The following is a 355,007-nucleotide window of genomic DNA, read 5'->3' on the forward strand; positions in this document are numbered from 1 at the left end:
GCGGTGGACGTGATGGTGTTGATGGACGAGCAGCACTTGTTGCGGACGGCGAAGTCGTGTGGTCCTGGCGCGCCCATGCAGGCGCCAAGTTGGCGACGATGCTTAATGCTCGCGCCGGCGACGGTGGCAACAAGCNGGTTCACCGGGGAGAGTACGAAGTAAGCCGTAAACCATCGCGCAGGGAAGGCCGGTGTGACTCCGCCTGTACCTGTGGTCAACGCGCTTCGCGCAAATTCTTTTGCGCGGAGGCCCCGGGTGCAAGCGGCCACCCGGCCTTCCCTGCGCCCTCTCATATCGGAGGGCGATGTCACTGGCAAAGCTCGGGCGGAAGAGGTCGCGAGAATGCGAACCCGTATCTCGCATACCGTCATTCCGGGCAACGCGAAAGCGTCGAAGAATCTCGAGATTCCGGGTTCGCCTCTTCGAGGCGCCCCGGAATGACGGTCAAGGACCAGGGGAACCGGAAGGGCAGGGGTGGAAATCCACCCCAATTCCCACCACATCTTGCATAAATATCGGGCTCAAACCGCAAGTGCTTGGCCGTCAGCCTATGATATGCTAATCGGGCTGGCCCGCTTCCGCTCCCTCTACCAAGACCGACCGTGACCCGCTAACTGGTTGCGGCGGTGGAGATATTTCGCCGATGACCTCTTCGTCCTCCAGCGCCAAAGCTGCCTCCGCCCCCGATTCTTTCTTCACCGCCACGCTCGCGCAAGCCGATCCCGAGATTGCCGCCGCGATTCAGGGCGAGCTTGGCCGGCAGCGTCATGAGATCGAGCTGATCGCGTCGGAAAACATCGTCAGCCGCGCCGTGCTGGAAGCGCAGGGCTCGGTGATGACCAACAAATATGCCGAAGGCTACCCCGGCGCCCGCTACTATGGCGGCTGCGAATGGGTCGACGTCGCCGAGACATTGGCGATTGAGCGTGCCAAGAAGCTGTTCGGCGCAAATTTCGCCAATGTGCAGCCGAACTCCGGCAGCCAGATGAACCAGGCAGTATTCCTGGCGCTGCTGCAGCCGGGCGACACCTTCATGGGTCTTGATCTCGCCGCCGGCGGTCATCTCACGCACGGCTCGCCGGTCAACATGTCCGGCAAGTGGTTCAAGGCCTCGCACTACACGGTGCGGCGCGAGGACCATCTCATCGACATGGATGCGGTGGCAAAGCAAGCCCAGCAGGTGAAGCCGAAACTGATCATCGCCGGCGGCTCGGCCTATTCGCGCCAGTGGGATTTCAAGCGCTTCCGCGAGATCGCCGACAGCGTCGGCGCTTATCTGTTGGTCGACATGGCGCATTTCGCCGGTCTCGTGGCCGGCGGGGTGCATGCCTCGCCCGTACCTTATGCTCATGTCACGACCACGACGACGCACAAGTCGCTGCGCGGTCCGCGTGGCGGCTTGATCCTGTGGAACGATGAGAGCCTGACCAAGAAGCTCAATTCCGCGATCTTCCCGGGCCTGCAAGGCGGCCCCCTGATGCATGTGATTGCCGCGAAGGCGGTGGCGTTTGCCGAAGCGTTGCGGCCGGACTTCAAGGTCTATGCCAAGAACGTCGTCGAAAACGCCAGGGCGCTTGCGGAAACGCTGCGCGGCCATGGGCTGGACATCGTCTCTGGCGGCACCGACAACCATCTCATGCTGGTCGATCTTCGGCCAAAGGGGCTGAAGGGTAATGTCTCGGAAAAGGCGCTGGTCCGGGCCGGCATCACCTGCAACAAGAACGGTATTCCGTTCGACCCCGAGACGCCCTTCGTGACCTCCGGTTTGCGCCTGGGCACGCCGGCCACGACCACCCGCGGCTTTGGCGTCGCCGAGTTCAAGCAGGTCGGCGGCATGATCGCGGAAGTGCTTAACGCGATTGCGCAATCGCAGGACGGCAAGGCGCTGCTTGTGGAAAGCGCGATCAAGGAACGCGTGCGGGAACTGACCGACCGTTTCCCCATCTATCAATAAGGCTCAATCCGGATGCGCTGTCCGAGCTGCAACAGTCTTGATACGCAGGTGAAGGATTCGCGTCCGACCGAGGATTCGTCCGTAATCCGCCGGCGGCGCGTTTGCATCGCCTGCAACTTCCGCTTCACCACCTTCGAGCGCGTGCAGTTGCGCGAGCTCACGGTGATCAAGCGCAACGGCCGTCGCGTGCCGTTCGATCGCGACAAGCTGGTTCGCTCGGTACAGATCTCCTTGCGCAAGCGCCCCGTCGAGCCGGAGCGGGTGGAGAAGATGGTCTCGGCCATCGTGCGCGAGCTCGAGAGCGCGGGTGAGGCCGAGGTTTCCTCGGAGGCGATCGGCGAGATCGTGATGGAGCATCTGCGCACGCTCGACGACGTCGCCTATGTCCGCTTCGCCTCGGTCTACCGCAATTTCCGCGAGGCCAAGGATTTCGAGACGGTGCTCGGCGAGCTCTCGGGCGAGGACGAGGCCCGGATCGTCCCGATGCGCAAATGATCTTCCGTATCCTGGAGGATCAGCTCGCCCAGAAAGCTCGCGACGCGCAGGAAGCGGACCGCCGCTTCATGCGGCTCGCGCTCACTTTGGGCCGGCGTGGCCTCGGCCGCACATGGCCGAACCCCGCTGTCGGCGCCGTGGTGGTCAAGGACGGCATCATTGTCGGGCGCGGCTGGACCCAGCCGGGCGGGCGTCCGCATGCCGAGCCTGTGGCACTGCAGCGTGCCGGGAACGCCGCGCGCGGCGCGACGCTCTACGTGACGCTGGAGCCCTGTTCGCACTTCGGCAAATCGCCGCCCTGCACCGATGCCGTGATCGCCTCCGGCATCGCGCGAGTTGTGGCGGCAATAGAGGATCCCAATCCTGAGGTCGCGGGTGAGGGGTTTGCAAAACTGCGCGCCGCCGGCATCGCGGTCGATGTCGGGCTTGAGGCAGAGGAAGCCGCTTACACGCATGCGGGGCATTTTCGCCGCGTCAGGGATCATCGCCCGCATGTTATCCTGAAGCTTGCGCTCTCCGAGGATGGCAAGATCGGCGCGTCCGGTCGCAAGCCGGTCGCCATCACAGGCGAAGCGGCGCGCACGCGCGTGCATCTCTTGCGCGCGCAGAGCGATGCCATCCTGGTCGGCATCGGCACCGTGCTGGCGGACGATCCGCTGCTGACCTGCCGCTTGCCGGGCATGGAAGCGCGCTCGCCGGTGCGGGTCGTGCTGGATCGGGCGCTGCGCATTCCAGGCGACAGCCGGCTGGTGCATTCCGCGCGCGAGACTCCGCTCTGGGTGATGGCGTCGGACTTGGCAGAGGCGCCGGCTGCCGCAAAACTGGGCGCGGCAGGTGCGCAAGTCATCCGCATGCCGCCGACGGTCACGTCCGGGCTTGATTTGTCGGCCGTGCTGCGCGTCCTGGCCGGGAAGGGCATCACGCGGCTTCTGGTGGAAGGAGGCAGCCGCATTGCCTCGTCCTTCGTTGCCGCCGGTCTGATCGACGAGGCCTGGCTGCTGCGCGCACCCGACGCGATCGGCGAGGGCGGCGTAGACGCGCTGGATGCATTGCCGCTCACTGCAATCACGCAGTCGCCCGCGTTTCGCGTTCGTGCTAGCGAGAGCCTCGGCAAGGATGTTCTCACGGTTTACGAGCACGCTTGATGTTTACCGGCATAGTCACCGATATCGGCGAGATCGTTTCGCTGAAGCAAACAGCACAGGGGCAGTTGCACCGCCTGCGCATCGCCTGCGACTACGATCGTGCGACCATCGCCGACGGCGCGTCGATCGCCTGCAATGGTGTCTGTCTCACGGTCGTCGCCTCCGGTGTCGAGGGTGGCAAGACCTGGTTCGACGTTGATGCCGCCGCAGAAACGCTTCGGTTGACGACGGCAAGGCACTGGGCCGTCGGCACCAGGCTTAACCTGGAGCGTGCGCTCAAAATCGGTGACGAGCTTGGCGGTCACCTCGTCGCAGGTCACGCCGACGGCGTCGCCAGCATTTTGAACCGCGAGGACCTGCCCGACATGGCGCAGTTCGAGCTCAACACCACACGCGAGCTGGCGCGCTTCATCGCACCGAAAGGTTCGGTGGCGCTCGATGGCGTTTCGCTGACCGTCAATACCGTACATGACACGGCGTTTTCGGTGCTGATCATTCCGCATACGCTCAATGTCACGACATTGTCCGACTGGCGCGGCGGCGGCGAGGTCAACATCGAGGTCGACCTGATGGCGCGCTATGCGGCCAGGCTTGCAGAGATGAGGTGAGGCGCGGCCTTGGCTTTGCTGGCCGCCGCGCCTAAAAGCAGCACAACTCGCAATTAACTCCGAATTGGCAATCAAATGGCAGATGCGCGGCGCGCTCCGTTGAAAGATCAGACCGACATTTCGGGCGCTCGCGCGCTGATTGTCGAAGCACGCTTCTATGACGATATCCAGGACGCGCTCCTCGAGGGCGCCGCCGCCGAGTTGAGGGCGGCCGGCGTTACGCATGACGTGATCACGGTTCCCGGCGCCTTGGAAATTCCGGCGGCGATTGCGATTGCGATCGATGCGGCCGAAAGCAAGGGAAAACCCTATGACGCCGTCATCGCATTGGGCTGCGTGATCAGGGGTGATACCATCCATTTCGAGATCGTCTCCATGGAATCCTCGCGCGCGTTGATGGATCTTGCCGTGGCGCGGAAACTTCCGCTCGGCAACGGCATTCTCACCGTCAACACCGAGACGCAGGCTTGGGCGCGGGCGCGCGCGAGCGAACTCAACAAGGGCGGCGATGCGGCGCGCGCGGCGCTCGCGATGCTGCGCATCAAACGTCGGTTGGCAAAATCTTGATCATGGCCGAGAGCAAACGAAATCAGGTCAGAGGGCCGGAGAAAAAGGGCCCGGACAAGAAGGCGAACCGGCGCGGAGCGGCTCGGCTTGCCGCCGTGCAGGCGCTTTATCAGATGGACATCGGTGGTTCCGGCATCAACGACATCTTCGCTGAGTTCGAGAGCCATTGGCTTGGCGGCGAGGTCGAAGGTGAGCAATATTTGCCCGCGGAAGCCGCGTTCTTCCGCGACATCGTCGCCGGCGTCGTGCGCGATCAGACGCGGCTCGACCCTTTGATTGATGAGGCGCTGTCGAAAGGCTGGCCCCTGAAGCGGATCGACGCGATCTTGCGTGCGGTCCTGCGAGCCGGCGCATACGAGCTCGAGCATCGCAGGGACGTACCCGCCAAGGTCGTGGTATCGGAATATGTCGATGTCGCGCACGCCTTCGTCGACAGGGAAGAGACCGGCATGGTGAATGCGGTGCTGGAGCAGATCGCGCGGCAGTTTCGCGCCGAGGAATTTGCGCGCGGATAGCGCCCGCGCACCGCGAGGAGCGCAAGCGACGAGCCTTGAACGCATGACGACCAGCTCAGGATCCGGCGAAGATTCTCTCATCGCGCGATATTTCAAGCCGCTGGCGATCGATCCCGGCGCGTTCGGCCTCGTCGACGATGCGGCGATCCTGAAAACATCGGGCGAGGATATCGTCGTGAAGACCGACGCGATTGTCGAGGGCGTGCACTTTCTGCCCGACGATCCGCCCGAGACCGTTGCGCGCAAGGCGCTGCGGGTCAACCTGTCCGATCTCGCCGCCAAGGGCGCCGATCCCGCGGGATTCGTGCTGACGTTGGCGCTGCGCCGTGCCGAGGACGCCTGGCTCGCGCCTTTCGCCCGTGCATTGGGTGAGGATGCCGCCCAGTTCCGCTGTCCCCTGCTTGGCGGCGACACGGTCTCGACGCCGGGGCCGATGATGATCTCGATTGCGGCGCTCGGCCGTGTGCCGGCCGGCAAAATGGTCCCTCGCAGCGGAGCCAAGGCCGGCGATCGTGTGATAGTCAGCGGCACGATCGGCGATGCCTCGCTGGGTCTCGACATCCTGAAGGAGGGTGCCGCCGCCGCGGCGCTTGCCGGAGATGCTGCAGCCAGAGAGATGCTCATCGCTCGTTATCGTATTCCCCAACCCCGCAACGCATTGGCGCTCGCACTGCGCGAACATGCCAGCGCCGCGATGGACGTCTCGGATGGCCTTGCCGGAGATTTCTCCAAGCTCTGCGCGGCCTCAGGTGTATCGGCAAGGATAGACCTGCCCTGCATTCCGCTCTCTGCCGCGACCGCAGGACTTCTCGAGCGCGGCATCGCTTCGATGGCGGCGTTGATTTCCGCTGGCGATGATTACGAGATCGTGTGCACCGTGCCCGAAGCGCGCTGCGCGGACTTTGCCGAAGCGGCGCGGCAGGCTGGTGTTGCGGTGACATCCATCGGGACGATCCTCGCCGGGAGCGAGGCCCCGCGGTTTCTCGATGAGCAGGGCCGGGAGCTGGCATTAAAAGTCCTGTCCTACAGTCATTTCTGAGAGTTCCTCGCGATAGCGCGGCTTTTGGCGTGGGAAGCGCTCCAAAAAGGACCTTTTTCTCCCTTCCTGGCGTTGCGCGCTGGGGACAACTTTGGCAAGGTCCTCGCCGATTTGCGGCCGCCCTTGGGCAGGGCGGACCAGCGACATCTGAGCCGGCTGCGTCCGCAGCATGGGCGAGGGGACAAATATAATAATCTGAGGGAGTGCAATGACAGCTTTATGGTTGATCGTGCTCTGCGGAGCGCTTTCGGTTGTTTACGCCATTTGGGCGACCAGATCGGTGCTCAGCGCCGATGCCGGCAATCCGCGGATGCAGGAAATCTCGGCTGCAGTGCGCGAGGGCGCGCAGGCCTATCTGCGGCGCCAATACACCACTATCGGTGTGGTCGGGATCGTCATCTTCTTGCTGCTCGCCTTCTTCCTCGGCGTACTGGTCGCGGTCGGCTTTGCGGTCGGGGCCATCCTGTCGGGCGCGGCCGGCTTCATCGGCATGAACGTCTCGGTACGCGCCAATGTGCGCACCGCCCAGGCCGCCACCACTTCGCTCGCCGGCGGGCTTGAACTCGCCTTCAAATCCGGTGCCATCACCGGCCTCCTTGTGGCCGGCCTCGCACTGCTCGGTGTCACCCTCTATTTCGGCTTTCTGACCTATTCGCTGCATCTGGCCCACGACAGCCGGACCGTCGTCGATGCGATGGTCGCACTCGGCTTCGGCGCGTCGCTGATCTCGATCTTCGCTCGTCTCGGCGGCGGCATCTTCACCAAAGGCGCCGATGTCGGCGGCGATCTCGTCGGCAAGGTCGAAGCCGGCATCCCCGAGGATGATCCGCGCAACCCCGCCACCATCGCCGACAATGTCGGCGACAATGTCGGGGACTGCGCCGGCATGGCGGCCGACCTGTTCGAGACCTATGCGGTGACCGCGGTCGCCACCATGGTGCTGGCGGCGATCTTCTTCGCCAAGACGCCGATCCTGGCCAACATGATGACGCTGCCGCTCGCCATCGGCGGCATCTGCATCATCACCTCGATCATCGGCACCTTCTTCGTCAAGCTCGGCCCCAGCCAATCGATCATGGGTGCGCTCTACAAGGGCCTGATCGCGACCGGCATCCTGTCGCTCGTCGGCGTCGCCGCCGTCATCTACTGGCTGATCGGCTTCGGCAAGCTTGATGCCGTCGAGTATAGCGGCGCGGCGCTGTTCGCCTGCGGCGTGGTCGGTCTGGCGGTGACCGGTCTGATCATCTGGATCACCGAATATTACACAGGCACCGATTTTCGCCCGGTGAAGTCGATCGCGGCAGCCTCGGTGACGGGACACGGCACCAACGTGATCCAGGGCCTTGCGATCTCGATGGAAGCGACCGCCTTGCCGGCGATCGTGATCATCGCCGGTATTCTCATCACCTACAATCTCGCCGGCCTGTTCGGGATTGCGATTGCCACCACGACGATGCTGTCGCTGGCCGGCATGATCGTCGCGCTCGACGCCTTCGGTCCGGTCACCGACAATGCCGGCGGCATTGCCGAAATGGCCGGTCTGCCAAAGGAGGTGCGCAAATCGACCGACGCGCTCGACGCAGTCGGGAATACCACCAAGGCGGTCACCAAGGGCTATGCGATTGGCTCGGCCGGCCTCGGTGCGCTGGTGTTGTTTGCTGCCTATAACCAGGACCTCAAGTTCTTCATCGGCGGCGGAGCAGGCAACGCCTACTTCAGCGGCGTCAATCCCGATTTCTCGCTCACCAACCCCTACGTCGTCGTCGGCCTTCTGTTCGGCGGCCTGTTGCCGTACCTCTTCGGTGCGCTTGGCATGACAGCGGTTGGCCGCGCGGCCGGTTCGATCGTGGAAGAGGTCCGTCGCCAGTTCCGCGAAAAGCCCGGCATCATGCAGGGGACCGACAAGCCGGACTACGGCAAGGCCGTCGACCTCCTGACCAAAGCGGCGATCAAGGAAATGATCGTGCCTTCGCTGCTGCCGGTGCTCTCGCCGATCGTGGTCTATTTCCTGATCTATGCGATCGCGGGCGGCGGCGCCGTCGGCAAATCGGCGGCCTTCTCGGCCGTCGGCGCGATGCTGCTCGGCGTGATCGTCACAGGCCTGTTCGTCGCGATCTCGATGACGTCGGGCGGCGGCGCCTGGGACAACGCCAAGAAGTACATCGAGGACGGCCATTACGGCGGCAAGGGCTCCGACGCCCATAAGTCGGCCGTGACCGGCGATACCGTCGGCGATCCCTACAAGGACACGGCGGGTCCCGCGGTGAACCCGATGATCAAGATCACCAACATCGTGGCGCTGCTGCTGCTGGCTATTCTGGCGCACTGAATTCGCGCTGAACAAGGAGTGAAAAGCCCCGCCGGCGTGAGCCGGCGGGGTTTTCGCTTGATGGCACGGAGTCATTGCCGCCTTTCATTGCCGATTTACCTCCGCTGTCATCGTCCGGCTTGCCGCCTCCGCTGAAGCTTCGGCGCGCCCTGGACTCGTGAACCTCGTCGAAGCCTTGGCGTAGCCGCCGCGTACTGGATGCCCCGCCTGCGGGGCATGACGAGGAAGAGGATGTGACTGCGCATTCTCGCGGCGCTATTCGCGTCCGAGCTTTGCATCTGCTTGACCCTCACGAAAGTACAGAGGGCGCAGGGAAGGCCGGGTGCCCGCCGCACCCGCGGCCCCGTGTGCAAGAAATTGCGCAAGAGCGCACACGGGAGTAACCACAGGCAAGGCGGATTCACACCGGCCTTCCCTGCGCAGTGGCTTTACGGCTTACTTCGCGCTCTCCCCGGTGAACCAGCTTGTTTGCCACCGTCGCCGGCGCGATGGATAAGCATCGCCGCCAAACTTGGCGCCTGCGTGGGCGCGCCAGGACCACACGACTTCGCCGTCCGCGGAAAGTGCCGCACGTCTCTCAGTACATCCACGGCCACCGCATTCCGCTCCACGTTCGTGACGACGCGTACGCCCCTCTTGCCGGAGCGGAACGCAAAAACCATACGACTGATTCTAGCTTCGGAAAAACAGAAATATTTTCAGGCGCGAGCGTTGACAGGATTTTGCAACGCGGCTCGTCGGGCAAATCAGCTCGTCGCGCCATTTACACGGGGTCGCGACGCCGGGTCAGGGCAGCATCAAGGAAAGCTCGTCCGCCATTGCCTTCAGCTTGGAGACGAATTCGCCAGCCAATCTTTCCCTGTTGGCGCGCGCAGAGCTGGTGCTTGCATTGAGCGAGGCCACCACGATTCCGGCACGATTGAAGACGGGAACAGAAACGCTGACGAGGCCGTCCTCCAGTTCTTCATGGTTGATGCAATAGCCTTTCACCCTGGCTTCGGCGATCTGCGCCAAGATCTCGCGCTTGAGCATGATGGTGTGCCGCGTATGCCGGGTAATCCTTGTCCGCGACAGCAGGCGCTCGACTTCAATGCGGGGCCTATGGGCGAGCAGTATTCGCCCCGATGCAGCGGAGAATGCGGGTAGCCGCATCCCCGTGGTGATCACATAGGACAGCCGCCGGCCCGGTGTATCAGAACGCGCAATGAACACGGCCTCGGCTTCGTCCAGCACGGACAGCGAAACCGTCTCGCCGATGGCGCGCGCGAGGTCATCCAGAAAGGGTTGCAGCGACGTGCCGAGGCCGGACGACGACAGGAAGGAATAGGCGAGGCGCAGTACCCGGGTGGTGAGCTCGAACCGGCGCTCATGTACGCGGGCAAAGCCGAGCTTCACGAGAGTCAGGAGCAGCCTTCGTGCGACCGCACGGTCGAGGCCTGTGCGTTCCGCGACCTGCGATAACGTCATGCCCTTGTTCTCGGGGCCGAATGCTTCGATGACCGCAAGACCCCGCGCAAAAGCGGCCACGAAATCGCGGTTCGCCTCCTCGTCGTCGCTTGAGCGGCTTGTCTTGAACGTCGGTGAAATCATAGACGGGCACAAAAACGCACAAATGGTCGTGGCGTGTCACCGGTGGACGCGCATAATTCCCAACAGCAGACGCGCGCCAATGCGCGCAAATAGGGGAAGGAGCGCCATGGTCGGTCGCCGAAGCGATATTTTGCAGAGGGCGAGTAAGCTGACGCCGCTGCGATCGAGCGATCATTTTGACGTGGTCGTAGCCGGCGGGGGCGCCTCGGTCTGATGGCCGCCGTGTCTGCCGCGAGGCTAGGCGCGCGGGTCGCCGTGGTGGAGTCGTCAGGCTGTTTCGGTGGAACGGGCACCACGGGGATGGTGGCCCAGTGGCTCGGTTTCTACAACGGCGAGACCTGTGCCGTCGGCGGTCTGCCCATGGAGTTCGCCGAGAGGGTCATCGCTCACGGTGGAGAGGTGTTTTTGCGAGCCGGGATTGACAGGTCCTTGGGCGCGCATCCGCGGGCAAATCACGTTGCACGGCGCGGTGCGCTTCGGCTCCATCAACCGAAGATGCCGGCTCGCCGTCGTGCTGGTTATTTTCGCGTCACTTCCGGGAAGATCCACATTGCGATCACCATGAACGGAGCGAGCACCATGATCGCGATCTTTGGACCATGCTGTCCGATCGAGTCCTGATATGCGTAGGCCGCGCAGGCAACGAGCAGCACGATGATCGACAGAGCGGTCTTGATCGGGCGGGGCATCGACGACATCCTTACAGGGAAAGTCCCACGGCTGACGAGACCAGCAATAGCAATGAGGCGATCTGAACAAGGCCAAGCACGGCGAGCCCGCTGCGACTGTCCCGGCGCTCGTTTGGAACGATCTGGAAGATCGAGGGGATAAAGAGAAGGATCAGGCCACCGAAAATGACCGCAGACGTCCAACGCAATCGCTGCTCCACGAACAGCGCTACGCCTGCCAAGAGCAGGACGCAGAGCACGACGTTGAACAGCACAAGTGCGCTGCCAGCAGCGCCCGCTACCGCTTGTGGCCGGGCGCTCGGCGGAAACATGCCGACCAGTGTGAAGAAACCGAGGCAGCAGGCCGCAAAGCTCGCGGCGAACAGCGCAAGCGCGATGCCGTTTGGCTCGATGGCGGCCATGATCGGCTACTCCGCCGGCACGGAGGTCGCGGCCGGATCGATCCTCGGCGTGCGCACGGCCTTGCGCATGTTACGCTTGATGAAGCGCGTGTCGTAACCGTTGAAGAGATGGCCCAGTAGGCCGCGGTCCAGGTCGGAGGTGCCGAACAGCCAGTCCATGATCGGGAAGGTGAGGTTCATATTCCGCTCCATCATGATCGATTGATCGTGATGGGCCGTGTGATGGCGGCGGATGGTGTTCACAAGCGGCACGTTGCGGACGAACCAGTTCTCGTCGACGTGGCAGCAGAAATGCATGAACTCGTAGATCAGATACATCGACGTCGTCGTCGCGATGAGGAGCCATCCGACATTGGCCGAGACGATAGAACCGGCCGCAATCGCGAGCGGGATCGACATCAGGGTGAAGGTTGCCAGCGCGTAGGGCGGGAAGAAGGTCACCCGCCAGTCATGATGATCGGCGAAGCGCATCTCCTGATCGGTGAAGAACTGGTGATGCATCAGCGTGTGACGGTTATAGATTGCGCGGAATGCCCTGATCTGCGAGGGGCGGTGCATCACGTAACGGTGAATCCACCACTCGAAGAAATTCGCGCCAAGAAAAGCGACCGGCACGACGAGCAATTCCCAGGCCCGCAGGTCGCGAACATTGGCCAGATAGATGTAGAGCGCCGTGACGCCGATCGCATAGATGATGAAGACGTGAAGCCAACCGTTGTACCAGCCCGCCACGCGCTCGCGGTAGGTTGCGCGGTAGCGGCGCTGACGATCCGACATGGCGGTTGAAGCGAGTTCCATGGCTGTCCTCCCAGTGCCAAACCAGGTCGATACTTGATCTTGCAACTGACATATCACTGATGTATCAATCGGGCAAGATGCTGGTTGCCGGAGGACGCGGGGCATGAAGAAATTTTGTGGAGACCGCACCATCGACGGGATCGCGGTCACGGTGGACGGCCGTCCTCTCGATCAGAGGCTTGATCTCTGCCGGTACACCGCGAACGGCTTTGAATGGAGTTACGAGGGCGATGAGCCACGGCAGCTATCGCTCGCGATCTTGGCGGAGCACCTCAATGATGCGGTCGCCGCCAAAGCGCTCGTCGAGCCCTTCATGAAGGCCGTGGTGGCCAATTTCGGCAACGAATGGGAGATGAGCTCGGACGATATCGACGCCGCCGTGGCCGTGCTCAAGAAAGATCGCACCCCAGCGCGGGCGACATCCTGAGAGAGGCGAGGGACGTTCGGTGGGGCTCACATACAAAGCGGCGGTCCTCCATGCGCCGAAGTCGCCGCTCACCATCGAAACGGTCGAAGCGAGCGAATTTGCGCCGGACGATGTCCTCATCCGCATCAAGGCGGTCGGGCTTTGTCACACCGATCTCGAGGTGATTGAAGGCACCCTGCGCAATCCGATGCCCATCCTCCTTGGCCACGAGGCGGCCGGCATTGTCGAGCAGGTCGGAGCGAAGGCGCGCGGTATTTCCGTCGGCGACCACGTCGTTCTCTCCTGGAACCCGCATTGCGGTCATTGCTTCTATTGCGATCGTGATTTGCCGATCCTTTGCGAATCCTATCTTGGCCAGGCCTCGCGTGCCGTGCAGTTCGACGGGCGGAGCCGGGCCCGCTTGTCCGATGGGCGTGAGCTCAAGCACTTCATGTATCTCGGCGCGCTGGCCGAATACTGCATCGTGCCGGCACAGCAGGCGATCGTGGTTGAAAGAGAGCTGCCCTTCGACCAGGCGTGCCTGATCGGCTGCGGCGTCATGACCGGCGTTGGTGCCGCGCTCAACGTTGCGTCCATTCGCTATGGCGACAGCGTCATGGTGATCGGATGCGGCGCGGTCGGGCTCGCGGCCGTCCAGGGGGCTCGAATGGCGGGGGCGGGCGCCGTCATCGCCGTGGATCTTGACGACAAGAAGCTCGATCTGGCGAAGCGACTTGGCGCAACGCATGCGATCAATGCCGCAAGCGACGATGTGATCGATCTCTCGCGTCAGTTGACCGGCGGCCGCGGAGTCGACGTGGTGTTGGAATCGGCGGGCAGCGGGCGCGCATTTCGTTTGACGACCGAGGCGGTGCGGCCCGGGGGCGAGGTCATCTGGCTGGGGAAGATCGATGTCGAACAAGACGTCGCGTTCCGCTGGGGCTCCCTGATGCAGGAGAAACGCATCAGACGTTCCAGCTATGGCGGGGCCCGGCCGCTGCGCGACTTTCCCATGCTGGCGCAAGCAGCGTTGGATGGCCGGCTCAAGCTGCATGAATTGATCACGGCCCGCATCTCGCTCGATGAGGTAAACGAAGGCTTCGAGGCCCTGCGCCGTGGCGCGGCGATCCGCAGCGTTGTCGTTTTTTGACTACGTCTCGATCGTCTTGCGCGTGAAGCTTTCGATGTAGTCCAGCAGACGATCGGAGGCTTTCGCCGCCGCGCCCGGATCGCGCGCGGCAATGGCCTCGGCGACCTCGGCATGCAGGCGGGCCGACAGCGGCAAGTCCCCGACCTCGCGATAATGCTGATACCAAAAGCGCCGAGACAGGCCGTGCATCAGGCCCATGGCGCGCGAGGCGAATTCGTTTCTTGCGCTATGGCTGACGAGCTCGTTGAACTCGCGATCGAGCCGCATGAAGGCCATGTCATCGGCCTTGTCCGAAGCGCGGCGCATGTCCCTGGCGATGGCGGCGAATTGCGCGATCTCCTCTTCGGTTGCGCGCTCGGCTGCTCCCCGAGCCATCAGTCGCTCGAGCTCGCGCCGCACTTCAAGCAGGCGCATCTGTCTCTTGATGTTGATCTGCGAAACCAGAATGCCGCGCCGTGGCAGGATGACGATAAGCCCGTCGCGGGCCAGTCGCTGCAGCGCCTCACGGATTGGCGTGCGCCCGATGGCCAGCTTTGCGGCCAGCGACTGCTCCGAGAGGACCGTCTCGGGCGGCAACGCAAGGGTGACGATCAGTTCCTCGATTTGCCGATACGCGCGGTCGGTCAGCGTTTCCGGCTCCTCGGCTTGGTGCTCCGCGCCGCCACCCGTATCGGACGGGATCATCTTCCGCGTCCCGGATCTGCCATGTTTGGTGGTGCGGGCCCGCCCGGTTCGCCTGTCCGCGGCCATTTGCTGTGATTCTCCCTTCGCTCGCCACGATATTCCACGCGTGACGAGGAGGGTCAATTGGTCGCGGTGCAAGACGCGCTTGCGGCAGCCGGCTCGTCAGTGCGAAATGCTTTCGAGTGTCCGCCCCTTGGTTTCTTCGCCCAGGAGAAGCACGGCGAGAGCGGCCAAGCCGAAGGCCCCCGCGCCGAGCGCGAAAACGCCGGACTGACCGGCGGCCGGCAGAATGAACCCGATCAGCGAGGGATCGATCAGAGAGCCAATGCGCCCGACGGCCGAAGCAAACCCCGTGCCCGTTGCGCGAACGTGGGTGGGGTAGAGCTCAGGTGTGTAGGCGTAGAGGGCCGACCACATTCCGAAGGCGCAGAATTGCATGCAGAGGCCGGCAATGATCAGTTGGACCTGATCCGCTGCAGCCCCATAGAAGTAGCAGGCGATGGCGGCGCCGAGCAGCGCGCCGATCAGCGTCGGTTTCCGTCCGAGGCTTTCGATCAGCCACGCCGCGGTCAGAAAACCCGGAATGCCGGCCAGCGAGATCACGATCGTGTAGGAGACCGATTTGGTCACTGGAAAGCCCTTGGCCTGCAGCAGCGCGCCGAGCCAGGTGGTCAGGCCGTAGAAGCCGAGCAGCGCGAAGAACCAGAGGCTCCACAGCATCAGGGTACGCTGTGCGTAGCCAGCGGCGAACAATGTGGATAGGCCGCGCGTGTTACGTGCCTCGACGAATTGCGGTGAAGGCGCCGGCAGCGCCGCGCCATCGAGCCGCTGCGAGATCTTGGCTTCAATGTCGGACATCACTTTGTCGGCGCCGGCGATATCGCCACGGCTGGCGAGCCAGCGCGGCGATTCCGGGACGTAGCGGCGCACGATCAGGACGAAAATCGCCGGCACGCCCTGCAGGATGAACACCCATCGCCAATCAGCGACCGAGAGCACGGCGAAGGTCAGAAGGCCCGACGCGACAAAGCCGATCGGCCAGAAGCCTTCCAGCAGGGCAATGTATCGCCCGCGTTGCTTGGCCGGAATGAACTCGGACACATCGATTGCGCGACCGGAAATTCCATGCCCATGCCGAAGCCGAGCAGAACGCGGGCGGCTGCAAGCGCCTCCACTGATGGTGCAAGCCCGCAGAGAATGCTGCCCAATCCCCAGAAGATCATGCTGATTTGAAATACGCGCGTGCGACCGAAGCGATCTGCCAACAGCCCGGCAGAGGCGGCGCCCACGAACATGCCAAGGAAACTCATGCCCGAGAGCAGGCCGGTCTGTGCCGTCGAGAGGCCGAAACCCTGCCGGATCGAGCCTAGAATGAAGGTGAGCGCACCGAGATCCATGCTGTCGAAGAACCAGGCGGTGGCGATGATGGCGAAGATGCTCCGCTGATAGGAGGTGAGCGGCAACCGCTCCAGGCGGGCAGCGATGGCCGAGGTGTGCGCTGCTGAATCCGCAGCATCCATAACCGGCCGCGCCAAATCAATGGAGCCGCCCGTCGTCAAGCTACTCATAGTCGTCCTCCCCGGAATGTTTTGTTTTGTATATATCTGACATATTACTGATATTCATGCCGACGGGCAACAGCAGCCTCGATCGCCCGGGCGTGCGGACGCCCGGCGGGTCGGCCTGCGCGTAACTCGTTGTCTCAGTTCGTTTTTAGGAGGCGGCTCGCTGCCGAGCCGTCTCCCGTCGCGTCAAGGCGCGGGCGATGTTGGGCATGAGAGCGCCGGTGCATGTGCGCGTATCACCGCCCCGATATGGGCCGACCGCCGCCTTGGCTGCTGAAATGGTCAGTGGGATTGGGGTATCGTTGAACCTTCGCAACCTATGTGCGTTGACGGGAACTGCCGCACCTCGCACGCCCAAGGTCGGCAGCACGGCCGATCGAGGGACGCATGTTGGTTCGACCATATTGGACAGCGTGGGCCTGTTGCGCGAGCATGCTTGTTGCGCCGGCTGCCTGGGCCCAGAACCCGCCTGCCGCGCCGCCCGCAGTGGGAGTGGTTGCGGCAACTCCTCGGCCCATGACGGAAACGGAGCAGTTTCTGGGCAGGATCGAGGCGGTGCGCCACGTCGATGTTGTCGCCCGCGTGACCGCCTTTCTCGAAAAACGGCTGTTCACTGAAGGCGGCGAGGTCAAGACCGGCGATGAGCTCTATGAGCTGGAAAAGGGGCCTTTCCAGGCCGACTTGGCCGCGAAAGAGGCCGCGGTTGCCCAGCTACAAGCGACCCTGGAAAATGCCAAGCTGACCACGCAGCGCGCCGAAGCGCTCCTCAAAGGGCCCGCCGGGCTGCAGTCCAACTACGACGCCGCCATTGCGAACCAGCGCAGTCTGGAGGCCCAGGTCAAGGCGGCGCAGGCGCAGGTCCAGGCCTCACAGATCAATCTCGGCTATACTGACATCACTTCGCCGATCGACGGGAAGATCGGGCGAACCTCGGTGACCGAGGGCAATGTGGTCAGTCCGTCGTCCGGCGTACTCACGACCATCGTCAGCCAGGATCCCATGTATGTGACGTTCCCGGTGTCGGTGCGCGAGGCACTGGTCTTGCGCGATCGTTATGTGCCGCGCGGCGGGTTCAATGCCGTGGTCATTCGCCTGCAACTCCCGAACGGCCGCATGTATGGCAGCACAGGCCGTCTCAATTTTGCGAACAACACGATCACGACCAACACCGACACCATTACCCTACGCGGCGAAATCGCGAATCCGGCCGTCCAGGAGGTGAAAGGCAGCGGCACACCCGTTCGCGAGTTGTTCGATGGTGAGTTCGTCACTGTGCTGCTCGAAGGCGTGCAGCCGATCGAGGTGCTGGCGGTGCCGCGCGCCGCCGTGCTCTCGGACCAGCAGGGCAGTTACGTGTTTGTGGTCGGCAACGACAGTACGGCACAGCAGCGCCGCATCCAGGTCGGCCAGTCCACCGCGACGCTCGCAGGCGTGATCAGCGGGTTGCAACAGGGCGAGCGCGTCGTCGTCGAAGGGCTGCAGCGGGTGAGGGCTGGCGCCAAAGTGGCGCCGGGGCCGGCGAGCGCGCAGGTGCAGGCGCTCATGGAGGAGAGTGCGCACGGCAGCAGCGGAGATGAAGGCTCGACCGGCGATGGGCGCCAAGGTGCTGCGCCTGGCATCGGCGGCGGTGGCGCTTCAACCGTGGGTAACGCAACGAGCGCTCCGCAGCGAGGCAACGATCCCGCGCCCCCAAGTGGTTCCGGCGGCGGACGCTGACATGATCTCGTCCGTCTTCATCGATCGTCCGCGGCTTGCCATCGTCATCGCATTTGTCATCACGATTGCGGGAGCGTTAGCGCTGTTGCGCATTCCGGTCGCGCAATTTCCTGACATCGTGCCGCCGCAGGTGACGGTCTCGGGCATGTTTCCGGGCGCATCCGCAGCGGTGGTCGAGTCGAGCGTCGCTCAGCCGCTCGAAGCGCAGATCGTCGGCGTCGACCAGATGCTTTACATGAAGTCGACGAGCGGCAGCGACGGCAGCTACAATCTGACTGTATCCTTTGCGCTCGGGACAGACCCGAACATCGATACTGTCAACGTCAACAACCGGGTGCAGACCGCGCTCTCGCAACTGCCCTCCGAGGTGCAGGCCCAAGGATTGACCGTTCAGAAGCGCTCGTCGGCAGTGCTGCAGTTCCTGGTGCTCTACAGCGAGAACGGGCAGCAGGATCCGCTGTTCATCACCAACTACGCCATCATCAATCTGCTCGACGCCATTTCGCGCACGCCCGGCGTTGGCCAGGCGAACCTGTTTGCGCGCATGAATTATTCGATGCGGATCTGGTTCGACACCCAGCGGCTGACGAGCCTCAACCTGGCGCCGAGCGACGTCATCAACGCAATCCGAGCGCAAAGCGTCCAGGCACCGGTGGGGCGGATCGGTGCGCGTCCGATCAGCGATCAGCAACAGTTCCAGTTCAATGTCCAGACCCAGGGCCGGCTCGCCACCGCAGAGCAATTCGGCGACATCGTATTGCGGGCCAATCCGGATGGTTCGGTGCTGCGTGTCCACGACGTCGCGCGCGTCGAAATCGGCGCGCAGAACCTCGACAGTGAAGCGCGAATCGACGGCAAGCCGGGAGTACCGATCGGTATTTATCTGGCGCCCGGTGCCAACGCGGTCTCGACTGCGAATGCAGTGGGGGCAACCTTGGAAAGGTTGTCGGTGCGCTTTCCCGAGGGATTGAAATATCGCGTGGTGCACGATTCCACCACCTTCGTGCGCGACACGATCCGCGAGGTTTTGCGAACGCTGGCTGAAGCCTTCGTGCTGGTCGTGATCGTCGTCTTCCTCTTCCTCGGCAATCTGCGCGCCACCATCATCCCATCCATCGCAGTACCGGTCAGCCTGATCGGAGCCTTCGCTGTGCTTCTGGCCATCGGCTATTCCGCCAACACGGTCTCGCTGCTCGCGATGGTGCTGGCCATCGGCATCGTCGTCGATGACGCCATCGTCGTCGTGGAGAATGTCGAGCGCGTGATGGAGGAGGAGCCGCAGCTTTCGCCGGCGGAAGCTGCGAAGAAGGCCATGGCGCAGATCACCGCGCCGATCATCGCGATCAGCCTGGTGCTGCTTTCGGTGTTTGTGCCGATCGCATTCATTCCGGGAATTTCGGGCACGTTGTTTCGGCAGTTCGCGGTGACCATCAGCGCCGCGATGACGATCTCGGCCATCAATGCGCTGACGCTTTCGCCCGCGCTCTGCGCGCTATTCCTGCGCCACACCGGACCGCGCCGCGGCATCATGGGGCGAGTGCTCGGCGGCATCGACTGGGTGCGCGATCGTTATGCGGGTGGGGTGCGGCGCCTCGTTCGTATTGCCATCCTTTCCCTGCTGCTCGTGGCGCTCGTCGGCGCCGGCGCATTCGGCATTTCCCTGATCACGCCCACGGGTTTCCTGCCGGAGGAGGATCAGGGCGCGTTCTTCGTGATGGTGCAGCTACCAGACGGCGCCTCGGTGCCGCGAACCAGCGAGGTCGCAGGGCAGGTTGAGGACAAGTTGCGCCAGTTCGATGGGGTGGATCACGTGCTTTCGATCATCGGCTTTTCGCTGCTCGACGGCGTCGCCGAACCGAACGCCGCGTTGCTTGTTGTCCGCCTGAAGCCCTTTGCCGAGCGTACCAGCGTCGACCAATCCGCGCAGGCGCTGATCGGGAAGGCGTTTGCCACCGGCAGCCAGATACGGCAAGCCAATATCCTCGCCTTCAATCTGCCGCCCATCATCGGGCTCTCGACCAGCGGCGGATTCGAATATCAGCTCGAGGCCTTGGAGGGACAGGATCCCACCGACATGAACAGCGTGATGAGCGGGCTGATCGCCGCGGCGAACCAGGATCCACGGCTAACGCACGTATTCTCGACCTTCTCGGCCAGCAACCCGTCCATCTATCTCAACATCGATCGCGCCAAGGCGCAAGCGCTCGGGCTTAACATGAGCGACGTGTTTACGGCGCTGCAGGCCACGCTTGGCGGTTTTTACGTCAATAACTTCAATCTTTTCGGTCGCACCTGGCAGGTCAATATCCAAGGCGAAGCGCAGAACCGCGCCGATATTTCCGCGCTATGGCAGATCTACATCCGAAATGCCCGCAACGAGATGGTGCCGCTGCGCTCGATCGCAGCCGCGAAAATAGTGCTCGGCCCGCAGGTCATCAGCCGCTACAACAATGATCGTTCCATCACCATTAATGGCTCACCTGGCCCCGGGGTCTCATCCGGCACCGCCATCGCCGCCATGCAGGAGATCTCCGACAAGACGCTGCCGGCAGGTTACTCCTTTGAGTGGACCGGAACGGCGTTCCAGGAGCAGCAGGCGGCCGGCCAGACCGGCATCATTCTCAGTCTTGCTCTCCTGTTCGCCTATCTGTTCCTGGTGGCGCTTTACGAAAGCTGGACGATTCCGATTCCGGTGTTGCTGTCGGTGGTGGTGGGCGTATTGGGATCCTTTGTCGCGATCCAAGTGGCGCGACTCAATCTCGATCTCTATGCGCAGATCGGGCTCGTGGTGCTGATCGCCCTTGCTGCGAAGAACGGTATCCTCATCGTCGAATTCGCCAAGGAGCAACGCGAGGCGGGACTTTCTATCGTGGATGCTGCGGAGCTCGGCGCGCGGATGCGCTTCCGCGCGGTGATGATGACGTCGATCGCTTTCATTCTCGGCCTCGTCCCGCTGGTCGTCGCAACCGGCGCGGCGCAGCTGAGCCGCCGCGCGGTGGGCACCGCCGTGTTCGGAGGAATGCTCGCCGCGAGCTCTCTCGGCATCTTCCTGATCCCGATGCTGTACGTTGTTTTCCAACGGATGCGGGAATGGGTGAAGGCGCGGTTCGGGTCGAGGCGAGCGCGCGCGCAGGCCGCGGAATAGGGGCGGCGGGCCGCAAACGTGGCGTATCGGCAGCATCGCTGAAGTGGAAGGCCGTCAAATCGCCGCTTGCGACGCACCGTCGAAAAAGTACAGCCGGTCCGGATTGAGCGCGAGGCGAAGCTGGTCATGGACTTTCGCCTGGACGGTCGGCTCTACTGCGGCCGCCATGCTGTTGGGGCCGACCTTCACGTCCAGGAGAATCTCCGACCCCAGCTTCTCGACGACCTCGACCGCGGCATCGAAGGCGAGCTCTGCCGGATCGCGGCTGGACGCGACGCGCAGGTCCTCCGGGCGGATTCCAAGTGTGACCTTTTCCCCGACATATGGACGAAGCCGATCGGCGACCTGGGCCGGCAGCTTGATGTGGATCCCTTCGTTGTGGACCCACAATGGGCCGTCAGGAGCGGCGACGATCGTCACCGTCGCGAAGTTCATTGCAGGTGAGCCGAGGAAGCCAGCAACGAAACGATTGGCGGGCGCATTGTAGAGCTCGAGCGGCTCGCCGACCTGTTGAACGAGGCCATCCTTCATGACGACGACGCGGTCGCCGAGCGTCATCGCCTCGACCTGATCGTGGGTCACGTAGATCGCTGTGGTGCCGAGACGAGCGTGGATTCTCTTGATCTCCACGCGCATCTGGACGCGCAGCTTGGCGTCAAGGTTCGACAGCGGCTCGTCGAAAAGAAACACCTTGGGATGCCGAACGATGGCGCGGCCCAAGGCGACGCGCTGGCGCTGGCCGCCGGAGAGTTGCCGCGGCTTGCGCCGCAGTTGCTCCTGGATACCAAGGATCTCGGCCGCCGCCTGCACGCGCGCCTCGATTTCCGCGCGACCGAACCGCCGCATCTTCAGGCCGAACGCCATGTTGTCGTAGACGTCCATATGCGGGTAGAGGGCATAGTTCTGGAACACCATGGCGATGTCGCGATCCATTGGCGGCAGTTGATTGACGACCTTGTCACCGATCAGGATTTCGCCCGAGCTGATGGATTCTAGGCCGGCCACCATGCGCAGCGTCGTGGTCTTGCCGCAGCCCGACGGACCGACAAGAACGACGAATTCCTTGTCGTTGATCTCGAGGTTCACGTCCTTGACGGCATGAACCCCGTCAAACATCTTGTTCAAGTTGCGTATGAGGACCCGCGCCATGCTGCTCACCCTTTGACCGCACCGGTGAGACCAGCAACGTAATATTCAACGAAGAACGAGTAGATGAACGCGACCGGTATAGACCCCAGAAGGGCGCCGGCCATCAGCGAGCCCCAGTAGAACACATCGCCGCGGATCAGCTCGGAGGTCACGCCGACGGAAACGGTCTTCTGCGCAGGGGAAGACAGGAAGACCAGGGCGTAGATGAATTCATTCCACGACAGCGTGAAGGCGAAGATCCCGGCCGAGAGGATTCCCGGCACCGCGATCGGGAAGATGATGTGCACCATGGCCTGCCAGCGCGTGGCGCCGTCGATGCGAGCGCATTCCTCGAGCTCCCGCGGAATCGCCTTGAAGTAACCCATCAGCAGCCAGGTGCAGAACGGGATCAGGAACGTGGGATAGGTCAGGATCAGCGCCCATGGCGTATCGCCGAGGCGAAAGTTGCGGACGATGTCGGCCAGGGGAATGAAGAGCAGCGTTTGTGGAACGAGGTAGGTGATGAAAATGCCGGTCCCGAGCGTGCCGGCGAAGCGGAATTTCAGGCGCGAGAGCGCATATCCGGCCAAGAGCCCGCAGGCCAGCGAGATCAAAGTTGCAGCAACCGAAATGAAGAGGGTGTTGAGCATCCAGGTGTTGAAGAGGGTCTCCTGGAGCAGATACCTGATGTGATCGAGCGTCGGATGGAAGGTCCAGAACGGCGCGTAGTTCGGCGCCATCCAAGGCCGGTATAGCTCATTGTCGGGCCGTACCGCGGTGACCATCATCCAGTAGAACGGAAACAGTAATACGAAGACAAAGGCGCCGAGCGGGATGTAGAAGAAAAACCAGCGCCGCCATTTTGCACCTTCGATCATGGCTCAAAGGGTCTCCACCCGGCGGATGTAAAGAAGCTGCACGATCACCACGACGAGCAGCACCGGGAACATGGCGAGCGAGATTGCCGCGCCCTCGCTCAAGAGCCCGGTGCCGACGCCAACCTGGTAAGCATAGGTGGCGAAGAGTTGGGTTGCGTTGGCAGGACCACCGCCGGTCAGCACGTAGACGAGCTGAAAATCGGCGAAGGTCTGGATGACCGAGAACAGCACCACGACCATGGTGACCGGCAGCAGCAGCGGCCACGTCACGTACCAGAAACGTTGCCAGGGCCTTGCGCCGTCGATTGCGGCGGCATCCTGCAGCTCCGGATTGATCGTCTGCAGGCCGGCGAGGAGGCTGATCGCGTAGAACGGCACGCCGCGCCAGATATTGACGATGATCACCGAGATCAGCGCCAGGCTCGGATCGCCCAGCCAATTGATCCGGCTATGGATGAGGCCGAGCCTGAACAGTGTCCAATTGATCACGCTGAATGTGGGATCGAACATCCACTTCCACGCGAAGGTCGAGAGCACAGTGGGGATGATGAACGGCAACAGAATGAAGGCGCGGGTGAGGGCCTTTCCCCTGAAGTTTCGATTGAGAAGAAGCGCGAGCCAGAGACCGAGCGCGAGCTTGAACACGGTCGTCACTGCCGTGTAGACGACTGTGTTCCACACCGCGATGCGGAAGATGCTGTCGTTCATGAGCATAAGGAAATTCTGCATTCCGACGAACCTGCCGGGTACGCCGACCTTGGCATCGGTCACCGCCAGCTCGACACCCTTGACGAATGGGTAAGCGATGAACAGTGCAAGCAACGCCATCGTCGGCAACAGCAGGACGAATGCAAGCCAGCGCTCGTCTTCAAGGAGCCGCGTGATCGGCCACCGCCGTACGGCACCCTTGTAGGTGTCCGAAGTCGTAATATCGCTGACAGCCATCTCAGGTCCTCTCGACCGTGGCTCGCTTACCCCCGCTTTTGTCGTCCGCTCACGCGAAGATTCGGGTCATGCTCCAGCAAAGACTCGAAGCGTCACGAGCTCTAGGCGTGAATCCTCGTGACCTCCTCGTGCGCCCATTTAACGGCGTCTTGCGCCGGCATGCCTTGTATCGCCTTGGCGGTCATGTCGACGATGATGTACTTGCTCAGCACCTCGGCTGCGTGGCGGTCGGCCGGTCCGGCATAGCCAGGAAAACGCCCAGCTCGCGCCGCCGTCCGGAAGGGCAGCATCACGGGATCTTTGTCCCAGAGTTTGTCCTTCTCCCAAATTGTGGTCGCCCCGACGGAATAGCCCTGCTGCGAGTCGAACCACGCCTGATAGACCGGTTTCGATGTGATCCAGCGCAGGAACTCCTTACCGGCCTTTGGATCCTTTACATACTTCATTAGCATGTTGGACATCGGCAGGTGATAGCCGAACTGGCCGGCGGCGCCCTTCGGCAGCGGCGCGTGCAGGATGTCCTGGAAGAGCGGAGCGCCGTCTTCGGTAAGATAGACGTCGGGCTTGCGCTTGGCCTCAAGATAGATCGAGGCGCCGTTTAAGCTGCTGCTGATCGTGCCTGAGAGAAAGGCCCGGTTATTGCTGCTGTCGTCCCAGGCGAGCCCTCCCTCATCATAAGCGTCCTTCCAGAAGCCGACGGCGAAGTTGACGGAATCGACTGTCGGCTTGGAGTTCAACACCACTGTCTTGCCGTCCGCCTCGACCTCCTTGCCGCCCCACGACCAAAGATATGGATAGGCGTAAGTCGGCGGGTCGCCAAAGCTGTGGCTGACCGCTTGACCGAAGGGCCTGCCCTTCGCCTTGAGCTTCTTACCGGCCTCGCGATATTCCTCCCAGGTTTGCGGGAATTTCGGCGCCTCGTAGCCGATCTCCGCGAACCAGGACTTGCGGTACGCCAATTGTGCGCCGAGCACGCACCACGGCACCGCGATCCATTTCTTGCCGTCGTTGGCAACGACGCGTGATTCCTCGTAGAAGCCGCCTTGCGCCTTGCCGATCTCCTCGGCAACGTCGCTGACATCGACAACGCTCTCGGGATAGAGCTGCGGCCAATTGTTCAGTGCACAAATGATGTCTGGACCGGAGCCCGACTGGATTGCAGAGGTGGTGCGGGCCTGGATGTCGTTGCCATTGATCATCTCGATGTTGAGCTTGATGCCAAGGGCCTTCTCGCATTCCGGGACAATCTCCTTCAGCAGAACGGCGTCGGAGGCCGGGACGAAATCATTCCACCGCAGCCAGTGGAGCGTCGTGGCCTGGGCATAGGCTGGTGCCTGTTTGAGAGCGAGAACTGACGCTATTCCCCCGGTCCTTGCGGCGATTGCACCACCGCCGGAAAGCTTGAGAAGCTCACGCCGACTTATGCGAGCCATGGTCTGTCCTCCCTGGATTTATTTGTAGCCTGAGCTGAGAACACTCCTTGCTTAGATGTCGGTACTTTCGATGCCGGTCGTGCGCCCGCCGGCGAGCATATGATCGCGTCGATGACGCCTTGGCATCGAAAGCGACGATCTCCGGTTCGCCCTATCTAGTCCGCTTCGGCCTCCAAAGTCGAGATATCCAATCGTCTGTCCTTCTGCTTGGGGCAACAGTGCTGTCAGGGCTTTCGATGGCGAGGCCGTTCAGGTCAGAGACGAATTGCGACTTCCTGCGACAATACCTATGCTAGGCATCAACAATCACGCGGCCGCCCATCCGTGCGGCGGGGGCTCACGGTAGGTGGCTGCATGTCACACCGGAGGTACGCCATGTCCGTTTCCCCCACACTCCGCAGGTATCTGGCTGCCCAAAACATCCCTTACGACGAGATTCCACACGAACTCACCTTGACGTCCTCCCGCACGGCCGAGGCATGCCACGTCTCGGGCGACTGCATCGCGAAGGCCATCGTGCTGCGGCGCGATGGCGGCTACATGCTCGCGGTCCTGCCGGCATCGCACCACCTGAAGATCTCAGACCTGAGGGCCAAACTCGGCAGCGATATCGACATGGCCAACGAACATGAGGTCAATCGGCTGTTTGCTGATTGCGCACATGGCGCCGTTCCCGCCGTCGGCGCGTGCTATGGGCTCGATGTCATCGTGGATGACAGCATCCAGACGCAACCGGAGATTTATATGGAAGCCGGCGACCACGAGACGCTGCTTCACCTTAGCCATGCGCAGTTCGCGCGCCTCGACGCCAACGCGCTGCACGGGCGCTTTAGCGCGCACGACTGAACGAAGATGCGGGCGAGAATTTGCCCCCATCCACCAGTCGGTGCGACGGGCGGACTCCGCGCGAAGGTCGCGAACTAATTGAAGCTCAGCAGCTTGAACAACGGCTGCAGATAGCTCAGCTCCTGGCCGGATGTCGCCGTGGTGCGGCTGATGAAGTCGAAGATCTTTCCGTCCTTCAGGCCGTAATTGGCGAGGCGTCGCACCTGCCGGTTCTTGTCGAAATAGACTGCGATCACCCGCTGGTCGGTGATCTTCTGGTTCATGAAGGCGATCGGGCGCTCGGCGCGCTGCGAGATGTAATAGAACACCTCGCCGTCGAGGGTGGCGACGGTGGAGGGCGTGCCCATCACGATCAGGACCTGATCCTGGCTCGCGCCGATCGGGATCTGCTCGAGCGCCCCGGGCGGCAGGATGTAGCCCTTCTGGAATTGCTCGCCGGTGCAGGCGGCCAGCGCAGCACACGTCACCGCCACGGCGGCTGCGAGCCGCCAGCGCGCAAGGAGACGGCGCGGCGCGGCCACGCCTCGACTTTTCCAAACAGTATCAGTCATTGCGGTCGCAGGCAGGTCCCCTTAGAACCGGCCACCCCAAGCCTCTTATCGATGAGCCGTTAACAGGCAACAGGGCTCGCTTGCGGAACCCACAATGCTTTGGCCGTTCAATCACTTCAGGAAACCCCGGCTAGCCCCGCGCGGCACCATTGAAGCCATCTATGGCATGATCGTGACGCAAGCGCGAGAACCCTTGTTTTATCAGGACTTGGATTATCAGGGCTTTGGCGTGCCGGATACGGTTAACGGCCGTTTTGACCTGCTTTTGCTGCATCTGTGGATGGTTTTGCGGCGGCTCCGGCAGAATGAGGCAGGGGGCGCGGAGCTGTCTCAGGCCTTGTTCGACCATTTTTGCGCCGATATGGACGCGAACTTAAGGGAGATGGGGGTTGGCGACCTCGCTGTCCCCAAGCGCATGCAGGCTTTTGGGGAGGCGTTTTATGGCCGCAGCACGGCCTATGACCTTGCGCTGACCGATAGCAGCGAGGCGCTGGCGCTGGCGCTTTGCAGGAATATCTTGGAGGGGGGACAAATCGAGAATGCGCGACGTCTTGCTGCCTATACCGATGCGACGATCGCGCAGCTCGGTCTGCTCGACGATGCCGCGCTGCTGGCGGCGTCGTGGCGATTTCCATCACCCCGACAAGCCCAAGGGAGTGCCAAGCCATGAACAACGCCATCATCGACCCGGCCGACCCCTGGCGCGCAACTGTCAATGTCGTGCAAATACCTGATACGGGCCTGCACCGCGAAATCGAGGCCAGTCCGGCTGTGCGCGCGGCGATGGCCGAGATCGCGGGCGTGCGCGAGATTTCGTCGGCGCATGCTTCGTTCGACCTGAGCTTGCGAAGCCGCGGCCGCGTTCATGTCGCCGGCCACCTCACGGCGCGGATCGGGCAGACCTGCGTCGTCACGCTCGAACCGATCGAGAACGACATTGTTGAGGAGATCGACCTGATCTTCGCCCCGGAAGAGCAGATTACGCCGGTCACTGACGAGCTCGGCGAGAATGCGAGGGGTGCTGAGGGTGAGCTTCCCGAGTCGCCGGAGCCGATCGTGAACGGCGTCGTCGATCTCGGCCGGCTCGCGACCGACGTGTTGTTTCTGGCGATCGACCCCTACCCGCGCAAGCCGGGAGCGGTCTTCGAGCCGCATATCACCGCCGCCGACCCCGAGGATCATCCATTTGCCGCGCTGAAAACGCTGAAAGCTGGTGCGAAAAAGCCGAAATCCGGCGGTTCGAAGGACGGCTAACATTGCCTCGCAGGCTGTGTGGAAGGCGGGGCCGCGCGAAGAAGGTTGCATATCGCCTTGGAAAGGCTACATAACCGCCTGAAAATCTTGCTTTATCGCCGACGCCTGATTCCGTGTCGCAAGCTGCGTTGAGCAGAAAAGGCGGAGGTCAAGAGGTTGTGTCGGGGCCTGAACACGCTATTGTCGCGGCGGCCCGGCCCGGCAACTCGCCTCTCGCTTGGCCGTTTCGCCGCTATCCGAGCGGCGGCTTTCAGTGGTTTCCGGGACGTTCATGCCGCAAAAGGTTCGAATCGCGCTTGACGCCATGGGGGGCGATGTCGGCGCATCGGTCGTTATTCCTGGCGCGGCGATTTCGCTGTCCCGACAGCCCGACACTGAATTTCTCCTGTTCGGCGATCGCGCCCGGATCGAGCCGGAGCTTGCAAATCACCCCAGGCTCAAAGCCGTTGCGCGCGTGATCCACACCGATGTTGCGGTGGGCATGCACGAGAAGCCCAGTCAGGCCCTGCGCCGCGGGCGCAGAAACTCGTCGATGTGGCTTGCGATCGACGCGGTGAAAAAGGGCGAAGCCGACGTTGCGGTGTCCGCGGGCAACACCGGCGCATTGATGGCAATGGGCCGCCTCAACCTGCACACCTTGCCCGGCATCGACCGCCCCGCGATCGCGGCGACCTGGCCCACCACGCGTGGCGATTCCGTCGTGCTTGACCTCGGCGCCACCATCGGCGGCGACGCGCACCATCTGGTGGCGCTCGCGGTGATGGGCAGTGCGATGGCGAGCGTCCTGTTCAATCTGAAACGGCCGACCGTGGGTCTGCTCAACATCGGGGTTGAGGAGATGAAGGGTCACGAGGAGATCCGTGAGGCCGCCGAAATCCTGCGCGCGATGAGTTTGCCGCAGCTCGAATATATCGGCTTTGTCGAAGGCGACGGCATCGGGCGGGGCGCCGCCGACGTGATCGTGACCGAAGGGTTCAGCGGCAACATTGCGCTGAAAGCGGCCGAGGGAACCGCGCGGCAGATTTCCGAATTTCTCCGTAGCGCCATGGCACAGAGCTGGCGCTCGCGCATCGGCTATCTGTTTGCCCGCAATGCGTTCCGCGCGCTGCGGGAGAAGCTCGATCCCGCCAAGTCCAACGGCGGCGTACTGTTGGGCTTGAGGGGCGTCGTGGTCAAGAGCCACGGCGGGGCGGATGCCGAGGGCTTTGCCTATGCCGTTGATGTCGGCTATGAGATGGTCCACTACCATCTCCTGACCAAGATCAACCAAATGCTCAATCGTGATGGCGGCGCGCTGGCGTCAGCGCCGGCCGCGCAGGAGGCTATCTCGTGACTGTTCGTTCGGTGGTGCTCGGCTGTGGTTCCTACCTGCCGCAGCGGATTTTGACCAATGCCGAACTGGCGACGCGGGTTGACACTTCCGACGAATGGATCGTGCAACGCACCGGTATCAGGCAGCGCCACATCGCGGCTGAAGGCGAGTGCACCTCGCATCTGGCGATCAATGCCGCGCGGGCCGCGTTGGCCGATGCCGCGGTCGATGCGCAGTCCATCGATCTGATCGTGCTGGCCACGTCGACACCCGACAATACCTTTCCGGCGACAGCGGTGGCCGTCCAGAATGGGCTGGAAATTCATCACGGCGCGGCATTCGACCTGCAGGCGGTTTGTTCAGGATTCATTTTCGCGCTTGCGACCGCCGACAACTTCCTGCGCACGGGTGCGTATAAGCGCGCGCTCGTAATCGGGGCCGAGACATTTTCGCGCATCCTCGATTGGAATGACCGCGGCACCTGCGTGCTGTTCGGTGATGGCGCAGGTGCAATCGTGCTGGAAGCGCAAACGCAGCCTGGAAAATCCTCGGACCGCGGCGTGCTCACGACCCATTTGCGCTCCGACGGCCGGCACAAGTCCAAGCTCTATGTCGACGGCGGGCCATCCTCGACGCAGACGGTCGGACATCTCCGTATGGAAGGCCGAGAGGTCTTCAAGCATGCGGTCGGCATGATCACGGATGTGATCGTCGACGCATTCAACGCCACCGGGCTGACGGCGGATGATCTCGATTGGTTTGTCCCGCATCAGGCGAACAAGCGAATCATCGACGCGTCCGCGCACAAGCTCCACATTGTACCGCAGAAGGTGGTGTTGACCGTGGATCAACACGGCAACACCTCGGCGGCCTCGATCCCGCTGGCCTTGTCGGTCGCGGTGAAGGATGGCCGGATCAAGAAAGGCGATCTGGTGTTGTTGGAGGCGATGGGCGGCGGCTTCACCTGGGGTTCCGCGTTGCTGCGCTGGTAATTGCGGGGACTATACTAGGCCGGCTGTGCACCGCTTTTGGATATCATTGTCCGTACAGCAGAGTTGACCGTTGGGGCCTAAGCTCCTAATTTCAGGTACAAATTGTTCGCCGTGAGTTGGGGCAAGGCGATGTCTGGAACCGGAAAAACAGTCACACGTGTTGATCTCTGTGAAGCCGTCTATCAGAAGGTCGGGTTGTCTCGCACCGAATCGTCGGCTTTCGTCGAACTGGTCTTGAAGGAAATTACGGACTGCCTGGAGAAAGGCGAGACGGTAAAATTGTCTTCGTTCGGTTCCTTCATGGTCAGGAAGAAGGGGCAGCGGATCGGCCGCAATCCGAAGACTGGCATGGAGGTCCCGATCTCGCCGCGGCGGGTGATGGTTTTCAAGCCATCCGCTATCTTGAAGCAGCGGATCAACAACGGTCACGCCGGCAACAACAACAGCATCAACGGCGAGAGCGCGTCCGAGTAACCTAAGTTAATTCCTGAGGTCGGAAGGGAAGCGAGCCTTTGGACAAGGCGCCGGATGCATTCCGAACTATCAGCGAGGTCGCGCAAGAGCTCGACATTCCGCAGCACGTGCTGCGTTTCTGGGAGACGCGCTTCGCTCAAATCAAGCCGATGAAGCGCAGCGGCGGGCGCCGCTATTACCGCCCCGATGATGTCGATCTGCTCAAGGGTATCCGTCGCCTGCTTTACGGCGAGGGCTACACCATTCGCGGGGTGCAGCGCATCCTCAAGGAGCACGGCGTCAAGTCCGTGCAGAACCTCGCCGACAGCTCGGCTGCGGTGTCATTCGGAGCGCTGGAGGAGGCGATTGGCCAGAGCCTCATGGAGGAGGATCAGGCCGAGCCGAGCACCGAGGCCGAAGAGGAAGAATATGAGGGCGGCGACGAGGAGGAGGGGATCGATTTCCGGTTCGTCGAGACCGAGGAGGACATCCTGGCAACGTTCCGGGGCGCTCCGTCGCCGGGCCGGAACCCGGACCGCAGCGTCCTTGACCGCAAGCGTCTCGAAGGCGTGCTGCGAGACCTGATCGACTGCCGGCAGCTGCTCGACCAGGCCTTGAAAGACGGGTGATCCGGGCCAGGCGGCCAGCGTTAACCAGGTGGGTGTGTCTTTGCCTTGCGCGAAGATGGGATCGCAGCTATGGGAACGGCGGCGGAGCGTGGCGCAGCCCGGTTAGCGCACTAGTCTGGGAGACTAGGGGTCGCGAGTTCAAATCTCGCCGCTCCGACCATCTTTTCCCTCCGGCCACCCTCAGTCACGTCTTCAGCGCCTTCACCCAGCGGGTGCCGCTACGGCCGCCCTCGCAGCGGATCGTGACGACGGGGCCGTCCTCGAGCGCGAGCTTGACGGTGCTGGCCTGCTTGACACGGCGCATCAGCGGCTCCGGTCCGGAGATCGAACCCTCCGCAATCAAGGGGCCGGCCTCTGGCGATAGCGTCAGGGAGTAGGGAACCAAGGCGACGTCGCGTCCGTCGATGATGATCATCCCGTCGCCGCTGAGCTCGTCCGTGATGTCGCCGTGGATGTTCATGCAACGCTCCTCAAAAAAGCAGAAGGCCCAAACCGGCGATTGGTTCCGTATGAGGGTGCGACAAGGCGCGCGCTAGTGGCTTTTCGTGCACTGACGCGCGGCGATCAGACGTGAGTGATGCAAGCGAGAAACAGTTCCGCAGTGGATAAGTTGTGAGAGCTGCTTCGTGCGCAAGTTTAATTTGCGCGACGCAGAGGAGTCTGGTCCTGTGATAACAGGGGTAGATGACAGGGGGCTTTATGTTGACGCGTGTAGTCGGCGCGATCGCGCTGACCTTTTCTCTTTCGTCCGTTTCGTCCGTCGCTGTCGCGGGCAATCAGCATGGGATCATGCAGCGCATGTCCTGCTCGGTGGTTCGCTTCTACGTGGCGAAATATTCCGAATCGACCGCCGAAATGTGGGCGCGCAGCCACGGCGCCACCGACGCGCAGATCGAGGCGGCGCGCCGTTGCCTGAGGGACACGCCCGAGCGAACCGCCGAGGCGGCGCGCTGGTACACGCGCTAGGTGCATCGGCGCCGACCACGGCGGTTTTCGGTCTACGAGTTCGAGCTGTCGACGAATGCGACGGGTGTGCTTTTCTTCACCTCGCTCGCCAATCGCTCGGCATCCCAATTGGTCAGCCGAACGCAGCCGTGCGAGGCCGCTTTGCTGACCTTGCCGGGATCCGGCGTGCCATGAATGCCGTAGCCTTCCGCGGAAAGGCTGATCCAGACGGTGCCGACCGGATTGTTCGGCCCCGGCCTGATGATGAACGGCGATTTCGCGTGCACACCTTTGAAGTGGTATTTGGGGTTGTAGTGATAGATCGGATTGTGGTCGACGCGCGTCACCCGCAGCGTCCCGCTCGGGGAGGGCTTTTCCTCGCTGCCGACCGTTGCCGGGAAGAAATCGATCAGCCGATTTGAAGCGTCGAAGACCTCAACGGTCTGCCTGATCTTATCGACCTTTACGCGGTCTGCTTGTGCGGGGGCGTCCGCGCCGGATCCAATGTCGGTCACGACGATTGTTGCGCCGGTTTCGTGAAAATGTTGGCCCGGATTGAGCGCAGCCAACAGCTCCTGGCTCATGTGAAACGTCTCCGCCAGCTCTTCACGCGGGCTCGTGTAATCGAGCCGGTGAAGATGTTTCATATCCTCCATCTTGTGAGGCAGCCTTGACAGGAAAGGGCCCGCGATATCCTTCGCGGTGATCCGGTAGGTCGTGAGCACCGGGCCGTCATCGGCGGCAAGTTTTTGCCAGACCTGCGGCGTCAGCTTGTCTGCGCTGGGCAGTTGCTGCGCTTCGGCGTAGGCGCGGAGCGCCTTTTTGGCGTTCTCGCCGAATTTGCCGTCGATCTCGCCTGGCGAAAAATGCGCGCGGGCGAGCAGGACCTGCAGACGAATGCCGAGCGGCGAGATCTCGTGCGCCGGTGGCGGCTTGCCGGAGAATTGGGCCGCGTTGACGTCCTCGGCCTTGAGCTGCGCGGCGTGCAAGGGCGCGGCTGACCCGGCCGGCACGCAACAGGCCGCGAGCAGCAGCCAAACGAAAAGCGGGGCGATGCGGCCGCTGCATCCCCGATCGATTGCAACGGCTTGTGTCTTCAAGCGTTGAGATCTGCCTGCGGTCATGGCTCGCTTTAGCTCCATGTCCAACAACGCATGGCGCGCACTTTCTTTCCCTGGAGAAATAATCCTGTCCTTTTGCGATGCCCGACTACGCGCTAGCGGCGAGCCGCGCTTTACCGGCGGTGTTCAGATGCTACATTGGCGCTGGCCCCGGGGCGATGCTCATGACGGCCACAAAAAACCCACGAGCAAACAGGGAAGGGCGTCGCATGAAGGACTTCGCCGGAAAGATCGCCGTCGTCACCGGTGGCGGCACGGGCATGGGCCGCGAGCTTGCGCGGCAGCTCGTTGCGGAGGGATGCAACGTCGCGATGTGCGACGTTTCGGCAGAGGCGATGGCCGAAACCAAGCGGCTCTGCGAAATCGAGCAATTACCGCAAGGCCTGCGCGTCACCACGCATCTTGCCGACGTCTCGATCGAGGATCAGCTCAAGCGATTTCGCGACGAGCTTGCGGAGCAGCAGGCGACCGACAGGATCCATCTCTTATTCAATAATGCCGGCATCGGGGGTGGCGGCAGCCTGTTCACCAATACGCGCGAGCAGTGGGAGCGCACCTTCAACATTTGCTGGGGCGGCGTTTATCTCGGCGTGCGAACCTTCCTGCCGATGCTGATGAAGGCGGACGAAGCTCACATTATCAACACCTCGAGCGTCAACGGTTTTTGGGCTTCCGTCGGCATGGGTGTGGCGCACACGGCCTATAGCGCCGCGAAATTCGCCGTGAAGGGATTTACAGAGGCCCTGATCAACGATCTCCGTCTCAATGCGCCGCATATCAAATGCTCGGTGGTGATGCCGGGGCATATCGGCACAGCCATCGTCTCGAACACGCGAAAAGTTCAGAGCGGCAGCGAGCGCTTGAGCGAGAACGAGATCGCGCAGACGCGCGTGCGCCTCAAGACCAACGGCGTTGAGGGCGTGGACCAAATGTCGGACGAGCAAATTCAATCGCTCGCCGCCGAGCGCGCCCGTATCTTTCTCGAGGACGCGCCGACAACGGCGGCCCAGGCAGCGAAAATCATTCTCGATGGCGTCAGGGCCGAGAAGTGGCGCATCCTGGTCGGCGAAGACGCGCATAGACTGGACGAGCGCGTACGGCAGAATCCGGAAGATGCCTATACGCCGGAGTTCTTCAAGCGCTTTGCCGAGGAGGTCGGTTGGCGGCTCGGGTGATGAGTTAGTGTATCCTCGGCTTAAATCGAAGCGGGCGCCGATGTTCGATCCGTCATCCTTCGAGGCCGCCGCTTCGCGAGCACCTCCAGCGACAAGCGGCGAACGCCGTTTGCGCGGGGGTGACGGTGATGGTTTGGAGTTCGTTCGGGCGGAGAGGGGTCTACCTCGCGCTTATCCTATACGCGAGGCGGCTGTGACCGGGGCAGTAGGGCAGGCCTTCGAGCGGCGGGTTGCCGCAGAAGCAGAAATCCGCCGCACCCGGCGTCGAGAGCGGCCAGCGGCAGGTTTGCTTGCTCAATTCAAACAGCGAGCAGCGATGCCCGTTCGCGATCGGCTCCTCCGCCGCCCGCGTTTCCTCGACCGATACGGCCCTCAAGATCTGGCGGCGCAGCCTTGAGGCTGCCCGCTTCCGCGGTTCGCCGGACCGCTCCTTCCGGGCAGGGCCGGCCTTGTCGCGCATGAGATTGAGACGGGAAATCTTGCCGATCACCGCATTGCGGCTGACGCCGATCCGCTCGGCAATCTCGCGGCAAGTCAGCCCGGCCGCAAAATGAATCTTTAGCAATTCGATGCGTTCTGTGGTCCAGGTCGGCTGGATGGCGGACATGTTGGTGCTTCCAAGCTTGATCTCTTTTCGATCCCTCTTGGCCCGCCGACCGCACCTCCCGCGTCACGCAAACACCCCCGTTAAGGCTTGCCGTTGTCCCGAATGGACAGCAGCCCGTCCTTGATGGCGTTCCGTATGCCTTCCTCGATCAAGGTCCTGGCGACACCGGGGACGCTCGTGCCGTGGGTGCCCTGCCTCACCAGTTTCTCGAGATAGGCAATCGTCGAAAGCGCCAAGGTCACGGGAATGCGGTCAGTCTCGGCTTTCTCGGTGGCCATACAGAAAACTAAGCTCTAACGCGGGTACAGAAAAGTAACGATTAAGAGTCTATTTAGAAAACACGGTATTGTACAGTCCGTGCCTAATCCATTGAATTGATTGGAGCTTTTTTGCCTCGCCGGCGGCGGTGGCCTGCGCGAGCGTCGAGAGGCGCGTTTCAGGGGCCGTTTTGACGTGCAGAAGGACGTCCGCCGCGCCTCGCGCGGCGGATCGGATTCGCGGGGACGAAAAGCACCCCGCGCCGGAATGAGTGAGTTTTGCGAGGCCTTGTTGCCGAAGAAGCCGCCTCAGCCGTGCACGATGTCCTTGGCGATCATGCAATGAATGCCCTTGCAGCCGTTCACGGTTTGCGTCACCCGCAAATCCGCAGCCAGGCTGCAGAGGGTGTAGGCGTCCTCTCGCGACAGATTCCGCTTCTCCCCGAGCAGCACGATCATGTCGCGCAGGGCGCGCACCACGCATTGGTCGAGATCGGGATCCATGGCCATGGTCATGTAGTGTGTCGCCGTCTCGGCACGCGGATAGTCGAGGCGCAGATCCTTGCGCAGCGTCAGGCGGAAGCGGCCCTGCAGCGCGGTCTCGATCGCGGTGACGCAGACTTCGCCATCGCCCTGCACGCCGTGGCCGTCACCGCACGAAAACAGTGCGCCCGGCACGAATACGGGCAGATAGAGTTTGGTACCGGCGCCCAGCTCCTTGTTGTCGAGATTGCCGCCCATCGCGCGCGGGATCAGCGAGGAGATGCGTCCCCAGGCGGGCGGCGGCGCGACGCCCATCACGCCGAAGAAAGGTCTCAGGGGCAGATCGAGCCCCCAAGGCAGCCGGCCCACCATGCGCGTGAGATCGAGCGGAATGTTCAGGAGCCGCGGCTCGGTGAAATCGTCGGGCAGGGTGCCCGCGAGCGGGCGGATCAGGTTGTAGCCCCAATCCTGCCTGAGCTTGACTTCGAGGATATCGATTTCGAGGACGTCGCCCGGCTCGGCGCCACGAACCGCGATCGGGCCGGTCAGGATATGACCCGGCACCATCCGTTCATTCCTGGCGTGCACCTCGAACAATTCGGGCGGAATATGAAATCGGCTGCGGTCCGGGACCACGTCCGGTCCACCACTGATCGTGTCGATCGTGACGTCATCGCCGCTGTCGATGGTGAGCACGGGCTTCAGCTTGGCCTCGAAAAAACCCCAGTGGCAGGTCTGCGGGCTCGAATGCAGATGATGATGGGTCATGAGAAGGCCTTCTTTTCAGATGGTGTATGCCCGGCACGCCGTCATTTTTGATCGCCCCTTTTATGCGGGCAGATGGATAGGCGGATCAAGTCCGCGTATGACATGGCGCTAGGCTCTGCCCGCGCAATTCATTCGAAAGAGATTTCCTTGTTTTTCGTTCTTTCCAAAACGATCGGCATCGCGCTGCTGCCGACGAATTTCCTGATCGGGATCGGCGTTCTCGGCCTGCTTCTGCTCTTGACCCGATTTGCCTCTGCCGGTCGCGCGCTTGTTGTGCTGGCGATCCTGTTGCTTGCGCTTTGCGGCTTCTCCCCGCTGGGCAACGCTTTGCTCTATCCGCTGGAGAGTCGCTTTCCGGCCTGGGATGCGAGTCGCGGCGCGCCCGATGGGATCGTCATTTTGGGCGGGCCGATTGACTCCGATGTCTCGGCCGCACGCGAAACACCGGTGGTGCGAAGCGCGGCCGATCGCATCATCGCAGGCGCCGCGCTCGCCCGCAAATATCCCAACGCACGCATCGTCTTCACCGGCGGCAGCCCCAACTTGATCTCGAACGACGCGCGCGAGGCTGACTATGCGGCAATGGTTTTCGACAGCCTTGGCATAGAGAGGTCGCGGCTGATCTTCGAGCGCCGCTCGCGCAACACCTTCGAGAATGCGGAATTTTCAAAGGCCGTTGCCGCGCCCAAACCGGGCGAACGCTGGCTGCTCGTCACCTCGGCCTATCACATGCCGCGCGCGATCGGGCTGTTCCGAAAAGCGGGCTTTGCGGTCGAGCCCTATCCCGTGGACTGGCATCTCGGCGGACCGGCGGATCTTATCGCCTTCAGCCCGCTCGCGGCCGACGGACTCGCGCTGACCGACCTGGCGATGCGCGAATGGATAGGGCTCATCGCCTATCGCCTCACTGGCAAAACCGGCGATTTGCTTCCAGGGCCTTCCCGGGACTAGAAGGTCCGAGGGTCGCAATGACGGGAAACTTAGGAACTCAGTAATGAAGTCTTCGTTGAAATTCGACATCATCGTTTACGGCGCAACCGGTTTCACCGGCCAGCTCGTGGCGGAATATCTCGCCACGCATTACCGCGATGACAAGCAACTGAATTGGGCGATGGCCGGGCGCAGCCTGGATAGGCTGGCCAAGGTGCGCGAGGCCATTGGCGCTGCGGCCGACACGCCCCTGATCGCAGCCGACTCCAGCGATCCGGCTTCGCTGCAGGCGATGATCGCGCAAGCCAGATTGGTGATCTCGACCGTCGGTCCCTACCAGCTCTATGGCTCCGATCTGGTCGCGGCCTGCGCGGCATCGGGCACCGACTACATCGATCTCTGCGGCGAGCCGGTGTGGATGCGGCAGATGATCGACAAGCATGAGACTGCGGCCAAAGCGAGCGGCGCGCGCATCGTATTCTCCTGCGGGTTCGACTCGGTGCCCTTCGAGCTCGGCGCATATTTTGTGCAGGAGGAAGCCAGGCGCGTGTTCGGCGCGCCCGCTCCACGCGTCAAGGGCCGCGTGCGCGAGATGCGCGGCACGCTGTCCGGCGGCACGGCGGCGAGCGCAAAGGCGACCTTTGATGCGGTGGCCAAAGATCTCAGCCTGGTTGCGATCCTGAAGAACCCGTTTGCATTGACCCCCGGCTTTGAGGGTCCAAAACAACCGCCGGGCAGCAAGCCGGCTTATGACGAAGACCTGCAATCCTGGTCGGCGCCGTTCATGATGGCGACGATCAACACGCGCAATGTCCATCGCTCCAATATGCTGATGGGCTTTCCCTACGGCAAGGACTTCGTCTACGACGAGATGGTGCTGACGGGGCCCGGCGAGGAGGGGGCGGCGAACGCCAAGAAAGTGATGGCCGCCAATGCCGAAAAGACCGGCCCGAATGCACCCAAGCCGGGTGAGGGACCATCAAAGGAAGAGCGCGAGAGCGGCCGCTTCGATCTGCTCTATGTCGCGATCGCGCCCGACGGACGCCAGGTCCGCGCCGCCGTCACGGGCGATCGCGACCCCGGCTACGGCTCGACCTCGAAGATGATCTCCGAATGCGCCATCTGCCTGTTGCGCGACGCGCCCGACGTTCCCGCCGGCTTCTGGACTCCGGGCGCCGCGATGCGTGAGGCGCTGATCAAGCGGCTCGTCGATAATGCAGGTCTGACCTTTCGCGTGGAGACGTAAGCGCGGCGGGATTGTAGGCGTACATCCAATCCATGCCCTTCGAAGCGAAGGGGATCAGCAGTTGCAGCATCCGGTCACGGATCCATGCGCCGGCGGCGCTGAACTCCCGCTTGTTGCTGCCGTTGCGCCGGGCTAGCGCCACGACACGCTCGACGCGCGGCCGGCGTTCGGCCTCGAACGTCTCGAACGTGGCCCGCAACTCGCCATGCTCCCGCATCAGCCGCGCCAGCCGCAGTGCGTCCTCCAGCGCAAGCGAGGCACCCTGGCCGGCATGCGGGCTGGTGGCATGAGCGGCATCGCCGAGCAGGAGAGTGCGGCCGCGCGACCAGATCGGCAAGGTCGCTACATCAAGCGTATCGGTGACGCCGATGTTGTCGGCCGCATCAATGATGCGGGCGATCGGATCGTGCCAGCCGGCATGGAAATCGTGCAGATGCCGCCGCAGGGCTGCCTGGCTCATCGCGCGATACGTCGCGGCGTCGAGACCCTGCGAAGGTTGCGTGCTCCACCACATCACGCCCTGGTCGGGATCGGGGCTGCAATAGCCATAGCCGAAAAACCCGCTTTGCCCGAACGTCGCTTCGATGCGCGGCCCGATCGCCGCATCCTCGAGCACCGCGCGCGGCGCGAAGCCGCCGAAGCCGATCAGGCCGGTGTTGAAGGGCTTTGGTCCGTCCGGCACGACGTGCTGGCGCACCGCCGAATGCACGCCGTCGGCGCCGATCAGGAAGTCGCCCTCGGCACTGGATCCGTCGGTGAAATGGGCGACGATCGGTCGGTCCGCGCGATCCTCGATACACGCAAGGCGCTTCTCGAAATGCACCGCAACGCAGGACGACCAGGCCATGTCGACCAGCTCCTCGTTCAAGGCGGCGCGGGACATGCTCACCGCCGGCTGACCGAAACGCTCCCGCATGTTGCGGTTGATCGAGCCGAGCCTCGTGCCATTGCGCGCGTGGAAATCGAAGGATTCGGCGACTGCGCCGCGGCGGATCATCTGCTCTGCAAGGCCGAGCTCGGCCAGCACATGCATGCCATTGGGCGCAATCTGTAGCCCGCCGCCGATGCCTGTTGCATAGGGCCAGGCTTCATAGATAGCCGCCTCGATGCCGGCCCTCTTGAGAAAGATCGCGGTGGCAGGGCCGGCGATGCCGGCACCAATGATCAAGGCCTTGCGGGGAGTTCGGGTCATCTCTTGCTCCATGGTGCGAGGCAGTTGTAAGATAGTCAGCGGCTAATTATCTTAACTGGTAAGATACTTGGCTTTTAAGAAATGAGGTGACCGTTGTCAAGACCGAAGGCGCGGGCTGCGCTGTTGCAGGAATTGGAGGAAGCGATGCGGCGGGCGTCCGCGCAGGGCGTGCTCTACGGGCAGACCGTCGCCGATGTCGCCGGCGTCTCCGGTTCGGACCTCGACTGCATGGATGTCCTCAATCTGGAAGGACGCGTCACGGCGGGCCGGCTGGCCGAGGTCACGGGACTGACCACCGGCGCTATCACGGGCGTTATCGACCGGCTGGAAAAAGCAGGGTTCGTGCGCCGCGAGCGTGACGAGACGGATCGGCGCAAGGTCTTCATTGCGATCGTGCCGGAGGCTGCGGCCAGGATCGGAGAGCTCTACGTGCCGCTGCAGCAGGCGATGCAGAAGCTCTGGAGCGGCTATTCGGACGCCGAGCTGCAACTGCTGCTCAACTTTGCCAAGCAAGGCTACAAGGCGTCCTTGGAAGCGACGGGTGTGCTCAAAGGGCTTGTCGATACGCAAACGCACAAGCTCGCCGCGCCGAAGAAGAAAGGGCGGGCCCGGCAATAACCTAACAAGCGGCAGCGCCGTGCGGTCGACACCTGATCTCAATCAATTGCAGAGCCTGCGCCACTCGTAGCGATGCGTGTCGGGATTGAGAACCTGACGCGGCGAGCACTCGGACGTGCCAAGCGGGGCGACCTGCGGCGGCTGGATCGGCGCGATCGAAGGCGGCGGAATTGCGCAAACCGTGGCGGGGCAGATCGGCGCGATGTCGATCGAACTGCTGCATAGGGCCTGCATTTCGCCCTCGACGCAGCGGCACTCGCAGGAAGCATGCGCTTGCGCCGTCAGCACGACCCCAAGCATCGCAGCCAAGATGAACCGCATCTCGATAGTCCCTCCATCTTTCACGACAGATGCTCTTTGCTTTGGCCTGTCAATGTCCGTCAACCAAGTCCGTCGTTGCGGGGAGCGAAAGCGACGGAGCAATCATACTGCATCTGCGGAGAAAGTCCGGATTGCTTCGCTTGCGCTGGCAATGACGTCGGAGGTTGGGAGGCGGGGTGCTTTAGCGCCGCGTTTCCGATGCGGCTATGGCAGCCCCATCAGCCGTCTTGTAACGCTGCGCTGCTGCGATCATCCCCCACATCGTGCCGAGCATCAGCCAGAAGTGGCGCCAGTGGTCGGTGTCGATCACAAAGCCTTCGCCCACGGTGCCGAGGAAGGCCGAGAAGATCGCAAGATAGGCGCCTCGCCAGGGCACGCGCACGAAGACGTGGCGGAATCCCAGGATGACCGTGAGAAAAACCAGCGCGGGATAGCAGATACCGGACAGCCAGCCGCCCGACATGAACGCGTTGAGATAGGAGTTGTGGGTGTCTTCGGGGAAGTAGCGGTGGAATTGCAGGGGACCGATGCCGAAGGGCAGGTCGAGCGCCATCTCGGCGCCGAGGATATGGCGGCCGAAACGCCCGAATCGGCCTTCGTCGTAGCTCTGCTCGAGGCTCGCGCGTTGGCGGAACATCTCCGAGATGGAATCGAACGAGAGGAGCACGGCGACCAGCAGCACGCCGAGGACGACCGCGATGGTTGCCATCACCACGATGCGCGAGCGCTCGGCGCGCGAGGTGCTGGTCAGCACCATCAGCGCCAGCATGAAGGCGGCGGTGAGGATGAGCCCGCCCCAGGCGGCGCGGGAAAAGGCCAGCAGAATGGCCAGCGCTATGATGCCGAAGGCGATCGCGTTACGGGATGCTTTCGCGAAACGTTGCGTGACGACGTTCTGGAGCGCAAACAACGCCGGAAGGATCAGGTAGGCGCCGAGCACGTTCGGATCCTTGAAGGTGCCGCGCGCGCGCTCATAGAGGGTCAACAGATCATGGCCGCCCGGCACGAGATTGAAATAGCCGGCGATCGCCGCAAGCGAGGCGATCATCCCCCCGACAACGAGGCCGCGGCGCAGCATGTCGAGCCGTGCCGGCGTATCCTCCGCAATCACAAGGGCGAAAAAGATCACGGTGACCGCCATGTACCAGGACGTCATGATCCAGTTCAACACGTCGGTTTCGCCAAACAGCGGAATCGCACCGATGCTGTAGCCGATATTCACCAGGACCAGCAGCGCCAGCAGCGGCATGAACGCTATTCGCAGCTTGAGGCCAGTGGCGAAGAACAGCACGGCGGCGCAGAGCGTCACGAACTCGTAGGGGCTGGGTTCGATGAAGACGATGGCGCTGGCGGCGCCAGCCAGCCACACCAGCGCGCGCTGCAGGGCAAGCACGCGCGGAGCTGCAACGGGCGGCGTGATCTCGGCAGTCGCTGCATAGGCCATGACGCGGTACTCAACGCAACTCGTACAAACCCCAACCACAGCCGTCATCGCCCGGCTCGCCGGGCGATCTAGCACACTGAGACGTTTCAGACCTGGCTCAACGCCTCGGGTCACTGGATGCCCGCCGGAGCCTGTCATCGGGCTCGCCGAAGGCGAGACCCGGTGGCGGGGCATGACTAATCGCTCAATACGCGTTCTCGCTCTTGGTCATCAGGGCGATCGGCGTTTTCAAGAGAATGCAGGCGTCGAACAGCACCGACCAGTTCTCGATGTAGTAGAGGTCAAACTCGACGCGCTTTTGGATCTTTTCTTCATTGTCGATTTCGCCGCGCCAGCCGTTGATCTGGGCCCAGCCGGTGATGCCCGGCTTGACGCGATGGCGTGCGAAATAGCCGTCGACCGCTTCGTCGAACAGGCGGCTCTGCAGTTTGCCCTGCACCGCATGCGGGCGCGGGCCGATCAGCGAGAGATTGCCCTTGAAGACGACGTTGAAGAGTTGCGGCAGCTCGTCAAGGCTCGTCTTTCGGATGAAGCGGCCGACGCGGGTGACGCGCGGATCGTCCTTGGTCACCACCTTGGAGGCGGTCGGGTCGGCCTGGTGATGGTAGAGCGAGCGAAACTTGAAGACGTCGATGCGCTCATTGTTGAAGCCGAAGCGCTTCTGCCGGAACAGCACCGGGCCCGGACTGTCGAGTTTGATCGCCAGCGCCACCAGCGCCATGACGGGCAGCGCGGCCAGGAGGATCGTGCCGCCGACGATGCGATCGAACAGCCACTTCATCACCAGATCCCAATCGGTAATGGGCGCCTCGAACACGTCGAGCGTGGGCACCTTGCCGAGATAGGAATAGGAGCGGGGGCGGAAGCGCAGCTTGTTGGTGTGCGCGGAAAGGCGGATGTCGACCGGCAGCACCCACAACTTCTTCAACATTTCCAGGATGCGCGTCTCTGCCGAAATCGGCAGCGCGAACAGTACCAGGTCGACGCGGGTGCGCCGGGCAAATTCGACGATGTCGTCGACCTTGCCCAGTTTCGGAACGCCGGCGCAGGTCTCCCGCGCGCGATCATCATTGCGATCGTCGAACACGCCGAGCACGCAAATATCCGAATCCTGTTGCGCCTTCAGCGCCTGTATCAGTTGTTCGCCGCTCTGGTCGGCGCCGATAATGACGGTGCGGCGGTCGAGCCGGCCCTGCCGTGCCCAGCGCCGAACCAGGGCGCGCATGATCAGCCGTTCGGCGACCAGCGCCGCAAGGCCCAGGGAGAAGAACGCGGACAGCCAGAGCCGCGACACGGCGCCGCCCATCTTGGCAAGGAAGGAGACACCCATGAACAGCAGGAACACGAACGCCCAGGACGAGATCATTCGCGTCATCTGGCGGAGCTGGCCGCGAAACACCTGCACCTGATAGATGTCCGCGGCCTGGAAGCAGATCACGGTTGCGATCGTCATCGCGAAGATCGCGGCGACATATTCCCAGCGAAAACCGTCGAGCGGGACCACGTAGCCGAAGTAGATTGCAAGTCCGACTGCGCTCAAGAGCAGAAAATCGGCGAGGCGCACGACGCCTGCGATCACGATCGGCGAGTAGGCGCGGCCGACCTTCTGATCGGCCACCGCGAGCGCGGCGGGTGAAAGCCGGCGTCGCCTTTCAGCCCGGGGGCGGCCGTCCGTTGTCGCCGTCGCGGTGAAAGCCGCGGCATCCAACATCGAGCGTGCATTTATCGGTTCCACTGTCGTCCACGTCCCGTTGCCGTGCGCCAAATAGGTGTTGGCGCGCCAATGCGGAATGCCCCAGGACGGGGCTTAGCGGACAATTCGGAAGAAACTGTTAGCCTGGTAAACGAGGGTTACTGAATCATTTCCGGGCGTTCGAGAACGTGGCGAATGCATCGCGGTAACCGGCCAATACGCCCTCGACCATCGCGTCCTGCGAGAAGTGCACGAAGATGCGCTCGCGCAGGGCCTCGGCGCGCACCAGCATTGCTGCGGGATCCTCGAGCGCGCTTTTGATTGCGTCGGCCATAGCCGCGATGTCGCTCGGGGCGAACAGGGACTCGCCGTGCGAGCCGAAGATTTCCGGAATGCCGCCGACCCTGGCGGCAACCATCGGGATCCCCGCGGCGCCCGCCTCGATCACGACATAAGGCATGGAGTCTCCGCGTGAAGGGACGACCAGAAGCCGTCCTTTGGCAAAGCCGTCGCGCGCCTTGACGTGACCAATGAAGCGCACCGAATGGGTCAGGCGCAGTTTTTCCACCTGCGCCTTCAACGTCGCCGTTTCTTCACCATCGCCGGCCAGCGTCAGCGTCAATCGCTTGCCCTCGGCATGCAGACGCGCCACCGCGTCGATCAGGAGATCGGCGCCCTTGATGTGCCGGAATTCGCCGACATAGGCGAGGTCGGTTGCATCATCCGCCTTGCGGACAGGATCGAACTCGTCCGCGGTCACGCCGTTGAACACGCAGCGCACAACGCTTTTCGGCGTGCCGATGATACGCTGATAGGTGTCGCGCGCGAACGCGCTTTCGAACAGGAACAGATCGGTGTTGCCCATCAGCGCGCGCTCGAGCCGGCTGTAGAAGGCGCCCTTGAACGTCTCAGGCGGGTAGTGCAGCGAGCCCCCGTGCGGGGTGTAGACGCGGATGGCCGATTTCGAGCGGGGTCTCAAGCGAATGAAGGCGCCGGCCTTGGCGCCATGCCCATGCAGCACGTCCGGGCGCAAGCGACGGATCAGGCGCATGAACTGCGCCCACACCAAACCATCCGTCGCCGACGGTTCGCGGCGAATGGCGAGTCGATGAACACCGAGCTTGAGGCGTGGCGCGATAGCGGCAAGGGCCTTCTCCGCGCGTTCACCGCCTGTGAGGCTGTCGGCGAGGATGCCGACCTGATAGCCGCGATCGGCCTGTCCATTGGCGAGGTCGAGGATATGGCGGAAGATTCCGCCGACGGGCGCGCGGACGGCGTGCAGGATGCGAAGCGGCCGGTCGGGGGGCGGGGACATGATCAGAACCAGCCTATGCTGGCGCGCGCGGCGATTACACGGCTCTCGACGGCACGCACGCCTTGCACGGCACAACCTTCGGGAAAATCTCGATTCCGATTAAGGGCTTTGGTGGTTAACAAAGCATAAGCGCGACTGTTTTCGGCGCCTCTTTCGTGGCGCGGGATTAACTCCGCCTCAACCTTAATGGAGTGTAATCGGAGAGGGTAAAGTGGGGTCGTGTCCTTCGGGGGTGTGTGATGCGTTTGGCGTTCTGGCGTGGGGACGGGAACAAGGCTGAGGCCCGAGAGGCTGTCGAAACGCCTGCGCCAGCTCCCGAACTGAAGCCCGTCATGTCGGTCACGGCCGGAGATATCGATCTGCGTGCGCTCGGCGAGGCGCTCGCGCGCAAGCGGACTTGGATCATCGTGCCGACGGTGCTTGCGACCGTGTTGTCTGTCGCCGTCGTCAACGTCATCACGCCCCGTTACAAATCCGAGGCGCGAATTCTGATCGATGGGCGCGAAAACGTGTTCTTGCGCCCAAATGGCGAGCGCAACGAGGAGCGCGCCGCGCTCGATCCCGAGGCGGTGACGAGCCAGGTGCAGCTCGTGCTCTCGCGGGACCTGGCGCGTGAGGTCATCAAGAAGAACAGGCTTGCCGAACTGCCGGAGTTCGATCCCGTGTTGCGCGGCGTCTCGCCGCTGAGATCGCTGGCGGCATTGTTCGGGATCGGGCGGGATCCCTATTCGATGACGCCGGAAGAGCGCGTGCTCGATTCCTATTTCGAGCGTCTCACGGCCTATGCCGTCGACAAATCGCGCGTCATCGTCGTGGAGTTTCAGTCGCAGGATCCGGAGCTGGCGGCGCGCGTCGCCAATTCGATCGCCGACGGCTATCTGGTCCTGCAGCAGAATGCCAAGCAGCAGCAGGCCAAGGCGGCGAGCCAATGGCTGGCGGGCGAGATCGACAATCTGCGTCAGAAGGTCGCCGACGCCGAGGCGCGCGTCGAGGACTTCCGTTCCAAGTCGAGCCTGTTCGTCGGCACCAACAACACCACCTTGTCCAACCAGCAGTTGGGCGAGGTCAATACTCAATTGAACAATGCGCGAGCGCTCAAATCGGACGCCGAGACGAAGGCGCGGCTGATCCGCGAAATGCTCCAGAGCGGCAAGCCGATCGAGGCTTCGGAAGTGCTCAATTCCGAGCTGATGCGTCGCCTGACCGAACAGCGGGTGACCTTACGCGCACAGCTCGCCGAGCAGTCCTCGACCTTGCTCGACAACCACCCCCGCATCAAGGAACTGAAGGCGCAGCTTGCCGATCTCGACCATCAGATTCGCGACGAGGCCGCCAAGATCTCCCGATCGCTTGAAAATGACGCGCGGATCGCCGGCGGGCGCGTCGAGAGCCTGAGCGCAAGCCTCGATCAACTGAAGAAGCAGGCCTCGTCCTCCAACGGCCAGGACGTCCAGCTCCGCGCGCTGGAGCGGGAAGCCAAGGCCCAGCGCGATCTCCTCGAATCATATCTTGCCAAATATCGCGAGGCCACGACGCGCGAGACCATGGATGGCACGCCGTCGGATGGCCGCATCATCTCCCGCGCCATCGTCTCCAATACGCCCGCCTATCCGAAGAAGCTGCCGATCGTCCTGATCGCGACGTTGGCGACGCTGATGCTGAGTGCCGGCGTGATCGTGACCGGCGAACTCCTGCGTATCACAGCGCCGCGCGCGGTTGCGGCCTTCACCGGCACGTCGCAACTCTCGGAGGCACCTGCGGTTGAGCCTGCAGTCCACGTCGCCGCAGAGCCTGTGTTCGAGCCTGCTCCGCCCCTTGCGCCCGCTGCGGTGGAAACGCACACTGATGCGCAAGCGCCCGCGGAAGCGGCGCCCGCTCTCGGCGAGATCGAGGAGTTGGCGCAAGCGCTGGCCGGAGCGGGCGAGGCGAGCCGCAAGGTCACCGTGCTCGGCACCGCGAGCGGTGACGGCATAACGCTCACGGCATTGACCTTGGCGCGCCTACTTGCCCAGAGCGCGCGGGTGGTCGTGGTAGACCTCGCGGCGTCCTCGCCGATGTTTCACGCCAGCTCGGTCGATCCGGTCGCACCTGGCATCGCCGAACTGATGCAGGGCGAGGCCTCGTTCTCGCAAATCATCACTCGTGACCGGCTCTCGCGCGTTCATCTGGTGAGCGCCGGGCGTCCCGGGTTCGACCGCAGCCTGTTGCAGTCGCCGCGGCTGATGCTCGCGATCGATGCCCTGTCTCGTGTCTATGATCACGTGCTGCTCGATGCGGGCATGGCCTCCGATCTGCCGGCGGAACTGCTCACCACCAATGCACGAGCGGTGGTGGTGCCGGATGCCGCGATGCAGGTGGACGCCCGCAATCTCCTATGCGAACAGCTCAAGGCGGTCGGTTTTGGCAACGTGACGATGCTGAGCAAGCCGGTGGAATCGTCGGGTGCGCCGGACCGCGCGCCGCGCGTGGTCGCGGCCTGAGGTCGCGCGTGGTATCTTAACGGAGTGCCTTGCGAACGCCTTGCGCCAGGCGAAGCAGCGGCGGGTTGTGCTTCACCACACGCTTGCCACGCGCGAGGGCGGACATCGTTGCGGCTGCAAGTCTGCCGCGGCCATTGAGCGGAATGAAGCTGTCGAAGATCGGCTCCGCGCTCTTGCAGAACAGATGTTTGTAGTCGTTCGAGCCGATGCCGAGATCGAGGGCGCGATAGCCGCGCGCTGCATAATGATCGACGATGTTGCGCATCAGGATCAGGCCCGGGCTGTAGCGGGAGTGATCCGAGAGCGTGTAGGTGTTGAACATCATCGAGAAGCGATAGCCGTCGGCAACGCCGGCATAGAGCGCGATGATCTCCTCATCGCACTGCAGCGCATGGATATCGATCACGCGGCCCTCGCCGGGCCGTCGCATCAGGCAGGCCTTGCGAACGAAATCCGCAACGCCCGGATCGGCGAATACGTTCGGCAGCCCTTGCTGCGCCATGCGCAGCGGCTTGATACGGAAGAACCAGTCGAGCAGGCGATCGATTTCCGCATCTTCCGTCGCGACATGATGACGGTAGCCGGGGAGTTTCTCCAGCTTGCGTTCCTTTGCCCGCAGCCGCTTGCGGAAGGAGTTGCTGATCAGCGATGAAGCCGCTGCGCCCGGCTGCATGTTCAACACCGGGCAATCATTGACCGAGGGCTGATGCGGCAACAGCGCAAGCGGGTTCTGCACATCACGCCAGCGCAGCGGCTGCCGGGTCAACGCCAGCACGTCGACGGTCGACCGTTCCCGGAGCTCGTGGATGACCGCATCGACATCGGCGCGTTGGGCCGTCGCAACAAAGGCGCGATCCCACAGGGCCATGTTGAAGGTTGTATGCTTGCCGCCCATGAAGGAGGCGACGCGGACGCCATGGCTTTGCTTGAGGATGAGCGGCAGCAGCAGGAGTGGGCGGTGCTCGGCATCATAGCCGATCACGATCAGCGGCCTCGCATTGTCGCGCGAGCCGACCTCGCGCTGCCAGCAGGTGAGAAAATCAAGCCGCTGATAGGCCGTGAAGAGCTGCTCGGGCGTCTCGAGGCTCCGCCAGCCGGTTTCGACGGATTCGAGATCGCTCACTAGGTCGATATGCGCGATGCGGCCTGGTTTCGACCGCGCCGGCGCTTCTGCCGTCCGGCTTTCGATCGCGGCAGCCATTGTCATCGCCAGATCCGAATTGACGGGAAATATTTGCGCTTTTCCAGCTCAAGGCGACCTTTGCAAAGAAGTGTCAACAAAGAGTAATGACAGTGTGATGGGGCGCGGGATAACCGCTTGTCAAAAGGCGGGGACAATTGGCATCCGACAACAGATGGCTGACGAGCCTCAAGCTTGAGCTCGCCTATTTCAGCGGCCGCGTGTGGTGGAGCGGGAAGGCGCGCGGCGGAGCCGGGGCAATTCTTCGTTTCCAGCGCGTGCGCCCACGCCGGCATGCATCGTTTCAGCCGCTCAGGGCCGAGGAAATCACGCCCCGATTTCTCGACCGCACCATTCGGGTGTTGCAACGCTGGAACTACGACATCGTCGGCCTCGACGAGGCGTGCCGGCGTGCCGTCATCATGCCGCAGCCGCGGCGCTTCGTCTGCCTCAGCTTCGACGGCGCCTACAAGGATCTCATCACCTTCGCCTATCCGGTGCTGTCGCGGCATCGGGTTCCTTTCATCGTCTATGTGCCGACAGCCTGCGTGGACGGGGTTGGCGAACCGTGGTGGCTGGCGCTCGAGGAGATCATCGGCAAGGAGCACCGCCTGAGTCTCGTGGTCGAGGGCGGCGAACGGCACTTCACGATCAGGACGAGCAGCGAAAAATACGAACTTTACGAGTTCCTCTCGGGATGGATGCGCTCGCTGCCGCCACCTGAGCTGTCGACGGCCATCAACGATCTTTGCAGACGCTATTCCGTTGACCTCGCGCGGCTCACGCGCGACGCCTTCATGGACTGGGCCGATCTGGCGAGGCTCGCGGCCGACCCCAACGTGACCATCGGCAGTGCGACCGTAAACTATCCCGTGCTGTCGAACCTGAGAGACGCGGATGCCTTGCGCGAGATGACGATGGGCAGGGCTGTGGCGGAGACCGCGCTCCGCCGCGAGATCAGGCATTTCGCCTATCCGTTTGGGGATCGCGCGTCGTGGCGGCGCGCCCATGTGATGATGACGGAACAAGCCGGGTTTGCCAGCGCCGTCTCCTCGATTCCCGGAATCGTGGAAGCGGAAGGGCGCACCAATTTGCACGCGCTGCCGCGGGTCGGTTGGGATGGGCGAGGGCACTCGTTGCGCGCTATGCGCGTCCTGCTGTCCGGCGTCGCCTTCGCGCCGGTTCAGCCGACCCGCAGTATTTAGGACTTGAAATCGGGCCGCGACATCCAGCTTACGATCGGCATCGCCGGCAGCACCCAGCCCATGCCCGCCACGACATAGAAGATCGCCTGCAGCAGCCCGGAATTGGCCAGGACCGGCAGTTGTGCCACCGCCATGCCGGTCAGCGACCACACCAGCGCCAGCAGCAGGAGGGCAATGGTTCCAAGCAATTTGCGGGTGCGGATGGTCATGACAGAAATGTTTGCCCCGGGCGTTACGGCCGCGGCTTGCGCGCGGCAGGGCCGCGACTATAAGGGGCACGCCAATCCATTCAAGCCGGTGTTCCGCCCATCCGTGATGACGATTGCCGCCAAACCAGCCTCGGCCCGTCGCGCCGTCCGCATATGGCTCTTTTCGGTCGCGGCGCTGATCGCATTGATGATCGTGGTCGGCGGCGCCACACGGCTGACCGAGTCGGGGCTCTCGATCGTGGAATGGAAGCCGGTCACCGGCGTGCTGCCGCCGCTCAGCGCCGCGCAATGGCAAGAGGCCTTCGAGGGATACAAGCAGATCCCGCAATATCACGCGCTCAATGCCGGAATGAGCCTGTCGGACTTCAAGACCATCTTCTGGTGGGAATGGAGCCACCGGCTGCTCGGTCGCGTGATCGGCGTGGTCTACCTGCTGCCCTTTCTCTATTTCCTCTGGCGCGGGGCGCTGAGCGCCGAATTGAAGCGGCGGCTGTGGCTGATCTTCGGCCTGGGCGCGCTGCAGGGCGCGGTGGGGTGGTGGATGGTGGCCTCGGGCCTGTCGGAGCGGATCGAGGTTTCGCACTACCGGCTGGCAACGCATCTGGTGCTCGCGCTTCTGATCTACGCGGCGATCGTCTGGACGATGCGGCGGCTCACCGAACGGGAGTCGAGCGGAGCGGCCGTGCGGCTGAAAATGACGGGCTTCGTCCTGCTCGGCGTCACCTTCGTGCAACTCTATCTCGGCGCGCTGGTGGCCGGTCTGCGCGCGGGCCGCGTCTACAATACCTGGCCTGATATCGATGGCGCGTTCATACCCTCGGCTACCCGGCTGTGGTTCGATACGCCTTGGTGGCGCAATTTGTTCGACAATACGCTGACCGTGCAGTTCGAGCATCGCATGACGGCCTATGCGCTATTTGCGCTGGCGATCGCGCACGCTCTTGATGTGATCCGCTCGCGCGCCGACGCCGCCGCTATCAGCGGCGCTTTATGGCTGGTTGCGGCAATCACGTTGCAGGCGACGCTCGGAATCCTGACCTTGCTCAACCAGGTTCCAATTGGACTGGCGCTCGCGCACCAGGCGGTCGCGATCCTGGTGCTGACGCTGGCGGTCATGCAAGCCGAGCGGCTCGCCAGCCGTCAGTTGGAAAGCGCGCCGCACCAAGTTGCCGCGCCGCTCGGGCAGGCTGGTTAGCAATAGCCGTAGACGCCGCATGCGTAGGGCAGGCGCCAGAAATAGCTGGGGTAGGGACCGCCGCCGTAATATGGCCCCTGGTAGTCATAGTCGAAGGGCCGGCCGTAATAGCCCGGCAGGGTCGTCGAGCCCGGAAGCAATGGCGTCGACGGCCAGGACGTGATCAGCACATCCGGATTGGGTTCGACGACGACCACCGGCGGTGGCGGCGGCGCGGCCTTGTAGACGAGCGTCGTCTGGTACCTGTAGTGCGCACGAGGGAGTCCCGGCGGCAGGATCACGCGGGCATGCCGTTTGACCTGCGGCGTGACGATCTGATCCGCGGCGAAGGCCGGGCTGATCGCCGCTATCGCCAAAGACATCAATGTCGCCAAGCGCAGCATCGGCCGCTCCGAATCCGGGAATGTTTCCAAGCCAATCTATGCCGGAACATCCGTTAACGGGAGGCCTACGGCGCCAACGAGGTTAACGCTCAAGCTTTCAATGCCTGGTCCAGATCTGCGATCAGGTCTTCCTTGTCCTCGATGCCGATCGACAGGCGTACCACATCGGGGCCGGCGCCGGCCTTGATCTTGGCAGCATCATCGAGCTGACTGTGGGTTGTCGAGGCCGGATGGATCACCAGCGAGCGCGTGTCGCCGACATTGGCGAGGTGCGAGAACAGTTGCAGGTTCGAGACCAGACTGACGCCGGCCTCGTAGCCGCCCTTGAGATTGAAGGTGAATACCGCGCCGGCGCCCTTCGGCGCGTATTTGCGGGCGAGATTGTTGTACTTGTCGCCCGGCAGCCCGGCATAGCTGACCGAGGCCACCGCCGGGTGGCCGGCCAGGAATTCCGCCACCGCCTTGGCGTTGTCGCAGTGCTTTTGCATGCGTAGCGGCAGCGTCTCGATGCCTGTGAGAATGAGAAACGCGTTGAACGGCGAGAGCGCAGGCCCGAGGTCGCGCAGCCCCAACACGCGGCAGGCGATGGCAAAGGCGAAATTGCCGAAGGTCTCCTGGATCCTGATGCCGTGATATTCCGGGCGCGGCTCGCTCAGCATCGGATATTTGTTGTCTTTCGACCAATCGAAGGTGCCGGCATCGACAATGATGCCGCCGAGCGAATTGCCGTGGCCGCCGAGAAACTTCGTCAGCGAATGCACGACGATGTCGGCGCCGTGATCGATCGGGCGGATCAGATAGGGGCTTGCGAGCGTATTGTCGACGATCAGCGGCACGCCGGCCGAGCGCGCGATGGCCGCGATCGCCTCGATATCCGTGATGCTGCCGCCGGGATTGGCGATCGACTCGATGAAGATGGCCTTGGTGCGCGGGCTCACCGCGCGCTCGAAGGTCGTGATATCGTCGGGATCGGCCCACACCACGTTCCAGCCAAAGCTCTTGAAGGCGTGGGTGAACTGATTGATCGAGCCGCCATAGAGTTTTCGTGCGGCGATGAATTCGTCGCCCGGCGTCAGGAGCTGCTGCAGCACGATCACCTGCGCGGCATGGCCGGAGGCGACCGCAAGCGCCGCGGTGCCGCCCTCGAGCGCGGCGACGCGCTCCTCGAGCACCGCGTTGGTGGGATTTCCGATCCGGGTGTAGATGTTGCCGAATGCCTGCAGGCCGAACAACGACGCCGCATGGTCGGCATCGTTGAACACGAACGACGTGGTCTGATAGATCGGCGTCGCCCGCGCGCCGGTGGTGGGATCGGGCTGCGCACCGGCATGCACGGCGAGGGTCGAAAATCCGGGGATTCGATCGGTCATTCGCGAAATCCTGCTCCTCTTCGCTTGAAATTGCGACGCATGCTTATCGCGCGTGCGTTCGCCGTCAAGGCGCGGTGATCCGCCGCAGTGGATTCGCAATGATCATGCTGGCCGGCGCGATGTCGCCGCAACAATCGTTTCGCAACCGCGTCAGGACTGTTCGTCCCTGTTCTTCGCGGCCCGATCGGAGGCCGCGGTGGCACCGCCGCCGACGCTCATGCGATTGAGAGACAGTCGCATGCCTTGCGTCGGTACAGGGGCGCGCTTGGCGCTGATCGTGCGCGAATTGACGCCCATCCAGGAAATCTCCGACGATAGCCTGCCATATTCAATCTTGGGGCAGCGGTTCATCACGACCTTCAGGCCGGCGGCTTCGGCCTTGGCTGCCGCTTCGTCGTCGCGGGCTCCAAGCTGCATCCAGATCACTTTCGGCAGCGGATCGAGCTTTAAGGCCTCGTCTACCACCGGCATGATGTGCTTGGAGCTCCTGAAGATGTCGATCATATCGATTGGCCGGCCGATTGCGCTGAGCGAAGCGACGAAAGGCCTGCCGAGCAGGCTTTTTCCGACGTGGCCGGGATTGATCGGGATCATGTCGTAGCCGCGCTGCACCAGATATTTGAATGCAAAATAGCTCGGCCGCACGTCGATCGGCGAAGCGCCCACCATCGCGATCGTCTTGACGCTGTTGAGAATGCTTCGGATGTAGTCGTCGGAGTAGGTGTCGTGGTTCATTTGAGTTGTTCGTATTTTGGGCCAAGCGTCTCATGCCGTCATTCCGGGGCGATGCGAAAGCATCGAACCCGGAATCTTGAGATTCCGGGTTCGATCCTGACGGACCGCCCCGGAATGACGGAGACCACGGTTAGCGGTCCTGCCATTTCGGCTCGCGCTTCTCGATGAAGGCGCCAATGCCTTCTTCGGCGTCGCGCGCCATCATGTTCTCGGTCATCACCTCAGCCGCGTAGCGGTAGGCGTCGGCAAGGCTCATTTCCGCTTGGCGGTAAAACGCCGTCTTGCCGAGCTTGATCGTATGGGCGGATTTGAGCGCGACCTTTTGCGCCAGCGCTATTGCGGCTTCGCGCTCGCTGCCGGCACGAACCACTCGGTTGATCAGACCAATCTCTTTGGCCGTCGCGGCCGAAATGGGTTCGCCGGTGAGCAGCATTTCCATGGCCTGCTTGCGCGGCACGTTGCGCGAGAGCGCCACCATCGGCGTTGAGCAGAACAGGCCGATATCGACGCCGGGCGTTGCGAAGCTCGCCGCTTCCGATGCGACCGCGAGATCGCAACTCGCGACCAATTGGCAGCCGGCCGCGGTCGCAATGCCTTGCACCGCGGCAACCACGGGCTTCGGCAGATGCACGATCGCCTGCATCATCGCGCTGCAGGCGTTCATCACTTGCGCAAAATAGGCGCGGCCGCGATCGGCGTCGTTGCGGCGGGCGGTCAACTCCTTCAGATCGTGTCCGGCCGAAAAAGCCGGGCCGTTTGCCGCGATCACCACCGCGCGGATGCTCCGGTCTTCGCCGATCTGGTTCAGTGCGGCGTGAAGTTCCGCGATCATCGCTTCCGACAGGCTGTTGCGCGCAGCGGGGCGATTGAGCGTGAGCAGGGCGATGGGACCGATCGTTTCGCGCAGCAGTATGTCGGTATCTTGTATCGGGGCGCGGGCTGGCTCGGGCATCGGAAAATCCATTTGGGTGATATCTGCAATCTAATGTAACAGACAGCCCAAATCGAGGGCAGGAAAGCACATGGCGATTGCCAAAATGAGCGTGCCGGAACTGGAGAGATTCCTGCACGAGGAATTTCCGCAGGCGTTTAGCACCGGGGGTGACATCACCATCGAACACGCCGACGGCAAGACCTGTCTCTTGCGCCAGCGCTACAGCGAGAAGATGTTGCGCCCAGGCGGGACGATCTCGGGGCCGACATTGATGGCGCTGGCCGACTGCGCGATGTACGTCGTGGTGTTGTCGGCGGTCGGCCCCGTAGGGCTTGCCGTCACAACCAACCTCAACATCAACTTCCTGCGCAAGGGCGCGCAGGGCGAGGATGTGCTGGCCGCCGCGCGGCTGCTTAAGCTCGGCAAGCGGCTTGCGGTCGGGGAGGTCAGCCTGACATCGGGAGCCGCGCCCGACCCGATCGCCCATGTCACCGCGACCTATTCCATTCCAAACAAATAGAGATTTTGATGGTAATATTGCACCTTAATTGTAAGTCATTGTCTTTGCTCATCTAAATTTTGACCAGGGGCGTTGACGCGCGCCGGTTCAGTCTCTAGAAATCCGCCTAGTTCGGCCGCGCGTTTCGTGCGGCCGTTTCCCTTTCACGGATTGCATCAGATGAAAACCTATTCGGCAAAGCCTGCCGAGGTGACGAAGAAGTGGGTGCTGATCGATGCCAAGGGCGTCGTGGTCGGCCGGCTCGCTTCGCTGGTCGCCATGCGGCTGCGCGGCAAACATCTCCCGACCTACACGCCCCATGTCGATTGCGGCGACAACGTCATCATCATCAACGCCGCGCATGCGGTGCTGACGGGCCGCAAGCGGGAGCAGAAGGTCTACCACAAGCACACGGGCTATGTCGGCCACGTCAAGGAACGTACCGCCCGCCAGATCCTCGAGGGCCGCTTCCCCGAGCGCGTGGTGGAGAAGGCGATTGAGCGCATGATCCCGCGCGGGCCACTTGGCCGCGTGCAAATGGGCAATCTGCGTGTCTATCCGGGCGCGGAGCACCCGCACGAGGCGCAGCAGCCAGAGAAGATCGATGTCGCCAAGATGAACCGCAAGAACATGAGGGCCGCATAAGATGGCCGAGAGCATTCAGTCCCTCGATCAACTGTCGCAGTTGAAGCCGGCCGCTCCCGAAGCGCCGAAATATGAGAAGAAGGTCGACAAGCTCGGCCGCGCCTACGCCACCGGCAAGCGCAAGGACGCGGTCGCACGCGTCTGGATCAAGCCCGGCGCCGGCAAGATCATGGTCAATTCCCGCGAGGTCGAGTCCTATTTCGCCCGTCCGGTGCTGCGCATGATGATCCAGCAGCCGCTGGTTGCTGCCGCGCGCAACGGCCAGTACGACGTGATCTGCACGGTCGCCGGCGGCGGGCTTTCGGGCCAGGCCGGCGCGGTGCGTCACGGCATCTCCAAGGCGCTGACCAATTTCGAGCCGGACCTGCGCAGCGTCTTGAAGAAGGGCGGCTTCCTGACCCGCGACTCGCGCGTGGTCGAGCGCAAGAAGTACGGCCGCGCCAAGGCGCGCAAGTCGTTCCAGTTCTCGAAGCGCTAATCGCTTCGCTCACATTTGCCGCGAATGCGGCATTCCCAAAGGCCAACAGAGTGCGATCAGAACCTGATCGCACTCTGTTTTTTTTGCGGCGCCTGTTTTTGCGGCGCATGATCTGGTCGCCAAACCGCTCACACTCTGGCGCATCATGCGCGAGGCGGCCTTTTTGCTGCTTTATTGAGCCGAAGTTGTCGCGGTTTTTCCGGAAAACTTGCGTGTGAACGCAAACCGATTTCGAACGCGCCGCTTCTAGCTTGTCCTCCGCAATGGCGAGCAACGCTTTTTCCGGAACCAACCGGAAGCGCTGCCTAACATTCGGAGTGAGCGATGTCGCTCGACAGCATCACGCTATATCTGATGGCCACGCTGGTGGCCGCGCTGCTTGGCGCCATGCTGCTGTTCTTCGGCCGGCAGGAGCGGAATCCCGCGTTGAAGTGGTGGGGGATCGCCTATCTGCTCGGCGCAGCATCCGTGGCGTTATGGACAATAGCCGGCAACGCCCTCGGCGATATGCTCTCGCTCGCGGTGAATGCGGTCGGATTCGTCGCCTGCGGCATGGTCTGGAACGCCGCGCGTGTATTCCACGGTCGCAAGCCCAATGTGCCGGGGCTGCTGCTCGGCGCAGTTGGCTGGATCGCGGCGGTGACGAGCCTCGATCCGCATGCGGCCGCTTTGCGGATGACCATCGGCGCGGCCATTGTCGCGATCTACGCGGCCTTGACTGCCACCGAATTGTGGTCGGAGCGGCGCAAGGCCTTGCAGCGGCGTTGGCCGGCGGTCGCGGTGCCGGTGCTGCACGGTTTCGTGCTGATGCTGCCGATCGTGCTCGGGGATATGCTGCGGTCCTCCGACGAGCAGTTTTCCTCGAGCATCTGGGTCACGGTCTTTTCCATCGAACTCGTGCTCTACGCGGTCGGCACGGTGTTCGTCATCTTCATGCTGGTCTCGGAACGCATGGTCACTGCACATAAGAACGCGGCCTCGATGGACCCGCTGACGGGCATGCTCAACCGCCGCGGTTTTGCCGAAGCCTGCGCGCGCGTGATCGAGCGCGAAGCCGAAGCCGGCCGTCCGGTGACCGCGTTGATCTTCGACATCGATCATTTCAAAGGCATCAACGACCGCTTCGGTCACCCAGCGGGCGACGAGATTCTCAAACTGTTCGCGACGATCGTGGTGAATAATCTGCGCATCAGCGACTTGTCGGGCCGGATCGGCGGCGAGGAATTCGCGGCGCTGTTGCCGTGCTCGCTGGAAGAGGCGGTGCTTGTGGCCGAGCGGGTGCGCGAGGCGTTCGAAACCTCCGGTATCGTGGTCGAGGAAGGCCCGGTCGATACCACGGTCAGCATCGGTGTCGCCGGCGGGCCAGCGGGCACCGAGCTCGAAGTGCTGCTCGCAGCGGCCGACACCGCGCTCTACCAGGCTAAGCGCAGCGGCCGCAACCGGGTGGAAACCGCGGAGGAGTTGCCGCTGTCGCTGGAGAATTGGCGGCGCAAGACGGCGGGCCTTCCGCCGCCGAAGTCGCGGCCGGTCGTGGCCTAGCGGCGCCGGTCCATCGAGCGCTCCCGCATGCGTGGAGCAGGGCGCCTTTCGGGTGCCCTTTTTCTTTTCGGCCTCGTAAGCTAGTTTGATACGCGCACGCAGCGCGATGACGTTTCTTCGAAACGTCATCGCGCTCTCGTGTTTCTATTTGAGCATGATCTTTTCAGAAAACCGGTACCCACTTTTCTGGATCATGCTCCAGAACCGGAGGCCAAACGCCCATGATCACTGAAATTGCGCAAATCGACGTCAAGCCCGGCAGCGAGAAGGATTTCGAGGCCGCCGTTGCCAAGGCGCGGGCCGCCTTCGGCCGCTCCAAAGGCTTTCACGGGTTCGAGCTGCACAAATCGATCGAGAAACCCCACCGCTATCGCTTGATGGTCAAATGGGAAACGCTGGAAAGCCATACGGTCGATTTCCGCGGTTCGGAGAATTTTACCGAATGGCGCGGCCTGGTCGGGCAGTATTTTGCCGCCCCGCCCGAGGTCGAGCATACTGAAACGGTGTTGACGTCGGCGGTTTGAAACCTGCGTCAGCCCGCCGGCTCGACCGCGGCCTCGTCCGATTTGAAATAGTTGATCATGACCTTGGCGACGGCGATCAAGGGCAGCGCCAAGGCCAGCCCCCAGATCCCGAACACCACGCCAAGCAGGATTTGGAATGCGAACAGCGTGGCAGGCGGGATGTCGAGCGCCTGCCGCTGGATCAGTGGCGTCAGTATGTAGCTTTCCATCGCGTGCACGCCGAGGAACAGGATGGCGGCGCTCAAGGCCGCGATCCATCCCGAGGCGAGACTGGCCAGCACCACGATCAGCCCGCCGATCAACGCGCCGACCGTCGGGATGAAGGCCAGCAGGCCAGCCTGGATGCCCAGGATGAAGGCCCCCTGGATTCCGATGATGGCAAGCCCGATCCAGGTGACCAGGAAGACTGCGAACATCGTGATGATCTGCGCGATGAGCCAACGCTCCAGCGTATCGCCGATGCGGTCGACGATCACGGTGGCGCGGGCACGCTGTTTCGCGGGCGCCATGAACAATAGCCCGCTGCGATAGATGCCGGGCTGCGCCGCAAAGGCAAGTCCGAGAAACAAGACGATGAAGAAGTTGCCGACGGCGCTGACGGTGCCGAGCAGCAGTTTGAACGTCTGGCTCACGATGGCTCCGCCGCTGGAGGCGAGCGCGCCGGCGCTCGGCAGCCGGGGACCCGAAGTTGCCGGCGCGGTTGCGCCTGCGGCTTCGCCCGTGCCGGTACCGCCGCCAAGTTCGAAATAGCTGGTGTCGATGCCATGCCGGTCGAGGAAGCTTTTGAGGTTCACGAGCTGGGACTTGATGGTGTCGCTCAGCGCCGTCGCCTGTTGAGCGATGGTGGCGCCGCCCAGGAAAACCACACCGGCGAACAGAACCGCCAGCACGACGCAGACGATGGCGAGCCGCAGCGCATGCGGCAGGCGGATGAATTCGCCGAGCTTGTTGGTCAGCGCATTCAGCGCCACGGCCAGCAGGATCCCCGTGAAGATCAGGAATAGCGTGGCTGCAAAATACCAGGTGAATGCCACCACTGCGGCAAACAGCACCGTGCCGATACCGCCGATCGTAATGGACCAGGCTAGATCCCTGCGCGCCTGCAGGCGCTCGTCATTGGATATCGACACGTTGCTCCCCGCATCCTCGCTACTGCAAAAGGCACTCTTTCGCCAAACCTGGCCGGGATCAAGCCGGAGCGGCCGCGCCGGTTGGACGCGGCAGCGCTTTTATCCAAAATTCGCATCACCGCTCCGCAAGCAGACATGTTGATCCGGCGCGGGCCGGCGGGCATGATCACTCATTCGCGAGCCGGGAGAACGGAACGAGGTATGAGGAGGAAGCCGGTTGTCGGCGTAATCGGGAACGCCCACCGCATCGAGAACAGGTTTGCAGTGCAGGCTGTGGGCGAACGCAACCTTCGCGCCGTAGCCGAGGTAGCGGGCGCCTTGCCGCTGATGTTCGCCGGCTGCCCGGAGATTACTGACATCGGAGCCTTGCTGGACCTCGTCGACGGCATCGTGCTGACTGGCGCCCGCGCCAATGTTCATCCAACCCGCTTCAATACCGAACCGCACGCCAGGCATGAACCCTACGACATCCTGCGCGACGAGGTGGCGCTGGCGGTGGCGGAAGCCTGCGTCATCAGGGGGATTCCCCTGTTCGGCATCTGCCGTGGCCTGCAGGAGATGAACGTCGCCTTCGGTGGCTCCTTGCATCCGGAAATCAGGGAATTGCCCGGCCGGATGAACCATCGCATGCCACGTCTCGAGAACGGCGAAATCCATCCCGATCCCAAGGTGATCTTCGCGGATCGTCATGAGGTAACGCTCGTGCCGGGCGGCGCCTTCGAAAAGATCCTGGGTTGCGAGAAAATCCGCGTCAATTCGCTGCATGGGCAGGGCATCCTGGAGCCGGGCAAGCGCGTCGTGGTCGAGGGTATCGCCGAGGACGGCACAATCGAGGCGATCCGGATTGCCGATGCGCCCGCCTTTGCGCTCGGCGTGCAGTGGCACGCCGAATATGATCCGCAGCGTAACCCGATCAACCGCAAGCTGTTCCAGGCGTTCGGGCAAGCGCTCGCCGCGCGCGCGAAGGTCGTAGCCCATACGTAAACGCAACCTGGCTCCCCAAAAAGCAAAAGGCGCTCCGCGAGGGAGCGCCTTTCATGTTTCGAATGAACCGAAACGCCGATCAGCCCGAATAGTACATGTCGAACTCGACCGGATGCGGCGTCATTTCGAAGCGTTCGACCTCGGTCATCTTCAGCTCGATATAGGCGTCGATGAAGTCGTCGTCGAACACGCCGCCGGCCTTCAGGAAGGCGCGGTCCTTGTCGAGATTTTCCAGTGCCTCGCGCAAGCTGCCGCACACAGTCGGGATCTGCTTCAGCTCTTCCTTCGGCAGGTCGTAAAGGTCCTTGTCCATCGCCGGGCCCGGATCGAGCTTGTTCTTGACGCCGTCGAGACCCGCCATCAGCATCGCGGCAAAGCCGAGATAGGGATTGGCGAGCGGATCGGGGAAGCGCACCTCGACGCGCTTGGCCTTCGGCGAGGCGGTGTAGGGAATGCGGCAGGAGGCCGAGCGGTTGCGCGCCGAGTAGGCGAGCAGCACCGGCGCTTCGTAACCCGGGACCAGGCGCTTGTAGGAGTTGGTCGAGGGGTTGGTGAAGGCGTTGATCGCCTTGGCGTGCTTGATGATGCCGGCGATGTAGGACAAGCAGATCTCCGAAAGGTCGGAGTACTTGTTGCCGGCGAAGACAGGCTTGCCCTCCTTCCAGATCGACTGGTGGCAATGCATGCCCGACCCGTTGTCGCCATAGACCGGCTTCGGCATGAATGTGGCGGTCTTGCCGTAGATGTGGGCGACCTGCTGGATGCAGTACTTGTAGATCTGCATCTGGTCGGCCATCAGCGTCAGCGTGTCGAACTTCATGCCGAGCTCGTGCTGGGCGGAAGCGACCTCGTGGTGATGCTTCTCGACCTTGACGCCCATCTTGGCCATTGCGCCGAGCATCTCCGAGCGCATGTCCTGCACCGAGTCCTGCGGCGGCACGGGGAAATAGCCCATCTTGGTGCGGATGCGGTGGCCGAGATTGCCACCCTCATAATCGGTGTCGGAGTTGATCGGCAGCTCGGAGGAGTCCAGCTTGAAGCCGGTGTTGTAGGGGGTCGCGCTGTAGCGGACGTCGTCGAAGACGAAGAACTCGGCCTCGGGTCCGAAATAGACGGTGTCACCGATGCCCAGCGACTTGACCATCGCCTCGGCCTTCTTGGCGATGCCGCGGGGGTCGCGGTTGTAGGGTTCGCCGGTGGTCGGTTCCAGCACATCGCAGACCAGGATCATGGTGGTCTCCGCGAAGAACGGGTCGATCGTCGCGGTGACCGGGTCGGGCATCAGGCACATGTCGGATTCATTGATCGCCTTCCAGCCGGCGATCGACGAGCCGTCGAACATCAAACCCTCGGCGAACGAATCCTCTTCGATCATGCCGGCATCGAAGGTGACATGCTGCCACTTGCCACGCGGATCGGTGAAACGCAGGTCGACGTATTTGACGTCGTTGTCTTTGATTGATTTGAGGACGTCCTTGGCGGTCTTCATGAATCCCCTCTAGGCTACAGGTCGTCGTTATCCGTTCCGCGGATCAACGACCGCGGGTGACTGCTCAATAGCGTCGGGTGGGGCTCAAGACAACAGAGGTTGCCGGAAATACCGGCCCCTGCCGTCAGTTTGATGCTTCTGAATCCTTCAAACGTGGAACTAAATTGCGTCCAGGCCGGATTCACCGGTGCGGATGCGGATCGCTTCCTCGATATTGGATACAAAGATCTTGCCGTCGCCGATCCGGCCGGTCTGCGCCGCGCGCCGGATGGCGTCGATGGCCTTCTCCACCAGATCGTCGCCGATCACGATCTCGATTTTGACCTTGGGCAGGAAGTCGACGATGTACTCGGCGCCGCGGTAGAGTTCCGCATGCCCCTTCTGTCGGCCGAACCCCTTGGCCTCGGTCACCGTGATGCCCTGCAGTCCCACTTCCTGGAGCGCTTCCTTCACCTCGTCGAGCTTGAACGGCTTGATGATGGCTTCGATCTTCTTCACTTGAGCGCCTCCTCGGGCCTTTCCCAATCCAACATTGCAACCTTGTCTTCAAGCTGCGCATATGCGCAGAGCTGTTCGATGCCTGAAATTCGGACCCCGCCTGACCCTCCGGCAGTGTCCAGCGTGAGGTGTTCACGGCCAGTAGGCACGGCGAACCGAAGCGGCTTCCTCAAAAGCAGGGTCTATGCCAAGTTGTTAAACGGCCTGATTTCGGAACATTATCAGACTTTTAACCGGCATTTCGCTTGCTATTGAGCCCAAGCGCCACAATAGCGAAGCCTGCGAAATAGGCAAACCGATGAATGGATGTGCAGTCGCCGGTGGGGACAGGTCCGCGCAAAGAAGAAATGCCTCAGGATGAGGCGATCTTACCAGGAATTCGGCATGGAAGTTCTAACCACCGCTGAGATGGAACGTGCAGACCGGCTCACCATCGCCGCAGGCACGCCGGGCTTTGCACTGATGCTGAGCGCGGGTCAAGCGGTTGCGGAGACGGCACAGGACCTGGTGGAGGAGGGACCGATCCTCGTGGTCGCCGGGCCGGGCAACAACGGTGGAGACGGTTTTGTCGCCGCGGCGGAACTTGCGGCGCAGGGGCGCGAGGTCTCCGTGAGCCTGATGTGCGAGCGCGACGCGCTCAAGGGCGATGCGGCCTCTGCGGCGAAAGGCTGGAAACATCCGGTGCTGCCTTTCACGCCGCAGGCGATCGGCAAGCCAGCCTTGATCATCGACGCGCTGTTCGGCGCGGGTCTCAGCCGTTCAGTTGCCGGCGAAGCCCACGATATGATCGCGGCGATCAACGCCAATGGCGCCCCGGTCGTTGCCGTCGACCTGCCGAGCGGCATCAACGGCACCACCGCCGCGGTGATGGGAATCGCGGTGCGTGCGACCGAAACCGTCACCTTCTTTCGCAAGAAGCCTGCGCATCTGCTGCTGCCCGGTCGGTTGTATTGCGGCCGCGTCCGGGTTGCCGATATCGGCATCGAGGCGGGCGTGCTCGACGAAATCAGGCCGCTGGCCTTCGAGAACAGCCCGCAATTCTGGCGCAGGGCGTTCCCGGTGCCGCGGACCGACGCGCACAAATATGCGCGCGGTCATGTGCTGGTCGTCTCCGGCGATATCGCGGCCACGGGGGCTGCCCGGATGGCGGCGCGCAGCGCCTTGCGCGCCGGCGCGGGCCTTGTGACGCTGGCATCGCCGCGCGATGCGCTGGCGGTAAACGCCGCCGCACTGACGGCGGTGATGGTGCGTCCGGTCGACACGGCAATCGAGTTCGGCGAGCGACTCTGCGACAAACGTCTCAATGCCTGCGTGATCGGCCCTGGTGCGGGCATTGGCGAGCGTACCCGCGATTTCGTTCATGCCGCGCTGTCGGCGCAACGGGCCTTGGTGCTCGATGCCGACGCGCTGACAAGCTATGCGGACGCGCCGGACCGTCTGTTCGAGGCCATCAAGGGCTCGCAGGACAGCCAGGTCGTCCTGACCCCACACGAGGGTGAGTTTCCGCGGCTCTTCAGCGACATCAGCAACAAGCATCCCGGCCGCTCCAAGCTCGAGCGCGTGCGGGCGGCGGCCGAGCGCTCCGGTGCGGTCGTGCTCCTGAAGGGGCCCGATACCACGGTTGCGGCTCCAGACGGCCGCGCCACGATTGCCGCAAACGCGCCGCCCTGGCTCGCCACCGCGGGAGCCGGCGACGTGCTGTCCGGGATCATCGCTGGGCTCCTGGCGCAGGGTGTCGCAGCCTTCGAGGCGGCCAGCATCGGCGTATGGATGCACGGTGAGGCCGGCCGCGAGGCGGGACCAGGCTTGATCGCGGAGGATCTGCCCGAAGTGCTCCCCGCCGTGCACCGGCACATCTATGACGAGTTCGGTATCGACTATTGAGCGACGCTGAGCGGGCTCTTCAGATCAGATATTTTGCGATCGCCGGTTCGTTCCATTCCAGCCCCAGCCCCGGTCCGCGTGCCGTTAGCGTGCCGTCGACGATCTTGATCGGATCGGCGAGGATCGCGTTGCCGAGATCCATCACCTCCAGCCAATGCGCCGTCGGCGTCACCGCGAGCACATGCGCGCTCGCTTCCGCAAACAGATGGCTCGACATCGGGATCGAAGCGGCATCCGCTTGTCCCGCGATATGGAGCCAGCCGGTGACGCCGCCGACCTTCATCAGGTCCGGCATGATGAAGTCGCTCGCGCCGGCCGCAATGGCCTCGGCGAAGCCGCGCGGAAACCACCAGTTCTCACCAGCCTGGATCGGAATCGGCGAGGTCGCGCGCACCTTGGCGTGACCCGACAGGTTTTCCTGCGGCACGGGTTCCTCGACCCAGGTGAGGTCGTAAGGCGCAAGGCGCGCGATGCGGCGCCTGGCCTCGGCCGGATCGAGCGACTGGTTGAAGTCGATCATCAGCGCGATGTCGGGGCCGAGCAGGGCGCGCACGCCCTTCACCACGCGCTCGTCATTGGCGGCATCGCCGTCGCCGCCCTTGATCTTGACGCCGCGAAAGCCTTGCTCGAGCGAACGCTTGAGCGCCCGCTCGTCGGCGACGGGATCGACCGCGCCGTAGCTGTCATAGGCGCGTAAGGGCCGCGCCGAACCACCCAGGAGTTCGACGAGCGGCTTGCCCGCGAGCCGGCCGAGTGCATCCCAGAACGCCATGTCGAGGCCGGAGACGGCCATACCGACCAGACCTTGCCAGCCGAGCAGGCGGAATTTGGCGTCCATCGCCGCCATCAGATCGAATGGTACGATGGCTTTGCCGGTGAGATCGCGTCCGATCTCCTCGATCAGGGTGACCAGCGGTTTCAGGGTCAGCCTGTTGTAGCCGAAAATGTACGCGTGCCCGGTAACGCCCTGGTCGGTTGCGACGTCGATCAGCACCAGCGGTGCGGCTTCGATGATGCCGAACGCGTTTTTCACAGGACGGGCGATCGGCGCGACGACGGCGCGGGCCTTGATGCTGCGGATCGCGGGGGTCGTTTTGGTCATGGTCGTTTCCTCATTCAACACTGTACCATCGCACAAGACGCGGCGCCGCCCAGGAGCTCGAGATGGACTCCAACAGCCAGCGCCCGGAAAATTCCGCGGCAAAGGCGATGCGTTGCGTCTGTCCCGGTTCCACGGCGAGCGTGTCCAACCAGAATGGCTTCCAGCCGTCGTCCAGCCGGTCAAGCAGGCGAAAATGGTGGCCGTGCAGGTGAAAGATGGTGGCACGGTCGGCGCGGTTGCCCAGCGTCAGCACGACGGTCCGGCCCGCTTTGGCTTTGAACGCCGGCGGCGCCGATCCCGAAAAGCTGACCGGACTTGTCCATTCCGGTCCTGCAAGGCTGAGATCAACCCGCTGGGCGCCTTTCAGGTCCAGCCGCGCAGGCAGCCCATCGACCGCCAATGGCGCGGCCGGCGGGAGCGGTGTCGGCCGAATCGGCGGCTCGGCTGAGATCGCTAGGCGCGCCAGGCTGCGGGCCTCCTTGCCGTCGTGCAGCAAGATCTGGGATGCTGTGCCCGGAGCGGCCGTCGCGTCGATCAGGGCGTCGACGCGGCCGCCAGGGGCCATGACCAGGGCGCTGTTGCGGGCCAGAAAGGGCTCCGCGGCCGCGCCGTCCATGGCGATGACGCGAACTTCATATCCTTCGATTTTCAAAGCGATGACCTGGCGTTGGCAGCCGTTGATGAAGCGAAGCCTGAGGCGCTCGCCAGAACGTACGGAAATCTCCGGCGAAACCTCCCCATTGACCGTATAGATGGTCGATGCGTCATCGGCCGCCGCGCCCGGCGCCCAGGCCGATCCATCGCCGCGTAACCGCCAATCCTCGACCAGGAAGGTCTTGTCGCGATCGACGGCCGGTGGGGCGTCTTCCTGGACGATTAGGGGAAGTGGCCGCGACAGGGCTTGCCCGTCACCCAGCAGCCGGAGGTCACAGAGGAGCGTGCCGGCGCGGCGCAGAGCCACCGAAAAATTCGCTTCGGCTCCCGGCGCGACAGGCGGTCGCACGGTAAGCGGCTCTGCCGCCGCTGCGCCATCCACGCCGCGCCAGTCAACGGTCGTCGCAACCGGCAGGGTGTTTCGAAATACGACCTCAAGCGTGCCGCGCTTGAGGCGAGGGGGTGCGAGTGGCCCTTGCAATCCCCATATTGCTATCGTCGGCTGGTCCGGGCGCAGCGCAATCAGGTTTGGCTTTGCTTCAAGCTCCAGGGTTTGCGGGGCTTGAGCCCGTCCTTGCGCCGAAGCAATTCGGGACGCGGCGGGCATCAGGGCGGCGGCGAGCCCGGCCATCACCTCGCGCCGGTTCGGCGTCGGAATGCGTTTTGCCATGAGACCGATGCGGACCATTTCTAGTTCTAGTCTATTGTGTCCAGTTGCTGCGGTAGGTTGTCAAAGGTCCATTTTTTTGCTGCGAAGGGGCGGGCCCATGTTATAAGCCCGCCGCCCGCGGCCCTCGCGGCCGGACTGATGCTGTTCACGCGGGCGTGGCGGAACTGGTAGACGCGCTGGATTTAGGTTCCAGTGACGAAAGTTGTGGGGGTTCGAGTCCCTCCGCCCGCACCAAGCGCTGTTTGGCGTTTGCACCAGGGATCACTGGAGAACCTGTTTCCTCCGTGGGATTGGTTCGCCGACACAACCGGCGCAAGGCTTTTGCCGCGCGCCGAAGGGATGGATAATTTCGGGGCCTCAACCCCGAGGAAGCAGAAGAAGATTTTTTACCATGCAGGTCACCGAAACCCTCTCGGAGGGATTGAAGCACGAATTCAAGATCAGCGTTCCCGCTTCCGATCTCGACGCCAAGGCGGACGCGCGGCTGGTCGATCTCAAGGACAAGGTCCGCCTCAACGGCTTTCGTCCCGGCAAGGTGCCGGTCAGTCACCTGAAGAAAGTCTATGGCCGTTCGGTGATGGCTGAGACCATCGACCAGACCATCCGCGACACCAACACCCAGATCTTCACCGAGCGCGGCTTCCGCCTTGCGACCGAGCCGAAGATCACGATGCCGACCGAGAAGAACGAGGTCGACGATCTGCTGACCGGCAAGTCCGATCTGACCTACACGGTCGCGATCGAAGTCGTGCCGCCGATCCAGCTCGCCGACTTCAAGAGCTTCAACGTCGAAAAGCCCGTCGCTGACGTCACCGATGCCGATATCGACGAAGCGATCAAGCGGATTGCCGACCAGAATCGCAGCTACGCCGACAAGGGCGAGGGCGCCAAGGCCGAGTCGGGCGACCGCGTGACGATCAACTTCAAGGGCACCATCGACGGCAAGCCGTTCGAGGGCGGCACCAGCGAGAAGATTCCCGTGGTGATCGGCTCCAACACCTTCATTCCCGGGTTCGAAGAGCAGCTCAACGGAATTGCCGCCGGCGAGACCCGCACGCTGAAGGTGTCCTTCCCCAAGAACTACGCCAACGCGACCTTGGCCGGCCAGCCGGCGGAGTTCGAGACCACGGCAACTTTGATCGAGGCGCCGCAGGCGGTCGAGATCAATGACGAGTTCGCCAAAACGCTCGGGCTCGAATCGCTCGACAAGCTGAAGCAGGCGATGCGCGAGCGGCTGACCGCGGAGTTCGCGGCCGCAACGCGTCAGCGCGTCAAGCGCGCGTTGCTTGACCGCCTCGACGAGGCCCACAAGTTCGAGGCGCCGCCCTCGCTGGTCGATGAAGAGTTCAACCTGATGTGGAACTCGATCAAGGCGGAGATGGACTCGAGCGGCAAGACCTTTGCCGACGAGAACACGACCGAGGAAGCGGCGAAGGAGGAATACCGCAAGATCGCCGACCGCCGCGTCCGGCTTGGTCTCGTGCTTTCCGAGATCGGTGAAAAGAACAAGATTACCGTGACCGACGACGAAGTCGGCCGCGCGGTGATCGAGCGTGCGCGCCAGGTGCCCGGCCGCGAGAAGGAAATCTGGGACTATTACCGCAACAACGCCCATGCGCTGGCCCAGATTCGCGCGCCGATCTATGAGGACAAGGTCGTCGACTTCATCCTCGAACTCGCCAATGTGACCGAAAACAAGGTCTCGCGCGAGGAGCTCTTCAAGGAAGACGACGAGAAAAGCGCGGCCTGATCGACGTCAGGCCGACGTTAATGATGAATGGCGAAAGCGGCCGGGATCGCTGGCCGCCACGCCTCGAATCGGCTTGAACTTCTGTCGCGACGGTCAGGGCTTGGGGCTCTTGCCGCCGCGAAATTGGCTCATATCTGAGCTTGCGTCTTGGCCTTGTCTTGCATCACGGGACGTGCGTCCGCCCCGGCACCTGTTTTCCCTATGGTTCGCCGCTGGATGTTCGCCCCCACCAACTCTTGGGTGACTCATGCGCGATCCCGTTGAAACCTACATGAACCTCGTGCCGATGGTGGTCGAGCAGACTAACCGCGGTGAACGCGCGTACGATATCTTCTCGCGCCTGTTGAAGGAGCGCATCATCTTCGTGACCGGCCCGGTCGAGGACGGCATGTCGACCCTGATCGTCGCGCAGCTCCTGTTCCTTGAGGCGGAAAATCCGAAGAAGGAAATCTCGATGTACATCAACTCGCCGGGCGGGGTGGTGACATCGGGTCTTGCAATCTACGACACCATGCAGTTCATCCGCCCGCCGGTTTCGACGCTGTGCACGGGACAGGCCGCCTCGATGGGCTCGCTCCTGCTCGCCGCTGGCGAGAGGGACATGCGCTTCACGCTGCCGAACTCGCGCATCATGGTGCACCAGCCCTCCGGCGGCTTCCAGGGCCAGGCAACGGACATCATGCTGCATGCGCAGGAGATCCTGAACCTGAAGAAGCGGCTCAACGAGATCTACGTCAAGCACACCGGCCAGACCTACAAGGCAATCGAGGATGCGCTGGAGCGCGACAAGTTCCTCACCGCCGACCAGGCCAAGGAGTTCGGCCTGGTCGACAAGGTGATCGACAAGCGTCCGGACGATCCGGCCACCGCAGCCAAGGCGGCGTGACCGCTTAGAATTGCGGGGATCGTAGGCCGCGCTGCAGCGTTAAGGCGGACGGGCGCTTCGCGGCCGCTCGCGTGGCCGCAGCGCGCTCGCCACGGGGCATAAAGTTCCCCTTTCGTGCTGATTTGGCGTGGCAATCGCGCAACGCTGGGACGATTTCGACCTTTTCTTCTCGTGCGAATATGCAAAATCACGGTATTGTCACGGATTGAGGTCGGCGCGCGTTTAGCGAATTCTTGATAGTCGGGTGTCAGCATGGTTGGCTATGGGTGATGGGATAAGATCGCGGGGGATTCGAGTGAACCGTGGTTCGCACGGGATGAAGCGTTGAGGGTCTTTTTTGGTACGGAATTTGCTCTATCTACTATCCATGTCGGACCTTCCCGAAATGGAGCGATTGAGCGGACGAGGTCGAACGGCGGACGGAGATAGGAATGAGTAAGGTCGGCACGAGCGACTCCAAGAATACGCTGTATTGCTCGTTTTGCGGCAAGAGCCAGCACGAGGTCCGCAAGCTGATCGCGGGGCCGACGGTTTTCATCTGCGACGAGTGCGTCGAACTCTGCATGGACATCATTCGGGAGGAGAACAAATCCTCGCTGGTGAAGTCGCGCGACGGTATCCCGACGCCGAAGGAAATCTGCAAGGTTCTCGACGACTATGTGATCGGCCAGAGCCACGCCAAGAAGGTGCTCTCGGTCGCAGTGCACAATCACTATAAGCGGCTGAACCATCAGACCAAGCACAACGACGTCGAGCTTGCGAAGTCGAACATCCTGCTGATCGGTCCGACCGGTTCGGGCAAGACGTTGCTGGCGCAGACGCTGGCGCGCATTCTGGACGTGCCCTTCACGATGGCGGACGCGACCACGTTGACCGAAGCCGGCTACGTCGGTGAGGACGTCGAAAACATCATCCTGAAGCTGCTGCAGGCGGCCGACTACAATGTCGAGCGCGCGCAGCGCGGCATCGTCTATATCGACGAGATCGACAAGATCAGTCGCAAGTCCGACAATCCCTCGATCACGCGGGACGTGTCGGGCGAAGGCGTGCAGCAGGCGCTGCTCAAGATCATGGAAGGTACGGTGGCCTCGGTGCCGCCGCAGGGCGGCCGCAAGCATCCGCAGCAGGAGTTCTTGCAGGTCGACACCACTAACATCCTGTTCATCTGCGGCGGCGCCTTCTCGGGCCTGGAGAAGATCATCTCGGCGCGCGGGCGTTCGACGTCGATTGGCTTCGCGGCGCAAGTGCTGGCTCCGGAGGATCGTCGCACCGGCGAAATCTTCCGGCACGTCGAGCCGGAAGACCTGCTCAAATACGGCCTGATCCCCGAATTCGTCGGCCGTCTGCCTGTCGTGGCGACGCTGGAGGATCTGGACGAGACGTCGCTGAAGAAGATCCTGACCGATCCGAAGAACGCGTTGGTCAAACAGTATCAGCGGCTGTTCGAAATGGAGAACATCGAGCTCACCTTCGCCGACGAGGCCTTGGGCGCGGTCGCCCGCAAGGCGATCGAGCGCAAGACCGGCGCGCGTGGGCTGCGTTCGATCCTCGAGAGCATTCTGCTCGAGACCATGTTCGATCTTCCTGGTCTGGAAGGCGTCGAAGAGGTGGTGATTTCGCGCGAGGTGGTGGAGGGGACGGCGCGTCCGCTCTACATCTACGCCGACCGCTCGGACCGTGCGGTCGAGAGCAGCGCCAGCGCCTGATCAAGAGCTCGCGCTGTGTTTGAGAAAGCGGCTGTGGAGTGTGTTTTCACAGTCGCGATTTGCGTAATCGCTTCGCTCTGGCGGCCCGCAATTTTGCGGGCGATTTCACAGGCTTGACACCCCTATACACGATAGCCACCTAATGGTGGCGGGCGATCAGAATTTCCATTTAGATTCGCCCTTATCATCGATCCGAAAGGAGCCGGGCGAAGCAAGCGACCCCATCATCTTCGGATCAACTCGGCACCTTGTGGCGGTTGCGCACGATAGCGGGCTGCGTGCAAGGGGGCACAACAGAAGGAACAGCCCATGACAACCCCGAAAACCCGGCCAACTATCGTCCACGGCGAGCCGCATTCTTATCCGGTGCTGCCGCTCCGCGATATCGTCGTCTTTCCGCACAACATCGTGCCGCTGTTCGTGGGTCGCGAGAAATCCATTCGCGCCCTGGAAGAGGTGATGCGCAATGACGCGCTGGTGATGCTGGCGACGCAGAAGAATGCGTCCGATGACGATCCTGCGCCCGATGCAATCTACGAAACCGGTACGCTCGCAAGCGTGCTGCAGCTTTTGAAGTTGCCCGACGGCACGGTGAAAGTGCTGGTTGAAGGCCTCGAGCGCGCGCGCGTGCAGAAATACTCCGACCGCGCCGAGTTCTACGAGGCGACCGCCGTCGCGCTTGCCGACACGGACGCCAAGTCCGTCGAGGCGGAGGCGCTGGCGCGTTCGGTCGTGTCCGACTTCGAAAGCTATGTAAAGCTGAACAAGAAGATCTCCGCCGAGGTTGTCGGCGTCGTGCAGGCGATCACCGATTTCGGCAAGCTCGCCGATACCGTTGCCTCGCATCTTGCGGTGAAGATCGCAGATCGCCAGGGTATCCTGGAGACGCTGTCGGTCACCACGCGCCTGGAGAAGGTGCTGGGCCTGATGGAGAGCGAGATCTCTGTGCTGCAGGTCGAAAAGCGCATCCGCTCGCGCGTCAAGCGCCAGATGGAGAAGACCCAGCGCGAGTATTACCTCAACGAGCAGATGAAGGCGATCCAGAAGGAGCTGGGCGACGAGGATGGTCGCGACGAGCTCGCCGATCTGGAAGAGAAGATCAACAAGACCAAGCTTTCCAAGGAAGCACGGGAGAAGGCGCAGCACGAGCTGAAGAAGCTGCGCCAGATGTCGCCGATGTCCGCGGAAGCGACCGTCGTGCGCAACTATCTCGATTGGCTCTTGTCCATTCCGTGGAATAAGAAGTCCAAGGTCAAGAAGGATCTGGAGCAGGCGCAGGCGATCCTGGATGCCGATCACTACGGGCTGGAGAAGGTCAAGGACCGCATCGTCGAGTATCTCGCGGTGCAGTCGCGCGCCAACAAGCTGACCGGGCCGATCCTGTGCCTGGTCGGGCCTCCCGGTGTCGGCAAGACCTCGCTCGGCAAATCGATCGCGAAGGCGACGGGGCGCGAATTCGTGCGCGTCTCGCTCGGCGGCGTGCGGGATGAAGCGGAGATCCGCGGTCATCGGCGCACCTATATCGGCTCGATGCCCGGCAAGATCATCCAGTCGATGCGCAAGGCGAAGACCTCGAATCCGCTGTTCCTGCTGGACGAGATCGACAAGATGGGCGCCGACTTCCGGGGCGATCCATCGTCGGCGCTGCTCGAGGTCCTGGACCCCGAGCAGAACTCGACCTTCAACGATCACTACCTCGAGGTCGACTACGATCTGTCCAACGTGATGTTCATCACGACCGCGAATACGCTCAATATTCCGGGTCCGCTGATGGACCGCATGGAGATCATCCGGATCGCCGGGTACACCGAGAACGAGAAGGTCGAGATCGCGCGCAAGCATCTGATCCCGAGCGCGCTCTCCAAGCACGGCCTCGATCCGAAGGAGTGGTCGATCGACGACGACGCGTTGCTCTTGGTGATCCGCCGCTACACCCGCGAGGCGGGTGTGCGTAACCTGGAGCGCGAGCTCTCCACACTGGCCCGCAAGGCCGTGAAGGAGCTGATGATCTCGAAGAAGAAGTCGGTGAAGGTGACCGAGAAGACCATCGAGGACTTCCTCGGCGTGCCGAAATATCGCTTCGGCGAGATCGAGAGCGACGACCAGGTCGGTATCGTCACCGGCCTTGCCTGGACCGATGTCGGCGGCGAGCTGCTGACCATCGAAGGCGTCATGATGCCCGGTAAGGGCAAGATGACGGTCACGGGCAATCTGCGTGACGTGATGAAGGAGTCGATCTCGGCTGCGGCATCCTACGTCCGCTCGCGAGCGATCACCTACGGCATCGAGCCGCCGATGTTCGACAGGCGGGACATCCACGTACACGTGCCGGAGGGGGCGACCCCGAAGGACGGACCGTCCGCAGGCGTTGCGATGGCGACCGCCATCATCTCGGTCATGACCGGTATTCCGGTTCGTCATGACGTCGCGATGACCGGGGAAATCACGCTGCGCGGTCGGGTGCTGCCGATCGGCGGCCTGAAGGAGAAGCTGCTTGCGGCCGCACGCGGCGGCATCAAGACGGTGCTGATCCCCGAGGACAACGCCAAGGATCTCACGGAAATCTCCGATGCGATCAAGGGCGGCATGGAGATCATCCCGGTTGCCCGCCTGGACGACGTCATCTCGCGTGCGCTGGTGCGTCCGCCGGTGCCGATCGTCTGGGAAGAGGACGCCAAGGTTCCGGTTGCACAAGAAACCGGCGACGAAGCGTCCGGCGGCCTCACAGCCCACTGAGCGGCTGACTAAAAAACGAACAGCATAAAAACGGCGCCTTCGGGCGCCGTTTCTTTTTTTGATCGTCTTTTCGCGCCAATGGGGAGGCTGGGGCTCGCGTCAAGAAAACGTGTCAGAACAAGAGAGTTAAGCGCGATGCAAGTGGATGGGCGTTGTCATTGCGGCCGGGTGACCTTCGAGGCCGATATCGATCCGCAGGAGGTTTGGGCTTGTCACTGCACGGATTGCCAGGCTTTGACCGGCTCGCCTTTTCGAGTGACGGTGATCTGTTCGGGCAGCCAAATCCGGATGACGGGACAGCCGCCGAAGATCTACCCCAAGACCGGCGATAATGGCCGGGTCCTCTACCAGCACTTCTGCGGCGACTGCGGCTCGCCGTTGTTCACAAGCGGTGAGGGCGAGCACACCGATGAATGGGGGATCCGCTGGGGCGCGATCCGTCAGCGCGCCGCCCTTAGGCCCACCCAGCAAATCTGGTGCCGCTCGGCGGTCCCATGGATCAACGAGGTCAGGGAATTGCCCGGCCGTCCCATGGACTAGCTTGCCTAGCGGGCCGAGGTAGGGCTAAACAGCGGAGCCAAAGTGCGATGTCTCTGGTCTCGCGCTTTGGCTACGTTCGCGCATGTTCTCGGAGCGGAAAACGTGTCGCATTCGATTGCAAGCGAAATCCGGTTCTACTTTCCGGAAACGTGCTGAAGGGGCGGTTAGCTCAGCTGGTTAGAGCATCTCGTTTACACCGAGAGGGTCGGGAGTTCGAATCTCTCACCGCCTACCAGCCTTCGCGTCGATCGACGCTTCGGCTGGGCGGGCCGCGATGCTCCTGCGTGGTTTCGCCTTAGAGACCGGAAGACACATCCTCGGGCAACAGCTACATCACTACGTCCCCGAGCGGATCGACTTTAGCGCCGACCACGCCCGGCGGCCGCGGACGTTGAACTCAGAATCCCGCCGTCAGGCGGGTTCTTCACTGCGGGCGGCGCATAAGACCATGGCGCTTGCTCAGAACGCCACGCCAATTCTCAATCCACGCTTCCAGACCAGCCTGCAGCGTTTCTTGGTCGTGCCGTAGAGCACTTCAAACCGTTGCGGCAGGTCGGCGTATGTTTGCAATTGCAGGCAAGCCCCGCCCGCCGAGTAATCGATCAGCGTGCAATCGAGCACGGGCGCTTTAGGTCCAAACAGAATCTTGGCGGTCTTGGAAACTCTGCCTTCAGGCCTCAGTCGGGCAAACAATCGATTTTGATTCATGAGCGAATACTCTACTCATCCAGGACAAGACAGAGCGAACCGTCGCCTGCTGGCGATCGTCGCATTCTCGCTTGAGACCCGCTTCCGTCGCGTTTAAGCGCGCATGCAACTTTTGATCAGTTTCCGCGGCCCAAATTTACCACTCGCTAACGAGATCTGACGCGAAGCACCCCGCTGGGGCCGGAACTTCGATAAAATTGCCGCGTTTGGATCACATTTTCTTGTCCCGACGCGTTAGCCTATTCAGAGAATGTTGTTTACCTCGGAAGACGAAATCGCGGGGTCATATTGTCCTCCGGCACCCAAGCCACGGCCAGGCAGGCCGGGGCTGATCCATCTCTTGGCGACACTGAAACGAAATCCGCTCGAGTGCTGGAGCGAAGAGTTTTTCGAAGAGCCCATCGCGAGGGTTAAGCTCCCTTTCCTCGAGGCTCTTCTGGTGCATGATCCCGTCGCGATCAAGCATGTGCTGGTCGACAATGCCGCCAATTACCGCAAGGATCCGATCCAGCGACGCATCCTTGCCACAGGCCTTTCCGATGGCCTGCTCAGCGTCGAGGGCGAGCGCTGGGAAGTGCAGCGGCGAACACTGGCGCCACTCTTTGCACGCCGGACCGTGACCACCTTCACGAGTGCAATGCTCGCTGCGGCAGACCAGCTCACCGGGCGCTTGCGGCGCCTTGCACCGGACGGGACGATCGATATCGCGGCCGAGTTCACGTTGCTGACGCTGAATGTGCTCGCGCTCACCATCTTCTCGGACGGGATCGGCGGCGATTTCGACGAGTTTCGCGCGGCGATGAACGCGTATTTCGCCTATATCGGACGCATTGGCGTGCTTGATCTGATGGGTGTGCCGGAGGCCGTGCCGAGGCCGGGCCGCAAGCGCTTACGGCAAACCATGGCGTATTTCGAAGGCGTCATTGAGCGGATCATCACGACCCGGCAGCGCCGGCTCGACAGCCCTGGCGAGCCTGCGGCGCCTGATGATCTGCTGACACTGCTGCTGCGCGCCCTCGATCCCTCGACCGGCCGGCCGATGAGCCTTGCCGAGGTGCGCTCCAACATCCTGACCTTCCTGTCGGCCGGACATGAGACCACCGCGAACACGCTGGCCTGGTCCGCCTTTCTGCTGTCTCAATCGCCCTGTTGGTACGCGCGGGTGCGTGAGGAGGCGGACGCCGAACTGTCCGGTGATCCCGACGCTTTATTGGAGCGGCTCGTCGTCACCAAAGCGGTGGTGGAGGAGGCGCTGCGGCTCTATCCGCCGATCGCGGCGCTCAGCCGCGCCCCCGAACAGGCCGACGCGATTGGCGGTCTTCCTGTCAAGCCACGCTCAGTGGTGGTGATTGCGCCCTACATCCTGCATCGGCATCGGCGGCTCTGGAACAGGCCGGACGCGTTCGATCCGACGCGTTTTCTCGCGCCCGCGAAAGCCAAGATCCCGCGCTTCGCCTATCTGCCGTTCGGGGCCGGCCCACGCACCTGCATTGGCTCGTCCTTCGCGCTGCAGGAAGCAATCCTGGTACTGGCGAAGCTCGTGCAAGCCTTCGACATGCAACTACCGTCCGGCGCACAAGTGTGGCCGGTGCAGAAAATCACCTTGCGTCCGGCGCATGGCTTGCCGATGCGGATGATGCCGCGACGCGGCGCCTGAGCCCGGCGGACGGACGATTGCAAAACTGAGCTGCTTTCATCACACTCGGTGCGACGGTTTCACCTTGCATCGGAATCACCCATGGATACGCCAGTTGGTCACGAGCGTAACGCCGACCAGATCGACTATTGGAACGGACCGGGCGGCCAGCGCTGGGCCGATCGACAGCAGGCCCAGGACATCCTGCTCGCGCCGATCCTCGATCTCCTCATCGCGCATGCCGATCCGAAGCCGGGCGAACGGGCCATCGATGTCGGATGCGGCAGCGGTGCCACCAGTGTTGCCTTTGCACGGAAGGTGGCGCCATCAGGTCATGTCCTCGGCATCGATGTGTCAGGCCCGATGCTGGCACGCGCGCGCGAGAATGCGCCGGCTGAATTACCCGTTGATTTCGTGCTCGCCGATGCCACCGTTTATCCCTTCGATGCGGCAAGCGTCGACCTTCTGGTGTCGCGCTTCGGCGTGATGTTTTTCGCCGAGCCTGCGGTCTCCTTCGCCAATTTGCGCAAAGCTCTGCGGTCGTCCGGGCGCGTGGCATTCATCTGCTGGCGCGAGCCGCGCGAGAATCCATTTTTCATGGCGCCGCTGCAGGCCGTCTACAAGCATGTGCCGAAACTGCCGCCACAAGGTCCCGAAGATCCCGGGCCATTCTCCTTCGCGTCCGAAGAGCGCGTGCATCGAATCCTGACTGAGGCGGGGTATAGGTCCATTGCGATGCAGCCGCATGATCTGGCGCTGGATGTCGCGATCGGGCGCGGCCTCGAGGCCGCCGTCCAGGGCGCGCTGGAGATCGGCCCAGCCAGCCGCGCCCTGCAGGATCATCCGGCGGAAGTACGCGAAGCCGCGCGCAATTCGATCCGCGAAGCGCTGGCGCCATACGCGCGTGGTGAAAGCGTGCCCTTGCCGGCTTGCCTCTGGATCGTCACCGCACGCGCTTTGTAAAGCTCCTTGAGTGCGGCCTTCCAGGCTAGGCCCGCTCCTCCCAGATCATCGCCAGATGCACGATGGTCTGCACGGCTTTTTCCATATCCTGGCGGCTGACCCATTCCAGGCGGGAGTGAAAGGCGTGCTCGCCGGCGAAGATGTTGGGGCAGGGCAGCCCCATGAAGCTTAGCCGCGAGCCGTCGGTGCCGCCGCGGATGCTGGCGCGCACTGGCGCAAGTCCCGCACGGCGGATCGCCTCCATGGCGTACTCAACCGTTTCGGGATGGCGGTCGATCACCTCTTTCATGTTGCGGTACTGCTCTTTCACCTCCATCCGGTAGGTGGAGCGCGGGTAGTCCTTCATCACGTCCTTGACGATACGCTCGAGCAGCGCCTCTTTTTCCTTCAGGCCAGCCACGGTGAAGTCGCGCACAATGAAGCCGATCGTGGCTTGTTCGAGCGCGCCGGAGATGCCGATCGGGTGGAGAAAGCCCTCTTTGCCTTCGGTGGTTTCGGGCGAGCAGGAGGTCTTGGGCAGCCGCTCGACGATGGCGGCTGCGATCTTGATCGCATGCTCCATTTTGCCTTTGGCAAAACCCGGGTGGATGCTGACACCCTGGATCATGATCGTGGCGGCGTCGGCGGAAAAGGTCTCGTCCTCGATCTGGCCGGCCGTTTCGCCATCAATGGTGTAGGCGAAATCGGCCCCGAGCTTTTTCAAATCGACCCTGTCGACCCCGCGACCGATCTCCTCATCAGGCGTGAACAGGATCTTAATGGTGCCGTGCTTGACCTGCGGATTTTGCACGAAGAACTGCGCGGCATCCATGATCTCGGCAATGCCGGCCTTGTTGTCGGCCCCCAGCAGCGTTGTGCCATCGGTCGTGATGATGTCATTGCCGATCTGATCTTTCAGCGCCGGATGCTCGGCTACGCGGATGATCTGGTTGGGATCGGCGGGGAGGGCGATGTCGCCGCCGCGGTAGTTTCTCACGATCTGCGGCTTGACGTTCGCACCCGTGCAGTCGGGCGATGTGTCCATATGCGAACAGAAGCAGATCACCGGCACCTTCTTGGAGGTATTCGCCGGAATGGTCGCATAGACGTAGCCGTTGTCATCGAGATGGGCGTCGGTAATTCCGAGCGCTTTGAGCTCGGAGACGAGCAGGCGTCCGAGATCCTTCTGTTTCTCCGTGGAGGGGCAGGTCGGTGATTCCGGATCCGACTGGGTGTCGATGGTGACGTAGCGCAGGAAACGCTCGGTCACGCTGTGCTGAAAGTTCAGGGACGAATTCACAGTGAGAACCGCGGCTGAGGGACGGAGAGAGACCCTTATAACGGAAAAAGCGTCATTCCGGGGGAGCCCTCGCGAGGCAACCGAAATGACGCTTCTGGCTGGCGGTAGAAGGCCGAAAGCGCGGTCAGATCGCTTCCTTGAGTTCCTTGGCCGGGCGGAAGGCGACTTTCTTGCTGGCCTTGATGTGGATGGCTTCACCGGTGGCCGGATTGCGGCCCATGCGAGCGGCGCGCTTGCGCACCTGCAGAATACCGAGACCGACGATGCGGATTCGTTCACCCTTCTTCAGGTGCTTGGTGATCCGCGTCACCACGTCGGTCAGAATGCCCTCGGCTTGCTTCTTCGAAAGTTCCTGGTCCTCCGCAATCGCTGCGGCGAGATGCTTGAGCGTAATCGTCGCCGGAGTCGCTGCTTTCTTTGCCATGTTGGTGGCCCTCCTCGTTGTTAACAATGGCGTAGGAACCTAAGACGCTTCAGGCCTTAGATGATTCTGTGGGTAGCTACTACGCCGTTTCGCCCTGAAAATAGGCCATTTTCTGCATCAGCGCGGCAAAAACCGCTGATTTTTGCGAGGATTTGCAACATCCTTGACTTGGAATGTGGGCCCCATTAAGCCCTGCATCCGAATGCGGCTCACGCCGCATCCGCGGGAGTAGCTCAGTTGGTTAGAGCGCCGCCCTGTCACGGCGGAGGTCGCGGGTTCGAGCCCCGTCTCTCGCGCCATTATTTCAATGGCTTAGCGGGAATTCGGCCCTGAGAAGGTATTTCAAGGGGCGTAGTTGAGATAGTTTAGTCCTGCTCTGTTCTAATCTCCTGGCCCTTTTGCCAATCTGGTAGCCCTGGGAAGCGCCATGGAGCGCATGTAGCCATCACGACGCCCGGGTAGCCGGCCAGCGGCTTCTCCGCGGGTTTGCGCGGGGCAGGTAGCCCCTTTCTGACGGCATCCCACGCGGCGTTCAGATCAACCGCCTTCAGCTTGTCCTCCCGGCTCGCAGCCGGGTGTCCGTTCGCGTCCAACTCGGGGCCGCCACGGCTGAGCTTGATCGTATGGAAGCCGGACTTGCCCATGGCTACGGTCGGCTGCCATTTCCTGCGACCGTTCGCATAGACGGGATACCGGATTTGTAGTGCCCCATGGCCGTGACGCGCATCAGCCGAGTCTCTTCGCCGAGAAGGCGCCGGCGTCTTCCGCACCCGAGCGCATAAGGTCGGCAAGAAGGCCTACGAGGCCGCCCTCGATCGTATCCCGGTGCCCCGAGAAGCCTTACGATCATTGGGGCCTGGTGCATGCGGCCGAACCTCCGAGCGGGAAGAAGCCGAATTGAGGAGTCTCGTATTCGTTGAAGTCAATGCGCTGTGGGAGCGTGACCGGGAGTGCTCGATTCCAGAGTCGCCAAAACCGGTACCTGATGCAGACTCAAAAACTTGTAGCCATTTCGGCAAGCCGCCGATGTGCACGCTCTCGTGCAATGCGGATCGGCTCAAGTGGTCCAGTCGTGGGACCGATCGGGACGAAGCGCACATCTTTGACGCCGATGAAGCGGAGCGCCTCACGCAAATAGGGCGTCGCCATATCAGTGCGGCCGCGGTCCATGCCGGCGGTGTAGTCACCGCCGCTGGCGAGGATGACAAGCGTTGGCCTGTCCTTGAGGAGGGGCACATAACCTTGGGACGGATCGAAGCGGAACGTCAGCCCTGGCTGGATGATCACGTCGAACCATTGCTTGAGCTTGTAGGGAATGCCGAAGTTCCACATCGGGGTGGAAATCAGGACGCGCTCGGCGAGCGCGAAGCGAAGGACGATGCGTTCTGCGACCGCAAACTGATCGCGCTGCGCATCCGTGAAGGCCAGCTCCTTGAGGCGGGCATATTTGGCATCGAGAAGCGCGCCGGCAAATTCCGGCAAGCTGTCGCGCCACAAGTCCATCACGTCGATGTCCCAATCCTGCTTCGCCTGGCGGAAGCGATCGAGAAAGACTCGAGCGCCTGCCGCCGATTCGGAATCAGAGCGCGGCGAGCAGGCGAGATGCAGGAGCTTGGGCATCCGCGGCTTTCAGTCATTCCAGTGCCCTGATCACCGTGTCGGCATTGGTAACGACCGAGACGTTCTGAAGGGCGAAGTTGATCGAGGCGTTATGCCATTCGGCATTCATCGTCGAGCAGCAGTCCTCGGGAACGATCATGAAGTAGCCCTTGTCCGCTCCGGTTCGGGCGGTGTGCTCGACCGACATGTTCGTCCAGGCGCCGGTGTTAACGATGAAGTCGCGGCCGGTGGCCTTGAGAATCGTCTCAAGCCTCGTGCCCTCCCAGGCGCTCATGCGCATTTTCTCGACGATGAAATCTCCGGGTCGCGGCTCCAGCCCGGATACAGGAGCTGCGCCCCAGCTGCCGCGCACCATCGCCTTGCTGTCGACCAGCCCCTCGAACAAAGGCGCATTCAAGGTGACGCCGGGCGCGCCCGGTTCGACGATGAACCAGACATGGATGATGACGACGCCGCGGGCCCGTGCAACGTCGGCGAGACGACGGACGTTGTCGACCACATGCTGCCGGCGCGCATGGGCGGGCGCGCCGGACTCGGCAAAGGCGCCGCCATCCATGATGACGTCGTTCTGCAGGTCCTGAATGATCATCGCACAACGCTGCGGGTCGAGCCGCATATCGCCGTCGACCAGTTTCGGCGCCTGTGCGGACGACCCGGCGCCGCTGCCGCCGCGCTTGGCGCTCATGTAGGGCTCATAGCGCGGCCCGATCTTGGTCGGGATTGCATAGACTGAATGGGTGGCGGTTAGATAGAGCGTGCGGAAGTCGGCACCGCCCCAGGCGAGGTTAGCGACGAGCTCGGGCAAGCGGACCTTGCCGAGCAGCTCTCCGTCAGGCGAATAGACCCATACGCCGCCGGGCGCGGTGACCCAGACATTGCCACGCTGGTCGCATTTCATGCCGTCGGGCACGCCGGGCTCGAGCTCGGAGCGAATCCCGCTGGCAAACATGCGCGGGTTGGACAGCTCGCCATTGGGCTCGACGTCGAACACGCGGATCAGCGCTTGCGTGGTGTCGTTGACATAGAGCCGCCGCTCGTCCGGCGAGAAGCACAGGCCGTTCGGCTGATCGAACAAGTCGCGGTCGACCACGAGCCTCAGTTCACCGCCGCCAGGCGGGATCCGATACACACCCTGAAAGCCGAGCTGGCGCGGCCGCTCGATGCCATAGACCGGCATGCGTCCGTACCACGGATCGGAAAAATAGATCGCTCCAGATGAATGCACGCACACATCGTTAGGGCTGTTGAGCTCCTGCCCCTGGAAATGCGAGGCCAGCACCTCGCGTCGCCCATCGGGGCGCTCGCGAATCAGCGAGGAGGTCACGTGCTCGCAGACGATCAGATTGAGCTCCGCGTCATAGGTCATGCCGTTGCATTTGTTGGAGGGGCGCTTAACCTCGACAATGCCGCGCCGCGCATCCCAGCGCCTTCGCACATCGGCCGGCATGTCCGAGAACAGGAGGTAGTGATCGACCGGATGCCAGATCGGGCCCTCGGTGAACTCAAAGCCCGTGCCAATCTGGCCGACCGGCGCGTAAGGATCGATCAGGCTTTCAAATTCGCTCCGCAGCGTGACGTGTGTCATCGGTCGTTCCTCGGAAAGCTCAAGCGGGAAACCAATCACGCCGCGGCAGCGTCTGAACGATGGGGCCGGGGACCTGGTCATGCAGCCGCCCGACGACCGCGCCGCCTTCAATCTTCGCCGGCCTGTCATGCACCGGGAGCAGATAGCGCGCGTTGCTGAGCAGCTTCTTGATCGCGGCTTTTTCCGCGCGCTTGCTCGTGCCGTGATTGCCCGTGGTGCGCGGCTCCCAATCCTGGATTTCGTTGAAGGGCGTGACGATCTGGTCGTTGAAATCGTAGATCACGTCGCCGCAGATCGTCGCAACGCCGTCGACGGTGTGGACGTGGATGTTCATCGAGCCCTCGGTGTGCGCGTTCGCAGCCTCGCAATAGACGCCCGGCATCAATTCGATCGGACCGGTCAGCTCGAGATCGAGGAAACGCAGCGCGCCCTTGGTGTGCAGGCGATCGACGAGATGCTTGATGTCCGGCGCCGGATATTGCGGATGCATCAAGCCGGATACGGAATATTCCAGTTCACGGCGATTGAGCACGACGGTCGTGTTCATCGGGAAGAGGTCGTCCTTCCCGGCGTGATCGATATGCAAATGCGTATGACAGACAAAGCGCACGTCACCCATGCGCACGCCATGGCGGGCGAGCTGGTTCTCGATCATGTTCTCATGGAATTGCAGGCCGCGCATGCCGAGCGTTTCCATGATCTGGTTGGAGCGATAGCCGGTATCGACCAGCACCGGATAGGGGCCGCCAAGGATCAAGAAGCCCAGTGTCAGCACGCGGCGCGTTCGCCCACAGTCGCGGCCGAGAACAAGGAAGCTCGACTCGAGTTCGATATCGCCATAGTCTAGGATCTTGATCTCCAGCGGCATGCGTTTCTCCCCACTTTCTCTTTAAGTTTCTCACGAGGCGCCAAGGCCATAAACACGCGTGGCGGTGGTTCTGAAGATGGCATCGCGCTGATCGGTGGAGAGTGTCGCGGCCGCGGCGAGATGAGCCTCGATCAGGCTGCGATAGCTGGTCCATAATTTCTCGATCGGGAAGTTCGAGCCGAACACGCAGCGCTCGGCGCCGAACATCGCAACCGTCTGCCTCACCACGTCGGCCACATGCGCGGGATCGTTGCGATGAATGAAGGTGCCGAGTCCCGAAAGCTTGGACACGACGTTTGGGCAGGCGCCGAGCTGTTCCATCCCCGTGCGCCAGGCTGCGCGGCCTTGCGGCGACAGGTCCTCGAGCATGCCCGCGTGTTGCAGGATAAAGGTGACATTGGGACAGGCTCGGGCGAGCGCCGCGGCGTCAGCCATTTGCGGCGCGAAGACTTGCAGATCGAAACTCCAGCCGTAGTCGGCAAGACGCGCAATGTTCCGTTGGATCACGGGATCGGCGCAAAGATCGGCGCGCGCTGCAAAGCGGTACAACGGGTTTTCGTGCCAGTGCAGCTGCATGCGAACGCCGCGCACAAGTGGATAACGTGCGAGCCGGTCGAGCTGCGGGCGGACGTCGCTGGCCGAGACATCGGCATAGGCGACAATCGCGTGCGGCCAGCCGTGTTCGTCGGCAGTGCGCTGCACCCACGCCGCCTCATCCTCGAAACCCTCTTTGGCCCAATTCGTCTGCACATAGACCGAGCGCGTCACGCCTGAGCCCGCGAGATCGCCGAGATATTCCTGGATGGTGTAATCCCGCCGGATCGGTTCATAAGGACCGAAGATGCGCGGTTGCATCGGGCCGGATAGCCAGGGCAGGTCGGCCTGGCGCCAAATGTGATGATGCGCGTCGACAATGCCCGTCATGCCGCTTTCCTCGATCCGAGCGCCAAGAAATGTGACACGATCGCCGTGATCGTGCCGCCCTCGACCATTTCATCGACAAACGGCGCGATCGCGATCAGCGCCTCGGTTTGCGGGGTAAAGCCGGGGCCTGTTGCGAGCGGGGTAAACCAGCTCAACCGCCAGGCGCGCCGCGCCAGCTTTGCGACGGCATCGCGCAAGTTCGCGGGATCGCCGCGTTCCAACCCGTCCGAGATGATGACGGCCGCCGCGCCGCGCGCATAGCCGGCAAATCGCGGCACAGCCAAAAACGCCTGCAGGGCGTCGCCAATCCGCGTGCCGCCATCCCAGTCGCTGACGAGATGCGCCGCCGCATTCAGCGCCTGTTCGCGCCGCTTGAGGCGGAGGGCGGGGGTGACACGGGTCAGCCGCGTGCCGAAGGTGAAGACCTCGATGTTGGCGGTCGCTTGTACAAGCGCGTGCGCGAGCCGCATGTTCTCCTCGGTGCGCGCCTTCATCGATCCCGACACGTCGATCAAGAGCAGCAGCCGACGCAGCCGCGTCCGCCGCCGCAAGCGCGCCAGATGCAGCATCTCGCCGTCGTTTCGGACCGTTTCGCGCAAAGTGCGGCGAAGATCAGCAAGCGGACCACGCCGCGCGCGCCGGTGCCGATAGCCGCGCCGCCGCGGCAGGCGAGAATGCGCCTGCCGCGACAGGCGCCGCAAAGCGTCGCTGATCGCGGCATGCGCGAAGCGGCGCTCGACCAGGGCTTCCGCGCGCGTCGCGGTCAGGCCGGATTCATTGATCTCATCGGCCAGCCGAGGCTGCTCGGCGCCACGCCCTTCTTCCTGCAGGCGAACGATCTCCTCCTCAGCGCCTTCGGCCGCGAGCTGCTCATGGCCGATGAAGTGAATGTCGAACAGCCGGTGATAGGTGTCGAGCCGTTCCGGCGGTGGGCCCAGGGTCGCAAGCCCCGCCTGACGGATGTGATCGAGGTTCTTGGGCCCAAGGAGCTCGATCGCTGCGAGAAACGTGGCAGTCTGCTCAGGGGCAATCGCAAAGCTGTTGGCGCGGAGCAGCGCCACGAAGGAGACGAAGATACGCGCGGCGCGCGGCAGTTGAGCTTCGTCGCTCATGCGGCGGCCTCCGCAATCAGCGCGTCGAGCCGCGGCGAGATGAAGCGGAGGTCCTCTTCGTCCTTCAGCGCGAGGCCGATGGAGCGCTTGAAAGCATCCGGCCAGCGCGCGCCGCCTTGATGCAACACAGTCGCGGCCTCTGCCCAGTCAACGGCCTCGGCTATTCCGGGCGCCTTGGTTAGCGGCTCGCGCCGCAGCCTGCCGACGGCCGCGACCACCGCGCGCGCGGTTGATTCGGCGACGCTTGACGCCCGCATCATCACGATGCGCGCCTCGCGTTCGGCGCTCGGATAGTCGATCCAGTGGTAGACACAGCGGCGGCGTAGCGCCTCGTGCAGATCGCGCGTGCGGTTCGAGGTGAGCACGACGACTGGGCGCTCCGCCGCGCGCACCGTGCCGCGCTCGGGGATGGAGATCTGGAAATCGGAGAGGAATTCGAGCAGGAACGCTTCGAATTCCTGATCGGCACGGTCGACCTCATCGATCAGGAGCACGGTCGAGTCGGGGCTGCGCAAGGCCGCGAGCATCGGCCGCTCAATCAGGAACGTCTCGCCGTAAATATCGATGCTCTCGTCGCCAGCTTGGCGGATCGCGAGCATCTGGCGCGGATAGTTCCACTCGTAGAGAGCCGCTGCCGCGTCGATCCCCTCATAGCATTGCAAGCGGATCAGGCGACGGCACAGGACCGCTGCGATGGCCTTGGCGGCTTCGGTCTTGCCGACCCCGGGCGCGCCTTCCAATAGAAGCGGCTTGCCCAATGCGAGCGCAAGATAGGCCGCGGTCGCAAGTCCCTCGTCGGCAAGGTAATAGGCCGCGCGCAGCGCCTTCGCCAGCGCCTCCGGGCTATCGATGCCGACGATGTTGCTGCGAACCGTCATCGCGAATGACCTCAGCGCCGCGGCTGCGGCCGCGCGCCGCCTTGCGCCTTGATGGCCCGCAGCACCTTTTCGGGCGTGATCGGCAGTTTGTCGATGCGAACGCCGACGGCATTAAAGATCGCATTCGCGACCGCCGGCAGCACCGGATTGGCACACATCTCGCCCGGCCCCTTGGCGCCGAACGGCCCGTCAGCCGCCGGGCGCTCCAGGACGGCGATATCGTGCGGGCAGATATCGCCGGGCCCGGGCATCAGATATTCGACGAAGTCGCGCGGCCCGTGGCTTGAAACGGGATAGTACGGCTCGGTCGTCTCGTAGAGCGCATGGCTGATGCCCATCCAGGCGCCGCCAACGAGCTGCTGCTCGACCAGCCGGGGATTCAGCGCACGCCCGAGTTCATAGGCACTGTCCATGCGGATCATGGCGACGTCGCCCGTCTCGTCGTCAACCTCGACTTCGGCCACCAGGCAGGCATGGGCATAGCAGGTGGCCGGCGACATTTCGCCGGTCTCGGGATCGACGTCAGAGAGCGGCACCAGGAAGATGCCGCGCCCCGAGATCGTCTTGCCCTGCTTGAATTGCGCGGCGATCGCGACATCCTTTGTCGAAATCGATCGATGCGGGGCGCCCTTGACATGAATATTGCCGCGCCCGTCGGTCTCGAGATCGGCTGCATTGACCTCAAGCTCCTCGGCGGCAGCTTCCATCATTACGCCGCGCGCTTCCTTGGCCGCGGCCATCACCGCGTTGCCGACGCGATGGGTGCCGCGCGAGGCAAACGAGCCCATGCAATGCGGCCCGGTATCGGAATCGGCGGTATCGACGTAGACGTCCTCGACCGGCACGCCGAGGGTCTCGGCACAGATCTGGCGCGTCACCGACTTCATGCCCTGGCCGAGATCGATCGAGGACAGCGACACCGTGAACTTGCCGCTTGGGTTGGAATGGACCAGCGCCTGGCTTGGATCGCCGCCGAGATTCATGCCGATTGGATAGTTGATGGAGGCGATGCCGCGCCCACGATGCCTTGCCATCTCAGCGCCTCCTGGTGCCGAACACAGAGGAGAAACGGGCCGCGCCATGCGACGGTGCTTGCGGGCGCGGAGGCGGCGGTGGCGGTGGTTCTCGGGACGGCGCGGTCGCGGGCGCACGGTCGTAAACCGTTCGCTGCTGCGCGGCTGCAACGGTGGGTGCATGCGCTTCTCGGGTCGCTGCTGGAACGACCGCCCGCGCGCCGCCGCCGCCCTGGCGTGATGAGGCGCGCTTGAACTCGTCGCGCAGCGGCCATTTGGCTTTTTCGGCGGCAACCTGGACGCATTCGATCAGCGCCGTATTCTTGGCCTCTCGCCGGTGCGCCTTCATGTCGCCGTCGCGATAGGCGTTGAGAATACGAAACTCCATCGGGTCCATGCCGACGATGTGCGCAAGCTTGTCCATCTGGCACTCGATGGCAAAATCCATCGCGGTCACGCCGAATCCGCGCATCGCGGTCGCCGGCGTCCGGTTGGTGAAGACGCAATAGACGTCGCCGTAGACATTGGGAATCGTATAGGGACCCGGCAAATGCGCGGCGCATTTCACCGCGGCGTAGCTGGACAGCCTTGTATAGGCACCGCTGTCGAAATAGGCGCGGACCTTGCGCGCGACGATGCGGCCATCGCGCATCACGCCGTCCGTGATGTAGATGCGCTCGGCGCCGCGCGGCGGGCCATATTGCATCTCTTCCTCGCGCCCGAGCACGTAGCGGACGGGACGCCCGGTCAGCATCGCCGCGAGAATGCAGAGCGGCTCGGTGATGGTATCGACCTTGCCGCCGAATCCGCCACCCACCGTGCCGCCGATGAAGTGGAAGGTGTTGGACGGCACGTCCAGAATTTTGGCGCAGGTGTCGACGGAGAAGAACAGCGCCTGCGTCGACGTATAGACCGTGTAGCGCCCGTTGGTATCGGGCGCTGCGATCGAGCCGTTGGTCTCCGTCGGCGCATGCTCGATCGGCGACATCTGGTAGCGCTGCTCCAGGACGTGATCGGCTTGCGCGAGACCGCGCTCTACATCGCCGAAACGCAGCTTCTGATGATCATATTTCTCGTAGTAGGTGAACGTGTTTTTTGGATAGGTCTCGTTGACAACAGGTGCACCCGGCTTCAGCGCATCCTCCACATCGAACACGGTCGGCAGCGGCTCGTACTCGATCCGCACCTTTGCCATCGCTTCAGAGGCTTCCCGCGGACTGTCGGCGACAACAGCGACGATGGGCTCGCCCTTGTAGCGCACCTTGTCGACCGCAAGCGAGGGCTCGTCATCCTTGCCGAAATTGATCAGGCTGAGCAGCGTGTTGAGATTGCGCGGCACGTCGGCGCCGCGGATGATGCGACGCACGCCTTGCGATTGCTCTGCTTCCGTCGTCTCGATGCGGCGCAGGCGAGCATGCGAATGCACGCTGCGCACGACTTTCAGGTGCAGCATGCCCTGCAGCTTGTGATCATCGAAATAGGTCGAGGTTCCCGTGACATGGCCGAGCATGTCCTGTCGCTGCGTGCCCTTGCCGATCTCCTTCAGATTGTCGTCGCGCTCGTCGGCGAAGATGTCCTTGCGCAGTTCCAGCATGGTCATGTCCTCTAGGCGCGGGCGCGACTGCTTGCGGCGGCGAGCACGGCGTTGATGATCGGCTCGTAACCGGTGCAGCGGCAGATGTTGCCCGAAATGGCCTCAATCACCTCGGCACGGCTCGGCTGTGGATTGCGATCGAGCAGCGCCTTTGCGGCCATCAGCATGCCCGGCGTGCAGTAGCCGCATTGCGCGGCAAAATTGTCGGCAAAGGCGCGCTGCAGCGGATGCAGGTTGGGGCCTTGCTTGATTCCATCCAGCGTCTCGATCGAGCGTCCTGCGACGGTCTCGGCCAGTGTTAGGCAGGCCAGGTGAAGTTCGCCGTCGATGAGCACGCTGCAAGCGCCGCAGCCGCCCTGACCGCAGCCGAATTTCGGCGTCATGTCACCGATCAACTCGCGCAGTGCGACCAGAAGATTGGTGCCGCCGTCGACGAAGATTGCGACGTCGCGACCATTGTGACGGAATTGCAGGGCGGTCTTGGACATCAGATCTATTCTCCGGGATCTACTCCTGGCCGGACAACAGGCGCCGTAAATGCACGCCAGCGATCTCGCGGCGGTACCAGGCGCTGCCCAGCGCATCGTCCACGGGCGAGGTGCCTTCGGTGATCGCTGAAGCAGCGGCGCTGATGCTGGAGGCATCGAGCGGGCGGCCCTCGAGCGCGCGTTCGGCGGCTCTGGCGCGAATGGGCATGGGTGCCATCGAGCCGAGCGCGAGGCGCGCGTCGAGCAGCCGGCCACTGCTCAGGGGCACGTAGGCCGCGAGCGTGATGACCGACCCGCCTTTCGGCCTGATCCGCGTGATCTTGCGATAGCGGAACGCCTCCGAGTTCGTCGGTTTCTGGCAGGAAATCGAGATGACGAGACTGCCGGCTTGCCGATCCCGTGATTGCAGAAATTCCTCGATCGGCACATTGCGTGCGCCGAAGCCGCCCTGCACGGTAACCGTCGCATCCAGCGCCAGCAGCGCGACTGTGAAATCGCCGTAAGGGTTGGGCGCGAACAGATTGCCGCCGACCGTCCCCATATTACGCACGGCAGGTCCGCCGATCGAGCGCGCCGGGGCGTGCAGGAACGCAAGGTCGCGCTCGGCAAGGATTTTTGCAAAAGTCACGCCGGCGCCGATCGTCACCCGCGGCCCCGCCGCGTCGATACGCCGCAACGCATGATCGTTGGCGCGCACGATGGTCGAAATCGAAATATCGCCTTCGTTCAGGGCGCGCATGACCAGCGTGCCGCCGCCAAGGTAACGCGCGGCCCGGTCCGATGACAGCGCGGATGCGGCTTCGCCTGCGCTGCCAAATGTCTTCACCGTGATCGGCATGATGTATCCGCTCTCATGCGGCCTCCTTAAGATGCGCCCGTATGGCCTCGAACCCGGCCTGGTAGATCTGCTCAGCGACCATTTGAGTGATGGTTTGCGCGTCCTCCGACTTGGTCGTGAATCGCGATTCCCAGTGCCAGAAGGTGCGGTCGCCGTCGGTAACCGGGAGCAGGCGGACATGGGCTACATAATTGAACATCGGGATCGGCGTATCGAGCAGGCAATAAGAGAAGGTCTGCTCGAGATCGGAGAGCGCCAGCAGCTGCTCGCGTAGCTCCGCACCGTCCTTCAACTTGAACCGACGCACACAGCCGATCTTGTCGGACGGCTGCGCTCGCTCGATAGTGCTGCTCGCGACCGCCGGATGCCAATGGTCGTGACCGTTGAAATCGCGCAGCACATTCCACACCGCATCGGTCGGTGCGTCGATGATCGTGCTCTTGACCACATGCGGCAAGGTTAGCCTCCGAATGCCCGCTTCAGCGCGTCAAATCCGCCCTGGAACACGCCACTGCCGATATTGTTGATGAGCTCGGCCTCGCGCTCCGGCGCGCAATCGAACTCCGCGGTCCACTCCAGGAACGTCTTGTCGCCGTCGGTCACCGGCGTGAGCCGCAGCGTCGCGACATAGTTCTCCACCCCCATCGGCGACTCCAGGATCGAGTATGTGCAGAACATGTCGTAGTCGGAGAGCCCAAGCAGCTTCTCACGGATGCGATCGCCGTTACGCAGGCGAAAATCGCGCACGCAGCCGATCTTGTCGGCAGGCTCGCCGCCCTCGATCCGGCTCTCCGCAATCGCCGGGTGCCAGTTGGGTAGACCATTGAAGTCGCGCACGCGCGCCCAGACGCGATCGTTGCGGGCATTGACGACGGAGGACACGTAGACTCTTGCCATAACGGCCTTAGCCTTTCTTGCGCGGGCTGCGCTCCGTGGGCGCCTCGGCAGGGGCGGCCTCCGCCGACGGCGGGACGGCCTTGCTGTCGCTCGCGCCTTTGCGGGCCGAATCCCTTATGCCTTGCATGTCACGCGCCTCGCGGATCAGGCCCGGCATCTTGGCAAGGCTGCCGCCTTCGACGCCGATGTCAGAGAGGATGGAGTCGATCAGCGGCGCCTGCACCCGGTAGCGCAGCGCTGAGTCGATCACCTCGTCGGTTGCGCTGCGACCAGAGCCATTGACGTGGCCATTGCCGTTGAGGCCGTCGACCTGCAGGATGCGGATGCCTTCGATCTTCTCCATCGGCTTGACGCTTTCGCGCACGATGCCCTCGATGCGGTCGAGCAGCTTTCGGCGGAACAGCGAGTAGCGGGCCTGGTCGGTGAGGACGTTCTCGGCCTCATTGAGCAGCCTCTGCGCTTCGGCCTCGACCGCCGCGCGCACACGCTCGGCTTCTGCCCCGATGCGGGTCTCCTCGGCCTGTTTCTCGGCGAGCAACACCTCGACCGTCTTGCGCCGCTTGGCAATCTCGCTCTCCCGCGCCGTCACCACGCGCTCGGCGGCCTCCGTTGCGCGCATTCGCGCTTCCTCGGCCGCGGCTCTGGCCGCGGACTCCTCAAGCGATTTCTGATGGATGGCGATAGCTTTTTCCATCATCGCCGTCTCGACGTCACGCTCCCGGCTGACTTCCAGCTTGCGCAGATCACGCTCGCGGCCGATCCGCGCCTCGTCGAGCCCGCGATCGGAGGCGATGCGGGCTCGCTCGACCTCCTCGCGCGAAGCGATCTCGGCTTCCTGCAGCGACTGCACGCGCGCGATTTCGAGCTGCTCGGTGGCGCGGCGCCGCTCCAGCCTTGCCGCATCGAGCGCCTGCTCGCGCGAGACGTCGGTGGTTTCGACCTCCTTGCGGGCCATGATCTCGGCCTGTCTGACCTGGCGGTCGGCGTCAACGCGCTCGGCGCGTTTGGCAGAGAGTGCAATGACGCGCTCCTCGTCGGCGATCTCGATCGTCTTTTTCTGCTCGATGTTGAGGATTTCGCGGGTCTTCGACGAGGCGATGCGCTCGGATTCCAGTGCCAATTCAACGCCGATCCGCTGCCGCTCGATGGCGTCGCGGCGCTTGAGCTCGGCGGCTTCGATTGCCTCGGTTCGCTCGATCTCCAGCGATCGCGTTTCCCGCTCGGCGCGGATGCGCTCGGCCGCGACAGCCTTTTCCTGGGCGATACGGGCGGCTTCGATAGCCTCGCGAGACGCGATATCGGCTTCCTCGACCGCGCGGTTGCGCGCGATCTCGAGCGAGCGGACGCGCTCCTCCAGTGCGATACGCGAGGCTTCGGTAGTCTCTCGCGCGGCGATGCCGGCGACCTCGATCGCCTGATTGCGCTCGATCTCGAGCTTGCGGGTCGCGTGTTCGGAAGAGATGCGCTCGGCGGCAAGCGCTCGCTCGCGCGCGATCCGGGCCGTCTCGACCGCGCGCTGCGCCTCGATCTCGGCTTCCTGGATAGCGCGCACCTGCGCGATCTCGAGCGCACGCGTTTTCTCGTCGGAGGCGATGCGGTCTGCGTTGACCGTCGTGGTCTGGGCGATGCGCGCCCGTTCGGTCGCCTCGCGCGCCGCGATTTCGGCTTCTTCGACGATGCGGGTGCGCTCAATCTCGCGACGACGGGTCTCTTCCTCGTTGGCGATGCGGGCATCTGTGACGACGCGATCCTGCTGGATCCGCGCCTTCTCGACCGCTTCGCGCGCGGCGATCTCGGCTTCCTCCACCGTGCGCATGCGCTCGATATCGTGCTGACGCACCTCGCGTTCGGACGCGATGCGTGCGGTATCTACGGCGCGCTGATTGGCGATCCGGGCCTTCTCCACTTCCTCGCGCGCGACGAGCTCCTTCTCCTCGATGGCCCGTGTGCGCTCGATCTCCTTCTGGCGAGTTTCGCGCTCGGAGGCGATGCGTGCTTCCGCGATGGCCTGCTCATTGGTGATGCGAGCCTTTTCGATCGCCTCGCGCGCGGCGATCTGCGCCTGCTCGGCTTCGGTCTCGCGCAACGCGCGCTCGCGCGCCACTTCCGTGCGCTGCAACGCGCGGCGCATCTCGATGTCGCGCTCCTGCTCAAGCCGCGCGGTTTCGCTCTCGCGCTCGATCTCAAGCGCCTGCCGTTCGGCTTCGAGATTGCGGGAGCGGATCTTGATCATCGAGTCCTGTTCGATGTCGTTGCGCAGCTTGCGCTTGGCTTCGATGTCTTCCATCAGACGGGTGAGGCCCTCGGCATCGAAACGGTTCGACGGGTTGAAGAATTCGAGATCGGTCTGGTCGAGATCAGTGATGGCGACTGATTCGAGCTCGAGGCCGTTTAGCGCCAGGGCTTCGGCGGCCGCAGCTTTGACGCGCGCGACATATTCCCCGCGCTGCTCGTGCATCTGCTCCATGGTCATTTCGGAAGCGACGGAGCGGATGGCAGAAACGAATTTGCCGGACAAGAGCGCATGCAGCTTCTCGGGTTCCATGGTACGGCGGCCGAGGGTGGCGGCGGCGATCGCCACGGCTTCGCGCGTCGGCTGCACGCGAACATAGAAGTCGGCCTCGATGTCGACGCGCATGCGGTCCCGGGTGATCACCGCATCCTGCTTGGCGCGTACGATGCCCATCGGCAGGACATTCATATTGACGGGCGTGTAGTCGTGGATGAACGGCAGCACGAAGGCGCCGCCATTGATCACTACGCGTTCGCCAAGAAAGCCGGTGCGGACGAAGGAGATCTCCTTGGATGAGCGTTGATAGAGCCAGTTCACGATGTAGACGCCGATCACGATCAGAATGATCGCGACGATCAGCCAGAGGATCAATTGACCAATGAGAAACCCTGACATAGTCGTTCTCCTCTAGAGTCGATCAGCGCACGCCGATCGCCTTGAATTTGCGGACTTGATCCGTGAGCGCCCGCTCTACCGGCAGCCGCTCCATCGAGGAGGCGCCATAGAAGCCGTGGCAATGGCGGGTGTTCTTCATGATGAAATCGGCATGCTCGGGATCGGCGATCGGGCCGCCATGCGCGAGCACGAGGATCTTTGGATTGATGCTCAGCGCCGCGGCAGCCCAGGTGTCGATGCGCTTCGGGCAGTCTTCCAGCTTCAGCGCCGTGTGCGCGCCGATCGATCCGCCTGTCGTGAGGCCGAGATGGCAGACGATGATGTCGGCCCCGGCAATCGCCATCGCCGCGGCTTCCTTCTCGGTGAACACGTAGGGCGTCGTCAGCATGTTCTTCTCATGCGCTTTCGCGATCATCTCGATTTCGAGCGCGTATGACATGCCGGTTTCCTCGAGATTGGCGCGGAAGGTGCCGTCGATCAGCCCGACGGTCGGAAAGTTTTGCACGCCCGAAAAGCCGAGCGCCTTCAGTTGGTCGAGGAAGAGATCCATGTCGCGGAACGGATCGGTGCCATTGACACCCGCGAGCACCGGCGTCTTGGTCACGATGGGCAGCACCTCCGCCGCCATTTCGACCACGATGGCGTTGGCGTCGCCGTACGGCATGAGCCCGGCGAGCGAACCGCGTCCGGCCATGCGATAGCGCCCCGAGTTGTAGATGACGATGAGGTCGACGCCGCCGGCCTCTTCGCATTTGGCCGAGAGACCGGTGCCGGCGCCGCCGCCAACGATCGGCTGGCCGCGGGCGACCATGTCGTGAAATTTCTCCAGGACTTCTCCGCGTTCAAACATGGCCATGGTTATACCTCGCCGCCCTACGCCGTCCGCCTGCGCGCCCGAGCAGGCTTCGGAACGTGCTGACAATGGCGACGGCGAACTCGGGATCGTTGATGTTGTGCCTGACACGAATGAGCTGGCGGGTGCTGGTCTGGCGCACCGTGCGCTCCAGCGCGCGAAACAGCGCTGCATCTGCTTCCGGGTCCCAGAACGGCTGGCCCGGCGCATCGAGCGCGGACACGCCACCCTCCGGCAGGAAGAAGCGCACCGGGCCGTCCATCTGGTTGAGCCGTTCGCCGATCCAGCGCCCCATGCGCTCGTTCTCCTCCGGCGTGGTCCGCATCAAGGTGACTTGAGGATTGTGGACATGGAATTTGCGCTTGGCGTAACGCTCGGGGACGGTGTCCGGCGCGCCAAAATTGACCATGTCGAGCGCGCCCGTGGCGCCGACATAGGGCACGCGTTTTCGGATGATCGCACCGAGGCGATCTTCAGTTGCCGGAAACACGCCGCCCATCAGGAGATCGCAGACCTCGGTCGTAGTGAGGTCGATCACTGCGGCGAGCTGACCCGATTCGACGAGCTTCTCCATCGAACGGCCGCCGACGCCGGTGGCGTGAAACACCAGACATTCGAACTCGTCGTGGAGATCGGCTGCGATCTTCTGCACGGCCGGCGTCGTTACGCCGAACATGGTGATCCCGACCGCGGGAAGCGTCGTGCCCGCGTTGCGCTCAAAGCCCGCGCGCTGATCGAGCCGGGCCTTTACCATGCCGACCAGCGCATTGGCGCCGTTGGCAAGCACCGCGCGCGAGATCGAGTTCAGCCCCTGCACGTCGGTCACCGAATACATCATGGTGATGTCGGCAGGCCCGACATAGGGGCCGACATCGCCCGAGGCGACTGACGAAATGATGAGCTTCGGTACGCCGACGGGCAGGGCGCGCATCCCGGGGGCGACCAGCGAGGCGCCGCCCGAGCCGCCGGCCGAGATAATGCCGGCGATATTGCCCTGGCGGCGCACCCAATTCGCAAAGGCTTCCGCCATCGCTGTTACCGCGGCACCGCGATCGTGACCGAACACGGCCGCGCCGCCGCGCCCGTGATTGAGCGCGATTTCCTGCGCCGTGATGTCGCAGGTCGACGGCTTGCCGCTGGTCGAGAGATCGACGAGCCGCGTTCGCAGCCCACTTGCGGCGATGATGTCGCGGATGTAGCGCAGCTCGGTACCCTTGGTGTCGAGCGTTCCGGCGATCAACACGACCGGCGGTCCGGATGTCTGGGCAAGCGGTGCTTCGCGTCGCTGCCGCACCTCCTCGATGCGCGCTACGCCGGTCGAGAGCGTCCGTGCCGCGGCCTCAATCCGAGCGATCGGCACCGGTTGCGACCAGCGCGTCGGCAGCGTGGGGTTGGAGATATAGACGCGAACAGGTCCTTTGGGGCGCGCGGGCTGCGGCGCGCGGTCCGTCTCGGCCCGCTGCGGCTCGGCCGCAATATCCGGATCGATGTCCGCATGCAGCCCGACGCCGAGCAGGCGCTGTTGCAGGTCACGGTCGGCGGCAAGCCGCTCGGACTCGATGATGCGGTTGACACGTCCGTTGACCATGACCGCGACGTTGCGCGACACGGCTGTCGCCACTCCGATATTCTGCTCGATCACCAGCACGGAGATGTCGCCGTCCTCGCCGAGCCGCACCAGCATCTCCTCGACCTGGGCGACGATCACGGGCGCGAGACCCTCTGTCGGTTCATCCATGATCAGGAGATGCGGATTCGTCAGAAGCGCGCGCGAGATCGCCAGCATCTGCTGCTCGCCGCCGGAGAGCTGGCCGCCGCTATGGTTCTTGCGCTCGCCAAGGCGCGGGAAAGTCTCGTAGATGCGCTCGACCGTCCAGGGTCCGCGCCTAATCCCTGCGGCGAGCTGCAAATGCTCGTCGACGCTGAGCGAGCGCCACAGCCTCCGTCCTTGCGGGACATAGCCAATGCCAAACCGCGCGATCGCCGCCGGCGCCAAGCCAGTGATATCTTCGCCACGCACGCGCACCGAACCGCCGCTCGGGCTCAGCAGCCCCATGATGGCGTTGCACAGCGTCGTCTTGCCCATGCCGTTGCGGCCGACCACCGAGAATACGCCGCGATCGAGCGTCAGGTTGATCCCTTGCAGCGCATGCGAATGGCCGTAATAGACGTCGAGGCCCTTCACCTCGAGCGCGGGCACGGAGGAGCGGCGGACATCATTCATGGCCGCCTCCGAGATAGAGTTCCTGCACCTCCGGATCGGATTCGATCTCGCGCGGCAGGCCTTCCTTGAAGATGCGGCCGTTGTGCATCATCGTGACGTTCTCGACCACGCGCAGTGCCACATCCATGTCGTGCTCGATGATGATGTAGCCGATATGGGCGGGCAGCGCGGTCAGGATCTCGATCAGCTCCAGTCGCTCCGTGGGCGACAGCCCCGCCGCCGGTTCGTCGAACAGGATGAAGCGCGGCGCGCCGGCGAGGGCGAGGGCGATTTCGAGCTGGCGCTGCTGTCCGTGCGCAAGCTCGGCGACGCGCTGATCCTTGACCGCGCTCAAATGCACGGCCTGGACCAGCGCTTCGGCCGACTGCATCAGCGCATCGTTCTGGCTGGGACGCAGCATGGAAAAGCGTCCGCGCGAAACGCCGCGGCAGGCGAGATAGACATTGTCCTGCACTGTAAGCCCGGGAAACAGGGCGGAGATCTGGTAAGTGCGGCGCAGGCCGCGGCGGATACGCTCATAGGGCGGGAAATGCGTGATGTCCTCGCCGAAGAAGCGGATAGTGCCGGAGGAGGGCGGGAAGTCGCCTGTGATGCAGTTGAACAGCGTGGTCTTGCCGGCGCCGTTCGAGCCGAGCACCGCGCGCCGCTCACCCGGCCTCACGGTGATTGTGACGTCGGTCAGCGCGGCGAGCGCGCCGAACATCCGAGTGACGCCGCGAAGCTCGAGTGCAGCTCCGGCGCCGACGGCCGAGAGACGCTGTGCGAAGCTATCCATGGCCGTGACGCCTGCTTGTGCCGACCGAAGCGGATCGGCTGCGCTTCCAGCGCTCCCAAAGCCCGATTACTCCATCGGAGGACCAGAACACGATGGCAAGGAAGCCAAGCCCGATCAGAAGGCGGAAGCGGTTGCCGTCCAGCCCGATCCTGACCAGGAAGTCGAGCGCGAAGGTGCGCAGGATGACGAAGATGAAGGCACCGATGAACGGCCCAATCGGCCGCGTGATGCCGCCGACGACGGCGATGATCAGGATGTCGATGGCGGCCCCGACGCTGACCGAGCCCGGTGCGATCTGCCTGTAGTTCCAGACCTGCAGTATGCCGCCGAGCGCGGCGACGAAAGAGGCGAAAGCGTAGGCCGCGACGCGATGCGCGTTGACATTGAAGCCGAGCGCGGCCATGCGGCGCGGATTATCGCGCACCCCTTGCAGCGCAAGCCCAAACGGGGCACGCGACAGATATTCGATCGCGAAGTAGCAGAGCGCCGCAACCGCGAGCACCACATAATAGAATGGTATGTCGGCGCGCCAGTCGACGCCCCAGAAGTGCGGAGTTGCGATGGTGTTGATGCCAGTGTGACCATTGAAGAGCGGCCAGTTCTGGTTGGTGAAATAGAAGAAGGCTGCGGCGATCGCGAGCGTGATCATGATGGTGTAGATGCCAGCGGTACGGACCGCCAGCGCGCCACCAAGCGTGCCGAAAATGGTTGCGAGCGCCAGTGCCATCGGTGTTGCCAGCCACCAGGGCCAGCCCAGGCTGATGTTCGCGCTCGCGCTCGTGCCGAAGATGGCATACATGTAGCCGGCAAAGCCTGCGATGGTGAGCTGCATCAAGCTTACCATGCCGCCATAGCCTGCGAGAAACATCAGGCTGAGCGCGACAATTCCGAGGATCAGCGTGGTGGCGAAGATCTCGATCAGGAAGAAGCCGTTGGCGATCAGCGGCATGATCAGCAGAAGGGTGGCAACGATCCAGGCGGCCGGATTGTTGATCTCCGGCCAGGTGCGGATGGATGGGCGCGCCGCAATCGTAGGCGGGGTCGCGTGAGCGTGGGCGCCGTGGCTTAGCGACATGTCACCGCCTCGCCAGCAAGCCCTGCGGCCGCAGCGCCAGCACCAGGACCATGATCAGGAAGGTCACGACGATTGCATAGGTCGGGATGTAGACCGAGCCGAGTTGCTCGGCCAGCCCGATGATCAGCGCGCCAAGCGCCGCCCCCGGTATCGAACCCATGCCGCCGACAATCACCACCACAAGCGACGCCAGCAGAAAGCGCGTATCCTCGCCGGGCGAAAGCGATGAAAACGTCCCGCCGACGACGCCCGCGATTCCTGCAAGACCGGCGCCAAGCGCAAAGACGAGGACGAACACGAGCTGAATGCGCACGCCGGTGGCAGCGAGAATATCGCGGTCATCGACGCCGGCGCGGATGATCATGCCGATGCGGGTGCGGTTGAGCGCAAGCCACATGCCGACCCCGATCACGATCGAGGCCAGGAAGATGACGATCCGCACCAGTGGATATTGCAGATAGATCGCTTCGCCCGAGGAGCGCACCGCGGTGACAAGCGGAATCTCCACGGGGCCGATCAACCAGCTCGGCGTCTGGATCTGGTAGAAGTCACCGCCGAAGGCCCACAACATCAGGTCGGCAAACACGATCGAAAGACCGATGGTCACCATCGTCTGCCGCAGATCCTGGCCCTCCATGCGGCGGAAGACGACGATCTGCAGCAGGATCCCGACCAGCGCGACGATAGTGAAGGCGACGATGAAGCCCAGGATCCACGAGCCGGTCGAGCTGCTGATGATGTAGCCGACATAGCCGCCGAACAGGTAGAGCGAGCCATGCGCCAGATTAACGTTGCGCATCAGCCCGAAGATCAGGGTGAAACCGCTGGCGACCAGGAAATAAAGCCCGCCAAGCGTGATGCCGTTGAAGACGGCGTTGAGAAAGACCTTCTTCCTGCCGATCGCCTCTTCAAGGCCCGGCGGCCAGACCGCGAAGATCAGCCAGAGCAGGATCGCGACCGCAAGGATCCCGATCAGCGCCCAGGCCGGATGGCGTTCGATGAACCTGGTCACGGGCACCGCCCGTTCGCCGAGATAGCGCTCGCGCGAGCCTCGCTGCCTCGGTCAGGCGCAAAGCAATCGGCTGCTCGCCTCGCCATGGACGTGCATCCTCCCGCTGGTGGCGACCTCTTTCGGGTCGCGTTCTGCACATCCTAGCGTGATCGCAAGCCGGGCGTTTGATCCTCAGTATCTTTTCGAAAAGCATCGTCAGGGCCGCAAGACCTTGGCTGCGCGCCGGTATTCGGTCGGCGCCAGCCCGACATTGGCGGCAAAGAAGCGGGTGAACGCACTCTGGGACGAGAAACCGAGATCGACGCTGATGTCGGCGATTGGGGTCTCGGTCGCAACCAGCGAGTCCAGCGCGTGCTCCATGATCAGCGTATTCAGATAGAGGTTGGGCGTAATACCCGTTTGTGTCCGGAACAACCGATAGAAGTGTGGGCGCGACAGACCGGATTCGCGGGCGATGGTGTCGAGTTCGATCTCGGCGCCGAGGCCTTCCGACATGAGCTTGATGGATTTGCGCACGCGAAAATCCGTAACGGCTGCCGCCGCCTTGATGTCCTGGGTTGGCGCGGATTGGAACCAGCTCTCGGCGTGGCAGATGTCGATTAGCTGGCGAAGTTCGCTGTCGAGGGTGCTTAGCGAAGGCGCGCCGCAGACAAGCGCGGCCGTGTGTCTGATCTGCTTCCTAAGGCTATGTGTTCGCTTGAAGGAGGTGCGGCCGAAACGCAGCCCGTTCGCGTTGGCCGCGCTTGGGGCGAACCATTCCCAATTGACATAAAGCACAAAGAAGATTGCGCCGCTGTCTGTGTCGGTGGGAACGAAATTATGCGGCTCCCAGGGATTGACAGCGACGACGGAATCGTCCGCCAGCAGATGACGTTTGTCGCAAACGTCGATTTGCGCCGGAGTGCCGCCGACGTGAAAGATCAGATGCCCTTCACGATGCGCATGCACGTTGAAGGGCCGGTTCAACTGGTACACCGTCGCGCGGCCGAAGCGGCCGTGGAAGACGGCGAGCGCACGGCTCATGCCCCTCCCTCCCGCTGGATGTTTTTGTTTTTTACAGCGTTCAATATCCGGGGAGGGAATGCAAGTGCAGAGCGCAGACCTATCGCCCTTCTCGCGGTCGTCCGCTCGCAAGTGCAAAATAGGTCAGTACTTCTTGCACTCCGGGACCGTGCGGCTGGGCAGACCGATCTTGGCAAACACCGCAGGATCGTAGCCAAGCGTCTGGTTCACATTTGGAATCACCTTGACGACCTTGGAAAACAGCGCGCCCTTGCCGTCGTCGACCACTTCGGTCACGAAGTTCGTGCCGATTGCCTGGCGGTTGGAATCGAGCCTGATCTTGCCGTTGGGCGCATCGATCTCGAGCTTGGCAAGCGCCGTCTTCAGCTTTTCCTGGTTGTTGCTGAGGTCGCCATTGACCTGGCGCAGCGCCAGGATCAGCGCCATAGTCGCGTCATAGTAGTTTGTCGCGAGCAGGGACGGGCTCGGGAAGCGCTTCTCCGGCGGGAAGGAATCCTGATAGGCCTTGACGAATTTCTGCCAACCCGGATCGTCCCAGGTGTCGGCCTGGCCGCTTGCAGCGATCGTGCCGATCAGCGCATTCTTGGCGCTGCCCTTGGCGGAGAGAATGGTCTGGTCGACCAGGATCGAGCCGCCCATGAGGTGCGCCTTGCCGCCGGCCTGCTGATATTGATTCAGGAAATTGACTGCGTCCGCGCCGCCGAGCCCGAGATAGATCGCATCGACATCGTCAGGCAGTGATGCGATCACCGAGGCAAAGTCCTTGGTCCCGAGCGGCACCCATTGCCGGCTCGTCACCTGGCCGCCGGCGCCGCAAAAATCGAGCACCAGGCCGAACACCTGCGTGTAGACGAAGGAATAGTCCTCGCCGACGGTCGCGATCTTGCGATAACCCTTGTCCTCATAGGCGTATTTGCCGAGGCCCACCTGCCACTGCGCGCCGTCCATGTTGAAACGGAAAAAATTCGGTGCCGGGTCGACGTAAGTCGTCTCCTGCGCGCCGGAGGCCGCGTTCACGAAGGTCAGCTCAGGATGCGTCTTTGCGAAATTCTTCACCGCAATACCTTCATCGCCCGATAGCGGCGAGAGCAGGATCTGCACCTTGTCCTGCTCGATCAGCTTGCGGACCGCGCGCACGGCCGAGTCCGGCGTCGCGTCTGTCGAGGCTACGACGTAGTCGAGTTCCTTGTCGCCGATCTTCTTGCCGAAGGTGTTGAGTGCGGTCTGGAAACCGCGCATACCATCCTCGCCGAGCACCGTATAGGTGCCCTCAAGCGTCGCCGTGACGCCGACCTTAATCTTCTCCTGAGCCATAGCTGCGCCTGAAAGAAAAAGGCTCGTCAATGCGATCAGTCCGATACTGCCTTTCGACATTGCACTCCTCCCTGATGTCGCCAAACGATGGTCGCCGGCTGTGCTGCGGGCTTATTGCCGCATCGCAAAGCTTCACATGATGTGTGCAAGGCTAGCCGATGACCGGGACGCTGCGCGTCTCTCGACCTCCTTCAGCTTGATGGGCAGTCTCATTTTTGCATGCTGCGCCGCAGAAGCCGGTGCTTCGCGCAGCGGCTTACATCTCACTTGAGGTGAACTTTGGCGAGGGCGATACCCTTGAGAAGCTGGCGCCGGCGCTTCTTCACTCTTCAAAGAGTCGTTAGGGCCTGCAGCTTCTAGAATATCAATCGTCATGCAGCCGGTTTCAGAGTTGAAGCGGCGGATGAGCCGCACATTCGACAACTGATCGAAGCGACGATCTCGAATTCTTAGGAGTTGTCGTTGTCATCTTTTGCGTTCCGCGATACGGCCTCAGTACCTGATCCCTTGGATCTGAAAAGAGTACGCTGGCGACCGCAGCCCCGGGGGCCCGTTGCACAGTTTTGCTGCAGCAAGAAGCGAATCGATGCAAGCTTCGCTCCAACAATGCGCTTGACATCAAACTCGTTCTAAGGGAGCCTAAACTGTAAGCGTTGGGCGAGGCTGCCCACTAACGCGACAAGTTCAACCAGTTCCAACGCCACGCATTAGCTGCGTGTTTGGTTGGTGGCGAGGACGCCCTCGGCCTGATGGCCGACGGGCGTTTTTTGTTTGGATTGAGGCGAATGGCGCGCGGCTCCTACCGTATCGGCGTGATGTTCTCGACGACGGGATCCTACAGCGTCGTCGCGCGTTCGATGCTGAACGGAGCATTGCTGGCCGTTCGCGAAGTTGCGGAAAGCCGAGACACCGCGGCGCTTGAGCCGGTCGTAGTCAATCCCGCTGGTGATCTTTCGCGCTATCGCGAGCTCAGTTGCGAGCTTCTCGGCAGCGGTATCCGCCATGTCGTCGGCTGCTATACATCGTCGAGCCGAAAGGAGGTCATTCCCTGCTTCGAAAAGTTCGATGGGCTGCTTTGGTATCCATCGCACTACGAGGGCTTCGAGAGCTCCGATAACGTGATCTACACCGGTGCGTCGCCCAATCAGCACGTGTTACCTCTCGTCGATTATCTGGCGCCGCGTGCCGGCGTCCGCGCCTTCTGTGTCGGCTCCAACTACATCTGGGCCTGGGAAAACAACCGGATCTTTCGCGAGGCGCTGACTGCGCGCGGCGGCGTGGTCATCGCCGAGCGCTATCTGTCGGTGGGTGATACGGAGTTCGACCTGGTGATAGCGGCGATCCTTCGCGAGCGTCCTGATTTCGTCTTCAACAATCTGATCGGCACCAGCGCCTACGCCTTTTTCCGCGCCTTTCGGGCCGCATGCCGTGCGCGCGGCATTGACCAGGCCAACGAGATTCCGGTCGTGAGCTGCACCTTGTCGGAGCCGGAGCTTTCCGAAATAGGCCGCGACGCGATTGACGGTCATTTGAGCTCCAGCGTCTATTTTTCCTCGCTGCAATCGCAGGCCAACGCGACGTTCATCAGCGCTTATGCCAAGGCATTTCCGGACGGACCGGCGTCATCAGCCGACGCCGAGGCTTCCTATATCGCGGTCAAGCTTCTCGCCGCAGCCCTGCAACAGGCAGGCACCGACGACGCACGCGCCGTGCGCTCGGCCGTCGCCAACCAGCGGCTGGTGGCGCCGCAAGGCGAGGTACGCATCGATCCGCAGACCTATCACGCGTGGCTGACGCCCCGAATTGGAAGGTCATTGGCCAATGGTCAGTTCGAGGTGTTGCTCGAAGCGCGCGGCCCGGTCGCGCCTGATCCGTATCTCGTCCAGTCCTCGCCCCGATTTGCAGTCGCCATGCGCTCCCCGACGCTGAGAGTGGTGCAATCATGAATTTCCGACCGCTTCAGAATTTCAAAGGCGGCCGCGCGATCATCGTCGCCAAGCGCAGCGGATGGGAAGGTGCGCTCGAGACGACGCTCGCCAAGCTCGGCGTTTCCAGCGAATATCCCGAGATCGTTGCCGGCCGTGTGCAGGTCGATGTGGCGGGCCTGCAGCCTGAACGGGATATTCTCTTCATCGATGGCGACCTCGACGGCGCGCTGGCGATCGAGGTCAATCCCGGCTCGTGCCTGCCCCCGGTGCCGGTGATTGGGCTCGTTGGTGTCGAGGCGCCGAGCCGGCTCAAAGCGCTGGTCAATCTCGGCGCCACCTCATTCCTGCGCAAGCCTGTGCATGGCGGGGCCGTCTACACGGCCCTCTTCATGGGGGTCAATCAGTTCCTGCTGCGCAGCGACATGTATGCGCGCCTGCAGGACCTGGAGGAGCGTCGCCGTGGGCGCCGCGCGGTGGTGCGGGCGATCATCCTGTTGATGCAGGGTGGGCTCGACGAGGACGCCGCCTATTCCCAGCTCCGGCGTGAAAGCATGCGCGCGCGGCAGAACCTGGAACTCTATTGCGAGGAGCTTCTAAGCAAACGGGCAAGGCCGCCCGATATTTCCTGCCGTACGACCAGCACGACGCTGCAAGGCGGCAATAAGCGAGCGATGTAGGAGACCGACATGAGTAGAAATTCATTGCGGGGGCTGCACGCCGCAGCCCTCACGGGGACGCTTGTCCTTGCTTCCAGCGCAGGCTTCGCTGCAGACCCCATCAAGCTCGGCGTGCTTGAAGACCAGTCCGGCGACTTCGCGCTCGCCACCATCGGCAAGGTCCACGCCATCCAGCTTGCGGCCGATGAGATCAACAAGGCCGGCGGTATTGCCGGCCGGCCGCTGCAGCTCGTGGTTTACGACACGCAGTCCGACAACACGCGCTATCAGGAATTCATGCGGCGCGTTCTGCAGCGTGACAAGGTGGACGTGGTGTTTGCGGGGTTCTCGTCTGCCTCGCGCGAGGCCTATCGTCCGATCGTCGATCAATTCAATGGCTTTGCATTCTACAACAACCAGTACGAAGGCGGCGTCTGCGACGGCCATATGATCGTCACTGGAGCCGTGCCGGAGCAGCAGTTCTCCACGCTCATTCCCTACATGATGCAGACCTATGGCAAGAAGGTCTACACGCTGGCCGCAGACTACAATTTCGGTCAGATCTCGGCCGAGTGGGTCCGCAACATCGTCAAGGAGAACGGGGGTCAGATGGTGGGCGAGGAGTTCATCCCGCTCGGCGTATCGCAGTTCTCACAGAGCATCCAGAACATTCAGAAGGCAAAGCCGGACTTCGTGGTGACGCTGCTCGTCGGCACAGCGCAGGCCTCATATTACGAGCAAGCGGCGTCCGCCAACGTGAACCTGCCGATGGCGTCGTCCGTCAATGTCGGGCAGGGCTATGAGCACAAGCGCTTCAAGCCGCCGAGCCTGAAGGACATGTACGTCACGACCAACTACATCGAGGAGATTGATACCCCCGAGAGCAAGGCGTTCTACGCCAAGTTTAAGGCGAAATTCCCGAGCGAGCCTTACGTGAACCAGGAGGCCGAGAACTCCTACCTCGCCGTCTATCTCTACAAGCAGATGGTGGAACGGGCGAAATCGACCAAGCGGGATGACATCCGCAAGGTGATCGCGCTCGGCGATCTCTGCATGGATGCGCCGGAAGGCAAGGTCTGCATCGATCCGAAAAGCCAGCACATGTCGCACACCATCTATCTCGCCAAGGTGGGCGCGGATCACGCGATTACGTTCCCGAAGGTGTGGAAGGATATCAAGCCCTATTGGCTCGGCGAAGCGGGCTGCGATCTGACCAAGAAGGATCCGACGACGCAATACACGCCCTCGAATCCGCCGCCGAAATCTTAAAGGGGATCGCCTCGGCGCCTCCTTTCTCTCCCTCGGCGCCGGGGCGAGGTCCGCAAGAGAAGCACTCGCACCTTTCCGAATCCGCATCTTCCCGGCTGGTCCATGGATATAGCGACCCTCGCGTTTTCTGCACTCTATCAGTTTGGCGACGCTTTCGCGTTTCTGGTGCTGTCGGCATGCGGCCTTGCCGTGATCTTCGGCATGATGGGGGTGATCAACCTCGCACATGGCGAGTTCATCATGTGCGGGGCCTACGTCACCGCATCCACCGTCCATGCGGGACTGCCGCTGCCGCTTGCCATCCTGTGCGGTGCCCTCGTCTCGGCGCTAGTTGGCGTGCTGGTAGAGCGCCTCGTGATCCGGCATCTTTACGACAGACCGCTCGACACCATCGTGGCAACTTGGGGACTGAGCCTGATCGCAACCCAGGGGACGTTGATCATGATCGGCTCCAGCATGGCCGGGGTCGGGACGCCCTTCGGCAGCTTTCAAGTCGGGCAATATTCCTATTCCATCTACCGCATCGTCCTGTTTCTGGCAGCGCTCGGCGTGCTTGGCGGCCTTTATGCGCTGTTCAACTGGACACGTTTCGGCGTCCTCGCTCGCGCCACCATCCAAGTGCCGCACATGGCCGCCGCGCTCGGGGTCGATACACGGCTGATCTACAGCCTGACTTTTGCGTGCGGCGCCGGGCTCGCGGGCCTCGCCGGCGGTCTGTACGCGCCGACCATGACGCTGGTGCCTACCATGGGCGCGACCTTCATCATGGAAGCGTTCGTCACTGTGGTGATCGGCGGCGCCGACGTCTTCCTCGGCACGGCGCCGGCCGGCGGCGTGCTCGCGGTGGTCAAGTCGGCCATGACGTCCTGGCAGGGACAATTGTTCGGGCAGATCGGCTTGCTGGTGGCCGTGATCATCGTCGTCCGGGTTTTGCCGAAGGGCATCTCCGGTTTCGTGCTGCGCGAGCGCACCTGAAGGATTTCGCGGCAATGAACCGCCTGCTTGTTCTCTTTCGCCGCCTCGAAGGTCCACAGACGATCGGTCGGGGGCCGGCGTTCTGGACGATGTTTGCGCTTGTGCTGCTGGTTGCCTGCGCCTTTCCACTGCTTACCGACGGTTATACCGTCGGCAACACCGTCTATTTCTTCGTCTGGGTATTCATCGCGCTCAGCCTCTGCTTGATCTGGGGCTATGGGGGCTCGCTCAGCTTCGGACAAACCGCATTCTTCGGTATTGCCGGTTACGGATACGGGATCCTCACTCTCAATTTCGGCGCGGCCTATGGCTTCACGTTGATCGCGCTGTTGCTCGCGGTCGGCATTGCTGCGTTGTTCGCGATGCTGCTCGGCTATTTCATGTTCTTCGGTCGCATCGCCGGCGTTTTCCTCGGCATCGTGACGCTCGCCGTGACGCTGACGCTCGAACGCTTCATGGCTCAGACTGCAGGCCCCGAATGGCATATCGGTGTCGCGCGTCTCAACGGCTTCAACGGCATGAGTGCGATGCCCCCGCTGACGATCCCCTGGTCCGGCGGCGACATCGTGCTGTTCGCCGACGTCGGACTTTATTACCTCGTCCTGGGGCTTCTGGTGCTGGTCTATCTGGGCCTGCGTGTCCTGATGAATTCGGCTTTCGGCAACGTCATCGTGGCGATCCGGGAGAATCCCGAGCGTGCCGAGATGCTCGGCTATGACGTCAGAAAGTATCAGCTCGTCACCTTCGTCATCGGGGCGGCGCTCGCGGCGCTTTCGGGCGTCCTCTACACCGCGTGGGGTCAGTACATCACGCCCTCGAGCATGGGCATGACGGCAGCCGCGCTGCCGCTGATCTGGGTGGCGGTGGGCGGACGCAGCGATCTCACCTCGACCTTGATCGGGACATTGCTGGTGCTTGCGGTCTTTCAAGCGCTCACGATCTACGGCAGCCAATATGCGCTGGTGTTCATGGGCGCGCTGTTGGTGCTGACTGTGCTGATTGCGCCGGGTGGGCTTGTGCTCGCGGTCATGAACCAGTTGTCGCGGCTCGCCACACGCCGAATCCAAGGGAAATAGCCGATGGCGCTACTCGAACTCCGGAGGCTCAACAAGCATTTCGGCGGCCTGCACGTAACCAATTCGGTCAATCTCGCGCTCGAAACCGGCGAGATCCACTGCCTGATCGGACCGAATGGCGCCGGTAAGAGCACGTTGTTCCGGCTGATCCTTGGCGAATATCACCCGGGCAGCGGCGATATCTATTTCGCGGGCGAGAACATCACCGCGCTCAAATCGTTCGCGCGCATTCACCGCGGCCTTTCGGTCAAATTCCAGGTGCCGGGCGTGTTCAAGGGCCTTTCGGCTCGTCAGAACCTGGAGATTGCTCTGCAGAGCCGGCATCGCGGCGTCGCACTCGAGCAGGAAATCGATCGTCTGCTGTCGTTTCTCGGCCTTGAGGCCGAGCAGGGACAGACAGCCGGCAACTTAAGTCACGGTCAGAAGCAGTGGCTGGAGATTGGCATGGCGATCAGCCTGAAGCCGCGTCTCTTGCTGCTCGACGAGCCGACCGCGGGGATGTCGCCGGAGGAGACGCATTTGACCGGCGAGATGGTGCAGCGGCTGAACGCGGAGGGCATGACGGTGCTTGCCATCGAGCACGACATGGCTTTCGTGCGCCAGGTTGCGCGGCGGGTGACCGTGCTGCATCTCGGCCAGGTCTTCGCGCAGGGCTCGATCGATCAGATCATCGCTGACGAACGCGTCGCGGCTATCTATCTGGGGCAGGCGCATGCGTAAGGAAGTCATCCTCGCCACGCTCGGCCTGCGGGCCGGCTATGGCGGCAAGCCCGTGCTGCAAGGCCTTGAACTGGAGGTGCGGGAAGGGGAGATCGTCGCCGTGATCGGCCGTAACGGCGTCGGTAAGTCCACGCTGATGAAGAGCCTGATCGGGCTGGTCCCGGCGATGAGCGGCTCGATCGTCTATCAGGGTGAAGCGATCGAGCAGTTGCCGGCGCACAAGCGGGCGCGGCTCGGCATCGGCTATGTGCCGCAGGGGCGCGACGTTTTTCCGCGGCTGACCGTGGGCGAGAACATCGCTGTCGGTGCGGCGATCAAAGGCGACATCCCCGAGGACGGCCGGCGACAGGTCCTGGAGGCCTTTCCAATCCTTGCCGAACGATGGAGCCAGCGTGCGGGCACCATGTCCGGCGGCCAGCAGCAGCAGCTCGCGATAGCGCGTGTCCTGATCGCCGGTCCCAATCTGATCCTGCTCGACGAGCCGTCCGAAGGCATCCAGCCCAACATCGTCCAGGAGATTGCACAGAACATAGTCGAGCTCAACCGGAAGACCGGCGTAACGATCATGTTGGTCGAGCAGAATCTCGACATGATCCGCGCCATGGCGCAGCGCTGCTATGTCATGGACAAGGGCCGCATCGTTGCGAGCCTGGATCGCGACGCGCTCAACGACGAGACCGAAATGCGCCGACATCTCGCGGTGTGAAAGTCCCAGCGATAACAGAGGAGACGACCAATGGCATGGCAAGAAAACTCCATCATGGCGCAGAAGGGCGTCGCCAAGGGCAAGCGCGGCATTCACCACATGATCACCGAGGCCGACCAGGGGACATATCATTATGTCTATGGCCCCTACGCCAAGCCGGTGTTGACGGTCGATCCCGGCGCGGCGGTCTCCGCCGAAACGCATGACGCGTTCGAGGGGAAGATCAAGCACGAGACCGACAGCCCCTCCAAGATTCTCAATTTTCCCTTTCTCAACCCCCAGAACGGACCGATCTGGGTCAACGGTGCGGAAAAAGGCGACGCGCTTGCGGTCTATATCGAGAGCATCGTTCCGCGCGGGCCACAACCGCGCGGAACCACTGTCATCATGCCTGAGTTCGGTGGCCTGGTCGGGACCGGCCAGACGGCGCTCTTGAATCCGGCACTGCCCGAGCGGGTGAAGAAGCTCGAGATCGATGCGAAGACAGGCACAAAATGGAACGACAAGATAACGCTGCCTTATGAGCCGTTCATCGGCACGATCGGCACATCGCCTGAGATCGAGGCGATCTCGTCGCTGCAGCCGGACTATTATGGCGGCAACATGGATCTGCCCGACGTCGGCGTCGGCGCCGTGATCTATCTGCCGGTCAACACCAAGGGTGCTCTGCTTTATCTCGGTGATTGCCATGCCGCGCAGGGCGACGGCGAACTCTGCGGCGTTGCGATCGAGCATCCCACCGTGACGACCGTTCAGATCGACCTGATCAAGGGCTGGACCATTGCCTGGCCGCGGCTTGAGACCGAAGAGTTCATCATGACGATCGGCTCGGCGCGACCGATGGAAGATGCTGCGCGCATTGCCTACCGCGAGCTGTGCCGCTGGATGGCGGCCGATTACGGCTTTGATGAGATCGAGGCCTACATGCTGTTGACTCAGGCAGGGCGGGTGCGGCTCGGCAACATGGTGGACCCGAAATACACGCTGGGCGCCTCGATCAAGAAGTCGTTCCTGCGCTGAAGGACGGACGCTGATGTCGCGCGTGAAGGTCGCCACCGTTCAGTTCGAACCCACGATGTTCGAGAAGGAGCGCAACATCGCGCGGCTTCTCGAACTGTGCGAGCAGGCCGCCATGGCTGGCGCGCGGCTGATCGTCACGCCCGAAATGGGCACGACCGGCTATTGCTGGTTCGACCGCGGGGAGGTCGCGCCCTTCGTCGAGAAGGTGCCGGGGCCGACCACAAAGCGGTTTGCCGCGCTGGCGCGCATGCATGACTGCTATATCGTGGTCGGCTTGCCCGAGGTCGATGAGGACGGCATCTACTTCAACTCCGCCGTGCTGATCGGGCCCGACGGTGTCATTGGGCGCCACCGCAAGACGCACCCCTATATTGCCGAGCCGAAATGGGCGGCGCCCGGGGATCTGGGCCATCAGGTGTTCGACACGCCGATCGGGCGTGTCGCGCTTCTGATCTGCATGGACATTCACTTCATGGAGACGGCGCGCCTCGTCGCGCTGGGCGGTGCCGATATCATCTGCCACATTTCGAACTGGCTCGCCGAACGCACGCCCGCGCCATATTGGATCAGCCGCGCCTTCGAGAACGCCTGCTACGTGATCGAAAGCAACCGCTGGGGCCTCGAGCGGACCGTGCAGTTCAGCGGCGGCAGTTGCGTTATCGCGCCGGATGGGAGGGTCATGGCGGTCATCGATCGCGGCGATGGCTTCGCGGCGGCCGACGTCGAGCTCGATGCCGCGCGAGCGCGCCGGGTCGGTGGCGAGCCGGTCTTTGCGCAGCGGCGGCCGGAACTTTATGCCGAGCTGATGACCAATACGTTCAGCTGGAACCCGTGCGATTTCTTTGGACTTTACGCCCATGAACCGTGGCCCAAGGGGAGGCAATCGCGCATCGGCGTTGCGCAATTTGCACCTGGACACGAGGTTGCGGCGAACCTTGACCGGATCGCGGCGCTGGCTCGGGCCGCCAAGGACCGCGACAACGCCGAGCTGGTGGTGTTTCCGGAACTGGCGATCACCGGCCTAGCCGATCCGGCAAAATCGGCACAGCCGGTTCCCGGGCCGGCAACGGAGCAGCTCAAGGAGCTCGCCGCGCAGCTTGATGTCTATCTCGTCTGCGGTCTGGCCGAACTGGCGGACGGCGTCGTCTACAACAGTGCTTGCCTGATCGCTCCTGACGGTACTCTTGCAGTCTATCGCAAGATCCATCTCACCTCGGCTGAGCGACGCTGGGCCAGCCCGGGTTCAGGCTGGAGCGTCGTCGATACGCCGATGGGACGCATTGGACTGCTGATCGGTCATGATGCATCGTTTCCCGAAGCCGGACGCGTCCTGGCGCTGCGCGGCTGCGACATCATCGTCTGTCCCGCGGCGATCAAGGGTGCCTTCTGCACGCCGCATGCGGGATCCGAAGTCAAGCAGCCGGCTCCGATTCCAACAGGCGCCGATCCATACCACTGGCACCACTTTCGCGTTCGCGCTGGTGAGAACAACGTCTACTTGGCCTTTGCCAATGTGCTCGATCCCGGCAACGGCTATCCGGGTCTCAGCGGCGTATTCGGTCCCGATACGTTTGAGTTCCCGCGCCGCGAGGCGATCGCGACAGACCGGCAGGCGCTAGTGACAGCCGTGATCGACACCGGCAATCTCGACACGATCTATCCGACCAATGTCGTGCGGCGGAAGGACCTCGTCTCAATGCGGCTGCCGCACGCTTATCGCGAGCTGATCAAGAGCGAGCCGGCCAACTCGTCTCGCAAGATATCGCGCCTGGGGCCCATGCCGTCCGGCCGGCCCGGTTCGGCGTGAACGCATCATCTTCGGAGAGCCCGTGACTGCATATCAGTTGCAGCACGGCGCCAAAGACGACACGCCGGGAGCGAATGCGATCTTCGAGCTTCTCAATGCAGGCGGCTTCCTCGTTCCGCCGTTGCGCACGATCGAAGGCGACCAACAGCGCCAGGTAAAGTGCGACCGACCGCAGCGGATTGATCAAAAGGACGCCGGCTGCAGCTCCAGGAGCCAATTCAGCCAGCTGGGCGTTTCGGTCCCGATCAGCGCGATCACCGGTGCGTTCACTTCCAAGGCCGGAACCGCGTCGCATTTGACAGGGATGCTGTCCGCATCGAGCACCAGGAGTGGACATATCCGGAGGCTGCTGTAGCTTGACGGGGGCTCGCCTTCGACGAACGATTTCTCTGGCTCGGATTGTGGTTCCGCAACTGCAGTCGGTGAAAAATGGAAATCAAGGCCATATTGCCGCCAAAGGGGCGAGACCTCCGCCTCGACTTGCTTCGCGGTTTCGCGAACTGGGCAATCTTTCTCAACCACATGCCTAACAATGTGGTCAACTGGATCACCACGCGGAACTACGGCTTCAGCGACGGCGCCGATCTTTTCGTTTTCATCTCAGGATACACTGCAGCCATCGTGTTCGGACGGATGATGCGAGACTACGGCTTCTTGATTGGTGCGACGCGTCTCTGGAGACGCGTCTGGCAACTCAATCTCGCTCATGTAATGCTGTTCGTCGTTTACGTCGCCGCGGTTGGATATTTCGCGCGCCGCTTTCGCTTCGATGCCATTCTTCATGAATACAATGTTGCCAGGATGATCGATCAACCGTTCGAGACCCTGATCGAGTCGCTGCTTTTGCGATTCAAACCGCTCAATCTGGACGTCTTGCCCCTCTACATTGTTCTTATGGCGCTGTTTCCCTTCGTGCTGTGGATCATGCTGCGGCGCCCTGGTCTCACGATCCTGGGCTCGCTCGCCCTCTATCTCGCAGCGCGCCGATTTGGCTGGAATCTCGCCGCATACCCGGAAGGCAGCTGGTACTTCAATCCCTTCTGCTGGCAGCTCCTCTTCTGTCTGGGAGCTTGGGCGGCACTCGGTGGCCAGATCAGGGTTGGCCCCGTGATCGAGGCACGGGGGACCGTCTACGTCGGCTTCGCCTACCTCGTCTTCGCCCTCGTCCTGACGCTGGCGGAGCCTTTCCAGGGCCTGCGAGAGTTGATTCCGCAGGGGCTCTACGACGCCTTCCATCCCAACGACAAAACCAACCTGGCCCCATATCGGGCGCTGCATTTCCTCGTCCTCGCGCTGCTCGTGACGCGCTTCCTTCCGAAAGACTGGAAAGGACTGGAATGGCCCATGTTCGATCCGCTCATCAAATGCGGGCAGCAGTCGCTTCGCGTGTTCTGTGTCGGTATAGTCCTGTCGTTCCTGGGCTATTTCCTGCTGTCAATCAGCCACGGAACGCTCCTCGTTCAATTGGCTATCAGCGTTGCCGGAATCGGCATTCTCTGCGGCATTGCCTATTACGGCGATTGGTCAAAGAACGTAGACAAGCTCATCAAGCGTTCGCCGCCAATGGACCGAGCCGCAGGCAGTTGAGGCGGGCCGTTTGAATACGGCCGCATCATCCTGGGGGCGGATGTCTGTTTCGGGTGAGAGCTGAACTGCTGTCCTGAACGCATCACAGGCCCGGGACCAGTACTGACGATCGAACAAATCTTTGAAGATCTAAATGCAAGGATCGGCCAAGCCGTGGTAGAGAACGGCCCCAGGTCGACGCCGAGAGTGACGGTGCCCTGCGCGAAACGGATCTTGTCTTACGGTGTCTATCTCGTCTGCCTCACTGTTCTTTCCATTTCGCGCATTGAAGCGGAAGAGCGGACCGAGGCCATCCGGGGTTCAATCGTCTATGACATCCCATCGCAGGATCTGACGAAAGCGGTAACGGCCTATGCTGCTCAAACCGGCGTGCAGGTCCTCTACGAAGCGGCGCTGACGGCGGGCCGACGCTCGGGAGCTGTCAAGGGGACGCTTTCGCCGGATGCTGCTTTGCAGCTGTTGCTCGTGGGCTCTGGTCTCATCGCCCGTCGGACCGATGTCGATGCGATTACCATCACGGCGGCCTCGCCCGAGACCGCCGCCGCGATGCTCGGACAGATACCACCGGATCAGCGCTTTCTCGGGGCGCTGCAAGCCGGGCTTCGCACTGCGCTCTGCCGCAGCGACGAGACTCGGCCAGGTGCGTATCGAATAGCGCTGCAACTCTGGTTCGACCCGAACAACAAGATTGAGCGCGCCGTGTTGCTCGGGTCCACGGGTGACAGCCGCCGGGACGCAGCCCTGACTAGCGTGTTGCACGGTATGGCGATCGGCACGGTGCCGCCGGCCGGAATGGCGCAGCCCGTCACGCTGACCATCCTGCCGCGCTCGCCACTCCAAGGCGACGAGTGTGCCGGCGGGCGAGGCGCCGCTTCCCCCTGATGCAGTCCCACTTGGGTTCTGCATCCGGCCAAGCGGTCGTCATGTAGTTGTAACCAAGCCTGATTACCGCTGTGGCTTTGCCGTCGCGACTGGTTGCAGTCCGGCCGCGAGCGGGGCTTGTGTTGCAAGGGCGATGAGTTGGCCGGTCCGATGGGGAGGATCACTTGGGGCGCGCTGCGGGACCTGTTGGCCGATCACTACGATGATTTCAGGCTCCGTCTGACACGCCGGCTTGGCTCCGAGGAGCTTGCGAGCGAAAGCCTGCACGAGACCTGGCTGCGCCTTGACCGTCAAGGCGATGTCGGGGCGGTGCAGAGCCCGGCCGCCTATCTCATGCGTGTTGCCCTCAATATCGCGACTGACCGCCGGCGCACGGAGGCGCGATGGGCGCGCCGCTCGGACCCGGGCGCCGCGGGCGAGGTTCCCGACACGGCGCCGGGCCCGGCGCGTGAGGTTGAGGGCCGGCTTGATCTCAAAGTGCTCCAGCGTGCGATCGATCGGTTGCCCGAACGCACAAGGGAGATCCTGACGGCGGCGCGCCTCGATGGGCTTTCGCAGCAGGAGATTGCCGAGCGCTTTGCAATCTCGACCCGCATGGTCCGCATCGAGTTGCGGCGGGCGTTGGACCTTTGCGAGGCCGCGTTCAAACACGAAACGATCACGGATTTCCTCTCCACGCCGTCGGAATCGTCTATGGAAGGGCCGGACGGTTCAAGGTCGGCGAAGAGAGGCACGACGCGATGAGTCCTACCCTGGACCATTCGACCGAGGAGGAGGCGCTGCGCCGCGCGGCCAAGGAATGGGTCGTGCATATGGCGACCGCACAGCTCACCCCGCGTGATCGGCGGGAGTTCGAGCAGTGGCGCGCGCAAAGTCGCGAACATGCCAAGGCCTATGCCGAAGCCTTGAGCCTTTGGTGGGCACTCGGTTCGCCACTTAAGGCAGCCCGCGCGCGGAGCGGTCGCACTGCCCCGCGGGTCTCGAGCATGAGGGCCGGGCCGGTGCCCGGACGCCGCGCTTTTCTCGCTGGGGCGCTGTCCGCTTCCGCGGCCGGGCTTGGCATCATGATCGCGCATCCGCCGCTCGATCTCTGGCCCTCCTTGAGCGAGCTGGCCGCCGACTATCGCACCGGCATTGGGGAGCAGCGGCGGATTGCGCTCGCCGATCACGCGAGCATCGAACTCAACACCCGAACCAGCCTTAATATCCGCGAGGCCACGGCAAGCGAGGGCCATCTTGAGCTGATAAGCGGCGAAGCGGCCGTAACCGCTGGGCCGACGCGGCTCACGTTGTTTGCGGGAAATGGACGGACGTCAGCCGCCCGGGCGCAGTTCACGGTGCGCGAAGATGGCGCGGCGGTGACGGTGACCTGTCTCGACGGCTTTGTTGAGGTCTGCTGCGGAGATCAGTCCGTGACCGTCCAGCCGCGCCAGCAGGTCGTCTATACCGCCCAGCAAATCGGTGCGGCGATGCCGGTCGATCCGGAAGTGACGGCGGCTTGGCGCGACGGGCTGCTCGTCTTCGACAATGAGCGGCTGTCGCATGTGATCGAGGAGGTGAACCGCTATCGCACGGGTCGCATCATCCTGATGAACAGGAAACTTGGCGAGCGACTGGTCACCGCCCGGTTCAAGATCGCTCGTTTGGACGCGGTTCTCACGCAGTTCAGGGCCGTGTTCGGCGCCAAGGTGACACAGGTCGCAGGCGGGATCGTGCTTCTGAGTTGATGCCCGGCCAAGTGCCGGGGGCGGGAACCGCCCGGTCCGATCTCGCGCCATCGCGAAATTATTTTTGCCTTTCATTTCCTATCGGCCCGCGTCCGGTCGTCTATGGACGTCGGAAACATCCGACCGCGGTGGTCGCGTCACGAAACGCGCGACCGCTGCGCCCTGACTGCCGAGAGACTGCGATGTTCGTTGGACCTGCCGCCTGCCGCCACTCCCGCTCTTCTCAGGCAGCGCTATTGGCGGGCGTCAGCATCATCGCGTTGCTGATATCGCATCCGAAAGCGATGGCGCGTCAGCTCGGTCTAGCGGGCGCGACCGCTGCGCCGGCGGTGGCCGTCGATACCGCAACCGTCGCTGCGCAGCAGGCGGCGGCGCTGGCCCAGCAGAGCCAAAGGTCGCTGACGCGCGCCATGCAAGCCATTCAGTCCGTGCAGGCGGTGCAGGCCGCCGCCCGGACTGCGGCTTCAGGGGCGCCGAGTGCAGTCCCGAACGGACTGGGCGCGGGCGGCCTGCAGGTCGCCCCAGGCGCCGCCAACCCCAATTCGGGCCTGTGGAAGAACGCGAAGCTGCCCACGCAAACTGTGGCAAATGGTGGCGTCGCCGTCGAGATCCAGCAGACGGGTCAGCAGGCGCTTCTTAATTGGGAGACCTTCAATGTCGGCCAGAAGACTACGGTGCACTTCAACCAAAGCGGTGGCACGCAGGCCGACGGCACCAACAATTGGGTCGCCCTCAACCGAGTCAACGATCCCTCCGGCGTGCCGAGCCAGATTCTCGGCACGATCAAGGCCGAAGGCGCGGTCTATCTGATCAATCGCAACGGCATCATATTCGGCGGCGCCAGCCAGGTGAATGTCCATGCCCTGGTCGCATCCGCGCTCGATCTCACCGATCAGCAGTTCCTCGCTGGCATAGTCAGGCCGACGCAATACGACACGAACAATCGGATGCTGTTTGGGCCGGTGTTTGCCAACACTTCGGGCACGATGGCCGGCGACATCACCGTCCTTCCGGGCGCCGTGATTCAGACCGGGGATCCGCCATCTGTGACGGTTGGCGGCGGCAGCGTCTATCTGTTCGGCAGCAACGTCACCAATGGCGGCACCATCATCACGCCGGATGGTCAAACCGTGCTTGCCGCCGGCAGCGCCGTCTATCTCACGCAAAGCATGGATCCCAATGTGCGCGGCGTTGAGGTCAATCTGCTCAACGGCGGCACGGTGGCCAATACCGCGCAAGGCCTGATCAGTGCGCCGACCGGTAATGTCAGTATGGTCGGTCTGAACGTGAAGCAGTCGGGCGTCCTGTCGTCGACCACCTCGGTGGATGAGGCCGGGTCGATCAGTCTGATCGCGCATGATGGCGTGAGTGCGTATAGCGTCGATATTAGCGCAGGTCTCGTTTACGCTCTCCCGAACCGGCTCGGCACCGTTGAGTTATCGCCAGGCAGCACAATCGCCGTGCTACCGCAGGAAGACGGCCGCACCGCGCTTGACGGCCAGCCGCAAGGCCGTTCCGTGATCAAGGTGGAAGGCCTGACGATCAACATGTTGAGTGGAGCGCAGATTGTTGCGCCTTCGGGCAATGTCGTGCTGCGCGCGAGCAACACGCCAATCGCTCTGTTCGCAAACGATTATCCGGCGATCTCCGGCATCTTTCCCAACTACCAGGCCGACGCCGGGCGGGTCTATGTAGGCGATGGCGTCGTTGTCGACGTGTCCGGGATGCAGGACGTTGTGGTGCCCGCTTCCGACGACGTTGTCATGGTCAACGTCCGCAGCAACGAACTGCGCGATTCGCCGTTGCAGCGCGGTGGAGTGCTCGCCAAGCAGAACGTATGGGTCAATACCCATGGTCTCAACGTGGTCGCATCCGACAGGGTCTACACGGCGGGCGGGCTCATCGAGGTGTCCGGCTGGCTCGGTCTCGTGCAACGTTCCGTCGATGAGCGGCTGACGACGGGCGGCTCCGTGACGGTGTTTTCGACTGGGGATGCCATCCTGCGGCCGGGCGCGTTCATCAACATCGCAGGCGGCTCGATCTTTCATCCGGCAGGCTACGTCAATGGCACGCGGCTGATCGGATCGGACGGACGGATTTACGATATCAATACCGCGCCCGCCGACATGACCTATGTCGCGATCTGCTGCAGCTTCTCTGTCGATCATCCGCATTGGGGTGTTACCGAAACCTATATCAGCCCGTTGATGGCAGGCAGCCACTATCAACTCGCCTATATCGAAGGCAAGAACGCGGGCTCATTGATGATCGCGTCCCACGTGGGCGAGTTCGACGCCGCGGTCGACGCCGATGCGATCAACGGCATCTATCAGCGCACGGCAGCGACCATGCCGCAGCGCGGCGCGCTCACCATCGGTGTGGGTCTCCTGATCCCGAGCAATGTCGTCATCACGCCAACGACGCCGGTGCCTGACGACATGTTCGCCAGCAGCACGGTCAGCAACGGTATGCGCGATCCTACGACACTGCTGCCGCAGGATTGGCAGAAGAACCAGTATATGTCGGCTGCCGTTCTGGACGCCCCGTCCTACGGCTCGATCATCATCAGTTCGAGCCAGGGCTATTTCGATAACAGCAGCGGCAGCTACGTGCCCGGTGGCACGACGCTCACGGGAGGGGCGCTCCTGAAGGCGGCCGACGGCGGATCGATCACACTGAACACCGCGGGCTCGATCTCCATTGACGGTCGGCTTGTCGCCCATGCGGGGTCCGTCACACTGGCCACAGCCACCTCATCGGCGCAGGTGCCAACAGACGTTACGTTGAAGCCGAACGCGAGCATTGACGTCAGCGGGCTCTGGACCAATGATCTCCAGTCCGGCGGGCTGCCCACTCCGACACTCTACAATGGCGGGAGCGTCTCCCTCACTGCCTATGGCAATGTCACTGTGGGCGCCGGCGCTTCGATTGATGCATCCAGTGGCGGCTGGCTGCAGCAGAACGGCAGATTGAATTCGTCCGGTGGATTGCCGGTGGGAACCGGCGGGAATATCACGCTGGCGACCAATATGGGCGCCAACTTCGGTTCGACTTACAAATCGTACCTGACGCTCGCCCAAGACAGCAGTCTCCGTTCTTACGGCATGGCCGCGGGGGGCGTCCTGAACCTGGTCACGAGGGACATTCAGATCGGCGGCACGGCGCCGAGCGACAACACGACCTTGTGGCTTACTCCGTCGTTTTTCGAGAGCGGCGGCTTCGGCGGCTATAACCTGATCAGCTACCGCGGCCTCACAATCGCACCGGGCACTGAGCTCGAACTTCACAGCCGGGTGCTGATCCCAGGCGCGGACGCGGCTCTGCACGGCACCGGTTCATCGATCTTCGCGGTGGCCACGCCCGGTACGCCGTTTCCCTATCAGAAGTCAGCCCCAGTCAACCTGCTGATGAGCGCTGTCGATCCTATCGTCGGGATCCTCAATATGGGCACGGGCGCCGCTATAAACACCGATCCGGGCGCGACCGTCAGCTTGCACGCCTCGCGTCAACTGACCGTCGACGGCACGATCGATGCGCCGGGCGGCACCATCAATCTCGATCTCTACGGACTTGCAGGCAATTCGATCCCCCGCAATGCGCCGGCTTACGACTCCGCGACGACGCTGTGGATCGGAACGAATGCGCAGCTTCTGGCGCGCGGCATGGTCCAGACCTATTCGGATGCTTCGGGCCAGCCGGCCTATCTGATGTGGGATGGCGGCAGTGTCAACATCAACCAGAACGGCACCAATGCCGCCTACTACCCCTACGCGAACTATCTACAGGCTCCGCTCGACCGCTCCGCCTACGTATTGGGCTCGGTGGTCGCGCGACCCGGTGCGCTGATCGACGTCTCGGGGGCGGCCGGCATCGTCAGCGGGCCGACCGGGCGCAACGCGACGCCATCGAATTATCCCGTCGCCACCAACGGCGGCGCGTTGAACATCCTGGCCTCGCAGGGCTTGTTCCTCGACGCGACGGTGAACGCGCAAGCGGGTGGTCCGAATGCTGCCGGCGGCAGCCTGACCATCGACCAAACCATGTGGGCGGCCAACACCAGCGTCAGCCCGAGCGCTCCAGGTTACACCCCAGGCTACGTTCAGCCAGTCGGCGAACTTGTCGTTACACAGAGCAGTCAGCCGCTATTGCCGTCGGGACTCCTTCCCGGCAATGCACTGCCGGCGCCGCTGCAAGGTCAGTTGAACGTCAGCGCAGACAAGATCATGGGCGCCGGCTTCGCTAACGTCTCGCTCGGCGCGGTCGACGCTGTCAATTTCTCGGGCGATGTTAACCTGAATACGACCCGCAGCCTGACCCTCAATGTAACCAGTCTGAGCGCGACGCCGGGGGCGAGGGTCTTGCTCAGTTCCGCCTATATCGATATCGGCAGCAACCAGCGCACCCGCACCGGCGACGCCTCCAAGGCGACTGCTGCCACCGACGCAGTGGCGGGGATAGCAACGCTCCGGGCCAGCGCCGATTTGATCGACATCGACGGATCGCTGCGCAGCGGCAACAGCACGGCCATTCCCTCAGGCCTACCTGGTTTCGCGGATTTGAACCTCACCAGCAGCGGCGACATTCGCCTCGTGCCCTCGGTCAACTGGAGTTCAACGACGCTTTTCTCGACCAAAGGCAACATCACCTTCAATGCGGCGCAGGTCTATCCGATCACAAGCGCTCCCGCTTCCAACGCCTATCAGTCCAACGTCGCCTATCAAAGCGCGTCATCGAGCCTGTTCAAGATCGTTGCGAGCGGCGCCAACAGCACCATCACCATCAATCCGAACGGCGCGACACCGCCGGTGCCACTGTCGGCGGGCGGCATGGTGGAGCTGGTGGCGCCCAACATCAATCAGAACGGCGTGCTGCGTGCACCGTTCGGCCAGATCATCTTCGGCGATCCGTCCAATTCGTCCACCGCCGCGAACATCACGCTCTCGCCCGGCAGCATCACCTCGGTCTCCGGCAACGGCATGGTCGTTCCCTACGGCGGGCCGGAAGGGGCGCTCTATTACATCTACGGCTACAACATCACCGATATCGGAGGCACATTCCCGCAGCATATCGCGGTCCCGAACCAGCTCAAAATGCCGATCGAGAAGGTGATCGGTTTCTACGGCAAGTCGGTGACCGTCGCTGGCAGCATTGACGAAGCTGGCGGCGGCGACCTCTACGGCTACCAGTTCGTCAGCGGCGCCGGTGGGTCGGTCGATACGCTGAACGGCGCCAACACTTTTGCCATCCTGCCGAGCCTGGGCTCCACCTATGCCCCGCGCTCGCCGCTGATGGATTCAAGCAACGGCGATCCCAGCGTGACAGCGCCGAACGTCAATCTGCATGCCGGCGATCAGATCTATTTGAGCGGAGTGCCCGGGCTTGCAGCCGGATACTATACCTTGCTCCCGGGACATTACGCGCTGCTGCCCGGCGCCTTCAAGGTGACGGTAGCGGCCTCCAATGTCGCGCCCGCGGCGCTCATGCCCAACGTCGCGCTGCCGACCGGGGCGTACGAAGTCTCGGGCTATCGCGGTGTCGCCAATACGCCGATCCGGGATTCGCTGCCTTCCGAGTTCATCGTGACGCCGGGATCGGCGGTGCGGCAGCAGTCGCAATATCTCGAAACGACGGCGACCCAATTCTTCCAGCAGCAGGCCAGCCAGCAGAATGCCGCCGCCCCGCGGCTTCCGGTCGATGCGGGGCGCATCGTGCTGAGCGCGTTGAATGCCATCACCTTCACCGGCCAGACCAATTTCTCGGTCGCGCCAGGCGGGCGCGGCGGCCAGGCCGATATAGTGGGAACGAACCTTGAACTGCTCGGCCCCGGCGATACCGCGACGCCGGGCTATATTCCTCTGGATGCCGGGCTCGTGGCGCACATCGGCGCGCAAAGCGTGCTGATCGGCGGTCTGCGCTCGCTGAACCCTGCCAACTCCAACCAGTTGCAGATCACACAGCAGGCGACCAATATCGAGATCGCCTCGCACGCCGTGGTTACGGCGCCCGAGGTCATGTTGCGTGCCTCCAACGGAATTACGCTCGATGCCGGCGCCGACATCGATACGACGAAGTCAGGCCCGCTTCCGGACTTCTTCCCGCTCGATCCGACGACAAGGCTGACGCTTGGGTCAATCGCATTGACGAACGGCGCTTTCGTCATGGCGTCGAATGCGCCGAGCGCGCTGCCGGTGATGCTGACTGGCAGCGGCACCAGCAGCATCAACGTCGGGGCAGGGGCCAGGCTGATCGCCGGCTCGAGCCTCGTGCTTGCCACGGTTAACAGTTTCTCGCTCGATACCAGCTCGGTCTTCGGCGCGCCGACCATCGCGCTCACCGCGCCAACGATCAGTCTTGGCAATGGTGGTTCAGGCGGCGTGACCTTGACATCCTCCATGCTGCGCCGGCTCGCAGCAGGCGATCCGACCCAGGGTGTCGCGGCGGCCAGCACGTTGATCCTCAACGCGCTGCAAGGCATGAACGTCTATGGCGCGGCCAGCCTAAGTGGCGCCGGCGGCTCGCTTTTGACCATCAACACGCCCGTGATCCGGGGTTTTGGCAGCGGCGGCGACACTGCGAGGCTCACCGCCGAACGGCTGATGCTGACCAACAGCGGTGCGAGTGGCACAGCCAGCGCCACCGGCGCAGGCTCGCTCGTCTTCGACACCACCGAACTGACGCTGGGGGCGGGCACCGTGAGCTTTGCCGGCTTCGGCAATGTGACACTCGGTGCGACCGCGCAAGTGATCGGCAGCGGTGCAGGGATCTACAACAGCACCGGCAATTTCACGGTGGCGACCCCGCTGGTCACGGCCGGCCCGGGCGCGGACACGACGCTCAATGCTGCTGCGGGCGCGGTGAGCTTTACCTCGCCGCTGCGCGCGGCGGAGCCGGCGATCACCGCCGTGCAGTCGCTCGGCGCGCATCTGACGGTGAATGCGGCGAGCATCCTCCAGGGTATTGCGATCAGACTGCCGTCGGGCGTCGTCAATTTCAACAGCCAATCGGACGTGAACCTGGCTGCAGGATCGCTGATTGACGTCTCCGGCGCGGTCACGCCCTATTTCGATGTGGTACGCATTGCGCCGGCCGGCACGGTCAACCTGCAATCGACTTCAGGCAATGTGATCGTCGCCGGCGGCGCCATCGTGAACCTCGACGGCGGCTCGCTCGCCTCCGTCAACCGCGGCAAGACGCCGGTGATTGACTGGCTATCGTCCGACTTCGGCGGCGATGCCGGTACACTCAACGTCGTTGCGGCCAATGGCACTGCCGAGATCTTCGGTGCTGTGCTCGGAAACGCGGTGCCGGGCTACGGCGGCGGCAAGGCGAGCTTCAGTCTCGCGTCCGGTGATGCTACGGCGCTGCTCGGCAGCCTCACGCGCTTCACGGGCAAGCAGGCGCTGACTCTCGCCAGCGGCGATATCATGATCGGCAATCTGACGGCGCAGGACGTCGAATTGTCGACGACGAGCGGCAGCATCACCGTCGCCGGTACAATCAACGCGAGTGGGGCGAGGGGCGGTACGATCCGTCTCACCGCCGGCGGCAGTCTCATCATCGGCCCGAACGCGGTTCTCGATGCGCATGCAACGACGGCTGCAACAGGGGGCGATGTGTTCCTGGGGCTCGCCGGCAACAGCGGCGGTACGCTGACGTTCGGAGTCGGCTCCGTCGTCAACGTTGCGGGGACTAGCCCTGATATTGCCGACAATGGTGGTCGGCTTTGGCTGCGCGCGCCGCGCAACGCGACCGGCGTGCAGGTCTACAACGCCGGCGTGACGGTCGACGGTGCGCGCGAGATCGACGTCGAGGCGGTGAAGGTCTACAACATGGCGACCACGCCGGTCAGCGTCGGCGGCAGCATCCGTAACGTCGCTTACGTTGATGCGAACCTCGCTGCTGCTGATGCCGATGCCCAGGCCTATATCGCCGCCGCGACGATCAAGAACGGCATCGGGACTCTGACGAGCATTCCCAACAGCACCGCCTTCCACCTGATGCCCGGCATCGAACTGGACAGCCCAGGCGACATCGTGCTGCTGCAGAGCCCATCGAGCACCAACAGCGGCATCGATCTGCACACCTACCGCTACAACGGCGAGCCGATGGTGCTGACCTTGCGCGCCGCCGGCAATCTCACCATGAACGGCAGCCTGAGCGACGGCTTCAACAGCCCCGTGTCAACGCCGGTCGGCAATGTCTTCGCCGTCGCCCAGGTGCTCGGGCAGGATCCGACGACCGGTGCCATCCCGCGTTCGGCGACGCTGCGGCTTTCCGCAGGCGCCAACCTCAATGGTCCAGATCCTGATGCGTTGCTCACGCCGAGCCAGCTCGCCCCAGGCAACGGCTTGATCGCTTTCGACGCGACCTACAATGGCGCGGCCGGATTCAACGACGCTGCCGGCTTTCCGATACCGAGCGTCGTGCGCACCGGGACCGGCGACCTCGACGTCGCAGCCGCCGGCAACATTAACATCAACACTATCTTCGGCATTTACACGGCCGGCTATCAGCCGATCTTGAACTTTACGCCGCCGTCGCGACCGGTGGTGAGGTCGTCGGTAGCCGCAACAACCAACGAAACCGTGCTTGGCTATGCCTCGTGGAATCGCACAACCAAAACGGGCGTACCCTTCGATCAGGCGGGCTATCCCGGGGCCTTTTATCCGAGCTATCCGGTTGGAGGCGGCAGTCTCTATGTGACGGCGCAGGGCAACCTGACCAGCAATCCCACTCCCGTCACGTCACCGAACATCAACGGCTATGTCGAATATGCCGGCAGCGCCGTCGACACTTATTGGCTTTGGACCATGGGGCAAGCCAACCCGAACGGGCAGGGACGGCTCAACGGCACCTGGTTCATCAATTTCGGCACGTTCTATCAGAACTACGCCAAGCCGGTCTCATTCGGTCTTTCGCCCAGGGATAGTTACCCCGGTGTCGCTGCATTTCGCGGTTTCGGTGCGCTCGGCGGCGGCAATGCGACAGTGTCAGTCGGCGGGACGATGAACCGTGTCGACGTCAGCGTCCCAAGCACCGGCTACCTGCCGACCGGCGGCTCCAGCCTCACTGACGCCCAGGAATACGGTGGCGGCAAGCTCCTGGTGAACGTTGGCGGCCTGCTGGACAATTCGAACCTTCTGGTCGGCCGTGGCACCGGCAGCATCCGCGCCCAGGATCTAGGCACTCAACCCAACCCGACCAGCATGTTCATACCGAGTGATGCGGTCGAGGTGGCCGTCGGCGACGCGCAGGTTGCGGTTGTGGCCGACCGAAGCGCGAACGTACAGATCGTCGATCCGACGCGCATGGCTCTGCAGCAGAGATTCAACCCGAACCAGGACGTCTTCTACGCCCTTGCTCCCAGGGGGCTGGAAGGCTGCGACAATTTCCAATGCACGTCGTCGCAAAACTATATGTACGGCCAGCCTGCGCCGTGGGGCTTCTTCACCAGCCAGACGCCCTCCGCAGGCGTGGATTTGCTGGTGACCGGCGGCAACCTGGGGATCAGCGGCGATTTCGTGCCCTCACATTTCTCGGCACAATCTCCTACCGGTTCGATCATTCCAGGTGGAGGAACGATCGGTGTTGTCAACAACACGCCGATCGGTGTCCCCAGCGCCACGGCGCAGCTCGATCTGCTCGCCGGGCAAACGATCAAGCTCGGCTTTAGCGAAGCCGGAGAAGTCACAAGCAGCCTCATTCCGCCGTATTGGGATGCGGTGGCAACCATCGTGAACTTCACGGACGTGGTGCAATTCTCGTCAAAGCGAAATATCTGGGATCTGGTCCAACCGGACGATCCGCGCACCAACCACGTTTACGCCGTCAAGGGCGATATCAGTGGTGTCACGCTCTCGCTGACGAAGCAGAGTGCAATCCGGGCCGGGCGCGACATCGCAACACCTAGCTTCAATCTCCAGCACGACCATGACTACGACCTGTCTCTGATCAAGGCAGGCCGCGATATCTTCGATTTCAATGTGCGGATTGCCGGCCCGGGCGCGCTGGAGGTCGAGGCCGGGCGCAATCTGGCCGTGCAATCGGCGCTCAATCCTGCGCTCACTAGCGACGGCATCGCCAGCATAGGCAATGCCGACAACCCGCTGCTCGGTCCCAAAGGCGCTTCCGTTGGCGTTATGGTCGGTGTCGGTCAGAACGGGCCGGACATAGCCGATTTCATCTCGACCTATCTCGATCCTGCGAATGCCGGTTCGGTGCCGCACTCTTATCTTGGCGAGCTGACCGACGATATCCGCAGGCGCGAGAACAATTCCGCGCTGACCCCAGACCAGGCGCTCGCCGATTTCCGCGCGTTGACGTCAGCGCAGCAGACGCCGTTCGTCGAAAAATACTACTTCGCCGAATTGAGGGCGGGGGGAGAAGCGGCGGCGAACGGTCAGGGCGCCGGCGGCAAGGGATATGACCGCGCCTACAAGGCGATCCAGACCCTTTTCCCGGGGAGCAGCATCGGCACGCCGACCACGGCATACAGCGGCGGTCTGTCGCTCTACGGCCTTTCGTACATCCGTACCCAGGCGGGCGGCGACATCAACATTCTGGCACCGGGGGGCGGCATCACGCTCGGCTTCGAAAACCAGACGCCAAACCTCGCCGGCCAGACCGATACCGCACGACCCGGTTTGCTGACGCTGCGCGGCGGCAGCATCAACACCTTCACAGACGGAAGCGTGATCGTCGCGCAGTCGCGCGTCTTCACCGAGCTCGGCGGCGACATCCTGATGTTCTCGACGAACGGCGATCTCAACGCCGGCAAAGGCAAGAAGACCACGCTGGTCACCTCGCCACCGCAGTTCACCGTCGATCCCTACGGGAATATCACCAAGGCGCCGGTGACGCCGCAGACCGGCGCCGGCATCGCCACCCTGATCGGCGTTCCCGGCGTGGCGCCCGGCAATGTCGACCTGTTTGCTCCACATGGCACGATCGACGCGGGCGACGCCGGCATCCGCGTCTCCGGCAATGTCACGCTGCAGGCCCTGCAGATTCTCAACGCCAGCAATATCCAGGTCCAGGGCACGAGCGTTGGCCTGCCCGCGGTGCAGGGGCCGCCGGTGGGCGCGCTCACTGCTGCAAACAACACCAGCGGCGCGACCCAGCAGACGCTGCGGCCGGCGCAAGCCGGCAACAACGACCAGCAATCGATCATCATCGTCGAGGTGCTCGGCTATGGCGGCGGGTCCGGCGAGGAGCATGAGCAGCAGGATGGGCAGCGCCGCAAGGATCAGCAGACTTACGACCCCTCAAGCTCGATTCACTATGTCGGCGCCGGTGCCCTTACCGAGGACCAGAAGCAGCAGCTGACAGCGGAAGAGCGGAAAAAGCTCTCGCTCCAATAGTTGGCCGAGCAGATGACGAGGCGAGAGCTGTGCGCCGTCCAGAGCAGAGAGATCGGAGTTCAGCTGCGGCGGTCGGCTTGAATGAGGGCTTTGGGTGGGAAATGCATCTCACCCTTTCCTCGTCCCGGCAAGTTGTCGAGACTGCTAACATCTTCTCCACCCTCCGAGCGCACCAGAAGCTCATGCTCTGGGTCATCCTTGCGTTCGTTTTCTGGTCGGAGCCATGAAGGCAGTTCAATTGGCGCGTCGCTTGAAGAAGCGTTGGCCGACTGCGACCTGTGCTCCGGCAGATGTCGTCGCGACGAGAGCAACGTACACGAACGAAATGGTGACGCGCGACAGTAGTTCACGACGAGGTCTGGAGCGTTCCTGAAAAGGCGAGGCCTATTACGTTGCCCAGGAGGAAAAGCATGGCCGCTGGCGAGAGCGCTCTCGCCCATCGCCCTGCCAAATTTCAACAGCACTGATTTGGAATCGTTCAAACCATCTTTGGAATCTTTCCGAACACGGTGTCGGCTGACTCGAGCCCTCGATGGTCGAGACATTCTAAGTCGCAGCGCACGCATTTGCGTTGCTGTCACCATTGCGCCTCTCTAAAGAGCCGGTGCAGATGGCTGGCGATCGGAGTCTGCCGCTAAGGCACAGGCAACCAATCCGGAGTGCGAGTCTGCGGGGGAGCTGATTCACAGGGCCATAAGTGTCGGCCGAACTCGGACGCGGAGACCGGATCTTCGATCCATAGTCAGGCCTAGAACCGTTTCACGTTGGGCGACGTGATGTTGATGGGGACTTTCTGGAAATGGGAATTGCAGGTGGGGTTGGGACGGTAGGTCGCTTCGGTACGACACTGCTGGGTGGAGTGGCGTTACTGGCGTGGGTCGAATCGCCCGCTCAATCCCAAACGTCGCAAGACGGCATCTCCCTTCCACCCGTTACAGTCGATGCTCCGACGCAACAGTCGGTCCGCCGCGCACCGACCAAACGAAATGCCGCCCGGGTCCGATCAACTTCACAGCGCACCACGGCGCCTGGCACTCCGCAAACCGAAACCGTTGCGCTGCAACCGCAGCCGTCGAAGTCGGGTGTCGTGCCCGCCTTTGCAGGCGGCCAGGTTGCTCAGGGTGCGCGGCTGGGACTGCTCGGAAACACTGATACCATGAAGTCACCGTTCAACGTGACAAGCTACACGGACAAGTTCATCCGGGATCAGCAGGCGGCGACGGCTGCCGATGCCTTGATCCTGGATCCTTCGGTGCGCAGTTCCCACCCGGCGGGCGGCATGGTCGAATCCTTCAACATTCGCGGCTTCCCCGTCAACGAAGGGAACAACGGTGAGTTTGCCTTCGAGGGCCTTTACGGGATCGCGCCGAACTACCGCATCTTCACGGACTACGTCGAGCGCATCGAAGTGCTCAAGGGCCCCTCAGCCGCGCTGTCGGGCATCGCACCCAATGGCGGCGTCGGTGGCGTCATCAATGTTGTGCCTAAGCGCGCGGGAGAGGACTTGACCCGCTTCACCGCGAGTTATGGCTCGGCTGCACGGTTCGGCGGTCTCTGGGACGTTGCAAGGCGCTATGGCGACAACAAGGAATGGGGCGTGCGCACCAGCGGCAGCCTGCGCGGCGGCGACACGCCCATTGACCGTCAGTCCGAAACGACGGGGGTCGGATCGCTGGCGCTCGACTATCAGGGCGAACGGTTCAGGTCTTGGCTCTACGTCATCGCCCAGACCGATCGGTTCGATGCTCCCTTGCGTCCCTTCCTCATGGCCCCCGGCCTACAAGTGCCGAAGGCGCCGGACGGTCGACTGAACGTGACGCAACCCTGGGAATGGTCGCGCATCAACGATCGATCTGCCTTGTTGCGCACCGAATACGATGTAAGCGATCAGGTTACGCTGTTCGCCGACATCGGCGGATCGCGGACCGACGTCGAGCGATTCTTCGGTCTTCCGACGATCATCAACACGCGCGGCGACACGACCTCGACGCCCCAGTTCTTCGGCCTAAGCGTTGATCGATACACATACGATGGCGGCGTCCGTGCCGGCTTCGATACCGGTTTCGTCCACCACGCCGTCGCCTTCCAGGCCTCGGTTTATCACGACGCGCTGAACCGGCGGCTCACTAACGGCAGTCTGGTCGCGTCGAACATCTATAGTCCGACCCTAGCGCCGGCCCAGTTCGCGAACGAGATCAGCGGTCGCCCTCGGCTCTCGGACAGTGACCTCACGGGGCTCTCGATTGCTGACACCTTGTCCGTGCTCGATGAGCATATCCTGTTGACTTTGGGTGTGCGGCGCCAAGGCATCGAGGCGAACAACTATCTCTCCAACGTCGGAACGCTGACGACGTCCTACGACAAGAGCGCGACTACCCCCGTGATCGGCCTCGTCGTCCGCCCCCGGGACAACGTCTCTCTGTATGCGAACTACATCGAAGGTCTCAGCCGGGGCGACGTAGCGCCGCAGGCAGCCTCCAACTTCGGCGAAGTGCTTCCGCCCTACATCGCCAGGCAATACGAGGCCGGCATCAAGGTGGACTTCGGCCGGTTCGCAACCACCTTCAGCGCCTTCGAGATCTCGAAGGCGAGCGGCGAGCTGTCCGCCGGGCGCTTCGCGGCGACCGCCGAACAGCAGGTCCGTGGGCTCGAGTTCAACGTCTACGGCGAACTCATGGCCGATGTTCGTGTCCTGGGAGGCTTTTCGCTGCTGGATGGCACCCTGACGAAGACCGCCATTGCGGCAAACATCGGCAACACGCCGATCGGCGTTCCGAGCGTACAGGCCAATATCGGAGCCGAATGGGATCTCCCCTGGGTGACAGGGCTCACTTTGAATGGGGCACTCATCTACACGGGCAAGCAGTTCGTCGATACAGCGAACACGCAGCCGATCCCGGATTGGACGCGGCTTGATCTCGGCGCCCGCTATACGACGCAGATCAACGGCCGCAAGACGGTTTTCCGCGCAAACGTCCAGAACGCGACCGGTACGGAATACTGGTCCAGCGTGGCCTCATTTGGAACGTTCTTCCTCGGAGCACCGCGCACGTATCTCCTGTCGATGACGGTGGACATGTAATCCCTGCCCTCAAAGTTTTGTCAGATGCTTCATGGATGCTTGTGAAGATCCGGCCATCCACGACAGCATCATGCCCAGGCGGTGAGCTGGACCAGGAGGAGCTTTTTGCACCTCGGGTCGTCGAGGCGGTGAAGGCGATTCACGATAGCTGTCGGTCAAGAACAGCTTCGAGACGGACGGGCGTTGAATGGCCATCCATCAGAGCCGAACTGTCCGACTGACAGTTCGGCTCCGGAAATAGCTAGACGACTTGAGCATCAACGCTGGCGATCCATTCGCGGGCCAGCCTGACGTCCGCCTGCGAGAGTTGGTGACCGGCCGGCAGGATTTTGTGGACCACTTTCGCGCCCGTATCCGAGAGCATGGTCGAAAGTCTGCCCGCATTGCCGGCCGGAACGATCGGATCTGCTTGCCCGGAAAGGATGAGCACCGGCTTGCCGTCGAGGCTGGCTTTCGGTGGATCCGACAGGGGCACCATCGCCCTTAGTAGGACTGCGCCGGCGAGTGCCTCCGGTTTTAGCAGAAGAAGTGCGGCCGCGATGTTCGCGCCATTGGAAAATCCCACCGCGATCGGCGGTTCGATGCCGTATCGTTGCCGTGCGCCTTCGACGAACGCGCCAAGCTCCAGAGCGCGCTTGCGAACGTCTTCTTCGTCGAAGACGCCCTCCGCGAGGCGACGGAAGAAGCGCCGCATGCCGTGCTCAAGGACGCGCCCGCGCGGCGACAGCAGCGCCGAACCCGGCGATATCATCGCGCCCAGATGTAACAAATCGTTCTCGTCTCCTCCGGTGCCGTGCAGGAGCAGGAGCGGGGGTGCGCCGGTCCTGCTTGCGGGCTCAAATCGATAGACGAATGAGGACTCGTCGATCATGACACGGCTCCTTCCAACTCGGGCAGGACACTCTCGATCTCGCTGCGATGCGGCTCAAGGAGGCTCGGCAGCTTCAGTGCACGTCCCAGTGTCTCGACCGGCTCGTCGACCGCAAAACCCGGGATATCGGTCGCGATCTCGAACAGCACGCCACCCGGCTCGCGAAAGTAGACCGACCGGAAGTAATTGCGGTCCTTCTGTTCGGTCGGGTGCAGTCCATGATTGTCGACGAGCTTTTGCGCCATCCGGCCTTGGTCGGCGTCGTCAACCGCGCGGAATGCGATGTGGTGCACCGAACCGCCGCCCTGATGGCCTCGCAGGAAGCCCTTCGCCTCGTAGATGTCGACCACGCTTCCGTTCGCGTCGCCGGCCACCTTGTAGCGGATGACCGAGCCTTCGCGAGCCGTCTCTTTGAAGCCGAACACGTCAGCAAGAATGGCCGCAGTTTTCTTGGCATCATCAAGCAGCAGCGTCACGCCGTGAAAGCCGCGGATCGCATGTTCGGCTGGTACGTCGCCGTTGCTCCAGGCCGGCTCATCTCCGGCCGTCGGCACGCCGACAAGCGCGAGCGCCAGGCCATCCGGGTCGGTAAACGGCAGAACCGATTCCCCAAAACGCTTCTCGAGAGCTTCGTAGCGGATGCCTTTTTCCTGCAGGCGCTGGGTCCAGTAGCCCAGCGAGCGAAGCGGCACGCGGAACGCGGTCTGATGGGTTTCGCCGACGCCTCTCCGGCCGGGGCGTACTCCCTGCCAAGGAAAGAACGTCAGGATCGTGCCCGGCCGACCGATCTCATCGCCATAATAGAAGTGATAGGTGGCCGGATCGTCGAAATTAACGGTTTTCTTGACGAAGCGCAGGCCGAGATCCCGCGTGTAGAAGCCGAAATTCCGAATGGGATCGCCGGCGATCGCTGTGACGTGATGAAGTCCTGACATCTCTTCCTCCAAATCGAACGAACAACGTCGTTTCGCCTGAGATATCGGGCGCCTTTGTTCTGAGGACAATCCGTGCTCTTATGGCGTCTGTGTCTACGTTTTGGCGACAATCGGGGAGTGGATGGACAAATTGGCAAGCCTGAGGGCCTTCGTGAAGGTCGTGGAAGGCGGCAGCTTCGCCGAAGCCGGCCGTCAGCTACGGCTCTCACGCTCCGCGATCAGCAAATATGTCGGAGAGCTCGAGGAGAGCCTCGGGGTTCAACTGCTCAACCGCACGACCCGGCAAGCAAGTCCGACTGAAAACGGGCAGATGTATTTCGAGCGCGCCGTCGTCATCCTCTCGGAGATCGACGCCGCGGACCAAGCTGTGACGCAGCTGCAATCGTCGCCGCGCGGTCTGTTGCGCATCAACGCGCCGATGTCATTCGGCACGATGCGCCTGGGGCCGGCGCTTGCCGATTTCATGGCGAAGTATCCCGATCTGCAGCTTCAGCTTGTACTGAGTGACGATCTTCTCGATCCTATCCAGGACGGCTTCGACGTCACGCTTCGCATTGCCGAGCTGGAATCCTCGAGCCTGATCGCCCGCAAGATTGTTCCGGTCGAGCGGGTGGTGTGTGCATCACCTGACTATCTGAAGCGCCATGGCACACCAACCCATCCGAGCGATCTGCGCGATCATATCTCCCTGACCTACGGCTTTCTATTGACGGGCAATCAGTGGAAGTTCGCGGGCGGCGACGGCGTCCACTGGATTCAGCCGGCCTGGTCGCTGTGCGTCAACAATGCGGAGGTGCTACGCGACGTGGCGCTCAAGGGCAGGGGCCTCGCGCTGATACCGACGTTCATCGTGGCGGACGCCCTGAAAAATGGCAGCCTTCAGGCCGTCCTTGCGAACTATTCGGCGCCGCCACTCGCCCTATACGCCGTCTATCCGCCCACGCGACACCTCGCGGTCAAGGTCCGGCTCTTCATTGATTTTCTCGTCGAACGGTTCGGATCGGGGGCCAACGGACCGAGCTAGTCGGTGCTTCTCTTGTGCGACCAGCGATTGCCGGGCGCGAGGCCGTGTTCGTAGAGGGCGTTGTTGGAAACACGACGGAATCGAGCGGAAGGCGAACATATTGTGTTCGCCGAGCATGCGAGAGGAAAATTCCTTGCAATTTAGGGATATCTTCAAGGGGATCACAACCGGCCTACTTTATGCCGCTCCAAAGGAGTGGGGGGCGCGGGGGTCATGGTCCTCGATTTAAGAACAATCTATGTTGTCGCTTCGTTAACTTTGGCGTTGCTGGGAGCGCTTCAGCTCGCAAGCTATTTTATCGGCCGTTTCGGTCACTGGCCGCTGTGGTGGGGCCTAGGCAATATCCTAACCGGTATCGGCACGTTCGCCATTGCGCTTCGTGACATCGCTCCGGATTTCATCTCGGTCGATCTCGGCAACTCCGTGACATTGGCAGGTTACGTCTGCATGCTGCCGGCCGTTCGCGTATTTGCGAACCGTCCGACACACTTGCGGCACGTTTTTCTTTCGGTCCTCGCGGGCATTCTCATATGCGTTTTCGGGCTTGATGGAGCGTCGGACACCTGGGGCCGTATCATTTTCGGTTCGGTCATCTACTGCGTGGTCGACCTGGTCATTGTGCGCGAAGGCGTCCTGCTGGGCATGCGCGAGCGGCTCTATTCCGCGTGGATTCTGGCGGGTCTTTATTTGCCGTCTGCTCTGATCTTCGCTGCTCGGGCCTTGCTGGCGGCCACGGGCGAAATCGGCCGAGAGCGGTTATTCGACGGCAGCAGTGCTCACAGCTTGCTGGCAATGTTCGCTGTCCTCTTCATCGTGCTGCGCAACATGGTCATGATGCTCATGGCGGCGGAGCGAAATCACCACCAGCTAACCGCATTTGCGAACAGCGATCCGCTGACCGGTGCGCTCAACCGTGCGGGTCTGGCACGCGCCTATGCCGAACTTGGGACGGCGCGGGTCACGGCGTTACTCATCGACATGGATCATTTCAAGTCGCTGAACGACAAGCATGGTCATGCGGCAGGCGACGAGCTTCTTCGGTTGCTCGTGGATGTGATCAAGATCCATCTTCGGCCCGGGGATGTTGTTGCGCGAATGGGAGGCGATGAGTTCGTCGTGCTTCTTGGCAACGCTACGCTGGGTGAAGCCACAGAACTGGCCGCGGATATCAGCGAAGCGTTTTCGGCGGCTGTCGGTGCGCAGGGCATTCTCACGGTCCACCCAACGCTCAGCATTGGTATCGCGCGTCAATCGGCCGTCCCTATGACTCTCGATGCAATTCTTCGAAACGCCGATGCGGCGCTCTATCGATCGAAGCAGCAGGGACGCAACCGGATAGAGGCTCACGTAGAGGAGGCTCTGGCAGCTTAGCCGCGGTTCTATGCTCACCGATGTGGGTATGGAAGCTCTTGCCCTCGAAGCTCGTCACCTCGCGCCACCCAGTATAAAGGCCGGACCTCGGAATGTTCGCTAACGGCGCCGGGTGGCATCTTTATGGAGCGCCGCTCTCACGGGCGGCGGCGCTCCCCTGCTTTTCGCCCCTCACATTGCCGTCGTGCCCGGCGTACACGACGGCGCCCAAGCAGTGGCGGCATCTCCGGTCGCGCAACCGGAGCACGAAAGCGGTGATCTGTCCCTCAATATGAGTTGCGTACCTCAACTGACCTCTGCTAGCCTTCATCTATGAGGGAGAGGGACGTGCCCGCCGTGCTGACGCTAAAGGACATCGCCCGCCAGGCCGGTGTCAGCCTGGCGACCGTCGACCGCGTGCTGCACAATCGCCCCGGAGTGCGGCCGGACACGGTTCGCCGCGTCAAGGAGGCGATCGAGCGCAACGCATTTCAGCCTCATGTGGCGGCAGCGGAGCTGGCCCGCGGCCGCACCCGGCGCTTTGCCTTCGTGATACCGTCGGGTCCGAATTTGTTCATGCAGCAAATCCAGTCCTATCTCGGCGAGATGTCGGCTTGGCTCTCGGCCCGCCGTCTCGCGATCGATACGGTCGCAACCGACGTCTTCGACGCTTCGGTTCTCGCCTCTTCGCTGGACGCGCTGGCCGATGACTATGACGGCGTCGCCGTGGTTGCATTGGACCATCCGAGCGTTCGCGCGGCCATCAACGATCTCGTCGATGCCGGCACCAAGGTCGTGACGCTGGTCTCCGACGTGCCCTCGTCGCGCCGCCATCATTATGTCGGCATCGACAATATCGCGGCTGGCCGCACGGCTGGCGCGCTGGTCGGCCGGCTCGTTGGTGTCCGCAAAGGAAAGGTCGCGATCATCGCCGGCTCGCGAGGCTTGCGCGACCATGCCGAGCGCATTTTCGGCTTCAGCCAGGTGATGACGTCCGAGTTTTCCGGGCTCGATGTGCTGCCCGTCCTCGAGAGCCGCGACGACGATGGCCGCTCGGAGCAGCTGATGACACGCTTGCTCGGCAAGCACCCAGACATCGTCGGCCTCTACAATGTCGGCGCCGGAACGGCCGGTGTCGCCAAGGCGCTGGTGGAGCAGGGCCGCGAGAAGCAGGTGGTCTTCGTCGGCCATGACGTGACGGTGTTGACGCGCAAGCTATTGTTGCAGGGCGTGATGGCTGCGGCGATCTCGCAAAACCCGGGCCATGAGGCGCGCGCCGCCGTGCGCGTGCTGCTCGCGCTTGCTAGGGGGGAGCCGATCCTGAGCGAACAGGAGAAGATTCGAATCGATATCGTGATGCGGGACAATCTGCCGTAGGCGGCTTTTGCGGAAAAGGCGGCGCAGTTCGCACACCGCAAAACAGGCCGGAAGGGAGGAAGGCGTGTATCTCGGACTGGACATCGGCACCTCCGGTGTCAAAGCGGTGCTTGTGAGCGAGGGCGGGCGCGATTGTCGCGATCGCCTCACGCGAGCTTGCGCTGTCGCATCCCGCGCGGCTGTAGTCCGAGCAGGATCCGGATGCACGGTTCGAGGCGGCGATCGGCGGGGTCGATGATCTTGCGCCCGCCCATCCGCGCGAAGTCGCACAAGTGCGCGGCATCGGCCTCTCCGGCCAGATGCATGGCGCCAGCGGTGCCGAGGGCCGCGCGATCCCCGCGGGCGAGCGTTCGCTCGCTGATCTCGTCGGTCGTGCACTCGCGCCCGGGTTCGATCCAGAGCCGCGTTCGGGACCCCAGCAATATCTGGAATCGCTGGTCAACCAGCATGTCTGAGCGAGGCCAACCATGGTAACCACTCACGCAGCCGGGGAGCCGGTCCTGGAGCTCAAAGGTATCGGCAAGGAGTTCGGCGCCATTCGCGCGCTGCACGGCGTCGATATGCGCATCTTGCCCGGCGAGGTGGTTGGTTTGATGGGAGATAACGGCGCCGGCAAGTCGACGCTCGTCAAGATCATCGCCGGCAATTTCCCGCCGAGTCAGGGCGAGATCCGCTTTGACGGGAAGGCGGTTCATTTCGCCCGTCCCATCGATGCACGCGCGGTCGGAATCGAGGTCGTCTACCAGGACCTCGCGCTCGCCGACAATCTCACGGCAGCAGCCAATGTCTTCCTCGGCCGCGAGCTCAAGCGCAAATTTGGTCCGTTCGCGTTTCTCGATCACAAGGCGATGGCGGCGCGTGCGCTGGAACTGTTCGGAGAGCTGCGCTCGGAGACCCGTCCGCACGACCTCGTCAAGCAGATGTCGGGCGGCCAACGTCAGGCGGTCGCGATTGCGCGGACGCGGCTGTCCAACGCCAGGCTCGTGATGATGGACGAGCCGACGGCCGCGATCTCGGTCCGTCAGGTCGAGCAGGTTCTTGGCCTGATCCATCGCCTGAAGGAGCAGGGCGTGGCCGTAATGCTGATCTCGCACCGCATGCCCGACGTGTTCGCGGTCTGCGACCGCGTCATCGTCATGCGCCGCGGCGAGAAGCGCGCCGACAAGGCGATCGGCGACACCAGCCCCGAGGAAGTGACCTCCCTCATTACCGGTGCGAAGGAGGCCGCGTGATGGCCACGCCGATCGAATCTCCCATCACCTTCACCAATGTCGGCAAGGCCAGATGGTGGCAGAGCGGCATCTTTGCCTCGCAGACCGGTTACGTCCTGCTCGCGCTTGTGGCGCTGTTCGTGGTGATGAACTTCGCCAGCCCCTATTTCTTCACCGAAGGCAATATGCAGAATGTGGCGAAGAATTTTTCCTTCATCGCCATCGCCACGCTCGGCGTGACCTTCGTCATCATCACCGGCGGCATCGATCTCTCGGTCGGCTCGATGATGTGCTTTTCCGCGATGATCACCTCGATGGTCATGACGCAGCTCTCGACACCGGGCATGCCTGGCGCGGAGTGGTTCGTGCATTTGGCCGCTGACGACAAGACCGTGATTGCCAATGTGCCTGGTTTGATCCTGCTCGTCTCGGTCCTGGCAGGGCTTGGCGTCGCGCTGATCGTCGGCCTTGTCAACGGATTCTGCATCGCGGTGCTTGGGCTGTCGCCTTTCGTCACGACGCTCGGCATGCTCTCGATCGTGCGTGGACTGGGCTACGTCGTCAGCAACGGCCGCGGCAGTTTTCCCGGTGGGCCCGACGCCAACTATTTCTATGCGCTGACATCGGGCGTTGTGCTGGGCATGCCGGCGCCGTTCATCTATCTCCTGGTTCTCGCGGTGGCGATGGCGGTCGTGCTGCATCACACCAGTTTCGGCCGCCACGTCTTTGCCCTCGGCGGCAACGAGAAGGCGGCCGCTCTGACCGGCATTGCGGTCGTGCGTGTGAAGATCGCCGTCTATGTGATCTGTGCGCTCGCAGCGGGTCTGCAGGGCATCATCATCTCCGGCTGGCTGGGATCGGCGCCGGCAAACATGGCGACGTCCTACGAGCTCAACGTCATTGCGGCCGCCGTCATCGGTGGTGCCAATCTCGCCGGCGGCGTCGGCGGCCCGCTCGGGGCCATCGTTGGCTGCGTGCTGCTCGAGGTGATCCGCAACGGCCTCGTGCTCGCGCAGGTCAGCTCCTATTGGCAGCAGGCTCTGGTGGGCGTGATCATCATCGTGGCGGTGCTGGTCGATCGCATCCGATCGCGCATGATTTGAGAGTTCCTCCCGGAGGATAACGAAATGATCGTCTATCCGCCTCCCGGAGCCACAGCTTTCAAAGGGATAGGCACAAAAATGTGGAGGGAAGAGATGAGAAAACTTCTTCTTGCCGGTATCACTGTCGCGATGATGGCGACGCCGGCGTTCGCCCAGAGCTACAAATTCGTGATCGTGCCCAAGGCCATGAACAATCCGTTCTTCGATTTCGCGCGCGACGGCTGCCAGAAACGTGCCAAGGAGCTCGGCAACATCGAATGTATCTACAAAGGTCCTGTCGAGCACGAGCCGGCGACACAGGCGCAGATCATCCAGGATTTCATCACTCAGAAGGTGGACGGCCTGGCCATCTCGGTCGCCGATGTTGCCGCGATGACCAAATCGATTCAGGCGGCAACGGCGGCCGGGATTCCCGTCATCACGTTTGACTCGGACGCGCCAGGCTCGAAGCGGATTGCCTATATCGGCACCAACAACAAGGAGTTCGGCCTCGCGCTCGGCAAGCAGTTGCTGAAGCTCCGGCCCGATGGCGGCAAATACGCGATGGTCTCCGGCGGGCCGGGTGCGGAGAATTTGGCCGAACGCGTCAATGGCGTCCGCGAAGCGCTTAAGGGTTCGAAATGGACCGAAGTCCCGGGCTCGCCGACTTTCTGCAATGACGACCCCGCGCTTGCCGTGCAGCAGATGACGGATCTGCGCACCGCGACTCCCGACCTGGCGGCGATCATCCCGGTTGGCGGCTGGCCAATGTTCGCGCCGGAAGGCTTCAGGGCGTTCGCCAGCAAGAGCAAGCAGGACATGGACGCTGGCAAGTTCACGCTCGTCGTGGCCGACACTCTCAAAATGCAGCTCGAGCTTCTGAACGAAGGCTATGCCAATGCGCTGGTCGGGCAGCGTCCGTTCGAGATGGGCGAGAAATCGATGGATACTCTTCTTGCAATCAAGAAGGGTCAGAAGGTGCCGGAGATCATCTACACCGGTCTCGACGTTGTGACGAAGGACAACGTTGCGACGATGTTGAAGTAGGGACGCTCGCAGCCCCGACGTTCCTGCGCGCCTCTCCCCGTTCCGGAAGAGGCTGGTGGGGAGCCTCCGCCCACTCACGCCAAACGGGGCGAGGGGCTCCTCACCACATCGCCGCGTTCTCGACGATCGGGCCTGTAATGCATAAGCGTTTTTCATTCGACCGCTCCCTGGTTGACGGAAGTAGGGAACCCCTCTGAGACGGAAAGAGACTAATCGGAGCGGCGGAGGGCGGTGGAGCCTCTCGTGGATCAGCTCCGCGGGCTCGGCCTCGAGTTGAGGGGAATGTGGCGCGACAGCGACGTGCGCAGCGATGGCGAGGAGGCCAAGAGGTTCTCGGCCCGATCGCGTTCGAATGCACCGTCTGCGCCGTTGATGGCCGATCGCTTCAAGGGCGATCCAGGAGTATTTGGCGGCAGAAGCTTAGGTTCTGCCGTCGCCGGTCAGTCAAGAACAGGCAACACCGTTCATGCTGAAAGCCTACGATGCACCGGACTCCGCATCTGCCGAGATCGCACATTCCATCCATGTGCTTACTGTGGAGAACGGCGCCATCTCCACGTTGACGCTCTTCGCAAAGCCCCTGGCGCACAGTCTGTTTCCGGTTTTCGATCTCCCCGACATCATTCCCGCTGCAGCCGACGATCTCCCGAATTCCGGATTCTGATCAAAGACTGCGTAGCTGCGCCGCCAAATTCGGTCAGAGCTTCCGCGTTCGAAAGAAATCGCGGTCACAGAAATTCGTCGCGCTCACGGTCCTGCTCGCGCTCCTTTGCACTGGTCAGCCTGGCGAGCTCCTAAAAGCCCTCACTTCCACTTCCGACGCCTTTGTCGCCATGGCTTGTCGACAGCCATTGCCGTGCGTCCCGCGGCGGGGGAAGGCATGCGGTGCCATGCGCCTTCGTCGAAGAAGCATCGCGGCCGTGGCGCCGTTCGGCACCACTATCTCAGGAACTGAACGATGACGGGTGCAAGCGCCACGTTCATCAGTCCGACCAGCACCATCACGAGACCGGCGATGGCTCCTTCCTCCCGACCGATTTGGTGAGCCCGGGCTGTTCCTGCCCCATGCGCGCCGACACCGAACAGCGCGCCTTTGGCCAGCCTTGAATGCAGCGGTAGCCGCGCCAGCACCACGTCGCCGACCGCCGCACCGATGATGCCGGTGAGCACGACGAACACCGCGGTGAGATCAGGTATGCCGCCGATTTCGCCTGACACCTCCATGGCGAATGGCGTGCTGATCGAGCGCGGCAGCAAGCTGAGGCGGAGCGCCCCATCGATACCCAGCAAATCAGCGAGTGCCCAACTCGATGCGATCGCGGTGAAGCTGCCTGCGATCATGCCCACCAGCAGCAGCGGCCAACGACGGCGGATCAGCACCCGCTGCTCATAGATGGGGACGGCGAAGGCGACGGTTGCGGGGCCCAGCAGTGCCACCAGCCAGTGCGTGCCGCGGATATAGTCCCGGTAGGACTCGTGCAGGATGAGAGCGGCGAGCATCAGCAGTGCCGGCGCGACCGCAAGAGGCATCAGCCACCAGCGCGGCCATTTGCGATGAAGACGCTTGGCCAGGAAATAGAACAAGATGGTCGCCAGCGACCAACCGGCGGCCTGCGCAAGAGGCTCATGCCACAGGGCGGGTGCGTTCATCGCCGTTGCTCCAGCGGTAGCACAGATCGACCGTCAGGGCGGTCACGCACATCACCGCCGTCGTGCTGACGAGAATGATGGCGAGGATTTTCAGGCCCAGCACGCCCATGAACTCGCGGTGATCGAGAAGCGCCAGTACAGCCGGTACGAAGAACAGCAGCATCTCGGCCAGGAGCCAATCGGCGCCGCGTTTCATGCTCGCAACCTTGAGGCCGCGTGCACACAAAACAGCCAGTGCCAGGGCCATGCCGACAATGCCGCCAGGTATCGGCAGCCCGCTCATTCGGGCGATCTGTTCGCCGGCAAGCCAGAACGCTCCCATCAGGGCGATTTGCAGCAATCGGCTGCGGCGCAAGCGGTGGCGTGCGAGGACCAGCATGTTGCGGCGCGACATCGAGAAATCCAAAAAACTTGTCCAAAGCACTATATCTCGCGGTGCAGCATGTATAAAATGAATTGATTGAATGGATTAAGTCGCTATCGGAATACGATGGAACTCAGGACGTTAAGAGCCTTCGTGGAGGTGGTTCGCCAGGGCGGCTTCTCCCAAGCGGCCAAGGTGGTATTCGCCACGCAATCCACCGTCAGTAAGGCGGTCAAGCAGTTGGAGGATGAACTTGGTTTGCCCTTGCTTGATCGGCTCGGCCACCGAAGCCGGCTGACAGCTGCAGGAGAGATCGTCTACCGCCGGGCCATACGGCTCTTGGCCGAGCGGGATGATCTTGAGGCCGAACTCAAGGAGTTGCGCGGACTGACACGTGGGGTTTTGCGACTCGGCCTGCCGCCCATCGGCAGCAGCACGCTGTTTGCCCCGCTGTTCGCTCTCTATCGCCAACGCCATCCCGAGATCGAGATCAGGCTGGTCGAGCATGGCAGCGACCGCCTCAACGAGTTGCTCCACGCAGGCGAGATTGATTTCGCCGGTCTGCTGCTGCCGATCGCGGAAGAGTTCGCCTCGCAGGCCGTGCGGCGCGAGCCGCTGATGGCGCTCTTGCCGGCCGATCATCCGCTCGCCGGCAAGCCCAAGGTCACGCTAAGCGACCTGCGTGATATGCCGTTCATTTTGTTCGAGACGGGTTTTGCCCTCAATCGGATCATTTTTGATGCGTGCCGTCGCAACGGCTTCGAGCCAGCGGTCGCGGCGCGCAGCAGCCAGATCGACTTCATCGCCGAACTGGCGGGCGCGGGGCTCGGCGTTGCCTTTCTGCCGCGGATGATTGCCACTCAGCGAACACAGGTGCCGATCAGTCTCGTGCTCCTCGACGAGCCCGGCGTCGAGTGGACGATGGCGATGGCGTGGCGACGCGGCGCCTATCTCTCGCCTGCGGCCGAGGCCTGGCTGGCTCTGCTGCGCAGGACTTGGGATGGTGACGGCTCGATCTGATGGTGCGGTTCGAACGGGCAGGGCGCCTCAATCGGCCCCTTTCCGCAGGCGCGCGATCGTCCCAGTCAGTTCGGCCGCGAAAAGGGACAGCATCAGGCCCACCATCGGCACTGCGGGAATCAGATAGCGCCCGATGTCGAGGGTGTGGGCGCAGGCGGCGGTCGCGATCGAAGCCGCCCACATCACGACCACGATGCCTGCGCGCGTCACGAACTGAGAGCGGCGCCGACGCCCCACAGCCGTTACAGTCCAGAATATGACTGCGATAACGAAGGTGGCGGACAGGGCTCTGAACAGATAGGTGGAGAGGCCTGGGACATCGGAGAGCAGGCCGATCCGAACGGGTTCGCCCTGCAACTCCGTCGGCGGAATGTTGCGGCCGTGCCGCGTCATGATGTCCGACACGTGCGGTACGTCGTCGGTCGAGATCGGTATGGCAGGGTCGAGCCCGTAGGACGGCCATGCGACCGACGCCCCATAGGCCATCTGACGCAGGACCTTGTCTGCGTAGGCCAGCGGCCGGTCGCGCACGGCGGCCAGGAATATGCGCCGATAGGCTGCGGCCGCGCCGACGGCGTCCCCGTCCGCGACGTCCCGATCAAGTGCGGTGTCGAACAGGCACGCGTCGCCGAAAAACCCAAGCACGGGCCAGCGACCCGGCTTCGCGGCGAAGTCGGCGTCAAGCCGCGCCATGGTGGCATCGGCGCGGTCGCCGGCCACTGATGCGATCTCGCGTCGCGCTGCATCGCTTGCAAGCACGATGTTCAGGTGATTGCAGAACAGTGTCTTGGGTACGAATACGGCCGAGGCCTGGTCGGAAGCGGCAGCGCCGAACCGGGAGCCTGCCACAAGGAGCGCCAGGGCCATCGCAACGGACACGGACATCACGGCAAAACGTGTGACGGTGCCTGGCCGGGCCAGCCAAGCACCCATCAGGATGGCGGCGATCGGGACCAGGAGCCCTTGCGATCGGAAGCAGGCGGCGAGCGCCGCGCACAAGACAGAGGCCGCGACCGCCCAGCACCGCGCCGCATTATCGACGCAGGTGGCAACAAGCAATCCAGCCGTTGCCAGATTGAGGAAGACCGCAAAGAGAAGCTCTGCGGTGAGCACGTTCCTGAACAGCAGCAGGCCCGGATAGGTCGCGACCAGGATGACTGGCACGAGCCCAACGGCGCCGCGCGTCGCCATCCGGGCGGTCGCTGCCAGCGCCAGAACCAGGACGCACCACGCGGCCTCTTGCACGCGCACCACTGTCCCGAGATCGCCTCCGAATGCGAACGTCGTAGCGAGGAATGCCGGGTACCCCGGATCGCGCCCACCCGCCACGGTCGGCCGTCCACCCTCAAGCGTGAGAAGCGCGGACTCGACGAAGGACGGCGTGTCGCCCCAGATGACCGGAACCGCCGGCCTGAACGACACGACCATGGCCACCAGCAGCGCGGTCCAAACCAGGACGGACCATCGCGAAGAGGACCCGATGCCGCCCCAAGAGGCGGCTCCACCGGCCATACGCGCTGGAGCTTTGCTGTCGGACCGCACGGTCGCCGTCCACTCCACCCGGTTGAGCTTCCTCCAGCTTCACGCGACGCAAGGCGCCGTGCAAGGCGATCGGAGGACCGCCGCCAATTCGATAAGCAAAAAAAGAAAAAGGGCCGCCTGCGATGGCAGGAGGCCCAAGTCTAGGGAGGAAAACGCCCAAGAAGGGCAGCGATAGCGTGATCACGCTATCGCATGGGTCTATATGGGACTGCGCTGCACAAATTCAAGATCTTATGGCGGCCGTGTCCGCGCGGCGCGCACAGAAGAAAGGTTCCTAGCAGGGAACTCCCGGATAGCGTGGCGAAGAGCCCTGGTTACCTTTTTTCACTGGCTTGTCGACGGCTCAATGCTCCGAACGCCCACAGGATGTTCCTGTTTTAGGAGCGCGGGTGGAAATCCGTCTCGGTGAAGCCGCTCGCATTCACTGCGAGGTTTCGACGTCGGTTGCTGCGTCTTCGAGCACCTCGGTGTGCTCAAGCCCCGCGATAGCTTCGCGCGTTCCCCAGCAATGCGCTACTCGCATTTCGGGGTGATCGGCCTCCAGCGTCCGGTACTGATAGATAATCAGTCCGCCTTTGGGGCGCTCTTCACGGGGATCGAGCCACATCCACTCTCTTGGGAACATCTCTCCGATCGCCGCTCGCTGAGTCACGTCTGATGATCTTACCCCGCAAGCCTGACGTGAACCTTACAGGAAGGCGATCCATTCCGACCCCTGATCTCCCCGGATGAACCCCACTTAGCGGACCATCATGGCATTCGAGTTCGTCATCACGACCGGCTTGCCGGCTTTGATGACATGGGCCGTCTGGGTGTAGTCCACATGGCCGCGGGTCGCGACGCCCAAGGCTGCCACCGCAAGACCGGCCACCAGCGCTACCACCACGATCTTCAGGTGGGTCGCACGGTCGGCTGAATGGAGCGAGTGGTTCATCTTGAGCCTCCCAGGCGTCTCGAGGCGCCGGTGTGTCGGATGGAGGCTTAGCCTCAATATGTTTCAGACTGGTTTCGCGCCTTTCCCAAAATGGTTTCGTTCGCAGAAAGAGTGGATTCATCATGCGCGCCCACCCGGTCTCGCTTCGATTCGGTGCGCTCGTCGCGGCGTGACGGGAAGTTTTCTTGAAGCATTCTAAGACGGGTTCTAAGAGGTATTCCATTAGGTGAAGCGCGAACCATCGCATAAGCGTCGCCGCAATGGCCGGGTTGTCGATTCCGACGAGAGGCCGAAGCATTCAGGGTTGGGGTGGCGCGTTGAATTCGTTGGGTTTGTTGCGGATCGCCGCATTGGCGACCGCGTCCGCTTTGGTTTTGTTGCCGCAGGTTTCTTTCGCGCAGCAGGCAGGCACGTCAAGCACGCAATCCGGCGCGGAAAGTCTTCCGCCGGTGACGGTCCGTCCAAGCGAGCCGCGGCGCCGGGCCGCCTCGCAAGCTGAGCGCCGCTCAACACGCGTGATGCAGGCGAGCAAGCCGCAACCGCAGCCGCAGCGCAATGTCGGATTTGTCGAGAGTCCGCGCGGGCCGATTCAAGGCTACGTCGCCAACCGGAGCTCGTCCGGTACCAAGACCAACACACCGATCATGGAGACTCCGCAGGCCGTCTCTGTCATCGGCAGCGAACAGATCCGGGACCAGAAGCCGGGCAAGTTCGACGAGATCCTGCGTTACGCTCCAGGCGTCCTCGCCGGGACGTTCGGCGCCGACAGCCGCAACGACTGGTTCCTGATCCGCGGCTTCAAGTCAGATGACATCGGCTTGTTCCTCGATGGGCTGCAGCTCTTCTACACATCCTATGCGAGCTGGAAGCTGCAACCCTTCAATCTCGAGCGCGTCGAGATTTTGCGCGGGCCGTCCGCGGTGCTGTATGGCGGCTCGAGCCCCAGCGGCATCGTCAATGCCATCAGCAAGATGCCGCCGGCCGAGCCCATCCGCTATCTCGAGACCGGCGTCAACAATTTCGGCAACGGCTATCTGTCGTTTGATTTCGGCGGGCCGGTCGCAACGGCGGCTGATAGCGGCAAGCTCTATTACCGGTTGGTCGGGCAGGTTCAAGGGGGCGGGACGCAGGTCGATTTCACCCCGAACAACAACTTCTTCATTGCGCCGTCGGTGACCTACAAGCCCGACGCCGACACGACATTCACTGTGCTCGCCTCAGTGTCGAAGAACGAGACCCGCAGCCAGAACTTCCTGCCCTATATCGGCACTGTTGTTGCCGCACCGTTCGGCCGTATTCCGACCAGCCTGTTCACCAGCGAGCCCAGCGCGGATACCTTCAAGCGCGAACAGGAGATGATCGGCTATCAGTTCGAGCGTAATCTCTCCGACGATGTCACGTTCCGGCAGAACGCCCGGTTCGCCCATGTCGACGTGACCTTCTCGACCCTCTTTGGTATCGGATATGCGACTACGCCGGCCGCCGCCAATCTCGCGCGAGCCAGCTTTCTGACGCACGGGATCGGCAATCAAGGCGATCTCGACAGTCAAGTCGAATACCGCTTCAACACGGGCATTCTCAGCCACACCACGCTGTTCGGCCTCGACCTCAAATATTACGGCCTCGACGACTGGCAGGGCTCTGGCGCGGCCACATCCATTAATCTGCTCAACCCGGTCTACACCCCAACCGCCCAATTTAGCGGTGCGCCGTTTGCGGACAGAACGTTGATGCAGAAGCAACTCGGGACCTACGTGCAGGACCAGATCAAGCTGGATCGATTCACGCTGGTGCTGAGCGGCCGAAACGACTGGGTGACGACGACGAACGATAACCACATCGGGGTCGGCCAGAGTCGCGACGACAGTCAGTTCAGCGGTCGCGCCGGCCTGATCTACAATTTCGATTTCGGATTGGCTCCCTACGTCTCCTATGCGACCAGCTACAACCCGGTCGTCACCGCCACCGCGAGCGGGCAATTGGCGGAGCCGGAAACCGGCCAGCAGGCCGAGGTCGGTTTGAAATATCAGCCCAATGGATTCAACGGACATTTCGGCGTGGCGTTGTTTGATCTAAAGCGCCAGAACGTCCTGACCACCGATCCGAACAACGCTTTGCTGCAGGTCCAGAATGGCGAGGTCACGTCGCGCGGGCTGGAGTTGGAGGCGATCGCCAATGTCCTGCCCGGGCTGAAGCTGGTCGGCTCCTTCACGACCTATGACCTGTTCATCAGCAAGGACCTGAACCCGGCCTTGATCGGCAAGGCGCCGACCGCCACGCCCACGCAGATGGCGTCGGCCTGGGCGGACTACACGTTCCAGGAGGGGCCATTGACCGGCTTCGGCTTCGGCGGAGGCGTGCGCTACATCGGCTCTTCCTTCGCCGACAACGCGAATACGCTCGAGGTTCCAGCCGTGGTGATGGGCGATGCTGCAATTCATTACGAATGGCAGAACTGGCGCGCGGCCCTGAACGTCAGCAACATTTCCGACGAGATCTACGTTGCGAATTGCTCCTCTCCCACTGCCTGCTTCTACGGCGACCGCCGCCGCGTGACGGCCAGCCTTGCCTACAAGTGGTGACATTGGGCCGCGGGGGAGACGAGCAGTGAAGGCGCGAACCGTCAGGCTCTGGTCGCTGGTCCACACCTGGTCCAGCCTGGTTCCGACAATGTTTCTCCTGCTGCTCTTCGTGACCGGCCTGCCATTGATCTTTCACGATGAGATCGACGAGCTCCTCGGCTATGCACCGCGACCGGAGTCCAGCGCCGGGTTGCCGCCCGCGCCAGTGCAGCGGATCGCGGATGCCGCGCTCGCGGCCGACCCGGGGAGGGTGCTGCAATACATCTCCTGGGACAAGGACGAGCCGGGCCTGGTGACCGCAATTACGAACAGCGCCGCGAACGGCAAGCCCGACGATGCGACCGTCCGGGCGTTCGATGCGGTGCGGGCCAAGCCGCTCGGCCTGGTGGGCACAGGCCCGATGCTCATCATCTTGAAACTGCATACCGATATGTTCGCCGGCCAGGCCGGCAAACTGTTTTTGGGCGGCATGGGATTGCTCTTGCTCGTCGCCATCATATCGGGCGTTGTGTTGTACGCGCCGTTCACCCGCCGCTTGCGCTTTGCGACGATCCGCAGACACAGCTCGCGCCGGGTGAGGTGGCTCGACTGGCACAATCTGCTCGGCGTGGTGACGATCATGTGGGCGCTGGTGGTCGGCGCCACCGGCGTCATCAACACCTGGGCGGAACTGATGTTGAACCAGTGGAAGACGACAGAGCTCGCTCAGATGGTGGCGGCTTATGGGGGCAAGTCGGCTCCCTCGCACCTGGCCTCGCTGGATGATGTGGTTGCCCGGGCGAGGCAGGCTGCGCCGGGAATGGACATCGCCTTCATCGCTTTTCCGGGAACGCCATTCTCGAGTTCCCACCATTTCGTGGCTTTCATGCGCGGCAATACGCCCCTGACGTCGCGCCTGCTAAAGCCGGTGCTGCTCGACGGTGAAACGGCCGTGGTCGCCGATAGCCGTGAGCTGCCGTTCTATCTGCAGGCACTCCTGCTGTCGCAGCCGCTGCATTTCGGCGACTATGGCGGGATGCCGCTAAAGCTGATCTGGGCCGCGCTGGACGTCATGACGATCATCGTGATCGGCAGCGGCGTCTATCTCTGGTTCGCGCGGCGGCGGAGAAGGAGCTCTGTCACATCCGCCATGCCCGTTCTGTGCCGGCAGCAAGAATGACCGCTCGGCTCATTCCGCTGGCCCGCGGGCTCCGCGTCTTCGGGGCGCCTCTGATGATTGCGGCATCGACGCTGGCCGGCCTCTTGGCCGGGTTGCTCTTGGGCGACACCGGCCGTTATTTGTGCTGGCCCCTGGTCGGCTGTCCTGTGCTGGTGAGCGTCTGGGCCTGGGGGCGGGGGCGCTCGCGACTGGGGCAATTCGACCGCCGACGGTAGCGGATCCGGGAGCCGGCCGACCCGCAAAGATCCCTGCCGGCCACCCAGCCATGATCACTCGGCTTTGGCGGAGAGCGAATTTTTTCTGGGGATGTCGGCGGCCGCTCAGCGCCGGCTGATACGCGTTCTTCTTCTTTCCTTGAGCTCGGGCCTCTGGTCTCAGTGAAGATCGTTCAACGGACGGGGACGCGTAAACGGCCGGCTGGGCGTACGCATCAGTATGCAGGGTCTGCGTTTTTTGCTGCCGGGGCGGCTTGGAGGCGTCAAAATTGCTTGTCTTGCGCCACTTACTGCGCTGCGCTAAAGCCTCGGAATAATTCCAAATCGACGAATCTGCGGCCCTCCCGAAACCGCAGCAGAAGGTAAGCGCCGATGACCGGCATCCTGCAGAATTATCTGCCACTTGTTGTCTTTATTGGGGTAGCGGCCGTGATCGGGCTGGTGCTCCTGATCGCTCCGTTCCTGGTTGCCTTCCAGCAGCCAGATCCGGAGAAGCTCTCGGCTTACGAATGCGGATTCAACGCTTTCGATGACGCCCGCATGAAATTCGACGTCCGGTTCTACCTGGTCGCGATCCTCTTCATCATCTTCGATCTCGAGGTCGCGTTCCTGTTCCCCTGGGCGGTGGCGTTCGGGAAGCTCGGGGCGACCGGCTTCTGGTCGATGATCGTGTTCCTGGCCGTACTGACGGTCGGCTTTGCATATGAATGGAAGAAAGGCGCGCTCGAATGGGATTGAGCCCAACCGCGGCACCCCCTGCCAAAGGCCCCTTGGTCGCCCCGCCCGCGAGCGGCATCATTGATCCCGCGACCGGCAAGCCGGTCGGCGCCAATGACGCCTACTTCCTCGAGATCAATCACGAGCTGGCGGACAAGGGGTTCTTTGTCGCCGCAGCCGATGACCTTATCACCTGGGCGCGCACCGGCTCGCTGATGTGGATGACCTTCGGTCTTGCCTGCTGCGCGGTCGAGATGATGCAGGTCTCGATGCCGCGTTACGACGTGGAGCGATTCGGCTTTGCGCCGCGCGCCTCGCCGCGCCAGTCGGACGTGATGATCGTCGCGGGCACGCTGACCAACAAGATGGCTCCGGCGCTGCGCAAGGTCTACGACCAGATGCCGGAGCCGCGTTACGTCATTTCGATGGGGTCCTGCGCGAACGGCGGCGGCTACTATCATTATTCCTACTCTGTGGTTCGCGGCTGCGACCGCATCGTTCCGATCGACATCTACGTGCCCGGCTGTCCGCCGACGGCAGAAGCGCTGCTCTACGGCGTGCTGCTGTTGCAGAAGAAGATCCGGCGCACCGGCACGATCGAACGCTAAAAGGTTTTAAGCGATGGACGACGGCAGGCTCGAGGCCCTGGGGCAAACGATCGTTAGCGCGCTTCCGGGAGCGGCGCTCGGACATGTGGTGGCTTTCAACCAGCTCACGGTGACGGTTGAAGCCAGCAAAATCGTGGAAATCGTGCGATTTCTGCGCGACGATCCCAACTGCCGCTTTGTCAATATCACCGACATCACGGCCGTGGATCGTCCCGGACGCGAGAAGCGCTTCGACGTGGTGTATCACTTCCTGTCACCGACGCTGAACACCCGCATCCGCCTCAAGGCCCAAGCCGACGAGACCACGCAGGTGCCCTCGATCATCGAGGTGTTTCCCGGCGCCGACTGGTTCGAGCGGGAGGCTTACGACCTCTACGGCGTGATCTTCGTCGGCCATCCGGACATGCGGCGCATCCTGACCGACTACGGTTTCGAGGGCCACCCGCTGCGCAAGGATTTCCCGCTCACCGGCTTCGTCGAGGTGCGTTACGACGACCAGGAGAAGCGGGTGGTGTACGAGCCGGTCCGCCTCAACCAGGAATTCCGCAAGTTCGATTTTCTCTCGCCCTGGGAGGGCGCGGATTATCCGCTGCCGGGGGATGAGAAGGCGGGGAAGAAATCGTGACGCTGTTCGCTACTCGCCATTCGCTATTCGCCCGCACATGGAGGGCGCACCATGAATGAACAAAGTCCAGGCCTTCGCAACTTTACCATCAACTTCGGCCCGCAGCATCCGGCGGCGCACGGCGTGCTGCGCCTGGTGCTGGAGCTCGACGGTGAGGTGGTGGAGCGTGTCGATCCGCATATCGGGTTGCTCCATCGCGGCACCGAGAAGCTGATCGAAGCCAAGACCTATCTGCAGGCGATTCCTTATTTCGATCGGCTCGACTACGTCGCGCCGATGAACCAGGAGCACGCCTTCTGCCTGGCTGCGGAAAAGCTGCTCGGCATCGAGGTGCCCAGGCGCGGTCAGTTGATTCGCGTCCTCTATTGCGAGATCGGCCGCATCCTGTCGCATCTGCTCAACGTCACGACGCAGGCGATGGACGTCGGCGCGCTTACCCCACCGCTTTGGGGGTTCGAGGAGCGCGAAAAACTGATGGTCTTCTATGAGCGTGCGTCCGGCGCGCGCATGCATGCCGCCTATTTCCGCGTCGGCGGCGTGCATCAGGACCTGCCACCGAAGCTGATCGACGATATCGATGCCTGGTGCGATCCCTTCTTAAATGTGGTGGACGACCTCGACCGGCTGCTCACGGCCAACCGCATCTTCAAGCAGCGCAACGTCGACATCGGCAAGGTGACGTTGAAGCAGGCCTGGGAGTGGGGCTTTTCCGGCGTGATGGTGCGCGGCTCCGGCGCGGCCTGGGACCTGCGCAAGGCACAGCCTTACGAATGTTATGCCGAAATGGAGTTCGATATTCCGGTCGGCAAGAACGGCGACTGCTACGATCGCTACCTGATCCGCATGGAGGAGATGCGGCAGTCCGTGCGCATCATGAAGCAGTGCATCGCCAAGCTGCGCAGCCCCGACGGGCAGGGGCCGGTTGTGGTGCAGGACAACAAGATCTTCCCGCCGCGCCGTGGCGAGATGAAGCGCTCGATGGAAGCCTTGATCCATCACTTCAAGCTCTACACCGAAGGTTTCCACGTGCCGGAAGGCGAGGTCTACGCCGCGGTAGAGGCGCCGAAGGGCGAATTCGGCGTTTATCTCGTCGCCGATGGCACCAATAAGCCCTACAAGTGCAAGATCCGCGCGCCGGGGTTTGCGCATCTGCAGGCGATGGACTTCATCTCCAGGGGGCACCTGCTCGCCGACGTCTCCGCCATCCTCGGCTCCCTCGACATCGTGTTCGGAGAGGTGGATCGTTGATGGCGCAGGAGCCGATCCAGTTTGACCGTGCGTCCGGAGCGCTCGAAGGAGCGAACCTCTGGGAGCGCACGGCTGCGCTGGCATTGGCCGCGGGGTCGAAGATTTCCTCGCACTTCTCGCATCGCGGCTATATCGGCTGCGCCAATCTGCTGCGCAAGACGCTCCCCGAACGCAACATCGCGATCAAGCTCAACGAGGACGCCGTCTTCGAGTTTCCCTATGGCGACGGCTATTGGAGCAAATTGCTCAACCGTTCCTATCACTATGAGGACGAACTCGAGCTTTTGTTCCGCCACTCCGCCGATGTCGACTATACGCTGATCGATTGCGGCGCCAATTACGGTTACTGGTCGGTCCTGGTGTCGAGCGCGCCCTTCGGCTCGCACCGTGTCATCGCGATCGAGCCATCGTCGCAGAATTTCGAAAAGCTTGCCAACAACGCGCGCGTCAACGGCGATCGCTTTGAGCTGATGAAGTGCGCGGTCGGTGCCGAGCGCGGGTCGGCGCACCTTTCCGGCACCAAGCACGAAGCCTTCAGCATCGCGGGCGAGGCCGACAGCGGCGGCGAGGAAGTGCCCGTGATCGCGCTCGACGATCTCATCGACGACGACAAGGTCTCCGCCGACGGCAAATATCTGATCAAGCTCGACGTCGAAGGCGTCGAGGTCGAGGCGATCAAGGGGGGCTCGCGGCTGCTCAAGGGCGATAGCGTGGTGCTCTGCGAAGAGCACGGCAATGATCCTGATCATACGGTGTCGCGCTATATCCTGGAGCAGACGCCGCTGAGGCTGATGGTCTACGATCCCCGTTCCAACCGCCTGGAGACCGTGACCGAGCTGTCGATCCTCGACCGTATCAAGGTTTCCACCCACGTCGGCTACAACGTCTTCGGCACCGCAAGCGTGTTCTGGCAAAACCGGATCGATGCGCTGAACGCGGATGCCGCGCGTCGCATGCAATGAGAGTCTAGAACACGATGTCCGTTCGCCGCCTTGCGCCTAAAGAACTGCAGCCGGAAAGCTTCGCTTTCACGGAGGAGAATCTCGCCTGGGCCAAGCGCGAGATCACGAAATATCCGCCGGGACGGCAGGCTTCCGCGGCGATCGCGATCCTGTGGCGGGCGCAGGAGCAGAACGAGGGCTGGGTCTCGGAGGCGGCGATCCGCACCGTCGCCGACATGCTGGACATGCCCTATATCCGCATGCTCGAAATCGCGACCTTCTACACGATGTTTCAGCTTCAGCCGGTCGGCAAGAAGGCCCATGTCCAGGTCTGCGGCACGACCCCGTGTCGCCTGCGCGGCGCCGGCGACATCATCGAAGTGTGCCAGAGCCGCATCCATCACGAGCCGTTCCACCTCTCCAAGGATGGCAACTTTAGCTGGGAAGAGGTCGAGTGCCTGGGCGCCTGCGTGAACGCGCCGATGGTCATGATCTGGAAGGACACTTACGAAGACCTCACCAAGGAGAGTTTTGGCAAAGTCCTTGACGGCTTTGCGTCAGGCAATCCGCCGAAGCCTGGGCCGCAGAACGGCCGCCAGTTCTCGGCGCCCATCACCGGGCCGACCACGCTGAAGGAGACGACATGAGGCGTGCGCCGAAAGCCCCATTCTCGGATCGGAAAGCTGTTTAGTCATGCTCGACGACAAGGACCGCATCTTCAAGAACCTCTACGGCCTGCAGGATTGGGGCCTGGAGGGCGCGCGCCGCCGCGGCGGCTGGGACGGCACCAAGGCAATCCTCGACAAGGGGCGCGACTGGATCATCAATGAGATGAAGGCCTCCGGCCTGCGCGGGCGCGGCGGGGCGGGCTTCCCGACCGGCCTGAAATGGTCGTTCATGCCGAAGGAGAACAAGGACGGCCGGCCGAGCTATCTGGTCGTTAATGCCGACGAATCCGAGCCCGGCACCTGCAAGGATCGGGAGATCATGCGCCACGATCCGCATCTTCTGATCGAAGGCTGTCTGATCGCGAGCTTCGCGATGGGGGCGCACGCCTGTTACATCTACGTGCGCGGCGAGTTCATCCGGGAGCGGGAGCATCTGCAGGCCGCGATCGACCAGGCCTACGAAGCCAAGCTGATCGGCAAGGACAATGTCCATGGCTGGCCGTTCGACCTCTACGTCGCGCACGGCGCCGGCGCCTACATCTGCGGCGAAGAAACCGCGCTGCTGGAGAGCCTGGAAGGCAAGAAGGGCCAGCCGCGGCTGAAGCCGCCGTTCCCCGCCAATGTCGGCCTCTACGGCTGTCCGACCACGGTCAACAACGTCGAGTCGATCGCGGTCGCCCCGGACATTCTCCGCCGCGGTGCCGCCTGGTTTGCCGGCATCGGCCGGCCAAACAACACGGGCACAAAACTGTTCTGCATCTCCGGCCATGTCGAGCGCCCCTGCAATGTCGAAGAGGCGATGGGGATTCCCTTCCGCGAGTTGATCGAGAAGCATTGCGGCGGCATCCGCGGCGGCTGGGACAATCTGAAGGCCGTCATCCCCGGCGGCTCCTCGGTGCGCATGGTGCCGGCCGAGCAGATCATCGACACGGCGATGGATTTCGACAGCCTGAGCAAGCTGCGTTCCGGCCTCGGAACCGCCGCCGTGATCGTCATGGACAAGTCGACCGACCTGATCCGGGCGATCGCGCGCATTTCCTACTTCTACAAGCATGAGAGCTGCGGCCAATGCACCCCCTGCCGTGAGGGAACCGGGTGGATGTGGCGGGTGTTGACCCGCATGGCCGAGGGTCGCGCGCACAAGCGCGAGATCGATATGCTGCTTGAGGTCACCAAGCAGGTCGAGGGCCATACTATCTGCGCATTGGGCGATGCCGCGGCATGGCCGATCCAGGGGCTGATCGCGCATTTCCGTCACGAGATCGAAGCCCGGATCGACGAGTATTCGCGCAAGGCGGATATCGACGACATCGGCGTCCGCGACCCCGTCCACATGGCCGCGGCGGAGTAACAGGCAATGACTAAGCTCATCATCGACGGCAAAGAGATCGATGTCCCCGCGGAATACACGCTGCTGCAGGCGTGCGAGGCCGCAGGCGCCGAAATTCCGCGCTTCTGCTACCACGAGCGCCTCTCCATCGCCGGCAATTGCCGGATGTGCCTGGTCGAGGTCAAAGGCGGTCCCAAGCCGGTGGCAAGCTGCGCCTGGGGCGTGCGCGATTGCCGGCCGGGTCCGAATGGCGAGCCACCGGAAATCTCCACACGTTCGCCGATGGTGAAGAAGGCGCGCGAAGGCGTGATGGAGTTCCTGCTGATCAACCATCCGCTGGACTGCCCGATCTGCGACCAGGGCGGCGAATGCGACCTGCAGGACCAGGCAATGGGCTACGGGGTCGACACCAGCCGCTTTGCCGAGAACAAGCGCGCGGTCGAGGACAAATATCTGGGCGCGCTGGTCAAGACCTCGATGAACCGCTGCATCCAGTGCACGCGATGCGTCCGCTTCTCCGCCGAGGTCTGCGGCACGCCCGAGATGGGCGCGACCGGACGCGGCGAGGACATGGAGATCACCACCTATCTCGAGCATGCGCTGAGCTCGGAGCTACAGGGCAATCTCGTCGATATCTGCCCGGTGGGCGCGCTGACCTCCAAGCCTTACGCCTTCGCTGCGCGGCCCTGGGAATTGGGCAAGACGCAGTCGGTCGACGTCATGGACGGCGTGGGATCCGCGATCCGCGTCGACACCCGCGGCCGCGAGGTGATGCGGATCCTGCCGCGCACCAACGACGCCGTGAACGAGGAATGGATCTCCGACAAGACGCGCCACATCGTCGACGGTCTGCGCACGCAGCGGCTTGACCGGCCCTATGTCCGCGAGAACGGCAAGCTGCGCGCGGCCACGTGGCCGGAAGCCTTCGCCGCGATCGCGGCCAAGACCGGGCGCATCGACGGCAGGCGCGTCGGCGCCATCGCCGGCGACCTTGCAGGCGTCGAAGAGATCTTCGCGCTGAAGGATCTGCTGGCCAAATGGGGCTCGAGCAATCTCGCGGTGCAGGGCGGTGCCGCCTTCGATCCGAAGCTCGGCCGCGCCTCCTACATTTTCAATCCGACCATCGCCGGCATCGAGCAGGCGGATGCGCTTCTGATCGTCGGCGCCAATCCGCGCAAGGAGGCGGCCGTCCTCAACGCCCGCATCCGCAAGCGTTGGCGGACCGGCCAGCTCAAGATCGGCGTGATCGGTCCGAAGGCCGACCTGACCTACGACTATGATTATCTCGGTGCAGGCACCGACAGCCTGAGCGAACTCGCGAGCGGCAAGGGCTCGTTTGCGGATGTTCTGAAGAAGGCCAAGAACCCGATCGTGCTGGTCGGCTCGGGCGCGGCTGGCCGCCATGATGGCGCCGCCGTGCTGGCGCTGGCGGCAAAAATCGCGGCCGACTTCGGCGCCCTCAAGGACGACTGGAACGGCTTTGCCGTCCTGCACGACACCGCTTCGCGGGTCGGCGCGCTCGACATCGGCTTTGTGCCCGGAGCGGGCGGCCTGAATGCCGCGCAGATGACGACCTTCGGCACGCTGGACGTGCTGTTCCTGCTCGGCGCCGACGAGATCAACGCGCCAGATGGGACCTTCGTGGTCTATATCGGTACCCACGGCGATCGCGGCGCGCACCGCGCCGACGTGATCCTGCCGGGCGCCGCCTACACCGAAAAATCCGTGATCTACGTCAACACCGAAGGCCGCGTGCAGATGACCGGCCGCGCCGCGTTCCCGCCGGGAGACGCGCGCGAGGACTGGGCCATCATCCGCGCGCTGTCGGAAGTCCTGGGCAAGAAGCTGCCCTATGATTCGGTCGCCGATTTGCGCAGGACCATCTTCAAGGCGGTGCCGCATCTGATGCGCCTCGACCAGATCGCGGCCGGCAATGCCGCGGAGGTCAGGGCTCTTGCAGGCAAGGGCGGCAGCCTGGAGAAGGCGCCGTTCAAATCATCGGTTGAGGATTTCTACCTGACGAACGCGATCGCACGCGCCTCGGCGGTGATGGCGGAATGCTCGCGCTTGGCCGCGGAGCGCGTGCTGCAGGCAGCGGAATAGGCGTTAAGATAATGGCTGATTTCTTCGCAAGCTCATTCTGGACCGGGTTCCTCTGGCCGCTGATCGTGATGGTCGCGGAAAGCGTGTTGCTGCTCGTCGTACTCCTGGTCGCGATCGCCTACATCCTGCTCGCCGACCGCAAGATCTGGGCCGCGGTGCAGATCCGGCGCGGCCCCAACGTGGTCGGCCCTTTCGGCCTGCTGCAGTCCTTCGCCGATCTCTTGAAGTTCGTGTTGAAGGAGCCGATCATTCCGGCCGGGGCCAATAAGGGCGTGTTCCTGCTGGCGCCGCTGGTGTCCTGCGTGCTCGCCCTCGCTGCCTGGGCGGTGATCCCGACCAATCTCGGCTGGGTGATCTCCGACATCAACGTCGGCATTCTCTATATCTTCGCGATCTCGTCGCTGTCGATCTACGGCATCATCATGGCCGGCTGGTCGTCGAACTCGAAATATCCGTTCCTGGCCGCGCTGCGCTCGGCGGCGCAGATGGTGTCCTACGAAGTCTCGATCGGCTTTGTGATCATCACGGTGCTGCTCTGCGCCGGCTCGCTCAACCTGTCGGCCGTGGTGGAGGCGCAGAACACCCGCGGGCTTGCCAGCCTGATCGGGCTGCCGCAACTCACGATCCTGAATTGGTATGTGTGGCCGCTGCTCCCGATGTTCGTGGTGTTCTATGTCTCGGCGCTGGCGGAGACCAATCGCCCTCCGTTCGACCTGGTCGAAGCCGAGTCGGAGCTGGTCGCGGGCTTCATGGTCGAATACGGTTCGACGCCGTATCTTCTGTTCATGCTCGGCGAGTATGTTGCCATCACCACGATGTGCGCGATGGCGACCATCCTGTTCCTGGGCGGCTGGCTGCCGCCGGTCGCGCTGCCGCCGTTCACCTGGATCCCCGGGGTGATCTGGTTCGCGTTGAAACTGTTCTTCATGTTCTTCCTGTTTGCGATGGCCAAGGCGATCGTGCCGCGCTACCGCTACGATCAATTGATGCGGCTCGGCTGGAAGGTGTTCCTGCCGCTGTCGCTGGTGATGGTGGTGATCGTGGCCGGCGTGCTGCATTTCGCCGACATCGCGCCGAAATGAGGTTGCTATGAGCGTCAAAGCTGCCGCGCGGTCGCTGCTGCTGTCTGAATTCGTATCGGCGTTCTTTCTCGCCATGCGCTACTTCTTTCAGCCGAAGCCGACCATCAATTACCCCTTTGAGAAGAACCCGATCTCGCCGCGCTTCCGGGGTGAGCATGCGCTGCGCCGTTATCCCAACGGCGAAGAGCGCTGCATCGCCTGCAAACTGTGCGAGGCGATCTGCCCGGCGCAGGCGATCACCATCGAGGCGGGGCCGCGCCGCAATGACGGCACGCGCCGTACAGTGCGCTACGACATCGACATGGTGAAGTGCATCTATTGCGGCCTGTGCCAGGAGGCCTGCCCGGTCGACGCGATCGTCGAGGGGCCGAATTTCGAATTCGCGACCGAGACGCGCGAAGAGCTCTACTACGACAAGGCCAAGCTGCTCGCCAACGGCGACCGCTGGGAACGCGAGATCGCGAAGGCGATCGCGCTCGATGCGCCGTACCGGTAAGGGGACAAGGGGCAGAGAATGATCCTTCCCGCGCTGTTCTTTTACCTGTTCGCCGCGATCTGCGTTGCGTCCGCCGTGATGGTGATTGCCTCGCGCAATCCCGTTCACTCCGTGCTGTTCCTCATCCTCGCCTTCGTCAACGCCGCCGGCCTGTTCGTGCTGATGGGCGCGGAGTTCCTGGCGATGATCCTGATCGTGGTCTATGTCGGCGCGGTCGCGGTGCTGTTCCTGTTCGTGATCATGATGCTGGATGTCGACTTCGACCAGCTTCGCGAAGGCTTCATCGAATATCTGCCGGTCGGGCTCGTGGTCGGCGGCATCTTCCTGTTCGAGCTGCTCTTGACCGTCGGCTTCTGGGTGATCAACCCCACCGTGAGCAAGTCGATTACCGCGGCGATCCCGACCAATGTCAGCAACACCGAGGCGCTCGGGCTCGTGCTCTACACGAAGTACATTCATTATTTCCAGCTTGCCGGCATGGTCCTGCTGGTCGCGATGATCGGCGCGATCGTGCTGACCTTGCGCCACAAGGCCCATGTCAAGCGGCAAGATATCAGCGTGCAGAATGCGCGGACGCCTGAAATCGCCATGGCGATCCGCAAGGTCGCGTCAGGGCAGGGACTGCAGGACGCGGACGCCGCGGAGTGGGTGCAATAATGATGATTGGGCTCGGACACTATCTGGCGGTCGGCGCGATCCTGTTCACGCTCGGCATTCTCGGCATCTTCCTGAACCGGAAGAACATCATCGTCATCCTGATGTCGATCGAACTGATCCTGCTCGCGGTCAACATCAACCTGGTGGCGTTCTCGACCTTCCTCGGCGATATCGTCGGCCAGGTTTTTGCGCTTTTGGTTCTGACCGTCGCGGCCGCGGAAGCTGCGATCGGCCTCGCCATCCTGGTCGTGTATTTCCGCAACCGCGGTTCGATCGCGGTTGAAGACGTCAATCTGATGAAGGGCTGACCCGGCTATGATCCAGGCAATCGTTTTCCTGCCGCTGCTGGGCGCCATCCTTGCGGGTATCATCGCCGTTGTCGGGGCGCATGGGCGCAACCTGAGCGGCGACACGGTGGAACATCACGACGACGCGCATGGTCATGGTGCGAACTCGCACAGCACGACAGCGATCGATGAGGAAGCGTCCGTTATTCACGAGTCCCATGACGAGCCGGGACATGACGATCACGGTCATGGCCCGACCGAGCCGGCCGCAGCAGGTTCGCGCGCGGCGGAGTTGATTACGACCGGCCTGTTGTTTGTGTCCGCGGCGCTGTCCTGGTTCACTTTCGTCGATGTCGGCTTCCTGCACCACGACGCACGGATCGCGCTGTTTCCGTGGATCGTTTCGGGCGATCTGCAGGTCTCATGGGCGCTGCGGGTGGATACGCTGACTGCGGTGATGCTGGTCGTGGTCACCACGGTGTCCTCGCTCGTGCACCTGTATTCCATCGGCTACATGGACGAGGATCCGTACCGGCCGCGCTTCTTCGGCTATCTGTCGCTGTTCACCTTCGCCATGCTGATGCTGGTGACCGCCGACAACCTGGTCCAGCTCTTCTTCGGCTGGGAAGGCGTGGGCCTGGCGAGCTATCTGCTGATCGGCTTCTGGTATCAACGGCCGTCCGCGAACGCCGCCGCGATCAAGGCCTTCGTCGTCAACCGCGTCGGCGATTTCGGCTTCGCGCTCGGCATTTTCGCGGTGTTCGCGCTGATCGGCTCGACCGATTTCGAGACCATCTTTGCGGGCGCGCCTGGGCTTGCCGGCAAGACTATCGACTTCTTCGGCTGGCATCCGGATGCGCTGACCTTGGCCTGTCTGCTCCTGTTCATGGGGGCGATGGGCAAATCGGCGCAGTTCCTGCTGCATACCTGGTTGCCGGACGCCATGGAGGGCCCGACTCCGGTCTCGGCGCTGATCCATGCCGCCACTATGGTCACCGCCGGCGTGTTCATGGTGGCGCGCCTGTCGCCCCTGTTCGAGCTCGCTCCGACCGCGCAGGCTTTTGTGATGTTCATCGGGGCCACCACGGCCTTCTTTGCCGCGACCATCGGCCTCGTGCAGAACGACATCAAGCGTATTGTCGCGTACTCCACCTGCTCGCAGCTCGGCTACATGTTCGTCGCGATGGGGGCGGGGGCTTACTCGGTGGGCATGTTCCACCTGTTCACCCACGCCTTCTTCAAGGCGCTCCTGTTCCTAGGCTCCGGCTCGGTGATCTATGCGATGCATCACGAGCAGGACATCCGCAACATGGGCGGGCTGTGGCGCAAGATTCCCTATACCTTCGCGGTGATGTGCATCGGCACGCTGGCGCTGACGGGATTCCCGATGTTCGCCGGCTATTTCTCCAAAGACGCAATCATCGAATCCGCCTATGCCTCGCATAATCCGCTCGCGACCTACGCCTATGTCCTGACGGTGGTCGCGGCGGGCCTCACCTCGTTCTATTCCTGGCGCCTGATCTTCAAGACCTTCTTCGGCGAGCCGCATGACCAGGGGCACTACGAGGCGGCGCATGAGAGCCCGCTCTGGATGCTGATCCCGATCGGCGTGCTGGCCGCCGGCTCGATCCTGTCCGGCTTCCCGTTCAGGGAGCTGTTCGCAGGCCAGGGTGTCGAGGAGTTCTTCCGCGAGTCCGTGAAGATGAATCCGCATATCCTTGAAGACATGGAACAGATGCCGCACTGGCTCGGCTACCTGCCATTCGTGATGATGGTGATCGGCTTCGTGATCTCCTACGTTTTCTATATCCGCCGGCCCTATCTGCCGGTCGAACTCGCCGAGCAGCAGCCGCTGCTGTACAAGTTCCTGCTCAACAAGTGGTACTTCGACGAGCTGTACGACGCAGTCCTGGTGCGACCGGCGAAGTGGCTCGGGCGCTTCCTCTGGAAGAAGGGCGACGGTTGGCTCATCGACGGCTTGGGCCCGGACGGCGTCTCCGCGCGTGTCCTCGATGTCACCCGCAACGTCGTCAAGATCCAGACCGGCTATCTCTATCACTACGCCTTTGCGATGCTGATCGGCGCGGCCGGCCTCATCACCTGGTTCATGTTCGGCCTTGGAGGCCAGTAAATGACAACCTGGCCCATTCTCTTCATTACGACCTTCCTGCCCATCCTGGGCGTGGCGCTGATTTATGTGATGGCGCGGGGCAGCGACGAGGTTGCCAACCGCACCACGCGCTGGATCGCGCTGTGGACCACGCTCGTCACCTTCGCAGTGTCGCTGATCCTGGTCTGGCGCTTCGACCCGTCCCAGACGGACTTCCAGTTCGTCGAGAAGGGCACCTGGCTTGCCACTGGCATCAACTACCACATGGGCGTCGACGGCATCTCGTTGCCGTTCGTCATCCTCACCACGGCGTTGATGCCGTTCTGCATCATCGCGAGCTGGAAATCGATCACGACCCGCGTCCGCGAATATATGATCGCGTTCCTGGTGCTGGAAACGCTGATGGTCGGCACCTTCTGCGCGCTCGACCTCGTGCTGTTTTATCTGTTCTTCGAGGGTGGCCTGATCCCGATGTTCCTGATCATCGGCGTCTGGGGCGGTCCGCGCCGGGTCTATGCCTCCTTCAAGTTCTTCCTCTACACGCTGCTCGGCTCGGTCCTGATGCTGCTCGCCATCATGGCGCTGTATTGGAACGGCGGTACCACCGACATCCCGACCCTGATGCACACGGCGGTGCCGCGTTCGTTGCAGACCTGGGCCTGGCTCGCTTTCTTCGCCTCCTTTGCGGTGAAGATGCCGATGTGGCCGGTGCACACCTGGCTGCCCGATGCTCACGTCGAGGCGCCGACCGCGGGATCGGTGATCCTGGCCGCGATCCTCCTGAAAATGGGCGGCTACGGCTTCCTGCGCTTCTCGCTGCCGATGTTCCCGCTGGCCTCGCACGACTTCGCGCCGCTGATCTTCACGCTGTCGGTGATCGCGATCATCTACACCTCGCTGGTGGCGATGATGCAGGAGGACATGAAGAAGCTGATCGCCTATTCCTCGGTGGCGCATATGGGCTTCGTCACGATGGGTATTTTCGCCGGCACCATCCAGGGCGTGGCCGGCGGCGTGTTCCAGATGATCTCCCACGGCATCGTCTCCGGCGCGCTGTTCCTTTGCGTCGGCATCGTCTACGACCGCATGCACACCCGCGAGATCGCGGCCTATGGCGGGCTCGTGAACAGGATGCCGCTGTACGCGCTGGCGTTCATGGTCTTCACCATGGCCAATGTCGGGCTGCCCGGCACCTCCGGCTTCATCGGCGAATTCATGACGCTGCTCGGCATCTTCAAGGTGTCGCTGCCGACGACCTTCTTCGCCACCACCGGCGTGATCCTGTCGGCGTGCTATGCGCTGTGGCTCTACCGGAAGATCATTTTCGGCGCGCTGGTCAAGCCGACGCTGATGACGATCAAGGACATGACTTTCCGCGAATGCCTGACGCTGTTTCCGCTGATCGCGCTCACCATCTGGTTCGGCGTCTATCCGAAGCCGGTGCTCGACATGTCGGCGGCATCCGTACAGCAACTCGTCAACAATTACACCACCGCGGTCACGGCCGTTAAGGCCGCCGCGCTGCTGCAATAACGCGGCAGGTTAGGATCAACCGCTATGAGCTTTGAGACTGCAGGTTATCAATTGCAGCCGGTTCTCCCCGAACTGGTCCTCGCCGTGGGGGGCATGGCGCTCCTGATGCTCGGCGCTTATCGGGGGCAGGGCACCACGAAGCTGGTGACGGGCCTTGCCGTGTGCCTGCTGGTCGTCGTCGGCATCCTCGAGCTGATGCTGCCCTCCGGCAAGCTCACGACCTTCGGCGGAAGCTTCATCGTCGACGATTTCGCGCGCTTCCTGAAGATCCTGGCGCTGATCGGCTCGGTGGTGACGCTGGTGCTCTCGGCCGAATTCCTCTCCGATGCGTCGCGGCGCATTTTCGAATATCCGATCCTGGTGGTGCTCTCCACCCTCGGCATGATGGTGCTGATCTCGGCCGGTGATCTGATCTCGCTCTATCTTGGGCTCGAGCTGATGTCGCTGGCGCTTTATGTGGTCGCCGCCAGCAACCGCGACAACGCCAAATCCACCGAGGCCGGCCTCAAATATTTTGTGCTCGGCGCGCTGTCCTCGGGCATGCTGCTCTATGGCGCATCGCTGATCTATGGCTTCACCGGCACGGTGAGCTTTACCGGGCTTGCGGCCGCGCTCAAGACCGGCACGGTCGGTGTCGCATTCGGCCTTGTGTTCCTGCTCGCCGGTCTTTGCTTCAAGGTCTCCGCCGTCCCGTTCCACATGTGGACGCCCGACGTCTATGAGGGGGCGCCGACGCCGGTTACGGCGTTCTTTGCTTCCGCACCGAAGGTGGCGGCGCTTGCGGTGTTCACCCGCATCACGCTCACGGCATTCCCGGGTATTCTCGCCCAATGGCAGCAGATCGTGGTGTTCGTCTCCATCGCCTCCATGGCGCTGGGATCCTTCGCCGCAATCGGCCAGCGCAACATCAAGCGGCTGATGGCCTATTCCTCGATCGGCCATATGGGTTTTGCGCTGGTGGGACTTGCCGCCGGCACGGTCGAGGGCGCCCAGGGCGTGCTGGTCTATATCGCGATCTATGTTGCCATGACGCTCGGTTCGTTCGCCATCATCATCGCGATCAAACGCAACGGCCAGAGCTTCGAAGATATCAGCGACTTTGCAGGCCTGTCGCGCACCAACCCGATGCTGGCCTTCTTCTTTGCCATGCTCCTGTTTTCATTGGCGGGCATTCCGCCGCTCGCGGGCTTTTTCGCCAAATGGTACGTGTTCGTCGCGGCGATCAAGGCGGGGCTGTTCACGCTCTCGGTCATCGGCGTGCTCACCAGCGTGGTCGGCGCCTATTATTATCTCCTCATCGTCAAGGTGATGTATTTCGATGAGCCGCTGACCAAGCTCGACCCTGTGCGGCTCGAATTGGGCACGGTGCTCGCCGTCGCAGGCCTCTTTAATATCCTGTTCTTCGTCTATCCCGGACCGCTGGTTAGCGCTGCGACATCAGCGGCCAAATCGCTGTTCTAGATGTCATTCGCACTCGGCCCGCGCGCAAGTTCTGCAGGTTACCGGCTCGCTGCCTTCGATCAGATCGGTTCGACCAATGCGGAGGCGATGTTGCGCGCGCGCGAGGGCGAGCGCGGTCCGATGTGGTTCGTCACGTCCGAGCAGACCGCCGGCCGTGGCCGGCGGCTGCGCCCCTGGATCGCGCCGCGCGGCAACCTTGCGAGCAGCATCCTGGAGGTCTTGACCGTTACCCCGGCGGTGGCGGCGACCCTTGGTTTTGCGGCGGGGCTCGCACTGGAATCCGCGCTTGCCAAGCTGTGCGTCGAAGCAGCCCTGCGTTCGCCGGGTTCGGATAACCTGAAATTCTCGTTGAAATGGCCCAACGACGTCCTGGCCGGACGGCAAAAGCTCGCCGGCATTCTGCTGGAGGCCGAAGCGGTGACGGGCGGGCTCGCGGTCGTGGTTGGGATCGGCACCAATGTCGTGGCGGCGCCGACCGATACGCCGACGCCCGCGACCTCGCTTCGCTCGCTCGGGATCGATGTCGGCGCCGAAGAGTTGTTCGCTGCCCTTTCGGATGGCTGGGCCGAGTTTCGCGCGATCTGGGACGGTGGCCGGGGATTTCGTGAAATTCGCCGGCTCTGGCTTGAGCGGGCGGCCGGACTCGGGCAAGCGGTGGCGATCAAGTCCGGCGACGAAGCGATCGAGGGAACGTTCGACACCATCGACGAGCAAGGCTGTATGATCGTCCGGACCGCCAGTGGGGAATTGGTGCCGATCACGGCGGGTGACGTCTATTTTGGCTCGGCGGCCTCGGCGGGTGCCACCTGATGGCAGATGAACTGACCTTTGCGCCGCTCGGCGGCGTCGGCGAGATCGGCATGAATCTGTCGATCTATGGCCTCGGCAATCGCCACCAGCGGTCCTTTCTCGCGGTCGACCTCGGTGTCTCCTTCGGCGATGAGGAGCATTTGCCTGGCATCGACCTCATCATGCCCGACATCTCGTTCCTCGAAAAAGAGCGCCAGAACCTCGTTGGTCTGGTGCTGACGCATGCCCACGAGGACCATTTTGGCGCCATCATAGACCTTTGGCCGCGGCTGAGATGCCCGATCTATGCGACCAAGTTCAGCGCCGCACTGTTCGAAGCGAAATGCGAAGCCGAGCGCAATCCGCCCAAAATCCCGGTCACGGTGGTGCCGTCGGGAGGCCGGATCGACGTCGGGCCGTTCAATGTCGAATTCATTCCGGTCGCGCATTCGATTCCGGAATCGCATGCGCTGGCGATCCATACCGAGATCGGTACGGTGCTGCACACCGGCGACTGGAAGATCGATCCGACGCCAATCATCGGCCCGCCGACCGACGAGCGGCGTTTGCGCGAGCTGGGCGATGCAGGCCTGCTTGCCTTGGTCGGGGATTCCACCAACACGGTCCGCGAGGGCCGCTCGCCGTCGGAGACCGAGGTCGCAAAGACCATTGCCGAGCTGGTGAAGGCCGCCCGCGGCCGCGTCGCGGTGACGACCTTTGCCTCGAACGTCGCCCGCATCAAGGCGGTGGCGGATGCGGCCAGGGCCGCGGAGCGCGAGGTTGTCGTCGTCGGCCGGGCCATGGCGCGCGTGGTGCAGGTGGCGCGCGAAACGGGCTATCTCGAGGGTGTGCAGGATTTCCGCAGCCCGGAGTTTTATGGCCATTTTCCGCCGGATCGGGTGGTGGCGCTCTGCACCGGCAGCCAGGGCGAGCCGCGCGCGGCCCTGGCGCGGATCGCCAATGACGATCATCCCGAGATAACGCTCAACAAGGGGGACCGCCTCATCTTCTCCTCGCGCACCATTCCGGGCAACGAGAAGGCTGTTGGCGCCATCATCAATGGCCTGGTGATGCAGGGGGTAGAGGTCATAACCGACCGCACGCATCTGGTTCACGTCTCCGGGCACCCGCGCCGCGACGAGCTGCGCGACATGCTGGCCTGGACACGGCCGCAGATCCTGATCCCCGTACACGGCGAGGCGCTGCATTTGTCCGAACACGCCCAGCTTGCGCGCGCCGCCGGCGTTCCCAAGGTGCTGACCTGCCGCAATGGCGATCTGATCAAGCTCGGGCCCGGCACGCCCGGCATCATCGACCAATTGCCGTCTGGCCGGCTCTACAAGGATGGCACCATCCTGGAGGACGCCAAGTCGCGCGCCGTAATCGAGCGGCGGCGGATGGGATTTGCGGGGTGCGTCTTTGTGGCCATTGCCATGACCGAAAAAGGGGAGCTCGCCGACGATCCGGAGATTGATCTTGTCGGTATCCCCGAGAAGAATACCGCCGGCGAAACGTTCGACGACATCGTCTTCGACGTAGTGGTCTCGACAATCGAGGGGTTGCCGCGGCCCAGGCGGCGCGATCCGGATGCGCTCGCCGAGTCGGTGCGCCGGGCGGTTCGCGGCACGATCAACGAATATTGGGGCAAGAAGCCGCTCTGTCTCGTGCACGTTCTCGAGGTCTAGAGCATGATCCGGAAAGGTGCGTAGCGGTTTTCCGAAAAGATCATGCTCAATCCAAAGAGCCAACGCGCAAAAACAATAAAGGGAGGACTCGCATGCTCGGCCGGCTCAATCACGTGGCGATCGCGGTCAAGGATGCAGAGAAGGCCGCGAAGATCTACGGCGCCGCCTTCGGCGCCGACATCTCGAAGGCCGTGCCGCTGCCCGAGCATGGCGTGATCACCGTGTTCGTCACATTGCCCAATACCAAGATCGAGTTCATCCAGCCGCTCGGCGACAATTCGCCGATCGCGAAATTCCTCGAGCGCAACGCCGAGGGCGGCATCCATCACCTCTGCTATGAGGTGCCTGACATCATTGCCTCCCGTGACACGCTGATCAAGGAAGGCGCGCGGGTGTTGGGAGATGGTGAGCCCAAGATCGGCGCGCATGGCAAGCCGGTCCTGTTCCTGCATCCGAAGGATTTTTCGGGCGCGCTGGTCGAGATCGAGCAGGCGTAGGCGCACGATGGCCTATACTCTCTCGACCGCGTTTGCGATCTACTTCGTGATCTGGTGGGTCACGCTGTTCCTTACTCTGCCGTTCGGCGTGCGCAGTCAGCATGAGGACGGCGTGGGCGCGCCGGGCACCGACCCGGGCGCACCGATCGCAAGCCGGATGGGCATCAAGCTGATCTGGAATACGGTCATTTCGGCCGTGGTTTTCGGCCTGGGCATGCTCGCCTACGACGCAGGCTATCTTTCGATCGAGCGATTATCAAAGCTGATGGGCATGCCGTATTAGGCGGCGAATTGAAGCGCTCGACGTAGCGACCGCAGGGGAGGAACGGTCATGAATTTGCAACAACGGCCGGTGCGCGATTCCAAGCCAGGCCCGTACCGCGTCCTGCGTGAGGCTGACCTGCGGGACTACTTGGCGCAATTGCCTGATGTTGCGGACCGGCTTGGAGGCACACCGGACGCCTGGTCAATCAGCGAGGTCGGTGACGGCAATCTCAATCTCGTCTTCATTGTCAGGGGCAGCGCGGGCGGGATCGCCGTCAAGCAGGCGCTGCCCTATGTGCGCCTGGTCGGCGAGAGCTGGCCGTTGCCGCTCTCGCGCGCGCATTATGAATATCTCGCGCTCACCCATCAGGCGCGGCTGGCGCCCGGCCTGGTGCCTGCGGTCCTGCATCACGACGAGGCGCTGGCGCTGACCGCGATGGAGCTGCTCGAGCCCCATATCATCATGCGCAAGGGGCTGATCGCCGGCACGATCTATCCGCGCTTTGTCGAGGACGTCACGACGTTCCTGGCCAGAACGCTGTTCTTTACCTCCGATCTTGCCGTTTCCGCGGCGCAGAAGAAGGAGGGAATCGCCGCGTTTGCCGGCAATCACGCGCTTTGCAAGATCACGGAAGATCTTATTTTCACCGATCCCTATCGCGAGGCGGAGCAGAACCGCTGGACCGCGCCCTGGCTCGACAAGATGGCCGCGCGCTTTCGCGAGGATCTCGATGCCCATGTCGCGATCTCGCGCCTCAAGCTCAAGTTCATGGGCCAGCCGCAAGCGTTGATCCACGGCGACCTCCACACGGGATCGATCATGGTGACGGAAACCGAGACGCGGGTGATCGATCCCGAATTCGCCTTCTACGGCCCGATGGGTTTCGATATCGGCGCCGTGCTCGCCAATCTGATCATGGCCTATCTGGCCTCCGCCGGCCATGAGCGCAGCGCGGGCGAGCGGCGCGCCTTCGAGGCTTGGCTGCTGCAGACGATTGAGCAGGTCTGGACCGAGTTCGCCCGCAAATTCGTGGAGCTGTGGCGCAGTGAGGCGCATGGGGACGGCTATCCGAAAACGCTGTTTGCGGGCCTGACGGGCGAGGCGTGGCTTGAAGCCGAGCGGCAGCAATACGTGGAGCAGCTATTTCGGGATACTGTCGGCTTTGCCGCGGCAAAGATCATCCGCCGTATCCTCGGGCTTGCGCACAATATCGACTTCGAATGGATCGAGGACGCGCGTCGCCGTGCGGTTTGCGAGGCAAGAAGCTTGCATCTCGCGCGCGCGATGCTGGTAGACACCGAATCATTCGCGACCATCGGCGACGTGACCAGGCGCGCTCGCCAGCTCCGAGACTGGCAGCCGGATTTTGCTGAATGAGGGCCTAAGCAAACCGGCAGTCAATACCGTCACCCTGAGGTGCTCGCGTAGGCGAGCCTCGAAGCGCGACGGCCGGCTCTCGCAGCGGGGCCGTTCATCCTTCGGGGCCGCCGCTTCGCGTCGGCGCCTCGGGATAACCGGGAGAGAGTGTGTGTGAATCGCTTCGAGCGCCTGGGCTACTCCGCCGCCTTGGCCCGCAGCCGCTGGGCATAGACGTTGATCACGAGTGCCGCGAGCAGGATGAGGCCGCGGATCAATATCTTCAGGAAACTGTCGATGTTGACGTGATCTAGCCCATTGTTGAGCACACCCAGCACGAACAGGCCGACGATGGTGTTGCCGATACCGCCGCGGCCGCCGAACAGGCTGGTGCCGCCGACCACGACAGCGGCGATCGAGTCCAGCAGATAGGTGTCGAATTCGTTCTGCTGCGCGCTGCCGAAATGTGCGACGCCCAGCATGCCTCCGATCCCAGAACAGACTGCCGCGATGACCATGACGCTGCCGAGGATCAGCTTGACATTGAGTCCGGAATATTCGGCGGCCTCGCGGTTACCGCCGACCATGTAGACGTAGCGGCCAAAGCGCGTGTAGGTCAGCACGAGATGTCCGATAAGCAGCATCAGGGCGGCGACGATGACGATCCAGGGAATGCCGCCAATCGAGGCGGAGCCGAGCGTTGCGATCAGGTCGGGCACCTTGTAGGCAATCTGTCCGCGCACCAGGAGCGCCGAGATGCCGGCTGCGATCTGCATCATGGCCAGCGTCATGATGAAGGAGGGGATACCGATCAGCGTCAGCCCGAGCGCGTTGATGAGGCCGAGTCCGGCACAGAGCGCAAGGGCGAGCAGGATCGCCGCCCAGCCGGGCAGGGGGATGTTGGCGATGTTGACGTAGGATTCCTGCGCCGTGAAATAGGCGACCGCAATGCCGGTGACGTTGGCGATGCTGGCGATCGAGAGGTCGATCTCGGCGCAGAGGATGACGAAGGTCAGTCCAACCGCGATGATGCCGGTGACCGAGACCTGGGTCAGGATGTTGCCGACATTATCGATGGTCGCAAAAGAGGGGCTGGCAACCGCAAAGAATGCGGACAACAAGATCAGCGTCAGGAACGGCGCGATGTTGCGCATCTGCGAGCGCAGCAAGGCGGCAATCTTGCCGGAAGCTTTCCGGTGGTCGGCGTGGACCGCTGCGCTATCACTACTCGCCATAAAGCCCCTCCTTCAGGCCGCTTCCAACAGGCGATCCTTGCTGATCGCCTCGTTGGCAAACTCGCGCACCACGGCGCCGCGCTTCAACACGAGGATGCGATCGGCGAGCGAGAGCACGGTCTCGGGCTCGGTCGAGAGCACGATGATGGCGAGCCCCTGTTCGCGCAAGCTCCTGACAATGTGGATGACGTCGTTCTTGGCGCCGACGTCCATGCCGCGTGTCGGCTCGCAGAGCACGAGCAGGCGCGGCGGGAAGGTGAGCCATTTGGCCAGCGCGACTTTCTGCTGATTGCCGCCGGAGAGCATGCCGAGATCGAGTTCGACCGCCGTGGGCCTGATCTGCAATTGTTCCACCTGGCGCATCGCGATCGCACGCTCACGCGCGGGCTTGAGCCATACGGATGAGATGCGATCGAGAATGCTGATCGAGACGTTCTTGTAGACCGGTTCCTGGTGGAAGAGCATGGCGCGGCGGCTCTCGGGTACGAAGGCGATGCCGGCGCGTCGCGCATCGGCCGTAGAGGCAAACGCCTTCGCCTTGCCCGCGACCTCAAGCGTCCCGCGGTCGGGCCTTAGCTTGCCGAACAGGATGCGTGCAAGCTCGATCTGGCCGCATCCCATGAAGCCATAGATGCCCAGCACCTCGCCGGCCCGCGCCTGGAAAGAGACTTCCCGCAGGCTGCGGCTGAGCGAAAGCCCGTTTGCGGTCAGTACCACCGGCTGCCGGCTTGGTGGGGGCAAGGCGACATCATGGGTATAGGTCTCCTCCAGAGCCTCGCGGCCCTTACCGATCATGGCTTCGATCAGCTCGGCTTTGGTGGTGGCAGCCGCAGCGGTCTCCGCCACCTTCCGGCCGTTGCGAAACACCGTCACCGTGTCGGAGATGTTCAGGATGTCCTCGATGAAATGCGAAATGAACACGATCGCGGTGCCTGCGTCGCGCAGCCGCCGCAAGGTCGCGAACAGGCGCTCGACTTCAGGCGGAGACAGTGCCGAGGTCGGCTCGTCCAGGATGATGATGCGCGCGCCCGAGAACAGCACGCGGGCAATCTCGATCAGTTGCTGCAGCCCGATCGGAAGATCGCCGAGCCGGCACATCGGGTCCACATGGATCCCGAAGCGGGCAAGCTGCTCGCCGGCTTCGCGTGCCATGCGCCGCCACTGCACGAGCCCAAGGCGGTTGGTCGGCTGCACGCCGAAGAACACATTTTCGGCGACCGACAGATCGGGCGCGACGCTGAGTTCTTGATGCACCATTGCAATGCCGGCCGCCCGCGAGTCGCGGGTCGAGCGAAAGCGGGTCTCGCGGCCGTCCAGCATGAAACGGCCAGAAAATTCCGGGTGCACGCCGGCGATGATCTTCATCAGCGTGCTCTTGCCGGCGCCGTTCTCGCCGACGAGACCGTGGACCTCGCCGGGATAAAGCGCGAAGTCGACCCCACGCAGAGCCTCGACGCCACCGAAGGCTTTCGTGATCTGCGTGAGTTCGAGGATGGGTGAGCGGGCCTCCGACATCGGCAAGCTCAGATCAGGAAGTGATCCTCCATCCACTGCATGCCGGGCGCGTTGGCCTTGGTGACGACCGGGCCGTCGGTCACGACGTTCTTGGGGATACCGCCCTGACCGGTTTTCTCGCCCGCGACAACAGCGGCGACGCCCGCGACGATGGCACCACCATGGATACGGCAGGAGGGGTTGCGCACGGTCGCATACATCCGGCCGTCGCTCACCGCCTGGATTGCCGGCGGCATGGCGTCGACGCCGCCGATCAGGATGTTGGTGCGGCTATGCGCCTTCATGATGTTGTAGGCGGCGAGCGCCATGTCGTCATTGTGGAAGAAGGCCGCGTCGATCTGCGGGTATTTTGTCAGATAGGTCTCCCAAAGACGCGCCGTCTTCGAGACGTCCCAATCCGCGGGCTGGGTGTCGAGCACCTCGATGTTCGGATACTGCTTGATGACCGAGTTGAAGCCCTTGGCGCGGCCCTGCGCGCCGGTATGGCCCAGCGCGCCCTGGGTCATGATCATTTTGCCCTTGCCGCCGATGGCGTTGACCAGCGCCTGCGTCACCGACGCGCCCATGAACTCGTTGTCGGGTGCGAGAAAGGCATGGACGTTGATCTGGTCCAGCGGCGCGATCAGCGTATCCATATCGATCACGGGAATGCCGGCATCGATCATCTTCTGCACGGGCTGGGTCAGCGTGCCGATGCCGAAGGCCTGGATCGCAACAAAATCCCATTTCTGCGAGGCCATATTGTCGATGGCAGCGCGCTGCTTGACCGCGTCGAGCTGGCCGTCGAACCAGGTGACCTCTACATTGAACAGCTTGCCCCACCATTCCGCCGCCTGCTTGCCCTGCGCACACCAGGTGGCTTGCAGGCCGGCATTGGAGAACGCGGCCTTGAGTGGCTTCTCCGAGCGGGTGACTTCGGCGGCCATGGCCGGGTTGACGCCCATCGCGCCCAGCATTGCCGCAGCCGCCCCGGCGCCTGCCGCCTGAATAAGATCTCGCCTGCTCGCTTTAGATTGATCCGTCCCGGACATTGCTCGCTCCCATCGTGCCTTTTTATGACCGCTGCATCTTGCTCGCGCCGCGATTGGAGGGACAGTGTCTCACAATCGATCTGTTCCCGCTATGGGCAGTTCGGATGCTTCCTCGACGAGGCGTTGTGCACCGCATTTGATAGAGCAATGCAGGAGCGGTGATAGGCGTGGTGCTGCGCCGGCTCGTTCTGAAGCTGCGGCGTCCCTGCAATCGTAAAGGCACGCCCGCTGATGGCTTGTCGTCGACCCGTGATGCAGCACCCGCGCGCTTAAGCGGTCATCTTGCGCGATGCTTGGCTTCTTAGCGTGTCGGCGCAAGCGACAGATCGCTGCGGTGCTCGCAGTGATGTCGCATGGAGCGACTCATTCTCTACAGAAGGCACGCAGCAGCGCTGCACCAAAAAAAGAGCAGGGCAGCGGGCCCTGCTCGAAAAATTGTGTCGACCCTTTGTACCCGCAAAATTTAGATTTGATCTTGCTGGCGGGACGACGCTGCTTCTGCGCGTCAGGGCTCCTCCCGAGACTTGGACCACCAGGCTTGGCTTGCGGCGTAGCCTGTAGATGGATTCCTAGACTATCTTTATTGCCTTGTCATCATTTTCGGCAACGAATGTTCAAAGTTCGAGCAGTTTTCGAAACGATTGGAAATTGCTCACCCGGGATCGCATCCCTGTGCACCCGTTTAGTGGCAGGTAATATAGTAGTGCATTGGCTGCGCCTGTAAAAGGCATGTCACTTCAGCGCATTGCTGCCATAACCGGCCGCGGTCCGAATAATTCTGTGTTCGCAATTGGTGGCCCGACCTCCGGGATCAACCTGATCTCGACTTGGAACTTCCGTGGTGATTAGGTAGTGCGTCAATCGGATTTCCCTGATGCGGCGGCGTCTGCAAAAATTCCTTCCGGTCGTTCTGGTCGCACTGGCGGTGCAAATCCTCGCACCGATTGCCGCTTGTTGGGCTGCCGCTCTCGCTGCGTCCGACCCGCTGCCCTTGGCGGAAATCTGTCACGGCATTCCCGGCGATGAATCCGGGCAGGGCGATCAGGGCGGACATCCTGCCCATGATGGTGCCTGCGCCATCTGCTGCGCGCTGCAGGCGAGCGGGTCCGCCGATGCGCCGCGGATGTTTGCGGTGTGGACTCCCTATCGTCAGGCGACAGTCATCGTCTGGCGTGAGGCGGCGGGGTTTTCAGCGCTCCGCACGGGCTCGAACGCGCAGGCGCGAGCGCCCCCGACACTTTCCTGATCGCAGTTGAACGACCCCGCGTGGCCTCGTGCCGCGCCGGATGAGCCGTGTTCGCGGCCGACGATTTTCGCCGGCGTGTCGGTCAGGAAGGATTTTAATTCAAGATGTCTCGTGTTCATGCCCTCGGCGGCATGAGCGTGGTCGCGATGGAGTTGGCGCTATCCCTGGCGTCCGCCGCAAACGCTCAATCCAGCCAAAACGTGCTGCCGACCCTCGTCGTCCATGCGCCTCGCGCGGCGGAGCGCAGGAGCAAGCCGCCAGCGCCCGTCGGACCGCGCGCGCAGAAGCCTGCGAGCTTGCCGCAGCAGGCTCCGGTGGTCTCGTCGACTATCGACGGCGGCGGCGTCAACGCGTCCTACGCGACGCCGCCCGTCAAGGAACGCTACCAACTGCCGCAGCAGTCCTACAGCATCACGGCCAGGCAGATTGAGGAGACCATCAACCTCAAAGATCCCGAGGACGCCGTCAAATACATGCCGAGCCTGTTCGTCCGCAAGCGCAACGACGGCGACAATCAGGCGGTGCTGGCCACCCGCACCTGGGGTGTCAATTCCAGTGCACGGACGCTCATCTACTACGACGATCTGCTGATCTCGGCTCTCATCAATAACAACAACCAAAACGGCTCGCCCCACTGGAACCTGATCTCGCCGGAGGCGATCCAGCGGATCGATTTCCTGAACGGACCGTTCGCGGCGGCCTATCCGGGAAACTCCATTGGCGGCGTGCTCCTGATCACGTCGAAAATGCCGGACAAGCCGTTCGCAACCGCCAAGGAAACGGTGTCGGTCATGCCGTGGAAGCAATACGGCACCAAGGACGCCTATGTCACCAGCCAGACCAGCGCGGCCGCAGGCAATCGCAACGGCGCTTTGTCCTGGCTGGTCACCGCCAATTATCTCGATACTTACCAGCAGCCGCTCACTTATGTGACCAACGGCGCGATTCCGGCCGGGACGACCGGCGCCTTTCCGGCGCTCAACAAGCAGGGGCTGGCCGCCAATGTCGTGGGGGCAGGGACGCTTGCGCACTCGCAGCAGGCCTCGGGTAACGTCCGGCTTGCCTATGATTTTACGTCGACGGTCCAGGGAACGTATTCCCTTGGGGTCTGGAACAACGTTCAGACCTCAAATCCTCAGAGCTATTTGACATCGACAGCGACGGGGTTGCCGACCTTCGCGGGGCTGTCCGCCTTTGCGAGCAACAAGTACACCTGGGAAGAAACGCATCTGAGCAATGCGGTGTCGCTGAAGAGTGACACCAAAGGGGTATTCGACTTCGATCTGTCGGCTTCGACCTACAACTACCTTCAGGATACGATACTCAATCCGTTCACGGTGGCCGCGACGGGCGTCGGCTATTCGCTGAACGGCAAGATCACGCGCAATGACGGCACCAACTGGCAGAACGCGGATGCCAAAGCCGTCTGGCGCCCTCACGGCTATGATGGGCCGCATGAGATCAGCTTCGGCATTCACGGCGACCGCTACAGGCTCGAGAATCCGGTCTATGCGTCGACGGTCTGGACCACTACATCGTCAACGGGCACCGGGGCGCTCTATTCGGACGGCGAGGGCGAGACGCGTACCGGCGCGCTCTGGATTCAGGATGCCTGGAAGATCGTGCCCAATCTGAAGCTGACGCTGGGCGGGCGGCTGGAAAGCTGGGAGGCGCATGACGGTCTCAACGTCAATACGATCACGACGGCGGCCGGGGCGATCACCAGAACATTTGCGACCAACCAGCCGCAGCTCAATTCGACGAATTTTTCGCCAAAGGCCTCGCTGTCCTACGATCCCGACAAGGAATGGAATATCACCGCGAACTTCGGTGAAGCCTATCGCTATCCGACCGTGGCGGAGCTCTACCAGAACGTCAGCTCGGGCGGAAACGTCTTTCTGCCCAATCCGCTTTTGCTGCCGGAGCAGGATTTCAGCGGCGAACTGAATATCGAACGCCACTGGGACGACGGCCGCGTGCGCCTGACGCTGTTCGGGGAGCGCACCAACAACGCGCTGATCTCGCAGACCAACACCGTCACGAATGCCAGCACCGGCGCGCAATCCTTGCAAACCTCCGTCAGCAATGTCGGAGCCATCCGCATGCAAGGCGTCGAACTGTCGGCGGACAAGAACAACGTGCTGGTCGCGGGCCTGCAGGTGTTCGGCAGCGTGACCTATGTCGATTCCCGTATCCTGTCGGATCCGACCTGGGCGGGCACCAATCCGCTGACGGGTCTTCCCGACACGGTCGTCGGCAAGCGGGTGCCCTATGTCCCGGACTGGCGAGCCCGGTTCGGGGTTACCTATCGGCCCAACGATAGCTGGGCCTATACGGTGGCTGCGCGCTACAGCGGGAAACAGTATTCGACGCTCGACAACACCGACATCATCCCCCACGTCTACGGTGCCTTCGACAATTACTTCGTCGTGGATATGAAGATCCACTACGCTGCGACCAGGAATTTCTCGTTCGATTTCGGCATCGATAACCTGTTCGACGAGCAGTATTTCCTGTTCCATCCCTTTCCCGGACGGACCTATGTGCTCGCCGCCAAATACACCTTCTGAAGGACATCTCATGAGGTTTGTGTCACCCGAAGGAGGAGGCGGTCAGCGGGCGATCTCGACTCGGGACTTCCGTAGTGATTAGCTACTTGCGCGCCTAACCGGATTTGCGGATGCAGCGGTTGCAAAGAAAGTTCCTGCCGGTTCTCCTGATCGCACTGGTGGTGCAGATCTTGGCGCCGATCCTCGCCTGCTGGGCCACCGCAGCCGTGACGTCCGATCCGCTGCAGATAGCTGAGATCTGTCACGGCGCTCCGGGCGGGACCTCAGGTGGGAGCGATCAGGGCGCCCCTCGCGCGCATGACGAGGCCTGCATCCTTTGTTGCGCGGCGCAGGCCAGCGCTTCCGGCGACGCGCCGCAGCAAGCGGCCTTCACGATTCCTTACCGCCAGACCACGCGCGTGGTCTGGAGCGCAACGGCACCGCGGCCGCCACTGTCCCGTGTCGGCTCCAATACGCAGGCCCGCGCCCCGCCACTGCCGATGTGATGTCGCGGTCATTCGGCCGCCGAAGCATCGTTCTCAGGCAGTTGCGGAGATTCCCAATGTCCTTCCGTCCCATGCGTACGAGTCTCGCCGGACTCGGTGCCGCCCTTATTCCGTTACATCCAGGCGTAGCCCACGAAATTGTCGGCAATCGCTTCTTCCCGGCAACGCTCAGCATCGATGATCCCGGCGTCAATGACGAGCTGGCGCTTCCGACCGTCGACAGCTTCAAGACGGGCGACGATCCGCCGGCGCGGCAGCGCGACATCTCGGCTGAATTCGCCAAGCGCATCACCGAGGATTTTGCGATCTCGCTTGGCTCGACCTACACCTTTCTCCGCTCGGTCGATCCGACGATCGCGGGGGCCAGCGGTTTCCAGAACCTGGAGACGACGTTCAAATACCGGGTGTTCAGAAGTCCCGAACATGAGTTCGTGTTGTCGGCGGGCTTGAGCGTGGAGTGGGGCGGCACCGGGGCTTCGAGCGTCGGCGCCGATCCCTTCAACACCTACACGCCGACGATCTATTTCGGCAAAGGCTTGGGCGACCTGCCGGATACCTTGTCCTGGCTCAGGCCGGTCGCGATCACCGGTCAGGTCGGCTATGCGATACCCGAGCGGAGTTCAACGACCACCTTCGCGCTCGATCCCGACAGCGGCGCGCTGACGGCCGAGACCGAATTCCATCCGCGCGTGCTAAACTGGGGCGGCACGATCCAATACAGCATGCCCTATCTGAAATCCGCGGTGATGGATCTGGGCCTGCCGGATTTCATCAATCATCTGATCCCGCTGGTCGAGGCCAACCTGCAGACGCCGGTATCGAACACCCTGACCTCGGGAACGTTGACCACCGGCACCATCAACCCCGGCGTGATCTGGGTTGGCAACTATTTCCAGATCGGCGTCGAGGCGCTGATCCCGATCAACCGCCGAAGCGGCAGCAATGTCGGCGTGATCGCGCAGCTCCACTATTACCTCGATGACATCGATCCACACGGCATCGGCAAGCCGCTGTTCGGCGGCGCCGCGCAACCCGCCAGCCCCTTTACAAGGTAATGATCATGCGACACTCATCTCTGATTGGAATCCCGCTTGCGCTCATGCTTACGACCGGCGTCGCGCAGGCCCATGCGCTCCTCGATCACGCCGAGCCGCGCGTCGGCAACAAGGTCGCAAATCCACCGCGCGAGGTGACCTTGTGGTTCACGCAGAAGCTGGAGCCAGCCTTCAGCCACATCACGGTGACCAACGCGGCCGGCGAACGCGTCGATGGCGGCAAGACCCGCGTCAGCGGCAACCAGATGTCGGTCACGCTGCGCGGGGGCGGCAACGGCACCTATCGCGTGAACTGGCATGTGCTCTCGGTGGATACCCACACCACCGACGGCAGTTTCACCTTCCAGGTCGGGCAGTAGGTCGGCGGCAAGCCCATGAGCTGGTTGCTCGCGGAGATCGATGGTCCGTTGGTGCTGACGCGCGCGATTCATTTCGCGGCGTCGGCCGCGACCGCCGGCCTCCTCATCTTTCGTAGCTTGGTGGCCGAACCGGCCCTGCGGGCCGCGCCGAAAGGCAGCGCGATCGTCCGGTCGCGCCTGACGGTCCTTGCCTGGGCCGCACTTGCGATTTCCGCCGCGAGCGGCCTGATCTGGCTTGCGCTGCAGACCATGTCGATCGCGGGTCTTGGCCTCAATGAGGCGATGAGATCCGGCGCTGTGTGGACCGTCCTCGATGAGACGCAATTTGGCTTGGTTGCGGAAATCCGCGCCGCGCTGGCCGTCCTGCTGGCGGCGTGTCTGCTGCTCGACCGCTTCGTGCTCTCGCGCCGGCTCGCGCTCTTCGCGGCGTTGGGACTGGTCGGCGCGCTCGCTTGGACGGGGCATGCCGGATCGACGCTTGGAGAATTGGGTGATCTGCATCTTGCCGCCGACGTTCTCCATCTCGGCGCCGTGTCCGCCTGGATTGGCGGGCTGATCGGACTTCCGGTTCTATTCGCCGTTGCGCGGCGTTCAGGCTTCGAATGCGGATTGCTGCAATCGGATGCTGTCAGGCGGTTTTCTACCATCGGCGTCGCCGGCGTGGCCGTCCTGATCGGATCGGGACTCGTGAGCGCATGGATTCTCGTCGGTTCGTTCCGCGCGCTGGTTCTCACCGATTACGGGCAGCTCCTGATGCTCAAGATCGCGGTGTTCGCAATCATGGTCGGCTTCGCCGCGGTGAACCGGCTCTGGCTTACACCTCGGCTCGCGCTGACCGCCAAGAGCGGCGGGGATCGGCGCGCGCTTTCGGCACTAAGACGCAACACTCTCATCGAGCTCGTGCTCGCGTTTGCGATCTTTGTCATGGTCGGAGTGCTCGGCACGCTGCATCCCGCCATTCACCTCGTCCACTGAAATCGCTTCAACAAGAAGGAGTAGAGCAAATGTCAATCCGAAAACTGAGGTTGGCGTCGATCGCCTGCGCCGCCTTGGTCGCGTCCGTCGTTGCTGCGCCCGTGCGTGCCGACGACGTCAAGGCCGGCGACCTCGTCATCAGTCAGGCCTGGAGCCGTGCCACGCCGAACGGCGCGAAGATCGGCGGCGGCTATCTGACGATCGAGAACAAGGGCAGCGCGCCTGACCGGTTGGTCGGCGGATCATCCGATGTCGCCAGTAGCGTACAGGTCCATGAAATGTCCATGGAGAACGGCGTCATGAAGATGCGCCCGGTCGAGAAGGGGCTCGCCATCGATCCCGGCAAGACGGTCAAGCTCGCGCCCGGCGGCTATCATCTGATGATGATGGATCTGAAGGCGCCGCTGAAGCAGGGCGACAAGGTCCCGGTCACGCTCGAGTTCGAGAAGGCCGGCAAGGTGACGGTCTCGCTGGAGGTCGAGGGCGTTGGCGCACAAGGGCCGGTTGGTGCCTCGGCCGGAGGCTCGGGCATGGGCGGCAAGATGGAGATGAAGAAGATGCCCGATCACTCCGGCATGAAGATGTGAACCTGGCCTGGCCGGTGCGTCGCCTTGGCCGCCCGCCGTCGCCTCTGGCGGCGCCTGGCGGCCGAGCCGATCCGCGGCCGAATTGGTGCTTTAGAAAACTACGCTAAAGGAGGATTTCGGGCCGTTTCCACAATGGGATAGGCCGATTTTTTCAGGCGATGCGTCACGCCTGACGTGTTTGTGTCTTAATCATGGTTCTAATCTATGCGAGGGAAATGGCTGGAAATCCGATGGCTTAGCGGGTTTCTTTGAAGTCCTCCCTTGTGTTTTGGCGGCTGATCCGGTTTCACTGCAGCCCGCAAACTCCTGATATCGATTCCCAAGGCGCGGCCCATGCGATTGACGCGGTTTTTCCTGCCCATCCTGAAAGAGAATCCGAAAGAGGCGGAGATCGTTTCGCATCGGCTGATGCTGCGCGCAGGCATGCTGCGGCAGGAAGCGGCGGGCATCTATGCCTGGCTGCCGCTTGGCTTTCGTGTCCTGAAGAAGATCGAGCAGATCGTGCGCGAGGAACAGGACCGCGCCGGTGCGCTGGAATTGCTGATGCCGACGCTGCAGCTCGCCGATCTCTGGCGCGAGAGCGGCCGCTATGAGGCCTACGGCCCGGAGATGCTTCGTATCAGCGACCGCCACAAGCGCGAGCTCCTGTATGGGCCGACCAACGAGGAAATGATCACCGAGATCTTCCGCGCTTACGTGAAGTCTTACCGGAATTTGCCGCTCAACCTCTATCACATCCAGTGGAAATTCCGCGACGAGCAGCGTCCGCGCTTTGGCGTGATGCGCGGTCGCGAGTTTCTGATGAAGGACGCGTACTCCTTCGATCTCGATGAGGCCGGCGCGCGGCGTTCCTACAACAAGATGTTCGTCGCGTATTTGCGCACCTTCGCGCGGATGGGGTTGAAGGCCATCCCGATGCGCGCGGAAACGGGGCCGATCGGCGGCGATCTCAGCCATGAATTCATCGTGCTGGCCGAGACCGGCGAGTCCGCCGTCTATTGCGACCGCAATGTGCTGGAGTTGCCGGTACCGGGTGAGGACGTCAATTATGACGGCGACCTGACGCCGATCATCAAGCAGTGGACCTCGCTCTATGCGGCCACCGAAGACGTGCACGAGGCCGCGCGCTTCGAGCGCGAAGTCCCAGTCGAGCGCAGGGTGAACACGCGCGGCATCGAGGTCGGCCAGATCTTCTATTTCGGCACCAAATATTCCGAACCGATGAAGGCCTATGTCGCCGGTCCCGATGGGGGCGAGGTGCCGATTCATGGCGGCTCCTATGGCGTCGGCGTCTCGCGCTTGCTCGGCGCCATCATCGAGGCCTGCCACGACGATGCCGGGATCAAGTGGCCGGAGCCGGTGGCCCCGTTCACGGCGACCATTTTGAACTTGAAGCAGGGCAGCGACGACACCGACACGGCCTGCGAAAAACTCTATCGCGAGTTGATGGCGAAGGGCGTCGATGTCCTGTATGACGACACGGATCAGCGCGCGGGCGCGAAATTCGCCGCCGCCGACCTGATCGGAATTCCGTGGCAGATCATGGTCGGACCGAAGGGGCTTGCCGAAGGCAAGATCGAGATCAAGCGACGTGCGGACGGTGCGCGCGAGAGCATGTCTGCCGCCGACGTGGTGGCGCGGATCGCCGGCTGACATTATCCACCGAGCACGCCTCCCGCAGCGGCCAATCCGGCCACATTTGCCCCGAATCATGGGATTATCGAGGGATGGATGAGACCATGAACGAATCGACCCGAACCGCACCTTTCGCGCCGTTCGAATGGATGCTGTCGGCGCGCTATTTGCGTGCGCGCCGCAGGGAAGGATTCATCTCGGTCATCGCCGGCTTCTCCTTTCTCGGCATCATGCTGGGCGTCGCCACGCTGATCATCGTGATGGCGGTGATGAACGGCTTTCGTAAGGAACTGCTGGACAAGATCCTCGGCCTCAACGGCCATCTTCTGGTGCAGCCATTGGAGTCTCCACTCACTGACTGGAAGGATGTTGCCGAACGCATCAGCCAGGTTGAGGGAATACGGCTCGCGGCACCAGTGGTGGACGGCCAGGGGCTGGCATCCTCGCCCTTCAACGCGGCCGGCGTGCTCATTCGCGGCATGCGGGCGGACGACCTGAACAATCTCACCTCGATCGCCAAGAACATCAAGCAAGGTTCGCTCGAGGGCTTTGACGAGGGGCAGGGAATCGCGATCGGCCGCAGGCTCGCCGACCAATTGTCGGTGCATGCCGGCGACAGCGTCACGCTGGTATCCCCGAAGGGCGCGGTGACCCCGATGGGCACCACGCCGCGCATCAAGCCCTATCGAGTCGCGGCGGTGTTCGAGATCGGCATGTCGGAATATGACGCCGGCATGGTGTTCATGCCGCTCACGGAGGCGCAGGCCTATTTCAACCGCAACAACGACGTCACCGCGATCGAGGTCTTCACCAACAATCCTGATCGCATCGACGCTTTCCGAAAGAGTGTGACCGAGGCGGCCGGACGCCCGATCTTCCTGGTCGACTGGCGACAACGCAATTCGACCTTCTTCAACGCGCTTCAGGTGGAGCGCAACGTGATGTTCCTGATCCTGACCATGATCGTGCTGGTCGCGGCGCTCAACATCGTGTCGGGGCTGATCATGCTGGTGAAGGACAAGGGCAGCGACATCGCCATCCTGCGCACCATGGGGGCGTCGCAGGGAGCGATCATGCGGATATTCCTGATCACGGGGGCCGCCATCGGCGTGGTCGGAACGCTGGTCGGGTTCTGTGTCGGGCTCATCATCTGCCTCAACATCGAATCGATCCGCCAATTCCTGTCGTGGGTCACTAACACCGAATTGTTTTCGCCCGAGCTTTATTTCCTTTCAAAGCTGCCGGCCGAAGTCGATTTCGGCGAGACCACCGCCGTCGTGATCATGGCGCTGACGCTCTCTTTCCTTGCCACGCTCTATCCGTCCTGGCGCGCCGCCCGGCTCGATCCGGTCGATGCGCTGCGTTACGAATGAGGGACCTGATGGAGCAGGGGACGGAAGATGTGCCGGTCATCTATCTCCACGAGATCAAGCGCCAGTACATGCAGGGCGATGAACCGCTGACGATTCTCAGCGGCGCCAAGCTCGCGCTCTGGGCAGGGCAGTCGGTGGCGCTGGTCGCGCCCTCGGGCTCGGGCAAGTCCACCCTGCTGCACATCGCGGGCCTGTTGGAGACTCCCGATGAGGGGGAGGTCTATGTCGGGGGAGCTCCGACGTCGCAATTATCCGACGTCGAACGCACCCAGATTCGCCGCACCGAAATCGGTTTCGTCTATCAGTCGCACCGGCTGCTGCCGGAATTCTCCGCGCTTGAGAATGTCATGCTGCCGCAGATGATCCGCGGCCTGAAAAAGTCCGAGACGGTCAAGCGCGCGACCGAAATCCTCACCTATCTCGGTCTTGGGGAGCGCCTGAAGCATCGGCCGGCGGAGCTCTCGGGCGGCGAGCAGCAGCGCGTTGCAATCGCGCGCGCGGTCGCCAACGCGCCGCGCGTGCTGCTCGCGGACGAGCCGACCGGTAATCTCGATCCCCACACCTCCGATCACGTCTTCCAGGCGCTGATGCAGCTCGTGAAGGCCACGCACGTGGCGATGCTGATCGCGACCCACAACATGGAGCTGGCCGGCCGGATGGATCGTCGCGTGTCGATCGTCGAGGGCCAGATCGTCGAGCTGGATTGAGACCGGTCGGCGCTGGAATTGCGCCGCACACCCCAGTCGAAGCGGCCCGGCTCAGTAGGCGCGGTGATGATGCCGCCGATAGTGAACCGGCGGTTCGCCGATTCCCGCGGTTGCGAAAAACGGATTGACGAGACACTGCGCAGAGCGGCCCGATGCGGATGCATTGCATTGCGCGAGCGAGGTGTAGCGGCACTCGTAGTAGTTGAGCGGGCCATAGACGTGCAGACAGACCGGATAGGACGGATCGTAGGTCTGCGCGTGAACGCTCGCGGATGCAAGGACGGTTCCGAGCGCCAAAACTGCCAAAGCCGGAATGCGCATCTCAAAACCTCCCATGCGAAAGATCGCCAGCCGCATCGCCGCATGATGCCGCGGTCTTAAGGCACCGGATCGCTCTGTCGCGCGCCAGTCAACTCACGTTCGCGCGCGCACTCTCATCCGCTCGCGCTGGTTTTCAGTGCTCCCAATACGGATTCGGCGGATAGGGAATATAGCGCGACGGGAACGGGCGTTTGCGGTTGGCATAGGCATAGGGGTCGTCGCTCGGGCCGGCGAAGAAGGGATTCGCGATGCAGGTCAGAAATCGCCCCGATGCGGAAGCCATGCACTGCGCGTAGCTGTCGAAAGTGCATTTGCTGAGGCCCGGATACTCATCGCCCTGAATGCAGAACGGATGGCGCACGCCGACAGCATTCGCCGGCTGATTCCCGAGCGTTGTTGCAGCGCCAAGCGCGAAGACAACGAAAGCAATATTGCGCATGAGGCGCATGTGCATCTCCCACAAATTCTCCACACGCTCGGCACGTTTTCGCCACAATGCGTAAGCGTTCACCTGCTTGTAATCGAGCCTGAAAGCACTGCAAATCAAAAGTTCCAGAAGTGCTTACACCAGCAGTGTTAATTTGCATTAAGCCAGGCGGCGCTTTCGACGCGAGTGTTGCGCTCCAGTTACAGCAATTCCCGCTGGCACTGTTATGACGCGTGCGGCCCGGGGGCCATCAAAAGGAATCGAAAACGAAATGACGAAGAAATTGCTGCTTGTGACTGCGAGCATCGTCGCCCTCAGCGCGGCGGCGCCCGCATTTGGCGCAGACTTGGCTGCGCGTCCTTACACCAAGGCGCCGCCAGCGCCGGTGGCCGCGATCTATGACTGGACCGGCTTCTATATCGGCATCAACGGCGGTTGGGGCTCGAGCCACAATTCCTGGGACTTCCTCGGCGTGCTGCCCGAAGGTTCCCATGATGCGACCGGCGGCACCGTCGGTGGTCAGATCGGCTATCGCTGGCAGATGGGCCAGTTTGTGTTCGGTGTTGAAGGGCAGGGCAACTGGGCCGACTTTAGCGGCTCCAACGTGAGCCTCGCTTTCCCGGCTGACAGCAACCGGACCAAGATCGACGCGTTCGGTCTGATCACCGGTCAGATCGGCTACGCCTTCAACAACGTGCTGCTCTACGCTAAGGGCGGTGCTGCGGTGACCAGCAGCCGCTTCAGCGTCAACTCGGCTCTGACCGGCGTGGAGCTGGCGAGGACCGACGAGACCCGTTGGGGTGGTGCCGTTGGTGGCGGCGTCGAAGTCGGCTTCGCGCCGGGCTGGTCGGTTGGCGTCGAATACGATCACCTGTTCATGCAGGACGGTACGGTGACCTTCACCACGCCGGCTGGTGCCGTGGCTTCCGATCGCATCCGTCAGGATGTCGATCTCGTGACCGCGCGCATCAACTACAAGTTCGGCGGCCCGATCATCTCCAAGTACTGATCGCCTAAACAACTGATCTTTGACGCGTTAAGCGGCGGATCGAAAGCCCCGGCCTCACGGCCGGGGTTTTTGCTTGTGGGCCAAAGTGCGAACGTCGGCTCGGAGGCCGAGATCCTGGATCCGGCCTGATAGCGGAGAGACCCTAGTTTCCGGGGGGCGTTGAATTGATGTCGCGCAAAGCCACCCGGCGACTCGGTCGTATTTTTCCGTTCATGTTCGAGGTGGTCGTCGAAAAGCGCGGCAGATCGCGATGGGAGTGGCGCGTTTGCAACAGCGCTGGCAAGATCATTATGTCCGGCTGGGAAAATAGCCGGGACGGAGCCAAGTACCGCGGCGATCGCGCGCTGTTTCACCTCCTGCTCGCCTCATCAGGGCCGGACGAGCCGCCGCTTCCAGACTAGCCGCGGTCTGCCGCGATTGTTGGCGGCTCCAATTAACCAACCCGAGGGGTTTCAAGACGCCACGGTCGGGCTCACCTTGACGCAAGAACAAAAAAGGAACAATGTTCTCTCTATGTTCTTCGTCCGTGGAGGCAGTGCAATGTTGAAGATCTTCGTGGAAGAGGCGGCGGCGCTGGCATCGATCACGCTGTTCGTCGGCATGATCGCGGTGTGGGCGCAGCTCATTACCCAGTTCTGATGTTTCCCAATTCTGATTCTGACAGGAAGCTGGCGCTGGGGAAAAGCCGGACGGCGGTGCCAAACCTGCGTTGGTGCGTGGACTCTTTCCGCAGGGGCCATCACCATGTTGGAAGCGAGTCGGTGGGCGAGGGTGCCTCGAACAAAGCCGCTCATCGCTCTGACCCACGCAAGCTTTGATCCCAACCCAACCATGTCCAGCGCCGGATTCGTCCATCTCCACGTCCATTCCGCCTATTCGCTGCTGAAGGGCTCCATCAAGATCGCCAAGCTCGGCGAGCTCGCCAAAGCCGACCGCCAGCCGGCGCTGGCGCTGACCGACACCGACAATATGTTCGGGGCGTTGGAATTCTCCGACAAGATGGCCGGCTACGGCATCCAGCCGATCGTCGGCTGCGAGCTGGCGGTGGATTTCGGCGATATGGATCCCAATTCGCGCAATGCGAATCTGGCAACGCCGTCGCGCATCGTGCTGCTCGCCGCGCGCGAGCGCGGCTACCGCAGCCTGATGCGGCTCAATTCGCGCGCCTTTCTGGAAACGCCCGTCCATCAGGCGCCTCATATCAAGTTCGATTGGCTGCAAGGCGAAGCCGAGGGCCTGATCGCGCTGACGGGCGGTCCGGACGGGCCGATCTCGCTCGCCCTGCAACACGATCACGCCGCGCTCGCGGCCTCACGTTGCGAGCGTCTCGCCGGCGTGTTCGGCGATCGCCTCTATATCGAGCTGCAGCGGCACGGCATGGATCGCGAGCGCAAGGTCGAGGGCGGCCTGATCGACATCGCCTATGAAAAAGGCCTGCCGCTGGTAGCAACCAACGAGCCCTATTTCGCCAGCACGGACGATTATGAAGCGCATGACGCGCTGCTCTGCATCGCGGGCGGACGGCTGATTGCGGAGACCGATCGCGAGCAGCTCACGCCCGACCACCGCTTCAAGACTCGCGCGGAAATGGCGGTGCTGTTTGCGGACATTCCCGAAGCGTTGGCCTCGACGGTAGAGATCGCCGAACGCTGCTCGTTCCGGCCACTCACGCGCAAGCCGATCCTGCCGCTTTTCACGGTTGGCGCGGGCTCCGGTGCCGAGGACGCCGCAAGCGCGGAGGCCGCCGAACTGCGCAAACAGGCGGAAGAGGGTCTGGAGCGGCGGCTAAAGATTCACGGCCTCGCGCCGGGAATGACGGAAGAGGACTATCGGAAGCGGCTTGCCTTCGAGCTCGACGTCATCACCCGCATGAAATACGCGGGCTACTTCCTGATCGTGTCCGACTTCATCAAATGGGCGAAGGCGCACGACATTCCGGTCGGGCCGGGCCGTGGCTCCGGCGCCGGCTCGCTGGTCGCGTGGGTTTTGACCATCACCGATCTCGACCCGATGCGGTTCAACCTGCTGTTCGAGCGCTTCCTCAATCCTGAGCGCGTGTCGATGCCCGACTTCGACATCGACTTCTGCCAGGACCGGCGCGGCGAGGTGATCTCCTATGTGCAGCAGCGCTACGGCCGCGATCAGGTCGCCCAGATCATCACCTTCGGCACCTTGCAGGCGCGCGGCGTGTTGCGCGACGTCGGCCGCGTGCTGCAGATGCCGTACGGCCAGGTCGACAAGCTCACCAAGCTGGTGCCGCAGAATCCGGCCGCGCCGGTCACGCTGGCCGCCGCGATCGAGGGCGAACCCAAGCTGCAGGCCTTCCGCGATGAAGATCCGGTGGTGGCGCGCGCTTTCGATATTGCAATGCGCCTCGAAGGTTTGACGCGGCACGCCTCCACCCACGCCGCCGGCATCGTGATCGGCGATCGCCCCTTGAGCGAGCTCGTGCCGCTCTACCGCGATCCGAAGTCCGACATGCCGGTGACCCAGTTCAACATGAAGTGGGTCGAGCCCGCGGGGCTCGTCAAATTCGACTTCCTCGGCCTGAAGACGCTCACGGTGCTCGACGTCGCGGTCAAGCTGTTGAAGCAGCGGAATATCGACGTCAGCCTGGCGACATTGCCGATCGACGATGCCGAAAGTTACCAGATGCTGGCCAGGGGCGATGTGGTCGGTGTGTTCCAGGTGGAAAGCCAGGGCATGCGGCGCGCGCTGATCGACATGCGCCCCGACCGCTTCGAGGACATCATCGCGCTGGTCGCGCTCTATCGCCCGGGCCCGATGGCGAACATCCCGACCTATTGCGCGCGCAAGCATGGCGAGGAAGAGCCGGAATATCTGCACCCGCTGCTGGAGCCGATCCTGAAGGAGACGTTCGGCGTCATCATCTATCAGGAGCAGGTGATGCAGATCGCGCAGAGGATGGCCGGCTATTCGCTCGGAGAAGCCGACCTCTTGCGCCGCGCCATGGGCAAGAAGATTCGCGCCGAGATGGACAAGCAGCGCGAGCGTTTCGTTGCCGGCTCGGTGAAGAACGGCGTGCCGAAAGGGCAGGCGGAAACGATCTTCGAGCTGCTGGCCAAATTCGCCGACTACGGCTTCAACAAGAGCCACGCGGCGGCTTACGCGCTGGTGTCGTACTACACCGCGTATATGAAGGCGCACTATCCGGTGGAATTCATCGCTGCGTCGATGACGCTCGATCTCAACAACACCGATAAGCTCTCCGAATTCCGCGCCGAGGCACAGCGGCTCGGTATCAAGGTCGAGCCGCCCTCGATCAACCATTCCGGAGCCACCTTCGAGGTCGCCGACGGCAAGATCCACTATGCGCTCGCGGCCTTGAAGGGCGTGGGCCCGCAGGCGGTCGAGCAAATCGTGGAGGAGCGCAGGAAGAGCGGCCCGTTCGCGTCGCTCGCCGATTTCGCGGGCCGGGTCAGCCCGCGCGCCATCAACAAGCGCATCATCGAAAGCCTCGCCGCCGCCGGCGCTTTCGATGTGCTGGATTCGAACCGTGCGCGCGTGTTTGCAGGCGCCGAAGCGATCCTTGCGGCCTGTCAGCGCAGCCATGAGGCGGCGAGCAGTGGCCAGAACGACATGTTCGGCAATGCCGCCGACGCGCCCACCATTATCTTGCCGCAGGTCGAACCATGGCTGCCGGCCGAGCGGCTCAGGCGCGAATACGATGCCATCGGCTTCTTCCTTTCCGGCCATCCGCTCGACGATTACGCCATCGTGTTGAAGCGGCTGCGCGTGCAGTCCTGGGCGGAGTTTTCTCGTGCCGTGAAGTCCGGCGCCACCGCCGGCAAGGTGGCGGCCACCGTGGTGTCGCGCATGGAGCGCCGCACCAAGACCGGCAACAAGATGGGCATCATCGGGCTGTCGGATCCGACCGGGCATTTCGAGGCAGTGCTGTTCTCCGAAGGCCTTGCGCAATATCGCGATCTCCTGGAGCCCGGCGCCGCCGTGCTCTTGCAGCTAGGGGCCGAATTGCAGGGCGAGGACGTGCGCGCGCGCGTGCTGCACGCCGAGCCATTGGATGACGCCGCCGCCAAGACCCAGAAGGGCCTTCGCATTTTCCTGCGCGACACCAAACCCCTGGAATCGATCGCGCGGCGGCTTGCGGCGCCGGAAGCCGCCGCGGCCAACAGTGTCGCGGCCAAGATTCCGGCGCCGGCAAGCGCGCCGCGCGGAAATGGCGACGGCGAAGTCAGCCTGGTCATGATGCTCGACCTCGAGACAGAGGTTGAGATGAAGCTGCCCGGCCGCTTCAAGGTCTCGCCGCAGATCGCCGGCGCCATCAAGGCGGTCGCGGGCGTTGTGGACGTGCAGCAGCTATAGAGCGAAGCGCAGTCGCGTTCGCGAAGCGAACAGCCGGCCAGTTGGCCGCCGACCTCTACGCAGCGAGTTCATTCGCCATAACTAGGCTTAACTATTTAGCCCCGGGTTCGTCTGGCCGGATTTGCCCGGCCGGGGTTCTGCCGTAGCATCGCCTTCCTCCATCGCAGCGGGCGTCGTCGACGCGCGAACGCTGCAATCGATAAGGGGGAAATCATGTGCGAAAAATGCATCCAATATCCAAGTCAGCTTCTCGTGCCGTCGCGGCGCTCCGTCCTCCGGCTTGCAGCCTCGGCGCTCGGCTTGCTGGTCGCAGATAGCGCCGGTGCAAAGGAGGCGAAAGCGCCCCCCAAACCGGAAAATGTGCTGTCGCCGGATGCGTCGCTGAAGCGTTTGATGGAAGGAAATGCCCGCTACGTTGCCGGCGTCTCACGGCGCCACGATTTCAAACATGAGCGGAAGGCGCTCGTCGGAGGTCAGAATCCCTATGCGGCGGTCTTAAGCTGCGCCGATTCACGCATCGCTCCCGAATATGCTTTCGATACCGGACGCGGTGACCTGTTCGTCTGCCGCGTGGCAGGGAATTTTGCCTCCGACGAAACGATCGCCAGCATGGAATATGCGGTTGCCGTGCTGAGCACGCCGCTCATTCTGGTGCTTGGCCATGACAATTGCGGCGCGGTCGCCTCGACCATCAAGTCGCTCAAGGAGGATAAGCCGCCGCCAGGGCACATACCGTCGCTGGTGAGCGCCATTGCGCCGGCGGTGAGGACCACAGCGCAGCAGAGCGGTGATGCGCTCGACAATGCCATCCGGCAGAACGTGATCGACAATGTCGCCAAGCTGAAATCGGCGACCCCCATTCTCAGCGCCGCCGTTGAGCAGAACAAGCTGAAGGTGGTCGGCGGCATCTATCGCCTGCACACTGGCCACGTCGACTTGTTGGGTCAGGCGTGAAAACCCGAATCGCTCCCGAGCCGCCAGACGGGGCCGCAAAGCCAGCCCGGGAAGGTCTCGAGCGCGGGCCGCATGGGGATCTGATTCCCCAACCCCGGGCCCGCTCTCGCGCAGTGCAACATTTCTTTTCGGCCGGCCTTTCGGTCATAATGCCAGCAATTTTTATTCAAGTGATATTCAGCTCCTGTCGCGCTGAATGCGCGGCGTCGTGATCGATGGGGCGAACAAGCCATGAAACCGGCCAGAACCTTCCCGCTCGTGTCCCTTTGTTTGGTGTTGATTGCTGCGCTGTCGGCGTGGGGCAGTCCCGCGTCTGCCCAGCAGCAGGAAAAGCGTATCGCGCTCGTCGTCGGGAACAGCGCTTACGCCAAGGCACCGCTCGCTACCGCCGCCAACGATGCCGGTCTGATCGCGCAGACCTTGCAGGCAGCCGGCTTTGATGTCATCGGCGCCCGCGATCTCGACGGCGATACGCTGCGCAAGAGCTTGCGCGATTTCATCCAGAAGGCGGAGAGTTCGGGCCAGGATACCGTCGCAATGGTCTATCTCGCGGGCTATGGCGTGCAGCTCGCCGGCGAGAACTATTTCATTCCGGTCGATTCCACGATCAACCGCGACACCGACATCCCGACCGAGGGGCTGCGGATCAGCGACTATACGCGCCAGCTCGCCGCGCTCCCATTGAAGGCCGGCGTGGTTGTGCTGGATGCCGCGCGGCAGCAGCCCTTCATCGAAGGCGGCCAGCAAATCGCCAGCGGTCTTGCACTGGTCGAGCCCGACAACAACATGCTGATCGCCTTCAACGCCGCGCCCGGCACGGTCGCGCCCAGCGAGCAGGGGCCCTACGGAAGCTATGCGCAATCGCTGGCCGAGATGATCCGTACCGGCGGATTGTCGCTGCCCGACGTGTTCGATCGCGTGCGGCTGCGTGTCAACGAGGCGAGCAAGGGCGCCCAGGTGCCGTGGGACGCCCAGAAGATCCAGGCGCAGTTTTCGTTCTTCGACCGCGCGCCCGACGCGCCGCCGGTGCAGGGACCGGCCGACCAGGTCGCTGCGATTCGCGATCGGCCGATCCGCGACCTGTCGGTGCAGGACGCGTACACGGCTGCGCTCGAACGCGACACGCTGCAGGGCTATGAGGACTTTGTCCTGGCCTTTCCCAACGATCCCCTGGCCAAGCGGGTGAGGGCAATCATCGCGGCCCGGCGCGAGGCGATTACCTGGCGCCGTACCTACCGGACCGACACGCCGGAGGCCTATTGGTCCTACTTGCGGCGTTATCCGCATGGACCGCACGCCTATGACGCGCGGCGCCGGCTCGCCATCTTGACCGCCCCGCTGGAGCCGCCGTCGTCGTTTGCGATGATCGACTATGACGTGCCGCCGCCACCGCCGGACGAAATCGTCTATGTCGATCGGCCCGTGCTGTATTTCGGCGATCCTGATTTCGGCTTCGTGCCGCCGCCACCACCGCCGGTGTTCTTCCTGCCGCCACCGCCGCCCGATTTCGTGGTGCTCCCGCCGCCGATCGCGCCGGTCGGGCTGTTCATCCTGCCGCAACCCAGGTTCGTGCCGATACCGGTCTTCGTGCGGCCGCCGGTCTATGTCGCGCCGCCGCCGAACAACATCATCTTCAACAACATCCACAACACGACCGTCATCAACAACGTGATCAACCAGCCGCCGCCCGCGTCGGCTGCCGCGGCGCCCGGTGCGCCGCAAGCCGCGGCGGCCGCGGCCAGCGCTGCGCCGGTCGGGGCAAGCCCGCCGGTGCCGCCTTCGGTCAGGCATCAGGCGACGCTGATTCAGCAGGGCAAGGCGCCGGTGCCGCCGAGCGCGACGTTCGCTCCGGCATCCAAGCTGAGCACGCCCGCCGCGGCCCCGGCCAACATGCATCCGAGCGCATCGCCGCCGCAGTCCACGCTGCCGAAAGCCAATGAGCTGCCTGTGCCCGGCAAGGGGGCGCCGCCAGCGCCCGCGGCAAGCGGGCCCGCCGCCGCCGTGAGCCCGAGCGCAAAGCTGGCGCCTGCGGCGCCGCCGGCAACGGGAGCCCCGCCCGCAGGGGTGCATCCCAACGCCAGGCTTGCCCCGTCGCCGACCCAGCCCGGCGCTGCGCCGGGGAAGCCAGGTCCCGCCAGTCCGCCGTCGGCCAATGTGGCGCGGTCGAAGCCGGCCGTGGAATCGCTGCAGAGGCGCGGGGCACCGCCGCCGCCTCCGGCCGCTCCGAGGCCGACGGCGAGGCTGTCGACCCCGCCAACGCCGCCCAGGCCCGCTCCGCAGCATGCCGCGCCGCCCGCGCCCTCAAGGCCATCGCCGCCCGTGAGCGCGCGTGTGACCCCGCCACCACCACCGCCGGTGCACCATGTGGCGCCACCGCCGCCGGCCGCGGTTCATGCGCCGCCCCCTGCGGTTCACGCGCCGCCACCGCCGGTCGCCCGTGCCCCGTCGCCGCCCCCGATAGCCCATGCCGCGCCCCCACCCAGGCCGGTCGCACCACCGAGGCCACCCGCCGCGGCGCCAAAGAAATGCCCGCCCAACCAGCCCAAGTGTTGAGGGCGTGACGAGTACGGTGCCGAGAAGCGTGGGCCAAAGCGTGGGCCTCGGCTCTGATCCCGTCAGAGCCGAGGCTTTTGCAGGCAACGGCGAAGGATTGATGGGATCGCTGTCTCGGGAACCTGCGCCAAATGGGCATCGCAACGGGAGGGGATCTCGGCCCGCCATCCCGCCAATCCGGGCTTATTTCCTTGCTTCTGGCCGAAATCGCGCTATATAGCGCGCCATCTCACACGGAAACATGGCTGTCGAAGGCCGTCCGGTGGCAACCGGGCCTTAAGTGCCCGTTTGCTCACACGTTTCCGGAGGAACCAACCGGAGAATCAAACCTATGGCGCTACCCGACTTCTCGATGCGCCAGCTCCTTGAGGCTGGCGTGCATTTCGGTCACCAATCCCACCGCTGGAATCCGAAAATGGCCCCGTTCATTTTCGGCACCCGCAACAACATTCACATCATCGACCTCGCGCAGACCGTGCCCATGCTGCACCACGCCTTGCAGGCGGTCAGCGACACCGTTGCCAAGGGCGGCCGCATCCTGTTCGTCGGCACCAAGCGGCAGGCGCAGGACAATGTCGCCGATGCCGCAAAGCGCTCGGCGCAGTATTTCGTCAATTCACGCTGGCTCGGCGGCACGCTGACCAACTGGAAGACGATCTCCGCCTCGATCAAGCGGCTGCGGCATCTGGATGAGGTGCTCTCTTCGGGCGAGGCGAACTCCTACACCAAGAAGGAGCGGCTGACGCTGCAGCGCGAGCGCGACAAGCTCGACCGGTCGCTGGGTGGCATCAAGGACATGGGCGGCTTGCCCGACATGATCTTCGTGATCGACACCAACAAGGAAGACATCGCGATCCAGGAAGCGCAGCGGCTCAATATTCCCGTCGCCGCCATCGTCGATACCAATTCGGACCCGAAGGGCATCACTTACGTGGTGCCGGGCAATGACGACGCGGGCCGCGCTATTTCGCTCTATTGCGATCTCGTCGCGCGCGCCGCGATCGACGGTATTTCGCGTGCGCAAGGGGACGCCGGCATCGACATCGGCGCTGCGCCGGAGCCGGTGGCCGAGGAAATTCCGACCGCGCCGCAGACGTCCGCGTTCCAGGGCCTGCCCGGGCCGCGCGGCACCGCCGACGACCTCAAGAAGCTGTCGGGCGTGTCGGGTGCGATCGAGAAGAAGCTCAACGATCTCGGCGTGTTCCATTACTGGCAGTTGGCCGAACTCGATCACGCGACCGCGCACCAGATCGGCGAAGAGGTCGGGTTGCCGAGCCGCGCCGATGCCTGGGTCGCGCAGGCCAAGAAGCTTACCGCGGAAGCGGAGTAACCAAAGGCGAGGGCCGCAGTTGTTTTTCGGCCCTCACATACAAGCGATAAGTTCCTGATCGCGGAATGCGGCGTGGCGGGGAAGCGCCGCGCCGCATTCGGTCCGGACAGGCAAAAGGGAATTCAACAATGGCTACAATCACCGCCGCGATGGTCAAGGACCTGCGCGAGTCGACCGGCGCAGGAATGATGGATTGCAAAGCCGCGCTCACCGAGACCGGCGGCGACATGACCGCTGCGCAGGATTGGCTGCGGAAGAAGGGCCTGTCGAAGGCCGCCAAGAAGGCTGGCCGCGTTGCCGCGGACGGCCTGATCGGCGCGGTCACCAAGGGCACCAAGGGTGTTCTGGTCGAAGTCAATTCGGAGACTGATTTCGTCGCGCGCAACGAGCAGTTCCAGGGTCTGGTCAAGATGATTGCCCAGGTCGCGCTCGACGTCGGCGCCGATGTCGAGAAGATCAAGACGGCCAAAGTCGGCAGCGTCACGGTCGAGACGGCGATTTCCGATGCGATCGCCACCATCGGTGAGAACATGACGCTGCGCCGCGCCGCCCTGCTCGAGGTCGGTCAAGGCGTGGTCTCGAACTATGTCCACGGCGCCGTCACCGAAGGTGCAGGGAAGATGGGCGTGATCGTCGCGCTCGAATCGGCGGGCAAGGCCGATGAGCTGGCAGCGCTCGGCCGCCTGTTCGCGATGCATGTCGCGGCGACCAATCCGCAGGCGCTTGATCCCGCTGGCCTCGATCCCGAGGTGGTCAAGCGCGAGAAGGACGTGCTGGCCGACAAGTACCGCCAGCAGGGCAAGCCGGAGAACGTGATCGAGAAGATCGTCGATTCCGGCCTGAAGACCTTCTACAAGGAGGTTTGCCTCTTGGAGCAGGCCTCGATCCATGCCGAGCATGGCGGCAAGTCGGTCGCCCAGGTGCTGAAAGAAGTTGAGGGCAAGGTCGGCGCGCCGGTGAAGATCGCCGGATTTGTGCGCTATGCTCTCGGTGAGGGAATCGAGCGGCAGGAAAGCGATTTCGCCGCTGAAGTCGCGGCCGCCAGCGGCAAGAAGTAGCCGTTGATGCTTCCGGCGCTTCGGCCGGAAGCGCCCGCAAGCGAAAGCGAATGCGAATGGCTAAGCCGGTCTATCGTCGCGTGGTGATCAAGCTGTCGGGCGAATATCTCGCAGGCAGCCAGCCCTTCGGTTTAGATCAGCCGACCATCGATCGCATCGCCTCCGATTTGATCGCGGCCCGCGAGCTCGGCGCCGAGATCGCGGTGGTGGTTGGTGGCGGCAACATGATTCGTGGTGTCTCCGCGCGCGGCATGTCGCGTTCGACCGGCGACACCATGGGCATGTTGGCCACGGTTATGAACTGTCTCGCGCTGGAGGCGGCGATCGAGGGCAAGGGCGCGCCGGCCAAGACGCTTTCGGCTTTCGTCATGCCCGAGATCTGCGAATTGTTCACCCGCGGTGCGACGCACAAATATCTTGCCGAAGGGCGCATCGTGCTGCTCGGCGGTGGAACCGGCAATCCCTTCTTCACCACAGATACCACCGCCGTGTTGCGCGCCGCCGAAATCGACGCGCAGGCGGTGCTCAAAGCCACCAACGTGGACGGGGTCTACAGCGCCGATCCCAAGATAGACCCTTCCGCCAAGCGCTTCGAACGGCTGACCCATACGCAGGCGATCGAGGGTGGCTACAAGGTCATGGACGCGACCGCATTCGCGCTTGCCCGCGAGACGTCGCTGCCTATCATCGTGTTTTCGATTTCCGAGCCCGGCTCGATCAGTGCGATGCTGCGTGGGACGGGGCGTGGAACCGTCGTCGCCGGTTGATGCTTTGAGCATGATCCGGAAAACCGGGTGTCGGCTTTTCTGAAAAGGTCATGTTCAAGAAGAAGATGGCGGTCCGCTGAACTGATACGCGCCGGCCGACGGCCTAAAGAGTTTTGTAATGATGGGAGAGCGTTATGCCCACGGGTAATTTCGACATCAACGAATTGAAGCGTCGGATGCAAGGCGCAACCCAGGCGCTCAAGCATGAACTGAGCGGTTTGCGCACGGGGCGCGCCTCGGCCTCGATGCTTGAGCCGGTGCAGGTCGACGCCTATGGCTCGCACATGCCGCTGAATCAGGTTGCGACCATTAGCGTGCCCGAGCCGCGGATGATCTCGGTGCAGGTCTGGGACAAGTCGATGGTCAAGGCGGTCGAGAAGGCGATCATCGATTCCAATCTCGGGCTCTCGCCCGCGACCGAAGGGCAGGTGCTTCGGCTGCGCATCCCCGAGCTCAACGAAGAGCGCCGTAAGGAGCTGGTGAAGGTCGCGCACAAATATGCCGAAGCCGCGCGCGTGGCCGTCAGGCATGTGCGGCGCGACGGCCTCGACCTCGTCAAGAAGCTGGAGAAGAGCCACGAGATCTCCGAGGACGATCAGGAGCGCTTGGCTGCCGACGTGCAGAAGGCGACCGACGGGACGATCGCGGAGATCGATCAATTGCTTGCGGCCAAGGAAAAAGAAATCCTCACGGTTTGAAGGATCATCCGATGTCCAAGGCCGCCGTCCCCGACAGGCAAGGAACGGACCGATCCGACGGTCAGTTGCACGTCGCCATCATCATGGACGGCAACGGACGCTGGGCGGCGGCGCGCGGCCTGCCTCGCGCCGAGGGACATCGCCGCGGGGTTGAGGCGTTGCGGCGCGTGGTTCGTGCGGCGCACGAACTCGGCATCCATCACCTGACCATTTTCTCCTTCAGCGCCGAAAACTGGTCGCGGCCGGCCAGCGAGATCGGCGATCTGTTCGGGCTGTTACGCCGCTTCATTCGCAACGACCTGGCCAGCCTGCACCGGGACGGCGTGCGCGTCCGTGTGATTGGGGAGCGCGAGGGTCTCGAGCCCGATATCTGCGCGCTTTTGAGCGAGGCCGAAGAGCTCACGCGCAACAACACCCGCCTCAATCTCGTGGTCGCCTTCAACTATGGATCGCGGCAGGAGATCGCGCGCGCCGCGCAGCGGCTGGCGCGAGAAGTCGCCGAAGGCAAGCGCGCCCCCGAGACGATCGATGCGGATGTGCTCGGCCAATATCTCGACGCGCCCGATATTCCCCATCCCGACCTGATCATCCGCACCAGCGGTGAACAGCGGTTGTCGAATTTTCTCATGTGGCAGGCGGCCTATAGCGAACTCGTGTTCGTGCCGATGCATTGGCCGGATTTCGACAAGGCCGCGCTCGAAGGAGCGATCGCCGAATACGCCAGGCGAGAGCGCCGGTTCGGCGGTCTGGTTGCGAAAACCGCATCGTGAGCAAAGGTGAGGAAGTGCCCGCGGCCCTTGCCGGGCCGCCGTCGCGCAATCTTCTGATGCGCGTTTTAGCCGCCGCGGTGCTGGTCCCGCTGGCGCTGGTGTGCGCCTATGTCGGCGGCTGGCTGTGGACCGCACTGGTCGCGCTTGCGGTGATCGGCCTTAATGTCGAATGGCTCATGCTCGTCGGCGCCGTGCACCAGATGCGCGTCGTGGTGAGCGGCGTGGTGGCGCTCGCGCTGAGCGGCTTATGCCTTGCGCTCGGCAGGCTTGACGCGGCGCTGATCATCTCGGCCTTGGGGCTGATCGGGGTCGCGTTGCTCTCGCGGCAGCGCCGCGGCTGGACCACGGGCGGATTTCTCTATGCGACCGCCGCGCAATTTGCCGCAGTGCTGGTTCGCGCCGACCCCGATATGGGCTTTGTCGCGCTGATCTTCGTTCTGCTGGTCGCCTGGGCCACAGATATCGGCGGTTATTTCGCCGGGCGCGGTATCGGGGGGCCGAAGCTCTGGCCGCGGGTCAGCCCGAACAAGACCTGGGCGGGAGCCATCGGCGGCTTTGTCGCAAGCCTCGTGATTGCGGTCGGCTTCGTCGCGTCCGGCGTCGGCAGGACCTTACCGCTGCTTGCCCTGGCCGGCGTGTTGTCGGTCGCCGGGCAACTTGGCGATCTCTTTGAATCCGCGATCAAACGCCGTTTTGGGGTGAAGGACTCCAGCCATCTCATCCCGGGTCATGGCGGGCTGATGGACCGGCTCGACGGCCTGGTTGCTGCGATTGTGCTCGCCATGATTTTCGGAATTTTGCGGCACGGTGTGGATGGCATCGGCCGCGGTCTTATGATTTGGTGAAACGATGAACGCTGTTCCACTGCGTAGCAATAAGACGGCCAACGCGGCCATCCGTAGCGTCACCGTGCTGGGCGCGACCGGCTCGATCGGCGACAGCACCATGGATCTGCTGCGTAGCGCGCGCGACCGCTACCGGGTCGAAGCGCTGACCGGCAACAGCAACGTGCAAGGCTTGGCAAAACTCGCCAAGGAGTTCGGCGTGCGTTTTGCCGCGGTTGCCGACCCGGCGCGCCTCAGCGAATTGCGCGAGGCGCTAGCCGGCACCGGCATCGAATGCGGGGCAGGCGCCAGCGCCGTGATCGAAGCCGCGGCGCGGCCGGCGGATTGGGTCATGGCCGCGGTCTCCGGCGCTGCCGGCTTGAAGCCCGCGCTGGCCGCGGTCGATCGCGGTGCGACCGTGGCGCTCGCCAACAAGGAATGCCTGGTTTGCGCCGGCGACTTTTTCATGCAGCGCGCGGCGAAGGCGGGCGCCTGCATTCTGCCGGCGGATTCCGAGCACAACGCTTTGTTTCAGGCGCTGTCCTCCGGTCATCGCGAGGAGCTGGTGCGGGTCATCATCACGGCCTCCGGCGGGCCGTTCAGGACCTGGGCGCCGGCCGACATCGAGCAGGCAACGCTCGCGCAGGCGTTGAAACATCCGAACTGGAGCATGGGACAGAAGATCACCATCGATTCGGCGTCGATGATGAACAAGGGCCTCGAGGTGATCGAAGCCTCCTATCTGTTCTCGCTCAAGCCGGAAGAGATCGACGTGCTGGTGCATCCGCAATCGATCGTGCACGGCATGGTGGAGTTTTCGGATCGCTCGGTGGTGGCCCAGCTCGGGACTCCCGACATGCGCATCCCGATCGCGCACTGCCTGGGATGGCCGGAACGCATCAAAGGGCCTTCGGCGAAGCTCGATCTCGCCAAGATCGGCCAGTTGACGTTCGAAGCACCGGATTTTGAACGTTTCCCGGGCCTTCGCCTGGCCTATGAAGCGTTGCGCATGGGCCGCGGCGCCACCACTGTTTTCAATGCCGCGAACGAAGTGGCGGTTGCGGCCTTCATCGCCGGCCAGATCAAGTTCGGCGCGATTGCGCGTCTTGTCGAGGCAACGATGGAGGCCTGGAGCCGTTCTACCAATCTGGCGCCGCTGAGCTCTGCCGACGACGCCATCGCTGTTGACCATAACGCGCGAAACAGAGCTGCCTCCCTCTTGCCTCAAATTGCCCTAAGGGCATCCTAGGGGTCGGGGACGGGGCCTCAGGCTCTGCTTGAGGGGAATCTGATGTCCGAAGTTTTTCTGCATAGTTTCAATACGTTGGGTCATGGCTTCATTGGCTACGTGATCCCCTTCCTGTTCGTCCTGACCATCGTCGTTTTCTTTCACGAGCTCGGTCACTTTTTGGTCGCCCGTTGGGCTGGCGTGAAGGTGTTGACGTTCTCGCTGGGCTTCGGTCCGGAGCTCGTCGGCTTTAATGACCGGCACGGGACGCGCTGGAGGATCTCGGCGGTACCGCTCGGCGGCTATGTGAAATTCCTGGGCGACGACACCGAGGCTTCCACGCCATCGGCTCACGCGCTCGCCAACATGACCGAGGAAGAGCGCGCGGGCAGCTTCCATCACAAGAAGGTCGGTCCGCGCGCCGCGATCGTTGCGGCCGGTCCGATCGCCAACTTCCTGCTGGCGATCGTGATCTTCACCTGCCTGTTCACCTTCTTCGGCAAGCCCAGCACGACGGCGCGGGTCGACAAGGTGGAGGCGAATAGCCCAGCGGCCGCGGCCGGTTTCGAGGTCGGCGACGTCGTGCTGTCGATCGACGGCAGCAAGATCGACAGTTTCAATGACATGCAGCGGATCGTCAGCACCCACCCGGGCGATCATCTGACCTTCACGGTCAAGCGCGGCGATGCCACCGTGACGCTGCACGGCACGCCGGAATTAAGGGAAGTGAAAGACCCGTTTGGGAACGTGCATCGGGGCGGCGTGCTCGGGATCACCCGCCAGACGGCGGCCGGCGATGTCCTGACCGAGCGTGTCGATCCGGCTACGGCGCTGTGGCTCGGCGTGAAGGAAACCTGGTTCGTGATCGACCGGACGCTCGCCTATATCGGCGGCGTTTTCACCGGCCGCGAGGCTGCCGATCAGGTCGGCGGGCCGCTGCGGATCGCGCAGATTTCCGGGCAGGTCGCCACGATCGGACTTGCACCGCTGATTCACCTGGCTGCGGTGCTTTCGATTTCCATCGGGCTCTTGAACCTGTTCCCGGTTCCACTGCTCGATGGTGGTCACCTTCTGTTCTATGCCGTGGAAGCGGTGCGGGGCCGTCCGCTGTCGGAGCGGGCCCAAGAGATGGGGTTCCGAATCGGGCTCGGTCTGGTGCTCATGCTGATGGTGTTTGCGACTTACAATGACATTCTGCACTTCGCGGCATCGTGAAGCGGCTTTTTTGTGGCGTTGCCTAATGGCAACGCCTTGGAATGAAAATGGAAATGCAGCGCCCTCGGCCGTTTGCCACATGCGTGAAACTGGCTAGAAGCAGGGTGACGAAGCGAATCTGTCGGGGCGCGGGGGTGCGTTCCGACACTGGAATGACAAGGGCGCGTTGCGCATGAAGTTTGGAATGCGAGTGCGGGGGGGCATGCTCGCCGCCCTGATCATGTTCGCCGTGCCGGTGGCTGCCGAGCTGGCAGCCGTTGCCGTGTCTTCTCCGGCCGCCGCCGAGACGGTGGCCTCGATCCAGGTGGAGGGGAACCGGCGCGTCGAAGCCGATACCATCCGCTCTTATTTCAAGCCGGGGCCCAATGGCGCGCTGGATGCGGCGGCCATCGACGACGGCCTGAAGGCGCTGATCGAGACCGGCCTGTTCCAGGACGTAAAGATCAACCGCGTTGGCGGCCACCTGGTGGTCTCGGTGATCGAAAACCCTGTGATCAACCGCATTGCCTTCGAGGGTAATAAGAAGATCAAGGACGAGCAGCTTTCGGCCGAGATCCAGTCCAAGCCGCGCGGTACCTTCTCCCGTCCCATGGTGCAGGCGGACGCGCTGCGTATCGCCGAGATCTATCGCCGCTCCGGCCGTTACGACGTGCATGTGACGCCCGAAATCATCGAGCAGCCGAACAACCGCGTCGACCTCATCTTTACGATCGAGGAAGGGCCGAAGACCGGCGTCAAATCCATCGAATTCGTCGGCAACAATTATTATTCGTCCTACCGCCTGAAGGACGTCATCAAGACGCACGAGACGAACCTGCTGAGCTTCCTCGGCAATGGCGACGTCTACGATCCGGACCGCGTCGAGGCCGACCGCGACCTGATTCGCCGCTTCTATCTGAAGCACGGCTTTGCCGACGTGCAGGTGGTCGCGGCGCTGACCGAATATGACCCGGAAAGGAAGGGCTTCCTCGTTACGTTCAAGATCGAGGAAGGCCAGCAATACCGCGTCGCCTCGGTCAGGTTCGAATCGAGCATTGCCAACTTCGACCCCAATACGCTCTCGAGCTTCTCCTACGTGTCGGTCGGTTCGCTCTACAACGCCGAAGCGGTGGAGAAGTCGGTCGAATCGATGCAGATCGAGGCTTCACGACGCGGTTACGCGTTCGCGGTGGTGCGTCCGCGCGGCGACCGCAATTTCGACAATCACACCGTCTCGATCGTGTTTTCGATCGAGGAGGGCCCGCGCACCTATATCGAGCGCATCAACGTCCGCGGCAACACACGGACCCGCGACTACGTGATCCGCCGCGAGTTCGATATTTCGGAGGGCGACGCCTATAACCGTGCGCTGGTCGATCGCGCCGAACGGCGCCTGAAAAACCTCGACTTCTTCAAGAGCGTGAAGATCACCACCGAGCCTGGCTCGTCCAGCGACCGGGTAATCCTGAACGTCGATCTTGAAGAGAAATCCACCGGCGACTTCTCGGTGTCGGGTGGCTACTCGACCACCGACGGTGCGCTGGGCGAGGTCAGCATTTCCGAGCGCAACTTCCTCGGCCGGGGCCTGTTCGCAAAGGCGTCGCTGACCTATGGCCAGTATGCGCGCGGCGTCTCGCTGTCCTTTGTCGAGCCTTATCTGCTCGACTACCGCATCGCGCTGGGCCTCGATGCCTACTACCGCGAGCAGTTGCCCAACTCCTATATCGCGTACGGCACCAAGACTGTGGGCTTCAGCCCGCGCCTCGGCCTGCAATTGCGCGAAGACCTCTCGCTGCAGCTCCGCTACTCGCTCTATCAACAGAGCATTTCGCTGCCTTACTATCTCGACAACTGTAACAACAATCCGAACAACGCGTCGCTGGCCTTCAATCCGTCGCCGGCCTGGGTGCAGGCGAATGCACCAGGTGTTGGGCCAGGTGGCTCGGTAACATCAGGGGGGCAAACCGCCACCGATTCCGGGCTCGGGTTGTGGTGCTACAGCGACGGCGAAGCTTCGTTGCCGGTGCGTAAGGAGCTTGCGGGCGGCTCGTCGCTCACCTCGGCGCTCGGTTACACGCTGGATTACAACACCCTCGACAACAACAAGAACCCGACCGACGGTCTGTTGATCGACTTCAAGCAGGATTTCGCTGGCGTCGGGGGTGATGTCACTTATCTGAAGAGCCAGATCGACGGCAAATACTACACCCCGCTGGTGGCTGATATCGTCGGCTTGATCCACCTGCAAGCAGGTATGCTGAACAAGGTCGGCAACAACGAGCTGCGCATGCTGGATCACTTCCAGATGGGCCCGAACCTCGTCCGCGGCTTCGCGCCGAACGGCATCGGCCCGCGCGACATCAATCCCTATGGAACGATGGACGCGATCGGTGGCACCAAGTACTGGGGTGCATCATTCGAATTGCAGATGCCGTTCTGGTTCCTGCCCAAGGAAGTGGGCCTGAAGGGCGCGGTCTATGCCGACGCGGGTGGCTTGTTTGACTATCAGGGTCCGACGACCTGGGCGGCCACTGGCGAAATCACGACTCCGCAGAACTCGAACTGCACGGCACCGACCCAGGTCACCACCGTTGGCGGTCCGAAGCCTGGCACTTGTACGGGGCTGGTGTACGACAACGGCAACGTCGTACGATCCTCGGTCGGTATCGGCCTGATCTGGCAGTCGCCGTTCGGTCCGCTGCGCTTCGACTATGCGGTGCCGCTGACCAAGGGTGCGTATGACCGCGTGCAGGAGTTCAGGTTCGGCGGCGGCACGAGCTTCTGATCCTGGAGCATGATCCGGCCCCGGAGAGCCGCGTTGGCGCAAAGCGTGTAGCGGCTTTCGGGGAAGATGATGCTCAAACGAAAACATGAAGCGTGTTGAGAAATCATCACGCTCAGTTACCGCCCCAACCCGTGACGGAGGGAATGGCGCAGCCAACATTCTTCGAACAGCCCCGGTCATCGACGCTGGCTGAACTTGCCGCGTTGACCGGGGCGCATTTGGCCGATCCGTCCCGGGCCGGCCAACAGGTGAGAGGGCTGGCATCGCTTGATGAAGCCGGCCCCATGCACTTGGCGTTCTTCGACAATCTCAAATATTCCGACCAGCTTGCCGCGACCAGGGCCGGCGCGTGCCTGGTGAGCGCGCGGTTCGAGGCCAGCGTGCCGCCGCATGTGGCGGTGCTGCGCGCCAAGCAGCCTTTTCGCGCCTTCGTGCAGATCGCGCGCGAGCTGCATCACGACACGCTGCGGCCGCAGTCCTGGTTCGGCTGTGAGGGGATCGCGCCCTCCGCGATCATTGATCCGACGGCGCGGCTGGAGGATGGGGTCATCGTCGAGCCGCTTGCGGTGATTGGTCCGAATGTCGAGATCGGCTCGGGAACGGTGATCGGCGCCGGTGCGGTGATCGCCGCCAGTGTGAAGATCGGCCGGGACTGCAACGTTGGCGCCCATTGCGCCATCCAATGCGCCATGATCGGCAACAACGTCTTGATTCACCCCGGCTGCAATATCGGACAGGACGGCTACGGCTTCGTCTTCTTCGGCCCAGAGGGCCATCTGAAGGTGCCGCAGACCGGGCGGGTGCTGATCCAGAACGACGTCGAAATCGGTGCGGGAACCACGATCGACCGCGGCAGTTTGCGCGATACCGTGATCGGCGAGGGCACCAAAATCGACAACCAGGTCCAAATCGGTCACAATGTCAGCATCGGCAGGCGCTGCCTGCTGGCGGCCCAGATCGGGCTCGCGGGCAGTCTGACGATCGGCGACAATGTGGCGATTGGCGCGAAGGCAGGGCTCAACAACCACATCAAGATTGGCGACGGCGCTCAGATCGCGGCCATGAGTGCAGTGAAGGACGACATCCCGGCCAATGCGCGCTGGGGCGGTCATCTGGCCAGGCCGACCAAGCAGTGGTTCCGAGAGGTGCTTGCGCTGGAGCGTCTGGCGCGCGGCGAAAAGGTCGAGACCAAGGGTGATGTGAAGGGCGAAGGACAGGAGTGATGGAGGAGGCACCGGTCAAGTTTGAGTCGGTCGATATCAACGACATCCTCAACACCCTTCCGCACCGCTATCCGATGCTGCTGATCGATCGGGTGATCAAGATCCGCACCGATTTCAGCGGCATCGGCATCAAGAACGTGACGTTCAACGAGCCGCCGTTTCTTGGACATTTTCCGGATCGCCCGGTCTATCCCGGCGTGATGATGATCGAGGCGATGGCGCAGACCGCCGGCGTGATCGGCATCCGCTCGGTTGAAGGCACCGAAAAGCCGCGCGCGGTGTATTTCCTCACCATCGACAAGTGCAAATTCCGCAAACCCGTGATCCCCGGCGACACCATCGAGTACCACATGCGCCTGATCAATCGGCGCAAGGCGATGTGGTGGTTTCACGGTGAGGCCAAGGTCAACGGCACCGTCGTCGCCGAGGCCGATGTCGGCGCCATGCTGACGGATTGAACACTCTCTGACCGTCCACGCCAACGGCTCCGCCGTTTGTCGCTGGAGGCGCCGTAGCGCAGCAGAGGCCTCGAAAGATGAACGGCCCGGCGCAGTAGCGGGGCCGTTCATCCTTCGAGGCTGGCGTTGCGAGCTCTTCAGGATGACGGGTTTAGCCAGGGTGCTCGTTGACTGCCGAGCGATGCCGCAACAACGCGCAACCATCTGTCACTGGACAGGTGTTGCATGGCACGCTAACCACCGCAAAATTCGCGAGTATTTCGAGCAGGCTGGGGACCACGCGGCGCATGAGCACGATCGATCCGACCGCACGCGTTGAGGACGGCGCGGTGATTGGCGAGGGCACGAGCATCGGGCCCTATTGCATCATCGGCCCGCATGTCGTGATCGGAAAGAATTGCAAGCTGACGAGTCATGTGTCCGTCGCGGGCCATACCTCGATCGGCGATGATTGCGTGATCTCGCCATTCGCGGCCTTGGGCGGCGCCCCGCAGGATCTCAGCTATCGCGGCGAGCCGACGAGGCTTCAGATCGGCTCCGCCTGCACGATCCGCGAGGGCGTGACGATGAATGTCGGCACAGTCAAAGGCGGCGGGCTGACGCGCGTGGGCGATCGCGGCTTCTTCATGAACAACAGCCACGTCGGCCACGATTGCATGGTCGGCAACGACGCGATCTTCGCCACTTCGGCTACGCTTGGCGGCCACTGCGAGATCGGCGATTTCGTCTACATCGGCGGCTTGTCGGCGGTGCACCAGTTCACGCGCGTCGGCTCGCAGGTGATGATCGGCGGCGTCTGCGGCGTGCGCGGCGACATCATTCCGTTCGGGCTCGCCAATGGACAATATGCGGTGCTTGAGGGCCTCAACATCATCGGTATGAAGCGGCGGAAGTTCACCCGCGAGCGGCTCGCGACCGTGCGCGCCTTCTATCAAAAGCTGTTTCATGGGCGCGGCGTATTCGCCGAAAGGCTGGCCGCCGTGCAGGGCTTGGCGAGCGAAGACCCGGCAATCGCGGAGATCCTGGCCTTCATCGAAGGCGGCAAGCACCGGCCGCTCTGCCTGCCGGCCGGCGACAACAGCCGCCACTGACGATGGTCCCGGCTCCCGCCATGACAGACGGAGCGCAAGAGATATCATCGCCTGTCGGCCTGATCGCGGGCGGCGGCGCCATGCCGTTTGCGGTGGCGGATTCGCTCCTTGCGCGCGGCATCGTGCCGGTGTTGTTTGCGCTGCGCGGCGCCTGCGATGGCAGGCAGCTCGGTCGTTTCCGCCATCACTGGATCTCCATCGGCCAGTATGGACGCGCGAAAAAGCTGTTTCGCAGCGAAGGTTGCCGCGATCTCGTCTTTATCGGCACGCTGGCGCGGCCGGCCTTGTCGGAAATCCGGCTGGACTGGGCGACGCTGCGCGTGCTTCCAAAAGTGTGGGCGGCGTTCCGCGGCGGCGACGACCATCTGCTGTCCGGGGTGGGGCGCATTTTCGAGCGCGACGGTTTCCGCCTGCTCGGCGTCAAGGATGTCGCGCCTGACATCTTGATGCCCGAGGGCTGCTTGACCCGGGCCGTGCCCACGCCCGACGCGAACACCGACATCGCGTTGGCGCGCGAGGTGCTGGCGGCGCTCAGCCCGTTCGATATCGGCCAGGCGGTGATCGTGATTGATCGCCATGTGGTGGGCGTGGAGGACATTGAGGGCACCGACGGGCTGCTCGCGCGCATTGCGGGCTTGCGCGAAAAGGGCCGCATCCGCGCGGCCGAGAAGCGCGGCGTGCTGGTGAAGGCGCCGAAGCGCGGCCAGGATCTGCGGTTCGACCTGCCGACCATCGGCCCGGGCACGGTCGAGGGAGCGGCAAGGGCGAAACTCGCAGGGATCGCAGTCGTTGCCGGCAACACGCTGGTCGCCGAGCCGCAAGTCATGATCGAGAAGGCCGACGCCCACGGCCTGTTTGTGACGGGTGTGCCCGCGTGAGCCCGGCGCGCGAGTCGTCCGGGGTGGTCGGACGGACGATCTTCCTGATCGCGACGGAAGAATCCGGCGATCGGCTCGGGGCCGCTCTGATGAAAGTGCTGCGCCAGCGGCTCGGCGATGCCGTTCGGTTCGAGGGCGTCGGCGGCCGCGCCATGGCGCAGGAAGGCCTGACATCGCTGTTTCCGATCGAGGAGCTCTCGATCATTGGTCTCGCCGCGATCATCAAGCAGCTCCCCAAGATCTTGCGGCTGATCAAGCTCACCGCGGCTGCCGCGATCGAGGCGGCGCCCGACGTGCTCGTGATCATCGATAGCCCGGACTTCACCCATCGCGTGGCGCGCCGCGTGCGCGCCCGCGATGGCGCGATCCCGATCGTCGATTATGTTTCGCCGACAGTGTGGGCGTGGCGGCCGGGGCGGGCTCGCACCATGCGCAGCTACATCGATCACGTGCTGGCGCTGCTGCCGTTCGAGCCGGAGGCCTATCGCAAGCTGCAGGGGCCGCCCTGCAGCTATGTCGGCCATCCCCTGACCGACCAGCTCGCGACGCTGCGGCCCAATGCTGCCGAGCAGCAGCGGCGCGATGGTGAGCCGCCGGTGCTCTTGGTGCTGCCCGGCAGCCGTCGCAGCGAGATCAGGCATCACATGACGATTTTCGGCAAGGCGTTGGCCTTGGTGCAGGCGCAAGGCGCCGCCTTCGAGCTGATCCTGCCAACCATGCCGCATCTTGTAGAAGCCGTTCGCGCCGGCAGCGCCGATTGGCAGGTCGAGCCGAAAATCGTGATTGGCGAGGCCGAGAAGCGAGCCGCTTTCAGGATCGCCCGCGCGGCGCTTGCCAAATCCGGCACCGTGACCCTCGAGCTTGCGTTATCCGGCGTTCCGATGGTTGCCGCCTACCGGGCGGGCAGCATCGAGGCCTTTATCGTGCTGCGCGCGATCAAGGTGTCGTCAGTGATCCTCGCCAATCTCGTGATCGGCCAGAATGTCGTGCCGGAATTCATCCAGAATGATTGCACGCCGGAAAATCTGGCAGGCAGTCTGCGCGAGCTGCTCGCGGATAGCCCGCAGCGGCGCCGGCAGGTCGAAGCTTTCAAGACGATCGACACGATCATGGCGGTCGGCGGCGAGCCGCCGAGCGTGCGCGCCGCCGACATCGTGCTCGCGACGATGCGACAGGGCAGGCGGGCGAATTAGAGCAGTCGCCGCTGAGCGAATCGACAAGGCCCGCGCCCAATGTCGCTATTGCGAGCGCAGAGCTGCCGAGATCTCCCGGCCAATCGCCGCAAAGGTGGCATTGCGCTTGTCGTCAGGAAGGGCCGTTTCCGTCAGATACATGGTGACGATCAGCGGGGCGCGGCCGGGAGGCCAGATCACCGCGACGTCGTTGCTGGTGCCGTGAGCGCCCGAGCCGGTCTTGTCGCCCACGCGCCAGGTCTTTGGCAGGCCGGCGCGCAGCTTTGCATCGCCGGTTTTGCAACCGATGAGCCAATTGATCAGCAGCTCGCGCGAGGCGGGCGAGAGCGCGGTCCCGGTCGCGAGCGCCGTCAGATTGCGCGCCATCGCGAGAGGCGTGGTGGTGTCGCGCAGATCGCCTGCATCGGCCGTGTTGAGGTCGGGCTCGACGCGATCGAGGCGGGTCAAGTCGTCGCCGAGAGCACGCGCATATTGCGTCACGGCGGAAGGCCCGCCGAGACTTGCGAGCAACAGGTTGGCCGCCGTGTTGTCACTCAGTGTCAACGCGGCTTCGCACAGATCCGCGACCGACATGTCCGCGCCGACATGTTGCTGGGTGACCGGCGCATAAGCCAGAAGATCGCCTGGTGCGATGCGAATGCGTCGCGTGATCTGCTCCTTGCCCGCATCTATTCTGGAGAGAACAGCAGCCACTGCGAGCACCTTGAACGTGCTGCACATCGGGAAGTGCTCGTTTTCGCGGTGGCCGATCGCCGCACCGGCTGCACTATCCAGAACCGCCACGCCCAGCCGTCCGCCGCTGTCCGCTTCCGCTTCCGCGAACGCATCCGGCAGTCGGGCAAGTCCGGACTCCGCGGCCATGCCGAAGCGGTGCCAATCCGTGGTGAGCATTCCGGCCGCGGTGGCCAGGCCAAGTCGCGTAAGGCGGCGTCGTGTCAACATGGTCGAGCAGGGACGAGGAGTGGGGGCTGGCGAGATACAAACGATGCGCGGGGAGCAAAAAGGCCGGACGCTTCCCGCGCCCGGCCTTCTGTATTCAATGAGAGAAGCGCGTCTTACTTGCGCTTCTCGATCGGAACGTAGTCGCGGCGGGCGACGCCAGTATAGAGCTGGCGTGGACGGCCGATCTTCTGCTGCGGGTCCTCGATCATCTCGCTCCACTGGCTGATCCAGCCGACGGTGCGGGCGACCGCGAACAGCACGGTGAACATCGAGGTCGGGAACCCCATCGCCTTCAGCGTGATGCCCGAATAGAAATCGACATTCGGGTAGAGCTTGCGGTCGATGAAGTACTGATCGTTGAGGGCGATCTTCTCCAGCTCCATCGCGACCTTCAGCATCGGGTCGTCGCCGTGGCCGGTTTCCTTCAGCACGGCGTGACACATCTTCTGCATGATCTTGGCGCGCGGATCGTAGTTCTTGTAGACGCGGTGGCCAAAGCCCATCAGGCGCACGTCGCTGTTCTTGTCCTTCACCTTGGCGATGAAGTCGGGAATGTTTTCGACCTTGCCGATACTGGAGAGCATGGCAAGCGCGGCTTCATTGGCGCCGCCATGCGCCGGGCCCCACAGGCAGGCGATGCCGGCAGCGATGCAGGCGAACGGGTTGGCGCCGGAGGAGCCGGCGATGCGCACCGTCGAGGTCGAGGCGTTCTGCTCGTGGTCGGCGTGCAGGATGAAGATCTTTTCCAGCGCGTCCGCCAGCACCGGGCTGACCTTGTATTCCTCGCAGGGGACGCCGAAGCACATATAGAGGAAGTTCTCGGCGAACTTCAGCGAGTTCTTCGGATACATGAAGGGCTGGCCGATCGAGTATTTGTAGGCCATCGCCGCCAGCGTCGGAATCTTCGCGATCATCCGCATCGAGGCGATCATGCGCTGCTGCGGATCGTTGATGTCGGTGGAGTCGTGATAGAAGGCGGCAAGCGCGCCGACCGAGGCCACCATCACTGCCATCGGGTGAGCGTCGCGCCGGAAGCCCTGGAAGAAGCGCGCCATCTGCTCGTGCACCATGGTGTGATGCGTGACGCGGTAGTCAAAGTCCTTCTTTTGCGCGGCGGTCGGCAGCTCTCCGTAGAGCAGGAGATAGCAGGTTTCCAGGAAGTCGCCGTGCTCGGCGAGCTGTTCGATCGGATAGCCGCGGTATTCCAGAACGCCGGCGTCGCCGTCGATATAGGTGATCTTGGACTGGCAGCTCGCGGTCGAGGTAAAGCCCGGGTCGTAGGTAAACAGTCCGGACTGGCCGTAGAGTTTGCCGATGTCGATGACATCGGGACCGATAGTGCCGCTATGGATCGGGAGATCGTAGGTCTTATTGCCGACCGTCAGCGTTGCGTTTTTTGTGTTGTTTGATGTTGCGTCCATCGTGAAGTCCCCGATGAAATCGTTGCGAAAACCCGGCGGCTGAGCATGCCCAAGGTGACTAAAACGGGGGCGGCAGCCGGTTATTCCAAGAGCACCTCGCAAATGCGTAGCTTATTGCTATGTGCGCTGCAAGATGGCCACTTCAAGAGGTAAAGACCGACTTAAGTTGAGGCCTGATCGGCCAGTCTCGCCAGCGATTCCGCCCGTCCCAGCACCGAAAGAACCTCGAAAATGCCGGGCGAGGTGGTCTTTCCGGTCAGCGCCACGCGCAGCGGTTGCGCCACCGCGCCGAGTTTGAGGCCGTTGGCCTCGGCGAAGCCGCGCATCGCCGCTTCCGTGGTCTGCGCGCCCCAGGGGTCGACGGTCTCGAGATCAGCGCGGAGCCGGCCGATCAGTGCACGGTTTTCGGGCGTCAGCAGGGCCTGCGCTTTCGGCTCGACCTGCAGCGGCCGGTCGGCAAAGATGAAATACGCGCCCTCGATCAGCTCGATCAGGGTCTTGGCGCGCTCCTTCAGGCTCGGCATGGCTGCAAGGAGCTGCGCGCGGGTGACCTCGTTGAGCTTGGGCTTGAGCTCCGCGCCTCGGGGGACGTAATCGAGCACGCTCTCGAGCATCCGCACCAGCGATTGATCGTCGGTGTGGCGGATATAATAACCGTTGAGATTTTCCAGTTTGGCGAAATCGAAGCGGGCGGCCGAGCGTCCGATCGCCGACAGGTCGAACGCCGCGACCATCTCCTCGGTCGAAAAGATCTCCTGGTCGCCATGGCTCCAGCCGAGCCGGACCAGATAGTTGCGCAGCGCTGCCGGCAGATATCCCATGGCGCGGTAGGCATCGACCCCGAGTGCGCCGTGGCGCTTGGAAAGCTTCGAGCCGTCCGGGCCATGGATCAGCGGGATATGCGACATGCTTGGGATGGGCCACTCCAGCGCGTCATAGATCTGCTTCTGGCGCGCCGCGTTGATCAGGTGGTCGTCGCCGCGGATGATGTGGGTGACGCCCATGTCGTGGTCGTCGACCACCACGGCCAGCATGTAGGTCGGGGTGCCGTCGCCACGCAGCAGCACGAGATCGTCCAGGTTCTCGTTCTGCCAGACTACGCGGCCCTGCACCTGATCCTCGATCGCGGTCTCGCCCGTCAGCGGCGCGCGCAGACGGATGGTCGGCTTCATGCCGGCGGGCGCCTCAGAAGGATCGCGGTCGCGCCACATGCCGTCGTAGAGGCGGGTGCGCCCTTCGGCGCGCGCCTTTTCGCGCATCGCGGCGAGCTCCTCCGGCGTAGCGTAGCAGCGGTATGCCTTGCCGGCCGCGAGCAATTGCTCGGCGACCTCGCGATGGCGCGCGGCGCGGCTGAACTGGTAGATGACGTCGCCGTCCCAATCGAGCTCCAGCCAGGTCAGCCCGTCCAGGATGGCGTCAATCGCGGCCTTGGTCGAGCGCTCCCGGTCGGTGTCCTCGATCCGCAGCAGCATCTTGCCGCCATGCTTTTTCGCATAGAGCCAGTTGAACAGCGCGGTGCGGGCCCCTCCGATATGGAGGAAGCCGGTGGGCGAGGGGGCGAAGCGGGTGACGACGGAATCAGCCATTACGGAAGCGGGTCGTATGCATCATGGGCGGTGGTGTATAGCAGGAACGGTGCATAACTAAAGGCTTGGTTAAAGCAAGCGGATCCGGGCCTGACCTCTTGGCTCGCTTAGGCGAATTTGGCAGAAGGTCCGCTGATCTCCCGATACAGGACGACAGAATGGTTTCAGAACCGGCGGTAGCAGAGACGGTAGACACAGGGCGCGACTTCATCCGCGACATCATCCAGGCCGATCTCGCTGCCAAGAAATACCAGGAAATCGTCACCCGGTTCCCGCCGGAGCCGAACGGCTACCTGCATATCGGCCATGCCAAGTCGATCGCGCTGAATTTCGGCGTCGCGCAGGAGTTTTCCGGGCGCTGCAACCTGCGCTTCGACGACACCAATCCGATCAAGGAAGAGCAGGAATATATCGACTCCATCCAGGCCGACGTGCGCTGGCTCGGTTTCGATTGGGGCAAGAACCTGTTCTACGCCTCCGACTATTTCGACCGGCTCTATGAATGGGCGGAGGGGCTGATCCGCGCCGGCCTTGCCTATGTCGATGATCAGTCCCAGGAGGAGATCCGCGCCAATCGCGGCACGCTGACCGAGCCCGGCAAGAACAGCCCGTTTCGCGACCGGTCGGTCGAGGAAAATCTCGACCTGTTCCGCCGCATGAAGGCCGGCGAGTTTCCGAACGGCGCACGGGTGCTGCGTGCGAAAATCGACATGGCTTCGCCCAACATCAACCTGCGCGACCCCGTGATGTACCGCATCCTGCATGCGACCCATCCACGGACCGGTGATACCTGGAAAATCTACCCGAGCTACGACTATGCGCACGGCCAGTCGGACGCGATCGAGGGCATCACGCATTCGATCTGCACGTTGGAGTTCGAGGATCACCGCCCCCTCTATGACTGGTTCATCGAGAAGCTGCCCGTGCCCTCGCAGCCGCATCAGTACGAGTTTGCGCGGCTCAACCTGACTTACACGCTCCTCTCCAAGCGTGTGCTGACGCAGCTCGTGCGCGAGGGCCATGTCTCGGGTTGGGACGATCCACGCATGCCGACCATCGCCGGGTTGAAGCGGCGCGGCGTGCCGCCGGCGGCGGTCCGCGAATTCGTGAGGCGCATCGGTGTTGCCAAATCCAACAGCGTGGTCGACGTCGGCATGTTGGAGTTCTGCATCCGCGAGGAGCTCAACCGCACGGCGCTGCGGCGAATGGCGGTGCTGCGGCCGTTGAAGGTCGTCATCGAGAATTATCCGGAAGGGCAGGTCGAGGAACTCGAGGCGGTGAATCATCCCGACGATCCGTCGAAAGGCACGCGCCGCATCGCGTTCGGCCGCGAGCTCTACATCGAGCGCGACGACTTCATGGAAAACCCGCCCAAGAAGTTTTTCCGCCTGTCGCCCGGCAGCGAGGTCCGGCTGCGCTACGCCTACTTCATCAAATGCCGCGAGGCGATCAAGGACGCATCCGGCGAGGTGGTGGAGCTGCGCTGCACCTACGATCCCGAGACTCGCGGCGGCAACGCGCCCGACGGCCGCAAGGTCAAGGCGACCTTGCACTGGTTGCCGGCGGCGCAGTCGCTTCCGGCGGAGTTACGAATCTACAATCAGCTCTTTGCAAAACCCAATCCGGAGGCGGCCAATTTCGCCGCCGACATCAATCCGCAGTCGCTGGAAATCCTGCGCGATGCGCGGATCGAACCGGCGATCGCGACAGCCAATTCCGATGAGGCCATGCAGTTCGAACGGCAGGGCTATTTCGTGCGCGACAAGGATTCCACGCCGGAGCGGCTGGTGTTCAACCGCACCATCGGGTTGCGCGACACCTTTGCGAAGGAAGTCGGCGGCAAGGGCTGAGCCGGCTGCTTCGGATACCGACAGGGATTTGTGGTGCCGGTTCAGGCGAGGGCGAAGTCACCGGGTTTCAATCCGGGCGCCTCGATAACCGCTTCCCCATAACAGTCCTGGACGAGCCGCAGCGGTATTGCGCCCTCTCAGCGCAAGCACCAAATGAATTGCGGGAGGCGAAATAGCTCCAGGAGCGAGTCCGTGGCCAGTCAAAGAATGGCAGACGAAGGGCTCCCGGTAATTGCGCGCTTTGAGGTGCACCGCCGCAACTACCTCAAGTCTGACGGCTCAATAGCAAGGCCAGTCCCCGCCTTCGCTTCCGATGCCAATCTACTCCTTTCGCTTTATCGGGCCATGGTGCTGTTGCGTCACTTTGACCGCAAGGCTGTCGCATTGCAGCACACGGGCCGGCTCGGGACCTATGCCGTTTCGCTCGGACAGGAGGCGGTATCGGTCGGCATAGCCAGCGCAATGCGAGAGGAAGACGTGCTGTTGCCCTCCTATCGCGACAATGGCGCACTGCTCTGGCGCGGCGTCAAATTGGAGGAGATCCTGCTGTTTTGGGGTGGAGACGAGCGGGGCAATCAATTCTCCGGACCGGTCCACGATTTCCCGTTTTGCGTTCCCGTCGGATCTCAGGCGCCGCATGCCGCCGGCGTAGCCTATGCCTTCAAGCTGCGCAGAGAACCGCGTGTCGCCGTGTGCATGTTCGGCGATGGCGCCACCTCGAAAGGCGATGTTTACGAAGCGATGAACTTTGCTGGGGTCCACAAATTGCCGGTCGTGTTCGTGGCCACCAACAATCAGTGGGCCATCTCGGTGCCATTGCGACTGCAGACCGGCTCCGAAACTCTGGCTCAGAAAGCTATCGCCGCTGGATTCACCGGCGAGCAGGTCGACGGGAATGACGTCGTGGCGATGAGCGCCGCGGCTGAAGCAGCTGTTGCCGCGGCTCGCGACGGCAAGGGCCCCCGCTTCATCGAGGCGGTCACCTACCGGCTCGGCGATCATACAACCTCTGATGACGCATCACGCTATCGTTCGGCTGACGAGGTCCAGATGCACTGGAAGGAAGACCCGATCGGGCGCCTAAGGACGTTCTTTGTCGACAAAAGAATGTGGAGCAAAGCGGACGAGGAACAGCTTGCCGCCGACTGCCATGAGCGCATCGAGGCGGCGACCGAACGCTACCTTGCAATGGCGCCACGTCAGCCCGAGACCATGTTCGATCACCTCTATGCCGATCTGCCCGAGGCCTATGCCGCGCAACGCCATGAACTTGCGGGAGAGGGCGATGCCTGAGGTGACGTTGGTCGAAGCCATCAATCTGGCGCTCGGCCGCGCAATGGAGGACGATGAGAGTGTGGTCGTGCTTGGCGAAGACGTCGGCGTCGATGGAGGCGTTTTCCGCGCGACTGCGGGCTTACAAAAGCGCTTTGGATCGGAGCGTGTCCTCGATACGCCGCTTGCCGAACTCCTGATCAGCGGGCTCTGCGTTGGCATGGCGGCCCAGGGCTTGAGACCCGTCGGCGAGATCCAGTTCATGGGATTTCTTTATCCCTGCTTCGATCAATTGGTGAACCATGCGTCGCGTATGCGCAACCGCACCCAGGGACGGCTCACCTGTTCGATGGTCCTGCGCACGCCGCATGGGGCCGGCATTCGCGCGCCCGAGCATCATTCGGAAAGCACCGAGGCCATGCTTGCCCATATTCCTGGCTTGCGCGTCGTCATGCCTTCGTCGCCGGAGCGCGCATACAGACTTCTCCTCGCCGCGATCCGCGATCCCGATCCGGTGGTGTTTCTGGAACCAACGCGGATGTACCGCGCAGCGAAAGCCGAGGTGGAGGACAATGGCGAAGCCTTGCCGCTGGATCACGCCTTTGTCTTGCGGGAAGGTCGCGACGTCACTCTGGTCAGCTGGGGCGCGATGTTGAAGGAAACCATAGCCGCCGCCGATGAACTCTCCGCTGAGGGCATTGACGCCGAGGTCATCGATCTTGCGACGCTCAAGCCCTATGATGAAGCGACCGTGGTCAGTTCGGTCCAAAAGACCGGGCGCTGCGTGATCGTGCATGAGGCGGCGCGCACCGGCGGATTTGGAGCCGAGATCGCCGCTATCATCGCCGAGCGCAGCTTGTCTTCGCTGCTTGCACCTGTGACGCGCGTGACCGGCTACGACACCGTCGTCCCCATGGCACGGCTTGAGCAACACTATATCCCCTCGGTCGCACGCATCGTCACCGCCGCCCGCAAGGCCTGCCAGTTCAGCTGAATTGCAACGGACTGCGTCCCATGCGCGAATTCATGTTGCCGGATCTTGGAGAAGGTCTCGAAGAGGCGGAGATCGTCACCTGGTATGTCAACGAAGGCGATCGCGTAGTCATCGATCAGCCGCTCGTTGCCGTCGAGACCGACAAGGCGGTTGTCGAGATACCGTCGCCGTCCAGCGGACGTATCGTGCACCTGTTCGGCGCCAAGGGCGATATCGTGAAGGTTGGCGCGCCGCTCGTCGAGTTTGCCGAAGGCGTTGAACAGGACACTGGCACGATTGTCGGCGAACTCGCCAGTGGCGAACATCCGCCGGCAGCAGCAACCCCTTCCAGGCGAGCGAGCGGGCGGGAGCCTCAGGTGTTCCCCGCGGTGCGTGCACTTGCGCGCAAGCTCGACGTCGCTCTTGAACTCGTCGAGGGCACGGGACCTGGCGGAACCATTACGCGGGCCGACGTCGAACGGGCTGCGCAGGGTATGTTGCACACCGATCCCGCCGAGCCCCTGCGCGGGCTGCGGCGTGCGATGGCCCAGCGCATGACGGCAGCCCATGCCGAGATCGTGCCCGCCACCGTCACCGATGAGGCGGATATCGACGATTGGCGGCAAGACGAGGACGTGACGATCCGGCTTGTGCGGGCCATTGCCGCCGCCTGCAAAGCAGCTCCCGCGCTCAATGCCTGGTACAATTCCGGCACGAGAGAGCGGCGTCTGATCGCGCGCGTCGATCTCGGCATCGCCGTCGATACTGACGGCGGGCTCATCGTTCCCGTATTGCGCAATGTAGGACAGCGAGGCGTATCGGACTTGCGGGCCGGGCTTGACCGGCTGCGGGCCGACGCGATCGCGCGGTCGATTCCACCGGAAGAGCTACGCGGCGCGACGATTACGCTGTCCAATTTCGGCATGATCGGAGGTCGATTTGCAAACCTGGTCATCGTGCCGCCGCAAACAGCGATCGTAGGCGCCGGCCGGATTTCCCAACGGGTGGTCGCCCATCAAGGCCAACCTGCGGTGAGGCGCGCGCTGCCGTTGTCGCTCACCTTTGACCATCGCGTCGTGACAGGAGGCGAAGCCGCGCGCTTTCTCGTCGCGCTCAAATCGGATCTTGAGCGGATTTCGTGAACCGTCCTTCGTAACTCTCCGGCTGACCGAAGCTCCCGCATTGCACAACCCGCGTGTGCGAGCATAGCTGCTGCATGCCGGTCGGCGGGAATATTGAGGTTCAGCAATGGAACCCCATATATTTTGGCAAGGGAGTCCTTGCCGTGCGGACCGTACAGGCGGCCGTCGTTGCGGCGATCGCAATCGCCGCGCTGATTGTTTCGTCCCTTTCCACCGCGGCGGGGGAGAGCGGCAGTCTCGCATTGACCATTTCGATCGACGGAGCGATCGGACCGGCGACGGCCGGTTACGTGAAGGATGCGCTGGCCAGAGCGGCTGAACGACGCGCCGAGGTTGTCATTCTGCGCCTGAATACACCAGGCGGTCTCGCCACCAGCATGCGCGAGATCATCGCAGACGTGCTGGCCTCGCCGGTCCCGGTCGTCGGTTACGTAGCCCCCTCTGGTGCCCATGCAGCCAGCGCCGGGACCTACATTCTTTACGCAACCCATATCGCGGCAATGGCGCCGGGCACCAATCTCGGTGCCGCGACGCCGGTACAGCTTGGCGGTTCGATGCCGGGTCTGCCGGGAGCCGCCCCCGACAAGGACGGCAAAGACAACAAAGATGGCGACCATCAGGCCAAGCCGAAGGACGCCATGACCGAAAAGGTGACGAATGATGCCGTTGCCTTCATTCGCAGCCTCGCCGAGCTGCGCGGCCGCGATGCGGACTGGGCCGAGAAGGCCGTCCGCGAGGCCGCGACCCTCTCTGCCAATGGTGCGCTGCAGGCGAACGTCATCGACCTCATCGCGAGCGATCAGGCCGATCTGCTCAAGCAGGTCGATGGCCGCACGGTGGAGATTGCCGGTGGCGGCAAGCGACGCCTGGCGACGAAAGATGCCGTGCTCGAGGCCATCGATCCCGGATGGATCTCGCGATTCCTCGCGGTCATCACCGATCCCAACGTCGCCTTCATCTTGCTGATGGTCGGGATCTACGGCCTGATTTTCGAATTCTTGTCCCCGGGCGTGGTCGCGCCCGGTGTGGTCGGGACAATCTGCCTGCTCGTGGGTCTTTATGCTCTCAATATGCTGCCCATAAGCTACGCCGGCCTTGCGTTGATGCTGGTCGGGATCGCACTTCTGACCGTCGAAGCCTTCAACCCGACGGTGGTTCTGGGCACCGGTGGGATCATCGCCTTCGTGCTCGGGGCCGTGATGCTCTTCAACGTCCAGGCGCCGGGCTACCGACTGTCATGGTGGGTCATCGGGATCACTGCGGCGATGTTCGCCGGTCTGGTCCTCGCCATCCTCGGTTCGCTTCTGCGCGCCCGCAAGGGTTTGGCGCGGGTCGGCGCGCAGGCGATGCGCGGCCTGCGTGCCGAGGTCCTCGACTGGTCCGGGAATGAAGGGCATGTCTTTACCCAGGGTGAGCGCTGGCAAGCGCGTGGCGCTGAGACCTTCCGGCCGGGAGAAGTGGTCGAGGTGGCCAATATTGTGGATTTGACGCTGGTGGTACGGCGCCGGCCTGCGCTGACCGGCGAAGGAGGTGCGTCATGATGCTCGATTATCTGACCTATGCAGCAATCGCAGTGGTCATCATCATCTTTCTGTTGTCGGCCGTTCGCATCCTGCGGGAATACGAGCGCGGCGTCGTCTTTACGCTCGGACGCTTCACGGGTGTGAAGGGACCGGGCATCATCATCCTTATTCCAATCGCGCAACAGATGGTGAAGGTCGATCTCAGGGTCATGGTGCAGGTCGTGCCGCCCCAGGACGTGATCTCGCGCGACAACGTCTCGGTCAAGGTCAATGCCGTTCTCTACTTCCGCATTGTCGATCCCGAGCGCGCCATCATCAAGGTCGGCGACTACATGGCCGCGACCAGCCAGTTGGCGCAGACCACGCTGCGCTCGGTGCTGGGCAAGCATGACCTGGACGAGATGCTCGCAGAGCGGGACAGGCTCAATGCCGACATTCAGGAGATCCTCGACAAGCAAACTGATGCCTGGGGCATCAAGGTCACCGGTGTCGAGATCAAGGATGTCGATATCAATGAAACCATGGTGCGGGCCATCGCTAAGCAGGCCGAGGCGGAGCGGTTACGGCGTGCCAAGGTGATCAATGCAATGGGCGAGCAGCAGGCGGCCGAGAAGCTCGTCGAGGCCGGACGAGCCCTGGCGCAGGAGCCGCAGGCGATGCAGTTGCGTTATTTCGCGGCACTGCATGATATCGCCGGCGAGCGGTCCTCGACGGTGGTCTTCCCGCTGCCGATGGATCTGCTTGGCCACTTCTCGCCACGCGGCGAAGCAACCTGACCTCGGTCATATGCCAGAACGCGATGAGATTGAGTTCGGTTGGCTACGGCGGCCGTTCACCTCTCGAGTGCAAGCGAAACAATCCAGACTTTCTCCACGGATGCACTCTGGATTGCTGCACTCGCTCGTCCGGCTCTGCAACTTGACCGGCCGATGTGCCAGCCTAAATGTCGTAGTAAAGATGGAACTCGTAAGGATGAGGCCGCAGCCTGATGGCATCGACCTCCTTCTTACGCTTGTAGTCGAGCCAGGTCTCGATCACGTCGGCGGTGAACACATCACCGCGCAGCAGGAATGTATGATCGCGTTCGAGCGCGTCGAGCGCCTGGTCCAGCGATCCCGGCGTCGACTTCACCTCCTTCGCCTCGGCGGGTGGCAGGTCGTAGAGGTTTTTGTCGATCGGGCTGCCAGGATCACTCCTCTTCTCAATGCCGTCGAGGCCGGCCATCAGCATCGCCGAGAAAGCGAGATAGGGATTGCAGGACGGGTCTGGCGAGCGAAATTCGACGCGTTTTGCCCGCGGGTTCGGTGAATACATTGGGATCCGGCAGCAGGCCGAGCGATTGCGCTGGGAATAGACCAGGTTGATCGGAGCTTCGTAACCCGGCACCAGGCGCCGATAGGAATTCGTGGTCGGGGCGCAAAGCCCGCACAGCGCCCAGGCGTGGTTTAAGAGCCCGCCGATGTAGTAGCGGCCGAGCTTGCTCAGCTCCGCGTAGTCACTTTTATCGTAGAACAGGTTGGTTTCGCTCTTCCATAGGCTTTGATGAACATGCATTCCCGAAGCGTTGTCCTCGAACAACGGCTTCGGCATGAACGTCGCCGTCATGCCGTGCTGATGGGCGGTGTTCTTCACCACATATTTGTACATCATCAGGTTGTCGGCCATGCGGGTGAGCGTGGTGAAGCGCATGTCTATTTCGTTCTGGCCGCCAGTTGCCACCTCGTGGTGATGAGCTTCGATCTTGATTCCAAGTGACTCCATCGTCAGCACCATTTCGGTGCGCAGTGCCTGCATGCTGTCGGTCGGAGGAACGGGGAAGTACCCCTCTTTCGGGCGCGGCTTGTGGCCCAAATTCGGCCCTTCGTCCGTACCGGTGTTCCAGCTCCCTTCACGGGAATCGATCTCGTGGAAGGCGTGATTGATGCCTTGCCCGTAGCGCACATCGTCGAAGACGAAGAACTCCGCCTCCGGGCCGAAGTAGCTCGTATCGGCGTGGCCGGTGCCCCTCAGGTAGATTTCGGCCTTTTGCGCAATGTAGCGGGGATCACGGCTGTAGGACTGGCCGGTCACGGGATCCCTGATGTTACAGATCAGCACAAGCGTCCTTGCCGGGCTAAAGGGGTCGAAGAAGGCGGTCGTGGGATCCGGGACGACCAACATGTCGCTCTCCTGGATCTCCTGGAAGCCGCGGATCGATGAGCCGTCGAAGCCAATGCCTTCTTCGAGCGCATCTGCATTCACGGCGCTCGGGGGCACGGAGAAATGTTGCCATACCCCCGGCAAGTCGGTGAACCGCAGATCGATCATCTCGACGTTTTCATCCTTGATCGTCTTCATGAGATCTTCGGCTGTCGCACAATTCGGCACCATGGCTTCACTCCTGTGGTGGCGAGCCGCGGCTTCGTCTCACCGGTCAGCCGCGGCTAAGCGGTTTGGACGGATTGGGTCCACGCTCCATGTTTTGCGCCGCTGCCGCACCGGCTCGGTCCCGCATGGCGGCGTTTGCGCCGGCCGCTTCAGCTTTGATGCGGCCCACGCATGAGCTTCATGGCGTCCTCGATATGCCGCCAGGTTCTGGCCAGTTCGACATCGCCTTTTGCTTCGAGGTCGACGGCATTCTGGGCGGCCTCCGCAATCGCCTTGGCGCCGTGCGCCTCCAGCAACTGCCGTGCATAGGAATGGATTTCGATTTCTCGCATGGCGCCATCCTCCTCTTGTTCCGAGCCGCGCGGGGCGAAGCTCAGACGTTGACGCCCATCAAGCCTGGACAGTTTGCCTCCGCGCGTGGGTTAGTTGCAAGAGGCTCCAGGTCGGGCTGAACGGTGTCGAGCGGCGGCAACCATTCCCCGGACGAGTGACCCAGATTTCGGCTTACACGATCTTGCGCTGGATAAAAAAGCGGCAGAGGGCCGCGCATGCGCATTCAACACTGGCAGGAGGCAGCCCGTCTGTTGTTGCGCGTGTGGCTGATTGTGTCGCGTTCGCCTTTGGCTTAGCCGGCGCAGAGGTCTGTATAACCATCATGCTTGGCTTGCGCGCCGGAGCGGAAGCGCGGAAAGTAGCGCAGCTCGACTGCGGATCGAGGCATTATGAGACTTTTGGCTCAATCAACCCGGTATTCTATTGCGCCGCTTTGCGTGACGCGGATCATAGCGAGCCGCGGCGAATGGGTTCATTCTCGGCCTGTGTTTAAAAGCAAAAGTGGAGGCTCGCATGCGAAAGCTCACCATTCTGGTGATTGCGATCTTGCTGGCAACCGCCTATGCGGGGAGTGACGCGCTCGCAAAGGAGCGTCACAAGGCTTCTGCGACGAAGCGGCACAAGCCTGCGGCGACCCAGCCGGTCGAGCATCCGATCACCCGCCTGCCGGTCGCGCCCGACACTTTCAGGGCATAAGCGGAGGCGCCCTCACAGTTTCTCATTTTGTTCCGCTATCTGGGTACCGGCACCGTCAGGTAGCATGACCGCGTTGGTGCGTGCAGCGGGCGGTGGATGGCGGAGCGGGGCGGCGGCAGAGTGCGAGGGATCGCGACGACCTGGCCGCCGCGCGGAGCGGCGCAGGCCGGTGGTTTCGCGCCGGCCGGTCTTGACCTCTGGACATCGTTCGTTGCGAAGCTCAGGAGCTGGGTCCGCGCGGAGGCGGGCGCCGGGCGGCTCTTGCCCTGGGTGCCCGTGGCGTTCGGCGCCGGGATCGCGGTCTACTTCAGCGCGGATCACGAGCCGCAGCTCGTGGTCGCGACGTTCACCGCGGTGGTGCTTTGCCTCGCGGCGTTCCTGTTGCGGCGCTGGAAATTCTTTCCTGCTCTCGTGCTGACCGCCGCCGCAGCCGCGGGGTTCGCCACGGCGACATTCAGAACTGCGCACGTCGCCCATATCGTGCTGCCCCGGCCGCTCTATTCGGTCGCTCTGTCCGGCTTCGTCGAGACGCGCGACATTCGTGAGCGCACGGACCGCTTCGTGCTGCGCGTCGTCCACATGGAGGCCCAACGCGGCGATCTGAAGCTCGAGCGCGTCCGGCTGTCCGTGAAGAAGGGCACCGCGCCCGATGTCGGCAGCTTTGTCGAACTGAAGGCGCGCTTGATGCCGCCGCTCGCTCCCTTGAGGCCGGGTTCTTACGATTTCGCGCGCGACTTGTTTTTCCAGGGCATCGGTGCGTCCGGATTCGTGATGGGCGGCATCACCATCGCCAAACCGCCTGATAGCGGCGGGTTGTCCTTGCGCTACGCCGCCTTCATGCAGGGCCTGCGCGATGCCATCGATGCACGCATCCGCACGCGCCTTGAGGGTGATGAGCGCTCGATAGCGACCGCGCTTTTGACCGGGCGGCGCGATGCGATCTCCGAGCCGGTCAACGATGCGATGTTCATTTCCGGCCTTGGCCATGTCTTGTCGATCTCCGGCTATCACATGGCGGTTGTCGCCGGCGTGGTGTTCTTCGCGATGCGCGCATTGCTGGCGCTGATACCCGGCCTGGCCGTCGGCTTTCCGATCAAGAAATGGGCGGCTGCTGCCGCACTCGTCGCCGCCGCGTTCTATCTGCTGCTCTCGGGCGCGGAAGTGGCGACGCAAAGATCGTTCTTCATGACCGCGGTGGTGCTGATCGCGGTGATCGTGGACCGCCGCGCCATCACCTTCCGCACGCTCGCGGTCGCCGCCATGATCGTTCTGGCGATCGCGCCGGAGGCGCTGGTGCATCCGAGCTTCCAGATGTCCTTTGCCGCGACGCTGGCACTCGTGGCACTGGTGCAGGTCGGCATGCCCCGTCTGCTGGCCACGCCCGATAGTTCGACTGCTGCGCGCGTGGCACTGTGGGGCGGCCGCGAGCTCATGATGCTGATGCTGGCTTCGCTGGTGGCCGGATTGGCCACCACGCCCTACGCCGCCTTTCATTTCCATCGCGTCACGCCGTTCGGTGTGCTCGCCAATCTCGCGGCGATGCCGGTGGTGTCCGCGCTCGTGATGCCGGCCGGGCTGCTCGGGCTGCTCGCGATGCCATTCGGCCTCGACGGCTTTTTCTGGTGGTTGATGGGCGTTGGCATCGACTGGATGATCGTGGTTACGCAATGGGTGGCGCATTTGCCCGGCGCGATTGGCCGCATGGCGGCGTTCGGCACAGCGCCGCTGATCGTAGCTTCCATCGGCATCATCGTGATGGGCCTGTTGCGGACGCCGCTGCGCTGGTCGGGCGCGCTTGTGCTTGCCCTGGCCGTGGTCTGGGCGCTCGCCGCGCCGCAGCCCGATGTGCTGATTTCCGGCGATGGGCGGAGCGTTGCGGTGCGCGGCCGCGACGGGCACCTGCATCTGATGCAGACCGGCAAGGACGCGTTCCTGGTGAAGGAATGGCTTGCCGCCGATGCTGATCCCAGAGCAGGCGGCGAAGCTTCGCTCGCGCAAGGAGCCTCTTGCGATGAGGCTGGCTGCGTGGTGGCGATGGCCGACGGCGCCTTCGTCGCGCAGGCGCTGCGCGCGGACGCCTTGCTTGATGATTGCGATCGCGCCGCGCTCGTCATGACGATCCATCAGGCGCCGAAGGATTGTGCTGCTGCGGTGATCGACCGCGATCGGCTGCGGCGGCAAGGGGCGCTGGCATTGCGGCGTAACGGTACCGGCTTTGACGTCGAGGCGGTGAGGCCGCGCGGCTTTGACCGGCCGTGGTCTCCGGCCGCAGCTTATGCCGAGACCGATACGGCCAGCCTGTCGCGCCCGGCTGCTCAGCGCGGCAAGGACGCCACACCCTCTGAATCCGATCTGCAGCCGGATGACTGACAAGGTTTGCAAAGAACTCCGGCGCCAAGGGCCGGAGTTTTCGTCATTCGCGGAGCCGTCAGTGACCGGCGGGAGCCGACCAGCCGCCCGAGTACACCCCGAGCTCGCGCGACGGCGCGGCGGCGTTGTTGGAATTGCGGAATTGCTGGCTGCTGGTCGTTGCAGCGGCCGTCGCCTTGCGGGCGCGATGATGCTCGGCGGCGGAAGCGGCCTGGACCGTGGTTGCCGCCATCAGCAGGGCGCCGAAGGTGACGAGAATGGTCTTGCTCATGGGGTGTCTCCTCGTTGGTTACACTTGACGAAGCGCGAGCGCTTTCGGGTGTTGCGTCGGAAGATCACCTAGTGCGGGAGCATGAGTCCGGGAACCCGGGAAAACCGGAAAGGACTATTCGCCAGCAGTGAACAATCGAGTCTTGCTCCGCCGTTATCCTCACCTTGGCGGACCTGTAGACCGGGCGGCGGTCTGCTTTGAGATCGCCCCCCAAAGGCAGCTTTCAGGGCCGTGTATGTGCTTGACGCTCGACATCTGGGATACTGATGCCCCGAGCTATTGCTGTAGAATCAATTTCAGGATCTGAAGATGAGCGAGAAATCCAGGCTGCCTCTTCCACTTGTTACGTTGGCGGTTCTCTTTCAACTTGGCGCGGCGCATGCCGCGACTGTCGTCGCCCTCGGCGCCAGCAACACGGCCGGCAAGGGCGTCTCGGCTGACCAGGCATACCCGGCGCAGCTTGAGACGCTGCTTCGTGCGCAAGGCTTGGACGTCAATGTCATCAACGCAGGCGTCAGCGGTGATACGACCGGCGGTATGATGGCTCGGCTTGAAAGCGCAGTTCCGAAGGGGACCAAGGTCGTGATTCTTCAGCCCGGCGGAAATGATCTGAGAAAGGGGGCGCCCAACTACACCGCCGAGTTGCAACGTCGGCTAATGGCGATGGGAGTCAGGGTTGTCATGCTGCCAAACGGAATGTTCAGGGGCAAACCGCACCAAGCCGATGGAATGCACCTGACCGCGGAAGGCTACCACATGCTCGCGCAACAGCTCGCTGGCCCCGTCGCCAGCGCATTGCGGAAGTAGCTAAACGATTTCTCCGCTTTGAGAGCCGGCCGCAGCCGGCTCTCGGCGCATGTCATCTTGAGCGATATCGAAGGCGCCCAGGTGAAATTCTTCGGCGATGCCGTCGCCGCTGCCCGGCAGCTTGACCAGCGTAAACGCCGCGTTCGGAAACTGCTGCCAGATGCCGATATCTTCGGCCGTCACCGTGAGCCAGCCAAACGTAAACATATAGCGGCCGGGCTTCACCACTCGCCCGGCCTTCTGCCACGTGATCTTGTTGACCACAGGTCAGCTCCAAGGACGCGCTTACAAACTACTCAAAAACCACGTTTAAGTCGCGCGCGGCACCGCCGGCAAAAACCGGCGGAACCATCGATTGCGCTGACTGTCTCAGCCGACCGGCAACCGCCGCGTCCCAGGCGTCGTCTCCGCGGTGTGCGCGGGCGTGCCGACAGGGTGCGTCACCGGCAACTGCAGCACCGTTACCCGCTGGCCCTCGCAGAGCAGGGTCACCAGCACGTGGCTGCCATCCGGAAATTCGATCGCATCGTGATGACGATCGGGAATGTGCGTATCGATGGTGTTGAATTTTCCGACACGGAAGTTGACGGTCCGCGTCCAGATCCATCGATTGTCATAGCGAACGTTGTCGGCGAAGGCGAGCTCGGTGCCAGGCAGCATGCAGACCGCGACCGTCGGATCGCTCTCTGATGCAAAACCGCGGGTCGAGGTGCCGCGGAATGTCGTGGTGATCAGCGTTTCGCCAACTTGAGCGGGACGTGACGCCACGGCATGCAGGCTATAGTCACACATCGGATTGCTCCTCGCTTGAGATAGTCAACCCGCGCTCTTTCGAGGCGCAGGCCTCTATCAGAGTGGACGAGCCCTCCAGTCTCAGAGGGCTTGTGGGCGATTATGCGGCCCGCAATCGTCAAGTGCGATCACATCCGTTTGACTGCGTGCATTTCCTTTGAGCGTCAGCGCTTGACGTGTGCATCGCATCCATCACTGGCGGGGCATAAATTCTAACGCTGCCGGAATCGGCATCCGGCAGTGCCGACGCCATCGCAGTCGCGCGCCTCACGTCGCGTCAGGCGCGCGCAGATAGTCTAGTACTTCCGATAGAGGCCGACCAGCTTGCCCTGAATCTTGACGCGGTTCGGCGGCAGGATACGCACCTCGTAGGCGGTGTTTGCGGGTTCCAGCGCGATCGAGGCGCCGCGGCGGCGGAAACGCTTCAAGGTCGCTTCCTCGTCGTCGATCAGCGCGACCACGATGTCGCCGGTATCGGCGGTCTCATTGCGCTGGATCAGCGCCATGTCGCCATCGAGAATGCCGGCATCCACCATGGAGTCGCCGCGCACCTCCAGCGCATAATGCTCGCCCGAGCCGAGCATATCCGGCGGCACGCTGATCGTGTGGCTGCGGGTCTGCAGCGCCTCGATCGGCGTGCCGGCCGCGATGCGGCCCATCACCGGAACGGCCACGGGACGCTCGCCATCATCGGCGGCTGCGCCGCGTCCCTTGCCGAGATTGCCTTCGATGACGCTGGGCGTAAAGCCGCGGCGGCCGGAGGTCGCCGGCGACAGTTCGGGCAGCTTGATCACCTCGATGGCGCGGGCGCGGTTCGGCAGGCGACGAATGAAGCCGCGCTCTTCCAGTGCGGTGATGAGGCGGTGGATTCCCGACTTCGAGCGCAAATCGAGCGCATCCTTCATCTCGTCGAAGGAGGGCGGAACGCCGGCCTCTTTCAGCCGCTCGTTGATGAAACGCAGAAGTTCATACTGTTTGCGCGTAAGCATCGCGACCAATCCCCAGGTTGATGTCGTTCGATTCCGGGATATCGGAGCCGTCGGCTCCCCCTAGATCGTCGAAACAAATCATGAACGGACACTATATGTTCGATAAGTGTTCCGCAACCACTTAATTTCCGGTGAACGCGATTAGTTGGCGCGAAATGCGCGGGCGGAACCTTAGTCCGCTCGCATGCGTGCTCGCAAGACGCGATGCGCGGGCGGATGTCGCCGATCTCGCACGAATCGCGCCGGCCACATGCGCCATCATTCCAGGTTCGAGGCTTCGCATCGTCCCGGAGCGACGTGCAAGTAATCGAGCGCAGCTATTCCGGCAGCCGCAGGATCTCGCAAGGCGAGCCGGCCTTCGCCGCCGGCGCAAAGGGCGGGCGGATCACCAGTGCCCGGGCGCGAGAGAGATAGTTGAGCAGCGAGGAGTCCTGCCGCGTGACCGGCGTTGCGATCGGGGCGCCCTCGGCGCGGTCCTCGAGCGTTGCGCGCAAGTAATCCTCGCGCACGTCATTGGTCCCGACGTCGCGGCCGAGCAGGGCCGCCTCGCGGGCGTGATGGATGGTCTTGCGGCCGGACAGCGCGCGGATCAGCGGCACCACGAACAGCAGGGTGCAGACATAGGACGAGACGGGATTGCCGGGGACGCCGACGACACGCATGGCACCAAGCCTGCCATGCATCATCGGTTTGCCGGGCCGCATGGCGATCTGCCAGAACGCGATGCTGACCCGCTCGGCCTCCAGCGCTTTCTTGACGAGATCGTGGTCGCCGACCGACGCGCCGCCGGTGGTGACCAGGATGTCGGCGCCCAGATCGCGGGCGCGGCGGATGCCGGCGACGGTGGCGTCCATGGTGTCGGCGGCGACGCCGAGATCGACCACCTCGGCGCCCTCGCTGCGCATCAGCGCGCGCAGCGCGTAGCCATTGGAGTAGACGATCTGACCCGGACCTGGCTCGGTGCCGGGCATCACCAATTCGTCGCCGGTGGCGAGCAAGGCGACCTTGGGCCGGCCGCGCACGGGCAGTTCCGGATAATTCATGCTGGCGGCGAGCGAGAGATCGCGATCGGTCAGGCGGCTTCCGGCCTCGAGCAGGACGTCGCCTTGGCGAAAATCGACGCCGGCGGGGCGGATATGCCGGCCGAGGATCGCGGCTTCCTTGATCGTGATGGAGCCGCCCTTGGCAACCGTATCTTCCTGGATCACCACGGCATCAGCGCCTTCGGGGATGACGCCGCCGGTGAAAATGCGCGCGGCTTCGCCTTTGCCGAGGGCGCGGTCGAACGGCCGGCCCGCGGCGACCTCGCCGATCACCTTGAGCTTTGCGTTGACCTCAGCGGCATCGGCCGCGCGCACGGCGTAGCCGTCCATCGCCGACATCGCCTGCGGCGGCTGCGTACGCAGCGCCACGACATCGCGCGCCAGCGTGCGGTGGTAGGCCAGATCCAATGCGGTGGATTCCTCCGGCAAGGGCTTGGCGCCATCGAGGATCGCGGCGAGTGCGTCGGCAACCGGCATCAGGGCCACGGGCAAAACTCCAGATTTTCTACGATCGCATTTGGGGATCGGCGCGTCGCTTCTACCCGAGAGCGCGCGGCGAGGCAAAGGCGGCGCGAGTTTGCTTCGCCTGCGCATGCAATTCGCCGGAGCGATTGCACCTCGTGCATGAGCTCGCGCTCCGCGAAACAAGAGCATCGGTGCAGGATCTATGATGCGGCTGGCCAGTGCGTAAGCTGACCGAATACGTAAGCTGACCGAATAAGAGGCGTAAGCTGAGCCAAGAAGAAAAAGGCCCCGACGCCTTGCAGGTGTCAGGGCCTTCCGGACGCTTGAGCCGTGGGCTGGCACGGCACGCAGAGCAAAACGCCGAAACCGTCCGGGCGGTTCCCAACCCGAGACAACAATTCTGATGGGATCGGGTGCTTGTGTCCGCGATATCAGTGGGAACGCGATCGGTATGACTTTTCCGTATCATTCCGGTGTGGAGGTATGGAACATTGAATGCGTGCAGCGTGGTAGTGCAGTATTTCCAATGGCTGGGAATTTTAGTGCCCAGCGCAATAGCCGACGCCGCCTTAGCGAAGATATTCCGCTAAGGCGGCGTTGGCGCAATTGGGGAGCTCACGTCAGCGACTGCTCGCAGCGCTCGCCAAAGCCACACCTGCAACGGACATCGATCGCTCAAGCCGCGCGCAAGCTCAACGCGACAGCGATCCATGCGGCGCCGTAGAAGACCAGATCGATGCCGAGGAAAAGGCCGATGGCCCAAAGCCCCGAGATCGGCCACTGCGACACGACGAGCATGCCGAGCACGAAGGTGATGCCTCCATCAAGGGCCTGCCACTCCCAGCCGGCCGACCCGAGCACCAGCGCCGTCACGAATTGGAAGATGCCGCCGATCAGAAAGAACAGGCCCATGAACAGCGTCAATGTCTCGGCGCTCATGATGGGCTTGGTGATCAGCAAGATGCCTGCGACGCCGAACAGGACGGCAGCGAACAAGTGGTGAAAGAAGGCTGCCCAGTGCCCCACCATCAAGGATTGCACAATCTCCAGTCCGGAGGCGATGATCAGCAGCCATCCAAAAAACAGCATGGTCACGATCGTCGCCCTGAACGATCGGGCGATCGCGGCGATGCCGAGCACGACGAGCCCGATGCCGAAAGCCAAGAACCAGCCCCAGTATTGGACTATTTCCTGAGGCACCTCGATCTGGAAACCCTGAGCATCGCTCATCTCGTCGCTCCCCTATCTCGTTGCTCCCTTCAAAGTGACGGCCGGCGCGAGCAGAGCTTTTCGACGTCTGCCGCGAACCGGCCCTCGATGGACGCGCTTGTTCTTCAGCGTCGGCGTCAACAGGCCGCCATCGATCGTCCAAGGCCCGGTAGGGCATAATACCGCGACGGCGGTGCGTCGGCACCATCATCTCTGCGAATAGCGGATCGGCAAGAGTGGCGCTCTCGGGACCATTTGGCGCGATCTTCTGGAGAAAGTCTGGGAGAGGCGTATGCGCGCCCTGGGCGCGAGACTATTCGGTCGAAATAAGTCCCGCGGTGGTCGCGACGATCCAACGATTGCCCCATCGTACGATCGTATCGATCCGGCCTACCCCTGGCACGATATCTCCCGTTCGCACGGTCCAGACGCGGTCGGGGCCGGCCAGCACCGCGTTCTCGCCATGGACTTCGCGGACGCTCCACCCGGCGATGGTGGTCGGTTTCGACTCGGGGAACGGCACAAGCCGCCGAGGCGGATTTAAATCGCTCGAGCCCGGCAACGCTCGAACCGGAGATGGTCGCTCCCTCGTGCCCTGGGAAACCGAACTTTGCGGTTCGGCGCGCATCTGAACCGCGGCCGAAGGGCTTGCGCGCGCGCTTGCGACTGATGCTGGGAGCTTTGGTTTGTCTGACTCGGTAGGCGCTGCTGGAGGGACGGTGGCCGTTGTTGCAATACGATGGTGATGATGCCGGACATTCTCTCGTTCGGAGCCGAGCCGCCGAGGTGACGCGTCCGCTTCCTGGTCAAGCGAGGCGAAGCTCGTATCTTTCTGGTCCGGCGCGGCCAGGCTCGCATCGAGGCTCCAATTGAGGATTGATGCGCAGGCCCAGCCGAGGCCAAACGCAGCGAGGAGGGCGCTTCCGATCAAGGACGGGCGTACCGTCACCCAATCCCACCGGGTCGCAATCCGGTTGTGGAGCCCGCTTAGGATCTCCTTGAGTTTTGAGATCTGCCTGAAACCAAGCCCTGGGACCCAGGCAAAATCAATTGCCGGTCCGTCCGGACCTGAGGGGATTGAATCGGCGGCAGCGATACGGTCGCCGGCAAGTAGATGGATCTGGGACTGATCGTCCCGTGCTTCCTGGTGAGGAATCTGTTCAGCAGGACCCGTTGGTGTCGCGGATGGGAAATCCCGCGGCTCCGCACGCATGGTGGAAACCTCCTAAACGACGGGTAAATCATTGGGCTTGTAGGTAAATGAACCCTTACTTGGCTGGTGGCCGGCTACCTCAGGTAGCAAAGAAAAGCGTAACGACTGCGTCCATGGGCCAGGTCAGCCTATCAGCCTCTCCAGGGCGAGGAGGGAGGCAAAGACAAGCACGACCACTCCAGTGAAGGTGATGGCAAGGTAAACGTGATGCATGATATCCAATGTCTCCCATCACATGGCTCTCCAGGGAGGGTTTCGCAGCTCCGGCGGCTCGTCTCACCCTTTTTCAAACGGCGGCGGGGCGACAAGATGGAACGCGACCGGATGGAAGTGGCGCTGTCCCAATCGTTACGCCCGTTGTGAGCGTAGAACGTTCCCGAGTCTCGCGTCAGATCACGCGCCGCGTTTGGGGGCCTCCTGGTGAGGAGCATTGAGGCCGGAACGCTGAGCATCCGCTTCAAGCTCTAGGACAATGTCGTGCAGCAAACGCGCGGCGAGCGGATCGGTCACCTCGCGCTCCAAAGCCCGATAGCGGTCAATACGGACTCGCTGCTCACTCAAGAAACCCGGGTCAGTCATTCCGCGGCCCTCCGCTCATTCGACTCGGAGAGGCGCCCTCGGTTTCCCGAAAGTTTGGAGATTATTTTTCATGGTTTCTAATTGATGAATGGCGCCGCGGCGCCCTCACAATCCTAATGAATGCCGGACTTGGCTCAGTATCGAAAGTGCGGCATCGGTATAGCGCCCGTCGTATAAATACTTGTCGATCAGTGACGCGAGCACCAATGCTAGCAAAGCATTGCTGATGCCGCGTATCATGGCCGGCGCGAACGGACGAACTCGAAAGGTACTTTCGATCCGACGCTCTCGAGTTGTTGGTCGCTGGTCAGACGCCAGGCTGCCGCACCGAAATAGCCCGTCAGCGCCAAGCTCGTTGCGATCAAAAGTCCAAAGGAAATTCGGACCACCATAACGAACTCCTAAAATATTTGATGCAGGCAATCATCTTGAGCTGATTCGAAAAACGCAGCAGTGCTGACCTATGAGCGGGTTGTTGTTGATCAGCACGTACTGACTCCAAACGGAGTCGCACGAATGCGATTGAGGCGCAGCCTTCATGTGCGCGGGTCAGCGCATCATGAGGTCCGACGTACGAATTGATATCGACCCGGCTTCAATGCGGCGCAGATGCTGCTTGCGAGCGCCCGGGGCGGCGCCTGGCAATGACTTTGTCGTACGTCGTTCAGCAACGGACGCCACGTCGCCAGTCCCGAGGCCGGATCGCATTGGCAACCCGGACCCTGCGGGATGGCCGTGAGCCGTGGTTGCGTTCCCTTTACCTGCGAGCGGGAGGGTTCGTGTTGCTCCAGGTGGGAACTGAGTTGGTCACGCCGACCGACGGCCAAGAGTACGATCCGATCGATGGAGCGGTGACAGTTCCAACCGAACTCCCTGAACTCCCATAGGCTCGGGGTTGCGTCGCCGATATTCCAGATATCCCATAGGTTTCGGATTGCGCTATCGGAATAGGGTGGCGCCTGATTTGGCTGTGCTTCTTCGCTTCCGCAGCAAAGGGCGCGCCCGCCAGCCCTACAGCCACGAGCACGGCAATCACCGGTTTGATCGTCATCATGGTTGGTCCTTTCTCCGCCTTCAGATAGAGGACAACGCCCAATCTGCACGGCCAACGCATTCTAAAATCTTTTTGAGCGTGTATGTGATTGCGCAGCTCTGTAGGCACTTTCGCCCCACGATAAGGCAGAAGATGCCGGAGCAGGGCGCATCATTGCGCATGCGACCCACGTGGCGTTATACATCACCGATGTCTCGCGATTTTCGACTTCATCGCGTTCCCGTCGACGTTCTCGATTATGAGATCGCGGAGGAGAAGGCCGCTGCGCTTGGACGGTTGGGGCGAGCGCTGGAACGAGCTCTCGCCAGGCTGCGGGAATTCGATGCCGCCCATTGTCGCTCGGACGCAACCGCGTCAGTGCAGCAGGCGCGACGCACCCTGGTGAGAGAGGCCGGCCACGCACTCTGGATGTTTGTGGTGCAGCGAGAGGCGTGTGGGCTGCGCGACAGCCGCACGGTCATGCGCGACTATCACGTGCCGGGCGAGGTGCAGCAGTGCATGGGAGCGACTCCCGCCACATCGATGCGTACCGTAACATGACTCACTGAGCATCACGCCCCCATCGAGATTCAAAGGGGTCAAAACCCACGCTTGGGAGCATGCTCGGTCGCGTCCGCTATCCTCCCGATAGAACCGACGCCGCAATGGATAGTCTCACTGCCTCGATAAACCGTCGTGGTGAGAAGGCGCGAATGCGCCCGTTTCCGGACGATGCTGCGCACGCCCGGGAGAACCATGAGCCCCATATGCCGGCCTCATTCTGCGAGACGCCTGGCTCGCGCAAATTCCTCAGGGATGAGAGACAACCAGAGCGAGAGTGCGTATTAGGATACCGAATCGATGAATGCATGGGCTAAAGAGAGCCAGGAAGTGCTGTGCGCTTTCCAAGAACGGATACTCAGGTCGGATTACGCCGTCTTGCGAAGGATTCCTCTAGCCATGTTTTCACTTGCTCGCCGCAGGCAAATGATGCGGCTCATTTACATTGGGGCGCTTGTCCTCTTCATCTCCTGTCTGTTCTCGCCGGCAGTTTCGATAAGCAAAGATGCGTTCAAGAATATTGATTGTGCAAATCCAGATGAAGCGCCGGGATGGTTCTTTCTCGTAATGGGACCATTGGGGATACTTATCGGGCAGTTTGGGTGGTTCGCCAACCCGCTGATGCTTATCTCCGCGTTGCCGCTGAGGAGATCCCTCAAATCGGCATTCGCAATACTGGCTGCGGTGCTCGCTCCTACATCGGTGGCGTTGACCTATTTACCCAATGACGTCGCTGGCAACGCCGTCTGCGGCTTTGAGTCAGGTTTCTACCTGTGGCTGACTTGCCCGGTTCTTTTGCTGCTCGCGGCCCTGCTGGGACCGGTGGGTCGGAAGGATAGAATGCAACACGAACGCTCCCGAAAACCCACGTCCTAAACGGCCGACCGCAGGTTTGCCCGCGTTGTTCCGATTTGCGCCGGCCGATGCCTGGTGTTCCGCCGAGAGCCGACTGCCGGCGCCTTCCAAATGCGATCGGAGCAACAGAGTCGCCCGCCGGACGGATCGATGCAATTTGTCGGCTCTGGCCTGTTCGCAAACGCTTCGTGGTTCGAAATCGCCTGCGCGCAAAAACCAATTTCGCGAGCCATTTCAAGCCGATTTGGGTCGTCCAGTCGTTAGCGCGAAAATATTTCTCTTTCGTTTTTTCAGAAATTGATGCTTCATTGCGTCATCCCGCCTCGGTTGCGGAGCAAGGGGCGTATCGCGATCGTCACGACACGCGAGGCGGGATGCGGTGGACGCGACGGTGCCGAGAGACGAGCGGCATTCTTTCGCGGACGGCGAAGTCGTGTGGTCCTGGCGCGCCCATGCAGGCGCCAAGTTCGTGCTTGATGCACGGATGACGGTGGCAAACGCTGGTTCACCGGGGAGAGCTCGAAGTAAGCCGTAAACCACTCGCGCAGGAAAGGCCGGAAGTGTCTCCGCCTGTACCTGTGGTCAACGCGCTCCTCGCGCAATTCGTTGCGCGGGGGCCCCGGGTGCAGCGGCCACCCGGCCTTTCCTGCGCCCTCTGCTTACGATGGAGGGGCTACAAGATGCAAAACTCGGACGCATCGCGCCGCGAGGATATGGATTCACGTGTGCGGGCACCGTCGAGAGTCTCAGGTGCGCAATTGCGCACCATAGTTCGCCTCTTCGAGGCGCCCCGGAATGACCGAACAGAGGGCCGCCTCAAATCCCCAGCGCGGCAAGCGCCTCGGCGATATCGGCAGTTGATTTCACATGCACCGCATGGATCCCCACCGCTCGTGCGCCCTCGATGTTCTCGGCGAGATCGTCGAAGAACACGATGCGCGAGGCGGGCACGCCGATTGCGTTGATCACGTGCTGGTAGGCGGCGGCATCCGGCTTGCGCAGGCCAATGCTAGACGAGAAAAACACCTCGCGGAAATGCGCCAGGACGTCGGCATAGACGCTCGGAAAATGCGCGACATGCGCCGCATTGGTGTTGGAGAACGCATAGAGCGGCAGATGCTTGGCGGCGCGCGCGAGCAGGGCGTCGATGTCAGGCATTTCGCCGGCGAAGATGGCGTTCCAGCCCTCCAGAAACTGGTCATCGGAAAGAGGAATGCCGAGCGAAGCACGCAGGCTCTCGAAATAGGCGGCATCACTGATCTTGCCGACCTCGTGATGGCGATAGGCGTCGTCGCGCACGAAGCGCGCGGCGATGTCGGCCGGCGTGCAGCCGGCGTGGCCGGCCCAACAGGCCAGCGCCTTCTCGAAATCGATGTTGATCACGACGCGGCCGAGATCGAATAGGAGCGCGTCGGCCGCGCCAGGCGAGAGGAGGGCGGAGGTCATGATGTCGTCTGAGGCTGCCAGTTGAGAATGCTCCGCCCCTATAGCTCAGTACCGATACGGTTCGATGTCGAGCAAAGGGAATGCGCTGAACACGCTCGGCGCGTTGGTGGCGGTTGCCGGATAGACATAGGATTTGTTGAGCTCGGCGAAAGAGGTGACGCCGAGCAGCCCGAGGGTGCGGATCACTTCGTCTTCCAAGAGTTCCAGCATGCGCAGCACTCCGGTCTCGCCGGCCGCAGCCAGCGCCCAGCATTGCAGGCGGCCGATTCCGATGATGTCGGCGCCCAGCGCGATCGCCTTCACCACGTCGGAGCCGCGGCAGAAGCCGCCGTCGACCATGATCTTGGCCCGGCCTTTCACGGCATCGACGATCTCGGGCAGCACATGCATCGCGCCGCGCCCATGATCAAGCTGTCGTCCACCATGATTGGAAACGTAGATCCAGTCGACGCCGTGATCGAGCGCGATGGCGGTGTCTTCTGCGGTGGCGATGCCCTTGATGATCAGCGGAATCTTGTACTTGTCCTTGATCAGCTTGACCGTGCGCCAGCTCAGCGACTTCTGATAGTCGCCGCCCGTCGCCCGCAGGCGGCTTTCGCGGACGTAGCGCTTGGCGATGTCGCGTTCGCGCCGGCTGTAATGGGCGGTGTCGACGGTCAGGCAGAACGCGGTGTAACCGTTCGCAATCGCCCGGCTCACGCAGTCTTCGACAAAGGCATCATCGCCGCGCACATAGAGCTGATAGATGCGCAGTGCGTCGGGCGCGGCTTCGGCGACCTTCTCGAGCCCAGGCTCGGAAACCGAGCTCAGCATATGGGCGGCGCCGAATTTGCCGACCGCGCGCGTCACCGCGGCCGCCGCCGCGACCGGCTCGAAAATCTCCAGCGCACCGACCGGTGCCATCATGACCGGCAGGCGCAGCTTGCGGCCAAATCGTTCGACGGACGGGTCTACTTTGGAAACATCGCGCAGCACGCGCGGCCGGAACGCGATCTCGTCCAGCGCCATACGGTTGCGGCGCATCGTGGTTTCTGTCTCCGCGGCCCCGACGATGTAATCCCAGGCGTTCTGGTTGAGGTTGGCGCGCGCCTTGCGGACGAACTCATGCAGGTTCTGGAAGGGTTCGTTGCTGGCGCCAAGCTCGACGTTCCGGTTTGGCCGGATCGGGGTCGCGTCGTTCATGAAAGTCCTCCCGGGAATGTGATGCTTGTTTGGACCTTTCGGGTATCGCTTCCGAGGGCTTCATGCCATCCCAAAATTGCATGGCTTGCTCGCAAAGCCGGACGTAGGTTGTGCAGGTAGACGCGAACAAGAGTTTAGGGTTTGAGGAAACCAGCAAGGACATCACCATGATCGGGCCGCTCCTGTTTACGCCGCTGTCGCTTCGCGACGTGAGCTTACGCAACCGGGTGGTGGTGCCGCCGATGCATCAATATTCCGCGGTGAATGGTTTTCCGACCGACTGGCACCTGATGAATGCCGGCAAATTCGCCGCCGGCGGCGCCGGTCTGGTGATCGTGGAATCGACCAAGGTCGAGCGGCGGGGCTGCGGCACCATCGGCGACCTCGGCATCTGGGATGATACGTTCATCGAGCCGCTGCGGCGGCTGGTGAATTTCATCAAGCAACAGAACGCGGTGCCCGGGATCCAGCTCGGCCACTCCGGCCGCAAGGCGCGCGCTTACCGCCCCTGGGAAGGCGGGGGTCCGTTGCCGCGCACGCCGCAGATCGAGGATTGGGAGGCGTGGACACCGGTCGCGCCCAGCGCGATTGCCCACAGCGAGAAATGGCCGGTGCCCAAGGCGCTGGAGCGAGCGGAGGTGAAGGAGCTCGTGCAGGCCTGGGGCGAGGCGGCGCGCCGCGCGCAAGAGGCCGGGTTCGAGGTGCTGGAACTGCATGGCGCCCACGGCTACCTGGTCCATGAGTTTCTGTCCGAGCGTTCCAACCAGCGCGGCGACGAATATGGCGGCTCGGAAGCGAATCGGATGCGCTTCCTGATTGAGGTAACGGAAGCCGTCCGTGCGCATTGGCCTGCCAGCAAGCCCTTGTTCGTGCGGTTGTCCGTGGAGGACCACGCCGGCTGGGGTCCGGAGCAGAGCGTCCGGCTCGCCAGGATTCTCAAAACCAAGGGAGTCGACGTGATCGACTGCTCCTCCGGCGGAATCACCGACCTTGCGCCGATTTTGGGGAGCGAGATCAAATACAACTACCAGGTGCCGCTGGCGGACCATGTCCGGCGCCAGGCGGATATCATGACCATGGCGGTCGGCCTCATCATACATGGTGATCAGGCCGAGCAAATCTTACAGAATGGACAAGCGGATTTGATCGCCATTGGCCGCGAAATCCTGAATAATCCCAATTGGCCGATGGACGCTGCCTTGAAATTAGGCGCGGATGGCGCGTTCCGAAATGTACCGCCGCAGTTTGGCTATTGGCTTTCGACCCGCGCCAAGCGCGGTTTTGGTACGAAACCGTCGACCTGGCAGGTCGGATTGGCCAGTCGGCCTTGAAGAAACCAGAAAGGTATTGTGAGCTTAGCGCTTCAATCATACCTGACCGGGTCAGGCGGGCGCGAAATCACCAACAGCGCGGAAGGCAGCGGCAGCGATGCGAAAGAATTGGCTCTTTGTAATGGGTTCCCTGACAGGTGCTTGCCTGACCCTTCTGGTGACCGGGCCGCAAAGCTCGCACCTGATCGCCAGAGCCACCGCCGCGGGCGCTGACACCTATTCGCAGCTCAATCTGTTCGGCGAGGTCTTCGAGCGCGTTAAGGCCGACTATGTCGAGAAGCCCGACGACTCCAAGCTGATCGAGGGCGCGATCAACGGCATGGTCACCTCGCTTGATCCGCATTCGCGCTACATGAACGACAAGGCCTGGCGCGAAATGCAGGAGACCACGTCGGGTGAGTTCGGCGGCCTCGGCATCGAGGTCACCATGGAGGATGGTCTGGTCAAGGTGGTTGCGCCGATCGACGACACGCCGGCCGCGAAGGCCGGCATCATGTCGGGCGATCTGATCACTCAGATCGACGGTGAGGCGGTGCAGGGCCTGACCCTCGAGCAGGCCGTCAACAAGATGAAGGGCGCGGCCGATACCAAGACCAAGCTCACCATTGTCCGCAAAGGCAAGGATCAGCCATTCGACGTGTCGATCACCCGTGAGATCATTCGGGTGAAGCCGGTGCGCTATCACACCGAGGGTGGCGACATCGGCTACATTCGCGTCACCTCATTCAACGAGCAGACCACCGACGGCCTGCACAAGGCGATCTCCGATATCGAAAAGCAGATCCCGCAGGAGAAGCTCGCCGGCTTTGTGGTGGACCTGCGGAACAATCCGGGCGGCCTGCTCGATCAGGCGGTCTCGGTGTCGGGCTCGTTCCTGCCGCGAGGCGAAGTGGTTTCGACCCGTGGCCGTAACCCGGAAGAAACCCAGCGCTTCACCGCGCGCGGCGGCGATCTCACCAAAGGCAAGCCGGTGGTGGTGTTGATCAACGGCGGCTCGGCTTCGGCGTCGGAAATCGTCGCCGGCGCGCTGCACGACCACAAGCGCGCGACCCTTATCGGTACGCGTTCCTTCGGCAAGGGCTCGGTGCAGACCATCATTCCGCTCGGCGCCGGTAATGGCGCGCTGGCGCTGACCACCGCGCGCTACTTCACGCCGTCGGGCCACTCGATCCAGGCCCAGGGCATCACGCCCGACATCGAAATTCTGCAGGACGTGCCGGATGATCTGAAGGGCCGCGCGGACACCAAGGGCGAAGCTTCGATGCGCGGGCACCTGTCGGCCGAAGGCAAGGAGCAGGCCGGCTCGCAGTCCTACGTGCCGCCGGATGAGAAGGACGACAAGGCCCTGCATGCCGCCTACAACCTGTTGCGCGGCACCACCGTCAACGCAGGCGTGCCGCTGGCGCCAAAGCAGGCGGTGCCGAACTGATCCGGCAGGCGTGAACGGAATCTGCTAGAGCAGGGCGGCCTTGGGCCGCCCTTGCCATGCGACCGCGGCGATGACGATCGGGAAATTCGTGAGCGCGCGCGAGGCGGCCAGCCGCACCTGTCCGTCGACACCGATATGGAGGCGCCGTTAGCAATTGGAGTTAATTCGCAGTAAACATCGCGCTACGACCTTGCACCTCACTGTTGGACGAGCGGCTTTGCCCTGCGCTCCGCCGACCTTGAGGTGAGAGCCACGATGGCGGCGGCAACGATGTTGGTCGCGGCGCTCGCGATGATGGGCAGCTCGTAACTGTGGCTGAGGTCGAACGCGAATCCGGCCGCACTTGGGCCGATCAAGGTGCCGAACGCGACGCTCGTATAGAGCACGCCGATGATGCCGCTGACATTGCGGCCGCCGAAATAATCCATCACGACGGCGGGGAGCACGGCGACCCATCCACCGTAAAACACGCCATAGACGAATGCGAAAGCTGCCAACGCCCCAACATCGCTTGATGCGGCCCAAATCACCAAGGCCACGGCCATGCCAGTGAACATCAGCAGCAGCGACCGTTCGCGACCCATCCGGTCGGCGAGGCCGCCGAGCAGGAAGCGCCCGGCGGTGCTCCCGACGCCGATTACGCTCAGCAGCAATGCCGCCGACGAAGCCGTAATTCCGTGATCGCGCGCAAACGGCACGAGGTGGACAAACGGAACGAATACGCCGAACGAGCAGATCAGGCAGGCCGCGTAGAGACTGACAAAGCGAGGCGAGCGGATCGCCTCGCCAACGGCGGCGCCAGCGGCCGGCGAGCGCTCCGCCTGCATCGGCAAATCATCGCCGTCAGGGTGGAGGCCGCGGCGTTGCGGATCGTTCTCGAGCAACAGCGCCATTGCGCTACCGAGCACGAGCGCCAACAGGCCGAGCGCAAGATAGGCGCCGCGCCAGCCGATGCCTGCGATCAACAGCGAGGCAAGCGGCGGCATCGCAAGCGTGCCGACACCGATTCCGCTCACCGCGAGGCCTGAGGCGAAGCCGCGACGCCGAACGAACCAGCGCTGCACAGCGCCGATTGCCGGCACATAGGCGCAGCCAACCCCAAGTCCGACGCCGAGCCCGTAGGCGGCGTAGACCTCCGCAAGACTTTGCGCCGCGCTTGCGAGCGCAAGCCCGAGGCCGATCAGAACCATGCCCGCAATCGCTAGCGGGCGCGAGCCGAAGCGATCGGCCAGTGGCCCGCTCACAATGCCGAGCCCGAAATAAAGAAAACCGGCGAGCGAGAACACCAGCGATACCGAGCCGCGGGAGGCGCCGAAGTCGTGCTCGAGCTGTTCGAGAAAAGCGCTGAATGTGTAGGCGCAACCGAAGCCGATGAAGGTGACGGCAAACGCGGCTGCAACGACGAACCAGCCGTAAAAGATACGGGGTCGGAACCACGCTGCCCGTTCCAGCATCACAGCCTCCCTTCCTGATAGACACCAGCAAACGTATTATACTGGTGTTGGTTGCGTAAACCAGCAAAAATGTTTTAATGGTGTTGAATGTCGAAGCAGTCACGAAAGTTCAAGGTTCCCGACGCACTGGCGAATGTTTACGATTTCGCAAACACGCTGGATGTGCGGCATTTCACGCATCACGGCGTGCCGCACCTGCAGAATGACGAGCTGAAAACTGCGCAGGACCTCGCGGCGTGGATGGCGGAACGTGGGCTGTTGCGCGCTGGTGCGAAGGTCGCGCCAGCAATGCTGGAGGCCGCGCTTAAGCTTCGCGCGGCCACGCGTGAGTATCTGCAGCACGATCCCGCCGGCCGCCGGCAAAGCAGCGTGACCCGTGCATTGAACGAGAGATTGGCCGCATTCCCGCTGCTTGCCGAATTCGGCGGCCAAGCAGGGGCAAGATTGCAGCCAGCCCGCGCCGATGCGCTGGCGGGACTATCGGCTGTTGTTGCCGAACTTTACGATGGCGCGCGCAATGGATCACTGGACCGGCTGAAGATATGCGCGGCCGAAGAATGCCGGCGGGTCTTCTTCGACCGATCCAAGCCGGCGACGCGGCGCTGGTGCATGTCGACCTTATGCGGCAACCGCAGCAAGGCCAGGGCCTATCGGGAACGTCAGCGTGCCGGGGAGTGAGTGCACGAACAGCGCAGCGGACTCATCGAGTCGCGCCGCTCCGGTGGCGTGTTCTCATTCCATCTGCGCCACCGTTGTTCGAACGCTGTATCCGCCTTGGCGCGATGCCGACCGTCGTTTCGCTGGGCCAAAGCCCCGAACTCTGCCCGCCGTTGCGCCGGTAATTGGGATCGGTATAGGGATTGCCCGGCCCCTTGTTTTGGCAATTGGCGTTTGGATAGAAGAACGCGCAATAGGCCGGTTCCGACATCACTTGTTGTGCCGCCGCCGGCGTCGCGATTGCGGCAGCCGGAATGGTTACAATGGCGAGAAGCCTGCACAGCGACATCGGCGGTCTCCGCGTTGGGGCGATGCGGATGCGCACAGTTTAACACCGGCGTAGCCGGGCTCTTCCCGGTGATGGCGATCACTCCGCCGTGATGACGCGGCAAGTGTCAGGCCCTGTAGTGACCGGACTTGCCGCCCTTCTTTTCGACGAGATGAATGTCCTCGATGCGCACACCGCGCTCGACGGCTTTGATCATGTCATAGATCGCGAGACATGCGACCGACACCGCGGTCAGCGCCTCCATCTCGACGCCGGTGGGCCCCGTGACCTTGACAATCGCGCTGACGATACAGCCGGGTAGAGTGGCGTCCGGCGTGATATCCACGGTGACCTTGGACAGCGCCAGTGGATGACACAGCGGGATCAGATCGGAGGTGCGCTTGGCGGCCATGATGCCGGCGATGCGAGCCGTTCCCAGCACATCGCCCTTCTTGGCATTGCCCGAAACGATCAAATCCAGCGTCGCCTTGCTCATGACGACACGACCTTCGGCGACCGCAATGCGTTCGGTGGCCGGCTTGTCCGATACATCGACCATGCGCGCCTCGCCGGCGGGGTCGATGTGGGTGAGGGCAGGCGGATCGGATGCCTTGTGTGCCATCGTCGTGTTCCGCTGCAGCTCTAATCGCGCGCCAGCAGTGCGCGGGTCGCCGCGGCGACGTCGGCCTGGCGCATCAGGCTCTCGCCGACCAGGAAAGTGGAGATGCCCACGCGTGAAAGCCTCGCCAGATCGGCTGGGACGAAGATGCCGCTTTCACCGACGATCAGGCGATCTTTGGGAACGAGCGGCGCGAGCGTTTCGCTGGTCGAAAGCGTCGTCTCGAAGGTGCGGAGATTCCGGTTGTTGATGCCGATCATCGGCGAGCGCAGTTCGAGGGCGCGCTTGAGCTCGGAGCGATCGTGGATTTCGATCAGCACATCCATGCCGTGGGCCAAGGCCGCGTCCTCGATGTCCCTGGCCGCTCCGTCGCTGAGTGCGGCCATGATGATCAGGATGCAGTCGGCGCCATGTGCACGGGCTTCTGCGACCTGGTAGGTGTCGAACATGAAATCCTTGCGCAGCACCGGCAGGCTGGTTGCCGCGCGGGCCGCCACCATGAAGTCGAGATGCCCCTGGAAGGAGGGCGTATCCGTCAGCACCGACAGGCAGGCTGCACCACCCGCTTCATAAGCCTTTGCGAGCGAAGGCGGATCGAAGTCGGCGCGGATGAGCCCTTTGGAAGGTGACGCCTTCTTGATCTCGGCGATCAGCGCATAATCTCCCGCAGCGTGCTTTCTGCGGATGGCGCTGACGAATCCGCGAGGCGCCGGGGCGCTTCTTGCAAGTGCTTCCACATCTCCCAGCGGCAGGGCGCGCTTGGCGGCCGCGATCTCTTCGCGCTTGTAGGCCTCGATCTTCGTCAGAATGTCGGACATCGGTCGTCTCGGCTCTTAACCGTTGGAGACCGCGACCAGGTGTTTCAAGCGCGCGGCCGCGGCACCGCTATCAATCGATTTTTGCCCGATTGCGACGCCCTCCTTCAAATCCTTGGCATGACCGGCGACCACCAACGCCGCCGCGGCATTCAAAACCGCGACATCGCGATATGGGCTTGGCATGCCGTCGAGCACGCTTTGCAGGGCGATCGCATTGGCCTCGGCGTCGCCGCCCTTCAATCCGTCATGGCCGCAGCGGGGAAGGCCGGCCTGCTCCGGGGTCACCTCGAAGGTGCGGATCTCCCCCTTTTCCAGCGCCGCGACGAATGTCGGGCCGGTGAGGGTGATCTCGTCGAGCCCGTCGGAGCCGTGCACGACCCATACCGATTCCGAGCCGAGATTCTTCAAGACCTGCGCCAAAGGCTGCACCCATTGCCGCGAGAACACGCCGACCATCTGCCGCTTGACGCCGGCCGGGTTGGAGAGCGGCCCCAGGAGATTGAAGATCGTGCGGGTGGCAAGCTCGACCCGGGTCGGGCCGACGTTCTTCATGGCGGGGTGGTGCGCAGGGGCGAACATAAAACCGATGCCGGCCTCGCTCACGCAACGTCCGACCTCTTCCGGCTTGAGGTCGATCTTGACCCCAAGCGAAGCCAGCACGTCGGCGGCGCCGGAGCGCGACGACAGCGCGCGGTTGCCATGTTTTGCTACCGGGATGCCCGCGCCGGCGACGATGAAGGCGGCGCAAGTGGACACATTGACAGAGCCGGAGCCGTCGCCGCCGGTACCGACGATATCAACGGCATCGGCGGGCGCTGTCACCCGCAGCATCTTGTTGCGCATCGCCGAGACTGCGCCGGTGATCTCCTCAACGGTCTCGCCGCGCACCCGCAGCGCCATCAAGAGCCCGCCCATTTGCGAGGGCGTCGCCTCGCCCGACATCATGCTGTCGAAGGCGGAAGCCGCTTCCTCACGGCTCAGCGTGGCGCCGGTGGCGACTTTGGCAATAATCGATTTGAGGTCGTCCATCGCGTACTTTCGAACACTGCTCAGTTGCTGCTGCCGCCGCCCGTAATCTGCGCGAAGGCTTCCTCATTGATCGATGTGCCGATATTCTTTTCCAGCTTGGCGACGTATTGCGCGAGTTCCTCGTTGCTCAACGCGCCCTGCAGGCTCTCTTTCAGCTTCTTGGCTGCGTCAGAAGCGAGATCAACCGGCGGCACTGTGATATCGGTGACGCGGAACACGAACCTCTCGGTATCGGTCTGGCCGTCGGCCTGGCCTGCAGCGTCTTTGGCCGTGCGGAAGACGGCTGCAACGACGTTGGCGGGCAGGCCGGATCCCGAGCCATCGCGCTTCAATCCCGCGGTGGTCTCGACTTTTGCCCCGATGCTCGCCGCCTGATCGGCGAAGCTGCCGCTCTGGCCGAGGTTTTGTACGATCTGCGTGGCTTTGTCGCGCAGGCGGCTGGCGATCTGATCCTCGCGCCAGTGCGCCGCGACCTGATCCTTTACCTCGTCAAGCGTCCGGTCGCGCGGCGGAGTGACGCCCAGCACGTCGTACCAGACATAGCCGCCCCGGTAGGAGATCGGTTCGTTGTCGACCCCGACATCGCTGTTGAAGGCTTGCGCAACCACGTCGAGGCCGGGCGGAATATTGGCCGGCTGCCCGTCGGGCAGGTGACCCGAGCGATCGACGGCGTCGATCGTGGTGGCGGCGAGCCCGAGTTTCTGTGCCGCTTCCAGGACGCTGGCGCCGCCGCCGCGCTCGTCCTCCATCTTGTCGCGCAAGCTTGCGACCTTGTCGCGGGCGCGCTCGATGGCGATCTCCTTCTTCAGGTCTGGCGCAACACTCTCATAGCTCGGCTCCACTGCCGGCTGGATCTTGCCGACTTTGAGCAGCGCAACGCCGAACCGCCCCTGCACCGGCTGGCTCACTTCGCCCGAAGGCAGCGAAAACGCGGCGTCCGCAAATGCGGGATCGAGAATGCCGGATTTGCTCACCACGCCGAGATCGACGTCGGCGGAGCTCAGCTTACGCTCTTTGGCGAGATCGTCGAACGACAGGCCCGACGTGATACGTGCGCGCGCGGCCGTCGCTTCTTCCATGTTCGGAAACACGATCTGCGAGACCTCGCGCTTTTCCGGCGTGCCAAGCCTCTCCTTGCGCTGCTCGTAGAGCTTCCTGGCATCGTCGTCGGAGACTTCAGACCACTTGCCGATCTCCTCCGGTGTCAGCACGACGAAAGCGATCTTGCGGTACTCGGGCGCACGGAACTGCGCCTTGTGCTCGTCGAAATAACCGGCGAGCGTCTCGGGCGAGGGCGGGTCGATCGTGCCGGCCTGCGTGGCATTCAGTTTGACGTATTCGATGGAGCGCTGCTCGTCCTGATAATGCATCAACGCTTCCATCAGCGTTTTCGACGGCTCCAGCCCGGCCGATAGCGTGCCTGCGATCTGGCGGCGCAGCGAAACCTTCTTCTGGTCGGCGATATAGCGGGCCTCGGTAAAGCCGAACTGGCGGATGATTGCCTGGAAGCGTTGCGGGTCGAAGGCGCCGCCTACGCCCTTAAAGTTCGGATCGGTGAAGATCACCCGCATGGTCTCGGCGTCGGATTGTCCCAGTCCGAGCCGGCGCGCCTCCTCATCCAGCGCGGCCTCCGCGATCGTCTGCTCCAGGAGCTGGCGGTCGAGGCCGAAAGCACGTGCCTGTTCGGGGGTCAGCGGACGGCCGAACTGGCGGCCAAGCTGCTGAAGCTTGTCCATATAGAGCTGGCGGAACTCGTTGATGGAAATCTCGGTATGACCAACGGTCGCCAGCGTCGACTGGCCAAAGCCCCTGAAGATGTCGGCAATGCCCCAGATACCGAAACTGACGATCAACGCGCCCATGGCACCGGCCATAATGATTTTGCCGAGCCAATTGGATGAGGCTTTGCGCATTCCTCGAAGCATGGGATCCAACTTGTCCTGAGGGGAACCGGTACACCCCGCTTATGGCGGATGCTGCAAAACGGGCGTCACCGAATTGATTACGCATCATAAAGAGGCAGCGGGGCCCCCGCAACCTTGAGCGGAGGCCTACCTGCTGTCGCTAACGACCGCAAGAAGCGGTTAAAAGCCTTGCGTCCAATCTGGAAGTGAGGGCCGCGCTTTGCTAGCGCATGGGAAGTTATCTTTCACTGGAAAAACGCCATGACCGACGCCGTCCGCCCGCTGATCGCCGGCAACTGGAAAATGAATGGCTTGAAAGCTTCGATTGGGGAGTTCGAGGCAATGCTGGCAGGCGCTGCAGGGGTCGCCTCGAAGGCCGATCTGCTGGTCTGCCCTCCTGCGACCCTGATCGCAGCTTTTGCGGAGAAGGCCCGTGCCGCGACGGGATTGGGGGTTGGCGCGCAGGATTGTCACCCCAAGCCGTCGGGCGCCCATACCGGCGACATCTCCGCCGAAATGCTGGCCGATGCTGGCGCCAGCGCGATCATTGTCGGCCACTCTGAAAGGCGGGCCGATCATGGCGAAAGCGATCTGTTGATCCGGCAGAAGGCCGAGGCGGTGTGGCGCGCAGGGCTCGTGGCCATCGTCTGCATCGGGGAGACGGAGGCGCAGCGGGACGCCGGGCAGACGCTGGATGTCCTCCGCGGGCAGCTCAGCCAGTCGCTGCCGGACGCCTCGCGAGCCGATAATCTGGTGGTCGCCTATGAGCCGGTCTGGGCGATCGGCACCGGCCGCACCCCGACGGCAGTAGATGTCGAGCAAATTCATGGATTTATTCGGGATTTTCTGACCGGGCGGTTCAACGGGGAGGGGGCGCGGATGCGGATCCTCTATGGCGGCTCGGTCAAGCCCTCGAATGCGGCCGAACTGATGGCGGTTGCCAATGTCGAGGGTGCGCTGGTGGGTGGCGCCAGCCTGAAAGCGGCCGATTTCCTTGCGATCGCGAACGCCTGTCCTTAGCTAAAGGGGTGAGTGATGTCGGGGGTGGCTTTGCGCTGCCCTTTCGTGTAACACGCGCGCAACTTCATGAACCCCGCAAGCCGCCGTCCGAGAGCCCGCGCCGGGCGGGCTCGGCTTGTGACGGAAGGTTAAGATGCAGACTGTCGTTATTGTCATTCATCTCATGATCGTCATCGTGCTGATCGGCGCGGTGTTGCTGCAGAAATCCGAAGGCGGCGGACTCGGCATGGGCGGCGGGGCCGGTTTCATGTCCAGTCGCGGGACCGCAAATCTGTTGACCCGCACGACGGCGGTGTTGGCGGTGGGGTTCTTCGCGACCAGCCTGCTGTTGTCTTGGATCGCCAGCCTCGATCGTAAGCCGACCTCGATCCTCGGCGCCCAACCCGCCTCGCAGTCGCAGCCTGGCGGAGCAGCGCCGGTGGCGCCGCCGACCAGCGGTGGCGTGCTGGATACGCTCAAGAAGGCGGACGAACAGCAGCAGAAACAGGCACCCGCGGCGCCGCAGGCTCCGCAGTCACAATAAAGCAGAGTGGCCATGCAGGAGGACGGCTGGCATCCTGCATCAGAAATCACCATCAAGGTACTGGCAGCACTCTCTTTTTTCAGTCACCCACAGCCGCGCCGAAGTTTGGCCGCGGCGCGCGATTCGTTTTGGCGAATCGCGCCAACGGCGTTAAAGGTTAAGTCCCATGGCGCGGTACATTTTCATCACCGGCGGCGTGGTCTCCTCGCTCGGCAAGGGGCTTGCTTCAGCAGCACTGGGTGCGCTGTTACAGGCGCGGGGCTACAAGGTCCGGCTTCGCAAGCTCGATCCCTATCTCAATCTCGATCCCGGAACGATGTCGCCGTATCAGCACGGCGAAGTGTTCGTGACCGATGACGGGGCCGAGACCGATCTCGATCTCGGCCATTATGAGCGTTTCACGGGACGCCCGGCCACCAAGGCTGACAACATCACCACCGGGCGCATCTACCAGGACATCCTCACCAAGGAGCGGCGCGGCGATTATCTCGGCGCTACCATCCAGGTGGTGCCGCACGTCACCAATGCGATCAAGGAATTCATTCTCGACGGCAACGAGGGCTACGACTTCGTGCTGGTCGAGATCGGCGGCACGGTCGGTGACATCGAAGGCCTGCCGTTCTTCGAGGCGATCCGGCAACTCAAGAACGAATTGCCGCGCGACCACGCCGTCTACATTCACCTGACGCTGCTGCCCTATATCCCGAGCGCCGGCGAACTGAAGACCAAACCGACGCAGCATTCAGTCAAGGAATTGCGCTCGATCGGCATCCAGCCGGACATCCTGTTGTGCCGCACCGATCGGCCGATCCCCAAGGAGGAGCGGCGCAAGCTTGGCCTGTTCTGCAATGTGCGCGAGAGCGCCGTGATCGAGGCGCGCGACGTCGACAATATCTATGCGGTGCCTGAGGCCTATCACGCTGCTGGTCTCGACGACGAAGTGCTGGCCGCGTTCGGCATCGAGTCGCGCATTCCGCCGGCGCTGCAGAGCTGGCACACCATCAACGAGCGCGTCCGCAATCCGGAAGGCGATGTCACCATCGCGATCGTCGGCAAATATACCGGGATGAAAGATGCCTATAAGTCCCTGATCGAGGCGCTGTCGCACGGCGGCATCGCCAACAAGGTCAAGGTCAATCTCGACTGGATCGAGAGCGAGGTGTTCGAGAACGAGGATCCGGCGCCGTTTCTCGAGCATGTCAACGGCATCCTGGTCCCCGGCGGCTTCGGCCAGCGTGGCGCGGAAGGCAAGATCAAGGCCGCGCAATTCGCGCGCGAGCGCGACGTGCCCTATTTCGGCATTTGCTTCGGCATGCAGATGGCCGTGATCGAGGCCGCGCGCAATCTGGTCGGCATCGAGAAGGCCAATTCCACCGAATTCGGGCCGACGCCCGAGCCGCTGGTCGGCCTGATGACGGAGTGGCTGCGCGGCAACGAACTGGAAAAGCGGGCCAAGAATGGCGACCTCGGCGGCACCATGCGGCTAGGGGCCTATCCCGCGGTGCTCAAGCGCGGCAGCCGGGTATCTGAGGTCTATGGCGGGGCGACCGAGATTTCCGAGCGGCATCGCCACCGCTATGAAGTGAACATGGCCTACAAGGACCGGCTGGAGCAGCACGGGTTGAAATTCTCTGGCCTCTCGCCCGACGGCGTACTACCGGAGATCGTCGAGTATGAGGACCATCCCTGGTTCGTCGGCGTGCAATTCCATCCCGAGCTGAAATCGCGGCCGTTCGAACCGCATCCGCTATTTGCGTCCTTCATCCAAGCGGCCGTCGTGCAGAGCCGGCTTGTGTAATCTCTGGACCAGAGCTTGGACTGCTCGTGAGGACGGTACGTCGTGGCACCTCGCCGTTTTGCGCCACGAGCTTGCATTGCGGCCGTCTGGTCAATCGGTAGACCGCGGCGGGCGGGACGTTGAACATTGCGCGATCGACCAGCTTCGCGCGAAGCCCGAGCCGGTCGAGAACGGGTCTCGGCACCGGGCAAGTCATGCCGTAGGTGAACTGGTAGAACGCTCCGCCGGGACGCAGATAACTGAACGCGCCGCCAATGATCGACATGACCTTGCGGGTCGACATGTTGAGGAGCGGCAGACCGCTGACGACCGCACCGACCGGCGCGCCATCGAACAGCGGCTCGTCCGCGAGCCGCGCCGCATCCATCCACAGCACGCGTGCTCCGGGAAAGCGCAGTTGCAGGAGGCGCATGAAGTCGGAGCCATATTCGACGAGCGTCAAATCCTGCTGCCGAATGCCGCGCTTCAACAGTTGATACGTGAAAACGCCTGTGCCCGGTCCCAATTCCAGAATCGGGCCGCTCGCGGCCGTGATTTCGCGGGTAATGAGCTCGGCGAGCGCCGTGCCGGAGGGGGCGATTGCGCCGACCCGGCGAGGGGCCGACAGCCAGGCAAGGAAGAACGAGAAGAAATCGCAGGACATGGAAACTCCGGCAGTCGTCTGCTCTCGAATCCTGGTCGAGATGGAGCCCAAATCTCTTCGGCGTGCGTTGCGCCAGCATTGCGCGCTCGCGGCGAGCGCACATGACATCGAACTGGCTCTTGCATGCAGGCGTGATTGCTCTGCCGCGCCGGCGATGAGTGACTTACCGCGCGGCTTGGATCGGCCGTAAGCTCAATCGGAAGCAGGCGCCCTTGGATGGCGCATCAAACACGGTGATGCTGCCGCCGTGGAGATGGGCTATTTCGCGCACCAGGTTCAGCCCGAGGCCGGCGCCGCGGTTCAGCGGGTGCAGACGATAGAAGGGTTCGAAAACCAGCGCGCGGTGCTCGGGCGGAATGCCGGTCCCCTGATCCGATACTTCGATGGTCGCGGGCGGCGTCACGCAGATGCTGATCGTGCCCTGGCGGCCGCCGTGTTGGATCGCATTCTGCACCAGATTGATCACAGCCCGTTCCAGCGCATTCGCATCGCCGCAGCATTCGATGCGATCGGCCTCGGCGTTGAAGGCGAGCTCATATCCGGCTGCAATCGCGAGCGGCGCGAGGTCGGCGGCGGCGCGTTGCGCGAGCGCCACCAGGTCGACCAGGGCGAACGAATTTCGGTTCTGCTCGAGGCGCTGAATGTCAAGCAACTGGTCCGCCAGAGTGGCAAGGCGCGCCACATCTTCCAGCAGCCGAGCCCTTTCTGAACTCGGTGGCAGGGCCTCCAGCCGCGTGTTCAGGATGGCGATGGGGGTACGCAGCTCATGCGCGGCATCCGCGACGAAGCGCTGGTGACGCGCATAGCCTTCGTCGAGGCGGCTCAAAGCATCGTTGATGGTTGCTACCAATTGCGTGATCTCGGCCGGTACATGCGTCAGCGCCAGCCGCACGCCGCGTTGATGCGTATCGATCTGTCGGGCCTGATCCGCAACCAGAGAGAGCCCCGCAAGCGCGCGGCGCACCACGATCGGCGTTGCTATGAACGTTGCCAACGTCATCAGCAGAAAACCGGGCAGGGCGAGACCGAGAAACACCAGGATGGTTGCCAGCAACGCCTTGCGTCCGGATAGTTCGCCCTGTGTCGCCGTCAGGATCTGCACATTTCCGGCCGCGGTGTCGACGCGCTTCAGCCGCACCGGTGCCTTGCGCGGATCGTCGAAGAGCTGCCAACCGAGGCGCGCCTGGCTGATGTGGTCGAGGGCGGCCCCGATCTGGGTCATGTCCGGCGGCACCGCGCCTTCCGACAGCGAACCGCCCTGGCTGTCCCTGACCAGAAACCAGAGGTCAGGAATCTCGGATCGGATTCGCTGTAGTTCAGCCGTGGGCTGCAGAACGAGCCTGCCTGAGCCATCGCGCGCCACGGCCCGCTGCACGATGTCGATGACGTGATCCTCGTCGCGCGGCGCAAGTAGAAAGCCGGCTTGCCACAGCGTTCCGATCACAAGGAGGAGCAGGAGCGCCAGCAAGGCGGCCTGCAGCGGGATGAGCCCCCAGAGCAGCCGCGATCGAAGGGAGCGGGTCACGGTTGTCGTTTCAACAGATATCCGACCCCGCGAATGCCGCGGATCTCAACCGCGGCATTGGCTTCAGCCAGCTTGCGCCTGAGACGCGAGACGTGCGTATCAAGCGCGTTGGACTGTATCTCGTCGCTGAAGCCGTAGACGGCTTGTTCCAGCGTGGCGCGCAGCACGGTGCGGCTCATGCGCCGCAGCAGCATCTCGAGCACGAGCAGTTCACGTCGCGGCAGCTCGAGCCGGACCCCGTCGATGCTGGCCTCGCGATGACCGAAGTCGAATGACAGCCGGCCGGCGCGGATCACGTCCGGCTGCAGTCCGGCAGGCCGACGCAGCACGGCACGCAGCCGGGCCAGCAGCTCCTCGATCGCGAACGGTTTTGCCAGGTAATCGTCCGCGCCACGATCCAGGCCAGCAATCCGGTCGGCGAGTTCGCCGCGGGCCGTCAACACGATGATGGGAACGCCATCCGCCCGCGCCCTGAGCTTGGGGATCAAGGCGAGGCCGTCCCCGTCAGGAAGCTGGCGATCAAGCAGCACCGCGCCGTGCACCTCGCCGGAGACAGCCTCCTCCGCCTCGGCGAGCGTGGGGACGTGATCGACCACCATGTCGTAGTTCCTGAGCGCCGTGGCGAGCGCCGCAGCCATTTCCGGCTCATCTTCGACCAGCAGAATTCGCATCGCCTGGACCCACTTCTCACGAGCGATTTAGCACTAGCAACATTGCGGCAGCATTGCGTGGTATCGGGCTATCCAGGACATCGGGCGGCAGGGCAAGCTTCTCCGGAGGGGAGGCGGGCCAGCTATGCGACTGGCGCTGCGTCGTAGGGTGGGATTGGCTCAAGACAGGGCCCAATTCAATCGCTATAAACGCGCGCTCAAAAAGGGAGCGAAACCATGATCTACGAAATGCGTGTCTATCGTTGCCTGCCCGGCCGCCTGCCGGCGCTGCTCAAGCGCTTCGAGACGATCACGCTGAAGCTATGGGAGAAGCACGGCATCAAGCAGGCCGGCTTTTTCACGACGCTGGTCGGGGAATCGAACCAGGAACTGACTTATCTGTTGGCCTGGGAATCTCTGGCGGAGCGCGACAAGAAATGGACCGCATTCCAGACCGATCCGGAATGGATCGAGGCACGCGCCAAGACCGAAGCCGACGGCCAGATCGTGGGCAACATCGTGAACCAGCTCCTGGTGCCGACCGCATTTTCCGCGGTGAAGTAACGCCGCCAATGGACCGCGGGGTCCGATAAGGATTGATATCTTGGACGTCAAACATTCCGCAGCGCCGGTCGTCACGGTTGGTTCGGTCAGATTCGGCAATGACCTGCCGCTCTCGGTCATTGCCGGCCCGTGCCAGCTCGAAAGCCGTGCGCATGCCCTGGAAGTGGCGTCCGCGCTGAAGGAGATCGCCGCCCGGCTCGAAATCGGCCTCGTCTACAAGACCTCGTTCGACAAGGCCAACCGCACCAGTGCCTCCGCCGCCCGTGGCATCGGGCTGATACAGGCGCTGCCGATCTTCGCCGAAATCCGCGCCTCGCTCGGCTTGCCAGTGCTCACGGACGTCCACGAGGCTGTCCAATGCGCGGAAGTGGCCCAAGCGGTCGACGTCGTGCAGATCCCGGCCTTTCTGTGCCGGCAGACCGATCTCCTGCTCGCGGCGGCTGGGACCGGGAAGGTCGTCAACGTCAAGAAGGGTCAGTTCCTTGCGCCCTGGGACATGGCCAATGTGGTCGCGAAAATCACGGGGGCCGGCAATACAGACGTGCTCGTGACCGAGCGCGGCGTCTCCTTCGGCTACAACACGCTCGTGTCCGATATGCGCGCGCTGCCAATCATGGCGCGCACCACCGGCGCGCCCGTCATCTTCGATGCCACCCATTCGGTGCAGCAGCCGGGCGGGAAGGGGACCTCGTCGGGTGGCGAGCGTGAGTTCGTGCCGGTGCTGGCGCGCGCGGCGGTGGCGGTTGGCGTCGCCGGCGTCTTCATCGAGACCCATCCCGACCCCGACCACGCGCCCTCCGATGGTCCCAACATGGTGCCGCTCAACGCGTTCGAAGGCCTGTTGCGGCGCCTGATGGCTTTCGATGCGTTGGCCAAGGCCAAGTCAGAGCGAAGCAAGCCAGCGTAATGCATCAAACCGTCCAGCGGACACCGCACGATCAAGGCCTGCCGGCGGCAATCAACATCATCGCCCTGACCAGCTTTGCGGCAAGCCTCTCGGCGCGCGCGCTCGATCCGGTGCTGCCGCATGTCGCAGACGAGTTTTCGATCAGCATCGCGACAGCAGCAAGCTTTGCCTCCGCCTTCGCACTCACCTATGCGCTGGTGCAGCCCGTGCTTGGCGCGGCCGCCGACCTGTTCGGCAAAGCGCGGCTGATGATCGGCTGCTTGGCGCTGCTGGGCGTGGCCAGCATATTGGGCGCGCTATCGAACTCGTTTCTTCTGTTTTTCGCCACGCGCATTCTCGCCGGCATCGGCTCAGGCGGCGTGTTTCCGGTGGCGCTCGGGCTGACCAGCGACCTTGTCGCGCCCGACAAGCGGCAGGTCGCGATCGGACGGACGCTCGCGGGCTCGATGACCGGCAATCTGCTGGGAGCTTCCGTCTCGGGCCTGATCGGCGATTTCCTGGGTTGGCGCGGCGTGCTTGCCGTGCTTGGCGCGCTCGTCTTGCTTGCATCGATGGTCGTCGCCGCCGGCTTTCGCGGCGCCGCGTTGACCCATCCGCCCAAGACCAATCTCTCGTCGCTCAAACAGGGCTATCGCACGATCTTCACCAATCCCAACGCCCGGATCTGTTTTTCGGCCGTCTTCATCGAGGGCTGTTGCGTATTCGGGCTGTTTCCGTTCATCGCCGCGTTTCTGATGGATCTCGGCGTGACCTCGCTGTCCATCGCCGGGATCGTGATCGCGGGATTTGCGGTCGGCGGGCTCTTTTATACGCTGACCGTGTCGCACTTCCTGCCGAGGCTTAGCGTGAAGGGCATGATGATCGCGGGCGCGAGCCTCGTGGCCTTGCAGCTCATCGCGCTCGGCTTTGGGCCGGGGTGGAAAGTCCAGTTCCTCAACCTCTTGGCGATGGGTTGGGGCTTTTACATGATCCACGGCTGCCTGCAGGTGTTCGCCAGCGAGCTTTCGGTCGAAGCCCGCGCCACCGCAATGGCGCTGCATTCCTTTTTCTTTTTCATGGGGCAGACGGCCGGACCGATCGCCTATGGCTTCGGCCTGCAGCACGCCGGTAAGCTGCCTGTGCTATCGACGGCCGCCGCTATCATGGTCGTGCTTGGCTTGATTTGCGCGCGGCTGCTGCGGCCCCGTACGCCGGCCGATGCTGCCGGCAGACCCGACGTCAATCCCTGACGCTCAACCCCGTCCGCGCTTCAACCCCGCCCGCGATAGGGCGCGACGCCCTGGTCCGGAACCCAGAGGCCCTTTGGCAGTTTGCCGGCCTGCCAGAACACGTCGATCGGGATGCCACCGCGCGGATACCAGTAGCCGCCGATGCGCAGCCATTTCGGCTTGATCTCGGCTGATATCCGCTTTCCGATCATGACCGTGCAATCTTCGTGGAAAGCGCCATGATTACGGAAGCTTGCGACATAAAGCTTCAGTGATTTCGATTCCAGGAGCCATTGGCCGGGCGCGTAATCGATCACGAGATGCGCGAAGTCCGGCTGGCCCGTGACTGGGCAGATCGAGGTGAACTCGGGCACGGTGAAACGCACCAGGTAATCGGTGTCGCTCTGCGGATTGGGCACGCGGTCCAGCTTGGCCTCCTCCGGCGAGTGGGGCCATTCCACGGCGCGGCCGAGCTGCAGGCCGGCGAAATTTGCTGTTTTATTAGGCTTTTTGGACATGGGTCCCTCTTAACCAATCCGCTCCGCCGCGTCACGCGACCTTTTCCGCTCCGATGCGTTGCGCTAGAAGCTCGCCAACCCCAAGGTCCAGCATCCAAACGAGGCAATCATGACCGCTATCGTCGACATCATCGGCCGCGAAATTCTCGACAGCCGCGGCAACCCCACCGTCGAAGTGGATGTGGTGCTGGAGGATGGCTCGCTCGGGCGCGCCGCGGTGCCGTCGGGCGCTTCCACCGGCGCGCATGAGGCGGTGGAGTTGCGGGACGGCGAGAAGGCACGCTACCTCGGCAAGGGCGTGCAGAAGGCGGTCGCCGCCGTCAATGGCGAGATCTTCGAGGCGCTCGCCGATATGGAGGTCGAACAGCAGGTTCTGATCGATCAGACCATGATCGATCTGGACGGCACGCCGAACAAGAGCAGGCTGGGTGCCAATGCGATCCTCGGCGTCTCGCTTGCCTGCGCCAAGGCCGCGGCGGCATCCTTCGACATGCCGCTCTACCGTTATGTCGGCGGCACCTCGGCGCGGACTTTGCCGGTGCCGATGATGAATATCGTCAATGGCGGCGTGCATGCCGACAACCCGATTGACTTCCAGGAGTTCATGATCATGCCGGTGGGCGCGGCGACCTTCGCCGACGCGCTGCGCTGCGGATCGGAAATCTTCCACACGCTGCGTGCGGAGCTGAAGAAGGCCGGCCACAACACCAATGTTGGCGACGAGGGCGGCTTCGCGCCAAACCTGCCGTCGGCGGATGCCGCGCTCGAATTCGTGATGAGCGCGATCGGCAAGGCCGGCTACAAGGCGGGCCAGAACGTCATGCTGGCGCTGGACTGCGCGGCCACCGAGTTCTTCAAGGACGGCAACTATGTCTATGGCGGCGAGAACAAGACCCGCTCGCGCTCCGAGCAGGCCAAGTATCTCGCCGATCTCGTCTCGCGCTATCCGATCGTCTCGATCGAGGACGGCATGTCGGAAGACGACATGGAGGGCTGGAAGGAACTGACCGACATGATCGGCGGCAAGTGCCAGCTTGTCGGCGATGATCTCTTTGTCACTAATGTGAACCGCCTGGCTGATGGCATCAAGGCAGGCCGCGCCAATTCGATCCTGATCAAGGTCAACCAGATCGGCACACTGACCGAAACCCTCGCCGCCGTGGAATTGGCATTCAAGGCCGGTTACACCGCGGTGATGTCGCATCGCTCCGGCGAAACCGAAGACTCAACCATCGCCGATCTCGCCGTCGCCACCAATTGCGGTCAGATCAAAACCGGCTCGCTGGCGCGCTCCGATCGCACGTCGAAATACAACCAGTTGTTGCGCATTGAGCAGGAACTGGGCAAGCAGGCGAAGTATGCCGGCAGAGCGGCGCTGCGTGCGCTCGCCTAAACGAAAATAGAAACCTTCAGCGCATCGTCTCGTTTGAAGGCGAATGACGGGATTCCCCGGCTCGCGATCGCCTTTCCGAGGGTGTACATCAAATGCGCTGATGGAGAGCATCTGCAGTTCCGTACGCGGAACTGCAAATTGGGCGCGCAAAGGCTTCGAAAATGATTGCACTCTCGCGATCACTCGCGTTTCGAAATTTGCGCGGAACTCAATCGTTTTAAGGCGAACGTAACGCTTCGCGGTAACCGTCAGACAAAAGACAACGACAGACTTTAAAGCGTCTGTCGGGGCCAAGGACGGAATCCGCGCGTGGCAAATCTCTTCGACGTTCAGGGCTTCGGTGCATTGTCCGAGTGGAACGGGCAATTCTCCAGCGCTTCAGCAAATCAGGCCTTTCAGACCATCGCATCGCTCGGCTCGAACTCGGTCGAGCTGACTGTCCGCATCTGGACGGACAGCCACACCAGCAACGATGTGTTTGCCCAACCCCAAAAGACGGAAAGCGATGCAAGCCTGCTGGCAGGCTTTCAGGCGGCCGAAGCCGCCGGACTATCAGTCGTGTTCAAGGCGGCGATTTCGCCGCTGGACGGATCGTCGACCTATAGCCTCGCGCCGTCGGACGCTGCGACCTTCTTTGCCAACTACAAGGCGGAAATCGTCCATCTTGCCACGATTGCCCAAGAGGGTGGCGTCGCGACGTTCGCGATCGGCAACGAGATGGGGAGCCTGACGGGCGCGCAATATCGCTCCTATTGGACCGACATCATCGCCGCCGTCCGCCAAGTCTATCACGGAGAAATTACCTACGCCGCGGCGACCGACGAGGCGTCGCACGTCTCGTTCTGGGATCAAGTCGACACCATCGGTGTGAACACTTATCCGCCGCTGACCTCGAGCGAGACACCGACGGTTCAGGATCTCATCCATGCCTGGACTGAGGTTCCCTACAACCCGTATTACGCAGCCGCGTTCGAATACAAGTCTCCAGTGGATTTTCTGCACTCCCTCTCGGAGCAGTACAATAAACCGGTGCTGATGACGGAGATGGGTTATCGCAGCATCGAGGGTACCGCGATTTCCCCCTCATCGCTGAGCACCAACGTCACGGCCGACGCGAACGCGCAGGCGGACGCCTATAACGCATTCTTCCAGGTCTGGGCGACCCATGGCGGGAGCTGGCTGAAGGGCGTCGAGCTCTGGCAGTGGGATCTCAGCAATCAGTCCAACACCACCGGCTTCTCGCCGATGGGCAAGCCGGCCGAGACCCTGGTGTCGCAATATTTCCACGACCAGGGCTCCATTCCGAGCCTGACGATCAACGCGGCGCCGATTGCCGGTACCATCGATGTCGGCGACGGCAACAACGTGATCAACGCCAATCTGGGCAACAAGGTCATCCACGTCGGAGATGGCGACAACACCATCCACGCCGGGCCGACGACGTTGGCTCCGCTGCAGACCACGACGATCACGCTGACCGGCTGGGGCTCGGTGGTGAACGGCGTCGGCGCTCAGGCGCAAATTCTCGTCAACGGCCAGCCGGTTTCCGGTGTGTTCGAATTCACGCCCGCAACCGATCCGTCGGGCTACCAGACGTATACCGTCACCTTCGACAATTCCACGATCGGTCCGGTCAACAGCGTCGATATCGCGCTGCTGAATGCTACGTCGGGGCGCGCGCTGCATGTGAAGGATTTCTCCATCAATGGCGTCGCCCTGAGCCCAAGCGATGCCACCAATGCGAGCAGTCCCGGCACCTTCGACCTCTACGTCCGCACCATCCATTTCGACACCACGAGCCATCAGGACTGGTTTGTGGGCGATGCGACCGCCAACGATACGGTCTACGGCGGGGCAGGCAATGACGTGGTCTATGTCGGCGCCGGCAATGACACGATCGATGGCGGCGGCGGGACCAACACGGCCGTCTTCCAGGGGAATCTCGGCGACTACAGCATCAGCTTTGCCGGCAATGAGACGATCGTCACAGACAACGCCACCGGCGTCGTCGATCATCTGACGAACATCCAGTCCTTGCAGTTTGCCGACACCGCCGTCAACGCCGGCAATTTGGCAACGACAGCCGATCCCGGCGACTCCGTCCAGATCGCGGCCACCGCAGGAGGCACGACGACGGAAACCATTCGCCATACGGACGGCTCACGCGATCTCTACATCTCCGACATTATCGGCAAGGCGTACGCCGCCGAGCACGATACGATCAGCGCCAGCGGCGCGACCACGTTGATGGAGCGCTTCTTCGCCGGCGATCAGTTGGCATTCAAGCAGGTCGTCAACAGCGATGGTTCGGTCAGCACCGACACTTACGATGATGCGGGGCATCTGCTGCAATTCGCCGTCCGTCACGCCGACGGCTCCTACGATCAGTTCAATTTCAGCAGCAGCGGCGCGCTCACAAGCGAGACCGAGCGCGCCTCGGACGGCTCTCGGCAGATCGATACTTACGGCATCGCCGGCCAGGATTACACCGCACAGCACGTCGCAACCGATGCGTCCGGCCACAGCACGCTGGTCGAGCAGTATCGTAGCGATGGCTCGCTGCTTGACAAGCAGACGGTCGATGCGAGCGGCGTCAAGACGCTGGACCAGTATGACGCTTCCGGCCACCTGATGCAGGAAACCGTCACGCAAGCGGACGGCTCGGTCGTGCAGTCCATCTACGCATCGGACGGCACGCTGACCGGCGAAACCCAACGCCATGCCGATGGCTCGCGCGACATTTACACCTACGGAATTGTCGGCAAGGGCTACACGTCGCAGCACGTGTTCAACGATGCTTCGGGCCACAGCCTGCTCGTCGAGCAGTATCGCGGCAACGGCTCGCTGCTTGACAAGCAGACGGTCGATGCGAGCGGTATCAAGACGTTGGATCAGTATGACGGCTCCGGGCAACTGACTGAGCAAACCATCACGCAAACCGATGGCACCTTCGTGCAGTCCATCTACGCATCGGACGGCAGTCTTGCCGCGCAGACGAGCCGGCATCTCGATGGCAGCCGCACGGTGGACAGTTACGGCATCACGGGGCAAGCCTATTCGGCGCGGCACGATCTCATTGATCCGGCGGGACATACGGTCGCGACCACGTTCGACAACAAGGACGGCTCGCACACCATGATGGCCTATACGTCGGGCGTCACGCTGACCTCGACGGCGGGCAATGACGTGATGAACAGCGCAGGCGGCGATAATTTCGTCTTCACCCAGACCCAGCCGGCCGCACATGACGTCATCAACAATTTCAAGGTCGGCGATGCCTCGGGGCACGACGTGCTCGAGATATCGTCGGCGACGGCGAGCGATTTCGCACATCTTTCGGTAGAGGTCGTCGGGCACGACACCGTCATCGACCTCGGCCACGGCGCGTCCGTAACGCTTGCCGGCGTTACGTCGCCGCTCACCGCGCATGACGTGCTGATCGTCTGACCCCGGCCGTCACCGCCGCGGCCGGGATTGGGACACGCGCCACTTGCCCCTTGCTCGCGGTTGTCTTCAAACCTAATTGAAGGCGATCAGATTTGAAGCAGGGAGGATTCGATGGCGTCCGAAGGTGAGACCGGGCTGCAACTGCGCTCGTTGATCAAGAGCTCCGGCGAACTCGAGATTTCGTTGGCCGAAGCGCCGACTCCCGAACCCGGTCCGGACGAAGTCGTCGTCCGCGTCGAAGCAACGCCGATCAATCCCTCCGACATCGGGCTTCTGATCGGCGCCGCCGACCTCGCCACGGCCAAGGCTTCCGGCAGCAAGGAGCGGCCGGTGATCACGGCAAAAGTCCCGCAAGCCGCCATGAGCGGAATCGCGGCGCGGCTCGATCAATCCATGCCGGTCGGCAATGAGGGCGCGGGCGTCGTGATCAGGACCGGCTCGTCAGATGCCGCGAAAGCGCTGATGGGCAAGACCGTGTCGATGATCGGCGGCGCCATGTATGCACAATATCGCTGCATCAAGGCGAGCGACTGCATGGCCTTGCCGGCCGGGACGACGGCGGCCGAAGGCGCGTCCTGGTTCGTCAATCCGTTCACCGCGCTCGGCATGACCGAGACCATGCGGCGCGAAGGGCACAAGGCGCTGGTGCACACCGCGGCCGCCTCCAATCTCGGGCAGATGCTCAACAAGATCTGCCTCAAGGACGGCATTCCCCTGGTGAACATCGTGCGCAAGGCGGAACAGGCGGAGATTTTGCGCAAGATCGGCGCAAAACATGTAGTGGATTCCTCCTCGCCGAACTTCATCGACGATTTGACCAACGCCCTGCAAGAGACCGGGGCGACGATTGCCTTCGATGCGATCGGCGGCGGCAAGCTCGCCGGCCAAATTCTCAACTCCATGGAAGCCGCCATCAACCGCGACGCCAAGGCCTACAGCCGCTACGGCTCGAACGTGCACAAGCAGGTCTACATCTATGGCAGCCTCGATCCGGGGCCGATCGAATTGCATCGCGGCTTTGGCATGGCCTGGGGCGTCGGCGGCTGGCTGCTGTTTCCCTTCCTGATGAAAATTGGGCCGGACGGAATACAGAAGCTGCGCGAGCGCGTGGCGAGCGAGCTCAAGACCACCTTCGCCAGCCATTACACCAAGACCGTGTCATTATCCGAGGCGCTCGACCTATCCAATCTCGGCCTTTACGCCAAGCGCGCCACCGGCGAGAAATTCCTGATCAATCCGCACAAGGCCGGATGAAGCGCCTCCTGGCGGTGTTTCGAGCCGGCGCGCATGCAGGCAAACAGGAAACATGCGCACGGCAAAATGCCGGGGTTGGACAAGGAGAAGCGCCTGGCACCAACTCGATCGCAACGCCCGGGCCGCCCGTTTCCCCTTGCAACAGCGCAGTTTTGCAAACGCTGCGTTTCTGAAATTGCTCGATCCATGCACTTGCATGTTCCTGATCGGGCGGTTTAAGTGCGCGCCCAGCCGGTTCCTCAACCTCCAAGAAGGGAATTTCTATGGTCCACCAGATCGTCACCCTCGTCGGCAGCCTGCGCAAAGAGAGCTTTTCGCTGAAGATCGCCAATGCGCTGGCCAGGCTTGCCCCCGCAACGCTCAGGCTCGAGGTGATCACGCCGGCCGGCATCTCCTTCTTCAACCAGGATCTCGAGGCAAACCCGCCGGCCGACTGGCTGACCTTCCGCGAAAAGCTGCAGGCATCGAACGGCGTGCTGTTCGTGACGCCGGAATACAACCGCTCGATCCCCGGCGTGCTGAAAAATGCGATCGACGTCGGATCGCGCCCCTATGGCAAGAGTTCGTTCAACGGCAAGCCGGTCGGCATCGTCTCGAACTCGCCGGGACCCCTCGGCGGCGTCAGCGCGGCCAAGCATTTGCAGAACATCCTGCCGGGCATTTGCGGGCCGATCCTGCAACAGCCGGAAATCTATCTGAACGGCGTGGGCGATGCCTTCGACGAGAAGGGCGAACTGCTGAAGGAGTCGCTGAAGACAGTGCTGCAGCAATATATCAACGCGTTCGCGGCCCACATCGAGAAGCACAACAAGTAAGAGGTGCGCGGCGGGCGCGGCGGTATCCTTAGCGGTCCGTTAACCGGACCGCCGCATGCTGTCGCGCATGGTCTCCCGCGCACGCCTCAAATCATTCCTGACCGGCCTTGCCCTCTACACCATGGCCGCTGCCATGATCGGCTATTTCTGGGTCAACGCCTATACCGGGCGCTATGGTCTCAACGCGCGACAGGAACTCGACCAAGAGATCATCGCGCTGACCTCCGAGCTTGCGCGGTTGAAGCAGGAGCGGGCCGAGGGCGAAAAACGCGTCTCGCTGTTGCGCTCGGACCGGGTTGATCCGGACATGCTGGACGAGCGCGCCCGCTACCAGCTTGACTATGTCAATCCGCATGATCTGGTGCGGATGACCCATCCGAAGTAAATTGGCGTGCGGATCCCGAAGCGGACGCTTTAATTGATCCGTCACCCTGTGAGGCGTCTCCGCGCAGCGGAGGCCTCGAAGGGCGACGGCCCGGCTGCTGCCGCGGGGGCGTTCATCCTTCGAGGCTCGCTGACGCTCACGCCTCCAGCGACAAACGGCATAGCCGTTTGCGCGGGATGACGGGGCAGACGTCGGGATGGGATCTCCGCAGTTGTGATAGACTTCGATTTGCCCTCGGTTCCGAATTTGACCCAGATCAAACGGTGCGGGTATGGCTGCCCTAGCAATTGCCTTTCGAAGGAGCTCTTGGGAGGAGCGCCAAACACGATGAAAGAGCGCCAGCTCGCGCATCACGCGGCGTTGGTCGAAGCCGCGATCGCATCAGGCCATGCGGCCAAATCTGCCGTGGTGGCATCATGGTGCCGTTCGTCCCGATTTCATCGGCTCGATCCCGCCGGCAGCCGGCCACCGCTGAGACTGACCGGAGCCGAACTCGGTCGGGCGCGGGAGAGAGCCGCCCCGCTATTGCAAGCAGCCCGGCCGATCATGGATCGGCTCTACCAGGCGGTCGGCGCGGCGGGGTGCTGCGTTCTGCTCGCGGCCCAGGATGGTGTGCCTGTCGAGCGCCGCGGCTCTCCGGCCGACGACGCCACTTTCGACTCCTGGGGCCTGTGGACCGGCGCGATCTGGAGCGAGGAGCATGAAGGCACCAACGGCATCGGCACCTGCCTGGTCGAAAGGCGGCCGCTGACGATCGATCGCGACCAGCATTTCTTCACCCGCAACACACTACTGAGCTGCACGGCCGCGCCGATCTACGATCAGGACGCGAAGCTCGCCGGCGTGCTCGACGTCTCCTCCTGCCGCGCCGACCGCACCGAGGCGTTCGCCGATCTGATCACGCTTGCCGTTGGAGAAGCGGCCCGCCGTATTGAATCTGATATGTTCAGAGCGGCCTTCCCGAAGGCGCGAATTGTTCTGGTGCCGGCGCTCGACGGCCATGGCGGAGGACTGCTTGCGGTCGACGCCGACGATCTCGTGATTGGCGCCACGCGCTCGGCGCGCGCGGCGTTGGGTGTTGCGCCCGACCGCGCATTTCAGCCGATCCCGGCGGCCGATCTCCTGGGGGGCGCAGGCGCGGCGCTTGAGCAGTTCAGCGATGGCGAGCGCGGTGTGCTGCAACGCGCGTTGCTGCGCGCTGGCGGCAATGTCTCTGCCGCTGCCAAGGCGCTCGGCGTCAGCCGCGCGACGCTCCACCGCAAGCTGAAGCGGTTCGGCCTCAAGCCGGATTGAGCGGCCTCACGCTCTCCTGACATGCCCCGAGAAAACGGGGTATCCAGTAGCCTGTGCTTTCTCCTTCCATCCTGACGTCTCTGGAATGCTGGATCGCCCGCCGTTGCGGGCGATGACAGCGGAAGATTTGGCCGTCTTACAGGACCGCACCTCGGATGGGTGAGCGCGCGCAAAAACTGTCGCAGATCTGCGACAGTTCCAGCCCGTCAGCCGCCGCACCCGGGCTGACAGTTACGCCCTCCCGCGAGATCGTTCGCCACGTCGCAAGGCGACAAACGATGCAACAAAACAGCGGGAGTAGACACGCCATGAACAAGCCGGAATTTCTGACGACGACCAAGGCGCCCTTCGCTGAGCGCTACGATAATTTCATCGGCGGCAAATGGGTCGCGCCGCACTCGGGCAAATATTTCGACAACATCTCGCCGGTGACCGGCCAGGTCGTCTGCAAGATCGCGCGCTCGGATGCGCAGGACGTCGAAGCCGCGCTCAATGCGGCCCATGCTGCGAAGGACGCCTGGGGCAAGACCAGCGTCGTCGAGCGCGCCATCATTCTCAACCGCATCGCCGATCGTATGGAAGCCAATCTCGAGCGCCTTGCCGTGGCGGAGACCTGGGATAACGGCAAGCCGATCCGCGAGACCCGCGCCGCCGACCTGCCGCTGGCCATCGACCACTTCCGCTACTTTGCCGGCGTGGTGCGCGGGCAGGAGGGCACTCTGGCCGAGATCGATCAGGACACTGTGGCCTATCACTTCCACGAGCCGCTGGGTGTGGTCGGCCAGATCATCCCCTGGAACTTCCCGCTGCTGATGGCGTGCTGGAAACTCGCGCCGGCGCTCGCGGCCGGCAATTGCGTCGTGCTCAAGCCCGCCGAACAGACGCCGGCATCGATCATGGTCTGGATCGAGCTCGTTGCCGATCTCTTGCCGCCCGGCGTCGTCAATATCGTCAACGGCTTTGGCCTGGAAGCCGGCAAACCGCTCGCCTCAAGTCCGCGGATCGCCAAGATCGCGTTCACCGGCGAGACCACGACGGGGCGGCTGATCATGCAGTATGCCAGCCAGAACCTGATCCCGGTGACGCTCGAGCTCGGCGGCAAATCGCCCAACATCTTCTTCAAGGATGTCGCCGCCGAGAACGACGACTTCTTCGACAAGGCGATCGAAGGCTTTGTGATGTTCGCGCTCAACCAGGGCGAGGTCTGCACCTGCCCAAGCCGGGCGCTGGTGCACGAAGATATCTTCGACAAGTTCATGGAGCAGGCGCTCGGCCGTGTCGCGGCGATCAAGCAGGACGATCCGCGCAACCCCGCGACCATGATCGGGGCGCAGGCCTCCAATGAGCAGCTCGAGAAGATCCTCTCCTACATCGATATCGGTCAGCAGGAGGGGGCGAAGCTGCTGGCCGGCGGCAAGCGCGCGCAGCTCGGCGGCGATCTCGCGGGCGGCTTCTATGTCCAGCCCACGGTATTTCAGGGCAACAACCGGATGCGCATCTTCCAGGAGGAGATTTTTGGACCGGTGGTCTCGGTCACGACGTTCAAGACCGACGAGGAGGCGCTTTCGATCGCCAACGATACGCTCTACGGCCTGGGCGCCGGCGTCTGGAGCCGCGATGCCAATCGCTGCTACCGGTTCGGTCGCGCGATCCAGGCGGGGCGAGTGTGGACGAACTGCTACCACGCCTATCCGGCGCATGCCGCCTTCGGCGGCTACAAGCAGTCGGGCATCGGACGCGAGACGCACAAGATGATGCTCGATCATTATCAGCAGACCAAGAACCTCCTGGTCAGCTACAGCGCGAAGAAGCTGGGCTTCTTCTAAGGCCATTCTTCGTTCCCCGGAGTTTTCTCCCAGACTTTCTCCCGAACTTGGGTCCGGCGGTGCGGCGCGAGAGCGCGGTACCGCCGGTTTTTTCTCTTTGTTGACTATACGCTCCAAGTCGCGCGGCAGCGGCTCGCCTGAGAGGCGGGGCGAGCAAGCGTGTCACGGCTTTGCGATCTGCCTCGTTCCTGAGCAATTGAATATCGCAAGCGGGCGGGAGTCTTTTCAAAACTTTCACCTGCGCTGCACTGCGGCATAGCAAAACTTTTGCCGCGGCACGGCAATCCTTCCACCCCGGTTTGAGTTGGGTTAGAGAGGGCGCATCCATTCTCCCCCTGAAGCCGGAATCGCCATGGCCGCACCCAAGAAAAGCGCTGCAAAAGAACTGAACGCGGAAAAAGGAGAGGGCGCGGTCGCGGAGTTCACAAAAGAACAGGAACTGAGGGCCCTGCGGGACATGCTCCTGATCCGGCGCTTTGAGGAAAAGGCCGGCCAGCTCTACGGCATGGGTGCGATCGGTGGGTTCTGCCACCTCTACATCGGCCAGGAAGCCGTCGTGGTCGGCATGCAGATGGCCCTGAAGCTGGGCGATGAGGTCATCACCGGATACCGGGACCATGGACACATGCTCGCCTGCGGCATGGACCCCAAGGGCGTCATGGCCGAGCTGACGGGGCGTCGTGGCGGCTATTCCAAGGGCAAGGGCGGGTCCATGCACATGTTCAGCATGGAGAAGAACTTCTTCGGCGGCCATGGCATCGTCGGTGCCCAGGTGTCACTCGGCACCGGGCTCGCTTTTGCGAATCGCTATCGTGGTAACGACTTCGTCAGCATCACCTATTTCGGTGACGGCGCGGCCAACCAAGGCCAGGTCTACGAAAGCTTCAACATGGCGGAGCTTTGGAAGCTGCCGGTCGTCTATGTCATCGAGAACAATCGTTACGCTATGGGCACCTCGGTGACGCGGGCCTCCGCGCAATCCGATTTCTCCAAGCGCGGCGCCTCCTTCAATATCCCCGGCGAGCAGGTGGACGGCATGGACGTCCGCGCGGTCAAGGCCGCCGGCGACAAGGCGATCGCCTGGTGCCGCGCCGGCAAGGGGCCCTACATCCTGGAGATGCAGACCTACCGTTATCGTGGCCACTCGATGTCCGATCCCGCCAAATACCGAACGCGCGAGGAGGTCGAGAAAGTTCGCCACGAGCATGATCCGATCGAGCAGGTCCGCAACCGCCTGTTGGCGGCGAAGGTCAGCGAAGACGAGCTGAAGGCGATCGACGCCGAGGTTCGCGAGATCGTCAACGCAGCGGCCGACTTCGCCCAGCACGATCCCGAGCCCGATGCATCCGAGCTTTACACCGACGTCTATCGCTGATTAAGCGCACGCGAAGCCCATCCGGAGTTACCATGCCCATTCAAGTGCTGATGCCTGCGCTGTCGCCCACCATGGAGAAGGGCAATCTCGCCAAATGGCTGAAAAAGGAAGGCGAACCGATCAAGTCCGGCGACGTCATCGCCGAGATCGAGACCGACAAAGCGACGATGGAAGTCGAGGCGACCGATGAGGGCACGCTCGGCAAGATCCTGATCCCGGAGGGCACTGCCGACGTCGCGGTCAACACGCCGATCGCCACCATCCTCGCCGACGGCGAAAGCGCCGCGGACCTCGCCAAGGCGGCGCCACCCGCAAAGCAGCAGAAGGCCGCCGAATCTGCGCCGCCTGCTGAAGCCAAGAAGGAGGCGCCGGTCTCGCCCGCGCCTGCAGTTCCGGCGGCACCTCAGGCTGTTGCCGTCCCTGAGCCGGAAGTGCCTGAAGGCACCGAAATGGTCACGATGACCATCCGTGAGGCGCTGCGCGATGCCATGGCCGAAGAGATGCGACGTGATCCTGACGTATTCATCATGGGCGAAGAGGTCGCGGAATATCAGGGCGCCTACAAGGTGACGCAGGGGCTGCTGCAGGAGTTCGGCGCGCGGCGCGTGATCGACACGCCGATCACCGAGCACGGTTTCGCGGGCGTCGGCATTGGCGCGGCGATGGCGGGCCTCAAGCCAATCGTCGAGTTCATGACCTTCAACTTCGCCATGCAGGCGATGGATCAGCTCATCAACTCGGCCGCCAAGACGCTCTATATGTCCGGCGGACAGATGGGCTGCTCGATCGTGTTCCGCGGGCCGAACGGCGCCGCTGCGCGCGTCGCCGCCCAGCATAGCCAGGATTATTCCGCCTGGTATTCGCAGATTCCGGGCCTGAAGGTGATCGCGCCGTTCTCGGCCGCCGATTACAAGGGTCTTTTGAAAGCCGCGATCCGCGATCCCAATCCGGTCGTGTTTCTTGAGAACGAGGTGCTCTACGGCCATTCCGGCGAGGTGCCGAAGCTCGACGACTATGTCGTTCCGATCGGCAAGGCGCGCGTGGCGCGACAGGGCAGCCACGTCACCATCATTTCCTGGTCGATGGGCATGAGCTATGCGCTGAAGGCGGCCGAGGAACTCGCCAAGGAAGGTATCGAGGCCGAAGTGGTGGATGTGCGCACGCTGCGCCCATTGGACACCGAGACCATCGTCGAGTCCGTGAAGAAGACCGGGCGGGCGGTCACGGTGGAAGAGGGCTGGCAGCAGAACGGCGTTGGCGCCGAGATCGCCGCGCGCATCATGGAGCACGCTTTCGACTATCTGGATGCGCCGGTGCTGCGCGTCTCCGGCAAGGACGTGCCGATGCCCTATGCGGCGAACCTGGAAAAGCTCGCGCTGCCCTCGGCCGCCGAGGTGGTTCAGGCGGCCAAAGCCGTCTGTTATCGGTGAGCCGCACCATGGCCGGCCCCAAGGAGCAGCCCCTACCTCCAGACGTTATCGGTCGTGAGGACGCGACCGAGGTGTTGCGCGCCTTCGTGCTCGACGGCGGCCTCTCCATCGCGTTCACCCGCGCTTTCGAAGAGCCGGACATGTGGGGCCTCCTGCTTGTCGATATCGCCCGCCACGCAGCGCGCGCCTATGCGCGCGAGAGCGAGTATAGCGAGGAGGAAGCGCTGGGCCGTATCCTCGACATGTTCGAGGCTGAGCTCGAACGTCCCACGGATGTCGGCACGACCACACCTCGCTCGTCAAAGGGGCACTGACGGTGGCAATCGAACAATATCATTACGACTTCATGGCCGAGGCGATTCGTGAGGCCGAGATCGGCATCTCCGAGGGCGGCTTGCCGATCGGCGCGGTGTTGACGCGCGACAACAAGATCATCGCCCGCGGCCATAATCGGCGTATGCAGGAGAAGAACGTCATCCTGCACGGCGAGATGTCGTGCCTGCGCGATGCCGGACTGATCTCATTCCACGACACGGTGATGTATACGACGCTGTCGCCGTGCTCGATGTGTGCGGGTGCGATCGGGCTGTTCAAGCTGAAGCTTCTGGTGATCGGAGAGTCCGTGACCTTTCCTGGCGCCAAGGACATCCTGACTCAGTTCGGCATTCCCTTCATCGATCTTGCCGACGATCGCTCGGTCAACATGATGAAGTCTTGGCGCGCCAATCCCGCGAACGAGCGCATCTGGCAAGGCGATATCGGCAATTGAGCGCTCTACGTTCCTGGTCGGGCGCCGCAATGCCCAAACGATTCCGGTTGGCTTCCACGAGGGAAGGCAACGTCAAAAAGTTAGCTGTTTGAGGTCAGCATGCCCATCAACATCCTGATGCCCGCGCTGTCGCCGACGATGGAGAAGGGCAACCTTGCCAGGTGGCTCAAAAAAGAGGGCGACAAGGTCAAATCGGGTGACGTGATTGCCGAGATCGAAACCGACAAGGCCACCATGGAGGTCGAGGCGGTCGATGAGGGCACCATCGCAAAGATCCTGGTGCCGGAAGGTACGCAGGACGTGCCCGTCAACGACGTCATCGCGGTGCTCGCCGGTGACGGCGAGGACGTGAAGGCGGCCGGTGCCGCCGCCGCCAAGGCACCGCCAAAACCGGCCGCCGAGGCGCCGGCACCGAAGCCGGCTGCCGCCGCCGCGCCCGCAGCGCCGCCAACGGCGCCTGCAACAGCGCCCGCGCCGGTCCCCGCCGCGGCGCCGGCGCCGCAGGCCACGGCGCCCGTCGCGCAGGGCAATGGACAGGGCCGCATCTTCTCCTCGCCTTTGGCGCGGCGGCTGGCCAAGGAGGCCGGCATCGATCTGTCCCGCATCCTCGGCACCGGCCCGCATGGCCGCATCATCGCCCATGACGTCGAACAGGCGAAAACTGGCAAAGGCCTGAAAGCCCCCGCGGCTGCTCCCGCCGCGGGACCCGCGATCGCGCCGTCGATGTCGGACAAGCAGATTCTCGGGCTGTTCGAGCCGGGCTCCTATGAAATCGTGCCGCACGACAACATGCGGCGCACGATCGCGCAGCGCCTGACGGCGTCGGTGCAGACCGTGCCGCATTTCTATCTGACGATCGACTGCGACATCGGCCGGCTGCTCGATGCGCGCGAGCAGATCAATGCCGCGGCGCCGAAGGACAAGGAGAAGAAGCCGCTCTACAAGCTCTCGGTCAACGATTTCGTCATCAAGGCGATGGCGATCGCGTTGCAGCGGATACCCGACTGCAATGTGAGCTGGACCGAAGGCGGCATGGTCAAGCACAAGCATTCCGACGTCGGCGTGGCGGTGGCCATGCCCGGCGGGTTGATCACGCCGATCATTCGCAAAGCCGAGACGAAGCCGCTCTCCGTCATCTCCAACGAGATGAAGGATTTTGCCGCGCGTGCCCGCGCCAGAAAGCTCAAGCCCGAGGAATATCAGGGCGGCACGACGGCGGTCTCCAATCTCGGCATGTACGGCATCAACCACTTCACCGCTGTGATCAATCCGCCGCATGCGACCATCCTTGCGGTCGGTACCAGCGAGCAGCGCCCGGTCGTGCGCGACGGCAAGATCGAAATCGCCAGTCTCATGAGCGTAACGTTGTCCTGCGACCACCGCGCCATCGACGGCGCGTTGGGGGCCGAACTGATCGGCGCCTTCAAGCAGCTCATCGAAAACCCCGTGATGATGATGGTGTAAGAAACGCCAAAGTTCGCCGATCTCTCATCGGAGAGAGCAGGGAAGGAAATCGAGAGTAGCTTGCAATGGCCGACACATCCTTCGACATCATCATCATCGGCTCCGGACCCGGCGGCTATGTCACCGCGATCCGCGCCGCGCAGCTCGGCTTCAAGACCGCGATTGTGGAGAAATCCTATCTCGGCGGCATCTGCCTGAACTGGGGCTGCATTCCGACCAAGGCGCTTTTGCGCTCGGCGGAAATCTTCCACTACATGCAGCACGCGAAGAATTACGGGCTGTATGCGGAGAAAGTCGGCTACGACACCAAAGCCGTGGTACAGCGCTCGCGCGCGGTCTCGAAGCAGCTCAACGACGGTGTCGGCTTCCTGATGAAGAAGAACAAGGTCGCCGTGATCTGGGGCGAGGCGGTGGTCGACGCGCCCGGCAAAATTACGGTGAAGAAATCCGCCGTTGAAGCGCCGAAGGGCACGCTGGGTGAGGGCGCCTATCAGGCCAAGCACATCATTGTCGCGACCGGCGCGCGCCCGCGTGTGCTGCCCGGGCTTGAGCCGGACAAGAAGCTGGTCTGGACCTACTTTGAGGCGATGGTGCCGGAGCGGATTCCGAAATCGCTGCTGGTTGTCGGTTCCGGGGCCATCGGCATCGAATTCGCGTCCTTCTTCCACACCATGGGCAGCGACGTCACCGTTGTCGAAGTGTTGCCGCAGATCCTGCCGGTCGAGGATGCGGAAATCGCAGGACACGCGCGCAAGCGTTTCGAGAAGCAGGGCATCAAGATCATCACCGGTGCCAAGGTGGCGAAGCTGGAGAAGAAGGCCGACAGCGTCGTCGCCAGCATCGACGACGGCAAGGGCAAGCTTCAGACGGTGGAGTTCGAGCGGGTGATTTCCGCGGTCGGCGTGGTCGGAAACATCGAAAATCTCGGGCTCGAAAAGCTTGGAGTCAAGACCGATCGCGGCACCATCGTCATCGACGGGCATTGCAGGACCAACGTGCCCGGCATCTACGCAATCGGCGATGTCGCGGGTCCGCCGATGCTCGCGCACAAGGCCGAACATGAGGGGGTGATCTGCGTCGAGGCGATCAAGGGCCTCAATCCGCATCCGATGGACAAGCTTCTCATCCCCGGCTGCACCTATTGCAACCCGCAAATCGCCTCGGTCGGTCTCACCGAGGCCAAGGCGAAAGAAGGCGGCCGCGAAATTCGCGTCGGTCGTTTCCCCTTCATCGGCAATGGCAAGGCGATTGCGCTCGGCGAGGACCAGGGGCTGGTGAAGGTGATCTTCGACAAGAAGACCGGCCAGCTTCTGGGCGCGCATATGATCGGCGCCGAAGTCACCGAGCTGATCCAGGGCTATGTCGTCGCCATGAACCTGGAGACGACCGAAGAAGAGCTGATGCACACCGTGTTCCCGCACCCGACGCTATCGGAAATGATGAAGGAGGCGGTGCTCGACGCGTATGGACGCGTGCTGAATATCTGAGGTCATTGCGAGCGAAGCGAAGCAATCCAGCAATCTATCCGTGGAAACAGTCTGGATTGCTTCGTCGCCTACGCTCCTCGCAATGACGGACAACCAGTTGCCATTGCGTGAAACAAGAGAGCGAACTCGTGCACGACAACGACAATTTGACCATCGAGCGTCCGACCTTCGTCACCCATCTCGAATGCTCCATGGAAGGCGACCGCTATCCCGCCGACCAGGTGCACAATCTGTCGAAGGCCGGCAAGCCGCTGCTGGTCCGTTACGATCTCGCAGGCGTTAAGAACGCGCTGAGCAAGGATGCGCTCAAGGACCGCCCCGCCGACATGTGGCGCTATCGCGAGTTGCTGCCGGTGCGCAAATGCGAGGACATCGTCAGCCTCGGGGAGGTGATGACGCCGCTGATCCGCCTGCCAAAACTTGCCAAGAAACTCGGCGGCGGCGAGATCATCGTGAAGGATGAGGGACGCCTGCCGACCGGCTCGTTCAAGGCGCGGGGGCTGGTCATGGCAGTATCGATGGGCAAGGCGCTCGGCATCAAGCACATGGCGATGCCGACCAACGGCAATGCGGGCGCGGCGCTCGCAGCCTACGCTACCGCCTGCGGGATCAAGACTACCATCTTCTGCCCCGCCGATACGCCGGAGGTGAATGTCAGCGAGATCGAGCTGCAGGGCGCGACGGTCTACCGCGTCAACGGCCTGATCGATGATTGCGGCAAGATCGTCGGCGAAGGCAAGGCGAACGTCGGCTGGTTCGATACCTCCACCTTGAAAGAGCCATATCGGATCGAAGGCAAGAAGACGATGGGGCTCGAGCTCGCCGAACAGCTCGGTTGGGATGTGCCAGACGTGATCTTTTACCCGACCGGCGGCGGCACCGGGCTGATCGGCATGTGGAAGGCTTTTGCCGAAATGGAGGCGATCGGCTTCATCGGTTCAAAGCGCCCGCGGATGGTCGCGGTGCAGGCGGCCGGCTGCGCGCCGATGGTGCGCGCTTTCGAGAACGGCACCGAGCATGCTGCGCGATGGGAAGATGCGCACACCATCGCCTCTGGAATCCGCGTGCCGCAGGCGATCGGGGATTTTCTGATTCTGCGTGCCGTGCGCGAAAGCAAAGGTTTTGCCATCGCCGTGAGCGACGAGAAGATTTCCGCCGCGCTCAACGAGGTCGCGCGCCAAGAGGGCCTGCTGTTGTGTCCGGAAGGCGCGGCGACCTACGCCGCCTATCGGCAGAGCCTTGCCGACGGCCGCGTCAGCAAAAGCGACCGGGTGATGCTGTTCAATTGCGCCACCGGCCTTAAATACCCGCTGCCGCCAGTCACGCGCACGCTCGATCGTTTGAAGCCGATCGACTACGCGATGTTCTAAGGTGCAATGAGATCAGGTCGAAGCGAACTCCTAACTGCGACCGTCACTCTTGAGGTGCTCGCGAGAGCGAGCCTCGAGGGGCAACGGCCCCGCTTGCAGCAGCCGGGCCGCTCATCCTTCGAGGCTCGCTTCGCGAGCGCCTCCAGCGACAAACGGCGAAGCCGTTTGCGCGGGGATGACGGGTTAAGATGGGTTTGGAAGAGTTTCTACTGAGTTCGCGGGAGGACGCGGATGGGAAGAGCAGTTTGGGCCACCTTCATCGCACTGCTAGCGTTCTGTTGCCCTGCGTCCGCCGACAATTTTCCCTCGCGTCCCATCACCATCGTAGTGCCTTTCTCGGCCGGAGGCCCGTCGGATGCGATGGCACGTATTCTCGGCGAGCGCATGAAGCTGACGCTGGGCCAGGCGATCCTGGTCGAGAACGTCACCGGCGCCGGCGGCTCGATCGGGGTGGGGCGCGCGGTGCATGCTGCGCCGGACGGCTACACGGTCAGCTTCGGCCATCTCGGCACCCATGTCGCCAATGGCGCGATCTACAAGCTCAACTATGACCTCGTGAATGATCTTGAGCCGGTGGTGCTGTTGCCAAGCAACCCGATGATCATTGTCAGCAGGAACGCGGTCCCCGCGAAGACGCTGAAGGAGCTGATCGCCTGGCTCAAGGCACGGCCGACACCCGCCACGGCCGGCACCGCCGGCGCGGGCTCCGGCAGCCATATCGCCGGCCTCTATTTTGAAAGCGCCACTGGCACCAAATTGCAATATGTGCCGTATCGCGGCACGGGGCCGGCGCTGAACGATCTCGTCGCCGGCCAGATCGACCTGATCGTCGATCAGCTCTCCAACTCCATCAACCAGGTCCGCGCCGGCACGATACGCGGCTACGCCGTGACCGACGACAAGCGTGCCGAATCGGCGCCGGACATCCCGACCACGGACGAGGCGGGGCTATCAGGCTTCCACATGACTCTGTGGTCGGGCCTCTGGGTGCCCAAGGGCACGCCAAAGGAGATCGTGGCCAAGCTCAATGCCGCGGCGGTCGATGCCTTGAATGATTCGCAGGTCCGCAAACAGCTCGAAAATCTCGGGTTGCAGATGCCGCCGACGGATCGGCTCACCCCGGAGGCGCTGGGCGACTGGCAAAAGGCGGAGATCGCCAAGTGGTGGCCGATGATCAAGGCCGCCAATGTGAAGGTCGATTAGCCGCCTCTCGCGGCGGGATAGTTAAGAAAATCGTTGCTGCGGCGCTACGATTGTTGCGATCTCGCAACAGCGAGAGGAACATTTGGCTCACGCCGCAGTCTACTCTTGCCTGCGCCGCTTTTTGGCCACACCCCTTCGTGAAATGATGACTTTGTAGGCTGTTGGCCAAAACGTCTACAGGCGAAGGAAGGCCCTCGATGTCCGGGGTGTCCTTTTTCCGGGTCCGACAAGATTGGCCGGGGAAGCGGACTTCGCGATGGACGCCAACACCAATCTCAAGAACAGGCTTCCGAGCCGTCATGTGACGGAGGGGCCCGAGAGGGCACCGCATCGCTCTTATCTCTACGCGATGGGGTTGACCACCGCGCAAATTCACCAGCCTTTCGTAGGTGTTGCCTCCTGCTGGAATGAAGCCGCGCCCTGCAACATCGCTCTGATGCGGCAGGCCCAGGCGGTGAAGAAGGGGGTGGCGCACGGCGGCGGCACCCCGCGCGAGTTCTGCACCATCACAGTCACCGACGGCATTGCGATGGGCCACGACGGCATGCGCTCGTCGCTGCCGTCACGCGAATGCATCGCCGATTCGGTCGAACTGACCGTCCGCGGCCATGCCTATGACGCGCTGGTCGGCCTTGCCGGCTGCGACAAATCGCTCCCGGGCATGATGATGGCGATGGTTCGGCTCAACGTGCCCTCGATCTTCATCTATGGCGGCTCGATCCTGCCGGGCAATTTCCGTGGCCAACAGGTCACAGTGCAGGACATGTTCGAGGCGGTCGGCAAGCACTCGGTCGGTGCGATGTCCGACGCCGATCTCGACGAGATCGAGCGTGTGGCCTGCCCTTCGGCGGGCGCCTGCGGAGCGCAATTCACCGCCAACACCATGGCGACCGTTTCCGAGGCGATCGGCTTGGCGCTGCCGTACTCGGCCGGCGCACCGGCCCCGTACGAGATTCGTGATTCCTTCTGCATGGCCGCCGGCGAAAAGGTGATGGAGCTGATCGCGGCCAACATCCGGCCGCGCGACATCGTGACGCGCAAGTCGCTGGAAAATGCTGCGGCCGTTGTCGCAGCATCCGGCGGGTCGACCAATGCTGCGTTGCACCTGCCGGCAATCGCGCATGAGGCGGGCATCAAGTTCGACCTGTTCGACGTCGCCGAAATCTTCAAAAAGACACCATATGTCGCCGATTTGAAGCCGGGTGGTCGTTATGTCGCCAAAGACCTATTCGAAGCTGGCGGCATACCGCTTCTGATGAAAACGTTGCTCGATAACGGCTTCCTGCACGGCGATTGCTTGACCGTCACGGGCCGCACGATCGCCGAAAATCTCAAAAGCGTAAAATGGAACCCGCACCAGGATGTGGTGCGGCCAGCCGACAACCCGATCACCGTCACTGGCGGGGTGGTTGGGCTGAAGGGCAACCTTGCGCCAGAAGGTGCGATCGTGAAGGTCGCGGGCATGTCGAATTTGCGTTTCACCGGACCGGCCCGGTGTTTCGACCGCGAGGAGGACGCCTTCGAGGCCGTCCAGAAGCGCACCTACAAGGAAGGCGACGTCATCGTCATCCGCTATGAGGGGCCGCGCGGCGGTCCCGGCATGCGCGAAATGCTGCAGACCACTGCGGCGCTCACCGGACAGGGCATGGGCGGCAAGATCGCCCTGATCACCGACGGCCGGTTCTCCGGCGCAACGCGCGGCTTCTGCATCGGCCATGTCGGGCCGGAAGCCGCGGTCGGCGGACCGATCGCATTGTTGCAGGACGGCGACATCATCGAGATCGACGCGGTCGCCGGGACTCTTAACGTGAAATTGACCGACGCGGAATTGACCGAGCGCAAAACCAAATGGCGGTCTCGTGAGACCAACCATACATCAGGTGCTCTCTGGAAATACGCGCAGCAGGTCGGGCCAGCGGTCGGCGGGGCCGTGACCCATCCGGGTGCAGCGCATGAGAAGCAGTGTTATGCGGACATCTAGGCGTATCATTGTTGCGTTGCTGTTGGGTGCGTCTTCCGTCGCCACCGCGGCGTTCGCCTTTGATGGCGCGCCGGTCAACCAGGATGCCACGATCCCCGTCGCGTCAGCCCAGTCTGGGAGCGCAGCCAGCGCCTTGAGCCTGAAGAAAGGGGCGCAGGCAGCGGTTACGCAGGACACCTCGTTGACTGCGCTGCAATATGCCGCCGAGGGCGGGCATCCCGTCGCGCAGTGGAAGCTGGGGCGGATGTACGCCAATGGCGACGGCGTCGCTCAAGATGATGTGCGCGCTTTCGAATATTTCAGCCGTATCGCCAATGAGCATGCCGAGGACAGCCCGTCGGCGCCGCAAGCCTCGATCGTCGCCAACGCCTTCGTCGCGCTCGGGCGCTATTATCTGAACGGCATTCCCAATTCCAAGGTGAAGCCGGATCCGGAGCGGGCGCGGGAGATGTTCTCCTATGCGGCGTCCTATTTCGGCAATGCGGATGCGCAGTACGATCTCGCTCGGCTCTATCTGAAGGCGCCGGACGCCACGCCGGATAATTTCCGCTACGGCGCGCGCTGGCTCGGGCTGGCCGCGCAGAAGGGCCAGCACGAGGCGCAGGCGCTGCTCGGTCAGATGCTGTTCAACGGCGACCGCCTGCCGCGCCAGGCTGCGCGCGGGCTGATGTGGCTCACCCTGGCGCGTGACAGCGCCGGTCCGGACGAGACCTGGATCAAGGAAAGCTACAACCGCGCCTTCGCCAAAGCCTCCGACAACGACCGCGCCATGGCGCTGCAGATGCTCGAGCACTGGGTGCAGGGCAAGCGGGATTAGGTTGGATCGGGTAGGGTGGGCTGAGCGGGAGGGAAACCCACCACTTACGGACGGGCGGCACACGACCCGTTACAGGGCGTCCACTCCGCTAGCCAGCCTGGGCTTTGAAAGTAACGCGTCAGGGCTGCCTCACGCCTTCTCCAAATCAAAATCCGCCCACACCGGCACGTGGTCCGACGGCTTCTCCCAGCCGCGCACATAACTGTCGATCCCGACGTCGATTAGGCGGTCGCTGGCCTGCGGGGAGAGGAGCAAATGGTCGATGCGCAGGCCCCAGTTCTTCTGCCAGCAGCCGGCCTGGTAGTCCCAGAAGGTGTATTGACCCGGTGCGTCGGTGACCGCGCGCACCGCGTCGGTCAGCCCGAGCCCGAGCAGCGACTGGAAGGCTTCGCGGGTGGTGGGACGGAAGAGGGCGTCATTGACCCAGTTGGCGGGGTTGTAGACGTCGCTTGCCGTCGGGATGACGTTAAAGTCGCCTGCGAGCACCAGCGGCTCCTCGGTCTTCAGCCGCTCCCTCGAATACTCAAGAAGCCGCGACATCCATTTGAGCTTGTACGGGTATTTGTCGCTGTCAGGAGGATTTCCATTAGGCAGGTAAAGGCAGGCGATGCGCACCACGCCGTGCTTGAGCGTCACCACGCCTTCGAGAAAGCGGGCATGGGCGTCCTCGTCGTCGCCGGCGAGCCCCGATTTCGTTTCGTCGAACGGCAGCTTCGACAGCAGCGCCACGCCATTGAAGGTCTTCTGCCCGTGCGTGACCACGTTGTAGCCGAGCGCCTCGATCTCGAGCCGCGGAAAGGCCTCGTCGGTGCACTTGATTTCCTGCAGGCAGACAATGTCGGGCTCGCACTCCTTCAACCAGGTCATGAGGTGTTCGATCCTCTGCCTGATCGAATTGACGTTCCAGGTGGCGATGCGCATGCAATAGGACCCGGCTGTTGGAAAGAGCTGGAAGTTGAAGCGAAGGACGAATTTCACCTCTCCCCAGCGGGGAGAGGTCGGATCGCGTCGGCGATCCGGGTGAGGGGCCGCCGCTCGCTCGACGGACCTTACCCTGATCGCATCGTTCGATGCGACACAGCCGAAGCTTCGCTTCGCGTTCTCAGTACTAAGAACGCCGCCGAAAGGCGGCCTATGCCTCTCCGGTTCGCGAGAGGTGAACGATGCCGCGACGGGTCAGGTGTATAACCAAAATCGTCAGATCGAGAAACTGGTGCCGCAGCCGCAGGAGGCGGTGGCGTTGGGGTTGTTCACCCGAAACGACGCGCCGATCAGGTCGTCGACGAAGTCGACTTCCGAGCCCGCCAGAAAAGGCGCTGAGGCCGAATCGACCAGCACCACCGCATTATCGCGCTCGATCACGAGGTCGTCGTCCGCCTTGGCGCGGTCGACGTCGAATTTATATTGGAATCCGGAGCAGCCGCCACCTTCCACCGAGATGCGCAGCATGGCGCCACCGCCTTCGCTCTTGAGGATTTCACCGATGCGGCGGGCGGCCCGCTCGCTGATGGTCACGGCTGCTGTCATCTTCGGGTCTCTCTAAGTCTTATGCGGAGCTCGCTCCGGCGAAGCGTCATCGCCAATTCATTGGTATCCGACGCCCGAGATAGTTAAGTACAGAGCCTTAAGGAATCAAATGGATAGGGACTAAATACCCGTGTCGGTCGGAATGGCTGCCCCTCGTGCGCCCTATGCCTGCGACCCCGATCGGTCCCGCGGCCGGCTGTTTGCGGAGCCGCCGAGCCGGACCCGCAGCCCGTTCCGCAGGGATTGCGACCGGGTCATTCATTCCAACGCCTTCCGCCGCCTGAAGCATAAAACCCAGGTTTTCGTGTTCCACGAGGGCGATCATTATCGCACCCGGCTCACCCATTCCCTGGAAGTGGCGCAGATCGCCCGGGCGCTCGCCCGTCAACTTGGCCTGGACGAGGACCTGACCGAGGCCTTGGCGCTGGCCCATGATCTCGGACATCCGCCGTTCGGACACGCCGGCGAGCGGGCGCTGGATGCGTGCCTGAAGGCGCATGGCGGCTTCGACCATAACGCCCAGTCGCTGCGGGTCGTCACCGCGCTGGAGCATCGTTATCCGAGCTTCGATGGGCTCAACCTGACCTGGGAAATGTTGGAAGGTGTCGTCAAGCACAATGGTCCGCTGACGGCGCGCGACGGCACCCCGGTCGGCTGCTACGCCGAGCGCGGCGTGCCTGTCGGCATCTCTGATTTCGTCGAAACCTTCGACCTCGAGCTCTGGACTTTTGCCTCGCTGGAGGCGCAGGCGGCGGCGATTGCCGACGACATTGCCTATGATGCCCATGATATCGACGACGGCTTGCGCGCCGGGCTGTTTGCCGTCGATGATCTCAAGGTGATGCCGGTCGCGGAGCGCATGATTGCGGCAATCGACGGAAAATATCCTGGTCTCGACAGCGACAGGCGGGGCGCGGAGTTCGTGCGTGAGCTGATCTCCTACCTGATCAGCGCGGTCGCGGCGGAGACGCTGCGGCAGCTCTCGCTGGTGCGGCCGCAGTCGGTCGAAGAGGTGCGCAATGCCGGTCAGCAGCTCATGCTGTTTCCGCCTGATGTCGCCGAGACCGAGGCGGGCATCAAGGCGTTCCTGAAAGTGCACATGTACCGGCATGAGCGCGTCATGAGCATCATGAAGGATGCCGAGCAGATCATCTTTGATCTCTTTGCCCGCTATGAGCGCAGTCCCACAGATATGCCTGATGAATGGCGGGAGGGTACCGAGCAGGCCGCCGGGGCGGCGCGGGCGCGGCGGATCGGCAATTTCATCGCCGGAATGACCGACCGTTTCGCGCTCATGGAGCATCAAAGGCTTTTTGACTCGACCCCGGATTTGCGTTAGGCGGCGGCCATGGCCGATCAGCCCACCTCACTCCATCTTTTCGCGGACGTGCTCGCGCGCGTGTACGCGATTTGCGCTGCCTTGGCCAAGGAAGGCCATTGGCCGGAGACAACGGATTTTTCCCGCGTGGTCGTGGAACCGCCGCGCGAGGCGAGTCATGGCGACATGGCCACCAATGCCGCGATGGTGCTGGCCAAGGAAGCCAAGGCAAAGCCGCGCGATCTCGCCGAGGCGATCGCGGCGCGGCTGCGCGAGGACGCACTGATCGCCAAGGTCGCTATCGCCGGGCCCGGCTTCATCAATATCACACTGAAACCGCAGGCCTGGGCCGATGCCCTGCGCGCGGTGCTGCGGGAAGGTGAGGCCTATGGCCGTAGCCCTGCGGGAGCTGCCGCCAAGGTCAATGTGGAATACGTCTCGGCCAACCCGACGGGGCCGATGCATGTCGGCCATTGCCGGGGCGCGGTGTTCGGCGATGCGCTGTGCAATTTGCTGCAGTTCGCCGGCCGCGACGTCACGCGCGAATATTACATCAACGACGCCGGTGCGCAGGTCGATGTGCTCGCCCGCTCGGCTTACCTGCGCTATCGCGAGGCGCTGGGCGAGGACATCGGCGCCATCCCCGAGGGGCTCTATCCCGGCGATTATCTGAAGCCGGTGGGGCAGGCCTTGGCGGCCGAATATGGCGAGCGCTTGCGTGCTATGCCGGAAGCGCAGTGGTTGCCGGTCGTGCGCGACAAGGCGATCGCGATGATGATGGACGAGATCAAGGGCGATCTCGCCGCGCTCAACATTCATCACGATGTCTTTTTCTCCGAGCGTTCGCTGATCGAGGACGGCAACAACAAGGTCGCCGAAACCATCGATTTCCTGCGCACGCGCGGCGACGTCTATGTCGGCCGCCTGCCGCCGCCGAAGGGCGCCCCGGTGGAGGATTGGGAAGATCGCGAACAGCTTCTGTTCCGCGCCACTGCCTTTGGCGATGACGTCGATCGTCCGCTGATCAAGTCGGACGGCTCCTACACCTATTTCGCTTCCGACATCGCCAACCACAAGAACAAGTTCGATCGCGGCTTTGCCGATCTGATCGACGTGTTCGGCGCCGATCACGGCGGCTACATCAAGCGCATGCAGGCGGCCGTGAAGGCGGTCACTGCGGGCCAGGCCGTGCTCGACGTGAAGATCGTGCAGCTCGTCAAGCTCTTGCGCAACGGCGAGCCGGTGAAGATGTCGAAACGATCAGGCGATTTTGTCACCTTGCGCGAAGTGGTCGATGAGGTCGGCCGGGATGCCGTCCGCTTCATGATGCTCTACCGCAAGAATGACGCGGTGCTGGATTTCGACCTCGCCAAGGTCATCGAGCAGTCAAAGGACAATCCCGTCTTCTACGTGCAGTACGGACACGCGCGCGGACATTCGGTGTTCCGGAAAGCGCGCGAGGTCGTGCCCGATCTGCCCGAGGAGACGGCCGCCCGGGTCACCTATCTCGCTGGGGCCCCGATCGAGCGGCTGACCGACCCCGCCGAGTTGGATCTCCTAAAGCGCCTCGCGCTGTTCCCGCGGATCATCGAGGGGGCGGCGGCCGCGCATGAGCCGCACCGGATCGCCTTTTACCTGTACGATCTCGCCAGCGAACTCCACGCGCTCTGGAACAAAGGGCATGATTTGCCCTATTTACGCTTCATTATCTCTGATGATCCAGAGTTGACCAAGGCACGGCTGGCCATGGTCCAGGGCGTCGTATCGGTTTTGGCATCAGGGCTCGCCATTCTGGGCGTCCATGCTCCGGACGAAATGCGGTAGTCTGGGTTAGTTTGTTGCCTATCTGTAGTTGGCGTGTGGGCGCACCCCGGCAGAGCTGGTTTAGCATTGAAGCGAAGCGGGGCGGCTTTCTCTAAAGGCATCACGATGGCCGATCGATATCAGGACAGACGTTACGGCGCCGCCAGCCACGGCCGCGGCGGCGAACAGTATGAGTCTGACCGTGTTGAGAGCGACCCGTTGGCCGAACTGGCGCGGCTGATCGGTCAGACCGATCCGTTCGGAACGGCGGGCCAGCCCAGCCCTCAGGTCCCACCGCGCGTCGTGCCGCGCCAGGACCATCGGCAGGGCCGGGACTACCGGCAAGATTTCTCGCAAGACTATCAACAGGACCACCAGCCGGAACCGGACCCCGATGAAGCACCAGCGCCGGCCGGCCCGCCGTCCTGGATTCAGCGCGCCAATATCCGTCGCGAGGCGGTGAGCGACGTCCGGCGGGAATTTCCGCCTGCCCCCCAGGCGGAGACTGGAAGGGAGGATTATGCAGGCTCGATGCATCCGCTGCACCAGTATGGCGTGACGCCGCAGCAGGCGCAGCCCGACGCGTATTATGGGGACCGGCAACATTACCAGGATGAGCAGGCCTATGCCGAGCCGCAGGCCGCGCTCGATCCGTCGCGGTACGACGATGCGCTCTATGGGCAGCTCGAAACCAGCTTGCAGGATCTGCAGCGCGAGCCGGGCTATCCCGACGATCCCTATGCCTACGAGGCGGGTTATCAGGAGGAGAGTGAGGAAGAGCCGGCGCAGCGGCGCCGCGGCCCGATGCTCGCGGTCATTGCCGTTCTGGCACTGGGAGTGCTGGGCACAGCGGCGGCCTATGGCTATCGGACCTATTTCACGCACACGCGCAGCGGTGAACCGCCGATCATCAAGGCGGATAACAGCCCGACCAAGATCATCCCGACGCCCTCCGACGGCAGCGCCAAGATGCCGGATCGGATTGCGCAGGGCGATGGCACCGAAAAAATCGTCCCCCGCGAAGAGCAGCCCGTGGACGTCAATGCCCGCGTCGCCGGCCCGCGCGTCGTCTTCCCGCCGCTGAACCAGAACGCCAATCCGCCATCGGCGGCGAGCGTCTCGGCCAATGCGATGCCGCCTGCGCCTCCGGGCACCGGACCGGCGGCGATGGTCAGCAATGGCACCTTGCCGAGTGCCGAGCCGCGCAAGATCAAGACTTTCTCAGTCAAGAGCGATGAGCCTGATACCGCAGCGGTGCCGGTCAATACGCAGGCGCCAGCCGCGGCCGCGAAGCAGCCAGCCGCCAAGAGCGCGAGCAGGACGTCGCCGACCCAGGCCAATGCCAGCGCGAATATGCCGTTGTCGCTGTCGCCTCAGGGACAACCGGCGCCGGCCGCCGAGACCCGGGTCGCGTCGACCGTGCCGACTCAGGTTTTGCCCAGCGCTCCTCCGGCGCCGAGCGGCGGCTATATGGTCCAGGTCTCCTCGCAGCGGAACGAGGCCGACGCCCAGGCGTCATTCCGTGCGCTGCAGAACAAGTTCCCGCAGGTCCTGGCTTCGCAGGCCCCGGTGATCAAGCGCGCGGATCTCGGCGAGAAAGGCGTCTACTACCGGGCGATGGTGGGTCCGTTCGGAACCTCGGAGGAAGCCGTGCAGTTCTGTGGCAATCTGAAAAATGCCGGCGGCCAGTGCGTCGTCCAGAGGAATTAGCTGCCGTTTCCTTGACCCCTTGATCGGCAGCGGGCTAATCGGCCGGTCATGACCAAGGCGTTCATCACCGGCCTTGCCGGAACCGAACTCAGCGATGCGGAACGCGCTTTCATCGCGGCGGAACGCCCGTGGGGCTTCATCCTCTTCAAGCGAAATGTCGAGACTCCCGGGCAAGTCTCTCGTTTGGTTAGAGAATTACGCGACTGTCTGGGCGAGCCTGATGCGCCGGTGTTGATTGACCAAGAAGGCGGCCGTGTAGCGCGCTTAGGCCCGCCGCACTGGCCCGCCTATCCGGCTGGCGCGCTGTTTGGTCGGCTCTATGACATCGATCCGGCGCTTGGACTGAAAGCGGCGCGGCTGAGCGCACGGCTCATTGCGGACGATCTGCATCAGCTCGGCGTCAACGTGGACTGCCTGCCGCTTGCCGATGTGCCGGTCGCCGGTGCCGATGCGGTGATCGGCAACCGCGCCTACGGGACGGAGCCCGACAAGGTCGCGGCAATCGCGCGGGCGGTGACGGAGGGATTGGAGCAGGGTGGTATTTTACCGGTTCTGAAACATATCCCGGGCCATGGACGGGCGACAGCCGATACCCATTTTAAGCTTCCGGTGGTCGATACGCCCAAACCCGAACTGGAACGCACCGATTTCGCGGCTTTTCGGCCGCTTTCGGACCTGCCGATGGCGATGACCGCACATGTTGTGTTTAGCGCCTTCGACCCCGCCCATCCGGCGACGACTTCTGCGACAATGATCGAACGGGTGATTCGCGGCGTGATCGGGTTCCAGGGTCTGTTAATGAGTGATGACGTGTCCATGAATGCGCTGGCGGGATCGATCGCCGAGCGGACGGCCGCGATCATTGCCGCCGGATGCGACATGGTTCTGCATTGCAACGGCAAGCTCGAGGAGATGCGCGACGTTGCCCGCATGACGCCCGAACTGTCGGGCACGGCCCAGCAGCGCGCAAGGCGCGCGTTGTCGTCGCGCAAGGCGCCGCAGCCGTTCGATCGGCAGGCGGCGCGGGCCGAACTGGATGCATTGATTGAGCGAGCGGGAATAGCTGGCGCATGACCGCGGAAATTCTGTCCTTTGAGACCGGCCGGCCAACCGAACTGGCCGAAGGCGAGCCGGCGCTGGTGGTCGACGTCGAGGGCTATGAGGGCCCGCTCGATCTTCTGCTCGCGCTCGCGCGCCAGCAGAAGGTCGATCTTCACAAGATCTCGATCCTGGCGCTGGCCGACCAGTATCTGCAGTTCATCGAGGAGGCGCGAAAGGTTCGCCTTGAGCTCGCGGCCGACTATCTGGTGATGGCGGCTTGGCTTGCCTTCCTGAAATCGCGGCTGCTGTTGCCGGAGCCGGCGGTACCGGACGGGCCGAGCGCCGAGGAGATGGCGACCGCGCTGGCTAACCGGCTGCGTCGGCTCGAGGCGATCCGCGAGGCGGCCAACCGGCTGCTGAACCGGCCGCAATTGCAGCGCGACATCTTTCCGCGCGGCAATCCCGAGGCCATCGCCGAGATTCGCCACCCCAAATACACGGCAACCCTGTACGACTTGCTCACGGCCTATGCGACGCAGCGCCAGCAAGGGGTGCTGGCATCGGTGCATCTGGCCAGGCGCACCGTGTGGTCGCTTGCGGAAGCGCGCGCATCGCTGGAACGGCTGATCGGCTTGCCCGAATCTGAGGATTGGGGCTGTCTCGACGAATATTTGGTTCGCTACGTTGCCGAACCCTCGCAACGCGCCACCGTCTTTGCCTCCAGCTTTGCGGCGGCGCTCGAACTCGTGCGCGAGGGGCAACTGGAACTGAACCAGAAAGAGGCGTTCGCGCCGATTTTCTTTCGCAAACGCCCGCCGCAGCCGCCGGCTGCAGAACCCGTGCCGGATATGACGGCCGAGTAGTTAAGTGTTGGAAGAAGGAGACCCAGCCATGGCAAGCTTGGCGGAAAAACGCGAAGCCATCGCCGAGGAGCCTGTTGCGGATCCGCAGGCGCGGCCCGAGGAATTGCGGCTGCTGGAAGCGCTGCTGTTCGCCTCCTCGGAACCGCTCGACACGGCGACGCTCGCCAAACGCATGCCCGAGGGCGTCGACGTCAAGGCTGCGCTGGCGCAGCTACAGGCGGATTATGCCCCGCGCGGCGTCAATCTGGTGCGCATCGCCAACAAATGGACCTTCCGTACCGCCGGCGACCTCGCCTGGCTGATGACGCGTGAAAGCACGGAGACGCGGCGGCTGTCGCGCGCGGCGATCGAGGTGCTGGCGATCATCGCCTATCACCAGCCGGTGACGCGGGCGGAGATCGAGGAAATTCGCGGCGTGGTCACCTCCAAGGGGACGCTCGACGTGCTGCTGGAGACTGGATGGATCCGGCCGCGCGGCCGCCGCAAGACGCCGGGCCGTCCACTGACGTTCGGGACCACGGAGGCGTTCCTATCGCAATTCAGTCTGGAGGCGCTCGGCGACCTGCCGGGCCTGGAGGAGCTCAAGGGGACCGGCATGCTGGATACGCGCCTGCCGACCGGCTTTACTGTTCCGACGCCATCGGATGATCCGACATTGCGCGAGGACGAGGATCCACTCGAGCCGGGTGATCTGGAACTCACGCTGGCGCCCGCGCCTGAACCGGAAAGCGGGAGCGGCGAGGGCGGAGACGCGGCGTAGCGACGCGGTCACTCGCAGAGCTGGACGATTCTGCTATCCGTTGTCCTTCGAGGCTTGCTTCGCAAGCACCTCCAGCGACAAACGGCGCAGCCGTTGGCGCGGGGATGACGGAGATGGTTTGGAGTTCAGGGCACCATTCCCGTAGGTTAACGGTGGCGCAAATAGCCGAGCTTCGGCCGCGATTTAACGCACCCGAAGTCCTTGTTTTTGACACCCGCCAAGCCTACGTTTGCGGCAAGATCAGGCCGGATCCCGGCCGTTTCGTGTTTTGGAGGTTGCAGGATGGGTTCGCTTAGCATTTGGCACTGGATCGTGGTGATCGCAGTCGTCCTCCTGCTGTTTGGCCGCGGCAAGATTTCGGACCTGATGGGCGACGTCGCGCAGGGGATCAAGGCCTTCAAGAAGGGCATGCAGGACGACGAGAAGACTGCCGACAAGCCTGAGCCGATGAAGAGCATCGATCACAATGCGGGCCAGCCGACGGCGGCGCGTTCGGATGTCGGCAGCAAGGCCGTCTGACCAGACGGACGCCGAGGAAAGCGCGGTCGGCCCCTCTGGCCTCTGCTGCGGGGCAAGATAGTTTCGCGTGAGCGGAAAGTTTGATGTTCGACATCGGGTGGAGTGAATTTGTCCTCATCGCGGTTGTCGCGCTGATTGCCATCGGCCCGAAGGAGCTGCCGGGGGTCTTGCGCACGGTCGGGCAATGGATGGGCAAGGCGCGCAAGATGGCCGCCGAATTCCAGAGCCAGTTTCAGGAAGCGCTGCGGGAGGCCGAGATGGCCGACCTGAAGAAGAGCTTCGACGAGGTGCGCGACGCCGCCAGCGGCTTCTCCGGTCGTAACCTGCTCTCCTCGCTGGAGAAGGACGTCTCGAGCTCGCTGCGCATTGACGACCTCGACAAGCCCACGGACAAACCTGCAGAGGCGACGGAGGCCCCGCCTGCCGTCGAGCCGCCGGTGACGCCGACTGCGCCGGAAGCGCCGGCGCCGCAGACGTTTGTCGAAGCCGAAACGCACGCGGCCAGCGAGCCGCTCGCCGTCGTCAGCGAGCACCAAGCCGCCGCCGCGCCGGACCAAGTACCGCCGGCTGCCTCTGACGAGCTCAAGGACGCCAAAGCGTCATGACCGATGCCGATATCGAGGCCAGCAAGGCACCGTTGCTTGATCATTTGATCGAGCTGCGCTCGCGCCTGATCAAGTCGCTGCTCGGCTTCGGCGTGGCCTTCATCTTCTGCTTCTTTTTCGCCAAGCAGATCTACAATGTCCTGGTCTGGCCGTTCGTCTGGGTGGCGGGGCCGGAGAACTCGAAGTTCATCTACACGGCGCTGCTGGAGTACTTCATCACCCAGCTCAAGCTCGCGCTGTTCGGCGCCGGCTTCATCTCGTTCCCGATCGTCGCGACCCAGATCTATAAATTCGTCGCGCCGGGCCTGTATCGGCACGAACGCAACGCGTTTCTGCCCTATCTGATCGCAACCCCGATCTTTTTCGTGCTCGGCGCCATGCTGGTCTATTTCGTTGTGCTGCCGATGCTGATCCGCTTTTCGCTCGGCATGCAGCAGGCCGCCGGCGCCGAGACGGCACAGATCGCGCTGCTGCCCAAGGTCGGCGAATATCTGTCTCTGATGATGTCGCTGATCTTCGCCTTCGGCATAGCGTTCCAGCTTCCGGTGATCCTGACGCTGCTCGGTCGGATCGGCATCATCACCTCCGAGACGCTGCGCAGCAAGCGCCGCTATTTCATCGTCATCGCCTTCATCATCGCCGCCGTCCTGACGCCGCCGGACGTGCTGAGCCAATCCTCGCTCGCGATCCCGCTGCTTCTGCTCTACGAAGGCTCCATCATCGCCGTGCGTATGGTGGAAAAGAAGGCTGCCGCACAGGCTGCCACGACGCCGACACCGCCCGCCGCCAACCCGGCGGAATAGGCCCCTAACCGGTCATCACGCTATATCCGCCATTTTCCGTCGCGCCCGGGCTTGACCCGGGCATCCGCGACTTGGTCTAAGGCGTGATCGATTTGGATAGAGACGGGACCGAACTATTACCGTCACCCTGAGGAGCTCGCGCAGCAAGCGTCTCGAGGGGACGCGGCCCGAGTGGCTGCAGCGGGGCCGTTCATCCTTCGAGGCTCGCGGNCGCTCGCACCTCAGGATGACGGTCGGAGATCGGCGTCCGTCTCAAAGACGTGGATGGCCGGGACAAGCCCGGCCATGACGGGAATTTGGCCATGCACGACATCAAGTGGATTCGCGAAAACCCTGAGAGCTTTGACACCGGCTTGAAACGCCGTGGGCTTGAGCCGCTGTCGGCCTCCTTGCTGTCGATCGATGAGAAACGCCGCGCAGCAATTCTGGCATCCGAACAGGCGCAGGCGCGGCGCAATGCGGCGTCCAAGGAAATCGGTGACGCCAAGAAAGCGAAGGATGAGGCCCGCGCGGCGGCGCTCATGGATGAGGTCGGAAAGCTCAAGACCACGCTGCCGGAGCTTGAGGCGGCCGCCAAAGCCGCCGACGAAGAATTGCGGGAGGCGCTCGCCGCGATACCGAACCTGCCGCTCGGAGAGGTGCCTGATGGCGTCGACGAGCACGGCAATGTGCAGCGCCACGTCTTCGGCAACAAGCGCAATTATGCGTTCATACCGAAGGCGCATGACGATCTCGGCGGCGCGCTCGGCTACATGGATTTCGAGACCGCGGCCAAATTGTCGGGCGCGCGTTTCGTGGTCCTGAAGAAGGGCCTGGCACGGCTCGAGCGCGCGATCGGCCAGTTCATGCTCGACCTGCACACCAACGAGCATGACTATACCGAGATCAATCCGCCCTTGCTGGTGCGCAACGAGGTGATGTTCGGCACCGGGCAGTTGCCGAAATTCGAGGACGATCAGTTCTGGGCGATCAAGGGTGAACTCTTGGCGAGCCCCGATGAGCGGCTGCGCAGCGAACGCCTCGGCCTGATCCCCACCGCCGAAGTCTCGCTCACCAATCTCGTGCGCGAAAGCATCCTCGACGAAAAGCAATTGCCGATGCGGCTCACGGCGCTGACGCCGTGCTTCCGCGCCGAGGCCGGCGCGGCCGGGCGCGACACCCGCGGCATGATCCGCCAGCATCAGTTCACCAAGGTGGAACTGGTCTCGATCACCACGCCCGAGACCAGCAAGGACGAACACGAGCGCATGCTCGCCTGCGCCGAAGAGGTGCTGCGCCAGCTCGACCTGCATTACCGGGTGATGACGCTGTGCACCGGCGACATGGGCTTTTCCTCGCAGAAGACCTACGACATCGAGGTCTGGATGCCGGGGCAGGGCGACGGCGGTGCCTTCCGCGAAATATCGAGCTGCTCGGTCTGCGGCGATTTCCAGGCGCGCCGCATGGATGCGCGCTATCGCGGCAGCGACGGCAAGCCGCGCTTCGTGCACACGCTGAACGGCTCCGGCACCGCGGTCGGCCGCGCGCTGATCGCAGTGATGGAAACCTATCAGCAGGAAGATGGCTCGATCGCCATACCCGACGTGCTGCAGCCCTATATGGGCGGTCTCAAGGTGATCGCGGCGCAATAGTTGCTGTGCGCCGCAGCTTGGAAGAGTTTGCCTCATTGGTATCCAGCGGATAAGACAAGACAAGATTTGATAATTGATCGAATAAGGACTTTTGGCTGAATGCGAATTCTCTGCACGAACGACGACGGCATTCACGCCCAGGGACTGAAAGTCGTCGAGCAGATCGCCCGCGCATTGTCCGATGACGTGTGGGTGGTCGCACCTGAACTCGACCAGTCCGGCGTGTCGCATTCACTGTCATTGAACGATCCCTTGCGGCTGCGCGAGGTGACGGAACGCCACTTTGCCGTGCGTGGCACGCCGACCGACTGCGTCATCATGGGCGCGCGGCACATTCTGTTGCCGAAACTGCCTGACGTCGTGCTGTCCGGCGTCAACAAGGGGCGCAACGTCGCGGAGGACGTGGTTTATTCCGGCACCATCGCAGGCGCCCTGGAGGGCACCATCCTGGGCCTGCCGTCATTCGCGCTGTCGCAGGAATTTTCAGCCGACACGCGCGAGAGACCGTTGTGGGACACCGCGCTGAAATTCGCGCCCGATATCATCCGCAAGGTGATCGCGGCCGGCGTGCCGAAGAATACCGTGATCAATATCAACTTTCCCGCCTGCGCGCCGGAAGACGTCGCGGGCATACAGGTCACGCGCCAGGGCAAGCGCAATCTCGGCTTCCTGAAAGTCGATCAGCGCCGCGACGGCCGAGGCAATCCCTACTTCTGGATCGGTTTTGAGCGCACGGCGATGATGGACGCGCCGGAGGAGGGCACTGATCTTGCCGCACTCGCCGCGCGTTACGTCTCAGTGACCCCGCTGCGGCTGAACCGGACGGACGAAGCGTTCTCTGCAGAGCTGGCCGAGATGTTGCGCTGACGCTCCCTCCAGTGTCATTGCGAGCGCAAGCGAAGCAATCCAGACTTTCTGCGCGGATGCAGTCCGGATTGCCTCGTCGCTTTCGCTCCTCGCAATGACGGGAGTGGTTGAAGGCGCTCGTTCCTTTCCGTGACTCGATCGGTGGATGCTCCAAAGACCATCAGCACCGGCTTTGTTTAGCCGAACGCTGCGGCATACGTACGAAGGTGTCTTCCGGGCTGAGGATGCGCCCGTCCTGGGCGCGCAGTTCAAGCTTTCGCACGGGGAGGGATGTCTTCTTGTCCAAGAGCAGGACGTGCGTCTCGTCGGGCTCAAAGAAGAAGTCTTCACCCCATTGCCGGAGCGCGACAAGAACGGGAAATAAGCCGCGGCCCTTTGCGGTCAGCACATATTCCTGGTGAGGGCTTCCGTCGGCGGCAGGTACGGTATCCATGATCCCGTGCGCGACCAGATTGCGCAGACGGGCTGAAAGGATGTTCTTCGCAAGTCCCAGGTTCTTCTGAAACTCCCCGAAGCGGCGCAGGCCGTCGAACGCGTCGCGCACAATCAGAAGCGACCACCAGTCGCCGATCGCATCGAGCGGCCGCGCCACGCCGCAAAGCGAATCCTTGTGGCTTATTCTCTTCGCCATTGCGGTCAGCCTTCCATCCTCGCCCTGCACAACGCCGGCGGACCCGGGTTACTTGCCCGCGGATATAATGGTTGCAATCTAAAACCTCAAGCGGTATAGCGAATGAGTGGTTTTAGTTTGAAACCAACTTTGTCAATTATGAGGACCCCCAAATGATCCGATCCGATGCCACCTTCGACGGCACCTTTGCCTTCGCGCCGCATTTCAGCGGCGCTCCCGGCTTCCAGATGCACTATGTCGACGAAGGTCCGCGCGGCGGCGAGGTGGTCCTTTGCCTGCATGGCGAGCCGACCTGGGGCTATCTGTTTCGCCACCTCGTTCCGGTTCTCGGCAGGACTCACCGGGTGGTCGTGCCCGATCACATGGGCTTTGGGAAGAGCGAGACTCCGCAGCACCGCAGTTATTGGCTGCAGGATCACATCGACAATCTCGAGCGGTTCGTCGTCGCGCTCGACCTGCGCGACATCACCCTTGTCATGCACGATTTCGGCGGTCCCGTGGGGATGGCATTGGCCGCGCGGCATCCGGACCGCATTCGTCGCGTGATCTCGGCCAACGGACCGACGCCGTTCGGCCAGGCCGATCTCGTTGACCGCGTGACCGCGAATGCGCGTATCGCTCCCTGGTTTCAATGGATCGCCAAAGCCGAGGCAGATGGCACTCTGGAGCCGGTGCTGGGGCAACTCGGCTTCAACATCCTGAGTACGCTCAAGCTCAACGGCTTCGAGAACAATGCGATCATCACCGATACTTGGCTCGCCGCCTATGGCGCGCCATTCGCGAATCCCGCCGACTGCCTTGGCGCGATCGGTTGGGCGAAGGGTTTTGCGATCGGTGCCCATAGATTCGAAACGCCTGACGCTGCCGCGGAGCGCGCGATCCGTGGGAAGCCCGCGCTCGCGATCTGGGGCGAAGCCGACCGCACGCTCCGGGCTGAATATTTCCTGCCGCTTTTCAGCGCGCTCTTTCCCGACGCGCCGATCAAGCGTCTCGCCGGCGTCGGGCATTACTGCCTGGAGGATGCTCCGGACGACGTCACAACGCTGATCTCGGCATTCGTTCAAGAGACCTGATGGCACTCCACGCAAACTAAGAGCGCGCGAAGGATCAACGAGGCGGGCATCTTTCCGCCCCGATAGGTTGCAAATTGAAACTATGAAGGAATGTGTCAATGCAGATCGAAGGTGGAGCCGGCGCGGCTGTCGGCAAAGCGGTGAAGGACGTTGGCGGCGCAACGTCGGCCACGATCGAGACCGGCGCATTGTCGCGCGGGGTGGCACTTCTGTTTGCCGTTGCCTGCGGTCTCGCTGTCGCCAACGTCTATTACGCCCAGCCGTTGCTCGACACGATGGCCGACGAATTCGGGATGAGCCGCGCAACGGTCGGGCTCGTCATCAGCGTCACCCAGGTCGGCTATGGTCTCGGGCTTCTCCTGTTGGTGCCGCTCGGCGACCTGCTGAACCGGCGACGCCTGATCGTCGGCCAGTCCCTCCTCTCGGTGTTGGCGCTTCTCATTGTCGCCGTGGCGCCGACAAGTGCGCTTCTCCTCGCCGGAATGGTGGCGGTCGGCCTGCTCGCTGTCGTCACCCAGACCCTCGTGGCCTATGCGGCGACCCTGGCGCATCCTTGCCAGCGCGGCAGCGCAGTGGGCACCGTCACCAGCGGCATCATCATCGGGATTCTCCTTGCCCGAACCATCTCCGGCACCTTGTCGGACCTGTTCGGCTGGCGATCGGTCTACCTTGCCTCGGCTGGCGCAACGTTGGCGGTGGCGACCGTCCTGGCAAGGTTGCTGCCGCGGCAGGACGTGCACGGCGCCTCCATGTCCTACCCGGAGCTGATCGGATCAGTGTTCACGCTGTTCGTCGAGGAACCAGTGTTGCGCATTCGCGCCGTGCTCGCCTTGCTGATCTTTGCGACCATGACCGTTCTGTGGACCCCCATGGTGCTGCCGCTGAGTGCGCCGCCGTTCTCGCTGTCCCACACGCAGGTCGGCCTGTTCGGTCTCGCCGGCGCGATGGGCGCCGTTGGTGCGACCAGCGCCGGCCGTCTTGCAGATCGGGGCAAGGCGCAATGGGCAACGGGCCTGGCACTATCGATCATGCTGGTCTCATGGCTGCCGGCTGCGCTCCTGTATCATTCGCTGTGGGGCCTGATCGTCTGCGTCATTGCCATGGACTTCGCCCTGCAATCGGTGCATGTCGCCAATCAGAGCCTGATCCTGCGCACGCGGCCCGAGGCGCGCAGCCGGCTCACCGCCGGCTACATGATCTTCTACTCGATCGGCAGCGCCACCGGTTCGGTTGTCTCGACGCTCGTCTTTGCGCAGGCCGGCTGGATCGGCGTGTGCGCGCTAGGCGGTGCGATCAGCGCCATCGCCTTGCTGTTCTGGTTCTTCACGCGCCATCTGACACCGGAGCTGGCGCGTTGACTGGATTTGCTCACGAGCGGCGTCACTGTCACGACTTCGCGTGAGCAAGCGTTCGCTTCGAAGCTGATTCCAGCTCAGAGATTCGAGGCTCGGGAGTTAATGGTCTTGCAGAGGCGATGGAAATACGTTCGCAGAAAACCCCAATCCCATCGATTGGGATCGCGGCGCGTGACCCATCATTCCGACGCTGCAACCACCAATTCCTGAGCCTTCGTTCCCCAGTCCGCCATTGCCACCATCAAAGGGCGAAGCGTCTGTCCCAGGTCTGTCAGGCGGCCTCGATCACGCCGGCGCGTTGCGTAGGGCGGTGTCGATCACCCTGCCGAGCGTCTCCAGTTGAAACGGCTTCTGCAGCGCAGGACGGTCGCGATATTCTTCGGGCAGGCCGGAGGAGCCGTAGCCGGTGGCGAAGATGAAGGGGCGGTTGCGGGCCTTGACCAGATCGGCGACGGGGGAGATCACCTTACCGTTCACGTTTACGTCAAGGATGGCGAGGTCGTAGTAGGTCGATTGCGCCAGCCGGATCGCCTCGTTGATTTCGCCGGCCTCGGCCGCAACCGTGTAGCCGAGCTCTTCAAGCATGTCGGCAACCATCATCCTGATCATGACCTCGTCTTCGACGAGGAACACAGAGCCGCGCGGCGGCCGCGTCGCAGTCATGATGTCAGTCCTTGCCCATTCCCCTGATCGGAAGGTTGGCAAATCTTTGCCAGGGACGCAACGCCAACATTGCCTGAAAACCCGCCCATCGCCCGTGGCATCGTCGGCCGAACGAGCGCATTGATCGCTAACGCATTAAACGTCAAGTTAGCACGGCGGGTTCCTAGGACGGAACACTGATTCGGGGCCATGGGATTGCGTGTATCCGCCCATCTCACGTCAACCTTGTCCGGCCGATCTCGTTAGATTTCACGAGAGGTTGCGCAAGAGCGAGAGCCAAATGTCGGCGACCACTCCTCCGGAAAAGATGATGTTCCAGTTGACGCTGCGGCGACGCGGCATCAGCGATCAGGCGGTGTTGCGCGCCATGGAGGAAGTGCCGCGGGAGTCGTTTGTCGAGCAGACCGATCGTGCCGATGCCTATTGCGATACTGCGCTCGGCATTGCCTGCGGACAGACCATCAGCCAACCCTTCGTGGTCGCCTACATGACCGAGCAGCTCAAGCTGCAAAAGCGCCACCGGGTGCTCGAGATCGGTACAGGCTCGGGCTACCAGGCCGCGGTCCTGTCGCGCCTCGCCGGCCATGTGGTGACCATGGAGCGCTTCCGGACGCTCGCGGACGGCGCGCGCCGACGGCTGGAGGATCTCGGTTACCACAACATCGAGGTCATGCTGGGCGACGGTTTTGCCGTGCCCGAGCAACTCGGTCCGTTTGACCGTATCATCGTCACGGCGGCCATGGCGCAGATCCCGGACGAACTGATGCAGCGGCTCGAGCCCGAGGGCATCCTGATCGCGCCGGTGGGGCCGCCGCACGGCGTCCAGACGCTGGTTCGCATCGTCAGGACCGAGACCGGCTTCGACCGCAAGGAGCTGGTCGATGTGCGCTTCGTGCCGGCGCTTCCGGGCGTCGCCAAAGAACTCTGAAGCGGCAGCTCAGAGTGCCGGATCGGCTGGCCCGCCAAGATCTTACTCGCAGGGTTAAGCGCTTGTTTACTGGGAATGTGTTTACTCAAATCGGTATTTTGTTGCGTACGAGTGAGTAACCATGTCCCGTGTTGCCGAGTTGCTTTGCGCACGCCGCGTACCGCATGCTGCGGCGTTGACGCTGATCTCGTTCGCTTTTGCCGGCTGCAGCGCCGACATGTCGACGCGATTGTCCCAGGGCGGTTTTTCCAATCCCTTTGCCTCGCAGCAGGAAGCCACCGGCTCGGTCGCCGCCGCGCCCGCGCCGCAGGTCGAACGGCACGAGTTGCCGCAATATGCCCGGCCGCAATCCTCTTATGGGTCATCCGCCGGCGCTCCGCCGGTAGTTGCCGCGCCGCAGTCCTATCCGACCGCGAGCGCCGGCGTGTCCGGTGGGGGACGGGGCGTGGCGTCCTATACGCCGCCGCCCCAGCCCAGGCTCGAGGCGACCGGTACCGTGCCGCCGCGTTCTGTCGCCGCTAGTCGTCCGCCGACCCATATCAAGGTGATCGTCGGCACCAGCGACACGCTGGAGGTGCTGGCGCATCGTTATCACGTGACACCGGCGGCGATCCTGGCCGCCAATGGCTACAAGGGGCCGCGGACGCTGTCGCCCGGACAGTCGCTTATCATTCCGCAGCCGACTGAGACTGCCGCAGCGATTCCGGCCGCTGCGCCCGCCCTTGCGCCTGTGGCGCCGGCGGCCAAACCGGCGGCTGTGGCTGCCGCGCCCGGCATTCATGTGGTCAACTCCGGCGACACCCTGCACAGCATCGCCCGCCGGTACCACGTCTCGGTGGTGGAACTTGCCCGGGCCAATCATCTCGACACTGGCGCCAAGCTCAAGCTCGGCACCCGGCTGACCGTCCCGGCTAAGGCGATCGCCGCGGCGCCGGCAATCGCCGCTCCGGTTGCGGCTGGAGCGCCGCAGCAGATTGCCGCTGCGCCTGTGGCCGCGCCCAAGCTCGCGGCAGCGGTTCCGCAGCAGACCGCGCGGCTTGCCCAGGCGAGCCCGGCCGCCGAGGACGGCGCGCCTGAGAGCCCGGTCAAGGCCAGCGAGGCCACCGGTGCGCTGCCGACGTTCCGCTGGCCGGTGCGCGGCAAGGTGATCGCGAGCTACGGCGCCAAGACCAACGGCAAGTCCAATGACGGCATCAACCTCGCAGTGCCCGAGGGTACGCCGGTCAAGGCCGCGGAGGACGGCGTCGTCGCTTACGCGGGAAATGAATTGAAGGGGTATGGCAATCTGGTCCTGGTGCGGCATGCCAACGGCTATGTCACCGCATATGCCCATGCGAGTGAGGTGTTGGTCAAACGCGGGGATACGATCAAGCGTGGCCAGGTGATTGCCAAATCCGGCCAGTCGGGTGAAGTGGCCTCGCCGCAGCTCCACTTCGAGATCCGCAAGGGATCGACGCCGGTCGATCCCTTGCAGTTCCTGAACGGGGCGTGAGGCGCTGGCGCCTCATTTGCCGCTCAGCTTGACGCCCAACCGTCCGGCCAATTCCTGCGTGAATTGCCAGGCCACGCGACCCGAGCGGGAGCCGCGGGTGGTCGCCCATTCCAGAGCTTCGTGCTCCAGCTCTTCCTCGGCGAGCTCGATGCCGAAATACCGGCAATAGCCCTTCACCATGGCGAGATATTCGTCCTGGCTGCAGCGGTGGAAGCCGAGCCACAGTCCGAACCGGTCGGAGAGCGAGACCTTCTCTTCGACGGCTTCGCCCGGATTGATCGCAGTCGAGCGCTCGTTCTCGATCATTTCGCGCGCGAGCAGGTGCCTGCGGTTGGAGGTGGCGTAGAGGATTACATTGTCGGGCCGGCCCTCGATGCCGCCCTCCAGCACCGCCTTCAGCGACTTGTAGGAGGCGTCGTTGCCGTCGAACGAGAGGTCGTCGCAGAACACGATGAAGCGGAAATCGGAACTGCGCAGAAGCTCCATCAGCGTCGGCAGGCTCTCGATGTCCTCGCGGTGGATCTCGATCAGCTTCAGCCGGTCGGCGGGCTTGCGGTCGAGATTGATGGTGGCATGGGCAGCCTTCACCAGCGAGGATTTGCCCATGCCGCGGGCGCCCCAGAGCAGGGCGTTGTTGGCGGGCAGGCCGTTGGCGAACCGCTCGGTATTCTCGATCAGGATGTCGCGCATGCGGTCGATGCCTTTGAGCAGGGTCAGCTCGACGCGGCTGACACGCGGGACCTTGGTCAACCGTCCGTTCGGGTGCCAGACGAAGGCGTCGGCGTCCGCGAAGGAGTCGGATGAGAGCGGCGCGGGCGCGTTCGCGGAAAGGTGCGCCGCGATGGCTTCGAGCGCGGCGGCGATTCTTGCCGCATTGTCATCTTTGCCTGATGCGGCAGGCGCGCTTGACGCGGTTGGGCGTTTTGTCGCGGGTTTGGCGGATTTCCGCGGCATCGCCTTGAGCGCGGGTGCGGAGGCAGTTTTTTGGGGCTTTTTTGACATAAGTGAGTTTCCTGACGGCGCAGCCTTTATCGAGCCTTTTCAATGGCCGCAAGCCGCCCCAAATCAGGGGCGGGCGGCGTTGCAATTGGGACTGCGACCGCTATAGTCCGCGCAAATTTCCCGGAGCCGGCGCCTTCTTGAGGCCTTGCCGGCTTGTTGCCGTCCCACAAAGGATTGCCCGATGCTGATTACCCCCGCCTATGCTCAGGCCGCGGCTGGCGGCGACACTAACAGCATGTTGATGTCGCTTCTGCCATTCGCGCTGATCTTCGTGATCATGTATTTCCTGATCCTGCGCCCGCAGCAGAAGAAGGTCCGCGACCATGCCGACCTCGTCAAGAACATCCGCCGGGGCGACACGGTGGTGACCTCTGGCGGGCTGGTGGGCAAGGTGACCAAGGTCGTCGATGACGATCAGATCGAATTCGAGATTTCCGATGGCGTCCGGGTCCGGCAAATGCGGCAGATGATCTCTGGCGTGCGGGCAAAGGGCGAGCCGGCCAAGAGCGAGGCCAAGGACGAGGCTGCGAGCTGATCGCGTTTCTCGTCCACATTCTGTTTCTTAAAGAGTCAACTCGATGTTGTATTTCACGCGGTGGAAGGCGCTCGGCATCATCCTGACGGCGCTAATCGTGTGCCTCTTCGCAGTGCCGAATTTTTTCCCTGAAGCGACGGTGAAGAACTGGCCGCTGTGGGCACAGCGCCGTCTCGTGCTTGGCCTCGATCTGCAGGGCGGCTCCTATCTCTTGCTCGAGGTCGATTCCAACTACGTGAAGAAGGACAAGCTCGATCAGATCCGCGATGATGTGCGGCGCACCCTGCGCGAGGCAAGGATCGGCTATACCGGGCTTGCTACCCGTGGCGATGCTGTCGAGGTGCGCGTCAAAGATAGCGATGTTCAGGCAGCGCTTGGCAAACTGCGGGATTTGTCGCAGCCCTTGGGCGGGCTGTTGGGCTCGAGCGGCCAGCGCTCGGTCGAGGTCACCGAGGCCGGCGGCGGCTTGATCCGCCTCACGGTGCCGCAGGCAGCGATCAACGAGCGCATCCGCCAGACCATCGAGCAGTCAATCCAGATCGTCGAGCGCCGCGTCAACCAGCTCGGGACGGTCGAGCCGGTGATTCAGCGGCAAGGCACTGACCGCATCCTCGTGCAGGTTCCGGGCCTGCAGGATCCAACCCGGCTGAAACAATTGCTGGGCAAGACCGCCAAGATGGAATTCCGTATGGTCGACACCAGCGTGTCGCCGGAACAGGCGCAGCAGGGCCAATTGCCGTCGGATTCCGAGCTCTTGATGAGCGCGTCGTCGCCGAAGGTGCCCTATGTCGTCAAGAAGCAGGTGCTGGTTTCCGGCGGCGATCTGACGGACGCACAAACGGCGTTCGATCCGCGCACGGGCGAGCCGGTGGTGAGTTTCAAATTCAACTCGGCGGGGTCGCGCAAGTTTGCGCAGGCAACGACCGAGAATGTCGGGCAGCCCTTCGCTATCGTGCTGGACAATGAGGTCATTTCCGCGCCCGTGATCCGCGAACCGATCACCGGCGGTCAGGGCCAGATTTCCGGAAATTTCACTGTCCAATCGGCCAACGATCTGGCGATCCTGCTGCGGGCCGGCGCGCTGCCCGCGCCGCTGACGGTGATCGAGGAACGCACCGTGGGGCCGGGCCTCGGCCAGGACTCGATCGAGAAGGGCAAGCTCGCCGCCTATGTCGGCGCGATCATGGTCGTGGTGTTCATGCTCCTGACCTATCGCCTGTTCGGTCTGTTCGCCAATATCGCCGTGCTCGTGAACGTTGCCATGATCTTCGGGCTGCTGTCGCTGCTTAATGCGACGCTGACTTTGCCCGGCATCGCCGGCATCGTGCTGACCGTCGGTATTGCGGTCGACTCCAACGTGCTGATCTATGAGCGTATCCGCGAGGAGTTGCGCGGCGGCCGCAACGCAATTTCCGCGATCGACGCCGGCTTCAAGCGGGCGCTGGCGACGATTCTGGACTCCAACATCACCACCTTCATCGCCGCCGCGGTCCTGTTTTATATCGGCACCGGCCCGGTGCGCGGCTTCGCCGTGACGCTCGGCATCGGCATTCTCACCACGGTTTTCACCGCTTTCACCCTGACCCGACTGATCGTGGCGTGGTGGGTGCGCTGGAAGCGGCCACAAACCGTGCCGATCTAGGAAATTGCGGCTGTGACTCACATCGTTCTGATCTCTCTCGCCGTTCTCATTGCCGTGCTGACCGTCGTCAGCGCGTTCGGCCTCCTGCCCTCGCTACGCATCGTTCCCGATAACACGCATTTCGACTTCACCCGGTTCCGCCGCATCAGCTTCCCGATCTCGGCGATGCTGTCGATCGTGGCGATCACGCTTTTTTTCACCCACGGCCTGAACTTCGGCATCGATTTCAGGGGCGGCACGCTCCTCGAAGTCCGGGCCAAGTCGGGCGTGGCCGATATCGCAGGCATGCGATCGAGCCTGAACGCGCTGGGCCTCGGTGAAGTGCAATTGCAGCAGTTCGGCGGACCGGACGAGGTTCTGATCCGCGTTGCCGAGCAGCCGGGCGGCGATGCCGCGCAGCAGGAGGCGGTGAACAAGGTCCGTGGCGCGCTCGGCGATTCTGTCGACTATCGTCGCGTCGAGGTGGTTGGGCCGCGCGTCTCCGGCGAGCTTCTGGCCTACGGCATGATCGGCCTGATGCTCGCGATCATGGCGATCCTGGTCTATCTCTGGTTCCGCTTCGAGTGGCAGTTCGCGCTTGGCGCCATGATCGCCAACGTGCATGACATCGTGCTGACCATCGGCTTCATGTCGATCTCGCAGGTCGATTTCGACCTCACCAGCATCGCGGCGCTGCTGACCATTCTCGGCTATTCACTCAACGATACGGTCGTCATCTATGACCGGATCCGCGAAATGCTGCGGCGCTACAAGAAAATGCCGATGCCGCAGCTCTTGAACGAGTCGATCAACTCGACGCTGTCGCGCTCGATCATCACCCACGTCACGGTGACGCTGGCGCTGCTCGCGCTGCTGTTGTTCGGGGGACAGGCCATTCACAGCTTTACCGCCGTGATGATGTTCGGCGTGGTGCTGGTCGGAACCTACACGTCGATCTTCATCGCGGCGCCGGTCCTGATCTATCTCGGCGTCGGCACCCAGCGGGCCGACGCGCCGGAGGCACCTGCCAAGAAGCCCGACAGGCCGGCAAAGAAATAGCGGCGCATGGACCGAAAATGGCGCTTCAGGACTTGACCCTGAGGCAGGAAGCTCGTCTTTCGGACCGATCATGCCCAACGCATCCGACGCTCCCCATCTTCCGCGCTCGGCGGCTATCGACGCCTATGGCAATGGCGGGTTTGCTTTTGCCGGGATGTCGCATCGCGGCTCGCTTCTGTGCCTGCCCGATGCAGTCTGGGCTTGGGACGTGACCAGGCCCGAACAGATCGACAAATATTCTCTGGCGCGTGTCTTTGAGGCCGCGAACTCGATTGACACCCTCATCGTCGGCACAGGCAATGCGGTCTGGTTGCCGCCGGCGGAGCTGCGCAACGCGCTGCGCAACGTGCGGGTGGTCCTGGACACGATGCAAACTGGACCGGCGATCCGCACTTACAACATCATGATCGGTGAGCGGCGGCGCGTCGCGGCGGCCTTGATTGCGGTGCCATGAGCGCGAATGACGCCAAGGACGATGCGGCGTTCTGCGCCGACCTGGTGCGCAGCCATGACTTTGCCCGCTACGCCGCAACCATTTTTCTGCCTGCGGAGCAACGTCGTGCGCTGCTCGCACTTTATGCCTTCAACGTCGAAATCACCCGGGTGCATGACCAGGTCACGCAACCTCTGCCTGGGGAAATCCGCCTGCAATGGTGGAGCGATATGCTTGCGGGGCAGGGCCGTGGCGGCGTTGAAGGCAATCCTGTCGCTGCGGAACTGTTGTTGGCCATCGGCAGCTCCAATCTTCCGGTCGACATCCTGTTGCGCCTGATCGAGGAGCATCAGTTCGATCTCTACAACGATCCGATGCCGACGCTGGCAGCGCTGGAGAGCTATCTCAACGACACCTCGTCGGCGCTGTTCGCGCTGGCTGCGCGGATCGTGGCTCCGCCCTTGCCGCAGATCGATCATCTGGCGCGGCATGCCGGACTTGCGGAGGGCATTGTGCGGGTGATCGCAAGGTTGCCTTACGATGCCTCGCGTCGCCAATTGTTTCTGCCTCAGCAACTTCTGACAGCACAGGGCAGCGACCTCGATGAGGCTTTCGGCGGCAAGCAGACACCGCGCCTGCGTGCCGCGATCGACGAACTGCTCGGCGAGGCCCGGCAGCACCTTGATACCGCCTCCACCTTGCTTGCCGACGTGCCGAACGAGGTGAGGCCGGTGTTCCTGCCGCTCGCCATCGTCAAGCGCGACCTGGCGCGGCTGTCACGGGCGGATCACGATCCCTTCGCGCCGCAAACGCCGTCGCGACTGTCGACGCTCTGGACGTTGTGGCGTGCGTCGCGGTCGAAGACGTTTTCGTAACCCTCGATTCGTAGCCATCGAAGCCGCACGCGCTTCAGGTCATTCAGTGCAAGGGCAGTTTCAGCTCGCTTGTCTCAAAGTTGAAGCGGTCACGCAGGTTTTTCCGCTGCTCCAGGATGTCCTTCAGGAAGGCGAGGTCGGCGTCGCTCGCCATCATCGGCTCGATCAGATCGAGCTGGTTCATCGCCACAAGTTGCAGGATCTCGGTGCGTGGCCGGCCGCTGGCGTCGCGCGGTAGCGCATGCACCACCTGGATGTGCTCGGGTGGCTTGGGTCCCTTCGCCGCGGCGAGCTCGCTGCGCAATTGCGATTCGAGCGCCGCGCGATCGGCCTCGACAAAGGCGTAGAGCCCAACGCCGGAGCGTCGATCGGCGAAGGCGACAATCGCGGTATCGCGCACGGCGGGGTTCTTGCGGATCAAGTCGGCCAGGACCGGCGCGTCGTTCACGAGGCGGCGGCCGCCGCCCTCACGATCGGTGAAATTGAAGAGCCCGCGGGTAATGGCGCGATAGACTTTCTTGCCGGTGGCGAGCCAGAGACTGGCGACGAAAGATTTGCGCGCGAGAATCTTCCTCTCGCTCGGCGTGAGTGCGTGCGGCGCGTAGCTGCGCTTGTGCTTAAGCAGATGCCGCAGATCCTCGTAAGCTGCGATGCGGAACAGCCGGCTGCGTTTACGGAAGCAGGCGGCAAGCTGAAAATCGGTGAGATAAGCCCGCCCGTCGCGGCCGACCAGCCAGTTCTGCTCCTTGGCCAGATCGTTATGGCAGATGCCGGCGCGATGTAATCGATGCAACGTGACCTTGGCTGAGCGGAAGTAGTCGATGTCGCCATAGGGCTTTGCCAAATGCAGCGCGACGCCATCGATGAAGCCGCGGACCAGCGCTCGTCTGCCGGCCCAGAGCAGTTCAGGGCCAACCTCCAGGCCTTTTGCGCGCGATAGCGCCTTGCGTTCGCGCGCAAACAAATGGCGCGCCAGCAGGAACGACCACCAGGGCACCTGATCGAGCCGGCGCAGCACCGCATCGGTCTCGCGGTCGTCAATCCGGAGGCGTCCCCGTTCGACGGTTGAAAATACGTCCCGCTTGAGCAGCACGCCCTCGATCCAGCGCGCCGAGAGCACCGCAGCGTCGTTCTTTGGCAGGCTCATCGTCTATGCCGCCGCCGCAATGTGCAGATTGTCGCTGATCCAGCGGTCGATATCGGCCAGCGCCCGGGCGCTTAAGGCCTGCTTTTTGGCGACCGTCCTTTCGTTGCCGCGCAGCCGCGTGCCGTCGGCTTTCTTGGTCGGGGATGCCGCGAGCGGCGGGAACAGACCGAAATTGATATTCATCGGCTGGAACGAGCGCGCGCCCGGCTCGATCGTTTCAATGTGGCCGCCAGTGATATGACCGAGCAGGGCGCCCAGTGCTGTCGTCGGTGGGGGTGGCGCCAGAGAGCGCCCGCGGGCGTTCGCTGCTGCGTAGAGCCCGGCGATCAGCCCGATGCTTGCCGATTCCACATAGCCTTCGCATCCGGTCATCTGGCCGGCAAAGCGCAGCCGCGGCTGCGCGCGGAGCCGCAGCTCGCTATCGAGCAGCTTTGGCGAGTTGAGGAAGGTGTTGCGGTGCAGTCCGCCGAGACGGGCGAACTCGGCTTTCTCAAGCCCCGGGATGGTCCGGAAGATCCGCTGCTGGGCCCCGTATTTCAGCTTGGTCTGGAATCCGACCATGTTGTAGAGCGTGCCGAGTTTGTTGTCCTGGCGTAGCTGCACGACGGCATAGGGCTTGACGGTCGGATTATGCGGATTGGTGAGCCCGACCGGTTTCATGGGCCCGTGCCGCAGTGTCTCGCGGCCGCGGCTCGCCATCACTTCAATCGGCAGGCAGCCGTCGAAATAGGGCGTCTTGGTCTCCCAGTCGTGGAATTCGGTCTTCTCGCCGGCAAGCAGCGCGTCCACGAAGGCGCCGTACTGCTCCTCGGTCATGGGGCAATTGATGTAGTCGGCGCCGCTGCCGCCAGGCCCGGCCTTGTCGTAGCGCGATTGAAACCACGCCACGGACATGTCGACCGTATCCTTGTGTACGATCGGCGCGATCGCATCAAAAAAGGCGAGCGCGTCCTGATCGGTCAGTTCGCGGATAGCATCGGCGAGGGCTGCCGAGGTAAGGGGCCCCGTCGCAACAATCACATTGCCCCAGTCCGACGGCGGTAGGCCGGCGATCTCGCCCCGTTCGATCTGGATCAGCGGATGGGCATGCAGCGCCTTGGTCACAGCCGCGGAAAATCCCTCGCGGTCGACCGCGAGCGCTCCACCCGCAGGCACCTGATTGGCATCGGCTGCACGCATGATGAGCGAGCCAAGCCTGCGCATCTCGGCGTGCAGGAGTCCGACGGCATTGTTGGCGGCATCATCGGAGCGGAAGGAATTGGAGCAGACGAGTTCGGCCAAGCCGTCGGTGCGGTGCGCTTCGGTCATGCGCAAGGGGCGCATTTCGTGCAGGGTGACGCGGATGCCGCGCTCGGCGACCTGCCAAGCAGCCTCGGAGCCCGCAAGGCCCGCGCCGATAATGTGGACAACGTCAGAAGAAGATTGGGTCCCGCTCATGGGCGGAGGGTTAGCGCGTTTTTAATCCAAACGCATCTGGCGTGTGATCCAGAAAAGTGGATACGCGAAAAATTAGGATCGTAGGCTGTCCGAGGCGGTTTCCCGCACATGATAACGCCCGCTGAGCGCGGGCGTTATCCATCGGTTCGAATTTCGGGGCGTCGGAACGCGATCAGCCGTTGTAATTGCCGGCTGCAACGCGCGGAATGTCCGAGCGATCCAAGCCAATATCGGCCAGCTCGCGGTCACTGAGCGCCGACAGTTCGGCAACATTGCGCTGATACTCCCGGAACGCCTGGATCATCCGGATGAGCGAGAGCAACATGGGTAGTCTCCTTGTATTATGATTCAGCTCTTGGAGGGAAGCCTCATCGTTGAAATGAATATAGAAGAGAGTTCCTCGGCTCGGTAGCGCTTATGTTGCGGTGCAGCTAAGCCGAAAACGCATGTCGCCAGTAAGCTCTTATTAAGCTCTTGGCGCGGTGCACAAAAGTGACCAAGATTCAGATCAAATCTGTAGAATAGTTTCGTGAAATCATGTGATTACCGCAACTGCGTAACAGCCGTGCCATCACCACAGATACTGACGGTAATATAGCGCCACAAGCTGCGGCATTGCGCCTCGCGCTGGCGCTAAGCTTGCCCGCGCATGCGCGATTCGCATACAGAAGTTGTACAAAAAATGAATATTAAGAATATTCCTTGAGTACACTGAGAGTTTCTTTGCCGGGAACCGACTCCCAATATCGGCGACGCGGAGACGAAACTCGCAGGCGGGCTTGCTGGCGTCCAGCGCTCGCGGCCCATTGATCGGAGCAGAGCTGATCGTCGTAGAATTGATCTCGGCCGCTGGGAGCGAGTCGTAGACGCTGACGCGAATGGACGACCTCCTCTGCCGGGTCGTGACGCGAAGCAATCGTTGCGTGCATAAGGCTCTGCGGCACACGCCGATCACATTTGCATCGCGCGATTTTCATTCCGAAGTTTGGGAACCATCAGCGAAAAATGATTTCGCGGAATCCGGCAATGTCGCCGGGTCCGTTCTCAAAAAATGGAAAGTAACATGATCAAAAAGTTACTCGGGGCAGCGGTTGTCGCTGCAGTCGCTTTTGCAGTCGTTCCAGCGCAGGCTGCCAAATTGTCCGCAGTCGGGTGTAGTGGGCCAAACTTCGGCAAGGCGGAGTCGGCGGTCGAAGCTATGGCGGATGGCGATAGCAAGTGGGCGGCGGAGAAGGAAATCGCGGCTGCTCAGGACTCGATGCTGAACGGCAAGATGGCGGCGTGCGGCGCTCATCTTACCAAGGCGATGCAGACGACGACGGCCAAGTAAGCCTATTCGCGTAAGGGGCCGGTTGCGTGGCGATCGGCCCAATGCGCGCTGGCAATCTCTTTTAGCAAATTCTTATTCTTAGGGGGCGTGGGCGAGCTGAGTGGCGAAGTAGGCGACCGTGCGCGCATAAACTTCGCTCTTATTCCACTGCTGCAACACCGCGAAATTCGGGCTGCCGGGCTCCCAATCCTTACCGCGCTGCCAGCCATAGCTCGCGAGATAGTTCGCGGTTGACGCGAGGACATCGGGCGCACTGTGCATGAGGTCGCGCCGGCCGTTGCCGTCGAAATCGACGGCGAACTTCATCCAGGACGACGGCATGAACTGGGTCTGGCCGATTTCGCCGGCCCAAGCGCCGCGCATTTCGGCGGGCGTCAGGTCGCCGCGCTCGACGATTCGCAGCGCATCCATCAACTCGGCACGAAATTGGTCAGCGCGACGGCAATCATAGGCGAGGGTTGCAAGCGAGCGGATGGTCGGAAATTTGCCGGTGTTGACGCCGAAATCCGTCTCCAGCCCCCAGATCGCCACCAGCACTTCACCCGGCACGCCGTAACGCTCTTCGATTCGCGACAGCACCGAACCGTATTGCTTCATCATGTTGGAGCCGCGCGCCAGCCGGGGCGGCACCATGCGCCCGGAAAACTCTTCGAAACTTTGGCTAAACACTTTCTGCGAGCGGTCGCGCGACAGCACGGCCTGGTCGAGGGTCACCCCATTCAGTCCAGCATCGATGGCCGTTTGCGAGACACCCTTGCCCGCAGCCTCCTTCTTGAAGTCGGCGAGCCAGGCGTCGAAACTGGTATTGCCACAGGACGCGGCGAGCGCGGATGCTCCGGGCAAAGCCAACGCGGCACTCAACACCAGGGCAGTGAGGGCAGTGCGAGCACGCATCGAAGCTCCTCAGGCAATTTCGATCGAAGGTGAGTGAGTAGCGCAGCGAAATGTCGGTGGCAACCGCGGCCAAAACAAGGCTTTTGTCATGCGAGGCCTGCTCCGAGGATGAGCAGCAATCCCGACACGGAAGAACGCGATGCTTGGCTGTTTGCAAACAGCACCGCCGGTCGCGCGGCGGCCGGCGGTGCTGTTTCACCAGGCGTGAGCCTATGGGTTGCCCCGGCGCCGCCAAGGGAACAGATTGGCGGGGAAATCGGCGGCCGGTTTCCGCACATGGGGCCGGGGCGGGAGCGGGCGCGCATCGGGGTCAATCTCGACCGCCTTGCGATAGAGGTGCCAGGTCGCGTGGCCCAAGAGCGGGATGACAACGGCCAGCCCAAGGAAAGCTGGCAGCGTTCCCAACGCGAGCAGCGCCGCGACGATCAGGCCCCAGGCCGCGACCGGCACCGGGTTATGGGCGGTGACGCGCAGGGAGGTAACCATGCCTTCGCCGGCGCTGGTGTGGCGATCCAATATCAGGGGGAAGGCGACCACGCTAAGGCACAAGGCGACCAGCGCGAACAGGAAGCCGACGCCACAGCCGACCACGATCAGCCACCAACCTTGCGGCGTCGTCAACACGCGCGTGACAAAATCGGAAATGCCGGTCACCCCGGCATAGCCGAATGCGGCAACGTAGATCGCCTGCGCGGTCGCAACCCATGTGACGAACCAAGCGAGCAGCATGGCCCCGAGCGCGAGCATGGCGCCGAAAGAGGGCGAGCGCACCAGCTCGATTGCATCCCAGACGGAAACCTCCTCGCCGCGTTCGCGGCGGCGGCTCAACTCGTAAAGAGGAACCGCGGCCAACGGCCCGAGCAGGGCGAAACCTGCGGCGAGCGGAAACATCAGCGGAAGCACCGAATAGCCGAGCACGGCGCGCGCCAGCACCAATCCCAGCACGGGATAGATAATGCAAAGGAAGAGGGCGTGGCTGGGCACCGCCTGAAAATCATCCCACCCCTCCTGCAACGCCTGGCGCAGATCGGACAGGGTGAGAGACCGGATCGCCGGGCCCGCCGCGCTGTCCTGCGCCGAGCGGACCTGCGAAGAGACATTGCCTTGGTAGAAGTTGGCCATGGCCGTTAGCTCCCTTGCCGCGGCGGTCACGCTTTGCGTCCGGTCGGGCGCTTGCGACCGCCGATGGAACGATCGCTGATCTGGCCATGCGCGAACCGGAACAGGCCAGTCGCGAACTCTTGCAAACGAGCATACTCCCAAACGCCGCGCCGATGACTCACGGCTCAGTGAAAAAAATTCTTTGCGGCAACGCAAACACGAGCGCGTCATTCCGCCGTCATTTTGCCTCGGGTAAGCTGGAATTGGCTTATTGACTGCGTATTGGCGGATCGACTCGAGGGAGATAACCTCTCGTGGACGATGCCGACGCTGCCGCCGGCTGACCAGACGGGCGCCTGGAAGCCTTCACAGATTGTCTTTTCCCATGGGGACCAAACAATGAGCGTTTTCGGAAAAATCATGAGCGCGATCTTCGGCAACCATGCCGCCGCGACCCCGACCGGAGGCGGCACGGCAGGCAGTGGTGCGACTGCGGGCGGCCCCTCGGCCGCGCCGCCCTCAGCGCCAACACAAGCGGCGCCGGCGGCACCGCCGCAAAGCGTCGATATCGCGGCGATCATGGACAAGGCTGTAGCGGCACACCATGAGAAGCTGGAATGGCGCACCTCGATCGTCGACCTGATGAAGGCGCTCGATATCGATTCCAGCCTTGCCGCGCGCAAGGAGCTCGCAAAGGAATTGGGCTACACCGGCGATACCAATGATTCCGCCAGTATGAACGTGTGGCTGCACAAGCAGGTGATGGCCAAGCTCGCGGCCAATGGCGGCAAGCTGCCGCCCGAGATCAGGCACTGAACTTCGCACCGGCCACAAAGGCCCGCGCGACCGGTGCGGGCCTGCTCTTCGCATGCGGCGCCGGATGCTCAGCTAGGTTTCCAACAAATCCTGATACTCCGCATGCTTGCCGATATAGGCTTTGACGAAGGGGCATTGCGCAATCACTTTCAGCCCCTCGACGCGCACCTGCTCAAGCGCGCCTTTCACGAGCTTTGATCCGACACCCTGGCCGCCGAGTTCCGGCGGCACTTCGGTGTGGGCGAAAGTGATGACATCGCCGTCGAGCTTGTAATAAGCGTCGGCGCGATGGCCGTCGACAGTGAGTTCGAAGCGGTGTTGGGCCTTGTTGTTAACGACGTCGCTCATGCATTCGGCTCGACTTGTTTCGGGTTCTTCACGTCTTTCAGATGATGCGAGATCAGATTGAGCCTCGGCCAGGGCTGACCGCCGGCGGCGCTCCCTGACGTCGCTCTTCCAGTTGCCTGCCTGCACTTGCCTGCCTGGCGGACGAGATACTAACGCACAATGTGGTTCTCCGGTGTGGCATGATTGTCGTACTGCCGAGCCACCCTTGCTAGCCCTCGCCATCTCGCGATAAACAGAGCCGAACATCGATCGTTTCGACGCGGAGCGCAGCCAAGCGCTCCCTGGTGGGGAAACACCCATGAAGCTCGTGCTGACCGCGCTCGGCGTCGTTCTCCTGATCGCCGCCGCCGTCTACGTTCTGGTGCCCGCGGGGCAGTTGCCGGCCTTCTTCCCCGGACATGAAGCAGGCGGAATGCGGGTGCATGTCAAACATGGCATTGTCTCCGGCGTGGTCGGCATCGTCCTGATCGCGGCTGGCGCATGGATGGGACGCAAATGAGTGAGAGCACGTCAGCTACTACCCCCAGCGGACAGTTGCGGATGTCGCGCCGGGTGATGAACCTCGCGCATATGCTGACCCAGAATGCGCGCCGGCTTGGTGATCGGGATGGGTTCATATGGGCCGACAAATCCTGGAGTTGGCGGCAGATCGATGCGGAAGTATCGGCGCTTGCGGCTGCGCTTGCCGCGCGCGGGATTAACAAGGGCGACCGCATCCTCGTGCATTCCAAGAATTGCGAGGAGATGTTCTGGTCGATGTTCGCGGCCTTCCGTCTCGGTGCGGTCTGGGTGCCCACCAATTTCCGCCTGATGCCGGACGAGGTCGCCTATCTCGCGAGCGCCTCGGGCGCGAAGGCATTCTTGTGCCATGGCGATTTCCCCGATCATGCGGCCGCCGTTTCTGGCCCTGATTTCACCTGGCGGATCGGCCCCGACGGCGGCTTCGGTGAGCGCTCGCTGCGCGAGGCGATTGCCGCGCATGCCGGCGCCGCCGTGCCGAACGCCGCGGTGGAGCACGATGATCCCTGCTGGTTCTTCTTTACGTCCGGCACGACCGGCCGCTCCAAGGCGGCGGTGCTGACCCATGGCCAGATGGGGTTTGTCGTCACCAACCATCTCGCCGATCTCACGCCCGGCACTACGGAAGCCGACGCTTCGCTGGTTGTCGCGCCACTCTCTCATGGCGCCGGCGTGCATCAGCTCATGCAGACCGCGCGCGGCGTGCCGACGATTTTGCTGCCGACGGAGCGCTTCGACATCGCGGAAGCCTTTCGGCTGATCCAGACGCATCGGGTGAGTAATCTCTTCACCGTGCCGACGATCTTGAAGATGATGGTCGAGCATCCCGCGGTCGACCAGTATGATCACTCGTCGCTGCGCTATGTGATCTATGCCGGTGCGCCGATGTATCGCGAGGATCAGAAGGCCGCGCTGAAGAAGCTCGGCAAGGTGCTGGTGCAATATTTCGGGCTCGGCGAGGTCACCGGCAACATCACGGTGCTGCCGACCGCGCTGCATTTCGAGGACGACGGGCCGCATGCGAAGATCGGCAGTTGCGGCTATGAGCGCACCGGTATGCAGGTCTCGATCCAGGACGATCAGGGGCGCGAGCTCAAGGCCTTCGAGACCGGCGAGATCTGCGTCATCGGTCCGGCGGTGTTCGCGGGCTATTACAACAATCCCGAAGCCAATGCGAAGGCGTTCCGCGACGGCTGGTTTCGCACCGGCGACCTCGGCCATATGGACGAGGAGGGGTTTGTCTACATCACCGGCCGTGCCTCCGACATGTACATCTCCGGCGGCTCCAACATCTATCCGCGCGAGATCGAGGAGAAGATTCTCACCCATCCTGCGGTGGGCGAGGTCGCCGTGCTCGGCGTGCCCGATCCGGTCTGGGGCGAGGTTGGCGTTGCCGTCTGCGTGCCGCGCGAGGGCGCACAGCCGGTGAGCGAGGCCGAGATGGCGGCGTTTCTCTCGCAGAAGGTGCCGCGCTACAAGATGCCCAAGCGCTTCTTCTTCTGGGAGGCCTTGCCGAAATCGGGTTACGGCAAGATCCCGAAGCGGATGGTGCGCGACGAACTGGAGGCGCGCGGGCTGCTTGATATTGCAAAGCAAGCGAGCTGACGCGGGCGAGCGATGCGCGAGGTCAAACAGCCGGGCCCGCCGAATCCCGAGCGCATCCAGTGGGTCGAAGCGCGCGGCCGCGGCTTTGCCTTCACGCTTGAAGCCGGCATTCCGTTGCTGGAAGCCGCGCGTCGCGCCTTCGCGTCGCAGGGCTTTGCGGGCGGCACGCTGAACATCAGGGGCGGGGCGCTCGGCCCGTTCGCCTATGTGATGCCGGCGCTGGCCAAGACCGGCGAGAACGCGGCGTTCTACAGCGACGTTTTCCGTCCGAAGGGCCAGGTCTGGTTCAAACACGCGACCATGACGTTCGGCGAGCGCGATGGCGCACCGTTCTTCCATTGTCACGGCATGTGGCTCGAGGCTCATGGCCGTGTGAACGGCGGCCACATCCTGCCCGAAGAGACCATCGTTGCCGAACCGTTCGAGGTGGAAGCCTTCGGTATCGACGGCGCCGTATTCAAGGCTGAGCCGGATCCGGAGACCAATTTCAAATTGTTTGGTCCGGTCCCGAGCGAGGCGAGGGGAGTGGACGCAATCACCCGCGCCTTCGCGCTGCGGCTGCGCCCCAACCAGGATTTTGCTGGCAGTTTGGAAACCTTCTGCCGCGCGCACGGCATCACTGCGGCCCGAATTCGCGGCGGGGTTGGCTCGACCATCGGGGCGCGATTTGCCGATGGCCGCGCGGTTGAACCCTTTGCGACCGAGCTGACGGTGACCTCGGGCCACGTTCTCCCCGCGGCCGATGGAGCGCTGGAGGCCCAGCTCGATATAGCTCTGGTCGACTTTACGGGAGGTCTGGCGGAAGGGCGGCTTGCCCGCGGCGATAACCCGATCCTGATGACCATGGAGCTGGTGGTGGAGGCGTTGGGTTAGGCGGCCAACCTAGGAATTGACGGAATTGCCTGGCAAATGTTCTTGTTACGTTCGCAAGAATGTGCCACAACCTCGGGCTGAGCATTGCGAATGCCTGGGGGCTTGGGTTCATGAGTTCGAGGAAGCAGCGCGACACCAATCTGCCGGCGCCCTATCTGAAGCGGCTTTGGCTTGATCCGGCGTCCATTCCCGATCGCAAGGCCTACCCGTTCTGTCTTCCCTTCCTTCACGACGATTTCGAGATCCGCTTCGACCGCGCCATTACCATCATCGTCGGGGAGAACGGGGCCGGCAAATCCACGCTGCTCGAGGGTATCGCGGAGCTGGCTGGCTATGACGGCGCCGGGGCGGTAAGGGATACAGGACGGTCGATCATTCCAATGCCCTTGAAGTGATGGGCGGTGATTTGTCGGAGGCACTTCGTGCCGCCTGCCTGCCGAAGGTCACCAAAGGCTGGTTCTTCCGCGCCGAGACGTTTTTCTCCGTAGCCAGACATTTGGACGCGTCAGTGCAGAACCGCCTGATTTTCTCTCCTATTCTCATGGCGAGGGTTTTCTGCGCTTCTTCAATGAGCGCTGCCAACGCCAGGGCATCTACATCTTCGATGAACCGGAGTCGGCGCTGTCGCCGGCGCGCCAGATGGAATTTTTGAAGCTGATGCAGCGCATGGACGAGTCCGGCTACTGTCAAGTGATCATGGCCACGCATTCGCCGATGCTGATGGCCTACCCCAATGCGACGCTGCTGCGCCTCTCGAAATACGGGCTCGAGCCAGTGACGGTGCGGGAGACGGATCATTTCAAGGTGACGCGCGAGTTCTGCGAGGATCCGATCGGTTTCGTCGAGGCGGCGCTGGCGGAATGAGATCGAGTTCGCGAACAGGCGCACGCCAACCCGATCCTCCAGCCGCGACACCGCGCGACTGATCCCGGACGGCGTGATGCCAAGCAACTCCGCCGAACTTGAGGCCGCCGTGCGCGTCAGCCCCAACAACATCGCTGCGGCGTTCGCCAAGACGCTCGGCAAGATGGTCGAGGCGAGGGCGGTGCCGCGCAGCGACTGGGAAGCGATCTTCCGTAAGCAGGCTATGAAGAACCCGCTGCCGCGCATGCAGATGCTGGATGGGTTCAACAAAGGTTGGATCGATTTTGCCAACCATGGTGCCAACGCGCGTAAGGGGCAGGTGCGGATCGCGCAGGTGATCGCAACGCTGGTGGGTGGCGAGAAGATCGACGGCGGAAGCTGATGGTGTAGGGCTTTTCTCCGGCGGTAAGGCGCGGCTTGCAGCGCTATCGCGCGCCGGTCGCGGTGCCCAACGCACGCACAATATCTTCCATGCGCTCGAACATCAGATCGGGCGCCAGTGCCTTTAACGCCTGTGGGGCCGCGAATCCCCATTGCACGGCGCCGCAGGCGATGCCGGCGGCGCGCGCAGCCTCGATGTCGCGAGTTTCATCGCCGATCGCGATGGCCTGTGCAGGCTTGATTCCGGCACGCTTCACCACCCGCCGGAATTTGGCGGCTTTGCCGAAGATCGAGGCACCGCAATCGAAATAGGAAAACAGCGCGGCCGCTTCGCGGAGCTGCTTGCGCGCATTGCCTTCGCTGTCCGAACTGACCAACGCGAGGCGAAAGCCACCATCTGCGAGCTTGCGCAACATCATTTCGGCGCCGTCGAAGAGCGGTATGTCGCTGATGTGCAGCCCCTTCAGCCGGCGCATATGGCGGGCGATCAGAGGCAGCTTCCAGAGCGGGACCTCGAGGTGATCGAGGATTTCGCGCGAGCCGGCATGACGGAGCGACTCCACATCCTCATCCGCAACCCGACGGAAGCCGTAGCGGTCGGCCACGCCGTTCACATGGTGCCGAAACCACGGAAAACTGTCCGCGAGGGTGCCGTCGAGATCGAAGATGACAAGGGAATAGGTCATGAAATGCGAACGGGGCAAAGCATGCATGGCAAACGTACAATGTGCCTTTTATAAGAAAGGTGGAGTAAACTATTCCGTCTTTCACACTTTCCGTATGACCGATGCGGGCACGTGACCTGCAATGCCGATCAACGGCTAACGCGGCTGGAGCAAGACGATGTCATTTTACCGAGGCATGACCTGCGAGAACGTCACGATCAAAGGCGACAAGGGGACGCCGATTACCGCCTATATCGCAAAACCCTCCGGCGCCGGGCCGTTTCCGGGCGTGGTGTTGGTCCACCACATGCCAGGCTGGAGCGAGTTTTACATCGAGACGACACGGCGTTTCGCGCATCACGGCTATCTCGCGATCTGCGCCAACCTCTATGAACGCGCGGGCGAGGGCAATCCAGACGACGTCGCCGCCAAGGTCCGTGCCGAGGGCGGCATTGCCGACGCCCAGATGCTCGGTGACACCGAGGCGGCCGTGAAGTGGATGCGCGCGCAAGCAAACCACAACGGCAAGGTCGGCCTGTTCGGGTCCTGCTCCGGCGGCCGCCACGCCTTCATCTATGCGTGCCAACGGAAGGACGTCGACGCCTGCGCCGAGCTGTGGGGCGGCCGCGTGGTGATGGGCAAGGACGAGCTCAACGACAAGACGCCGGTCGCGCCGATCGACATGACCAAGGACCTCTGCTGTCCGCTGATCGGCATTTTCGGCAACGACGACCGCGCACCGAGCCCGGAGCAGGTGAACCAGCACGAGGCCGAGCTGAAGAAGCACGGCAAGAGTTACGAGTTCTATCGCTACGACGGCGCCGGTCACGGCTTCTTCTATTGGCACCGGCCGCTCTACCGGCCCGAGCAATGCATGGATGCCTGGAGCAAGGTGTTCACCTTCTTCGGCAAGCATCTGGCTAAGTAGGAGACGAAAAGATGTGCACATCCATCATCGAGATCGCGCGTGCGGAGGGCATGGCCAAGCGCGGCGACGAATGGTTCCCCCTCACGCACAGCGTGGTCGCCTACGACCACGCCCGCCACGCGGTAGCCGGCGACGTGATCACGCTGGACTTCATCAACACGAGCCTGGAGCCCGGCGCGCGCGCCGGCATCGAGCTGACGCTGGAGAGCGCGAAGGAGCTGCGCGCCGCGCTGGACCGGGCGATCGCGGCCGCCGAATTCGAGGAGGCGGAGGTGCGGGGGAAGGGGGCAGTGAGGGGGATCGTGCGGGCGGCGTGACGAAATTGTAGGCTGGGTTGAGCGCAACGAACCCACCGCCTTTTGGTCGGCGACGCGACGGGTTTCGCTACGCTCTACCCACCCTATGGGCTCATTCGAAGCTCCGTAGCCCGCATGCGCGCAGCGAAATGCGGGAGTGGAAGTTGGCTTCGATCAGCCAACCTCATGTCGCTTCGCTCGTCCGGGCTACGCTTGCTGTTCAGGGGGATCGATTCCTCACCCGAAGAATTCCCGCCCGAGATTGAGCGCCCAGCCAGTGGGCCAGAACGAAGGCGATGAGCAATTCGATCCCGAAGAGAGCAGTGGCTTCTATCCGTAGCAAGAGTAGCGAATACACATCTTGGTATTTGAGGTCGTCGGAAAACGCGACTGCGCCAAGACAGATGAATCCGCCGGTCAAGACGGCCGTCATTAGGAATGGCGCGCGCCTTGAGAACCCTAAAAGGCCCGAGATGAAGGGTATTGTTGCTGCGACGCCAAGATAGAAAAGAAAAGTCGCCATCATCATTGGCGCACCGAATGCAACCACGCGGGCCTCCCATTCTTTTCATTTCTGTACCTCGGGGACTCGAACGCTACTCCGCCGCCTCGCTCGCCCCACCCGCCTTCCGCGGTTTGTTCGCCTTCGCCAGCACCGGCGCCAGGAATTGCCCCGTGTAGCTCCTCGGTGCCTTGACGATGTCCTCCGGCGGGCCCCAGGCGACGATTTCGCCGCCGCCGTCGCCGCCTTCGGGGCCGAGATCGATCACCCAGTCGGCGGTCTTGATGACCTCGAGATTGTGCTCGATCACGACGACCGTGTTGCCTTGGGCGACCAGCTCGTGCAGCACTTCCAGGAGCTTCTTGACGTCGTGGAAGTGCAGGCCCGTGGTCGGCTCGTCCAGGATGTAGAGCGTGCGGCCCGTCGCGCGCTTGGACAGCTCCTTGGCGAGCTTGACGCGCTGCGCTTCGCCGCCGGATAGCGTGGTGGCCTGCTGGCCGACATGGATGTAGTCCAGCCCAACGCGGTGCAGGGTCTGGAAGGTGTCGCGGACGCGCGGCACCGCCTTGAAGAACTCGGCGGCCTCTTCCACGGTCATGTCGAGCACGTCGGCGATCGACTTGCCCTTGAACAGCACTTCCAGCGTCTCGCGATTGTAGCGTTTTCCTTTGCAGACGTCGCAGGTGACGTAGACGTCGGGCAAAAAGTGCATCTCGATCTTGATGACGCCGTCGCCCTGGCAGGCCTCGCAGCGGCCGCCCTTGACGTTGAAGGAGAAGCGGCCCGGCTCGTAGCCGCGCGCCTTCGCCTCGGGCAGGCCCGCGAACCATTCGCGGATCGGCGTGAAGGCGCCGGTATAGGTCGCGGGGTTGGAGCGCGGGGTACGGCCGATCGGCGACTGGTCGATGTCGATGATCTTGTCGATATGCTCCAGCCCCTCGATGCGGTCGTGCGGCGCGGCGCCCTCGCTCGCATTGTTGAGTTTGCGCGCGATCGCCTTGTACAGCGTGTCGATCAAAAGCGTCGACTTGCCGCCGCCGGAGACACCGGTGATGCAGGTGAACAGCCCCAGCGGAATCTCCGCGGTGACGTTCTTCAAATTGTTGCCGCGCGCGTTCACCACCTTGATGGTGCGGCGATGGTTGGGCGGCCGGCGCTCCGGCACGGCGACGAACTGTTCCCCGGTGAGATATTTGCCGGTCAGCGACTTCGGATTGCGCATGATCTCGGCCGGCGTGCCTTGCGCGACGATGTTGCCGCCATGCATGCCGGCGCCCGGGCCGATGTCGAGCACGTGGTCCGCGAGGCGGATCGCGTCCTCGTCATGCTCGACCACGATCACGGTGTTGCCGAGGTCGCGCAGGCGCTTCAAGGTATCGAGCAGGCGGGCGTTGTCGCGCTGGTGCAGGCCGATCGAGGGCTCGTCCAGCACGTAGAGCACGCCGGTCAGCCCCGAGCCGATCTGCGAGGCGAGGCGGATGCGCTGGCTTTCGCCGCCGGATAGCGTGCCGGAGGAGCGCGAGAGCGTGAGGTAATTGAGGCCGACGTCGATCAGGAAGGTCAGGCGCTCGCGGATCTCCTTTAGGACGCGCGTGGCGATCTCGTTTTGCTGCGCGTTGAGCGCGGCCGGCACACCCTCGAACCATTCGGCGGCGCGCTTGACCGAGAGCTCGGAGATCTCGCCGATATGCTTGCCGCCGACCTTGACGCAGAGCGCCTCCGGCTTGAGCCGGTAGCCGTTGCAGGCTTCGCACGGCACATCGGCAAAATACTTTGCCAGTTCTTCCCGCGCCCACTCGCTTTCCGTCTCGCGATAGCGGCGGTTGATGTTGGTGATCACGCCCTCGAACGGCTTCTTGGTGTCGTAGGAGCGCACGCCGTCTTCGTAGGAGAACTTGATTTCGTCGTCGCCGGAGCCGTGCAGCAGCGCGTTCTGCACCTTCTTCGGCAGCTCCTTCCACTTGGTGTCGAGCGTGAACTTGTAGTGCTTGCCGAGTGCGGTCAGCGTCTGGATGTAATAGGGCGAAGACGATTTGGCCCAGGGCGCGATCGCGCCTTTGCGCAGCGTGAGCTCCTTGTCGGGAATCACGAGGTCTTCATCGACGTGCTGCTCGACGCCGAGGCCGCCGCAAGCCGGGCAGGCGCCATAGGGGTTGTTGAAGGAGAACAGCCGCGGCTCGATCTCCGGAATGGTAAAGCCGGAAACGGGGCAGGCGAATTTTTCCGAGAACAGGATGCGCTCGGGCCCGCTCTTGTCGTGTATTTTTGCGGTCTTTTTCTTCTCTTCGGCCGGTGCCGCCGTCGGTGCGTCGGCATATTCGATCACGGCGAGGCCCTCGGCGAGCTTGAGCGCGGTCTCAAAGCTCTCAGCAAGGCGCTGGCCGATGTCGGGGCGCACCACAATGCGATCGACCACGACGTCGATGTCATGCGGGAATTTCTTGTCCAAGTTCGGCGCTTCGGCGAGCTCATAAAAAGTGCCGTCGATCTTGACGCGCTGAAAACCCTTTTTGAGGTATTCGGCGAGCTCCTTCTTGTACTCGCCTTTGCGGCCGCGCACGACCGGCGCGAGCAGATACAGCCGCGTGCCTTCCGGCAGCGCCAGCACGCGGTCGACCATCTGCGACACGGTCTGGCTTTCGATCGGCAGGCCGGTGGCCGGCGAATAGGGCACGCCGACGCGCGCCCAGAGCAGGCGCATGTAGTCGTAGATCTCCGTGACCGTGCCGACGGTAGAGCGCGGATTCTTCGAGGTGGTCTTCTGTTCGATCGAGATCGCAGGCGACAGGCCGTCGATCTGGTCGACATCGGGCTTTTGCATCATCTCCAGGAATTGCCGCGCATAGGCCGACAGCGATTCCACGTAGCGGCGCTGGCCCTCGGCATAGATGGTATCGAAGGCGAGGGAGGATTTGCCGGAGCCGGAAAGGCCAGTGAACACGACGAGCTTGTCGCGCGGGATCTCGACGTCGATGTTTTTCAGATTGTGCTCGCGCGCGCCGCGGATGGTGATCGCGCGCAGGGAGCTCGCATTCTGTTGGCGTCGCGCTTTGAGGATTTCATCCATGGTGGCAATTCCAGGCGCGTGAGCCGCGCAGGTTCAAGGCGCGCCTCGCTGCGTGAGCCGAGATCTGACGCCGATGGGTGAAGCTCGGAACATAGGAAGAACGACAAGGGATTTCCAGTGCCGTGTGCAGACCATCACCGGTTTCCACCTTTCCGTAAAGAGCAATGGCGGCAGTCGGCAGCAGGAACGCGCGCAAACAAAAAGGCCGGCGCGAGGCCGGCCTTTTCAAGTACGCGAGGCTTGGGCGTATCAATAGCGAGCAACCACCGGGCCGCCGAAGGTGTAGTTCACGCGAACGGTGCCCATGTCGACATCCTGCTTGATGCTGTCGATGCGGCTGTTTGCAAACGCAGTTGCCGGAAATGCGATGTTGCTGCTGCCCATGAACAAGTGATCATATTCGACCGCAACCGACCAGCCAGGCGCAAAGCCGATTTCGACACCGGTTCCCACGGCACCACCCCAACGGGTTTCGCTGGCGGAGTCGAACACCACGCCCGTTCCGGTGAAGGTGCCGGTGTATTTGTTGTTGGTCACGGCTGCGCCGCCTTTTGCGTACCACAGCACGTTGTTCCAGGCGTAGCCGATCTGGCCGGTGAACATGCCGATCGCGTCGATTTTGGTGTTGTTCACGCCGAGACCGGCCAGCGCTGGCGCCAGGCTCACATTCGACCCTTTGAGATCCGCCCAGTCACCCTGGGCTTCCAGGCCGAACACCCAGCTCGCGGCTTGCCAGCGATAACCGATCTGGCCGCCGACGAGGCCGCCGGTGGCGTCATGGCAGCCCTCGCGCGTCGTCGCAATCGCGGTGCCCGCGACGTTGGTCAGATCCCAGCAATTGTGGCTCGAAGCGCCACCGCCGTTGATGCCGATGTAGAAGCCGCCCCAGTTGTAGACGGGCGCAAGGACGGGCGCCTTGGTGTAGGGACGCGCAGCCAAATCCGCTGCAACAGCCGGGGCAACCCCCATGGCCGCCAAACTCACGCCGACCAGCAAAGCCTTTTTCATTTTCTTCTCCAATCCATTTTCTTAAGGCCACCGGCCGCAACCAGCAGCGGAATCAATTGAACCGCGGCAAGCTATAGCGAAGCGCATTGCAAAATGCCGTCACCAAAAAAACACACATGTTTCACAAATGCACAGTGGTTAAGCGCTGGTTGATGAGAATCCGGGCTGGCTCGATCGGGATGTTGCGGACAGGCAACAAAAAGGCCGGCATAAAGCCGGCCTTTTCAGAACAACTTAGTCGAGCTGTCCGCGAGGATCAGTACTTCCCGACGAGGGGACCGCCCCAGCGGTAGTTCACCCGGACGGTTGCCATGTCGACGTCCTGCTTGATGCTATCGGTGCGCGAGAACGCGCCGGCAGGAGTGGTGAGCGTAAAGGTCTGGCGGCCCATGAACAGATGGTCGTATTCGACGCCCACCGACCAGTTCGGTGCGAAGCCGACTTCAACGCCGGTTCCGATCGCACCGCCCCAGCGGGCCTCGTCCGCCCGGTCGAACACCGTGCCGGTCGCGGTCAGGATGCCCTGGTATTTATTGTGGGTCACGGCGGCGCCGCCCTTCACGTACCAGAGCACATTGTTCCAGGCATAGCCGACCTGGCCGGTGATCAAACCGACCGCATCGATCTTGGTCTGGTTCGTGGCGGCAAACCCGAAGATCGGCGAGGCAACGCTGACGTTCGATCCCTTGAAATCGGCCCAGTCACCTTGGCCCTCGACGCCGAATACCCAGTTGGCCGCCTGCCAGCGATAGCCGATCTGGCCACCGACCATGCCGCCGCTGGCGTCGTGGCAGCCTTCCGAAACGGTCGGAACAGTCGCGCCTGCGGGGGTCGCGGTGTTGGTCCAGCAATTGTGGCTCCAGCCACCACCACCGTTGATGCCGATGTAGAAGCCGCTCCAGTCATAGATCGCGGCCACCATCGGGGGAGCCTTGGTGTAAGGCCGTGCAGCGAGATCGGCTGCGCTCGCCGGAGCCGCAGCGCTCAATGCGATCAGCCCGACCGCCCCCAACAAAACCCTTCTCATCGTACCGTACCCCGGCCCTTACGCTCCGTTGGTCCCCAGAAGCGCCCTCAAATATCAGTCGCGACCGCCCATGCGATCCAATCTTGGCCGGTATATACCTCTGTTCAGCCGAAAATGCCGTCTCTCAAATGCAACACTCGCCGCAGAAGTGGCGGTGGCTAAGTTAATGGATGTCCATGGTTTTTCGGTGGTGCACGGGACGCCGGTGATGACGGCTGGCCGGCTGGGCAAGGCACCTCCGGAAGGCGCGCGGCAGTCACCATTTAGGGCGCTGTTCTCGGAACAAAACTGGAACATCGCCTTTGGCGGTGCTATATGTGGGGATAAATTCAGGAATGGCCGGGCTAAAGCGCGCCGCGAGCGTATAGGGTCGGCGGTTTAGGGCAGGCCGGTGCCAGCCGAGCCTTCCGATTTTCAGCGTGGAGAGTGGCGATGGCGGGAAGCGTGAACAAGGTGATCCTGGTCGGAAATCTTGGCAAGGATCCGGAGATTCGGCGGACCCAGGACGGCCGGCCGATCGCCAATTTGAGCGTGGCGACCTCGGAGACCTGGCGCGACCGGGCGACCGGCGAGCGCAAGGAAAAAACCGAGTGGCACCGGGTGGTGATCTTCAACGAAGGCCTCGCCAAGGTTGCCGAGCAATATCTGAAGAAAGGCGCCAAGGTTTACGTCGAGGGGCAACTGCAGACGCGCAAATGGACCGACCAGAGCGGCGCCGAGAAATACACCACCGAAGTGGTGCTGCAGGGCTTCAACTCCAACCTGACCATGCTTGATGGTCGGGGCGGCGGCGGAAGTTTTGGCGCTGACGATACGGGTGGCGATTTCGGTGCGATCGGACCGTCGTCCTCTGGTCCGGCGCCGCGTCGCGCCGTGCCGGCCGGCGCCCGCAACAGCGACATGGATGACGACATCCCGTTCTGAGCGCCGCATGAGGCTTGATTGAGTCTTGCGCCACTGCTCGAGGCTGCGCCTGCGATCCCGCTTCACGCGTCGGCGGCGATGGCGGCCTTCGTGCTCGGCGCGGTGCAGCTTGCGGCGCCCAAGGGCACGTTGCCGCATCGGACCTTAGGATGGACCTGGGTCGCGCTGATGGCGATCGTTGCGATCAGCTCGTTCTGGATTCACCAGCTTCGCTTGCTCGGGCCCTTCAGCCCGATCCACTTGCTCTCGATCTTTACGCTCGGCGTGCTTCCGTTCGCGGTCTGGAAGGCCCGCCGTCATGAGGTCGGGGCACATCGCAGGTCGATGATCATGCTGTTTTCGGGGGCGCTGGTCGTCGCCGGCCTGTTCACGCTTCTGCCGGGGCGGATCATGCATCAGGTGGTCTTCGGCCCCTGAAACGAGGCGCTGGGAAAAGCCCGGCTGCGGGTCGCCGATGAGGGGGCTTGATCGCCCCGTAAGTTACTGGAAAAACGAAGAGAAAAACGATCCTCTCGGGTCGGTTGGGGGTGGTGAAAACCGCCCCCATGCGCTATATGATTCTTAGCTAAAGACTGACCGGATTTCCCCTTGTCTGAACCTGAAGATAACAAGCCCGGCGAGCCGTCGGGACCTTCCGACATTCGTCCCGTTTCCATCCTCGATGAGATGAAACGCTCCTACCTCGATTACGCCATGAGCGTGATCGTGGCGCGCGCGCTGCCCGATGCGCGCGACGGGCTGAAGCCGGTGCATCGCCGCATCCTCTACTCAATGTATCAGCAGGGCTACACGCCCGACAAGAAGCACAAGAAGTCCGCCGGCATCGTGGGCGATGTCATGGGCACGTATCACCCGCACGGCGACCAGGCGATCTATGACGCGCTGGTGCGCATGGCGCAGGACTTTGCGATGCGCGCGCCGCTCATCGACGGTCAGGGCAATTTCGGCTCAGTGGACGGCGACCCTCCGGCGGCAATGCGCTACACGGAATCTCGGCTCGCGAAGATCGCGCTGCCGCTGCTCGACGACACCGACAAGGACACCGTCGACTTCCAGGATAATTACGACGGCTCCGCAAAGGAGCCGGTGGTCCTGCCGGCCAAATTTCCGAACCTTCTGGTCAACGGCGCCGGTGGCATTGCCGTGGGCATGGCGACCAACATCCCGCCGCACAATCTCGGCGAGGTCATCGACGCCTGCGTGGCACTGATCGACAATCCCGCGCTTTCCATCGACGAACTCATCAACATCATTCCCGGGCCGGATTTTCCGACCGGCGGCATCATTCTGGGCCGCCAGGGCATCCGCTCCGCCTATCATCTCGGTCGCGGCTCGATCGTGATGCGGGGCAAGGTGACGATCGATACCATCCGCAAGGATCGCGAGGCGATCATCGTCAGCGAGATTCCCTACCAGATCAACAAGGCGAGCCTGGTCGAGCGCATCGCTGAGCTTGTGCGCGAGAAGAAAATCGACGGTATCGGCGATCTGCGCGACGAGTCCGACCGCGAGGGCTATCGCATCGTAGTCGAGCTCAAGCGGGACGCCATGCCGGATGTGGTGCTGAATCAGCTCTACAAGTTCACGCCGCTGCAAACGAGCTTCCCTGCCAACATGGTGGCGCTCGACAGCGGCAGGCCGCAGACGATGAACCTGAAGGACCTCCTGACGGTCTTCATCGCCTTCCGCGAACAGGTGGTGACGCGGCGGACAAAATATCTGCTTGGGAAGGCGCGGGACCGCGCCCACATCCTGGTCGGCCTTGCCGTTGCGGTTGCCAATATCGACGAGGTCATCCGCGTCATCCGCACCTCGCCCAATCCCGAAGCCGCGCGCGAGACGTTGATGTCGCGCGACTGGCCGGCACGGGACGTCGAGGCCATGATCACGCTGATCGACGATCCGCGCCACCGGCTCTCGCCCGACGGTACGATCCGGCTCTCGCTGGAGCAGGCCAGGGCGATCCTCGATTTGCGTCTGCAACGCCTGACCGCGCTCGGCCGGGAAGAAATCTCGGACGAGTTGGACAAGCTGAAGGCCGAGATCAACGACTATCTCGACATTCTGCGCTCGCGTGCGCGCGTGCAGGCGATCATCAAGACGGAACTCGCCGCGATCAAGGAAGAGTTCGCCACGCCGCGGAAGACCACCATCATCGAGCAGGAAGGCGAGGTCGAAGACGAAGACCTGATCCAGCGCGAGGATATGGTGGTCACGGTTTCGCATGCGGGCTACGCCAAGCGCGTGCCGCTGTCGGCCTATCGTGCGCAACGCCGCGGCGGCAAAGGCCGGGCCGGCATGCAGACCCGCGAAGAGGATTTTGTCAGCCGCCTGTTCGTGGCCTCGACCCACACGCCGGTGCTGTTCTTCTCCTCACGCGGCCAGGTCTACAAGGAAAAGGTCTGGCGGCTGCCGGTCGCAGCGCCCAACGCGCGCGGCAAGGCGCTGATCAACATCCTGCCCCTGGAGCAGGGCGAGCGCATCACCACGATCATGCCGCTTCCGGAGGATGAATCCTCCTGGGCGCAGTTCGACGTGATGTTCGCCACGACAGGCGGTAATGTCCGGCGCAACAAGCTGTCCGACTTCGTCGATGTGCGCCGTTCCGGCATCATCGCCATGAAGCTCGACGAGGGCGAGGCGATCGTCGACGTGCAGATCTGCACGGAAGCCGATGACGTGCTTTTGACCGCCGCCGGCGGGCAGTGCATCCGCTTCCCGGTCACCGACGTGCGTGTCTTTACCGGCCGCACCTCGATGGGCGTGCGCGGCATCGCGCTGGCCGAAAACGACAAGGTGATCTCGCTTTCCATCCTCCGCCACGTGGACGCCGACTCCGAGGAGCGCGCGGCCTACCTGCGCCGCGCCAATGCGGTACGCCGCGGCGGCGCCGAGGAAGAGGCGGGCGGCGATGCCGAGGACGCCAGCGGCACCATGGAGCTTGGCGAGCAGCGCTACGTCGAGATGTCAGCGGCCGAGCAGTTCGTGCTGACCATCAGCGAGAACGGCTACGGCAAACGGTCCTCGTCGTACGAGTACCGGACGACCGGCCGCGGCGGCAAAGGCATCGTCGCGATGTCGGTCAACGAGCGCAACGGCAAGCTCATCGCCTCGTTCCCGGTCGAGGATTCCGACCAGATCATGCTGGTCAGCGACAAGGGCCAGCTCATCCGCTGCCCGGTCGAGGACATTCGCATTGCCGGCCGTTCGACGCAGGGCGTGATCGTGTTCGACACCGCCGAGGACGAGCACGTGGTCTCGGTGGAGCATATCCCCGAGGATGCCGAGAACGGGAATGGTAACGGCGGCAACGGAAATGGAAACAACGGGGGGTAGGGGCTCGCCCCTTCTTCCCGGCAAATTGCGCCCTTTGTGCCGTCAGCCTTTCGCAGGACCCAGCCGCTCAGATATGCGCGCAATTTCGAGCGGTGTTGGCTGACGGCTCTATCCCCTCATCCTGAGAGCCAAGCGTCTCGAAGGATGAGGCCGGCAATCGGGGCCTCATGGTCCTCCCGGCGATACGCAGCATCGTCCGGAGCCGGCGCATTCGCGCCTCCTCACCATGAGGATTTACGGACGCGGTAACACCAGGCTTCGCAGCCACAACGAGCCGCCGGTATCTGCCAACATGCGCGGCGCATCACGTTCGATCAGATCTCTCGCACACTTCGCGAAATGATCGTTGAAGAACAGAATTTCGAACATCGGATTGTTCATCAACAACGCACGAACGGCGTAGATTTCATTCCACGAATAGTTGCGATCGATCACCCATTCGCGCGGATACTCGAACGGATAGAAGATGTCGTGAATATGAATGATCACGCCTGGGCGCAGGCGCGGCAGCACATCGAACAGCTCGAACGCGACGTCCGATCCAGTCTTCAGGATATGTGTTGAATCGATAAACAAGATGTCGTTGGCCTGAAGCTGGTCGAAGGTTGCCAGCTCCATGTCCTGCACGGCCTTGGGGATGATGATGGTGTGCCCGGCGGGGGTGTGGGCATTGAGCAGGCTGTGGAGCAATTCCGGGTGCGGTTCTATGAAGGTGCAGCGCGTCTGCCGATCCAGGTTGCGCTCGATGGTATCCACCATGCAGGCGGAAGAAAAGCCGGAGCCGATTTCGATCACGCGGCGGGGCCGGAAGTGGCGCAGCATGCAGTAAAGCACGATGGCGTCGCCAACACCGAAGTGTCGGTTCTGGCAATAATAGCGGAAGTCGCGCTTGTGGTCGGGGAAGGGGAAATCCTGCAGATATTGCCGCCAGCTCGCCCACAGCTCGCGCTGGGCCTGTTCGCGCAGGTCAATGCCGGGGATCGTCTGGGGGGCTGATCGCGCGGGATCGTGATAGTGACGCGCCAGATCGGCGGGGTCGCAGATCGGCGAGTAGAAATGACCCGGCCGAAACGCCAGTGGGGCACCAAAAGCGAAGCGCAGATTGAGCAGCGGCGCAGGAATGACGGCCCTTAGTTGCTCGCGCAGCCATTTGCTCATGGCTCGTTACTCGAATAGGTGATGATCCCTTCGACGTTCCGGCCGCTCCTCAGTCAGGCAAGTTCGGCTATTCTGTGTTGTTCTATGTTGGGAGATGGGCTCCCCCATGGGCGGCCTCATCGCGCAAGCTAGCAAACGAGGCCTCAAGCAGAAAGTTGCATGTCGTAAGGGGTACAATTTACGGCGTGCGGTCCGCGGAGACCAGGCGCGCTTGCCGAACGGCCAGCTTGCTGCCGGCAGTGCGCAGGCAGGCGGCTTCGAAATTTGGCCAGGCCTGCTGGGAGCAATCCGGGCCGATCGGGCGGATATCGAGCCGGTCGCCCTTGGCCAGCGCCTGCGGGACGCTCGCTTCAACCTGCGGGGCAAAGCCGGGCAGAGCGGTGAGGGCAGCGGCAATGAAGGCAGCCGCCGCGACGGCGAAAAGAGCTTTGATCATTTGACGGTCCCCTGCCACGGGCCTTACTGGCCCGTCCATTTGGTTGGGCGGCTTCTTAACCGTGACCGGTTTCGAGATGCCTTCGCCAAAAGCGAAAAATGGTTTCATTCCGGGCTTGTTTTGTTTCGTGGGGCGGTTCTGGACGAAACAGTGCCGGCCCACGGGGAGAGGACCGTGCGGCCGGCCCGGCCGGTTCAGTGGCCGATAAAAAATCGGCCATTGGCGCCGTGAGAATGGGCTTTGGTCGGGGCGACGTCTCCATGGAACCCTGGTGGCTTGCCCGCATTACGCGGGCGGGGTAGGAGGGGCCATGCCGCGCATCGCCCTTTATCCAGGTTCCTTCGATCCCGTCACCAATGGCCATTTGGATGTGGTCCGCCACGCCGTCACGCTTTGTGACAAGCTGATCGTCGCCATCGGTGTGCACTCGGGCAAGAAGCCGCTGTTCTCCACCGATGAGCGGCTGAAGATGGTGAAGGATGTCTTTGCGCCGGTCGCGGCCGCGGCCGCCTGCGCCTTCGACTGCACCACCTACGACAATCTCACCGTCGCAGCGGCGCAACAGAACAATGCGACCATCATGATCCGGGGCCTGCGCGACGGCACCGATCTCGATTACGAGATGCAGCTTGCCGGGATGAACGAAGCCATGGCGCCCGATGTGCATACGGTCTTCATTCCGGCGTCCGCGCCTGTCCGCCCGATCACCGCCACACTGGTCCGGCAGATCGCCGGCATGGGCGGCGACTTCTCCGCCTTCGTGCCACCGCTCGTCGCCGCCGCCCTCAAGGCAAAATTCGCCGGCTGACCGCATTCGCGCCGAAGCCAACATCCTGTCCAACGATCCGGAGTTTTCATGATCCGAGTCCTCGCCGTCCTCTTCGCGCTCGTCTCGGTGGCGCCTACGCTTGCACAATCCCTGCCCACCGGCCTCGACAAGGCGAATGCGATCGTGATCGACACCACCAAGGGCCGCATCGTCGTCAAGCTGCGGCCGGACCTCGCGCCGAACCATGCCGAGCGCATCAAGCAGCTCGCGCGCGACGGCTTCTACAACAACGTGCCGTTCCACCGCGTGATGGAGGGCTTCATGGCGCAGACCGGAGATGGCCAGAACTTCAACGGCACCGGCGGATCGAAGTATCCGAACCTGAAGCAGGAATTCTCAAACGTTCACTTCAAGCGCGGCATCGTCGGCATGGCGCGGCGCGGCGACAGCGTCGATTCCGCCAATTCGCAGTTCTTCATCATGTTTGCGGATGCGCCGAGCCTCGACGGTCAATACACCGTCATTGGTGAGGTTGTGCAGGGCATGGATGTCGTCGACAAGCTGAAGAAGGCCCCGCCCGGCTCGGCGAGTGGTACGGTCACCGATCCCGACAAGATGGTGAAGGTGCAAGTCGCATCCGATATCAAGTGAGCGGCGCCGGCCGACAGTTGCGCATCCTGATTGCCGCAGCGTCGGCGCTCGCCTTGTTCGCATCGTCGGCGCAAGCCGAGGAGGGACAGGTCAACACCATCAAGGATGCGCTCGCAAAACTCTATAGTTGTTGGAGACCGCCGCCACCGTCGCGCGCCAATCCGATCGACATCACTGTGATCGTCAGCTTCAATCGCGCCGGCGAGATTTTGGGCCGTCCGCGGATTACCTATGAATCGCCCGGCGCGACCGACAATGACCGCCTCCAATACCGCATCGCTGTGATGGAGACGTTGCAACGGTGTACGCCGATGCCATTTACCGAGAGTATGGCGGGCGCCGTGGCCGGCCACCCGTTCTCGATCCGGTTCCACAACGTTAGGCCCACCCCCAAACCGACAGAGAAACAAGCATGGCTGTTACCGAGAATACTTTGATCCTTGAAACCACCCAGGGGCCCGTGACCATCGAGATGCGTCCGGACCTCGCCCCCAACCATGTCGCACGCATCAAGGAACTCGTGCGCGAGGGCTTTTACGACGGCATCGTGTTCCATCGCGTGATCGACGGCTTCATGGCGCAGACCGGCTGCCCGCAGGGCACCGGTACCGGCGGGAGCGGCAAAAAGCTGAAGGCCGAGTTCAACAGGGAGCCGCATGTGCGCGGCACAGCGTCGATGGCGCGCGCGGCCAATCCGGATTCCGCCGACAGCCAGTTCTTCATCTGCTTCGATGACGCCTCCTTCCTCAACGGCCAGTACACGGTCTGGGGCAAGGTCACCGAGGGCATGGAGAACGTCGACAAGATCAAGCGCGGCGAGCCGGTGCAGAACCCGGACAAGATCGTCAAGGCGCGCATGGCCGTGGACGCGGAGTAACTTAAAAGCCCGTCATTCCGGGGCGGTGCGAAGCACCGAACTATGGTGCGCAATTGCGCACCTGAGAATCTCGAGATTCCGGGTTCACGCTTCGCGTGCCCCGGAATGACAGCGAAGTGAGGAAGCGCGCACGCAAACTCTATGCGCACCGATTTGTTCGACTTCGACCTGCCACCTGAAAGCATCGCGCTGCGTCCCGCGAGCCCGCGGGATTCCGCGCGCATGCTGGTGGTGCAGGGCGATGGCGTGCTGCGCGACCACGTGGTCTCGGAGCTGCCAAAATGGCTGGAGGCCGGCGATCAGCTCGTGGTCAACGACACCAAGGTCATCGCGGCGCAGTTGTCCGGCCGGCGCATTGGCCGGCCGACCGAGCCCAGGATCGATGCAACATTGATCAAGCGGCTCGACGGCTCGCGCTGGCAGGCGCTGGTGAGGCCCGCCAAAAAACTCGTCGAGGGCGACACCATCCGTTTCGGCAATGAGGGCAAGGTCTGCCTGCTCGGCCATCTCGACGCCCAGGTCGAGCACAAGGGCGAGGAAGGCGAGGTCACGCTGTCCTTTTCGTTTCACGGCCCGGCGCTCGATCAGGCCATCGACGATCTCGGCGTAACGCCGCTGCCGCCCTATATCGCCTCCAAACGTGACATCGACAAGCGGGATGCGCAGGACTACCAGACCATGTTCGCGCAGGCCGAGGGCGCGGTCGCTGCACCGACCGCGGGCCTGCATTTCACGCCGGCGCTGGAATCCGCGCTACGCGCCCATGGCGTTGGCATTCACAGGATCACGCTGCACGTGGGGGCGGGGACCTTCCTGCCGGTAAAGGCAGAGGATACCGAGGGCCATCGGATGCATGCCGAGTGGGGCCGCATCTCCGCCGAGACCGCTGCGGCGTTGAATCAGGCCCGCGCCGACCGGGGTCGGATCGTGGCGGTCGGCACCACCTCGCTGCGCCTCCTGGAAAGCGCGGCAGCCGAGGACGGTATGATCGAGCCGTTCGCGGATGAGACCTCGATCTTCATCACGCCGGGCTATCGTTTTCGCGCGGTCGATATCCTGCTCACCAATTTCCACCTGCCGCGCTCGACCCTGTTCATGCTGGTCTCGGCCTTCGCAGGGCTCGACACCATGAAGCACGCCTATGCCCACGCGATCGCCAAGAGGTATCGGTTCTATTCCTATGGCGATGCGTGCTTGCTGTTTCGCGACAGGTCGGGCGATCGGTAGACTGAAGGATGGGTGGAGCGTGCGCTCGACCCATCTTACAAATCAAGCCATCATCCGCTCCGGCAGCAGCTCCGCGATCTGCACGGCATTGAGCGCGGCGCCCTTCAGGAGCTGGTCGGCGGCGACGAACATCGCAATCGAGTGGCCGGATGGGTCGGACAGATCCTTGCGGATACGGCCGACAAGCACGTCGTCCTGGCCCGAAGCATCGACCGGCATCGGGAAGTAATTGTTGGCCCGGTCGTCCACGACCCGCACGCCGGGCGCCACCGCCAGGATGTTGCGGACCTCGGCTTCCGAAATCGGCCTCTCGCATTCGAAGGTGATGGCTTCGCAATGCGCCCGCAACACCGGCACGCGCACGCAGGTGACGCCCACCCCGATCTTCTCGTCCTCGAAGATCTTGCGCGTTTCCTTGATGACCTTGCTCTCTTCGTCGTTGTAGCCGGTCTCCGGATCGATCGCGGTGTTGTGGCTGAACAGGTTGAAGGCGTAAGGGTGCGGCATCACCTTGGGCGGAAACACCTGGCCGTTGAGATAGGCGCGGGTGGATTGCACCAATTCGTCCATCGCTGCCGCACCTGCGCCGCTCGCCGCCTGATAGGTCGCGATGATCACGCGCTTGATACGGTTCTTCTGGTGGATCGGCCACAGCGGCACCAGGGCCGTAATCGCGGCGCAATTCGGATTGGCGATGATGCCCTTGTGCTCGCGGATGCGCTGCGCGTTGATCTCGGGGATCACCAGCGGCACGTTAGGATCCATGCGGAAGGCGGAGGAGTTGTCGACAACCACGGCGCCGGACCGCACGGCCAGAGGCGCGAACTTCCGCGAGATCGAGCCGCCCGCGGAGAACAGGGCGATGTCGACGCCCTCGAACGAGCGCTCGTTGAGCTCCTCGATCGTGACGGTCTTGCCGCGAAAGCTCACCGTCCTGCCGGCCGAACGCGCGCTCGCCAGCGCCTTCAGCTTGCTGACGCGAAAGTCGCGCTTGTCCATGGTGGCGATGAATTCGGCGCCCACCGCGCCGGTCACGCCGACAATCGCGACAACGGGATCGTTCTTCACTTTGGTCTCCACCAGGCAATGAAAAAGCCCCGGACCTTTCTCAAGGCGGGGCTCGGTTCGAGATAACGCGGCTTTTCAGGTCAGCTACGCGCGCACGCCTCCGAGGCCCTGCCGGGCTTTGCTGGTTTTGGTCGTGCGTTTGGTCGCGGTGAACATGGCGGGGGAACATAGGGGCAGGGCGGAGCGCCGTCAACGGCTTTCAAGGCCGATAACGGCTGCAGAACGGTTGAATCCGACCGCGTTGTTACGCCATAAGCCGGCCCATGATGCTTCCCAACCATTTCGAACTGCTCGCGACCGACGGCACGGCCCGCACAGGCCGACTGACCACGCCGCACGGCCTGGTGCGCACGCCCGCCTTCATGCCGGTCGGCACGGCCGGGGCCATGAAGGGCCTGTACTGGCGCGAGGTCCGTGAAGCCGGCTCCGACATCGTGCTCGGCAACACCTATCATCTGATGCTGCGGCCTGGCGCTGAGCGCATTGCCGCGCTCGGCGGGCTGCAGCGCTTCACCGGATGGGGCGGGCCGATGCTGACCGATTCCGGCGGCTTCCAGGTGATGTCGCTCTCGGATTTGCGCAAGCTGACCGAGCAGGCCGTGACCTTCCGCTCCCATATCGACGGTGTGAAGGTCGAGCTGTCGCCAGAGCGATCGATCGAGGTGCAGCGCCTGCTCGGCTCCGACATCGCCATGCAGCTTGACGAATGCGTGCGACTGCCCGCCGAGCGCGCGGACATCGATCGCGCGATGCAGCTCTCCCTGCGCTGGGCGGAGCGCTCCAAGCGTGCCTTCGAAACCGCTCCGCCCGGCTACATGCTGTTCGGCATCGTGCAGGGCGGCGATCTCCCCGAGCTCCGCAAGATCAGCGCGCGCGAGCTCGCCGACATCGGCTTTCACGGTTACGCGATCGGCGGGCTCGCCGTGGGCGAGCCGCAGGCGGTGATGCTGGCTATGATCGATGAGACCGCGCCGCTGCTGCCTGCCGATCGGCCGCGCTACCTGATGGGCGTCGGCACGCCGGACGATATTCTGGAGGCGGTCAGGCGCGGCATCGATATGTTCGACTGCGTGCTGCCGACGCGCAACGGACGGCATGGCGTCGCCTTCACCCGGTTCGGCGCCATCAACCTGCGCAACGCGCGCCACGCCAATGATCCGCGGCCGCTGGATGAGGAAAGCACCTGGCCCTCGACGCGAGACATCTCGCGCGCCTATCTGCATCACCTCGTCAGATCAGGCGAGACACTGGGTGCGATGCTCTTGTCCGAGATCAACATCGCCTATTATCAGCGCCTGATGGCCGACATCAGGGACGCGATCACGAACGGTAGCTTTTCGGAGCTTTACGAGCGTACGCGCGCCGGTTGGACACGGGGCGATATCGCCCCTCTGACAAGCTAATTGCACATCATCCGCTTGGTCGTGTGCTTGGTCACGAAACCGTAACCGCAGGTGTCGCAAGTCCAGAGATAGCTGATCAGATTGTCCGACAGATAGGCGGAAGCTTCCGCGGCTACCATGGAGTCTGCGCAGACAGGGCAGGTTGGTAGTTCGCTCCCGCGCGGATCGGGGAGAGGCGTGACGGTCGACAGGAATTCAGCAAGAGCTGGCATCGCGGACCCCTCTGCGTTCCGAAGCCTTGCACAACTTATACACCAAAATCGTTGACAGTGTAGCAACACAATTGCGTAGCTTTTGCGTTATTTGGCCGCGCTAAACTTTTGCAACGCAACGTACTTTGATTTGAATCATTGTTCCTTGCGCCGCGGCGTGCCCAGTCGCTAACTTCCGCCATCGGCCCGGTCCTCGCGCTTTCACTGTCATCAGGGGTTCATAATGGATGCACCGGCAGCCACGGGTGCAAATGCCGGCAAGATCATTCTTGCCATCGTGCCGTCGTTCTCCGAACGCTATCTTTCGACCGCTTTGTTTGAAGGAATTGGATGATGCGGGATCAGCCGAGAAGACCGCGGACCTTAAGTGACGCGCGCAGCGAAGCCGAAGCTGCGTTCAAGAAGGTGACCGCCAAAGTTGCGGAAGCGCCGCCCGGGAAGACCGCCATTCCCGGCGTGAAGGAACAGGTTACGCTGCGGATCGACCAGGATGTGCTGGAATATTTCCAGCGGGGCGGCCCCGGCTGGCAGGACCGCATCAACGAAGCGCTGCGCAAGGCGGCGGGGAAGTAGTTTCTAAGCCCCCGCCGTTCCGGGGCGACGCGACAGCCTCGAACCCGGAACCTTGAGATGGTTCGGTTCTGCGGGCTGTCTTGACCGGATTACAATTTGACCGGATGGTCGGCCGGTTGCTTGAGCGCAGAGGGCGAGGCAGCCCGTTCGGATGCCTTCAGATTCAACAGATTGCCGGTGAGGATGAGGCCGGCGCCGAGCACCGTGAATGCATCGAGCCGCTCGGCATAGAGCAGCCAGCCGGCGGTTGCGGTCAGCGGCACCCGTAGGAAATCCATCGGCACCACGACGGTGGCGTCGGCATAGCGCATCGCGTTCGCAAGGCAATAATGCGAGTACGTGCCGCAGACGGCGATCACGACCATCCAGCCCCAGCCATCGGCGGACGGCCAAGTCAAGGTGTAAAGCGTCGGCAAGAGACCGGCAGTCGACTGCACGACAAGCATCCAGAAGATGATCGCAAGCGCGCTCTCGGTGCGGGTCAGCGATTTGACGAGGACCATCGAGATGCCGAAGCCGACTGCGGCGCCAAGCGCAATAAGTTGTCCCGGATTGATCTCGCCCGCGGCGGGGCGCACGATGATAGCGACGCCAACGATACCGAGCACAATTGCCGTCAGCTTCCGGAATGTGAGGTGTTCGCCGAGGAAACTCGCCGCCAGGATCGCGGTCCAGATCGGCATGGTGAATTCGATCGCCACCACCTGTCCGATCGGGATCAGCGTCAGCGCGAAGAACCAGCCGAGCTGCGCGCCATAGTGGATAAGGTTGCGGGCGATGTGCTGCGGCAGGCGCGAGGTCCTCAAGGCGGCAAAGCCGCCGCTCCGATGGATGAGCGGATAGAGCAGCAGGAAGCCGAGGAGGGAACGCACCTCCATCAGCTCGAACACGTTCAATTCGCGCGTGGCCTCGCGGCCGGCGACCGCCATGACCAGCATCAGCGAAAGCCAGCCCGCCATCCAGAGCGCGGCCATTGGTTTGGAAGGCGTCGTCGACATGGCGCAGCGGGACCCGGTGGACAAAGGGCAGGCCGGTATCGGCGAAAGGAGGCGCATTTGCAACCGCAAATGCGCCCGGCATCTGCAACCCGGCACCTGCAGGTCGTGAAGGTGAATTTCACCGTCGGAGGATCGAGCGGTTTGGTGCTAGTTGCTTCGCGTCATTCCGGGGACGCGAAGCGTGAACCCGGAATCTCGAGGTTCCGGGTTCGATGCTTCGCATCGCCCCGGAACGACGAAAAAGGGAGAGAGACGATCATGCGCATCTTGCAACCAGCCGAATGGTCTCGGCCACGAGGCTTTTCCCATGGCGTCGAATTCAGTGGTCCCGGGCGATGGATCGTGCTGGCGGGTCAGACGGGCGGCGACGAAAAGGGCGACTATGCGCCCGATATGGCGACGCAGGTTTCGACTGCCTTGCGGCGGATCACAAAACTGCTCGCCGAAGCCGGCGCCGGCCCTGAGCATATTGTTCGCCTGACCTGGTATCTCACCAGCCGCAACGAATATGAGTCCGCAGGAGCTGGCATCGCCAGCGCCTGGAAAGAGACGCTGGGTCGCAACTTCCCGCCTTCAACCCTGCTCTATATCGACGGCCTGGTCGATGCCCGGGCCAAGGTTGAGATCGAAGTGACGGCCTTCGTTCCGGCCGCTTAGGAGACCTTGTAATGACGCAACGAAAAACGTCCGCTGATTTCGTCACCGCCTTCGCGACCGGCTGGCCGGAGCAGGAGCCGCACATCATGGTGTTGTCGCTGACCACACAGAAAGGCGTGCAGGATTTTGCCCTGACCAAGGAGCAGGCGCTTCTGATTGCGAAGACAATGAACCAGACCGCGGAGCGGCTGGCGAAACCAAAAGCGCGCTGATGCGCGCTTTTGGTTCGGGCAGAACCTAGCGCGACAGCGTGATCGAAGCGCCGCGGAACTGGTTTTCCGCCCGCATCGTGATCGATTGGCGATTGCCGCGGGTGACGAGCGAGATATTGGCGTTGAAGCCGGGACCGCTGGCGACCACCTGGAAGCTGCCGTCACGCCCGCGGCCCTGCAGGTTGCCGGTGACATTGCGGCTGGCCTCGCTCCACGTGCCCGAGATTGCGCCGCCCGGCTCCGCGACCACATCGCCGCGGAGATCGAACTTGTAGGACTCGCTGGCGCAGGTGAGCGTCAGGTCCATCCGTGGGCCACCGACCGCGTAAGTCGCGCGGCAGCGGATGCGCTCGGTCGAGCCGTCATCCAGCGTCACCGTGCCGCTGCCGGCCCAGCGGCCGGCGAGCGCCGCGAACGGACCGGCTTGCGCGTGAGCGGCGGGGCCAAAAAGGCCAGTACCAAATAAAACGGCGGCTGTGATGAACAGCCGCCGGAAATTGCTCACGCCACCGTTGGTTGTGACGACCCTATTGCCGCGATGCTTCCCACCGACCGCTGCACGGTATGCCCGCTGACGCACCATTCCACTTACCCGATCCGACATTGCCATTGAGTTGTCCGTTCGCATATGCACCGTTGATTGAGACACGAACAAGGCCCTCTCGTCCGATGCTGCCGGAGACATTCGCACCGGCTGCCGAAATCTTACCGTCCGTGACCGTAAGCGTCGAGCTTGCGGTGGGCTCGCAACTGCCGGTCTTGGTCACGATCGTGACATGCCAGAGTCCATCGTAAGGCGATGCCGCAAACGCCGGAGCCGTTGCCGCGCCGGCCAGAACGGAAGCACAAATAATCGTACCGATGCGATTGAAACGCATGAATGAGAAATCCTCAATGTGGGGGATAGGGTGGCTTATTCGGGTCAAATGTGACGAAAATTTGCTGCAATCGGTCTATGGATTACCTGAGCGCCTTCAATGACATAGGTGCAGCGACGCCGGATGCCCGGATGGTTAACGCATCCAACTCCGGTCACCCAGGCGGCCGTCCACCTAATGCGGCGACAGCGCCGGCGCCTTTGTGGCGAACTGCTCGTCCTGCGGTTTGGCCGGCAGCGCGTTGTGGGTCTTGGCGTACTCAATCACCTCGGCGAGCAGTTTCTGCCCGAGCGGTGCGAGCGCGCGCTCCCACAATTCGCGGGCGGTCTCGCCCTTCTTCACGAAGCACCACTCCTGCGCTGCGATTGCGCCGGCATCCATGCGGTCGGCGAGATGGTAGACGGTGCCACCAGCGATCGGATCGCCTTCCTTGATGGTCCATTCCACCGCGGCGATGCCGCGATGGCGCGGCAAAAGCGAGGGATGATAGCCGATGCCGCCAAGCTTTGCCGCCGCGAGCGCGTCCTTGCTGACGCGAGCGTGGCTGTGCGCGGTCACGATCAAGTCGGTGTTGGGCGCGATCTCGGACGTCGTGACCAGCTTGGGATCGGCCTGCACCACGACCTCGATCCCGACGGCACGCGCGGCAGCGGCGAGGCGGTCTTCGCCATCGTGCACCACGACCCGTGCGACCTCGACCCCATGCTCCCTAAGCATGTTGAATGTGGTCACACCAAAATGGCGGGAGCCGATGAGGGTAATCCGCATGGTCGTCCTTTCGTACGCGCGGGCAGTCGGCCCGTCGATAGCATGTTGCGGCGCTCCAGGTGGAAGGCCGGCGCTGGTTATCAACAGACGGGGCGAGAATCGAGGCCAAGTTTTTTGCGCCATTTGCGGCCGCGTTTGGGCGCGGCTCGCAAAGCGAGCGAAGACGGATCTTTAAAGCTTTGATGCTTTTATATAAAGGCCGCACCGCCGCGCGGCCGAATAGCCGGGTGCCGCGCCTGTCACAACCTACCCCAGGGCACGAGCGCTCGGCTATTTGCCACGGCTGACGGCAACACCTGATCGGCGCTCCCGTTCAACGATGCGTCCTTCCATCTAGCAGGTTTAAAGCCCTCGCGCCGAGAATTCGTTGCTCCTCCGCGCGGAAGGCGAGGAACACCACCTGCTATTGGACCCAGCTCAACTAGCGCCCCAGCACGTGCCAGATGACCACGAGCGCCGCGATCAACAGCAGGCTCATGATGAGACGGTGCCAGATGCCCTTCATTGCAGGACGGGTCTCACTGCGCGCTGATCCCGGTCGGAGAAGGGCCGCGCCTAGAATTCGCTGGACGATTCAATGCGCTGCAGCATGATCGCCTCGCGGCAGAGCTGCGCGAACCAGATCAATAGGCCACTTCCCAACAGGAACGTCGTGAAATCCCTGTAATCCGCAGGGGTCAGCGGGCTGAACTCGAAAACAGGCGGCAGAAACGCCCACCAAACGATGGGGATGGACAGGAGCGCGGCGCAAGCCCCTGCGGGTACGCCTGCAAGCAGGCTCGCCAGCAGCACCGCCGGAAAGAACGTTGCGAAGTACAGCGTGGCGCCCAGGCAATCGAACAGCATGCGCAGGCCGATCGCGACCGCCAGAACGGATAGCGCGGTCAGGAACGCAGCCGGCGACCAAGGCTTGAGCTTAAAAAACAGGTGGGTCCTCGAAAATCCGTTACGCAACGCTTGCCCCCGCGCGCTCGAAACAAGCGGCCCGCCCCGTTTGGCCACGGAGCGTAGGGTTAGCGCCGGGGGAAGGCTTGTGCAACAGGTGGATGATGGAGCACCGCAACAGCGATTGCCGGGGCAGGGCGGTTAACGCGGGTTCGAGGGCAGTGCTTCTTCACTGCTCAGGCCCTCTTGCGGTGCAGCGCGGAGCCTCATCATGGTCTCCCGCCGGTCCCCGGCGAGGACCCGCCATAGGTGGATGAGCCGGTCCCGCTGAGAGTCGTGGGGCCGCCCGCCGCACCATTCGGATTACCCGAATTGGACGAGTGGCGCATCATGTTCATCGAGTGGCGCATGCCATGGTGTGTGCGCTTGTAGCCATGCGCGAGTGCGACCGTGCTTGAAAGTGCAAAGGCAGAGGCGAGTACTATCGTCGCGAGTTTCATGACGGGTCCCTTGTGAATCCTTCGCGACACAACCAAGCGTGGCGGTGGATGTTCCTAGCCACTATGGTCCGGGTAGATTTGGCTTCACCCGTGCAAGTTGGAAGGCCTCGTCTGCGATTTCTGGAGGAACCTCATCTGCGCACATCGATTATCGCGTTAGTTGCGGCATGAAAGCTGCTTCCCGAATTTGCGGAGGACATTCATGGCCGAACGTTCCGATCTCATCCGCGAGGCGGCCGAACTCAGGCAGCAGGCGGAGCAAGAAGCCGACAAGACCATACGCCGCCGGCTGATCCGCATGGCCGAACGTTACGAGCATCTCGCAGAGAGCCAAGGTTGGTCCGAAGCGCATCCCACGACGGTCGCATCGCTTGGCGACGTCTTCATCAAAGGCGAGTGAGGCGCGATCCGGGCGATCGGCGGCACGGCGCGCTGCCGGGCGCCATCTGCAGCGTTGCAATAAACGCGATGGGCGCACTCAATGATGGGCGATGAGTGCGCGAAGGCAGTTCTGCTGGAAGACGACTAGTGCTCGAAGACCAGGCTCGCCTGGCGCTCGTCCCCTTTCGGCTGAGACGGTGCGACGCTCACGTCGTGATCCTTTTCGACGATCTCGTAGCCGCAGGCATCAAGCCAAGCGATCAGCCGGTCTGCCATGGTGCGGTCATAGCCTGGGTAGGCTCGAGCGATAGCTTCTCGGGGCGTGAGCTTGCGCATGGTGCATTCCTGTTTGTCTCGTTACTAAAAGTGGGGAGCGGAGATGGGCCAAAACAGGCCAGCAACACGACAACGTGAAGATATGCCGGGCCGCGGTGCGAGCCGGATCATCGTCGCCTGATCGGGAGCACGATCAGAAATAAGCCTCGACCGCATGGGCCACGAAAATGCTCGCGCTAAAAAATGCGACTAGGAGTGCCAATGCCTCGACCATCGAACTCGTCCTTACGCCAAACCCTGCCTTATTTTCTTTATGGCTCCCTTATAGAAGTCCGCTGGTTTCAGGATGGTTTCGTCGGGTCGTAAAAATGGTTTCGTCCATGAGATTTCGCAGAGCGGAAGGTCGCGGTTCCCCGACCCGGGGCGGACCATGAGATGCTGCGAGAAGGGAGCCACGCAAGCCCTTGATGTGCCTGGAAGCAGGAGTCCGCTCGCGGGTCCGAAGGTCCCGTCCTGGAATCTTCGCCGGGCCTACTAAGCCTCAAGTTCAAGCATTTCGCGGAATACCGTTGACGGGTCCAGCGATTGCCAGCTTGGCCAGGACGGAGCGACCACCTCGACGATTGTCTCCAGCACTGGCCGCACAACCGGGCATGTCCGGCAGTCACATCCTCCGATCTCAGCCAGATCACGCTCGCATCGTTGGCTCTGGGCGCGTTGTCCTGCCATTTGCGTAGCCAGGGTAAAAAGCCGTTTCAAAGACACGGAGTATCTGCTCTTCGCTAACCGTAGATCCGTTGGCTGTGATTGAGTTGCACGGCGGAAACGGCGTGCAGCGCGTGGATCGCGCCGGCGCTGGTCGTGGCTTTCCAGCCTGCAGCGCCTGCAACATGGCTATCCGCGCCATCGCGGACCTTTGAACTCGGACAAGAACGGCCAGTTGATTGCCGCCTTGGCGAACTCAACGAGCTGGCGACGGAGTTCCTGCTTGCAGCACTTGCAGGTACATAGGTTTGGATGTTCAATTCGAGCAGCTCACGGCCAAGCAGACCTTGGCTGCGTCTCCGGTAAGCAGCCGGCCTTTGCGGAGACCATGGAGCACCGCATGCGCAACTTTTTTGTTTTGGTGGTCGTCGGGATTTTGCTCGCGGGTGGATACGTTTGGGTTATGGAGCCTTCCGAACAGGCCGCACCACGGCCGCAGCTTTCGAAAGACGCCATACAGCCGCAAGCCGATGGTCTCGCGAAGGAAGGCTCAGCTAAGCCCGCTACGCCTAACGAAATTGCGATCCGACCCTCGACAAACGAGCAGGCAGGGAAGTCCTTGCAGACCATTACAGCTGACAGCCCAGTCGGACAGCTCGGGAGCGATGGCGCACGAGCCCACGCTGAAGAAACGCCGGCAGGGGTGGCAGCTGAAACCAGAGGTGATCACGCAACAATTGGTTTGGGGCATCCAGAGCGGACCGTGAAGTCGCGATCACTGGCTACCATTGCACCGTCTGAAGCTGATCGCCTGTCGCACCCGGAGGTTGGGTCGAGCATAACAAACGAGCCCTGGACCGCCGGAGAGAACGGCCAAGAGCTCCGAAAGGCACGGCGAGGCTCACAAGGACGACGCTATATACACCGGCAGTATTTGGCTGGCCAACGTTTCTCTGAATTGATCAAGCGTCCCTTAGAACTCCGCTGTGTAGCTTGCGTCATGTTCAATCCCTAGCAGTCACAAGCGGACTGGGCTTTGCCACTTTGATGAGCCGGCGTGATCGTCCGTGGCGTTTCGGCTGCAACCCTCACAAGCGCACCAGCCCGATCTTCGTTATCCGCGCCACGCATCACGATTTGAGCACATCATCTGGCACGGGCGAGGGCGGCACCAGGGCGGGCATCTACAAGCGATGCCGCCGATGTGACCGATCGTGAAGCCGTTGGACCTTGGGCCAGGCTCGCGCGAACACACATGATCGACAGCGGGCAATTGCATCCTCCCCCAGCAGCCCGCACGGCAGCGGTCCCGGCTCGCCCCGGCTGGGACCGCGAGCCCCCAAAGGCTCAAAAAGATTCAGAAGCGGCCTTGGTCCATTGGAGCGAATGCAATGCGTGCGGTTTTGGGTTTAGGACTGTTGGTCGCCTTGGGTGCTTCCGCGGCTGCGGCAACGGTGCATCACGCCCGTCCGCGCCACCACGTCTTCATTCGTCCCGGCGTGGCCTCGAGCTTTGCCGCCGTTCCAGGCTCGGTTTACGCGCCGCCTCCGCCGCCGGCCTATTACGGCGACACCCCGAGCTACAACGATCCGTCCAAGTTTGGCGGCGAAGCAGCGGCGCCGACAACGTACTGAGTGGGCGTCGGGCCGTACTTCGGCGGGCTGAGGCCGAAAGATTTGAAGCAGCGCTTTTGCGCCTAAGTGCCTGATCTTGTTTGGTGAGCGCGCTGGGGATCGAACCCAGGACCCCGTGATTAAAAGTCACGTGCTCTACCGTCTGAGCTACGCGCTCGCTCCCTTGACCATGGTTGCCGCATCCGAAGCGTCGCGGCTTGTCTTGCACCATGCTCCGGCCCGCGCTGTGTAGGGGTCGATCCCCCGCGGGTCAATAGTTGCGAATGGGACCCGTACAAAGCGGGCCTCTGCCCGGATTCCGCAACTCCAGGCCACCGTTAGGCGCCCTTCTTTAGGAGATAAAGGCACGAATCGTCAAAACCATCCAAACCCAATCAGCGGCCGTCGCGCGGGACCTCGCTGCCGGCGCGCTGGGGCGGGGCGACCGGGAGGGCGACCGGGCGCAGGCCGATCAGTTCCGCCGTTCGCACGGCGGTGTTGCGCCAGAAGGCGAAGGAGTTCGCCCGTGAGAGCTCCAGCGTGGCGATCGCGACCGCCGACAGAAAGGGCAGGCTCTCCAGCACCAGCACGACGGCGAAAATATAGATCTCGTGGATCTGCCGCGCGCTGTTGGTGGCGATCAGCACGCCCGCGCCGGCCAGCAGCAGCACGGCGATTACGGCCTCCCAGAACGCCTGGAACTCGATCGACATCCGCGACAGCCCACCCTTGGATGTCCGCGCAAAGGGCAGGTGCTCGGTGATCAGGCCCTGCGCGACCGCGCGGCACACCGTCCATTGCACGCTCATGGCCGCAATCATCGCGCCCAGCATCTGCCCGGTCTTCACCGGCACCCGCAGGCGGTACATCACCAGGAAATGCCCCAGCGAGACCACGAAGGCCGCGATGATCGGCAGCGTCAGGATGCGGTCGGGAATGGCGATGTCGGCAAAGGCCACGATCGGCACCCAGATCAGGTTCAGGATCGCCACCAGCACACCCAGGCTTTCCGCGCCGAGCCAGTTCAGCCAGCCCAGCGAGAATTCGCGCTTCTGATCCGGCGTCAGCCGGCTCGCGCCGGGCAGGAAACGCCGCCAGTGCTTCTTGACGATCTGGAAGCCGCCATAGGCCCAGCGATGGCGCTGCTTCTTGAAGGCCTCGTAAGTGTCGGGCAGGAGCCCCTGGCCGTAACGGCTGTTGGTGTAATGCGTGAGCCAGCCGAGCTCCTGGATCGCAAGGCCGAGATCGGTGTCCTCGCAAATGGTGTCGCTCGACCAGCCGCCGGCCATGTCCATGGCCGCGCGGCGGATCAGGCACATCGTGCCGTGCACGATGATGGCGTTCTCCTCGTTGCGCTGGACCATGCCGATGTCGAAGAAGCCGGCATATTCGCCGTTCATGACGTAGTGCATCAGCGAGCGGTCTTCGTCACGATGGTCCTGCGGCGCCTGCACGAGGCCGACGCGCGGATCGTTGAAGACGGGCACCAGGTCTTTCAGCCAGTCGGGGTGAACCACATAATCGGCATCGATGATGCCGATTATCTCCGCATCCGCCGCCGTGCGGTCCATGGCGATACGCAGCGCGCCGGCCTTGAAACCCGAGACCTTCTCGGCATTGATGAACTTGAAGCGCTCGCCGAGCGCGCGGCAGTGATCCTGGATCGGCTGCCAGAACGCGGGATCGGGCGTGTTGTTGATGATGACCACGCATTCGAAGTTTGGATAGTCGAGCCGGGCCAGAGCATCGAGCGTCTGCTTCAGCATCTCCGGCGGCTCGAAATAGGCCGGCACGTGGATCGATACTTTCGGGTATGCGGCTCCGGCTGCAATGGCGCGCATGTTCCTGCCCTTCACCAGCAGGCGGCGCGGCAGATGGCCGAACGCGACGGCCGCGATTTCCTCGATCCGTGCCATCGCGATCAGGATCAGCGGGACCAACAGGATGAGGCCCAAGGTCAGCGCGAAGGCCGAGCCGAACACGAAATAATGGCCGTTCCAATAGGCGAACACGGTGGCGATCCAGGCGCCGACGCCGTTGGCGGCGGCCGACAGCACCAGGGCCTGCGGCGCGGTCGGCGCTGCCATGCTCAGGATCGGCAGCGACATCAGGATGCCGACCAGAAGCGCGATCGTGGCCAGCTTCCAGTAATCTGGATTCACGATCGGTCCGGTCCAGGAAAACTTCGGCTCGCGCGCGGCGTTGAGGACGCCCCAGTAAGGACCGACGCCGCCCTCGAAGAATTTCCAGGGCTGATCGATCGCCTCGACGATGTTGTATTCCATGCCGATGGACTCGGCCCGGGTGACGAAATTACGCAGCACCGTGGCCTGCTGGAACGGTCCGGGGTCGGCATTGAGCAGATTGTAGCCGGCGCTGGGCCAGCCGAACTCGGCGATGACCACCCGCTTGCCGGGATATTTCTCGCGCAGCAACTGGTAGAGATAGACGGCCTGATCGACGGCCTGGGCGGAGGAGAAATTCTCCCAGTAGGGCAGAACGTGCGCGGCGATGAAATCGACATTCGACGCCAGGGACGGATTGTCGCGCCAGATGTTCCAGATTTCGCCGGTCGTGACGGGGACGTTGACCGACTTCTTCACCCGCTTGATGAGCTCGATCAGGTCGTCGACCTTCTGTTCGCCGCGGTAGATCGTCTCGTTGCCGACGACGATGCCGATCACGTTGCTGTTGCGGCGGGCGAGATTGATCGCGGCCTCGATCTCGCGCTCGTTGCGGTCGGAGTTTTTGTCGATCCACGCGCCGACGGTGACCTTGAGCCCGAACTCGGCGGCGATCGGCGGCACCAGCTCGACGCCTCCCGTCGACGAATAAAGACGGATCGCCCGCGTTATCGTCGAGAGCTTCTTCATGTCGGCGCGGATGCGCTCGATCGTCGGGATGTTGTCGACGTCCGGGTGGGCCGTCCCTTCGAACGGTGCGTAGGAGACGCTGGGCAGCATGCCCTTGAAATCAGGTGCCTCCTGCTTGTCCTGAAGAATCCCCCAGAGCGCCGCGTGAACGGCGCTGACAAACAGCAGAACGGCAACGACGGCGCGCATCGCGACTAGACCAGATGGGGCATGCAGTGGGACATGCGAACCTGTCCCCTAGGTTCGACCGACACGACGGCGACTAAAGGATAGTCCTGCCACGCCATTACACAACTGATATGACGCCATGGCGTTTTAAGGGCGCAGCATTCAACTCGCATGGTCCAGATGGTTGCTAGCCCATCAAACCTGAACGCGGGCTGACTACTTCGCGGGCGGCTGAGGCGAGGCTTGCGGCTGCGGATTGGCCGGTGTTGGCGTCGGCGCGGGAGTTGCACCCGCGGTCGCGGGCGGGTTCGACGGCGCGGCCGCCACGGCCTGCGGCTGGGCGCCCGGATTGATCCAGCAGGCGTGGACGTGGTCCCGCAGACTGTTGGGGACTTTGTCGTCGATCTGGTTGGCGAAACGGGTCAGGCAGCGGAAGGCGGCCTGGATATGGCCACCGGGACAGCCGAAGCGGTCATACAGATCGAGGTGACGGAAGGCGGTGTCGAGATCGTCGACCCAGACGAGCTGCACCACGCGCCGGCCGAGCCAGACGCATTCGGGGTTTCCGGCAGGGCCGTTGATGGCCTGCGCCGCTTCGACGAATTGGTCGATCTTGTGCTGGCTCTCCTTGGCCGCGTCCGCCTGGTTGGCCGCGGCGGGTTTGCCCGACTGCTCCTGGGCCTTGTTATCGCCACTTTGGGCGAAGGCAGTTCCGATACTCAAGAGGGCGATAAGCCCGGGGACAGCGAGACGGCGCACAGTGATGTTCTTAAGCTCAAGCACCCGTCGACGCATGGATTCCCCAATTGTTGCAGTCCTTCCGCCGCCTCCGCCGCGGATATGACCGGTGATGCCGTTCAAATGGGTCCCCAATGCGGCAGAGACGCAGCGCTGATCCCATGACCTGTATTTCGGATTTTGTCCAGCAAAGTCACAACTTTATCGTTTTGTGGTAAAATCCTGTGACGAGCAGTCTGGAAAGAAGGCGCTTCCGGCTCTTGGCAGACGGCCGGCTTCCGGCTAATCGACGCTTCCCCCGCCTGGAGGATGGAACTGATTTCTTTTCGTACGCCACTGGCGCTGTTGCTCGTCTCGTTGGGCGCGATCGCTGCCGTGTGGTGGTGGCTGGCCACGCCCATTATGCTCGAGCGCGCGCCGATCGATCCCAGCGCCAAGCTGCAATGCGTCTCCTACGCGCCGTTCCGCGACGCGCAGTCGCCGCTCAGCGGGAATGTCCATATCTCGGCCGAGCAGATCGAGCAGGACCTGACGCAACTCGCCAAGGTCACCGAATGCGTGCGCACCTATTCGATCGAGTACGGCCAGGATCAGGTCGCGGGTATTGCGCAAAAGGTCGGGCTGAAGGTCATTCAGGGCATCTGGCTCAGCAACAACCGCTTCAAGAACTTGAACCAGATCGCGACCGTGGTCAGGCTGACCAAGCAATATCCCGACGTCATCACGGCCGTCGTGGTCGGCAATGAGGTGCTGCTGCGCGGGGAGATGACGGTCAACGATCTGGCGGCCACCATTCGTTCGGTGAAATCGCAGGTGACGGTCCCGGTCACCTATGCGGATGTCTGGGAATACTGGCTGAAGAACCGCGAAATCTACGATGCGGTCGATTTCATCACCATTCACATCCTGCCTTATTGGGAAGACTTCCCAATCCGCGCCAAATTCGCTGCCGCCCATGTCGATTCGATCCGCCAGCAGATGGCAGTGGCTTTTCCCGGCAAGGAGATCCTGATCGGCGAAACCGGATGGCCAAGCGCAGGGCGGATGCGCGAAGGCGCGCTGCCGTCGCGGACCAACCAGGCGCGCGTGGTCTCGGAAATCCTGTCGCTCGCCAAGCGGGAGAATTTTCGCGTCAACCTGATCGAAGCCTACGACCAGCCCTGGAAACGGCAGCTCGAGGGGACGGTCGGCGGCTTCTGGGGCCTGTTCGATGCGGCGCGGCGGGAGCTGAAATATCCGCCCGGCGTGCCGATCAGCAATTATCCGCTCTGGAAGTGGCAGATGGCCGCCGGCATGTTGATCAGCGTATTTGTGTTCGCCGCCGCGCTCCTCACGCTGCGCCGTAGGCCCTGGACGCCGCGGTTGAGCTCCTGGATCGCCGTGGGGATTTCCGCGACCACGGCCGGAATCCTGTTCGGTGTTGCCGCCGACAAGATGTTCTATGAAAGCTACGGTTGGGGCGGCTGGCTGCAATGGGGCGCGCTGTTCGCCGCCGGAATTGCCTCACCCATCCTGGGCGCCAATGCGCTGGTGTCCGGACGCTCGCTACCGACCTTCCTGGACCTGCTCGGCCCGCGCCACGACAAGCGCCGCGAGGCTTTGACCCTGGTATTGGGGGCGGCCTTGATTGTGACCGCAGTCATCGCTTGTGAAACCGCGCTCGGCTTTGTCTTCGATCCGCGCTACCGCGATTTCCCGTTTGCTTCGCTGACCATGGCGGTAGTGCCGTTCGCGCTCTTGACGGTGAACCGGCCGCAGCAGGGCCAGCGCCCGATCGCGGAAGCCGTATTCGCCGGCCTGCTCGCGATGTCGGCGATCTATATCGGCTTCAACGAGGGCCGGGATAACTGGCAGTCGCTCTGGACCTGCGCGATCTATGCGCTGTTCGCCGTCACGCTGTGGCGGGGGCGGGCCGCGCAAAGCCTAAAATGAGCAGGCCGATCGCGATCCCCGAGAGCGCGACGTTGTAGAGCACGATCCCAAGGCCCGCCGCGATCAGCCCTCCCGTCAGCAGCACGATCGAGGGGCGGATGACATGCAATGCCGCGATCACCAGGGCGACGATGCCGAACACGTTGTTCTTGAACAGCGCGGTCGCGACCGAGCGCGACGTGCACAGCACGGTCCGCAGGCCCGCATCGCAGGCCAATGCCACGGTCGAGAACTCGATCGCGAGATAGCGCAGGTACAGCGCATAGCCGACGCTGACGAAGCCGACGATGAGGAGCCATTGCACCTGATAGGGCGTGAGCCGGAACGGAGTTTTCTTCATGCCTGATCGACGTCGAATGGAGGCGAAACAGCGGTGTGCCCCGGCTCATCCTGCCGAGGCTTGCAGACCTACACCCAACCCGCTGCAAAGACGAGGGTAATTTAATGCCTGCCGAACAGCGTCGAAAAGGCCGATGGCTGCTCCGGCTGTGGGGGCGGAGGCGGGGGTGGCGCCGCCGGCGGCGGCGGTTCCTCTTTCTTGGCGTGCTTGCTCCGCTTGTAGGAACCTTGCTTGGCCTCGGGCAACGGCTTAGCCGCCACCGAAAGCGGCTGATTCTCGTCGCCCGTCATCGCCAAACGCTGGCCATCATAGACCGTGGTTTCGCAACCGTGCTTGCGCTCAGCGAGCGCCGCGCAGATCTTTGCGGCCGTCGCTGCATCCTTGAGCGGGCCTGCCGCCAGATGAAGCTGCATGCCCAGCCCATTATTGCCTTCCTTCACCATGATGATGGGGCTCAAGGTGGAGAGAGCTGCGTTTGAATGCCGCACCCCGCGCCAGAGCGCGCGCAGGCCGCCGAGCGAATTGGCGCTGCCCAGATCCACCGCAAAATCCGTCCGCTGCACATCGACCGTAACCGTCGCCTGCTCCGGCGCTTCTGAGTTTTTGGCGGATGCCAAAGCGGTCAGTTCGGGCGATGGCCGCTGCGAAGCGGCCGGCGGCGCAGCCGAGGCAGTCGCGGGCGCGTTCGTGCCTTTGGCGTCGGCCGTCTTTACATCGGGTGCTTTTGCATCGGCCGTCTTGATGTCGTGTGTTTTAGCATCGGCTATCTTGGTATCGGCCGCCTTAGCCTCGGCTGTCTTAATCTCGGCTGTCTTAGTATCGGCTGTCTTAGTATCGGTGATCTTGGCGTCGGCCGCCTTGATCTCGCCCGCCTTGGCCGGCTCGGCGGGTTTCGCTGCGGCCGGTTCGGGTGGTCCGATCATGGATTTCGCCATCAGCGATGCGGCGGCAGCCGGGTTTAAAGGTCCCGCCGATGCGTTCGCGTTCGCGGCCGCCGATGCAGGAGCCTGCGTTTCAGGTTTGCTCGCGTCCGCGTGTGATTTATCCGCGGCAGGCGGGGCTGCCGTCGTGGTCGTCACCGGGGCCGGAACCGCTGTTGCGACAATTTGCCCGGTCGGCTGCGCCACCGCACTTTGCGCCGACACGGGCGGGGCGGCGGAGGGGTGCGGTGCTGGTGCCGGGCTCTGCTTTGCGAGCGCGCCGGTGACCGAGTCCAGTCCTTGCTCGAGCACCGTGACGCGGGCAAAGAGCCGGTCGCGGTCGCTGTTCAGCGTCTCGATCGCGGAAACGAGCCGTCGCGTCTCGTTCTGGCTTTCGCGCGCGAGCGCCTGGATTTGCTGGGCCTGGCGCGCGAGATCGGCGGCTGCAACCTGCTCGCGCCGCCAACCCAGCGACGATTGGTTGGAGACGACCGCAAGAACCACGGCACCCACCGCAGTCACTCCCCAGGTCCCAATCCTCAATAAAGCGCGCCGGTCGAATTCATTCTCTTCGGCGAAAAGCCCGGACAGAAGCCCGGTATTTTCGAGCTCGAAGGCGCCGGCCTTTTTGTCCGTTTCCTTTGCCATACGAAGGGGAACCTCAACGAATCACAGCGAAACATTAACAGGAATTGGCGACCGATCTTGAATCCCGGACATTTGCGGGGCGGGAAAAACGCTTTATGACGGCGCGCTGACGACAAGTTTGCGAAAAGGACAGCAATGAACGCTCGATCCAGCCTGACAGTGGTGCTCGCGGCCGGCGAGGGCACACGGATGCGCTCGCAATTGGCGAAAGTATTGCATCCGATCGCCGGGCAGTCGCTGCTGTCCCATGTCCTGCAGGCCGCGCCCAAGGGCGCTGGCGCCTCACTTGCCGTGGTGATCGGGCCTGACCATCAGGCGGTGGCCGATGAAGTGAAGCGGCTTCGTCCCGACGCCTCCATCTTCATCCAGCGCGAGCGGCTGGGCACGGCGCATGCGGTGCTGGCCGCGCGCGAGGCGATCGCACGCAGGCCTGACGATCTGCTGGTCGTCTTCGGCGACACGCCCTTGATCTCCGCTGCGACGTTCGATCGGCTTCGCGCACCGCTGAGCGAGGGCGCGGCGCTTAGTGTCCTCGGCTTTCGCGCCACGGATCCCACCGGCTATGGCCGGCTTCTGCTCGAAGGCGGCCGGCTCGCCGCCATCCGCGAGCATGCTGATGCCAGCGCTGCGGAGCGCGAGATCGACCTGTGCAATGCCGGCGTGATGGCGTTCGCCGGCGACAAGGCGCTCGGCATTCTCGAAAAGATCGGCAACGCCAACAGCAAGGGCGAATATTATCTGGTCGATGCCGTCGCCATCGTGAGAGACATGGGATTGGAGGCCGTCGTGATCGAAACAGACGAAGATGAAGTGCGCGGCATCAACACCAAGGCGCAGCTTGCGGAGGCGGAGGCCGTAATGCAGGCGCGGCTTCGCCAGGCTGCGCTCGATGCCGGTGTCACCATGATCGCACCTGAGACGGTCTTTCTTTCCGCCGATACGACCTTCGGCAAGGACGTCACCATCGAGCCGTTCGTGGTGATCGGGCCAGGCGTCACCGTCGCCGACGGCGCGGTGATCCATTCTTTCTCGCACCTCGTGCAGGCCGCGATCGGCAAAGGCGCCTCCGTCGGACCCTACGCACGGTTGCGGCCCGGGACCTCGCTTGGCGACGGCGCGAGAATCGGCAATTTCGTGGAAACGAAGGCGGCGCGGCTGGAAGCCGGCGTCAAGGTCAATCACCTCTCTTACATCGGCGATGCGGAGGTCGGTGCCAACACCAATATCGGCGCTGGCACCATCACCTGCAACTATGACGGCTTCTCCAAACACAAGACCATGATCGGCAAGGGCGCCTTTGTCGGCACCAACTCCTCGCTGGTCGCGCCGGTGAAGATCGGCAACGGCGCCTATATCGGCTCGGGCTCGGTGATCACCAAGGACGTGCCTGACGATGCCATGGCCGTGGAGCGCAGTCCGCAAAGCATCCGCGAGGGCGGTGCGACGCGCTATCGCGAATTGAAGACGAAGGACAAGAAGCCGAAAGGCTGAGCGGGAACAATGGGGGCGGTGACCGCGCTAATCCTCGCCGTCGGCGAATTCGGAAAACATCGCGCGCGTCAGGCGCCAGCCGCGCGGCCTCGTGCGCTTGCCCGGCTCACCGTCAGGATGTTTGACCTTCAGCATCGCCGGCGCCTCGCGATCGTGATGCGGCGGCGGCCAGTGAGCGAGATGCGTACCGGCGGTTTCGCTGGCGCGCGCATGCATGAAGGCGATTCCTTTGGGGGCGGGCGATTTGTCGCGCTTGCCGCTCATGGTCCATTCTCCACTTGGGTCGATCGTGGATCAAAAAGCGTTGACCCTCGGTTAAGGCCCCGGCCTCCGGGAAATCGCGGATGGCGGGCGGCGGTGCGGAGGATTAGGCTCTCGGCTTAACGTTGTCGCAATCGGCAATAAATATTGAGTCCTGCAGGGAACCGAATTTCGTTAAAGATTCCCGCGGTTTTTACGATCATTTCCTTAAACTCGGAGATTGATCCGCATGTGCGGGATTGTCGGGATTTTGGGGCGCGCACCGGTCGCCGAGCAGCTGGTCGATTCATTGAAGCGGCTCGAATATCGCGGCTACGATTCCGCTGGCGTCGCGACGCTGGAAGGTGACCATCTCGAGCGCCGCCGCGCCGAGGGCAAGCTGAAGAATCTGGAGAAGCGGCTGCGCGCCGAGCCGCTGGCGGGCCATACCGGTATCGGCCATACCCGCTGGGCCACGCATGGCAAGCCGACCGAGAGCAACGCCCATCCACATGCGACCGACAATGTCGCGGTCGTGCACAACGGCATCATCGAGAATTTTCGCGAGCTGCGCACCGAGCTGGAGCAGAACGGCGCCGAGTTCTCCTCCGANACCGACACCGAGGTGGTCGCGCATCTTGTCGAATCCTATCTGAGCAAGGGCTATTCGCCCCAGGATGCGGTNAANGCATCGCTGCCGCGTCTGCGTGGCGCGTTTGCGCTGGCGTTCCTGTTCAAAGGCCATAACGATCTCATGATCGGCGCGCGCAAGGGGTCGCCGCTCGCGATCGGACATGGCGAGGGCGAGATGTATCTGGGGTCGGATGCGATC

General features: G+C 63.0%; 324 protein-coding genes, 5 tRNA genes and 5 pseudogenes. 209 read left to right on the forward strand and 125 right to left on the reverse strand.

What is annotated here, in order from left to right:
* The first annotated feature begins 643 nt into the window (after positions 1 to 643).
* The 8 genes from glyA (at position 644) to F758_RS0104600 (ending at position 8,652) form a co-directional block, all read left to right on the forward strand.
* Positions 644 to 1,954 (forward strand): serine hydroxymethyltransferase, encoded by a 1,311-nt coding sequence (gene glyA, locus F758_RS0104565; RefSeq protein ID WP_024506748.1) that lies wholly within the window; start codon positions 644 to 646, stop codon positions 1,952 to 1,954.
* A 12-nt stretch (positions 1,955 to 1,966) separates the two neighbouring features.
* Positions 1,967 to 2,449: a transcriptional regulator NrdR gene (gene nrdR, locus F758_RS0104570; protein WP_024506749.1), complete on the forward strand. Its 483-nt coding sequence runs from the start codon at positions 1,967 to 1,969 to the stop codon at positions 2,447 to 2,449.
* Positions 2,446 to 3,594: a bifunctional diaminohydroxyphosphoribosylaminopyrimidine deaminase/5-amino-6-(5-phosphoribosylamino)uracil reductase RibD gene (gene ribD / locus F758_RS0104575; RefSeq protein WP_024506750.1), complete on the forward strand. Its 1,149-nt coding sequence runs from the start codon at positions 2,446 to 2,448 to the stop codon at positions 3,592 to 3,594. The genes nrdR and ribD overlap by 4 nt, the downstream gene beginning before the upstream one ends.
* A complete protein-coding gene (locus tag F758_RS0104580; protein ID WP_024506751.1) occupies positions 3,594 to 4,202 on the forward strand; it encodes a riboflavin synthase in 609 nt (202 codons plus the stop codon). The genes ribD and F758_RS0104580 overlap by 1 nt, the downstream gene beginning before the upstream one ends.
* Positions 4,203 to 4,277: 75 nt before the next feature.
* Positions 4,278 to 4,769 carry a 6,7-dimethyl-8-ribityllumazine synthase gene (gene ribH, locus F758_RS0104585; protein WP_024506752.1) on the forward strand — a complete coding sequence of 164 codons (492 nt, stop codon included), beginning with the start codon at positions 4,278 to 4,280 and terminating at the stop codon, positions 4,767 to 4,769.
* Positions 4,770 to 4,771: 2 nt separating this feature from the next.
* Entirely contained in the window at positions 4,772 to 5,284 is a 513-nt protein-coding gene (nusB, locus tag F758_RS0104590) for a transcription antitermination factor NusB (RefSeq protein WP_024506753.1), read from the forward strand.
* Between the two features lie 43 nt (positions 5,285 to 5,327).
* Positions 5,328 to 6,323 (forward strand): thiamine-phosphate kinase, encoded by a 996-nt coding sequence (gene thiL / locus F758_RS0104595; protein WP_024506754.1) that lies wholly within the window; start codon positions 5,328 to 5,330, stop codon positions 6,321 to 6,323.
* A 208-nt stretch (positions 6,324 to 6,531) separates the two neighbouring features.
* Positions 6,532 to 8,652 (forward strand): sodium-translocating pyrophosphatase, encoded by a 2,121-nt coding sequence (locus F758_RS0104600; protein ID WP_024506755.1) that lies wholly within the window; start codon positions 6,532 to 6,534, stop codon positions 8,650 to 8,652.
* 786 nt (positions 8,653 to 9,438) lie between these two features.
* Here F758_RS0104600 and F758_RS0104605 read toward each other — a convergent pair.
* Positions 9,439 to 10,242: an IclR family transcriptional regulator domain-containing protein gene (locus F758_RS0104605; protein ID WP_024506756.1), complete on the reverse strand. Its 804-nt coding sequence runs from the start codon at positions 10,240 to 10,242 to the stop codon at positions 9,439 to 9,441.
* 213 nt (positions 10,243 to 10,455) lie between these two features.
* On the opposite strand from F758_RS0104605, the pseudogene F758_RS53170 reads away from it, so the two are divergent.
* Positions 10,456 to 10,641, forward strand: a pseudogene (locus tag F758_RS53170) (FAD-dependent oxidoreductase); the annotation flags it as partial.
* 119 nt (positions 10,642 to 10,760) lie between these two features.
* Here F758_RS53170 and F758_RS50700 read toward each other — a convergent pair.
* From F758_RS50700 to F758_RS0104620, 3 genes are read right to left on the reverse strand one after another with little or no spacing between them, the layout of a single operon-like run.
* A complete protein-coding gene (locus F758_RS50700) occupies positions 10,761 to 10,931 on the reverse strand; it encodes a hypothetical protein (RefSeq protein WP_198026413.1) in 171 nt (56 codons plus the stop codon).
* 11 nt (positions 10,932 to 10,942) lie between these two features.
* Positions 10,943 to 11,332: a hypothetical protein gene (locus F758_RS0104615; protein ID WP_024506757.1), complete on the reverse strand. Its 390-nt coding sequence runs from the start codon at positions 11,330 to 11,332 to the stop codon at positions 10,943 to 10,945.
* A 6-nt stretch (positions 11,333 to 11,338) separates the two neighbouring features.
* Positions 11,339 to 12,130 (reverse strand): sterol desaturase family protein, encoded by a 792-nt coding sequence (locus F758_RS0104620; protein ID WP_024506758.1) that lies wholly within the window; start codon positions 12,128 to 12,130, stop codon positions 11,339 to 11,341.
* A gap of 103 nt (positions 12,131 to 12,233) precedes the next feature.
* On the opposite strand from F758_RS0104620, the gene F758_RS0104625 reads away from it, so the two are divergent.
* Together F758_RS0104625 and F758_RS0104630 are read left to right on the forward strand one after the other, a co-directional pair.
* Entirely contained in the window at positions 12,234 to 12,557 is a 324-nt protein-coding gene (locus F758_RS0104625; protein WP_024506759.1) for a DUF6166 domain-containing protein, read from the forward strand.
* 19 nt (positions 12,558 to 12,576) lie between these two features.
* On the forward strand, positions 12,577 to 13,686 hold the full coding sequence (locus F758_RS0104630; RefSeq protein WP_024506760.1) for a Zn-dependent alcohol dehydrogenase: 1,110 nt from the start codon (positions 12,577 to 12,579) through the stop codon (positions 13,684 to 13,686).
* On the opposite strand, the gene F758_RS0104635 is transcribed toward F758_RS0104630, so the two are convergent.
* Together F758_RS0104635 and F758_RS43300 are read right to left on the reverse strand one after the other, a co-directional pair.
* Positions 13,687 to 14,370 (reverse strand): GntR family transcriptional regulator, encoded by a 684-nt coding sequence (locus F758_RS0104635; protein WP_035720961.1) that lies wholly within the window; start codon positions 14,368 to 14,370, stop codon positions 13,687 to 13,689.
* Positions 14,371 to 14,532: 162 nt separating this feature from the next.
* A pseudogene (locus F758_RS43300) lies at positions 14,533 to 15,938 on the reverse strand (MFS transporter).
* Positions 15,939 to 16,367: 429 nt separating this feature from the next.
* Here F758_RS43300 and F758_RS43305 point away from each other — a divergent pair.
* Positions 16,368 to 17,651 carry an efflux RND transporter periplasmic adaptor subunit gene (locus tag F758_RS43305; RefSeq protein WP_051386683.1) on the forward strand — a complete coding sequence of 428 codons (1,284 nt, stop codon included), beginning with the start codon at positions 16,368 to 16,370 and terminating at the stop codon, positions 17,649 to 17,651.
* A 1-nt stretch (position 17,652) separates the two neighbouring features.
* Positions 17,653 to 20,796 carry an efflux RND transporter permease subunit gene (locus tag F758_RS0104650; RefSeq protein ID WP_024506763.1) on the forward strand — a complete coding sequence of 1,048 codons (3,144 nt, stop codon included), beginning with the start codon at positions 17,653 to 17,655 and terminating at the stop codon, positions 20,794 to 20,796.
* Between the two features lie 54 nt (positions 20,797 to 20,850).
* Here the strand turns inward: F758_RS0104650 and F758_RS0104655 are convergent, their stop codons facing one another.
* From F758_RS0104655 to F758_RS0104670, 4 genes are all read right to left on the reverse strand, one after another.
* Positions 20,851 to 21,945, reverse strand: coding sequence for an ABC transporter ATP-binding protein (locus F758_RS0104655; RefSeq protein ID WP_024506764.1), 1,095 nt, complete (start codon positions 21,943 to 21,945; stop codon positions 20,851 to 20,853).
* A 5-nt stretch (positions 21,946 to 21,950) separates the two neighbouring features.
* Positions 21,951 to 22,802, reverse strand: coding sequence for a carbohydrate ABC transporter permease (locus tag F758_RS0104660; protein WP_024506765.1), 852 nt, complete (start codon positions 22,800 to 22,802; stop codon positions 21,951 to 21,953).
* 3 nt (positions 22,803 to 22,805) lie between these two features.
* Complete coding sequence (locus tag F758_RS0104665; RefSeq protein WP_024506766.1) at positions 22,806 to 23,747, reverse strand: carbohydrate ABC transporter permease; 942 nt, start codon at positions 23,745 to 23,747, stop codon at positions 22,806 to 22,808.
* 101 nt (positions 23,748 to 23,848) lie between these two features.
* Positions 23,849 to 25,180, reverse strand: coding sequence for an ABC transporter substrate-binding protein (locus tag F758_RS0104670; RefSeq protein WP_024506767.1), 1,332 nt, complete (start codon positions 25,178 to 25,180; stop codon positions 23,849 to 23,851).
* A 375-nt stretch (positions 25,181 to 25,555) separates the two neighbouring features.
* Between F758_RS0104670 and F758_RS0104675 the strand changes: the two genes are divergently transcribed.
* Positions 25,556 to 26,026, forward strand: coding sequence for an aminoacyl-tRNA deacylase (locus tag F758_RS0104675; RefSeq protein WP_024506768.1), 471 nt, complete (start codon positions 25,556 to 25,558; stop codon positions 26,024 to 26,026).
* A 74-nt stretch (positions 26,027 to 26,100) separates the two neighbouring features.
* Here the strand turns inward: F758_RS0104675 and F758_RS0104680 are convergent, their stop codons facing one another.
* A complete protein-coding gene (locus F758_RS0104680) occupies positions 26,101 to 26,577 on the reverse strand; it encodes an outer membrane protein assembly factor BamE domain-containing protein (RefSeq protein WP_024506769.1) in 477 nt (158 codons plus the stop codon).
* A gap of 94 nt (positions 26,578 to 26,671) precedes the next feature.
* On the opposite strand from F758_RS0104680, the gene F758_RS0104685 reads away from it, so the two are divergent.
* From F758_RS0104685 to F758_RS0104715, 7 genes are all read left to right on the forward strand, one after another.
* Complete coding sequence (locus tag F758_RS0104685) at positions 26,672 to 27,247, forward strand: ubiquinol-cytochrome C chaperone family protein (protein ID WP_024506770.1); 576 nt, start codon at positions 26,672 to 26,674, stop codon at positions 27,245 to 27,247.
* Positions 27,244 to 27,831 (forward strand): YceD family protein, encoded by a 588-nt coding sequence (locus tag F758_RS0104690; protein WP_024506771.1) that lies wholly within the window; start codon positions 27,244 to 27,246, stop codon positions 27,829 to 27,831. Before F758_RS0104685 ends, F758_RS0104690 begins: the two co-directional genes overlap by 4 nt.
* Positions 27,832 to 28,102: 271 nt before the next feature.
* Positions 28,103 to 29,164 (forward strand): phosphate acyltransferase PlsX, encoded by a 1,062-nt coding sequence (gene plsX, locus F758_RS0104695; protein WP_024506772.1) that lies wholly within the window; start codon positions 28,103 to 28,105, stop codon positions 29,162 to 29,164.
* Positions 29,161 to 30,135 (forward strand): beta-ketoacyl-ACP synthase III, encoded by a 975-nt coding sequence (locus F758_RS0104700; RefSeq protein WP_024506773.1) that lies wholly within the window; start codon positions 29,161 to 29,163, stop codon positions 30,133 to 30,135. The genes plsX and F758_RS0104700 overlap by 4 nt, the downstream gene beginning before the upstream one ends.
* A gap of 129 nt (positions 30,136 to 30,264) precedes the next feature.
* A complete protein-coding gene (locus tag F758_RS0104705) occupies positions 30,265 to 30,609 on the forward strand; it encodes an integration host factor subunit alpha (protein ID WP_024506774.1) in 345 nt (114 codons plus the stop codon).
* Between the two features lie 38 nt (positions 30,610 to 30,647).
* Positions 30,648 to 31,217, forward strand: coding sequence for a MerR family transcriptional regulator (locus tag F758_RS0104710; RefSeq protein WP_024506775.1), 570 nt, complete (start codon positions 30,648 to 30,650; stop codon positions 31,215 to 31,217).
* A gap of 82 nt (positions 31,218 to 31,299) precedes the next feature.
* A tRNA-Pro gene (locus F758_RS0104715) sits at positions 31,300 to 31,377 on the forward strand.
* 24 nt (positions 31,378 to 31,401) lie between these two features.
* On the opposite strand, the gene F758_RS0104720 is transcribed toward F758_RS0104715, so the two are convergent.
* Positions 31,402 to 31,677 (reverse strand): hypothetical protein, encoded by a 276-nt coding sequence (locus F758_RS0104720; protein ID WP_024506776.1) that lies wholly within the window; start codon positions 31,675 to 31,677, stop codon positions 31,402 to 31,404.
* A 239-nt stretch (positions 31,678 to 31,916) separates the two neighbouring features.
* On the opposite strand from F758_RS0104720, the gene F758_RS0104725 reads away from it, so the two are divergent.
* Positions 31,917 to 32,183, forward strand: a complete 267-nt coding sequence (locus F758_RS0104725) for a hypothetical protein (RefSeq protein ID WP_024506777.1) — start codon at positions 31,917 to 31,919, stop codon at positions 32,181 to 32,183.
* A gap of 32 nt (positions 32,184 to 32,215) precedes the next feature.
* Here the strand turns inward: F758_RS0104725 and F758_RS0104730 are convergent, their stop codons facing one another.
* Positions 32,216 to 33,286 (reverse strand): L,D-transpeptidase family protein, encoded by a 1,071-nt coding sequence (locus F758_RS0104730; RefSeq protein WP_084305118.1) that lies wholly within the window; start codon positions 33,284 to 33,286, stop codon positions 32,216 to 32,218.
* Positions 33,287 to 33,492: 206 nt separating this feature from the next.
* Between F758_RS0104730 and F758_RS0104735 the strand changes: the two genes are divergently transcribed.
* Positions 33,493 to 34,458 (forward strand): SDR family NAD(P)-dependent oxidoreductase, encoded by a 966-nt coding sequence (locus F758_RS0104735; protein ID WP_024506779.1) that lies wholly within the window; start codon positions 33,493 to 33,495, stop codon positions 34,456 to 34,458.
* 160 nt (positions 34,459 to 34,618) lie between these two features.
* Here the strand turns inward: F758_RS0104735 and F758_RS0104740 are convergent, their stop codons facing one another.
* The 3 genes from F758_RS0104740 to F758_RS0104750 form a co-directional block, all read right to left on the reverse strand.
* Entirely contained in the window at positions 34,619 to 35,065 is a 447-nt protein-coding gene (locus F758_RS0104740; protein WP_024506780.1) for a GcrA family cell cycle regulator, read from the reverse strand.
* An 80-nt stretch (positions 35,066 to 35,145) separates the two neighbouring features.
* Positions 35,146 to 35,343: a hypothetical protein gene (locus F758_RS0104745; protein ID WP_024506781.1), complete on the reverse strand. Its 198-nt coding sequence runs from the start codon at positions 35,341 to 35,343 to the stop codon at positions 35,146 to 35,148.
* Between the two features lie 288 nt (positions 35,344 to 35,631).
* Positions 35,632 to 36,573: an acetamidase/formamidase family protein gene (locus F758_RS0104750; protein ID WP_024506782.1), complete on the reverse strand. Its 942-nt coding sequence runs from the start codon at positions 36,571 to 36,573 to the stop codon at positions 35,632 to 35,634.
* 147 nt (positions 36,574 to 36,720) lie between these two features.
* Here F758_RS0104750 and F758_RS0104755 point away from each other — a divergent pair, with 147 nt between their 5' ends.
* Positions 36,721 to 37,524 (forward strand): YdcF family protein, encoded by an 804-nt coding sequence (locus F758_RS0104755; protein ID WP_024506783.1) that lies wholly within the window; start codon positions 36,721 to 36,723, stop codon positions 37,522 to 37,524.
* A 43-nt stretch (positions 37,525 to 37,567) separates the two neighbouring features.
* On the forward strand, positions 37,568 to 38,749 hold the full coding sequence (locus tag F758_RS0104760; protein ID WP_024506784.1) for a saccharopine dehydrogenase family protein: 1,182 nt from the start codon (positions 37,568 to 37,570) through the stop codon (positions 38,747 to 38,749).
* On the opposite strand, the gene F758_RS0104765 is transcribed toward F758_RS0104760, so the two are convergent.
* Positions 38,700 to 39,941 carry an FAD-dependent monooxygenase gene (locus F758_RS0104765; RefSeq protein ID WP_024506785.1) on the reverse strand — a complete coding sequence of 414 codons (1,242 nt, stop codon included), beginning with the start codon at positions 39,939 to 39,941 and terminating at the stop codon, positions 38,700 to 38,702. The genes F758_RS0104760 and F758_RS0104765 overlap by 50 nt on opposite strands.
* Before the next feature lie 144 nt (positions 39,942 to 40,085).
* Between F758_RS0104765 and F758_RS0104770 the strand changes: the two genes are divergently transcribed.
* Positions 40,086 to 40,559, forward strand: a complete 474-nt coding sequence (locus F758_RS0104770) for a MarR family winged helix-turn-helix transcriptional regulator (protein WP_051386702.1) — start codon at positions 40,086 to 40,088, stop codon at positions 40,557 to 40,559.
* A gap of 42 nt (positions 40,560 to 40,601) precedes the next feature.
* On the opposite strand, the gene F758_RS0104775 is transcribed toward F758_RS0104770, so the two are convergent.
* From F758_RS0104775 to F758_RS0104790, 4 genes are all read right to left on the reverse strand, one after another.
* Entirely contained in the window at positions 40,602 to 40,880 is a 279-nt protein-coding gene (locus F758_RS0104775; RefSeq protein ID WP_024506787.1) for a hypothetical protein, read from the reverse strand.
* Positions 40,881 to 41,061: 181 nt separating this feature from the next.
* Positions 41,062 to 42,324, reverse strand: a complete 1,263-nt coding sequence (locus tag F758_RS0104780; protein WP_024506788.1) for an O-antigen ligase family protein — start codon at positions 42,322 to 42,324, stop codon at positions 41,062 to 41,064.
* Positions 42,325 to 42,508: 184 nt separating this feature from the next.
* Positions 42,509 to 44,035, reverse strand: coding sequence for an undecaprenyl-phosphate glucose phosphotransferase (locus tag F758_RS0104785; RefSeq protein ID WP_035721010.1), 1,527 nt, complete (start codon positions 44,033 to 44,035; stop codon positions 42,509 to 42,511).
* 148 nt (positions 44,036 to 44,183) lie between these two features.
* Positions 44,184 to 45,332, reverse strand: coding sequence for a glycosyltransferase family 4 protein (locus tag F758_RS0104790; protein WP_024506790.1), 1,149 nt, complete (start codon positions 45,330 to 45,332; stop codon positions 44,184 to 44,186).
* 239 nt (positions 45,333 to 45,571) lie between these two features.
* On the opposite strand from F758_RS0104790, the gene F758_RS0104795 reads away from it, so the two are divergent.
* The gene (locus F758_RS0104795) at positions 45,572 to 47,812 is read left to right on the forward strand and encodes a GumC family protein (RefSeq protein WP_024506791.1); all 2,241 of its coding nucleotides are present in this window, start codon (positions 45,572 to 45,574) and stop codon (positions 47,810 to 47,812) included.
* Positions 47,813 to 47,828: 16 nt separating this feature from the next.
* On the opposite strand, the gene F758_RS0104800 is transcribed toward F758_RS0104795, so the two are convergent.
* Positions 47,829 to 49,019, reverse strand: coding sequence for a GNAT family N-acetyltransferase (locus tag F758_RS0104800; protein WP_024506792.1), 1,191 nt, complete (start codon positions 49,017 to 49,019; stop codon positions 47,829 to 47,831).
* A 131-nt stretch (positions 49,020 to 49,150) separates the two neighbouring features.
* Here F758_RS0104800 and F758_RS0104805 point away from each other — a divergent pair, with 131 nt between their 5' ends.
* The gene (locus F758_RS0104805) at positions 49,151 to 50,197 is read left to right on the forward strand and encodes a polysaccharide deacetylase family protein (protein ID WP_024506793.1); all 1,047 of its coding nucleotides are present in this window, start codon (positions 49,151 to 49,153) and stop codon (positions 50,195 to 50,197) included.
* Here the strand turns inward: F758_RS0104805 and F758_RS0104810 are convergent.
* A complete protein-coding gene (locus F758_RS0104810) occupies positions 50,194 to 50,406 on the reverse strand; it encodes a DUF2842 domain-containing protein (protein ID WP_024506794.1) in 213 nt (70 codons plus the stop codon). The two genes, F758_RS0104805 and F758_RS0104810, sit on opposite strands and share 4 nt — an antisense overlap.
* A 106-nt stretch (positions 50,407 to 50,512) precedes the next feature.
* Here F758_RS0104810 and F758_RS0104815 point away from each other — a divergent pair, with 106 nt between their 5' ends.
* Entirely contained in the window at positions 50,513 to 51,601 is a 1,089-nt protein-coding gene (locus tag F758_RS0104815; RefSeq protein ID WP_024506795.1) for a COX15/CtaA family protein, read from the forward strand.
* Here F758_RS0104815 and F758_RS0104820 read toward each other — a convergent pair.
* The 4 genes from F758_RS0104820 to F758_RS0104835 form a co-directional block, all read right to left on the reverse strand.
* A complete protein-coding gene (locus tag F758_RS0104820; protein ID WP_051386685.1) occupies positions 51,598 to 51,984 on the reverse strand; it encodes a hypothetical protein in 387 nt (128 codons plus the stop codon). The genes F758_RS0104815 and F758_RS0104820 overlap by 4 nt on opposite strands.
* A gap of 89 nt (positions 51,985 to 52,073) precedes the next feature.
* Positions 52,074 to 53,354 carry an O-acetylhomoserine aminocarboxypropyltransferase gene (locus tag F758_RS0104825; protein WP_024506797.1) on the reverse strand — a complete coding sequence of 427 codons (1,281 nt, stop codon included), beginning with the start codon at positions 53,352 to 53,354 and terminating at the stop codon, positions 52,074 to 52,076.
* A gap of 150 nt (positions 53,355 to 53,504) precedes the next feature.
* Positions 53,505 to 54,089, reverse strand: coding sequence for a CoA-binding protein (locus tag F758_RS0104830; RefSeq protein ID WP_024506798.1), 585 nt, complete (start codon positions 54,087 to 54,089; stop codon positions 53,505 to 53,507).
* A 130-nt stretch (positions 54,090 to 54,219) separates the two neighbouring features.
* Positions 54,220 to 55,041 (reverse strand): enoyl-CoA hydratase, encoded by an 822-nt coding sequence (locus F758_RS0104835; protein WP_024506799.1) that lies wholly within the window; start codon positions 55,039 to 55,041, stop codon positions 54,220 to 54,222.
* A gap of 70 nt (positions 55,042 to 55,111) precedes the next feature.
* Here F758_RS0104835 and F758_RS0104840 point away from each other — a divergent pair, with 70 nt between their 5' ends.
* The 5 genes from F758_RS0104840 (at position 55,112) to F758_RS0104860 (ending at position 58,708) form a co-directional block, all read left to right on the forward strand.
* Positions 55,112 to 55,543 (forward strand): PaaI family thioesterase, encoded by a 432-nt coding sequence (locus tag F758_RS0104840; protein WP_024506800.1) that lies wholly within the window; start codon positions 55,112 to 55,114, stop codon positions 55,541 to 55,543.
* A gap of 159 nt (positions 55,544 to 55,702) precedes the next feature.
* Positions 55,703 to 56,167, forward strand: coding sequence for a 50S ribosomal protein L13 (gene rplM, locus F758_RS0104845; protein ID WP_024506801.1), 465 nt, complete (start codon positions 55,703 to 55,705; stop codon positions 56,165 to 56,167).
* Position 56,168: 1 nt separating this feature from the next.
* The gene (gene rpsI, locus F758_RS0104850; protein ID WP_024506802.1) at positions 56,169 to 56,645 is read left to right on the forward strand and encodes a 30S ribosomal protein S9; all 477 of its coding nucleotides are present in this window, start codon (positions 56,169 to 56,171) and stop codon (positions 56,643 to 56,645) included.
* Between the two features lie 324 nt (positions 56,646 to 56,969).
* Positions 56,970 to 58,184, forward strand: a complete 1,215-nt coding sequence (locus F758_RS0104855; protein ID WP_024506803.1) for a GGDEF domain-containing protein — start codon at positions 56,970 to 56,972, stop codon at positions 58,182 to 58,184.
* 221 nt (positions 58,185 to 58,405) lie between these two features.
* The gene (locus tag F758_RS0104860; RefSeq protein ID WP_024506804.1) at positions 58,406 to 58,708 is read left to right on the forward strand and encodes an antibiotic biosynthesis monooxygenase family protein; all 303 of its coding nucleotides are present in this window, start codon (positions 58,406 to 58,408) and stop codon (positions 58,706 to 58,708) included.
* A gap of 8 nt (positions 58,709 to 58,716) precedes the next feature.
* Here the strand turns inward: F758_RS0104860 and F758_RS0104865 are convergent, their stop codons facing one another.
* Positions 58,717 to 59,838 carry an AI-2E family transporter gene (locus F758_RS0104865; RefSeq protein ID WP_024506805.1) on the reverse strand — a complete coding sequence of 374 codons (1,122 nt, stop codon included), beginning with the start codon at positions 59,836 to 59,838 and terminating at the stop codon, positions 58,717 to 58,719.
* Between the two features lie 201 nt (positions 59,839 to 60,039).
* Between F758_RS0104865 and F758_RS0104870 the strand changes: the two genes are divergently transcribed.
* Complete coding sequence (locus tag F758_RS0104870; RefSeq protein WP_024506806.1) at positions 60,040 to 60,822, forward strand: gamma-glutamyl-gamma-aminobutyrate hydrolase family protein; 783 nt, start codon at positions 60,040 to 60,042, stop codon at positions 60,820 to 60,822.
* 79 nt (positions 60,823 to 60,901) lie between these two features.
* Here F758_RS0104870 and glnA (F758_RS0104875) read toward each other — a convergent pair whose 3' ends face one another.
* Entirely contained in the window at positions 60,902 to 62,311 is a 1,410-nt protein-coding gene (gene glnA / locus F758_RS0104875) for a type I glutamate--ammonia ligase (protein ID WP_024506807.1), read from the reverse strand.
* 159 nt (positions 62,312 to 62,470) lie between these two features.
* The gene (locus tag F758_RS0104880) at positions 62,471 to 62,809 is read right to left on the reverse strand and encodes a P-II family nitrogen regulator (protein ID WP_011441447.1); all 339 of its coding nucleotides are present in this window, start codon (positions 62,807 to 62,809) and stop codon (positions 62,471 to 62,473) included.
* Positions 62,810 to 63,193: 384 nt separating this feature from the next.
* Between F758_RS0104880 and F758_RS0104890 the strand changes: the two genes are divergently transcribed.
* Entirely contained in the window at positions 63,194 to 64,693 is a 1,500-nt protein-coding gene (locus tag F758_RS0104890) for an NAD(P)H-hydrate dehydratase (RefSeq protein WP_024506808.1), read from the forward strand.
* Between the two features lie 19 nt (positions 64,694 to 64,712).
* Here F758_RS0104890 and F758_RS0104895 read toward each other — a convergent pair whose 3' ends face one another.
* Both F758_RS0104895 and F758_RS0104900 read right to left on the reverse strand, forming a co-directional pair.
* Positions 64,713 to 65,795, reverse strand: coding sequence for an enolase C-terminal domain-like protein (locus tag F758_RS0104895; RefSeq protein ID WP_024506809.1), 1,083 nt, complete (start codon positions 65,793 to 65,795; stop codon positions 64,713 to 64,715).
* 10 nt (positions 65,796 to 65,805) lie between these two features.
* Positions 65,806 to 67,137: a multicopper oxidase family protein gene (locus F758_RS0104900; protein ID WP_245286421.1), complete on the reverse strand. Its 1,332-nt coding sequence runs from the start codon at positions 67,135 to 67,137 to the stop codon at positions 65,806 to 65,808.
* Positions 67,138 to 67,268: 131 nt separating this feature from the next.
* Here F758_RS0104900 and F758_RS0104905 point away from each other — a divergent pair.
* From F758_RS0104905 to F758_RS0104935, 7 genes are all read left to right on the forward strand, one after another.
* Positions 67,269 to 67,353: transfer RNA gene (locus tag F758_RS0104905), tRNA-Leu, on the forward strand.
* 157 nt (positions 67,354 to 67,510) lie between these two features.
* Entirely contained in the window at positions 67,511 to 68,869 is a 1,359-nt protein-coding gene (gene tig / locus F758_RS0104910) for a trigger factor (RefSeq protein ID WP_024506811.1), read from the forward strand.
* A gap of 247 nt (positions 68,870 to 69,116) precedes the next feature.
* Positions 69,117 to 69,755 (forward strand): ATP-dependent Clp protease proteolytic subunit, encoded by a 639-nt coding sequence (locus F758_RS0104915; protein WP_024506812.1) that lies wholly within the window; start codon positions 69,117 to 69,119, stop codon positions 69,753 to 69,755.
* 431 nt (positions 69,756 to 70,186) lie between these two features.
* Entirely contained in the window at positions 70,187 to 71,461 is a 1,275-nt protein-coding gene (clpX, locus tag F758_RS0104920; RefSeq protein ID WP_024506813.1) for an ATP-dependent Clp protease ATP-binding subunit ClpX, read from the forward strand.
* 309 nt (positions 71,462 to 71,770) lie between these two features.
* The gene (gene lon, locus F758_RS0104925; RefSeq protein WP_024506814.1) at positions 71,771 to 74,197 is read left to right on the forward strand and encodes an endopeptidase La; all 2,427 of its coding nucleotides are present in this window, start codon (positions 71,771 to 71,773) and stop codon (positions 74,195 to 74,197) included.
* A gap of 135 nt (positions 74,198 to 74,332) precedes the next feature.
* Positions 74,333 to 74,737, forward strand: a complete 405-nt coding sequence (locus F758_RS0104930; RefSeq protein ID WP_024506815.1) for a GFA family protein — start codon at positions 74,333 to 74,335, stop codon at positions 74,735 to 74,737.
* 158 nt (positions 74,738 to 74,895) lie between these two features.
* Positions 74,896 to 74,972: transfer RNA gene (locus tag F758_RS0104935), tRNA-Val, on the forward strand.
* Positions 74,973 to 75,196: 224 nt separating this feature from the next.
* Here the strand turns inward: F758_RS0104935 and F758_RS0104940 are convergent.
* Positions 75,197 to 75,445 (reverse strand): PilZ domain-containing protein, encoded by a 249-nt coding sequence (locus F758_RS0104940; protein WP_024506816.1) that lies wholly within the window; start codon positions 75,443 to 75,445, stop codon positions 75,197 to 75,199.
* 250 nt (positions 75,446 to 75,695) lie between these two features.
* Here F758_RS0104940 and F758_RS0104945 point away from each other — a divergent pair, with 250 nt between their 5' ends.
* Together F758_RS0104945 and F758_RS0104950 are read left to right on the forward strand one after the other, a co-directional pair.
* A complete protein-coding gene (locus tag F758_RS0104945; RefSeq protein ID WP_024506817.1) occupies positions 75,696 to 77,102 on the forward strand; it encodes a cytochrome P450 in 1,407 nt (468 codons plus the stop codon).
* An 81-nt stretch (positions 77,103 to 77,183) separates the two neighbouring features.
* Positions 77,184 to 78,044, forward strand: a complete 861-nt coding sequence (locus tag F758_RS0104950; protein ID WP_024506818.1) for a class I SAM-dependent methyltransferase — start codon at positions 77,184 to 77,186, stop codon at positions 78,042 to 78,044.
* Positions 78,045 to 78,069: 25 nt separating this feature from the next.
* Here the strand turns inward: F758_RS0104950 and pepT are convergent, their stop codons facing one another.
* Together pepT and F758_RS0104960 are read right to left on the reverse strand one after the other, a co-directional pair.
* A complete protein-coding gene (pepT, locus tag F758_RS0104955) occupies positions 78,070 to 79,323 on the reverse strand; it encodes a peptidase T (protein WP_024506819.1) in 1,254 nt (417 codons plus the stop codon).
* 124 nt (positions 79,324 to 79,447) lie between these two features.
* Positions 79,448 to 79,747, reverse strand: a complete 300-nt coding sequence (locus F758_RS0104960) for an HU family DNA-binding protein (RefSeq protein WP_024506820.1) — start codon at positions 79,745 to 79,747, stop codon at positions 79,448 to 79,450.
* 222 nt (positions 79,748 to 79,969) lie between these two features.
* Here F758_RS0104960 and F758_RS0104965 point away from each other — a divergent pair.
* Positions 79,970 to 80,046 (forward strand) — tRNA-Asp (locus tag F758_RS0104965).
* A gap of 694 nt (positions 80,047 to 80,740) precedes the next feature.
* On the opposite strand, the gene F758_RS0104975 is transcribed toward F758_RS0104965, so the two are convergent.
* The 20 genes from F758_RS0104975 to F758_RS0105070 all read right to left on the reverse strand — a co-directional run bounded on the left by F758_RS0104975 (position 80,741) and on the right by F758_RS0105070 (position 102,808).
* Positions 80,741 to 81,367: an FMN-dependent NADH-azoreductase gene (locus F758_RS0104975; RefSeq protein ID WP_024506822.1), complete on the reverse strand. Its 627-nt coding sequence runs from the start codon at positions 81,365 to 81,367 to the stop codon at positions 80,741 to 80,743.
* 13 nt (positions 81,368 to 81,380) lie between these two features.
* Complete coding sequence (locus F758_RS0104980; protein WP_024506823.1) at positions 81,381 to 82,952, reverse strand: isochorismatase family protein; 1,572 nt, start codon at positions 82,950 to 82,952, stop codon at positions 81,381 to 81,383.
* Between the two features lie 19 nt (positions 82,953 to 82,971).
* Complete coding sequence (locus tag F758_RS0104985) at positions 82,972 to 83,820, reverse strand: MBL fold metallo-hydrolase (protein WP_024506824.1); 849 nt, start codon at positions 83,818 to 83,820, stop codon at positions 82,972 to 82,974.
* A gap of 30 nt (positions 83,821 to 83,850) precedes the next feature.
* Positions 83,851 to 84,744: an amidohydrolase family protein gene (locus F758_RS0104990; protein ID WP_024506825.1), complete on the reverse strand. Its 894-nt coding sequence runs from the start codon at positions 84,742 to 84,744 to the stop codon at positions 83,851 to 83,853.
* Entirely contained in the window at positions 84,741 to 85,856 is a 1,116-nt protein-coding gene (locus tag F758_RS0104995) for a VWA domain-containing protein (protein ID WP_024506826.1), read from the reverse strand. The genes F758_RS0104990 and F758_RS0104995 overlap by 4 nt, the downstream gene beginning before the upstream one ends.
* Positions 85,853 to 86,734 (reverse strand): AAA family ATPase, encoded by an 882-nt coding sequence (locus F758_RS0105000; protein WP_024506827.1) that lies wholly within the window; start codon positions 86,732 to 86,734, stop codon positions 85,853 to 85,855. The genes F758_RS0104995 and F758_RS0105000 overlap by 4 nt, the downstream gene beginning before the upstream one ends.
* An 11-nt stretch (positions 86,735 to 86,745) precedes the next feature.
* A complete protein-coding gene (locus F758_RS0105005) occupies positions 86,746 to 87,768 on the reverse strand; it encodes a xanthine dehydrogenase family protein molybdopterin-binding subunit (RefSeq protein ID WP_024506828.1) in 1,023 nt (340 codons plus the stop codon).
* Position 87,769: 1 nt separating this feature from the next.
* The gene (locus tag F758_RS0105010; RefSeq protein ID WP_024506829.1) at positions 87,770 to 89,341 is read right to left on the reverse strand and encodes a xanthine dehydrogenase family protein molybdopterin-binding subunit; all 1,572 of its coding nucleotides are present in this window, start codon (positions 89,339 to 89,341) and stop codon (positions 87,770 to 87,772) included.
* Between the two features lie 11 nt (positions 89,342 to 89,352).
* Entirely contained in the window at positions 89,353 to 89,829 is a 477-nt protein-coding gene (locus F758_RS0105015; protein WP_024506830.1) for a (2Fe-2S)-binding protein, read from the reverse strand.
* Positions 89,830 to 89,848: 19 nt separating this feature from the next.
* Positions 89,849 to 90,667 carry an FAD binding domain-containing protein gene (locus tag F758_RS0105020; RefSeq protein ID WP_024506831.1) on the reverse strand — a complete coding sequence of 273 codons (819 nt, stop codon included), beginning with the start codon at positions 90,665 to 90,667 and terminating at the stop codon, positions 89,849 to 89,851.
* A gap of 13 nt (positions 90,668 to 90,680) precedes the next feature.
* Positions 90,681 to 91,124, reverse strand: coding sequence for an SRPBCC family protein (locus F758_RS0105025; protein ID WP_024506832.1), 444 nt, complete (start codon positions 91,122 to 91,124; stop codon positions 90,681 to 90,683).
* A gap of 2 nt (positions 91,125 to 91,126) precedes the next feature.
* Positions 91,127 to 91,564 (reverse strand): SRPBCC family protein, encoded by a 438-nt coding sequence (locus F758_RS0105030; RefSeq protein WP_024506833.1) that lies wholly within the window; start codon positions 91,562 to 91,564, stop codon positions 91,127 to 91,129.
* A gap of 7 nt (positions 91,565 to 91,571) precedes the next feature.
* Complete coding sequence (locus F758_RS0105035) at positions 91,572 to 94,472, reverse strand: flotillin family protein (RefSeq protein ID WP_024506834.1); 2,901 nt, start codon at positions 94,470 to 94,472, stop codon at positions 91,572 to 91,574.
* Between the two features lie 22 nt (positions 94,473 to 94,494).
* Complete coding sequence (locus F758_RS0105040; RefSeq protein WP_024506835.1) at positions 94,495 to 95,328, reverse strand: phosphoenolpyruvate hydrolase family protein; 834 nt, start codon at positions 95,326 to 95,328, stop codon at positions 94,495 to 94,497.
* Complete coding sequence (locus F758_RS0105045; protein ID WP_024506836.1) at positions 95,315 to 97,549, reverse strand: ABC transporter permease; 2,235 nt, start codon at positions 97,547 to 97,549, stop codon at positions 95,315 to 95,317. Before F758_RS0105045 ends, F758_RS0105040 begins: the two co-directional genes overlap by 14 nt.
* Positions 97,542 to 98,324, reverse strand: coding sequence for an ABC transporter ATP-binding protein (locus tag F758_RS0105050; protein ID WP_024506837.1), 783 nt, complete (start codon positions 98,322 to 98,324; stop codon positions 97,542 to 97,544). Before F758_RS0105050 ends, F758_RS0105045 begins: the two co-directional genes overlap by 8 nt.
* The gene (locus tag F758_RS0105055; RefSeq protein WP_024506838.1) at positions 98,317 to 99,399 is read right to left on the reverse strand and encodes a branched-chain amino acid ABC transporter permease; all 1,083 of its coding nucleotides are present in this window, start codon (positions 99,397 to 99,399) and stop codon (positions 98,317 to 98,319) included. The genes F758_RS0105050 and F758_RS0105055 overlap by 8 nt, the downstream gene beginning before the upstream one ends.
* A 1-nt stretch (position 99,400) precedes the next feature.
* Positions 99,401 to 100,411, reverse strand: coding sequence for a branched-chain amino acid ABC transporter permease (locus tag F758_RS0105060; protein WP_024506839.1), 1,011 nt, complete (start codon positions 100,409 to 100,411; stop codon positions 99,401 to 99,403).
* A gap of 195 nt (positions 100,412 to 100,606) precedes the next feature.
* Positions 100,607 to 101,434 carry an AraC family transcriptional regulator gene (locus tag F758_RS0105065; protein ID WP_024506840.1) on the reverse strand — a complete coding sequence of 276 codons (828 nt, stop codon included), beginning with the start codon at positions 101,432 to 101,434 and terminating at the stop codon, positions 100,607 to 100,609.
* A gap of 123 nt (positions 101,435 to 101,557) precedes the next feature.
* Positions 101,558 to 102,808 (reverse strand): ABC transporter substrate-binding protein, encoded by a 1,251-nt coding sequence (locus F758_RS0105070; protein ID WP_024506841.1) that lies wholly within the window; start codon positions 102,806 to 102,808, stop codon positions 101,558 to 101,560.
* A 725-nt stretch (positions 102,809 to 103,533) separates the two neighbouring features.
* Here F758_RS0105070 and F758_RS0105075 point away from each other — a divergent pair.
* The 16 genes from F758_RS0105075 (at position 103,534) to F758_RS43310 (ending at position 131,543) form a co-directional block, all read left to right on the forward strand.
* Positions 103,534 to 104,694, forward strand: coding sequence for a transporter substrate-binding domain-containing protein (locus tag F758_RS0105075; RefSeq protein ID WP_024506842.1), 1,161 nt, complete (start codon positions 103,534 to 103,536; stop codon positions 104,692 to 104,694).
* Positions 104,691 to 105,353, forward strand: coding sequence for an ANTAR domain-containing response regulator (locus tag F758_RS0105080; RefSeq protein WP_024506843.1), 663 nt, complete (start codon positions 104,691 to 104,693; stop codon positions 105,351 to 105,353). Before F758_RS0105075 ends, F758_RS0105080 begins: the two co-directional genes overlap by 4 nt.
* 9 nt (positions 105,354 to 105,362) lie before the next feature.
* Positions 105,363 to 106,601, forward strand: coding sequence for an urea ABC transporter substrate-binding protein (locus F758_RS0105085; protein ID WP_024506844.1), 1,239 nt, complete (start codon positions 105,363 to 105,365; stop codon positions 106,599 to 106,601).
* Between the two features lie 102 nt (positions 106,602 to 106,703).
* Entirely contained in the window at positions 106,704 to 107,576 is an 873-nt protein-coding gene (locus F758_RS0105090; RefSeq protein ID WP_024506845.1) for an ABC transporter permease subunit, read from the forward strand.
* Between the two features lie 14 nt (positions 107,577 to 107,590).
* Positions 107,591 to 108,652 (forward strand): branched-chain amino acid ABC transporter permease, encoded by a 1,062-nt coding sequence (locus F758_RS0105095; protein ID WP_024506846.1) that lies wholly within the window; start codon positions 107,591 to 107,593, stop codon positions 108,650 to 108,652.
* Between the two features lie 3 nt (positions 108,653 to 108,655).
* A complete protein-coding gene (locus tag F758_RS0105100; protein ID WP_024506847.1) occupies positions 108,656 to 109,372 on the forward strand; it encodes an ABC transporter ATP-binding protein in 717 nt (238 codons plus the stop codon).
* The gene (locus F758_RS0105105; RefSeq protein ID WP_024506848.1) at positions 109,365 to 110,078 is read left to right on the forward strand and encodes an ABC transporter ATP-binding protein; all 714 of its coding nucleotides are present in this window, start codon (positions 109,365 to 109,367) and stop codon (positions 110,076 to 110,078) included. The genes F758_RS0105100 and F758_RS0105105 overlap by 8 nt, the downstream gene beginning before the upstream one ends.
* Positions 110,079 to 110,108: 30 nt before the next feature.
* Positions 110,109 to 111,098: an acetamidase/formamidase family protein gene (locus F758_RS0105110; RefSeq protein ID WP_024506849.1), complete on the forward strand. Its 990-nt coding sequence runs from the start codon at positions 110,109 to 110,111 to the stop codon at positions 111,096 to 111,098.
* A gap of 13 nt (positions 111,099 to 111,111) precedes the next feature.
* Positions 111,112 to 112,905: a nitrilase-related carbon-nitrogen hydrolase gene (locus F758_RS0105115; RefSeq protein WP_051386687.1), complete on the forward strand. Its 1,794-nt coding sequence runs from the start codon at positions 111,112 to 111,114 to the stop codon at positions 112,903 to 112,905.
* 37 nt (positions 112,906 to 112,942) lie between these two features.
* Positions 112,943 to 113,260: a hypothetical protein gene (locus F758_RS0105120; RefSeq protein ID WP_157449866.1), complete on the forward strand. Its 318-nt coding sequence runs from the start codon at positions 112,943 to 112,945 to the stop codon at positions 113,258 to 113,260.
* A 74-nt stretch (positions 113,261 to 113,334) separates the two neighbouring features.
* Positions 113,335 to 114,492 (forward strand): OpgC domain-containing protein, encoded by a 1,158-nt coding sequence (locus tag F758_RS0105125; protein WP_024506852.1) that lies wholly within the window; start codon positions 113,335 to 113,337, stop codon positions 114,490 to 114,492.
* Positions 114,493 to 114,705: 213 nt separating this feature from the next.
* Complete coding sequence (locus F758_RS0105130; RefSeq protein WP_157449867.1) at positions 114,706 to 115,374, forward strand: STN domain-containing protein; 669 nt, start codon at positions 114,706 to 114,708, stop codon at positions 115,372 to 115,374.
* A gap of 150 nt (positions 115,375 to 115,524) precedes the next feature.
* Positions 115,525 to 116,118, forward strand: coding sequence for an RNA polymerase sigma factor (locus F758_RS0105135; RefSeq protein WP_024506854.1), 594 nt, complete (start codon positions 115,525 to 115,527; stop codon positions 116,116 to 116,118).
* Positions 116,115 to 117,101: a FecR family protein gene (locus F758_RS0105140; protein ID WP_024506855.1), complete on the forward strand. Its 987-nt coding sequence runs from the start codon at positions 116,115 to 116,117 to the stop codon at positions 117,099 to 117,101. Before F758_RS0105135 ends, F758_RS0105140 begins: the two co-directional genes overlap by 4 nt.
* A gap of 182 nt (positions 117,102 to 117,283) precedes the next feature.
* Positions 117,284 to 128,461 (forward strand): filamentous hemagglutinin family protein, encoded by an 11,178-nt coding sequence (locus F758_RS0105145; protein WP_198026414.1) that lies wholly within the window; start codon positions 117,284 to 117,286, stop codon positions 128,459 to 128,461.
* 1,156 nt (positions 128,462 to 129,617) lie between these two features.
* Positions 129,618 to 131,543 carry a TonB-dependent receptor gene (locus F758_RS43310; RefSeq protein ID WP_245286422.1) on the forward strand — a complete coding sequence of 642 codons (1,926 nt, stop codon included), beginning with the start codon at positions 129,618 to 129,620 and terminating at the stop codon, positions 131,541 to 131,543.
* 241 nt (positions 131,544 to 131,784) lie between these two features.
* On the opposite strand, the gene F758_RS0105160 is transcribed toward F758_RS43310, so the two are convergent.
* Entirely contained in the window at positions 131,785 to 132,411 is a 627-nt protein-coding gene (locus F758_RS0105160) for an alpha/beta hydrolase (RefSeq protein ID WP_024506857.1), read from the reverse strand.
* Positions 132,411 to 133,349, reverse strand: coding sequence for a ring-cleaving dioxygenase (locus F758_RS0105165; RefSeq protein WP_024506858.1), 939 nt, complete (start codon positions 133,347 to 133,349; stop codon positions 132,411 to 132,413). Before F758_RS0105165 ends, F758_RS0105160 begins: the two co-directional genes overlap by 1 nt.
* 121 nt (positions 133,350 to 133,470) lie before the next feature.
* Between F758_RS0105165 and F758_RS0105170 the strand changes: the two genes are divergently transcribed.
* From F758_RS0105170 to F758_RS0105215, 9 genes and pseudogenes are all read left to right on the forward strand, one after another.
* On the forward strand, positions 133,471 to 134,373 hold the full coding sequence (locus tag F758_RS0105170) for a LysR family transcriptional regulator (RefSeq protein ID WP_024506859.1): 903 nt from the start codon (positions 133,471 to 133,473) through the stop codon (positions 134,371 to 134,373).
* Between the two features lie 213 nt (positions 134,374 to 134,586).
* Entirely contained in the window at positions 134,587 to 135,744 is a 1,158-nt protein-coding gene (locus F758_RS0105175) for a GGDEF domain-containing protein (protein WP_024506860.1), read from the forward strand.
* A gap of 327 nt (positions 135,745 to 136,071) precedes the next feature.
* Entirely contained in the window at positions 136,072 to 137,100 is a 1,029-nt protein-coding gene (locus F758_RS0105180) for a LacI family DNA-binding transcriptional regulator (RefSeq protein WP_245286423.1), read from the forward strand.
* A 64-nt stretch (positions 137,101 to 137,164) separates the two neighbouring features.
* Positions 137,165 to 137,414: pseudogene (locus F758_RS51565) on the forward strand (FGGY family carbohydrate kinase); the annotation flags it as partial.
* On the forward strand, positions 137,400 to 137,555 hold the full coding sequence (locus tag F758_RS53175) for a hypothetical protein (RefSeq protein ID WP_502689124.1): 156 nt from the start codon (positions 137,400 to 137,402) through the stop codon (positions 137,553 to 137,555). The pseudogene F758_RS51565 and the gene F758_RS53175, both read left to right, overlap by 15 nt.
* Before the next feature lie 12 nt (positions 137,556 to 137,567).
* Positions 137,568 to 138,332: an ATP-binding cassette domain-containing protein gene (locus F758_RS0105195; protein WP_024506862.1), complete on the forward strand. Its 765-nt coding sequence runs from the start codon at positions 137,568 to 137,570 to the stop codon at positions 138,330 to 138,332.
* Positions 138,332 to 139,414: an ABC transporter permease gene (locus F758_RS0105200; RefSeq protein ID WP_024506863.1), complete on the forward strand. Its 1,083-nt coding sequence runs from the start codon at positions 138,332 to 138,334 to the stop codon at positions 139,412 to 139,414. The genes F758_RS0105195 and F758_RS0105200 overlap by 1 nt, the downstream gene beginning before the upstream one ends.
* Positions 139,415 to 139,507: 93 nt before the next feature.
* Positions 139,508 to 140,440: a sugar-binding protein gene (locus F758_RS0105205; protein ID WP_024506864.1), complete on the forward strand. Its 933-nt coding sequence runs from the start codon at positions 139,508 to 139,510 to the stop codon at positions 140,438 to 140,440.
* A 466-nt stretch (positions 140,441 to 140,906) separates the two neighbouring features.
* Positions 140,907 to 141,104: a hypothetical protein gene (locus F758_RS0105215; protein WP_024506865.1), complete on the forward strand. Its 198-nt coding sequence runs from the start codon at positions 140,907 to 140,909 to the stop codon at positions 141,102 to 141,104.
* A 275-nt stretch (positions 141,105 to 141,379) separates the two neighbouring features.
* Here the strand turns inward: F758_RS0105215 and F758_RS0105220 are convergent, their stop codons facing one another.
* Together F758_RS0105220 and F758_RS0105225 are read right to left on the reverse strand one after the other, a co-directional pair.
* Complete coding sequence (locus tag F758_RS0105220; RefSeq protein ID WP_024506866.1) at positions 141,380 to 142,090, reverse strand: LrgB family protein; 711 nt, start codon at positions 142,088 to 142,090, stop codon at positions 141,380 to 141,382.
* Positions 142,065 to 142,484 (reverse strand): CidA/LrgA family protein, encoded by a 420-nt coding sequence (locus F758_RS0105225; RefSeq protein ID WP_024506867.1) that lies wholly within the window; start codon positions 142,482 to 142,484, stop codon positions 142,065 to 142,067. The genes F758_RS0105220 and F758_RS0105225 overlap by 26 nt, the downstream gene beginning before the upstream one ends.
* Positions 142,485 to 142,580: 96 nt before the next feature.
* Here F758_RS0105225 and F758_RS0105230 point away from each other — a divergent pair, with 96 nt between their 5' ends.
* A complete protein-coding gene (locus tag F758_RS0105230; protein WP_024506868.1) occupies positions 142,581 to 143,474 on the forward strand; it encodes a LysR family transcriptional regulator in 894 nt (297 codons plus the stop codon).
* Positions 143,475 to 143,501: 27 nt separating this feature from the next.
* Here the strand turns inward: F758_RS0105230 and F758_RS0105235 are convergent, their stop codons facing one another.
* The 3 genes from F758_RS0105235 to F758_RS50710 form a co-directional block, all read right to left on the reverse strand.
* Entirely contained in the window at positions 143,502 to 145,034 is a 1,533-nt protein-coding gene (locus tag F758_RS0105235; RefSeq protein WP_157449870.1) for a hypothetical protein, read from the reverse strand.
* Between the two features lie 403 nt (positions 145,035 to 145,437).
* A complete protein-coding gene (locus F758_RS0105245) occupies positions 145,438 to 145,623 on the reverse strand; it encodes a hypothetical protein (protein WP_024506871.1) in 186 nt (61 codons plus the stop codon).
* A 132-nt stretch (positions 145,624 to 145,755) separates the two neighbouring features.
* A complete protein-coding gene (locus F758_RS50710) occupies positions 145,756 to 145,950 on the reverse strand; it encodes a hypothetical protein (protein WP_024506872.1) in 195 nt (64 codons plus the stop codon).
* 332 nt (positions 145,951 to 146,282) lie between these two features.
* Here F758_RS50710 and F758_RS0105255 point away from each other — a divergent pair, with 332 nt between their 5' ends.
* From F758_RS0105255 to mtnK, 23 genes are all read left to right on the forward strand, one after another.
* Positions 146,283 to 148,532 carry a TonB-dependent siderophore receptor gene (locus tag F758_RS0105255; RefSeq protein WP_024506873.1) on the forward strand — a complete coding sequence of 750 codons (2,250 nt, stop codon included), beginning with the start codon at positions 146,283 to 146,285 and terminating at the stop codon, positions 148,530 to 148,532.
* 25 nt (positions 148,533 to 148,557) lie between these two features.
* Positions 148,558 to 149,691 (forward strand): PepSY-associated TM helix domain-containing protein, encoded by a 1,134-nt coding sequence (locus F758_RS0105260; RefSeq protein ID WP_024506874.1) that lies wholly within the window; start codon positions 148,558 to 148,560, stop codon positions 149,689 to 149,691.
* Positions 149,688 to 149,906 (forward strand): hypothetical protein, encoded by a 219-nt coding sequence (locus tag F758_RS0105265; RefSeq protein WP_024506875.1) that lies wholly within the window; start codon positions 149,688 to 149,690, stop codon positions 149,904 to 149,906. Before F758_RS0105260 ends, F758_RS0105265 begins: the two co-directional genes overlap by 4 nt.
* A 372-nt stretch (positions 149,907 to 150,278) precedes the next feature.
* On the forward strand, positions 150,279 to 150,644 hold the full coding sequence (locus F758_RS0105270) for an NADH-quinone oxidoreductase subunit A (RefSeq protein ID WP_024506876.1): 366 nt from the start codon (positions 150,279 to 150,281) through the stop codon (positions 150,642 to 150,644).
* The gene (locus F758_RS0105275) at positions 150,635 to 151,231 is read left to right on the forward strand and encodes a NuoB/complex I 20 kDa subunit family protein (RefSeq protein WP_024506877.1); all 597 of its coding nucleotides are present in this window, start codon (positions 150,635 to 150,637) and stop codon (positions 151,229 to 151,231) included. The genes F758_RS0105270 and F758_RS0105275 overlap by 10 nt, the downstream gene beginning before the upstream one ends.
* A gap of 13 nt (positions 151,232 to 151,244) precedes the next feature.
* Positions 151,245 to 151,856, forward strand: a complete 612-nt coding sequence (locus F758_RS0105280; protein WP_024506878.1) for an NADH-quinone oxidoreductase subunit C — start codon at positions 151,245 to 151,247, stop codon at positions 151,854 to 151,856.
* Positions 151,857 to 151,907: 51 nt separating this feature from the next.
* Positions 151,908 to 153,104 carry an NADH-quinone oxidoreductase subunit D gene (locus F758_RS0105285; RefSeq protein WP_024506879.1) on the forward strand — a complete coding sequence of 399 codons (1,197 nt, stop codon included), beginning with the start codon at positions 151,908 to 151,910 and terminating at the stop codon, positions 153,102 to 153,104.
* Positions 153,104 to 154,066 carry an FkbM family methyltransferase gene (locus F758_RS0105290; RefSeq protein ID WP_024506880.1) on the forward strand — a complete coding sequence of 321 codons (963 nt, stop codon included), beginning with the start codon at positions 153,104 to 153,106 and terminating at the stop codon, positions 154,064 to 154,066. The genes F758_RS0105285 and F758_RS0105290 overlap by 1 nt, the downstream gene beginning before the upstream one ends.
* A gap of 14 nt (positions 154,067 to 154,080) precedes the next feature.
* A complete protein-coding gene (gene nuoE / locus F758_RS0105295) occupies positions 154,081 to 154,692 on the forward strand; it encodes an NADH-quinone oxidoreductase subunit NuoE (protein ID WP_024506881.1) in 612 nt (203 codons plus the stop codon).
* A gap of 46 nt (positions 154,693 to 154,738) precedes the next feature.
* Positions 154,739 to 156,064, forward strand: a complete 1,326-nt coding sequence (gene nuoF / locus F758_RS0105300; protein WP_024506882.1) for an NADH-quinone oxidoreductase subunit NuoF — start codon at positions 154,739 to 154,741, stop codon at positions 156,062 to 156,064.
* A gap of 6 nt (positions 156,065 to 156,070) precedes the next feature.
* The gene (gene nuoG, locus F758_RS0105305; RefSeq protein ID WP_024506883.1) at positions 156,071 to 158,146 is read left to right on the forward strand and encodes an NADH-quinone oxidoreductase subunit NuoG; all 2,076 of its coding nucleotides are present in this window, start codon (positions 156,071 to 156,073) and stop codon (positions 158,144 to 158,146) included.
* An 11-nt stretch (positions 158,147 to 158,157) separates the two neighbouring features.
* Positions 158,158 to 159,228, forward strand: coding sequence for an NADH-quinone oxidoreductase subunit NuoH (gene nuoH / locus F758_RS0105310; RefSeq protein ID WP_024506884.1), 1,071 nt, complete (start codon positions 158,158 to 158,160; stop codon positions 159,226 to 159,228).
* Between the two features lie 7 nt (positions 159,229 to 159,235).
* The gene (nuoI, locus tag F758_RS0105315) at positions 159,236 to 159,724 is read left to right on the forward strand and encodes an NADH-quinone oxidoreductase subunit NuoI (RefSeq protein WP_024506885.1); all 489 of its coding nucleotides are present in this window, start codon (positions 159,236 to 159,238) and stop codon (positions 159,722 to 159,724) included.
* Between the two features lie 18 nt (positions 159,725 to 159,742).
* Positions 159,743 to 160,381 carry an NADH-quinone oxidoreductase subunit J gene (locus F758_RS0105320; protein ID WP_024506886.1) on the forward strand — a complete coding sequence of 213 codons (639 nt, stop codon included), beginning with the start codon at positions 159,743 to 159,745 and terminating at the stop codon, positions 160,379 to 160,381.
* On the forward strand, positions 160,381 to 160,689 hold the full coding sequence (nuoK, locus tag F758_RS0105325) for an NADH-quinone oxidoreductase subunit NuoK (protein ID WP_024506887.1): 309 nt from the start codon (positions 160,381 to 160,383) through the stop codon (positions 160,687 to 160,689). Before F758_RS0105320 ends, nuoK begins: the two co-directional genes overlap by 1 nt.
* A 7-nt stretch (positions 160,690 to 160,696) precedes the next feature.
* Positions 160,697 to 162,799: an NADH-quinone oxidoreductase subunit L gene (gene nuoL, locus F758_RS0105330; RefSeq protein WP_024506888.1), complete on the forward strand. Its 2,103-nt coding sequence runs from the start codon at positions 160,697 to 160,699 to the stop codon at positions 162,797 to 162,799.
* Positions 162,800 to 164,311, forward strand: a complete 1,512-nt coding sequence (locus F758_RS0105335; RefSeq protein WP_024506889.1) for an NADH-quinone oxidoreductase subunit M — start codon at positions 162,800 to 162,802, stop codon at positions 164,309 to 164,311.
* Between the two features lie 24 nt (positions 164,312 to 164,335).
* The gene (gene nuoN / locus F758_RS0105340; RefSeq protein WP_024506890.1) at positions 164,336 to 165,772 is read left to right on the forward strand and encodes an NADH-quinone oxidoreductase subunit NuoN; all 1,437 of its coding nucleotides are present in this window, start codon (positions 164,336 to 164,338) and stop codon (positions 165,770 to 165,772) included.
* Positions 165,773 to 166,582, forward strand: a complete 810-nt coding sequence (locus tag F758_RS0105345; protein WP_024506891.1) for a biotin--[acetyl-CoA-carboxylase] ligase — start codon at positions 165,773 to 165,775, stop codon at positions 166,580 to 166,582.
* On the forward strand, positions 166,582 to 168,246 hold the full coding sequence (locus F758_RS0105350) for a ribonuclease J (protein ID WP_024506892.1): 1,665 nt from the start codon (positions 166,582 to 166,584) through the stop codon (positions 168,244 to 168,246). Before F758_RS0105345 ends, F758_RS0105350 begins: the two co-directional genes overlap by 1 nt.
* Before the next feature lie 92 nt (positions 168,247 to 168,338).
* On the forward strand, positions 168,339 to 168,743 hold the full coding sequence (gene mce, locus F758_RS0105355) for a methylmalonyl-CoA epimerase (protein WP_024506893.1): 405 nt from the start codon (positions 168,339 to 168,341) through the stop codon (positions 168,741 to 168,743).
* A 7-nt stretch (positions 168,744 to 168,750) separates the two neighbouring features.
* Positions 168,751 to 169,026 (forward strand): DUF1467 family protein, encoded by a 276-nt coding sequence (locus F758_RS0105360; protein WP_024506894.1) that lies wholly within the window; start codon positions 168,751 to 168,753, stop codon positions 169,024 to 169,026.
* A gap of 48 nt (positions 169,027 to 169,074) precedes the next feature.
* Positions 169,075 to 170,385: an S-methyl-5-thioribose kinase gene (gene mtnK / locus F758_RS0105365; protein WP_024506895.1), complete on the forward strand. Its 1,311-nt coding sequence runs from the start codon at positions 169,075 to 169,077 to the stop codon at positions 170,383 to 170,385.
* Between the two features lie 176 nt (positions 170,386 to 170,561).
* On the opposite strand, the gene F758_RS0105370 is transcribed toward mtnK, so the two are convergent.
* Genes F758_RS0105370 through F758_RS0105380 form a run of 3 tightly spaced genes read right to left on the reverse strand, consistent with a single transcriptional unit; the run spans position 170,562 to position 174,145 of the window.
* The gene (locus F758_RS0105370) at positions 170,562 to 171,599 is read right to left on the reverse strand and encodes an ABC transporter permease (protein WP_024506896.1); all 1,038 of its coding nucleotides are present in this window, start codon (positions 171,597 to 171,599) and stop codon (positions 170,562 to 170,564) included.
* A gap of 12 nt (positions 171,600 to 171,611) precedes the next feature.
* Entirely contained in the window at positions 171,612 to 173,114 is a 1,503-nt protein-coding gene (locus tag F758_RS0105375) for a sugar ABC transporter ATP-binding protein (RefSeq protein WP_024506897.1), read from the reverse strand.
* Positions 173,115 to 173,122: 8 nt separating this feature from the next.
* Positions 173,123 to 174,145 (reverse strand): sugar ABC transporter substrate-binding protein, encoded by a 1,023-nt coding sequence (locus tag F758_RS0105380; protein WP_024506898.1) that lies wholly within the window; start codon positions 174,143 to 174,145, stop codon positions 173,123 to 173,125.
* A gap of 874 nt (positions 174,146 to 175,019) precedes the next feature.
* Between F758_RS0105380 and F758_RS0105385 the strand changes: the two genes are divergently transcribed.
* The 10 genes from F758_RS0105385 to F758_RS0105430 all read left to right on the forward strand — a co-directional run bounded on the left by F758_RS0105385 (position 175,020) and on the right by F758_RS0105430 (position 185,137).
* Positions 175,020 to 175,391 carry a DUF2946 domain-containing protein gene (locus F758_RS0105385; RefSeq protein WP_024506899.1) on the forward strand — a complete coding sequence of 124 codons (372 nt, stop codon included), beginning with the start codon at positions 175,020 to 175,022 and terminating at the stop codon, positions 175,389 to 175,391.
* Positions 175,392 to 175,495: 104 nt separating this feature from the next.
* Positions 175,496 to 177,961: a TonB-dependent receptor gene (locus F758_RS0105390; protein ID WP_024506900.1), complete on the forward strand. Its 2,466-nt coding sequence runs from the start codon at positions 175,496 to 175,498 to the stop codon at positions 177,959 to 177,961.
* A 110-nt stretch (positions 177,962 to 178,071) separates the two neighbouring features.
* A complete protein-coding gene (locus F758_RS0105395; RefSeq protein WP_024506901.1) occupies positions 178,072 to 178,446 on the forward strand; it encodes a DUF2946 domain-containing protein in 375 nt (124 codons plus the stop codon).
* 56 nt (positions 178,447 to 178,502) lie between these two features.
* Positions 178,503 to 179,501, forward strand: coding sequence for a hypothetical protein (locus tag F758_RS0105400; protein WP_024506902.1), 999 nt, complete (start codon positions 178,503 to 178,505; stop codon positions 179,499 to 179,501).
* Between the two features lie 5 nt (positions 179,502 to 179,506).
* Complete coding sequence (locus tag F758_RS0105405; RefSeq protein ID WP_024506903.1) at positions 179,507 to 179,860, forward strand: copper resistance CopC family protein; 354 nt, start codon at positions 179,507 to 179,509, stop codon at positions 179,858 to 179,860.
* A gap of 15 nt (positions 179,861 to 179,875) precedes the next feature.
* Positions 179,876 to 180,835, forward strand: coding sequence for a copper homeostasis membrane protein CopD (gene copD, locus F758_RS0105410; RefSeq protein WP_024506904.1), 960 nt, complete (start codon positions 179,876 to 179,878; stop codon positions 180,833 to 180,835).
* A 29-nt stretch (positions 180,836 to 180,864) separates the two neighbouring features.
* A complete protein-coding gene (locus tag F758_RS0105415; protein ID WP_024506905.1) occupies positions 180,865 to 181,422 on the forward strand; it encodes a copper chaperone PCu(A)C in 558 nt (185 codons plus the stop codon).
* 333 nt (positions 181,423 to 181,755) lie between these two features.
* Positions 181,756 to 183,075 carry a proline--tRNA ligase gene (proS, locus tag F758_RS0105420; RefSeq protein ID WP_024506906.1) on the forward strand — a complete coding sequence of 440 codons (1,320 nt, stop codon included), beginning with the start codon at positions 181,756 to 181,758 and terminating at the stop codon, positions 183,073 to 183,075.
* Positions 183,076 to 183,149: 74 nt separating this feature from the next.
* Positions 183,150 to 184,430, forward strand: coding sequence for a lipoprotein-releasing ABC transporter permease subunit (locus tag F758_RS0105425; protein ID WP_024506907.1), 1,281 nt, complete (start codon positions 183,150 to 183,152; stop codon positions 184,428 to 184,430).
* A gap of 5 nt (positions 184,431 to 184,435) precedes the next feature.
* A complete protein-coding gene (locus tag F758_RS0105430) occupies positions 184,436 to 185,137 on the forward strand; it encodes an ABC transporter ATP-binding protein (RefSeq protein ID WP_024506908.1) in 702 nt (233 codons plus the stop codon).
* Positions 185,138 to 185,188: 51 nt separating this feature from the next.
* Here F758_RS0105430 and F758_RS0105435 read toward each other — a convergent pair whose 3' ends face one another.
* Together F758_RS0105435 and F758_RS0105440 are read right to left on the reverse strand one after the other, a co-directional pair.
* Positions 185,189 to 185,458, reverse strand: coding sequence for a DUF3551 domain-containing protein (locus F758_RS0105435; protein WP_024506909.1), 270 nt, complete (start codon positions 185,456 to 185,458; stop codon positions 185,189 to 185,191).
* A 133-nt stretch (positions 185,459 to 185,591) separates the two neighbouring features.
* Complete coding sequence (locus F758_RS0105440; protein ID WP_024506910.1) at positions 185,592 to 185,897, reverse strand: DUF3551 domain-containing protein; 306 nt, start codon at positions 185,895 to 185,897, stop codon at positions 185,592 to 185,594.
* 259 nt (positions 185,898 to 186,156) lie between these two features.
* Here F758_RS0105440 and F758_RS0105445 point away from each other — a divergent pair, with 259 nt between their 5' ends.
* The 19 genes from F758_RS0105445 to lpxB all read left to right on the forward strand — a co-directional run bounded on the left by F758_RS0105445 (position 186,157) and on the right by lpxB (position 210,242).
* Complete coding sequence (locus F758_RS0105445) at positions 186,157 to 186,894, forward strand: outer membrane protein (protein ID WP_024506911.1); 738 nt, start codon at positions 186,157 to 186,159, stop codon at positions 186,892 to 186,894.
* A 167-nt stretch (positions 186,895 to 187,061) separates the two neighbouring features.
* On the forward strand, positions 187,062 to 187,295 hold the full coding sequence (locus F758_RS0105450) for a hypothetical protein (protein ID WP_035720911.1): 234 nt from the start codon (positions 187,062 to 187,064) through the stop codon (positions 187,293 to 187,295).
* A 430-nt stretch (positions 187,296 to 187,725) separates the two neighbouring features.
* Positions 187,726 to 191,238 carry a DNA polymerase III subunit alpha gene (dnaE, locus tag F758_RS0105460; RefSeq protein WP_024506913.1) on the forward strand — a complete coding sequence of 1,171 codons (3,513 nt, stop codon included), beginning with the start codon at positions 187,726 to 187,728 and terminating at the stop codon, positions 191,236 to 191,238.
* Positions 191,239 to 191,451: 213 nt separating this feature from the next.
* Positions 191,452 to 192,192 (forward strand): carbonic anhydrase, encoded by a 741-nt coding sequence (locus F758_RS0105465; RefSeq protein WP_024506914.1) that lies wholly within the window; start codon positions 191,452 to 191,454, stop codon positions 192,190 to 192,192.
* Between the two features lie 231 nt (positions 192,193 to 192,423).
* A complete protein-coding gene (locus tag F758_RS0105475) occupies positions 192,424 to 194,745 on the forward strand; it encodes a caspase family protein (RefSeq protein ID WP_024506915.1) in 2,322 nt (773 codons plus the stop codon).
* A gap of 331 nt (positions 194,746 to 195,076) precedes the next feature.
* Positions 195,077 to 196,075, forward strand: coding sequence for a 30S ribosomal protein S2 (locus F758_RS0105480; RefSeq protein ID WP_035720915.1), 999 nt, complete (start codon positions 195,077 to 195,079; stop codon positions 196,073 to 196,075).
* A 128-nt stretch (positions 196,076 to 196,203) separates the two neighbouring features.
* Entirely contained in the window at positions 196,204 to 197,133 is a 930-nt protein-coding gene (gene tsf / locus F758_RS0105485; RefSeq protein ID WP_024506917.1) for a translation elongation factor Ts, read from the forward strand.
* A gap of 56 nt (positions 197,134 to 197,189) precedes the next feature.
* Positions 197,190 to 197,900 carry a UMP kinase gene (pyrH, locus tag F758_RS0105490; protein WP_024506918.1) on the forward strand — a complete coding sequence of 237 codons (711 nt, stop codon included), beginning with the start codon at positions 197,190 to 197,192 and terminating at the stop codon, positions 197,898 to 197,900.
* Positions 197,901 to 198,034: 134 nt separating this feature from the next.
* The gene (frr, locus tag F758_RS0105495; protein ID WP_024506919.1) at positions 198,035 to 198,598 is read left to right on the forward strand and encodes a ribosome recycling factor; all 564 of its coding nucleotides are present in this window, start codon (positions 198,035 to 198,037) and stop codon (positions 198,596 to 198,598) included.
* Between the two features lie 11 nt (positions 198,599 to 198,609).
* On the forward strand, positions 198,610 to 199,368 hold the full coding sequence (locus F758_RS0105500) for an isoprenyl transferase (protein ID WP_024506920.1): 759 nt from the start codon (positions 198,610 to 198,612) through the stop codon (positions 199,366 to 199,368).
* Positions 199,365 to 200,213 (forward strand): phosphatidate cytidylyltransferase, encoded by an 849-nt coding sequence (locus F758_RS0105505; RefSeq protein WP_024506921.1) that lies wholly within the window; start codon positions 199,365 to 199,367, stop codon positions 200,211 to 200,213. The genes F758_RS0105500 and F758_RS0105505 overlap by 4 nt, the downstream gene beginning before the upstream one ends.
* 4 nt (positions 200,214 to 200,217) lie before the next feature.
* Positions 200,218 to 201,441, forward strand: a complete 1,224-nt coding sequence (gene dxr / locus F758_RS0105510) for a 1-deoxy-D-xylulose-5-phosphate reductoisomerase (RefSeq protein ID WP_024506922.1) — start codon at positions 200,218 to 200,220, stop codon at positions 201,439 to 201,441.
* 42 nt (positions 201,442 to 201,483) lie between these two features.
* Positions 201,484 to 202,635, forward strand: coding sequence for an RIP metalloprotease RseP (gene rseP / locus F758_RS0105515; RefSeq protein ID WP_024506923.1), 1,152 nt, complete (start codon positions 201,484 to 201,486; stop codon positions 202,633 to 202,635).
* Between the two features lie 172 nt (positions 202,636 to 202,807).
* A complete protein-coding gene (gene bamA / locus F758_RS0105520) occupies positions 202,808 to 205,399 on the forward strand; it encodes an outer membrane protein assembly factor BamA (protein WP_024506924.1) in 2,592 nt (863 codons plus the stop codon).
* Between the two features lie 143 nt (positions 205,400 to 205,542).
* A complete protein-coding gene (gene lpxD, locus F758_RS0105525) occupies positions 205,543 to 206,622 on the forward strand; it encodes a UDP-3-O-(3-hydroxymyristoyl)glucosamine N-acyltransferase (protein ID WP_024506925.1) in 1,080 nt (359 codons plus the stop codon).
* Positions 206,622 to 207,080 (forward strand): 3-hydroxyacyl-ACP dehydratase FabZ, encoded by a 459-nt coding sequence (fabZ, locus tag F758_RS0105530; RefSeq protein WP_024506926.1) that lies wholly within the window; start codon positions 206,622 to 206,624, stop codon positions 207,078 to 207,080. Before lpxD ends, fabZ begins: the two co-directional genes overlap by 1 nt.
* A 287-nt stretch (positions 207,081 to 207,367) precedes the next feature.
* The gene (gene lpxA, locus F758_RS0105535) at positions 207,368 to 208,171 is read left to right on the forward strand and encodes an acyl-ACP--UDP-N-acetylglucosamine O-acyltransferase (RefSeq protein ID WP_024506927.1); all 804 of its coding nucleotides are present in this window, start codon (positions 207,368 to 207,370) and stop codon (positions 208,169 to 208,171) included.
* A 20-nt stretch (positions 208,172 to 208,191) separates the two neighbouring features.
* Positions 208,192 to 209,049: an LpxI family protein gene (locus F758_RS0105540; RefSeq protein WP_024506928.1), complete on the forward strand. Its 858-nt coding sequence runs from the start codon at positions 208,192 to 208,194 to the stop codon at positions 209,047 to 209,049.
* The gene (gene lpxB, locus F758_RS0105545) at positions 209,046 to 210,242 is read left to right on the forward strand and encodes a lipid-A-disaccharide synthase (RefSeq protein ID WP_024506929.1); all 1,197 of its coding nucleotides are present in this window, start codon (positions 209,046 to 209,048) and stop codon (positions 210,240 to 210,242) included. The genes F758_RS0105540 and lpxB overlap by 4 nt, the downstream gene beginning before the upstream one ends.
* Positions 210,243 to 210,287: 45 nt before the next feature.
* Here the strand turns inward: lpxB and bla are convergent, their stop codons facing one another.
* The 3 genes from bla to gltX all read right to left on the reverse strand — a co-directional run bounded on the left by bla (position 210,288) and on the right by gltX (position 214,191).
* A complete protein-coding gene (gene bla, locus F758_RS0105550) occupies positions 210,288 to 211,184 on the reverse strand; it encodes a class A beta-lactamase (RefSeq protein WP_024506930.1) in 897 nt (298 codons plus the stop codon).
* A 113-nt stretch (positions 211,185 to 211,297) separates the two neighbouring features.
* A complete protein-coding gene (gene gltA, locus F758_RS0105555; RefSeq protein ID WP_024506931.1) occupies positions 211,298 to 212,605 on the reverse strand; it encodes a citrate synthase in 1,308 nt (435 codons plus the stop codon).
* 161 nt (positions 212,606 to 212,766) lie between these two features.
* Positions 212,767 to 214,191 carry a glutamate--tRNA ligase gene (gene gltX, locus F758_RS0105560; RefSeq protein WP_024506932.1) on the reverse strand — a complete coding sequence of 475 codons (1,425 nt, stop codon included), beginning with the start codon at positions 214,189 to 214,191 and terminating at the stop codon, positions 212,767 to 212,769.
* Positions 214,192 to 214,349: 158 nt separating this feature from the next.
* Here gltX and F758_RS0105565 point away from each other — a divergent pair, with 158 nt between their 5' ends.
* The 6 genes from F758_RS0105565 (at position 214,350) to F758_RS0105590 (ending at position 221,727) form a co-directional block, all read left to right on the forward strand.
* The gene (locus F758_RS0105565; protein WP_024506933.1) at positions 214,350 to 216,041 is read left to right on the forward strand and encodes a glutamine--tRNA ligase/YqeY domain fusion protein; all 1,692 of its coding nucleotides are present in this window, start codon (positions 214,350 to 214,352) and stop codon (positions 216,039 to 216,041) included.
* A 207-nt stretch (positions 216,042 to 216,248) separates the two neighbouring features.
* Positions 216,249 to 217,334, forward strand: a complete 1,086-nt coding sequence (gene pdhA, locus F758_RS0105570; RefSeq protein WP_051386690.1) for a pyruvate dehydrogenase (acetyl-transferring) E1 component subunit alpha — start codon at positions 216,249 to 216,251, stop codon at positions 217,332 to 217,334.
* Positions 217,327 to 218,307 carry an alpha-ketoacid dehydrogenase subunit beta gene (locus F758_RS0105575; RefSeq protein WP_024506935.1) on the forward strand — a complete coding sequence of 327 codons (981 nt, stop codon included), beginning with the start codon at positions 217,327 to 217,329 and terminating at the stop codon, positions 218,305 to 218,307. The genes pdhA (F758_RS0105570) and F758_RS0105575 overlap by 8 nt, the downstream gene beginning before the upstream one ends.
* Positions 218,308 to 218,327: 20 nt before the next feature.
* Positions 218,328 to 219,428, forward strand: coding sequence for a dihydrolipoamide acetyltransferase family protein (locus F758_RS0105580; protein ID WP_024506936.1), 1,101 nt, complete (start codon positions 218,328 to 218,330; stop codon positions 219,426 to 219,428).
* Positions 219,429 to 219,571: 143 nt separating this feature from the next.
* Positions 219,572 to 220,969, forward strand: coding sequence for an NfeD family protein (locus F758_RS0105585; RefSeq protein ID WP_024506937.1), 1,398 nt, complete (start codon positions 219,572 to 219,574; stop codon positions 220,967 to 220,969).
* Entirely contained in the window at positions 220,966 to 221,727 is a 762-nt protein-coding gene (locus tag F758_RS0105590) for a slipin family protein (RefSeq protein ID WP_024506938.1), read from the forward strand. Before F758_RS0105585 ends, F758_RS0105590 begins: the two co-directional genes overlap by 4 nt.
* 163 nt (positions 221,728 to 221,890) lie before the next feature.
* Here F758_RS0105590 and glnA (F758_RS0105595) read toward each other — a convergent pair whose 3' ends face one another.
* Complete coding sequence (gene glnA, locus F758_RS0105595; protein WP_024506939.1) at positions 221,891 to 223,321, reverse strand: type I glutamate--ammonia ligase; 1,431 nt, start codon at positions 223,319 to 223,321, stop codon at positions 221,891 to 221,893.
* Positions 223,322 to 223,467: 146 nt separating this feature from the next.
* Positions 223,468 to 223,650 carry a hypothetical protein gene (locus F758_RS0105600; protein ID WP_024506940.1) on the reverse strand — a complete coding sequence of 61 codons (183 nt, stop codon included), beginning with the start codon at positions 223,648 to 223,650 and terminating at the stop codon, positions 223,468 to 223,470.
* 514 nt (positions 223,651 to 224,164) lie between these two features.
* Between F758_RS0105600 and F758_RS0105610 the strand changes: the two genes are divergently transcribed.
* Together F758_RS0105610 and F758_RS0105615 are read left to right on the forward strand one after the other, a co-directional pair.
* Positions 224,165 to 224,347: a hypothetical protein gene (locus F758_RS0105610; RefSeq protein ID WP_024506941.1), complete on the forward strand. Its 183-nt coding sequence runs from the start codon at positions 224,165 to 224,167 to the stop codon at positions 224,345 to 224,347.
* 96 nt (positions 224,348 to 224,443) lie between these two features.
* The gene (locus tag F758_RS0105615; protein ID WP_024506942.1) at positions 224,444 to 226,717 is read left to right on the forward strand and encodes a ComEC/Rec2 family competence protein; all 2,274 of its coding nucleotides are present in this window, start codon (positions 224,444 to 224,446) and stop codon (positions 226,715 to 226,717) included.
* A gap of 58 nt (positions 226,718 to 226,775) precedes the next feature.
* Here the strand turns inward: F758_RS0105615 and F758_RS0105620 are convergent, their stop codons facing one another.
* Complete coding sequence (locus F758_RS0105620) at positions 226,776 to 226,988, reverse strand: hypothetical protein (RefSeq protein WP_024506943.1); 213 nt, start codon at positions 226,986 to 226,988, stop codon at positions 226,776 to 226,778.
* 309 nt (positions 226,989 to 227,297) lie between these two features.
* On the opposite strand from F758_RS0105620, the gene F758_RS0105625 reads away from it, so the two are divergent.
* Positions 227,298 to 227,795 (forward strand): GDSL-type esterase/lipase family protein, encoded by a 498-nt coding sequence (locus tag F758_RS0105625; protein ID WP_024506944.1) that lies wholly within the window; start codon positions 227,298 to 227,300, stop codon positions 227,793 to 227,795.
* Here F758_RS0105625 and F758_RS43320 read toward each other — a convergent pair whose 3' ends face one another.
* From F758_RS43320 to F758_RS51570, 8 genes are all read right to left on the reverse strand, one after another.
* Positions 227,796 to 228,059 carry a hypothetical protein gene (locus F758_RS43320; protein WP_024506945.1) on the reverse strand — a complete coding sequence of 88 codons (264 nt, stop codon included), beginning with the start codon at positions 228,057 to 228,059 and terminating at the stop codon, positions 227,796 to 227,798. It abuts the gene before it with no gap.
* 105 nt (positions 228,060 to 228,164) lie between these two features.
* Positions 228,165 to 228,587 (reverse strand): hypothetical protein, encoded by a 423-nt coding sequence (locus F758_RS0105635; protein ID WP_024506946.1) that lies wholly within the window; start codon positions 228,585 to 228,587, stop codon positions 228,165 to 228,167.
* Positions 228,588 to 228,883: 296 nt separating this feature from the next.
* Positions 228,884 to 229,576: a transcriptional repressor LexA gene (gene lexA, locus F758_RS0105640; protein WP_024506947.1), complete on the reverse strand. Its 693-nt coding sequence runs from the start codon at positions 229,574 to 229,576 to the stop codon at positions 228,884 to 228,886.
* A gap of 317 nt (positions 229,577 to 229,893) precedes the next feature.
* A complete protein-coding gene (locus tag F758_RS0105645; protein ID WP_024506948.1) occupies positions 229,894 to 231,105 on the reverse strand; it encodes a molybdopterin molybdotransferase MoeA in 1,212 nt (403 codons plus the stop codon).
* Between the two features lie 654 nt (positions 231,106 to 231,759).
* On the reverse strand, positions 231,760 to 232,314 hold the full coding sequence (locus tag F758_RS0105650; protein WP_024506949.1) for an HdeD family acid-resistance protein: 555 nt from the start codon (positions 232,312 to 232,314) through the stop codon (positions 231,760 to 231,762).
* 292 nt (positions 232,315 to 232,606) lie between these two features.
* Positions 232,607 to 232,816: a hypothetical protein gene (locus tag F758_RS0105655; RefSeq protein ID WP_024506950.1), complete on the reverse strand. Its 210-nt coding sequence runs from the start codon at positions 232,814 to 232,816 to the stop codon at positions 232,607 to 232,609.
* Positions 232,817 to 233,899: 1,083 nt separating this feature from the next.
* Complete coding sequence (locus tag F758_RS0105665) at positions 233,900 to 234,085, reverse strand: hypothetical protein (protein WP_024506951.1); 186 nt, start codon at positions 234,083 to 234,085, stop codon at positions 233,900 to 233,902.
* Positions 234,086 to 234,842: 757 nt separating this feature from the next.
* Positions 234,843 to 235,139 carry a hypothetical protein gene (locus F758_RS51570; protein WP_084305124.1) on the reverse strand — a complete coding sequence of 99 codons (297 nt, stop codon included), beginning with the start codon at positions 235,137 to 235,139 and terminating at the stop codon, positions 234,843 to 234,845.
* A gap of 189 nt (positions 235,140 to 235,328) precedes the next feature.
* Between F758_RS51570 and F758_RS0105675 the strand changes: the two genes are divergently transcribed.
* Positions 235,329 to 235,679, forward strand: a complete 351-nt coding sequence (locus tag F758_RS0105675; RefSeq protein ID WP_024506952.1) for a DUF6665 family protein — start codon at positions 235,329 to 235,331, stop codon at positions 235,677 to 235,679.
* 300 nt (positions 235,680 to 235,979) lie between these two features.
* A complete protein-coding gene (locus F758_RS46320; RefSeq protein WP_051386693.1) occupies positions 235,980 to 236,555 on the forward strand; it encodes a hypothetical protein in 576 nt (191 codons plus the stop codon).
* A 795-nt stretch (positions 236,556 to 237,350) separates the two neighbouring features.
* Here the strand turns inward: F758_RS46320 and F758_RS0105685 are convergent.
* Both F758_RS0105685 and F758_RS0105690 read right to left on the reverse strand, forming a co-directional pair.
* Positions 237,351 to 237,980: an HAD-IA family hydrolase gene (locus tag F758_RS0105685; protein WP_024506954.1), complete on the reverse strand. Its 630-nt coding sequence runs from the start codon at positions 237,978 to 237,980 to the stop codon at positions 237,351 to 237,353.
* A gap of 45 nt (positions 237,981 to 238,025) precedes the next feature.
* The gene (locus tag F758_RS0105690; RefSeq protein ID WP_024506955.1) at positions 238,026 to 239,162 is read right to left on the reverse strand and encodes an alpha-hydroxy acid oxidase; all 1,137 of its coding nucleotides are present in this window, start codon (positions 239,160 to 239,162) and stop codon (positions 238,026 to 238,028) included.
* Positions 239,163 to 239,272: 110 nt separating this feature from the next.
* Here F758_RS0105690 and F758_RS0105695 point away from each other — a divergent pair, with 110 nt between their 5' ends.
* Together F758_RS0105695 and F758_RS0105700 are read left to right on the forward strand one after the other, a co-directional pair.
* Positions 239,273 to 240,493, forward strand: a complete 1,221-nt coding sequence (locus tag F758_RS0105695; RefSeq protein WP_245286424.1) for an NADH:flavin oxidoreductase/NADH oxidase — start codon at positions 239,273 to 239,275, stop codon at positions 240,491 to 240,493.
* Positions 240,494 to 240,590: 97 nt separating this feature from the next.
* On the forward strand, positions 240,591 to 241,922 hold the full coding sequence (locus F758_RS0105700) for a S41 family peptidase (RefSeq protein ID WP_024506957.1): 1,332 nt from the start codon (positions 240,591 to 240,593) through the stop codon (positions 241,920 to 241,922).
* Positions 241,923 to 242,119: 197 nt separating this feature from the next.
* Here F758_RS0105700 and F758_RS0105710 read toward each other — a convergent pair whose 3' ends face one another.
* Complete coding sequence (locus F758_RS0105710) at positions 242,120 to 243,376, reverse strand: MFS transporter (protein ID WP_024506958.1); 1,257 nt, start codon at positions 243,374 to 243,376, stop codon at positions 242,120 to 242,122.
* Between the two features lie 87 nt (positions 243,377 to 243,463).
* Between F758_RS0105710 and F758_RS0105715 the strand changes: the two genes are divergently transcribed.
* Complete coding sequence (locus F758_RS0105715) at positions 243,464 to 244,054, forward strand: CGNR zinc finger domain-containing protein (protein ID WP_024506959.1); 591 nt, start codon at positions 243,464 to 243,466, stop codon at positions 244,052 to 244,054.
* 22 nt (positions 244,055 to 244,076) lie between these two features.
* Here the strand turns inward: F758_RS0105715 and F758_RS0105720 are convergent, their stop codons facing one another.
* From F758_RS0105720 to F758_RS0105740, 5 genes are all read right to left on the reverse strand, one after another.
* Positions 244,077 to 244,382, reverse strand: coding sequence for a hypothetical protein (locus F758_RS0105720; protein ID WP_024506960.1), 306 nt, complete (start codon positions 244,380 to 244,382; stop codon positions 244,077 to 244,079).
* Positions 244,383 to 244,488: 106 nt separating this feature from the next.
* The gene (gene moaC / locus F758_RS0105725; protein WP_024506961.1) at positions 244,489 to 244,983 is read right to left on the reverse strand and encodes a cyclic pyranopterin monophosphate synthase MoaC; all 495 of its coding nucleotides are present in this window, start codon (positions 244,981 to 244,983) and stop codon (positions 244,489 to 244,491) included.
* Positions 244,984 to 245,003: 20 nt separating this feature from the next.
* Positions 245,004 to 245,798, reverse strand: coding sequence for an indole-3-glycerol phosphate synthase TrpC (gene trpC / locus F758_RS43330; protein ID WP_035720926.1), 795 nt, complete (start codon positions 245,796 to 245,798; stop codon positions 245,004 to 245,006).
* A 15-nt stretch (positions 245,799 to 245,813) separates the two neighbouring features.
* On the reverse strand, positions 245,814 to 246,827 hold the full coding sequence (trpD, locus tag F758_RS0105735; protein WP_024506962.1) for an anthranilate phosphoribosyltransferase: 1,014 nt from the start codon (positions 246,825 to 246,827) through the stop codon (positions 245,814 to 245,816).
* Between the two features lie 20 nt (positions 246,828 to 246,847).
* Entirely contained in the window at positions 246,848 to 248,752 is a 1,905-nt protein-coding gene (locus tag F758_RS0105740; protein WP_024506963.1) for a peptidylprolyl isomerase, read from the reverse strand.
* Positions 248,753 to 248,992: 240 nt separating this feature from the next.
* Between F758_RS0105740 and tpiA the strand changes: the two genes are divergently transcribed.
* The 3 genes from tpiA to pyrG all read left to right on the forward strand — a co-directional run bounded on the left by tpiA (position 248,993) and on the right by pyrG (position 252,072).
* Entirely contained in the window at positions 248,993 to 249,751 is a 759-nt protein-coding gene (tpiA, locus tag F758_RS0105745; RefSeq protein ID WP_024506964.1) for a triose-phosphate isomerase, read from the forward strand.
* A 133-nt stretch (positions 249,752 to 249,884) separates the two neighbouring features.
* A complete protein-coding gene (secG, locus tag F758_RS0105750; RefSeq protein ID WP_024506965.1) occupies positions 249,885 to 250,274 on the forward strand; it encodes a preprotein translocase subunit SecG in 390 nt (129 codons plus the stop codon).
* Positions 250,275 to 250,440: 166 nt separating this feature from the next.
* Complete coding sequence (gene pyrG, locus F758_RS0105755; RefSeq protein ID WP_024506966.1) at positions 250,441 to 252,072, forward strand: CTP synthase; 1,632 nt, start codon at positions 250,441 to 250,443, stop codon at positions 252,070 to 252,072.
* Here the strand turns inward: pyrG and F758_RS0105760 are convergent.
* From F758_RS0105760 to F758_RS0105770, 3 genes are all read right to left on the reverse strand, one after another.
* On the reverse strand, positions 252,035 to 252,715 hold the full coding sequence (locus F758_RS0105760) for a class I SAM-dependent methyltransferase (RefSeq protein ID WP_024506967.1): 681 nt from the start codon (positions 252,713 to 252,715) through the stop codon (positions 252,035 to 252,037). The two genes, pyrG and F758_RS0105760, sit on opposite strands and share 38 nt — an antisense overlap.
* Before the next feature lie 163 nt (positions 252,716 to 252,878).
* Positions 252,879 to 254,240, reverse strand: coding sequence for a sensor histidine kinase (locus F758_RS0105765; protein WP_024506968.1), 1,362 nt, complete (start codon positions 254,238 to 254,240; stop codon positions 252,879 to 252,881).
* Complete coding sequence (locus F758_RS0105770; RefSeq protein ID WP_024506969.1) at positions 254,237 to 254,911, reverse strand: response regulator transcription factor; 675 nt, start codon at positions 254,909 to 254,911, stop codon at positions 254,237 to 254,239. The genes F758_RS0105765 and F758_RS0105770 overlap by 4 nt, the downstream gene beginning before the upstream one ends.
* A gap of 216 nt (positions 254,912 to 255,127) precedes the next feature.
* On the opposite strand from F758_RS0105770, the gene F758_RS0105775 reads away from it, so the two are divergent.
* From F758_RS0105775 to F758_RS0105785, 3 genes are read left to right on the forward strand one after another with little or no spacing between them, the layout of a single operon-like run.
* Positions 255,128 to 255,454: an NIPSNAP family protein gene (locus tag F758_RS0105775; protein WP_024506970.1), complete on the forward strand. Its 327-nt coding sequence runs from the start codon at positions 255,128 to 255,130 to the stop codon at positions 255,452 to 255,454.
* A gap of 40 nt (positions 255,455 to 255,494) precedes the next feature.
* Positions 255,495 to 256,361 (forward strand): 3-deoxy-8-phosphooctulonate synthase, encoded by an 867-nt coding sequence (gene kdsA, locus F758_RS0105780; protein ID WP_024506971.1) that lies wholly within the window; start codon positions 255,495 to 255,497, stop codon positions 256,359 to 256,361.
* Positions 256,361 to 257,590, forward strand: a complete 1,230-nt coding sequence (locus F758_RS0105785; protein WP_024506972.1) for an MFS transporter — start codon at positions 256,361 to 256,363, stop codon at positions 257,588 to 257,590. The genes kdsA and F758_RS0105785 overlap by 1 nt, the downstream gene beginning before the upstream one ends.
* 20 nt (positions 257,591 to 257,610) lie before the next feature.
* Here the strand turns inward: F758_RS0105785 and queF are convergent, their stop codons facing one another.
* On the reverse strand, positions 257,611 to 258,087 hold the full coding sequence (gene queF / locus F758_RS0105790; protein ID WP_024506973.1) for a preQ(1) synthase: 477 nt from the start codon (positions 258,085 to 258,087) through the stop codon (positions 257,611 to 257,613).
* A 109-nt stretch (positions 258,088 to 258,196) separates the two neighbouring features.
* Between queF and eno the strand changes: the two genes are divergently transcribed.
* From eno to F758_RS0105875, 17 genes are all read left to right on the forward strand, one after another.
* Entirely contained in the window at positions 258,197 to 259,480 is a 1,284-nt protein-coding gene (gene eno, locus F758_RS0105795) for a phosphopyruvate hydratase (protein ID WP_024506974.1), read from the forward strand.
* 309 nt (positions 259,481 to 259,789) lie between these two features.
* Positions 259,790 to 262,927 carry a glycoside hydrolase family 113 gene (locus F758_RS46325; RefSeq protein WP_024506975.1) on the forward strand — a complete coding sequence of 1,046 codons (3,138 nt, stop codon included), beginning with the start codon at positions 259,790 to 259,792 and terminating at the stop codon, positions 262,925 to 262,927.
* Positions 262,928 to 263,038: 111 nt separating this feature from the next.
* Complete coding sequence (locus F758_RS0105805) at positions 263,039 to 264,181, forward strand: zinc-binding dehydrogenase (protein ID WP_024506976.1); 1,143 nt, start codon at positions 263,039 to 263,041, stop codon at positions 264,179 to 264,181.
* Between the two features lie 263 nt (positions 264,182 to 264,444).
* Positions 264,445 to 264,996 carry an NADPH-dependent FMN reductase gene (locus F758_RS0105810; protein WP_024506977.1) on the forward strand — a complete coding sequence of 184 codons (552 nt, stop codon included), beginning with the start codon at positions 264,445 to 264,447 and terminating at the stop codon, positions 264,994 to 264,996.
* Positions 264,997 to 265,063: 67 nt separating this feature from the next.
* Entirely contained in the window at positions 265,064 to 265,381 is a 318-nt protein-coding gene (locus F758_RS0105815) for an FtsB family cell division protein (protein WP_024506978.1), read from the forward strand.
* Positions 265,382 to 265,708: 327 nt separating this feature from the next.
* Entirely contained in the window at positions 265,709 to 266,674 is a 966-nt protein-coding gene (locus F758_RS0105820; protein WP_024506979.1) for a GAF domain-containing protein, read from the forward strand.
* 308 nt (positions 266,675 to 266,982) lie between these two features.
* Positions 266,983 to 268,500 (forward strand): aldehyde dehydrogenase, encoded by a 1,518-nt coding sequence (gene adh, locus F758_RS0105825; RefSeq protein ID WP_024506980.1) that lies wholly within the window; start codon positions 266,983 to 266,985, stop codon positions 268,498 to 268,500.
* 352 nt (positions 268,501 to 268,852) lie between these two features.
* Complete coding sequence (gene pdhA / locus F758_RS0105830) at positions 268,853 to 269,875, forward strand: pyruvate dehydrogenase (acetyl-transferring) E1 component subunit alpha (RefSeq protein WP_024506981.1); 1,023 nt, start codon at positions 268,853 to 268,855, stop codon at positions 269,873 to 269,875.
* A gap of 32 nt (positions 269,876 to 269,907) precedes the next feature.
* Positions 269,908 to 271,305 carry a pyruvate dehydrogenase complex E1 component subunit beta gene (locus tag F758_RS0105835; RefSeq protein ID WP_024506982.1) on the forward strand — a complete coding sequence of 466 codons (1,398 nt, stop codon included), beginning with the start codon at positions 269,908 to 269,910 and terminating at the stop codon, positions 271,303 to 271,305.
* Between the two features lie 8 nt (positions 271,306 to 271,313).
* Entirely contained in the window at positions 271,314 to 271,619 is a 306-nt protein-coding gene (locus F758_RS0105840; protein WP_024506983.1) for a DUF5076 domain-containing protein, read from the forward strand.
* A gap of 2 nt (positions 271,620 to 271,621) precedes the next feature.
* Positions 271,622 to 272,074 (forward strand): nucleoside deaminase, encoded by a 453-nt coding sequence (locus tag F758_RS0105845; protein WP_024506984.1) that lies wholly within the window; start codon positions 271,622 to 271,624, stop codon positions 272,072 to 272,074.
* 99 nt (positions 272,075 to 272,173) lie between these two features.
* The gene (locus F758_RS0105850) at positions 272,174 to 273,538 is read left to right on the forward strand and encodes a pyruvate dehydrogenase complex dihydrolipoamide acetyltransferase (protein WP_024506985.1); all 1,365 of its coding nucleotides are present in this window, start codon (positions 272,174 to 272,176) and stop codon (positions 273,536 to 273,538) included.
* Positions 273,539 to 273,603: 65 nt separating this feature from the next.
* Positions 273,604 to 275,025: a dihydrolipoyl dehydrogenase gene (gene lpdA / locus F758_RS0105855; protein WP_024506986.1), complete on the forward strand. Its 1,422-nt coding sequence runs from the start codon at positions 273,604 to 273,606 to the stop codon at positions 275,023 to 275,025.
* Between the two features lie 128 nt (positions 275,026 to 275,153).
* Positions 275,154 to 276,395: a threonine synthase gene (locus tag F758_RS0105860; RefSeq protein WP_024506987.1), complete on the forward strand. Its 1,242-nt coding sequence runs from the start codon at positions 275,154 to 275,156 to the stop codon at positions 276,393 to 276,395.
* Between the two features lie 231 nt (positions 276,396 to 276,626).
* Positions 276,627 to 277,598 carry a tripartite tricarboxylate transporter substrate binding protein BugD gene (locus tag F758_RS0105865; RefSeq protein ID WP_024506988.1) on the forward strand — a complete coding sequence of 324 codons (972 nt, stop codon included), beginning with the start codon at positions 276,627 to 276,629 and terminating at the stop codon, positions 277,596 to 277,598.
* A gap of 256 nt (positions 277,599 to 277,854) precedes the next feature.
* Entirely contained in the window at positions 277,855 to 279,579 is a 1,725-nt protein-coding gene (gene ilvD, locus F758_RS0105870) for a dihydroxy-acid dehydratase (protein ID WP_024506989.1), read from the forward strand.
* Positions 279,566 to 280,396, forward strand: a complete 831-nt coding sequence (locus F758_RS0105875; RefSeq protein ID WP_024506990.1) for a tetratricopeptide repeat protein — start codon at positions 279,566 to 279,568, stop codon at positions 280,394 to 280,396. Before ilvD ends, F758_RS0105875 begins: the two co-directional genes overlap by 14 nt.
* 129 nt (positions 280,397 to 280,525) lie before the next feature.
* On the opposite strand, the gene xth is transcribed toward F758_RS0105875, so the two are convergent.
* Positions 280,526 to 281,317 carry an exodeoxyribonuclease III gene (gene xth / locus F758_RS0105880; protein ID WP_024506991.1) on the reverse strand — a complete coding sequence of 264 codons (792 nt, stop codon included), beginning with the start codon at positions 281,315 to 281,317 and terminating at the stop codon, positions 280,526 to 280,528.
* A gap of 276 nt (positions 281,318 to 281,593) precedes the next feature.
* Complete coding sequence (gene erpA, locus F758_RS0105885) at positions 281,594 to 281,923, reverse strand: iron-sulfur cluster insertion protein ErpA (protein ID WP_024506992.1); 330 nt, start codon at positions 281,921 to 281,923, stop codon at positions 281,594 to 281,596.
* 130 nt (positions 281,924 to 282,053) lie between these two features.
* Here erpA and F758_RS0105890 point away from each other — a divergent pair, with 130 nt between their 5' ends.
* From F758_RS0105890 to surE, 11 genes are all read left to right on the forward strand, one after another.
* Complete coding sequence (locus F758_RS0105890) at positions 282,054 to 283,262, forward strand: deoxyguanosinetriphosphate triphosphohydrolase (RefSeq protein ID WP_024506993.1); 1,209 nt, start codon at positions 282,054 to 282,056, stop codon at positions 283,260 to 283,262.
* Positions 283,263 to 283,271: 9 nt separating this feature from the next.
* Positions 283,272 to 285,065, forward strand: coding sequence for an arginine--tRNA ligase (gene argS / locus F758_RS0105895; RefSeq protein ID WP_024506994.1), 1,794 nt, complete (start codon positions 283,272 to 283,274; stop codon positions 285,063 to 285,065).
* A 105-nt stretch (positions 285,066 to 285,170) separates the two neighbouring features.
* On the forward strand, positions 285,171 to 286,754 hold the full coding sequence (locus tag F758_RS0105900; RefSeq protein WP_024506995.1) for an SPOR domain-containing protein: 1,584 nt from the start codon (positions 285,171 to 285,173) through the stop codon (positions 286,752 to 286,754).
* A gap of 48 nt (positions 286,755 to 286,802) precedes the next feature.
* Positions 286,803 to 287,828, forward strand: a complete 1,026-nt coding sequence (gene nagZ, locus F758_RS0105905; RefSeq protein WP_024506996.1) for a beta-N-acetylhexosaminidase — start codon at positions 286,803 to 286,805, stop codon at positions 287,826 to 287,828.
* Positions 287,825 to 288,658: a segregation and condensation protein A gene (locus tag F758_RS0105910; protein WP_024506997.1), complete on the forward strand. Its 834-nt coding sequence runs from the start codon at positions 287,825 to 287,827 to the stop codon at positions 288,656 to 288,658. Before nagZ ends, F758_RS0105910 begins: the two co-directional genes overlap by 4 nt.
* 28 nt (positions 288,659 to 288,686) lie before the next feature.
* Complete coding sequence (gene scpB, locus F758_RS0105915; protein ID WP_024506998.1) at positions 288,687 to 289,418, forward strand: SMC-Scp complex subunit ScpB; 732 nt, start codon at positions 288,687 to 288,689, stop codon at positions 289,416 to 289,418.
* Between the two features lie 282 nt (positions 289,419 to 289,700).
* Positions 289,701 to 289,937, forward strand: a complete 237-nt coding sequence (locus F758_RS0105920) for a twin-arginine translocase TatA/TatE family subunit (RefSeq protein WP_024506999.1) — start codon at positions 289,701 to 289,703, stop codon at positions 289,935 to 289,937.
* Between the two features lie 83 nt (positions 289,938 to 290,020).
* Positions 290,021 to 290,542, forward strand: coding sequence for a Sec-independent protein translocase protein TatB (gene tatB, locus F758_RS0105925; RefSeq protein WP_024507000.1), 522 nt, complete (start codon positions 290,021 to 290,023; stop codon positions 290,540 to 290,542).
* On the forward strand, positions 290,539 to 291,345 hold the full coding sequence (gene tatC, locus F758_RS0105930) for a twin-arginine translocase subunit TatC (RefSeq protein WP_024507001.1): 807 nt from the start codon (positions 290,539 to 290,541) through the stop codon (positions 291,343 to 291,345). Before tatB ends, tatC begins: the two co-directional genes overlap by 4 nt.
* Positions 291,346 to 291,647: 302 nt before the next feature.
* On the forward strand, positions 291,648 to 292,976 hold the full coding sequence (serS, locus tag F758_RS0105935) for a serine--tRNA ligase (RefSeq protein ID WP_024507002.1): 1,329 nt from the start codon (positions 291,648 to 291,650) through the stop codon (positions 292,974 to 292,976).
* A 99-nt stretch (positions 292,977 to 293,075) separates the two neighbouring features.
* Positions 293,076 to 293,843 (forward strand): 5'/3'-nucleotidase SurE, encoded by a 768-nt coding sequence (gene surE / locus F758_RS0105940; protein ID WP_024507003.1) that lies wholly within the window; start codon positions 293,076 to 293,078, stop codon positions 293,841 to 293,843.
* Between the two features lie 160 nt (positions 293,844 to 294,003).
* Here surE and F758_RS0105945 read toward each other — a convergent pair whose 3' ends face one another.
* On the reverse strand, positions 294,004 to 294,474 hold the full coding sequence (locus F758_RS0105945) for a winged helix-turn-helix transcriptional regulator (protein WP_024507004.1): 471 nt from the start codon (positions 294,472 to 294,474) through the stop codon (positions 294,004 to 294,006).
* A gap of 152 nt (positions 294,475 to 294,626) precedes the next feature.
* Between F758_RS0105945 and F758_RS0105950 the strand changes: the two genes are divergently transcribed.
* Positions 294,627 to 295,547 (forward strand): alpha/beta fold hydrolase, encoded by a 921-nt coding sequence (locus F758_RS0105950; RefSeq protein WP_024507005.1) that lies wholly within the window; start codon positions 294,627 to 294,629, stop codon positions 295,545 to 295,547.
* Positions 295,548 to 295,645: 98 nt separating this feature from the next.
* On the forward strand, positions 295,646 to 296,905 hold the full coding sequence (locus tag F758_RS0105955) for an MFS transporter (RefSeq protein ID WP_024507006.1): 1,260 nt from the start codon (positions 295,646 to 295,648) through the stop codon (positions 296,903 to 296,905).
* Positions 296,906 to 297,187: 282 nt separating this feature from the next.
* On the opposite strand, the gene F758_RS0105960 is transcribed toward F758_RS0105955, so the two are convergent.
* A complete protein-coding gene (locus F758_RS0105960; protein ID WP_024507007.1) occupies positions 297,188 to 297,565 on the reverse strand; it encodes a response regulator in 378 nt (125 codons plus the stop codon).
* A 280-nt stretch (positions 297,566 to 297,845) separates the two neighbouring features.
* Here F758_RS0105960 and F758_RS0105965 point away from each other — a divergent pair, with 280 nt between their 5' ends.
* Complete coding sequence (locus F758_RS0105965; protein ID WP_024507008.1) at positions 297,846 to 298,493, forward strand: protein-L-isoaspartate(D-aspartate) O-methyltransferase; 648 nt, start codon at positions 297,846 to 297,848, stop codon at positions 298,491 to 298,493.
* A 121-nt stretch (positions 298,494 to 298,614) separates the two neighbouring features.
* The gene (locus tag F758_RS0105970; RefSeq protein ID WP_024507009.1) at positions 298,615 to 299,985 is read left to right on the forward strand and encodes a LysM peptidoglycan-binding domain-containing M23 family metallopeptidase; all 1,371 of its coding nucleotides are present in this window, start codon (positions 298,615 to 298,617) and stop codon (positions 299,983 to 299,985) included.
* A 12-nt stretch (positions 299,986 to 299,997) separates the two neighbouring features.
* Here the strand turns inward: F758_RS0105970 and F758_RS0105975 are convergent, their stop codons facing one another.
* Entirely contained in the window at positions 299,998 to 300,987 is a 990-nt protein-coding gene (locus F758_RS0105975) for an ATP-binding protein (protein ID WP_024507010.1), read from the reverse strand.
* A gap of 181 nt (positions 300,988 to 301,168) precedes the next feature.
* On the opposite strand from F758_RS0105975, the gene yajC reads away from it, so the two are divergent.
* From yajC to F758_RS0106000, 5 genes are all read left to right on the forward strand, one after another.
* The gene (yajC, locus tag F758_RS0105980; RefSeq protein WP_024507011.1) at positions 301,169 to 301,522 is read left to right on the forward strand and encodes a preprotein translocase subunit YajC; all 354 of its coding nucleotides are present in this window, start codon (positions 301,169 to 301,171) and stop codon (positions 301,520 to 301,522) included.
* 43 nt (positions 301,523 to 301,565) lie between these two features.
* Complete coding sequence (gene secD / locus F758_RS0105985; protein ID WP_024507012.1) at positions 301,566 to 303,164, forward strand: protein translocase subunit SecD; 1,599 nt, start codon at positions 301,566 to 301,568, stop codon at positions 303,162 to 303,164.
* Positions 303,165 to 303,176: 12 nt separating this feature from the next.
* Complete coding sequence (secF, locus tag F758_RS0105990; protein ID WP_024507013.1) at positions 303,177 to 304,202, forward strand: protein translocase subunit SecF; 1,026 nt, start codon at positions 303,177 to 303,179, stop codon at positions 304,200 to 304,202.
* A 70-nt stretch (positions 304,203 to 304,272) separates the two neighbouring features.
* Positions 304,273 to 304,656: an Mth938-like domain-containing protein gene (locus F758_RS0105995; protein WP_024507014.1), complete on the forward strand. Its 384-nt coding sequence runs from the start codon at positions 304,273 to 304,275 to the stop codon at positions 304,654 to 304,656.
* The gene (locus F758_RS0106000) at positions 304,653 to 305,510 is read left to right on the forward strand and encodes a phytoene/squalene synthase family protein (protein WP_024507015.1); all 858 of its coding nucleotides are present in this window, start codon (positions 304,653 to 304,655) and stop codon (positions 305,508 to 305,510) included. The genes F758_RS0105995 and F758_RS0106000 overlap by 4 nt, the downstream gene beginning before the upstream one ends.
* 43 nt (positions 305,511 to 305,553) lie before the next feature.
* Here F758_RS0106000 and F758_RS0106005 read toward each other — a convergent pair whose 3' ends face one another.
* The 3 genes from F758_RS0106005 to F758_RS47380 form a co-directional block, all read right to left on the reverse strand.
* Positions 305,554 to 306,657, reverse strand: a complete 1,104-nt coding sequence (locus F758_RS0106005) for a serine/threonine protein kinase (RefSeq protein ID WP_024507016.1) — start codon at positions 306,655 to 306,657, stop codon at positions 305,554 to 305,556.
* A 3-nt stretch (positions 306,658 to 306,660) separates the two neighbouring features.
* Complete coding sequence (gene trmFO, locus F758_RS0106010; RefSeq protein WP_024507017.1) at positions 306,661 to 308,094, reverse strand: methylenetetrahydrofolate--tRNA-(uracil(54)-C(5))-methyltransferase (FADH(2)-oxidizing) TrmFO; 1,434 nt, start codon at positions 308,092 to 308,094, stop codon at positions 306,661 to 306,663.
* 172 nt (positions 308,095 to 308,266) lie between these two features.
* On the reverse strand, positions 308,267 to 308,419 hold the full coding sequence (locus F758_RS47380; protein ID WP_084305112.1) for a DUF1127 domain-containing protein: 153 nt from the start codon (positions 308,417 to 308,419) through the stop codon (positions 308,267 to 308,269).
* A gap of 738 nt (positions 308,420 to 309,157) precedes the next feature.
* On the opposite strand from F758_RS47380, the gene F758_RS43340 reads away from it, so the two are divergent.
* Positions 309,158 to 309,424 (forward strand): hypothetical protein, encoded by a 267-nt coding sequence (locus tag F758_RS43340; protein WP_198026416.1) that lies wholly within the window; start codon positions 309,158 to 309,160, stop codon positions 309,422 to 309,424.
* 78 nt (positions 309,425 to 309,502) lie between these two features.
* Here the strand turns inward: F758_RS43340 and F758_RS0106025 are convergent, their stop codons facing one another.
* Both F758_RS0106025 and F758_RS0106030 read right to left on the reverse strand, forming a co-directional pair.
* Positions 309,503 to 310,318, reverse strand: a complete 816-nt coding sequence (locus F758_RS0106025; protein ID WP_024507018.1) for a lytic murein transglycosylase — start codon at positions 310,316 to 310,318, stop codon at positions 309,503 to 309,505.
* A 210-nt stretch (positions 310,319 to 310,528) separates the two neighbouring features.
* A complete protein-coding gene (locus tag F758_RS0106030; protein ID WP_024507019.1) occupies positions 310,529 to 311,440 on the reverse strand; it encodes a DUF2189 domain-containing protein in 912 nt (303 codons plus the stop codon).
* Between the two features lie 86 nt (positions 311,441 to 311,526).
* Between F758_RS0106030 and F758_RS49295 the strand changes: the two genes are divergently transcribed.
* On the forward strand, positions 311,527 to 311,694 hold the full coding sequence (locus F758_RS49295; protein ID WP_157449875.1) for a hypothetical protein: 168 nt from the start codon (positions 311,527 to 311,529) through the stop codon (positions 311,692 to 311,694).
* A 124-nt stretch (positions 311,695 to 311,818) separates the two neighbouring features.
* Entirely contained in the window at positions 311,819 to 312,235 is a 417-nt protein-coding gene (locus tag F758_RS0106040) for a DUF3597 domain-containing protein (RefSeq protein ID WP_024507020.1), read from the forward strand.
* Positions 312,236 to 312,307: 72 nt separating this feature from the next.
* On the opposite strand, the gene F758_RS0106045 is transcribed toward F758_RS0106040, so the two are convergent.
* Positions 312,308 to 312,583 carry a GNAT family N-acetyltransferase gene (locus F758_RS0106045; RefSeq protein WP_024507021.1) on the reverse strand — a complete coding sequence of 92 codons (276 nt, stop codon included), beginning with the start codon at positions 312,581 to 312,583 and terminating at the stop codon, positions 312,308 to 312,310.
* 298 nt (positions 312,584 to 312,881) lie between these two features.
* On the opposite strand from F758_RS0106045, the gene F758_RS0106050 reads away from it, so the two are divergent.
* The 5 genes and pseudogenes from F758_RS0106050 (at position 312,882) to F758_RS0106075 (ending at position 316,826) form a co-directional block, all read left to right on the forward strand.
* Positions 312,882 to 313,082, forward strand: a complete 201-nt coding sequence (locus F758_RS0106050) for a hypothetical protein (protein ID WP_024507022.1) — start codon at positions 312,882 to 312,884, stop codon at positions 313,080 to 313,082.
* Entirely contained in the window at positions 313,079 to 314,707 is a 1,629-nt protein-coding gene (locus F758_RS0106055; RefSeq protein ID WP_051386695.1) for an acyl-CoA synthetase, read from the forward strand. Before F758_RS0106050 ends, F758_RS0106055 begins: the two co-directional genes overlap by 4 nt.
* A gap of 12 nt (positions 314,708 to 314,719) precedes the next feature.
* On the forward strand, positions 314,720 to 315,580 hold the full coding sequence (locus tag F758_RS0106060; RefSeq protein WP_024507024.1) for a PCC domain-containing protein: 861 nt from the start codon (positions 314,720 to 314,722) through the stop codon (positions 315,578 to 315,580).
* Between the two features lie 110 nt (positions 315,581 to 315,690).
* Positions 315,691 to 316,444: pseudogene (locus F758_RS43345) on the forward strand (AAA family ATPase).
* Positions 316,445 to 316,520: 76 nt separating this feature from the next.
* The gene (locus tag F758_RS0106075) at positions 316,521 to 316,826 is read left to right on the forward strand and encodes a Rossmann-fold NAD(P)-binding domain-containing protein (protein ID WP_024507027.1); all 306 of its coding nucleotides are present in this window, start codon (positions 316,521 to 316,523) and stop codon (positions 316,824 to 316,826) included.
* Between the two features lie 43 nt (positions 316,827 to 316,869).
* Here F758_RS0106075 and F758_RS0106080 read toward each other — a convergent pair whose 3' ends face one another.
* A complete protein-coding gene (locus F758_RS0106080; RefSeq protein ID WP_024507028.1) occupies positions 316,870 to 317,511 on the reverse strand; it encodes an HAD-IA family hydrolase in 642 nt (213 codons plus the stop codon).
* A gap of 157 nt (positions 317,512 to 317,668) precedes the next feature.
* Here F758_RS0106080 and F758_RS0106085 point away from each other — a divergent pair, with 157 nt between their 5' ends.
* Entirely contained in the window at positions 317,669 to 318,418 is a 750-nt protein-coding gene (locus F758_RS0106085) for a dienelactone hydrolase family protein (RefSeq protein WP_051386697.1), read from the forward strand.
* 11 nt (positions 318,419 to 318,429) lie between these two features.
* Positions 318,430 to 318,735 carry a DUF6295 family protein gene (locus F758_RS43350; RefSeq protein WP_024507030.1) on the forward strand — a complete coding sequence of 102 codons (306 nt, stop codon included), beginning with the start codon at positions 318,430 to 318,432 and terminating at the stop codon, positions 318,733 to 318,735.
* A 199-nt stretch (positions 318,736 to 318,934) separates the two neighbouring features.
* On the opposite strand, the gene F758_RS0106095 is transcribed toward F758_RS43350, so the two are convergent.
* From F758_RS0106095 to F758_RS0106110, 4 genes are all read right to left on the reverse strand, one after another.
* The gene (locus F758_RS0106095) at positions 318,935 to 319,264 is read right to left on the reverse strand and encodes a hypothetical protein (protein ID WP_157449876.1); all 330 of its coding nucleotides are present in this window, start codon (positions 319,262 to 319,264) and stop codon (positions 318,935 to 318,937) included.
* A gap of 46 nt (positions 319,265 to 319,310) precedes the next feature.
* Complete coding sequence (gene uvrA / locus F758_RS0106100; protein WP_024507032.1) at positions 319,311 to 322,283, reverse strand: excinuclease ABC subunit UvrA; 2,973 nt, start codon at positions 322,281 to 322,283, stop codon at positions 319,311 to 319,313.
* 249 nt (positions 322,284 to 322,532) lie between these two features.
* The gene (locus tag F758_RS0106105; RefSeq protein ID WP_024507033.1) at positions 322,533 to 323,291 is read right to left on the reverse strand and encodes an outer membrane protein; all 759 of its coding nucleotides are present in this window, start codon (positions 323,289 to 323,291) and stop codon (positions 322,533 to 322,535) included.
* Between the two features lie 256 nt (positions 323,292 to 323,547).
* On the reverse strand, positions 323,548 to 324,318 hold the full coding sequence (locus tag F758_RS0106110) for an outer membrane protein (protein WP_024507034.1): 771 nt from the start codon (positions 324,316 to 324,318) through the stop codon (positions 323,548 to 323,550).
* Positions 324,319 to 324,750: 432 nt separating this feature from the next.
* On the opposite strand from F758_RS0106110, the gene F758_RS0106115 reads away from it, so the two are divergent.
* The 3 genes from F758_RS0106115 (at position 324,751) to gyrA (ending at position 328,578) form a co-directional block, all read left to right on the forward strand.
* Positions 324,751 to 325,242 carry a single-stranded DNA-binding protein gene (locus F758_RS0106115; RefSeq protein ID WP_024507035.1) on the forward strand — a complete coding sequence of 164 codons (492 nt, stop codon included), beginning with the start codon at positions 324,751 to 324,753 and terminating at the stop codon, positions 325,240 to 325,242.
* 18 nt (positions 325,243 to 325,260) lie between these two features.
* Positions 325,261 to 325,659, forward strand: a complete 399-nt coding sequence (locus F758_RS0106120; protein WP_024507036.1) for a DUF2306 domain-containing protein — start codon at positions 325,261 to 325,263, stop codon at positions 325,657 to 325,659.
* 171 nt (positions 325,660 to 325,830) lie between these two features.
* Positions 325,831 to 328,578: a DNA gyrase subunit A gene (gene gyrA / locus F758_RS0106125; RefSeq protein ID WP_024507037.1), complete on the forward strand. Its 2,748-nt coding sequence runs from the start codon at positions 325,831 to 325,833 to the stop codon at positions 328,576 to 328,578.
* A gap of 234 nt (positions 328,579 to 328,812) precedes the next feature.
* Here the strand turns inward: gyrA and F758_RS0106130 are convergent, their stop codons facing one another.
* Positions 328,813 to 329,736, reverse strand: coding sequence for a class I SAM-dependent methyltransferase (locus F758_RS0106130; RefSeq protein ID WP_024507038.1), 924 nt, complete (start codon positions 329,734 to 329,736; stop codon positions 328,813 to 328,815).
* Between the two features lie 178 nt (positions 329,737 to 329,914).
* Complete coding sequence (locus F758_RS0106135) at positions 329,915 to 330,172, reverse strand: hypothetical protein (protein ID WP_024507039.1); 258 nt, start codon at positions 330,170 to 330,172, stop codon at positions 329,915 to 329,917.
* Between the two features lie 310 nt (positions 330,173 to 330,482).
* Between F758_RS0106135 and coaD the strand changes: the two genes are divergently transcribed.
* From coaD to queA, 5 genes are all read left to right on the forward strand, one after another.
* The gene (gene coaD / locus F758_RS0106140) at positions 330,483 to 330,980 is read left to right on the forward strand and encodes a pantetheine-phosphate adenylyltransferase (protein WP_024507040.1); all 498 of its coding nucleotides are present in this window, start codon (positions 330,483 to 330,485) and stop codon (positions 330,978 to 330,980) included.
* 48 nt (positions 330,981 to 331,028) lie between these two features.
* On the forward strand, positions 331,029 to 331,592 hold the full coding sequence (locus F758_RS0106145; protein WP_024507041.1) for a peptidylprolyl isomerase: 564 nt from the start codon (positions 331,029 to 331,031) through the stop codon (positions 331,590 to 331,592).
* On the forward strand, positions 331,589 to 332,029 hold the full coding sequence (locus tag F758_RS0106150) for a UCP034077 family protein (protein ID WP_024507042.1): 441 nt from the start codon (positions 331,589 to 331,591) through the stop codon (positions 332,027 to 332,029). Before F758_RS0106145 ends, F758_RS0106150 begins: the two co-directional genes overlap by 4 nt.
* Entirely contained in the window at positions 332,005 to 332,469 is a 465-nt protein-coding gene (locus F758_RS0106155; protein WP_024507043.1) for a peptidylprolyl isomerase, read from the forward strand. The genes F758_RS0106150 and F758_RS0106155 overlap by 25 nt, the downstream gene beginning before the upstream one ends.
* A gap of 141 nt (positions 332,470 to 332,610) precedes the next feature.
* Positions 332,611 to 333,696, forward strand: coding sequence for a tRNA preQ1(34) S-adenosylmethionine ribosyltransferase-isomerase QueA (gene queA / locus F758_RS0106160; protein WP_024507044.1), 1,086 nt, complete (start codon positions 332,611 to 332,613; stop codon positions 333,694 to 333,696).
* Positions 333,697 to 333,738: 42 nt separating this feature from the next.
* On the opposite strand, the gene F758_RS0106165 is transcribed toward queA, so the two are convergent.
* On the reverse strand, positions 333,739 to 334,776 hold the full coding sequence (locus tag F758_RS0106165) for an aspartate-semialdehyde dehydrogenase (RefSeq protein WP_157449877.1): 1,038 nt from the start codon (positions 334,774 to 334,776) through the stop codon (positions 333,739 to 333,741).
* A 251-nt stretch (positions 334,777 to 335,027) separates the two neighbouring features.
* On the opposite strand from F758_RS0106165, the gene tgt reads away from it, so the two are divergent.
* Positions 335,028 to 336,167 carry a tRNA guanosine(34) transglycosylase Tgt gene (tgt, locus tag F758_RS0106170; protein ID WP_157449878.1) on the forward strand — a complete coding sequence of 380 codons (1,140 nt, stop codon included), beginning with the start codon at positions 335,028 to 335,030 and terminating at the stop codon, positions 336,165 to 336,167.
* Here the strand turns inward: tgt and F758_RS0106175 are convergent.
* Positions 336,164 to 336,379 (reverse strand): hypothetical protein, encoded by a 216-nt coding sequence (locus F758_RS0106175; protein ID WP_024507047.1) that lies wholly within the window; start codon positions 336,377 to 336,379, stop codon positions 336,164 to 336,166. The two genes, tgt and F758_RS0106175, sit on opposite strands and share 4 nt — an antisense overlap.
* Positions 336,380 to 336,712: 333 nt before the next feature.
* Between F758_RS0106175 and F758_RS0106185 the strand changes: the two genes are divergently transcribed.
* Entirely contained in the window at positions 336,713 to 336,952 is a 240-nt protein-coding gene (locus F758_RS0106185; protein ID WP_024507048.1) for a BrnA antitoxin family protein, read from the forward strand.
* Positions 336,953 to 337,041: 89 nt separating this feature from the next.
* Here F758_RS0106185 and F758_RS0106190 read toward each other — a convergent pair whose 3' ends face one another.
* Positions 337,042 to 337,950, reverse strand: coding sequence for a DMT family transporter (locus tag F758_RS0106190; RefSeq protein ID WP_024507049.1), 909 nt, complete (start codon positions 337,948 to 337,950; stop codon positions 337,042 to 337,044).
* Between F758_RS0106190 and F758_RS50715 the strand changes: the two genes are divergently transcribed.
* The 3 genes from F758_RS50715 (at position 337,880) to F758_RS0106200 (ending at position 338,819) form a co-directional block, all read left to right on the forward strand.
* Complete coding sequence (locus F758_RS50715) at positions 337,880 to 338,059, forward strand: hypothetical protein (RefSeq protein ID WP_198026418.1); 180 nt, start codon at positions 337,880 to 337,882, stop codon at positions 338,057 to 338,059. The genes F758_RS0106190 and F758_RS50715 overlap by 71 nt on opposite strands.
* A gap of 149 nt (positions 338,060 to 338,208) precedes the next feature.
* Positions 338,209 to 338,607, forward strand: a complete 399-nt coding sequence (locus F758_RS0106195) for a RidA family protein (RefSeq protein WP_024507050.1) — start codon at positions 338,209 to 338,211, stop codon at positions 338,605 to 338,607.
* Between the two features lie 11 nt (positions 338,608 to 338,618).
* Positions 338,619 to 338,819 carry a hypothetical protein gene (locus F758_RS0106200; RefSeq protein ID WP_024507051.1) on the forward strand — a complete coding sequence of 67 codons (201 nt, stop codon included), beginning with the start codon at positions 338,619 to 338,621 and terminating at the stop codon, positions 338,817 to 338,819.
* Between the two features lie 25 nt (positions 338,820 to 338,844).
* On the opposite strand, the gene F758_RS0106205 is transcribed toward F758_RS0106200, so the two are convergent.
* The 4 genes from F758_RS0106205 to F758_RS0106225 all read right to left on the reverse strand — a co-directional run bounded on the left by F758_RS0106205 (position 338,845) and on the right by F758_RS0106225 (position 341,419).
* Positions 338,845 to 339,402: a hypothetical protein gene (locus F758_RS0106205; RefSeq protein ID WP_024507052.1), complete on the reverse strand. Its 558-nt coding sequence runs from the start codon at positions 339,400 to 339,402 to the stop codon at positions 338,845 to 338,847.
* Positions 339,347 to 339,697, reverse strand: a complete 351-nt coding sequence (locus F758_RS51580) for a hypothetical protein (protein WP_084305116.1) — start codon at positions 339,695 to 339,697, stop codon at positions 339,347 to 339,349. Before F758_RS51580 ends, F758_RS0106205 begins: the two co-directional genes overlap by 56 nt.
* 174 nt (positions 339,698 to 339,871) lie before the next feature.
* Entirely contained in the window at positions 339,872 to 340,465 is a 594-nt protein-coding gene (locus F758_RS0106215) for a formyltransferase family protein (protein ID WP_024507053.1), read from the reverse strand.
* A 555-nt stretch (positions 340,466 to 341,020) separates the two neighbouring features.
* Complete coding sequence (locus F758_RS0106225; RefSeq protein WP_024507054.1) at positions 341,021 to 341,419, reverse strand: DUF4118 domain-containing protein; 399 nt, start codon at positions 341,417 to 341,419, stop codon at positions 341,021 to 341,023.
* Between the two features lie 633 nt (positions 341,420 to 342,052).
* On the opposite strand from F758_RS0106225, the gene F758_RS0106230 reads away from it, so the two are divergent.
* Entirely contained in the window at positions 342,053 to 342,250 is a 198-nt protein-coding gene (locus F758_RS0106230; RefSeq protein WP_024507055.1) for a hypothetical protein, read from the forward strand.
* A gap of 125 nt (positions 342,251 to 342,375) precedes the next feature.
* On the opposite strand, the gene F758_RS0106235 is transcribed toward F758_RS0106230, so the two are convergent.
* Positions 342,376 to 342,567: a hypothetical protein gene (locus F758_RS0106235; protein WP_024507056.1), complete on the reverse strand. Its 192-nt coding sequence runs from the start codon at positions 342,565 to 342,567 to the stop codon at positions 342,376 to 342,378.
* Between the two features lie 2,036 nt (positions 342,568 to 344,603).
* Here F758_RS0106235 and F758_RS0106245 point away from each other — a divergent pair.
* On the forward strand, positions 344,604 to 344,846 hold the full coding sequence (locus tag F758_RS0106245) for a hypothetical protein (RefSeq protein WP_024507057.1): 243 nt from the start codon (positions 344,604 to 344,606) through the stop codon (positions 344,844 to 344,846).
* An 81-nt stretch (positions 344,847 to 344,927) separates the two neighbouring features.
* On the opposite strand, the gene F758_RS0106250 is transcribed toward F758_RS0106245, so the two are convergent.
* The 3 genes from F758_RS0106250 to F758_RS0106260 form a co-directional block, all read right to left on the reverse strand.
* A tRNA-Lys gene (locus tag F758_RS0106250) sits at positions 344,928 to 345,003 on the reverse strand.
* Positions 345,004 to 345,220: 217 nt separating this feature from the next.
* Positions 345,221 to 347,887: a glycosyltransferase gene (locus F758_RS0106255; RefSeq protein ID WP_024507058.1), complete on the reverse strand. Its 2,667-nt coding sequence runs from the start codon at positions 347,885 to 347,887 to the stop codon at positions 345,221 to 345,223.
* Between the two features lie 195 nt (positions 347,888 to 348,082).
* Positions 348,083 to 348,661: a hypothetical protein gene (locus F758_RS0106260; RefSeq protein WP_024507059.1), complete on the reverse strand. Its 579-nt coding sequence runs from the start codon at positions 348,659 to 348,661 to the stop codon at positions 348,083 to 348,085.
* 252 nt (positions 348,662 to 348,913) lie between these two features.
* On the opposite strand from F758_RS0106260, the gene F758_RS0106265 reads away from it, so the two are divergent.
* Entirely contained in the window at positions 348,914 to 350,536 is a 1,623-nt protein-coding gene (locus tag F758_RS0106265; RefSeq protein ID WP_024507060.1) for a glycoside hydrolase family 17 protein, read from the forward strand.
* Here the strand turns inward: F758_RS0106265 and F758_RS0106270 are convergent.
* Both F758_RS0106270 and F758_RS0106275 read right to left on the reverse strand, forming a co-directional pair.
* Entirely contained in the window at positions 350,496 to 350,876 is a 381-nt protein-coding gene (locus tag F758_RS0106270; protein WP_024507061.1) for a hypothetical protein, read from the reverse strand. The two genes, F758_RS0106265 and F758_RS0106270, sit on opposite strands and share 41 nt — an antisense overlap.
* 101 nt (positions 350,877 to 350,977) lie before the next feature.
* Positions 350,978 to 352,444, reverse strand: a complete 1,467-nt coding sequence (locus F758_RS0106275; protein WP_024507062.1) for a hypothetical protein — start codon at positions 352,442 to 352,444, stop codon at positions 350,978 to 350,980.
* A 135-nt stretch (positions 352,445 to 352,579) separates the two neighbouring features.
* On the opposite strand from F758_RS0106275, the gene glmU reads away from it, so the two are divergent.
* Complete coding sequence (gene glmU / locus F758_RS0106280) at positions 352,580 to 353,935, forward strand: bifunctional UDP-N-acetylglucosamine diphosphorylase/glucosamine-1-phosphate N-acetyltransferase GlmU (RefSeq protein WP_024507063.1); 1,356 nt, start codon at positions 352,580 to 352,582, stop codon at positions 353,933 to 353,935.
* Between the two features lie 27 nt (positions 353,936 to 353,962).
* On the opposite strand, the gene F758_RS0106285 is transcribed toward glmU, so the two are convergent.
* Entirely contained in the window at positions 353,963 to 354,199 is a 237-nt protein-coding gene (locus F758_RS0106285) for a hypothetical protein (protein ID WP_024507064.1), read from the reverse strand.
* A 226-nt stretch (positions 354,200 to 354,425) separates the two neighbouring features.
* Between F758_RS0106285 and F758_RS43355 the strand changes: the two are divergent.
* A pseudogene (locus tag F758_RS43355) lies at positions 354,426 to 355,007 on the forward strand (glutamine--fructose-6-phosphate transaminase (isomerizing)); the annotation flags it as partial.

Source organism: Bradyrhizobium sp. ARR65 (genome assembly GCF_000472385.1).
Taxonomy (GTDB): Bacteria; Pseudomonadota; Alphaproteobacteria; order Rhizobiales; family Xanthobacteraceae; genus Bradyrhizobium.

Coding starts and splice junctions, on each gene's coding strand:
- F758_RS0106135 (WP_024507039.1), bottom strand. CDS start 330,172: ATGATCAAAGCTCTTTTCGCCGTCGCGGCGGCTGCCTTCATTGCCGCT.
- F758_RS0104795 (WP_024506791.1), top strand. CDS start 45,572: ATGCGTTTGGCGTTCTGGCGTGGGGACGGGAACAAGGCTGAGGCCCGA.
- F758_RS0105415 (WP_024506905.1), top strand. CDS start 180,865: ATGTCAATCCGAAAACTGAGGTTGGCGTCGATCGCCTGCGCCGCCTTG.
- F758_RS0106275 (WP_024507062.1), bottom strand. CDS start 352,444: ATGGCAAAGGAAACGGACAAAAAGGCCGGCGCCTTCGAGCTCGAAAAT.
- F758_RS0106045 (WP_024507021.1), bottom strand. CDS start 312,583: ATGAGCGACGTCGTTAACAACAAGGCCCAACACCGCTTCGAACTCACT.
- F758_RS50700 (WP_198026413.1), bottom strand. CDS start 10,931: ATGCCCCGCCCGATCAAGACCGCTCTGTCGATCATCGTGCTGCTCGTT.
- F758_RS0105000 (WP_024506827.1), bottom strand. CDS start 86,734: ATGACGGTTCGCAGCAACATCGTCGGCATCGATAGCCCGGAGGCGCTG.
- F758_RS0105785 (WP_024506972.1), top strand. CDS start 256,361: ATGCATCAAACCGTCCAGCGGACACCGCACGATCAAGGCCTGCCGGCG.
- F758_RS0106040 (WP_024507020.1), top strand. CDS start 311,819: ATGAGCGTTTTCGGAAAAATCATGAGCGCGATCTTCGGCAACCATGCC.
- nrdR (WP_024506749.1), top strand. CDS start 1,967: ATGCGCTGTCCGAGCTGCAACAGTCTTGATACGCAGGTGAAGGATTCG.
- F758_RS0104890 (WP_024506808.1), top strand. CDS start 63,194: ATGGAAGTTCTAACCACCGCTGAGATGGAACGTGCAGACCGGCTCACC.
- F758_RS0105965 (WP_024507008.1), top strand. CDS start 297,846: ATGTCGGCGACCACTCCTCCGGAAAAGATGATGTTCCAGTTGACGCTG.
- F758_RS0105960 (WP_024507007.1), bottom strand. CDS start 297,565: ATGACTGCGACGCGGCCGCCGCGCGGCTCTGTGTTCCTCGTCGAAGAC.
- F758_RS0104810 (WP_024506794.1), bottom strand. CDS start 50,406: ATGACCATCCGCACCCGCAAATTGCTTGGAACCATTGCCCTCCTGCTG.
- F758_RS0105050 (WP_024506837.1), bottom strand. CDS start 98,324: ATGGATAGCTTCGCACAGCGTCTCTCGGCCGTCGGCGCCGGAGCTGCA.
- F758_RS0104870 (WP_024506806.1), top strand. CDS start 60,040: ATGAGGAGGAAGCCGGTTGTCGGCGTAATCGGGAACGCCCACCGCATC.
- F758_RS0105175 (WP_024506860.1), top strand. CDS start 134,587: ATGGTCCTCGATTTAAGAACAATCTATGTTGTCGCTTCGTTAACTTTG.
- secD (WP_024507012.1), top strand. CDS start 301,566: ATGTTGTATTTCACGCGGTGGAAGGCGCTCGGCATCATCCTGACGGCG.
- fabZ (WP_024506926.1), top strand. CDS start 206,622: ATGGAGGAGGCACCGGTCAAGTTTGAGTCGGTCGATATCAACGACATC.
- F758_RS0106080 (WP_024507028.1), bottom strand. CDS start 317,511: ATGACCTATTCCCTTGTCATCTTCGATCTCGACGGCACCCTCGCGGAC.
- F758_RS0105685 (WP_024506954.1), bottom strand. CDS start 237,980: ATGACCTCCGCCCTCCTCTCGCCTGGCGCGGCCGACGCGCTCCTATTC.
- F758_RS0104650 (WP_024506763.1), top strand. CDS start 17,653: ATGATCTCGTCCGTCTTCATCGATCGTCCGCGGCTTGCCATCGTCATC.
- F758_RS0104770 (WP_051386702.1), top strand. CDS start 40,086: ATGCGGCGGGCGTCCGCGCAGGGCGTGCTCTACGGGCAGACCGTCGCC.
- F758_RS0104975 (WP_024506822.1), bottom strand. CDS start 81,367: ATGCCCAAGCTCCTGCATCTCGCCTGCTCGCCGCGCTCTGATTCCGAA.
- F758_RS0105370 (WP_024506896.1), bottom strand. CDS start 171,599: ATGGCGAGTAGTGATAGCGCAGCGGTCCACGCCGACCACCGGAAAGCT.
- F758_RS0104600 (WP_024506755.1), top strand. CDS start 6,532: ATGACAGCTTTATGGTTGATCGTGCTCTGCGGAGCGCTTTCGGTTGTT.
- F758_RS0105075 (WP_024506842.1), top strand. CDS start 103,534: ATGGCGCGCGGCTCCTACCGTATCGGCGTGATGTTCTCGACGACGGGA.
- mce (WP_024506893.1), top strand. CDS start 168,339: ATGCTCGGCCGGCTCAATCACGTGGCGATCGCGGTCAAGGATGCAGAG.
- F758_RS0106200 (WP_024507051.1), top strand. CDS start 338,619: ATGACGCAACGAAAAACGTCCGCTGATTTCGTCACCGCCTTCGCGACC.
- pyrG (WP_024506966.1), top strand. CDS start 250,441: ATGGCGCGGTACATTTTCATCACCGGCGGCGTGGTCTCCTCGCTCGGC.
- F758_RS0106185 (WP_024507048.1), top strand. CDS start 336,713: ATGCGGGATCAGCCGAGAAGACCGCGGACCTTAAGTGACGCGCGCAGC.
- F758_RS0105285 (WP_024506879.1), top strand. CDS start 151,908: ATGAATGAACAAAGTCCAGGCCTTCGCAACTTTACCATCAACTTCGGC.
- nuoG (WP_024506883.1), top strand. CDS start 156,071: ATGACTAAGCTCATCATCGACGGCAAAGAGATCGATGTCCCCGCGGAA.
- F758_RS0105635 (WP_024506946.1), bottom strand. CDS start 228,587: ATGTGTGACTATAGCCTGCATGCCGTGGCGTCACGTCCCGCTCAAGTT.
- F758_RS49295 (WP_157449875.1), top strand. CDS start 311,527: ATGCGCGAACCGGAACAGGCCAGTCGCGAACTCTTGCAAACGAGCATA.
- F758_RS0105815 (WP_024506978.1), top strand. CDS start 265,064: ATGGTCTCCCGCGCACGCCTCAAATCATTCCTGACCGGCCTTGCCCTC.
- F758_RS0105135 (WP_024506854.1), top strand. CDS start 115,525: ATGGGGAGGATCACTTGGGGCGCGCTGCGGGACCTGTTGGCCGATCAC.
- F758_RS0105275 (WP_024506877.1), top strand. CDS start 150,635: ATGGGATTGAGCCCAACCGCGGCACCCCCTGCCAAAGGCCCCTTGGTC.
- F758_RS0104675 (WP_024506768.1), top strand. CDS start 25,556: ATGTCCGTTTCCCCCACACTCCGCAGGTATCTGGCTGCCCAAAACATC.
- F758_RS0105580 (WP_024506936.1), top strand. CDS start 218,328: ATGCGCGAATTCATGTTGCCGGATCTTGGAGAAGGTCTCGAAGAGGCG.
- F758_RS0104765 (WP_024506785.1), bottom strand. CDS start 39,941: ATGACCCGAACTCCCCGCAAGGCCTTGATCATTGGTGCCGGCATCGCC.
- F758_RS0106235 (WP_024507056.1), bottom strand. CDS start 342,567: ATGCGCAAGCTCACGCCCCGAGAAGCTATCGCTCGAGCCTACCCAGGC.
- F758_RS0105625 (WP_024506944.1), top strand. CDS start 227,298: ATGAGCGAGAAATCCAGGCTGCCTCTTCCACTTGTTACGTTGGCGGTT.
- F758_RS0104950 (WP_024506818.1), top strand. CDS start 77,184: ATGGATACGCCAGTTGGTCACGAGCGTAACGCCGACCAGATCGACTAT.
- F758_RS0104985 (WP_024506824.1), bottom strand. CDS start 83,820: ATGCCGCTGGAGATCAAGATCCTAGACTATGGCGATATCGAACTCGAG.
- F758_RS0104785 (WP_035721010.1), bottom strand. CDS start 44,035: ATGTTGGATGCCGCGGCTTTCACCGCGACGGCGACAACGGACGGCCGC.
- F758_RS0105600 (WP_024506940.1), bottom strand. CDS start 223,650: ATGCGAGAAATCGAAATCCATTCCTATGCACGGCAGTTGCTGGAGGCG.
- F758_RS0104705 (WP_024506774.1), top strand. CDS start 30,265: ATGTCTGGAACCGGAAAAACAGTCACACGTGTTGATCTCTGTGAAGCC.
- queA (WP_024507044.1), top strand. CDS start 332,611: ATGCGCACCGATTTGTTCGACTTCGACCTGCCACCTGAAAGCATCGCG.
- F758_RS0106255 (WP_024507058.1), bottom strand. CDS start 347,887: ATGCGCGCCGTCGTTGCCGTTCTGCTGTTTGTCAGCGCCGTTCACGCG.
- F758_RS0105540 (WP_024506928.1), top strand. CDS start 208,192: ATGACAGACGGAGCGCAAGAGATATCATCGCCTGTCGGCCTGATCGCG.
- F758_RS0106000 (WP_024507015.1), top strand. CDS start 304,653: ATGAGCGCGAATGACGCCAAGGACGATGCGGCGTTCTGCGCCGACCTG.
- nuoH (WP_024506884.1), top strand. CDS start 158,158: ATGGCTGATTTCTTCGCAAGCTCATTCTGGACCGGGTTCCTCTGGCCG.
- F758_RS0105760 (WP_024506967.1), bottom strand. CDS start 252,715: ATGTCCTGCGATTTCTTCTCGTTCTTCCTTGCCTGGCTGTCGGCCCCT.
- F758_RS0106230 (WP_024507055.1), top strand. CDS start 342,053: ATGGCCGAACGTTCCGATCTCATCCGCGAGGCGGCCGAACTCAGGCAG.
- F758_RS0105280 (WP_024506878.1), top strand. CDS start 151,245: ATGGACGACGGCAGGCTCGAGGCCCTGGGGCAAACGATCGTTAGCGCG.
- F758_RS0105575 (WP_024506935.1), top strand. CDS start 217,327: ATGCCTGAGGTGACGTTGGTCGAAGCCATCAATCTGGCGCTCGGCCGC.
- F758_RS0105775 (WP_024506970.1), top strand. CDS start 255,128: ATGATCTACGAAATGCGTGTCTATCGTTGCCTGCCCGGCCGCCTGCCG.
- F758_RS0105435 (WP_024506909.1), bottom strand. CDS start 185,458: ATGCGCATTCCGGCTTTGGCAGTTTTGGCGCTCGGAACCGTCCTTGCA.
- lpxD (WP_024506925.1), top strand. CDS start 205,543: ATGGCGCAGCCAACATTCTTCGAACAGCCCCGGTCATCGACGCTGGCT.
- F758_RS0106075 (WP_024507027.1), top strand. CDS start 316,521: ATGCCAAGCAACTCCGCCGAACTTGAGGCCGCCGTGCGCGTCAGCCCC.
- glyA (WP_024506748.1), top strand. CDS start 644: ATGACCTCTTCGTCCTCCAGCGCCAAAGCTGCCTCCGCCCCCGATTCT.
- F758_RS0104860 (WP_024506804.1), top strand. CDS start 58,406: ATGATCACTGAAATTGCGCAAATCGACGTCAAGCCCGGCAGCGAGAAG.
- F758_RS0106195 (WP_024507050.1), top strand. CDS start 338,209: ATGCGCATCTTGCAACCAGCCGAATGGTCTCGGCCACGAGGCTTTTCC.
- F758_RS0105055 (WP_024506838.1), bottom strand. CDS start 99,399: ATGTCGCTAAGCCACGGCGCCCACGCTCACGCGACCCCGCCTACGATT.
- F758_RS0105875 (WP_024506990.1), top strand. CDS start 279,566: ATGCGGACATCTAGGCGTATCATTGTTGCGTTGCTGTTGGGTGCGTCT.
- F758_RS0106105 (WP_024507033.1), bottom strand. CDS start 323,291: ATGAAAAAGGCTTTGCTGGTCGGCGTGAGTTTGGCGGCCATGGGGGTT.
- F758_RS0104680 (WP_024506769.1), bottom strand. CDS start 26,577: ATGACTGATACTGTTTGGAAAAGTCGAGGCGTGGCCGCGCCGCGCCGT.
- F758_RS0106060 (WP_024507024.1), top strand. CDS start 314,720: ATGCGCGAGGTCAAACAGCCGGGCCCGCCGAATCCCGAGCGCATCCAG.
- mtnK (WP_024506895.1), top strand. CDS start 169,075: ATGAATTTGCAACAACGGCCGGTGCGCGATTCCAAGCCAGGCCCGTAC.
- F758_RS0104725 (WP_024506777.1), top strand. CDS start 31,917: ATGTTGACGCGTGTAGTCGGCGCGATCGCGCTGACCTTTTCTCTTTCG.
- F758_RS0105350 (WP_024506892.1), top strand. CDS start 166,582: ATGGCAGATGAACTGACCTTTGCGCCGCTCGGCGGCGTCGGCGAGATC.
- F758_RS0105360 (WP_024506894.1), top strand. CDS start 168,751: ATGGCCTATACTCTCTCGACCGCGTTTGCGATCTACTTCGTGATCTGG.
- F758_RS0104895 (WP_024506809.1), bottom strand. CDS start 65,795: ATGACCAAAACGACCCCCGCGATCCGCAGCATCAAGGCCCGCGCCGTC.
- glnA (WP_024506807.1), bottom strand. CDS start 62,311: ATGAAGACCGCCAAGGACGTCCTCAAATCAATCAAAGACAACGACGTC.
- secG (WP_024506965.1), top strand. CDS start 249,885: ATGCAGACTGTCGTTATTGTCATTCATCTCATGATCGTCATCGTGCTG.
- F758_RS0105615 (WP_024506942.1), top strand. CDS start 224,444: ATGGCGGAGCGGGGCGGCGGCAGAGTGCGAGGGATCGCGACGACCTGG.
- F758_RS0105070 (WP_024506841.1), bottom strand. CDS start 102,808: ATGTCGAAAGGCAGTATCGGACTGATCGCATTGACGAGCCTTTTTCTT.
- pdhA (WP_024506981.1), top strand. CDS start 268,853: ATGGCCGCACCCAAGAAAAGCGCTGCAAAAGAACTGAACGCGGAAAAA.
- F758_RS0105820 (WP_024506979.1), top strand. CDS start 265,709: ATGAAAGAGCGCCAGCTCGCGCATCACGCGGCGTTGGTCGAAGCCGCG.
- F758_RS0105715 (WP_024506959.1), top strand. CDS start 243,464: ATGTCGAAGCAGTCACGAAAGTTCAAGGTTCCCGACGCACTGGCGAAT.
- F758_RS0104830 (WP_024506798.1), bottom strand. CDS start 54,089: ATGAACCACGACACCTACTCCGACGACTACATCCGAAGCATTCTCAAC.
- F758_RS0105810 (WP_024506977.1), top strand. CDS start 264,445: ATGGTCCACCAGATCGTCACCCTCGTCGGCAGCCTGCGCAAAGAGAGC.
- F758_RS0105390 (WP_024506900.1), top strand. CDS start 175,496: ATGTCTCGTGTTCATGCCCTCGGCGGCATGAGCGTGGTCGCGATGGAG.
- clpX (WP_024506813.1), top strand. CDS start 70,187: ATGAGTAAGGTCGGCACGAGCGACTCCAAGAATACGCTGTATTGCTCG.
- F758_RS0105475 (WP_024506915.1), top strand. CDS start 192,424: ATGAAACCGGCCAGAACCTTCCCGCTCGTGTCCCTTTGTTTGGTGTTG.
- F758_RS0105335 (WP_024506889.1), top strand. CDS start 162,800: ATGACAACCTGGCCCATTCTCTTCATTACGACCTTCCTGCCCATCCTG.
- rplM (WP_024506801.1), top strand. CDS start 55,703: ATGAAAACCTATTCGGCAAAGCCTGCCGAGGTGACGAAGAAGTGGGTG.
- F758_RS0105015 (WP_024506830.1), bottom strand. CDS start 89,829: ATGTCCAAGACCGCCCTGCAATTCCGTCACAATGGTCGCGACGTCGCA.
- F758_RS0105270 (WP_024506876.1), top strand. CDS start 150,279: ATGACCGGCATCCTGCAGAATTATCTGCCACTTGTTGTCTTTATTGGG.
- F758_RS0105610 (WP_024506941.1), top strand. CDS start 224,165: ATGCGAAAGCTCACCATTCTGGTGATTGCGATCTTGCTGGCAACCGCC.
- F758_RS0106215 (WP_024507053.1), bottom strand. CDS start 340,465: ATGCGGATTACCCTCATCGGCTCCCGCCATTTTGGTGTGACCACATTC.
- F758_RS0105945 (WP_024507004.1), bottom strand. CDS start 294,474: ATGGCGAAGAGAATAAGCCACAAGGATTCGCTTTGCGGCGTGGCGCGG.
- F758_RS0106205 (WP_024507052.1), bottom strand. CDS start 339,402: ATGGTGCGTCAGCGGGCATACCGTGCAGCGGTCGGTGGGAAGCATCGC.
- F758_RS0104740 (WP_024506780.1), bottom strand. CDS start 35,065: ATGTCCGCCATCCAGCCGACCTGGACCACAGAACGCATCGAATTGCTA.
- F758_RS0105165 (WP_024506858.1), bottom strand. CDS start 133,349: ATGTCAGGACTTCATCACGTCACAGCGATCGCCGGCGATCCCATTCGG.
- F758_RS0105125 (WP_024506852.1), top strand. CDS start 113,335: ATGGAAATCAAGGCCATATTGCCGCCAAAGGGGCGAGACCTCCGCCTC.
- F758_RS0105095 (WP_024506846.1), top strand. CDS start 107,591: ATGAACCGCCTGCTTGTTCTCTTTCGCCGCCTCGAAGGTCCACAGACG.
- F758_RS0104840 (WP_024506800.1), top strand. CDS start 55,112: ATGGCGATTGCCAAAATGAGCGTGCCGGAACTGGAGAGATTCCTGCAC.
- F758_RS0104990 (WP_024506825.1), bottom strand. CDS start 84,744: ATGACGGGCATTGTCGACGCGCATCATCACATTTGGCGCCAGGCCGAC.
- F758_RS0106175 (WP_024507047.1), bottom strand. CDS start 336,379: ATGCCAGCTCTTGCTGAATTCCTGTCGACCGTCACGCCTCTCCCCGAT.
- F758_RS0104690 (WP_024506771.1), top strand. CDS start 27,244: ATGAACAACGCCATCATCGACCCGGCCGACCCCTGGCGCGCAACTGTC.
- F758_RS0105740 (WP_024506963.1), bottom strand. CDS start 248,752: ATGCTTCGAGGAATGCGCAAAGCCTCATCCAATTGGCTCGGCAAAATC.
- F758_RS46320 (WP_051386693.1), top strand. CDS start 235,980: ATGAATGCATGGGCTAAAGAGAGCCAGGAAGTGCTGTGCGCTTTCCAA.
- F758_RS0105650 (WP_024506949.1), bottom strand. CDS start 232,314: ATGAGCGATGCTCAGGGTTTCCAGATCGAGGTGCCTCAGGAAATAGTC.
- F758_RS0106145 (WP_024507041.1), top strand. CDS start 331,029: ATGATCCGAGTCCTCGCCGTCCTCTTCGCGCTCGTCTCGGTGGCGCCT.
- argS (WP_024506994.1), top strand. CDS start 283,272: ATGGCCGATCAGCCCACCTCACTCCATCTTTTCGCGGACGTGCTCGCG.
- F758_RS0105835 (WP_024506982.1), top strand. CDS start 269,908: ATGCCCATTCAAGTGCTGATGCCTGCGCTGTCGCCCACCATGGAGAAG.
- F758_RS0106025 (WP_024507018.1), bottom strand. CDS start 310,318: ATGCGTGCTCGCACTGCCCTCACTGCCCTGGTGTTGAGTGCCGCGTTG.
- F758_RS0105955 (WP_024507006.1), top strand. CDS start 295,646: ATGCAGATCGAAGGTGGAGCCGGCGCGGCTGTCGGCAAAGCGGTGAAG.
- F758_RS0104615 (WP_024506757.1), bottom strand. CDS start 11,332: ATGGCCGCCATCGAGCCAAACGGCATCGCGCTTGCGCTGTTCGCCGCG.
- ribH (WP_024506752.1), top strand. CDS start 4,278: ATGGCAGATGCGCGGCGCGCTCCGTTGAAAGATCAGACCGACATTTCG.
- uvrA (WP_024507032.1), bottom strand. CDS start 322,283: ATGGATGAAATCCTCAAAGCGCGACGCCAACAGAATGCGAGCTCCCTG.
- coaD (WP_024507040.1), top strand. CDS start 330,483: ATGCCGCGCATCGCCCTTTATCCAGGTTCCTTCGATCCCGTCACCAAT.
- F758_RS0104960 (WP_024506820.1), bottom strand. CDS start 79,747: ATGGCAAAGAAAGCAGCGACTCCGGCGACGATTACGCTCAAGCATCTC.
- F758_RS0105975 (WP_024507010.1), bottom strand. CDS start 300,987: ATGTCAAAAAAGCCCCAAAAAACTGCCTCCGCACCCGCGCTCAAGGCG.
- F758_RS0104685 (WP_024506770.1), top strand. CDS start 26,672: ATGCTTTGGCCGTTCAATCACTTCAGGAAACCCCGGCTAGCCCCGCGC.
- F758_RS0105465 (WP_024506914.1), top strand. CDS start 191,452: ATGTGCGAAAAATGCATCCAATATCCAAGTCAGCTTCTCGTGCCGTCG.
- F758_RS0105170 (WP_024506859.1), top strand. CDS start 133,471: ATGGACAAATTGGCAAGCCTGAGGGCCTTCGTGAAGGTCGTGGAAGGC.
- F758_RS0104775 (WP_024506787.1), bottom strand. CDS start 40,880: ATGCGGTTCATCTTGGCTGCGATGCTTGGGGTCGTGCTGACGGCGCAA.
- nuoI (WP_024506885.1), top strand. CDS start 159,236: ATGAGCGTCAAAGCTGCCGCGCGGTCGCTGCTGCTGTCTGAATTCGTA.
- F758_RS0105500 (WP_024506920.1), top strand. CDS start 198,610: ATGTCCAAGGCCGCCGTCCCCGACAGGCAAGGAACGGACCGATCCGAC.
- F758_RS0106265 (WP_024507060.1), top strand. CDS start 348,914: ATGGAACTGATTTCTTTTCGTACGCCACTGGCGCTGTTGCTCGTCTCG.
- F758_RS0105395 (WP_024506901.1), top strand. CDS start 178,072: ATGCAGCGGTTGCAAAGAAAGTTCCTGCCGGTTCTCCTGATCGCACTG.
- gltX (WP_024506932.1), bottom strand. CDS start 214,191: ATGGCTGATTCCGTCGTCACCCGCTTCGCCCCCTCGCCCACCGGCTTC.
- F758_RS0105770 (WP_024506969.1), bottom strand. CDS start 254,911: ATGCGAATTCTGCTGGTCGAAGATGAGCCGGAAATGGCTGCGGCGCTC.
- F758_RS0105195 (WP_024506862.1), top strand. CDS start 137,568: ATGGTAACCACTCACGCAGCCGGGGAGCCGGTCCTGGAGCTCAAAGGT.
- tatB (WP_024507000.1), top strand. CDS start 290,021: ATGTTCGACATCGGGTGGAGTGAATTTGTCCTCATCGCGGTTGTCGCG.
- F758_RS0104605 (WP_024506756.1), bottom strand. CDS start 10,242: ATGATTTCACCGACGTTCAAGACAAGCCGCTCAAGCGACGACGAGGAG.
- F758_RS0104900 (WP_245286421.1), bottom strand. CDS start 67,137: ATGGTCCGCATCGGTCTCATGGCAAAACGCATTCCGACGCCGAACCGG.
- F758_RS0105970 (WP_024507009.1), top strand. CDS start 298,615: ATGTCCCGTGTTGCCGAGTTGCTTTGCGCACGCCGCGTACCGCATGCT.
- F758_RS43305 (WP_051386683.1), top strand. CDS start 16,368: ATGCTTGTTGCGCCGGCTGCCTGGGCCCAGAACCCGCCTGCCGCGCCG.
- F758_RS0105245 (WP_024506871.1), bottom strand. CDS start 145,623: ATGTGGCTCGATCCCCGTGAAGAGCGCCCCAAAGGCGGACTGATTATC.
- glnA (WP_024506939.1), bottom strand. CDS start 223,321: ATGGTGCCGAATTGTGCGACAGCCGAAGATCTCATGAAGACGATCAAG.
- xth (WP_024506991.1), bottom strand. CDS start 281,317: ATGCGCATCGCCACCTGGAACGTCAATTCGATCAGGCAGAGGATCGAA.
- F758_RS0105950 (WP_024507005.1), top strand. CDS start 294,627: ATGATCCGATCCGATGCCACCTTCGACGGCACCTTTGCCTTCGCGCCG.
- lpdA (WP_024506986.1), top strand. CDS start 273,604: ATGGCCGACACATCCTTCGACATCATCATCATCGGCTCCGGACCCGGC.
- proS (WP_024506906.1), top strand. CDS start 181,756: ATGCGATTGACGCGGTTTTTCCTGCCCATCCTGAAAGAGAATCCGAAA.
- F758_RS0106030 (WP_024507019.1), bottom strand. CDS start 311,440: ATGGCCAACTTCTACCAAGGCAATGTCTCTTCGCAGGTCCGCTCGGCG.
- F758_RS0105565 (WP_024506933.1), top strand. CDS start 214,350: ATGGTTTCAGAACCGGCGGTAGCAGAGACGGTAGACACAGGGCGCGAC.
- rpsI (WP_024506802.1), top strand. CDS start 56,169: ATGGCCGAGAGCATTCAGTCCCTCGATCAACTGTCGCAGTTGAAGCCG.
- F758_RS0104825 (WP_024506797.1), bottom strand. CDS start 53,354: ATGACCGATCGAATCCCCGGATTTTCGACCCTCGCCGTGCATGCCGGT.
- F758_RS0105590 (WP_024506938.1), top strand. CDS start 220,966: ATGATGCTCGATTATCTGACCTATGCAGCAATCGCAGTGGTCATCATC.
- F758_RS0105200 (WP_024506863.1), top strand. CDS start 138,332: ATGGCCACGCCGATCGAATCTCCCATCACCTTCACCAATGTCGGCAAG.
- F758_RS0106285 (WP_024507064.1), bottom strand. CDS start 354,199: ATGAGCGGCAAGCGCGACAAATCGCCCGCCCCCAAAGGAATCGCCTTC.
- F758_RS0105290 (WP_024506880.1), top strand. CDS start 153,104: ATGGCGCAGGAGCCGATCCAGTTTGACCGTGCGTCCGGAGCGCTCGAA.
- F758_RS0104745 (WP_024506781.1), bottom strand. CDS start 35,343: ATGGCCACCGAGAAAGCCGAGACTGACCGCATTCCCGTGACCTTGGCG.
- F758_RS50710 (WP_024506872.1), bottom strand. CDS start 145,950: ATGAACCACTCGCTCCATTCAGCCGACCGTGCGACCCACCTGAAGATC.
- pyrH (WP_024506918.1), top strand. CDS start 197,190: ATGGCTAAGCCGGTCTATCGTCGCGTGGTGATCAAGCTGTCGGGCGAA.
- ribD (WP_024506750.1), top strand. CDS start 2,446: ATGATCTTCCGTATCCTGGAGGATCAGCTCGCCCAGAAAGCTCGCGAC.
- F758_RS51580 (WP_084305116.1), bottom strand. CDS start 339,697: ATGCGTTTCAATCGCATCGGTACGATTATTTGTGCTTCCGTTCTGGCC.
- F758_RS0106270 (WP_024507061.1), bottom strand. CDS start 350,876: ATGAAGAAAACTCCGTTCCGGCTCACGCCCTATCAGGTGCAATGGCTC.
- F758_RS0105115 (WP_051386687.1), top strand. CDS start 111,112: ATGTCGCGCGTGAAGGTCGCCACCGTTCAGTTCGAACCCACGATGTTC.
- nuoK (WP_024506887.1), top strand. CDS start 160,381: ATGATGATTGGGCTCGGACACTATCTGGCGGTCGGCGCGATCCTGTTC.
- erpA (WP_024506992.1), bottom strand. CDS start 281,923: ATGACAGCAGCCGTGACCATCAGCGAGCGGGCCGCCCGCCGCATCGGT.
- F758_RS0105010 (WP_024506829.1), bottom strand. CDS start 89,341: ATGCTGGAACTGCGCAAGGACATCTTCGCCGACGAGCGCGACGACAAT.
- F758_RS0105385 (WP_024506899.1), top strand. CDS start 175,020: ATGCGGCGGCGTCTGCAAAAATTCCTTCCGGTCGTTCTGGTCGCACTG.
- F758_RS0105375 (WP_024506897.1), bottom strand. CDS start 173,114: ATGTCGGAGGCCCGCTCACCCATCCTCGAACTCACGCAGATCACGAAA.
- F758_RS0105910 (WP_024506997.1), top strand. CDS start 287,825: ATGACCGCGGAAATTCTGTCCTTTGAGACCGGCCGGCCAACCGAACTG.
- F758_RS0105920 (WP_024506999.1), top strand. CDS start 289,701: ATGGGTTCGCTTAGCATTTGGCACTGGATCGTGGTGATCGCAGTCGTC.
- dxr (WP_024506922.1), top strand. CDS start 200,218: ATGAACGCTGTTCCACTGCGTAGCAATAAGACGGCCAACGCGGCCATC.
- yajC (WP_024507011.1), top strand. CDS start 301,169: ATGCTGATTACCCCCGCCTATGCTCAGGCCGCGGCTGGCGGCGACACT.
- F758_RS50715 (WP_198026418.1), top strand. CDS start 337,880: ATGACCAGCATCAGCGAAAGCCAGCCCGCCATCCAGAGCGCGGCCATT.
- tsf (WP_024506917.1), top strand. CDS start 196,204: ATGGCTACAATCACCGCCGCGATGGTCAAGGACCTGCGCGAGTCGACC.
- nagZ (WP_024506996.1), top strand. CDS start 286,803: ATGACCAAGGCGTTCATCACCGGCCTTGCCGGAACCGAACTCAGCGAT.
- F758_RS0104930 (WP_024506815.1), top strand. CDS start 74,333: ATGCAAGTGGATGGGCGTTGTCATTGCGGCCGGGTGACCTTCGAGGCC.
- F758_RS0105035 (WP_024506834.1), bottom strand. CDS start 94,472: ATGTCAGGGTTTCTCATTGGTCAATTGATCCTCTGGCTGATCGTCGCG.
- scpB (WP_024506998.1), top strand. CDS start 288,687: ATGGCAAGCTTGGCGGAAAAACGCGAAGCCATCGCCGAGGAGCCTGTT.
- F758_RS0104980 (WP_024506823.1), bottom strand. CDS start 82,952: ATGACACACGTCACGCTGCGGAGCGAATTTGAAAGCCTGATCGATCCT.
- F758_RS0106110 (WP_024507034.1), bottom strand. CDS start 324,318: ATGAGAAGGGTTTTGTTGGGGGCGGTCGGGCTGATCGCATTGAGCGCT.
- tig (WP_024506811.1), top strand. CDS start 67,511: ATGCAGGTCACCGAAACCCTCTCGGAGGGATTGAAGCACGAATTCAAG.
- F758_RS0105105 (WP_024506848.1), top strand. CDS start 109,365: ATGCGTAAGGAAGTCATCCTCGCCACGCTCGGCCTGCGGGCCGGCTAT.
- rseP (WP_024506923.1), top strand. CDS start 201,484: ATGTCCGAAGTTTTTCTGCATAGTTTCAATACGTTGGGTCATGGCTTC.
- F758_RS0104580 (WP_024506751.1), top strand. CDS start 3,594: ATGTTTACCGGCATAGTCACCGATATCGGCGAGATCGTTTCGCTGAAG.
- F758_RS0105065 (WP_024506840.1), bottom strand. CDS start 101,434: ATGAGCCGTGCGCTCGCCGTCTTCCACGGCCGCTTCGGCCGCGCGACG.
- frr (WP_024506919.1), top strand. CDS start 198,035: ATGCCCACGGGTAATTTCGACATCAACGAATTGAAGCGTCGGATGCAA.
- glmU (WP_024507063.1), top strand. CDS start 352,580: ATGAACGCTCGATCCAGCCTGACAGTGGTGCTCGCGGCCGGCGAGGGC.
- tpiA (WP_024506964.1), top strand. CDS start 248,993: ATGACCGACGCCGTCCGCCCGCTGATCGCCGGCAACTGGAAAATGAAT.
- F758_RS0104855 (WP_024506803.1), top strand. CDS start 56,970: ATGTCGCTCGACAGCATCACGCTATATCTGATGGCCACGCTGGTGGCC.
- F758_RS0105805 (WP_024506976.1), top strand. CDS start 263,039: ATGGCGTCCGAAGGTGAGACCGGGCTGCAACTGCGCTCGTTGATCAAG.
- nuoN (WP_024506890.1), top strand. CDS start 164,336: ATGAGCTTTGAGACTGCAGGTTATCAATTGCAGCCGGTTCTCCCCGAA.
- F758_RS0105030 (WP_024506833.1), bottom strand. CDS start 91,564: ATGGCAAGAGTCTACGTGTCCTCCGTCGTCAATGCCCGCAACGATCGC.
- F758_RS0105020 (WP_024506831.1), bottom strand. CDS start 90,667: ATGCCGATCACGGTGAAGACATTTGGCAGCGCAGGCGAAGCCGCATCC.
- lpxA (WP_024506927.1), top strand. CDS start 207,368: ATGAGCACGATCGATCCGACCGCACGCGTTGAGGACGGCGCGGTGATT.
- F758_RS0105265 (WP_024506875.1), top strand. CDS start 149,688: ATGACCGCTCGGCTCATTCCGCTGGCCCGCGGGCTCCGCGTCTTCGGG.
- F758_RS0105450 (WP_035720911.1), top strand. CDS start 187,062: ATGTCGCGCAAAGCCACCCGGCGACTCGGTCGTATTTTTCCGTTCATG.
- F758_RS0105850 (WP_024506985.1), top strand. CDS start 272,174: ATGCCCATCAACATCCTGATGCCCGCGCTGTCGCCGACGATGGAGAAG.
- F758_RS0105690 (WP_024506955.1), bottom strand. CDS start 239,162: ATGAACGACGCGACCCCGATCCGGCCAAACCGGAACGTCGAGCTTGGC.
- F758_RS0105995 (WP_024507014.1), top strand. CDS start 304,273: ATGCCCAACGCATCCGACGCTCCCCATCTTCCGCGCTCGGCGGCTATC.
- F758_RS0104635 (WP_035720961.1), bottom strand. CDS start 14,370: ATGATCCCGTCCGATACGGGTGGCGGCGCGGAGCACCAAGCCGAGGAG.
- F758_RS0105045 (WP_024506836.1), bottom strand. CDS start 97,549: ATGAATGATGTCCGCCGCTCCTCCGTGCCCGCGCTCGAGGTGAAGGGC.
- tatC (WP_024507001.1), top strand. CDS start 290,539: ATGACCGATGCCGATATCGAGGCCAGCAAGGCACCGTTGCTTGATCAT.
- plsX (WP_024506772.1), top strand. CDS start 28,103: ATGCCGCAAAAGGTTCGAATCGCGCTTGACGCCATGGGGGGCGATGTC.
- F758_RS0106085 (WP_051386697.1), top strand. CDS start 317,669: ATGTCATTTTACCGAGGCATGACCTGCGAGAACGTCACGATCAAAGGC.
- F758_RS0104945 (WP_024506817.1), top strand. CDS start 75,696: ATGTTGTTTACCTCGGAAGACGAAATCGCGGGGTCATATTGTCCTCCG.
- F758_RS0104820 (WP_051386685.1), bottom strand. CDS start 51,984: ATGCTGCGCTTGGCGACATTGATGTCTTTGGCGATAGCGGCGATCAGC.
- F758_RS0106115 (WP_024507035.1), top strand. CDS start 324,751: ATGGCGGGAAGCGTGAACAAGGTGATCCTGGTCGGAAATCTTGGCAAG.
- F758_RS0104940 (WP_024506816.1), bottom strand. CDS start 75,445: ATGAATCAAAATCGATTGTTTGCCCGACTGAGGCCTGAAGGCAGAGTT.
- F758_RS0106050 (WP_024507022.1), top strand. CDS start 312,882: ATGAAGCTCGTGCTGACCGCGCTCGGCGTCGTTCTCCTGATCGCCGCC.
- adh (WP_024506980.1), top strand. CDS start 266,983: ATGAACAAGCCGGAATTTCTGACGACGACCAAGGCGCCCTTCGCTGAG.
- gltA (WP_024506931.1), bottom strand. CDS start 212,605: ATGGACGCAACATCAAACAACACAAAAAACGCAACGCTGACGGTCGGC.
- pdhA (WP_051386690.1), top strand. CDS start 216,249: ATGGCAGACGAAGGGCTCCCGGTAATTGCGCGCTTTGAGGTGCACCGC.
- F758_RS0104815 (WP_024506795.1), top strand. CDS start 50,513: ATGACGATTGCCGCCAAACCAGCCTCGGCCCGTCGCGCCGTCCGCATA.
- F758_RS0105110 (WP_024506849.1), top strand. CDS start 110,109: ATGGCATGGCAAGAAAACTCCATCATGGCGCAGAAGGGCGTCGCCAAG.
- bamA (WP_024506924.1), top strand. CDS start 202,808: ATGAAGTTTGGAATGCGAGTGCGGGGGGGCATGCTCGCCGCCCTGATC.
- lexA (WP_024506947.1), bottom strand. CDS start 229,576: ATGCTTACGCGCAAACAGTATGAACTTCTGCGTTTCATCAACGAGCGG.
- F758_RS0105085 (WP_024506844.1), top strand. CDS start 105,363: ATGAGTAGAAATTCATTGCGGGGGCTGCACGCCGCAGCCCTCACGGGG.
- F758_RS0105480 (WP_035720915.1), top strand. CDS start 195,077: ATGGCGCTACCCGACTTCTCGATGCGCCAGCTCCTTGAGGCTGGCGTG.
- F758_RS51570 (WP_084305124.1), bottom strand. CDS start 235,139: ATGATGACGATCAAACCGGTGATTGCCGTGCTCGTGGCTGTAGGGCTG.
- F758_RS0105100 (WP_024506847.1), top strand. CDS start 108,656: ATGGCGCTACTCGAACTCCGGAGGCTCAACAAGCATTTCGGCGGCCTG.
- surE (WP_024507003.1), top strand. CDS start 293,076: ATGCGAATTCTCTGCACGAACGACGACGGCATTCACGCCCAGGGACTG.
- moaC (WP_024506961.1), bottom strand. CDS start 244,983: ATGGCACACAAGGCATCCGATCCGCCTGCCCTCACCCACATCGACCCC.
- F758_RS0105675 (WP_024506952.1), top strand. CDS start 235,329: ATGTCTCGCGATTTTCGACTTCATCGCGTTCCCGTCGACGTTCTCGAT.
- nuoL (WP_024506888.1), top strand. CDS start 160,697: ATGATCCAGGCAATCGTTTTCCTGCCGCTGCTGGGCGCCATCCTTGCG.
- F758_RS47380 (WP_084305112.1), bottom strand. CDS start 308,419: ATGTTGCTCTCGCTCATCCGGATGATCCAGGCGTTCCGGGAGTATCAG.
- F758_RS0104995 (WP_024506826.1), bottom strand. CDS start 85,856: ATGAGCGACGAAGCTCAACTGCCGCGCGCCGCGCGTATCTTCGTCTCC.
- nusB (WP_024506753.1), top strand. CDS start 4,772: ATGGCCGAGAGCAAACGAAATCAGGTCAGAGGGCCGGAGAAAAAGGGC.
- F758_RS0104730 (WP_084305118.1), bottom strand. CDS start 33,286: ATGACCGCAGGCAGATCTCAACGCTTGAAGACACAAGCCGTTGCAATC.
- F758_RS0105840 (WP_024506983.1), top strand. CDS start 271,314: ATGGCCGGCCCCAAGGAGCAGCCCCTACCTCCAGACGTTATCGGTCGT.
- F758_RS0104735 (WP_024506779.1), top strand. CDS start 33,493: ATGAAGGACTTCGCCGGAAAGATCGCCGTCGTCACCGGTGGCGGCACG.
- F758_RS0105215 (WP_024506865.1), top strand. CDS start 140,907: ATGCTGAAAGCCTACGATGCACCGGACTCCGCATCTGCCGAGATCGCA.
- F758_RS0106260 (WP_024507059.1), bottom strand. CDS start 348,661: ATGCGTCGACGGGTGCTTGAGCTTAAGAACATCACTGTGCGCCGTCTC.
- F758_RS0106055 (WP_051386695.1), top strand. CDS start 313,079: ATGAGTGAGAGCACGTCAGCTACTACCCCCAGCGGACAGTTGCGGATG.
- nuoE (WP_024506881.1), top strand. CDS start 154,081: ATGTCCGTTCGCCGCCTTGCGCCTAAAGAACTGCAGCCGGAAAGCTTC.
- F758_RS0105440 (WP_024506910.1), bottom strand. CDS start 185,897: ATGCGCAATATTGCTTTCGTTGTCTTCGCGCTTGGCGCTGCAACAACG.
- F758_RS0105445 (WP_024506911.1), top strand. CDS start 186,157: ATGACGAAGAAATTGCTGCTTGTGACTGCGAGCATCGTCGCCCTCAGC.
- F758_RS0104655 (WP_024506764.1), bottom strand. CDS start 21,945: ATGGCGCGGGTCCTCATACGCAACTTGAACAAGATGTTTGACGGGGTT.
- tgt (WP_157449878.1), top strand. CDS start 335,028: ATGATGCTTCCCAACCATTTCGAACTGCTCGCGACCGACGGCACGGCC.
- ilvD (WP_024506989.1), top strand. CDS start 277,855: ATGGACGCCAACACCAATCTCAAGAACAGGCTTCCGAGCCGTCATGTG.
- trpD (WP_024506962.1), bottom strand. CDS start 246,827: ATGGACGACCTCAAATCGATTATTGCCAAAGTCGCCACCGGCGCCACG.
- F758_RS0105900 (WP_024506995.1), top strand. CDS start 285,171: ATGGCCGATCGATATCAGGACAGACGTTACGGCGCCGCCAGCCACGGC.
- F758_RS0105425 (WP_024506907.1), top strand. CDS start 183,150: ATGGATGAGACCATGAACGAATCGACCCGAACCGCACCTTTCGCGCCG.
- F758_RS0104720 (WP_024506776.1), bottom strand. CDS start 31,677: ATGAACATCCACGGCGACATCACGGACGAGCTCAGCGGCGACGGGATG.
- F758_RS0105865 (WP_024506988.1), top strand. CDS start 276,627: ATGGGAAGAGCAGTTTGGGCCACCTTCATCGCACTGCTAGCGTTCTGT.
- bla (WP_024506930.1), bottom strand. CDS start 211,184: ATGTTGACACGACGCCGCCTTACGCGACTTGGCCTGGCCACCGCGGCC.
- F758_RS0105720 (WP_024506960.1), bottom strand. CDS start 244,382: ATGTCGCTGTGCAGGCTTCTCGCCATTGTAACCATTCCGGCTGCCGCA.
- F758_RS0106005 (WP_024507016.1), bottom strand. CDS start 306,657: ATGAGCCTGCCAAAGAACGACGCTGCGGTGCTCTCGGCGCGCTGGATC.
- F758_RS0104780 (WP_024506788.1), bottom strand. CDS start 42,324: ATGGCCTATGCAGCGACTGCCGAGATCACGCCGCCCGTTGCAGCTCCG.
- F758_RS0106130 (WP_024507038.1), bottom strand. CDS start 329,736: ATGAGCAAATGGCTGCGCGAGCAACTAAGGGCCGTCATTCCTGCGCCG.
- F758_RS0104665 (WP_024506766.1), bottom strand. CDS start 23,747: ATGGCTGTCAGCGATATTACGACTTCGGACACCTACAAGGGTGCCGTA.
- F758_RS0104670 (WP_024506767.1), bottom strand. CDS start 25,180: ATGGCTCGCATAAGTCGGCGTGAGCTTCTCAAGCTTTCCGGCGGTGGT.
- F758_RS0104800 (WP_024506792.1), bottom strand. CDS start 49,019: ATGACAATGGCTGCCGCGATCGAAAGCCGGACGGCAGAAGCGCCGGCG.
- F758_RS43340 (WP_198026416.1), top strand. CDS start 309,158: ATGATCAAAAAGTTACTCGGGGCAGCGGTTGTCGCTGCAGTCGCTTTT.
- F758_RS0105205 (WP_024506864.1), top strand. CDS start 139,508: ATGAGAAAACTTCTTCTTGCCGGTATCACTGTCGCGATGATGGCGACG.
- F758_RS0105230 (WP_024506868.1), top strand. CDS start 142,581: ATGGAACTCAGGACGTTAAGAGCCTTCGTGGAGGTGGTTCGCCAGGGC.
- F758_RS0105080 (WP_024506843.1), top strand. CDS start 104,691: ATGAATTTCCGACCGCTTCAGAATTTCAAAGGCGGCCGCGCGATCATC.
- serS (WP_024507002.1), top strand. CDS start 291,648: ATGCACGACATCAAGTGGATTCGCGAAAACCCTGAGAGCTTTGACACC.
- F758_RS0104760 (WP_024506784.1), top strand. CDS start 37,568: ATGAAGTCTTCGTTGAAATTCGACATCATCGTTTACGGCGCAACCGGT.
- F758_RS0104625 (WP_024506759.1), top strand. CDS start 12,234: ATGAAGAAATTTTGTGGAGACCGCACCATCGACGGGATCGCGGTCACG.
- F758_RS0105145 (WP_198026414.1), top strand. CDS start 117,284: ATGTTCGTTGGACCTGCCGCCTGCCGCCACTCCCGCTCTTCTCAGGCA.
- copD (WP_024506904.1), top strand. CDS start 179,876: ATGAGCTGGTTGCTCGCGGAGATCGATGGTCCGTTGGTGCTGACGCGC.
- F758_RS0106190 (WP_024507049.1), bottom strand. CDS start 337,950: ATGTCGACGACGCCTTCCAAACCAATGGCCGCGCTCTGGATGGCGGGC.
- F758_RS0105220 (WP_024506866.1), bottom strand. CDS start 142,090: ATGAACGCACCCGCCCTGTGGCATGAGCCTCTTGCGCAGGCCGCCGGT.
- F758_RS0105225 (WP_024506867.1), bottom strand. CDS start 142,484: ATGTCGCGCCGCAACATGCTGGTCCTCGCACGCCACCGCTTGCGCCGC.
- lon (WP_024506814.1), top strand. CDS start 71,771: ATGACAACCCCGAAAACCCGGCCAACTATCGTCCACGGCGAGCCGCAT.
- F758_RS0105700 (WP_024506957.1), top strand. CDS start 240,591: ATGCGAAAGAATTGGCTCTTTGTAATGGGTTCCCTGACAGGTGCTTGC.
- F758_RS0104660 (WP_024506765.1), bottom strand. CDS start 22,802: ATGATCGAAGGTGCAAAATGGCGGCGCTGGTTTTTCTTCTACATCCCG.
- F758_RS0104835 (WP_024506799.1), bottom strand. CDS start 55,041: ATGCCCGAGCCAGCCCGCGCCCCGATACAAGATACCGACATACTGCTG.
- nuoF (WP_024506882.1), top strand. CDS start 154,739: ATGCTCGACGACAAGGACCGCATCTTCAAGAACCTCTACGGCCTGCAG.
- eno (WP_024506974.1), top strand. CDS start 258,197: ATGACCGCTATCGTCGACATCATCGGCCGCGAAATTCTCGACAGCCGC.
- F758_RS0106155 (WP_024507043.1), top strand. CDS start 332,005: ATGGCTGTTACCGAGAATACTTTGATCCTTGAAACCACCCAGGGGCCC.
- F758_RS0104790 (WP_024506790.1), bottom strand. CDS start 45,332: ATGTCCCCGCCCCCCGACCGGCCGCTTCGCATCCTGCACGCCGTCCGC.
- trpC (WP_035720926.1), bottom strand. CDS start 245,798: ATGTCCGACATTCTGACGAAGATCGAGGCCTACAAGCGCGAAGAGATC.
- F758_RS0105040 (WP_024506835.1), bottom strand. CDS start 95,328: ATGGCCATGTTTGAACGCGGAGAAGTCCTGGAGAAATTTCACGACATG.
- F758_RS0105140 (WP_024506855.1), top strand. CDS start 116,115: ATGAGTCCTACCCTGGACCATTCGACCGAGGAGGAGGCGCTGCGCCGC.
- dnaE (WP_024506913.1), top strand. CDS start 187,726: ATGTCCAGCGCCGGATTCGTCCATCTCCACGTCCATTCCGCCTATTCG.
- F758_RS0105620 (WP_024506943.1), bottom strand. CDS start 226,988: ATGAGCAAGACCATTCTCGTCACCTTCGGCGCCCTGCTGATGGCGGCA.
- F758_RS0105710 (WP_024506958.1), bottom strand. CDS start 243,376: ATGCTGGAACGGGCAGCGTGGTTCCGACCCCGTATCTTTTACGGCTGG.
- F758_RS0105665 (WP_024506951.1), bottom strand. CDS start 234,085: ATGACTGACCCGGGTTTCTTGAGTGAGCAGCGAGTCCGTATTGACCGC.
- trmFO (WP_024507017.1), bottom strand. CDS start 308,094: ATGAGCGGGACCCAATCTTCTTCTGACGTTGTCCACATTATCGGCGCG.
- F758_RS53175 (WP_502689124.1), top strand. CDS start 137,400: ATGCATGGCGCCAGCGGTGCCGAGGGCCGCGCGATCCCCGCGGGCGAG.
- F758_RS0105320 (WP_024506886.1), top strand. CDS start 159,743: ATGATCCTTCCCGCGCTGTTCTTTTACCTGTTCGCCGCGATCTGCGTT.
- F758_RS0104915 (WP_024506812.1), top strand. CDS start 69,117: ATGCGCGATCCCGTTGAAACCTACATGAACCTCGTGCCGATGGTGGTC.
- F758_RS0105090 (WP_024506845.1), top strand. CDS start 106,704: ATGGATATAGCGACCCTCGCGTTTTCTGCACTCTATCAGTTTGGCGAC.
- thiL (WP_024506754.1), top strand. CDS start 5,328: ATGACGACCAGCTCAGGATCCGGCGAAGATTCTCTCATCGCGCGATAT.
- queF (WP_024506973.1), bottom strand. CDS start 258,087: ATGTCCAAAAAGCCTAATAAAACAGCAAATTTCGCCGGCCTGCAGCTC.
- F758_RS0105005 (WP_024506828.1), bottom strand. CDS start 87,768: ATGGCAAGGCATCGTGGGCGCGGCATCGCCTCCATCAACTATCCAATC.
- F758_RS0105380 (WP_024506898.1), bottom strand. CDS start 174,145: ATGTCCGGGACGGATCAATCTAAAGCGAGCAGGCGAGATCTTATTCAG.
- F758_RS0104620 (WP_024506758.1), bottom strand. CDS start 12,130: ATGGAACTCGCTTCAACCGCCATGTCGGATCGTCAGCGCCGCTACCGC.
- F758_RS43310 (WP_245286422.1), top strand. CDS start 129,618: ATGAAGTCACCGTTCAACGTGACAAGCTACACGGACAAGTTCATCCGG.
- F758_RS0104750 (WP_024506782.1), bottom strand. CDS start 36,573: ATGACCCATCATCATCTGCATTCGAGCCCGCAGACCTGCCACTGGGGT.
- F758_RS0105400 (WP_024506902.1), top strand. CDS start 178,503: ATGTCCTTCCGTCCCATGCGTACGAGTCTCGCCGGACTCGGTGCCGCC.
- F758_RS0105345 (WP_024506891.1), top strand. CDS start 165,773: ATGTCATTCGCACTCGGCCCGCGCGCAAGTTCTGCAGGTTACCGGCTC.
- F758_RS0105405 (WP_024506903.1), top strand. CDS start 179,507: ATGCGACACTCATCTCTGATTGGAATCCCGCTTGCGCTCATGCTTACG.
- F758_RS0106245 (WP_024507057.1), top strand. CDS start 344,604: ATGCGTGCGGTTTTGGGTTTAGGACTGTTGGTCGCCTTGGGTGCTTCC.
- F758_RS43350 (WP_024507030.1), top strand. CDS start 318,430: ATGTGCACATCCATCATCGAGATCGCGCGTGCGGAGGGCATGGCCAAG.